The sequence below is a fragment of the Streptomyces sp. NPDC087787 genome, from assembly GCF_044743035.1.
Classification (GTDB): domain Bacteria; phylum Actinomycetota; class Actinomycetes; order Streptomycetales; family Streptomycetaceae; genus Streptomyces.
The window spans coordinates 114,438-566,355 of the sequence record NZ_JBIUVQ010000001.1 but is presented as its reverse complement, the minus strand read 5'-3'; the positions used below and the strand labels follow the sequence as shown (position 1 = coordinate 566,355).

The window sequence follows — 451,918 nt, the reverse complement described above, 5'->3', positions numbered from 1 at the left end:
GGGCCGGCGGCCGGACCGCGGTCGCGGTACGGCGGCCGGGGCCGCGAGCGGCCAGGACCGGGCGACCGGCCTCGGACCGGACGACGCGGTTCAGCTCACCGCTGGTGGCGCGCACGCGGGCGACGCCATCGCATGCCGTTGACCTGGCCCGGTTCGTCGCCGATGACGTACCGCACCCTGCGGCCGTGCACACGGCGTGCGGGCGCGCGGCAGCCCCGGGGCCGGCAGCCGCGCGCGAGGCGGGCGTACGGGTCCCTGGCGGGTTCGGCGATCGGGAGGGTCATCGGGGCACACTCTACCGGCGTACGGCCGCTCGGGTGAGCGGCCGGTGCTCAGCTCCGCCCGTGCCGCAGCGCGGGGTGCGCCCCGGCCGCCACCAGGTCGGCGACCGCCGTCTTCGGGTCGCGGCCGGTGACGAGGGACTCGCCCACCAGGACCGCGTCGGCGCCGGCGTTGGCGTAGGCGATGAGGTCGTGCGGGCCGCGCACCCCGGACTCGGCGATCTTGACGATGCCGTCCGGGATCTCCGGGGCCACCCGCTCGAAGGTGTCGCGGTCGACCTCGAGGGTCTTCAGGTTGCGCGCGTTGACGCCGATCACCTTGGCACCCGCGTCCACCGCGCGCTCGACCTCGTCCTCGTCGTGGACCTCGACGAGCGGGGTGAGTCCGATGGACACCGCGCGCTCGATCAGCGACTCCAGGGCCGGCTGGTCCAGGGCGGCGACGATCAGCAGGGCGAGGTCGGCGCCGTGGGCCCGGGCCTCCCACAGCTGGTACGAGGTGACGATGAAGTCCTTGCGCAGGACCGGGATGTCCACGCGCGCGCGGACCGCCTCCAGGTCGGCCAGCGAGCCGCCGAAGCGGCGCTGTTCGGTCAGCACCGAGATGACGGAGGCGCCGCCCGCCTCGTAGTCCGCGGCGAGCCCGGCCGGGTCGGCGATCGCGGCCAGCGCGCCCTTGGACGGGCTGGAGCGCTTGACCTCGCAGATGACCTTGACGCCTTCGCCGCGCAGCGCGGCCGCGCCGTCCTTGGCCGCGGGTGCCTTCGCCGCGCGCTCCTTGAGCTCGTCGAGGCTGACGCGCGCCTGCCGCTCCGAAAGGTCGGCACGGACTCCGTCGATGATCTCGTCGAGCACACTCACGCGAGCGGCCCCCTTCCGGGCGGTGGACTGTTCCAGCGGGTCTTGCGGCCTCCGGCGGCCCGCCGTGAAACCGATCAGGCGGGCGGGACCGGTGGTACTTGCGATGGTATCCGGAGGCGGGCGCCGACCCCGCATCCGGTGGACGGCGGTCCCACCACCTGGACATACCGTGCCCGATCAGGGATGCAGCCGACCACCGAACGGCAGGTTCCGGACAACGGTGAATGCCAGCGCCAGGGCTCCGAGGCCCCACAGGTGCGCCGGCCCGAGCACGGGACGCGGCGGCCGTCCGCGCGCGGCGCGCAGGGCCCACAGCGTCCAGGCCACGGCGAAGACCAGATAGCCCGTGACGGCCAGGGCGTTGTCGTGCAGGGCCGCTGCGAAGTCCCCGTGGACGAAGGCGTGGGCGCTGCGCAGCCCGCCGCAGCCCGGGCAGTAGACACCGGCATAGCGCAGCAGGGGGCAGACCGGGTAGTGGCCGGGCTGGTTGGGGTCCACGGCCCCGACGTAGGCGAAGGCGCCGGCGACGGCGGTCAGCACCCCGGCGGGGACCGCGAGCCGCCTGAGCACGGCGGTCGCGTGCGAGGGGACGGCGGTGGCGTCCGGGCTGCGCCGGGGACGGGGTACGGGCGTCCGGTCGTGCGTCACCCTCTGGCTGTCGGGGTTCACGCCTCGCATTGTGCCCCGGAGCGGGCGCGCACGCGCGCGCGAGGGGCGGCACCGGGCCGCCCCTGGGGCTGTCGGCTCGAACGGGCCCGCCCCCGCGCGTACCTCAGCTCTCGGCGCGGGCCGCCTCACGCGGGCCGACCTGGTGCACCGGGTGCTCGTTCTTCTGGCCGAGGCCCATCATGCGCATGGTGCCGCCGACGACGCCGCCGGCCAGCACGATCCCCATGCCGAGCCAGAAGCCGACCGGCTGGGCCATCACCATGAAGGCGCCCGCGACGCAGAAACCGATGAAGGCGATGATGACACCGGTCCAGGCGGCCGGGGTGTGACCGTGGCTGCTGCCCGCCATGACTTGCTCCTCGTTGCTGTGTTCTTGTCTGAGCCGGACGCTCGGCTCCATTGTCCCGCACGCGCGCACACGACGTGAGCGGGGGTGGCTCCTTGCGACCGCCGATCGGGCGCGGGCGGGACGTGCGCCCCGGCCGGGTCCGGTCAGGCGGGTCCGGAGCCGGTCGGGTCCTCGCCGCGGTCCAGGGCCTTCCACAGGTCCTCGGGGCGGTCGGGGTCCACCGGGCGGGCCGCGCGGGAGCGGGGGGCGCCGGAGCGCTCGTAGCGGCCGGACATGGCGGGCCACAGGCGGCCGTAGCGCAGGGCGAGCAGGCCGGCCAGGAACAGCAGCACCCCGCCGGCGGCCGCGACGTAGGGCCAGCCGGTGTGGCTCAGCGCGGTGGCGGTCGCGGCGGTGTCGCCGGAGACCTGGGCGGCCTTGTCGTCGAGGGCGGCGCCGCCGGTGGCGCCGAACAGGGCGGCGGCGACCGTGCCCGCGCCGGAGAGCGCGAGCAGCACGGCGACCAGGACGCGGCCGGAGCGGCGGACGGCGAAGACGGCGACGAGCGCGGCCAGGCCCACTATGGCGAGCGCGGCGGGCACGCCGGTGACCTCGCTGCCCCTGGCGGTCAGCGGGAAGGCTCCGCCGGCCACCGTCGCGGTGCCCTCCGCCCAGCGCTGCCGGGTGGCGAGCAGCGCCACGGCCGCGCCGAGCGCGCCGCAGAGCAGGGCGACGGCGAGGCTGCGGCGGCCGGACCGGGCGGGGGCGGCTTCGGAACGGGGGTGAGGTAGGGCAGTCACGTACTCCACTATCGCTCGGACCGCGGGTGTGGCGTCATCCGGGGTTCATGTGGCGGACGTGAGAAACGCCCTACTGTCCCAGCCGGTTCGCGGTGTGCACGGCCCGCAGCACGGCCGCCGCCTTGTTGCGGCACTCGGTGTCCTCGGCCACCGGGTCGGAGTCGGCGACGATGCCGGCGCCCGCCTGGACGTAGGCGGTGCCGTCGCGCAGCAGGGCGGTGCGGATGGCGATGGCGGTGTCGGAGTCGCCGGCGAAGTCCAGGTAGCCCACGCAACCGCCGTACAACCCCCGCCGGGACGGCTCGAGTTCGTCGATGATCTGCATGGCCCGCGGCTTCGGCGCGCCCGACAGGGTGCCGGCCGGGAAGCAGGCGGTCAGCACGTCGAAGGCGGTGCGGCCCGCCGCGACCCGTCCGGTCACGGTGGAGACGATGTGCATGACGTGCGAGTACCGCTCGACGGACATGAAGTCGACGACCTCGACGGAGCCCGGCTCGCAGACCCGGCCCAGGTCGTTGCGCCCGAGGTCGACGAGCATCAGGTGCTCGGCGCGCTCCTTGGGGTCGGCGAGCAGTTCCTCGGCGAGGACCTGGTCCTGCTGCGGGGTGGCGCCGCGCGGCCGGGTGCCGGCGATGGGGTGGACCATGGCCCGCCCGTCCTCGACCTTCACCAGGGCCTCCGGGCTGGATCCGACGACGTCGAATCCGTCGAACCGGAACAGGTACATGTACGGCGAGGGGTTGGTGGCCCTGAGCACCCGGTAGACGTCCAGCGCGCTCGCCGTGCACGGCGTCTCGAAGCGCTGCGAGGGAACGACCTGGAAGGCCTCGCCCGCGCGGATGCGCTCCTTGACGTCCTCCACCGCCGCCCGGAAGTCCTGGCCGCCCCACAGCGCGGTGTACTCGGGCAGTTCGGAGGCCGGCAGCGCGGCGGGCGGCTGGGCGACCGGGCGGGACAGGTCCGCCTCCATGGCGTCCAGGCGGGCCACCGCGTCGGCGTACGCCTCGTCGACGCCGGTGTCCAGGTCGTTGTGGTTGATCGCGTTGGCGATCAGCAGGACCGTGCCGTCCCAGTGGTCGAGGACCGCGAGGTCGGAGGTGAGCAGCATGGTCAGCTCGGGAAGGCGCAGGTCGTCGCGCTCGCCGGGGCCGATCTTCTCCAGGCGGCGCACGACGTCGTAGCCGAGGTAGCCGACCATGCCGCCGGTGAAGGGCGGCAGACCCAGGTCGTGGGCGAGGTCGCGGGGGGTGTGCAGGGTTTCGACGGTGGTGCGCAGGGCGGCGAGCGGGTCGCCCTCGGCGGGGACGCCGACCGGCGGGGTGCCGAGCCAGTGGGCCTGGCCGTCGCGCTCGGTGAGGGTGGCGTCGCTGCGGACGCCGACGAAGGAGTACCGGGACCATGTGAACGCGGAGCGGCCGTTTTCAGCGGACTCCAGCAGGAAGGTGCCGGGGCGTTCGGCGGCGAGCTTGCGGTAGAGCCCGACCGGGGTGTCGCCGTCGGCGAGGAGCTTGCGGGTGACCGGGATGACACGTCGGTCGGTGGCGAGCTTGCGGAACGTCTCGAGGTCCATGGCGGCTGACCCTACTGATCTTCGGTGCCCGCGCCGGAACCGGCGTCCTTCAGCAGGACGTCGGCGTCGAAGCAGGTGCGGTCGCCGGTGTGGCAGGCGGCGCCCACCTGGTCGACCTTGACCAGCACGGTGTCGGCGTCGCAGTCCAGGGCGACGGACTTGACGTGCTGCACGTGTCCGGAGGTGTCTCCCTTGACCCAGTACTCCCCGCGGCTGCGCGACCAGTAGGTGCAGCGGCCGGTGGTCAGCGTGCGGTGCAGCGCCTCGTCGTCCATCCAGCCGAGCATCAGTACCTCGCCGGTGTCGTACTGCTGGGCGATGGCGGGCAGGAGCCCGTCCGCGCTGCGCTTGAGGCGCCGGGCGATCTCCTGGTCGAGGCTGCCGGAGGGACCACTGTGGCGCGAAGCGCCTCGATGAGGAGCGGTGGTCGGGTGAGGGGCGGGAGTGCCGGGCGTGCTGCTCATGGGTGCCATTGTGCCGCGCGGGACCGCGGGCCGGGGCCGCGTTCCAGTGGGTGGGCGCCGCGGTACGAGGGGGTTGCCGCGGGGCGCCTGCGGGGGGTGCCTCGTCGGTGTGAGGCGGCCGGTCGACGGGTGGGCGGACGCGGTACGTGGTCGTAGGCTGACCACATGTCGACCTTTGCCAAGCGTGAACGGCTCCTTCTCGCCGACCTCTTGGAGACCGCCGGTCCTGAGGCGCCGACCCTCTGCGAGGGGTGGCTCACCCGTGATCTGGCGGCGCACGTGGTGGTGCGCGAGCGGCGTCCCGACGCGGCCGGCGGCGTGCTGATCAAGCCGCTGGCGCCGCGCCTCCAGAAGGTGCTGGAGGAGTACGCGGCGAAGCCGTACGAGGAGCTGATCCAGCTGATCCGTACCGGCCCGCCGCGCTTCTCACCCTTCCAGCTCAAGCAGCTCGACGAGGCGGCCAACACCGTCGAGTTCTACGTCCACACCGAGGACGTGCGCCGTGCCCAGCCCGACTGGTCGCCGCGCGACCTCGACCCGGTCTTCCAGGAGACCCTGTGGTCCCGGCTGGAGCGCACCGCCCGGCTGCTGGGCCGGGGCATCCCCACCGGTCTGGTCCTGCGCCGCCCCGACGGCCGCACGGCCGTCGCGCACCGGGGCACGCCGGTGGTGACGGTGACGGGCGAGCCGTCGGAGCTGCTGCTGTTCGCGTTCGGCCGGCAGAGCGCGGCCCGGGTCGAGAAGGCCGGCGACCAGGACGCGATTGCGAAGCTGACGGAGACCAAGCAGCTCGGGCTCTGAACCCGCCGCTCCGGCGGGGTTCAGTGCGGCAGTTCGGCGCGGCGCAGGGCGGGGGCGGCCAGGGCGACGACCCCGCCCAGTGCGCACACCGCCGCGCTGGCGACGAACACCGGGCCGGTCCCCCAGGCCCCGATCGCGGCGGCCGACAGCGGCATGCCGAGCGGGGCGAGACCCAGGCTGACCAGACCGGCCACGGCGGTGACCCGGCCGAGGTAGGCGGGTTCGGACTGGGTCTGCAGCAGCGCGCCGCACAGGGCGCCGCTGAGCCCGGTGAGGAGGCCGGCGAGCACGGCCACCCCGGCGGCGCCGAGGACGTTCGGTACGTAAGCGAGGGCGCCGACAGCCGCGGAGCCGGCGAAGATCGCGCAGCCGGCCAGGCTGCCCGCGCGGGGCAGCCGTCCGCGTACGGTCAGCAGCAGGGAGACGGCGCCGGCGCCGACGCTGAACCCGGCCAGCACCCAGCCCATGCCGGAGGCGCCCCAGCCGCGCTGGTCGGCGAGCAGGGCCAGGCCCACGTTGAGCGGGCCGGTGAAGCCGAGGTCGCCGAGGGCGATGGCCAGCATCAGCGGGGCGAGGACGCGGTGGTGGCGGATGTACCGCAGGCCGCCCACCAGGTCCCGCCAGGCCGTGGAGTCGTCGGCGCCGGCGGTGTCGTCCGGCGGCAGCTCTCCGACCCGCACGGAGAGCAGCAGCGGCACGGACACGGCGATCAGCAGCCCGGCGATCCCGAACGCCGCGGCGGCGCCCCCGAGGGCGACGCCGAGACCGCCGAGCGGGGCGCCGACGATGCTCGCGAAGCGGATCGCCAGCCCGCGCATGCCCTGCACGCGCGCGAGCTGGCCCCGGCTCGTCACACGCGCGGGCAGGGCGCCCACGGCGGGCATGAACACGGCGTCCACGGCACCGAAGACCAGGGCGAGCGCGGCCAGCGGCCACAGGCCGGGACCGGCGAGCCACAGCAGCGCCGCCACGCCGAGCACGGCCGCGCAGCGCACCACATCGCTGCCGATGACGACCCTGCGCGGCCCGAGCCGGTCGGCGATCACTCCCCCGCCCAGCATCAGCAGGGCCCTGGGCAGGGCGCTGACCGCCATCACGACCCCGGCCTGCGCGGGCGACCCGGCACGGACGGCCGCCCAGGCCAGGGCGAGGTAGTAGACGTTGTCGCCCACCATCGAGGCGGTGTAGGCACCGAGCCACCGCAGGACGTTGCCGTCACGGTGGGCGGGACGCTCGACGGCGAGTGCCTCTGCGGAAGCCGCGGAGACGGTGGTCACGTGAGTGGCCTCTCTGCAGGACTACCGGACGGGGTGCCCCGCCTCCCGCAGGCTCTCCTTGACCTGGCCGATGCGCAGGTCGCCGAAGTGGAAGACCGAGGCGGCCAGGACCGCGTCCGCGCCCGCCGTGACGGCCGGGGCGAAGTCGGCGAGCCTGCCGGCGCCGCCCGAGGCGATCACCGGTACCGTCACGTGCTTGCGGACGGCCGCGATCATCTCCAGGTCGTAGCCGTCCTTCGTGCCGTCCGCGTCCATCGAGTTGAGCAGGATCTCGCCCGCGCCCAGCTCCGCCGCCCGGTGCGCCCACTCCACCGCGTCGATGCCGGTGCCCCGGCGGCCGCCGTGGGTGGTCACCTCGAAGCTCCCGGACGGGGTGCGGCGGGCGTCCACCGACAGGACCAGCACCTGGCGGCCGAAGCGCTCGGCGATCTCCCGGATCAGCTCCGGGCGGGCGATCGCGGCCGTGTTGACACCCACCTTGTCCGCGCCCGCCCGCAGCAGCCGGTCCACGTCCTCGGTGGTGCGGACGCCGCCGCCCACCGTCAGCGGGATGAACACCTGCTCGGCGGTGCGGCGCACCACGTCGTACGTCGTCTCCCGGTCGCCCGAGGACGCGGTGATGTCCAGGAACGTCAACTCGTCGGCGCCCTCGGCGTCGTACACCTTGGCCATCTCGACGGGGTCGCCGGCGTCGCGCAGGTTCTGGAAGTTGACGCCCTTGACCACCCGGCCGCCGTCCACGTCCAGGCAGGGGATGACTCGGACCGCCAGGGTCATGAATCCACGGCTCCTCTGTATGCCTCTAGCTCGATCTCGACCAGGATGCGCGGATCCACGAAGCCCTCGACCACCAGCAGGGTCGAGACCGGACGCACCGAGTCGAACAGTTCCTTGTGGGCCCTGCCCACCTCGTCCACGTCCCGCAGATGGGTCAGGTACATCCGGGTGCGGACCACCGCGTCGGGGCCCAGCCCGAACTCGGTGATCGCGTCCAGCGCGCTGGTGAACGCGACCTTCGCCTGCTCGTACGGATCGCCCTCCCCGTACAGCACGGGGCCCTTGAAGGCCGTCGTACCGGCCACCAGGACCCGGTCACCCGCCGCGACGGCGCGCGCGTAACCGAACGTCTCTTCCCAAGGACTTCCGCTCAACACGCGCCGTACGGCTTCCGACGTCATGACGCCACTGCCTCCAAGGCCTCTTCCAGGGTGAACGCCTTCGCATACAGGGCCTTCCCGACAATGGCGCCCTCGACACCGAGCGGCACGAGGCCGGCCAGCGCCCGCAGGTCGTCGAGCGAGGAGACGCCGCCCGACGCCACCACCGGACGGTCGGTGGCCGCGCAGACGTTCTTCAGCAGCTCCAGGTTGGGGCCCTGGAGGGTGCCGTCCTTGGCGATGTCGGTGACGACGTAGCGGGCGCAGCCCTCCTTGTCGAGGCGCTCCAGCGTCTCGTACAGGTCGCCGCCGTCGCGGGTCCAGCCGCGGCCGCGCAGCGTGGTGCCCCGCACGTCCAGGCCGACCGCGATCCGGTCGCCGTACTGGCCGATGACCTTGGCGACCCACTCGGGGGACTCCAGGGCGGCGGTGCCGAGGTTCACGCGGGTGCAGCCGGTGGCCAGGGCGGCGGCGAGGGTGTCGTCGTCGCGGATGCCACCGGACAGCTCCACCTTGATGTCCATGGCGCGGGCGACCTCGGAGATCAGCTCGCGGTTGTCGCCGGTTCCGAACGCGGCGTCCAGGTCCACCAGGTGCAGCCACTCGGCGCCCGCGCGCTGCCAGGCCAGGGCGGCCTCCAGCGGGGCGCCGTAGGAGGTCTCCGTGCCGGACTCGCCGTGCACGAGGCGCACGGCCTGGCCGTCGCGGACGTCGACGGCGGGGAGGAGTTCGAGCTTGGCCATGTCTCTACAGGGTTCCGATCCAGTTGGTGAGCAGCTGCGCTCCGGCGTCGCCGGACTTCTCGGGGTGGAACTGGGTGGCCCACAGGGCGTCGTTCTCCACGGCGGCCACGAAGGGCTTGCCGTGCGTCGCCCAGGTCACCCTGGGGGCGCGCAGCGCCGGGTTGTGGGTCTCGAGGCGCCAGTCGTGGACGGCGTAGGAGTGCACGAAGTAGAAGCGGGCGTCCTCGTCCAGGCCGGCGAACAGCTCCGAGCCGGCCGGCGCCTGCACGGTGTTCCAGCCCATGTGGGGCACGACGTCCGCCTGGAGCGGCTCGACCGTGCCGGGCCACTCGTCCAGGCCGTCGGCCTCCACCCCGTGCTCGATGCCGCGCGCGAAGAGGACCTGCATGCCGACGCAGACGCCCATGACCGGGCGCCCGCCGGACAGCCGGCGGTCGATGATCCAGTCGCCGCGCACGTCCTTCAGTCCGCGCATGCAGGCGGCGAAGGCGCCCACGCCCGGCACCAGCAGACCTTCGGCGTTCATCGCCGCGTCGTAGTCGCCGGTGATCTCGACGTCGGCTCCCGCGCGGGCGAGGGCCCGCTCGGCCGAACGGACGTTGCCGAAGCCGTAGTCGAGGACCACGACCTTTTTACCGGTGCTCAACTCCACACCCCCAGCCGCATCACGCCCGCGACGAGGCACATCGCCGCGCCGATGGACAGCAGCACGATGAGGCTCTTCGGCATCTGCTGCTTGACGAAGGAGATGATGCCGCCGAGCAGGAACAGCCCGACGACGATCAGCAGGGTCGACAGGCCGGTCACAGTGCCCCTCCGTTCGCTTCTCCGCCCGCGCGGCGCAGAGGCGCGGCCATCTCCCTCAGTGCCTTGACGGCCTGGGAGGTGCCCCCAGCCGTCTGCGGCCCGGCGGCCGCGCGTGCGTCGCTCACAGGGCGCCCTTCGTGGAGGGGATGATGCCGGCCGCGCGCGTGTCGCGCTCGGACGCGTACCGCAGCGCCCGGGCCAGGGCCTTGAACTGGCACTCCACGATGTGGTGCGCGTTGCGCCCGTAGGGCACGTGCACGTGCAGCGCGATCTGCGCCTGGGCGACGAAGGACTCCAGGATGTGGCGGGTCATCGTGGTGTCGTACTCGCCGATCATCGGCGCCATGTTCTCGGGCTCGGTGTGCACGAGGTACGGGCGGCCGGACAGGTCGACGGTGACCTGGGCGAGCGACTCGTCCAGCGGGACCGTGCAGTTGCCGAAGCGGTAGATGCCCACCTTGTCGCCGAGCGCCTGCTTGAAGGCGGCGCCCAGCGCGAGGGCGGTGTCCTCGATGGTGTGGTGGGAGTCGATGTGCAGATCGCCGTCGGTCTTCACGGTCAGGTCGAACAGACCGTGCCGGCCGAGCTGGTCGAGCATGTGGTCGTAGAAGCCGACGCCGGTGGCGATGTCGGTCCTGCCGGTGCCGTCGAGGCCGATCTCGACCAGGACCGAGGTCTCCTTGGTGGTGCGCTCGACCCTGCCGACGCGTCCCTCGCGAGTCATCCGCTCTGCTCCTGTTCCTTCTTCAGTTCCCGTACCGCGTCGAGGAACGCGTCGTTCTCCTGGGGCGTTCCGGCGGTGACCCGCAGCCACCCCGGTACGCCGTTGTCCCGGACCAGGACGCCCCGGTCCAGGATCCGCCGCCAGGCGGTGTGGGCGTCCTCGAACCGCCCGAACTGGATGAAGTTGGCGTCCGACTCGACCACGTCGTAGCCGATCGCGCGCAGTTCGCCGACGAGCCGGTCCCGTTCGGCCTTCAGCTGCTCGACATAGCCGAGCAGCGTGTCGGTGTGCTCCAGGGCGGCCAGCGCCGTCGCCTGGGTGATCGCCGAGAGGTGGTACGGCAGCCGGACCAGCTGCACGGCGTCCACCACCGCCGGGTGCGCCGCGAGGTAGCCGAGGCGCAGTCCGGCGGCGCCGAACGCCTTGGACATGGTGCGGGAGACGACCAGGTGCGGCCGGTCCTGGAGCAGCGGCAGCAGCGAGGCGCCGTGGCTGAACTCGATGTACGCCTCGTCCACGACCACCATGGACGGCTTGGCCGCCTGCGCCGCCTCGTACAGCGCGAGGACCGTCGACGGCGGCACCGCGTTGCCGGTGGGGTTGTTGGGGGTGGTGACGAAGACGACGTCCGGTCGGTGCTCCGCGATCGCCCGCTCGGCGGCGGCGAGGTCGATCGTGAAGTCCTCGCGGCGCGGCCCGGAGATCCAGCCCGTGCCCGTGCCGCGCGCGATGAGCGCGTGCATGGAGTACGAGGGCTCGAAGCCGATCGCGGTACGGCCCGGACCGCCGAAGGTCTGCAGCAGTTGCTGCATGACCTCGTTGGAGCCGTTGGCCGCCCAGACGTTCTCGACGCCGACCCGGTGGCCGCCCGTCCTCGTCAGGTACGCGGCGAGCTCGGTACGCAGCTCCACCGCGTCCCGGTCGGGATAGCGGTTGAGGTGGCGGGCCGCCTCGCGCACCCGCTGGGTGATCCGCTCGACCAGCGGCTCGGGCAGCGGGTAGGGGTTCTCGTTCGTGTTCAGCCGTACGGGGACGTCCAGCTGGGGCGCGCCGTAGGGGGACTTGCCGCGCAGCTCGTCCCGTACGGGAAGATCGTCGATTCCGAAGCTCACTTGCTCGTCGGTACCTTCCAGCCGAACCTCGCCTTGATCGCCGCGCCGTGCGCGGGCAGGTCCTCCGCCTCCGCCAGTGTCACCACGTGGTGGGCGACCTCGGCGAGGGCGTCCTCGGTGTAGTCCACGATGTGGATGCCGCGCAGGAAGGACTGGACGGACAGGCCCGAGGAGTGGCAGGCGCAGCCGCCGGTGGGCAGCACGTGGTTGGACCCGGCCGCGTAGTCGCCGAGCGAGACCGGCGCCCAGGGGCCGACGAAGACCGCGCCGGCGTTGCGCACCCGGTCGGCGACCGCGGCCGCGTCGGCCGTCTGGATCTCCAGGTGCTCGGCGCCGTATGCGTCGACCACCCTCAGGCCCGCGTCGAGGCTGTCGACCAGGACGATCGCGGACTGCTTGCCGGACAGGGCCGGGCGGATCCGGTCCTCGATGTGCTTGGTCGCCGCGACCTGCGGCTCCAGCTCCTTCTCGACCGCGTCCGCGAGCTCCGCGGAGTCGGTGACCAGGACGGCGGCGGCCAGCGGGTCGTGCTCGGCCTGACTGATCAGGTCGGACGCGACGTGCACCGGGTCGGCGCCGGCGTCCGCGAGGATCGCGATCTCGGTGGGGCCGGCCTCGGTGTCGATGCCGATCCTGCCGGTGAAGTAGCGCTTGGCGGCGGCGACCCAGATGTTGCCGGGGCCGGTGACCATGTTCGCGGGCGGGCAGGACTCGGTGCCGTACGCGAACATCGCGACGGCGTGGGCACCGCCGGCCGCGTACACCTCGTCGACGCCCAGCAGGGCGCAGGCGGCGAGGATCGTCGGGTGCGGCAGCCCTCCGAACTCGGCCTGGGGAGGCGAGGCGAGCGCGATCGACTCCACGCCGGACTCCTGCGCGGGCACGACGTTCATGACCACGGAGGACGGGTAGACCGACCGGCCGCCCGGCGCGTACAGCCCGACACGCTCGACCGGCACCCACTTCTCGGTCACCGAGCCGCCGGGCACCACCTGGGTGGTGTGCGAGGCGCGGCGCTGCTCGCGGTGGACGAGCCGGGCGCGCCGGACGGACTCCTCCAGCGCCGCGCGCACGGCCGGGTCGAGCTGCTCCAGCGCGTCCTTGAGTGCCTGGGCGGGAACCCGCACCGACTCCAGCCGCACGCCGTCGAACCGCTCGGCGAAGTCGATCAGCGCCGCGTCGCCACGATGATGCACGGCCTCGCAGATCGGACGCACCTTCTCCAGGGCGGCCGAGACGTCGAAGTCGGCTCGGGGCAGCAGGTCGCGCAGGGCGGGGCCCTCGGGGAGGGCGTCGCCGCGCAGATCGATTCGGGAGATCACGGTGTCAATTCTCTCAGACCGCGCGCGGACACTGTCCGTCCGTATCAGTGACTGATACGGACCGCCGTGTCGGGGGCTGGTGCGGGGCACGGAAGGAGCCGCTCGCATTTCGTGTTCAGAGCGTCACCGATCGGGCATGACCGGTTGTACGAAGCGTAGTCATCCCGCGAGCAGCCGGGGAGGGAGGGAGGATCGTGACGGAGGGGGCCGACTTGCACTCCGGGGACCTGTCCGACGACCTGACCGCCACCGAGGCGGGAATGTGGCAGGCCTTCCGCAACGGCAGCGTGTACGACCTGCGCAGCGGTGACGCCGTGGTGGACGATCCGCACGGCGGGCATCCGTGGGGGCCCGAGCGGACCGTGCGGGCGCGCGTCGTGTGCTGGCTGCTCCTCGACGGGCCGCCCGCGCTCGCCGGGCGCGTGTCGTCCCTGAAGCTCCGCGGCCTGCGGATCACGGACGCGTTGGACCTCGCCGGGGGCGCGGTGCTGCCGTACGTGGAGCTGAACGGCTGCCGGTTCGACCAGGAGGTGCTGCTGCCGGAGGCGCGCTTCACCACTGTGCGGCTGGTGGACTGCGCGGTGCCGCGGCTGGAGGCGGCCCGGGTGCGCACCGAGGGCGATCTGCATCTGCCGCGCTGCCGGTTCACCGGCGGGATACGGCTGACCGACGCGCACATCGGCACGGACCTGCTGCTCAGCCAGGCGGTCGTGCACCGGGACCGGGGCGGCCGTTCGATCGCCGCCGACGGGATGACGGTGGGCCAGGACCTCCAGGCGGAGCTGCTGGAGTCGTACGGCGAGTTCAGTCTGCGCAGCGCGAAGATCGGCGTCTCGCTGAGCCTGCGCGGCGCCCGGCTGGCGAACCCGCGGGAGCGGTTCGCGCTGAACGCGCCGCAGCTCACCGTCGAGCGCACCCTGTACCTCACCCCGGCGGGCGTGGGCGGCCCGCTGAGCGGGGTGACGCCCGCGCGCGGGACCCGGATCCAGCCCTTCGAGTGCCGGGGCGGGGTGCGTCTGGACGACGGGCGGTTCGGCGACGCGGTCGATCTGGAGCGGGCCCGTTTCACCCTCACGGACGAACAGGTGCTGTCGCTGCGCCGGGTGCAGACACCGGAGCTGCGCTTCCTCGGGGAGCCACCCCTGCGCGGGCAGGTGCTGCTGTCCGGGGCGCGGGTCGTGACCCTCGTCGACCGGGCGAGCAGCTGGCCCGGCCCGGGCAGTCTGCACATGGGCGGCTTCGTCTACGAGAACCTGGTGCCGCGGGGCCCGTTCCCGCTGGCCGAGCGGCTGGACTGGGTGGCGGCGGCGACCGCCGAGTACAACCCGGAGCCGTACGAGCGGCTGGCCGCGGTGCTGCGGGAGGCGGGCGAGGACGTGGACGCGCGCGAGGTGCTGCTCGCCAAGCAGCGGCGCCGCCGCGAGACCCTGCCGCTCGCCGCCAAGCTGGTGGGCTACGTCCAGGACTGGACGGTGGCCTACGGGTACCGGCCGGGCCGGGCCGCGGTGTGGATGGCGGTGCTGTGGGCGGCCGGTTCGCTGGCCTTCGCGCGCCTGGGCCCGCCGCCTGCCGACCCGGGCGGCCACCCGGAGTGGAACCCCGCCCTGTTCGCCCTCGACCTGCTGCTGCCGGTCGTCGACCTGGGCCAGGCGGACCAGTGGCAGCTGCGCGGCGGCTGGCAGTGGCTCGCCGCGGCGCTGATCGTGGTCGGCTGGATCCTGGCCACGACGGTGGCGGCGGGCGCGACACGGCTGCTGCGGCGGAACTAGGGCACTCTGATGTGGATCCGGCCGGGCTCGCGGGCCCCGGCAGCGTGCGGACAGTTGTTGAAACCGGCACCTTTTACTCGACCTTGACCATCCCGCGTACAACTTTCCGCTCCTTGCCCGAACCCCCTGGCGCGCGTGCGACCTGCGTCTTTCAATGGTCGGCACCATGGCATCGCTGCCCGCGTTCATCCGCCCTGCCCGGATGACAAGAACCGTCCCCAGCCCCGCCGCCGGGTTCACCGCCGCCGGGCTCACCTCCGACGACGAGGTCCTCCTCGACGTGCCGGACGAACCTCTCGGCCCGGCGCTGGTCGCCGCCGCCCAGGGCGCGTACCGGCCCGCCGCGGCGCTGCTCGCCGGTACCCGGGAGGGGGCCCGCTGGGAGGAGCGCGACCGGTACACGACACGGCTGGCCGCCATCGCCCGCTCCCGGCCGGAGTGGCTGGACGCCTGGCTCGCCACCGCCCCGCACGACCCGGACGCGCTGCTGGTCGCCGCCCAGCTCGCGGTCGACCGCGCCTGGCCCTCGCCCGCGCGGGCCGAGCTGCTGCGCGGCGTCAGCCCCCTGATCACGGCCGCCGCACGCGCCGACGCCCGCGACCCGGTGCCGTGGCGGGTCGCGCTGGACCACGCGCGCAGCAGCCGCGCCGGGCACCGCTACTTCGAGGAGCTGTGGGAGGCCGCGGTCCGCCGCGCCCCGCACCACTACGGCTGCCATGTGGCCGCCCTGCGCTATCTGGCCACCTCCTGGCACGGCTCGCACCGCGAGTGCTTCGACTTCGCCGACACGGCCGCCCAGGACGCCCCGGCCGGCGCGCTCGTCCAGGCGCTGCCCGTGCGGGCCGCCTACGCCTGTCTGACCGACGGCTGCGGGCCCCGGGTGCCGCGGGCCCGGCTGCACGCGGCGGCCGACCGGGCGATCGTGTTCTCCGCCCGCTTCCCTGCGGCCGTGCCCTGGCCCGCGGAGATACGCAACCTGCTGACCTGCGTCCTGCTGCGGCTGGAGCGCCCCGAGGACGCCCTCGTGCAACTGCGCCTCATCGGCCCGTACGCCACCTCCTTCCCCTGGGAGCGGCAGTCGGACGACCCGCTGGGGTTCTTCCTGGGACTGCGCGCCGACCTGGGGGCGGCACCGCCTGCGCAGCCCTCCCGGCGCCCGCGATACGGGCTCGGCGGACGCGCCCGTCGCGGCGAGCATTAGGCTTTTGCGCCGTGACCACCGTCCGCCTTCCGCTCTTCCCCCTGAACACGGTGCTGTTCCCGGGGCTGGTGCTGCCCCTGAACGTCTTCGAGGAGCGCTACCGCGCCATGATGCGCGCGCTGCTGAAGACGCCCGAGGACGAACCGCGCCGGTTCGCCGTCGTGGCGATCCGCGACGGCCACGAAGTGGCCGAGAGCGCCCCCGGCATGCCCGATCCGACCGCACGGATCGAACGCGGCCCCGCCGCCGGCTTCGGCACCGACCCGGCCAAGGCCTTCCACTCCGTGGGCTGTGTGGCGGACGCGGCGACGATCCGGGAGCGGGCCGACGGCACCTTCGAGGTGCTGGCCACGGGCACGACCCGGGTCCGGCTGCTGTCCGTGGACGCCTCCGGTCCGTATCTCGTGGCGGAGCTGCGGGAGCTGGCCGAGGAGCCCGGCGACGAGGCGGGCGCGCTGGCCGAGGGGGTGCTGCGGTCCTTCCGCCAGTACCAGAAGCGGCTGGCGGGCGCGCGGGAGCGGTCGCTGTCGACCGCCGCGGAGCTGCCGGACGAGCCGAGCGTGGTGTCGTACCTGGTGGCGGCGGCGATGATGCTCGACATTCCGACGAAGCAGCGGCTGCTCCAGGCCCCCGACGTCTCCTTCCGGCTGCGCGACGAGCTGAAACTCCTGCGCAGGGAGACGGCGATCCTCCGTAGTCTGCCGTCGTTGCCGGCCGCGGAGCTGACCCGCGGGCCGACGAGTCTCAACTGAAGGAACGGGTCGGGATGGCCAAGAAGGCGAAGAAGCAGCAGGACAAAGGGGCGGGGGGCACCCCGGCGACGGTGGCGCTGACCGCGGCGGGCGTGCGCTACACCGTGCACTCCTACGACCACGACCCCTCCCACCCCTCCTACGGCGAGGAGGCGGCCGAGGCGATGGGCGTCTCCCCGGACCGGGTCTTCAAGACGCTGGTGGCGGACGTCGACGGAGCCCTGACGGTGGCCGTGGTGCCGGTCGCGGGCTCCCTGGACCTCAAGGCCCTGGCGGCGGCGGTCGGCGGCAAGCGGGCGGCGATGGCCGACCCGGCCCTCGCGGAGCGCACCACCGGCTATGTCCGCGGCGGCATCTCCCCCCTCGGCCAGCGCAAGAGGCTCCCCACGGTCCTGGACGACTCGGCCCCCGCCCACACCACCATCTGCGTCTCGGCGGGCCGCCGCGGCCTGGAGGTCGAACTGTCCCCGGACGACCTGGCGGGTCTCACCGGCGCCGTCCTCGCCCCTATCGGGCGCAGCTGACCGTCCCCGCCCGGCCACCGCGCCGGCCGGGCGGGACCGGCTGAGGCCCGTCCTGCCGCCCGCCCGCGTCCGCCCCGCGGCCTCCGTGAGCCGGACCGGGCCCTAGGGCGCCGAGGACTCCCCGTGCCCGTGGGCGCCGTCTCCGGGCGCGGCGTCCCCGTACGCGCTGTCTCCGTGCGCCCCGCCCACGTACATCTCCGGGTCCCGCGGCCCGAACAGGGCCGTCATCCCCAGGTGGACGAGCAGCGTGGCCAGCGGCCAGGCCAGCAGCGCCCCCTTGGCGTCGAGCTTCAGCGGCGCCGGGAACGTCGCTCCCTTGCCCACCGCCTTGGCGTGGACGATCACGTCCTGCTCGGGTCCGAGCCACACCCCGAGCCGCCACGCCAGCAGCGACCCGAGCAGTCCTCCGACGCACAGGGCCACCACCAGCGGGACACCGCCGCGCCTGCGCACCAGGAAGACGGCCGTCGCGCACACCACGCCGAAGGCCAGGGCGAGCAGCGTGAACGTGCCGTCCACGCCGATCGCCTGCTCACCCTCGGTGTCCTTGAGGTAGACGACCCAGTTGTTCCCGGACACCTCGGCGATCAGCGGCACCTTCGGTGCCAGCCGCAGCCAGAGCAGTCCCAGCGGCACCCCGCAGAGCGCCACGGCGACCAGGACGACGACGGCCTCCCGGATCTCGGCCGCCCATCCGGGCCCGTCCTGTTCGTAGAGGCTCAGCGGCCGGGTGGGCGGCGGCACCTGCCAGGACTGGACCGGCCCCGGCAGCGGGGCCTGCCCGGACCCCGACGCCCCCGAGGGCCCCGCCGACGCCGAGGACTCGGAGGGCCCGGAGGAGCCGGAAGGCTGTGAGGAGCGCCGGTGCGGCGGTGGTGGCGGAGTCAACGGAGCTGTCACCTTGTCATCGTGCCAGTTGCGGGGGAAGGCCGCGTCACCGGACGGCGGCCCGGCGGTAGGCCCAGGTGGCCACGGCCAGCGAGACCACCCCGACCCCGGCGCAGACGGCCATGTCGCCGGCCACCAGAGCCCAGTCGGGACGGGCCGCGAAGGTGTGCGCGTAGGCCTCCACGCCGTACGTGGACGGCAGCAGGTCGCGCAGCAGCCGTACCGCCTCGGGCAGGCGGTCGGGGGGCAGCACGCCCAACAGGAGCGCCGCCGACATGCCCAACTGGCCCAGCAGTGTGGCCAGTTCCGGGCGTGGTGCGAGCAGCCCGCAGGCCGCGCCGAGCCCGGAGAGCGCGGCACCGGCGAGCGGGATCACCACCACCAGCACCCACAGGTTGCCGAGCGGCAGCCCGAACAGCACGCACCCGAACACGGCGGTCACGAGCGTGCCCGGCACCGTGAAGGAGGCGTACGCGGCCGCCGCGCCCAGCACCACGGCCGTGGGCGGCACCGGGAGCGTCGCGTAGTGGTCGAGCCCTCCGCTGGCCCGCAGTTGCCCGAAGTACTGGGCGAGCAGGTTCAGCGCGACGAACGCGACCACGACGACCGAGGCGCCGGACACCACGTACCGGGCCTCGCTGCCGCCGTCGACCACGCCCCGCATCATGACCATGATGCCGACGGACTGGAAGGTCGCCACGAACAGCAGCGGGATCCTCGCCACCCGCGCCCGGGACAGCTGGGCCCGGTACACGGCGGCCAGCGACGGCCACAGCCGTGCCCGCGGCCCGAGCACGGCCGCGTCACCGGAACCGCCGTCCTGTACGGCCGTTCCGCCCGGCAGCACACCGGCGGGTACGACACTCACGTCGAACTGCTCCCTTTCCCTGCGGCAGCGCACACGGCCGGCTTGTCCGTCGCGGCGAGCGCGGCGGGTGCGGTCGTGTCTCCCGCACCGGACGGGTTCCCCCCGGCGCCCGCGTACTCCTCCACGGATCCGCCGGTCCCCGCGCTCATGCCGCTGATCCCGGTCATGCCTTCACCAGCCCCTGCCGAGCGGCGCCGCCCAGCGCCAGGTACACGTCCTCCAGGCTGGGCGTGGTCAGCGTGAAGTCGTCCAGGGCGGCGAACGCGGCACCGCCGGTGACCGTGGCCACGGCGGCGCGGGCCTCCTCGGGCGCCAGCCGCAGCGTCCAGCGGCGGCCCGCCTCCACGGCCCGTTCCCTGAGCGCGGCGACCTCCGCCACCTCAAGGGGCGCCCGTTCCCGCCACACCAGTTCCACCCGCACCTCGCCGGAGACCCGCTCCTTGAGCCGGGCCGGGGTGTCGCAGGCGATGACCCGGCCCCGGTCCAGGACGGCGACCCGGTCCAGGACGGTCTCGGCCTCGATGACGTTGTGGGTGACCAGGACGACGGTCGTGCCGCGTTCGGCGCGCCGCCGGTCGACGGCGGACCACACCGCCCGCCGGGCCACCGGGTCCATTCCGGTGGTCGGCTCGTCGAGCACCAGCAGCGGGCGCTCGCCGACCAGCGCGGCCGCCAGGCAGGCGAGCCGCCGCTGGCCACCGGAGAGCTTCTTCAGCGGGCGCCCGGCGATCGGCGTGAGGCCCAGTTCGTCGAGGACGGCGTCCCGCTCGGCCCGCGCCTGCCGGAGGTCCAGGCCGCGCAGCCGCCCGGTGGTCTCGGCGGCGAGCGAGACGGTCAGCTCGTCCAGGGCGGTGGACTCCTGCCCGAGGTAGGCGAGGATCCGCGCGGCCCGCTCGGGGTGCGCCACGATGTCGTGGCCGAGGATCTCGACCGTGCCGCTGTCGGGGCGCAGCAGCCCGGTGAGCTGGCGTACGAGGGTGGACTTGCCGGCGCCGTTCGGCCCGAGCAGCCCGAAGATCTCGCCGCGCCGTACGTCGAGCTCCACCGCGTCGGTGGCCAGCACCTCGGGCGTGCCGGGGGCACCGCGCCGGCCGCGCACCGCGGGATAGGTCCGGGTCAGTCCGCGCACCGCGCACACGACATCGTCCCCGGGGCGAAGTGCCTGTGCCGTGCGCGTACTCACAAGGGACGAGGGTACGGGGTCGCGGAGCCCCGTTCGCCCTCGGGGCGTCCCGAGCAGGTCCGGTACGCGGTTCAGTCGCCGGCGGGGGCGCGCTCGGTGGAGGTCCGTACGTCGATCTCCCGCCAGAACCCGGCGCGGATGGCGTACCGGTCGTGCTCGTCGATCTGGTCGTCCTTGTGCGCGAGCAGCCCGAAGCGGGCGGCGTAGCGCAGCAGCTCGCCGTCGACGCGGTGCGGGACGCGGGGGTACATCGACGACAGTTTCTGCAGGTGCGACTGGTCGCCCAGCCGGTCCACCCAGCGCCTGGCGAAGACCTGTCCCACCTCGTACGGGTCGCCGCCGACGGTCGTGATGTCCTCCTCCCGGTCCGCCCACCGCTGCTCGGCCGTCGTCAGCTGGGCGAGCGTCGGCATGGAGGCGGCCTCGGGAGGCTCGGCGGGCATGCCCGGCCGGTCCACCCAGCCCCGGTCCGAGGACCAGCGCAGGGTCGCCGTGGGCGGGTGCTGCGCGGGCGGGGTGCCGGGGGCGCGCAGGGCGGCCAGGTCCTTGGGCGTGGGCACGCCCTTGGCCGTGGGCACCCGCTCCTCGGTGCCGCCGCGCCCCGGGGCTGCGGCCGGGTGCTGCCGCGGTTCGGCGCGGCTCTCGCTGCCCGGGCTGAGCGTGGACTCGGGCAGCGGCGCGGAGAGGATCGCGGCGATCTCGGGGCGGGGCGCGGGCGGCGGCGCGCAGACACCGCCGAGTTCCTTGGCGCGTACGGCCTTGGTGATCCAGGTGCGGTCCAGCACTCGCCGCTCGTCGGCCTCGGCGACCAGGTCCTCGGACTGGTTGTAGTCGCCGTCGGCGGCCTGCACCGCCCACAGGTGTACGGCGACGCCGTGCTCCTTGGCGGCCATCATGCCGGGCAGCAGGTCGCCGTCGCCGGTGACGAGGACGACGTCGGAGCAGGCGCGGTTGCGGGCCAGTTCGGTCAGTTCGGCGTGCATCGCGGCGTCGACGCCCTTTTGCGCCCAGCGTCCGTCGCTGCGGGTCAGCGCGCCGAGCCGGACGGTGACCCGGGGCATCACGCGCAGCCGGCGGTGCTCTGGCTGCGGCACACGGTCGGGCGCGCCGTCGAACCAGTAGATGCGCAGCAGGGGCCGCTCGGTGTCGGACTCGGCCTGTTCACGCAGCCCCTGCACGAGAGCGGTGTGGTCGACGGTGATCCGGGACCGCGACGGCTCCCCGGCGAGGAGACTGGCCGCGGCGCCCAGCAGATACCCGGCGTCCACCAGGACGATGCAGCGGTCCACGCGATCCACCCTCTTTCCGGGAGGTTGCTTCGGGATGTGCTTGGGGATGTACTTCGGGATGTGCTTCGAGTCTGCCCGACCCGGCCGGGGTTAACGGCCCGAACTCGATCTTCGGCGTGGCGTTTCGGGAGCCCGCACCCCGACGCCCCGCGTTACATACGGTAATTATCCAACATGCGTTCATTGTCGGCCTATGTGAATCTGGTCCCGGCCCTGGCCCCGAGATCCCCCACAGGAGGCTGATCACCATGGCCAAGAACCGCAAGCAGGACCGCAGCCGGCAGAAGACGTCCGTGGCCGCGAACGGCCCGCAGGAGACGGAGCAGTCCGTGTCGGAACCGCAGGCCGAGCATCACGCCCACGGGCCGCAGACGAGTCCGACTGCCATGGCCCGCAAGGGACGTCAGAAGCGCTTCGGCCACAACTGACTCCGGTCCATGGACTGTTGAGCAAGTGCGGTAAACGACGAGGGGCGTACCCGATGCGCACGGGCACGCCCCTCGTTCATGTCAGCCCGCCAGGCAGGACGGGCCGAGCAGAACCTTCAGATCGCCGAACAGCGCCGGGTCCGGCTTGACCCGGTGCCGGTCCAGCCGCAGCACCGTCGTCCTGCTCGGCCCCTGCAGCCTGATGCGGACCTCGCTGTCGCCCTTGTGGTGGCTGAGGATCTCGCCGAGGCGGCTCACCATGGGCGGGGTCACCTTCAGCGCCGGGATGGTGAGGATCACCGGGGCGTTGGCCCCGGCGTTCGACAGGTCGGGGATCATCAGCTCCATCGCCACCAGGCGGGGCACGTCCTCCCGCTTGTCGAGGCGGCCCTTGACGAACACCACGGCGTCCTCGACGAGTTGGGTGGACACCAACTGGTAGGTCGCCGGGAAGAACATGCACTCGATGGAGCCGGCGAGGTCCTCGACGGTGGCGATCGCCCAGGCGTTGCCCTGCTTGGTCATCTTGCGCTGGAGACCGGAGATGATGCCGCCGATGGTGACGACCGCGCCGTCGGCGTGCTCGCCGCCGGTGAGCTGGGAGATGCCCGCGTCGGCCTTGTCCGCGAGCACGTGCTCGAGACCGAACAGCGGGTGGTCGGAGACGTAGAGGCCGAGCATCTCCCGCTCCTGGGCGAGCAGATACGTCTTGTCCCACTCCTCGGAGGAGAACTCCACGTCAAGGCCGAAGCCGGGCTCGCCGCTGGTCTCCTCGCCCATTCCGCCGAAGAGGTCGAACTGGCCCTCGGCCTCCTTGCGCTTGACCGCGACCACGTTGTCGATCATCGGCTCGTACTGCGCGGTGAGGCCCTTGCGGGTGTGCCCCATCTCGTCGAAGGCGCCGGCCTTGATCAGCGACTCGGTGGTGCGCTTGTTGCAGACCACCGCCTCGACCTTGTCGAGGTAGTCGGGGAACGACGAGTACTTCCCCTTGGCCTTGCGGGACTTGATGATCGACTCGACGACGTTGGTGCCGACGTTGCGCACCGCGGAGAGGCCGAAGAGGATCACGTCGTCGCCCTGGGCGGCGAAGTTCGACTGGGACTCGTTGACGTTGGGCGGAAGCACCCGGATGCCCATGCGGCGGCACTCGTTGAGGTAGACCGCCGACTTGTCCTTGTCGTCCTTGACGGAGGTCAGCAGGCCCGCCATGTACTCGGCGGGGTGGTTGGCCTTCAGATAGGCGGTCCAGTACGAGACCAGGCCGTACGCGGCCGAGTGCGCCTTGTTGAACGCGTAGCCGGCGAAGGGGACCAGCACGTCCCACAGGGCCTGGATGGCCTCGTCGCTGAAGCCCTTCTTGCGGGCGCCCTCCTGGAAGATGGTGAAGTTCTTCGCCAGTTCCTCGGGCTTCTTCTTGCCCATCACGCGCCGCAGCACGTCGGCCTCGCCGAGCGAGTAGCCGGCGACGATCTGGGCGGCCTTCTGCACCTGCTCCTGATAGACGATCAGGCCGTAGGTGACGTCCAGGACCTCCTTGAGCGGCTCCTCCAGCTCCGGGTGGATGGGCGTGATCTCCTGCTGGCCGTTCTTGCGCAGGGCGTAGTTGGTGTGGGAGTTCATGCCCATCGGGCCCGGCCGGTACAGGGCCGAGACGGCGGAGATGTCCTCGAAGTTGTCCGGCTTCATCAGGCGCAGCAGGGAGCGCATCGGGCCGCCGTCGAACTGGAAGACGCCGAGGGTGTCGCCGCGCTGGAGCAGTTCGAAGGTCTTGGGGTCGTCCAGCTCCAGGCTGAGGAGATCGATGTCGATCCCCTTGTTGGACTTCACCATCTTGACGGCGTCGTCCATGATCGTGAGGTTGCGCAGGCCCAGGAAGTCCATCTTCAGCAGGCCCAGCGACTCGCAGCTCGGGTAGTCCCACTGCGTGATGGTCACGCCGTCGGTGTGCCTGACCCAGACCGGCACGTGCTCGGTGATGGTCTCGCTGGACATGATCACGCCGGCCGCGTGCACGCCCATCTGCCGCACCAGGCCCTCCACACCGCGCGCGGTGTCGATGACCTTCTTCACGTCCGGCTCGTTCTCGTACATCCCCCGGACCTCGCCCGCCTCCGAGTAGCGGGGGTGCTCGGGGTCGGTGATGCCGGACAGCGGGATGCCCTTGCCGAGGACGTCGGCGGGCATGGCCTTGGTGATGCGGTCGCCCATCGCGTACGGGTAGCCCAGCACGCGCGCGGAGTCCTTGATCGCGTTCTTGGCCTTGATGGTGCCGTAGGTGCCGATCATGGCGACCTTGTCGGCGCCGTACTTCTCCGTCACGTACCTGATCACCTCGACGCGCCTGCGCTCGTCGAAGTCGATGTCGACGTCGGGCATGGAGATGCGCTCGGGGTTGAGGAACCGCTCGAAGATCAGGCCGTGCGGGATCGGGTCGAGGTCGGTGATGCCGAGCGCGTAGGCGACGATCGAGCCGGCCGCGGAGCCTCGTCCGGGGCCGACCGCGATGCCGTTGTTCTTGGCCCACATGATGAAGTCGGCGACCACGAGGAAGTAGCCCGGGAACCCCATCTGGATGATGACGTCCATCTCGTACTCGACCTGCTTCTGCCGGTCGTCGGGGATGCCGCCGGGGAAGCGGCGCTCCATGCCGCGGCGGACCTCCTCCTTGAACCAGGTGACCTCGGTGTAGCCCTCGGGGATGTCGAACTTGGGCATGAGGTCGCGCTTCTCGAACATGCCGGTGGTGTCGACCATCTCGGCGACGAGGAGCGTGTTGGCGCAGCCCTCCTGCCAGGCGTCCGAGGAGTCGATGGCGTACATCTCCTCGGTCGACTTCAGGTAGTAGCCGGTGCCGTCGAACTTGAAGCGGTCGGGGTCGGAGAGGTTCTTGCCGGTCTGGATGCACAGCAGGGCGTCGTGCGCGCCGGCCTCGTGCGCGTAGGTGTAGTGCGAGTCGTTGGTGACCAGGGGCGGGATGCCGAGCTTGCGGCCGATCTCCAGCAGGCCGTCGCGGACCTTGCGCTCGATGTCGATGCCGTGGTCCATCAGCTCCAGGAAGTAGCGATCCTTGCCGAAGATGTCCTGGTAGTCGGCGGCGGCCTTCAGGGCCTCGTCGAAGTGGCCGAGGCGCAGCCGGGTCTGCACCTCGCCGGAGGGGCAGCCGGTGGAGGCGACGATGCCCTCGGACCACTGGGCGATCGTCTCCTTGTCCATCCGGGGCCACTTCTGCAGCCAGCCCTCGGCGTAGGCGTCGGAGGAGAGGCGGAAGAGGTTGTGCAGACCGGTCCTGTTCACCGCCCACATCGTCTTGTGGGTGTAACCGCCGGAACCGGAGATGTCGTCGCGCTTCTGGTGCGGCTGGCCCCACAGGATCTTGCGCTTGTTGCGCCGGGACTCGGGGGCGACATACGCCTCGATCCCGATGATCGGGGTGATTCCGGCCTTCTTCGCGGTGTGGAAGAAGTCGTACGCGCCGTGGAGGTTGCCGTGGTCGGACATCGCGATGTGCGTCATGCCCATCTCGTCGCACGCGTTGAACATGTCCTTCAGCCGCGCGGCACCGTCCAGCAGCGAGTACTGGGTGTGGACGTGCAGGTGCGTGAACGGCGGCTTCGACACGGTTCGGCCTCCATGGACAACATAGACGACGGGCTGCGGACAGTCCGGTGAACAGCGTCGAAGTCTATGCCCCGGCACTGACACGCGACCGCGTTCCAGCCGTACCTTCGGGCGGGACAGCGCGGGCACTCCGCCGCACCGCCGGACGTTGGTGTGGGGGAACGCCCCTGCCGGACCCACTCCACACGTCATGCACCACCTGCACCAGGAGGCACTCCGCGATGTCAGCGATGTCGGTCCCCCAGCTCAGCGACGAGCAGCGCGGCAAGGAGATCATCGCCGTCCTCGACACCGCCTTCGGCGAGCTCCTGGCCGACGATCCGGACGCGTTCGGCATGAGGCTGCGGAGGATGGCGTCCTCGGCCCTCGCGTTCCACCGGGCCACGGCCTGCCTCTTCCACCACGACCTGAGCGCCGACCGGCGCGGCGGCCCGTACCTGGACGACCGCACCTCGCGGGTGTGGATCCACGGCGACCTGCACGCGGAGAGCTTCGGCACCTACATGGACGCCGACGGCCGACTGGTCTTCAGCGCCACCGGCTTCGACGAGGCGTATGTCGGCCCCTTCACCCTGGACCTCAAGCGGTTCGCCGCCTCCCTCGCTCTCGTCGGGTACGCCAAGGCGCTCAGCGACGAGCGGATCACCGAGCTGGTGACGCTGTACGCGAGCGCGTACCGCGACCGGATCCACGCCCTGGCCACCGGCGCCAAGAGCGACGAGGTGCCGCCCTTCACCCTCGACACCGCCGAAGGCCCCCTTCTGGACACGCTGCGTGACGCGCGCTCGCTGACCCGTGCCGGGCTGCTGGAGTCGATGACCGGGATCCGCGACTTCGAGCGCCGCTTCGCGCCCGGCGGCGGCGCGGTCGAGCTGGACGCCGCCACCCGCTACAAGGTCCTCGCGGCCTTCGACGGCTATCTGGAGACCCTGCCGGAGGCTTCGCTTGCCCGCCCGGAGTCCTACCGTGTCAAGGACGTCGTCGGCCGCCGCGGGATCGACCCGGCCGGGCTGTCGTACGACATCCTCCTGGAGGGGCCCAGCGACGCCCTGGAGCACGACGTGGTGATCTCCGTCCAGCGTGCCCGGACCCCGGCGGCCGCCCGGCACGTCACGGACCAGGCGATCCACGACCACTTCCAGCACGAGGGCCACCGCACGGTGGTCTGCCGCCGCGCCCTCCAGGCGCACACCGACCCGTGGCTGGGCTGGACCGAGCTGGACGGCACGGGCCGGCTCGTCACCGAGGTCTCGCCGTACGCCGTGGACCTCGACTGGGACGCCGTGGACGACGGCTACGACCCGGAGGAGATCGAGCAGGTGGTCGCCGACCTGGGCCGGGCCACGGCCGCCATGCACGCGGCGGCGGACGACGCCTCGGGCGAGTCGCTGGTGCCGTTCTCCACCGAGCGGGCCATCGACGCGGCGATCGCGGGCGACGAGGAGGGCTTCGCGCCGCTGCTCGTCGACTTCGCGCACGCCTACGGCGCACGCGCGCGCGCCGACCACCGCGTCTTCGTGGAACTGCTGCGCAACGGGGGGATTCCGGGTCTGTGACGGATGGGCCGCACACAGGAACCCTTTAGGGGCCTCTTACCGGCCCGCATGACAGACTCTTTTCTCGCTATGGACATATCCGGGACCAGACTCAGAGCCGTGCGCGCGGCGCTGTTCACGGCCGTGGTCGTGACGCTCAGCACCGCGTCGCACGTGCTGCTGTCCCGGGCCCCGCTGCCGCTGAACACGGTGGCCGCGGTCGCGGCCGCCGTGTTCCTGCTCGCCTACGCCCTGGCCGGCCGCGAGCGGGGCTTCGGGCGGATCGCCGCCCTGCTGGTCCCCGTCGAGCTGGCCGCCGACACCGTCTTCACCACCGGGCAGCACCTGTGTTACGGCCCCGCGGGCGGCCCGGTCGCCGGTCCCTTGCGCTCGGTCGGCTTCGACGTGCTGTGCGGCGGGCACACCGACGTCGGCACCCCGCTGGCCCAGATGACCGGCGCCGACACCGGCCGGCTGACGGCCCTGCTCGCGCACGCCGACCCGGCCACGGCATGGCTGCTGCTGGCCGCGCACATCGGCGTCGGCCTGCTCGCGGCCGGCTGGCTGCGGCGCGGCGAGCGGGCGCTCGCCCAGCTGCTGTGCGCGGTGGCCGCCACGACCTTCCGGCCGCTGCTGCTCGCGGTGGCGGCCGTCACGGTGCGCCGTGCCCGCCCGGCGGTCCGGCCGGCGCGTCCGGCGCCGCGTATCGCCGGGCTGCGTGCCCGCGTCCTCGTGTACTCCCTGGGACGGCGCGGACCGCCGTGCCCGAACGCCCTCGCGCTCGTCTGAGCGACGACCCCGGGCGTCCCGAGCACGACCAGTCCCCCTTCGTACCCCGCGCACGAAGCTGCGCGTCCCACAGGAGAACACCACCATGAGCAAGCGGAACAGCCAGTCGGCGAAGACGGCGGCCCGGGAGCGGCTGCGCGTCGAGCGCGAGCGCGAGGCCAAGCGGGCCAAGATCAAGCGGCAGCTCACCGTGGCCGGCGCGGTCGTGGTCGTGCTGGCCGCGGCCGGCGGCATCGGCTACGCCGTCGTCCAGGCCAACAAGCCCGGCCACTGGGAGGCCGTGAAGGACGAGAAGGTCGTCGCCCCGGCCAACACCACCGGCACCGACGGCACGACCGTGGTCATCGGCAAGAGCTCGGCCCAGAAGACCCTCAAGATCTACGAGGACCCGCGCTGCCCGATCTGCGGCCAGTTCGAGGGAGCGGTCGGCACGACCGTCAAGAAGGACGTCGACGACGGCAAGTTCAAGCTCCAGTACATCGGCGGCACCTTCATCGACAACCACGACAACGGCGAGGGCTCCAAGAACGCGATGAGCGCCATGGGCGCCGCGCTCGACGTCAGCCCCGAGGCGTTCCTCGAGTACAAGTCCGCCCTGTACTCGACGAAGTGGCACCCGGAGGAGTCCGACGACAAGTTCAAGAACGACGACTACCTCATCAAGGTGGCGGACACCGTGCCGGCCCTGAAGGACAACGCGTCGTTCCGCGCCGCCGTCAAGAGCGGCAAGTACGACGCCTGGGCGGTCGCCATGTCGAAGACCTTCGACAACAACAAGGACGGGGTGACCGGCACCCCGAGCCTGGTCATGGACGGCAAGAAGGTGACCACGCCCGGCACCGACAACCCGCCGATGACGGTGGACGAGTTCAACGCGGCGGTGGACGCCGCCCTCAAGGGCTGAGCCCGGCCGGGAGCGCCCAGGAGCTAGGAGCCCTGGGCGTTCCCGTCGAGTTCCGCGAGGAAGCCGAGCGCCACCCGCCAGGTGGCCTCGGCGGCCTCCCCGTCGTAGTCCGGCAGGTCGGGGTCGGTGTAGAGGTGGCCGGCCCCGGCGTAGCGGTAGACCTCCACGTCGGCGCCGGTCCGGCCCATCTGCAGGTACCAGGCGCTCAGCCAGTCGTCCGGCTCGAACGGGTCGGGTTCGGCCACGTGCAGCTGGACGGGCAGGCCGTCGGCGGTCGCGTTCGGCGCGACGTCCGAGGTGCCGTGCAGCAGGAGCAGCCCGCGGGCCTTCTCGTCACCGAGCGCGAGCGTCTGCGCGATGGCGGCCCCGAACGAGAACCCGGCGTAGACCAGGCCGCGCTCCGAGTAGGGCGCCGCGGCCAGCACGGCCCGCTTGAGCAGCTCGTCCTTGCCGATCGCTTCCTTGCAGGCCGTGCCCTCCTCGACCGTGTCGAACGTACGGCCCTCGAAGAGATCCGGGGTCCACACCTCGTGCCCGGCGGAGCGCAGCCGGTCCGCGGCCCGGCGCACCGCGGGTCCGAGGCCGTAGGTCGAGTGGAAGAGCACGATGTTCATGAGCCCATGGTGCCAGCCGGGTACGACGGCCTCCGACCGGCCGGGTGCGCGTCCGTCCGGAGAGCGCCCGCGGACAGGCCCGGGGAGAGGATCGTCACACCGTCCCCGGCCCTACCCGCGATCTTCACGCTCACACATGTTCACACCGCGTGTCGCGGGTTAGGTTCGCTGGCATGGAGAACGTACTCCGCCCTCTGATCGTCGTCGGCGGCTCGGTCGTCCTCACGCTGGTCATCGGCTGGGCCACCGACCTGCTGCTGCGCAAGGCCGACGAACGGCACCACGACAACCCGCTGTGGGGCCTGCTGCGCCGTGCCCGCGTCCCCTACCAGCTCGTGCTGTGCGCCGCCCTGCTGCGCGGCTCCTACGACCAGGCCGAGCTGCTGGAGGAGCACCGGGTCGGGATCGGCCGGACGCTGACCCTGGTGCTGATCGGGTCGGCCGCCTGGCTGGTGATCCGGATCGCGGGGGCCGTCGTCGAGACCACGTACACGCGGTACGCCAACTCCCGCGCCCACCGGGATCCGGCCCGGGTGCGGCGGGTGCGCACCCAGGTCGAGCTGATCATGCGTGTGGTCTCGGCTGTGGTCATCGTGGTGGCGGCGGCCTCGATGCTGCTGACCTTCCCGGCGATGCGTGCGGCCGGCGCCTCGCTGCTGGCCTCGGCCGGCCTCCTCGGCATCGTCGCCGGTGTCGCCGCGCAGTCCACGCTGAGCAACATGTTCGCGGGGCTGCAGATCGCCTTCGGCGACATGGTGCGGATCGGCGACACCGTGGTCGTCAACGGCGAGTGGGGCACGGTCGAGGAGATCACGCTGACCTTCCTGACGGTACGGACCTGGGACGAGCGCCGGATCACCATGCCGGTGTCGTACTTCACGTCCAACCCGTTCGAGAACTGGTCGCGCGGCACCCCGCAGATGACCGGCACCGTCTACCTGCACCTCGACCACTGCGCGCCGATGGACGCGATGCGCGAGAAGCTGCGCGACATCCTGCGCGAGTGCCCGGCCTGGGACGGCCGCGCCTACAACCTGGTGGTCACGGACACGACGCCGACGACGATGGAGGTACGGGCGCTGGTGACGGCGAAGGACGCCGGCGACATCTGGACGGTGCGGGTCGTGGTCCGCGAGCAGCTGCTGCGCTGGCTCTCCGAACACCACCCCTACGCCCTCCCCCGCATCAACACGGCCCAAGCCGTGCCACCCCCGGCCCGCCACGACGGGACACCCCGCCCCGCCTTCGAGGACTCCCGGACCGGCCCCGCCTGACCTTCGGCCGGGAGCGAGACCCGGACCGGCCCCGCGACCACGGTGGGGTCAGTGGCCGCGTTCCGCGCCGCCGTTGACCTGGATGATCTGGGAGGTGATGTGGGCGGCGGACGGTGAGGCCAGCCAGTGCAGGGTTGCCGCGATGTCGCCCGGGGTTCCGGGGCGGCCGGTGGAGGTCTCGGCGACGAGGCGTTCTCGGCGGGCGTCGTCCATCGAGTCACCGAAGAAGTCGGTGTCCTCGACGTATCCGGGCGCGACCAGGTTCACCGTGATCCCGCGCGGGCCCAACTGGCGGGCGAGGTCGTGGGCGTAGGGGTGCAGGGCGGCCTTGGAGGCGGCGTAGGCGCCGCTGCCCGAACCGCGGTACGCGGCGATGGAGCTGAGGAACAGCACCCGGCCGCCCGGTTCGGCGAGCCGCTCCTTGAGTGCCTCCGTGAGCAGCACCGCGGTCAGGGTGTTGATCCGGAAGTTCACCATCCAGTTGTCGGCGACGAGTTCGAGCGGGTCCTCCCGCTCCACCCGGGGCTCCAGCCGCCCCGATCCCCCGGCGCTGTGGATCAGCACGTCCACCGCCCCGAGCTCGTCGGCCACGAACCGGGCGACCGACCGCGCCCCGGCCACGTCACCGACGTCCGCGGCGAACGTCAGCGCGCCCGGCACCCCGGCCCGGTGCAGCACCTCGCCCCGCCGCCCGAGCAGCAGCACCCGGTCCCCGTCGGCCGCGAAGGTCCGCGCCGCGGCGAGTCCGATCCCCGTTCCGCCCCCGCTGATGACGACGTTGCGACTCATGGTCGCGAGCGTACCGAGACGGCACCGGCCGGTCCCGTACGCCGAGCGGGGCTTACCGCAGACTGCGTACGTCCAGGTGGCGCAGTACCCGGTCCACGATCTCCGGGTCGGCCCCCGGCTCCCGGCGCGCCGCCAGCACCTCGTGCCGCGCCGCGCTGAGCATCTCGCTCTGGATCCGCCGCAACCGCTTCAGCCGCCGTACGCGCTTGTCGTGGCCCTCCCGGCGCTCCTCCTCCCCCCACTGCGGGCTGATCCGCAGCCCGATGTCGAAGGCCCGCCGCAGCATCTGCTCGGACAGCTCCTCCGGCAGTTCCTCGACCGCCTCGATCTCCCGCAGCCGCCGTCTGGCGGCCCGCGCCGCCCGCGCCGCCAGCTCCTCCTCGAACGCCTTCTCCCGTTCGGTGTCCGCCCGCACCCCCAGCCGTTTGACCAGCCACGGCAGCGTGAGCCCCTGGAGCACGAGCGTCGCCATGATCACCCCGAAGGCGATGAACACGATCTCGTCCCGGTCGGGGAAGGGCGCGCCGCTGTCCGTCTTCAGCGGAATGGCCAGGGCGAGCGCCACCGAGGCCACACCGCGCATTCCGGACCACCACATGACGACGCTCTCCCGCCAGGTCATGGGGATGTCCTCCTCGTAGTCCCGCAGCGCGTGCAGCCGTCTGGTGAGCCAGGAGGCCGGAAGCAGCCACACCAGCCGTACGAGCACCACCACGGCCACGACCGCGCCTGACCAGCCCAGCAGCTCGCCCCACCGGCCCGAGGCGGTGCGCAGCGCGTTGTGCAGCTCGAGGCCGATCAGCCCGAACGCGACCCCGGTGACGAGCGTGTCCACGACGTCCCAGACGGTGTGCCCGGCCAGCCGGGTCATCACGTCGTCGGCGTCGGAGGCGTACTCCGCCAGGAACAGCGCGGTGGTGAGCACGGCGAGGACCCCGGAGCCGTGCAGCTCCTCGGCCAGCACGTAGGAGGCGTACGGCACGAGCAGCGTCAGCCCGATCTGCAGGGTCGGGTCCCCCAGCAGGTCCAGCACCTTGTTCGTGCCCCAGCCGAGCAGTATGCCGACGACCACCGCCACCACCGCGGACAGCACCAGGTCGAGCCCGGCCCGCCAGGCCGAGAACTCCCCGCTGACGGCGGCGGCGATGGCCACGTGGTAGAGGACGATGGCGGTGACGTCGTTGAACAGCCCCTCGCCCTCCAGGATCGACACCAGGCGGCGCGGCAGCCCGAGCTGCCCGGCCACCGCGGTCGCGGCGACCGGGTCGGGCGGCGCGACCAGCGCGCCCAGGGCCACGGCGGCTGCGACGGACAGTCCCGGCACGATGGCGTGCGAGACGAGGGCGACACAGAAGGTCGTGACGAACACCAGCGCCACGGCCAGCAGGAAGATCGGCCGTTTGTGCGCCGTGAACTGTCGCCAGGACGTGCGCCGTACGGCGGCGTAGAGCAGCGGCGGCAGCAGGGCGGGCAGGATCAGGGCGGGCGGGATGTCGACGTTGGGGACGAAGTGGAGCAGGGCGAGGGCGATCCCGAGCAGCGTCATCAGGATCGGCGCGGGCAGCCCGAGCCGGTCGCCGACCGGGACGCTGATCACGGCCCCCAGCAACACGACGAACAGCAGGGCCAACTGATCCACGCTCAGCGCTCCGGGACGTCGGACGTTCACACGGCAGGCTTCAAGCCTGCCATGCCGCCCCGCTCACCGGCCGCTTCGGACCCGCGGGCTACAAGGCGCGCCGCATCGCGCGGTGCGGGATGCCCGCGTCGGGGAACTCCGGTCCGTACGCCGCGTAACCCAGCCGCTCGTAGAAGCCGAGCGCGTGGCTCTGCGCGTGCAGGTCCACCGCCGTGAGGCCACGCGCGCGTGCGGCGTCCTCGATCGCGCGCACCAGGGCCGCGCCGACGCCGAGACCGCGTGCCGCCGCGGTGACGGCGAGCCGTCCCAGGGAGCCGAGGGCCGGGTCGCCGCCGGTCTTCGCGGCGGCCTCCGCGCCGTGCAGCAGCCGCCCGGTGCCGAGCGGCTCACCGTCCTCGCGGACCGCCAGCACGTGCACGGCGACGGCGTCGTACTCGTCGTACTCGATGTCCTGCGGGACGCCCTGCTCGACGACGAAGACCTCCTTGCGCACCGCGAAGCACGCCTCGCGGTCGGCGGGGTCCCCGGCGACGCGCACCTCGTAGGGCACGCTCATGCGTACGTCTCCTCGCGCACCTGGTCCAGGGCCTTCTGGAGGTCCTCGGGGTAGTCGCTGGCGAACTCCACCCACTGGCCGTCGCCGGGGTGCTCGAAGCCGAGCCGGACCGCGTGCAGCCACTGGCGGGTCAGCCTCAGCCGCTTGGCGAGGGTGGGGTCGGCGCCGTAGGTCAGGTCACCGACGCAGGGGTGGCGGTGGGCGGCCATGTGCACGCGGATCTGGTGGGTGCGCCCGGTCTCCAGCTTGACGTCGAGCAGGGAGGCCGCGCGGAACGCCTCGATCAGGTCGTAGTGCGTGACGGACGGCTTGCCGTCGGCGGTGACGGCCCACTTGTAGTCGTGGTTCGGGTGCCGGCCGATGGGCGCGTCGATGGTGCCGCTGGTCGGGTCGGGGTGGCCCTGGACCAGGGTGTGGTAGCGCTTGTCGACCGTGCGCTCCTTGAACTGGCGCTTGAGCGACGTGTACGCGTACTCGGACTTGGCGACCACCATCAGGCCCGAGGTGCCGACGTCGAGGCGGTGCACGATGCCCTGGCGCTCGGCGGCGCCGGAGGTGGAGATGCGGTAGCCGGCCGCCGCGAGGCCGCCGATCACGGTCGGGCCCGACCAGCCGGGGCTGGGGTGCGCGGCGACGCCGACCGGCTTGACGATCACGACCACGTCGTCGTCGTCGTGCACGATCTCCATGCCCTCGACCGGCTCGGCGACCACCTGCACGGGCGCGGGTGCCCGCGGCATCTCGACCTCGAGCCAGGCACCGCCCCGCACTCGCTCGGACTTGCCGGCCACCGTGCCGTCGACCAGCACCTTGCCCGTGGCGGCCAGCTCCGCCGCCTTCGTACGGGAGAAGCCGAACATCCGGGAGATGGCGGCGTCGACGCGCTCGCCCTCCAGGCCTTCGGGCACGGGCAGGGTACGGATCTCGGGAAGCGTGCTCACCCGTCGAGTATGCCGGACCGGTCCGGCGGTCCCGTCCCGGGCTCAGTCCTTGTGTACGGTCCCGTCCGGGTCGAGGCCGCGGAAGGAGAGCAGCACGATCAGGATGCCGCCGCACACGATCGCCGAGTCGGCGAGGTTGAACACGGCGAAGTGCTTGGGCGAGATGAAGTCGACCACGGCGCCCTCGAAGACGCCCGGCGCCCGGAAGAGCCGGTCGGTGAGGTTGCCCAGCGCGCCGCCGAGCAGCAGGCCCAGCGCGATGGCCCAGGGCAGGCTGTAGAGCTTGCGCGCGAGGCGGGCGATCACCACGATCACGGCGGCCGCGATGACGGTGAAGAGCACGGTGAAGGCCTCGCCGAAGCCGAAGGCGGCGCCCGCGTTGCGGATCGCCTCCAGTTGCAGCCAGTCGCCGATGAGCCGGATCGGGGGGCGGTGCTCCAGCTTGGCGACCACGAGCATCTTGCTGGCCAGGTCGAGGGCGTAGGCGATGGCCGCGACCGTGAACAGCACGGCGATCCGGCGCCGGCCGCGGGGCCGCCCGTCGGCGGGTGCCCGCCCGTCGGCGCCGGCCGGCGTCCCGCTCGTCCCGTCCGGGGCCGCCGCCGTGCCGCCGGTGCCGGGCCCGCCCGCCGGGGCCTGTGCCCCTTCGGCGCCGGACGGGCCGCCCGGTGCGGTGTCCCCTCCGGGTCGCTGCCGCCCCGCTCCCGCCGCCCCCGGAGTGTCCGGCGTACCGATGATGCGCTCCGCCTCTGCCACGTGAGTCCCTTGACCTAGGTACCTGACTGAGGACGAGACTACGGCACGCCTCGTACCCGGTTCAGTACCGGCGTTCCTGCTTCTGCTTGCACTCCACGCACAGGGTGGCCCGCGGGAAGGCCTGCATGCGGGCCTTGCCGATGGGGTTGCCGCAGGTCTCGCACAGGCCGTAGGTGCCCGCGTCGAGCCGTTGCAGGGCCCGCTCGGTCTGGGTGAGCATCTCGCGCGCGTTGGCGGCCAGCGCCATCTCGTGCTCGCGGGTGATGTTCTTGCTGCCGGTGTCCGCCTCGTCGTCGCCCGCGCCGTCGCCGGAGTCCCGCATCAGGCCCGCGAGGGACTCCTCGGACGAGGTGATCTCGGCGCTCAGCCGCTCCATCTCGGACTCCAGCTCCGCGCGGGCCTCCGAGGCCTCCTCCAGGGTCCAGGGGTCCTCGCCCGGACGTACCGGGAGGTCGCCCGGATCCACCGCCGCGGCGATGCGTGCCTTGGGCACGGCGGTCTTGGCCGCCGCGGCCGTGCCTGGGGTCTTCTTCGCAACCACTGTCGTGGCTCCCGTCTGCTTCGCGGCCCGCGCCGCGCCCGCCTTCTTGGCCGTCCTCTTCCTGCCCGCACCAGCACCGGAGACACCAGGAGCCACCACATGCCCCGCACCGTCCCCGCCCCCCGCCCCGCCACCCCGATCGCGCACGGTCCCCCTGCTCCCCGTCCGCCCGGCCTTCCGGGTCCCCGGGCCCTCGACGGCAGCCCCGTCGGCCACCGACTCCTCACCGGCAGCGCCCACCGCCCGCCGAGCACCCTCTCGCCCCGCCTTACGGGTGGCCCGCTCCTCCTCGGCGCCCGCGCCCCCGCCGGAAGCCACCACGGACCCACGAGCACCCTTTCCGCCCGCCTTACGAGCGGCCTCCTTCCCGGTGGCCGCCCTCCTGGCGGCCGGCTTCTCGGCGGCGCTGTGGGTGCCCGCGCTCCCGCCGTCGGTGTGCTTGCCCCCGGGCCTTGCGGACACGGCGGGTCCGGCCACCGCCTCGGCGCCCGTTTCCTCGCCCGCGGCGTGCTTCTTCACGGCCTCTCGTGCGGCGCCCACGCCACGCCCGCCTGCCGCGCCACCATCGGCAGCGGCCTTCCCCGTGCCCGGCCGCCCGGCGGCGGCCTTCTTCACGGCTGTCCGGACCGTGCGCGCGCCCCTGCCGACGGCATCCGCCGCGGAGGGGCCCTCGGCCGGCTTCTCCCCTGCGTCCGGGGCCTCCGCGGGCTCCGGCCCGGCGGGGGGCTTCCGCGGCGTGGTCCGCTTGCCCGGGGGCTTCTTCGCCGTGGCGGCCCCGGAACGCGGCTCCGCGGCGGCGGGGCGCTTCTCAGGCGCCGCCCTGCCCGCCGCCGGCTTCTTCGCGGCGGCCTTCCGCGTGCCCTTCGCGGGAGCCGGCTGCGCCGGTTCCCGGGGCGCCGCCGTCCGCTCCCCCGCGGCAGCCGGTTCCTCCCCGGCCGGCCCCTGCCCGCGCCCGGCCGTGTTCGCCCTGTCCGTCGGGCCCCTGCGCCCGCGTCCGGCCGTCGGTCCGGCCTCGGCCGTCCGCTTGTGCTTCGGCGTGACCGGCTCCTTCATGGCCACCGCCTCCTTCGCGGCCCCGCCTGATGCCCTGGCCGCCGCTCGGGTGGTCTTCCTGGCCGCGCCGCCGGCGGCATCGGGGCCAGTGCCCCGGGACCTGCCGGACGCCGACTGCTCGGCGGTCTGCTTCGCCACCATGGCCGCGGCCCCTTCACATATTGTGATCTTGCTCGCGAATCGTGCTGGGACGATAAATCGACTCGAGTCCCGCGGCAACGGGGCACGCCGCCCGATTCGCCCGCCTCGCGCGGATCGCGCGGCCGGCATGCATGCGTTGTGCCCAGCTCGCCGCCACGTAATCCGACCAGCCGCACGTCCTACGATCCGGACGGCGCCGCCGCGCAACCGGGTCACCACCGGTCCGGAAATCGGTTCGGCCCCGGTCGCCGGGGCGCCGTACACTGGGCGGAGCGAAAAGCGTGGATGGGGACGAGTAGCGGCGTACGCAGCCAAGAGCGACCCGGGGACGGTGTGAGCCCGGGGGTGAGCGCGACGCGAAGATCACCCCGGAGCCGCCGGAAGAAAGCCCCCAGCACCGAGCCAGGGGCCGGTAGAACCGGTATCGCGACCTCAATGAGGGGGCTCGTCGGAGCGTACGGCGCACCGGTGGGCCAAGGAGGGTGGTACCGCGGGAGCGCGCCGCACACGGCGTGGACAGCTCAAAGGCTCTCGTCCCTCCGACGGAAGGCAGCACATCCGCCGGAGGAAGCTCGTTGAATACGCAGCCGCAGTACCGCCAGGTGCCCGCGCAGGTCGACCTGCCCGCCCTCGAGCACGCCGTGCTCGACTTCTGGCGTGAGCAGAAGATCTTCGCCAAGAGCCTGGAACAGTCCGAGGGCCGCCCCGAGTGGGTGTTCTACGAGGGCCCGCCCACCGCCAACGGCATGCCGGGCGCCCACCACATCGAGGCACGCGTCTTCAAGGACGTCTTCCCCCGCTTCCGCACCATGCGCGGCCACCACGTGGCCCGCAAGGCCGGCTGGGACTGCCACGGCCTCCCGGTGGAGCTGGCGGTCGAGAAGGAGCTCGGCTTCAGCGGCAAGAAGGACATCGAGGCTTACGGCATCGCCGAGTTCAACGACAAGTGCCGCGAGTCCGTGCTCCGCCACACCGACGCGTTCTCCGAGCTGACGACCCGCATGGGCTACTGGGTCGACCTCGACGAGGCGTACGTCACCATGGAGCCCGAGTACATCGAGTCCGTCTGGTGGTCGCTGAAGGAGATCTTCAACAAGGGCCTGCTGGTCCAGGACCACCGCGTCGCCCCCTGGTGCCCGCGCTGCGGCACGGGACTGTCCGACCACGAGCTCGCCCAGGGCTACGAGACGGTCGTCGACCCGTCCGTCTACGTCCGCTTCCCGCTCACCTCCGGTCCGCTCGCCGGCCAGGCCTCGCTGCTGGTGTGGACGACGACCCCGTGGACGCTGGTGTCCAACACCGCGGTCGCCGCGCACCCCGAGGTCACCTACGTGGTCGCGACCAACGGCGAGGAGAGGCTCGTCGTCGCCGAACCGCTGCTCGGCAAGGCGCTCGGCGAGGGCTGGGAGAGCACGGGCGAGACCTTCACCGGCGCCGAGATGGAGCGCTGGACCTACCGACGCCCGTTCGAGCTCGTAGAGTTCACGGAGCCGGCCCACTACGTGGTCAACGCCGAGTACGTCACCACCGAGGACGGCACCGGTCTGGTCCACCAGTCCCCCGCCTTCGGTGAGGACGACCTCAAGGTCTGCCGGTCCTACGGCCTGCCCGTGGTCAACCCCGTCCGCGCGGACGGCACGTTCGAGGACGACGTCCCGCTGGTCGGCGGCGTCTTCTTCAAGAAGGCGGACGAGAAGCTCACCGAGGACCTCGGCGAGCGCGGCCTGCTCTTCCGGCACGTGCCGTACGAGCACAGCTACCCGCACTGCTGGCGGTGTCACACCGCGCTCCTGTACTACGCGCAGCCGTCCTGGTACATCCGCACCACCGCGATCAAGGACCGGCTGCTCGAGGAGAACGAGAAGACCAACTGGTTCCCCGAGAACGTCAAGCACGGCCGGTACGGCGACTGGCTGAACAACAACATCGACTGGGCGCTGTCCCGCAACCGCTACTGGGGCACACCGCTGCCGATCTGGCGCTGCGAGGACGGCCACCTCACCTGTGTCGGCTCCCGAGCGGAGCTGTCCGCCCTGACCGGCACCGACCAGTCGGAGCTCGACCCGCACCGCCCGTTCATCGACGACGTCGCCTTCCCGTGCCCGCGGTGCGAGAAGACGGCCACACGCGTGCCCGAGGTCATCGACGCCTGGTACGACTCGGGTTCGATGCCGTTCGCGCAGTGGGGCTACCCGTACAAGAACAAGGAGCTGTTCGAGAGCCGGTACCCGGCGCAGTTCATCTCCGAGGCGATCGACCAGACCCGCGGCTGGTTCTACACGCTGATGGCGATCGGCACGCTGGTCTTCGACAAGTCCTCGTACGAGAACGTCGTGTGCCTGGGCCACATCCTCGCCGAGGACGGCCGGAAGATGTCCAAGCACCTGGGCAACATCCTCCAGCCGATCCCGCTCATGGACCAGCACGGCGCGGACGCGGTGCGCTGGTTCATGGCGGCCGGCGGCTCGCCGTGGGCGGCCCGCCGGGTGGGCCACGGCACCATCCAGGAGGTCGTCCGCAAGACGCTCCTGACCTACTGGAACACGGTCGCCTTCCAGGCTCTGTACGCCCGTACGTCGGCCTGGTCGCCCACCGAGGCCGACCCGGCCCCGGCCGACCGCCCGCTGCTCGACCGCTGGCTGCTCAGTGAGCTGCACGCGCTGACCGACCAGGTCACGCAGGCCCTGGAGGCGTACGACACACAGCGCGCCGGCAAGCTGCTGTCCGCGTTCGTCGACGACCTGTCGAACTGGTACGTCCGCCGCTCGCGCCGCCGGTTCTGGCAGGGCGACAAGGCCGCGCTGCGCACGCTGCACGAGGTGCTGGAGACGGTGACCAGGCTGATGGCGCCGATCACCCCGTTCATCACCGAGCGGGTCTGGCAGGACCTGATCGTGCCGGTGGTCCCGGGCGCCCCGGAGTCGGTGCACCTGGCCTCCTGGCCGGAGGCGGACCTCGGGGCGATCGACCCGGAGCTGTCGAAGCAGATGGTGCTGGTGCGCCGCCTGGTGGAGCTGGGCCGTGCCACGCGCGCGGAGTCGGGCGTCAAGACACGCCAGCCGCTCTCGCGCGCGCTGGTCGCGGCGGCGGGCTTCGAGTCCCTGGACCGGGAGCTGCACGCGCAGATCACGGAGGAGTTGAACGTCTCCTCCCTGGCGTCGCTGAGCGAGGTCGGCGGGTCCCTGGTGGACACCACCGCCAAGGCCAACTTCCGAGCGCTGGGCAAGCGGTTCGGCAAGCGGGTGCAGGACGTCGCCAAGGCCGTCGCGGGCGCGGACGCGGCGGCGCTGTCGCTGGCGCTGCGCGAGGGCACGGCGTCGGTGGAGGTCGACGGCGAGACGGTGACGCTCGCGCCGGACGAGGTGATCATCACCGAGACCCCGCGCGAGGGCTGGTCGGTGGCGTCCGACTCCGGTGCCACGGTCGCCCTCGACCTGGAGATCACGGAGGAGCTGCGCCGTGCCGGGCTGGCCCGGGACGCGATCCGGCTGATCCAGGAGGCCCGCAAGAACAGCGGCCTCGACGTGGCCGACCGGATCGCGCTGCGCTGGACCGCGACGGATCCGGCGACCATCGCCGCCCTGAGCGAGCACGCGTCGCTGATCGCCGAGGAGGTCCTGGCAACGGACTTCGCCCAGGGCGAGGCGGACGCCTCCTACGGCGCGCCCTTCACCGACGAGGGCCTGTCCCTGGCCTTCCGCCTCCACAAGGCGTGAGCCACCGGGGGACGGCGCCCAAGGGCGTCGCTCCCCGCACCGCTTGAAGGGGCGCCGCACACGGGAACGGCCCCGGAGGGATGTCCCTCCGGGGCCGTTCTCTCAGGCTGCCGATGCCTAGTCGTCAGAACCCTTCAGGGTTCCCTCAGTTGTCGTCCTCGTCGATCAGGAAGCCGCGCATGGGCGACGGCGCCTGACCCATCGGGGCCGGACCCTGCGGACGCACGGGGGCCATCGGCTGGGTCATCGCCGGGGCCATCTGCTGCTGACCGCCGTAGGACGGACCGGACGGGCCGGGCGCACCGCCCATCGGCTGCCCGCCGTAGGACGGGGCACTCGCGCCGGCCGGGGCCATGGAGGGCGCCGGGGACGGCGGCAGGGACGGGGCCGCGGGGGTGCGCGGCGGGGCGAGGGAGTCGTCGGCCTGCGTCTCCAGCTGGCGCAGCTGCGACTCCAGGTACGACTTCAGGCGCGTGCGGTACTCGCGCTCGAAGCCGCGCAGGTCCTCGACCTTGCGCTCCAGCGTGGCGCGGGCGGACTCCAGGGAGCCCATCGCGACGCGGTGCTTCTCCTGCGCGTCCCGCTCCAGGGCGTCGGCCTTGGCACGGGCGTCACGCTCCAGACCCTCGGCACGCGAACGCGCCTCGCCGACGATCTTGTTGGCCTCGGAGCGCGCCTCGGCGATCGCCTGGTCGGCGGTCTGCTGGGCCAGCGACAGGACGCGCGCGGCGCTGTCGCCACCGGGACCCTGACCCATCGGACCGGGACCCTGGCCCATCGGGCCGGGACCCATCTGGCCCTGCATCGGGTTCTGCATCTGACCCTGCATCGGGTTCTGCATCTGACCCTGCATCGGGCCTGGACCCTGACCCATCGGACCGGGACCCATCTGGCCGGGACCACCGGGACCCTGGGGACCCTGACCGCCCGGCCCGGCCGGAAGCTGCGGAGCACCGCTGGGCAGCTGGGGCGGGCCACCCATGGGGCCGCCCATCTGCTGCTGCGGCGGGCCCGATATCCCGGCGGGCACAGGCGCGCCGGGACCTCGCATGCCCTGCTGCTGAGGATGCGGTGGCTGCTGCTGGTCCTCCGGAGGCTTGCGCATGTTCTGCTGGTTCTGGGCAGCAGCGCGCGTGGCCGCGGCCAGCTTGGCGCGCAGGTCCTCGTTCTCGCGGAGCAGTCGGGTCAGCTCGGCTTCGACCTCGTCGAGGAAGGCATCGACCTCGTCCTCGTCATAGCCTTCTCGGAGGCGGACGGTCGTGAACTGCTTGTTCCGCACGTCCTCGGGGGTCAACGGCATCTCTTCACCTCAACGTAGTCATCGGCAGTCGGCAAGACCGTATCGTCCACAGTCACGTCGCGAGGTTCCCCACGAAGTAGATCAGGATGTAGACGATGATCATCAGTACGAAGAAGGACAGGTCGAGCGCCACGCCCCCGAGACGCAGCGGCGGGATGAACCGCCGCAGAAGCTTCAGCGGTGGATCGGTGACAGTGTAGGTGGCCTCCAGAACGACCACCATCGCCTTGCCGGGTTGCCACGAGCGGGCGAACTGGAACACATAGTCCATGACCAGCCGGAAGATCAGCACGATGAGGAACACCGTCAGCGCGATGTAGAGAACCTCCATGGCCACACGCATGATCGGTGCTTCCCTCTCCCCTGTTCCGTGCCTGTTCTACGGTGTTGCGTCTCAGCTCTGGTTGAAGAACCCGCCCTCTGCGATGCGGGCCTTGTCCTCCGCCGTGACATCGACGTTAGCAGGCGACAACAGGAACACCTTCTGCGTCACCCGCTCGATACTGCCGTGAAGACCAAACACCAGACCGGCGGCAAAGTCGACAAGTCGCTTCGCGTCTGTGTCATCCATCTCAGTCAGATTCATGATCACCGGGGTGCCCTCACGGAAGTGTTCCCCGATGGTACGGGCCTCGTTGTAGGTCCGGGGGTGAAGTGTGGTGATCCGGTACGGCTCTCGTTCCGACACGACCTTGGGCATGATCACCGGTGCGTTCTTCTCCAGGCTTGCGCGGTCTTGTGTGATGGACGCCACGGGCGCGATGCGCGCCGGGCGCCCGGATTCCGCCGGGAGCGAAGCGGAATGCGACACCGGTTCGCGGGGCGCCGGAGGCTGCGCCACTCGCACCGGTTCATCCCTTTGGGGCTGATGTGCACCATGCGGCTGGTGCGGCGGATCGTGCCGTCGGCGGTCCCGCTCGGGTTCCGGGTCCAGCTCGGGTTCGAAGTCGTCATCGGGGTCGAATCCCCGGCCGTCGTAGCCATCGTCCTCCACGAGGCCGAGGTAGACCGCCATCTTGCGCATCGCGCCGGCCATGCTCTGAGTCCTCCGCTCTGTGGTGGATCCGCTGACGACCGCCAAGTGCCCGCGATCCACGAGGTCGTTGCGCCCCGTTGGGCGATATTGACCATATTTTCTGCTGTGGTCCGACTTCTTGGCGACGTTACCCGAGCCTGGGGCGGACTCCGAGTACCGCGCTGCCGACGCGCACATGTGTCGCCCCGGCGGCCACGGCCTGTTCGAGGTCCCCGCTCATCCCTGCCGAGACCATGGTGGCAGCCGGATGGACAGCGCGCAGGTCGGTCGACAAATCCATGAGGCGCTCGAACGCGGCCTGTTGCCGGCCGGCGTACTCCCCGGTCAGCGGGGCGACGGTCATCAGTCCGTCGAGGCGCAGCCCCTCGGAGCGGGCGACGAGGTCGGCCAACTCTTCGATTCCGCCGGGCCCCACACCCCCTCGCTCCCCGCGTCCGCTCTCCCCCGCGTCGAGGGCCACCTGGATGAGGCAGCCGAGCTCGCGCTCCGCCCGCACGGCCTCCCTGGAGAGCGCGGTGACGAGCCGGGAGCGGTCGAGTGACTGGACGACATCGGCGTAACCGACCACGGATCGCACTTTATTGGTCTGAAGTTGACCGACAAAATGCCACGTCAGAGGCAAATCAGCACACTCGGCGGCTTTGGGCGCCGCCTCCTGGTCACGGTTCTCGGCGGTGTGGCGCACGCCGAGTTCCGACAGGATCCGTACATCCGATGCCGGGTACGTCTTGGTGACCACGACGAGGGTCACCTCCTCCCGTGCCCGGCCCGCGGCCGCGCACGCGGCGGCGATACGCCGCTCCACCTTCGCCAGGTTCGCGGCGAGTTCGTTCCTACGGTCCGTCATGCCCCATCAGTCCAGCCAGACATAGCCCGCGAGCCGACCGGTGGTGCGGTCGCGGCGGTACGAGAAGTGATCGCCCGACTCCCGCGTGCACACCGGCGACTGCTCCCGGTCGTGCACCCCGAGGCGCTCGAGCTGCGCGTGCACGCCGGCGCTCACGTCGACGGCCGGCGTGCCCCAACTGGTCTCGGCGTACGCCGCCGGTTCGATCGCGGCCACCTCGGCGCGCAGGTCCTCCGGCACCTCGTAGCACCGGCCGCACACGGCGGGTCCGGTGCGGGCGGTGATGCGGTCCGGCCGGGCGCCGAGCGACTCCATCGCGTCGACCGCGGCCGGGACGACCCCCTTGATCATGCCGGGCCGCCCGGCGTGCACGGCGGCGGCCACACCGGCCACCGGGTCGGCCAACAGCACCGGAACGCAGTCGGCGGTGAGCACGGCGAGGGCGAGCCCGCGGGTCGCGGTCACCAGTCCGTCGACCGGCGGGGTGAGCCGCGTGGTCCACGGCCCGTCGACCTCGGCGATGTCGTTGCCGTGCACCTGGTTCATCCAGACCACCCGGTCCGGGTCGAGTCCGAGCGAAGTGGCGGCCAGGTCGCGGTTGGTGCGTACCGCGCCGGGGTCGTCACCGACCGCGCCGCCGAGATTGAGCTCCTCGTACGGAACGGCGCTCACCCCGCCCCACCGGTCGGTGAAGGCGAAGTGCGCGCCGCTCACGGTGTCGCGCCCACCTATCACTTGAGGAAGTCCGGTACGTCCAGCTCCTCGGCCGCGCTGTCGGAGTAGCTGCGCGGCGACGGCGTGACGGGCGGGGTCACCGGCGGAAGGTCCTGCACCGGCTCGGGGGCGACGGGCTCCGGCTCCTCCTTCGGCGTCACGCTGCCGAGCGAGCCGAAGGTCGGGCGGCTCTCGGGCTGCCGCACCGGGGTGGGCTCCTCGCGGCGGGCCGGGGGCGGGGCGGAGGCCGAACCGAGGACGTTGTCCCGGCGGGCCGGAGGCTGGCCGCCGTCGAAGCCGGCCGCGATCACGGTGACCCGGACCTCGTCGCCGAGGGCATCGTCGATGACCGCGCCGAAGATGATGTTGGCCTCGGGGTGCGCCGCCTCGCTGACGAGCTGGGCGGCCTCGTTGATCTCGAACAGACCGAGGTCGCTGCCGCCGGAGATGGACAGGAGCACGCCCCGGGCGCCGTCGATGGAGGCCTCGAGGAGGGGAGAGGAGATCGCCATCTCGGCCGCGGCCACCGCGCGGTCGTCGCCGCGGGCCGAGCCGATGCCCATGAGCGCCGAGCCGGCCTCGGACATGACGGACTTGACGTCGGCGAAGTCCAGGTTGATCAGGCCGGGGGTGGTGATCAGGTCGGTGATGCCCTGCACACCGGACAGCAGCACCTGGTCCGCGGACTTGAACGCGTCGAGCACGCTGACCTGGCGGTCCGAGATGGACAGCAGCCGGTCGTTGGGGATGACGATGAGGGTGTCGACCTCTTCGCGGAGCTCGGCGATGCCGTCCTCGGCCTGGTTCGCGCGGCGCCGCCCCTCGAAGGTGAACGGGCGCGTGACCACGCCGATGGTGAGGGCACCCAGCGAACGTGCGATGTTGGCCACGACGGGCGCGCCGCCGGTACCGGTGCCGCCGCCCTCACCGGCCGTCACGAAGACCATGTCGGCCCCCTTGAGGACCTCCTCGATCTCCTCACGGTGGTCCTCGGCGGCCTTGCGGCCGACAGCCGGGTTGGCCCCGGCGCCGAGTCCGCGCGTGAGTTCGCGGCCGACATCGAGCTTGACGTCGGCGTCGCTCATCAACAGCGCCTGCGCGTCGGTGTTGATGGCGATGAACTCGACGCCCTTGAGACCGACCTCGATCATCCGGTTGATGGCATTGACACCACCGCCGCCGACACCGATGACTTTGATGACTGCGAGGTAGTTCTGCGGTGCTGCCACGTCGAAGGCCTCTCGCCTCGAGTTACGTGTCGCCGCCTCGCGGTCCTGCCGCGATCCGACGACTGATGCCGAATGGGACGGTCCGAACGCCGACCCGAACCCTAACCCTGAAGTTTAGGGTTACCAGTGTGTCTGTTCCCTGAAGTCTTCGGAACAGGACACTAAGTCGACAAGTGGCGCCCGTTCAACGAACACGCCGAACCTCCCGTTTTTCTTTTCACCCTATGTGATCAGCCATAGCGCCGCCCAACCAGGGTGTTGGCCTGCGCAGATGTGCGTCAACTCCCGGATGACGCCGGGGCGGTGGGAACCCTGACGTCGAAGTGCCGTGCTCCGGGGGCCGCTTTCATCAGCGCGGTCAGGGTGCGGGCCTTCAGCCGGCCGTTCTCGCTGCTGCCCCAGGCGACGGTGCGGCCGCCGCTCAACTCCAGTGAGATGTCGTCGTAGGTACGGACCTTGACGACCCGGGTCTCATGGGCGACCGCGGCGGGAATCCGTCCGGCGACCGCGACCGCCTCGCGCACCAGCCGGTCCTCGCCGAAGCGGCGCAGGCTCGCGGCCGCCCTGCTGGAGCGGGAAAGCGACAATTCCAGCAGGGGCACGCCTTTCGGCACATGTGAAACCGTGGCGAACCGGACACCCTTCGCGTCCACTTCGACGAACTTCCCGCCCTTTTCCTCCACCATGACCGGAGTGCGCTCGACCACTTTCAGTCCGATTCCGTGGGGCCATGAGCGCACCACGTCGACCGAGTCAATTCGGGGCAATTCACGGCGCAGCCGGGCCTCGACCGCATCGGTGTCGACGGAAATCAACTGTGTTCCGAGCCGCACTCCGGCGGCGGCCCGCACCTGAGCGGGCGTCAGGACCGTCGCGCCGGAGACGGATACGCGCTCCACACGCGTCCACCGCGAGCCGTACAGCACCCACAGGGAGCCGGCGCAGAGGCAGACCAGGGCCAGCGAAAGGATGATGATCGTACGAGGGCGCAGCCGTCTCAGCCGGCGGACCAGAGGCGGGCCGGACGACGACTCCTGCTGGCGTTCACCGCGCTCCGCGGTCGTCGCTCCGGCCACGCTCTCAAGCCCTTCCGTGCATACGGTCCTAGCGGTGCGAGGCGATGGCCTCGTACACCATGCCGACGAGCAGCTCGTCGGCGTCCCGGCGACCGAACTCCCCTGCGGCGCGGGACATCTGGTACAGCCGGTGCGGATCGGCGAGCACGGGCAGGACGTTCTGCTGCACCCACTCGGGGGTGAGTTCCGCGTCGTCGACCAGCAGTCCGCCGCCGGCCTTGACCACCGGCTGGGCGTTCAGCCGCTGTTCACCATTGCCGATGGGCAGCGGGACGTAGGCGGCCGGGAGCCCGACGGCGGAGAGTTCGGCGACGGTCATCGCGCCGGCGCGGCAGAGCATCATGTCGGCCGCGGCGTACGCGAGGTCCATGCGATCAAGGTAACTTACCGGGATGTAGGGCGGCATTCCCGGCATCTGCTGCACCTGGGGCAGGTCGTTCTTCGGGCCGACCGCGTGCAGGATCTGGATGCCGGCCTGCTGGAGCCAGGGCGCGACCTGCTGGACCACCTCGTTGAGGCGGCGGGCGCCCTGCGAGCCGCCGGAGACCAGCAGGGTGGGCAGGTTCGGGTCGAGCCCGAACGCCGCGCGGGCCTCGGGGCGCACGGCCGCCCGGTCCAGGGTCGCGATGGCACGGCGCAGCGGGATGCCGATGTAGCGGGCACCGCGCAGCTTGCTGTCGGGCGTGGAGACGGCGACCTGGGCGGCGTACCTCGAACCGATCTTGTTGGCCAGCCCCGGCCGGGCGTTGGCCTCGTGGATGACGATGGGCACACCGAGCCGCTTGGCGGCCAGGTAGCCGGGCAGGGCGACATAGCCGCCGAATCCGACCACGGCGTCCGCCTTGGTGCGCTCCATGATCTGCTCGGCCGCCTTGATCGTGCCGCGCAGCCGTCCCGGAACGGTGATCAGCTCCGGGGTGGGTTTGCGCGGCAGCGGCACCGCCGGGATGAGCGCGAGCTCGTAGCCCCGCTCGGGTACGAGCCGGGTCTCCAGGCCGCGCTCCGTGCCCAGGGCCGTGATCCCCACGGTCGGGTCCTGCCTGCGCAGGGCGTCCGCGAGGGCGAGCGCGGGCTCGATGTGGCCCGCGGTACCTCCGCCGGCGAGTACGACATGCACCGAAATTCACCGCTCTCCGGACGAACGCGCCGCCGAGGCACGCCGTCGCATCGTGTTCCATCTCCGAGGCTCGCGACCGGATCCACGGTCGGATCTCCGGCCGGGCGCGGAGCCTCCTGCCCGCTTTCTACCAAAGCGAGGTTGCCGCATGGCAAGCGCCGCCCGCGCAGCGGGCTCGTCACGCGCGAAGGCGATCAGCAGCCCGATGGCGAACATGGTCGGCAGCAGGGCGGATCCTCCGTAGGAGAACAGCGGGAGCGGGACGCCGGCGATCGGCAGCAGACCGAGCACCGCACCGATGTTGATCACCGCCTGCACGGTGATCCAGGTGGTCACGCCTCCCGCGGCATACCTCACGAAGGGGTCCTCCGTGCGTCCGGCCACGCGGATGCCCGCATAGCCTAGAGCGGCGAACAGGGCGAGCACCGACAGCGTCCCCGCGAGACCCAGTTCCTCGCCGGTGACGGCGAAGATGAAGTCGGTGTGGGCTTCGGGGAGTTGGCCCCATTTCTCCACACTGGCACCGAGTCCGGAACCGAACAGCCCGCCGGAGGCCAGGGCGTAGATGCCGTGCACCGCCTGCCAGCACTTGGTCGCGTCGCTCGAGCCGACGCAGGCGAACCGGCCGAGGCGGTTGGCGCTCGTCTGGATCAGCAGGAAGCCGATCACCCCGGCGAACGAGAGCACCCCCACGAAGAGCCGGGTGGGCGCCCCCGCCAGCCACAGCAGGCCGAACAGGATCGCGGTGAGGATGATCGCGGTGCCCATGTCACCGCCGAGCATGATCAGCCCGAGCAGCATGAAGGCGACCGGGACGAGCGGCACCAGCATGTGCTTCCACTGGGTCAGCAGCCGCTTGTCCTGTTTGCGCGCGATGAGGTCGGCGCCCCACAGCACCAGCGCCAGCTTGCCGATCTCGCTGGGCTGGATCTGGAAGGAGCCGCCCAGCGCGATCCAGTTCTGGTTGCCGTTGACCGCCATCCCTATCCCCGGCACCTGCACCAGCACCATCAGGGCCACCGCGCCCGCCAGGATCGGGTAGGCCAGCGCCCGGTGCAGCCTGACCGGCATCCGGGCGGCGAGCAGCAGCAGCCCGGCGCCGATCGCGGCCGCGAGGAGCTGTTTGCGGAAGAAGTACGAGCCCGGCAGCGCCTTCTGCAGCGCGGTGATCTGGGAGGCCGAGTAGACCATCACCAGACCCAGCACGGTGAGCAGCAGGCTGCCGCCGAGGATCAGGTAGTAGGCGGTCAGCGGCCGGTCCCAGGCCCGGCGCGCGCGGACGGCCAGGCTCGCCAGGGAGCGCCCGCCCGGGGGCCGGCCGGGCGCCGGTCGCCGGACGGTCCGCTGCACGGGCGGGCGGCCGGTACGGTTGCTGCCGGGGCTACCGGGCATCGGGTCCTCCGCTGTACGTCGGCCGCGCGAGTACGGCTCGGCTCACGGGTCCCACGCCTCCCTCCCGAGGTCGCCCGGCAGCGGGGACGGCCGGGATCAGGCGCCGAGTCCGGATACGGCCTCCGCGAACGCCTCGCCGCGCCTGTTGTAGTTGGCGAACATGTCCATGGAGGCGCAGGCCGGGGCCAGCAGTACCGTGTCGCCGGGCCGTGCGAGCCGCCGCGCCTCCTGGACGGCCTGGAGCATCGCCCCAGTGTCGGTCCGCTCGAGGTCGACGACGGGTACCTCCGGGGCGTGTCGCGCGAGGGCCTCACGGATGAGCGCGCGATCGGCTCCGATGAGGACGACGCCGCGCAGCCGCTTCGCCGAGTTCGCCACGAGCTCGTCGAAGGTCGCGCCCTTCGCCAGACCGCCCGCGATCCACACGATCGACTCGTAGGCCGCCAACGAGGCCTGCGCCGCGTGGGTGTTGGTGGCCTTGGAGTCGTCGACCCAGGCCACGCCGTCCACGTCGGCCACGTGCGCGATGCGGTGGGCGTCCGGGGTGAAGGCCCGCAGGCCGTCCCGGACGGCCTGCGCCGGGACGCCGAAGGCGCGTGCCAGGGCCGCCGCGGCGAGGGCGTTGGCGATGTTGTGCGGGGCGGGCGGATCGATGTCGGAGACCTCGGCGAGCTCCTGGGCGTTCTTCTGCCGGTTCTCGACGAAGGCGCGGTCGACGAGGATGCCGTCCACAACGCCGAGTTGGGAGGGGCCGGGCGTGCCGAGCGTGAACCCGACGGCCCGGCAGCCCTCCTCGACGTCCGCCTCGCGCACCAGGTCCTCGGTCGCCCTGTCGGCCGCGTTGTAGACGCAGGCGACGCGGTTGCCCTCGTAGATGCGGCCCTTGTCTGCCGCGTAGGCCTCCATGGAGCCGTGCCAGTCGAGGTGGTCGGGGGCGAGGTTGAGGACGGCGGCGGAGTGGGCGCGCAGCGAGGGCGCCCAGTGGAGCTGGTAGCTCGACAGTTCCACCGCCAGGACGTCATAGGGCTCGTCGCCGAGCACGGCGTCCAGCAGGGAGACGCCGATGTTGCCGACGGCCGCCGTGCGCAGGCCCGCCGCCCTCAGGATGGAGGCGAGCATCTGCACGGTGGTGGTCTTGCCGTTGGTGCCGGTCACGGCGAGCCACGGGGCTGCTTTTCCGCCGTTCCGGCCGCGCAGCCGCCAGGCGAGTTCGACGTCCCCCCAGACGGGTACGCCGGCCTGCCCGGCGGCGCGGAAGAGCGGCTTGTCCGGCCGCCAGCCGGGCGCGGTGACGATCAGCTCGGTGCCCTTGGGCAGGGTGTCCCCGTCACCGAGGCGCACGGTGACCCCGAGGGCCTCCAGCTCGGCCGCCTGGGCCCGGGCGCGCTCGTCGTCGCCGTCGTTGACGACGGTGACGTGCGCGCCGAGGCCGTGCAGGACCCTGGCCGCCGGGACACCGGAGACTCCGAGTCCCGCGACGGTGACGTTCTTCCCCTGCCAGTCGGTCACTTGTCCGCTGCCCATCCCGCGTAGAAGAGGCCCAGTCCGACAATCACACAGATGCCCTGGATGATCCAGAAACGGACCACGACGAGCACTTCGGACCAGCCCTTGAGTTCGAAGTGGTGCTGGAGCGGCGCCATCCGGAAGACCCGCTTCCCGGTGAGCCGGAAGGAGCCGACCTGGATGACCACCGACATGGTGATGAGCACGAACAGGCCGCCAAGGAGCGCGAGCAGCAGCTCGGTGCGGGAGCAGATCGCCAGGCCCGCGAGCACACCGCCGAGCGCGAGCGAACCGGTGTCGCCCATGAAGATCTTGGCCGGCGAGGTGTTCCACCACAGGAAGCCGAGGCAGGCGCCCATCAGCGCGGAGGCCACGACCGCGAGGTCGAGCGGGTCGCGCACCTCGTAGCAGGCGTTGGGGTTGGTCAGGGTCTGCGCGTTGGCGCAGGACTCCTGGAACTGCCAGACGCCGATGAAGGTGTAGGCGCCGAAGACGAGCACGGAGGCGCCGGTGGCCAGACCGTCCAGACCGTCGGTGAGGTTCACGCCGTTCGACATCGCGAGGATCATGAACAGCGCCCAGATCACGAACAGCACCGGGCCGATCGTCCAGCCGAAGTCGGTGATGAACGACAGCTTCGTGGAGGCGGGGGTGTTGCCGCGGTTGTCGGAGAACTGCAGCGCGAGCACCGCGAAGGCGATGCCGACGATCAGCTGGCCGGCCATCTTCGCCTTGGCGCGCAGGCCCAGCGAACGGCGCTTGACGATCTTGATGTAGTCGTCGAGGAAGCCGACCAGGCCCATGCCGACCATCAGGCCGAGCACCAGCAGACCCGAGTAGGTCGGGGTGTAGCCGGTGATCACCTTGGACAGGAAGTAGGCGGCGACCGTGGCCAGGATGAAGGCGATACCACCCATGGTCGGCGTACCGCGCTTGCTGGCGTGCTCGCGCGGGCCGTCGTCGCGGATGTACTGGCCGTAGCCCTTGCGGGCCAGGAGCTTGATCAGCAGCGGGGTGCCGACCAGCGTCAGGAAGAGGCCAATGACTCCCGCGAACAGGATCTGCTTCATCATCGGGCGGCAACCTCACCCTCGGCACCGTTCTCGAGCAGCGCCTGGGCGACACTCTCGAGGCCGACCGAACGGGACGCCTTCACGAGAACGACGTCCCCCGGGCGCAACTCGCTGCGCAACAGGTCGATCGCCGCCTGTGCGTCGGACACGTGCACCGACTCCTCACCCCACGAACCCTCGTTATATGCGCCCAGTTGCAGCCAGGACGCTTCCCTGCCCCCGACCGCGACGAGCTTGCTGACGTTGAGCCGGACGGCCAGCCGTCCGACCGCGTCGTGCTCGGCGAGCGCCTCGTCCCCGAGCTCGGCCATCTTGCCGAGCACCGCCCAGGTCCGCCGTCCCGCGCCCATGGCCGCGAGCGCGCGCAGAGCGGCTCGCATGGACTCGGGGTTGGCGTTGTAGGCGTCGTTGACGACCGTCACGCCGTCCGGGCGCTCGGTGACCTCCATCCGCCAGCGGGAGAGGGAGCCCGCCTCGGAGAGCGCGGTCGCGATCTCAGTTGCGGACATGCCCAGCTCATGGGCGACGGCGGCCGCGGCGAGCGCGTTCGACACGTGATGCTCACCGTACAGGCGCATCGTCACATCGCTTGCACCGGAGGGTGTGTGAAGCCTGAAGGCGGGCTGTCCGCTGTCCGTGAGTCTCACGTTCTCTGCGCGTACGTCCGCTTCGCCGGACTCTCCGAAAAGGATCACCTTCGCCTTCGTACGGGAGGCCATGGCCCGTACCAACGGGTCGTCGGCGTTGAGGATCGCGGTTCCGCCGTCCTCGGCCGCGGGCAGGCTCTCCACCAACTCGCCCTTCGCCTGGGCGATCTGCTCACGGCCGCCGAACTCGCCGATGTGGGCGGTGCCGACGTTGAGCACCAGGCCGACCCTCGGCGGGGTCAGCCCGGTCAGGTAGCGGATGTGGCCGATGCCGCGGGCGCCCATCTCCAGCACGAGGAACCTCGTCTCCTCGGTGGCGCTCAGCGCGGTCAGCGGCAGCCCGATCTCGTTGTTGAGGGAGCCGGGCGTGAACACGGTCGGCGCCTTGCGCCGCAGCACCTGCGCGACGAGGTCCTTGGTGCTGGTCTTGCCCGCGGAGCCGGTGAGGGCGACGAGGGTCGCGCCCAGCCGTTCGACGACGTGGCGGGCGAGCGCGCCGAGGGCGGCCTGCACGTCCTCGACGACGATCGCGGGCACGCCGACGGGGCGGGACGCCAGCACGGCGGCCGCTCCCGCCTCGACGACGGCCGCGGCGAAGTCGTGGCCGTCCACGCGCTCGCCGACGAAGGCGACGAAGAGGCTGCCGGGCACCACCTCGCGGGAGTCGCGGACCACCGGCCCGGTGACCTCCGCGGACGGATCCGGTATGTCGTACGTCTGCCCGCCGACGACTGCTGCGATCTCGGCGAGGGAGAGGGCGATCACAAGTTCATCCCTGGGTCTTCTGGATAGCTTCGCGAAGCACCTGGCGGTCGTCGAAGGGACGGACCACTCCGGCGATGTCCTGGCCCTGTTCGTGGCCCTTGCCCGCGACCAGCACGGTGTCCCCGGGCTGCGCGCGGTCGACGGCGGCGGCGATAGCGGCGGCCCGCTCCTCGAAGAGGAGGACCTCGCCGCGCTCGTGCGCGGGCACCGAGGCCGCTCCCCCGAGCATGGTGGCGAGGATCGCCAGGGGATCCTCGGAGCGGGGGTTGTCGGAGGTCAGCACGGCGATGTCGGCGAGCCGGGCCGCGGCGGCGCCCATGGGCGCACGCTTGGTCCGGTCGCGGTCGCCGCCGCAGCCGAGCACGATGTGCAGCCGGCCCTTGGTCACCTTGCGCAGCGCCTTGAGGACCGACTCGACGGCGTCCGTCTTGTGCGCGTAGTCGACGACCGCGAGGTACGGCTGGCCGACGTCGACGCGCTCCAGACGGCCCGGTACGCCCGGAACGGCGGCGATGCCGTCGGCGGCGGACTGCGCGTCGAGGCCCGCGGCGGCCAGGGCGACCACGGCGGCCAGCGTGTTGGCGACGTTGAACGGGCCCGGCAGCGGCGATCTGGCGGCGATCCGCCGGCCCCCGGGACCGACCACGGTGAAGGCGGAGTCGACCGGGCCGATCTGGACGTCCTCGGCGCGCCAGTCGGCGTCGGGGTGGCCCTCGGCGGAGTAGGTGACGACCGGGACCGTGGCCTCGCTGATCAGCCGGCGCCCGTACTCGTCGTCGAAGTTGACCACGCCGAGCCTGCTGCGCTCCGGCGTGAACAGCTGCGCCTTGGCCTGGAAGTAGTCCTCCATGCCGGAGTGGAACTCCATGTGCTCCGGGCTGAGGTTGGTGAAGACAGCGATGTCGAAGACGCAGCCGTCGACGCGGCCGAGCACCAGGGCGTGGCTGGAGACCTCCATGGCGACCGCCTCGACCCCGCGCTCGCGCATGACCGCGAACAGGGCCTGGAGGTCGGTGGCCTCGGGGGTGGTGCGCTCGGACTTGATGCGCTCGTCGCCGATGCGCATCTCGACGGTGCCGATCAGTCCCGTGGACTTCACGGTCTTGAGGCCGCCCTCGACGAGGTAGGCGGTGGTGGTCTTGCCGGAGGTGCCGGTGATGCCGATCTGGAGCAGGTCGCGGCCTGGCCGGCCGTAGATCGTGGCCGCCAGCTCGCCCATCCGCCCGCGCGGGTCGTCCACGGCCAGCACCGGCAGGCCGGTGGCGGCGGCGCGCTCGACGCCGGACGGGTCGGTGAGCACGGCGACCGCACCCAGGCTCGCCGCCTGGGTGACGAAGTCGGCGCCGTGGGTGCGGGCGCCGGGCAGGGCCGCGTACAGGTCACCGGGGCGCACGGCGCGCGAGTCGTGGGTGATGCCCATGACCTCGGCGGCGCCGTCCGGAGCGGTGACCCCCAGCTGATCGGCGAGCTCCGCGAGGGGGGCGGCGGAGACCCGAGCCGGTCGCGGCGGTCCCGGATATGTCACGGAAGCGCCCTTCTGGGTGGTTTGGGACTGATCAGCGTGTGGCACGGCGGTGAGCGTACCGGGCGTACCCGCCGTCGGGCTAAAAAGGGGATCGCGCGCAGCCCCGTCCGGAGCGGACGAGGGCCGGGGCGACGGGCGTTTCCCGGGGCCGGGAGTGATCGTTGTCACGGGCTGGTTCCTGGTCGTTCTGTTCCGGTCACGGCTTGAAGTCGACGGGCAGGTTCGCGGCCTGCGCGCCGGTCGGCGGCACCTGGAGCGTCTTCAGCGCGAACTCCATGACCTCCTTGTAGATCGGGCCGCAGATCTGGCCGCCGAAGTAGCTGCCCTTGGTGGCGTTCTGGATCGCGCAGTAGACGGTGACGCGCGGGTTGTCGGCGGGCGCGAACCCGGCGAAGGAGGAGGTGTAGCCGTGGTACCTGCCGGTGTCCGGATCCACGCGGTTGGCCGTGCCGGTCTTGCCCGCCACCCGGTAGCCGGGAATGCGCGCCTTGACGCCGGTGCCCTGCTCGTCGTCCACCACGGACTCCAGCATCTGCGCGAGCGTCTTCGCCGTCCTGGCGCTCACGACCCGTGTGCTCTCCGGCTTGGCGGCCGGCGTGAAGCGGCCGTCGGCGCCCTTGGTCCCGCGCACCAGCGTCGGCTGCACGCGCACTCCGCCGTTGGCGATCGTGGAGTAGACGGAGGCCGCCTGTACGGCGTTGATGGAGAAGCCCTGGCCGAACGGGATCGTGTACTGCTGCGACGTGGACCACTTGTCGGGCGGGGCGAGGATGCCCCTGGTCTCGCCGGGGAAGCCGAGTCCGGTCGGCTCGCCGATGCCGAACTTGCGCAGATAGGAGTAGAGGACCTTGTTGGCCTCCGGCTGCGTCCCGCCGAGCTGGCCGGTGGCCAGGATGGTGCCGATGTTGCTGGACTTGGCGAGCACTCCGTTCAGAGTGAGGTACCAGGTGGCGTGGTCGACGTCGTCCTGGAAGAGGCGGTCGCCGCGGTGCAGCCGGTTGGGCACGACGACGTGGGTGAGCGGAGTCGCCGCGTTCTCCTCCAGTACGGCGGCCATGGACATGACCTTGGCGGTGGAGCCGGGCTCGTAGGCGTCCTGGAGGGCCGCGTTGCCCAGCGCGGACGGGTTGGCGTGGGCCAGGTCGCCCGGGTCGAAGCCCGGGGAGTTGGCCATGGCGAGGATCTCGCCGGTGCGGGTGTCCTGGACGATGACGTAGCCACGATCCGCCCCGGACTTCGCCACCTGCTCGGCGATGGCCTTCTGGGCGGCCCACTGGATGTCGCGGTCGATGGTGAGCTCGGTGTCGGAGCCGGGCACCGCGCGGGTCTCGGTGGAGCCGGCGGTGGGCACCTCGCGGCCGCCGGACTGGGCGTAGCGGATCTTGCCGGGCTTGCCGGCCAGCTGCTCGTTCAGCTGCTGCTCCACGCCACCGCCACCCTTGCCCTCGGCGTTGACCCAGCCCAGTATCCCGGCGGCGAGGTCGCCGTTGGGGTAGACCCGCTTGCTGCTGGGGTCGGAGAAGACGCCGGCGAGCACGTTGACGGTGGTCTTGTCCTTCTGGGCCTTCTTCACGAGGGCCGTCTTCAGGTCCTTGATCTGCTTCCAGACCTGCGGGGTCTCGCGGCGGGCGAGCAGGACGTAGCGGGTGTTCGGCGTGCGGAGCCTGGCGGCGAGGGCCGCCTGGTCCTGGCCGAGGATCGGGGCGAGCAGCGCGGCCGCCTGCTCGGGGCCGTCGCCGATGCCGAGCTGGGCGCGGGTGAACATGGTGGGGTCGGCGGTGATGTCGTCGGCGTCCACGCTGGTCGCCAGGTCGACGCCGTTGCGGTCGGTGATGCGGCCCCGCTCGGCGGCCAGGGTGTGCACCACGTACCGGTTCGCCTCGGCCTTGGCGGCGTACGCGCTCGCGTCGAAGGCCTGCACCTGGAGCAGCCGTACGGCGAAGACGAGCAGCACCAGGGTCAGCGCCAGGGTGACCAGGCGCAACCGCGGGCGGGGGCTGCCGAGCCGGATGCGCGCGGCCTGCGGGCGGGCCGGGGCCGGGCGGCGGGCGGGCCGGGCACCGGGGCCGGGGCGCTGCCGGGCGGCCGGCCGCGCCGGTCCGGCGGGTCCGGGCACCCGGCGACGCGGCGGTTCCCTGTCGGACACTTCCGTCACCTGCCGAGAGTCGAAATCGAAACGAACCGAAACACGACGGCACCCTCCGGACGCCGCGACGACTTCCTCGAGGACACGTCCGTCGAGACGTGAGCGGGCCGGGCCGCGCCCCGGAGCCCCGGGGCGGCGGAGACGACAGGCCCGGAAGCCGCACACGGCCGGGTCCCCGGCCCAGCGGGCCCGGCCGGACCGGACACCCGGCGACGCAGCGGTTCAGTCGCGGACACGGCCGGCGAGACCGGAGCGAGTCGGGACACGGCCGTGACCGCCGGAACGGGGCGTACTGCTCCCCCGGAGGCCGAACACAGCGGAGCCCCCGGCCCGGCGGGCCCGGGCAGGCCGGGCGTCGGGCGGCGGGGCGGTTCGCCGGCGGGCACGGCCGTCACCTGCCGGAAGCCGGGGTCGTGGCCGGGGCGGCGGGCGTGGTGCCGCCCAGGGCCGGGGCGGGGCCCTGGGCGGATGGCGGCGCCGCGTTCGTGGTGGGGAGTGCCGCGTTCGTGGTGGGGGATGCCGGGTCCGTGGTTGCCGGGGCCCCGGCGTCCGTGGTGGACGGCGAGGGGGTGAGCGCCTCGGGCGGCAGCAGCGACAGCGGCGTCTCCTCCGCCGGAGGCGGCTCCGGGGCGGCCGAGGGGACGCCCTTGACGCTTCCGTCGGCGTTCAGGAAGGCCGGGTCGCCGCCGGGCACCATGCCCAGTTGCCGGGCGCGGAGCTGGAGGGCGTCCGGGGCGGAGTAGGAGTCGATGTCCCGCTGGAGGGCCTGCTCCTCGTCGGTGAGGTTCTTGGTGTCCTTCTGGAGCCCCTCCCGCTGGAACGCGCCCTCGCTGAGCGCGGAGTTCAGCATCAGCAGCCCGATGAGGCCACCGCCGAGCAGCAGCACGACGAGGAGGACGAACGGGGTGCGGGCGGCCTGCCCCCGCCCCGCCGGGAAGAGCCGGGCGAGCCGGGCGGCCCGGCCCCTCAGTTCGGGTTTCCTGCTCACTGCTCCCCCTGGCTCACTCGACGTCCTTCCTGACGCGCTCGGCGCCGCGCAGCCGGGCCGGCGCCGCGCGCCGGTTCTCGGCGATCTCTTCCTCGGTGGGAAGTTCGGCACCGCGGGTGAGCAGCTTGAGCCGGGGCTGGTAGCGCTCGGGCACGACCGGGAGCCCCGGGGGCGCGGTCGACGCCGCACCGGCCGCGAACACCTGCTTGACCAGGCGGTCCTCCAGGGAGTGGTACGACAGCACGGCGATCCGCCCGCCGACGTCCAGTGCCTTCACCGCGGCCGGGATCGCCCGCTCCAGCACGGCGAGCTCGCCGTTGACCTCGATCCGCAGCGCCTGGAAGGTGCGCTTGGCCGGGTTGCCGCCGGTGCGCTTGGCGGCCTGCGGCAGCGCGTCGCGGATCAGCTCCACCAGCCGGGCGCTGTTGGTGAACGGCTCCTTCTCGCGCTCGCGCACGACGGCGGCCACGATCCGCTTGGCCTGCTTCTCCTCGCCGTACGCCCGCAGCAGGCGGACCAGCTCGCCGGGCGGGTAGGTGTTGAGGACCTCGGCGGCGCTGATCCCGGTGCTCTGGTCCATGCGCATGTCCAGCGGCGCGTCCTGCGCGTAGGCGAAACCGCGGTCGGCCTCGTCGAGCTGCATCGAGGACACCCCGAGGTCGAACAGGACGCCCTGTACCCGCGGCACGCCCAGGCGGTCGAGCACCTCGGGCAGCTCGTCGTAGACGGCGTGCACCAGGGTGGCCCGGTCGCCGAAGGGTGCCAGGCGCTCCCCGGACAGGCGCAGGGCCTCCTTGTCCCGGTCGAGGGCCACCAGCCGCGCCTCGGGGAAGCGGGTGAGCAGCGCCTCGCTGTGTCCGCCGAGGCCGAGTGTGCAGTCGACGACCACCGCTCCCGGCCGCTCCAGGGCGGGCGCCAGCAGGTCCAGGCACCGCTGGAGCATCACGGGGACGTGTCGGCTGTCGGTCAAGGAGCCCTCTCAGTCCGGCGCGTCCCGCACGCACCGCCGGATCGCCGACCGCTCGGTGAAGGAAAGGGCCTGCCGGCGCCGGAAGCGTCAGCCGACCGGAAGCGGGAGGAGGCCGAGCCGTACGTACGCGCCGCGCACGTGGGGAGACCGCCGGCGCGTCGGCCGGGGCCTGTGGGGAATGCAGTGCAGCGGGGAGGGCCACGCCTCCCGCTTCGCGTCACTTTAGTGCACCCTGTCTCGCGGTCAATCAACCGGCCTGCGCGTCGCCCGTCGGAGCAGCGGCGGCACCGCGGGACGAGAATTCACCCGTACGGATGCGGGTTCGCACTGGGTGTGGGGTCCCTCACAACAAGCCATGACGGGGTTCTTTGTACCGTCTCACGACAGGACCCGGGCCCCGGCGCCCACTAACGTCATGACTATGACGACTTCTGCATCAGTTCCTGCCGGGTCCGAGGGCGCCATAGACCGTCGTGGCACTGTCACCGACCGTCTGGCGGAGGCCAACCAGCAGTACGCCGCCGCGTTCACCGATCCGGGAATGGACGCCCGGCCCGTGCTGAAGGTCGCGGTCGTGGCCTGCATGGACGCCCGTCTCGACCTGCACGCCGCGCTCGGCCTGGAACTCGGCGACTGCCACACCATCCGCAACGCGGGCGGCGTGGTCACCGACGACGTCATCCGCTCCCTCACCATCAGCCAGCGGGCCCTGGGCACCCGCAGCGTCGTGCTGATCCACCACACCAACTGCGGCCTGGAGTCCCTCACCGAGGAGTTCCGGCACGAGCTGGAGATGGAGGTCGGGCAGCGTCCGGCCTGGGCCGTGGAGGCCTTCCGGGACGTCGACCAGGACGTGCGGCAGTCGATGCAGCGCGTGCGCACCTCGCCGTTCCTGGTGCACACCGACGACGTGCGCGGTTTCGTCTTCGACGTCAGGACGGGCCGGCTGCGCGAGATCGACCCCGCCTGACCGCCGCACGCGCGCCGGGCCGTCGGTCCGGAGCACGGCATGCCGCCGTCACCAGCGAAAGCCGCAAGAACCGACATATCGCGGCCAGTTGTCCACAGGCGAGTGACACGAATCGGTAACGGCGGCAAGAATGCGGGGGTGGCCTCACGCGCGATCCTTCGCACGTGGTGCCTGATTCGGGGTGGGCCGGTCCGCACAGCGGAGCGTCGGCCCGGAAAGTTGGGGTATCCCCCGCTCGCCGACGAGCGCGGGGAAGGGCCGAGGAGGGCCGCCGGGTGACGACCTATGACGATCGAGCGAGCCATGGGGGAGCCCCCGCTCGAGCGGAACCGGGCGTGGGGGGTGATCTCGCCGCCACCGTGGAGCGGGTCCGCCGTTCCGTGGAAGGAGTGATCGAGGGCAAGCCCGAGGTCGTACGGCTCTCACTGACCGTGCTGCTCGCCGAGGGGCATCTTCTGATCGAGGACGTTCCGGGGGTGGGCAAGACGATGCTCGCCAAGGCACTGGCGCGGTCCATCGACTGTTCGGTGCGGCGCATCCAGTTCACGCCCGACCTGCTGCCGTCGGACATCACCGGCGTGTCCATCTGGGACCAGCAGCGCCGGGACTTCGAGTTCAAGCCGGGCGCCATCTTCGCGCAGATCGTGATCGGCGACGAGATCAACCGGGCCTCGCCCAAGACCCAGTCGGCGCTGCTGGAGTCCCTGGAGGAGCGGCAGGTCACCATCGACGGGCAGACCTACGAACTGCCCTCGCCGTTCATGGTGGTGGCCACCCAGAACCCGGTCGAGATGGAGGGCACCTATCCCCTGCCCGAGGCCCAGCGCGACCGCTTCATGGCCCGGGTGTCCATCGGTTACCCGAGCCCGGACGCCGAGTTGCAGATGCTGGACGTGCACGGCGGGGTGAGCCCGCTGGACGACCTCCAGCCGGTGGCGCACGCACACGAGATCGTGAAGCTGATCGAGGCCGTGCGCGGGGTGCACGTCGCCGAGACGGTCCGGCGGTACGCGGTCGACCTGGTCTCCGCCACCCGCACCCACCCCGACCTCAGACTCGGCGCCTCACCGCGCGCGACGCTGCACCTGCTGCGCGCGGCGAAGGCGTCCGCCGCGCTGAGCGGCCGGGAGTACGCGCTGCCCGACGACGTGCAGGCGCTGGCCGTGGCCGTCCTGGCCCACCGGCTGCTGCCCACCGCCCAGGCCCAGCTCAACCGGCGCACCGCCGAGCAGGTCGTCCAGGAGATCCTCCAGCACACCCCGGTGCCCGCGGCGCCCCAGCAGTCCGGCGGCTTCGGCCTGGGCCGCGGCGTGCCCGCGTACGACCGGCGGCACCCGCGGGGCCTGTGATGACGGACGCGGGGACGGCGCGCGCGGAGGACGACCGCGGGGAGCGGGGCGGCGTCCGCACCGCGCTGGCCGGTCTGACCACCCGCGGGCGTTCCTTCCTGGCCGCCGGCATCGCCGCCGCGATCTGCGCCTACGTCCTCGGCCAGAGCGACCTGCTGCGGGTCGGGCTGCTGCTGGCGGCGCTGCCGCTGGTGTGCGCCACGGTGCTCCTGCGCACGCGTTACCGGGTCGCCGGCAGCCGCCGGCTGTCTCCCGCGCGCGTGCCCGCCGGCAGCGAGGCCCGGGTGCACCTGCGGATGGACAACGTCTCGCGGCTGCCCACCGGCCTGCTGATGCTCCAGGACCGGGTGCCGTACGTGCTCGGCCCGCGGCCCCGTTTCGTGCTCGACCGGGTCGAGCCGGGCGGCCGCCGTGAGGTGTCCTACCGGGTCCGCTCCGACCTGCGCGGACGGTACCCGCTGGGCCCGCTGCAACTGCGGCTGGCCGACCCCTTCGGGATGTGCGAACTGACCCGTTCCTTCTCCGCCCACGACACCCTGACCGTGATCCCGCAGGTGGAGCCGCTGCCCCCGGTGCGCCTGAGCGGCGACGCCAACGGGTACGGCGACGGGCGGCAGCGCTCGCTCGCCCTGGCCGGCGAGGACGACGTCATCCCGCGCGGCTACCGCTACGGCGACGACCTGCGCCGCGTGCACTGGCGGTCCACCGCGCGCTACGGCGAGCTGATGGTGCGCCGCGAGGAACAGCCGCAGCGCGCCCGCTGCACGGTGCTCCTCGACACCCGGGCGCTCGCCTACCGGGGCGCGGGCCCCGACGCGGCCTTCGAGTGGGCCGTCTCCGGCGCCGCGTCGGTCCTGGTCCACATGCTGGAGCGGGGCTTCTCGGTGCGGCTGCTGACCGACACCGGCAGTTCCGTGCCCGGCGAGGGCGGCGACGGGTTCGCGGGGTCCGGCCAGGAGCCGGCGGACGCGGCCGGGCTGATGCTGGACACCCTCGCCGTGATCGACCACTCCGACGGGGCGGGCCTGTCCCGCGCCTACGACGTGCTGCGCGGCGGCAACGAGGGACTGCTGGTGGCCTTCCTCGGCGACCTCGACGAGGCGCAGGCCGCGGTCGCCGCCAGGATGCGGCAGCGCAGCGGCAGCGCGGTCGCCTTCGTCCTGGACAGCGAGGCCTGGGCCCGGGAGCCGGGCGACGTAGCGGGTCCCGTGTCCGGGGCCGACGACCGCCTCCGGCTGCTGCGCGACGCGGGCTGGACGGCCGTGCCCGTACCCAGGGGCGCCCGCCTGGACGAGCTGTGGCGCCGGGCGGACCAGGAGCGCACGAGCGCGGGCGCGGCCGGTGGGACGGGACTGGGCGGGGGACGGTCATGAACGCCGTGACGAGCCGGGCGGTACCAAGCCGGTGCCGGGGCCGGCACGACGTGCCCGGGGGCGGCACCGGCGGCGGGGAGGGGCCGGCATGAGCGGGCGCACGCGGTTGACGCTGTGCGCGGCGGCGGCGACGTTGATGGCGTCGTGCTCGCTGCTGCCGCTGGTCTCCCCCGCCTCGTGGATCCTCCAGGTCGTCCTGATGCTGGCGGTGCAGTCGGGCGTCGGCGCGGTGGCCCGGCGGGTACCGCTGGCGCGGCCGCTGACCGTGGTGGCGCAGGCCCTGGCCACCCTGATGCTGCTCACCCTGGTCTTCGCCCGGGCACACGCCATCGTGGGGCTGGTCCCCGGCCCCGAGGCCTTCCGGCACCTGGCCGAACTGCTGCGGGCGGGCGCGGACGACGTCGGACGGTACGCCACCCCGGCCCCGCAGACCGACGGCATCCGCCTGATGCTCGTCGCCGGGGTCCTGGTGATCGGACTGATCGTGGACGCGCTCGCGGTGACGTTCCGCAGCGCGGCCCCCGCGGGCCTGCCGCTGCTCGCCGTGTACTCCGTGGCCGCCGGCCTGTCCGACGGCGGTACCGGCTGGAGGTGGTTCCTGGTCGCGGCCGCCGGCTATCTGATGCTGCTGCTGGCCGAGGGCCGGGACCGGCTCTCGCAGTGGGGGCGGGTGTTCGCGGGGGCGCCGCGCGCCGGAGGCCGTGAGGCGGGCGGCGCGACCGCGCCGGTGCGCAACGGGCGCCGGATCGGCGCACTCGCCCTCGGCATCGCCCTGGTGGCACCGCTCGCCCTGCCGGCCATGGGGGGCGGACTGCTCGGCGGCGCCGGAAACGGCGTCGGTCCGGGCAGCGGGGACGGCGGCACGATCTCCGCGGTGAACCCGCTGGTGTCACTGCGCGACAGCCTGAACGTCGACGAGGACCATACGGTCATCACGCTGCGCACGGACACGTCCGACACCTCGAACCTGTACCTGCGGATCGTGTCCCTGGACGACTTCGACGGCACCACATGGAAGCCGTCCCAGCGGCGCATCGTGGGCGTGCCCGACCGGCTGCCCGCTCCCCTGGGCCTGGACGGCGGCGTCAGGCGCACGGAGATCACGACGACGATCTCGGCGTCTACGTCGTACGCGCAGGAGTGGCTGCCGATGCCGTACCCGCCGAGCGCCGTGCGGGTCAAGGGCAGTTGGCGCTACGAGCCCGTCGGCATGACCCTCGTCGGCGACCACCGGCAGACCACGCGCGGACTGACCTACGAGGTGAAGAGCCTTCAGGTGCGGCCGACCGCCGCGCAGCTCGCCACGGCTCCGGAGCCGCCGGCGGCGCTGAGGCGCGAGTACACCAAGGTGCCCCCGTCGCTGCCGGCGGACGTCGCGAGCACCGCCCGCCGGGTCACCCGGGGAGCGGCGAACCACTACGAGCAGGCGGTCGAGCTCCAGGACTGGTTCGCCCTCGAAGGCGGCTTCCGGTACGACACGCAGGTCGACGCGGGCAGCGGACCGCAGGCCATCTCGCGGTTCCTGGAGGACAAGCGCGGCTTCTGCGTGCACTTCTCCTTCGCGATGGCCGCCATGGCCCGCACGCTGGGCATACCGGCCCGCGTCGCCGTGGGCTTCGCGCCGGGCACCGCGCAGGGCGACGGCACCGTGTCGGTGGGTCTGAAGGACGCGCACGCCTGGCCCGAGCTGTACTTCGAGGGCGTCGGCTGGACCCGCTTCGAGCCGACCCCGACACGCGGCACGACGCCGTCGTACACCCAGCCGGAAACGCCCGGCACCAGCCTGCCGGAGCAGTCGGCGCCGTCCCAGGACGCGAGCACGGTGCCCTCCGCCGCGCCGTCGGTGGACCAGAGCTGCCCGCCGGAGCTGCGGAAGCTCCAGGAGTGCGGGGGCCCGTCCGCGCAGGCCGTGCCGGTCGAGGGCGGCGAAGGCCCGAGGGGGTACGCCCTGCTGGGCTGGACGCTGGGCGGTCTGCTGGTCGTCGCCCTGCCGCTGTCGCCGCTGCTGTGGCGCCGGCGGATGCGCTCCGCGCGGCTGGGCGCGCAGGGGCGCGGCGAGGGGGACGCGGGGCCGCACATCCTGGCGGTCTGGCAGGAACTGGGCGACACCGCCTGGGACTTCGGGATCCTGCCGGACGACTCGCGCACCCCGCGCAAGGCGGCCGCCCGGATCGTCCGCCTCGGGCGTCTCGACGAGGTGGCCGCGGCCTCGGCGCACCGGCTGGCGGACGCGGTGGAGCAGGTCCTCTACGCGCCGCGCCCGCGTCCGGTGGCGGGGCTCGCCGAGGACGTGAGGCGGGTCACCGTCGGCCTGCGGGACTCGGCGTCGCGCCGCACCAGGCTGCGGGCCGCCCTGGCGCCGCGCTCGGCCGTGCGCGTGATCTGGGCGGCATCGGCCCGGTGGAACGCGTTCCGGTCCCGTGCCGCCGCCGGCGTCGTCGCCGCCCGGGCGGCGCTGCGCGGGTCGTCGGGACGACGGGACCCCGGGGACGGGGCCGAGGCCTCCGGCTGAGGAGTCGCATGCGTGAGGGGCTGACCACCATCGGTGGTCAGCCCCTCACGCGGAACTGTGGGTGCGCGGCGGGCTAGCGGCCGCCCTGCTCGTCACGGCGGCGCTGCCAGCGCTCCTCGATGCGGTCCATCATGGAGCGCTTCTGACGGGCCGGACGGCGGGCCTGCGGACCGCCTGCGGCCTGCTCGCCCGGCTTGGGAGCCTTGCGCCAGCCGGTCACGACCAGTACGGCACAGCCCAGCATGACCAGGAAGCCCACCACACTGACCCAGATGAGCTTCTGGACGACCATTCCTGCCATGAGGAGCGCGATACCTACGAGGAAGCCCACGACCGCCTGGTAGACCCGCCGCCGGGTGTACGTACGCAGCCCGCTTCCCTCGAGCGCCGACGCGAACTTGGGATCTTCGGCGTACAGCGCTCGCTCCATCTGCTCGAGCATGCGCTGCTCGTGCTCCGAGAGCGGCACGGAGTCCTCCTCATCGTGCAGTCGCCGGGGCGACTCGGGGGGTCCCTTAAGGATAGGCGGGAATCGCCCCCGTGAAACCCGCCCCTCTGCGCCAATTGGCCAACCGGAACCCGCCATGTCGGTCCCGGTCCGCTGAGGCTTCCATTCCCCGGCGGGCAGGCCGTCATGCCGGACGGTCTCCTTCGATCATACGGCGCCGAGCCCGCGTCCGGGCGGCCTGTGGCGGACTGCATGCCCGGCCGCCACGCCGGTCGGCGGCCCGCCCCGCAAGGCGGCTCAGGCCTCCCCCGCGCCCCTGGTCTCACCGAGTACGTGGAGCTGCGTGGCCACGGAGTGGAACGCGGGCCGCTCGGCCGCCGCCGCCTCCAGCCTCAGCAGGGCGTCCAGCGCCCCGGGCTCCGTGTCCACGAGCACACCGGGCACCAGGTCGGCGAAGATTCGCACCCCGTGCACGGCGCCGACCCGCAGACCCGCGCCCTCGACCAGCGCGGTGAGCTGCTCGGCGGTGAAGCGGCGCGGCATCGGGTCGCCCTCGCCCCAGCGGCCCTCGGGGTCGTCGAGTGCCTGCCGGGCCTCCTTGAAGTGCCCGGCCAGGGCGCGCGCGAGCACGGCGCCGCCGAGACCGGCGGCGAGCACGCTCAGGATGCCCTCGGAGCGCAGGGCGGCCACCGCGTTGCGCACGCCCTCGGCGGGGTCGTCGACGTACTCCAGGACGCCGTGGCACAGCACGGCGTCGTAGCCGCCGCGCTCGACCACGTCGAAGAGGCCGTGGGCATCGCCCTGGACGCCCCGCACCCGCTCGGCCACACCGGCCTCGGCGGCGCGGCGCTCCAGTGCGAACAGCGCGTTGGGGCTGGGGTCGACGACGGTGACCCGATGGCCGAGCCGGGCGGCGGGCACGGCGAAGTTGCCGCTGCCGCCGCCGGTGTCGAGGACGTCCAGGGAGTCCCGGCCCGAGGCCTTGACCCGGTGGTCGAGGGCGTCGTGCAGGACCTCCCAGACCACGGCGGTACGGAGAGAGGCGCGTGGACGAGAGGGGTCGGAGCGCAGCGACGCCGGTTGGGAGTGGTGGTGGGAGACGGGCGGGCGCATCGGGTCCGACACGGTTGACTCCTCGGCGCGGCACCGCCTCTTGCGCGGCGGAGCGATCGGACTGCCCCTCCCCGCCCGGCGCACGGGAACTGGAAGGGCTTCAGGCGCCCTCCACCCTATTGCCTCCACCCCCCGACCTGCCCCTCGGCTCCACGGCCCCCGCGGTCGCCGCCCCGCCGGGGGTGGGGCGGGGGAGGACCGGCTGGAGGAGGAGCAGGCGCTCGACGAGGCGGATGAACATCCCCACGTCCCGTATCAGGTCGTCGGCGTCCCGTTGGCCGGCCGCGCCCCGGATCCCGGCCTCGGCGCGGGCGCGGCGCGCGGCGCCCGCGGCGAACAGCGCGCTCCACTCGGCGAGTTCGGGCGCGATCTCGGGGAGCACTTCCCAGGCGCTCCTGATGCGGGCCCGGCGGCGCGGGGTGGGATCCGGGCGCCCCCGCGCGGCGAGCACGGCGGCCGCGGTGCGCAGCGCGGCGAGGTGGGCCGTCGCGTACCGCTCGTTCGGGGTGCGGAGGGCGGTGGCCTCCTCCAGGCCCTCGCGGGCCTGGGCGAGCAGGCCGAGGGCGGCGGGCGGGGCCGGGGCCCGGCGCGGGACGGGGTGCACGTCGCTCGCCGGGCCGGTCAGTGAGGGGGCAGGGCCGGTGGCGCGGTGCCGGCGGGCGGCGGCTGCGGACGAGTTGGCCATGACGAACCTCCTGTCGTCTGGGTGACGGCACGGGTGCCGTATGTGCCCATCGTGGGGTATGGCACTGACAATCCGTTCCGACCAGGCATTTCGCCTCGGCTGTCGGTGAGGGAGGGCCCGCGCGCCGGGCCCGCGGCGCGGCCGCGGGCCTCCCCTGCCGCGCCCTTGACGAGGTGCCGGCCTGTGACAATCAGGGCCATGGAACTCAGCAGCGCCACGCCGGGCGGCCGTACCCGCCGCGAGGCCACCCGGCAGAAGCTCTACGAGGCCGCCGTCACACTCATCGCCGAGCAGGGGTTCTCCGCCACCACGGTGGACGAGATCGCCGAGCGGGCGGGGGTCGCCAAGGGCACCGTCTACTACAACTTCGCCAGCAAGTCCGTCCTCTTCGAGGAGCTGCTGCGGCACGGCGTGGGACTGCTCACCGCCTCCCTGCGCGAGGCGGCCGACCGGACGGCGCGGGAGGGCGGGAGCCGGGTCGACGCCCTGGACGCCATGGTGCGCGCCGGGCTCGTCTTCATCGACCGCTACCCGGCCTTCACTCAGCTCTACGTGGCCGAGCTGTGGCGCACCAACCGTTCCTGGCAGTCCACGCTCCTGGTGGTGCGGCAGGAGGCGGTCGCGGTCGTCGAGGGCGTACTGCGCGACGGCGTGGCGAACGGGGAGTTCAGCGAGGACGTCGACGTGCCGCTGACCGCGGCGGCGCTGGTCGGCATGGTGCTGGTGGCCGCGCTGGACTGGAAGTCCTTCCAGCCGCGGCGTTCCCTGGACGACGTGCACGCGGCGCTGTCCCGGCTCCTTCAGGGACGGGTCAGCGGGCGCCTCTGAGGCCGCGGCCTCCCAGGACCGCCCGGCACGGTCCGCGCTCAGGGAGACGCCGGCGCGCCCTGGCCGCGTCCCCCGCGGGCCACCACGCACCGGCGTCTCCCGGCAGAGGGCCACGCCGTTCCGCCGCCCCGTGCCGGCGGTGCCGGTGTGCCCTTTCCCGTGCCTCCGACTCTTCCGTGCGCACGGGCCGCGTCACATCCGTGCGCGTACTCATCTCGCTTGCTGAGTACGGATACTCAGTCCCGCGTGCCCGCCCCCGGGACCCCGCGCGGCCCGCTGGCTACGATCGCCTCCGTGTCCGTACTCCCCCTGGTGTTCACAAGCGGCTGGGCCAGCGGCATCAACGCGTACGCGGTGGTGCTGCTGCTCGGCGTGTTCGGTGCGACCGGACTGAGCGACGACGTCCCCGGTACCCTGCAGCGGCCTGAGGTGCTGATCGCGGCGGCCGTGCTGTTCGTGCTGGAGGCGGTCGCCGACAAGATCCCCTACGTGGACTCGGTGTGGGACACGGCGCACACCGTGATCCGGCCGGTCGCCGGCGCCTGGGTCGGCGCGCTGCTCGCGGGGCAGAGCGGCTCGCTGTCGGACGTCACCGCGGGCCTGGTCGGCGGCGGTACGGCACTGGCCAGCCACTTGGTGAAGGCCGGGACGCGCATGGCGGTCAACACCTCGCCCGAGCCAGTGAGCAACATGGTCGTGAGCCTGGCCGAGGACCTCGGCGTGGCCGGACTCGTCACCTTCGCGATCTTCCATCCGCTGGCCGCGGCGGTCATCGCGGGCGTCCTGCTGCTCGCCGGGATCGTGATCGTCGCCTTCCTGATCTCCCGGATCCGGCGCTTCCTGCGCCGCAGGGCCCAGCGGCGGGAGGAGAAACGCCGGCTCGCGGCCGGGGCGGGGTCCCCGCCGGGCTGAGCGTGCCCGCGCCCTCACACATCTGGGAATCCGCTGGTCAGCGCCCCCGAGACCGGGATTGTCGGTGGCGGTCGATAAAGTCGCGCACATGGCACGGATTGCGGTGATCGGCGCCGGGATGGGCGCGATGGCGGCCGCCGCCCGGCTGGCCGTCGCGGGCCACCGGGTGGCGGTGTACGAGCGTACGGACACGTACGGCGGCGCGCTGCGCCGGTTCGAGCGGGACGGCTTCGCCTTCGACACCGGCCCCGGGCTGCTTCCGCTGCCCGCGGTCCACCGCGATCTGTTCGTCAAGACCGGCAAGGAGCCGCTGGAGGACCGCGTCGAGCTGGTCCAGGTGGACCCGTCCGCACGGCACGTCTTCGCGGACGGCACCGCGGTGTCCCTGCCGAACGTCTCGCGCGCGGGCGTCGTCGCCGCTCTGGACGAAGCCCTCGGCAAGGGCGCCGGACAGCGCTGGGGCGACTTCCTGGTGCGGGCCCGCGAGGCCTGGGACCGCGCCCGCCGCCCGCTCCTGGAGGAGCCGCTGTGGCCCAACTGGCAGGTGCTGGCCGAGCGCGAGCCCTACCCGGCGGTGCCGCACAAGCGCCTGCTGCGCACCCGCCGGGCCGGCACGCTCGCCGAGGTGGGTGCCTGGGAGCTGCGCGACCCGCGGCTCGCCGCCCTCCTGGAGAGCCACGCGCTCGCGTACGGCCTCGATCCGCGGACCGCTCCGGCGAGCGCGGCCGTACTGCCGTACCTGGACCACGCCTTCGGCACCTGGTACGTGCGCGGCGGCCTGCGCGAGCTGGCGCGCGCGGTGTACGAGCGGTGCCTGGCCCGGCGGGTCGAGTTCACCTTCGGCGCCGAGGTCCGGGGAATCGTCGACAAGGACGGCCGGGCGGCCGGCGTCGAACTCGCCGACGGGACCGTGGCCGAGGCGGAGTTCGTGGTCGCCGGTGTGCCGCCCCGGGTGCTGGACGGCATGGTCCGGGGCACGGCCCTGCGCGGTGCGGGCGAGGTCCCGCCGCAGCCCGGGGCGCCCAGCAGACTGACCGTGCTGCTGGCCCTGCGCGGCGGCCGTCCGGAGGGGACGGCCCACCGGACCGTGGTGCACACCGAGGACCGCGCGGCCGAACTCGACGGGCTGTTCGGCACGGCCCCCGGGCTGCCCGAGCGGCCCACCGTCTCGGTGTCGCGTCCCGGCGATCCGGCGCTGGTCCCGGACCCGGACCACGAGGCGGTGACGCTCACGGCGACGGTCCCCGCGTCAGCCTCGGCGGACCTCCGGGCGCAGGCCGACCGGATGATCGCCGTCGCCTCGCGGGCGATACCCGGTCTCCGCGACCGCCTGCTCTGGCACGAGGTGCGCACCCCGGCCGACATCGCCCGGGTGACGGGCGCGGAGGGCGGGGCCGTCCCCGCACCGGCGCTCGCGGCCGCCCAGGGGCGCCTGCTGCACCCGGCGAACACCACGGGGCTCGCGGGCCTGTTCACCGTGGGCGGCTGGTCGCATCCCGGGGGCGGGCTGCCGCACGCCGGGATGTCGGGGGCGCTGGTGGCCGGACTGATCGTGGAGGGACCGGAGTTCCGCGGCTCCCAGTGAGCCGGGGAGCGTTCAGAAACGGTACTGCTCGTCGTAGCCCGTGCCGTGCTGTGGCTGCCCCTGGTTGCCGTCCTGGTACGGGTAGGCCTGCTGCTCCGGCGGGAGTTCGCCGCCGTAGGGCTCGTCGGTGCGCTGCTGCGGGACCCAGACCCCGCCGGCCGGGGTCTCGGCGCCGTAGCCGGCGTAGGCGTCCTGGGTGCCGTAGGCCTGCTGGCCGTACCCCTGCTGGGCATAGCCGGTGTCGTAGGAGCCGTCGTAGGTCTGGGTGCCGGCGTACGGGTCCGAGTAGGCGGCGTACTGCTGCTGGCCGGAGGCGTCGTAGCCGTAGCCCTGCTGCCCGTAGCCGGAGTAGTCGTACGCGTGGCTCTGGTCGGCGCCCTGGGCCGCGGTGGCGTACTGGTCCTGGGTCTGGCCGGGACCCGGGTAGGGCGACTGCGTGCCGCCCTGGTGGGCCGAGCCGTCGTAGACGCCGTAGGAACCGGTCTCCTCGGGCAGGGGCTGCGGCTCGTACACGGCGGTGGCGTCGGCGGCCGCGGGCTCGGAGACGGGGGTCCCCTCACTCGGGAGCGGCTGGGAGTGGAGGGCGGCGGGGGTGAAGACGTCGTCGTGGTCGTCGTCGCCGTGGCCGTAGGGCTGCCCCTCGTAGCCGGGCAGGGCCCGCATGGTGCCGGTGGCGCCGTCGGACACCTCGGGGCCGGACACCTCGGGGCCGGAGGCCTCCGGGGCCGGGTCCTGGTACTCGGCCTTGCCGCGGCGGCGCGGCTTGCCGCCCTCGGCCTCGGGGCGGTTGACCGCCCAGCCCTCCGCGAAGCCGCGCCGGAAGGACAGCGTCACGTAGGTCTGGCCGACCGCGAAGGCGGCCGCACCGGCACCGATCACGATGACGGAGGGGATCAGGACCCCGAGGACGACACCGAGGAAGCCGCCGAAGGCCAGCAGCCGCCAGCGCAACCGTGCCTTGTACTGCAGCAGCACCTCGCCCAGCAGCCACAGCGCGACGATGCCGAACGCGATGTAGAGGACCGTCCAGCCCATGTACGCCCCTCTCCCAGTGGCCGCTACGCAGTGTGTCGTACGCGGGTGCGGCCGGTCTAGGTCCGCGGCCTGTGGTGCAGACCCAGGTTCTCGTAGATTTCCAGCGTCGCCGTGGAGTTGTTGAGCGTGATGAAGTGCAGCCCGGGCACTCCCTCGGCCCGCAGTCGGGCACAGAACTCGGTGGCGAACTCGATCCCAAGGGAGCGTACCGCCGCCGGATCGTCCGCCGCCGCGCGGATCCGGTCTTTGAGGTCGTCCGGGATGGCGGCGTTGCTGAGTTGGGGCAGACGCTCGAGCATCTTCACGCTCGTGACCGGCATGATCTCGGGAATGACGGGTGTAGCGCAACCGGCGGCTGCGACGCGGTCGCGCAGGCGGAGGTACGACTCCGGCTCGAAGAACATCTGCGTGATCGCGTAGTCGGCGCCCGCCCGGCACTTGTCGACGAAGTGCGCGACGTCGGTGTCCCAGTCGGCGGAGCGCGGGTGCATCTCGGGGAAGGCCGCCACGCCGACGCAGAAGTCGCCCGACTCCTTGATGAGCCGGACGAGTTCGGCGGCGTAGGTCAGTCCGCGGGGGTGCGGTACCCAGTCGGCCATCGGGTCGCCGGGCGGGTCGCCGCGCACGGCGAGCATGTTGCGGATCCCGGCGTCGGCGTACTGGCCGATGATGTTGCGCAGCTCGGCGACGGAGTGGTTGACGGCGGTGAGGTGCGCCACCGGGGTGAGCGTCGTGTCGGACACGATCTGCTCGGTCGCCTTGACCGTGCCCGCGCGGGTGGAGCCGCCGGCACCGTACGTCACCGAGACGAAGTCGGGGGCGACGGCCTCGACCCTGCGCAGCGCGTTCCACAGGTTGCGCTCGCCCTTCGCCGTCTTCGGCGCCCAGAACTCGAAGGAGTAGGTGCTCTTGCCTGTGGCGAGCATGTCACGCACGGTGCGTGCGCGATCAGTCCTGGTGGATGCGGTTCCGAGGGCCATACCGGCAGGCTATCCAGGGCACGGCGGTCTCCCAACCGAGCGCTGGAAATTTGTCTGGATTGTCGGCTTCTTGTCCGCCCTTCGGACAGCGGGGCCGGAAATGAGCGGGTCGGACCCGGCCGGCTGTCCGAAAAGTGAGACGCCGGGGCGGCCGGTCTTCCGGCCGTGCCGCGCCCCTACCTCGCCTGCCGCAGCCGCTCGGCGAACTCGGCCGCCGCCGCTCCGGGGTCGTCGGCCTCGGTGATCGCCCGGACCACGACGACGCGGCGGGCGCCGGCCTCCAGGACCTGGTCCAGGTTGCCGAGGTCGATGCCGCCGATGGCGAACCAGGGCCGGTCGGTGCCCAGCGACGCGGTGTACCGGACGAGGCCGAGGCCGGGGGCGGGGCGGCCCGGCTTGGTGGGCGTGGGCCAGCAGGGTCCGGTGCAGAAGTAGTCCACGCCGTCCTGCACGGCCGCGGCGGCGGCCTCGTCCTCGGCGTGCGTGGACCGGCCGATCAGGACGCCGTCGCCGAGGATGGCGCGGGCGGCCGGCACCGGAAGGTCCCCCTGCCCCAGGTGCAGCACATCGGCGCGGGCCGCGTGGGCGACGTCCGCCCGGTCGTTGACCGCGAGCAGCTTCCCGTGCCGAGCGCACGCGTCGGCGAACACCTCCAGCAGGCGCAGCTCCTCCCCCGCCTCGATGCCCTTGTCCCGCAACTGCACGACGTCGACGCCCGCCGCCAGCACCGCGTCGAGGAACCCGGCCAGGTCCCCCTGCCGCCTGCGAGCGTCCGTGCACAGGTACAGGCGCGCGGCACCGAGCCGACCACGGGCGTCGGCTGCGGCAACGGCAGCGGTCTCAGGCATACGCGGGTCCCCCCGGCTCGTCGGTTCCGTGGCTCGGCCGGCCACTCGGACGGACCCTATCCGCCCCTCCCGGCCGGCCGGTGCGGCCACCGCCCGCCCGGCCGCCGGGGCCGCGGCCGGGGGGCGTGGAGGAGTGGCCGGGTCAGACGGCGAGGGCCTGGGCGCGGCGCTTCACCTCTGTGCCACGGTTCTCACTCAGGGCCTGGGCGGGGGTGCCCGGCAGGGTCGGGTCGGGGGTGAACAGCCATTCGATCATCTCTTCGACCGTGAAGCCGTCGTCCCTCAGGAGCGTCAGGGTGCCGGACAGGCCCTTGACGACCTTGTCGCCGTCGATGAAGGCGGCGGGGACGTGCAGCGCGCGGTTCTCACCACGGCGTACGGCGATGAGCTGGCCCTCCTTGACCAACTGCCGCACACGTGTCACCTCGACGCCGAGCTGTTCGGCGATGTCGGGAAGGGTGAGCCAGTCAGGGACGAGAGCGTCGATCTTCGTGTCAATCTCGGTCACGGACACAAGCGTGCCATCTGCCACTGACACTCGGAAGCCAGGCCCGTCCACCCGGGGACGTGTGCCTCACGCGGTCGCCGCCTTCAGGGGCTTCGCCGGGTCCGCCAGCAGCCGCGGATCCATGGGCGTGCCGGACTCGATCAGCCGCCGCCCCTGCGCCAGATCCCGCGGCCGGCCGACGGCCAGGAGGGCGACGAGCCGGCCCTCGCGGAGCCAGCAGACGGTCCACGCCGGTCCGGTGCGATCGCCGCGCCAGACGACGGCGTCGGCCGACGTGTGGTGTCCCGCGTACTGGACGAAGCGCCCGAACTGCTCGGACCAGAAGTACGGCACCGGGTCGTAGACCACGGGGGTGAGGCCGACGATGTCGGCCGCGACCGTGCGCGGACCCTGGAGCGCGTTGTCCCAGTGGTGGATCAGCAGGCGCTCGCCGTACCGTCCCGAGGGGAAGGAGGCGCAGTCGCCCACCGCGTACACGTCCGGCACGGAGGTGCGCAGATGGTCGTCCGCCAGGACGTCCCCGTGCGGGCCCAGCGCGATGCCGGAGCCGGCCAGCCAGTCCGTGGCGGGGCGCGCGCCGATGCCGACCACGACGGCGCCCGCGGGCAGCCGGGAGCCGTCGTCGAGGACGACCGCTCCGGGTTCGACGCGCTCCACGCGCGCGTGGGTGCGCAGTTCGGTGCCGCTGTCGGCGTACCAGGCGGTCATCGGCTCGGCCACCTCTGCGGGCAGCGCCCCGGCGAGCGGGCGGTCCGCGGCCTCCACGACGGTCACGGCGCAGCCCGCCTCGCGCGCGGCGGTGGCGAACTCGGCGCCGATCCAGCCCGCGCCCACGACCACGATGTCGTGCTGCTCGGTGAGCACCGGCCGCAGCCGTTCGGCGTCGTCCAGGGTGCGCAGCAGGTGGACGCCCTGCACGCCCTCCGTGCCGGGCAGCCGGATCGGTTCGGCGCCGGTGGCCAGGACGAGGACGTCGTACGGCACCGGTCCGGCCGAGGTCTCCAGCACGCGGGCGCCGGGCCGCACGGCCAGTGCCTCGCAGCCGAGCCGCAGTTCGAGGCCGAGCGCCTCGAAGTCGATGTCGAAGGCGGAGCCCTCGGCCTTGCCCAGCAGGACGGCCTTGGACAGCGGCGGCCGGTCGTAGGGCTGGTGGGGTTCGGCGCCGATCAGTGTCACGGTGCCGGTGAAGCCCTGCTCGCGCAGGGCGACCGCGGTCTGCACACCGGCCATGCCGGCGCCCGCGACGACCACGCGCCGCGGCCCCGATGTGCCCTGTTCCTGCGTCTGGTCGCTCACCTGATCACCATAATTCAACTGACGCGGCGTCAGTCAGGGGCGTGCGGGGTGACCCGCTCCACAACCTGCCCCCAGCCTCTTCCCCCATGCCCGCCCGCCGCACGGCCGCCCCTCGTACGCGGGAGGCTCACCTACCGGGGCGGTGTTCCGCGGGCTAGGGTGGCGACCGTACAAGCACTCGCGGGAGCCCGGACGCACCGGGCTGAGAGGGAGGCTGGCGGCCTCCGACCGTACGAACCTGATCCGGGTCATGCCGGCGAAGGGAGGGGCTGGACGCCCATGTCGTTGCCACGTACGTCCGACGTCCTCGTCGTGGGGGGCGGAATCATCGGCCTCGTGACGGCCTGGCGCTCGGCGCAGCGCGGGTTCGCCACGGCCGTGGTGGACCCCGAGCCGGGCGGCGGGGCCGCACAGGTGGCCGCCGGGATGCTGGCCGCCGTCACCGAACTGCACTACGGCGAGCAGACGTTGCTCGCACTGAACCTGGCCTCCGCCCGCCGCTACCCGGACTTCGCGGCCGAGCTGACCGAGCTGACCGGCCACGACCTCGGCTACCGCCGCTGCGGCACCCTCGCCGTCGCGCTGGACGCCGACGACCGCGCCCACCTGCGGGAACTGCACGACCTTCAGCGCCGCTCGGGCCTGGAGTCCGAGTGGCTGTCGGGGCGGGACTGCCGCCGCCTCGAACCGATGCTCGCGCCGGGCGTGCGCGGCGGGCTGCGGGTGGACGGCGACCACCAGATCGATCCGCGGCGGCTCGCCCGCGCCCTGGTCGCGGCCTGCGAGCGGGCGGGCGTGGTCTTCCACCGCGGCTGGGCAGAGCGGCTCACCGTGGCCCGGGGCCGGGCAACGGGCTGTGTGCTGCGGGACGGCACCGCGCCGGCCGCGGAGCGGGTGGTCCTCGCCGCGGGCAGCCTCAGCGGACGGCTCGCGGGCGTTCCGGACGAGGTGCTGCCGCCGGTGCGGCCGGTGAAGGGGCAGGTGCTTCGGCTGACGGTGCCGAAGCGGTACGCGCCGTTCCTGAGCCGCACCGTGCGGGCCGTGGTGCGCGGCAGCCAGGTCTACCTGGTGCCCCGGCTCGACGGCGAGCTGGTCGTCGGGGCCACGAACGAGGAGCTGGGCTGGGACACGACGGTGACGGCGGGCGGCGTGTACGAGCTGCTGCGCGACGCCCACGAGCTGGTGCCGGGGATCACCGAGCTGCCGCTCACGGAGACCCGGGCGGGTCTGCGGCCCGGCTCCCCCGACAACGCGCCGCTGCTCGGCCCGACCGGCCTCGACGGCCTGCTGCTCGCCACCGGCCACTACCGCAACGGCGTACTGCTCACGCCGGTCACCGGTGACGCCATGGCGCACGTCCTGACCACCGGCGAGCTGCCGGACGAGGTCCGCCCCTTCTCCCCCAGGCGCTTTTACGCCGCGGCACTCACGGAGCAGCCCGCATGAACATCTCCGTCAACGGTGAGCCCCGCCGGGTAGCGCCCGGCACGTCACTCGGCACCGTCGTGCAGGCACTGAGCGCGGCGCCCTCCGGAGTGGCCGCCGCCCTCAACGAGACCGTCGTCCCGCGCGCGCGGTGGTCGTCCACGGCCCTGGCCGAGGGCGACCGCGTCGAAGTGCTGACCGCCGTCCAGGGAGGCTGAGCCATGGCCGACGACCCCTTCGTCCTCGGTGGTACGCCCTTCACCTCCCGGCTGATCATGGGTACCGGCGGCGCGACCGGCCTGGAGGTCCTGAAGCGGGCGCTCGTGGCCTCCGGAACGGAGCTGACCACGGTCGCGATGCGTCGGGTGGATCCCTCCGTGCACGGCTCGGTCCTGTCGGTGCTGGAGTCGCTCGGGATCCGGGTGCTGCCCAACACCGCGGGCTGCTTCACCGCGGGCGAGGCGGTCCTCACCGCCCGGCTGGCGCGGGAGGCGCTCGGCACGGACCTCGTCAAGCTGGAGGTCATCGCCGACGAGCGCACACTGCTGCCGGACCCGATCGAGCTGCTGGACGCGGCGGAGACACTGGTCGACGACGGGTTCACGGTCCTGCCGTACACGAACGACGATCCGGTGCTCGCGCGCAAGCTGGAGGACGTGGGCTGCGCCGCGATCATGCCGCTCGGCTCGCCCATCGGGTCCGGGCTCGGCATCCGCAACCCGCACAACTTCCAGCTGATCGTGGAGCACGCGCGCGTGCCGGTGATCCTGGACGCCGGGGCGGGTACGGCCTCGGACGTGGCCCTGGCCATGGAGCTGGGGTGTGCCGGGGTGATGCTCGCCTCCGCGGTGACACGGGCGCAGGAGCCGGTGATGATGGCCGCGGCGATGCGGTCCGCCGTGGAGGCGGGGCGGCTGGCACGGCTGGCCGGACGGATCCCCGAACGGCACTTCGCCCGGGCGTCGTCCCCGACGGAGGGCATGGCCGATCTGGACCCGGAGCGGCCCGCGTTCTAGCCGGTCAGCTCCCTCGCACGGGTGCGTTCACCGCGTCACAGGTCGGCTTCAGTCCCGCCGCGACACTGTCCGCGATCCGTGTGTGTCCGTGACGGCTCGTAGACTCGCCTGCGTGGATACGACCCTTCAGGACCCTCTCGTCGGGCAGGTGCTCGACGGCCGCTATCGCGTCGACGCACGGATCGCCGTCGGCGGGATGGCCACGGTCTACCGGGCCCTGGACACCCGACTCGACCGGGTCCTCGCGCTCAAGGTGATGCACCCGACGCTCGCGGCCGACGGCTCGTTCGTGGAGCGGTTCATCCGGGAGGCCAAGTCGGTCGCGCGGCTGGCCCACCCGAACGTGGTACAGGTCTTCGACCAGGGCACGGACGGGACGTACGTGTACCTCGCCATGGAGTACGTGGCCGGCTGCACCCTGCGCGACGTGCTGCGCGAGCGCGGGGCGCTCCAGCCGCGCGCGGCGCTGGACATCCTGGAGCCGGTGCTCGCCGCGCTGGGGGCCGCGCACCGGGCCGGGTTCGTCCACCGCGACATGAAGCCGGAGAACGTCCTGATGGGGGACGACGGCCGGGTCAAGGTCGCCGACTTCGGGCTGGTGCGGTCCGTGGACACGGTGACGAACACCACCGGTGCCGTCCTCGGCACCGTCTCCTACCTGGCGCCGGAGCAGATCGAGCGCGGCACCGCCGACCCCCGGGTCGACGTGTACGCGTGCGGCGTCGTGCTGTACGAGATGCTGACCGGCGGCAAGCCGCATCAGGGCGAGTCCCCCGCCCAGGTGCTGTACCAGCACCTCCACGAGGACGTGCCGGCCCCGTCGGCCGCCGTGCCGGGACTCCCCCTCGAACTGGACGAACTGGTCGCGGAGGCCACCGCGCGCACCCCGGACATCCGGCCGCACGACGCGGTCGCGCTGCTCGCGCGGGTCCGCGAGGCGCGGACCGCGCTCAGCCCGGACCAGCTGGACGCCCTGCCGCCGCAGGCCCTCACCGCGGAGCACGACAACGCCGAGGACCGTACGAGCGTCATCCCGCGCGCGCTGACGGCGCGGATCCTCGGCGGGGACGGTGGGAACGACGGAGACGGCGCACGCTCCGCGGCCGCCCTCAACCGCACCAGCCGGCTCCAGGCGCCCCCGCCCCCACCGCAGCCGTCCGGCGTGCGGCGCCCCGGGCCGCCACGGCGCACCCTGCTCACGGTGGTCGCCGCCGTCCTGCTGGTCCTCGGGGTCGGCGGGGGCGTGTGGTACATCAACTCCGGCCAGTTCACGAAGGTCCCGCCGCTGCTGGCGAAGACCGAGGCGCAGGCCAGGGAGCAACTCAAGGAGTCCGGTCTCGGCGTCGACCGGGTCGAGCACGCCTACAGCGACACGGTCCGGCGGGGCACGGTCATCAGCACCGACCCGCGGGCGGGCGCCAGGATCCGCAGCCACGGTTCGGTGACGCTCACGGTCTCCGACGGTCCGGAGACCGTACGGGTGCCCGATCTGAAGGGCCACCGGCTGGACGAGGCGCGGGCCCTGCTGAAGCAGGACGGCCTGGAGCCCGGCATGGTGAGCCGGGAGTTCAGCGACGACGTTCCCCGTGACGTGGTGATCAGCACGGATCCCGGGGCGGGCACCGACCGGCACGCGGGCTCGGCGATCGCGCTCACCGTCAGCAAGGGCCGCGCGGTGGACGTCCCGGACGTCACCGGCGAGGACCTGGACGAGGCACAGTCCGACCTGCGGGACGCCGGTCTGAAGGTGCGGATCTCCACCGAGCAGGTCACCTCCGAGTTCGACAAGGGCCGGGTCGCCCGGCAGAGCCCGGCGGGCGACAGCGAGGCCGCCGAGGGCGACACGGTCACGCTGACGCTGTCCAAGGGCCCGGAGATGGTGCAGGTGCCGGACGTGACCGGCAACAGTGTCGGCGACGCGAAGAACACGCTGCAGAAGGCCGGCTTCCAGGTGCGGGAGGACCGCGGGCTGCTCGGACTGTTCGGCGACACCGTCAAGAAGCAGTCGGTGAAGGGCGGCGACCGGGCGCCGAAGGGCTCGACGATAACGATCACCATCCGCTGACGGCGGCCCGGCGGCCGCGGGCCGCCGGGCGCGTGACACCCTGAACGGGTGAGCAGTCAGCGGTCCCGTCCCCTCCCCGGCCCCCTCCGCAACCCGATCGGCGGCCATGTGCCCGTCGCCGGCGGGCTGCACTCCGTGGGCATGTCCTACGCCCGTGACCTCGGCGCGGAGACCGTGCAGGTCTTCGTCGCCAATCCGCGGGGCTGGGCCACGCCCGCGGGCGATCCGCGGCAGGACGAGCGCTTCCGCGCGGCCTGCGCCGAGCAGTCGGTACCGGCGTACGTCCACGCCCCGTACCTGATCAACTTCGGCTCCCACACCGAGGCGACCGTGGAGCGGTCGGTGGAGTCGCTGCGGCACTCGCTGCGGCGCGGCCGGGAGATCGGCGCGCTGGGTGTCGTCGTGCACACCGGGAGCGCGACCGGCGGCCGGGACCGGTCGGTCGCACTGAAGCAGGTGCGGGAGCACGTGCTGCCGCTGCTCGACGAGCTGACCCACGACGACGACCCGTACCTGCTCCTGGAGTCCACCGCTGGCCAGGGCGCCTCGCTGTGCTCGCGCACCTGGGACTTCGGGCCGTACTTCGAGGCGCTGGACGCCCATCCGAGGCTGGGCGTGTGCCTGGACACCTGCCACATCTTCGCCGCCGGGCACGACCTGACCGGCCCGGACGGCATGCACCGAACGCTGGACCTGCTGGTGGAGACGGTCGGCGAGGGCCGGCTGAGGCTGATCCACGCCAACGACTCCAAGGACGTGGCCGGCGCGCACAAGGACCGGCACGAGAACATCGGCGCAGGCCACATCGGCGAGGACCCCTTCCGCGCCCTGATGACCCACCCCGCCACCGAGGGCGTCCCGCTGGTCATCGAGACCCCGGGCGGCAAGGAGGGCCACACGGCGGACGTGGAGCGCCTGAAGCGGCTCAGGGACGCCTGACGGACACGGTGAGGGCGTGAGCGGCCGGCAGCACGGGCGTCACAGTTCCGGTCCGTCCCCCGGTTCCTCCTGGTAGGAGTAGCGCTGTTCCTTCCAGGGGTCGCCGAGGTTGTGGTAGCCGCGCTCCTCCCAGAAGCCGCGGCGGTCGGCGGTCATGTACTCCACGCCGCGGACCCACTTGGGGCCCTTCCAGGCGTACAGGTGGGGGACGATCAGGCGGAGCGGGAAGCCGTGCTCGGCGGTGAGCAGTTCGCCGTCCTTGTGGGTGGCGAACAGGGTGCGCTCCGAGGTGAAGTCGGACAGGCGCAGGTTGGAGCTGAACCCGTACTCCGCCCACACCATCACATGGGTGACGTTCGCCGCGGGCGGGGCGATGTCCAGGACGGTGCGCGCGGGGATGCCGCCCCACTCGGCGCCGGTCATGCTGTACTTCGTGACGCAGTGCAGGTCGGCCACCACGGTGGTGTACGGCAGGGCCGTGAACTCCTCGTGGGACCAGCAGTGCTTCTCACCGTCGGCGGTGGCGCCGAAGACCCGGAAGTCCCAGCGTTCGGGACGGAACTTGGGCACGGGTCCGTAGTGCGTGACCGGCCAGCCGCGCTGGAGTCGCTGTCCCGGCGGGAGTTCCGGCTGTGCCGCTCCCGTCGGCACTGCTCCAGACGCGTCTCCTGACGCGCGTTCCACCGGCTGACCCATGACTCCATCCTGACAGACCGGAGAGGGTGCACATGACCAGCCGAGGGGCAATTGGGGCAACTCGCACTAAGTATGGACTTACTGGACGACTGTGTGCGCCGGTGCAATCATGCGCGAGATCGGCCCAGAGACGTCCGGAAGGAGCCCGCCGCCATGCAAGGCGACCCCGAGGTGATCGAACTGCTCAACGAGCAGCTGACCGCGGAGCTCACCGCGATCAACCAGTACTTCCTGCACTCCAAGCTCCAGGACCACAAGGGCTGGACGAAGCTCGCCAAGTACACCCGTGACGAGTCGTTCGACGAGATGCGGCACGCGGAGCTCCTGACCGACCGCATCCTGCTGCTTGACGGCCTGCCGAACTACCAGCGGCTCTTCCACGTCCAGGTCGGGCAGACGGTGACCGAGATGTTCCGCGCCGACCGGCAGATCGAGGTCGAGGCCATCGACCGGCTGCGCCGGGGCGTGGAGCTGATGCGCGACAAGGACGACATCACGTCGGCGAACATCTTCGAGGCGATCCTCGCCGACGAGGAGCATCACATCGACTACCTGGACACCCAGCTGGAGCTGGTCGACAAGCTGGGTGAGGCGCTCTACCTCTCGACCGTCGTCGAGCAGAGCCAGCCGGACCCGTCGGGCCCCGGCACGCACAGCTTCGCCGGCCACTGAGGCGTCCGCCGGACGCCCGGCCCACTAGGCGGCGTCGCCCAGCTCCTCGGGACCGGCGCCGGACGTGCGGCCCGTGAGCGGCGCGAGCGCCGGGCCGCCCTGGTCGATCAGTTCCCGGCGCGGGCAGGCGCCCCGGCCGAGCAGCGCCTGGATGCGGCGCACGCAGCCGCCGCAGTCGGTGCCCGCCTTGCAGACGGAGGCGATCTTGCGCGGAGTGCAGGCGCCGTTGTCCGCGTGCTGCTTGACCTGCTGCTCGGTGATACCGAAGCAACTGCACACGTACACGCGGTTCACCTCCCGCCGGGATCGGTTCAGTGGTGCCGTCCCGAATCTCGGTGAGGCAAACCTAACCTTACTCACCGCATGAATGCCGGAAAAGTGGGAGGGGCGCGGATTTCGTGTGATCCGCGCCCCACTTCACGTGCTCGCGCCCGCGACGGGCGGGTGCCTCACTGGTCCCGGTACATCTCCGCGACCAGGAACGCCAGGTCCAGGGACTGGCTGCGGTTCAGACGCGGGTCGCAGGCGGTCTCGTAGCGCTGGTGCAGGTCGTCGACGAAGATCTCGTCGCCGCCGCCGACGCACTCGGTGACGTCGTCGCCGGTCAGCTCCACATGGATGCCGCCGGGGTGCGTGCCGAGCCCCTTGTGCACCTCGAAGAAGCCCTTGACCTCGTCGAGCACGTCGTCGAAGCGGCGGGTCTTGTGACCGGAGGCCGCCTCGAAGGTGTTGCCGTGCATCGGGTCGGTCACCCAGGCCACCACCGCGCCCGAGGCCGTGACCTTCTCCACCAGCTCCGGGAGCCGGTCACGAATCTTGTCGGCGCCCATGCGGACGATGAACGTCAGCCGGCCCGGCTCCCGCCCGGGGTCGAGGCGGTCGATGTACCGCAGCGCCTCCTCGGGTGTGGTCGTCGGGCCGAGCTTGATGCCGATCGGGTTGCGGATGCGCGAGGCGAACTCGATGTGCGCGTGGTCCAGCTGCCGGGTGCGCTCGCCGATCCAGACCATGTGCCCGGAGACGTCGTACAGCTGCCCGGTGCGCGAGTCGACGCGGGTCAGCGCCGACTCGTAGTCGAGCAGCAGCGCCTCGTGCGAGGAGAAGAACTCGACGGTCTTGAACTCCTCCGGGTCCGTGCCGCAGGCCCGCATGAAGTTCAGCGCGTTGTCGATCTCGCGCGCGAGCTGCTCGTAGCGCTGGCCGGACGGGGAGGACTTCACGAAGTCCTGGTTCCAGGCGTGCACCTGGCGCAGGTCGGCGTAGCCGCCGGTGGTGAAGGCGCGCACCAGGTTCAGCGTGGAGGCGGACGTGTGGTACATCCGCTTCAGGCGCTCGGGGTCCGGGATGCGGGCGGCCTCGGTGAACTCGAAGCCGTTGACCGAGTCGCCGCGGTAGGTCGGCAGGGTCACGCCGTCGCGGGTCTCGGTCGGCTTGGAGCGCGGCTTGGAGTACTGGCCGGCGATCCGTCCGACCTTGACCACCGGCACCGAGGCGGCGTACGTCAGCACGGCGCCCATCTGGAGCAGGGTCTTGAGCTTGTTGCGGATGTGGTCGGCGGACACCGCGTCGAACGCCTCGGCGCAGTCGCCGCCCTGGAGGAGGAACGCCTCTCCCTTGGCGACGGCCGCCATCCGGGCGCGCAGCTGGTCGCACTCGCCCGCGAAGACGAGCGGCGGATACGACTCGAGGTCCGCGATCACTGCGCGCAGAGCCTCGGGGTCGGGGTACTCGGGCTGCTGCGCCGCGGGCAGGTCTCGCCAGGTGTTGCCAGCGCTCGCGCTGGTCTTAGCGTTCACGGTCACCCCACCAAGATTACGGGGTCGCCCCTCGGGTCCCCTCCTGCGTTCAGCCAATGAGACGGACGGCGCCCGGTCGCGAATGTCCCTCGCCGGGGTTGCTCAGACGCCGGCGCCGACGTCGAGCTGGTCGCGGTCGATGTTGATGGTCACCGCTCCGTACGTCTCGGTCCTGTTGCCCGCGTACTGGTGGATGCGCTGGTGACCGGCCCACAGGCCGGCCGGAACGGCGGTGTGGACGGTGGTGTTCTCGTTGTTCCAGTGCGCGAAGTGGATCACGTCGGGCAGGGTGACCTTGCCGGCGTTGCCGACCAGGTCGGCGACCAGGGACGAGACGCTGCCGTAGGCGCCGGAGCGGTAGCCCAGTTCGTGCAGCCGCTCGGTCCAGGCCTCCAGGTAGCCGAGCACGCGGGCGGTGAGGGCGCCGCCCGGTTTGTACTGCTCCAGGTCGTTGTAGAGCACCGACCCCTCGGCGAAGCCGAGCGCCGTCGCCTGGGCGACGGCGTCCTCCGCGGCCTCCCTGCCCTGCGGCGCGGGATCGTTGATCGACGCGCAGGAGTTCTGGCAGCTCCCGGCGCCGGAGCTGGGCTGCGGGCCGACGTAGAGCGGGAAGAAGCGCCACCCGTCCGCGTACTGCGCCTGCACCCACTCGGCGGTCAGCTTCGCCTGGGCGCAGGCGCGGTTGACCCCGCCGATGTAGACGCCGACGGCTCCGTAGGGCGAGTTGCCCCTCCAGGCGTTCATGGCCGTCCGGCTCGGCGCGGTGCAGGTGTCGAAGCCCCTGCCCTGATACGCGGTCGCGTCGGCGGGCACGGCGCGCGCGGACGGTGCCTGGTCGTGTTCCCCGGCGACGGCGGCGGCGACGGGAAGTCCGGCGCTGCGCAGTACCCGCTGGATCTCCGCGCGGTTCTCGCCGTACGGGGCGGTGACGGAGATTCCCTCGTTGGTGGCGGTCGCCCGGTAGACGCGGGACGTGCGGTCCTCGGTCACCGAGGCCTTCGTCGCCGGCGCGGGCTGCACCCACAGGACCTCGGTGCGCCCGACGGCCCGGGCCGGGCAGTCCTGCTGCTCGCCGGGGGTGCCGAGATAGACGGCGTGCCGGTCGAAGCGGACGCAGGCGGTCGGCTCCTGGTCGAGGTCGACGACGGGCCAGCCGGCCGGGACGGTGAAGGTGTGGCCGCGGTAGCTGACGGTCTTCGTCGCGTCGTCGGCGGCCGGCCGGGCGGCGGCCGGGGCACCGGCGGCGAGCACCGCGCAGGCGCTCAGCGCGGTCAGCGCACGTTTCAGGCGGGAACGAAACCGGGCCGGGTGGGGTGATCGTGGGGCGGGAATGGCGTCCTCCTCGGACGGGCACGGGCGGCGCGCGGCGGACGCCGGGCACGCTCGGCACACGGTCGACGCGGACCCTCTTTCCACCCCGCGCGGCCGCCGGAAACCGGCCTGTGCTGCGTACGGGCGACACGGCGGCCGGGGACCGTCGCGGGCCGGACAGGGCCACGCGACGGGCCGATGCGGTAGGGTGCCGGGCATGTTCGCGCACTCGACCCAGAACCAGAACTGGTGGTGGACCGCTTCTCCGGCGGCCCGCTGACTGCGCGTATCCCACACTTCGCGAAGGCCGCCCGAGGGGCGGCCTTCGGCGTTCGTGGCGTCCTGGCCGTTCCTCACCGACATCGATCGACATCGACGGAAGAGGAACCCATGGACCTGGCACGGCTGCTGCACGACCCCCGCCCCTTCGCCCTGCTGCGCCGCCGTACCCCCGGGCACGACCACGACCTGGTCGAGGTGCTGCTCGGCCCGGTGACCGCTCGCGACCGTCTGGCCGACCTGCCCGACGAGGGCCTGGCGCTCGTACCGTTCCGGCAGATCCGCGAGCGCGGCTTCGACGTCCGCGACGACGGCACCCCGCTGCTGGTGCTGACGCCCGAGGAGTCGGGCACGGTGCCGCTCGCCGAGGCCCTGGCGCAGCTCCCCGCGCACCGGGTGCGCGTCGAGAGCGGCGGCTTCGACGTCGGCGACGAGGAGTACGCGGAGATCGTCGGGCGGGTGCTGCGCGAGGAGATCGGCGCGGGCGAGGGCGCGAACTTCGTGATCCGGCGGACGTACGAGGGGCGAATCCCGGGCTTCGGGCGGGCCGACGCGCTGGCGTTGTTCCGGCGGCTCCTGGAGGGCGAGAGGGGGGCGTACTGGACGTTCGTCGTGCACACCGGGGACCGGACGCTGGTCGGCGCCAGCCCCGAGGTGCACGTGCGCATGTCCGGCGGGACGGTCGTGATGAACCCGATCAGCGGAACGTACCGCTACCCGGCCGAGGGGCCGACGCCCGAGCACCTGCTCGGCTTCCTCGCCGACGGCAAGGAGATCGAGGAGCTGTCGATGGTCGTCGACGAGGAGCTCAAGATGATGTGCACCGTCGGCGACATGGGCGGGGTGGTCGTCGGACCGCGCCTGAAGGAGATGGCGCATCTGGCGCACACCGAGTACGAGTTGCGCGGCCGGTCCTCCCTTGACGTGCGTGAGGTGCTCAAGGAGACCATGTTCGCCGCGACCGTCACCGGGTCGCCGGTGCAGAACGCCTGCCGGGTCATCGAACGCCACGAGAGCGGGGGGCGCGGCTACTACGCCGGCGCGCTCGCCCTGCTCGGCCGCGACTGCGGCGGCGCGCAGACCCTGGACTCCCCCATCCTCATCCGCACCGCCGACATCGACGCCCGCGGCCGGCTGCGCGTACCGGTCGGCGCCACCCTCGTCCGCGGTTCGGACCCGGCGGGCGAGGTCGCCGAGACGCACGCGAAGGCGGCGGGCGTGCTGGCGGCGCTGGGCGTACGGCCCGGCCGGCCGCGCGCGGAACGGTCGGGGCCCCGGCTCGCCGACGACCCGCGGGTGCGGGCGGCCCTGGACGGTCGGCGCGCGCTGCTCGCGCCGTTCTGGCTGCGGATGCGCAGCGGGGGCGGCGCACCGCAGTCGGAGGCCGGGGGAGGCACACCGGGACTCGCCGGGCACACCCTGGTCGTGGACGGCGAGGACACGTTCACCGCGATGCTCGCGCACGTGCTGCGGTCGTCGGGGCTGACCGTCGAAGTCCGGCGCTACGACGAGCCCGGGCTGCGCGCGGCCGTGCTCGCGCACGAGGGACCGGTCGTCCTCGGCCCCGGGCCCGGCGATCCGTGCGACGCGGCCGACCCGAAGATGCGGCTGCTGCGGGCGCTGACCGCGGAGGTCCTCGCCACGCACCGGCACGGCGTTCTCGGGGTCTGCCTCGGGCACGAGCTGATCGCGGCCGAGCTGGGACTGGAGATCGTCCGCAAGGCGGTGCCCCACCAGGGCGCCCAGAGCCGGATCGACCTGTTCGGCCGGGCCGAGACCGTGGGCTTCTACAACAGCTATGTGGCGCACTGCGACGACGAGGCGCAAGCCGAGCTGTCGGCGCACGGGATCGAGGTGAGCCGGAGCGCGTCCGGTGAGGTGCACGCGTTGCGCTCCGCGCGGTTCGCGTCGGTGCAGTTCCACCCCGAGTCCGTGCTGACGCTGAACGGCCAGGCGATCGTCCACGCGCTGCTGGCCGGCCGGCCGCACGGCGCCGGCGCCCACGGCGAGCCGCGGCGCGTGCCGTAGCCGCGAACGCGCGCACCGGGGGCGCCGCCGGTCAGGTCGGCGGCGCCCCCGGTGCGGTCTGCGGACGGGGAGGCCGTGGCGGGGTCAGCCGAAGAAGACCCCGACCTCCTCGTACAGCTTCGGGTCGACCGTCTTCAGCTTCGCGGTGGCCTCCCCGATCGGCACTCGGACGATGTCGGTGCCGCGCAGGGCGACCATCTTGCCGAAGTCGCCGTCGCGGACGCAGTCGACGGCGTGCAGGCCGAACCGGGTGGCCAGCCAGCGGTCGAAGGCGCTGGGCGTGCCGCCGCGCTGGATGTGCCCGAGGACGGTGGTCCGTGCCTCCTTCCCGGTGCGTGCCTCGATCTCCTTGGCCAGCCACTCGCCGACACCGGACAGCCGTACGTGTCCGAAGGAGTCGCGCGAGCCGTCCTTCAGGACCATGTCGCCGTCCTTGGGCATGGCGCCCTCGGCGACGACGACGATCGGGGCGTACGACGCCTTGAAGCGGGAGGTGATCCAGGCGCACACCTGGTCGACGTCGAAGCGCTGTTCGGGGATGAGGATGACGTTCGCGCCGCCGGCGAGGCCGGAGTGCAGGGCGATCCAGCCGGCGTGACGGCCCATCACCTCGCAGACCAGGACCCGCATGTGGGACTCGGCGGTGGTGTGCAGCCGGTCGATCGCCTCGGTGGCGATGCCGACCGCGGTGTCGAAGCCGAAGGTGTAGTCGGTGGCCGACAGGTCGTTGTCGATGGTCTTGGGCACGCCCACGCAGGGCACGCCGTACTCGTCGCTCAGTCGCGCGGCGACGCCGAGGGTGTCCTCGCCGCCGATCGCGACGAGCGCCTCGACCTCCTGCTTGGCGAGGTTGTCCTTGATCCGCCGGATGCCGTCCTCCTGCTTGAGGGGGTTGGTCCGTGAGGAGCCGAGGATGGTGCCGCCCCGGGGCAGGATGCCGCGCACCGCGGGGATGTCGAGACGGATGGCGTCGTTCTCGAGGGGGCCGCGCCAGCCGTCCCGGAAGCCGACGAAGTCATAGCCGTACTCCTGCACGCCCTTGCGGACGATGCCCCGGATGACGGCGTTGAGCCCGGGGCAGTCGCCGCCTCCGGTCAGTACTCCGACCCGCATGGAAAAGTCCCTTCGCCGCGGTTGCCTGGTGAAGGTCACGCTAATGGTGACGCACGTCACTTCGGCATGGGGTGGAGAGTCAATTCCACTGAATTGTCGGGCAGTTGATCACGGAGAAACCACTCGAAAGGGGTATGGCCGCACGTATGCGAGTTGACGCGCCCCTACTCGCCGTCGAGTCCGCGTTCGATGGCGTACCGCACCAGCTCCACCCGGTTGTGCAACTGGAGCTTGCCCAGGGTGTTCTGGACGTGGTTCTGGACCGTGCGGTGGGAGATCACCAGACGCTCGGCGATCTGCTTGTAGCTCAGGCCCTTGGCGACCAGGCGCAGCACCTCGGTCTCGCGGTCGGTGAGCCGGGGCGCATTCGGCTCACCGGCGTCCGCGGCGGGCACGGGCTCGGCGGCCAGGCGCCGGTACTCGCCGAGGACCAGACCCGCCAGGCCCGGGGTGAACACCGGGTCGCCGACGGCCGTGCGGCGCACCGCGTCCAGCAGCTCCTGCGTGGAGGCCGACTTCAGCAGATAGCCCGTGGCGCCCGACTTCACGGCCTCCAGCACATCGGCGTGCTCACCGCTCGCGGACAGCACCAGCACGCGCAACGCCGGGTCGGCGCCGACGAGTTCCTTGCAGACCTGGACCCCTGGCTTCGCGGGCAGGTTGAGGTCCAGGACGAGCACGTGGGGCGCGGCTGCCCTGGCACGGCGCACCGCCTGCTCGCCGTCGCCCGCGGTGGCGACCACCTCGAAGCCGGCCTCGGCCAGGTCGCGGGCCACGGCGTCGCGCCACATCGGGTGGTCGTCGACCACCATCACTCTGATCGGGCCCTGCTGCGCGCTCATCGGTTCTCCGCCTTCCCCCGTGTCCGGGACGCGCCCTTCGCGCCCCTCGTGCGCCCGGTGTCGTTCGCGGTGCCGGTGGTGTCCACGGCGCCCGCGTCCCTGGGCACGTTCAGTTCGACCTCGGTGCCCTGGCCGGGCACCGAGATCAGCTCGGCGGTACCGCCGATGTCGCGCAGCCGGCCCCGGATCGACAGGGCCACCCCGAGCCGGCCCTCGCCCTCGGCCTGGGCGAGCCGTCCCCGGGGGATGCCGGGACCGTCGTCCCGCACGGTCACGATCACCGACTCCGGCTCGTCCTCGACCAGGATCCAGGCCCGCGCGCCCTCGCCCGCGTGCCGGCGGACGTTGTCCAGCGCGGCCCCGACGGCGGCGGCCACCTCGCGGGCGGCGGTGGGCCGCAGCAGCACCGGGGCGCCCGGTTCGGCGAGGCTGACCCGGGCGCCGGCGTACGGGGCGAGCAGCGCGCGCAGGTCGACGGGCCCGTCGGGCTCGCCGGTCGTGTCCTCGTCGTCCTCGTCGACGGTCCGGACGACCGCGCCCCCAAAGGTGTCCCCGGCCGTGCCCCCCGACGCCCTCGGGAGCGGGACCAGCCCGCCGGAGACCAGGGTGCGCAGCGCCACCTCCTGCTCACCCGCCAGCCGGCCCAGTTCGGCGGCCTCGCCCCCGATGACCGCGCCGCGCCGCTGCACCATGGCCAGCACCTGGAGCACGCTGTCGTGGATGTCCCGGGCCAGACGCTCCCGCTCCCGGGTGACCGCCTCGATCTCCAGGGCACGGGCGAGGGTGCGCTCGGAGGCGCGGGCGACCTCGACGACGTAGCCGATGGCGATGGAGGCGACCCACACCAGGATCACGTTGTGCACGGTGTCGCGGGTCGGGGCGCCGCGCTCGACCAGGTTGGCGGCGGCGACCGCGGTGGAGGCGACGGCGGCCCAGCGCCAGCCGCCCTTGAGGGCGAAGGCGAGGACGGAGCCGGCGGTCCAGATCGACGGCAGGGTCGGGCCGCCGTCCACGATCCGCGCCTGGGCGTCGGCGACGGGGGTGAGGAGGATGCCGGTCAGCGCCAGGGTGAGGTCGGCGGCCAGGAAGCGCCTGGTGCAGCTCGCGGCGTTCGCGACCTTGGGCAGTGTGGCCACGGTCCACACGGACAGCACGCAGTAGTAGGCGATGGCGACTCCGGGGCGCGGAAACCGGTCGTAGCCGGTGGCGAACAGACCGACCGCGTAGAGCATGGTCAGCACCCGGTATCCGGCGAGCGCGCGCCACATCGGCTGCTCGACCGACATCCTCATCACGCGTTGCCGCTTCGGCATGTCCCCCCACCCCGGCGGTTCGCCCTACTCCGCCTGCTTCTCCTTCTCGACCTTCTCGACCTTCTCGACCTTCTCGTCCGTGTCCTTCTCGGCCTTCTCGGCCTTCTCGGCCCGCCCGAACGCCGCCTTCGCCGCCTCCTGGGCCTTGCCGGCCGCCTTCCCCGCGGCCTCCTGGGCCTTGCCGGCCGCCTGCTGGACCCTGTCGGCCGCGGTCCCGGCCGTTCGCCCCGCCGCCTTCTCCGCTTCCCTTTCGGCCTTGGCCGCCTCCGCGATCTGCCGCTTGGCCGCGGTCGCGTAGATGTCGACGTACTCCTGGCCGGAGAGCTTCATGATCTCGTACATGACCTCGTCCGTCACCGCCCGCAGCACGAAACGGTCGTGCGCGAGGCCCTGGTAGCGGCTGAAGTCCAGTGGCTTGCCGATGCGTATGCCCGGGCGCATCAGTTTGGGCACGACCTTCCCGGGCGGCTGGATCTTCTCCGTGTCGATCATGGCGACCGGAATGACGGGCGCTCCGGTGGCCAGGGCCACGCGGGCGAGTCCGCCCGGCTTGCCGCGGTAGAGGCGGCCGTCGGGCGAGCGGGTGCCCTCCGGGTAGATGCCGAACAGCTCGCCGCGCTCCAGCACCTCTATGCCGCTCCTGATCGCCGCCTCGCCCGCGCCGCGCGACCCTGAGCGGTCCACGGGGAGCTGGCCGACGCCCTTGAAGAACGCGGCCGTGAGCCGGCCCTTCACCCCGGGCGTGGTGAAGTACTCGGCCTTCGCGATGAAGGTGACCTTGCGGTGGAGCATCACCGGCAGGAAGAAGGAGTCCGAGAAGGACAGGTGATTGCTCGCCAGAATGGCGGGACCCTCGTCCGGGATGTTCTCCAGGCCTTCCACCCAGGGCCGGAAGGCGATCTTCAGCGGCCCCCCGATGGCGACCTTCATCGTGCCGTAGAACAACCGAGTGCCTTCCTGTGTGTGTCGATCAGACGATACCGCCGGGCCGCCTTCCGGGGGACCGACGGCCCTGGTCGGTGTCAGTACCGTCGCGTACGGTGAAGTACCTGCAATCGACGACCACAGGAGAGCCACGTGCCGGTGCTCCCCGGAGCCGAGCCGTTCCGCCACGAGGGCGGGGAGGTCGGTGTCCTCCTCTGCCACGGCTTCACCGGTTCCCCGCAGTCACTGCTGCCCTGGGGGCGGTACCTCGCCGAACGCGGCCTGACCGTCTCCGTGCCGCTGCTGCCCGGGCACGGCACCCGCTGGGAGGACATGCAGCTCACCGGCTGGCCGGACTGGTACGCGGAGGTGGACCGCGAGCTGCGGGTGCTGCGCGAGTCCTGCGCGCGCGTGTTCGTGGCCGGGCTGTCCATGGGCGGCGCGCTGGCGCTGCGGCTGGCCGCCCGGCACGGTGACGCGGTGGCGGGCGTGGCGGTCGTGAACCCGGCCCACAAGGTGCACGGCCTGTCCGCGTACGCCCTGCCGGTGGCCCGCCATCTCGTACGGACCACGAAGGGCATCGCGAGCGACATCGCGCTGGAGGGCGCCGCCGAGCTGGGGTACGACCGGGTGCCGCTGCACGCCGCGCACTCGCTCAGGAACTTCTTCCGGGTGCTCGACGGCGAGCTGCCGCAGGTCACCCAGCCGCTGCTGCTCCTGCGCAGCCCGCAGGACCATGTGGTGCCGCCGGTCGACTCGGCCCGGATTCTCGGCCGGATCTCCTCCACGGACGTCACGGAGGTCCTGCTGGAACACAGCTACCACGTCGCGACGTTGGATCACGATGCGGACCGGATCTTCGAGGAGAGCTACGCATTCATCGGCCGGCTCGCACCCAGTGTCGGCAAGGAAGGGACGACCGCAGGTGGCTGAGCACGACTCCGACCGCGAGAACCGCGACGGCCGCGAGCCGGCAGAGCCGGGCGAACCGGTCAGCCCGGCCGGCCCGGTCAGCCCGGCCGGCCCGGTCACACCGGCCGGACCAGTGGGACCGTCCGAACCCGCCGAAGCGGCCGAACCCGTCAGGCCGTCCGAACCCGTCGGGCCGTCCGAGCAGCGCGCCGAGCCCGGTGTGCCCGCCGGCAAGAAGGGCTCCGGCTTCGACGAGGACGCCGCCTGGGCGGCGATCGTCGCCGGGTACGGCGAGGAGCCGCCGGACCCGCCGGGCTCCAGGCCGTTCCGCCCCATCGAGGACCTGGCGTTGCCGCCGGACCCGACGACGGACGTCGAGAAGCCGTGGAAGGACCGGAAGGACGAGACCGGGAAGACCGGCAAGGACGCCAAGGGCGACGGGAACGACGCGGCCGGCGAGGACGGCGAGAGCGCGGAGGGCCCGTCCGCCCCCGCCGGGCGGCTGGGCAGCTCGGTCTCCTTCGCGCCCGGTGTAGGCAATCTCGGTGGAGGACCGCGCGACTACTCGCTCGCCGAACCGTCCGACGACGACTTCGACGTGAGCGACGAGGGACACTTCGTCCCGCCGGAGCCGCCCCCGCTGCCGTCCGCCGACGCGACCGCGAAGTTCGCCTGGCTCGCGGTGATCGGCGGTCCCGTCCTGCTCCTGCTGGCCGTCCTGTTCGGCTGGGACATGACGTGGTGGCTCGCCGTGCTCGGCATAGGCGGCTTCCTGGGCGGCTTCGCGACGCTGGTGACGCGCATGAAGACGGACGACGACGACAACGACGACCCGGGCCGCGGGGCGGTGGTCTGAGCCCGGGTCCCCACGACTCGGCCCGGCACTTCCCTGGTGCTGCTCACAGCACTAGTGCTGAGACCCTGAGGGCGGCCAGTACCGGTCGGTGGTCCGTGGAGGCCTTCAGGTCCGCCTCCGTCACTCCCGGCAGGCCCAGCGGCACGCCGCAGCCGAGGATCTCCACGTCCCGGGTCGCGAAGAGGGCGTCGATACGCCGGTGCGGGCCGGTGGATGTCCAGGTGGCCTCCGCGCCCCAGGGGGCGGTGGCCCAGCCGTCCTGGAGCGAGTCGGCCAGCCGCCGGAACGCCGGGCCGTCCGGGCCCTCGTTGAGGTCGCCGCCCGTCACCGCGTGCTCCACACCCATCCCGGCCAGCCGGTCGAGGAGCACCCCGGCCTGGTCGTACCGCTCCTGCGCGTTCAGCGAGAGATGGCAGCTCACGACGCCGAGCCGGGCGCCCCCGAACCGTACGACCGCCGTCGCGAGACCCCGCCGGTGCAGTCCGGGGGTGAGCGGCAGCAGGACGTCCTCGGTGCGTTCCACGGTGGCCCTCAGCGAGCAGAGGATCGCCGGGCCCGCGGCCGTCGCGCCCCCGGTGAGGATCACCAGGTCCGCGGCCGCCGCCAGCCGGGCCAGCTTCTTGCGCCAGCGGAAGAAGCGCGGCGCCTCCTGGACGAGGACGAGATCGGGCGCGCAGGCGCGGATCACCCGGGCCAGCGCCTCGGTGTCGTCCCGCATCGACCGGATGTTGTGGCTCAGGACGCGGATGACGGCGGAACCATCGGGCTCCGTGCGGGAGTTGGGCAGCAGCATGACGATCAACATACGCCGCGGCCGGGCTCGCCGGCGGTACGGCGGCGCCCACCGGTCCCGGACGGACGGGGACGGTGGGCGCGCCCGGGGTGCGACCCCCGGCGCTACATGATCGGGTCGGGCTCCCGGGCGAGGTCCGCCGCGCCCACCAGACCGGCCTTGTTGCCGAGCTGGGCGGCGAGGACGTCGGCGACCGGGCGCCAGTTGCCGCCGACCAGCCAGCGCTTGTAGGACTTGCGGATCGGCTCCAGGACCAGCTCCCCCTCGTCGGAGAGCCCGCCGCCGACGATGAACGCGGACGGATCGAACAGCGAGGCCAGGTCGGCCAGGCCGGCGCCCACCCAGCGGGCCAGCTCGCGGTAGGAGTCGACGGCCACCGGACAGCCCTGGCGGGCGGCCACGGAGATGTGCTTGCCCTCGATGCCGTCGGGGGTGCCGTCACCGAGGGCGAGCAGCACCTCCGCGCTCTCGGGGGCTGCGTTGGCGCGCTGCTTGGCGTACCGCACCAGGGCGCGCCCGGAGGCGTACTGCTCCCAGCAGCCCTGCGAGCCGCAGCCGCACAGCAGGCCGTCCGGGACCATCCGGATGTGGCCGAACTCGGCGGCCACGCCGAAGTGCCCGCGGCGCAGCTTGTTGCCGATGACGATGCCGCCGCCGAGGCCGGTGCCGAGCGTGATGCAGATGACGTTGCGGTGGCCCTTGCCGGCGCCGAACCTGTACTCGCCCCAGGCCGCGGCGTTGGCGTCGTTCTCCACGACCACCGGCAGGGCGACGCGCGCCTCGACCTTCTCCTTCAGCGGCTCGTTGCGCCAGTCGATGTTGGGCGCGAAGTAGACCGTGGAGCGCTGCCGGTTGACATATCCGGCGGCGCCGATGCCCACGCCGACGATCTCGTGCCCCGCGCGTGCCCCCTCCACCGCCGAGGCGATGGCGTCCACGATGGCCTCGGGCGTGGTGGGGGTCGGCACCTTGAAGGTCGAGAGGATGTTGCCTTCCTCGTCGACCACGCCGGCCGCGATCTTCGTGCCGCCGATGTCGACGCCGATGGTGAGTCCCATGAATCCCTCAGTTCCGGTCGAGCCCCGCTACCGCAACCGTACCCGAGGCCCTGCCGTGGAATTCGCGTCGTCCGGACGGTCGGTCGAAGTCCTCCGGCCGAGTCGTCCGGGCGGTCAGTCCAGGTCGATGCGCTCGCCGCCGCCGGTGCCCTCACCGGGGTCGCGGCGCCCGCCGGGGCTGTCCGGGTCGTCGAGTTCGTCCCGCGCCCACTCGCCCGCGCTGGACGACGTCCAGCGGCGCTCCTGGGACTCGACGGCCGAGCGGTACGCGGCGAGCAGTTCGCCGCCGGCCGCCGCCAGGTGCTCGAACACCTCGGGGTTGCGCTCCACGACCGGTTCCACGGCCGCCTTGGCCTGCTGGACCATCTGCCGCACCGCCTGCTCGGCCGCGGGTCCGGCGAGCGCGCCGAGCAGCGGCCCCTGGATCGAGGACAGCTTGTCGGCGACGGTGTCGACGAACTTGCGCAGCTCCTCGGCGGCCGAGCCGGGCGGCGGGCCGTACCGGGCGCGGCGGCGGGCCTGCTCCGCCGCGAGGTCCTCGGCGCAGGCCGTGGACCAGGCGTCGGCGTCCGTGGCGCGCCGCTCCCCCGGGTCCCCGGCCCCGCTGGGACGGGCGGTGTCCTCGCGGCCGCCGGGCTCCTCCTGAGCGGCGTCGTCCCGAGCGGCGTCGGACGGTGGGCGCTCTTCGCTCATGGCGGGCTCCTGACTACGGTTCGTCCTTACGACGTTACCCGAACGGGGGTACGCGCTTCATCTCTCGCGGGGCCACAGCGCGGGGTCCGGCGCGAACCGGATCCGCAGCTCGCCGTCGCGCAGGGCGGCCCCGTCGACGGTGCACCGGCGCAGCGCCGAGGGCAGCGGCACGACCCGGCGGAACGGCCCGGCGGTGACCGCGAGTTCGTCACCGAGCCGGATGAGGTCGAGCTCCTCGCGTATGGCACCGGGCAGCGGGATGTTCCACACGAGCACGCCGTCCTCGGCGAGCCGGTCGGTCACGGGCCACTCGACCGGGTCGGCCGCCGGGGTTGCGCCGGGCACGGCGAGGGAGGCGAGGTCGTCCAGGCCGCGCGGGTCCCGGCCCAGGTGGGCGGCCGGACGGACGGCGTACGTCTCCCGCCACTCGTCGAGGGTCTTGCGCTGCTGCGCGACCGGGCCGGCCAGCCAGGAGTCCGCGGCGGTCTCCGGCAGGACCCGGCCGGCGACCAGGCACTCCACGGCCAGGCCCCGCACGGCCAGGCCCAGGGCGGCGTTCCGGACGGCGTCGGCGCCGGCCGGTCCCGGCTCGGCGACCAGGCGTACGCGGGTGCCGCGGTCGGCGACGACCGCGGCGACGGCGGCCAGTTCGACGTCCCAGCGTGCCGCCGTCTCGTACAGCCACTCGGCCGGCATGGGGACCCCGGCGAGCCGGCCGAGCACCGGCCGCAGGGCGCGGGCCGCCTGCCGCTCCGGCGGGAGCAGCCGGCGCAGATAGCGGCGCAGTTCCTCGGGCAGCGCGAGCAGGGCGAGCGCCTGCGGCGCCGGCGGCAGGTCGACGACCAGCAGCTCGAACCGCTCCGACAGGGCCGCGTCACGCAGCGCGCGCAGCAGGGCGAGCTCCTCGGCGCCCGGCAGCGGGGTGACCTCCTCGGGGTCGAGCCGGGAGGCTCCGAGGAGGTCGAGTACGTTGCGCGCGCGGTCCTGGAAGGCGGTGAGGTCGGCCCGGAAGCCGGCCGCCGCGTCGGGGCGCCAGGCGGTCAGGCGCGGCGCGACGGACACCGGCTCCGCACCCGTCGGCACCCCGAGCGCCGCGCCGAGGGAGTCCGTGCGGTCGCCGCTGAGCACGAGGGTCTCGACGCCGTCACGGGCGGCGGTCAGTGCGGTGGCGGCGGAAACGGTCGTACGGCCGCTGCCGCCCGGGCCCGTGATCAGGAGGGTGCGCATGATGCTGAACGGTAGTGGATCCGACCGGGTCGACGGACCGGTCGCCGCCCGGGGACGCGCGTCCTGAGTGGACCCCTGCCGTCGGTCCCGGCCCTTGGCCCCGGGCCGCCCGTGGACCGCCGTCCGCGGGCCCCTACTTCCCGCCGGACTCCACGCGCTTCTTCAGGCCTGCCAGGGCGCGGTCGATGATGACCTTCTCGGCCTTGCGCTTGATCATGCCGAGCATGGGGATCTTGACGTCCACGGTGAGGCGGTAGGTCACCTCGGTGGCGTGCACGCCCGCGGGCCTGAGGACGTAGGAGCCGTCCAGGGAGCGCAGCATCTGGGACTTCACCAGGGTCCAGGAGACCTCGTGCTCGCCGGTCCAGGTGTACCCGAGGGTCTGGTCGTCCTTGATGGCGCCCGCGTCCATGACGAGGCGGACCTGCTGGGCACGGCCCTGGTCGTCCGTTTTGAGGACCTCGGCCTCCTTCACCTCGCCGGTCCAGTCCGGGTAGCGGGCGAAGTCGGCGATCACCCCCATGACGTCGGCCGGTGGCGCCTCGATCGTGATGCTCGAGCTGGTGTGTTCCGCCATCGCCGTGGCTCCTCCAGATGCGGGCCGGTAGTGCGGCCGGGTGAGGCCGGTGGTGCGCTCCTCGTGCGCATGTGTGTGCAGCGTGAAGGCTACCGCGCGCCCGGCCGCCGGACTCCACCCCCACCTGCGCGATCGGCCGGATCCCTCACCATTCGAGCACCCAGGGGCGGCCGCTCCCGGCGAAGTGGCCCACGTTCACGCATTCGGTCGCGCCGATCCGCATCCGCCGCGCCAGCGGCTGGTGGACGTGGCCGAAGAGGGCGTACCGGGGGCGGGTGCGGCGGATGGCCTCAAGGAGGGCGCGGCTGCCGCGCTCGAAGCGGCGCGCGACGGTGTCGTAGACGAGGTCCGGCACCTCGGGCGGGATGTGCGTGCACAGGACGTCGACCTCACCGACCGCCTCGATCTTCGCCGCGTACTCCTCGTCGCCGATCTCGAAGGGGGTGCGCATGGGGGTGCGCAGGCCGCCGCCGACGAAGCCGAAGACACGGCCGCCGATCTCCACCCGCTGCCCGTCGAGCACGGTGGTGCCCTCGCGGGCGTACTCCTGCCACAGGGCCGGCATGTCGACGTTGCCGTAGGTGGCGTACGTGGGGCTCGGGAACGCGGCGAAGAGTTCCGCGTACTGCTTGCGCACCGCCTGTTCCATCACCGTGGCCCGGTCGCCGTCGACGCCCGCCCACAGCCGGGCGCCGAACTCGCGCGCCTCGGCGAAGCGGCGGGCGGTGCGCAGCTCGACGATGCGGTCGGCGTTCTCCACGCCGAACAGGTCGGGGAAGATGCCGCGCGAGTGGTCGGCGTAGTCGAGGTAGAGGATCAGGTCGCCGAGGCAGACCAGGGCGTCGGCGCCCTCTCCGGCCCGGGCCAGATCGCGCACGTTGCCGTGCACGTCGCTGACCACATGGATGCGCGTTCTGCTGTGACGGGCCGATGCGGGTGCCATGGCGATCAAGCGTAGGCGGGCGTGGCATACGTGAACAGTGGCGGCCGGAAACGCCGTTACTGGCCGGTCGTTCGGCGGGTCGACTACTGTGCGCAGGGGAACATCGATCCGTGTGACGCAGCGAACATCTCGCCGGGTCCCCCTGTCGAAGAACCATACCGGCGGGTAACGTCCGGCCCGTCCAGTCCTCTCTGGATTTCAACAACGTCATGGCGCCGGCGCCCTATGAGGAGCAGCAGTCTTGCGCGAGTTCAGCCTTCCGGCTCTGTACGAGGTCCCTGCGGACGGGAATCTGACCGACATCGTCCGCAGAAACGCCGCGCAGCATCCCGACGTCGCCGTCATCGCGCGCAAGGTGGACGGCGCCTGGCAGGACGTCACGGCACGGGCCTTCCTCGCCGAGGTGCACGCCGCCGCCAAGGGCCTGATCGCCTCCGGCATCCAGCCCGGCGACCGGGTGGGCCTCATGTCCCGTACGCGGTACGAGTGGACGCTGCTGGACTTCGCGATCTGGAGCGCGGGCGCGATCACCGTGCCCGTGTACGAGACCAGCTCGCCGGAGCAGGTGCGGTGGATCCTCGGCGACTCGGGCGCGACCGCGTGCGTGGTGGAGCTGGACCAGCACGCGGCCGCCGTCGAGTCGGTGCGCGAGACGCTGCCCGCGCTGAAGAACGTCTGGCAGATCGAGGCCGGGGGCGTCGAGGAACTCGGCCGGGCCGGCCGGGACATCAGCGACGCGGCGGTGGAGGAGCGCGGCTCGCTGGCGAAGGCCGACGACCCGGCGACCATCGTGTACACCAGCGGCACCACCGGCCGGCCCAAGGGCTGTGTGCTCACCCACCGGGCCTTCTTCGCCGAGTGCGGCAACGTCGTGGAGCGGCTGCGCCCGCTGTTCCGCACCGGCGAGTGCTCGGTGCTGCTCTTCCTGCCGCTGGCGCACGTCTTCGGCCGGCTGGTCCAGGTCGCCCCGATGATGGCGCCGATCAAGCTGGGCTGCGTCCCGGACATCAAGAACCTCACCGACGAGCTGGCCGCGTTCCGCCCCACGCTGATCCTCGGCGTCCCGCGGGTCTTCGAGAAGGTCTACAACGGGGCGCGCGCCAAGGCGCAGGCCGACGGCAAGGGCCGGATCTTCGACAAGGCGGCCGCGACGGCGATCGCCTACAGCAAGGAGCTGGACAGCCCCTCGGGCCCCTCGCTCGGTCTGCGGATCAGGCACAAGGTGTTCGACAAGCTGGTCTACGGCAAGCTGCGCGCGGTGCTCGGCGGGCGCGGCGAGTACGCCATCTCCGGCGGCGCCCCGCTCGGCGAGCGCCTCGGGCACTTCTACCGCGGCATCGGCTTCACGGTCCTGGAGGGCTACGGCCTGACCGAGTCCTGCGCGGCGACCGCCTTCAACCCCTGGGACCGGCAGAAGATCGGCACGGTCGGCCAGCCGCTGCCCGGCTCGGTGATCCGCATCGCGGACGACGGGGAGGTGCTGCTGCACGGCGAGCACCTGTTCAAGGAGTACTGGAACAATCCCGGTGCGACGCGGGAGGCGCTGGCCGACGGCTGGTTCCACACCGGTGACATCGGCACCCTCGACGAGGACGGCTACCTCAGGATCACCGGCCGCAAGAAGGAGATCATCGTCACCGCGGGCGGCAAGAACGTCGCCCCGGCCGTGATCGAGGACCGCATCCGGGCGCACGCGCTGGTCGCGGAGTGCATGGTGGTGGGCGACGGGCGGCCGTTCGTGGGCGCGCTGGTCACCCTCGACGAGGAGTTCCTGCGCCGCTGGTGCGCCGAGCACGGCAAGCCGGCGGACGCCACCGCGGCCTCGCTGCGCGACGACCCCGACCTGAACGCGGCGGTCCAGGCGGCGGTCGACGACGGCAACGCCGCGGTGTCGAAGGCGGAGTCGGTGCGGAAGTTCCGCATCCTGTCCTCCCAGCTCACGGAGGAGTCGGGGCACGTGACGCCGTCGATGAAGCTCAAGCGGAACGTGGTGGCGCGGGACTTCGCGGGCGAGATCGAGGCGCTCTACGCCAAGTAGCGCGCACCCCCTAAAGCAGTTCCTCCAGCCGCCGGGCCAGCAGGTCCCAGCGCCACCTCTCCTCGATCCAGGAGCGTCCCCGCTCCCCCATGCGGCGGCGCAGGGCTGGGTCCCCCAGGAGCGCGACGACACGGTCGGCGGCCTCCTCGGGGGAGCCACCGCGCACGACCCAGCCGGTCTCGCCGTCGAGCACCGCGTCGGGCGCGCCGCCGGAGTCCCCGGCGACGACGGGCAGTCCGGTCGCGGACGCCTCCAGGTAGACGATGCCGAGCCCCTCGACGTCGAGTCCACCGCGCCGGGTGCGACACGGCATGGCGAAGACGTCACCGGCGCCGTAGTGCGCGGGCAGCTCGGCCCACGGCACCGCGCCGGTGAAGCGCACGGAGCCGGACACCCCGGTCCGCTCGGCCAGGGCGCGCAGCTCCCTCTCGTACGGTCCGCCGCCGACGATCAGCAGGACGGCGTCCGGTTCGGCGGCCAGGATCCGCGGCATGGCCTGGATCAGCGTGTCCTGCCCCTTGCGCCTGACCAGCCGTGAGACGCACACGACCACCGGCCGGTCGGTGAGCCCGAGCCTGGCCCGCACCTCGTCGCCGCCCGAGCCGGGGTGGAACGTCTTCTCGTCGACGCCCGGAGGCAGTCGCACCATCCGTCCGGCCGCCTCGGGGGTGAGCGCGGCGGCGATCCGGGAGCGGGTGTACTCGCCGAGGTGGGTGATCGTGTCCGTCGACTCCCCGATACGGCGCAGGAGTCCGCGGGCGGCCGGCAGTTGCGCCCACCCAGCCTCGTGCCCGTGCGTGGTGGCGACCAGCCGCTCGGCGCCCGCCCTTCTGAGGGCCGGCGCCATCAGCCCGAGCGGCGCCGCCGCCCCGAACCACACGGCGGTGCAGCCGTGTTCGCGCAGCAGCCCGACCGCGCGCCGGGTCGCCCCGGGGGTCGGCAGCAGCATCGTCGTACGGTCGCGCACGACGGTGAAGGGCTGCTCCGCGTCGAACGCGGCCGTCGCCTCGGCACCCTCCCGGCCCCTCTTCCAGGTGGAGGCGTAGACGACCAGCCGCTCCGGGTCGAGACGCAGTGCCATGTTGTGCAGAAACGCCTGGATCCCGCCCGGCCGGGGCGGAAAGTCGTTGGTCACGATGAGGGTCTTGCGCACAACCGCCGACCCTACCGAACCAGCCCGGTGCCAGGGCCCACGGCCGTGCCACCCGCCCCGCGACGGCCGGTCGCGGGATCATGTGCCCCGCGACGCGAACCACACGAACCACACGAATCGCATGAAGCGCATCAGCCGAGAGAACCGGACGGACCGGTCGGGATCGCGGGAGAGGAGAGGAGTGGACGGGACAGGTACCCGGCGGGGGCTCGCCGGGGTGCTGGTGGTCTGGGGTGTCAGCCGGATCGTGCTGCTGCTCCTCGTGTTCAAGGTGGTCGGCTTTCCGGGGCCGGACGACGTCACGGTGGATGTGTCGGTGACGTATCAGGGCTGGTACGAGGTGCTGCGGCAGGGCGGGTTCCCGGTCGGCGACGTGACCTGGCAGTACCCGCCCGCCGCCGCGCTGGCGATCCTCTCCCCCGCCGCCCTGCCCTTCCTCGGCTACACCGCGGCCTTCCACGTGCTGGCCCTGCTGGCCGATCTGGCGGTGCTGTGCCTGCTGCTGTGCGCCGGCCGGCGGCCCGGCCGGCCGCTGCGCGGCGCCTGGGTGTGGACGGCGGGCGCGCCCCTGCTCGGTCCGGTCCTGTACGCGCGCTACGACGTGATGGTGACCGCGGTGGCCGTGGCCGCGCTGCTCGCGGGCGCCCGGCACCCGCGAGCCATGGGCGTGCTGGCCGGCTTCGGCGCGCTGCTGAAGGTGTGGCCGGTCCTGCTGCTGCCGGGCCTGCGGGGCGCGGCCGGGCGCCGGGCGTGGACGGCAGCAGCGGTGACCGCGGTCGCCCTCGTCCCGCTGTTCGCGCTCACCATGCCCGGCGCCCTGTGTTTCCTGACCGCGCAGCGCGACCGGGGCACGGAGGTGGAGGCGCCGGCCGCGCTCGTCCTGCACATGGCCCGGCACTTCGGCTGGCACGGACAGGTGCTGCTCACCTACGGCTCGCTGGAGTTCGCCGGCCCGTACACCGACGTCGTGAGCACCGCGTCCTTGGCCCTGACCGTAGCCGCCCTCGGCTGGCTGCTGCTGTGGCGGCAGCGGGCCCGCCGCTTCCGTCCGCACACGGCCGCCGACGCGGCGTTCGCGGCGGTACTGCTGTTCACGGTGACCAGCCGGGTCCTCAGCCCCCAGTACCTCGTGTGGCTGATCGGGCTGGCCGCCGTCCGTCTGTGCTTCCGGGACGACGGCATGCGGCTGCCGGCCGGCCTCGTCCTGGCGGCGGCCCCGGTGACGGTCCTTGAGTTCCCGGTGTACTTCGCGCACGTCGTCGCGAGCGACCGCCTCGGCGTCACCCTCCTGCTGCTGCGCAACGGCCTGCTGGTGGCCGCGGCGGTGACCGCCTGCCGGGTCCTGTGGCGCTCGACGGTCACCGCCGCGCCCCACACCCGCCCGCCGGAGCGGACCGCCCGGCCCACCGCCCGGCTCGATCAGCCCAGCTGACGCAGGAGGTACGCGCGCCACCGCTCGGTGAACCGTTCCAGGGTGGTGCCGAGGACCTTCCGCAGGGCGTTCTCGACCGCGCCCTCGCGGACGCCGTGCGCGCCGACGGCACGGTAGAAGCCGTCCAGGCGCCGCTCGCCCCACTGGTCTGCGATCATGCGGCAGGCCGTCCAGCCGCTCTCGTAGGCCCGGGCGAGCCGGGCCGGATCGCCGGCGAAGCCGAAGTCCCCGTCGGCCGGCAGGGCGGCGGGGACGTCCCCGCCGGTCACGGCCCGCCGCAGTTCGGGCGCGGCCTCGCCCGCGGTGCGGCCGGTGCCGCGGTAGCCGACCCAGTCCGCGTAGCCCTCGGACAGCCACAGCGGGGTGGCGGCGTTGGTGTGGGCCCGGGTGGCGACGTGGGTCGTCTCGTGGGTGAGGACGACCTGCTTGCCGAGCGGCCCGAGCATGCCGTAGGCGGCCGGATTGACGATGATCCGGTCCGCGGGCGCCCGGCCCGCGCCCCCTGTCTCGCCCGTGGTGACGGCGGCGATGCCGCGGTAGTTGGACGCGGGCGAGCCGAGCAGTCCGGCCATGCCCTCGAGGGACCCGGGGACCAGCAGGACGACGTGCCGGCTCCAGTCCGTGCCCCAGGCGTCCGACACCGCGGGTATCGCGCGGTCGGCCAGACGGGCGTAACCGCGCAGGTCCGCCTCGCCGTGTCCGACGCCGAGCACGAGGCTGCCGCGCCCGTGGACCACCGAGACCGTGCCCTGGTCCCACAACTGCTCGGCGGACTTGCTCCGCGGCCGGTCGGAGTCGACGTACCACTTCCCGTCGGCGCCGGTGGACAGGGTCAGCGTGCGGCCCGCGGTGACGGGTACCTTGTCGTATCCGGTGACCCGGTAGCGCAGTTCGGCCTGCGCGATGGCGGTGTCGCCGCTGCGGCGCAGGCTCTCCAGCCGGTAGGTCCAGTCCGTCAGCGGGACGGCCCGCACTCGCGCGTACGGGTCCCGGGTCCCGGTGGCCGCGTACGCCGCCGGGTCGTGGTGGAGGACCGCCGCCGCCCGCCGGTCGAGCACCCGCTGCACCTCGGCCCTCGCGGTGTCGGCCGCGGACGGCCCGCCGCAGGCCGTCAGGGACGCCAGCAGCAGGCACACCGCCATCACCGAGGATTTCGACGCCCGCCCGCGACCAGCCATTTCCCGATCGTACGGCGGCACCGGGACGGCCGTCAGACCCTGGTCACCGACGAGATCGGCATCATGTTCACCGGGTCGTAGCGCACCGGCGCTCCCGGGTGTGGCGCGTGGATCACCCGGCCGTTGCCCGCGTACATCGCGACATGGCCCGCGTCGGAGCGGTAGACGACCAGGTCGCCGGGCCGGGCCTCGGACAACGGGATCCGCCGGCCCGCGTTGCGCTGCTCCTGCGAGGTGCGCGGCAGATGCACTCCGGCCTGCGCGTACGACCACTGCATCAGGCCCGAACAGTCGAATCCCGTGGGCCCGTTGGCGCCCCAGACGTAGGGACGGCCGAGGGCGGAGCGGGCGGCGGCGAAGGCGGCGGCCGCGCGGCCGGAGGCGGCCGGGCCGGCGTCGAGACCGGGGAAGAGATCCTCGCGGCCGGACCGGGAGGACCGGTCGTAGTCCGCGCGCTCCGACGCCGGCAGGGCGGAGAGGAGTTGCCGGGCCCGGGCGAGCTTCCGCTCGATCGTCCGTTTGTGGGTCGCGGCCGCCTTGCGGTTCCTGTCCAGTTCGGCGAGGGAGCCGGTGGCCTCGATGCGGTCCTGCGAGAGTTCGCGCAGCACCCGCCGCAGGTCATTCAGTTCGCCGGTCTGGTGGTCGGTGATCCGGTCGAGCGTGGCGGCCTTGTCGAGGTAGTCGGCCGGGTCGCGGGAGAACAGCAGGGCGATCGACGGGTCGAAGCCGGAACGGTACTGGGCCCCGGCCAGCGAACCCAGCGACTCCCTGAGGTCGTTGACGCGCTGCTGCCGTCGGGCGATGCGGTCCTGCAGGTCGTGCACCCGGGTGCGCAGGAGGCCGGCTCGCTCACCTGCCTTGTCGAAGGCCTCGGTCGCCTTCTCGGCCTCCTGGTAGAGGCGGTCGACCTCGGACCGGGCGTCGCCGCGCGGAGCGGCGACGGCCGAGGTGGCCGGTACGGCGCCGAGAGCGGCGGCCGCGACGGACAGAACGCAGAACGCGGCGCCCGCGCCCCGGTCGAACCCGGACGGTGCTGGGCGGCGATGAGACCCCACGGGAAGCCGTACTCCCTCCACTGGCGGACACTGACCGCTTCCCGTGTCCGTGGCGCCGAGGAGCGCCCGGTCTGCGGGAAACGCGCCAGACAGTAGCCGCGCGGACACACCGCGACCAAAGCCGCCGAGGGGGCACCGAACGCGGCCGCCCCGCCTCTGACGCAGGTCAGGGCGGGGCGCGGGGTCACCGTGGGGTGCCGGGATTCGCCCGTTCGGGCGAGTGGGAGAGGGGCTCTCCCGCAGAGGCGTCAGATGCGGACGCCGAACTGGAAGGGCATGTTGCTGATCGGCTCGTAGCGCACGACGGTGCCCGTGCGCGGGGCGTGCAGCACCTGGCCGTTGCCCGCGTAGAGGCCGACGTGGTGCAGATCGCCGTAGAAGATGATCAGGTCGCCGACCTGGAGCTGGCTCTGCGAGTAGATCCTGGTGCCCGCGTTGGCCTGTGCCTCGGAGGTGCGCGGGATGCTGACACCGGCCTGGGCGTACGCCCACGAGGTCAGACCCGAGCAGTCGTAGGAGGACGGACCGGTGGCGCCGTAGACGTAGGGCGAGCCGATCTTGGACTGGGCGGCGGCGAACGCGGCGCCGGCCCGGCCGGAGGCGGGGGCGGCGTTGCCGAGCTGCACTCGGTCGGCGGAGGCCCGGCTGGCCCGGTCCTGCTCGGCGGCGAGGGCGGCCTTCTCCTGGGCGGTGAGGCTGTTCAGGAGCCGCTGCGCCTCGGCGAGCTTGCCCTGGACCTCCGTCTTCTTCTTGCCCAGCTCGGTGCGGGTGGCGGCGAGGTCCTTCAGCTTCGAGGAGGCCTCGGACCGCTCCTGGGCGAGCTCGCGCTGCTTGTCCTGGATCTTCTTCAGCGCCTCGACCTGCTGGCCGCTCAACTGGTCGAGCGTGGAGGCCTTGTCGAGGTAGTCGTCCGGGTCGGAGGACAGGAAGAGCTGGAGCGAGGGGTCTATGCCACCGGTGCGGTACTGGCCTGCGGCCAGCGAACCGAGGCCGTCACGCAGCTTGTTGAGATCCTGCTGGCCGCGGGCGACGTTGTCCTGGATGGTGGAGATCTCCTTCTGGAGCTTCTCCTGCTTCTCCTTGGCCCCGTTGTACTTCTCGGTGGCCTGCTCGGCCTGCTCGTAGAGCTCGTCGACCTTGGACTTGACTTCGTCCTTGCTCGGCTTCGCGCTCGGGGCTGCGTTGGCGGCCTGGGCACTGATCGCTACGGCCGCTGCCGCCGCGGTGGTGAGCACAGTCACACGCGCACGGCTGGGTTGCTTGGGTCGACGGTGGGACGCCACGGAAGCGAGCTCCTTCTTCTGAGTGATCACCCGCTCGGAGGTTCGAGTTCGACCCTAGTGACCTCATCGTGATGAATTCAAATCCTGCGGCGGAAAATCCCACCACCCGCTGCATTCTTTGCCCATAACTCACCAGCAGTGAGGACCACTTGACCCTGCGTCGCGTGACGCTTCCGACCAATTCGGGAATGCGGCCCGTATGTTGCGCTTAAGGCTTTTCGCGACCCTACGTCCGTTTTCAGCCGCGCGAGAGCCGCTTCAGGAGCACCACCGAGGCCACCGGCCGCGCCCCCGCCTTCGCGACCCCGTCGGCGACCTCGCGGTCGGTCGAGGCGACGATCACCGGCCGGCCGGGCGGCTCGGCCCGCACCAGCTGACGGATCAGCTCGTCCGCCGTGACCCCCGGCTTGGAGAACAGCACCCGCACGCCGCGCGGCGGCGCGAGAAGCACCGGCGCGACCAGCTCGGCCCCGTCGAAGACACAGGTGACCTCGGCGCCGGTCTGCGCGGCGAGCTGCGAGAGCTGCCCCAGCAGCCTCAGCCGCTGCTTCTCCAGCGGCATCTGCGGATAGCCGGTCTTGGTGACGTTGTAGCCGTCGACGACCAGATGCGCCTGCGGCAGCGCGAGCAACTGGTCGAGAATCGCCGGGTCGTGCTCGGACAGCGCGCGGGCGGCGATGTCCTTGGGGGTCATCCGGCCCGGCTCCACCGCGTCCACGGTCTCCGCCGGGCGCACCGACACCGGCGGCAGCGCCAGCTCCCGGCGCAGCCCCTGGGCCGCGTCGAGGACGGTGTCCAGCAGCAGCCGCACCCGCATGTCCTCCACGCTGCGCCCCTCGCGGGCCGCCCGGCGGGCGGCCTCCAGCGCGGCCTCCGCCTCCCCCAGGCGCGCCTTGAGCCGGCGGGTCTCGCTCTCGGCGGCCGACACCTGCGCCTGCCCCTCGGCCCGGGCGGCCTCCAGCTCGCCCCGCGCCTTGCGCAGCGCGGCCTCACCACGCTTGACGTCGCTGTGCGCGGCCCGCAGCCTGCGGTGCAGCGACTCGGCCTCCCTCCGGGCGGCGTCCAGCTCGGCCCGCAGCCGCTCGGTGTCGGCCCGGTTCTGCTCACGGGCCGCCGCCAGCTCGGCGCGCAGCCGTTCCAGTTCGGCCCGGCTCTCCTCGTCGGCACGCTCGGCGTCCGCCCGCTGGGCCTCCTCGCCCGCGGCGGCGACCAGCTTCACCCAGCCCGGCGGTCGCAGCACGTAGGCCGCGGCCGCCACGTCGAGCGGGTCCGCGGCCGGGGGCGGCGAGCCGGAGTCGAGGGCGGCCGACAGCTCCGGCTGGGCCTCCTTGAACTTGTCGCCGACGCGCTGGCGGAACAGCGGATCGGTCTCGAGCGCGGCCGCCATCGCGTTGCCGGCGAACTTCGCCCGGCGGCTGGGCGTGAACCGGGCGTACTGCCGCAGCTGCGCGGGCAGTTCCCCGAACGTCAGTGCCCCGAAGGAGTCGGAGACGATCTGGACGACCCGGCGGCGCACTCCGTCGGGCAGGGGACGGTCGAGCACCTCGGCGGCGCCGTCGCCCGGCCCCCCGCCTTGTGTCTCCGCCATCCGTCACCCCAATGCCTCAATGCCTCGATACCCCGCGGCCTCCCGCGGGGGTCGCCCGTGAGGGCCCGTTCCACTCAGGAGCCGGCGCCCGGCCTGTCCACGAGTTCCACCTGGTCCACGGCGTTGCACCAGCGGCAGCGCACCGACTCGATCGTCTCACTGACCACCTCGCGCTCCTCGACCTGCGGCTCTCCGGCCAGGTCCAGGTGCACGTACTCGACGACCTTCGACGAGCGGGTCACGTCGAAACGGGTGAGATTGCCGCACAGGGTGCAGCGCCACCGCGTCGTGGCGGTCGGCAGGGGAACCGTCATCGTGACTGTTCGCTTCCTTCTGTGGTCCGTGACGCGCCAGTTTCCCTGGGCGTGTGGCACGTAACCCTACGGCCTGGCGGGGACTCGGCGCCGGTCCATCCACGGCGGCGAGGCGGTCTGTGCGGTTGCGTCCCGTTACGCCATGCTCTGTGCACATGATCGGCAACAGGTACACGGTGGCCGCCCGGACGATCGAGGCGGCCAGGGCGGTACGGAGCATGCAGGCGCCGGTGACGTGCGCCCTGATCGTCCTGTGCTGTCTGATCTTCGTGACCGGCCCGGCCTCGGGTCTCAATCCCTCCTACGGCACCGGGGACGCGCTGCTGCTCGCCCAGCGGGCCTACTTCCGGCGGTGGGGCGTGGTCCCCGCCGACTTGTTCACCGGCTCACCGCGGGCCGCCCTCACTCCCGCGACGGCCCTGTTCGTGCACGGCAGCTGGGTGCACCTGCTCGGCAACATGCTCTTCCTCCACGTCTTCGGGGCGATGACCGAGGAGCGCATGGGCCGCGTCCGGTTCACGCTGTTCTACGTCGGCTGCGGCTACCTGGCCCTGGTGGGCTACGCGGCCGCCAACGCCGCCTCCGGGCAGAGCCTGGTGGGAGCCTCGGGCGCGATCTCGGCGGTCCTCGGGGCGTTTCTCCTTCTGTTCCCCAGCGCCCGGGTGACCAGTCTCTTCCCGTTCCTGTTCTTCCTGCCGCTGCGTTTTCCCGCGTGGGTGGTCCTGCCCTTCTGGGCGGCACTCCAGTGGCTGGCCGCGGGACGCGCCGCCGAGGGACCGCAGGTCGCCTACCTGGCCCATGTGGTGGGCTTCGCCCTGGGCTTCGCCTGCGCGTGGCCCTGGTCCGGCCAGATCAGAGGGCGCGTAGCGCGGCCTTGGAAGGGTGGTGGCGGGAGACGGGAGGGCTAGAGTGAAGCCCGCCCCTGCTCCGGCCCCCGAGGGAGAGAACCAGCCGTGATCACCGCGATCGTCCTCATCAAGACCAGCGTGGACCGGATTCCCGAGATCGCCGAGCAGATCGCCTCACTGGACTCGGTCAGCGAGGTCTTCTCCGTCACCGGCACGTACGACCTGATCGCCATGGTCCGGGTGCGGCAGCACGAGGACCTCGCGGAGGTCATCCCGGGGCGGATCAGCAAGATCCCGGGCGTCGAGGGGACGGACACGCACGTGGCCTTCCGCACGTACTCGCAGCACGACCTGGAGGCGGCGTTCGCCATCGGGCTGGACTCCTGACCAGCGCGAACGCCGGACCACCACAGGCGCCGGACCACCACGGACGCCCGGCGGCTCCGGACGTCCGACCGCCCCGGGCTCCTCACCGCCCGGGGCTCCTGGGCGGGCGGATCACACCGCGGGGACGCAGCGGCCGTCCTCCGTGCGGTACGTCCACTTCGCGCCCTCGCGGACCAGTTCCCGCACCGCGGCCACGAAGCGGTCCACGTGCTCGTCGGGCGTGCCCGCGCCGAAGCTCACCCTGATGGCGTTGAGGGACTTCTCGCCCGGGGCGGCCTCGGGCGCGCCGCACTCGCCCTGGCTCTGCGGATCGCCGCCCAGCAGGGTGCGGACCAGGGGGTGGGCGCAGAAGAGGCCGTCGCGTACGCCGATGCCGTACTCGGCGGAGAGGGCGGCGGCGAAGTGGGAGCTGTTCCAGCCCGCCACGACGAAGGAGACGACGCCGACCCGCGGGGCGTCGTCGCCGAACAGGGACAGGACCCTGACCTCGGGCACCTCGGCCAGACCGGCCCGCACCTTGCGGATCAGGTGCCGCTCACGCGCGACGAGCTCGTCGAATCCGGCCTCGGTCAGCGCCGCGCAGGCCGAGGCGACGGCGTAGGCGCCGATGACGTTCGGGGAGCCGGCCTCGTGGCGGGCGGGCGACTCGTGCCAGCGCACGTCCACGGACCCGTCGGCGCGCCGCGCCACCGTACGGCTCGCGCCGCCGCCCGCGAGGTACGGCTCGGCCTCGCGCAGCCAGTCGGCACGGCCGGCGAGCACACCGGAGCCGAAGGGCGCGTACAGCTTGTGGCCGGAGAAGGCGACCCAGTCGACGTCGAGGTCGCGGACGGACACCGGGTGGTGCGGGGCGAGCTGGGCGGCGTCCAGGACGATCCGGGCGCCGTGCGCGTGGGCGGCGGCGGCCAGTTCCCGTACGGGCCACAGCTCGCCGGTGACGTTGGAGGCGCCGGTGACGCACACCAGGGCCGGGCCGTGGGGGAAGCGGTCGGCGAGGGCCCGCTCCAGGGTCGCCACCGCGTGATCCGGGGTGCGCGGGGCGTCGAGGTACGTCACCCGCGCGTCCCGCCACGGCAGCAGCGAGGCGTGGTGCTCGGTCTCGAAGACGAAGACCTGGCAGTCCGCGGGCAGCGCGCGGGCGAGCAGGTTGAGGGAGTCGGTGGTGGACCGGGTGAACACCACCTGGTCCTCCGCACGGCAGTCCAGGAACTCCGCGACCGTCCCGCGGGCGTTCTCGAACAGGTCGGTGGAGAGCTGGGAGAGGTAGCCGGCGCCGCGGTGGACGCTGCCGTAGTACGGCGCGTACGCGGCGACGTCGTCCCAGACCCGCTGGAGGGCGGGCGCGCTGGCCGCGTAGTCGAGCGCCGCGTAGGTGACCTCCCCGCCGGTGACGAGGGGGACGGTGACGTCGCGGCCCAGGACGGGCAGCGGCTCCGGGATGTCACGGCGAACGGGCTGGTCGGCGGGAACGGCGGACACGGACGTGGACACGGACATGGGTGAACTCCCGTGGAAGCAGGCGGCATCGCCACGCGAGCGGACACGGCTCAAGCGCGGAGAAGGTGAAAAGGGGGGTGCGGAGGCGGGGCTCTACGCCCTAACGCATTCGCTTGCTCACGGAAGGCTCCCTCGTACGACCAGGACCCCTGGTGCTGCGAGGGGTCCGCGCTTGCCGTAGGCCTCGCTGCCTACGACCTGGTCCTCACCCGGGGCACCCCGCCACGGACGGAGGGTTGCCGGACAGCCGGCCGGGGCCACATGGCTGTCACTCATGACCTGGTTCAGCATCCTGCCACACGGTCTTCCACGCGCAAGGCGCAGTCCGGATCGTGGACTGCGCCCTGCGAGGGAAAACGCGGCTATCAGGCGTTGCTGGCGGCCACCCAGCGCTCCAGCGTGCGCTTGGCGGACCCGGAGTCGATCGACTCCGCCGCGCGGTCCATGCCCGCCCGGATCTGCTCGGCGAGGGTGCCCGACCCCGGCTGCAGCGCCACCAGCGCCGCCGCGGAGTTCAGTAGGACGGCGTCCCGTACGGGCCCCTCCTCACCGTCCAGCAGGCGCCGGGCCACCTCGGCGTTGTACGAGGCGTCCCCGCCCCGCAGCGCCTCCACGGGCACCAGCTCGATGCCGACGTCCCGCGGGTCGAAGCGCTCCTGGGTCACCTCCCCGTCCCGGACGATCCAGACCCGTGAGGTGGCGGTCGTGGTGAGCTCGTCGAGGCCGTCGTCGCCCCGGAAGACCAGGGAGGAGTGGCCGCGTTCGGCGAAGACGCCGGCGACGACCGGTGCCATGCGCGGATCCGCGACCCCGACGGCCTGTGCCCGCACCCTGGCCGGGTTGGTCAGCGGGCCGAGCACGTTGAACACCGTGCGGATGGCCAACTGGCCGCGGGCGGCGCCCACGTGGCGCAGCGCCGGATGGAACTTGACCGCGAAGCAGAAGGTGATGCCCGCCTCCTGCGCCACCTCGGCCACCCGCCGCGGCGTCAGCTCCAGATTGACGCCGAGCTTTCCCAGCACGTCCGAGGCCCCGGAGGCGGAGGACGCGGCCCGGTTGCCGTGCTTGACGACACTGGCGCCGGTGCCTGCCACGACGATCGAGGACATGGTGGAGATGTTCACGGTCTTCGCGCCGTCGCCGCCGGTGCCGACGATGTCGACGGTCGCGCCGGGCACCTCGATCACATTGGCGTGCTCGTACATGGTGCGGACCAGGCCGGTGATCTCCTCCACCGTCTCGCCCTTGGCCCGCAGGGCCACCACGAACCCGGCGATCTGCGCGTCGGTCGCCTCGCCGCGCATGATCAGGTCCATCGCCCAGGCGGTCTCGTCGGCGGTGAGGTTCCGGCCCTCCAGCAGGCCGTTCAGCAGGGCGGGCCAGGAGCGGCCCGCCGCGGTGTCGCCTCCAGCGGGGGTCACAGCGTTCATATGCCGCTCCTGGGTCGGTGTCCCGCACTGCGGGGACGCGAGTCTCGAACAGGTCCACCCTATCCAGCCCCGGACACCGCGAAGGGCCCCGTCCGGGGATCGGACGGGGCCCTTCGACCGTGGCGTGGCGACGCTCAGCGGTCAGTGATCAGTGGTGGCCGTGGCCGCTCGTGATCTCCCTGTACTCCTCGACGGTCGGCTTCGGGATCTGGTTGTCCTCGCCGTAGTACGCGTTGCTGAGCTTGGCGCGGAGCTTCTGCGAGCCCTTGATCTTGCGTTCGACACCGTTCTCGTCGACCGCCGGACCGATCTCGGCCGGCTCGTACTGGTCGTGCGCCGTGAGCGTGAAGAGCTGCTCCTGGCTCAGCGGCTCGTGCACCTCGATGAACTCACCGTGCGGCAGGCGCTTGATGATGCCGGTCTCGCGGCCGTGCAGCACCTTGTCCTTGTCGCGGCGCTGGAGGCCGAGGCAGATCCGCTTGGTGGCGACGAACGCGATGACCGGTCCGACGAAGAAGCCGATCCGGACGAACCAGGTGACCGCGTTGATCGACAGGTGGAAGTGCGTGGCCCACAGGTCGTTGCCGCCGCCGACCAGCGTGATCATGTACATCGTGATCCAGGCGACACCGAACGCGGTACGCGTCGGGGCGTTGCGCGGGCGGTCCAGGATGTGGTGCTCGCGCTTGTCGCCGGTGATCCACGACTCGATGAACGGGTAGACCGCCAGCGCGGCCAGCACCAGGCCGAAGAGGACCAGCGGGATGAACACGCCCAGGACGAGCGTGTGGCCCCAGAAGTTGACCTCCCAGCCCGGCATGAAGCGGACCAGACCCTCGGCGAAGCCCATGTACCAGTCGGGCTGGGCGCCGGTGGACACCTGGTCCGGACGGTACGGGCCGATCACCCAGATCGCGTTGATCTCCACGATCGCCGCGATGACCGCGAGGACACCGAAGACCAGGAAGAAGAAGCCGCCGGCCTTGGCCATGTACACCGGCAGCAGCGGCATGCCCACGACGTTCTTGTTGCTCTTGCCGGGACCCGCGAACTGCGTGTGCTTGTGGTAGAAGACCAGGATCAGGTGGGCGACCACCAGGCCCAGCATGATGCCGGGCAGCAGCAGGATGTGGATCGAGTAGAACCGCGCCACGAAGTCGTGGCCGGGGAACTCGCCGCCGAAGAGGAAGTACGAGATGTACGTGCCGACGATCGGCATGGACAGGATCGCGCCCTCGGTGAAGCGGACACCGGTGCCGGAGAGCAGGTCGTCCGGGAGCGAGTAACCGGTGAAACCGGTGAACATGCCCAGGGCGAACAGCAGGAAGCCGAACAGCCAGTTGATCTCACGCGGCTTGCGGAACGCGCCGGTGAAGAACACGCGCATCATGTGCACGAACATGCCGGCGAGGAAGATCAACGCGGCCCAGTGGTGGATCTGCCGGATGAGCAGACCACCGCGCACCTCGAAGGAGATGTGCATGGTCGAGTTGAACGCCTCGGACACCAGCTGACCCTGCAGCGGGACGTACGAGCCGTTGTACACCACCTCGTTCATCGAGGGGTGGAAGAACAGCGTCAGGTACACACCCGTGAGGATGATGATGATGAAGCTGTACAGGCAGACTTCGCCCAACATGAACGACCAGTGGTCGGGGAAGATCTTGCGCATGTTGGCCTTGGCCAGGGAGTAGATCCCCAGCCGGCCGTCGGCCCAGTCGGCGATCCGCTCGCCGGCCGGTGCCTTCCCGCGAGAGCGGCCCGCCGCGCCGGCGGCGGACGGATTCGTGTTGGCTGCTGATGTACTCATCCGCGCTCCCAGAATGCAGGACCGACGGGCTCCTCGAAGTCGCCGAGCGCCTGGAGGTAACCCTCGCTGTCCACGCCGATGCGCAGCTGCGGCAGAGCGTGGCCGGCGGGGCCGAAGATCACTCGGGCACCGTCGGAGAGGTCGAAGGTGGACTGGTGGCACGGGCACAGGGCGTGGTGCGTCTGCTGCTCGTACAGGGAGATCGGGCAGCCCACGTGGGTGCAGATCTTCGAGAAGGCGACGATGCCCTCGTGTCCCCAGTCGAGTTCGCGCTTGTCCTTGATGTCGCCCGGCTCGAGCCGGATGATCATCAGGGCCGCCTTGGCGATCTCGTTGGCGAAGTCCTCGTCCGTCTCCTTGAGACCGCCGGGCATCGCGAAGGTGAGCGAGCCGACCGAGACGTCCTCGGGACGCAGCGGAAGGTTGGTGTTCATGTTGACGAGGCGCTTGCCCTTGGCCCACAGCGTGTGGCGCAGGCTGGTCCCGGGCAGCGGGCCCAGGTCGCGCAGCAGCATGACGCCGGACAGCGGCACCAGCGTGAGCGCGCCGAGCATCGTGTTGCGGATCAGCTTGCGACGGCCGATCGCCGACTCCTTGGCGCCCTGCTTGAAGTCCGCGTGGACCTTCGCACGGACCTCGGGGGACGCCTCGATCGGGTGACGCTCGTCGGCGACCTCGACGTCGGACATCAGGGTGCGGGCCCAGTGGACCGCGCCCGCGCCGATCGCGAACAGCGCCACGCCCAGCGTCAGGCCGAGCGCGAAGTTCAGCGCGTTGATGTGCCCGAGCGGGAAGACGAAGATCGACTTGTCGTGCGGGATCGTCACGTACGAGGCGATGAAGCCGATGGTGGCCAGCATCGACACCGTGAACATCAGGGCGACGGCGCGCTCTGACCGCTTGGCGGCCCGCTCGTCGATGTCCTGGATGCGGTGCTCGTGGGGCGGCAGTCCCGGGTCGGCGAACGGGGCCCGCTCGTCCGCCACGGAGACCGCGCCGCGCCCGTGCTCGTGGGCTGCCTGCTCTGCGGGCAGGTTCTCTTCAGGAATGTCTTGGCTACTCATGACTTCTTGGCCTTTGCGGTCCGAGCGGCGACCCAGACGGCGACCGCGACAAGGGCACCCAGCCCGAAGATCCAGGCGAACAGACCCTCGGTGACCGGTCCGAGGCCACCCAGGTCCATACCGCCCGGGGTCGTGGTCTCGTCACCGTTGACCGCGTCGAGGTACGCGATGATGTCCTTCTTGTTCTTCTCCGGCAGCAGCGTGTCGGGGAAGGAAGGCATGTTCTGCGGGCCGGTCTGCATGGCCTCGTAGATGTGCTTGTTGCTCACACCCGTGAGGTTCGGGGCGTACTTGCCGTGCGTCAGCGCACCGCCCTTGCCGGTGAAGTTGTGGCACTGGGCGCAGTTGGTGCGGAACAGCTCACCGCCCTTGGCGGCGTCCGCGCCCTCGGGGCTGTACTGGTTGGCCATCGGCACGTTGGGGCCGGCGCCCAGGGACGCGATGTACGCGGCGAGCTGGTCGATCTCGGCCTGGTTGTAGATGACCTTCTTGCGCGGGATCTGCGCGCCCGGCTGCTGGGCCGGCATACGGCCGGTGCCCACCTGGAAGTCGACCGCCGCGGCGCCCACGCCCACCAGGGTGGGACCGTCAGTGGTGCCCTGCCCACCGGTGCCGTGGCAGCTTGCGCAGCCGACCAGATAGAGCTTCCTGCCCTCCTCGATGGTGAGGGACTGGGCGGTGTCCTCGGCCTTCGCCTTGCTCGCGGGCGCGAACGCGGTGTACAGCCCCCCAGTGGCCGCCAGCGCGAAGAGTAGGACGACGACCGCCGCCAGCGGATGGCGTCGTCGTGCGGAGAGCTTTTTCACGGATTACCCCGGTGTCAGGATCTTCTGCGTCGATGCTTTGCGGACTTGGATCGGTTCGTCGGCTACTTGATCAGGTAGATCGTGGCGAAGAGTCCGATCCAGACGACATCGACGAAGTGCCAGTAGTAGGACACGACGATGGCCGCGGTCGCCTGCTCGTGGGTGAACCTCCGGGCCGCGTAGGTACGGCCGAGGACCAGCAGGAAGGCGATGAGACCGCCCGTCACGTGCAGCCCGTGGAAGCCGGTGGTCAGGTAGAACACCGAGCCGTACGGGTCGGAGGACAGCGAGATGCCGTCCTTCTTCACCAGCTCGGTGTACTCGAAGATCTGACCGCCGATGAAGATCGCACCCATGATGAAGGTGACGATGAACCAGCCCCGGAGCTTCTTCACGTCACCGCGCTCGGCGGCGAACACGCCGAGCTGGCAGGTGAGCGAGGAGAGCACCAGGATCGTGGTGTTCACCGACGAGAAGGGGACGTTGAGAGCGCCCGCCATCTCCTTCCAGTGCGCCGGACCCGTCACCGATCGCAGGGTGAAGTACATCGCGAAGAGGGCCGCGAAGAACATCAGCTCGGAACTCAGCCAGATGATGGTTCCGACGCTGGTGAGGTTCGGTCGGTTGACCGACGGGTGCGCGTGCCCGGTTTCTACTGTCGTTGCTGTCGCCACGCCGACATTATGTCGGTCGCTTATCCCGCCCTCACCCCGGGGGGTGCCGTTCGGAGTGTCCCGGGGGTGTGCTGTGCCCATACGGCCCGTCGAAGGGCTGTTCCAAACGCTGTCTACCAGGGGTTGAAGGGGGTAGCATCCGCGCCATCGGTACCCGGAAGTTCCCGACAGTTCCCGACGGGGTTCTCCCCGACCAACGACGCGGAGGAACAATGCAGGCGACCGCCACGGTGCTGGTCTACAGCGACGACGCCAACACCCGGGAGCAGGCGCGGCTGGCCTGCGGCCGGCGGCCGGCTCCGGACGCCCCCGTGGTGGAGTTCCTGGAGTGCGCCACGCCCGCCGCGGTCCTCAAGGAGCTGGACCGGGGCGGCATCGACGTCTGTGTCCTGGACGGCGAGGCCGTGCCCATGGGCGGCATGGGCATGTGCCGGCAGATCAAGGACGAGGTCTTCAACTGCCCTCCGGTGCTGCTGCTCATCGGACGGCCGCAGGACGCGTGGCTGGCCACGTGGAGCCGGGCGGACGCGGCGGTCACCCTCCCGGTGGAGCCGGTGGAGTTCGCGGCCGCGCTGGCGTCCCTGCTGCGCAAGAAGGCGCTGAGCGGCGTCTGAGCCCCTGGGGCGAGGCCGGGCGGGCCCACGGCCCGTGCCCTGCGCGACCACGGGCCGCCCTGCGCCCCTCGCCGCGTCTCACACGCTCTGCGACCCCGTCTCACACGCTCTGCGGGCTCAGCCGCGGCTTGTTCTGCGCCCCGAGCCCGCCCCCGTCGGAGGCGGTGGCGCTGCCCTGGAGCCACTTCTGCCAGGGCATGTTCCAGTCGCCGAAACCGTTGTCGAACAGCTCCATGTCCCCGCCGACCGAGTTGACCACCTGGACCAGGTCGCCCTCGTGGATGGTGTTGAAGAACCAGGAGGCGTTGGGGGTGCTCATGCCGGTGCAGCCGTGGCTGACGTTGGCCGCGCCCTGCGAGCCGACGGACCACGGGGCGGCGTGGACGTACTCGCCGCTCCAGGTGACACGGGTGGCGTAGTACACGGGCAGGTCGTACGAGTCCTTGGAGCCCTCGGCGATGCCGACGGTGGAGCTCTTCATCCGTACGAAGTACTGCTTGGCGAGGACGACCTTGATGCCGTTGCGGGTGGCGAAGCCGGGCTTGCCGGTGGTGATGGGGATCTCCTTGATCTTCTCGTCGTTCCGGTAGACCGTCATCAGGTGCTTGGCGGCGTCCGTGAGCGCGACGATCCGGTCACCCGTGGTGATCTTCAGCGACTTGGCCGCGCCGCCCCGCAACCGGTCGCTGATCTTGATGTTCTCCAGGTTGCTGTGCGCCTCGACGGTGGCGTTGGCGGGCCAGTAGTCCTGCGGGCGGTAGTGGAGCTCCTTGTCGCTGACCCAGTACCAGGAGCCCTGCACGGAGGGCTTGGAGTCGACCCTGAGACCGCGCTCCACGATGGCCCGCTGGGCCTTGTCCTTGACGGGCTGGTCGAGTTCGGCCGTGATGGGCTGCCCGACGCCGTAGGTGCCCGCCTCCGGGCCGAACGTGACGTTCAGGCGCTGCTGGCCCTCGGGCTTGTCCGTGTCGAACATGAGCACCTTGCGGCCGGGTTTTCCGGCTTCGTCCTCGGTGCTCACCCGGACCGTGTAGTGGGTGCCGGCGGCGAGCGGTGAGGTGCTGTGCCAGCGGCTTCCGTCGGCGGCCAGTTCGCCGGAGACGCGGCGCCCCGCGGCGTCCATGGCCGTGACGTCCGTGATCCGCCCGTCCGCGCCCTGAGCGGTGACTTCCAGGGGCTTGTCCGGGTCCGCCTTCTTCCCGGCGTCCTTGGGGCCGCTGAAGGAGATCTGGTCCGCCGCGTCGTACGGGTGGGCGGCCAGCGGGTTGCCGTCCGATCCGCAGGCGGTGGCACTCGCGCCGAGGGCGGCGACCAGCAGGGCGGCTCCCGCTCCACGGGAAATCACAGTGGTGGTCATGGCCCTCACGCTAGGGAGCTTCGTCACCTCCGGCGCGGTGGATCACCCGTCCGAGGGAATCTGTGGGCCAAAAGAGGGAGTCCGGGCTCTCCAGGTGGAGAGTCCGGACTCCCTGGTGTTCAGCGGTGTCCCGCGAGGGTCACTGGGTGCGGTTCTCGCCGCGGTAGTACTCGAAGACCCAGCCCCAAACGGAGATCATGATGATGGGTGCCGCGAAGTAGACGAGCCACCAGCCGACCGCGATGCCGAGGAAGGCCAGCGCGCCGCCGATGCCGAGGCCGAGCGGCTGCCAGCTGTGCGGGCTGAAGAAGCCCAGCTCGCCGGCGTCGTCGGCGACATCCGCCTCCTTGTTGTCCTGGGCGCCCACGTCGACCCGCCGGGCCGTGAAGCCCAGGTAGAAGCCGATCATGATGGACAGGCCGAAGGCCATGAAGAGCGCCGTCGCGCCGACCGCTTCCTTCGACCACACGCCGTAGACGATGGCGGTGATGAGCAGGAAGACGCTCAGCCACATGAACATCTTGCCCTGGATCTTCACTTGCCGGCCTCCTTGCCGCCAGCGAGGGCTGCCTTCCCGGTGTCGCCGTGACCGGCGTTCTCGAGCTGGTCGAGCGCGGCGATCTCGGGGTGGTGCAGGTCGAACGCCGGGGATTCGCTGCGGATCCGCGGCAGGGTGAGGAAGTTGTGCCGCGGCGGCGGGCAGGAGGTCGCCCACTCCAGGGAGCGGCCGTAGCCCCACGGGTCGTCGACGCCGACCGGCTTGCCGTACTTGGCGGTCTTCCAGACGTTGTAGAAGAACGGCAGGACGGACAGGCCGAGCACGAACGAGAAGATCGTCGACACCGTGTTCAGCGCGGTGAAGCCGTCGGCCGCCAGGTAGTCGGCGTACCGGCGCGGCATGCCCTCCACGCCCAGCCAGTGCTGGATCAGGAAGGTGCCGTGGAAGCCGATGAACAGCAGCCAGAAGGTGATCTTGCCCAGCCGCTCGTCGAGCATCTTGCCGGTGAACTTCGGCCACCAGAAGTGGAATCCGGCGAACATCGCGAACACCACGGTGCCGAAGACGACGTAGTGGAAGTGCGCCACCACGAAGTACGAGTCCGAGATGTGGAAGTCCAGCGGCGGCGCGGCCAGGATCACACCGGTCAGACCACCGAAGACGAAGGTGATCAGGAAGCCGGTCGCCCACAGCATCGGTGTCTCGAAGGAGAGACTTCCCTTCCACATGGTGCCGACCCAGTTGAAGAACTTCACACCGGTCGGGACCGCGATCAGGAAGGTCATGAACGAGAAGAACGGCAGCAGCACGCCACCCGTGACGTACATGTGGTGCGCCCACACCGTCACCGACAGACCGGCGATGGCGATGGTCGCGCCGATCAGGCCCATGTAGCCGAACATCGGCTTGCGGGAGAAGACCGGGATGATCTCACTGACGATGCCGAAGAACGGCAGCGCGATGATGTACACCTCGGGGTGCCCGAAGAACCAGAACAGGTGCTGCCACAGCAGCGCACCGCCGTTGGACGCCTCGAAGATCTGGGCGCCGAACTTGCGGTCCGCCTCCAGCGCGAGCAGCGCCGCCGCCAGGACCGGGAAGGCCAGCAGGACCAGCACGGCGGTCAGCAGCACGTTCCAGACGAAGATCGGCATGCGGAACATGGTCATGCCGGGCGCGCGCATGCAGATGATCGTGGTGATGAAGTTGACCGAGCCGAGGATGGTGCCGAAGCCGGACAGGGCCAGACCCATGATCCACAGGTCACCGCCGAGACCCGGCGAGTGCACCGCGTCCGACAGCGGGGTGTAGCCGAACCAGCCGAAGTCGGCGGCACCCTGCGGGGTGAGGAAACCGCCCACCGCGATCAGCGAGCCGAACAGGTAGAGCCAGTAGGCGAACATGTTCAGCCGCGGGAAGGCCACGTCCGGGGCGCCGATCTGCAGCGGCATGATCCAGTTCGTGAAGCCCGCGAACAGCGGCGTCGCGAACATCAGCAGCATGATCGTGCCGTGCATCGTGAACGCCTGGTTGAACTGCTCGTTCGACATGATCTGCAGACCCGGACGGGCCAGCTCGGCGCGCATGAGGAGCGCCATCACGCCGCCGATGCAGAAGAACGCGAACGACGTCGCCAGGTACAGCGTTCCGATCGTCTTGTGGTCGGTGGTCGTCAGCCACTTCACCGCGAGATTGCCCGGTTGCCTGCGCCGGACCGGCAGCTCGCTCTCGTAAGAGTCCTCAGCTGCCGCGGCACCCTGAGGTTCGTTGAGGATGCTCACAGCTTGTTCGTCTCCCGGTTCTTCTCGTGGCTCGTCTGCGCGATGCCTGCGGGAACGTAACCGGTCTGCCCCTTCTTGGCGAGGTCCTTGAGGTGCTGCTCATAGCGCTCGGGCGAGACGACCTTCACGTTGAACAGCATCCGGGAGTGGTCCTGGCCGCACAGCTCGGCGCACTTGCCCCGGAAGGTGCCCTCCATGGTGGGGGTCACCTGGAAGGAGTTGGTGTGGCCGGGGATGACGTCCTGCTTCATCAGGAACGGCAGCACCCAGAACGAGTGGATGACGTCCCGCGAGGTGAGGATGAAGCGGACGGTCTTGCCCTTGGGCAGCCACATGGTGGGGCCGGGGTTGCCGTTCTGCGGGTTCCGCGTCCCCGGGATGCCGTAGTCGTAGACACCGCCGGCGTTCGCCGGGAAGTCCGTCTTGAACCGGTCCGGAATCGCCTTCAGGTTCTTGTCGGTCTTCGCGTCGCCCGACGAACCGGCGACGGGCTCGATGTAGTTGAAGGCCCAGCTCCACTGGTAGCCGACGACGTTCACCGTGACGTCCGGCTTCTTGGAGAGGTCCAGGAGCTTGGACTCGTCACGGGCCGTGAAGTAGAAGAGCACCGAGACGATGACAAGGGGGACCACCGTGTACAGCGCCTCGATGGGCATGTTGTACCGGGTCTGCGGAGGAACCTCCACCTTGGTGCGGCTGCGCCGGTGGAAGAAAGCACTCCACAGGATCAGACCCCACACCAGGCAGCCGACGGCGAGCGCGGCCGCCCAGGACCCCTGCCACAGCGAGAGGATCCGGGGAGCCTCCTCCGTGGTCGGGGTGGGCATACCCAGCCGGGGAAAGTCCTTGTATGTGCAACCGGTCGCGGTCGCCAGGACCAGGCCCGCAGTCAGTGCCTGCAGCAGCTTCCGCCGCATCGGGCGCCGCGGCGAGCGGTCGGAGCCGTTGGGACTCACGTAGCGCCTTCCCGAGAGTCTCGCCCGCGCTGTTCGGCTGCGGCCTTCTCGCTGGTCGGTCGCGGCCCTGCGTCGGGCAGGGGTTTGGATGTTTATGCGGACCAAACCCTACTGGACGCCTTCCGGCGGGTCGCGGGGAGGGTGCCATACGCGCGGCGGGTCGCTCCGAAGGGGTGGGATACCCCTGCGTGGACCGGTTTGTGAGGGGGCTTCGGGGCGCCCGATGAGGGGCGTATGCACCCTTTGTCGTGACTGGATGTCCCCGGCAGCGCTTAGCGTTGGCATGTGGCCTACTTCGACGCTGCTTCCAGTGCTCCCCTTCATCCCGTCGCCCGGCAGGCGCTGCTGGCCGCCCTCGACGAGGGGTGGGCCGACCCCGCTCGCCTCCACCGCGAGGGCCGCCGGGCCCGGTTGCTGCTGGACGCGTCCCGGGAGGCGGCCGCGGAGGCGGTGGGCTGCCGGGCCGACGAGCTGACGTTCACCTCGTCCGGGACGCGGGCCGTGCACAGCGGGATCGCGGGGGCGCTGGCGGGTCGCCGCCGGGTCGGACGCCACCTGATCGTGTCAGAGGTCGAACACTCTTCGGTGCTCCACTCCGCCGAGGCGCACGAGGCGGACGGCGGGTCGGTCACGCGGGTGCCGGTCGACCGGCAGGGCCGGGTGGCCGTGGGCTCGTACGAGGCGGCGCTGCGGGAGGACACCGCGCTGGCCTGCCTCCAGTCGGCCAACCACGAGGTGGGCACCGAGCAGCCGGTCGCCGAGGTGGCCTCGGTGTGCCGGGCGGCGGGCGTCCCGCTGCTGGTGGACGCGGCGCAGTCGCTGGCCTGGGGCCCGGTCGGCGGCGACTGGTCGCTGCTGACGGCGAGCGCCCACAAGTGGGGCGGGCCGTCCGGGACCGGGCTGCTCGTCGTGCGCAAGGGGGTGCGGTTCGCGCCGCGCGGGCCGGTGGACGAGCGGGAGTCGGGCCGGGCGGCCGGGTTCGAGAACATCCCGGCGATCGTCGCGGCGGCGGCCGCGCTGCGGGCGGTACGGGCGGAGGCGGCCGAGGAGGCGGTACGGCTGCGGGAGTTGACGGAGCGGATCCGGGCGCGGGTGCCGCGGCTGGTGCCGGACGTGGAGGTCGTGGGCGATCCGGTCCGCCGGCTGCCGGGCGTCGTCACCTTCTCCTGTCTCTATGTCGACGGGGAGACATTGCTGCACGAACTGGACCGCGAGGGCTTCTCCGTCTCCTCCGGTTCGTCCTGCACGAGCAGCACGCTGACGCCGAGCCACGTCCTGAACGCGATGGGCGTGCTGAGCGAGGGCAATGTGCGGGTGTCGCTGCCGTCCGGGACGCCGGAGGAGGAGGTCGAGCGGTTCCTGGCCGTCCTGCCGGGCGCGGTGGCGGGGGTGCGGGAGAAGCTCGGGGCGCCGGCCGCGGCGGCACCGGCCGCCGTGCGGGAGGACGCGCTGGTCGTGGACGCCCTCGGCAGGCGCTGCCCGATCCCGGTGATCGAGCTGGCCAAGGTCTTCGGGGACGTGCCGGTCGGCGGCACGGTGCGCGTCCTGTCCGACGACGAGGCGGCGCGGCTGGACATTCCGGCGTGGTGCGAGATGCGCGGGCAGGAGTACGTGGGCGAGGAGCCGGCGGACGAGGGTTCGGCCTACGTCGTCCGCCGGGTCTCCTAGATCTTTTGGGTCCTGCGCCCCGTCAGGCGAGGTGGGTGCGGACCTCGCGGGCCGCGTCGTCGCCGTAGGCCTTGGTGAAGCGCTCCATGAAGTGGGCGCGGCGAAGCTGGTACTCCTGGGTGCCCACGGTCTCGATCACCAGCGTGGCCAGCATGCAGCCGACCTGGGCGGCGCGCTCCAGGGAGACGCCCCAGGCGAGGCCCGAGAGGAACCCGGCGCGGAAGGCGTCGCCGACGCCCGTCGGGTCGGCCTTGCGCTCCTCGTCCGGGCAGCCGACCTCGACCGGGTCGGCGCCGGCGCGCTCGATGCGGACGCCGCGCGAGCCGAGGGTGGTGACCCGGTGGCCGACGCGGTCGAGGATCTCGGCGTCGCTCCAGCCGGTCTTGGACTCGATGAGGCCCTTCTCGTACTCGTTGGAGAACAGGTACGTCGCCCCGTCAAGCAGTATCCGGATCTCGTCGCCGTTCATCCGGGCGATCTGCTGGGAGAAGTCGGCGGCGAACGGGATGGTGCGCGAGCGGCACTCCTCGGTGTGCCGGAGCATCGCCTCCGGGTCGTCCGCGCCGATCAGGACCAGGTCGAGACCGCCGACGCGGTCGGCGACGGTCTTGAGCTCGATGAGGCGGGCCTCGCTCATCGCGCCCGTGTAGAAGGAGCCGATCTGGTTGTGGTCGGCGTCCGTGGTGCACACGAAGCGGGCGGTGTGCAGGGTCTCGGAGATGCGGACCGAGGAGGTGTCGACGCCGTGCCGGTCCAGCCAGGCCCGGTACTCGCCGAAGTCGGGTCCGGCGGCGCCGACCAGGACCGGCCGGGTGCCGAGCTGGCCCATGCCGAAGGCGATGTTGGCGCCGACTCCGCCGCGCCGGACGTCCAGCTGGTCGACCAGGAAGGAGAGCGAGACCGTGTGCAGCTGATCCGCGACGAGCTGGTCGGCGAATCGGCCGGGGAAGGTCATGAGGTGGTCGGTGGCGATGGAGCCGGTGACTGCGATGCGCACGGCGTGGACGCTCCTGGAGTCAGGGGGGATTGACAGTTCACGCTACCCGCTCCTGCGGTCGCTGCCCACGCCGCCGCTCGTCGCGCCGGGGCCGCGCCCGCCATATCCCCACGGATGCCCTCGCCTGACGGCACCCGACCGGGCCGGCGCTCCACCGCCCGCGCCCCGGCCGGTGTACGGCCGTGACCCGACCGGCGTACGGCAGGGAACCGCGCGCTCCCCCACCGCGTCCCATCGCCGTCCCCCACCCGGGGGATGCGGGCTACGACGTGGAACAGCACCTGTGCAGGCGAAGGAGCGATGCGGTGGACACCGAGCGACCCGACCACGACAACGAGTCCCGGGACACCGCCGAGGAATCCCGGAACCGGGGAAAGGAGCCCGGGCCGGAGGCCTCGGCCCCGGAAACCCGGTCCGATGCCCGGCCCGGGCCCGAGGACCAGGCCGCGCCCGGGACCCGCTCCGCGCCCGAGGAACGACCCGAGCCCGACACCGAGACCCATCCGGGGGCTGGGCCCGAGTCCGAGGCCGGACCCCAGTCTGGGACTCGTTTCGAGCCCAAGGGCCGGTCCGCGTCCGAGGACGGGGCCGGATCCCCATCCGGGGCCCCATCCGGAGCCCCGTCTGAACCCAGGTCCGAGGACAAGGCCAGGCCCGGGGCCGACGCGGGGCCCCAGGTTCGGGCCGAGTCCGGGGGCGAAGCCCGGTCCGGTTCCGGTGTCCGGTCCAAGCCCGAGGCTCACGACGAGCCCGCGAACGAGGCCGACCCCAAGAACCAGACCCGACCGGAAGCCGAAGCGCGGCCCGCCGCCCATGCTGACGCCGCAGGCGAAACCCGAACCGGCTCCCACGTCCAGTCCAAGACCCAAGCTCACGCCCAGCCCACGAACGAGGCCGACCCCAAGAACCAGACCGGACCCGAAGACGAAGCGGGACGCGGGGCCGGGGCCGAGGCCGGGCGGGAAGTCCGGGCCGGTTTCGGCGGCGGGTCCAGGCCCGCGGGGCGCACTGAGTCTGAGGTCGAGGCCCCAGCCGGGTCGGCGGGTGGGGTCCCGGAGGGGGTGACCCCGCGGGTTCCGGTGACTCCGAAAGCCCCGGAGGTTCAGGAGGTCTCCCAGGAGGTCGGCGGCCCGGAGGGCCCGCAGGGCGCCGGAGTCCCGCGGATTCCGCGAGTTCCGGATGTCACCGGGGCCCCGGACGGTGCGGGCCGAGCCGGGGGCAGGCGGGGGCGGTCGCCTGTGGTGATCGCGTCGGTGGCCGCCGCCGTGTTGCTGGTGGGCGGGGGCGGGGCCGTGCTCGCCGCGGATCCCGGGGGGCATACGGCGGCGTCCGGCGGGCACGGCACGCCGCGGCCGCTCGTCCTCGACGGCTACACCGCCCCCGGCTCCGGCGGTACGAACGGAATCGCGCCCGGTGAGCCCAACCCGTACGGCACGACGTACCGGGTCGTGGGCCCGCTGCCCGACGGACCCGGCTCGGCGCCGGTGTACCGGGCGCGGGGCGAGGTCACCCGGGACGAGGTGGCCCGGCTCGCCGAGGCGCTCGGCGTCGACGGGACGCCGGTGGCCGACGCCGAGGCGTGGCGGGTCGGGTCCGGGAAGGACGGTTCCGGGCCGGCCCTCCGTGTCGAGCGGAAGGCGCCGGGTGCCTGGACGTTCAGCCGGAACGCGCCGGGCTCCGACGACTGCAAGGGCGCCCTGTGCATGCATCACCCGGCGGACCCGTCCGCCGTCCCGGTGAACACGGCGGCGGCACTGAAGGCGGCGGCCCCGGTGCTCAAGGCCCTGGGGCAGGACGACGCCAAGGCGGACGCCACCCAGACCATGGGTGAGCTCCGGGTCGTCAACGCCGATCCACGGGTCGGCGGGCTGCCCACGTACGGCTGGACGACCGGCCTGAACATCGACCGGCAGGGCGAGGTGGCCGGCGGCAGCGGTCAGCTCAAGGCGCCGGTGAAGGGCGACACCTACCCCGTGCTGAGCGCGCGCGAGACGCTGGACCTGATGAACAGGGTCCCGCGGGCCGGCCACCGCATGGGCATCGGCGGCTGCGCCACTCCCGTACCGCACAAGGACCGCCTGGAGGCACCGTGCGGGGCGGCGGACTCCCCCGCCCCGGACAACGCCGTCACCATCGGCAAGGCCGTCTTCGGTCTGGCCGCGCACTCCTCCGGGGGGCAGCAGACGCTCGTCCCGTCCTGGCTGTTCGAGGTGAAGGCGCCGGCCGGGCAGGACGCCGGTTCCACGGTGGCGTACCCGGCCGTCGCACCGGAGTACCTGACCTCGACCCCGCCGCCCTCCGGGCAGCAGCGGCGGACGAGTCCGGCGCCGAGGGGCTCGGACGGCGCCCCGGTCACGCACACCGTGAAGGTGACCGGCTACCGCACCGAGGGCGAGGAGCTGACCGTCCGCTTCGAGGGCGGGGTGTGCGCCGACTACCGGGCGTCGGCGCGGGAGAGCTCCGGCCGGGTGACGGTCACGGTGACCGAGACCGCGTGGCCGGACACGGTCTGCATCATGATCGCCGAGGAGTACCGGCGCACCGTGCACCTGGACCGGCCGCTCGGCGACCGCGAGGTGGTCGGCCCGGACGGGCAGGCGATCCCCCTGGAGCGGCCGGGAGCGCGGCTGCCGAAGGCGCCCTCGCTCACCCGCTGACGCCTTCGGGAGGACAGGAAGAACGGGGGGAACAGGAAGGCGGCGGACCCGTGAACGGGTCCGCCGCCTTCCGTGTCCTACCGTGCCCCGATCAGCTGAAGGAGTCGCCGCAGGCGCAGGAACCGGTCGCGTTCGGGTTGTCGATCGTGAAGCCCTGCTTCTCGATGGTGTCCACGAAGTCGATGGTGGCGCCGCCCAGGTAGGGGGCGCTCATGCGGTCGGTGACGACCTTGACCCCGTCGAAGTCCTTCTCCACGTCGCCGTCGAGGGAACGCTCGTCGAAGAAGAGCTGGTAGCGCAGGCCGGAGCAGCCGCCGGGCTGGACGGCGACACGCAGGGCGAGATCGTCACGGCCTTCCTGGTCGAGCAGGGCCTTGACCTTGGACGCGGCGGCGTCGGTCAGGATGATGCCGTCGGTGACGGTGGTGGTCTCGTCCGATACGGACATCTACATCTCTCCCGGGTTGTACGGAGACTGCTTGCCGACGAGTGCAACCGGCAAGGCCGCGGAATCATTCCGGGCCGGGCGCGTGCTTTTTCTCTTCTCCAGGCTCGTCCTCTTCATGCTCGCACACGAGTGGGAATGCGGACCTGAGGCCGGGATTCACGTCACATGGACACTATGGACATCGTCAAAGTGACGTGAAGCGGCTATGATATATAGCGTCAGTTCGACGAAAAGTAGAAAGGGTGCGTGTCGTGACCACCGCCCAGACCCAGGACCTCGACGTCCAGCCGACGCCGCTCGCCCTCCTGCTCCTCGGCCGCGAGGCCGACCCGAGGAGCGAGCGCGGTGTCGAGTGCCCCGGTGACCTGCCCGCCCCGTCCGACCCGGACCTGGTGGCCCGGGCCCGCACGGCCAAGGAGAAGCTCGGCAGCAAGGTCTTCGTGCTCGGCCACCACTACCAGCGCGACGAGGTCATCCAGTTCGCCGACGTCACGGGCGACTCCTTCAAGCTGGCCCGGGAGGCGGCCGCGCGCCCGGAGGCCGAGTACATCGTGTTCTGCGGTGTGCACTTCATGGCCGAGTCCGCGGACATCCTGACGTCCGACGAGCAGAAGGTGGTCCTGCCGGACCTGGCGGCCGGCTGCTCCATGGCCGACATGGCCACGGCCGAGCAGGTCGCCGAGTGCTGGGACGTGCTCACCGAGGCCGGGATCGCCGACCAGGTCGTCCCGGTGTCGTACATGAACTCCTCCGCCGACATCAAGGCCTTCACGGGCAAGCACGGCGGCACGATCTGCACGTCGTCGAACGCCGAGCGGGCGCTGGAGTGGGCCTTTGAGCAGGGCGAGAAGGTCCTGTTCCTGCCCGACCAGCATCTGGGCCGGAACACCGCCGTACGGGACATGGGCATGTCGCTGCACGACTGCGTCGTCTACAACCCGCACAAGCCGAACGGCGGGCTCACCGCCGAGGAGCTGCGAGCGGCGAAGATGATCCTGTGGCGGGGGCACTGCTCGGTGCACGGCCGCTTCAGCCTGGACTCGGTCAACGACGTCCGCGAGCGGATCCCCGAGGTGAACGTGCTGGTGCACCCCGAGTGCAGGCACGAGGTCGTGGCCGCGGCGGACTACGTCGGGTCGACCGAGTACATCATCAACAAGCTCGACGCCGCGCCGGCCGGCTCCAAGTGGGCCATCGGCACGGAGCTGAACCTGGTACGGAGGCTGGCGAACCGTTACGCCTCCGAGGACAAGGAGATCGTCTTCCTCGACAAGACGGTCTGCTTCTGCTCCACGATGAACCGCATCGACCTGCCCCACCTGGTCTGGGCCCTGGAGTCCCTCGCCGAGGGCAACCTGGTCAACCGCATCCAGGTGGACAAGGAGACGGAAGGCCACGCCAAGCTCGCCCTGGAGCGCATGCTGGCGCTGCCGTAGCGGCTCCGGCCACCGCACGGCGGTCGCGAAACGGCGAAGGCCCGGTCCAGTGGACCGGGCCTTCGCCGTTGTTCACGCGGTGTGCTTACACGCCGGCGGTTTCCAGCACCTTCTCCTGCGCCGTGGCCCGCTTCGCCTCGCGCTTCTTCGCCCGGCGCTCCTTGCGGAGTTCCAGCATGGCGTAGAGCGTCGGGACCAGGAGCAGGGTCAGCAGGGTGGAGGTGATCAGACCGCCGATCACGACCACGGCCAGCGGCTGGGCGATGAAGCCGCCCTCGCCGGTGATGCCCAGGGCCATCGGGAGCAGAGCGAAGATCGTGGCCAGGGCCGTCATGAGGATCGGGCGCAGACGGTGGCGGCCGCCTTCCACCACGGCCTCGACGATTCCGTAGCCCTGCTCGCGGTACTGGTTGACGAGGTCGATCAGCACGATCGCGTTGGTCACCACGATGCCGATCAGCATCAGCATGCCGATCATCGCCGGGACGCCCATCGGCGTGCCCGTGAGGATCAGCAGGCCGAGCGCGCCGGTGGCCGCGAACGGGATGGAGACCAGCAGGATCAGCGGCTGGACCAGCGAGCGGAAGGTCGCGACCAGCAGCATGAAGACGATCGCGATCGCCGCCAGCATGGCCAGGCCCAGGTTCTTGAAGGCGTCGCTCTGGTCGGAGGTGACGCCCCCGATCTCGGCCGTCGCGCCCGCGGGCAGCTTCAGCGCGTCGATCTTGGACTGGAGGCTCGCGCTGACCGCGCCGGTGTTGTCACCGGTCGGCTTGGCCGTGATCGTGGCGGCCCGCTGACCGTCGATCCGGGTCATCGACACCGGTCCGTCGACCAGCTTGACGGTCGCGATGTCGCCGAGCTTCACGGGGCCGAGCCTCAGGTTCTTCAGCTCGTCCAGGGTCGTCGCCGACTTCGCCGACCGGATGACGACGTTCCGCTCGGTGTCGTCCAGCATCGCCTTGGCGGCGTTGGTGCCCTTGACCGCCTGGGCGACGGCCATGCCGAGGCTCTGGTCGGTGAAGCCGGCCGCCGCCGCCTTGTCGTTGGCCCGCACCGAGATGCGCGGCACGCTCTGCGACAGGTCGCTGGTGACGTCGGTGACGTCCTTCAGCCCGGCGACCGCCGTGCGGACCTGCTCGGAGGCCTGACGCAGCGCGCCGGAGTCGCCCGCCTTGACGACCACCTTCAGGTCCTGGTCGCCGAAGCCGCTGCCGGCCGCGATCGTGGTGGTGCCGATGCCGGACAGCTTGTGCAGGCGGTCCTCGATGCGGGTCCGCACGTCGTCGGCGGACGCGGAGTCGTCGATCATCACCTGGTAGGAGGCCCGGTTGGTGTCCGTACCGCCGCCGAAGGCCGCCATGAAGCCGGAGGAGCCGATCGTGACCTGGTAGTCCTTGACCCCGTCGACCTCGGCGAGCTCCTGCTCGACCTTGCGGGCCGCCGCGTCCGTCGCCGCCAGGCTGGTGCCCGGCTTCAGCTGCTGCTTGATGCTGAGGACCTTCTGGTCGCCGGGGTCGAAGAAGTTCGTCTTCAGCAGCGGGGTCATGCCGAAGGTGACGAACAGGACGGCGACCGCGATCAGCACACTGGTCAGGCGCCGCCGGGTGGCGAAGCGCAGGACAGGGACGTAGAGGCGCTGGAGGCGGCTGGCGGCCTCCTTCTCCTCGGCCCGGCGGCGGGCCTCCTCGGCCTGGGCGGGCGTGCCCTTCGGGGCGCGCAGGAACCAGTACGACAGCACCGGCACGACCGTCAGCGACACCAGCAGCGAGGCCAGCAGGGCCGCGGTGACGGTGAGGCTGAACGGTCCGAACAGCTCGCCCACCATGCCGCCGACCAGGCCGATCGGCAGGAACACGGCGACCGTGGTGAGCGTGGAGGAGGTCACCGCGCCGGCCACCTCGCGCACCGCGGTGAGGATGGCCTCGCGGCGCTCCTCGCCGTAGCCGAGATGGCGCTTGATGTTCTCCAGGACCACGATCGAGTCGTCGACGACCCGGCCGATGGCGATGGTCAGCGCGCCCAGCGTCAGCATGTTCAGCGACAGGTCGCGGGTCCACAGCACGATCAGCGCGAGGACCACGGAGAGCGGGATCGACACCGCCGTCACGAGCGTGGAGCGGACCGAGGCCAGGAAGGCCAGGATGACCAGGACCGCGAAGAGCAGGCCGAGCGCGCCCTCGGTGGTCAGGCCGTCGATGGCCTTGGCCACGGCCGGGCCCTGGTCGCTGACCACGGTGATCTTCGCCCCGGAGCCGAGCGCGTCGCGCAGGGCGGGCAGCTTGTCCTCGACGGCGTTCGAGATGGCGACCGCGCTGCCGTCGTGGTCCATGGTGACGACGACGGCGAGGCTGGGCCTGCCGTTCGTACGGGTGATGGAGTCGCTCTTGGCCGGCTCCTGCTTGACGGTGGCGACGTCGCCGAGCCGCACCGGCTTCTTCGCGCCCGCGCCCTCACCGGCCACCATCAGGTCCTGGATCTGCTTCAGCGAGGTGAAGCCGCCGCCGACCTGGACGGTGCGGTTGGCGCCGTCCTCGTCGAAGGAACCGGCCGGAAGGGTGGCGCCGCCCGCCTGGAGGGCCTGGCTCAGGGCAGCGGAGCCGAGGCCGGCCGCGGCGAGCTTCTTGTCGTCCGGGGTGACGGTGACCTGGAGGTCCCGTACGCCGTCGACGGTGACCTGGCCCACGCCGTCGATGTTCTTCAGCTCCGGTACGACCGCCTTGCCGAGCTGGTCGGCCAGGGCCTGCTGGTCCTTGTCGGAGGTGACGGCGAGGACGACGGTGGGCATGTCGTCGGTGGAACCGGCCACCACCTGCGGCTCGACATCGCCCGGAAGCTGGGCGCGGGCCCGGTTGACGGCCTGCTGGACGTCGGCGACGAGCTGCTTGGTGTTGTTGCCGTAGTCGAAGGACGCCATGAGCACGGCGTTGCCCTCGCTGGCCGTGGAGGTGACGCCGGTGATGCCGTCGACGGCCTTGATGCTGTTCTCGAGGGGCTCGACGACCTGCTTCTCCACGACGTCCGGGGACGCGCCCTGGTAGGGCGCCAGCACGGACACGATGGGAAGCTCGATGCTGGGCAGGAGCTGCTGCTTGAGCTGGGGTATCGCGATCGCGCCGAAGACGAGCGCGACGATCGACATCAGTCCGATCAGGGCTCGTTGCGCGAGGCTGAATCTGGACAGCCAGGACATGGGTCAGGGTCTCTATTCTGTGAGCGGCAGGCGGCACGGGCGCACACAGGGAGCGCCACCCCTACACCTTCGGGCACGCGCGGACGCGGATCCGTAGCCCCCTGGTCCATTTCCGCGGCGGCTCCTACTCCCTGCGCAGTACGCGGTGTGCCCGGCGCTCCACCCCTGGACGTACCGGGCCGGGCGCGGCCGCGGGGGCCGCTCACTGCGACCTGGGACGGACCAGTCCTGACTCGTAGGCGATGACGACGAGTTGGGCCCGGTCTCGGGCGCCGAGCTTGGCCATGGCCCGGTTGACATGGGTCTTCACGGTCAGCGGACTGACCTCCAGGCGCTCGGCGATCTCGTCGTTGGAGCAGCCGCCGGCGACCTGGACGAGCACCTCGCGCTCCCGCACGGTCAGCGCGTCCAGCCGGGTGGGGCGGGTCCGGTCTCGGTCGTCGTCCGAAGCGTCGCCCTGGGCGAGGAAGCGGGCGATCAGGCCCTTGGTGGCCACCGGGGACAGCAGCGCGTCCCCCTTCGCCGCGATCCGGATGGCGCTCAGCAGTTCCTCGGGTTCGCTGCCCTTGCCGAGGAAGCCGCTGGCGCCCGCGCGCAGCGACCGCACCACGTAGTCGTCCACCTCGAAGGTGGTCAGGATGACCACGTGCACCTGGGCGAGGGAGGGGTCGGCGCTGATCATGCGGGTGGCCGCGAGGCCGTCGGTGCCGGGCATCCGGATGTCCATGAGCACCACGTCGGCCCGCTGCTCCTTGGCGAGCCGTACGGCCTCCTCGCCGTCGGACGCCTCCCCCACCACCTCCATGTCCGGCTCGGAGTCGACAAGCACCCGGAAGGCACTGCGCAGCAGCGCCTGGTCGTCGGCGAGCAGGACACGGATCGTCATACGGGGTCCCCCGGGGCGCGCGTGCGGGTCTCGACCGGCAGGATCGCATGGACGCGGAAACCGCCGCCGTAGCGGGGGCCGGTGGTGAGGGTGCCGACCAGGGCGGTGACCCGCTCGCGCATGCCCAGCAGCCCGTGTCCGCCGCCCGGCTGCGTGCCCGCGGTCCGGCCGGCCCCGTCGTCCAGGACCGTGATCTCGATGTGCGGTCCGACGCGTACGACGCTGACCTCCGCCTTCGCCCGGGTGCCCGCGTGCTTGTGCACATTGGTGAGGGCCTCCTGGATGACCCGGTAGGCGGCCAGGTCCACGGCGGCCGGCAGGGTGGTGCCGTGGTCGGCGCGGGCGACCTCGACGCGCAGTCCGGCGTTGCGGAAGGTGCCGACGAGCTCGTCGAGGCGGTCCAGGCCGGGGGCCGGTTCCGTGGGGGCCTCCGGGTCGCCGGACTGCCGGAGCAGGCCCACGGTGGCGCGCAGTTCGTCGAGCGCGGAGCGGCTGGCCTCCCGGACGTGCCCGAGGGCCTCCTTGGCCTGGTCGGGCCGCTTGTCCATGACGTGGGCCGCGACCCCGGCCTGCACATTGACCAGGGCGATGTGGTGGGCGACGACGTCGTGCAGGTCGCGCGCGATGCGCAGGCGTTCCTCGGCGACGCGGCGGCGGGCCTCCTCCTCACGGGTGCGCTCGGCGCGCTCGGCGCGTTCCCTGATGGCGTGCACGAAGGCACGGCGGCTGCGGACGGCGTCACCGCCGGCGGCGGCCATCCCCGTCCAGGCGAAGATCGCCAGGTTCTCCTGCGCGTACCAGGGCATCGGCCCGGCGAGCATGGCGGCGCCGGTCAGCACGGTCATGGTGGCAAGGCCAAGGCGCAGGGCGGTGAGGCGGTCGGTGGCGGCCGCGACGGTGAAGAGGGCGACCACGGCGGACATGGCGACGGGGGCGCGGGGGTCCCCGGTGACGAACTCGACGACGGACATGGTGCCGGTGGCGGCGAGCACGGCGCGGGGGGCGCGGCGGCGCAGGACGAGGGCGGCGGCGCCGAGGACCATGAGGAGCATGCTGAGCAGGTCCGGCCTGCGCACGCCCCAGCTGACGACGTGGTCGCCGCGCGGGCCCACGAAGGAGCCGACCACCATGCACACGAGGACACCGGCCGCGAGGGCCGCGTCCAGTGCGAGGGGGTGCGCCTTCAGCCGGCATCGGGCGCGATCGAGGGTGGTCACGCCTGCCTACGGTACGGGGTGGCACGCCGCACGGGGACGGGGCGCCCGACGCGGGAACGCCGGAGTCCGACGCAGGGCGCGGCGCCGTCCGCCGCGGAGGGGGGCCTTACCCGGACCTCCCGGGCCTCCCCCGGGCCCCGCCCGGCCTCAGCCTGATCTCACCCGGGGATGAGGCCGTCGTCGCTCAGCAGGTCCCGGACCTCTTCCAGGGTGGCGTCCGCGGAGGGGAGGATCAGGTCGGACGGCTCCAGGGAGTCGTCCGGCACGGGCTCGCCCAGTTCGCGGACCCTGGACAGCAGGGCCGCGAGGGTGCGACGGAAGCCGGGGCCGTCGCCCTTCTCCATCTCGGCCAGGAGTTCGTCGTCCAGCTTGTTCAGGTCGGCGAGGTGGCCGTCGGCCAGCCTCACCTGTCCCTCTCCCATGATCCGTACGATCATGTCGCCCTCCTCGGCGTGGCCCCGGCTGTCGGTGACTTGGCTGCCTCGACGCGGCTACTGCTTGTCGAAGCGGGGGGTGTCCTGCGGCTGCTGCTGGTTCCGGCCCTCGCCCGCGCCGCCCTCGATCGCCTGCCGGTCCCCGGACGACCCTCCAGCCAGCTCCGCCTTCATGCGCTGGAGTTCCAGCTCCACATCCGTACCACCGGAGAGCCGGTCCAGCTCGGTCTGGATGTCGTCCTTGGCCAGACCGGACGGGTCGTCCAGGGCGCCGGAGGCGAGCAGCTCGTCGATCGCGCCGGCCCGGGCCTGGAGCTGCGCGGTCTTGTCCTCGGCCCGCTGGATGGCCAGGCCGACGTCGCCCATCTCCTCGGAGATGCCGGAGAACGCCTCGCCGATCCGGGTCTGCGCCTGGGCCGCCGTGTAGGTCGCCTTGATGGTCTCCTTCTTCGTACGGAAGGCGTCGACCTTGGCCTGCAGGCGCTGGGCCGCCAGAGTGAGCTTCTCCTCCTCGCCCTGGAGCGTGGCGTGCTGCGTCTGGAGGTCCGTCACCTGCTGCTGGAGCGCGGCGCGGCGCGAGAGCGCCTCGCGGGCCAGGTCCTCACGGCCGAGGGCGAGCGCCTTGCGGCCCTGGTCCTCCAGCTTGCCGGACTGCTGCTGCAGCTGGTTCAGCTGGAGCTCGAGGCGCTTGCGGCTGGTCGCCACGTCCGCGACACCGCGCCGCACCTTCTGGAGCAGCTCCAACTGCTTCTGGTACGAGTAATCGAGGGTCTCGCGCGGGTCCTCGGCCCGGTCAAGGGCCTTGTTCGCCTTCGCGCGGAAGATCATCCCCATACGCTTCATGACACCGCTCATGGGCTTCGCGCGCCCCCTTCTGACGGACTCCAGCTCACAGCTCTGCGACAGAACCCACAGTACGGGCCCTGTGACCATTACCGCACTGTTCGGGAGCGGATACGGTCATCCCCAAGGACGACTGCGTCCGTTTCCGCTCCGGCGCAGGGAGGAGGTTGCCCCCTGAGCGACGGACCGACAGTGGTCGCGACGTCCCCTTGTCCCCCTACAGACGATCGGTGTTGCCGGATCGTTCCCCACGGGACTGGGGTCCATGCGGGTCAAGCCCGTACCCTTGGGTTTTGTGTTCCGTAGCCGTGCCAAGGAAGAGAAGGCCCCGGTCGCCGACAAGGCACCGGTGAGCGTCTCCAAGCAGTCCCGCGACCCGCAGGCCCCCAAGGGCCGCCCCACACCCAAGCGGAGTGAGGCGCGCTCCCAGCGCCGCAGCGTCGCCAACACGTCGATGACGCGCAAGGATGCCGCGAAGCGGCAGCGCGAGGAGCGCCGAGTCCAGTTGGAGCGGCAGCGCCAGGCGCTGGCCAGCGGCGACGAGCGCTATCTGCCGGCCCGCGACAAGGGTCCGGTGCGCCGGTTCGCGCGGGACTTCGTCGACTCACGGTTCAACATCGCGGAGTTCTTCCTGCCGATGGCCGTGGTCATCCTGGTGCTGAGCATGGTCCGGGTGCCCGCGCTGCAGAACATCGCGCTGCTGCTGTGGCTCGTGGTGATCGTCCTGATCGTGCTGGACTCGGCGGTCAGCGGCTTCCGGCTGAGGAAGCGCCTGAGTGAGCGCTTCCCCGACCAGAACAAGCGCGGCGCGGTCGCCTACGCCCTGATGCGCTCCCTCCAGATGCGCCGGCTCCGGCTGCCCAAGCCGCAGGTCAAGCGCGGGGAGCGGCCCTGAGCGCGACCGCTTTCTCCGAGGGTGCCGCGGACGCCTGGCTGAACAAGCTGGGGGGGCTGCGTGACGTCGTACGACAGGAGCTGGTGGCCCGGCAGCTCGACGAGCAGATAGCCGGGCGGTACCCGGTCGGGCAGCGGCTGCGCGTGCTCGACGTGGGGATGGGCCAGGGCACGCAGGCGCTGCGGCTGGCCCGGGCCGGGCACCAGGTCACCGGTCTCGAACGGGACCAGACGATGATCTCCGTGGCGCGTGCCGCGCTGGCCGCCGAGCCGGAGGGCATCCGGGCCCGGATGCGGATCGTCGAGGGCGACGGCCAGGACACCGGCGTGCACTTCCTGCCGGGCAGCTTCGACGTGGTGCTGTGCCACGGGGTGCTGATGTACGTCGAGGAGCCGGACCCGCTGCTCGCGGGGCTGGCCCGGATGCTCGCGCCGGGCGGCCTGCTGTCGCTGCTGGTGCGCAACGGCGACGCTCTGGCGCTGCGTCCGGGACTGTCCGGCGAGTGGCCGACGACGCTGGCGGCGTTCGACACGACGGCGTACCGCAACCGGCTGGGCCTCGAGGTGCGGGCGGACCGCCTCGCCCACCTGACGGCGACCCTCGCCGGGATCGGGGCGCCGCTGCGCACCTGGTACGGCGTGCGGGTCTTCACGGACACGGCGGCGGACGACGCGGAGCCGCCGGCCGACACCGAGACGCTGGAAACCCTCCTGGCAGCGGAGGAACGAGCCGGCCGCACGGACCCCTACCGCGCGGTGGCCGCACTGCTGCATCTGTGCGGGGTACGCGGCTGACGATCCGGGCCTGCCGCCGGCCAGCCGTGCTCGCCGCTCGTTCGGGTGCGTCCCGGGAGCCGGGGGTGCGGGGCGTGGAGAGACTCGGGGCATGGATGTCTTTCCTGTGCGTACCCGTGCTTCGCGGTCGGTCGCTGTGCTCGCCGTGCTCGTCTGCTGTGCCGCGGTGCTGTCCGGGTGTCACCCGGCGGCCGACCCGCGGGCGGCGGCCAGCGGGTCGGACACCTCCGGTGGGCCCGACCCCGCCGGTGTCCGGCGGCCGGCCGCTTCGACCGCGGCGAACGATCTGCAGAGCGACTACCTGCGGGTGATCAAGAAGGCGCTGCCTTCGGTCGTGCAGATCCAGTCCGGCAACCAGCTCGGGTCCGGGGTCGTGTACGACGACAAGGGGCACATCGTCACCAACGCGCACGTCGTCGGGACCGGGAAGACGTTCCGCGTGACCACGGCGAACAGCGAGGCGTCGCTCACGGCCACGCTGGTCTCCTCGTACCCGGACCAGGACCTCGCCGTCGTCAAGCTGGACCGGGTGCCCCACGGGCTGAAGGCGGCGACGTTCGGCGAGTCGGGGAAGGTCGAGGTCGGGCAGATCGTCCTGGCCATGGGCTCACCGCTGGGGCTGTCGTCGAGCGTGACCCAGGGGATCGTGTCGGCGACCGGGCGCACCGTCAGTGAGGGGCAGAGCGACAGCGGCACGGGGGCCACGATCGCCGGCATGGTGCAGACATCGGCCGCGATCAACCCGGGCAACAGCGGTGGTGCGCTGGTGAACCTGAACGGCCAGGTCATCGGCATCCCGACGCTCGCCGCCGCCGATCCGCAGCTCGGCGGCAGCGCGGCGCCCGGCATCGGCTTCGCGATCCCGGCGTCCACGGTGAAGACCATCGCCGGGCAGATCGTGCGGTACGGCAAGGTCGTCGACTCCGGCCGGGCCGCGCTCGGCATCACGGCGCGCACCGTCGTCGACGTGAACTACGAGCCCGCCGGGGTGGCGGTGGTGGACGTGAAGTCGGGCGGGGCCGCGGCGCGCGCGGGCATCCGGTCCGGGGACGTCATCACCAAGGTCGGCGGCAGGAACATCACCACCATCACCTCGCTGTCGGAGGCGCTCGCCGCCGACCGGCCGGGGCAGCGGACGACGGTGACGTACTCGCGCGACAACAGCCGGAAGACGGTGGACGTGACGCTGGGCGAGCAGTGAGCGGGGGGCGGCCGTCCACCGGCGGCCGCCCGGGCCCGAGCCTCCCAGGGCCTACGCCGAGGCCTCGTCCGCGTGCAGGCTCATCGGGCCGTAGATCTCCTTGGCGTCCTCGAACAGCCGGACCTGGTCCGCGCCGCCGTCGGCCAGTGCCTTCCAGTTCTCCCCGATCCAGGACTCGGCGTCGCCCTGCGTGGTGAACTCCTCGGGCTGCACCGCGGGCTGGACCTCCGTCCCGTCGGTCGTCTCGAACCGCCACGTCCATGCCGCCATGTACGCCTCCCTGGTATGAGCACACTGCACAGCGCGGGCCGGACCCGGTCCGGCCTTCTGCCCGCAGCCTAGTGCCGCGGCGGGCAACGTTTGCCCGTGAAGGAGCGGCGTCCGGACGTTGCCTGTCGGGGCACTGGGGCCTCTCGCGAGCTTCCCGCCTGTGCGGTGGATCATGCCCAGGACACGGGATCCGGCATGCGCGCCACGGTCCGGCGGCGGGCGCCGGCTTTCCGCGCCCGCCGCCGGACCGGCCCCGGCCGGATGCGCGCCACCGGCGGCGGCAGGCGAAAATCGGGTCCGTGGACGTGACTCTGCTCGGCACCGGTGCCCCCGCGGGCCTGCCCCGCCCCGACTGTCATTGCGCGGCCTGCGCGACCGCGCTCGGCACGGACGCGCGGGCCGCGACCGCGCTGCTCGTGGACGGGGTGCTGCTGCTGGACCTGACCCCCGGCGCGGCGTTCGCGGCGGCAAGGGCCGGGCGCTCGCTGGGCGGCGTGGGGCACGTGCTGCTGTCGCACCCGCACGACGGTCCGGCGCTCGAGGTGCCGGCCGGGCTGCCGCAGCCGGGGCGGGTGCCGGACGGACGGGAGCTGACGCTGCCGAGCGGGCACCGGGTGCGGGCGGTGGCGCTGGACGCTCCCGGCACCGGGTACGCGGTGACCGGCCCGGACGGCCGGCGGCTGCTGTACCTGCCGCCGGGCGGCGCGCCGGCCGGTCTGGAGGAGGGCTCCGCCGAGACGTACGACATGCTCCTGGCGGATGTGCTGGGGCGTCCCGACGCGTTGGCCAGGCTGCGGGCGGTCGGCGCGGTGGGGCCGGCCACGGACGTCGTCGCGGTCCACCTCGACCACGACGTGCCGCCGGGTGACGAGCTGCGCCGGCGGCTCGCGGCGGCGGGGGCGCGGTCCGTGCCGGACGGTACGACGCTGACGGTCGGGGCGCGTGCATCGGACGTACCGGACGTTCCCCGGCGCACGCTGGTGCTCGGCGGGGCGCGTTCGGGCAAGTCGGTGGAGGCCGAGCGGCGGCTGGAGAGCTTCCCCGGCGTGCTGTACGTGGCCACCGGCGGCACCCGCGGCGGGGACACCGAGTGGGCGGACCGGGTGGCGGCGCACCGGGAGCGGCGGCCGGGTTCGTGGCGCACGACCGAGACGTGCGACCTGGTGCCGCTGCTCGCGCAGGACGGCCCGCCACTGCTCGTCGACTGCCTCTCGCTGTGGCTGACGGACGCGATGGACTCCGTCGGCGCCTGGGACGACGCCGAGTGGGCGGGCGGCGGCGAACGCGCCCTGCGCGAACGGGTGACCGCCCTGACCGGCGCCCTGCGCACCACCCGGCGCACCGTGGTGGCGGTCTCCAACGAGGTCGGCTCCGGCATCGTCCCCGCCACCGCCTCCGGCCGCCGCTACCGCGACGAACTCGGCCGCCTGAACGCCGCGTTCGCCGCGGAGTGCGAACACGTCCTGCTGGTGGTGGCCGGCCAGGCGCTGCTGCTGCGCGGCTGACCCGGTCCGGGCGGCGGGCCGGACGGACGACCGGCCGGCGTCAGCACGGGGCCCGGCGGGCGACGACGCGGTAGGTGTTGGAGAGGCCGGGGGCGCGGCGGAAGAGGGGCGAGAGGAGCAGGTCCAGGAGCGCCACCGCCTTCACCAGGGGGCCGGTGAGGGCGGTCAGGGCGCTGCGCAGGGTGTGCTGGAGGCCGGTGGGCGGGATGTCGATCCAGGGGGCGTCGGCGGCGGGCAGCACATGGGCGAGGAGCAGGGCGGCGGCCGCCGAGAGGTCGTTGGGCCGGTGCGGGGCGCGGCGGTCGGTGACGACGACGGCGCAGCCCTGGGACTCCAGTTCCGCGCGGAGGTTGTCCAGCGGCAGCAGGTGCAGATGGCGCGGCTGACCGTGCGGCAGCCACCACCGGCCCAGCAGCCGGGCGGACAGGCAGTGCGGATCGGGCAGTTCGATCAGCAGGTGCCCGCCGGGGCGCAGTGCGGTGAGGGCGGCCCGCAACTCCGCACGGGGGTCCGGCACATGGGCCAGATGGTGGAAGACGCTGACCACGTCGTAGCGTCCGCGCAGCCGCTCCGCGATGTGCGGGTCGGTCAGGTGCCCGACGTGGGCCTCCTCGACCCGCCCCTGCTCGCGGGCCCGCTCCACGCGCTGGGTGGGGTCGAGGCCGTCGAAGGCGGTGTACGGGAACACCTCCTGCGCCGCCCCGGGGAAGTGGCCGTGGCCCGTGCCGACGTCCAGCCAGCTCTCCGGCTCCCCCAGGTGGCTCATCAGGCGGGCGTCGCAGCGGTGCCGGCGGCGGCCGCGGCGGGCCGTGAGCACCGGGTCCGCGAGTCCCGCGAGTCCCGCGAGGCCTTCTGCGCGGGCCTCGTCGAAGTCCCGGTGGTAGAAGGCCAGTCCGGCCGCCGTGAGCCGGGGGTTCTGGAAGGCGTGGCCGCAGTCGCGGCACTCGTCGACCGCGAACGTGCCCGGCTTGTGCTGGAGCAGGTCCGGCGCGCGCAGCCGGGTGCGCAGCCGCCGGGAGCCGCACCAGGGGCAGTCCGCGCGCGGCGGCTCCTGGAAACGGCCGGTGCCCTGGGCGAGTTCGGCGGCGTAGGCGAGGCGGCGCGGGTCGTAGAACCCCGGGGCGTACGGCAGGGGCGGCATGGGCGGCTCCCGGTGGGTCACTGTGAGAACAAGTCGCTGCAAAGGGAACGTATGGGATCCGGATCTTGGCCGGAAAGACGCCGTACGGGTGTGGTGGCGATGTGGCGCCGCCCGGTGCAATCGGGGCCGGTACTGTTCAGCGAATGAGCTCGCTGAATCTCGACGACTTCACCGATCTGATCGAGCGCCCGGACGGCGGCGTGCGCCGTGACGCCGAGGCGCGCCGGGAGCGTCAGATCGTGCCGCCCGGCGCGCTGGGCCGCCTGGACGACCTGGGTGAGTGGCTGGCCTCGGCGCAGGCCGCCGTGGCGGTGCGGCCGGTCGAACGGCCGAAGGCGGTGCTGTTCGCCGGCGACCACGGCGTCGCGGAACTGGGCGTGTCGGTCCACCCCGCGGGCAGTGCCGAGCGGCTGGTACGGGCGGTACTGGACGGCGGCCGGCCGGTGTCCGTGCTGGCCCGGCGGCTCGGCGTGCCGGTGCGGGTGGTCGACATGGCACTGGACTGCGCGCCCGAGTCGCTGCCCGAGGATGTCGTACGGCACCGGGTGCGGCGCGGCAGCGGGCGCGTCGATGTCGAGGACGCGCTGACCCTGGAGGAGGCGGAGGCGGCCTTCCGGGCGGGTGTGGCGGTGGCCGACGAGGAGGCCGACTCCGGTACGGACCTGGTGGTGCTGGGTGATGTCAGCGTCGGCGGGACCACGCCGGCCGCCGTACTGATCGCCGCGCTGTGCGGGACGGACGCGTCGGTGGTGACGGGGCGCGGCGGCGAGCCGATCGACGACCTGGCGTGGATGCGCAAGTGCGCGGCGATCCGGGACGCGCTGCGCCGGGCCCGGCCCGTGCTCGGGGACCAGTTGCAGTTGCTGGCCACGGTGGGCGGCGCCGATCTCGCCGCGATGACGGGGTTCCTGTTGCAGTGCGCGGTGCGGAAGCTGCCGGTGATCCTGGACGGCGTGGTGTCGGCGGCCTGCGCGCTGGTGGCGCAGCGGGTGGCGTTCCGGGCGCCGGACTGGTGGCTGGCCGGTCACGACAGCGGCGAGCCGGGCCAGGCCAAGGCCCTGGACCGGATGGCCCTGGAACCGCTCGTGAACCACGGCGTGCGCGTCGGCGAGGGCACGGGCGCGCTGCTGGCCCTTCCCCTGGTCCAGAACGCCGCCGCGCTGGCCGCGGAACTCCCCGAGCACCCGGAGAAGCCCTCGGCCGCCCCGGAGCCCGGACCGGCCGAGGCCGCAGCGACCGAGGACGGGCAGGCGGAGGAGAAGGCGACCGAGGAGTAGCCGCACGGCAACCGGCCCATCCTTCCCCTGCGCCGACCCCCCGGCCGACACGGCGACCGACACGGCCGGGGGCCGCCGACCACGACACCGGGCACCGGCCGCCGACAACGACACCGTTCACCGGCCGCTGGCCGTCCGCCACGGCACCGGGCACCGGCCGTCGGCCGCCGCCAGGCCCGACACGGCCGGGGGCCGCCGGCCACGACATCGATCACCGGCCACTGGTCGCTGACAGTCCGCCACAACACCGGACTCCGACCGTCCTCCACGACACTGGGAACCGGCTGTCGGCCACGGCCGGCGCAGGCCGTCGGCCGCCGCCAGGCCCGCCGGGGCACGGCCCGCAGCGCCATGCCCCGGCGCCCCCGGCTTGGGCGCACCCGTCCCGCACACGCCGCACTGAACGGGCACCCGCCGGCGCCACCCGGCCGGGCCGCCCGCGGCACAACCGTGTGTCCGCGCGGGGCACGGTGATCAGCCACACGACTCCGGGCGCCTCCGGTCGGCGGCGCATCTCCTCGCGCACGGACGGCGGGTGAAAAGGGAGGGTCACCCAGGAGGCGCCCATATGATCACTGTTCATGGGAGATGCCCGAATTGCCGTGCGTGAGGAGCGGGTGCCGGTTCGTGTGGCCGAGGCGGGACGGCCGGGCGGCGGGACCTCACGGCGGGCGGCCGCGTTCGCCGTCTGGTACCTGCGGGCGGCCGCGTTCGTCAACTTCCTCAGCGCGGTGTGGGTCTCCCTGGAGCGGGACGTGCGGCGGCACAACCAGGAGGACCTCTTCACGCCCTACCTGCTGACCGCCGGCTTCGCCTCCGGCGTGTTCGCCGCCTTCCTGGCCATCACCATGCGGCGGCGCAAACGGGCCGCCTGGATCCTGAACCTGGCCCTGTCCGGGGCGTTCCTCCTGCTGTTCGCGTTCACCATGACCTTCCCGGAGATCCGCGGCTCCGCGCAGAACTGGATCTCCCTGGCCCTCACCGCCGCCTTCGTCGCCGCGCTGCTGCTCGGCCGCCGCGAGTTCTACGCCAAGGGCGACCGCGCCAACCCGCGGCTCGCCGCCGCCGTCGGCCTCGGCGGACTGCTGGTCGCCTCGCTGCTCGCCACGCTGCTGGTGACGGTCACCAACCAGGCGCCGGACGCGGCCCGTTCGACGTACCTCCAGCGCTGGCACTACGGCACGCTGCGGCTGGTCTCGGTCGCCGCCTCCGAGGCCCGCTTCCCCGGCATCGACACCCCGAACTGGGTGAACGTGTCGATCAACGTCCTCTCCACCGTCCTGGTCCTCGCCGTGCTGTACGCCGCCTTCCGCTCCCGCCGCGCCGTCGACCCGCTCACCGCCGACGACGACAGACGGCTGCGGGAGCTGCTGGCCCGGCACGGCGAGCGCGACTCGCTCGGCTACTTCGCGCTGCGCCGGGACAAGAGCGCGATCTGGTCGCCGACCGGCAAGGCGGCCGTCGCCTACCGCGTCCTCGGCGGGGTCAGCCTGGCCTCCGGCGACCCCATCGGCGACCCGGAGGCCTGGCCCGGCGCCATCGAGGGATGGCTGGCCGAGGCGCGGGCGCACGGCTGGATCCCGGCCGTGATGGGCGCTAGCGAGGAGGCCGGCACGGTGTACGCGCGGCACGGCCTGGACGCCCTGGAACTGGGCGACGAGGCCGTGGTCGAGGTCGACGGCTTCACCCTGGAGGGGCGGGCCATGCGCACCGTGCGGCAGGCCTACAACCGGGTCGGGCGGGCCGGGTACTCGGTGCGCGTGCGGCGGCACCGGGACATCCCCGCGGACGAGATGGCGTACCTGACCGACCGGGCGGACGACTGGCGGGACGGCCCCACCGAACGCGGCTTCAGCATGGCGCTCGGCCGGCTCGGCGACCCACGGGACGGGCAGTGCGTGATGCTGGAGTGCCGTGACGCCCGCGGCGAGCTCAGGGCGCTGCTGTCCTTCGTGCCGTGGGGGCCGCACGGGCTGTCCCTGGACGTGATGCGGCGCGACCGGCACGCCGGCAACGGACTCATGGAGTTCATGGTCCTGGACCTGCTGCGCCGGGCCCGCGAGTTCGGGATCACCCAGGTCTCGCTCAACTTCGCCGTGTTCCGCTCGGTCTTCGAACGGGGGGCGCGTCTCGGCGCTGGACCGGTGCTGAGGCTGTGGCGATCGCTGCTCGGACTGTTCTCCCGCTGGTGGCAGATCGAGTCGCTGTACCGCGCGAACGCCAAGTACCGGCCCATCTGGGAGCCGCGGTTCCTGCTCTTCGAGAAGAGCGCGGACCTGCTGCGCATCGGCCTCGCGGCGGCACGCGCGGAGGGGTTCCTGGAGGGGCCGCGACCGCCGAAGTGGCTGCACCGAGGGCACCTGGAGACGCACGGATGACCGCACTCGCCCGCCGGGCCCGCGCCGAATGGGGACTGCTCTACGCCACCGTGCGCGAGCCGCTGCTGGGGCGGCGCCTGCGGGCCGTGCCGATGACCACCGCGGCGGTGAGCCTGACGGCGGTGCTCCAGCTGGTGCAGAACCAGTCCTGGGGCTACGGCCTGGTGCAGCACCTCGGGGCCGTACGGGCGGAGGAGCCGCTGTGGCTCGCGCTGCTGCGCACTCCCCTGTCGTTGTTCGTGCCGGCTCTCGACCTGCCGGTGTGGGGCGCGCTGGCGCAGGTCCTGTGCGTGTTCGGCATCGCCGAGATCTGCCTGGGCCGGCCGCGTACCCTCGCCGTCGCCTACGTCGCCACCCTCTGCGGAACCCTGTACGCGCGCGTGGGCGTCGCCCTCGGCCCGGACCACCCGCTCGGCCTGCCCGGCACGGACGCGCACGTGGTGGACACCGGCCCGTCGGCGGCCGTGGTGGGCCTCGCGGTCTACGTCGGCTGCCGCTACGGCGCGTACGTCACGGCGGGCACGGTGGCCGCGGCCATGGCGCTGGAGGTCGGCCTGAAGCAGAACCTGGCCGGCAAGGAGCATCTGGCGGCGATCGCCGGGGTGCTGCTGCTGTGCGCGCTGTCGGCGGCCCGGCACCGGGCACCGCGCACCGCGTCGCCGTCCGTGCCGGAGAAGACGCCGTCCGCGTCGGTGAAGGCGCCGTCCGCCCCCGGCGAGGTGTCATCTGCGCCCGGGCAGGCGGGCCGGCTGCTGGTCCGGTTTGCCGGCGATCCAGTCCTGGAACGCCCGGCGGGGGCCCGACCAGCGGCGGTCGTGCCGGTCGGCGCGCCGGCCGGCCCGGGCCAGGGCGCGCGGACGGCGGCGGTAGAAGCGCCTGGCCCAGTAGGAGCCGGGGCGGGCCAGGCGGATCGCCCCGAACAGCGCGACGAACGGAATGATCACGCCGAACAGCGCGATACGGCCCTTGCCCTTGCTCAGGGCCACGAGGGAGAAGAGGAAGTTCACGACCACGCCGGCGATGACCACCCCGCGGTCCTGCAACTCGCCCTGGGACAGGTTGTTGACGCCGAACGGGGAGAAACCGGCGAGCACCAGGCCGACCAGCGCCGCGGTGAGCACCACGACCTCGACGCTCTTGCGGCCCGACTCGGTCCAGTAGACGTCGTCCAGGTGCAGGATCAGCGCGAACTCGTCCAGCACGAGGCCCGCGCCGACGCCGAAGACGACCGCGAAGGCCGCCATGGCGACCTGGTGCCGGCCGCCGCTGGCCACCGCACCGAACCCGCCGAAAATGGTCAGCACGACGCCGGGCACGGCGTGGTGGATGTGCAGCCCGCCGGCCTTGACGTTGCGGAAGGGGCCCTTGCCGGCGCGGATCAGGCGGGTGATCACCCGGGTGACCACGAAGGTGAGGACGAAGGCGGCCAGGGCCAGGAGCAGGGGCAGCTTGCCGGGTTCGACGATGTTCCGCTGCAGCCAGTGACCCATGTATGCAGTGTGCCGCCTTCCCCGGTCGCCCGCCCGCCCGCCGGTGGGCGCGCGCAGGTCCCGTAGTCTGCCCGCGTGTTCAGGATCCCCACGTCGCACGGGCCGCGGTTCGCCTTCGGCACCCTCACCGTCCTTCCGGTCAGGGTGACCCGCTGGGACCGCGGGGCGGCACGCGGCGGGATGCTCTGCGCGCCGCTCGCCGGGCTCGTGGTCGGGGTCGCGGCGGCGGCCGTGGGACTGCTGCTCCTGCTCGCCGGAGCCGGGGCGCCGCTGGCCGCCGTCGGCAGCGTCGCCGTGCCGGCCGCGCTGACCCGCGGCCTGCATCTGGACGGGCTCGCCGACACCGCGGACGGGCTCGGCAGCGCCAAGCCGGCCGAGGACGCGCTGCGGATCATGAAGCAGTCGGACATCGGCCCCTTCGGGGTGATCACGCTCGTGTTCGCGCTGCTCGCCCAGGCGGCCGCCCTGAGCCGGGCCTACGACGCCTCCTGGGCCCGCGGCGCGCTCGCCGCCGTGGTCTCGGCCACGGTCGCCCGGCTGGCCCTGACGCTGGCCGCCCGCACCGGGGTGCCGGCCGCCCGCCCCGACGGGCTGGGGGCCGCGGTGGCGGGAGTGGTCCCGGTGCCGGGCGCGATCGGCGCGGCCCTCGTGGTGACGGCGGCCGCGACGGCGGCGGGCGCGTTCCTCGGCGCCCACGTCTGGGTGCTCACGGCGCTGGCGGTGGTCGCCGCCCTGGCCGCCTCCGAACTCCTCCTGCGCCACTGCACGCGCCGCTTCGGCGGAGTGACGGGCGACGTCTTCGGCGCGCTCGCCGAGACGGCCGCCACCACCGCGCTGGTCTTCCTGGCCCTGCGTTGAACGGTCCCGCTCAGCAGGTCCGGCGCCACACGCCCAGTTCGTACTTCTTCAGCAGCGAGCTGAGCCTCAGCCGGCCGGACTGCGCGCAGAAGCTGCTGGTCGGCAGCTCGTACTCGGCGTGGAACACCGCCTTGCCCGCCGCGACGAAGGGCTTCAGCGCGGCGCACTCGCCGTACTGGGCGCACTGTTCGTTGACGGCGAAGTCGAAGTCGGCGACCAGCTGAGGGATCTGGTCCAGGTCGTTCTTCAGGCCCACCGCCATGCCTCTGTCGTGGGCCAGCTTCGCCACCAGGCGGTTGTAGCGGAGCTGGTCGGCGGCGGTCAGCGGAAAGCCGGTGCGGTTCCTGTAGCCGTCCATGTTGTCCGGCTCCACCGCGTCGAAGCCCTTCTCGCGGCACATGTCGAGGCGGGCCGCCATCAGCGGTTCGAGGACGTCGGTACGGCGGATGTCGAGCCAGCGCTCGCCCTTCCAGCCGTTGCCCCGGCCGAGGACGGAGGCCGGGAACTTCTTCGCGTCCGGGCGGAACTCCTCCCAGGCGCCGGTCGAGACGTAGCAGATCACCTTGCGGCCCTCGTGGTGCAGCCGGGCGACGGTGGCCGCCGGGTGGTCGAAGCCGTCGATGTCGTAGACCTCGGCCGGTACGGAGGTGTCGAGGCGGCCGCTGAGCTGCCACTGCCAGCTCGTGCCCGGACGCGGCTGCCAGCGCGCGGCGGCCGGGCGGCCCGCGGCGTCGCCGCCGTCGCCGTCCGGGCGGGCGGCGCAGCCCGCGAGCAGCAGGAGTGCGGCGGTCGGCGCGAGGACGCGCGGGATCAGTGCTCTCAACGGGCGGGCTCCTGGGCGGCGTGACGGACGTACGTCCGACGATCTTCTCCGATTGCGTTGCCGCGCACCTCAGTTGCCCGCCCGGTGGGCGGTCGGCGCCTCGCCCCGCGGCCGTCACGTGCCGGTTCCGGCCACGGTGCCGGAACCGGCCTGTGACGGCGACGCCTCCGCCGGGTGAACACCCGCGGGAGTGTGCGATCCCGTGACGCGCGTAGGCTCGTGCCGGGTGTTTGCCTGCCCGGGTGAAGACCGCACCGTATGAAGGACTTATGGTCGGGCCCGGTCGACCCACCCGTATTCGGCCAACCACCTTTCACAGGGAAGCGAGATTTCACCACCGTGACTGCTCTCACTCTCAGCACCACCGCGGCGCCCGGCCTGGAGGCCGACGCGATCGTCGTCGGTGTCGCCAAGGACTCCGGATCGCAGTCCGGGGACCTGGTCGTAGCCCCGGGCGCCGAGGCCGTCGTCGAGGCCTACGACGGCAAGCTCGCCGACGTCCTGGGGACCCTCGGCGCCTCCGGTGCCGAGGGCGAGGTGACCAAGCTGCCCGCGCCGTCCGGCTTCAAGGCCCCGCTCGTGCTCGCGGTGGGCCTCGGCCCTCGGCCCGAGAAGGACTCCGGCTACGACGCCGAGGCGCTGCGCCGGGCCGCCGGTGCCGCCGCCCGTGCGCTCGCCGGGACGGAGAAGGCCGGCTTCGCGCTGCCGGTGGCGGACGCCGCCGCTGCCGCCGCGGTCGGCGAGGGCGCGCTGCTCGGCGCGTACTCCTTCGACGCCTACAAGGAGAACGGCAAGGACGCCGGGGCCCGCAACGGCAAGGCCCCGCTCGGCGAGGCCGTGCTGCTCGGCGGCGCGTCCGACGACAAGGCGTTCAAGGCGGCCGTCGAGCGCGCCACCGCCCTGTCCGAGGAGCTCAACCGCGCCCGTGACCTGATCAACATCCCGCCGAACGACCTGAACCCGGCCGCCTTCGCCGCCGTCGCCGAGGAGGCGGCCAAGGAGCACGGCCTGAAGGTGCAGGTGCTCGACGAGAAGGCGCTCGCCGAGGGCGGCTACGGCGGCATCCTGGGCGTCGGCTCCGGCTCGGCGTCGGCCCCGCGGCTGGTCAAGCTGTCGTACACCAGCCCCAAGGCGAAGAAGCACCTGGCCCTGGTCGGCAAGGGCATCACCTACGACTCGGGCGGCATCTCGCTCAAGCCGGCCGGCCACAACGAGACGATGAAGTGCGACATGAGCGGTGCCGCCGCCGTGTTCGCCGCCGTCGTCGCCGCCGCGCGGCTCGGCCTGGAGGTCAACGTGACCGGCTGGCTGGCGCTGGCCGAGAACATGCCCTCCGGTTCCGCCACCCGTCCCGGCGACGTGCTGCGCATGTACAGCGGCAAGACGGTCGAGGTGCTCAACACCGACGCCGAGGGCCGGCTCGTCCTCGCGGACGCGCTGTGGGCCGCCTCGCAGGAGAACCCGGACGCGATCATCGACGTGGCCACGCTGACCGGCGCGATGGTGCTGGCGCTCGGCAGCCGCACCTTCGGAATCATGGCGAACGACGACGCGTTCCGCTCCGCCATCCACGAGGCCGCGGAGGAGGTCGGCGAGGAGGCGTGGCCCATGCCTCTGCCGGAGCACCTGCGCAAGGGGATGGACTCCCCCACCGCCGACCTGGCCAACATGGGCGAGCGCATGGGCGGCGGTCTTGTCGCCGGTCTGTTCCTGCGCGAGTTCGTCGGCGAGGGCATCACGTGGGCGCACCTCGACATCGCGGGCCCGGCCTTCAACGAGGGCGCTCCGTTCGGCTACACGCCGAAGGGCGGCACCGGGTCGGCGGTCCGGACGCTGGTGCGTCTCGCCGAACTCGCCGCCGCCGGCGACCTCGCCTGAGTCAGACTTCGGCCGAGCCAGACCTCGGCTGAGTCGGACCTCTGCTGAACCGGCGTCACGGCCGTCGTCCGGTCCACCGGACGACGGCCACGCCGCGTGTGCGCCGGCCGGCGGTCCTCCCCAAGGCTCGTGGACGTGGGCTGTATCACACTCCAGCCCCGCGTCTCGTTCACTCCCGACAAGTGCGAAGATGGGCGTCGGCAGGACAGGGCCCCCACCGAAGGGCCGAAACTCAAGCGGCCGGACACCAGCCGCCTGCCGGTCACCGACGACCGGCGTACGGCGCACATGCATGGAGGACGTGACGTGGCGAACGACGCCAGCACCGTTTTCGACCTAGTGATCCTCGGCGGTGGCAGCGGTGGTTACGCCGCGGCCCTGCGCGGGGCGCAGCTGGGTCTGGACGTCGCCCTGATCGAGAAGGACAAGGTCGGCGGTACCTGCCTGCACCGGGGTTGCATCCCCACCAAGGCCCTGCTGCACGCCGGCGAGATCGCCGACCAGGCCCGCGAGAGCGAGCAGTTCGGTGTGAAGGCCAGCTTCGAGGGCATCGACGTGCCCGCCGTCCACAAGTACAAGGACGACGTCATCTCGGGCCTGTACAAAGGCCTGCAGGGGCTCATCGCCTCCCGCAAGGTGACCTACATCGAGGGCGAGGGACGGCTTTCCTCCCCGACCTCCGTCGACGTCAACGGGCAGCGGGTCCAGGGCCGCCACGTCCTCCTGGCGACCGGTTCCGTGCCGAAGTCCCTGCCGGGCCTGCAGATCGACGGCAACCGCATCATCTCCTCCGACCACGCCCTCGTCCTGGACCGCGTGCCGAAGTCCGCGATCATCCTGGGCGGCGGTGTCATCGGCGTCGAGTTCGCCTCCGCGTGGAAGTCCTTCGGCACCGACGTCACGATCGTCGAGGGCCTGAAGCACCTCGTGCCGGTCGAGGACGAGAACTCCTCGAAGCTGCTGGAGCGCGCCTTCCGCAAGCGCGGGATCAAGTTCAACCTGGGCACCTTCTTCCAGAAGGCCGAGTACACCCAGGACGGCGTCAAGGTCACCCTGGCCGACGGCAAGGAGTTCGAGGCCGAGGTCCTGCTCGTCGCCATCGGCCGCGGCCCGGTCTCCCAGGGCCTGGGCTACGAGGAGGCCGGGGTCGCCATGGACCGCGGCTACGTCCTCGTCGACGAGTACATGCGCACCAACGTTCCGACCATCTCCGCCGTCGGTGACCTGGTCCCGACGCTCCAGCTCGCGCACGTCGGCTTCGCCGAGGGCATCCTGGTGGCGGAGCGTCTGGCCGGTCTGAAGACCGTTCCGATCGACTACGACGGTGTTCCGCGGGTGACGTACTGCCACCCGGAGGTCGCCTCCGTCGGCATCACCGAGGCCAAGGCCAAGGAGATCTACGGCGCGGACAAGGTCGTCGCCCTGAAGTACAACCTGGCGGGCAACGGCAAGAGCAAGATCCTCAAGACCGCGGGCGAGATCAAGCTCGTCCAGGTCAAGGACGGTGCCGTGGTCGGCGTCCACATGGTCGGCGACCGCATGGGCGAGCAGGTCGGCGAGGCCCAGCTGATCTACAACTGGGAGGCGCTGCCGGCCGAGGTGGCCCAGCTCATCCACGCCCACCCGACCCAGAACGAGGCGCTCGGCGAGGCCCACCTGGCCCTGGCCGGCAAGCCGCTGCACTCCCACGACTGACGCCTCACGTCATCGGGCGCGACGACACAGACTTCCGTAATTCGTTAGGAGCAACCGAAACCATGGCGGTTTCCGTAACCCTTCCGGCGCTCGGCGAGAGCGTCACCGAGGGCACTGTCACCCGCTGGCTGAAGGCCGAGGGCGAGCGCGTCGAGGCCGACGAGCCGCTGCTCGAGGTCTCGACCGACAAGGTCGACACCGAGATCCCCTCGCCCGCCGCCGGCGTGCTGGCCTCCATCAAGGTCGCCGAGGACGAGACCGTCGAGGTCGGCGCCGAGCTGGCCGTCATCGACGACGGCTCCGGCGCCCCCGTGGCGGCCCCCGCCCCGGCCGCCGCCGAGGCTCCGGCCCCTGCCGCCGAGCCCGCCCCGGCCCCGGTCGCCGAGGCCCCGGCCGCCCCCGCCGCCCCCGCCGCTCCGGCCGCCCCCGCGGGCGCCGGCGCCTCCGGCACGGACGTGGTCCTGCCCGCGCTCGGTGAGTCCGTCACCGAGGGCACCGTCACCCGCTGGCTGAAGTCGGTCGGCGACTCCGTCGAGGCCGACGAGCCGCTGCTCGAGGTCTCCACGGACAAGGTCGACACCGAGATCCCGGCGCCCACCTCCGGTGTGCTCCTGGAGATCGTCGTCGGCGAGGACGAGACCGCCGAGGTCGGCGCCAAACTCGCCGTCATCGGCGCTCCCGGCGCCGCTCCGGCTCCCGCCGCGGCCCCGGCCGCCCCGGCCCCGGCCGCCGCCCCGGCTCCGGCTCCGGCCGCCGCCCCGGCTCCGGCCCCCGCGGCTCCGGCCGCTCCGGCAGCCCCCGCCGCTCCGGCCCCGGCTCCGGCCGCCGCCAAGCCCGCGGCACCGGCTCCCGCGCCGGCCGCGCCCGCCCTGGTCACCCCGGCCCCGGCTGCCGCTCCGGCCGCCGCCCAGCCGACCGACGAGGGCGCGTACGTGACCCCGCTGGTGCGCAAGCTCGCCGCCGAGAACGGCGTCGACCTGGCCGCCGTCAAGGGCACCGGCGTCGGCGGACGTATCCGCAAGCAGGACGTGCTCGCCGCGGCCGAGGCCGCGAAGGCCGCCGCCCCGGCAGCGGCCGCTCCGGCCGCCGCACCCGCGAAGAAGGCCCCCGTCCTGGAGGTCTCCCCGCTGCGCGGCCAGACCGTGAAGATGCCGCGGATCCGCAAGGTCATCGGCGACAACATGGTCAAGGCGCTGCACGAGCAGGCCCAGCTGTCCTCGGTGGTCGAGGTGGACGTGACCCGCCTGATGCGCCTGCGCGCCCAGGCCAAGGACTCGTTCGCGGCACGCGAGGGCGTCAAGCTCTCCCCGATGCCGTTCTTCGTCAAGGCCGCCGCCCAGGCGCTGAAGGCCCACCCGGTCATCAACGCCAAGATCAACGAGGCCGAGGGGACCATCACCTACTTCGACACCGAGAACGTCGGTATCGCGGTGGACTCCGAGAAGGGCCTGATGACCCCGGTCATCAAGAACGCCGGTGACCTCAACATCGCCGGTATCGCCAAGGCCACCGCCGACCTGGCGGGCAAGGTCCGGGCCAGCAAGATCACTCCGGACGAGCTGTCCGGTGCGACCTTCACCATCAGCAACACCGGCTCGCGCGGCGCGCTGTTCGACACGATCATCGTGCCGCCGGGTCAGGTCGCGATCCTCGGCATCGGCGCCACCGTCAAGCGCCCGGCCGTCATCGAGACCGAGGAGGGAACGGTCATCGGCGTCCGCGACATGACGTACCTGACCCTCTCCTACGACCACCGCCTGGTGGACGGCGCCGACGCCGCCCGCTACCTGACGGCGGTCAAGGCGATCCTGGAGGCCGGCGCGTTCGAGGTCGAGCTCGGACTCTGACCCCGCCACCAGGGAACCAGCACCACGGCGCCCCCGTCCGGAACCTTCCGGGCGGGGGCGTCGCGTTTGCCGTTTCTTGGCCATGACGGGGTGTAAGTCTCGTCTCACCTGCACGAAAGCGCCCGTATGCGCCCTACCGCGAGACGCCGACGGCCGTATTGTCTAAACGTCGAACGCCCCCCGGGGGCCCGTGGGTCCCCCCTTGAAGGAGCCCTAAATGACCGCGCCCGTCGTCCACTCGCTGCGCGAACAGATCCGCGAGCACATCGTGGAGGGGATCGTCAGCGGGCGCTGGAAGCCGGGCGAGCGGATCGTGGAGCGGCGGATCGCCACCGAGCTGGAGGTCAGCCAGACGCCGGTGCGGGAGGCGCTGCGCGAGCTGGAGTCGCTGCGGCTGATCGAGTCGGCGCCGAACAAGGGCGTGCGGGTGCGCAACCTGACCGCCGCCGACCTGGAGGAGAGCTACCCGGTCCGGGCCGGCCTCGAGGCCATCGCGGCGGAGCTGGCCGCCGAGCGGCTGGCGGCCGACTGCTCGGCCCTCGAACCGCACGTGGCGGCGCTGTACGAGGCCGACCTCAGGTCCGACGGCACCGGTCAGGTGCGGCACACGGTGGCCTTCCACCGCGAGCTGGTCCGCGCGGCCGGCAACTCGGTGCTGCTGCACACCTGGGAGGGCCTGGGCATCGAGGTGTTCACCGCGCTGTCGATCCGCTGGCTGGGGACGGTCCAGCAGTCGTACGCGGAGGAGCACGAGGAACTGGTGCAGGCGTTCAAGCGGCGGGATCCGCGGATCGCCGACCTGGTCAAGTCGCACGTTCTCGGCTGCGCGCCGCGACCGTGAGGCAGTCGAGCACCTGTACGCTCACCTGGGAAATCCCTTCGAAAATGCGGCACCGCGTGCCCGTTTCAAAGGCACCGGGTGCCGACTTTCTCGAAATCGAAGGGTTTTACCCGGGAAATCTTTGATCGATCATCGATCAGGGGGTTACAGTCACCGCTGGGCTTCCACCAGAGCCTCACGCCCTGTCCTGCCAAAGACCTAGGGCACCCCCGAACCCTTACCGATGAGGGAACCCCCTTCGACTGAGGAAGGCGGCGACATGACCGACCCCAACGCCATCCAGCCGAGCGAGCTCGACCAGCTCCCGGACCGCGACCCCGAGGAGACCGCCGAATGGCAGGCCTCCCTGGACGCCGTCACCCAGGCGGCCGGGCCGCACCGTGCCGCGTATCTGATGCGCCGTACGCTGGAGCGCGCCGAGGGCGCCGGCGTCGTCCTGCCCAAGCTTCTCGAGACGGACTACGTCAACTCCATCCCGACCGCCGCCGAGCCGGCCGTCCCCGGTGACGAGGCCATGGAGGCCCGGATCACCGCGTGGAACCGCTGGAACGCGGCGGCGATGGTGACCCGCGGCAGCAAGTACGGCGTCGGCGGCCACATCGCCACCTTCGCCTCCGCGGCCTGGCTGTACGAGACCGGCTTCAACCACTTCTTCCACGGCAAGGAGGGCGACGGTTCCGGCGACCAGCTGTACATCCAGGGCCACGCCTCCCCGGGCATCTACGCCCGCGCCTTCCTCGACGGCCGGCTGACCGAGCAGCACCTGGACAACTTCCGCCAGGAGGCCGGCGGCAACGGCCTGCCCTCCTACCCGCACCCGCGCCGTCTGCCCTGGCTGTGGGAGTTCCCGACGGTGTCGATGGGCCTCGGCCCGATCTCCGCCATCTACCAGGCCCGGTTCAACCGCTACCTGACCAGCCGCGGCATCAAGGACGTCTCCGACTCCCACGTGTGGGCGTTCCTCGGCGACGGCGAGATGGACGAGCCGGAGTCCACCACGGCGCTGACGCTCGCCTCCCGCGAGGGCCTGGACAACCTGACCTTCGTCATCAACTGCAACCTCCAGCGCCTGGACGGCCCGGTCCGCGCCAACTTCAAGATCGTGCAGGAGCTGGAGGCCCTCTTCCGTGGCGCCGGCTGGCACGTGATCAAGACGCTGTGGGGTTCCGCCTGGGACGAGCTGTTCGCCCTGGACACCACGGGCGCGCTGGTACGCCGGCTGCGCGAGGTACCGGACGCGCAGATCCAGACGTACCAGACCCGCGACGCCGCCTACATCCGCCAGGACTTCTTCGGGGCCGACCCGGCGCTGGCCGAGATGGCGAAGCTGCTCAGCGACGACAAGATCACCGAGTGCTTCCACTTCTCCCGCGGCGGTCACGAGGCGCGCAAGGTCTTCGCCGCCTACAAGGCCGCCCTGGCCCACAAGGGCGCCCCGACGGTGATCCTGGCCCAGACGGTCAAGGGCCACACCCTCGGCACGGGCTTCGCGTCGAAGAACGCCAACCACCAGATGAAGAAGCTTTCGGTGGACGAGTTCAAGCAGATGCGCGACCTGCTGGAGCTGCCCATCGCGGACAGCGCCTTCGCCGACGGCCAGGTCCCCTACGGCCACCCCGGCGCCGACTCCCCCGAGGTGCGCTACCTCCAGGAGCGCCGCGCGGCCCTCGGCGGCCCCGCCCCGGCCCGCCGCGTCCACCCGGTCGCGCCGCTGCCCGCGCCAGCCGACAAGGCGTTCGCCGCCTTCGACAAGGGCTCCGGCTCGCAGAGCGTGGCCACCACCATGGCGTTCGTCCGCCTGGTCAAGGACCTGGTCCGCGACAAGGAGACCGGCAAGCGCTGGGTGCCGATCGTCCCCGACGAGGCGCGCACCTTCGGCATGGAGTCGCTGTTCCCCTCGCTCGGCATCTACTCGCCCAAGGGCCAGACGTACGAGCCGGTCGACCGCGACCAGCTGATGTACTACAAGGAGGCCAAGAACGGCCAGATCCTCAACGAGGGGATCACCGAGGCCGGTTCCATGGCCGACTTCATCGCCGCTTCGTCGTCGTACTCGACGCACGGCGAGGCGATGATCCCGTTCTACATCTTCTACTCGATGTTCGGCTGGCAGCGCACGGCCGACCAGATGTGGCAGCTCGGCGACCAGCTCGGCCGCGGCTTCCTGGTCGGCGCCACCGCGGGCCGCACCACCCTGACGGGTGAGGGTCTGCAGCACGCCGACGGCCACTCGCCGGTCATCGCCGCGACCAACCCGGCCGCGCTGAGCTACGACCCGGCGTTCGCCTACGAGGTCGCGGCCATCGTCAAGGAGGGTCTGCGCCGTATGTACGGCCAGGCCGAGCCCGGCGAGGACCAGGACGTCTTCTACTACCTGACGGTCTACAACGAGCCGCTGCCGCAGCCCGCCAAGCCGTCCGCCCCCGGCATCGACGAGGGCATCGTCAAGGGCCTGTACCGCTTCAACACGGCGGAGTCGGCGGGTCTGACCGTCCCGGCGAACGCGCCGCGGATCCAGCTGCTCGGCTCCGGCACGGCGATCCACTGGTCGCTGGACGCCCAGCGGATGCTGGCCGAGGAGTGGGGCGTGGCCGCCGACGTGTGGTCCGCGACCTCCTGGGGCGAGCTGCGCCGGGACGCCATGGAGGCCGACGCGGCGCTGCTGCGCGGCGAGGAGCGGGTGCCGTACGTCCGCCGCGCGCTCCAGGGCGCCGAGGGCCCGGTCCTCGCGGTCTCCGACTACATGCGCCAGGTCCCGGACCAGATCGCGCAGTGGATCGAGCAGGACTACACCTCGCTGGGCGCCGACGGCTTCGGCCTGTCGGACACCCGCGACGCCGCCCGCCGCCACTTCGGCGTCGACGCCCAGTCGATCGTCGCCGCCGCCCTGGCCCAGCTCGCCCGGCGCGGCGAGGTGAAGGCCTCGGCGGTCAAGGAGGCCCGGGAGAAGTACGGCCTGTGAGGCACATCGCGTAAGGGTGAAGGGGTACGGCCGCGGCCGTACCCCTTCGCCGTTCCGGTGTTCGCCGCCGCCGGCCCCGGCATGATGGCCGTATGCGTGCCGCCCGTCTGATCAAAATGGTGCTGCTGCTCCAGTCGCGGCCCGTCATGACCGCCGCCGAGCTCGCCCGGGAGCTGGAGGTGTCGGAGCGGACCGTCACGCGGGACGCTCAGGCGCTGTCGGAGGCGGGCGTGCCGGTGTACGCCGACCGGGGGCGGGCCGGGGGCTACCGGCTGGTCGGCGGCTACCGCACCAGGCTGACCGGCCTCGACCGCGGTGAGGCTGAGGCGCTGTTCCTCAGCGGTGTGCCGGGCGCGCTTCGGGAGATGGGACTCGAGGACGCCGCCTCCGCCGCCCGGCTGAAGGTGTCCGCGGCCCTGCTCCCCTCCCTGCGCGACGCCTCCCGTACGGCGGCGCAGCGCTTCCACCTGGACGCGCCCGACTGGTTCCGCGAGCCGAAGACGCCCGGGCTGCTGCCGGCGGTCGCGGAGGCGGTGTGGGACGACCTGCGGGTCACCGCGCGCTACCGGCGCGGCGAGGAGGAGGCCGTACGGGAGCTGGAGCCCCACGGTCTCGTGCTCAAGGCGGGCGTGTGGTACGTGTGCGCCTGGGTCGTGGGGCCCGGCTCCTTCCGGGTGTACCGCGTGGACCGTTTCACGGCCGTCGACGCGGGCGCGGGGACGCGTTTCGAGCGGGACGGCGGCTTCGATCTGCCCGCCTTCTGGGACGAGCGGGCCGCGCAGTTCGCGCGGTCCGTGCTGCGCGCGGAGGTGGTGGTGCGGCTGTCCGAGGAGGGCGTACGGCGGCTGCCGCACGCCGTGGGGCCGGTACCGGCCAGGGCGGCGCTGGAGGCCGTCGGAGCCGCGGCCGGCCGCGACGGGCGCGGGTGGGTGACGGTGACCCTGCCGGTGGAGTCCGAGGAGGTCGCCCACGAGCAGCTCACGGCGCTCGGGCCGGAGGCCGAGGTGCTGGCTCCCGAGGCGCTGCGGCGGCGTTTCGCGCGCGATGCCGAGCGGCTGGCGGCGCTGTACCGCCCCTGACGGCCCGTGCACTCCGCGTGCGTCGCCCGGCGCGAGGGCCGATGCTTGAAGCCGTGATGGACGAGACGGAGTTCTGGGAGCTGATCGACGGCAGCCGCGAGGCCGCCGAAGGTGATCCGGAGGAGCAGGCCGACCTGCTCGTCGAACGGCTGCTGGGCTGCGACCCCGAGGTGGTCCTGGACTTCGCCCGTCACTTCGAGGCCCGGTACAACCGGGCCTACCGCTGGGATCTGTGGGGCGCCGCCTGGGTGCTCCTGGACGGGGCCAGCGACGACGCGTTCGACTTCTTCCGGTGCTGGCTGATCGGCCAGGGCCGGGAGGTCTTCGAGGGCGCCCTGCACGACCCGGACTCGCTCGCCGAGCTGCTGGACGACTTCGACGAGGAGGTCGACGGCGACGGCGAGGAGCTCGGCTACGCGGCCGACGAGGCCTACGAGCAGCTCACCGGCACGGTCGCCCCCGACCTCGGCGTCCCGTCCGCCCCGGCGGAACCGGAGGGCACCCCCGTCGACTTCGAGGACGACCGGGCGCTCGCCCTGCGCTATCCGAAGCTGTGGGACCGGTTCCGTGAATAGCTCCTCCAGGCGCCTTTGGGTGCCCGCGGACCCGTCGTGACGCCCCGCCGGCGAGGGCGCGGCGCGGCCGCGCGGCTCCGCGCACGACAGGCGTGCGCCCGCTGCCGGGCGGTTCCGGTCCGTCCGCGATGTGCGCTCTGCCACCTGGTGGAACCATCGTCCTGGTCAAGGACGTTTCTGTGGGTACACGCACACGTGGCCGGTCCCCGGATCCACGCACGCGTGGCTGATCACTGGGCCCGTCCCGTGCGTATGTGGGGATCCGAGGAGAAAGGCGGCCCGAGTGGACCTGCTCGACCTGCTGTTGGTGCTGGTGATCCTCGTCTACGCCGCGTCCGGCTACCGGCGGGGACTCGTGGCCGGCTGCGTCTCGCTGGCCGGTTTCGTCGGCGGTGCCGTCGTCGGCGTGTGGATCCTGCCGTGGGTGATGGACTTCGTCACGCGCGGGACGACCACGGCGACGGTCACCGCCGTGCTCACGGTGCTGGTGCCTGCCGTGGTCGGGCACGAGCTGGCGGGCCGTCTGGCGCTGCGGCTGCGGCGCGAGCTGGACCGCGGGCCGCTGCGGGTGGCCGACGGCATCGGCGGGGCCGCCGCCAACACCGTGGCGGTGCTGATCGTGGCCTGGGTGGCGGCGAGCGTCCTGGCCGCCTCCTCGACCCCGGTGGTGACGACGGCGATACGCGACTCCCGGCTGCTGGGCGCGGTCCAGAACGCGATGCCGGACACCACCCCGGCCTGGTTCTCGCGCGCCACCTCCGCGCTGACCGAGGCGGGCTTCCCGCAGGTCTTCAACCCCTTCGAGAACGAGCCGGCGGCGGGTGTCGCCCGGCCCACCGGGGACAGCGTCACGGAGAACGCGACGAACGCCGCCCGGTTCAGCACGGTCAAGATCGAGGGCGCAGCCGGCAACCAGGGCCGCGAGGGCAGCGGCTTCGTGTACGCGCCGGAGCGTGTGATGACCAACGCGCACGTGGTGGCGGGCATCGACGACCCGGGCGTACGGATCGGCGGCGTCGGGCGGTCGTACCGGGCACGGGTGGTGCTGTTCGACCCGCACCGGGACGTGGCCGTGCTCTACGTCCCCGGGCTGAAGGCCCCCGTGCTGCGGTTCGACGACACCGCCGCGCGCGGGGACTCGGCGGTGGTCGCGGGCTATCCGCAGGACGGCGACCTGAACCTCCAGGCGGCGACGGTCGCCAACCGGATCCGGGCGAAGGGCCAGAACATCTACAACAGCGGCACGGTCACCCGGGAGATCTACTCCATCCGCTCCACGGTCCGCCCCGGCAACTCCGGCGGTCCGCTGCTGACCACGGACGGCCACGTGTTCGGTGTGGTCTTCGCCCGCTCCACCTCCGACGACGAGACGGGATACGTCCTGACGGCGGCCGAGGTCGCCCCGGACGCGCAGAGCGCGGCACACGCGACCGCGCCGGTGGACACGGGCCGCCTCGTCACCTCGTGAACCCGGGTACTCCCGGCTCGGGCCGCTCGGGCCCACGCCTTTCGGCTCAGGGCTCCCGGCTCACAGGAAGCGGCCCATGAAGACGTCGTCGACGTAGGCGCCGTCCAGGTGGAACTCCTCCGGCTGGACGCCCTCCACCACGAAGCCCTCGGACTCGTACAGCTTGCGGGCCGGGGTGTTGTGGCCCAGCACCCGCAGGGTGATGCGGCGGGCGCCCTGGCGGCGGCCCTCCTCGACGGCGGCGCGCAGCAGCGCGCGCCCCACCCCGCTGCCGCGGGCCTCCTCGGCCACGGCGAGACCGCGGATCTGCCGGACGTGCGCGTTGGACGCCAGTTCTGTGGGGAAGCCGAGGCGGATGTATCCGACCAGCCGGCCGTCGAGTTCGGCGACCAGGTGGTCGCGTGGCCCCGACCGGTGGCTGAAGAAGGGCTCGTAGGGCCGGCACGGGGCCGGGGTGACCGCGTGCGTCGTGGACCAGGTCCGGCGGTCGAGCCGGCCGAGGCCGTCCTCGTCGTCGGGGGTGGCGTGGCGTATGACAGGTACCGGCATAGCGGTCACTCTACGGCGCGGGCCGGTCCGGTCCGCCGGGATTTTCGTGGCGGGGCATGCAGGATGGGCCCATGGAACGTTCGCGAATCGCGGTGGCCGGCGCGTCCGGTCTGATCGGCAGTGCCCTGGTGCGGTCCCTGGTCGCGGACGGGCACGAGGTGGTGCGCCTGGTGCGCCGTCCGGCCCGCGGGGCGGACGAGATCCGCTGGGATCCCGCCGGCCGGTACGTGGACACGGCGGGGCTCGCCGGATGCGACGCGGTGGTCAACCTGGCGGGCGCGGGCGTGGGCGACCACCGGTGGACGCGGGAGTACAAGAAGCTGATCCGGGACAGCCGGGTGCTCGGCACGGCGGCGCTCGCCGAGGCCGTCGCCGCCCTGGACGCTCCCCCGCGGGTGTTCGTCGGCGGCAGCGCGATCGGCTACTACGGCGACACCGGCGAGCGCGCCGTCGACGAGGAGGCGCCGCCCGGGGACGGTTTCCTGCCGCGGCTGTGCGTGGAGTGGGAGCAGGCCGCGGCTCCCGCGCGGGAGGCGGGCATCCGGACGGTGTTCGCCCGCACCGGGTTGGTGGTGGCCCGTGAGGGCGGGGCGTGGGGGCGGCTGTTCCCGCTGTTCAAGGCCGGGCTGGGCGGGCGGATGGGAGACGGGCGGCAGTTCTGGTCGTTCATCGCGCTGCACGACGAGGTGGCGGCGTTGCGCCATCTGCTGGACACCGGGAGCCTGTCCGGGCCGGTCAACCTCACCGCGCCGCAGCCGCTGACGAACCGTGAGATCACCGCGGCCATGGGGCGGGTGCTGGGCCGGCCGACGCCGTTCCCGGTGCCGGCGCCGGTGCTGCGCGCGCTGCTCGGGGAGATGGCGGGCGATGTGCTGGGCAGCGCGCGGGTGGTGCCGAAGCGGCTGCTGGAGTCGGGGTTCTCGTTCGCCTTCCCCGGGATCGAGGACGCCGTCCGTGCGGCGCTGTGACGCCTGTGACCGCTCGCCGTGCCACCCTGCGATCGCACCTACGACACCTTGCGACCGTGTGCGACCGCCGTGCGACCGTGCCCTGTCGATGCGCGACTGTCCCTGACCGTGCGCGGCCCTAATCTCGACGCGAACTCGGGTATTCCTGACGCCGGTCGCGGGCATCACCGCCCCACCGGCCGCGCAACCTCGAGGAGGGGCACGTGCTTGAGCCCGCGTATCAGGCTGACGTCGTCGTCGTGGGAGCCGGGGTCGCCGGGCTCGCGGCAGCGCATCGACTGACCAGCGCAGGAGTGACGACCGCGGTACTGGAAGCCGCCCCTTACGTGGGCGGCCGCATGTCGACCGAGAAGGTCGACGGGTTCCGGCTCGACCGGATCGGACAGCTGCTGAACACTTCGTATCCCCAACTGGCCCTGAGCCCGGGGCTCGACGCGCTCGTGCTGCGTCCGTTCGCGCCGGGGGTCCTGCTGCACAACGACGGACGGCGTTTCCGCGCGGGTGCTCCGGCGCACGGCGGGAGCGCGAGGAGCGCACTTCATGTAGTGCGCGCCCTGGCGAGCGCCCCCCGCCCGCCGGTGTCCCGGCCGTCGTCCCTCGCCCGGGCGGCCGTTCCCCGGCCGTCCGCTCCCGGCTCGTCCGTCCCCCGCTCGTCCGCCGTGCCCTTCTTCGAGGGTCCGCCTCCCGGACGCCGAGGGATCGGCGCGCCGCTGCGGCTGCGCGCCGCGCTCGGCCGGATCGCCGCCACCCCGGTCGAACGGCTGCTGTCGCGACCGGAGTCGACCGCCCGGGAGGCGCTGGCCGCCCGCGGTCTGCCCGCCCGCACCGTCGACGGCTTCCTGCGTCCGCTGCTCGCGGCCCTGTTGTGCGACCCGGAGCTCACCACGTCCAGCCGCAGCGCGGACCTCGCCCTGCACTCCTTCGTGAGCGGCCGGCTGTGCCTGCCGGAGGGAGGTGCCGAGGTCCTGCCGGAGCTGCTCGCGCGCACCCTGCCGCCCGGCACCGTGCACACCGGCGTACGGGTCACCTCGGTCTCCACGACCGCGGTGACCACCGCCGAGCACGGCGTGATCCGCTGCCGGGCCGTGCTGGTCGCCACCGACGCGCGCGCCGCGGCCGAACTGCTGCCCGGGCTGCGCGTGCCGGACTTCCACCCGGTGACGGTGGTCCACCACACGACCGAGGAGCCTCCGGAGACGGGCGCGTACCTGCTGCTCGACGCGGACCGCGGCGGCCCGGTGGCGCACACGGCGGTGGTCAGCCGCGTCGACCCCGCCCGCGCGCCCGCCGGCCGCGCCCTGGTGTCGTCGACGGTCCTGGGCGTGCCCCCGGCCGACGTCGACACGGCGGTACGCCGCCATCTGTCCCGCCTCTACGGCACCTCCACGGCCCGCTGGGAGACGCTCGCCGTGCATGACACCCCCGAGGCCGTCCCCGCCATGCGCCCGCCGCACGATCCGCGGCGCCCGGTGCGGCTGCTGGCGGGCCTGTACGTGTGCGGCGACCACCGGGACACCAGCACCGTCCAGGGGGCGCTGCACTCGGCCCACCGGGCCGCGGCGGCCATCCTGGGCGACCTGGGCGCCGGACGCCCGATGCACCGCGCGGACCCGACGGCAACGGCCCCCCGAGCAGCCGCCTGAACTCCGTCCCGACGCCCGGCCCACGAGGCCCGACACCCCCGCCGGGCCTCCACCCCAACCACCCCGCCCCGGACGGCAGCCCGGCATCACCGGCGGACCTCAACCCGGCACCACGCCCGCGCCCCGGGCCACGGCCCCGCACCACCGCCCCCAACCCGGGCCGCCGCCCCAACCACCCTGTCCCGGGCCACGGCCCGGCACCACCGGCCCCATCCCGGACCACGGCCCCGCACCACCGCCCCCAACCCGGGCCGCCGCCCCAACCACCCTGTCCCGGGCCACGGCCCGGCACCACCCGCCCCATCCCGGGCCGCAGCCCATCACCACCGCCACCACCCCGGACCTCAACCCCGCCCCGGACCTCGACCTGACGCCACCACCCCGCCCCGCCCCGGCCTCAGCCCAGTGCTGCCACCCTGTCCCGGTAGCCGCGTACCGGGGGTGCGTCCCTGTACGGCTCCAGGCGGCGTTCGAAGTCCTTGACGTACTCCACCGCCCGCACCGAGCGCATGTCGGCGGCCTGCGTCGCGGCCTCGGCGGCCAGGCGGCAGGCCTGGTCCAGGTCGCCGAGACCCAGGCGGGCGGTGGCCAGGACCACGCGGCAGAACAGCCGGCTGCGGGCGTGGGCCGGGGCGCGGAGCTGGAGGGCCCGCTCGGCGTGCTGGGCGGCGGCGCGGTACTGCTGGAGGTCCCGGTGGCAGTGCCCGGACTCGTCGGCCAACTGGGCCTCGTCGAAGCGGCCCCAGGAGGGCACCTCGTCCCCGGGCCGGGCCGCCTCCAGGGAGCGCTCGGCGCGCACCAGGGACGCCGTGCAGGCGCGCACCTCGCCCAGCACGCCGTGCCCGCGCGCCTCGGCGGCGTGCAGCAGCGCCTGCACCGCGGGCGGGGCCGAGCCGCCGAGCCCCTGCTGGGCCACCCGCGCGAGCTGCACGGCCTCCCGCCCGTGCCCGAGGTAGACGGCCTGCCGGCTCATGGTGACCAGCACGTAAGCCCCGTAGGGCCGGTCGCCCGCGGCCTGGGCGAGCCGCAGCGCCTGCACGAAGTAGCGCTGGGCGAGCCCGTGCGCGGCGATGTCGTACGACGTCCAGCCGGCGAGCCGGGTCAGGTCGGCGGCGGCGCCGAAGAGCCGGCGGCCGGTCTGCTCGCCGTAGGTGCCGCGCAGCATCGGCTCGCACTCGTGCTCCAGGTAGCGCACGAGGGCCTGGCGGGCGTGGCCGCCGCCGTACAGGTCGTCGAGGGTGCGGAACAGCTCGCCGACCGAGCGCAGGGCGGCGATGTCGCCGCCGGTGACCTTCAGGCCCGGCGCCCGTCCGGCCGGGACTCGTTCGGTCCGGACGCGCTGCTGGGGCATGCCGGGCACCGAGGGGTCGGGCACGACGAGGGCGGGCCGCTCCGGGCGCCCCTGGACGGGCACCCGGGTGGGCGGTGGTGCCTCGACGCGGGCCACCCGGTCGTCGGCCCGGCCGATCAGCCAGTCCCGGCTGGGCACCACGAGCCCCGCCGGGGTGAAGGCGATCCTGCGCAGCTCGGCGTGGCTGCCGCAGTCCTTGCGCCACAGCCCGCCGACGATGTCGACGGCCTCCTCCGGGGTGGCGGCGAACTCCAGCCCCGCGTACACCGGGGCGCAGGCGTCCAGACCGAGGTCCTGCGCCGTCAGGCGGCGGCCCAGGCGCCGGGTGAAGACCTCCGCGATGAGGGCGGGCGTGGTCCCGCGCGGCTGCTGACCGCGCAGCCAGCGGGTGACCGACGTCTTGTCGTATCTCAGGTCCAGGCCGTGTTCGAGACCGAGCTGGTCGACGCGACGGGCCAGACCCGCGTTGGAGAATCCCGCTTCTGCGATGAGCGCGGCGAGCTGGCGGTTGGGAGTGCGCTGCGCGGGTCGTTCCGTCATCTGCGGTGCGGTCTCCTGCCTTTCGGGCAGCCACGCGGCCGCGTGGTGCCCGGATTGCCTGTGAGCAGCCCTTATGGCCTCATGAACGGCGCGAATGTAGCGGAGAGTGAGCAACTGACCGCAGAGTTTGACCACCATTCATCCGATCGTGTGAGGATTGCCCGCGGGGCTGACGCGTTCCGGCCGGACGTACAGTTGCGTGGGCACGTTTCGTGCCTTACGACCTTCCAGGGAGGCGTTCGCCGTGAGTGAGCTGCGGTTCGTCCGCATGGGATTCGGTGCCGAGGCCGTGGACTACGTCCAGGCCTGGGACGAGCAGCGCCGGGTGCACGCAGCCCGGTTCGCGGACGAGGTCCCCGACACCGTGCTGCTTCTGGAGCACCCGCCGGTCTACACGGCCGGCCGGCGGACCGAGGACAGCGAGCGCCCGCTCGACGGCACACCCGTCATCGACGTGGACCGCGGCGGCAAGATCACCTGGCACGGCCCCGGCCAGCTGGTCGGCTACCCGATCCAGAAGCTGCCCCGCCCGGTGGACGTGGTGGCCCACGTGCGCCGCCTGGAGGAGGCGCTGATCCGCGCCTGCGCGGACTTCGGCCTGGAGACCACCCGCGTCGAGGGGCGCAGCGGCGTGTGGGTGCTCGGCGACCCGGTGGAGCAGCGTCCCTCCCTGGGCGGGCTGTCCCTCGACTTCGACCGGCGCCTGGCCGACGACGAGTTCGACCCCCGGCTGAACGGCCCGGAGTACGCCCCCTCCAACGCCGGCCAGCGCCGCGAGGACCGCAAGATCGCGGCGATCGGGATCCGGGTCGCCAAGGGCGTCACGATGCACGGCTTCGCGCTGAACGTGAACCCGGACAACAAGTGGTTCGACAAGATCATCCCGTGCGGGATCCGGGACGCCGGCGTCGCCTCGCTGGCGGCCGAGCTCGGCCGGGACGTCACGATCGAGGAGGTGCTGCCGGTCGTCGAACGGCACCTGCGGGACGTCCTGGAGAACGCGGACCTGAAGCCGCGGGAGATCGAGCGGGCCACCGCCTGACCGTGACCTGCCGGGGGGAATGATCCCTCAGGCCCGCAGGTTGGCCTCACCGACGGGGCGCAACAAGCACGGGCGTACCCTGGTGTACGCCGAAGAATCGAAGCTACAGGGAGCCGGTCGTGTCCGCAGTCGCACCCGACGGACGCAAGATGCTGCGCCTGGAGGTCCGCAACAGCCAGACCCCCATCGAGCGCAAGCCCGAGTGGATCAAGACCCGGGCGAAAATGGGTCCCGAGTACACCAAGATGCAGAACCTCGTGAAGAGCGAGGGCCTGCACACGGTCTGCCAGGAAGCCGGCTGCCCGAACATCTACGAGTGCTGGGAGGACCGCGAGGCGACCTTCCTCATCGGCGGCGACCAGTGCACCCGGCGCTGCGACTTCTGCCAGATCGACACCGGCAAGCCCGAGGCCCTGGACCGTGACGAGCCGCGCCGCGTCGGCGAGTCCGTGGTCACCATGGACCTCAACTACGCCACCATCACCGGCGTCGCCCGCGACGATCTGGAGGACGGCGGCGCCTGGCTGTACGCCGAGACCGTGCGCCAGATCCACCAGCAGACGGCGGACCGCGAGGACGGCCGTACGAAGGTCGAGCTGCTCGCCCCGGACTTCAACGCCGTCCCCGAGCAGCTGGCCGAGGTCTTCGACTCCCGCCCCGAGGTCTTCGCGCACAACGTCGAGACGGTGCCCCGGATCTTCAAGCGGATCCGCCCCGGCTTCCGCTACGAGCGCTCCCTGAAGGTCATCACCGAGGCCCGCGACTTCGGCCTGGTGACCAAGTCCAACCTCATCCTCGGCATGGGCGAGACCCGCGAGGAGGTGGTGGAGGCACTCAAGCAGCTCCACGACGCGGGCTGCGAGCTGGTCACCATCACCCAGTACCTGCGCCCCTCGGTGCGCCACCACCCGGTGGAGCGGTGGGTCAAGCCGCAGGAGTTCGTGGAGCTGAAGGAGGAGGCCGAGCAGATCGGCTTCTCGGGCGTGATGTCGGGTCCGCTGGTACGGTCCTCCTACCGCGCCGGCCGGCTGTACCGGATGGCCGTCGAGAAGCGGGGCACGTACATCGCCGCCCAGGCGGTCTGACGCGGCTGACCATCCGTCACCACTCCCGCCCCACCGGCGGGCGGAGAGTATGTGAAATCGGGCACAAGGACCTACTGCCCGGTAGTGGCCGATATGACGCGGCCCTGACCGTCGCCGCAGATGAGCGCCTCGGACAGGGCCGCGTCAGCCTTTCGGGCCACGGCCGCAAGGCTTCATCGGTGTTTGACCGGCCGGTCACGCCCTGGTAACACCAAGCAGTGACCCTGGACTCACACCCCGTACACCAAGAGCCGTCATGAGGGGGACCTCCCATGCAGGCCGCGCACGTTCGTGCCACCGCGATCCCGTCCTTCACCGTCGCACTGCGCGCGGTCGAGTCCCTGCTCATGAGCAGCGGCCAGCGCACCGCCCGCCGCAACGCCTGGAACTCCGTCCTTGAGGACCGCCGCCGGGCCAAGGACCGCGTCGAGGCGCAGCGGGTCCTCGACCAGTTCCCCGCCGTCGGCCCCTGACCGCTCCTCCCCCACCCCTTCCCACCTGCTGCCCGGTGCCCGTACGGGCACTGCCGTCGGGGCCGCTCCGGGAGACACGTAGACTTCGTGGCATGGCGAGGAAGGACAACGCAGCCGAGGCTGCCAACCCCGGGCGACTGAAGCAGATCGCTCTGACCTACAAGATGACCCGCAAGGCCGACAGCAAGATCGGTCTGGTACTCGCGGGTGTCTTCATCATCACCTTCGGTGTCCTTCTCGGGATCGGCTTCGCGATCGGCCACCCGGTCTACCTCGGCATCCTGGGCGTACTGCTCGCCTTCCTCGCGACGGCGATCATCTTCGGACGCCGGGCCGAGACCGCCGCGTTCGGGCAGATGGAGGGCCAGCCGGGCGCCGCCGCGGCGGTCCTGGACAACGTGGGCCGCGGCTGGACCACCACCCCGGCGGTGGCCATGAACCGCAGCCAGGACGTGGTGCACCGCGCGGTCGGAAAGGCCGGCATCGTGCTGGTCGCCGAGGGCAACCCGAACCGGGTGAAGTCCCTGCTCGCCGCCGAGAAGAAGAAGATGAACCGGATCGTCGTGGACGTCCCGGTGCACGACGTGATCGTGGGCGACGGCGAGGGCCAGGTCCCGCTGAAGAAGCTGCGCACGACCCTGCTGAAGTTCCCGCGTGTGCTGACCGGCCCGCAGGTCACCACCACCAACGACCGGCTGCGCGCCCTCGGCGACCTGATGAGCAACATGCCCGTGCCGAAGGGTCCGATGCCCAAGGGCATGCGGATGCCGAAGGGCGGCCCGAAGGCCCGCTGACACCGCTCAGACACCTCCTACGACGGCGGGGGCGCCCGGAGACCACTCCGGGCGCCCCCGCCGTCGTAGGAACACCTCTCGTCGTACGACACCTCGTCGTACGCGTGCTTCTAGATGCGGACCTCCACCGTGCCCGCCAGCCGGTCGTGCAGGCCGCGGCCGTCGCGGTCCCAGATCAGGGCGGGAACGGCCAGGCACAGCAGGACCGTGCGCAGCAGGGCGCGCAGCGGCTGGACGCGGCCGGTGGCCAGGGCGACCACGCGCAGGCCGAACAGGCGCTTGCCGGGCGTGAACCCGATCGTGCCGACGGTGAGGGCGCCCAGCGCCAGGAAGATGAGCAGCGCCCAGTTGCTGGTGGCCTGGTGGTAGCCGTGCGTGATCAGGCCGTAGGCGATCCACAGGCACAGCGCCCAGTCGACGGCCAGGGCGCCGAGCCGCCGCCCCGGACCCGCGATCGAACCCGTTCCCCGCTCCGGCAGCCCCAGTTGCTGACCGCGGTAGCCGAAGTCCGCGCCGGCGTCCTCCATGGCCGCGCGCGGGCCGGACAGCCATGATCCCATTGCTTGCCTGTTGTCCACCCGACCACCGTACTGCGACGCTGGAATCAGGGGGGCCGGCGGGGTGTCCGCGACCGTGACCGCCACCCGAGCCGGTTAACTTCAGCGAAACAAATGGGTCACGCCCGGGAAATCACCCGTCCCTAGGGTCGAGCTCAGCGTGTGCCACCGCACCGGCCGCACCAACGATCTACCACCCCGGCGGGACGGTCGGGAGTAGGAGGAGCTGGATGTTCCAGAACGCCGACGAGGCCAAGAAGTACATCGCGGACGAGGGCGTCAAGTTCATCGACGTGCGGTTCTGCGACCTGCCGGGCGTCATGCAGCACTTCACGTTGCCCGCCGAGGCGTTCGACCCCGACGAGGAGCAGGCGTTCGACGGGTCCTCGATCCGCGGCTTCCAGGCCATCCACGAGTCCGACATGTCCCTGCGTGCCGACCTGTCCACCGCGCGGGTGGACCCGTTCCGCCGGGACAAGACCCTCAACATCAACTTCTTCATCCACGACCCGATCACCGGTGAGCAGTACTCCCGTGACCCGCGGAACGTGGCGAGGAAGGCCGAGGCGTACCTGGCGTCCACCGGGATCGCCGACACCGCGTTCTTCGGCCCCGAGGCGGAGTTCTACGTCTTCGACAACGTCCGGTTCCGGACCGCCGAGAACGAGTCCTTCTACCACATCGACTCCGAGGCGGGCGCCTGGAACACCGGCGCGCTGGAGGACAACCGCGGCTACAAGGTCCGCTACAAGGGCGGCTACTTCCCGGTCCCGCCGGTCGACCACTTCGCCGACCTGCGTGCCGAGATCTCCCTGGAGCTGGCGAAGAGCGGTCTGCAGGTCGAGCGCCAGCACCACGAGGTGGGCACCGCCGGCCAGGCCGAGATCAACTACAAGTTCAACACGCTGCTCGCCGCCGCCGACGACCTCCAGCTGTTCAAGTACATCGTGAAGAACGTCGCCTGGCGCAACGGCAAGACGGCGACCTTCATGCCGAAGCCGATCTTCGGTGACAACGGCTCGGGCATGCACGTGCACCAGTCGCTGTGGAGCGGTGGCGAGCCGCTGTTCTACGACGAGGCCGGCTACGCGGGCCTGTCGGACACCGCCCGCTACTACATCGGCGGCATCCTCAGGCACGCCCCGGCGCTGCTCGCGTTCACCAACCCGACGGTGAACTCGTACCACCGCCTGGTGCCGGGCTTCGAGGCCCCGGTGAACCTGGTGTACTCGCAGCGCAACCGCTCCGCCGCGATGCGCATCCCGATCACCGGCTCGAACCCGAAGGCCAAGCGCGTGGAGTTCCGCGCGCCGGACGCCTCCGGCAACCCGTACCTGGCCTTCGCGTCGCTGCTGCTGGCCGGCCTGGACGGCATCAAGAACAAGATCGAGCCGGCCGAGCCGATCGACAAGGACCTGTACGAGCTGGCGCCCGAGGAGCACGCCAACGTCGCCCAGGTCCCGACCTCGCTGGAGGCCGTCCTCCAGGCCCTGGAGGCCGACCACGAGTTCCTGCTCCAGGGCGACGTGTTCACGCCCGACCTGATCGAGACGTGGGTCGACCTCAAGCGCACGAGCGAGATCGCCCCGCTGCAGCTGCGTCCGCACCCGCACGAGTTCGAGCTGTACTTCGACGTGTGATGTGGCCCCGGGCCGGAGCGGGCTTCCGCTCCCCCGGGCCGCCTGTGGGCCGTCGGCCGTGCTCCTCCCCGCCCGGAGGGGCACGGCCGACGGCCTTGTTTCCATAACGCCGGTCGTGCAGCCCTTGTTGAGGAAGATCAAGGTCGAGCAGGGCCGAGGGCCGCCCCCCGGTGCCGGGGGGCGGCCCTCGCTCGTGGTGCCGTCAGCGGACCACGACCACCACCGGGCCACCGCCGAAGCCGTAGCCGCCGTAGCCGCCGTAGCCGCCGTAGCCGCCGAAGCCGGGGCCGAAGAAGCCGCCGTAGCCGGGGCCGAAACCGCCGCCGCACCAGCGGGACCACCAACCGCAGCCCCAGCCGCCGCCGTGGGTGAGGCTGGTGGAGACGGTGGAGACATGAACCGGAGCCGCGGCCGGGGTCGCTGCCGAGGCCGTGCCCGCAGCACCGACGGCGGTGCCGGCCGCCATCAGAACACCGACTGCGGACATTGCGAAGAGACGCCTTGCACGCTGTGCTTTCATGGGAATACCTTCCTTTCCATCCCCTCGCGCGGGTTCGGGGCACGAGAAGAATGGCCGCGGCCGCAGCCGGAAAGGGTTCGGCGGCGCGGTCGTAGGTGTTGCCGCGTGGGTACAGGCGGCAGGGCCCGCGCGGTCGCGCTGTCAGCCCCGTGAGCAGGGTCTTTGGTCGACGCCGGTCCTGTTGCCGGACCGCCGCCCTCACCCATAGAGGCTAGCTTCCCGGCGGGCGCGCAGCATCTCGAGCGATCGCCTCACAGCGACGATCGCTTCACAGCGCTCACGTGGTCAGGGGATGATTCTCCGTCGGCATCAAGGACGGATAAGGACCGGAGAGGTAACGGGGATGACCGAGCACGACGACCTTGAGCGGGAGTTCGATCACCGGTGGGCGCGGGCCGCCGAGCACAAGGAGCCGTCCGCCCGCGCCCGGATGCTCGCCGCGCGCTGGAAGCACAACCCGCCGGGGCCGGTCCCGTTCCGCGCCGACCCGGACCCGGTCGCCCCGCGCCGCTCCTCGTGGATATCCACCGTCCTGGTGCTCGGCTGCGTCGCAGCGGTGATCGTGCTGCTCGGCTACGGCCGTACACACGGCTACCTCTGAGGGCTTTCGCCGAGTCCCGGGGCCTGCGCGCGCTCACCCCGCGCGCTCACGGGGTCACAGGCGGCTTTTGCCGGTCCTGGAGCTGATCAGGACCGCTCCATGGGCATCCGCAGGTGCACACTGGATGGCGGGACGAGTGCCTGACTGCGGGGTGATGCAAGATGCAGAGCCGCTTCCGGAGCGACCGACGACTGACCGTTCGCATGGGGGTCACGCTGTTCCTGCTCGGGTTGCTCTACGTGGCGTTCGTGGCCGTGCTGATCGTGCTGCTGAAGTCCTGGGTGCTGGTCGTGGTGATCGCGGCCTGCGTGCTCGGCGCCCAGTACTGGTTCTCCGACCGGATCGCCCTGTTCGCGATGCACGGCCAGGTGGTGGAGCGGGAGGAGTATCCCCAGCTCCACGCGGTGGTCGACCGGTTGTGCGCCATGGCGGACATGCCCAAGCCCACCGTCGCCGTGTCCAGCATGGACATGCCGAATGCATTCGCGACCGGGCGGAACCCGGACAACGCCGTGGTGTGCGTGACCACGGGACTGCTGCGGCGGCTTGAACCGGCCGAGCTCGAGGGCGTGCTCGCGCACGAGCTGTCGCACGTGGCGCACAAGGACGTCGCCGTGATCACGGTGGCCTCGTTCCTCGGGGTGGTCGCGGGCCTGGTCGTACGGTTCGCCTTCTACTCGGAGCTGTTCGGCGGGCGCGGGCGCAAGGACCAGAACACCCTCGCCCTGTTCGCCATGGTGATGGGCGTCTCGGCGGCCGTGTACGCGATCAGCTTCCTGCTGCTCCGGGCGCTGTCCCGGTACCGGGAACTGGCCGCGGACCGGGCGGCGGCACTGCTGACCGGCCGGCCCTCCGCGCTGGCCTCCGCGCTCACCAAGGTGACCGGCGACATCGGCCGGATCCCGTCCGAGGACCTGCGCACCGCGCAGGCCTTCAACGCCTTCTACTTCACTCCGGCGCTGGGCGCCGAGCCCGGCATCTCCCGGCTGTTCTCCACCCACCCGACCCTGGAGCGGCGGCTGGAGGAGCTGGCGCGGATCTCCGCCGAGCTGGGCGAGGCCGCGACGCCGGGGAAGGCGGGCTGAGGATGGGCCTCCTGGACATTCTGCTCGGCCGCACCAAACCCGCCCTGCCCGACCTGGACCAGCTGTTCGCGCTGCCGTCGGCGGCCCTGACCCTGGAGGCGGCCGCCGGCTTCACCCCGACCGGGCAGGGCGCGGTGTGCTTCGCCACGGTCGAGGGCGCCGCCTTCGAGCAGACGCACCGAGAGGTCCAGGCCCTGCTGGACGCGGACGCCGACCGCGAAGGGCCGCCCGTCGAGCTGTCCCAGGACTCCTACGGCTACTCCTGGCTGGTCTCCCGCCGCAGCCCGGACCAGCTTCCCGATCTGGTCAACGACCTGCACGCGGTGAACAGCGCCATGGAGGTCAACGGCTTCGGCCCCCAGCTCCTGTGCTCCCTGGCCGGCTTCCACGACGACGCCGGCCGGCGGCTGGCGCTGGTGTACCTCTACAAACGGGGCACCTTCTACCCGTTCGCGCCGCTGCCCGGCCAGGCGCAGCGGCGCGACAACCCGCTGGAACTCCGGGTCAAGGCGGCCCTGGCCGACGACCTGCGCATCGAACAGGACCTGAGCCGCTGGTTCCCGGTGTGGGGCGCCCCCGGCCTGTGACCGCGCCCCGGTGCAGGAGCGGTGCCCACTGCTCCGGTGTGGCCGGAGGGCCACGATCCGTGCGGGCGCCGTGAGTGAATGGCGGGATGAGTGAGCTCTCCTCCTTCGGCCACGACCATGACGGCGAACGGCTCAGCGGCGTGTACGGCGGCGACGGCGGCGCGGACCTGCCCACCGTCGTGCTGCTGCACGGCGCGGGCAACGGCGACGCGCGGCGGCTGCTGCCGCTGCTCGCCGAGTTCGTCGCCCGTGGCTGCCGCGGTGTCGCGTTCGACTTCTCGGGGCACGGGGAGAGCACCGGTGCGCTGCGGGAGTTGAGTCTGCGCCGGCGCTTCGAGCAGGCGGTTGCCGTGATCGACGCCCAGGTGCCGGCGGGCGGTCCGCTGATCCTGGTCGGGTTCAGCATGAGCGGCCAGACCGTGACCGACCTGGCCCGGCACTACGGGGAGCGGGTGGTGGCGCTCGGCCTGTGCGCGCCGGCCGTCTACGCCGACGAGGCCTGGGACGTGCCGTTCGGCACGGGGAACGGGCGGTTCAGCGAGATCATCCGCCGGCCCGGCGGCTGGCGCGGGGCCTCCGCGTTAGACGTACTGCGCGCCTACGAGGGCCGGGCGGTGCTCGCCGTGCCGGGCACGGACACCGTCATCCCGCCGGCCGTCACCGAGGCCGTCCAGGACGCGCTGAGCACCCGCGCCCAGTTCACCCGCCTCGAACTCCCCGACGCCGGGCACACGCTGGGGCTGTGGCTCCGCGACCACGCCGGCGACCGGCGGGACTTCGTGGACGCGGTGCTGACGGGGCTGGGCGAGGGCGGCTGGACGGCGACGAAGGCGTGGGTGGCCAAGCAGCTGCCGCGGGACCGCACCATACGCGGCACCACCCTGCTGTGCGGCGGTTCGAGCGCGCAGATGCGCGCGCTCGCCCTCGACGACGGCACCGGCCTGGTGCTGCGGACCTTCGTCAAGCCCTTCTTCCGGCGCCACGCGCCCGGACTGCTCACCCGCGAGGCCGCCGTCCTGGGCCTGCTGGCCGGCCGGGACGGCATCCCGGCGCCGGCGCCCGTCGCCGTCGACGCGGGCGCCGAGCACTGCGACCACCCCTCTTTGCTGATGTCGCAGCTCGCGGGCCGGGTGCGGCTCGACGAGGAGGACCTGGCCGCGCGGCTGGACCTGCTGGCGGCGCAGCTCGTACGGATCCACGGTGTCGTGCCGGACGAACGCCCGCGGCGGTACCAGGCGTGGACGTCACCGGAGCGGGTGCGTGCCCGGCCGGGTGCGCTGTGGGAGCGTGCGGTGGACGTGCTCCGCCGTGAGCCTCCGGAGTACGAGGGCTGCTTCCTGCACCGCGACTTCCACCCAGGGAACGTGCTGTTCACCGGTGCGGGCGACGATCTGCGGATCAGCGGTGTCGTCGACTGGGTGGAGACCTCGTGGGGTCCCGCCGACCTCGACGTGGCGCACTGCTCGACGGCTCTCGCGCTGCTGCACGGCCCCGAACCCGGCCTGCGCTTCCGGGACCGCTACGAGGCCCACGGCGGACGTCCGCTCGCCGACGGCCCGGACCACCTTTACTGGCGGCTGCTCGACGCCCTCCATTACGCCCCCGACGCGGCCGGACTGGCCGGTCCTTGGCGCGAACTCGGGCGGACCGACCTCACCGCGGAGGTACTGGGTGACCGGCTGCGGGCGTACGTGGACGGGCTGATGGAACGGTACGGCTGAGGCCGCTTCGGCGACGGCGGGACGGGGCCGGTGTCAGTGGTGTCGGGGAGGATGCGGTCAGGCATTACTACGGGCGGAGATCTCATGGGCGAGGAACCCCGGTACATCGACGTGGCGGAGCGGCGGGCCAGGCTGGCCCTGCGGCACCGGCTGGCCGCCGGGACGCGGGCGGGCACACCGGAGGAGGTCGCCCGGGCGCTGGTGGCACTGCACGGGACGGACCCGGCGACGGTGTACCTGGGCGTGGGCGCCCGCCTGGCCGACCCGGCCGAAACGGTGGCGCGGACGGAGCACGCGCTGTACGAGGACCGCACGCTGGTGCGGATGCACGGCATGCGGCACACGGTCTTCGTCTTCCCGGCCGAGCTGACCGCCGTCGTCCACGCCTCGACCGGCATCGCCGTCGCCGCCCGAGCCCGCACCGCCCTGATCAAGGACATGGCGAAGGCGGGCGCGCCGGACGCGGCCTGGCTGAAGGAGGTCGAGGAGTCGGCGCTCGCCGCGCTGGCCCGCCGCGGGCAGGCCACGGCCGCCGAGCTGGCCCAGGACGAGCCGCGGCTGCGGGAGCAGTTCGCGTACGCGGCCGGGAAGAGCTACGAGGGCGTGCACACGGTCTCCTCGCGGCTGCTGCGCGTCCTGGGCGTTGAGGGCAAGGTGGTCCGGGGCCGGCCGCTCGGCTCCTGGACGTCCACGCAGTTCCGCTGGGCCCTCGCGCCCGGGCATCCCGAGCTGGACGTCGCCGCCGCCCAGAGCGATCTGCTGCGCCGCTGGCTCGCGGCCTGCGGCCCGGCGACCGAGGCCGACCTGAAGTGGTGGACGGGGTGGCGGGTGACGGACGTGCGGCGGGCTCTGGCCGCGGCGGGGGCGCGGGAGGTGAGGGTGGACGAGGGCACGGCGTACGTCACCGGGGACGACGTCGCCCCGGTGACCGGCCCGGAGGAACCGTGGGCGGCCCTGCTGCCCGGTCTCGACCCCACGGCGATGGGCTGGCAACAGCGGGACTGGTACCTCGCGCCCCGGCTGCGGCCGGCCCTGTTCGACGGCAGCGGCAACGTCGGCCCGACGGTGTGGTGGAACGGCCGGGTCGTCGGGGCCTGGGCCCAGCGCCCCGACGGCGGGATCGCCTGGCGGATCCTGGACCGGGACGGGCTGGGCGCGGAGGCGGAGGCGGCGATCGCCGGGCAGGCGGAGGAACTGGAGAGCCGGCTCGGCCCCACCCGGGTCACACCGCGCTTCCGCACACCGCTGGAGAAGGAACTGGCGGCGTAGCCGGAGCCGGGCACCCCGCGTGCGCGGGGCGCCCGGCGTCCGGGCTCAGCGCGAGTACCGCATCAGCGCCCGCACCATGTGACACGTCGTGCTCGACGGCCGGTGCACGCCGATGAGTTCGGCGATGGAGCGGATTGTCTCGTCGCGGGCCTGGTGCGGCAGGTGGACGCCCGAGTCGAGCAGCGCGATGGCGAGCCGCATCGCCTTCAGACGGCGGTTGTGGATGACGTACCACTCCCGCGGACGCCCCGGCGGCAACGGCCGCTTCGCCACGGGTTCGTAGGGCAGGTCGAGCAGGACGGGACGCTTCGCGGTGGACTGGGTCGGCAACGGCTTCGGCTTCAGTGCGGCAGCGGCCACAGGCATCCTCCTGTCGCGAGGGGAGCGCCACGAGGAGACCCCGGCGACGCTCTCGGACACTGCTTCGATTCTACTGCTCGGCACTGACAAAGCCCCCTGGTCACAAGGGCTTTCGGGGCTGGAGTGACGCAGGCGGGAGGCGGGTTTCCATGGGTTTCCGCGACGGCGATCGCGACGGTTCCGGCGGCCGTTTCCCGTCGGGGACTTCGCGTACCGTGGCCGCATGGAGATCTGGATCAATCCGGCATGTTCCAAGTGCCGCAGCGCCGTCGGGCTGCTCGATGCCGAGGGGGCCGAGTACACCGTGCGCCGCTATCTGGAGGACGTGCCGAGTGCGGAGGAGATCCGGGAGGTGCTCGGGCGGCTGGGGCTGGAGCCGTGGGACATCACCCGGACGCAGGAGGCCGTCGCGAAGGAGCTCGGGGTCAAGGACTGGCCGCGGGACTCCGGGGCGCGCGAGCGGTGGATCGCGGCGCTGGCCGAGCATCCGAAGCTGATCCAGCGTCCGATCATCACGGCCGACGACGGCACGGCGGTCGTGGCGCGGACCGAGGACGCGGTGCGGGACGCGCTCGGGCGGGGGTGAGCGTCGGCGGTGCGGCGCGCGGTGTTGGCAGGGCGGCGTGCGGTGTACGCCAACTCCCTTATGACGCAGGTCACTTCAACTCGGATCGCAACCGCTGAGTAACCTCGTGCGGCATCTCGTACCTAGCGGCGTACGCTCCCTCACCTCTTCAGGAGGCGCGCATGTCGCGTAGGCGCACTGTCAGCACCAAGAAGAAGGTCGCGCTGCTGGTCACGGCCGCGGCGGTGGCCGGCGGCGGGGCCTTCGCCCTCGCCGCCACGTCCAACGCCGCCCAGCCGGAGGCGCCGCGGACCCTCTCCGCCGCGGACTCGACGGCCTGCCAGGGGTTCGCCACCGCCCTCGGCAACAACCAGAAGTTCATCGAAGACCAGCGGGCCGCTCCGGACGCGCTGTCCGAGGCGCGGATCGCCAACCGCCAGGAGGTCATCGAACAGATCAAGCGCCAGCAGGCCGCGTCCGGGTGCACGGTGGGGGAGTCGGCTCAGGACTCCCAGGCCGGGCAGCAGGAGGCGCAGAACGGCCAGGGGGCCGAGCAGCAGGCCGGGCAGGAGAACGGTCAGCAGGCCGGGCAGCAGGACGGTGCCGCCGGCAACGGCAACGGCGGCGGCGATGTCGCCGCGTCCGGACAGCAGGTGTGCCAGGGCTCCACGGTGACGCTCTCCGGCGAGGGCGGCGCACCGGCCGCGTCCAGCAACCAGTTCCCGGCGGGCACCACGCTGAAGGTCACCAACCTGGACAACAACAAGGCCATCACGGTGAAGGTCACGTCCGTCTCCGGCAGTTGCGTCCTGCTCAACGACGCGGCCTTCGAGGAGGTCCGGGAGCCGGGCAAGTTCCTGATCCGGCGCGCGGTGATCGAGAAGGTGGGATGAGACCCGCCCCCGACGGGCGAGGGCCCGCTGTTCCCGGCCGGGAGCGGCGGGCCCTCGCCGTGCACCACGGTGCCCCGGTCCGCATGCCCTGGCAGGTCGAGCGGGACGGCAAGGGCTGCGTCAGGGACCGCCGGCGCAATGCCAACGTCGACCCGTACGGCCTCACGCGTCTGCTGGTCGCCACCTGCCGCACCGTCCCGGAGAAGGCGGGGCGGGCCTGATCGGAACGGGTGGCGGGCAGCCGGGCGCCGGCTGCCCGCCGGCGGGTGTCCGCGCAGTGAGAAGAGGGACCTGTCCGGACACGGGGTCTGCTTCAATGGGGGCATGGTCGGTTTCCGGGAGTGCGTCGCGACGAGTCGCGTCGACCTGGAGCCGTTCTGGCCCTCCCGTCAGCACCACGACTTCGACCGGCTCTGTTGCCGCGCGCCGCACGCGCGGGCCCGGTGAAGCCGTAACCCACCGGTCTCCGGTCCGCGCGGAACGACGTACGTCCCGACGCGCCCGACCATGAACTCGCGGCCGTCGGTCCTCCGGCGAACCTCTCCCGCGAAAGAGCTGACCTGTCATGGCGACCACCCGTTCTCTGACCGACGCCGCCCTTCCCGCCCCCGCCCCCGCCTCCTCCCGCCCCCTCTCCTCCCCCGCCTCCCCACGGCACCGGCTGCGGGCCGTCGGCCGGGACGAGGTCGTAGAAATCGCCGATCTCCTGCCGCCCGGCGCCACCTGGCTGCCGGCTCCGCAGCACGCCGTGCCCAGGCTGCCGGGCCGGCCGCCGATGGTCGGCTATCTGGTGCTCGTGCCCGCCGACCAGCAGCCGCCGCACCTGCCGGTGGCGGTGCCCGACCGCCCCGGCCACCTCGATCGCCTCGATCACCCGGGCCGTCCGGAGGCCGGGGCGGGCGGAGGCACCGCGCCCGGCGCGGGCGATCCGCTCGTCCGCGTCGACACCGCACGGCGGATCGCGGAGGTGGACGGGCACGGACTCGACCTCACCTACCTGGAGTTCGAGCTGCTGGCCCATCTCGTGGCCCACCCGCACCGCGTGCACACCCGCGACCAACTGGTCACCACGGTCTGGGGCTACGACCATGTGGGCGACGGCCGCACCGTCGACGTCCATATCGCCCGACTGCGCCGCAAACTGGGCGCCGAGCACCGCCGGACGATCCAGACCGTGCGCCGCGTAGGCTACAAGTACGCTCCGCCGACCGGACGTTGATCTCTGCCTGGGGCAGAATCCGGTTCCCTGCCACGGCCCGGACGGGCACAGTCACCGGTATGAGACTTCTGGTTCTGGGTGGTACGGAGTTCGCGGGGCGGGCCGTCGCCGAGGCGGCGGCCGGGCGCGGCTGGGATGTGACGGTCCTGAACCGGGGGCGGCACGCGCCCGTTCCCGGAGTGCGGTCGTTGCGCGGCGACCGCACCGCGCCCGACGGGCTCGAAGCCCTGACGGACGGCGCGTGGGACGCGGTCGTCGACACCTGGTCGGCCGCGCCCCGCGCGGTCCGGGACGCGGCGCGGCTGTTGCGGGACCGCGCCGGCCGGTACGTGTACGTGTCGTCCTGCTCGGTGTACGCCTGGGCCCCGCCCGCCGGCTACACCGAGGCGGCGCCGCTGGTCGAGAGCGCCGAGGCGGGCGCCGGGCAGACGGAGTACCCGCGGGACAAGCGGGGCGGCGAGCTGGCCGCGGTGGAGGCCTTCGGGGCGGACCGCTCGGTGCTGGTACGGGCCGGGCTGATCCTCGGGCCGCACGAGAACGTCGGGCGGCTGCCGTGGTGGCTGAGCCGGATCGCGCGGGGCGGCCCCGTACTGGCGCCCGGCCCGCGGGACCTGCCCCTGCAGTACGTCGACGTCCGGGACCTCGCCGTGTGGATCCTCGAAGCGGTGGAGAAGGGATTGAGCGGCCCGTACACCCTGATCAGTCCGCGAGGGCACGCGACGATGGGTGAACTGCTGGAGGCCTGTGTGCGGACCACCGGCGCCGACGCCGAGCTGCGCTGGACCGACCCGGACGTGATCCTCGCCGCGGGCATCGAGCCCTGGACGGAGCTGCCGGTGTGGGTGCCGCCGGGCAGCGAGAGCCACGACGCGCTGCACGGCGCCGATGTCACCCGGGCCCTCGCGACCGGCCTGCGCTGCCGCCCCGTGACCGAGACGGTCACGGATACCTGGACCTGGCTCCGGGCCCTGGGCGGCACGGCCCCGCAGCGGCCCGGCCGGCCTCCGGTGGGCCTGGATCCGGCCATGGAGGCGAAGGTTCTCGGACTCTAGGAGCGAAAGTACTCGGCCTCCCGCGGCCCGGGATTTCAGCCGGTGCTGCCGCAACTGCCTGCGGAAATGGGTAAGTTGCGGCCCGAGTGAGGCACGGATCGCGCATCAATTCGTGGGTCGACTGAACACGCCCGGGGCGGCTCCCGTATTGAGGGGAGCCGCTCCGATTCTGTTGGGCGCTTCAACGCCCGTAAGGGGGTGCTCCTCAACGAAGTCAGAGGAGTTCCGTGACTCCACCCACCGCTGAAGCAGCGGGCTTCCAGCCTGAAGGCTGCGGTCCAGCCCGAACCGACCCCTTGCGGGGCAACGGACAAATTAACACCTCGCTAGGAGAATGATGGGACGCAACACACGCAAACGCCGAATGCCGCTGGCCACCAAGGCCATAGCCGGGGCGGCGGCCCTAGCGCTCGGTGGGGGCGGGCTTGTATGGGCGAACTACTACGCATCCGCGCACGAGTCGAAGAACGACGCGTGGGGAGGCAACCGGACGAAGGCCGTCAGCGCGCAGGTCGCGACGATCAAGTGCCCTGACGTCGGCCAGCAGCTCACCGCCGTGCCGGAGCAGGCCCGTGGAGAGGTCGACGGCGAACTCGCCACGCTCGACCAGCAGATCACCGAGGCCTACCAGCGGCTGGCCACCACGCGCGACGCGCAGACCAGGGACGCGAGCTTCGTCCAGAACGCCATCCTGGGTCCGCTGAAGGACCGGCGGAAGGTGATCCTCGACCGGATCAAGCTGGAGATCAACCGGGCCGGCGGCAAGACCCCCGGCAACCTGGACGACCTCGCGCCCTGCACCGGCACCCCCGTCGAACAGAACCAGACGGACGCGGGCGACGGCGCGGGCGGTCAGGACAACGGCCAGAACGGCGGCCAGAACGACGGCCAGGACAACGGGCAGCAGGGCGACAACGGGCAGCAGGGCGACAACGGCGGCCAGAACGACGGCGGCCAGAACGACGGCGGCCAGCAGGGCGGCGACGACGGGCAGCAGGGCATCGGCGGTCAGGCCGGGAACGGCCCGGTCGCGGCGGACTTCGTGGACATCACCACGGTCCAGCCCAACGTCCCGGCCAAGCCGCGCAAGAGCCGCAACGCCTCGAACGGCAGCTTCACCACGCGCTGCGGTGTGAACGCCAACGGCAACCACAACACGGACAACGTGATCGTGGCGCCCGGTGTGGCAAACGGCGCCCACCACCTGCACGACTACGTCGGCAACCAGAAGATCGACGCGTTCGCGAGCAACGACACGTTCCTGCAGAGCGCCACGAGCTGCCAGAACAAGAACGACCTGTCGTCCTACTACTGGCCGGTGATCCGGGTCCAGGACGGCTCGCAGGACTTCGACCAGGACGCTGACGGCGGTGGCAAGGAGGGCAACGTCGGCCGGATCCTCAAGCCGCTCCAGGCGGAGATCAAGTACGTCGGCAGCCCGACCGGCAAGGTCGTCGCCATGCCGCAGTTCCTGCGCATCATCACCGGTGACGCCAAGACCACGACCAACGGTCTGGCCAACGCCAACGCGCACTGGAGCTGCACCGGCTTCGAGAACAAGGTCCAGCTGACGGAGCAGTACCCGATCTGCCCCGAGGGCAGCAAGATGGTCCGCACGTTCGCCTTCCAGAGCTGCTGGGACGGGCAGAACACCGACAGCGCCAACCACCGTACGCACATAGCCTTCGCCGACCAGCGCGGCAACTGCCCCAGCGGCTTCAAGGCCATACCGAAGCTCACGATGCGCCTGGTCTACGACGTGCCGCGGCCGAGCATCGAGAACGGTGTGGTGAAGAACGCCTACGCGGTCGACGGCTTCCCCGAGCAGTTGCACAAGGCGGCCACCGACCACGACGACTTCATCAACATCACGACCGGCGGCCTGGCGAACAAGATCGCCAACTGTGTCAACTCGGGGCGGAACTGCAAGTGACGCCCTGATCCGGTGACACTGGACCGGTGACCTCCTGAAGAAGGCCGGCGGCGGGATCTCCCGCCGCCGGCCTTCGCCGTGTGCCCGTGCGCGCCCGCGCCCCTCCGAGTGGCTCAGCCGCTGTGCGCGCCGTGGGCGCTGTGGTCCGTGCCGGTCTCCACGTCACCGCCGAGGGTGGCGCGCAGCGCGGTGACCACGCCGCTGTCGCCGACGGCGACCCATTTGCGGCCGACGAGGTAGGAGCCGCCGTAGTCCTTGGCGTCGTCGATCCACTCCCGCTGGCCGCGGTCGGTGGCGAAGGTGGCGAGGACGAACTTGCCGGTGGGGTTGGTGCAGATGGCCTGCCGGATGGTGTCGGCGTCGGTCTGCATGTCCGGCTCGCACTTCACCTCGGCGGCCAGGCTCTCCAGGCTGCCGGTCGCCGTCGGCGGCACTTTCGCCGCCGCGCCGTCACCGGAACCGCACCCCGTCAGCGCCAGTGCCGCCGCGGCACCGGCCACCGCGAGCATCGGTCGGGTCACCCTCATCTGTTCCTCCGGTCGCTTCCGGCACTCCGTTCCCGGCGGCACGCGCCACAAGCATGCCGCACCGGGCCCCGGCAGGGGGCCGCCCTTCGATACGGCTGCGGTGCGCACAGCGCTCAATCCGGTGGACGCCGCGTGCACACGCGTGCGAACGTGAGCCGGTGAACCAGGACTGGGAAGACCGCGTGGCCGCCGCCTGGGCCCGCTTCGACGACTTCTCCGAGGACGAGGCGCCCGCGTTCCGGGCGGGTGTCGACGCGCTCGTCGCCGAACTGCCGGACGGCAGCCCGCTCGGCCCGTTCGAGCAGGCCTGCGCGTGGGACTCCACCGGCCGTCCGGACCGGGCGGTGCCGCTCTACCAGGAGGCACTGGAGCGCGGGCTGAGCGGCTACCGGGGCCGCCGGGCCAGGATCCAGCTGGCCAGCTCGCTGCGCAACCTCGGCCGGCCGGAGGAGGGCGTCAAACTGCTCACGCCCGAACTGGACGGGCCCTCCGACGAGTTGGACGACGCCGTACGGGCGTGTCTGGCGCTGTGCCTGTCCGGCCTGGGCCGTGACCGCGAGGGCCTGTCCCTCGTCCTCGGCGCCCTCGCGCCCCATCTGCCCCGCTACCAGCGCTCGATGGCGAACTACGCCCGGCTGCTGGTGGAGCCCGAGGACTGACACCGCCGGACCCCGGTGTGACCTGGGACCGACTCGCTCGTTGGCCTGGACGTGCAGTCACAGGATGTCGCCCCGCGCCACAAGTCCTCCTCCGGGCCGGTCGTCGATGCCGAGCGGGCCGAGGCCGCGCTCGTCGAGCACTACCCGCGTCTGGTCCGGCTCGCCTATCTGGTGCTGCCGCCCGGACTCGGGCGGAGCCGCCGCGTGCTGACCGCGCACGCGCTGGCCCAGCGGGCGCTGCCGCGGGGCCGGTCCTCGGCGACCGTGATCCCGGCCCAGTCGGCCGGCCGCGAGTCCGACCCGGGCTACGCCTTCGTACGCCTCCAGGTGATCCGCACGGCGCTGGGGGCGGGCCGCCCGCCGCGGCGCGGGATCCGGACCGGACGCGCCCGACTGCGGCCGGCGCTGCCCCTGGTGTGGGGCCTGCGCCTGTTCCCGCGCTCGGGCGGCGCCGACGAACTCGCGCTGGACCAGAAGCTGGCGACCCTGTCCGGGCCGGCCCGTGCCGCCTACGTGCTGCGCGGCCTGGAAAGGCTTCCCGACCCCGCCGTGCGGGAGGTGCTGACGGCCGCGGGCGTGGCCGACCCGGTCGCCGCGCTGCGCCAGGCCGACCGCCTGCCCGCCCAGTACGCGCTGCTCGACTCCCCCGAGTTCGACCCGTGCTCGTTGCAGGCCCGGCCCACCGATCTGAAGCGGCGCAGGCAGCACACCAGGGCCGCGCTCGCCGCGGCCGCGGCCCTCGCCGTGTGCGGCGCGCTGGTCGCGCTGCCGGGCGGCGGCTGGGGTCCGGACGGCGCCGCCGCACCCGCCTACGCGCACAACCCGTCCGCCGAGGCCGCCCTGGACCCGGGCAGGCTGACCAGGATCGCCCCCACCGCCTGGCGGACCTCCGCGCGGCTCGACCTCTCCGTGTGGCCGGCCCGCGGCAACCTGGCCGGCGACACGGCCCTGCTGCGCCGGGCGCTCGCCGTCTGGGCCCGCCCCGGCGAGTCCGTACGGGTCTCGGCCACCCCCGGCACCGCCACGGGCGGCCCCGCGGGACCGCCGCAACTGCTCTACGCCGGCGACGTCGACAACGCGCGCGTGGTGCTGTTCCACGACGGCCTGCGTATCGCCCGCTATGCCGAGCCGAGGGACTCCGCGGCCGGGGCCGCCCTCGACTTCGCCCGGGTCGACGGCGCCGCCGGCGCGGAGGCGAGCGCGGTGGTGCTCGGCCGCTCCGACGGGAACGTCCGCTATCTGACGGCGCCCTGGGTGAAGGCGGCGGCCGAGCGGGACCTGCTCAAGCCGGACGCCGGGGCGATGGACCTCGGCCTCACGGGCGGCGTCACCGGGCCGCTGGCCAGCCCGGTCCAGCGCGGCGGCGGCTGCACCTCGTGGAACGTGCTCGAGCTGACCGGCGAACCCGGCACCCGGCTCCTGGCCGACCTCGGCGAACTGGCCCCCGCCCGCCTCACCACGGGCCGCCCCGATGCCCCGCGGGAGGCGTCCGGTGCGGCGGGGCTGCGCGCCTGGGCGCCGCTGGCCTGCTCGCTGGGTGCCGTGCGCGCACAGGGCGTCCGGTCGGTCAACGCCTGGGAGTACGCCGAGCAGCCGCTGCCCGACGCGACCGGTTCGGCCGCCGCGTGGATGTGCACCCGCGCCGAGACCTGGCGCGGCGACGGGACCCGGGTACTGGCCCAGTTCCACACGCCCGGTGGGAAGTACGCGGTGGTCGCGGCCCAGGCCGAGAACGTGCCCGCGTGCGGCGCCCGTGATCCGCACGTGCTGGCCGGAGTGCTCTGGAAGTCGCAGGCGGGCGCCTGGTACCTGCTCGCGGCCGGGGACCGGGACACCGCCTCGATCAGCGCGACCGGCGGGGTCAGCGCCTCCGCCCAGGGCCGCCTGCTCGCCGTACGGACCCGGCAGGGCGCACAGGCCGACCTGAAGGGGACGCTGGCCGACGGCAGGTCCGTCGCCGTGCTGCGTCAGAAGTGAGCGGTCGGCGCGGCGGGGTGTGACGAGCCGCGGTCGAACATCGGTCCTTGCCGGTCCGTTCGTGGGCCGGAATCGATCGGTAAGGTGTTCGTATGACTACCGGGGTTCGCCGCAGGATGGGAGTCGACGAGCGACGGCAGCAGTTGATCGGCGTCGCCCTCGAACTGTTCAGCCGCCGCTCGCCCGACGAGGTCTCCATCGACGAGATAGCGTCGGCGGCGGGTATCTCGCGCCCGCTGGTCTACCACTACTTCCCCGGCAAACTCAGCCTGTACGAGGCCGCGTTGAAGCGCGCCTCGGACGATCTGGCGGGCCGGTTCACGGAGCCGCACGAGGGCCCGCTGGGGGCGCGGCTGCTGCGGGTGATGCGCCGGTTCTTCGACTTCGTGGACGAGCACGGGCCCGGTTTCTCGGCCCTGATGCGGGGCGGCCCGGCGGTCGGCTCGTCGACGACGAACGCGCTCATCGACTCCGTCCGGCAGGCCGCTTACGACCAGATCCTTTCGCATCTGGGGATCGATCAGCCGCCCGCGCGGCTGGAACTGGTCGTCCGCTCGTGGATCTCGCTCGCGGAGTCGACGGCGCTGATCTGGCTGGACGGCCGGCGCATCCCGCGTGCCGAGCTGGAGGTCCAGCTCGTGCACGACTTCGGCGCGCTGGTCGCCGTCAGCGCCGCCCATGACGAGGAGATGGGCGCGCTCATGCGCCGGGCTTTCAAGGACGAGCCGGCCGAAGGCCCCTTCCTGGACCTGGTCGGCCGGCTCGTCGCTCTCGCCTCCTGACGCTGGTTGCCCCCTCGTCAGGCGTCGAACTTCCGGTAGGAGGCGTCGAGGTCGCGCACCTCGGCCGACGCGTGCAGCGCCAGGCCCTCGACCGGCTTCACATGCTCCCGCAGCGCCTGAAGGACCGCCTCCGTCAGACGCGCCTTGGTCTCGTCGGTGCGCCCGGCCAGCAGGCCGATGGTGACGTGCACGATCGCGTGCCCCTCGGTGTCCGGACCGACGGCCGTGTCCTCGGTCCGGCGGAACTGCGTCTTGCACGCCGGGGGCTTGGCCGCCGCGATCTCGACCGTGCGGGCGTGCAGCTCCCGCACGAAGGCACGCCGGTCGAAGGCGTCGGCCAACCGCTCGGAGTAGTCGACGGTGATCTGCGGCATGAGCTCTCCTGTTCCGGGCCGACCGGGGACCCGCGCTAGTGCCCCGACAGGCAACGTTCGCCCCGTCGCGACGCCCGGCACGCCCTCTCGCCGCACCGGCCGAAAGCCCAAGTACGTCCAGTACGAGGACTTCCGGCCGGCACACCGAGAGCACGCACCGGACGCCGCTCCTTCACGGGCAAACGTTGCCTGCCGCGGCACTAGTTCCTGAACACCGCGACCGTACGCGCCGGGACCGTGAACGTCCCGGTCGCCTTCTCGTACGACGAGGTCCTCACCACCGGATCGGCGCCCGCGGTCTGCACCGGGTGCAGCCGGTAGCCGGTCCCCGCGAGTTCCGCGACGCGCTGCCGCTGCCGTTCGGGCGTGGCGTTGAACACCACGACCAGGTCGCCGAGCCGCATGGTGATCACGCCGGGCGTCTCGTCGCCGCCCGACAGCGGGAAGGACAGCTTCCGCTGCACCTGCGCCGCCGTGGCCAGGGAGAAGGCCTGCTCGGTCGTGCGGATGCGCAGCAGGTCCCGGTACGCGGCCGAGGCCCCCTGGATCTGCGGGCAGCCCACCTTGACGGTGCTGAGCAGCGGCTTGGCGTACGGCCACTTGTCCTGGTTGTCGGCCGTCATGGGCAGCCCGCGGCCGAAGCCGTTGCCGTCGGCGCAGTTCCAGTGGATGGCGTTGAACCAGTCGCCGCTGTCGTAGGAGTTGCGGTCGAGGGACTTCGAGCGCAGCAGGTCGGTCCCTGCCTGGGACAGTGCGGGCCCCTGGGACAGCGCGGCCGTCGCCATGGCGAGGACCTGCATCCGGGCCCGGTCGTCCGCGCTCGTGGTGGACGGCAGCTTGTAGGCGAGGGCGTCGAACAGCGACTCGTTGTCGTGGGCGTCGGCGTAGGCGAGGGCGTCGCCGGGGGCGTCCGCGTACCCGGCGGGCGCACCGTTGTAGTCGACCTCGGCGCCGGTGACCTCCCTGCCGCCGGTGTCGGTGAAGCGGTACGCGGCGAGGTTGCCGCTCAGGCCGACCTTGATCAGGTCCTGGTAGTGCAGCAGGCGGGCCTTCTGTTCGGCCCTGCTGCCGTTGCTCCGGGAGGAGTTGGGGTCGGTGTACAGGCCGGAGGCGAAGCCCTGGACGCCCGGGTCGTCGTCGAAGGGGCCGCCGCCGCGGACCGCGTCACGGGCGCGGTCGGAGAAGGTCGCGATGCCCGTGCCCGCCATGTTCTTCTGCGTGGCCTGGACGAACCGCGCGTCGTCGGCGACCTCGCCGAAGTTCCAGCCCTCTCCGTACAGGATGATGTTCCTGCCGTCCACGCCGTCCTTCTTGAGCGTGAGCGCGTCGAGTGCCTTGCGGACGGCGAGCATGTTCGCCTTGGGGTGGTGGCCCATGAGGTCGAAGCGGAAGCCGTCGACCTTGTACTGCCGGGCCCAGGTGACGACCGAGTCGACGACGAGCTTGCCCATCATGGCGTTCTCGGGCGCGGTGTTCGCGCAGCAGGTGCTGTCGGCCACCGAGCCGTCGGCGAGGAGCCGCTGATAGTAGCCGGGCACGATCCGGTCGAGCACGGAGGTGTCCGCCTGGCCGGCGGCGGCCGTGTGGTTGTAGACGACGTCCATGACGACCCGCAGGCCGTCCTGGTTGAGCGCCTTGACCATCTGCCGGAACTCGACGGTACGGGCCGTGCCGTCCGGTTCGGTGGCGTAGGAGCCCTCGGGGACCGTGTAGTGGTAGGGGTCGTAGCCCCAGTTGTAGGCGTCCTTCGCGGCGGTCGCCGCCACGCACGCCTGCTGCCGCTCGGAGTCGGCCGGGTGGGCGGCCAGGTCGCAGTCCGGGGTGGCCTGGTCGGCCTTCCTCTCCGGGATGGTGGCGATGTCGAAGGCGGGCAGCAGGTGCACGTACGAGGTGCCCGCCTTCGCCAGGTCCCGCAGGTGGCGGGAGCCGTCGCTGTTCTTGTCGGTGAAGGCCAGGTAGGTGCCCTGGTCCCTGGCCGGGACGGTACGGTCCGCGACGGAGAAGTCCCGGATGTGCAGCTCCTGGATCTGGGCGTCCCTGAGCGGTACGGCCTTGGGCTTGGCCAGGCCCTGCCAGCCGCTCGGGGCCAGCGCACGGTCGTCGAGGTCGACGACGAGGCTGCGCTCGGAGTCCGCGGTGAGGGCGACCGAGTACGGGTCGGTGACCTTGTTGGTGACCACCTTGCGGACGGTGGGCGCCCACACGGTCACGACGTACCGGTAGGGCTTGTTCTTCCAGGACGCCGGGCCGGTGACGGACCAGACGCCGGTGGTGTCGTCGCGGTGCATGGCGACCGGCCTGCCGTCCAGTTCCAGGGCGACGTTCCGCGCGGTCGGCGCCCACACGCTCAGCGTGGGCCTGCCCTGGTGGAAGACGGGGCCGAGCTCCGCCTTGGTGGCGAGGGTGCCGTACACGTCGTCGAGCACGCCCGCGAGCTGGACGCCGGTCGCGGCGAGCACGGCGCCGTTCGCGGCCCGCTGGGACGCGACGATCTGGCCGCTCAGAGCCTCGCGGACGCGGGTGCGGTCGCGGGGGTCGACGGACCAGGCGGTGTAGTCCCTCAGGTGCGGGAATTTCGCCTTCTGGCTGTCGGTGAGCGTGGTCCTCGCCAGCCGCAGCCAGCGCTCGTCGTCGCTGGTCAGCGTTCCGTCCTGGACGGTGATCGAGCCGTCGTGGGAGTAGAGCAGCTGGGTGGAGGCGGCGCCTTCCACGCCCTTGAGGGCCACCGTGTCCCGGTCGATCCAGACCGCCTTCGAGGTGGTGAGGTCGAGGGCGCCCGCGCCGCCGGCGGGCTGCGGCAGCAGGGGCTTGTCCTGGCCGCTCATCAGCCACACCTCGTGGCCGTGGGCCGCCGTGAGGTCGAGGGACTGGTCGGTGGGCAGGTCCTTCTCGTCGCCCTTGTGGATGATGTAGCCGAGACTGGTGGCACCGTCGGTGAGCGGTACCTCGAAGACCGCGCCATAGGAGTCAGTCTTGACCGGCTGGAGGGGTTTCGACCAGTCGGTGGGGTTCGCGGCGCCGGTCCACACGTGCAGGCCCCAGCCGGCGTAGTTCCCGTCGGCTCGGTGGTAGTGGAGGACGGCCTTGGCCGGGTCCTGCGCCGGATACTCGGGGCGCGTGGTCCGTACGTCCTCCTTGCCCTGCTCGATCCAGACCTCGCCCGTCCGGGTGACGTCGATGGACCGGTCGGCGGAGACGTCCTTGTTGCCGTTCTTGTCGATGACCAGGAAGCCGACGTCGGAGGCGCCCGGCTTCAGCTTGACGTGGGCGAAGGCTCCGTAGGCGTCCCGGCCTATGAACGGGTGGCTGTCGGGCCAGGTGGTCGACTCGCCGTCGGCGAGGTCTCCCCAGGCGTACAGGCCCCAGTTCGCGTAGTCGCCGTCGGCGCGCTTGTAGTGGACGACGGCGTAGTCGCGGGAGGAGGCGGTGGGGACCTCGGGGGCCGGCGGGGTGCCGGTGGTGGAGGCCGCGGTCGCGCTCGCCGTGCGGCCCGCCGAGTCGACGACGACCGCCTTGTAGCGCAGGGCGGTGCCGGCCGGGACGGTCCGGGGCAGGGTCTGGGTGACCCGGTAGGGGGCGTGGTCGGCGGAGCCCAGCACCTTCCAGGGGCCGTTGCCGGTCTGCGCGGCGAAGACGACCCGGTTGAGCTGCCCGCCGGTGACGTCGGCGCTCAGCTCGACGGTGCCGGTGGCGCCCGGGCCGGGGGGTGTGAGGGTGACGGCCGGCTTGGCGGCGGGCCGGTCGAGGGTGCCCGCGGCCTTGAGGACGACGGACGATCCGGCCGGGACGGTGACGGTGACCTTGCGGTCGGCGCCGGAGGTCACGGCGGCCTCGGTGCCGTACACCCCGCGGTACGTCATCCGCGCCGAGCCGGTGGCGAACGTGGCGGTCCGCGCCTCGCCCGCGTTGTTGAAGGCGACGACGTACTCGGCCCCGGTCCGGGCGTCGGTGCGGGTGAGGGCGTAGACGCCGGGCCCGTCCGCCGCGTACCGCTCGGTCTGGACTCCGTCCGCGAGGGCCGGGTTGTCCTTGCGGAGCTTCGCGAGGGCGGCGATCTGCCGGTAGAGCGGCGCGGTGGTGTCGTAGGCGTCGCTCGCGTGGCCGCGGTCGGTGCCGATCCGGTCGTCGTCGAGGTAGTCGGCGACCTTGGAGGCGAACATGGTCTGGCGGGCGTCCTTGTCGCCGCCGGAGCCGGTGAAGCCCTGCTCGTCGCCGTAGTAGACGACGGGGTTGCCGCGGCTGAGGAACATCAGCTCGTTGGCGAGCCTGTCCTTGCGCAGGATCTCGGCGTCGGTCGCCTTCGGGTCGTCCTGCTTGAGGAAGTACCCGATGCGGCCCATGTCGTGGTTGCCGAGGAAGGTGACCTGCTCGTAGGCGTTGGCCTTGTCGGTCGTGTACCTGTAGTCGTCGCCGAAGACTCCCGCGAGCCTCTTCGCGCTGCCGCCCTGGGAGGTGTAGGCGCGGGCCGCGTCCTGGAACGGGAAGTCGAGCGTGGCGTCGAGGCGGCCCTCGGTCACGTACGGGGCGTTCACGGCGGTGTCGGCGGAGTAGACCTCGCCGAACATGAAGAAGTCCTTGCGGCCGTGGGCGGCGGCGTAGGCGTCGAGCGCCGTGGCCCACTGGGTCCAGAACTCCATGTCGACGTGCTTGACGGTGTCGATGCGGAAGCCGTCGACGCCGAAGTCCTTCACCCAGCGCTGGTAGATCCTCTCCGTGCCGCTGACGACCTCGGGACGCTCGGTCCACAGGTCGTCGAGGCCGGAGAAGTCGCCGTAGGTGGAGTTCTCACCGGTGTAGGTGGAGTCGCCGCGGTTGTGGTACATCGTCGGGTCGTTGAGCCACGACGGGACCTTGACGTTCTTCTTGGCGGCCGGGACGGCCGGTGTGCGCGGGAAGGAGGAGGCGTCGACGGCGGGGAACTTCTTCGTGCCGTCCGCGTACTCGGCGTCGTCGAACGGGCGGCCGTCCTTGGTCAGGTAGGGGAAGGCGCCCTTGGACAGGTACTCGTGGGAGCCGCCCTCGTAGTCGATGACGTCGGCGGTGTGGTTGGTGATGACGTCGAAGAAGACCTTCATGCCCTTGGCGTGTGCCTTGGAGATGAGGGTCGTGAGGTCCTTGTTGGTGCCGAAGTGCGGGTCGACCTGGGTGAAGTCGGTGATCCAGTAACCGTGGTAGCCGGCCGACGCGTCCTTGCCGGTCCCCTGCACGGGCTGGTTCTTGAAGATCGGCGCCAGCCAGATGGCCGTGGTGCCCAGGCCCTTGATGTAGTCGAGCCGGTTGGTCAGGCCCTTGAGGTCGCCGCCCTGGTAGAAGCCCTTGTCGGTGGGGTCGTAGCCGGTGACGAGCCGTGAACCGGTCAGCCCGCCCCGGTCGTTGGCGGTGTCCCCGTTGGCGAAACGGTCCGGCAGGACGAAGTAGAACTGCTCCCGGGTGCTGTCGTGCCGGGCGGGCTCGGCCGCGAGCTTCGCGTCCGAGGGCGGCGCGGGCGGCTTTTCGGCGGCCCGCGCCGTCAGCGGCGGGAGGAGCGCTGCGGCAATCGCGGCCGCGGTGACGGCGGCGACGCGTCTGCCTGACGGGGTGCGGCGCCGCGAGGGCGCCGGCCATCTCGGTATCACGGGGTGAACTCCTTGGCGGTACGGATCACTTGACTGCGACCCCTCGCCCCGGCCATCAACAGGGCCACCGGGTGCGGCCGCGAACGTATCGCCTGCGCAAGCGTTACTGCAATACCTCTGAAACTCATGGCAACTTTTTTCACGCAACCGGCCACCCGCTCCGGCGGAGGCCGGCGCTCCGGGAGTGGAGCGCCAGCCCCGCCGTCACGGGAAGCAGCGCGTAGCCGTGCCCCCAGTGCCCGGGGAGCAACCGGGGGGAGAAACCGGCCGCGGGAGCAGGCGTGGGGTCGTCAGCAACTCGACTTGCCCGCGTAGATGGCGAGGGCGGTGTTCGGGGCGACCGATGCCTTGAACCAGCCGCTGCCGTCCACCGTGACGGTCCTGTTGCTCTGCACATCGCAGTAGGTGCCCGCGGGGAGCGAGGTCTGGTAGGAGCGGTCGGCCGTCGTGTTCTCGTGGTTGATCACCACATACCCCTTGTTGCCGCGGCCGAACACGATGAGGTTGTTGCCGTTGTCCCACCAGTTCGTCACCGCCTGGCCGCGCGTGGCGTTGCGGAAGGCGACCATGGACTTGATCTCCGGCCAGGCGTGCTGGCACTTCCAGCCGTCCTGCCAGCAGGCGTTGACCTTGCCGCCGTTGGGGGGACCGGCGTCCGCGTCGGACCACTCGTAGGCGGAGTTGATGTCGGGGGCGCCGTAGGGCCAGGCCAGCATGAAGACGTTGGCCAGCGTGTAGTTCGCGCCGTTCTTGTAGCTGAGGGTCGAGCCGTTGCGCTCGGTGTCGTGGTTGTCGACGAAGACGCCGGCCACCGAGCTGTTCATGTAGCCCCAGCCCTCGCCGTAGTTCTTGAGGTAGGCGAGCTTCTCGTTGCTGAGGACCCGCTTGAGGTCGTAGGCGTAGCGGAACTCCTGGACGTCGCCGTTGCCGGTGTACTCGGTCGGCTGGACCGCTTCCCCGGCGCCGTAAATGACCTCCTGCTTCCAGTAGGCGGAAGGGTTCTTCAGACGCGACTTGATGTTGGCCAGGTCGGCGGCCGGGATGTGCTTGGCCGCGTCGACACGGAAGCCGTCGACGCCCAGGGAGAGCAGGTCGTTCATGTAGCCCGCGATGGCCTGGCGGACGTAGTCCGACCCGGTCCTGAGGTCGGCGAGGCCCACCAGTTCGCAGTACTGGACGTTGTAGCGGTCCTGGTAGTTGGTGATGCCGGTCCTGCAGTCGTTGAAGTCGTTGTTCGAGTACAGGCCCGGGTAGCCGTACTTGGTGTACGAGGAACCGCCGGTGCCGGTGCCGCCGCCCGCCGACATGTGGTTGATGACGGTGTCGACGACGACCTTCACCCCGGCCGCGTGGCAGGTGTTGACCATGCTCTGGAACGCCGCCCGGTCACCCAGCCGCCCGGCGATCTTGTAACTCACCGGCTGGTACGACGTCCACCACTGCGGGCCCTGGATGTGCTCGGCGGGCGGGGAGACCTGGACGTAGCCGTAGCCGGCCGGGCCGAGGGTGTTCGCGCACTCCTTGGCGACCGAGGCGTAGTTCCACTCGAAGAGGACCGCGGTGACGTCCTTGGTGCCGGGCGGGGAGGCGGCGGCGGGCGTCGCCAGGGCCGCGGAGGCGGCCACGGCGAGGGCGGCCGCGTATGAAAGGGGTCTGCGGATGGCCATGTGGGGGTTCCTTCTTCGTTGAAGGCTCTTGCTGAAAGGTTCAGCAAGTCGTTGACCCCGGATGGTAGAAGGCCCGCTGCCTCAACGGGCAGCGGGCCGTGTGGAGTTGATGTGAAACTGTGACCTGCCGGCTCAGGCCGTGGTCCACCACACCGTCGTGTCGGAGGGAACCTTCGCCTCGCCGTCCGCCTCCGTGACCTCGCCGCTCGTGAGCAGCACCCGGCCGTACGCCGGGATGGTCACCGACTCGCCGGTCGTGTTCGCCACGCAGACGAACTCGCCACGCCGGAAGGCGAGGACGCCCTCGGGCGCGCGCAGCCACTCCACCGCCTCGCCGGCGCCCAGGTCGCGGTGGGCACGGCGGGCGGCCAGGGCCGAGCGGTACAGCTCCAGGGTGGTGCCCGGCACGCCCTGCTGGGCCTCCACGCTCAGCCGGCCCCAGTCCGCGGGCTGCGGAAGCCAGCTGCCTCCGGCGCCGAAGCCGTAGGAGGAGCCCTCGCGGGTCCACGGGATGGGCACGCGGCACCCGTCGCGGAACCCGTCCTGGCCCTCGCCCCGGAAGTACGCCGGGTCCTGGCGCACCTCGTCCGGCAGGTCCACGACGTCCGGCAGGCCCAGTTCCTCGCCCTGGTAGACGTACGCCGAACCGGGCAGCGCCAGCATCAGCAGCGTGGCCGCGCGCGCCCGGCGCAGGCCGAGCTCGCGGTCGCCCGCGCTGCGGATCTGGGTGCCGAGGCCGGGCGGGTTGGCGAACCGGGTGGCGTGCCGGGTGACGTCGTGGTTGGACAGCACCCAGGTGGCCGGGGCACCCACCGGGCGCATGGCCTCCAGGGTGCGGTCGATGACCTCGCGCAGTTCGCCGGCGTCCCACTCGGTGCCCAGGTACTGGAAGTTGAACGCCTGGTGCAGTTCGTCGGGGCGCACGTAGTTCGCGGTCCGCTCGACGGTCGGGGTCCACGCCTCCGCGACGAAGATCCGGTCGCCCGAGTACTCGTCGAGGATGTGCCGCCACTGGCGGTAGATCGCGTGCACGCCGTCCTGGTCGAAGAACGGCATGACATCGTTGCCCAGCAGCTTCAGCTGGTCGTGGCTGCCGAGGTCGGGCAGGCCCTCGGCCTTGACCAGGCCGTGCGCCACGTCGATGCGGAAGCCGTCGACACCCATGTCGAGCCAGAACCGCAGGATGGAGCGGAACTCGTCCCCGACGGCCGGGTGGTCCCAGTTGAAGTCGGGCTGCTCGGGCGCGAACAGGTGCAGGTACCACTCGCCCGGGGTGCCGTCCGGCTCGGTGACCCTGGTCCAGGCGGGCCCGCCGAAGATGGACTCCCAGTCGTTGGGCGGGAGTTCGCCGTCCGCGCCCTTGCCGGGGCGGAAGTGGTAGCGGTCCCGCGACGGGGAGCCGGGGCCCTCCGCGAGCGCGCGCTTGAACCACTCGTGCTGGTCGGAGGAGTGGTTGGGCACGATGTCGACGATGATCCGCAGACCCAGCGCATGGGCGTCGCGGATCAGCGCGTCGGCGTCCAGCAGGTTGCCGAACATGGGGTCGACGGCCCGGTAGTCGGCGACGTCGTAGCCGGCGTCGGCCTGCGGGGAGGCGTAGAACGGGCTGAGCCAGACGGCGTCCACACCGAGGTCGCGCAGGTACGGCAGGCGGGAGCGTACGCCCTCCAGGTCGCCCATGCCGTCGCCGTCGCTGTCGGCGAAGCTGCGCGGATAGACCTGGTAGATCACCGCGTCCCGCCACCAGTCGCGGCGCGGGGCGACGGTGGTGGCAGCCGCTTCGGAGAGGGGGGATTCGGCCGGGAAGTGCTGCTTGCTCATGGCGTCCTTGGTGCGTCGGGTGTGCCCCTGCTCCGGCGTGGGCGAGAGCTCGGGGGCGATTGCTTGTCGTGGGCAGGGGTGACGGCGTCCGGGTGATGAGGCGGCCGCGGTGCCCGCGGGGTCAGGGGCCCCCTCGCTCGGAGAGCTTCGGGGTGGGCACCGCGGCCGCCACCCGCGCGGGTCAGGCGCGCGGGAGCCGTTGTCGGGCGCGTGGGGGTCAGCCCTTGGTGCCGCCCGCGGTGAGGCCGGTGACGAGGTTTTTCTGGACAAGGTAGAAGAAGACCGACACAGGAACAGCGATCAACACCGCGGTGGCGGCCATGTAGTTCCACTGGGCGTCGTGCTCGCTGACGAAGCTCTGCAGGCCGACCGCGAAGGTGTACTTGGAGTCGTCCAGCATGAAGGTGGTCGCGAACGCGACCTCGCCGACGGCCGTGATGAAGTTGTAGAAGGCCGCGACGGCCAGCCCCGGGCGGGCCAGCGGCAGGATCAGCCGTACGAAGGTGCCGAAGGGGCTGAGCCCGTCGATGCGTCCCGCTTCGTCGATCTCGAAGGGGATGGTGTCGAAGTATCCCTTGAGCAGCCAGGCGCTGTAGGGCACGGCCGTGGTGCAGTTGATGATGATCAGGGCCCAGTAGGTGTCGATGAGGCCGAACCGGCCGAAGATCTCGTACATCGGCACGATCAGGATGGCGATCGGGAAGGCCTGGGTGAGCAGCAGCACCCACATCAGCTGCTTGTAGCCGGGGAAGCGCATGCGCGAGACCGCGTAGCCGGTGGTGGCGGCCACGAAGACACCGATCAGGGTGGTGCCGAGGGCCACGATCATCGTCGACTTGAGCCAGTCGAAGAAGGCGGTGTGCTGCAGCACGAAGCTGTAGTTGGAGAAGGTGAGCTTGCCGAAGATCTTGCCGGGGTGCAGGTAGTCGTCCTTGTCCGGGCCGAGCGACAGGAAGAACAGCCAGACCACCGGGGCCAGCGCGACGAGGCTCGCCACGGCGAGGCCGCCGTGCAGGAGGGCGCTGCCGAGCGGGCCGCGCTCGCCCCGCCGGCGGGTCCGGTGCGGGGGCGGCGGGGCGGACGCCGGTCCGGCCGGTGTCTTCTCGAGGGTCGTGGTGCTCATGGGGGCGGCTCCTGCGGCGTCAGACGGCGAGCTGGTCATTGCGCTTCAGCCAGCGGAAGTAGAAGGAGGTGAAGACGGTGAGGATCGACAGCAGCAGTACGCCGTACGCGGCGGACTGGGCGAAGTCGCGCGGCTGCTGTCCGAAGCCCAGGTAGTAGGCCCAGGTGACGAGGATCTGGGCGTCGGGCGCGCTGTAGGGGCCGAACAGCAGGAAGATGATGGCGAACTGGTTGAAGGTCCAGATGACGCCGAGCAGCACCACGGTGGAGCTGACCGAGCGCAGACCGGGCAGCGTGACGTACCGGAACCGCTGCCAGGCGTTCGCGCCGTCCATCTCCGCGGCCTCGTAGAGCGCGGAGTCGATGGACTGCAGGCCGCCGAGAAGCGAGAGCATCATGAACGGCACACCGCACCAGGTGTTGACCATGATCGCGGCGAACCGCTGCCAGAAGGTGTCCTCCAGCCACTGCGGCTGGGGCAGGTGCAGATTGCCGAGCACCTGGTTGAGCACGCCGGAGTCGGCGAGCATGATCCGCCAGGAGAAGACCGTGACGAAGGTCGGCACGGCCCAGGGCAGGACCAGCATCAGCCGGTAGAAGGTGCGGCCGCGCAGCTTCTGGTTGAGCATGAGCGCGAGGCCGAGGCCGATGGTGTAGTGCAGGAACACGCAGGCGGCCGTCCAGAAGACGGTCCACAGGAAGTGCGACCAGAACCGGTCGTAGGAGGTGGGGCCGAACAGGATGTCCTGGTAGTTGTCCAGCCCGATGAACTTGTAGGTGGCCTCGATGTGGTTGACGCCGATGGTGCGCGCCGAGTTGAGGCTGTTGGCGTCGGTGAGGGTCAGGTAGAAGCCCCGCACCAGGGGATAGCCCACGAGGCCGCCGAGGACGACGACCACCGGCGCGATCATCGCGTAGGCGTACCAGTACTTCTGGAAGCCGTTCTTCAGGCGCTGCCCCAGCCCGGGCCGAGGCGCGCGGTCACCGCGGCGCCTGCCGGTCGCGCGGTCGATGGCGACTGTCATGGTTCGACACCTTTTGCAAGATCAGGGAGTTGGGCTGGGCACAGGCCGGTGGCCGTCGGAGTCCTCCCCTTCACGGGAGCACTCCGACGGCCACGACGGCTCACTTGCTGAAGTCGGGGACCAGCTTGGCGATCGCGATTTCCGCGTTGCTCAGGCCCTTGTCCAGGGACTCCTTGCCGGCTGCGATCTTGGGCAGCTCGGTGTCGAGCGGGCCCCACAGGGAGCCGTACTCGGGCAGCGCCGGGCGCGGCTGGGCGGCGGGCAGGACGCCCTGGTAGCCCGCGATGCCGGGGTCGGCCTTGACCTCGTCGGTGTAGGCGTCGTCGCGGGTGGGGAGCGTGGAGTTCTTCAGCGCGATGGCCTCCTGGGACTTCGCCGAGGTCATGAAGTTCACGAACTTCAGGGCCGCGTCCTGGTGGGCCTTGTCCGAGCCGGCGTAGACCGAGAGGTTGTGTCCGCCGGTCGGGGCGCCCGCCTTGCCGGAGGAGCCGGCCGGGACGGTGGCGATGCCCAGGTTGGACTTCTCCGTGAACGCGGAGCCCTTGTAGAAGTTCGTGATCTCCCAGGGACCCTGGATGATCGCGGCGACCTTGCCGTTGACGAACGCGTCCTGGATGTGGGCGTAGGCGTCGGCGGTGGTGTCGGCCTTGTGCAGGCCCTTGCCGTCGAACAGGCCGAGCCAGGTGCCGTAGGCCTTCTTGGCGGGCGCCGAGTTCATCGTGATCTTCTTGGCGTCGGCGTCGACGGTGTTGGTGCCCTCGCCGTAGAGGAAGCTCTGGGCGTAGTAGGCCTGGGTGGAGCCCCAGTAGCCGTCGACGCCGGTCTTGTCCTTGATCTTGGCGGCGGCGGACTTCAGCTCGTCCCAGGTCTTGGGGGCCTCGGCGATGCCGGCCTTCTTGAACAGGGCCTTGTTGTAGACCAGGGCCAGGGTGTCGGTGACGAAGGGGACGCCGTAGGTCTTGCCCTCGTACTGGGCCTGCGTGACCAGGCTGGGCTGGAACTTGTCCTGGTCGGCGAGGGCCTCGGTGCCGTCCAGCGGCACGAAGTAGCCCTTCTTGGCGAAGGCCGGGGTCCAGCCGACCTCGGAGCGCAGCACGTCCGGGGCGCCCTTGGAGCCGGCGGCCGTGTCGAACTTGTTCTGGGCCTGGTCGAACTGGACGTTGACGTACTTGACCTTGATGTCCTTGTTGGCCGCTTCGAACTGCTTGACCAGGGCCTGGTACGTCGGTGCCTCGTTGGTGGCGTTGGAGGTGTCCCACCAGGTGATGGTCACCGGACCGTCCGACTTGTCGCCGTTGTCGCTCCCGCCGCACGCCGTCGCCGTGAGGGCGAGGGACGCCACCAGCGCGGTGGCCGCTATGCCACGCCGCATGAGTTCTCCTTGAGGGTTAAGCCCGTGAACAGGTAACGGCCCCGTCCGCCGCCCTGCCGACTTTCCGACCGCGCCATTGCCGCCGCCGGGCGACCGGAAACGTAACAGCGTTGCAAGCCTGGCGAAAGACCTTGCAGAAAAAAAGTGCAAGACACCGCGTCAGTTACCACTTCGTGACCCGCCCCTGCGGGTCCTACGGCCCCGATTTCACGCGGACAGGCGGCCCGTCGGACACTTGTGCAAGACTCTGCAAGCCCTTGCCAGACAGTGGCGGGGGAGGAATCATCCCGTTGCGGACCGGACGCCGAGACCCGGACGTCGACCGGACGCCGACCGAACACGAGGGATCGCGATGACGCAGCAGCCCGCAGCGGGCCGTTCAACGGCTCGCGCCAGGCGCCCCATCGGTGGGCAGGGCGGGGGACGACCGGTACAGTCCGGTCACGTGACCACACGGCTTGCCGACATCGCCGCCCAGGCGGGGGTGAGCGAAGCGACCGTCAGCCGCGTCCTGAACGGGAAGCCCGGCGTCGCCGCCACGACCCGCCAGTCCGTGCTGGCCGCCCTCGACGTCCTCGGCTACGAACGCCCGGTGCGGCTGCGGCAGCGCAGCGAGGGCCTGGTGGGACTGATCACCCCGGAGCTGGAGAACCCGATCTTCCCGGCGCTGGCGCAGGTCATCGGCCAGACGCTGACCCGGCAGGGATACACCCCGGTGCTCGCCACCCAGACCCCCGGCGGGTCCACGGAGGACGAGCTGACCGAGATGCTGGTGGACCGCGGGGTCGCCGGGATCATCTACGTCTCCGGTCTGCACGCGGACACCACGGCCGACATGGAGCGCTACGAGCGCCTGCGCGCCCAGGGCGTGCCCTACGTCCTCGTGGACGGCTTCTCCCCCAAGGTGCAGGCGCCGTTCATCTCCCCCGACGACCGGGCGGCGATGACCCTGGCGGTCACCCACCTCGCCTCCCTGGGGCACACCCGCATCGGCCTGGCCCTCGGTCCGAAGCGCTTCGTCCCGGTGCAGCGCAAGATCGAGGGCTTCGTCCGCGCCATGCGGGACCAGCTCGGCCTGGCCGCGGACGTCGTCGAGTCGGAGCTGGTCCAGCACTCCCTCTACACCCTGGAGGGCGGCCAGGCCGCGGCCACCGCGCTCATCGAACGGGACTGCACGGCGATCGTCTGCGCCAGCGACATGATGGCGCTCGGCGCCATCCGCGCGGCCCGGCAGCGCGGTCTGGAGGTCCCCCGGGACGTCTCCGTGGTGGGCTTCGACGACTCCCCGCTGATCGCCTTCACCGACCCGCCCCTGACGACCATACGCAAGCCGGTGCCGGCGATGGGCCAGGCCGCGGTGCGCACGCTGCTGGAGGAGATCGGCGGGACGCCCGCGCCGCACAGCGAGTTCGTCTTCATGCCGGAGCTGGTGGTGCGCGGCTCGACCGCTTCGGCCCCCGGGGACCGCCCTCGCCCCTGAGGCGGAGAACATGCGAACGGAACCCGACCGGGGGATGATCGGTGGACGAACGCTTTTCTGGCAGACTCTGTGCCTATGGGTGACTCGACCGTGACACGCCGGGAAGGCCGGGAAAAGGCCGTTCCACACCTCGTCACGGACGAGCGGCGCCCCACCGCCCTGGAGCGGCTGCGCACACCCCGCCACCCGCGGCTGTGGTTCGAGATCCTGCTGATCGCGGTGAGTTACTGGACGTACTCGCTGATCCGCAACGCGGTCCCGGAGCAGAAGGCCCAGGCGCTGCGCAACGCGGACTGGATCTGGACCGCCGAGCACCGGCTCGGCATCGCCGTCGAACACGCGGTCAACCACGCCGCGAACTCGGTGACTTGGCTGATCATCGGCATGAACTACTACTACGCGACGCTGCACTTCATGGTCACCATCGGCGTCCTGGTGTGGCTCTACCGCACGCACCCCGGCCGCTACGCGGCGGCCCGGCTCACGCTGTTCGTGACGACGGGCGTGGCCCTGCTCGGCTACTACGTGTACCCGCTGGCGCCCCCGCGCCTGATGACCGGCGGCCGCTTCGTGGACACGGTCCAGGTGCACCACACCTGGGGTTCCATGGCCTCGGGCGACCTGAAGAACATGTCCAACCAGTACGCCGCGATGCCGTCCATGCACATCGGCTGGTCCCTGTGGTGCGGGCTGACCGTCTTCGCCCTGAGCGCGGTCCCGTGGCTGCGCGTCCTCGGGCTGCTCTACCCCGTGGCCACCCTGGTCGTCATCGTCGCCACCGCCAACCACTTCTGGCTCGACGCGGTGGGCGGCGTCCTGTGCCTCTCCTTCGGCTTCACGGCGGTCCGCGTCTGGTACGGGGCGCTGCCGCACGCGCTGCCGCGACTGACGCCGGCGCTGCGGCCGACGGAGGCGTAGGCGCCCGCGGTGGTGTCACCGGGCCGCCGTTGCGCCGAACGGCCGTCTCGCTGAACGGCCGCCGTCCCACTGCGGCCGCTTCACTGCACGGCCGCTTCACTGCACGGCTGCTTCACTGCACGGCTGCTTCCCTGAGCGGCCGCTTCACGCGCCGTAGAACAGCTCCTCCATGACCGACCGGGCCCGGCGGGCCGTCCGCCGGTACGCGTCGAGCATGTCGCCCGCGTGCCCCGGCCCGTAGCCCAGGTACCGCCCCACCGCGGCCAGCTCCCGGGACTCGGTGGGGAACGTGTCCCCGGCCCGCCCCCGGACCAGCATCACCGCGTTGCGCACCCGGGTGGCCAGCACCCACGCCTCGTCGAGCGTCGAGGCGTCCTCCGGGGACACAAGGCCCGCCTCCCGCGCCGCCGCCAGCGCCTCACGCGTGCGCGTGGTCCGCAGCGACGCCTCCCCCGCCGCGTGCCGCATCTGGAGCAGCTGCACGGTCCACTCCACGTCGGAGAGCCCGCCCGGACCCAGTTTGGTGTGCAGCTTGGGATCGGCGCCGCGCGGCAGCCGCTCGGACTCCATCCGGGCCTTCAGCCGCCGGATCTCCCGTACCGCGTCCTCGCGCAGCCCGCCGCGCGGATACCGCAGCGGATCGATCAGCTCGACGAACCGCCGCCCCAGGTCCTCGTCCCCGGCCACCGGCTCGGCCCGCAGCAGCGCCTGCGACTCCCACACCAGCGACCACCGCCGGTAGTACGCCTCGTACGACTTGAGCGTGCGCACCAGCGGCCCGGACTTCCCCTCGGGCCGCAGATCCGCGTCGACCAGCAGCGGCGGATCCGCGCTCGGGACCTGGAGCAGCCGGCGCATCTCGGCGACCACCTTGGCCGCGGCCTCGGCGGCCTCCCGCTCGTCGGCGCCCTCCCACGGCTCGTGCACGAACAGCACGTCCGCGTCCGAGCCGTAGCCCAGCTCGTGCCCGCCGAAGCGTCCCATGCCGATGATCGCGAACCGGGTCGGCAGGGTGTCCCCCCAGCCCTTGCGCACGACCGCCCGCAGGGTGCCGGCCAGCGTCGCCGCCGTCAGGTCGGACACCGCGCCGCCCACCCGGTCCACGAGCGCGCCCTGGTCGGCCTCGGCGGGCCGGGTCTCGGTGCCGTAGGAGCCGACGATGTCGGCGGCGGCCGTACGGAACAGCTCCCGCCGCCGCACGCCGCGCGCCGCCGTGACCCCCTGCTCGGCGGTCTCGGCGCGGCGGACGGCGGCGAGGACCTCCTGCTCGAGCTGGGCGCGCCCGCGCGGTCCGAGGCCGCCCGCGTCGCCGTCGCCCAGCAGGGCCACGGCCTCGGGTGCGCGCATCAGCAGGTCGGGCGCGAGCCGCCCGGCCGACAGCACCCGGGCGAGGTTCTCGGCGGCGGCCCCCTCGTCCCGCAGCAGCCGCAGATACCAGGGGGTCTTGCCGAGCGCGTCCGACACCTTGCGGAAGTTCAGCAGCCCGGCGTCCGGGTCGGCGGAGTCCGCGAACCATCCCAGCAGCACGGGCAGCAGGGTCCGCTGGATGGCCGACTTCCTGGTGACGCCGGACGCCAGCGCCTCCAGGTGCCGCAGCGCGGCGGCCGGGTCGGCGTACCCGAGCGCGACCAGCCGCTCCCGCGCCGCGTCCGGCCTCAACCTGGCCTCGCCCGGCGCGAGTTGGGCGACCGCGTCGAGCAACGGCCGGTAGAACAGCTTCTCGTGCAGCCGGCGTACGACGCTGGTGTGCCGTTTCCACTCGCGGGTCAGCTCGGTGATCGGGTCGCTGCGCAGCCCGAGCGACCGTCCGAGCCGGCGCAGATCGGCCTCGTCCTCGGGAACGAGGTGGGTGCGCCGCAGCCGGAACAGCTGGATGCGGTGCTCCAGGGAGCGCAGGAACCGGTAGGCGTCGTCGAGCTGCACGGCGTCCACGCGGCCGACGTACCCGCCTGCGGCCAGTGCCTGCAACGCGTCCAGGGTGGAGCCGCTGCGCAGCGACGGGTCGGTCCGCCCGTGCACCAACTGAAGGAGCTGCACGGCGAATTCGACGTCCCTGAGGCCGCCGGGGCCGAGTTTCAGCTCGCGCTCGACCTCGGCCACGGGGATGGTCTCGACCACGCGGCGGCGCATCTTCTGCACGTCGGCGACGAAGTTCTCGCGCTCGGCGGCCTGCCAGACCATCGGGGCGAGTGCGGCGATGTACTGGCCGCCGAGCTCCGGGTCGCCGGCCACCGGGCGGGCCTTGAGCAGCGCCTGGAACTCCCAGGTCTTGGCCCACCGCTGGTAGTAGGCGACATGGCTGCTGAGGGTGCGCACCAGCGGCCCGTTGCGGCCCTCGGGCCGCAGGTTGGCGTCGACCGGCCAGATCGAGCCCTCCACGGTCGTCTCGGAGCAGATCCGCATCATGTGCGAGGCGAGCGCGGTCGCGGCGCGCAGGGCCTTGACCTCGTCGGCGCCGTTCACGGCCTCACCGACGAAGATCACGTCGACGTCGGAGACGTAGTTGAGCTCGTGGCCGCCGCACTTGCCCATCGCGATCACCGCGAGCCGGCACAGCGCGTCGTCCTCGGGCGCGGCGGCCCGCGCGATCCGGAGCGCGGCGCGCAGGGTGGCGGTGGCGAGGTCGGCGAGCTCGGCGGCGGTCTCGGCGACATCGGTGGTGCCGCACACGTCGCGGGCGGCGATGGACAGCAGGCAGCGCCGGTAGGCGACGCGCAGCGCGACCGGGTCGCCGGCCTCGGCCAGCCCCTGCTCGAACTCCTCGACCCCCGGGTGCAGGTCGCGCGGCTCGTAGGTGACCAGCGCCCGCCAGTCGCCGGCGTGCCGGGCGAGGTGGTCGCCGAGGGCGGCGGAGGCGCCGAGCACCCCGAGCAGCCGGTCGCGCAGCGGCTTGGCCGCTATCAGGGTGTCGAGCAGCTCGCGGCGGGCCTTGGACTCCGGCTGCGCCTCAAGGAGCCGGACCAGACCGGCCAGCGCGAGGTCGGGGTCGGCGGTGGCGCCCAGCGCCTCCAGCAGCACCGGATCGTCCCTGAGCGGCGCGAGGTCCGGACCGTCCAGCAGCCGCTCGGCGTCCGTGGCATGGATGAAGCCGTGCCGCAGCAGCCGCGTGAAGGTACTGCTCCTGCGCCCCGGCGCCGTCATCCCGGCCTCCCGTCGGATCCAGCCCGTCCTGGCCAGAGCCTATCCGGACTCGGGGACGGGGGCCCTGACGGCGACCCCACCCCGGCGCCCTGAAGGCGTGCGGTTCCCTCGCGTCACCGCGTCTCTGCGGCGCTGGTCTCGTCCTTCTCCGCGGGAGCGCCGAGATCGTAGGTCTCCTCATCGGACACGAAGGGGGTGTCCCAGCCACGGTGCGCCAACGCGATGCGGTGGATGCCTTCGCGGATCATCTCCGCCTCCGACACACCCAGACGGGCGGCGGCCTCCTTGATCAGGAGTAGGTCGCTGTCGTCGACGCGGGCATGGATGCGCTGCGCTTCAGTGCCATGGGGACATGGGGACATGGTGCCGGTGATGCACCAGCGGCAACACACTTGGCCGCGCCCGCAGACCGTGTCACCCGTAGGTGTGTCGGCCGACCTGTTCACATCACTCAGAGTGGCCGCCGTGTCTACCGTCAGGCACATCGCGATACGACGCGTACGACGGAGGGGTCCGGATGTCGGTGGACGGTGAGGCGGTACGGCTCAGGAGCGAGGCGGACGAGCCGGGGTGGGAGGTGGACCCGGACGACGACTGGGGCATCGCGGTCGTCGCCACCGTGGGGCGGCAGCTGAGGCTGCGGCGGGAGGCGGCGGGGATGCGGGCCGGCGAGTTCGCGACGGCGGTCGGGTACGGCGAGGATCTCGTCTACAAGATCGAGGGCGGGAAGCGGATCCCCCGGCCCGAGTACCTGGACAAGGCGGACGAGGTGCTGGGCGCGGGCGGGCTGCTTTCGGCGATGAAGGAGGACGTGAAGCGGGTCCGGTACCCGAAGAAGGTCCGGGACCTGGCCAAGCTGGAGTCCCAGGCGGTCGAGATCGGGCTGTACAGCAACCACAACGTCCACGGCCTCCTGCAGACCGAGGACCACATGCGTGCTCTGTTCGACGTATGGCTCCCGGCCTACTCGGAGGAGGAGACCGAGCGCATGGCAGCCGCACGTCTGGCGCGGCGCGCGATCTTCGAGAGGTCACCGGCGCCGACCCTCAGCTTCGTCCAGGAAGAGGTGACGCTCCGCCGCCCGGTCGGGGGCAGAATGGTGTGGCGCGGGCAACTCGAACGCCTTCTGGAACTGGGTGAGTTGCGCAACGTGTCGATCCAGGTGCTGTTGACCGACAGCCAGGACCACTTCGGGACGGGCGGGCTGATCGAGGTGCTGAAGTTCCCCGACGGCAGTGCCGTTGGACGCTCCGAAGGCGCGTTCAGCGGGCGGCCGGTGACCGATCCCAAGCAGCTGAGGATCCTCGAACTGCGCTATGGCATGATCCGGGCCCAGGCCTTCACCCCCCGGGAGTCGCGGGCCTTCATCGAGCGAATGCTTGGAGAGTCATGATCCGCACCCCCCGAACCCGGCCTGCCTCGGGACCGGCCTGGTTCAAGAGCAGCTACAGCAGCAGCGGGGACGGCAACGACTGCGTAGAAGTCGCCACGACCCCCGCCACCGTCCATGTCCGGGACTCCAAGAACCCCCGAGGCCCCCGCCTCACCCTCGCGCCAGCCGCCTGGACGGACTTCGTGAGCTTCGCGGGCGGGAGCTGACCCCGTCCCGGGACAGCACAGCTAGGGCGTGCCGGTGCCCTGTCGAGCACCCCTCGCGCGCTGGCTCACCCCCATCAGGATGAGGCCGGTCAGCAGGAGCGCGCCGCCGGACAGGAACCCCCACTCCCGGATGTGGGGGTCGAGCGTGTCAGGATCGCTGAGCACCGTCGAGAAGAGCATCTGCCGGCACAGCGCGACGGCAGCCACCAACTGGCCCCAGCCATAGAGGCGAACGCGGCGGACTCGATGCCGGTTCACGGGGAGCACCCAGCCACGCGTGATCCCCGCTACGCCGGAGGCGGCGAAGAGCAACGCCACCAGAACACAAGGTATGACGACATAGAGCCTCATGGTTCCTCCCTGCACACTGGCCCACGCCGAATGCCTTCGGGACCATGTCACCCGAGGAAGGTTGCAGCACCACGCAGTACATGGAGGGGAGGCAAGGGCATCGGGCTGACGGAGGCGATCGATGTCGCCCTGGCCGCAGCTCACCGCACCGAAGTGTTTGCTGGCTGCGCATGGCGCAGTGTTGAGGTGAGCGGCAGGTGTATGCGGGCTTACCAGCATGGTCACTGCAGGATCTCAGCCTCGCGTGCCTTGGCAAGCCAGTCCGGCGGGACCGGTCGAGGACCAGGTAGACGGCCGCTCGCTGCCCCGTCAGGTTGTTCTTCTCCAGGGATATCGCCGCGGTCTTGGTGAGGTCGACCAGGCCGGCGGGGAGCTTGTCGAAGTTCATCGGCGACAGAGGGTCTTGACGCGGCGAGGGTGAGGCGGGCGACGACAGCCTAGAGGCTCGGCTGGACAGCACCGGCCCCTTCCGGGTATGAGAAGGCAGTGTTGGTGCAGGCCGCTGGGGGTCGTGTTCCCGGAAATCGGCAGGGCGGCCTGTCTTCCGAGGTCTCCGTCGCCGCTCAGGTACGCGCTCTACTGCCGCCCTTCGTATGGCGCACGCCGCGCACTTCGTCAGTTTCGCCCGATCCAAAGGTCTTCTTGTGTCTCTTCTTGTCGCGCTGGTTGCCGCCGGCGTCATAGTGCTCGTACTGCTCTTCAGTTCCATACGCACTGTCGACCAGGCGCATGTCGCAGTCGTCACCCTGTTCGGGAAGTACCGCCGGGTCCTGAACCCTGGCCTGAACCTCATCATCCCGATTTTCGAACGCATCCATCGCAAGGTGCCTGTTCAGAACCAGACCTCCCGTCTGCAGTTCTCCGCCATCACGGGCGACCAGGCCGCGGTCCACTTCACGTCGACGATCATCTTCACGGTCTCCGACCATTCCCCGGAGACCGTGCAGCTCGTGGCCTTCAAGTTCATCAACGACAATTCGTTCCACATGGCGATGACCAGCGCCGTCGAGGCGAGTGTGCGGGAGTTCGTGTCGACGAAGAAGCAGGCTGAGGTTCTGGGCCTGCGGTCGGAAATCGTCTCGCACGCGAAGTCGACCCTGGACGAGCAGCTCGCTTCGTGGGGTTACACCCTGGTCGACCTGACGGTGAACGACATCACCTTCGACGCCGAGGTCATGGCGTCGATGTCTCGTGTGGTGGCGGCGAAGAACGCGCAGTCGGCCGCCGAGTTCGAGGGTCAGGCGCTGCTGATCACGCGGACGAAGGAGGCGGAGGCGAACGGTGCCGCGATCCGGATCGCCGCGCAGAACGAGGCGGAGGCCGCACGACTGCGCGGTGAGGGTCTGGCGCAGTTCCGTATGGAGCTGGCGAAGGGCCTGTCCGAGTCCGCGCAGACCCTGACGGATCACGGGGTCGACCCTGGCCTGCTGGCCTTCACGATGTGGACGGAGACGATTCGCGAGTCCGCGAAGGAGGGCGACGGCAACGTGATCTTCCTCGACGGAAGCGTCGAGGGTATGCAGAGCTCGCTGCGCCGCCTCCAGGGCCTGACTCAGGTTGACAAGGCGTAGTCACCGAAGGCGGTTGTTCCGCGCCGTGAGTGCCGCCGCAGTGCCCCATGGGGCACTGCGGCGGTTTTGTGTTCGCGCTGCCCCGCAAAACACAAAAATCGGCCCTCCGGCGGAACGCGCATGGCCGACACGGATCCGTCTGGCTGTACCGAGACGACGGTGCCCGCCGGGTGTCCGTGCGGGCCGGTGGTACAACCGTCTCCGCTCCTCGCAAGTCATGATCTTCATGAACCCAGCCAGACGCACGACCACCGCGGCCGCGACCGCCGTCGTGCTCGCCACCGCCGGCGGCCTGCTCACCATGGCCACGGTGCCCGCCTCCGCCGCGACCACCTGCACCTCCCCGGTGTTCAAGCGGCAGTTCTACGCGAACACCAAGTTCTCCGGTACGCCGAAGAAGACCGACTGCGACTCGGCCGTCGACGAGAGCTGGAGCGGCGCCCCCGTGACCGGCCTCCCGAAGGACAACTTCGGCGTCCGCTGGAGCGTGACCCGCGACTTCGGCTCCGGCGGCCCCTTCTCCTTCAACGCCTCGGGGCTGGACGGCATCCGCGTCCATCTCGACGGCGTCCGCAAGATCGACCTCTGGAAGGACGTCTCGAAGACCGTCTCCAAGAGCGTCAACGTCACCATCCCCTCCGGCAAGCACACCCTCCGCGTCGACTACGTCAACTGGACCGGCAGCGCCAAGGTCAAGTTCACGTACGCGCCGCGCACCGCCGCCACCGTCGACAAGGTCAAGCCGCTGGTGCCGACCGGGACTTCGGTGTCGTACGACCAGGCCACCGGCAAGGCGAAGCTCACCTGGGTGAAGAACAAGGAGATGGACCTCGCCGGATACCGGATCTACCGACGTGGCAACGGCGACTCCTTCCCCCGCCAGCCACTGGCGACGACCACTTCCACGTCGTACACCGACACCTCCCTCCCGAAGTCGGGCGCGACCTTCTACTACGAGTTCCGCGCCTACGACAAGGCGGGCAACGAGTCCACCGGCACTGCCGACCAGCGCGTCATCACAGTGGACCGGCTGGCGCCGACCGTCCGTGATCTGAAGGTCTTCGGCGAGGACTCCCTGACGTGGGTGACCCTCGGGTGGATGTCCGACGAGGGATTGCTGAAGTACGAGCTGCTGAGGTCCAGTTCGCCCGACGGGCCGTTCACGGTGGTACAGAGCAATCTGGGCAACTCGGCGACCGATGAAACCGCCCCGTACGGGGAGACCTCCTACTACAAGGTCGCGGCGACCGACCTGGCGGGCAACACCGGGTACTCGTCGGTGGTGTCGTTCACCCGGCCGCTCGCCGTGCCCTACTTCAACAGGTCGCAGAACCGGCCGGAGGACGGTGGCGGCGTCGACCTGTCCTGGGACGTGTCGCCGTACGCACCGACGGAGTTCCGGGTCCACCGCGAGGAGCACCGCTTCAACGAAGCGACCGGCACGTTCGACGTCGTCGACTCCCGGGTGGTGCCCTGCGCCCCGACGCTCACCGACACCGCGTACGGCACCCGCCACACGTACGCCTGCACCGACACCACGGTCACCCCGAGCCCGTCCGACAGCTACTACGTGTACTGGGTGACCACCGTCGACGCACTCGGGCGGGAGTCGGGGCCGTCCGCCACCCACTTGCGCTCCTACCGTGACAGCACCGCCCCGCCGGCCGTCACCGGGCTCACGGCCACCGCCACCGAGTACGGCACGGTCCTGGACTGGGAGGACAGCCCGGCCGCCGACCTCGCCCAGTACACCGTCTTCCGGAAGAGCACGAAGGAGGACGGCACCGAGCTCACCTGGGTGGGACGGACCGAGCCGGGAACGACCCGTTTCGTCGACACGGAGAACCTCCAGGACGGCGAGACCCTCACGTACTTCGTGGACGCGGTGGACACCTCGAACAACTCCATCCACACCTTGGCCGGCGACCCCTACAGAACGGCGCACACCACCGTCACCGAGCACGACCTGCGGCCCACCGCGGAGACGCCGTCCGGCCGGCTGGTCTCCGCCGAGGCCAAGGCCGGTCCCGCCGCCGGCACGGTCCAGCTCGACTGGAACCCGTCCCCCGCTTACGACCCGACGGACATCACGGGATACCGGGTCTACCGCTGGAACCGGGCCACCGCCGCGTACGAGCCGCTGACCGCGGACCCGGTCACCGGCCTGTCGTACACCGACACCACGGCCACCGTCGGCACCACGCACTTCTACTGGGTGACGGCGCTCCACGCCGACGGCACCGAATCCGCCCCCGGCGACGCCTGGGCCGCCCTGGCTCCTCAGCGGTCCGATTAAGCACTGCGGAGGGTCCCGGAGAACATCTCCGGGACCCTTCGCACACGTGCCTGGTCCTTCCTTGCCCTGGACCTTCTTGAACTCCGCGGCGAGATCACGACGACGCTGGAACAAGACCGCGCCGCTGTACGACGAGATCGTGGGGGCGGGAGTCGGCCGGTAGTCCCTCCTCAGTGGAGTCAGCCCCACCCCGTAGCCGGAGGCTGGCTCCAGAGACCGGCCGGTCGCCCCACGGTAGCTTCCCGTTCCGGGGATTCAGACCCCCGGCCTGAGCGACAAGGCGCCGCCCCCGACGAACCGAAAGCCCTCCATGAACCGCTTCGACATCCGGTCCCGCCTCACCGCCACGCCACGGCGGCAGATCGGCCTTCTGTCCGCTCTGGCTGGAGCGGTCCTCATCGCCTTCTTCCTCGCGCCCAACGCGCTGGCCCGGAGTTCCGTCAACACCGCGAACGTCGGCGATTCCTTCCGCCGCGGATTCGTCGCCTACTGGAGTTCGAGCAGCGAGGACTTCCCCACCCTGTTGAGCACCACGGTCGCCTTCTGGTTCCGTTTCCACCTCGTCAAGGCCGGCGTCTCCGCACTGCTCCTCGCGGTGGCTGTGGCTCTCGGTGTCGTCCTCAGCCGATATCTCCGGCAGTCGGCCGACGGGCGAACCAGCCGGTATCCCCTCGCGCTGCTCAGGTTCTTCGCCGGGGTCCTCGGGCTCTTCGCTCTTGTGGCCCTGCTGGCCAATCTGCAGGGCGCGGCGGCTCCGTTCGCCTCGCTGCTTCCCATGCTGATGAGTGGCAGCGCCGACGGCGAACTCACCGCGACTCTCGGCCAAGTCCAGCAGCAGATCGCCGCCTATCCGGAGGGCCGGCACTCTCCCGCCCTGACTGTCATGATCAGTGACTTCGCCCGCTACCACTCGGTACTGGCCGCAATGGCCGCCGTGGTCGCGCTCGCGATGGCCGGCGCGAGTGTCGTGCTGTGGAGGCGCCTCAGGACGTCGCCCGACGCCCGGTCGAGGCGCGCTGCGGTATTCGGCGCTACCGCCTCAGCGCTCCTGGCGGCCGTTGTGCTCGTCATCGCCTACGCGAACACCACTACCGCGGCACACTCACCCCAAGCGCTCGCCGACTTCTTCGCCGGCGGGTGGTGAGACACGCCCACGGACAGCCCGACGCGTGCGACCCAGCGGATTTACAGCGGGCTCCGTTCACCCCCTGCAGCCCGGAGTTTCCCCTGAAGCTGACGCTGTCGGGGGACGCCCGGGGGAAGCAGTCTCTACACTCGCTGCCGACGGCCCCAACCAGTGCGCGATCGAATTGAGGGCGCCCACCACGGAAGCCCCCGCAGAGGCGAGCACCCCCGCATCCCGCAACCTGTTGGTGAAGGTCTCCGGATCGGTTGCGAGCGCACGGCCCACCGTGTCCAGGGCCGAGGGTGCGGTAGTGAAATCGAGCTCACCCAGCCGGTAACTCAGCGTGGATGCTCGGCCGGACCTCCACGATGGCGTCGGCGTCCTCCTGCTCGCCCTCCTCGTCGCGCCAGAGGTAGACCCGAACGTGCTTCGCCCGGTGAAGACCGCGCACCTTCCACTCGGTCATCAGGTCGGCGACGACGAGGGAAAGGGCGTACTGGGGGCCCTCGCTCGAATCGTCGGCGGTGATCGTGCCCCGCCACCGTTCGGGGTCGCTGCCGTAGGGGCGCCATCCCTCCGAGCCGTGCGGCTCGAACACCCGGTACACCCAGTCCGTCTCGGTGCCCATAGCACCGATCCTGTCACTGCAAGGAGCGCCATGCGCCGCATCGGATCCGCCCTCGCCGACCGCGGGTCGAGCGGCTGCCCAGGGGCGGTTGGACGCTGCGGGGCCGACGGTTCACGATCATCGGCCCCCTCCGCCGAACGGGCGGGAAACCCGCCCTGACCTGCGCCTACAGCACCGGCAGGTGCTTCTTCAGTTCGAACGCCGTGACCTCCGAGCGGTACTCGTGCCACTCCGCGCGCTTGTTGCGGAGGAAGAGGCGCGGGGCGGGAGCGACCTCGCGCGATCAAGGCCAGCCCAGTACAGACCAGTAGCCCGAGGGGTCGCCGTTGGTCGTCGTTGGTCGCTGTGGGCCGCCCTTCGACGGCCCACAGACGGCCCCGCAGGGCGACCCGGCAGATTTACAGCGGGCCCAACCTGCCCCCTCTAACCTGCGGAAACGAGGAGCCAGGCCTTCCGTGGGGGACACCTGGGGGAAGCGCGGCCGCAGGCCCACCGCATGATGTTGAGCCCTTCCCGATGGGCTTCCACCGCCAAAGCCAGTGCAGCCAATCAACCGCTCTGGGGGCCATCTGACTGGTTTCCGAAAGCACCTAGGGCGCCGAGATAGCCACTTAGCACCTCCGTTGGGACCTCATTAACGTCCCCGTCGAGTTGCACTCGGGCTGCACCCACGAAGCGGTCACGCTGCACGTTCAGCCTGTTGACCAGTCGAGGCGTGTACTCGACCAACTCGTGAAGTGGCACGGGATCAGCGTCGCCGCGCTCCCTGACGTACCTGTCATATTGCGCGTAGGCCTCTTCACACTCTTCGATGAGCGTCGTGACCTGTTCCAGTACGCGTTCAGCCTGCGCTGCCATGACTGGTGGCCCTACCATCTCCACCTCAAGCTTTGCCTGGAACAGTCGGCCAAAGGAGTCCGCAACCCCGCTTCCGATGGTTTCCCAGGTCTCAGTCTCCGCCGGGGCGTTGGTGTCGAGCATCCTTTGGCACGCATCCGTCGTCAGAGAGAACTCCTTAAGGAAGGCCATGTACGCGGTACGTCGGGCGTCCAACCGGCGCTGTCGGCGTTGCTCCTCCCTGTCGGCAGAGCGCTCTCTGGACTCTTGCCGACCCTTGAGTAACGTGAACAGGCCTGCGATGGTCGCGCCGCTGAGCGCGGATCCTGCACTGACAAGCGCTACCCCCAGTTGACTCATGCGGGCATCCAAGCATCGGAGCCATGCGCGGTGTAGGCGATTGTGTGCATTCGCAGCCGGGGTGCCCGGGGCCTACTCCCGAGGTCTGCTCGGGGCCCGAGTGAGACCACTTCGGCCGCCCGTAGAGCCCGGCGCGACACGTCCGCCGCTAGCAGGCGATCAGGTACGTCAGAAGCCACACTGATGCCATGTTGGCACCTCAGTTGGTTGCGACATATCAGGGCAAAATGCATCAGCCGTCGTTCGGTGTGCGCTGCCCCCATTGCGCTGATCGCTCATCCTCCGTGACCATGGCTTGGCGAGGGGTGGAGCTGCGAAGTGCGGCAAGGGGGCGCTGGGTGGCGGGATTTCAGAGCGAGGTTTGGCAAGGCCACTTCGCCGAAGGGCTTGTGTGGGCACTCTCTTGCGCCGCGGGGTTGAATCCCGGCAAACGGGCCCTTGATACGGACGGCGTCGACATTCAAATCGGCTTCCCCGGCGCCGTTGGCACGATGCGCTATCCACTTATTGAGGCGCAGGTGAAATCGTGCTGCAATCCCAACTATGTAGGCGACTCATTCTCCTATTCAATTCCGGTCAAGAACTACAACGACTTGATCGGCCGCGTGGGCGTAGACCTGCCTACCAGACGTTATTTGTTCCTGGTGCACACGCCAGCCACGAAGGCCGAGTATGTACTTTCGACTCACACGTCGAGCAATTTTCAGCACGCCATTTACTGGGTCGACATCATGGATCACGACCCGATTGATCCCGAAGCGCAATCCACGAAAAGGGTGCACGTACCGCGTCAGAATCTGCTGACAGTTGAGACTCTGACTCAATTAGTCACGGGAGAGATTTTTCAGAGGAGGGAAGCGGTGTGATGATTGAACCCGGCGGATTTCAATTCACTCAGGCCAGCGATCCACGCCGCATCTCCCTTTATCTAACGACCCATGGATGGATCTCACACGAGGAACCCGGCGGAACTTTGTGGGTCGCTCAGGACGAAGCTTACGAAGTATTCGTCCCTCGCCATCGCCAAATGCGGGGCTACCTTTCCCACGTTGCGACGCTGCTGAAGACGCTGTCTGTCGCCGAAGGACGCAGTGAGGCAAAGATCTCGCTTGAGATCTCCGTCTCAGACGCTGACGTCCATTACATCCACACTGACCCAGACGCGGACCCGGGAACTACTCCAATCGAAGAGGGCGTCAAAGCCTTCGAAAGTCTCCGGCAATGGGTTCTCTCAGGGGCAGTCTTGACCGCCGCACCCCAGGCCCGGGTGGTGCAGCCAGCACGCAAGCCCACCAAGGCACTTGAGTTCATGAGATCTGTCAGGCTTGGCCCCACCTTTGAGGGCAGTTACATCCTCACCGCCTATATTCCCGTACCTGGCCGCGGTGGTCAGACTGAGATCGAAGTGGACGACCCGCTTGTAAGGCAGGCTAGCCAGCCTTTCGAACGATCAGTCTCACTGAAGCTCAGAGAGGCCACTAAGGAAGCACTTTGGGCCGCGAATGAAGTGATTCAAAGCAGCGAGGGAGTTGAGGCATTCACCCGACGAGCCGAATGCGGAGTTAATGCGAACCTCTGCGAGGCGCTAGCAGGGTTCACTACTAAGGAAGGTGGGCAAGCAAAAATCGACGCCACGTGGGCGCTGTCGCGTCCAGTGATACCGACGGCTCCCATCACCTTGAGTAGAGATCAGGTAAGTGTTCTGCGCGATGCGGCGAAGGAAATGCGGGCAGCCGCGCCAGAAGATGACGTTACGGTCGTCGGCGCCGTGGTTAGGCTCCACAGGGAAGGGGCTTTCGGGCCAGGGGAAGTCAGCATTGCTGGCATCATCGAAGACCGAGTCAATGACCGCCTACGTCGCATCTGGCTGGAGTTGGCTGAAGAAGATTACTCTCTAGCCACGCGCGCCCACGACAGCGGAGTCACAGTTGCGGTAACGGGAAGCCTGGAGAAGCGCGGCAACAGGTCCGTACTCCGGAACCCATATAATTTCACTGTCCGCCTCGAGTCTCCTTGATGAAGTTGAGTTAGTTATACCGCGCTGGGAGCACGACGGTTTTCAAGACCGGCCACCGATCGCGCCCGACTAGGCCCGTGACCTCGACGTTTGCAAACAGCGCCAGACTAGCTAGTGGCGTCCTGGTCAGAGAATGGCCAGGACGCCACTCAACTACTTGCTCCCAAATTCCAACCCGTGAGGGGGTTTCCCTCAACACGCTTTCCAACTGTCCGCACGGCCGTACAAGGGTGTTCAAGCCGGTACGCGCAGCATCTCAGGATGGGTGACTGTACGGCGGCGAACGTTGATGCCCGCCAGCGAACTGGACAACGACCAGGACAGCGAGCCACAGCCTTGGTGGGCCGGTGCTGGGCGGTGCCGGTTGATGGACTTCGCTGCTGCACCGCGACCTCAGAGCCTGCTATTTACTGAGCGACACCTTTGCTTCCTCCCGCGGCGATCGGCGCAGGATGACTGCCACAGCACCCGTCGTCGCACTTCCGATGGTCGCCACGGCGGCCCCCGTGTCGGGTTCGACTAGTCCACCAAGGACACTCGCCCCGAGGAGTGCACCGGAGACCGAGGCGCCGGCAGCGAGTAGAAGGCTCCGACGGCGACGCGTGAGCGGTGTCACTGTGCGAAGACGGCGAGCGGCATTACGGTTGAACACGGGTATCGGCCCCTTCTAGGTGCTACACAACTGCCCGGCGGCCCCCTGTGCCATCAGGGGGCCGCAGTCATGTGGAGACATGACTGCGGCCAACGGCCTGTGGGAGCACCACGTTTGGGGTGCTCTGAGCAATTGGCTCACAGACGGGATCCGACCTTCAAGCAACGTGTGCTGCGCCACACTCGGTCATCGCACCGTGACCCCGAAATCGACAGAGCGGTCATATTTCGCATTCCAGACCATCATTCCGGACATTCGCGGCGACCCGCGCCTGGTCTTCACGTGCAGCGACTCTGCATATTGGACAGAATTGTCTCGTCCAATATCACAAATCCGATTCACAGATCAAGTGCAGCAATATCGCCCCTCTTTGACGTGTGGCGAGGATCACTTTTCTGGGGAGCGTTCCAGGTCAGCCCCACCCTAGGGCATCCAAGGATGCCCTAGGGTGGGGCTCTGATTCACGCAGATAAAGCCCTGGGCGGCTGGTAGAAGTTTTGTGACCTCCATCACGGAGGCGGGTTCCGTATTGGTACAAATAGGGATAATTGGTTCGCCGACGTGCGTTCTTGTATGCCGGTGTTGATGTCAGCCCACGTGCTCGGGAGCTGTGGTTTCGTCCGTGAATCCGTGCGCCGCGGGGCCCGTTGCCCGCTGTGCGAGCCACCCTGACACCCTCGGTCCGCCGTTCACGGCGAACCCCTGCTGAACCGTCCGAACGTGCCGGAAACCCTGGCGCAGGTAGTACGCCTGCAAGCCGATGTTCGTCGTCCAGGCGTCCAGGCGAAGCCACTCGGCACCCGCCCGACAGCCACGGTCCCCGGCCCAGTCGAGCAACCGGCCGCCAAGGTTCTGGCCGGCGTGCGTCCGCGCCACGGTCAGCTTGTTGATGAACAGGGAGGGGTCCCGTAGCTCATCTGCGGTCCACAGTCCCTCTTCCGCCACCGGGGTCAACGTGATCGTGGCCGCTGTGGCGTCGCCATCGCGCACCATGAATACCTCTCCCGCCTCGATGGTGGCGAGCAGCTTGTCAGCCGGGTAGGGGCGCTGCCACTGGTCTGTGCCGAGACGAGACAGCCAAGCTGCCGCCTCCTGTCGGAAGGTGAGCAGCTTGGCCAGGTCGTGCGGTTGCGCTGAGCAGATTCTCACTGAGGCTCGTTCTCTTCCCGGCCGGACAGCGTGCCGATCTCGTAGTTCATTTGGTTCAGGTCTCCCCGGAAGGTGGTGACCGTGCACCGGATCGGCTGATCCTCCGAGTAGCCGGTACGCGTCCAGAGCAGCACGGGCACCCCGGCGCCGATCTCCAAGAGGCGTGCCTCTTCGGGGGTCGGCATTCGTGCCGCGATCTCGTCGAAGTAGCCCACCTGCTCGATCCCGTGCGAGGCGAGATAGCGGGTGGTCCCCTCTTCGATGTCACCCGGCTCAGTGAGTCGTGGGGACCGCTCCACAAGCCACCCCGGATACCAGGTGGCTTGCGTCGACCAGGGCACGTCATCGACGTACCGGTGGCAGAACCGCAGAACCGTGGTGGAGCCCACGTCGACCTTCAGCCGCTCCGCGACATCCGCGGATGCCGGGGTCATCTCGACTCGGAATGTCTGATGCGGTCGACGGCCGGCGTTCGTCACGTCCGTGCGGTACGCGTCACCGTTCTGCGGGAAGTCCAAGTTCTCGAACCGGGACGCGTTGAGCTTGAACACCTCGTGTGACCGGACCTCGTAGCCCAACCCCTGGCTGGACGAAACGAGACCCTGGCTGACCAGGAGGCTTAGCCCGTTCCGCACGGTGTTCCTCGAAGCGTCAAAGCGCTTCATCAGTTCGCTCTCCGACGGCAACCGCGCGCCCGGCGCGTACGTGCCGCTGTCGATCTCTCTGCGCAGGACATCGGCCACCTGCCGGTACTTCGGCTGCTTGCTCATGCCCCCATCATGACTCACTCGCTCAACTTGTTGGTACATGTGGGCTCCAATCCCTTGACGGCTCACTCTCTGCTGGTGCAGCATCACTGCATCAGCTTGTACCAACAAGTTGAGCAAGCGGAGCAATTCCCTTGAGTTGCCTTCGCTTGCGCTGACGCAGAGGGCGGGGACGCTGCAATCCCGCTAAAGGCCAGGTGGAACAGGGTTTCGGCCCGTACTGGCGAGGTGGCCCGGTGACCGCGAGCAACGGCCGGAGGGTGGGGCTTAAGGCCCCCTTGCAGCCGTTCTGTTCCTCTGACCTCCCGGGAGACCTGATGCGACAACGAAGACCTTGGGCACCGCCGGTAAGGACCGGCCGGCGGTGCCGTGCGGTAGCTCGGTCCGTTCCGGTTCGCAGCACGGTTGCTGCGCCGACTGCCTCTCTCGCCCGTCCGTTCCGCGCCGCATGCGGGGGGACGTACGGGCGGGGGCGCGGGGAGTCGGAATCGACTTCAACGGCGCGCGGCTCCCGGGGTGCCACCCGGGAGCCGCGTTCGGGCCGTTCCTCTGTGAAAGGAACCACGACCCATGAACCCCATCGTTACTGTTCAGGACGCTGTTACCGCGTTCGCCGACTTCATGGAGCCGACGGCCGCGGAGCTGGACGCGATCGAGCTGGAGATGCCCGTGATCCTCGCGGACGTCGACCTGCTGGACGCGCAGATCCTCACGTTGGACCGGACGCCGTCCGAGCTGGACGCCCGCCGCATCCGGCGCGCCCGCCGCAGGGCGCTCGCCGCCCGCGTGGCACTGCTCAACCGCACGGCCGGCGCGAGCCTGCCCGGGGGTGCCGCGTGAGCGCCACCGGCCGGAACCTGAGTGCCGCGCACGCTGAGGTGAAGGCGGAGATCGCGCGGACCGACAGCAAGACCGGGCTGCTGTTGGCGTTCGTCGGCGCGGTGCTGGCCGGCGCGTGGACGGTCGCCCGCGACCTCCCGCTGACCCTGTCGGCCGCCATCGTCGGCGGGGGCGGCCTGGCGGTGCTGGTCGCCGCGGCAGGGATGCTGCTGCGCTCGGTGCGCCCGAACCTGGGCAACCGGCGCGAGCGCTTCGGCTTCCCGCTGTGGGCCACCCTCACCCCCGACGAGATCACCACCACCGTCAACGACGGGGACCTCGCGGCGGACGTCGCCGGCCTGTCCCGGCTGGCCGTCGCCAAGTTCACCTGCCTGCGCCGCGCGGTCGACCTCACCTACACCGGCGGGGCCCTGCTCATCCTCGCCGCCCTGCTCACGGCGGGGGGTGCGCTGTGAGGGCCTTGACGGCGCAGATGGCGAGCGACGGCGGGCCGTGGCGCCTGTACGTCGTGCTGTTCGGCGAGAGCGAGTGGCCCACCTTCCGGTGGGAGCGGTCCGGACCGGTGCCCACCGTCGCGGAGCGGCGGGCGGTGCTGGCCGGTCTCGGCTACGAGGTGGCGCCGGGCGCTCCGTGGTCCTGGATCGAGGACGGCCGGATCTACGAGGACGACAGCAGCCCGGTTGTTCTGATCGCGGCCGTGGACGTGCGTGGGCAGGAAGGGGACGCGGCGTGAGCGCGAAGACCGTTCTTCCGGCCGTCGCGATGACGGCCGTATCCATGGTGCTGACGCTGGCCGTGGTCGTGATGTGGCTGGGTACGGCGATGCCGTGGCCGGTCGCCCTGGTCGTCGGTCTCGGCATCGACGGCGGATGGCTGGCCACCCTCGCCTACGAACGCCGCCTGGCCGCACAGGGCGACCACAGCCGCGTCGTGACCGGCGTCGGCTGGTGCTTCGGCCTGATCGCGACCGGTGTCCTGGTCGCCCACGCGGTCACCGCCGAGGGTTCCACGGGCGCGTGGCTGGCCGTGGCGTGGCTGCCGATCGCCGCGAAGGCCCTGTGGCTGGTCCACGGGCTGTGGGAGCGCACCGCGCTCACCCCGACCGCGCTCGGAGCGATCCGCGGCATTCAGCAGGAGGCGCGTGACGAAGCGGCCGTGGCCCGTGCCCGGCTGCGGGCCGAGGCGTCCACCGAGGAGACCCGGCTGACGGCCGTGACGGAGGCCGGCGCCCGCGTCGCACGCGTCCAGGCCAAGACCGCCGAGACGCTCTCCGAGGCGTGGTCGACGCTGGAGACGGCCCGCAAGGGCGAGGAGACCGGGAGGGCGCTGACCAGCGTGACGACCCGCGTCACGCCCGGTGTCACACCCTGCTGGGAACTCCCGGTCTGGGGTCCCACGGATCCGGTGGCGGCGCTCCCACTGGAGGCCGGACCCGCGCTCACCGACGAAGCTCTTGACGCGTTGGTCGACGAGATCCGTCACAGCGAGACCCCGGCCCTGTCCTACCGGGAGATGGCGGCCCGCTTCCGCGCCGCCGGTCACTCCGCGTCCGAGGTCCGGTTGCGGGCCTCGTGGAAGCGTGTCGCGTGATGGGGGCGCTGCCGGTGTTCCGGTGGCGCCTGGCCCCGGACGGCTACGCCACCCGCCGCCAACTCCGCGCCCGCGGACTTCGGCCCGGTGGTCAGGGCGTGGCCGCTCAGCTCGAACGGCCACGCCGCCGCCGGGGCCCGCTGGTCGCCTACCTCTACCGGGTCGATCTGGCCAAGCCGGTGCGGCCCATGACGGACGCGAAGCGGGCGGCCCTGGCCAAGGCCAACGCCGCCCGCCGCCTCTGCCCGCAGTGCCGACGCGATGCCGGATACGTGATCCCCGGCTCGCTCGGCAAGTGCGTTCCCTGTGCCTTCCCCACCCCCGCCACCCCGCTTGACGACGACACCCCGAGGAGTACCTGACATGGGTAAGCCCGACACCCGCCGTCTGGACCGCGAGATCCAGAAGACGAACCGGAAGTTGGAGGCGGTCCGCGAGCGGGAGATGTGGCCGCTGGACGGCCGCGAGCGGCGCGCGATCGTCGCGGCCATGGCCGGCGGCTCCTACGGGGTCATGCGCGGCCGTGGCACCGACCGGGCCGACCGCCGCCTGGAGTCCGCGTGGCAGTCGGCCGAGACGCGGCTGATCGCGGAGATCACCGCTTTGCAGACGGAGCGGCAGCGCATCGTCACCGAGGCCGCCGCTGCCAAGTCCGCCAAGAAGTCTTCCGGTTGGTGGTGACGCGGCCGGCGACGGCCCGCACCGGCACCCGACCCCCACCGCTGCCGGCGGGGTGGCCGCGACCGCTACGTCCACCCCGCCCCCTTCAACTTCGCCCCGATCCGGGGCAGTCAGGAGTAGCCCTGTCATGAGCGGCAACGTCGTTCACCTGCACAAGCACACCGACCCGCCCACCACCGCCGACACCCGCCCGACCCTCACCGTCGTCCCCGAGCAGCCCGCCGCCCCGGTCGTCCCCCTGTGGGTCCGCTCGGGCCGTGCCATCCGCACGGTCATCACGCACGAGACGACCAGGGCCGCCGCACGCGGCGCCGCCCGACACGGCCTCTACGTGTTCGGTGGCGCCCGGATCGTGGCCCGCCGCACCTGGGACGGCCGCACCGCCGCCCGCTACGAGCGCATGCTCCGGGCGGCGGAGGCCGCCGGGAACTACGAGGCAGCCGCGGAGTGGGAGGAGCGCGGGCAGCGCTTCCGCGAGGCCCGGCACCGCCGCCGCATGGACCTCCTGCACTCGCCGACGGACGCGGCGAAGGGTGTGCTGGTCGGCACCGGGATGGGCATCGGCTCCCTGGTCGCCCTCGGCGTCGTCCTGGCCATCGCCAACAAGGACGCCACCGACGTCGTCACCCCGCTCATGGCCGTGGTCAAGTTCATCCAACTGTTGATCACGATCGTTCAGGTGGTGTGGGGGCCGCTCATCTCGATCGGCCCGTTCCTCGCCCTGCTCGCCCTGTGGGCCGTCGGCAGCCACCAGCAAGCCGCACCCGCCTGGGCCCTCCCGGTGAACGTCCGCGACACGGCAGGGGAACCCATCACTCCCTCGATCGTGGTCAAGGCCCTACGCGACCTCGGCGTCCCGGCGCTACGCAACGCCATCAAGGAGATGGGCGACGCCGGCGCGTCCATGCTCGGACCCATCCGCATCGCCGGATGCGGCGTGGAAGTCGACGTCACCCTGCCCTCGGGAGTGTCGACGAACGAGGTGCAGAACCGGCGCCGGAAGCTCGCGGAGAACCTGACCCGGCACGAGCACGAGGTGTTCATCACCCTCCCCGAAGCCGCCCGCACCGTACGGCTGTGGATCGCCGACTCGGGGGCGCTGGACGAGCCGATCGGCCCGTCCCCGCTGGCCACCGACGACACCCTGACCGCCGACTACACCAAGGGCCGCGCCCCCTGGGGCCAGGACCTGCGCGGCGACGCCGCGGCACTGAGCCTGTATCAGCGGCACCTGCTCATCACGGGCCTGTCCAACCAGGGCAAGACCGCCGCCCTGCGCGCGCTCGCCCTGTGGCTCGCCCTGGACCGCAGGGTGGAGTTCAGGGTGGCGGATCTGAAGGGGGCCGGTGACTGGGCCATGTTCATCGGGCTCGCCACCATCCTGATCCAGGGCCCGACCGACGACCACGTCATCGAGGCAACCGAGATGCTCGAAGGCGGCGTGACCGAGATGGAGCGCCGCTTGCAGGCCGCGGACGGGGCCGCCTTCCCGCCGCTGATCCTGCTGGTCGATGAGGCGCAGGTGGCGTTCATGTGCCCGGCCAAGGACGAGCAGAGGCGGCCGTACGGCGGCAGCAAGGCCACCAGCCGGTACTTCACCGCCGCGCGGAAGATTCACAACCAGGGCCGCGCGGTGAACGTGCTGCTGTGGCAGGGCACGCAGGACCCCACGGACCAGAACCTTCCGAAGCTGGTGCGCGAGGGCGCCCACACGCGTGCCTCGCTCGCGCTGGGTACGGAGTCGCAGGCGCGGATGGCGCTGGGGGACAAGGCCGTGGACGGGGGCGCGGCCCCGAACCTGCTGCGGCCCGGTCTGGACAAGGGCACGGTCGTCGTCGCCTCCGACGGCATCACCATCCCCGCCGGCCAGGCGTCCATCACCGTCCGCACCCACTACATCGACACCGAGACGGCCACCGAGATCGCGGAGCGGGCCAAGGCGCTGCGGGACGGGGTGACCACGCTGCACGTCATCGGGCGGGGCGAGGAGCGTGACCCGCTCGCCGACATCTTCGCCGTGCTCGGGGACGCGCCGCGCGTGCTCACCGCGGACGTCCTCAAGCGGCTGTCCGCGCTCGACTCGGATGCCTACGGGCGGTGGACGCCGGGCGACCTCAAGCGCGTGCTGGAGGACGCCGGCGCGGAGCCGTACAAGTCCGACGGCCGCATGGTCGTCGGCCGCGACCGCGTCGCCCGCGCGCTCGCCAACCGCGACGCGGATGGTTCCGCTTCCGCCTCCGAGTGACAGGGAGGCGGCCCCCGACGGGTCAGGGAGGCAGGGAGAACTCCCTGATCGCCTCCCTGACCCGCCTCCCTGGCCCTGACCAGCGCAGATGATCGGTCAGGGAGTCAGGGAGGCACGCAGGTCAGACCCCTGAAACACCCCTCCACAGCCACCCCGCAAGGGGGTGGTTCCGCCTCCCTCACCGAGCACCGGAAGGGATTCCGCATGACCCCCGAGACCACCCCCAGCCCGGCCCGTCCGGACGCCCGGATGACCGACGACCAAGCCGCGGCCGAGGCACGGCGGATCATCGCCGACGCCTACCGGCCCGCACCCGAGGTGCCGACCTCGTACCGCGACACCAGCCCCCTGCCCGCCTACGGCACCACGCCCCCGGTCCCCCAGCCGGACCACCGGATCGTCCCCGCCTGGGCCGCCGGCACTGCCGTCGCCGGGATCGGTGTCGGTGCCGCGTGCGTGGGCGTCGGGTGCGGTGTCTGGCTCGCCTGCCAGGGATTCGCCGCCGTGTCCCTCGCGTCGGTCCTGTTCGTCACCCTGCCCATCGCCGCCGTGGCCGCCGTCGCCGCCGCCATCGGATCGGCCCTGCGGGCCCTCAAGGCCGCCCACACCGAGCACCACCACCACTACGCCGGCCCGGTCCGCCAGGAGAACACCACCACGCACACCCGCGGACTGTTCGCCCGCACCACGAACCACTAGCTACGCCAAGGGCGGCCCCCCACTCACGCCAATGAATCGGGGCCGCCCTGACCATCCAGCACTGTCACAGAGAACTGGAGACCTCCCAGCATGACGCAACCCACCGACATCCGGCGAGAGCGGCACCGGCCGTTACTGCTGGACCTGTTCTCCTGCGCCGGCGGCGCCGCCACGGGCTACGCCCGCGCCGGGTTCGCCGTGGACGGCTGCGACATCGCCGACCGGTCGAACTACCCCTTCCCCTACCACCGGGGTGACGCGCTGGAGTATCTGGCCGCGCTGATCGCGTCGGGCGGGATCCGCCGGTACGCGTTCGTGCACGCCTCCCCGCCCTGCCAGCACGGATGCGCCCTGACCGTGGGCACCAACGCCTCCCAGGGCTGGGGCCGCTCCCACGTCGACCTCGTCGGCGCCACCCGCACCCTGCTCGACGCCACGGGCCTGCCGTACGTCATCGAGCAACCGAACGGGCGCGCGGAGATCCGCAAGGACTTGACCCTGTGCGGGGAGATGTTCGGGCTCGGGGTCATCCGGCACCGCAACTTCGAGTTGGGCGGCTGGACCACCACGCAGCCCGCGCACATCGCCCATCGGGGACGGGTGCGCGGCTACCGGCACGGCCGCTTCTACGACGGCCCCTACGTCGCCGCCTACGGCAACGGCGGCGGCAAGCCGTCCGTCCCGGAGCTGCAAGCCGCGATGGGCATCGACTGGACGGATGTGCGCGAGGAACTGACCGAGGCCATCCCGCCCGCCTACACCGAGCACATCGGCCGCGCCTACCTCGCGGCCGTGCGGGGGGTGGCAGCGTGAACGAGCACCTGCGCACCGCCCTGGGCCTCGCCGCGTCCGGCGTGCCGGTCCTGCCCCTGCGCAGGGGCAAGGTCCCGTTCGGCAACTGCCGCACCTGCGCGGGCAACGCGTGCGGCGGCCGGCCGAACATGAAGACCGCCGGGCCCTGCCGCTGCCCCGGCATCTGCCACGCCTGGGCCGCCGCCACCACCGCCCCGGCCGTCATCGACTCGTCCCCGTGGGTCGCGGCGTGGCGGCAGGCGGTGTGCGTCGGCTACCACCCCGGCGGCGCCGGCCTGACCGTGGTCGACCTGGACAACGCGGACGCCATCGCCTGGGCCCGCGGTGCCCTGCCCGCCACGCGGACCGTGCCGACGACGCGCGGACAGCACTGGATCTACCGAGGCACCATGGCGTCCCGCAACGCGGTGCGGCCCGGCGTCGACATCAAGTCCACGATGGCCTACGCCCGCTACCTCGGGCCCGGCACCGGCGCCATGACCGCCCTGCCGGATGCCGTCCGCGCGCTGGCCGTCAAGGAACCCTCCCCGGCCCGGCCGGCGCCGCACGCGGTAGCCGCGCCCAAGGGAGTCGGGGGCGGGGAGTGCCGCCACCGCACGCCCGCCTATCTGGACCGTGGCATCGCCATGGCGGAGCAGCGCATCGCGGAGGCCCGTAGCGCGATTCACGCGACCGTTTACCGCACCTTCCTCGCGGTGCTGTCCACGCACGGCCGGTGCGGCTGCCTCACCGAGGCGCACGTCACGCGGCTGTTCACCGCCGCGCAGAGCAAGGGCGAGACGGCCCGGCACTGCACGGACGCGTGGACCAACGCCCGCACCACGTTGGGACTGTGACCATGTCCGACGACGAAAAGAACCCAGCACGCGAGATCATCACCGACTACGCACAATCCCACTTTCGGTACTTCCGCACCGCCGACGGGACCGTGTACGCGCAGAGGAACGGCCACCCCGTGGCTCGTCCGATCCGTTCGCAGGGCACGACGGGCAGCCACCGGCAGGAACTGATGGTCGGACTGTTCAGGGACGGCATTGGCGTGTTCAACGGCACCGCGATGAAGGAGGCGCTGGACCTGATCGAAGCGTTGGCGCTGACGGAGGACGTGCAGCCCGTGCACATCCGCGTCGCCCCCGGGTTCGACGGGGCGACGTGGCTGGACTTGGGGCGCAGCGACGGGCGGTCCGTGCGCATCCATCCCACCGGGTGGGACATCCTCACCCCGGACCCGCAGGAAGTCTGCTGGCGGCGTACCCAGCTCACGGGGGAGCTGCCCTTGCCGGTCAAGGACACTGACGGCAAGGGCATCGATCTGCTGATGCGGTTGTGCAACTTCGCGACCGCGGAGACCGAGTGCCTGGCCATCGCGTGGCTCATCGGTTGCCTGGGTCCGGCCGTGCCCGTGCCGGCCCCGTTCCTCACCGGCCCGCAGGGTGCGGGCAAGTCCACCGGTGGGCGGATGCTCGTGCGGATCATCGAGGGCATGACCGGGGACCTGCGCCGGGCGCCGAAGGATGAGGAGAACCTGATCACGGCGGTGGCGGCCGGCTGGGTCACCGCCCTGGACAACCTTTCCCACATGACCCCGGAACTGTCCGACGCGATGTGCTGCATCGTCACCGGAGCCGAGAACGTCAAGCGCGCCCTGTTCACCGACGGCGACGTCTTCCGCATCGGCTACCGCCGCCCCCTGCTCCTGACCGGCATCGACGTCGGCGTCATCCGCCCCGACCTCGCCGAACGGCTCCTGCCCCTGCGACTGGAACGCCCCCGCGTCCGGCGCACCGAGGCGGAACTGTGGTCCGACTTCGCCCAGGTGCTGCCCGTCATCCTCGGCTCGCTCCTGGACCTCACCGTGCAGGTGCGAGCAGCGCAGGCGGACATCCCAACCGACCTGCGCATGGCCGACTTCGCGCACCTGTGCGCGCAACTCGACGCGGCCACCGGTCTGGGAGCGCTCGCCGCCTACCGAGCCAGCCTGGACGACCTCAACGACGACGTCATCGAGGGCGACCTGCTGGCACAGACCGTGCTCAAGCACGCCGCCGGCGTCGACCCGGGCACCGAGCAACGGATGACGTCCGCCGAATGGCTGCACTGCCTCACGGGCCTCTACACGGGCGAGGACTTCCGCCCCCTGCCCAAAGGGTGGCCAACCACCGGCAAGGTGCTCTCAGACCGACTCAAGCGCCTTCAGCCCACCCTCGCCGCCCGGGGCGTCCTCATCGACTGGGGACGCACCAACACGTCCCGCTACATCGAGATCGCGCGGCCGGCCGCCGCGCCGCCCCCGTCCGAGCAGGCAGCGGCCTTCTGACCGCGCGGCACCACGACCGCCCCACAAGCAAGAGGAGCACCCGGCCCCGCGTGCTCCTCTTGCTCTTCGGCGGCAGCGCCGCCCTGCACTGGACGCGCCGCGAAGCGGCTCCTTCTTCACTCTCTGAGCCGCGCACCACAACAGACACCACCCCCTCTTTGTCCGAAGTAGAGAGCCGCTGCGTCACCTGCGTCACCCGCACCCCGAAAACGCCCGGTGACCTGCCAGAAGACGGGTGACGCAGACAGCCGATTCCTGCGTCACCCCGCGTCACCAGCGTCACCCGATGACGGAGGACTGCGTCACCGGTGACACACCCCCAGGGTCCTGCGTCACCACGAAACCGCAGGTCAGGGCCATGAATGACGCAGATGACGCAGGTGACGCAGAAATCCGCACCTCGGACAGGCGCGGCTACGACCTCCCCGCTTGGAGTCCATATGGCAAAGCCGGCAGATCCCGACCTCCGCGCCACTCTCCGAGGCGGCCTCCCGGACCGGTACCTCACCCCCGACGACATCGCCGAGATGTTCGAGGTGCCCCTGGAGACCGTCTACCAGTGGCGCAAGAAGCGCACCGGCCCTCGCGGCTTCCGCATCGGCAAGCACCTTCGCTACGACCCCGCCGACGTACGGGCCTACGTCGACCAGCGCAAGTACGCCGAAACCGCCGCCGCCTAACCGAACACCCACCACACAGCAGGGAGAGCCGCACGGGCGGCTCTCCCTGCCGCATGTCGAGAGGACCACTGCCTGATGGCAGGCCACATCCAAGACCGGTGGTACAAGACCGAACCCGACGCCGCTGGCAAGCCCCGCCGCGTACGCACGGACCGCTACGGCACCGGGATGCGCTACCGCGCCCGCTACATCGGTCCGGACGGGACCGAGAAGAGCAAGTCATTCCCAGACGGACAGAAGCGGCTGGCAGATCAATGGCTGGCCCACATCGAGGCCGACATGTCGCGCGGCCAGTACAACGACCCGACCGCCGGACGCGTGACGTTTCGGCAGTACGCCGAGAAGTGGCTGAACACGCAGACCACCGACATGACGACGCGAGAGTCTGTCGAGTCGGCAATTCGTGGCCATGCCATTCCCTACCTCGGTCCACGGCCGCTCGGTTCCTTCAAGCCGGAACACATCCGGGACTGGCTGAGCGAACTGGAACGCGCCTTGCCCGCATCGTCGTACCGGCGTGTGATCTACAACAACGTGTCGACCATCCTCAATGCGGCTGTAGATGACGGTCACCTAACAAGGAACCCTTGCCACGCACAATCCGTGAGGCCTCCCGCCGCGGGAAGGGGCCGTGTCGTCCCGTGGACCTCCGATCGTGTCTTCGCCGTACGGGCTGCGCTGCCTGAGCGCTTCCGGGCCGCGGTCGACCTCGGAGGCGGATGCGGGCTCCGGCAAGGGGAGATCTTAGGGCTTCCCGTGGACGAAATCGACTTTGACCGCGGGTGGCTGCACGTCGTGAACCAGGTGAAGGTGACCAAGTGCGGTCTCGTGTTCGCACCACCGAAGCGCAACAAGGTCCGCGACGTCCCCTTGCCCGACCGCGTGGCGCACGTCCTCAAGGGCCATCTGGAGGAGTTCCCCCCGGTAGAGATCACCCTGCCGTGGCTTCGGCTGGACGGCCCGCTCGTCACGAGGCGACTGCTGTTCACCCGCCTTGATGGTGCGGGCGCGGTTCGGCGGACCGACTTCAACGACCGCGCTTGGAAGCCCGCTCTCGTCGCGGCCGGGGTGATCCCCCAGCCGAAGCGGGGCGAGCGTCACCAGGCTGCCCGCCAGCATGGCATGCACGCGCTCAGGCACTTCTACGCCTCGGTTCTGCTGGACGCCGGCGAGAACATCAAGGCACTGAGTCACTACCTCGGACACAACGACCCGGGGTTCACGCTCCGGGTCTACACGCACCTCATGCCGAGCAGCGACGCACGGGCCCGGAAAGCCGTGGACGGCCTGTACGAGGGCACAGATCCGGCGCCAGACGGCCCAGAGACGGCCCAGAGTCAGTGAGACGCCATGGGGTCGACGGTCCGCGACCGTCGACCCCGTCTGCTGAACCAGCGGGAAACCTGCTCTGACCTGCGCCTACAACACCGGCAGATGCTTCTTCAGTTCGAACGCCGTGACCTCCGAGCGGTACTCGTGCCACTCCGCGCGCTTGTTGCGGAGGAAGAAGTCGAAGACGTGTTCGCCGAGGGTGTCGGCGACCAGGTCGCTGTTCTCCATCAGGGTCAGGGCCTCGCCGAGGTTCTGGGGCAGCGGTTCGATGCCCATCGCGCGGCGTTCGGCGTTGGAAAGGGCCCAGACGTCGTCCTCGGCGCCCGGCGGGAGCTCGTAGCCCTCCTCGATGCCCTTCAGGCCGGCGGCCAGGAGGACGGCGTAGGCGAGGTAGGGGTTCGCGCCGGAGTCGATGGAGCGGACCTCCACGCGCGCGGAGCCGGTCTTGCCGGGCTTGTACATCGGGACGCGGACCAGGGCCGAGCGGTTGTTGTGGCCCCAGCAGATGTACGAGGGGGCCTCGCCGCCGGCGCCCGCGGTGCGCTCGGAGCCGCCCCAGATGCGCTTGTAGGAGTTCACCCACTGGTTGGTGACCGCGGAGATCTCGGCGGCGTGGCGCAGGAGGCCCGCGATGAAGGAGCGGCCCACCTTGGAGAGCTGGTACTCCGCGCCGGATTCGTAGAACGCGTTCCGGTCACCTTCGAACAGGGACAGGTGCGAGTGCATGCCGGAGCCCGGGAACTCCGAGAAGGGCTTGGGCATGAACGTGGCCTGGAGGCCCTGTTCGAGCGCCACCTGCTTCATGACCAGGCGGAACGTCATGATGTTGTCCGCGGTGGACAGGGCGTCGGCGTAGCGCAGGTCGATCTCCTGCTGGCCGGGGGCGCCCTCGTGGTGGGAGAACTCCACCGAGATGCCCATCGACTCCAGCATGGTGATCGCCTGGCGGCGGAAGTCCATGCCGATGGCCTGCGGAGTGTGGTCGAAGTAGCCGGAGTTGTCCGCGGGCGTGGGCCGGGAGCCGTCCAGCGGGCGGTTCTTGAGCAGGAAGAACTCGATCTCGGGGTGGGTGTAGAAGGTGAACCCGAGGTCGGAGGTGCGGGCCAGGGCGCGCTTGAGGACGTAGCGCGGGTCGGCGAAGGAGGGCGAGCCGTCCGGCATGAGGATGTCGCAGAACATGCGGGCCGTACCGGGGGCCTCGGCACGCCAGGGCAGGATCTGGAAGGTGGACGGGTCGGGCTTGGCGATCATGTCGGACTCGTAGACCCGGGCGAAGCCCTCGATGGCGGAGCCGTCGAAGCCGATGCCCTCGTCGAAGGCCTGCTCCAGCTCGGCCGGCGCGACGGCCACGGACTTGAGGAAGCCGAGCACGTCCGTGAACCACAGGCGTACGAACCGGATGTCGCGCTCCTCCAACGTCCGGAGCACGAACTCCTGCTGCTTGTCCATCTTCCGCTTCCCATCCTTGCTGGTCAGGCCGCCTGTGTGCGCTGTCACGGGAGACCGTCGGGCACCCGAGCATCCCACCACTGCCGCGTTTCGCACGTGTTGCGGAGCCCTGGCGCCCGGCCGCCACGTGAGGCGATCGCCCCGCGTACGGCAGGTGTACCGCTCTGCCGCCCATCTTGCCCGCTCGCACCGTCATCCGTAATGGCCGATCCGTCACCCACGTGACCGAAACCACGCCGCTTTAATTTGCATCTCAAATGCAAGTTTCAATACCGTTTCGATCAGTCGAGCGATCGAGCCCGTCCGATCGAGTCATCGAGGAGCCACCATGCTGTCCGAGCAGTCAGCAGCAACCGTCCGCGCCACCCTTCCCGCCGTCGGCGCGGCCATCGAGCGGATCACCGAGCGCTTCTACGCCAGACTGTTCGACGCCCACCCCGAGCTGCTGCGCGACCTGTTCAACCGCGGCAACCAGGCCGCCGGCACCCAGCGGCAGGCTCTGGCCGGCTCCATCGCCGGCTTCGCCACCCACCTCGTGGCGAACCCGGACCAGCGGCCCGACCTGATGCTCCAGCGCATCGCTCACAAGCACGCGTCGCTCGGGGTGACTCCGGAGCAGTACCCGATCGTCCACGAGCACCTGTTCGCGGCCATCGCCGAGGTGCTCGGCGACGCGGTGACCCCGGAGGTCGCCGACGCCTGGACCGAGGTCTACTGGCTGATGGCCAACGCCCTCATCGCCATCGAGAAGCGCCTGTACGAGCAGAGCGAGCAGCGGGGCTGGCGCGCGTGGGAGGTCGTCGAGCGGACAGAGGAGACCGCGGACGTGGCCACCTTCAGGCTGCGCCCCGCCGACGGCGCCCCGGTGCCCGGCTACCGGGCCGGCCAGTACGTCTCGGTCGGCGTCGAGCTCCCGGACGGGGCCCGCCAGATCCGCCAGTACAGCCTCACCGCGGCCCCCGGCTCGCCGGAGCGGCAGTTCGCCGTCAAGCGGGTGGCCGGCGACGCCACGACGCCCGACGGCGAGGTCTCGAACCACCTGCACGCACACGTGCGCGTGGGTGACGTCCTCCAGCTCTCCGCCCCGTACGGCGACCTCGTCATCGAGGAGACCGAGGCACCGCTGCTGCTCGCCTCCGCGGGCATCGGTGTCACCCCGATGATCGCCATGCTGGAGCAGCTCGCCCTCGCCGGCCACCGCGCCCCGGTGACCGTGGTCCACGCCGACCGCTCGCCCACCGCGCACGCGCTCCGCTCCGACCACCAGGCGTACGCGTCCAAGCTGCCGGACGCGCGGCCGGTCTTCTTCTACGAGCAGGACGCCGAAGGGGCCGGGCGGCCCGGCCTGGTCGACCTCGGCGACGTCGAGGTCCCGGCCGGCACACGCGCGTACCTGTGCGGTCCGCTGCCCTTCATGCGGGCCGTGCGCGAGCAGCTGATCGGCAAGGGCGTGTCCCCGGCCGACATCCACTACGAGGTCTTCGGCCCGGACCTGTGGCTGGCCCAGCCGGCCGCCTGAGCGATCCGGCCGACGTGCCGTGAAGGCCGGCCGAGGCGGTTCACACCGCTCCGGCCGGCCTTTCGTGTGCTCGTGCAGAAACCTTCCGGGCCCCCGGCACCGACCCGCTCAGGTCGCCCGCCGCATGGCGGGCAGGCCCAGCAGCAGCGGTCCCGTCGGGGCCGCGACCATGTCGGCGACCGTGAGGGGGTCGAGGGCGGCGTAGAAGGCCTCCTGGGCCCGGCGCAGGGCCCCGCGCAGGCGGCAGTCGGAGCTGAGCGGGCAGGGAGTGCTGCCCTCGCAGTCGGCCACGTCGCCCTCGCCCTCCAGGGAGCGCACGAGGGCGCCGACCGAGGCGTCGCGGCCCGCCTCGGTGAGCGTCAGTCCGCCGCCGCGGCCGCGGCGGGCCGCGAGCAGACCGCGGTGCTGGAGTTCGGCGACCACCTTCGCGGTGTGCGTGTACGGCACGCCCATGTCGTCCGCGACCTCCCGGGTCGTGGGGCTCGACTCGCCGGCGACCGCGAGCCGCATCAGGACGCGCAGCGCCATGTCGGTGGAGCGCAGCAGCCGCATGGGGGCCAGGGTAGGTAATACGCATCCTTCGTTCAACTTATCGGCGGTCTCGCTGCGGACGCCTCCGTCCCACTACGATCAGCGGGCCCCTCGGGCACGCACGGCTCCCGCACGCCGCACCCGCATGCCCCACCAGACCGCCACATCCGACCGCCCTCCCCCACGAAGGATTCCGCCATGGATGCCGCGCCCCGGACCGGTACCGAACAGCACAAGGCCCGTACGGAGGAGATGCGCCGGGCGCAGCGCGTCCGTGAGCGGCGCAACCGGTGGCTCACGATGGCCGCGGGCGCGGTCGTCGTGGCCGGGCTGGTCACCGGCGGCGTGGTGCTGCTGGACTCGGGGTCCTCCGACGCCGCGCCGGCCGCTGCGAGCGACGGGAAGGGCGGCGGCGAAGGGCGCTTCGTCACCCGTGCGGACGGCGTACGGACGTGGAAGGGCACGCTGGAACGCAACCACACCACCGCCCCGGTGACCTATCCGATGGAGCCCCCGGTCGGCGGCGATCACAATCCGGTCTGGCAGAACTGCAACGGTGACGTGTACTCCGAACCGGTGAAGAACGAGGCCGCCGTGCACGCGCTGGAGCACGGAGCCGTATGGGTGACGTACAACAGCAAGGCGTCGAAGGCGGACGTGGCCGCGCTCGCGGCGAAGGTGAGGAAGACCCCGTACACGCTGATGAGCCCGGTCGAGGATCAGAAGGACCCCCTCATGCTGTCCGCCTGGGCGCACCAGCGCTCGGTGACGGGCGCGATCGACCCGCACGTGGACAAGTTCCTCGCCGAGTTCGTCCAGGGCCCGCAGACGCCGGAGCCGGGTGCCACCTGCACGGGCGGTCTCGACCGGTGAGGCACATCGGGCTGATCGCCGGGGCCGTGGCGGCGGCCCTGGTGGCGACGGGGGCGATCACGTACGCGGTCGCCGAGGACAGCGGCGGGGCCCGCTCCGCCGCGACGGTGCCCGCCGCCGGTTCGGCGGACGCCGGCTTCGCCCGGGACATGGCGGTCCACCATCAGCAGGCGGTCGAGATGTCGTTCATCGTGCGCGACCGCACCACGGACACCGAAGTGCGCCGTCTCGCCTACGACATCGCGCAGACGCAGGCCAACCAGCGGGGCATGCTGCTGGGCTGGCTCGATCTGTGGGAGCTGCCGAAGGTGTCGGCGAAGCCGCCGATGGCGTGGATGGGCATGGGCGGCATGCCCGCGGGCGAGGACGGCGCGCTGATGCCCGGCATGGCGACGAACACCGAGATGCGCGAGCTGGGCGAACTCGACGGCAGGCAGGCCGAGGTGCTCTACCTTCAGCTCATGACCGACCACCACAAGGGCGGGGTCCACATGGCCGAGGGCTGTGTCGCCCGCTGCACGGTCGGTGTGGAGAAGCGGCTCGCGCGGGGCATGGTCGCGTCGCAGCAGTCGGAGCTGCGGCTGATGGCCGACATGCTCAAGGAGCGTGGCGCGGCGCCGCGTTCGTGACCCGGACGCCCTGTTCCCTGCCCCGGACGCCCCGTTCCCTGCCCCGGACGCCCCGTTCCCGGCACGGACGCCCGTTCGGGACGCGGTCATGCCTTTCGCCACACGTCTCCCCGCGCACGCCGTGGGGATGAAAGCCTCAATTCCCGCTGTCCGGCGGGTTCTTTGGGTTTCTCTTGGTCTTTCCATTCCCCTGACATGAACGGTTCATCAGGAAGAGTGAGCCCGTTCGTGTGATCCATTCGGGGCCGAACCGCCGCGGGCGCCGCGGGGATCGCGCGAGGGCCAACCACTCATTGCGACACATGCGAACGCATCGCAGGGGGTTCTATGAGATCCAACCGTGCCACAGCGCGCGCCGGAGTGAGCTTGGCGGCGACCCTGCCGCTGCTCGCCGGCGCACTGGCGCTCGGCATACCCGCGCACGCAGCGGACCACCCGAGCCGCAGCACGCTCGCGGGCACCAAGCCCGTCTGGGCGACGGCCACGGCGGACAAGGGCGCCACCTCGGACAGCGCCCAGGTCCGTGCCCGGGTCTACCTGGCCGGACGGGACGCCGCCGGCCTCGCCCAGTACGCCGCGGCGGTCTCCGACCCGTCGTCGGCCTCGTACGGCAAGCACCTGAGCGCCGAGGAGGCGCAGGCGCGCTTCGGCGCGACGCAGGCCCAGGTGGACGCCGTGAAGGCGTGGCTGGCGTCGTCGGGGCTGAAGGTCACCTCCGTGACCCCGCACTACGTCGCCGTCTCCGGTGACGTCGCCGCCGTCGAGAAGGCGTTCGGCACCCAGCTCCACAACTTCGCCAAGGGTTCGAGGACCTACCGCGCCCCGGCGCGGACGGCGTCGGTGCCGGCCTCCCTGAACGGCGCCGTCCTGACCGTCACCGGCCTGGACAACGCTCCGCACAAGGCGAAGCACAAGGACCAACTGCCGCCGCCGGACGACGTCTTCAAGAACTCCGGGCCGTTCTCCACGTACCACGGCTCCAACGTCGCGAGCACGCTGCCCTCCGCGTACGGCCAGAAGGTCCCGTACGCCGTCAAGGGCTACACCGGCAAGGAGCTGCGGTCCGCCTACGGCGCGGGCAAGTACACCGGCAAGGGCGTCCGCGTCGCCATCACCGACGCCTACGCCTCGCCGACCATCGCCTACGACGTGGCCACCTACGCGAAGAAGAACGGCGACAAGCCCTGGAAGACGGGCCAGTTGCGCCAGGTGCTCCCGGCCGGCTACACGGACACCGAGGAGTGCGGGGCGGCCGGCTGGTACGGCGAGGAGACCCTCGACGTCGAGGCCGTGCACGCGGTCGCGCCTGACGCGAACGTCGTCTACGTCGGCGCCGCGTCCTGCTACGACGACGACCTGCTCGACTCGCTGAGCAAGATCGTCGACAACCACCTGGCCGACATCGTCTCCAACTCCTGGGGCGACATCGAGGCCAACGAGACGCCGGACGTCGCGGCGGCCTACGACCAGGTGTTCCAGTTCGGCGCGGTCGAGGGCATCGGCTTCTACTTCTCCTCCGGCGACGACGGCGACGAGGTCGCGAACACCGGTACGAAGCAGGTCGACACCCCGGCCAACTCGGCGTGGGTGACCGCCGTCGGCGGTACCTCGCTGGCCGTCGGCAAGGGCCACAAGTACCTGTGGGAGACCGGCTGGGGCACCCAGAAGGCCTCGCTGTCCAAGGACGGCAAGAGCTGGGCGGGCTTCCCCGGCGCGTTCACCTCGGGCGCGGGCGGCGGGACCAGCCGCACGGTTCCGCAGCCGTCGTACCAGAAGAACGTGGTGCCGAAGGCGCTGGCCACGGCCAACAACAAGGCCGGCAACCGCGTCGTTCCCGACATCGCGGCGATCGCCGACCCGAACACCGGCTTCCTGGTGGGCCAGACGCAGACCTTCCCGAACGGCTCGGAGAAGTACAGCGAGTACCGCATCGGCGGCACCTCGCTGGCCGCGCCGGTCATCGCGGCCGTTCAGGCGCTCGCCCAGGAGGCCCGCGGGGGCAAGGCGATCGGCTTCGCCAACCCGGCGATCTACTCCAAGTACGGCTCGAAGGTCTACCACGACGTGGTGGACCGGCCGACCGGCAAGGACCTCGCGGTCGCGCGGGTCGACTACGTCAACGGAGTCGACGCCGCGGACGGCCTGAGCTACTCCGTCCGCAGCCTCGGCAAGGACAGCTCGCTCCAGGCGGTCAAGGGCTACGACACCGTCACCGGCGTGGGCTCGCCCGCACCCGGCTACGTCGAGTCCTACCCCCGCCGCTGAACCCGGCTCAGCCTCGTGTGCCCCGCCCCTCCACCGGAGGGGCGGGGCACACGCGTGTACGGCGCCCCCGCACGAGCGGGGCCCGGACACCTCGCCGGTCGGCGGGACACGGCGGGGCGCGCCCGGAGACGCCCCTGTCCGACGGGGACCGACCGGGCGGGCAGGGGCGGCACGGGCCGCAGGCCCCGGCACGGGACCGCAGGTCCGGCCCGGAAACCGCCCGGGGCGGGCAGTCCGACGCGGGCCCCGGCCCGCACAGGCCGACGCGGGCGCCCGGGCTCGCGACGGTCCGCGCAGGAGGGTCCCGGTGCTCGCCGGCCGGCGCGATCCGGCCCCGGTGCGGGCGTCGCCGACGTCCCGGACCGACGGGCGACGGCGGATGGGCGCCGGCGGTCCTGGGCGGCGTGGGACGGGCCACATCCTCGGGCCCGGCTATCGCGTCGCTCTGACGATTACACTGGGGGCGTGCCTCAACTACGTCTCGCTCTGAACCAGATCGACTCGCGCGTCGGAGACCTCGCCGGGAATTCCGAGGCGATCGTCCGCCGGGCCCGGGAGTCCGCCGAGCGCGGAGCGCACCTCGCGGTGTTCCCGGAGATGGTGCTGACCGGGTACCCCGTCGAGGACCTCGCCCTCAGGTCGTCCTTCGTGGAGGCGTCCCGCGCCGCGCTGCGCGCCCTCGCCGCCCGGCTCGCCGCGGAGGGCCTCGGGGAGCTGCCGGTGCTCGTCGGCTACCTCGACCGCGGTGAGACCGCCCAGCCGAAGTACGGCATGCCGGCCGGCGCGCCGCAGAACGCGGCGGCGGTGCTGCACCGCGGCGAGGTGGTGCTGAGCTTCGCCAAGCACCACCTGCCCAACTACGGCGTCTTCGACGAGTTCCGCTACTTCGTCCCCGGCGACACCATGCCGGTCCTGCGCGTGCACGGCGTCGACGTCGCGCTCGCCATCTGCGAGGACCTGTGGCAGGACGGCGGCCGGGTGCCGGCCGCGCGCAGCGCGGGCGCGGGGCTGCTGGTCTCGGTCAACGCCTCGCCGTACGAGCGGCTGAAGGACGACACCCGCCTCGAACTGGTCCGCAAGCGGGCCCAGGAGGCCGGCTGCACCCTCGCCTACCTCGCCATGACCGGCGGGCAGGACGAACTGGTCTTCGACGGCGACTCGATCGTGGTCTCCCCGGACGGTGAGGTGGTCGCGCGGGCGCCGCAGTTCGCCGAGGACCTCATGGTGCTGGACCTGGACCTGCCCGCCGCTTCGGTGGACGCGCCCACGGGCGTGGTCGACGACGGTCTGCGCATCGACCGCGTGGTGCTGTCCGACGAGCCGCTGCCCGCCTACGAGCCGGAGCCGGCCGGCGAGTACGCCGCGCGCATGGACGACGACGAGGAGGTCTACACGGCCCTGGTCGTGGGCCTGCGCGCGTACGTGCGCAAGAACGGCTTCCGCTCCGTGCTGATCGGCCTGTCCGGCGGCATCGACTCCGCGCTGGTCGCGGCGATCGCCTGCGACGCGGTGGGCCCCGAGAACGTGTACGGCGTCTCCATGCCGTCCAAGTACTCCTCCGAGCACTCCAGGGACGACGCCGCGGAGCTGGCACGCCGCACCGGCCTGAACTTCCGCACCGTCCCGATCGCCCCGATGTTCGACGCCTACATGGGCTCCCTCGGCCTTACGGGTCTGGCCGAGGAGAACCTCCAGTCCCGGCTGCGCGGCACGCTGCTGATGGCGGTCTCCAACCAGGAGGGCCACATCGTCCTCGCGCCCGGCAACAAGTCGGAGCTGGCGGTGGGCTATTCGACGCTGTACGGCGACTCGGTGGGCGCGTACGGCCCGATCAAGGACGTGTACAAGACGTCGGTCTTCCGGCTGGCCGAGTGGCGCAACCGGGCCGCGGCCGAGCGGGGCGAGATCCCGCCCATCCCGGAGAACTCCATCACCAAGCCGCCGAGCGCGGAGCTGCGCCCCGGCCAGGTGGACACCGACTCGCTGCCGGACTACCCGGTGCTGGACGCGATCCTGGAGCTCTACGTCGACCAGGACAAGGGCGCCGACCTGATCGTCGCGGCCGGGTACGACCGCGAGCTGGTCGCGAAGACGCTCCGCATGGTCGACACGGCCGAGTACAAGCGGCGCCAGTACCCGCCGGGCACGAAGATCTCCGCGAAGGGCTTCGGGAAGGACCGGCGCCTGCCGATCACCAACGGCTGGCGGGAGTCGGCGTAGGCGCCCCAACGGGGGGTAGGCCGGGGGGCTTTGGGGTCAAGCCCCCGGGCCCCCCGGCCCGCCCTCGGCTCCGACCGCCTCCGCCCGCGGCTCCCCCGTGCTCGACGGGGCGGAAGGAACGACCGGACGTGCCGTGGCCGGCATGTGCGAGGCGACCACACACTCCCGTCCCCGTACGGCACCCGCCCGCCGCAGGTCCACCCTGCGGGCCGTGCCGGCCACCGCGAGGCCCAGTACCGCGAGGGCGGCCCCCGCGAGGGCCGGCGAGGTCACGCCGAGGCCCGCGGCGAGCGCCAGCCCGCCGATCCAGGCGCCGCCCGCGTTCGCCAGGTTGAACGCGGCCTGGTTGGCCGCGGAGGCCAGGGACGGGGCCGTGGACGCCTTCTCCATGACCATGAGCTGGAGTGGCGAACCGGTGGCGAACGCCGCCGTGCCGAGCAGGGCCACCGCGAGGGCCGCGCTCCAGTGGGTCCGCATCATCAGCGGGAACAGTGCAAGGACGACCACCAGCGCGACGAGCGCGCCGAACAGCGTGCCCCGCGTCGAGCGGTCGGCCAGGCGCCCGCCGAGCAGGTTGCCGGCGGTCGCGCCGACCCCGAACAGGGCCAGCACCACCGTCACTCCGGCCTCGGTGTACCCGGCGGAGCGGGTGAGCATCGGCGTGATGTAGCTGTATGCGGAGAACAGCGCGCCGCATCCGGCCACGGTCGTCAGCAGGGCCAGCCAGACGGGGAGCGAGCGCAGGGCGGCCAGTTCGCGGCGCAGTCCGGCCGCGGGGACGTGGCCGCGGTCGTGCGGGACCAGCAGGGCGAGGGACGCGATCGCGGCGACCCCGATCACGCTGACCGCGAGGAAGGTCGTCCGCCAGCCGAGGCGCTGGCCCATGAGCGTGGCGACCGGGACGCCGATGACGTTCGCGAGGGTCAGGCCGAGCAGCATCAGGGACACCGAGCGCGCCTTGCGCTCCGGCGGCACCAGGGCCGCCGCGACCACGGCGCCCACGCCGAAGAAGGCGCCGTGCGGCAGTCCGCTGAGGAAGCGGGCGGCCAGCAGCCAGTGGTAGCCGGGCGCGAGGGCGGAGAGCGCGTTGCCGACGACGAACAGGGCCATGAGCCCGATCAGGACGTGACGGCGGGGCAGCCGAGAGGTGACGGCGGCCAGCAGCGGGGCGCCGATGACGACGCCCAGCGCGTACGCGGAGACCAGGTGCCCGGCGGCGGGGATCGAGACGTGCAGGTCTCCGGCGACGTCGGGGAGCAGCCCCATCATGACGAACTCGGTGGTGCCGATGCCGAAAGCGCCCACGGCGAGGGCGAGCACAGCCAGGGGCATGAAGGGCCTTTCGAAGCTTCGAAGCATGCGGGCAGTTCCGTACCGCGGTGACCCGCGTATGTTCTCAGACGGAACAAAGCCTCTCAGGCCCAGTATTCCAGCAGGTTACGACCCGGTTTCCGATGCGGTGACGTTCACCCGCGCTGCGATCGGCAGATGGTCGCTGCCCGTGCGCGACAGGGTCCAGGAGCTCACCGGCTCCACTCCCCTGACCATGATCTGGTCGATCCGCGCCATCGGGAGCGACGCCGGCCAGCTGAACCCGAAGCCGCTGCCCGCGGCGCCCTGGGTGGAACGCATCTGGGAGGTGACGGCGTTGAGCGAGCGGTCGTTCATGGTGCCGTTCAGATCGCCGAGCAGGACCACCCTGGGCAGTTGCTCATCGGCGATCGCCTCGCCCAGCGCGTCCGCGCTCTCGTCGCGCTGCGCGGCGGTGAACCCGGCGTTCAGCTTCACCCGCACCGAGGGCATGTGGGCGACGTACACCGCGACGGGCCCCTCGGGCGCGGCCACGCTGGCGCGCATGGCGCGCGTCCAGCCCAGCTTGATGTCGACGGCGCGGACGCCGCTGATCGGGTACTTGCTCCACAGCCCGACCGTGCCCTGCACCGAGTGGTACCGGTACTGCGGGGCGAGCGTCCGCTCGTAGACGGGGAGCACGGAGGTCTTCAGCTCCTCCAGGGCGAGCACCTGGGCCCCGGAGGCGGCCAGTTCCCGGGCGGTGCCGGACGGGTCGGGGTTGTCGGCGTTGACGTTGTGCGTGGCGACCATCAGCTCGCCGCCGATGCCCGTCTTGTCGGTGAGCAGGCCGCCGAACTGGTGGAACCAGACGATCCCGGGCAGCAGCACGGCGATCAGCGCGATCGGCGACCTGCGCACCAGGGCCAGGACCAGCAGCACCGGCACGAACAGGCCCGCCCACGGCAGGAAGGTCTCGATGAGGCTGCCGAGGTTGCCGATCCGGTTGGGGATCTGCGCGTGCATCAGCATCACCAGGGCGAGGGCGACCGCGAACGCGGCGAGAAGGAGGCCCCGGCGCCAGATCCCCGCGTCGCCGCGCCGGCCGTCGGCGAGGCCGTGCGCCAGGCGCCGCAGCCGGCCTCCCCGGCGCCCGGGCCCCGAACCGCCCGCCGTCTGCGTCACGTACGCCTGTCGCGCCATACCGTCGCCTCACTGCCTGCCGTGCACACCGTTCACCCCCGCGTTCTACGACCCTAGGGGATGATCGGCACCGTTCCCGCCGTCCTCGACGGCCGTACGGGCAGGAGGACGAACAAGTCGGTGCGCGGAGTTCCGCTTGCGCCGCCCACGGCCCGGTCTGTGACGAAACGCGCACATCAGCGCGGGGAACTGACGGGCCGTAGCCCTTCGAGCAACGAGTCCACTATCTGCTCCGACAGGCCCTCGGGCAGGTCGGCGTCGGGGCGCATCACGCTGCGCACCAGCATGGGTCCGACGAAGAGGTCGACGAGTACCTCGACGTCGATGTCCCGGCGCAGTTCGCCGTCGCGCTGCCCGCGGCGCAGGACCTCCACCTGGAGCCTGCGCCGCGGCTCGACGACGGTCGCGTGGTAGGCGCACCAGATCTTCGGGCTGCTCTTCATCTGCGCGTAGACGTTGTGCAGGATGAGCGAGCTGCGGCTCACCAGGCCGCGGCGGCGCAGCTGTTCGAGGATGGCCACGAGGTCGTCGCGCATGGAGGTGCCCGGCAATTCGGGGTCGGGGGGCTCGGCGGCGCGTACGACGTCGACGAACAGCTCCTCCTTGCCGCTCCAGCGCCGGTAGATGGTGGCCTTGCCGACGCCCGCGGTGCGGGCGATGCGCTCGATGGAGAGTTCGGCCAGCGGCACACCGTCCTCCAGCAGCTTCATCACGCCCTCCAGAATGGCGTGTTCCACCGCTTCGCTGCGGGGGCGCCCCCGCACGGGGGCGTCGGCAGCGGTGTGGCTGTCGGCAAGGCTCACGTGGGCCGTCCTTTCGTCGCACAGGAGATTGTCCATCGGGCGGCTCGCCGGTGGGTCCGACCCACCGACGGCCGCCTCCGGCCGGCAGTCCCCCGTCGCCGCGTGCCCCCGTCATATCCCGGCTACTCCACCGCCGCCACCACCTTCTCCTCTTCCTCACCCTTCTGCGGCACCGGCTGCCTGCCGGGCAGGAACAGGGCCACCACGACCGCGCCGACGAGCGCGACCGCGGCCCCGCACAGCGAGGTGACGTGCATGGCGTGCAGGAAGGCGTGGTTGGCCGGCTCTATCAGGCCCTTGCCCTGCGGGCCGAGCTTGGCCGCGACGCCGAGGGTGGCCTCGATGGACTCGGCCGCCTTGTCGCGCAGCCCGGGCGGGAGCAGGCCGAGCTTGCCCTCGATGTCGTTGCGGTACGCCGTCGAGAGCACCGAGCCGAGGACGGCGATGCCGAGGGCCCCGCCGACCTGACGGAAGGTGTTGCTGAGCGCGGAGGCCGAGCCGGCCTTCTCGCGGGGCAGGGCCTGCATGATGACGACGCTGGTCGGCGTCATGATGTGCGCCATGCCGGTGCCCATGAGGAAGAAGACGACCTCCAGCAGCCAGATCGGCGTGTCGGCCTCGAAGCCGGCGAAGGCGGCCAGCATGGCGGCGAGCAGGACCAGTCCGCCCGTGGTGGTGGCCTTGTTGCCGAAGCGGTCGACGACCAGCCGGGCCCGCGGCGCGAAGATCAGCTGTGCGACGGCCAGCGGCAGCATCAGCACACCGGACTGCAGCGGCGAGTAGCCGCGCACGCTCTGGGTGTAGAAGATGCCGAAGAACGTCACGCCCATCAGCGCGAAGAAGACCAGCGCGATGGCGGTCATGGCGGCCGAGAAGACCTTGTTCTTGAAGTACGTGACGTCCAGGGACGGGTGGTCGCTGCGCTTTTCGAACACCACGAAGGCCGCGAGGACGAGCAGGCCCGCCACGATCGTCGACAGCACGGTCGTTTCGGTGAAGTCGGCGAGTTCGCCGCCCTTGATGATGCCGTAGACGAGCAGGACCAGGCCGACGACGGACAGGACGACACCGATCGGGTCGAGGCGGCCGGGCCGCGGGTCGCGGGAGTCGGGCACCAGCCACAGCATCAGCGCGACCGCGACGACGACGATGGGAACGTTGACCAGGAAGACCGAGCCCCACCAGAAGTGGTCCAGGAGCAGACCGCCGGTGATCGGGCCGATGGCGATGGCCAGGCCGACGCCGCCGGCCCAGATGCCGATGGCCTTGGGCTGCTCGTCGCGCTCGAAGACGTTCATCAGGACGGCGAGGGTGGCCGGCATGACGAAGGCGGCACCGACGGCCATCAGGGCTCGGAAGGCGATGAGTTGGGCGGGCGAGCCGGACTCGGCTGCCAGCGCGGAACTGGCGCCGAACACGATGAGGCCGCCGATCAGCACCTTCTTGCGCCCGATGCGGTCACCGACGAGGCCCGCGGTGAACAACAGGCCCGCGAAGACGAGCGTGTAGGCGTTGATCGCCCACTCCAGCTCGCTCTGCGTGGCGCCCAGGCCCGTCGGGGCGGGGGTCGAGATGGTCTTGATCGCGACGTTCAGGATCGAGTTGTCGAGCACCACTATCAGCAGGCTCAGCATCAACGCGCCGAGAATCGCCCAGCGTCGGCGGTGCACCGCCTCCGGAACCCGGGGGCCGTCGACGGCGCGGTCGGCAGGAGTAGTCATGCCGGCGAGCCTAGGGCACTTCCGATACGAGACCGTCTCGTATCGCAATCCTTTACCCAGATCTTACGACTCGCGTGCCGAGACGTTGCGCACACGGGGCTCCTCTGGCCGCCTCCGGCACGAGGTGCCACCATGGGAGGGATCCGGGGACGCCGTCAGGGCGCCCCGAGATGACTGAAGGAGCCGTTGTCATGACGCAGCTTTCGGCTGCCCACAACAAGCCCTCCGACGGCAGCAAGGCGCTGTACGGGGGGAAGGGCACTCGCCGCATCACTGTTCGCGACATCTCCCTCGCCAAGGAACGCGGCGAGAAGTGGCCCATGCTCACCGCCTACGACGCGATGACCGCGTCCGTCTTCGACGAGGCCGGCATCCCGGTGATGCTGGTCGGCGACTCCGCGGGCAACTGCCACCTCGGCTACGAGACGACCGTGCCCGTGACGCTCGACGAGATGACGATGCTGTCGGCCGCGGTCGTCCGCGGCACGAAGCGCGCCCTGATCGTCGGCGACCTCCCCTTCGGCTCCTACCAGGAGGGTCCGGTGCAGGCGCTGCGCTCGGCGACCCGGCTGGTGAAGGAGGCGGGCGTCGGCGCCGTGAAGCTGGAGGGCGGCGAGCGGTCGCACGAGCAGATCCGGCTCCTGGTGGAGTCCGGCATCCCGGTCATGGCCCACATCGGCCTGACCCCGCAGTCCGTCAACGCCATGGGCTACCGCGTCCAGGGCCGCGGCGAGGAGGCGGCGCAGCAACTGCTGCGGGACGCCAAGGCCGTTCAGGACGCGGGCGCGTTCGCGGTGGTCCTGGAGCTGGTGCCGGCCGAACTGGCCGCCGAGGTGACACGGGTGCTGCACATCCCGACCGTCGGCATCGGCGCCGGTCCCGACACGGACGCCCAGGTGCTGGTGTGGACCGACATGCTCGGACTGACCGGCGGGCGCGTGCCCAAGTTCGTCAAGAAGTACGCCGATCTGCGGGAGGTCATCGGCGGCGCGGCCAAGGCGTTCGCCGAGGACGTGGTGGGCGGGACGTTCCCGCTGGAGGAGCACTCGGTGCACTGACCTCCGGTTGAGCCATCGCGGTACCAGGGCAGCCCCGCCGATCTTCCCCCGTCGGCGGGGCTGCTGGTTTTTGCGCCTGAACCGGCGCCGCTCTCGCGGAGGTGGTCGCTCGCCGTCGTGGTTCCTCAATTGATGGTTGCGGTGCTCGCCGGCCGGATCACCGGGCTGTCGGTGGGATGTCGGCGGGATGTCGGCGGTTTGTCAGTGGTGGATGGCACCGTTCGGGGCATGACGCGAATCGACGACAACCCCGGCGGCGTGCCGAACGCCGTGACCGTGCGGGGGCTGGTCAAGCACTACGGCGAGACCAAGGCACTGGACGGCGTGGACCTGGACGTGCGCGAGGGCACCGTGATGGGCGTGCTCGGGCCGAACGGAGCCGGCAAGACCACCCTCGTACGCATCCTGTCCACGCTGCTCGCCCCGGACGCGGGACAGGCCACCGTGGCGGGCTACGACGTGGCACGGCAGCCCCGGCAGCTGCGCCGGGTGATCGGGCTGACCGGGCAGTACGCCTCCGTGGACGAGAAGCTCCCCGGCTGGGAGAACCTCTACCTGATCGGCCGGCTGCTCGACCTGCCCCGCAAGGAGGCCCGCGCCCGCGCCGACGAGCTGCTGGAGCGGTTCTCGCTCACCGAGGCCGCGCGGCGGCCGGCCCGCACCTACTCCGGCGGCATGCGGCGGCGGCTCGACCTCGCCGCCTCGATGATCGGGCGGCCGAGCGTCCTGTTCCTGGACGAGCCGACCACGGGCCTCGACCCCCGTACCCGCAACGAGGTGTGGGACGAGGTCAAGACGATGGTCGGCGACGGGGTCACCGTCCTGCTGACCACGCAGTACATGGAGGAGGCCGAGCAGCTCGCCTCCGAGCTGACCGTCGTCGACCGCGGCAAGGTCATCGCGAACGGCGGCATCGAGGAGCTGAAGGCGAAGGTCGGCGGGCGCACCCTGCGCGTGAAACCGGTCGATCCGCTGGAGCTCGGACCGCTGGCCGGGATGCTCGACGAACTGGGCATCACCGGGCTCGCCGCGACGAGCGTCGACCGCGAGACCGGTTCCCTGCTCGTGCCGATCCTCAGCGACGAGCAGTTGACCGCCGTGGTCGGCGCGGTCACCGCGCGCGGTATCACGATCGCCTCCATCACCACCGAACTGCCCAGCCTGGACGAGGTGTTCCTGTCCCTCACCGGCCACCGCGCCAGTGCCCCGCAGGACACCGTGCCCGCCGAAACCCGCGAAGAGGTCGCCGTATGAGCGCCGTCACCACGCCCCCCCTGGGCTCCCCCGGCCTCAAGGCCGACGCCCGGATCCCGCTGCGCAGCCATCTGCGGCACACCGGCGCGCTGGTCCGCCGCAACCTGCTGTGGATCCGGCAGGACCCGGAGTCGATGTTCGACGCGATCCTGTTCCCGGTGATCTTCACGCTGCTGTTCGTGTACGTCTTCGGCGGCTCGATCGGGCAGTCGCTGGGCGGCGGGCAGCAGCAGTACGTGCAGTACATCGTGCCCGGTCTGATGGCCATGATGGGCATGAACCTGGCTCAGAGCGTGGGCACCGGCTTCAACCAGGACTTCAACTCCGGTGTCATGGACCGCTTCCGGTCCCTGCCGATCGGGCGCGGCTCGGTGCTGTTCGCCAAGATCTCGGTGGAGCTGCTGCGGATGATGATCGCGACGACGGTCCTGCTGGTCGTCGGGGTCCTCGTGGGCTTCGAGATCGAGAACTGGCCCGGCCTGTTCGCCGCCGTGGGGCTGTCGGCGGTGTTCGGCTCGGCTCTGATGTGGGTGTTCCTCACGCTCGGTGTGGTGATGAAGAACGCGCAGTCCGTGCAGGCGATGGGCTTCCTGGTGCTGATGCCGCTGCAGTTCGGCTCGTCCATCTTCGCGCCGCCCGGGACGATGCCGGGCTGGCTGCGGAACTTCACCGAGTACAACCCGCTGTCCGCCCTCGCGGACAGCGCCCGCGGGCTGATGGTGGGCGGCCCGGTGGCGCACAGCCTGTGGTTGACGCTGGCCTGGTCGGCCGGGATCACGGTGGTGATGGCGCCGATCGCCATCCACAAGTTCCGCACCAAGAGCTGACCGTACGGCGCCGCGCCGCCGGCTCAGATCAGGGCGGCGGCCTCCTGCGGGGAGAGGCCGCCGCCCTCCGCGTACGCGGCCTCGTACGCCTCGTCGCCGAGCAGTTCCCTGGTGCGCGCGACGACCCCGTCGCGGACGTGGCGCTCCATGGACGAGGCGACGTGGCGGGGCGGCAGCAGGGCGTCGGCGGCGCCGAGGCAGCGGACGGCGTCCCGGGCCCGGCGGCCGCCGTCCACGCCGGCCAGGGCCGTGGCGGCGATGGTCAGGTACGCCGAGGGCATATGGGGCGCGATGGCCTCGGACAGCGGGTCCTGGGCGCGCTGGAGGGCCCGGCGGATCTTGTCCAGGGCGTCCTCGTACAGGCCGTCGACCGCGTCGACCCAGGCCTCGGCGCCGAGGATGAAGGCGTCGAAGACGACGAAGTGCGAGATGCCGAACTCCTCGCGCAGCAACCGCAGTTGTTCGCGCGCCTCGGGGATGCGTCCGGTCATGCCCAGTCGGCCGGCGAGGTAGAGGCGGGCGGGGGGCATGGCCTCGTTGTGGCTGTTCCGGCTCTGCTCGACGACCTCCCACAGCAGCCGTTCGCCCTCTTCGGTGTCGCCCGCCTCCATCAGCGCGCTGCCCAGCCGGGCGGTGAGGACGGTGACCTGGGCGGCCGCGCCGAGGCGTTCGGCGTGGTCGATGGCCGACCGGTAGTCGGCCGCGGCCGACAGGTAGGCGCCGGTGCGCTCATGGGCCTCCGCGCGTGCGGAGAGCGCCTCGGCGGTACCCCAGGCGTCGTCGAGACGGCGGAAGATCTCCAGCGACTCGTCGGCGTCCCGGCCGGCGTCCCCGGCCCAGTCGGTCCGGTTGGCCAGCAGGTTGGCGCGCCACTGGAGGGCGTGGGCCAGCTCCCACTCGAATCCCGGGGTCTCGCGGCAGGTGCGTACGGCGGCGTCGGTGACCTCGAGCAGGCGTTTCACCTCGCCGGTCAGCATCACCGCGAACATCCAGAGCATGCCGGGACTGCGGCAGAGCTGCGGCTGGCCGGGCTGGTAGACCTGGGTGATGAGCCGCAGTTTCCGTTTCGCCTCGGGCGACTCCCAGGCCTCCAACTCGGTGTCCATGCAGGAGAGACGGACCAGGTGCAGACCCCGTCGGGCCTCGGCGAGCACCTCGCCGGTCATCGGGGGCGGGGCGTCCGTGCACCGCTGCCAGACGGGTTCGGCGGGCCGGACCGGCTCGGTGAAGGGGTCGGGGCCGAACTCCATGAACTCGCCGCACCAGTTGCGGGCCTCGAGGCGCATGTCGCGCATCTGCCAGTAATTGGCGAGCGAGAGGATCAGGCACAGGCCCTCCTGCTCGTCGCGTGCGGCGACGGCGTGACGCAGCGCCGTGCGCAGGTTCTCGTACTCCAGCTCGATCCTGGCCATCGCCGCACGCTGGCTGGAGCCGCGCATCAACGGCTCGGTGGTGCGAGCCAGTTCGCGGTAGTGCGTCAGGTGGGCGCGCTCGGTGGCGGTGCGGCCGCCGGTCTCGTCGAGCCGTTCCCGCGCGTACTCGGCGACGGTCTCCAGCAGCCGGTAGCGCATCCCGCCGTCGGCGGCGGGGGCGGCCACCACGAGGGACTTGTCGACGAGGGAGGCGAGGGCATCGAAGGCGGCGGGGCCGCACACGGCCTCGGCGGCGGCGAGGTCGCAGCCGCCGGCGAAGACGGACAGCCTGCTCAGCACGTACCGTTCGTCGGCGTCGAGCAGGTCCCAGGACCAGTCGACGACGGCGCGCAGGGTCTGCTGGCGGGGCAGGACGGTACGGCTGCCCGAGGTGAGCAGGCGGAAGCGGTCGTCGAGCCGGTCGGCGATCTGCCGCGGGGTGAGCATCCGCAGCCGGGCGGCGGCGAGTTCGATGGCCAGCGGCAGCCCGTCCAGGCGCCGGCAGATCTCGGCGCAGGCGTCCGCGGTCTCCTGGTCGGCGTCGGTGCGGAAGCCGGGCCGTACGGCGGCCCCGCGTTCGGCGAGCAGCCGCAGCGCCACCGGGTCGGGCAGGGGCTCCACCGGCCGCAGCACCTCGCCGGGTATGCCGAGGGGTTCCCGGCTGGTGGCGAGGACGGTGAGGTGCGGGCAGCGCGCCAGCAGCTCCTCGACGAGACGGGCCGCCGCGTCGACGACGTGCTCGCAGTTGTCGAGCAGGAGCAGCATGCGGCGCCGGGCGCAGTGCTCGACCAGCCGCTCGACGGGGTCGTTGTGCCGGTCGGCGACCGCGGCCCGCATCTCCTCGGCACCGGCGCCGTACAGCACGGTCTCGCGGGCGCCGACGGCCGTGAGCACGGCCCCGGGCACGGCCTCGGCGTCGTCGACGGGCGCGAGCTCGGCCAGCCACACGCCGTCCGGCGGCACCGGCCGCACGGCCTCGGCGGCCTCCTGCGACAGCCGGGTCTTCCCCGCCCCGCCCGGCCCGAGCAGCGTCACGAGACGCGCGGCGTCCAGGTCGGCCCGGATCGTCCCGATGTCGGCCTCGCGGCCCACGAAGGAGGTGATCCGGGCGCGGAGGTTGCTCGGGGGCCGGGCATCGGGCGTACCGGGGCCCACCTCCTCGCCCGCGGCAGCGTCCGGGACGCCGGCGGCGGACCCGGCGAGGGGTACCGCCGAGGGAGCACCGCGGGAGAACACCGCCGAGGGGACGGCGGCCTGCCCCGCGGCACGCGGCCCGGACGCCGCGCCGGGACCAGACACAGCGGTCCCGGCCACACCCGGACCGGACGCCGCGCCGGAACCGGGCTCAGCGGTCCGGGCCCCGCCGCCCGCGACCGGGCCGGACACCGCACCGGGACCGGGCTCAGCGGCCCAGCCCCCAGCGCCCGCGACCGGCCCGTGCGCCGGCCGCGTCCCGCCGGTGGGCCGCAGCAGCTCCGCGTGCAGCGCGCGCAGTTCCGGGCCGGGGTCGGAGCCGAGGCGGTCGGCCAGCAGCCGGCGTACGTCCTCGTAAGCGGCCAGGGCCTCGGCGGTGCGGCCCGCGTCGCGCAGGGCGCGCAGGCGGAGGGTCTGGAGCGGTTCGTCCAGGGGGTGCGTCTCGCACAGCGCGGTCAGCTCGGGCAGGCTCCGCTCGGCGTGCCCGAGGGCGAGGGCGGCGCTGAGGCGGGCGCGGCGCACGTCCAGGTGACGGGTATCCCAGCGGGCCGCCTCGGCGGTGCGGTCGGGCAGGTCGGCGAGGGCGGGGCCGCGCCACAGCGCGAGGGCGTCGTCGAGGACGGCGGCCGCCTTCGCGGGGTCGCCGTCGCCCAGCGCGCGCACGCCCTCCCCGGCCAGCCGCTCGAAGCGGTGCAGGTCGACGTCGTCGGTCGCGGCGGCGAGCCGGTAGCCGCCCTCGGCCGAGGCCACCGCGTCCGCGCCGAGCGTCCGGCGCAGCCGCCCGACCAGGGCCTGGAGCGCGCCGGTGGCGTCGGCGGGCGGCTCGCCGTCCCACACCTCGTCGACGAGGGCGCGCACCGGGACCGTACGGCCGGGGCGCAGGGCGAGCACGGTCAGCAGGGCACGCAGCCGTGCCCCGCCGAGCGGGACGACGGTGCCGTCGGGGCGGAGTGCCTGGGTGGTGCCGAGGATGCGATAGCGCACGGGGTCCATTGTCTCCGGTGGTCTCACGGACGGTCACGGGATTTCGGCGGCGCGGCGCGCGGGCGATGCGGGAACCCGTGGCCCCGGACGGGACGTTCCGCCCGTGTGCCCGGTACGGTCGGGCTCGCCGCACGAACCGTACGAGCACAGGAGCCGTCCCCCATGACGTCCGTCACCACCCGCCGCGGCGACCGCCGGATCAGCCCCGTCTTCCTCGGCATCCTGGCCGTCACTGCGGTCGGGGGCTGGGCGGCCTGGACCGGTTTCGCACCGATTCCGGCCCGGCCGGGTCTGGCGGTGTTCGTGTTCGTGACCGCGGCCTGGGTGGTCTCACTTTGTCTTCATGAGTACGCCCATGCTCGCACCGCCCTGCACAGCGGCGACATCACAGTGGGAGAGAAGGGGTACTTGAGCCTCAACCCTCTCGCCTATACGCACGCCGTGCTGAGCATCCTGCTTCCGCTGCTGTTCCTGGTCATGGGCGGGATCGGGCTGCCCGGCGGCGCGGTGTTCATCGAGCGCGGCCGGATCCGGGGCCGCTGGCGGCACAGCCTGGTCTCGGCGGCGGGACCGCTGACGAACGTGCTGTTCGCGGCGGTGTGCACGGCACCGTTCTGGTCGCACGCGCTGGACGGCGTGCCCAGCGGCTTCCGGTTCGCCCTGGCCTTCCTCGCGCTGCTGCAGGTGACGGCCGCGATCCTGAACTTCCTGCCGGTCCCGGGCCTGGACGGCTACGGCGTGATCGAACCCTGGTTGTCGCACAAGATCAAGCGCCAGGTGGAGCCGTTCGCACCGTTCGGCCTGATCTTCGTCTTCGCGCTGCTGTGGGTGCCCTCGCTCAACATCGCGTTCTTCGACGTGATCCACACGCTGCTGCGTCACCTCGGCGTCGGCCCCCTCGACCAGTACTGCGGTCACGAGCTGTACCGCTTCTGGCAGGGCACCAGCGAGTTCTGCCCGGTCAGCCGGTGACGGAGCTGTCCTGACCCGTCCGGCCGCGGCGGGCGTAGTACCAGGTCATGTTGGACGACAGTCCGGCCAGCAGGATCCACACCACCCCGAGCCAGCTGCCCTGGACGAAGGAGACGACGGCCGCGGCCACGGACAGCAGGCAGACGATCAGGGCGTAGAGGGCGAGGCGAGGCATGGGGTCGGCTCCTGTCGGGGGACACTGCTACGGCCACCAGTGTCCCCCATGGACTCATACGTCCGTGATCCGGAGCCCCGCGTGCGCCTTGTAGCGGCGGTTGACCGAGATCAGGTTCGCGACCAGCGACTCCACCTGGTGGGCGTTGCGCAGCCGGCCCGCGAAGACGCCCCGCATGCCGGGGATGCGGCCGGCCAGCGCCTGGACGATCTCCACGTCGGCGCGCTCCTCGCCGAGGACCATCACGTCGGTGTCGATCCGCTCGGTCCCGGGGTCCTGGAGGAGGACGGCCGACAGGTGGTGGAAGGCCGCCGTCACCCGTGAGTCCGGCAGCAGGGCCGCGGCCTGCTCGGCGGCGCTGCCCTCCTCCGGCACGAGCGCGTAGGCGCCCTTCTTGTCGAAGCCGAGCGGGTTGACGCAGTCCACGACGAGCTTGCCGGCCAGCTCCTCGCGCAGGGCGTCGAGGGTCTTGCCGTGGCCCTCCCACGGCACGGCGACGATCACGATGTCGCTGCGGCGCGCGGTCTCGGCGTTGTCGGCGCCCTCGACGCCGTGCCCGGTCTCCTCGGCCGCCGCCCGGGCCCGTTCGGCCGCGCGCGAGCCGATGATCACCTTCTGCCCGGCGCGGGCGAGCCGGTAGGCCAGGCCCTTGCCCTGCGGGCCGGTTCCCCCGAGCACGCCCACGACCAGCCCGGAGACGTCGGGGAGGTCCCAGGGGTCCTTGGCGGGGGCCTTGTGTGCACTGTCGCTAGAGGTCATGGGCCGACTCTACGTCCGCGGCCCCGCCTCCGCCGGGTCCCCCGGAAGGGCGAACGCCGGTCGAAGTCCGCCCCGCCCGTACCCGCTTGCGGCAGGATGCGCGCGTATGGACGCCGTACGGGTCGCGCTGCTGCGCGAGGTGCTCGCCGGGACCGAGTGGCTGGGGGCCACCCGGCGCTTCGCGGGGGTGCTGCGGGGGTCCGTGGTGTCGCACGGGGGCGGGCTGCTGCTCGTGGGCACCCCGCAGGACGAGCCCTGGCACCTGGCGGCCCACCTGGTGGACGAGGCCGCCTGGTCGGGCACCCCGGAGCTGGCCCCGACGCTGGTACGGCACGCCCCGCGCCCTTCGGACCGGGCGCATCTGGCCGTGGGCCTGGGGCGGCTGGCGGCGGCCCGGCGCGGCGAGACGCTGCTCGTGGTGGCCCCCGAGGAGCCCGCCCCGCTCCTGGAGCGGGTGCACGAGGCCCGGCGGGCCGGAGCGACGGTGCTGGCGCTGGGCCCGGGCGGGGGCGAGCTGGAGGCGATGGCGCACGAGACGCTGGCGGTGCCGCCCGGATCCGAACTGGACCTGGACACCGTGCAGCACCTGGTGAGCGCGGCGGCCGGGGAGAACCCGCTGCCGGCCCAGCGCGGCCGCGGCCGCCTCCGGGACCGCCTGTCCCGACTGACGGACCTCCTGACGGCCCCGCCACCGCCGCGCTGGTAGCGGGGCGCACGGAGAACCGGTCGCCGCCGGCGCCGCGCCTGCCGACGGCGGCCCTTCCTGACCTCTCCCACAGCCTGGGCAGGGGGATTCCCGGCTCGAGCGGCTCGTTCGACCAGCGAGCGAGCCGCCGCCGTGCGCGCGGCCGCGTGATCGGCGTGAGCGGCGCCTTCGGGGCTGTTCAGCCCTCCTCGGTGCCGCCCGTCGGGGCGTCGTGCCAGCGGGGGTCGTTCTCCCACTCGAGGTTGCGTTCGCGGGCGGTGTCCATCGCGTGCTGGGCCTCCTCGCGGGAGGTGTACGGGCCGAACCGGTCCTTGGCGGGGCACTCGGGCCCCTCCTCGACCTTCTTGTGCTCCAGGCAGTAGTACCACTCGCCCGGCTTTCCTGCGGTCCGCTTCTTGAACAGGGCCATGACCAGCTCCTCTCGCCACGGACATGTTCCCCCATCGCCCCCGGATAGACTCGCCGACATGTCTGGCCAGTCGCTGCTCGTCCCCGGGGAGCTGTCCCCGCCCCGTTCCGTGCCCGGAAACATCCGCCGCCCCGAGTACGTCGGCAGGCCCGCACCAAAGCCGTACACGGGGCCGGAGGTGCAGACGCCGGAGACCGTCGAGGCGATGCGGATCGCCGGGCGGATCGCCGCGCAGGCCATGGAGGAGGCGGCCCGGCACATCGCGCCCGGCGTCACCACGGACGAACTGGACCGGGTGGCGCACGAGTTCATGTGCGACCACGGCGCCTACCCCTCCACGCTCGGCTACCGCGGCTTCCCCAAGTCGCTGTGCTCCTCGGTCAACGAGGTCATCTGCCACGGCATCCCGGACTCGACCGTGCTGCGGGACGGCGACATCGTCAACCTGGACGTGACGGCGTACATCGGCGGGGTGCACGGGGACAACAACGCGACGTATCTCGTGGGTGACGTGGACGAGGAGAGCCGCCTGCTGGTCGAGCGCACCCGCGAGGCCCTCAACCGCGCGATCAAGGCGGTCCGCCCCGGACGGCAGATCAACATCATCGGCCGGGTCATCGAGTCGTACGCCAAGCGGTTCGGCTACGGCGTGGTCCGGGACTTCACCGGCCACGGCATCAACACGTCGTTCCACTCCGGGCTGATCGTCCCGCACTACGACAGCCCACACGCCACGACGCTCATCCAGCCCGGCATGACCTTCACGATCGAGCCGATGCTGACGCTGGGCACCTACGAGTACGACGTCTGGGACGACGGCTGGACGGTCGTCACGAAGGACCGCAGGCGCACCGCCCAGTTCGAGCACACGCTGGTGGTGACGGACTCGGGGGCGGAGATCCTGACGCTGCCGTAGTACCGCTCCCCTCCGCTGTGGCCCGCTCCCTCCGGGGGCGGGTCTTCGGCAGGGTGTGAACCGTACGCGTCAGCGCTCCAGGATCACCCGGCCGCCGACCTCGACCCAGCCGCCCGGTTGGGGGGCCGTGAGGATCTGGGAGCCTGTGCCCTGGGTGATGTTGAGGGCTCGGCCCAGTTGGGCCGTGAGCAGCAGGGCCGCCGCGCCTGTCGCCTCGTCCTCGTCGATGCAGTCGTCGCGGCCGGGGAAGGCGCGGGCGCGGATGCGGCCGGCGGCCTCGTCCTCCCAGGCCCAGGCGTAGATCCACTCGCCGGACGGCGGTACGGGCAGGTCGTCGACCTCGGCGGCGGTCGCGTACTGACGCAGGGTCCGCGGCGGGGCCCACTCCGGGCGGGCCTCGATCCAGGTGAACTCGCCGTCCAGGCGGGTTCCCACGGTCCCGGCGGGGGTGACCAGTTCCGGCACGTCCAGGAGCCACGCCACCCCCACGCACGGGTGGCCCGCGAACGGCAGGCGCAGGGTGGGGGTGAAGATGTCGATGACGCCACGCTCGGGGTCGTCGACGAACACCGTCTCGCTGAAGCCGAGTTTGGCGGCCATTTCCTGGCGGTCGTCCCGGTCGGGGACGCGCGAGCCGTCCCGGACGACACCGAGTTCGTTCCCGTAGCCACCGCGCGGCCCGCAGAAGACGCGCAGCACGTCGTAATCAGTCACCCGGGCATTGAAGCATCGCGGCGGTGCCGTCCGGTTCGGACGGCACCGCCGCCGACGCGGATCAGACGTGGCGTCGAGCGTGCCCTTGTCGTACGTGCCCCGGCCGGAGGGGAAGCGGAAGAGGGCGCCGCCGTCCTGGGCCCCGCCGGTCAGGGTCCACTTGCCGCGGGCGATGTCGCCGGTGACGTACTCGCGGAAGGTGCGGCGCACACCCCAGTCGACGGCGCCGTTCACGAGCGCCCGGTGCGAAGCCGCCTTCTTGGGCGCGGACTTGGACGGGGTGGGCGTGGGCGAGGGGGACGCCGCCTTCGCTGCCGGGCGTACGTCCGCCGCGAGGCTCACCGGGTCCAGCGGGGTTCCGGCCGCGTAGTAGCCGGCGAAGGACCGTGCGCCCTGGGTGGTGAGGGTGGCGGGCAGGTTGTCGAGGGTGGTCCGCGCCGGGGAGGTGCCGGCCCTGGTGGGCCCCAACGGCGCCGGAAAGTCGACCTTGTTGGCCGCGCTCACCGCCGATCTCCCGCCCACGGGGGGCGTGGTGCGTGTTCACGGCCGTCCGGCCCACGAGTGGTCCGCGCCCGAACTCGCGCCGCGCCGCGCCGTGCTGCCGCAGTCGGCGGCGCTCTCCTTCCCCGTCGCCGTCGAGGAGGTCGTGCGGAAGGGCCGTGCCCCGCACGCTCGTCCCCGGACGAGGACGAGCGGATCGTGGCCGAGGCGATGGCCGCCACCGAGGTGACCGCGTTCGCGGCGCGCACGATCCCCGCGCTCAGCGGCGGTGAGCGGGCCCGGGTCGCGCTCGCCCGGGTACTGGCCCAGCGGGCACCGCTGCTGCTGCTCGACGAGCCGACCGCCGCGCTCGACCTGAAGCCAGGAGATGGTGCTGCGGCTGTGCCGGGACAGGGCGCACGCCGGGGACGCGGTCGTCGTGGTGCTGCACGATCTGGGACTGGCCGCGGCGTACGCGCACCGGGTCGCGATCCTGTGCGCCGGTCGTGTCGTGGCCGACCGCCCGCCCGCCGAGGTCTTCTCCGAGGAGCTGCTCTCCCGGGTCTACGACCAGCGGGTCGAGGTGCTGCCGCATCCGCGTACGGGCGCGGTCCTGGTGACCCCCAGACGGAGCCCTTGACCCCGACTTGACCTACCCTTTGCCCGTTGTTGGCACATTCGCGATCAGTTCGTTCCCGTACGCGGATCATGAGACAGGAATCACGGTCCGCACGGGTGGGAACCAGGTAAGCCTCGGTTAAGTTAGGCAAGCCTCACCAATGGTCGTGGGGTGTCAGGTCACCTTCCAGCCACTTCCGGGAGCCCTCGTGCGAGCCGTCCGCTTCTCCGTCATCACCGCCGCGGCAGCGGTCGCGCTGACCGCCGTGACGGCCTGTACGCAGAAGAGCGGCACCCAGGACACCGACCGGGTGGTCGACGTGACCGCGAAGGACGACTCCTGCGAGGTCTCGAAGAAGGAGTTCCCGGCCGGGCACGTCGAGCTCACCATCGAGAACAAGGGCTCGAAGGTCACCGAGGTCTACCTCCTCTTCCCGGACGACCGGATCGTCGCCGAGCGCGAGAACATCGGTCCCGGCATCAAGCAGAAGATCACCGCCGAGGTGAAGGCCGGCGACTACCTCATCGCCTGCAAGCCGGGCATGAAGGGCAAGGGCATCCGCCAGGAGGTCAAGGCGACAGGCGGCGCGGTCTCCAAGCGCGACCCGAAGCTGGACGCGGCCGTCGCCGATTACCGCCAGTACGCCCAGGACCAGGCCGACGAGACCCTGCCCCGTGTCGAGGCCTTCGTGAAGGCGATCAAGGCCGGCGACGTGCCGGCCGCCAAGAAGGCGTACGCGATCTCCCGCCTCGGCTGGGAGCGCACGGAGCCGGTCGCGGAGTCCTTCGGCGACATCGACCCCAAGGTCGACGTCCGCGAGGACGGCCTGGAGGACGGCCAGAAGTGGACCGGCTGGCACCGCCTGGAGAAGTCGCTGTGGAAGGACGGAAAGATCGGCGCCGAGGAGAAGTCGCTCGCCGACCAGCTCCTCACCGACCTCAAGGACTGGCAGCAGCGGGTGGGCACCGCCGAGATCACCCCGACCTCCATGGCCAACGGCGCCAAGGAACTCCTCGACGAGGTCGCCCAGGGCAAGGTCACCGGCGAGGAGGACCGCTACGCCCACACCGACCTGGTCGACTTCAAGGGCAACGTCGAGGGCGCGCAGAAGGCGTACGAACTCCTCAGGCCGGTCGCCTCGAAGAACGACCCGGCGCTGGCCAAGGAGCTCGACAAGCAGTTCGCCGCGCTCGAGACGCTTCTCGACAAGTACCGCGAGGACAAGACGTCGTACGAGTTCGTCTCCTACGACAAGGTCGGCAAGGACGACCGCAAGGAGCTCTCGGACGCGGTGAACGCGCTCGCCGAGCCGCTGTCCAAGCTCGCCGCGGCCGTCGTGAAGTAGTGAAGCAGTGAAGCAGAGGCTGGAGATGACCGATACCCAGGGCAGCACTCCGTCCCGCCGCGCCGTGATCGGCTGGGGCGGGGCGGGGATCGCGCTCGGCGCCGTCACGGCCGGCGGCGCGGTGGCGATGACCAAGTCCGGCTCCGACCTGGACCCGGTCGGCACGGAAGCGGGCGGCGCGGTGGAGTTCCACGGCGCCCACCAGGCCGGCATCGCCACAGCCGTGCAGGACCGGCTGCACTTCGCCGCGTTCGACGTGAAGACCGACGACCGCGCCGAGTTCGCAGCGCTGCTGAAGGACTGGACGGCCGCCGCACGCCGGATGACCGCCGGCAAGGAGGTCGGCGAGGGCGCGTACGGCGGACTCCCCGAGGCGCCGCCCGACGACACCGGCGAGGCGCTGGGCCTCAACCCCTCGCGGCTGACGCTGACCATCGGCTTCGGGCCCACGCTGTTCGAGAGGTTCGGGCTGCGGGACAGGCGGCCGGCCGCCCTGGTGGACCTGCCCAAGTTCCCCGGCGACAACCTGGACCGCTCCCGCACCGGCGGCGACCTGTGCATCCAGGCCTGCGCGGACGACCCGCAGGTCGCCGTGCACGCGATCCGCAACCTGGCCCGCATCGGCTTCGGCAAGGTCGCCGTCCGCTGGTCCCAGCTCGGCTTCGGCAAGACCTCCTCCACCACCCCGGACGCCCACACCCCGCGCAACCTCTTCGGGTTCAAGGACGGCACCCGCAACATCGCGGGCACCGAGACCGGCCGGCTGACGGAGCACGTCTGGGTCGGCGACCAGGACGGCGGCGCGAACGACGCCTGGATGCACGGGGGTTCGTACCTCGTCGCCCGGCGCATCCGGATGAACATCGAGACCTGGGACCGGGCTCCGCTCCAGGAGCAGGAGGACATCTTCGGCCGAGACAAGGGCGAGGGCGCGCCGGTCGGCAAGCCCAAGGAGCACGACGAGCCGTTCCTGAAGGCGATGAAGCCCACCGCGCACGTACGGCTCGCGCACCCCGACTCCAACGACGGCATCACGATCCTGCGCCGCGGCTACTCCTTCACCGACGGCACCGACGGCCTCGGCCGCCTGGACGCCGGACTGTTCTTCCTGGCCTACCAGCGCGACCCGCGCCACGGGTTCATCCCGCTCCAGCGCAGGCTGGCGGCGTCGGACGCGCTCAACCAGTACATCCAGCACGTTGGTTCGGCGGTCTTCGCGATCCCGCCCGGCGTGCGTGACACGCACGACTGGTGGGGCCGCACCCTGCTGTCCGAGGAGGCGTGACCCGTGTTCTCCAACTATCTGATCGGCCTGCGCGAGGGGCTGGAAGCCAGCCTCGTCGTGTGCATCCTCATCGCCTATCTGGTCAAGACCGGCCGCAGGGACGCCCTGAAGCCGATCTGGACCGGTATCGGCATCGCGGTCGCCATCGCCATGGGCTTCGGCTGCGTCCTCGAATTCGGCTCCCAGGAGCTGACGTTCCAGGCGCAGGAGGCGCTGGGCGGAAGCCTGTCGATCCTCGCGGTCGCCCTGGTGACCTGGATGGTCTTCTGGATGCGGCGCACCGCCCGGCACTTGAAGTCCGAGCTGCACGGCAAGCTGGACCAGGCGCTGGCGATGGGGACGGGCGCGCTGGTCGCCACCGCGTTCCTGGCCGTGGGCCGGGAGGGCCTGGAGACGGCGCTGTTCGTGTGGGCGTCGGTGCACGCGGCCTCCGACGGCACCCCGCGCCCGCTCATCGGTGTCGCCCTCGGCCTTGCCACGGCCGTCCTGCTCGGCTGGCTGTTCTACCGGGGCGCGCTGCGGATCAATCTCGCCAAGTTCTTCACCTGGACCGGCGCCATGCTGGTCGTCGTCGCGGCGGGTGTGCTGGCATACGGCCTGCACGACCTCCAGGAGGCCGGCTGGGTCCCGGGGCTCGGCAACCTGGCCTTCGACATCAGCGGGGCCGTCCCGCCGGACAGCTGGTACGGCACGCTGCTGAAGGGCGTGTTCAACTTCCAGCCCGACCCGACGGTGCTTCAGGTCACGGTGTGGCTGCTGTACTTGGTCCCGACGCTCACCTTCTTCTTCGCCCCGGTAGGGTTCGCCTCCGGGAAGAGGAAGGTGACGGTGGCTGATGAGCAGGGTTCGCGGCCCTCGCAGGCTTCGCAGGCTTGAGCGCTGGGCGACGGCGACGGTCACGGCGGCCGCGCTGACACTGACGGCCGGCGGGTGCGTGGTGGTGCACGGTGAGCGCGAGGTGCTTCCGGCCACCACCCCCGCGGAGGCCGCGAAGGCGCTGAATCGGTTCACCGAGGCGTACAACGCGGCCGACAAGGCTTACGACCGCACCCTGGACGCGGACTTCGTCGTCGGCGCGCTCGGCGCCATCGACGGGGCGCGGCTGAAGGCCGGGCGCGCCAACCACCCGGAGGGCAACCCCGCGCACACACCGCTGACGCTGACGGACGCCAGGTTCACGATCCCCCAGAAGGCGGGCTGGCCGCGCTGGTTCCTCGCCGACGCCAAGGGCAACAAGGGCGGGAACCAGCGCTGGCTGATGGTGTTCCTGCGCTACGGCGTCACCGAGGAGTGGCGGGTGGCGTATCTGACGCTGGTGGCCCCCGGGGACATACCGGAGTTCCGGAAGGACGAGGGCGGCCTGGCCGAGGCCCTGCCCGCGAGCAGCGGCGATCTGGCCGTCGTGCCGGGCGACTTGAGCCAGGACTACGCGACGTACCTGAGCAACGGCGGGGACACCTTCGCCGACGGCCCGCACACCACCGGCTGGCGCGAGCTGCGCGACAGGGCCGCGAGCCGGCCGGGGCTGGCGCGGCAGTACATCGACCAGCCCAGGACGGACGGCGCCTTCGCCCCGCTGGCGCTGCGCACCGCGGACGGCGGGGCACTGGTGTTCTTCACCACCCGCCACTACGAGAAGCAGACCGCCGCCGAGGGCGCCTCCGTGCCCACCCCCAACAAGGACGTCCAGGCCCTCACCACGGGCGAGGTCAAGCAGTCCCTGACGATGGAGTTCTTCTCCAACGAGGTGGCCCTCGACCCGCCGAAGGGCGCGGCCGGACAGCAGGTGTCGATACTGGCCCGCGTCCAGGGCCTGACCTCGGCCCAGGGCGGGTAGGAGCCGGGCGCCCGCGGGTTCCCCCGGGGTTCAGCGGTGCAGGGGCCAGGTCGAGGAGTGGGGGTCCGATGCCCCGGCGGCGTGGCGGGCGCAGGCGTCGGTGAGGGGTTCCAGCAGGCTCAGGGGGTCGGGGAGGGCGTACTCGGGGCCGCGCAGCCAGCGCACCCGCTGGTCGTCGTCGCCGGGCAGGCGGGCCGGCGGGACCAGGACGTAGGAGCCGCGGCAGTGCCAGCGCAGGCCCGGGTGCTCGTCCATGGTCTCCGGGTGGCAGTCCAGCTCGCAGGGCCACCACTCGTCCTCGTCCTCGGGCGTGCCGCGGGTGAGGGTGAAGAACAGCATGCGGCCGTCGTCGCTCTCGGCGACCGGACCGACCTCGACGCCCTCGGCGAGCAGCCGCTCCAGGGCCTCGTTGCCGGCCTCCAGGGGCACGTCGAGGACGTCGTGCACCATTCCGGTCGCGGTGATGAAGTTGGCCTGCGGCTGGTGCCGGGCCCAGCGCTCGATCTGGGCGCGGTCGGTGGTCGACTGCGTCTGCCAGGCGAACGACACCGGGTGCCGGGCGGGTGTGGGACAGCCGACGCGGACGCAGGAGCAGCCGTATCCGGTGGCCGGGTGCGCGGCGGGCGCGAGGGGCAGTCCCGCGGTGGCGGCGGCGAGCAGCAGGGCCTCACGGCCGCCGTCTCCGGCGGTCTCCTTGGGGCGGCGTCCCCGCAGCCACCTGGTGAGTTTGCCCTCCCGGCCGGTACGACCGCCGAACTCCGCGCTCATTTATCCCCTGACTTCGCTGGTGTGGACAGCATGTCCCATGCTGCCACCATCCTCCGCCTCGGGGGGCCGGAGCCCGCAACCGGGGTGGCCGGGGCGGTGCTCAGCGGGGCGCGAGCCCGTGCAGCGCGTAGTCGACGAGGGTGTCGGTGTACTCGTAGGAGACGGGCGCGGTGCGCTGGAGCCAGCGCTGGGCCAGCGGGGAGACGAAGAGTTCCAGGGCGATGCGCGGGTCGATGTCGGGGCGTACGGCGCCGGTGTCCTGGGCCGAGCGGAGCCTGTGGACGTACAGCTCGAGCTGCGGCTGGAGCAGCTTGGCCACGTACTGCCGGCCGAGCTGGTCGTTCACCAGGCCCTCGGCGGCCAGGGCCCGGGCGGGCGCCTCGAACGCCGGGTCGAAGAGTGCGTCGACGGTGGCGCGCAGGACGGTCTTGAGGTCGGCGGCGAGGTCGCCGGTGTCGGGGATCCCGTGGGGCTGCCGGTCTGCCCCCGCGTCCTCCTGCCGGGCCGCTGCCTGTTCGCCGAGGTCGAGGAACGCCTCCATGAGGACGTCCGCCTTCGAGGGCCACCAGCGGTAGATCGTCTGCTTGCCCACCCCGGCCCGCGCGGCGATCGCCTCGATGGTGGTCTTCGGATACCCGGTCTCGGCGACGAGCGCGAGGGCGGCGGCGTAGATCGCGCGGCGGGACTTCTCGCTGCGGCGGCTGGCGTCGGGGGCGGGCTTGTCGGGCATGCGCCGACGGTAGCAGGGCGGGGAGACGGTGCGTCTCGCCGCTCCCGGCGGGCCGGGTCCGGTCGCCTAGCGCGTCGGGTCGGCAGGCGGCCAGGGGTCGCCCCAGTCCGTGTCGCGGGCCGCCTTGTACAGGTCGCCGTGGCGTTTGGTGACCGTCTCGCGGCGCAGGTCCTCGTCGGGCGCGCACAGGTCGAGCAGGACCTGGCCCTTGCGGATCTGGGGGCGGCGGACGACGCGTGCGGGGGCGGGGGTGACCGGGAAGCGGGTGGCGGCGACGTAGCTGAACTTCTCGTCCTCGTAGGCGAGGGAGCCGCCCTTGACCTGCCGGTGCAGGGAGGACCGGCTGACCCGGGCCGAGAAGTGGCACCAGTCGGTGCCGGGCACGATCGGGCAGGCGGCGCTGTGCGGGCAGGGCGCGGCGATGTGGAAGCCGGCCGCGATCAGGCGGTCCCGGGCCTCGATGACGCGGGCGTACCCGTCGGGTGTGCCGGGTTCGACGACCACGACGGCGTGGGCGGCGGCCGCGGCGGCGTCCACGACGGCCGCGCGGTCGGGCGCGGTCAGCTCGCCCAGGACGTAGGAGACGGTGACGAGGTCGGTGTCGTCGAGGGTGAGCGCCGCGCCGATCCGGGCGCGCTGCCAGCGGGCGTCCCGCAGGGCCGGGTCGGCCTCGGCGATCCGGCGGCCGAGGGCGAGCGCGGGCTCGGCCCAGTCGAGCACGGTCACCGGGCGGATGCCGTCCCAGGTGGCGGCGGTGGCCCAGGCGGCGGCGCCGGTGCCGCCGCCGACGTCGGTGTGGCCGGCGGGCGTCCACTCCGGCGCGGCCTCCGCGAACGCGGCCAGCGCCGAGCGCACCGCCTCGAAGGTGGCCGGCATCCGGTACGCGGCGTACGCGACCACGTCGGCGCGGTCGCGCAGGATCGGCGCGTCGGTGGGGGTGCTCCCCCGGTAGTTGGCGATCAGCCGCTCCACGGCCCCCGCGGCCTGCCGGGGCGGCAGCCCGTCGAGCAACCCGGAAAGCGCGGCACGGAGAGTCTCCGACGGCGGTACAACGTCGTTCACCGTCCGATTCTCTCAGGTCCGGCGAACCTCCAGAACCGCCCCCGCAGCCCCGGCGGACACCGCGGACCGCCCACGCCAGCGGGGCCGGCACGCTGGACAAGATGGGCGTCGCCCCTCGCCTGCGCCGGCCACGGGCCGCCACCACGCGTAGAGGTGTGCGCCTCTCTCAGGCCCGGCGGGCGCCACGCACCGCTCGTGACAGGCGTGTCGCCGCTGTCGCGCGGGGGGCGCTCGACGGGGGGCGGCGGCGGGGGTGGACCGTGTTGGCCAGGAGGATCAGGAAGGTGTCCGTTGCCCGGTCGAGGGTCAGGGACGTGCCGGTGAAGCCCGTGTGGCCCGCTGCTCCGTGGCCCGCGAGTTCGCCCATGAACCAGGGCTGGTCCACGGCGAAGCCCAGGCCCGGTGGGGCCAGGAGCAGGTCGACGAGGTCGGGGCCGAGGATCCGGGCGGGGCCGTAGGAGCCTCCCGCGAGCAGCGCGCGGCAGAGCACCGCGAGGTCGGGGCCCGTCGAGAACAGGCCCGCGTGACCGGCCACACCTCCCAGCGCCCAGGCGTTCTCGTCGTGGACCTCGCCGCGCAGCATCCCCCGGTCCGCCTTGGCCCACGGCCGCCGCTGGTCCTCGGTCGCCGCCGCGCCGGGGCACGGGCCGAAGCGGGTGGACGCCATGCCCAGCGGGCGGGTGATCCCGTCGCGGACCAGGACGTCCAGGGTGCGGCCGGTGATCCGCTCCAGGACGTGCTGGAGCAGCAGCGGGTTGAGGTCCGAGTAGGTGTACGTGCCGGGCACGCCCACCGGGGCCTCGGCGCGCAGCATCGCCGACCGGGAGGCGGCGTCGGGGCAGTCGTACAGCGGGAGTTCGGGGCGCAGCCCGGAGGTGTGGGTGAGCAACTGCCGTACGGTGACGCCATGAGCGGCGGCCGCCCGGAACTCCGGCAGGTACGCCCCCACGCGGGCGTCGATGCCCAGCGTGCCCCGCTCGATCTGCTGCACGGCGGCGACCGCGGTGAACAGCTTGGTCAGGGAGGCCAGGTCGAACGGCGTGTCCACGGTCATCGGCACCCGCCGGCCGGCCGGGAGTTCGACGCCCCGGTCGGTGGCGGGGTCGTAGGACGCGTACCGCACCGCCCAGCCCGCCGCCTCGGCGACGGCGACCACCGGGCCGCGTCCGGCGAGCACGACGGCGCCTGCCGCCCAGGGGTGCTCCCCGGTGGTGAGCTCGTGGACCTCACGGACGAGGTGACGCAGCTCGGCGGGGTCGAGTCCGGCCTTCTCCGGTGTGTCCCCGCGCAGTCTCGGTGCGCTCAGCTCTCCTCCTGCACGCTCTCGGCCGCATGTGGCCTCCAGGGACGGCACATTCCCATGAAGCAGGCCAGCGCCACCAGGGCGGCCGCCAGTTGGACCAGCGCCATGGGCACGGCGGTGTGCTCCCCGGCGATCCCGACCAGCGGGGAGGCGACCGCGCCGATGAGGAAGGAGGACGTGCCGAGCAGGGCGGACGCGGAACCGGCGTGCTCGCGGGTGCGCATCAGCGCGAGCGCCTGGGTGTTGGGCAGGGTGACGCCCATCGCGGACATGAGGACGAACAGCCCGGCGGCCACGGGCACCAGGCCCACCTCGCCGAACACCCCCGTGGCCATCAGCAGCAGGGCGGCCGCGGCCAGGATGACCACCACGAGGCCGACGGCCAGCACCCGGTCGAGGCGGACCCGGCCGACGAGCACCCGGCCGTTGACCTGGCCCACGATGACCAGCCCGACCGAGTTGAGTCCGAACAGCAGGCTGTACGTCTGCGGGGAGGCGCCGTAGATCTCCTGGATCACGAACGGCGAGGCGGCGATGTAGGCGAACAGCGCCGCGAAGGCGAAGCCGCCCGCGAGCAGGTATCCGGTGAAGGCGCGGTCGGCGAGCAGCCGGCGCATCGAGCCGAGCGTCTCGCCCACCCCGCCGCCGTGCCGGCGGTCGGGCGGCAGGGTCTCCGGCAGCCGGGTCCAGACGACCACGGCCAGCAGCGCCCCGACCACCGTCAGGACGACGAAGACGCCCCGCCAGTCCGTCACCCGCAGGATCTGCCCGCCGATCAGCGGCGCCACGATCGGGGCGACGCCGGATATCAGCATCAGGGTGGAGAAGAAGCGGGCCATGGCCACGCCGTCGTACAGGTCCCGCACGACCGCGCGGGCGATCACGATGCCGGCCGCGCCCGAAAGGCCCTGGGCCAGCCGGAAGGCGACCAGCGTCTCGACGTTCGGGGCGAGCGCGCACAGCGCGGTGGCGAGGACGTAGACGGCGAGCCCCGCCAGCAGCGGGCGGCGGCGCCCCCACCGGTCGCTCATCGGGCCGACCGCCATCTGCCCGAGCGCCATCCCGGCCAGACAGGCGGTCAGCGTGAGCTGGACGGTCGCGGCCGGGGCGTGCAGGGACCGGGTGACCTCCGGCAGGGAGGGGAGGTACATGTCCATCGCGAGCGGAGGCGTCGCGGTGAGCCCGCCGAGGATCAGGGTCACCAGCAGCCCGGTGCGGCGGGCCGAGCGCGCCGGTGGTCCGGCGAGTTCCCGCTCCGGTACGGCCGTCCGCGGCGCGTGCGGTGCGGGCGCCCCACCCTCCGACATGTGTGTCCCTTCCTCTCCCGGCCCGCTCGTGGCCTTCTTCGGCCCTCTCCGGGCCTCTCCGGCTGATCCGCCGCCTATGCTCTCAGCTCGTACACCGTGCCGGGGAACGCGTGAGCGAGGGTGAGGTCCGGGATGTCGGAAGTGTCCGGGGTGGCGGAACAGACGGTGCGCTGGGGCGTTCTGGCGACCGGCCAGATCGCGGCCGCGTTCACCGCGGACCTGGTGGACCTGCCGGACGCCGAGGTCGTGGCGGTGGCCTCGCGCACCGAGGAGCCGGCGAAGGCGTTCGCAAAACGGTTCGGGATCCCCCGGGCGTACGGCGACTGGGAGTCGCTCGCCCGGGACCCGGACGTCGACGTCGTCTACGTCGCCGCCCCGCACACGGCCCACCGGGCGGCCGCCGGCCTGTGCCTGGAGGCCGGACGGAACGTGCTGTGCGAGAAGCCGTTCACGCTGAACCTGCGGCAGGCCGGGGAACTCGTCGCGCTCGCCCGTGAGCACGACCGGTTCCTGATGGAGGCCATGTGGATGTACTGCAATCCACTGATACGGCGTCTGAAGGCACTGGTCGACGACGGCGCGATCGGCGAAGTGCGCACCGTTCAGGCCGACTTCGGGCTCGCCGGCCCCTTCCCGCCCTCGCACCGGCTGCGCGACCCTCACCTGGGCGGCGGGGCGCTGCTCGATCTCGGCGTGTACCCGGTGTCGTTCGCCCAGTTGCTGCTCGGCGAGCCGTCGGACGTGACGGCCAGGGCGGTGCTCTCCGCGGAGGGCGTCGACCTCCAGACCGGCGCACTGCTCTCCTGGGACGGCGGCGCGCTGGCCCAACTGCACTGCTCCATCACGGGTTCCACGGCCACCTGCGCCTCGGTCACCGGGTCCGGGGGCCGGATCGACGTGCCCTCCGGCTTCTTCCACCCCGACCGTTTCGTGCTGCGCCGACACGGCCGTGACCCGGAGGAGTTCACCGCGGACCCGGCCGACGGTCCGCGCTCCACCCTGCGGCACGAGGCGCGGGAGGTGATGCGGGCCCTGCGCGCGGGCGAGACGGAGTCCCCGCTCGTGCCGCTGGAGGGCACCCTGGCGGTGATGCGGACGCTGGACGCGGTGCGGGAGCGGATCGGCGTGCGGTATCCCGGAGAGGCGGACGGACCGGACGCCGGGCGGGCCCGGGAGGCCGCGCTCGCCTGAGCCCCGCGACACCGGCGGGCGCCCGCAGGCCTCCGCGACCCTCGTCGGCATCCGTATGGCGGACAGCGGATTCCGCTTGGCGGACCGTCCTCGTACGCTCCGATGCCATGAACGACAGGCAATCGAAGATCGCGGTGGTGACCGGAGCCGGCTCGGGCATCGGGCGGGCCGTCGCCGTGGAACTGCTGCGCGCGGGCTGGTCCGTGGCTCTGGCGGGGCGCCGCCCCGAGACGCTGGAGGAGACGGCGGCGCTCGCCCCGGGGGCCGCCTCCCTCGCCGTGCGCACCGACGTGGCCCGGCCGGACGACGTGGCCGCGCTGTTCGCCGCCACCGTCGACCGGTTCGGACGGGTCGACCTGCTGTTCAACAACGCGGGCACGTTCGGGCCGGGCGGCGTACCGGTGGAGGAGCTGTCCTACGAGGCGTGGCGGCACGTGGTGGACACCAACCTCAACGGGGCCTTCCTGTGCGCCCAGGCGGCGTACCGGCGGATGAAGGAGCAGGACCCGCAGGGCGGCCGGATCATCAACAACGGCTCGATCTCGGCGCACACGCCCCGGCCCCACTCGGCGCCCTACACCGCCACCAAGCACGCCCTGACCGGCCTGACCAAGGCGCTCTCCCTGGACGGCCGGCCGTACCGGATCGCGGTCGGGCAGATCGACATCGGCAACGCGGCCACCGACATGACGGCCCGGATGGAGTCGGGCGTCCTCCAGGCCAACGGGGAGGTGGCCCCGGAAGCCGTGATGGACGTGGCCGACGTGGCGCGCACCGTGCGGCACATGGCGGAGCTGCCGCTGGAGGCGAACGTGCAGTTCGCGACGGTGCTGGCGACGACGATGCCGTACGTGGGGCGGGGCTGAGCCGCCCGGAACGGGCCCGAACGGCCCGGGACGGACGCCGAACCGGGCCGCAGGCAGGCGATCCGCACAAGCGGAGTTCCATGTTCCGCGCGATCGGGGCCGGTGGCGCGCCTATGCTCGACAACTCCTCCATCAGAGCTTCACAGATGGGGACACGCGCTTCCGCCGGCCGGGTCCAGAGCCACACCTCGGGGGGAGGCGGCAGCCGTTCCACGGCGTCGGCCGGGGGTGGATTTCGCGGCAGGACCGCGGGATGCGCGCCGGTGCGCGGAACGGCTGCCGCACGGACGGCTCAGCGCCGGTGGCGCCCCCCGGACGCGGCGGCCGCGGCCCGGCGCCGGCGCAGCGCCCACACGCCGCCGGCCAGCAGCGCGACCGTACCGCCCGCGCCTTCCAGCAGCCGCCAGGCCGAGGGGCCGTCGGCCGCCGCCGCGCCCGGCGGCCCGGCGGCGGCCGGGGCCGCCTGCTTCACGGGCGAGGTGTCCGTGTCCGCCTTCTTCCCGCCCTCGCTCAGCGGCTCGACCAGCGTGCCGACGGGCCGCGCGGAACCGCCCTGCCCGAAGCCCCAGTCGAGCAGGGCGGCCGTCTCCTCGTAGACGGCGTTGCTGCCGGCCGCGGGGTTCAGCACCGTGGCCAGCAGGGTGCGGCCGCCGCGTACGGCCGCGCCGGTGAAGGTGTTGCCGGCGTCGCTGGTGTAGCCGTTCTTCACCCCGATCAGGCCGTGGTACGCCTTCAGGCCCCACGCTCCGGTCAGCAGGCGGTCGGTGTTCTGGATCTGGAAGGTCCTGCTCCGGCCGGCCGGGAAGTCGGCGGCGTGCGTGCCGCAGTAGCCGCGGAAGTCGGCCTTGCGCAGTCCGTGCCGGGCGATCAGCGTCAGGTCGTACGCCGAGGACAGCTGACCGGGGTGGTCGAAACCGTCCGGACTGACCACGTGGGTGTCCAGGGCCTGGAGGTCCTGGGCCCTGGCCTGCATCTCGGCGACCGTCTTCGCCACCCCGCCGTTCATGTGGGCGAGCACGTGCACGGCGTCGTTGCCCGAGCGCAGGAACACGCCCTGCCACAGCTGCTCCACCGTGTAGGTGGTCCCGGCCTGGATCCCGACGAGGCTGGAGCCCCTGGGGATGTCGGCCAGCTCGGCCTCGGTGACGGTGTGCCGCTCGGCGCGGTGGAACTTCCCTAGCACCGTGTCCGCGAACAGCATCTTCAGCGTGGAGGCGGGCGCCAGGCGCTGGTGCGCGCGGTAGGCGGCGAGCACGTGCCCCGTCTCCCCGTCGGCGAGGAGCCAGGCACGGGCGGTGAGTCGGCCCGGCAGGCCGGTGGCGCCGCTCACCTGCACCTTCGTATGGGCCAGCCGCTCGCCGCCGATCACGGTGGCGGCGCGGGCGGGGGCGGCGGCCGCGGCCGGACCGGTGGCGGTCACGGTGCCCAGCGGGGCGGCCGCGGCGAGGGTGAGCAGGGAACGCCGGGACGGGCCGTGGGGGGACCGAGAGGAAACACGCACCCCGGGACCGTACAGAGCGAGCCTGAGCCCGTGTGCGACATGTCCTCAAAGTCTGATCAAAAGATCATCAAAGGACGAGTCGCCGAATGCCCTGTCGAATCGCGCCCCGGCCCGCGCAGCGCCCACGCCGCGCCCTCGGCCCCCGGCCCGCGGCTCCTCAGCGCCCCAGGATGCGGTCGGTCTCGGCCAGGTGGGCGGCGGTCAGCGGGCCCTTGGCGAGGGCGCCCGCGTTCTCCTCGGCCTGGGCGACCGAGCGGAAGCCGGGGATGGGAACCGTCCGCCCGCTGCGCGCCCACAGCCAGGCCAGGGCGCCCTGGGCGAGCGTACGGCCGCCGCTGGTGAGGACCTCGCGCAGCGCCTCGGTGCGGGCCAGCCACTCCGGGTCGGCGCCGGCGCCGTTCCCGAAGCCCTTCAGCCAGGCGGGCGGCCTGCTGCGGATGTCCCCCGCCTCCAGGGGCGCGCGCCCGGCGTGCTTGCCGGTGAGCAGTCCCATGGCCAGCGGGCTGCGGTTCACGCTCGCGAGGCCCCGCTCCTGGCACAGCGCGAGCATCCCGGGCGCGTCCTGGAGCACGTTCAGCGCGTGCTGCACGGCCGTGCAGTGCTCGCCCTCGGCGAAGACGGCCGCGCGGGCGGGGTCGTCCGTGCTCCAGGCGTAGGCCCTGATGAGCCCCTCGGCCACGAAGTCCTCGCAGGCGTCCCGCAGGGCGGCCGCGTCGCCGGGCCGTGCGTCGGAGATGTGCAGCTGGTACAGGTCGACGTGGTCGGTGCCGAGGCGGGCCAGGGACGCGGTGAGCGCGCGGCGCGCGTGCTCGGGGGTGGCGTCCTGGCCGTCGGCGGTGCGGGTGCGCTCGTCGAACAGGTTGCCCCACTTGGTGGCGACGACGACCTCGTCCCGCCGCTTGCCCAGGGCCCGCCCGAGCACCCGCTCGCTGTGCCCGCAGCCGTAGACGTCCGCCGTGTCGAAGAAGGTGACGCCGAGATCGAGGGCGCGCCGGATCGCCCGTACGGACTCCTCGTCGTCCACCCTGCCCCAGCCGAGCGGCTGCCCGTCCGCCGACCGCCACTCCCCGCCGATCGCCCAGCACCCGAAGCCGAGTGCGCTGACCTCGATCCCGCCGTGTCCCAGTGTCCTTGTGCAGGTGGTGGTCTCCATGCCCCGGGACGCTACGAGTTGGAGCGCACGCGAGGGCAAGGCCCGGTACGGGATCCGTGTCGGTGGGCTATGCCTGGCCGGTCTCGAACCGCGAGATCCGGCCGTCGTCGGTGATGGTGAACGACCACCGAGTGCGCATCTCGCCCCAGGTGTCGTTGCGGTAGCGGGCGATGAGGGCGCGACCGCCGGCGGACTCGTTGTCGACATTCATGTGGCCGTGCGTGGAGAAGATCTCCTCCTCGATCCACTCCGCGAGGTCGCGGTCGGCCCCGTCGTCCGCCATGGTCGCGCCGGGCGCGAGCAGTTGCATGAAGCCCTCGCGGTCGTGGGCGTTGACGGCGGTGACGAAGGCACGGACGGCCGGGTCGCTCAGTCTGGCGGTCTGAATCGTCATGTCGGCAGCGTCACACCGGTCCCGGGGACCCCGCCACCCGGACGGCGCCCAGGACAGGCCGTCGGAGTGTGGGCGGTGCGACGGTGGACACCCGGAAGCGGTCCGAAGCCGCTGTTCCTCCGCCGTCCGCCTGGGAGCCACCGTGACCTGTTACGACCGACGCGATCTTGGCCTGCTGCTGCTCCGGCTGGGTACCGGCGGCGTGCTGGCCGCGCACGGAGCGCAGAAGCTCCTTGGCTGGTTCGGCGGGGGCGGGATCGAGGGGACCGGCCGGTTCATGGAGTCCGTGGGCTACCGGCCGGGGAAGGCGAGCGCGATGGCGGCCGGGCTGTCGGAGGCCGGCGGCGGCCTGCTGCTTGCCATGGGCCTGGCGACCCCGGCGGCGGGCGCGGCGGCGGCCGGCGCGATGGCGGGGGCGGCGGCTGTGCACGCGCCCAGCGGCTTCTTCGCCCAGAGCGGCGGCTACGAGTACGCGGCCTCGCTCGGCCTGACCTCCGCGGGCCTGGCGATCACGGGCCCCGGCCGGCTCTCCGTGGACCACGCCCTCGGACACACCGTCAACCGCGGCTGGATGGTCCCCACGGCGTTCGCGACGGTGGCCGCGGCGACGTCCTTGGTCCTCGGCGCCCGCGTCCGGCGGCTGCGCCAGGAGAAGGAGGGCGAGCAGGAGGCCCTCTTCAAGGAGTAGCGAGGACCGGCAGGGGGCGCTTTCGCGGAGCCGGACGGGCGGGTCGTGGCAGGCTGCGCCGCATGAGCGATCAGCACCCCGGCTCCGCGCCGGCACCGCCCGAGGATCTCTGGTCCGCCGTCGACGACCTGTGGGCCTGGCTGGACGGGCACCGCCCCCTCGGCGAGAGCCGGGAGGCGACGGTGCTGCCGCGGGTTCTGAAGCTGTCGGAGGAGGTCGGCGAGGTCGCCCAGGCGGTGATCGGCGCGACCGGCCAGAACCCGCGCAAGGGCACCACCCACACGTGGGACGACGTCGAGGCGGAACTGTGCGACGTGGTGATCACCGCCCTGGTGGCCCTGCGCACCCTGACGCCTCAGGCCCGGGAGGTCTTCGCCCGGCATCTGGACCGGGTCAGGCAGCGGTCGCTGGGGCCGGGCGGGGAGACCTGACCGAGGCCCCGCCCGCGCATCGGCGGCGCGTGACGTTCCGGTGGCGGAATCCGCTTGCTGATCAGGGGCCCGCCAAGGCCCCCCTGGCAAGCGAAGGGTGGAATTTCCATGGCCGAGGCCGACGAGAGCGTTCCGTACGCGGAGGGGATGCCCCAGCGCGCGGCCGACCTGGTCGCCCGTCTCACGGAGCGCAGCCGGCTGCCCCTGGACTACTCCGTGGCGAGTCTGCGGATCGTCGACTTCCTGATCGACGGCATGCGCAAGAGCGGCGCGTCGCGCGAGCGCGTACGGGGGCCGCTGCTCGGCCTCGGGGCGTACGTGGGTGAGGTGCTGGTGCGCCACGCCGGTGCGAGCTGGGTGGACTTCGACGCCGGCCAGCGGGCCCGTTTCTCCCAGCCGGCCGGCGTCCTCATGCCCGACGGGCGGCTGCGGAACCCGCTGGGCAAGGTCGTCGACCGCTTCGACACGGGTGGAGCACGCCATTCGCTCCAGGCCTTCCACCTGCCCCTGGACGGCCGGTCGCGGCGGGCGATCCTGACGCACGCCCGGACCGGTGGCGTACGCGCGGAGGAGGTCGGGCCCGCCGGAAGGGCCCGCTGAGCGTCACGCGGGGTGAGCTCTCGCTCTGCGACGGTGGGGGATCTCTGCGGCGGCGGCGACGAGGCCGTCTTCGGCGGTGGCAAATCCATCCGGGAGTCCATGGGCCAGTCGCGGGCCACCCGCGGCGAGGGAACACCGGACCTGGTCATCACGGGCGCGGTGGTCCTTGACCACTGGGGAGTGGTCAAGGCCGACGTCGGCGTGCGGGACGGCAGGATCGTGGCGCTGGGCAAGGCGGGCAACCCCGAGACCATGGACGGGGTCCATCCCGGCCTGGTCATCGGCCCCTCCACGGAGATCGCGGCCGGCAACGGGCTGATCCTGACGGCGGGCACGATCGACACCCATGTGCACTTCGTCGGCCCGGCCATGTTCGAGGAGGCCCTCGCGGCGGGCACCACCACGTTCGTCGGCGGCGGCACCGGACCCACCGAGGGCTCGAAGGCGACCCTGGCCACGCCGGGCGCCTGGTGGCTGCGGCGGATGCTGGAGGCCTGCGAGCCCTGGCCGCTCAACGTGCTGTTCCTGGCCCGCGGCAACACTGTGTCCCCCGAGGCGCTGTGGGAGCAACTGCGCGGCGGCGCGGGCGGGTTCAAGGTGCACGAGGACTGGGGCGCCACCCCGGCCGCGATCGACGCCGCGCTGACCGTCGCCGACCGGGCCGGAGTTCAGGTCGCGATCCACAGCGACACCCTCAACGAGGCGGGTTTCGTGGAGGATCTGCTCGCCGCCGTGGGCGGCCGGACGTTCCACGCGTTCCACACCGAGGGCGCGGGCGGCGGCCACGCACCGGACATCATCCGCATCGCCGGTGAGCCGAACGTGCTGCCCGCCTCGACCAATCCGACCCGCCCGTTCACCGTCAACACGGTCGCCGAGGCGCTGGACATGGTGATGGTGGCGCACCACCTCAACGCGCAGGTGCCCAACGACCTCGCGTTCGCCGAGAGCCGGGTGCGGCCCACGACCATCGCCACCGAGGACGTGCTGCACGACCTCGGAGCGCTCTCGATCATGTCCTCGGACGCCCAGGCGATGGGCCGGGTCGCGGAGGTGGTGACGCGGACGTGGCAGACCGCCCACCGGATGAAGGAGCTGCGCGGCCCACTGCCCGGCGGCAGCGGGGCCGACAACCACCGGGCCCGCCGCTACGTCGCCAAGTACACGATCTGCCCGGCGGTGGCCCACGGCCTGGAACGCGAGATCGGTTCCGTGGAGCCCGGGAAGCTGGCCGACCTGGTGCTGTGGCAGCCCGCCCTGTTCGGGGTGCGGCCCACGGTCGTGTTCAAGGCCGGGATGGCCGCGAGCGCCGCCCTCGGCGACCCGAACGCGTCGATCCCCACGCCCCAGCCGGTGCTGAACCGGATGGGCTACAACGTGGGCAGCCCGGCCGCCGCCGCGAGCGGCGTCGCCTTCGTCGCACCGGCGGCCGTCGAGGACGGCCTCGCGGACCGCCTGGGGCTGCGGCGGCGGCTCGTTGCCGTGGAGAACGTACGCGGCCGCGGCAAGCGGGACCTGCCGGAGAACACGGCCACGCCGCGCATCGAGGTCGACGCCGACACGTACGCCGTGCGGGTCGACGGGGAGCTGATCGAGCACGAACCCACGGCCGAAGTGCCCATGGCGCAGCGCTACTTCCTCTTCTGACCGCATGACAGGGACGCGCCTCGATGAACGCCCAGGACGCCACGCAGTCGCAGCCGGCGGCGCTGCTGCTGCTCGCCGACGGGCGCTTCCCCTCCGGCGGGCACGCGCATTCCGGCGGTCTGGAAGCGGCGGCGGCCCTGGACGGCGTGGACGACCTGGCCTCGCTGGAGGAGTTCCTGCAAGGACGGCTGGCGGCGACCGGCGTGGTGAGCGCAGCGTTCACGGCCGCGGCGTGCGCCGCCTTCGGCGGCACGGGCCGCCGAGGGGACGCCGGCACCGAGCAACTTGAGCTGCTGGACCGCGAGTTCGCCGCCAGGACCCCGTCACCGGCCTTGCGCACCGCCTCCCGCCGCCTGGGACGGCAACTGCTGCGGGCGGGCCGTACGGTCTGGCCCCACCCCCGCCTGGACGAGCTGAGCGCGGCGCCACGGCACGGCCCCCATCAGCCGGTCGCCCTCGGCGCGGTGGCCGCGGCGGCCGGCCTGGGTCCGGACGCCGCGGCGCTGGCCGCCGCCCACGAAGCGGTGCTCACCCCGGCGACGGCCGCCGTGCGGCTGCTCGGACTCGACCCGTTCGCGGTCCACGCCGTCCTCGCCCGGCTGGGCCCGCGGATCGCCGCCGTCGCCGCGGGGGCGGCGCACCACGCGGACACCGCGCCCGCGGATCTCCCGTCCCGCGCGGGCCCCCTGCTCGACATCCGTGCCGAACACCACTCCGTCTGGGAGGTGCGTCTCTTTGCGTCCTGACCCCACCCCGCGCCCCGGCCGGGCCCATGTCCACGCGCACGCCGAGGCACGAGGGACTCTGCCCCGCCACCCCGGCCGGGCGCTGCGCATCGGCATCGGCGGCCCGGTCGGCTCCGGCAAGACCGCGCTGGTCGCGGCGCTGTGCCGCACGCTGGCCCCGGAGCTCTCCCTGGCCGTGGTCACCAACGACATCTACACCACCGAGGATGCCGACTTCCTGCTGCGCAACGGCGTACTGGCCGCCGAACGGGTCCGGGCGGTCGAGACCGGGGCCTGCCCGCACACCGCGATCCGCGACGACATCTCCGCCAACCTCGAAGCCGTGGAGGAGCTGGAGGCGACCCTGCCGCCGCTCGACCTCGTCCTTCTGGAGAGCGGCGGGGACAACCTCACCGCCACGTTCAGCCGCGGACTGGTCCACCACCAGATCTTCGTCATCGACGTGGCCGGCGGGGACAAGGTGCCCCGCAAGGGCGGGCCGGGGGTCACCTCCGCCGACCTGCTGGTCGTCAACAAGACCGATCTGGCGCCGCAGGTCGGCGCGGACCTCGCCGTCATGGACCGTGACGCCCACGCCAAGCGCGGCGACCTGCCGGTGCTGTTCACCTCGCTGGTCCGGGACCCGTCCGCGGCCGACGTCGCCGCGTGGGTGCGGCAGTGCCTCGCCGTCCCCGCCCGGTGACCCGGTGATGCGTGCCCACGCCCGCCTGGCGGTGACGGCCGACCTGGACGGGTCCGGCGGGACCAGGACCCGGATCAGCCGCCTCCGCTCCGAGGCGCCGCTGATCTGGCGGCCCACCATCCCCTCCGCCGTCGAGCCGACGGGCCGGTGGAACCCGCACGGCGCCGCCCACGTGGCGCTGGCCGCGGCGGCCGCGGGCCCGGTCGGCGGCGACCACCTGCGGCTGGACGTCGAGGTCGCGGCGGGTGCGGCGCTCGTCGTACGCGGTGTGGCGGCGACCCTGGTGCTGCCGGGGCCGCACGGCCGCCCCTCGCACACCGATACCCGCCTGCGGGTCGCGCCGGCCGGCACCCTGGTCTGGCTGCCCGAACCGGTGATCGCCGCCGGCCGCTGCGACCACCACGCCACGACGCGCATCGAGCTGGAGCCGGGCGCCCGCCTGCTCGTCCGCGAGGAACTGCTCCTGGGCCGCCACGGCGAGACCCCGGGCTCGGTCCGCCAGCGCCTGCGGGTGACCCTCGCGGGCCGCCCCCTCCACGACCAGGAGTTCGCCGTCGGCCCGGACGTCCCGGGCTGGCGCGGCCCGGCCGTGACCGGCGGCCGGCGAGCCCTGGGCACCCTGCTCGTCGTCGCCCCCGGCAGTCCCGCGCTCCCACCCGCACCTCCCACCGCCGACGCGGCCGTCATGCCCCTCTCCCCCGGCGCCGTCCTGCTCGCCGCCCTGGCCGACGACGCCCCCACCCTGCGCCGGTACCTCGACCGGGGCCTGACCGGCCCGCCGTCGACGCCGCGGTCGCGGACGGTCACGGGCTGACACGGCGGACCGGCCTGGCTGCCCCGGCCGGACGCAAGAGGTGGTTTTCGGCCAAGGGGTGCTGGTGGGGCGGCTGGGGAGGGGGTGGGGTCTGTCTTGGTTGACGGTTGATCAATTACCTTGTGCCGTAAGCCAGTCACTCACTTCGAGGGAGCCCCATGTCCACCGCGCAGCAGGTGCCCGACATCCTCTCGCCCGAGTTCGCCGCGGACCCGTACCCGGCGTACCGTCTGATGCGCGACACCGCGCCCCTCATCTGGCACGAGGCCACTCGGAGTTACATCGTCTCGCGCTACGAGGACGTCGAGCGCGTCTTCAAGGACAAGAAGGGCGAGTTCACCACCGACAACTACGACTGGCAGATCGAGCCGGTGCACGGCAAGACGATCCTCCAGCTCAGCGGCCGTGAGCACGCCGTGCGCCGCGCACTGGTGGCCCCCGCCTTCCGCGGCGCCGACCTCCAGGAGAAGTTCCTGCCCGTCATCGAGCGCAATTCGCGCGAACTGATCGACGGCTTCCGGAACTCCGGCTCCGCCGACCTGGTGGGCGACTACGCCACCCGCTTCCCGGTCAACGTGATCGCCGACATGCTGGGCCTCGACAAGGCCGACCACGCGCGCTTCCACCGCTGGTACACGTCCGTGATCGCCTTCCTCGGCAACCTGTCGGGCGACCCCGAGGTGGCCGCGGCGGGCGAGCGGACCCGCGTCGAGTTCGCCGAGTACATGCTGCCGATCATCCGCGAGCGCCGCGACAACCTGGGCGACGACCTGCTGTCGACGCTGTGCGCCGCGGAGGTCGACGGCGTCCGGATGAGCGACGAGGACATCAAGGCGTTCTGCAGCCTGCTGCTCGCCGCCGGCGGCGAGACCACCGACAAGGCGATCGCCAGCATCTTCGCGAACCTGCTGCTCCACCCCGACCAGCTCGCCGCCGTCCGCGCGGACCGCGAACTGATCCCGCGCGCCTTCGCCGAGACCCTGCGGTACACCCCGCCCGTCCACATGATCATGCGGCAGACCGCGACCGAGGTGGAGCTCAGCGGCGGCACCATACCCGCGGGCGTCACCGTCACCTGCCTGATCGGCGCCGCCAACCGCGACGAGAACCGCTACCGCGACCCCGACCGCTTCGACATCTTCCGCGACGACCTCACCGCCACGACGGCCTTCTCGGCCGCCGCCGACCACCTGGCCTTCGCGCTCGGCAGGCACTTCTGCGTGGGCGCGCTGCTCGCCAAGGCGGAGGTCGAGATCGGGGTCAGCCAACTGCTGGACGCCATGCCGGACCTGCGTCTTGCCGACGGCTTCGACCCGGTCGAGCAGGGCGTCTTCACCCGCGGACCGGAGCGTCTGCCGGTGCGGTTCACACCCGTGACCGCCTGATCACCCGACCGGCACCGCCGAGGCCATGGGCCCCTTTCCGGAACAGGGGCCCATCCGCCCGCCTACTGCACCACGGGCGTGAACCGCACCGGAAGCGACATCAGCCCCCGCATCCAGATCGACGGACGCCAGGTCAGCGTCTCCGGCTCCACCGAGAGGACCAGGTCGGGCAGCCGCTCCAGCAGCGTCTCGACCGCCGTCCGCGCCATCACGTCCGCCAGCAGGGGTGCCGGATAGGGGCAGCGGTGCTCGCCGTTGCTGAACGACAGGTGCGCGGCGTTCTCCGCGCCCACGTTCGACTCGGGCCAGATCTGCGGATCGGTGTTGGCCGCGGCGAGACCCAGCACCAGGCAGTCGCCGGCCCGGATCTGCCGCCCGCCCAGCTGGGTGTCCCGGACGGCCCAGCGTCCGATGAAGTTCTGCGTCGGCGTGTCCAGCCACAGCGCCTCGTTGAGCGCCTCACCCACGCTGAGCCGGCCGCCCGACACGTTCACGGCGAACCGCTCGTCCGTCAGCAGCAGTCGCAGCGTGTTGCAGATCCAGTTCGCCGTCGGCTGCTGCGCCGCGGCGATCACCGAGATCAGGTCCTGGACGATCTCCTCGTCCGTCAGCCCCGCCGGATGCCGCAGCATGCGCGAGGTGACGTCGGGGCCCGGGCTGACCCGCTTGTCCTTCACGAGTTGCTGCAGCCGCTCGCCCACACGCCCGTACGCGGCCACCGGGTCGTCGCCCTCGGCGGCGTCCAGCGAGATCCGCAGGTCCTCGACGAGCTGCTGGGTGTCCTCGCCCGAGGTCGGCATGCCGCACATCTGCACCACGGCCCGCATCGGCAGGGCGTGCACGTAACCGGACATCAGCTCGGCGTGCCCGCTGCCCGCGAAGTCGGCGATGAGCCGGTCGGCGATCGACTGGCAGTTGCGGGCCAGCTCGAACTGGTCGACGCCCTCCAGCGCCTGGGTGATCACCCCGGCCCGCCGCCGGTGCTCGCCGCCCTCGGTGAACAGCACCGAGGGCTGGTAACCGACGTACGGCATCAGCGGCCAGTCCGCCGGGATGTTCTCCCACTGGTTCCAGCGCCGCGAGTCCCGCGCGAACAGCTCGTCGTGGCTGGTCACATAGGTGACCTCGGAGTAGCCGAGCACCAGCCAGGCCGGTATGTCCCCGTCGAGCAGCACCGGCGCGACCGGGCCGTGCTCCCAGCGCAGCGCGCGGTAGAGCTGTGACGGCGTCTGCTGGTACTCCAGCCCCGCCAGGCGCACCGCGTCGGGCTGGTGGGCGGGGCAGCCCGGCGGGGCCGGTCGCGCGGAAGAGGAGTCGGTCACGGTGTCGCCTCCTGGACCATGGCCAGTTCGTACAGGTGGTCCACGAGGGTGATCAGCACGTCCTTGCCGGACTGCCGGACCCGCGCGTCGCAGTCGAGCATCGGCACGTGCTCGGGCAGTGCGAGCGCCTGGCGGATCTCATCGAGGGAGTACCGGTCGGTGTCGTCGTCGAACCGGTTGACGGCCACCACGAACGGCGTCTTGTGGTGCTCGAGCCGGTCGATCGCGTACCAGGAGTCGTCCATCCGGCGGGTGTCCACGAGCACCACGGCGCCCAGGGTTCCGGAGAACAGCCTGTCCCACAGGAACCAGAAGCGCTCCTGGCCCGGCGCGCCGAACAGGTACAGCACCATGCGCTCGTTGAGGCTGATCCGCCCGAAGTCGAACGCCACCGTCGTGGTCGTCTTCGTCGCGACCGCGCTGGTCTCGTCGACGCCGACGCCGGCCTGCGTCATCACCTCCTCGGTGTTCAGCGGCCGGATCTCGCTCACCGAGCGCACCAGGGTGGTCTTGCCGACACCGAAACCGCCCACGATGACGATCTTCAGGCCGGTCTCCGCGGCGTCGTCCAGGGGCGTGCGGTGGGAGGGCAGCTCAGAGGTTGCGGAGCCCATGGAGCACCTCCTTGAGAAGGGCGGAATCGGGGAGCGAGGCGACGGACTGCGCCGCGCGCGGGTGGCGGGCGGTGATACGGCCCATGTCGAGCAGGTCGCCGAGCAGGATCCGCACCACCGTGATGGGCAGTTTCAGCTCCGCGGCGATCTCGACGACGGCCGTGGGGTGTTCGCACAGCTCCAGGATCCGGGTGTGCTCCGACTGCATTCCCGCGGTGGGCCGGGACTCACTGACGATGAGGGTGACCAGGTCGAAGGATTCGTCGGCGCGGCTCCGGCCGGCCGTGACCGTGTAGAGCCGGTCGGGGTCACCGGTGTCCACGGGTTTGCGCATCACGACGCGGCACTCCCCGGAACGGGCTCTCGGGGCAGGGCGCGCAGGTGCTCGCCGATCTGGTCGACCAGTTCCGTCATCTGATGGCCGACGACGCCGGGGTCGGCGTCCTCGTCGGCGAGGACGGCCAGGTGCGCTCCCTCGCCGGCCTCCACGATGAACAGCAGGCCGCCGTGGAACTCCGTCATGGACTGCCGCACTCCGCCGCTGCCGTCGCCGAACTCCATGGACGCGCCCTGGGCGAGTGCCTGGATGCCGGAGCAGATCGCGGCCAGTTGGTCGGCCTGGTCCAGGGCCAGGTTTTCGGTCCAGCACAGCTTGAGGCCGTCCCGGGACAGGGCCAGGGCGTGGCGGGTGCCGCGGGTGCGCTCCAGGAGGCTCTGGAGGAGCCAGGTGAGGCTGTTGTCTGTGGTCTGCATGATGGGTGATGGGACGGTGGTGCCCGGTTCGACCGGTCACCGGCCCGTTCCTCCAATCTCAGGAAATCGAGCGGGACGTGGGCGCCGACGCCCCGGGCGCCGTACGGGAAGGGGGCGGTGGGCTTACGGGGCGGCCGGCGGCCCGGACTCGGGCCGGGCGTCCGGTCCCGCGGTGCCGCCCGCGGCCCGGCGCCCGCGGTGGAAGGCGCCGAAGCGTGAACCGGCGTCGCGTGCCGGGCGGGCTCCGTCGGGCGCCTCGGACTTCGTGCCGGACGCCGCCTCGGACGCCGACCGGCGCTGCTCGCGCTCCCGTTCCGCCTCGGCCATGGTGCGGCCGGGGGCGCGGACGGGCAGGCCGTTCAGCGTGGCGCCGGTGGCACGCCGGGGCTGTCCCTGTTCGGGCGGCTCCGGCCGGGCGGCGGGCCGCTCCGGGGCTCGGGGGCGCGATGGGGCCTCGGGCGTCGGGGCCGGGGCGGGCGACGCGGCGGGCGCCGGCGACGTGGCGGCGACGGGACCGGGCGTGGGCGCGGTTCCCGCGGCGGGGCGGCCGGTCGTCTCCCGCGGGATCGACTCGCGCTGCTGGGCGAGCAGTTGCGGGGGCAGCAGGACGACGACGCCGGTGCCGCCGCGTGAGGAGGGGCGGTAGTTGACGCTGATGCCGTACTTGCCCGCGAGCCGTCCGACCACGGCGAGTCCGAGCCGGGTGCCCTGGAGCGAGGCGAGGTCGTTCACGCGGCCGGACACCGCCTCCTCGGCGCGGCGCATCGCCGCGTCGGCCATCTTCAGGCCGCTGTCCTCGATGGTGACGACCATGCCGGCGGCGCGGTCCTCGACGTAGACGTGCACCTCGTCGATGGGCGGGGAGAAGTTCGCCGCGTTGTCCATCAGTTCGGCGAGCAGATGCATGACGCCCTCGGCGGCGAAGCCGGAGACCGCGGCGGTGGTGGAGCAGTGCAGGCGCACCCGCTGGTAGGCGGCGATACGGCCGACGGCGCCGCGCAGGATGCTCTCCATCACGATCGGCTTGTTCCACGCACGGCTGGACCGGCCGCCCATGAGGAGTGCCAGCCGGTCGGTCATCAGGCCGAGCTGGGAGGTGCTGTGGTCCAGCTTGAGCAGGTCGCCGAAGACCTCCTCGCCGTGGCGTTCCTGCATCTCCCGCAGGTCGGCGAGCATGCTGACGGACTTGGCCTGGACGCGGCTCAGCGCCTTGGCGGAGGCGGCCTGGGCGGCAGCGGCGCGCCGCTCGCTGTGGGCGAGTTCGCGGACGAACGACTCGGTCGGGGTGCGCACCATGGCCGGCCGCGGCAGGTCGAGTTCGGCGAGCACCGTGTCGGCGGACTGGCCGTCGCGCAGCCGGGCGATCGCGGCGGGCAGCGTCTCCTGCTCCAGCCGCTCCAGCGCGGCGGTGGCCTCCGCCAGCTCCTGGCGGGCCTGCCGGCGCTCGTCGTCCAGGGCGGCCGCGCGCCGCACGTCCTCCTCGACGGCGGCGGCGAAGGTGTGCACGATCCGGCCGAGCTGCGGGTCGGACGGCGGCGGCACGCTGCCCACCGCGTCCTTTGCGCTCGTGCCGTCCCGGAGCTGCTTGGCCACGGCGGGCAGGGTCACGTTGACCAGGTGCGCGGTCTCCGCCGAAAGCTGCGCGGACTGCGCCTTGAGACGGCCGGTCTCGGAGGCCTGCGCCGCGGCCGTGCGCCGGGCCCGGTGGATGAGCCGGTGACTGACGAGGACGGTCACGGCCAGGCACACCCAGGCGACCGCCGCGAAGGTCAGCGCCCAGGCGCGGGCGCCGGACGGCGCCAGGGCGACGGCCGTACCGCCGGCCGCGGCGCCCACCACCAGTACGGCGAGGGGCGCGGTCGGCGAGGTGTGCGGCGCCTTCGCCGGCCGGTGCTGACTGGGCGGTGCAGGCACTGACATTCCGCGGTCCCTCGGTCCATGAGATCAGAAGAAACGGGGCAGCCGGCTCACGGCGGCCGCGGGCCGGAAAGGGGGTCGCCAAGAGGACGACGATCTTCCGACCGGGTACCCGCTCATGCTAGCCACACCGCCGCGCGAGAAGATCTGGCTGACCGCCCAGTCAGCCGGAGACGCAAGTTCGTCGCGAAGCGGTTGTCTGAACGCCCGTCCGTGATAAAGGAGATGGAGCTCTCAGGACGCCCCGACGCGCAAGCCACTGACTGTGAATGTGCTGACGAAGTGTCAGGTGTGCAAAAATACACCGGCCCTCGCCCGTCAACTCCGTTCCGCAACAGTCGCTTTCCAGCCAACCACACTCCGCCTGAAGATGAACTCACCCATTTTCGAGCGCATTTGAGTAGAGCGACAGGCCGCGACCCGAAGGTCAACGCCAGCGTGGCCCTGTCACTCAGAACCTGCGCTTCGGTGCGCGACCCGCAGGCCCGGATGGGGCCACCAGTACGTCCGCGCCCTCACACTGGTGGAGCCGTCGAGGTCGACGCTCGCCTTGTAGGCGACCCTGCCGTTTGGCCAGTTCAGGGCGGGGCCTCAGGTTCCCCAGGGCCTTCGTTGCGAAGGGGGCGGCGTCCTGTGCCGTCGAACGTTGAGTGCGTACCATCGAAGCCTGAGTGACGTGGATCACTAAAGACCTCCGTGCCCCACGCAACTGCGGCCTACGTCGTCGCTGTCTGACAGTGAGTCGGGCTCGTATGGGCCGGGGAGCGAGAGAGCGGGGCAGGCCGTGGGACGGCGCAGGGGCGGCATGGGGATCGCTCTTGTCACGGTCGCGATGCTGGTGGGCACGAGTGCCTGCGGCGGGGGCGGCAGCGACAAGGCGAGCGGGGACGACGCAAAGGCGTCGGGCAAGCCGAGTGCGAGCGCCTCGCCGTCACCGACGAAGCCCGCGGGCCCACCGATGCTGCTGGAGACGATCACTCCGCAGACGGGAACCACGGTCGGCGTGGCCATGCCGATCTCGGTGGTCTTCACGAACCCGGTGGCGGCGAAGGCGCGGGCCGCGGTGGAGAAGCACATGAAGGTGAGCGCCTCGCAGCCGGTGGTCGGCGCCTGGCACTGGATGGGCGACAAGCGCGCCGACTGGCGGCCGAAGACGTACTGGCCCTCCGGCACGAAGGTGAAGATCGACGTTGAGATGAAAGGCGTCAGCAACGGCAACGGACGCTACGGCGTGCACGACTACACGCACACCTTCGAGATCGGCGACGACGTGCGCGCGGATGTCTCGGTGACCGGCCACACCATGAAGGTGAGCCGGAACGGCAACGTGGTGCGCACCCTGTCGATCAACGCAGGCAGTGCTCAGTATCCGACGTGGAACGGGACGATGGCCGTCATCGACAAGCAGGAGAAGGTCCACATGACCTCCTGCAGCGTCGGCATCAGCTGCGACAAGGGCAGCCCCGACTACTACGATCTGACGCTGCCCTGGGACGTCCACCTGACCCAGTCCGGCACGTATGTGCACTACTCGACCGGCGACCCCACTCCGGGCAGCGGCAGCGCCCGCGGCTCGCACGGCTGCGTCCATCTGTCCCTGCCGGACGCCAAGTGGTTCTACGGTCAGGTCAAGCAGGGCGACCCGGTCACCATCACCGGCTCGCCCCGTGCCAAGGCCCCGGCCGACAACGGCTACGCCGCCTTCAACCTGGCATGGGACCAGTGGCTCGCAGGCGGCGCGACCGGGGAGCAGACGACCGCGACACTGTGACGCGCTGCAGCGCCGGCACCGGCTTTCTGAGGCCTCCGCAGGCACTGCCGGTTCTGGCTCGATTTCCGGAAGTCGCGACAGAGCCACGTCAGCGTGTCCGTGGACGATCGGCCGGACGGCGCTCCCGTCCGGCCGTCGGGCCGGGCCTTATCGCTTACATGGCTTGCCGGAACCGTTGTTGCTCAGGTAGGCGTCGTAGACCCAGCCGAGACTGCCGCCGCCGGGGACACGTACCCACGTCCAGGTGTTGCCGTAGTCGTTTCTGACGTAGCAGTCGTACTCGACCTTGGTACCGGGCGCGATTTCCCCGACGCCGGTGCAGCTCCCGTAGGGGCCGGTGTGGACGGCGGCCGAGGAACTACTGATCACCTTGCCGATGGTCCCGTCCAGCTGCTGATGCGGCCAGTAGGTGTTGCCGCAGGTCTCCGCAGCCGGTGCGGTGGCCGCGGCCTGGGCCGCGGGGGCGGACAGGGCACTCAGGGCCAGCGCGGCCCCGAGTGCCGCTGCAGCCAGAGCTTTGCGAGCATGCACGAAATTTCCTCCTGTCGCGAGACGCGATGTCGAGGACGCTGTCGGGGACGAGGCGTGACAGGGAGCGGGGCACACGCCGACGGGGCCGTGGCCGGCTCGGATCCGAAGTCCGCGGCGGCGTCTGAGACAAGGCTGGCCAATGACAGCAGGAAAGTTCTTGACCGTCAGCGCACGGTCGTTGTCGATTCCTGCACGGACCGGTCGAGGACTGGGCGCCGGTAGTCGCTGGGAGGCATGCCGTAGGCGGCGCGGAAGAGGCGGCTGAAGTGGGCGGAGTCGGTGAAGCCCCAGCGAGCGGCAATGTCCTGGATCGGGCGCATGACCAGGCGGGGGTCGGCCAGATCACGGCGACAGCTCTCCAGGCGCCGTTGACGTATCCAGGCGGCCGGCGAGGTGCCGTCGTCGGCGAGCAGCTGCTGCAGGTGGCGCAGGGAGATGTGGTGGGCGTCCGCGACGGCCTGGGGAGTCAGGCCGGGGTCATCGAGGTGCTGCTCGACAAAGTCACGGATCTGGACGCCCAGGGCGCGTCTGCGGGCCTGGGGCGAAAGGGCGTCCTCGGCGTCCAGGCAACGGCTGAGCGTGGACACCAGGAGGTCGGTGGTGACCGAGGCGAGGGTGGGCACGTCCGCCGGGGTGAACTCGTGGGCTCGGCGGTGGAGGTCGGCGACCCAGCGGTGGAAGACGCCGCCCATGCCCTGGCCGCCAGGCACCGGCACGCTGATCAGGCGCCGCACGGTCTTCTCCGGCAGGGGCAGCAGGGCTCGGGGGAGCTGGATGACGAACGAGGTCCATCCGTGGGAAGGGTTGTGGAGCGTGGCCTTCATGGGGTGGCTGCTGTCGGCCAGAACAGTCTGGCCGGCGTGGAACTCCGCATCGCGCCCAGCGGTTGTGACACGTCCGCCTCCGGACACGGCACAGTTGACCTGGTAGACCTCCGGGTCGAACTGCCGCACCGATCTGGAGGTGCGCACAACATGCAGATGGGGCATGGCCAGCGCGGACACCTGTAGGTCGCCCAGATGCAGGATGCGCATCCTCGCACGGAAGTCGTTCTGGTTCTCGCTGCGCAGCAGGTCGCGGACATGCGAGCGCCCCGAGAACTCCTCCCACAGGGCGAACCGCTCCGGCGGTGCCACCGTCTCCGTACTGAACTCCGTCACCAGCATTTCGCCCCCGGGGCCGGTCGGATACGCGTCGGTGAGAGCGTGCCCTGCAAGCGTGCCCTGCCCGGGCCACGCAGAGGGAGTCGATGATCGGCCGTTGTACGGAGCACTTGAGGCCCGGCCACCGCCAGGACAAGCCGAAGCGGCGGACCAGCCAGGTGATGCGGCGGGACGGCCGCGAGCCGCACGGGCCCGGCACCGCGATCACCCTGATGATGTCCGAGCGCGGCATGGTCGCCCCGGCCGCGGGCGGCAGCGTCCTCGCCAAGTGGGGCAACGTTCTCGCCGCGGCGCCGCACCCGGGCTCGCCGGGCACTCACCCGCGGTCGCGTTCGACGCGGACACCGGCCGCCTGGACGTCGTCCCCGAAGCCCCCGCCTCGCACACTCCTCCCACCGCTGCGAGTCCAGCCAGGCATGCGCGGCCCGGGTGCCACCCGACGCCGTGGCGGGGGTGCTTGGTCAGGGGCCCCGCCTGACCCTCTCTCCCGCGGCCTGGAAGAATTTCCTACGCCGTGAAGTGACGCCCCCCCACCGTCACTTCACGGCGTCCGCGCCGCCGTCGCCAGCGCTGTGGCCCGCAGGGTCGCGAGCTTGCTGAGACCCTGTTCGTGGCCTCGGGCCACCGACCCCTCCGCGTCGTCCTGCGCGGCTCGAATCGCAGGCTCGACCCGAGCCTGCTTCTGGCAGTCGACGTCCCGCCTCGCCTGGGTCAGCAGCGCGTCGAACGCCGCACGGCCGGCGGTTCGGTTCGCCCCCGTCTGCTCCATGCGGCGGTTCGCGTCCGGCCATACCTTCGCCAGCGTGGTCACCGGGTATCCGGCCCGGTCCATGCACGCGGCCCACTTCCGTTGCGCGGCGGTGACCCGCGGGTCGCCCTGCACCCGGGCGATGACCTTGGCGTACAACGTCTCCTCGCTGTACAGCAGGGCCGTCCACTCCTTGCCGTAAAGCTCGGTTTGGGCCTTGTAGAAACACCCGTCGGTACGGACGGCGATTTCACCGCCGTCTTCCAGAGGAATGGTCTTCTCATATGCGGCGGTGCCGAACAGGGCATCGCGCTCGCGGTCGGCCAGCCGGTTGTCCGTTGGGACCCTCGAGTCGTGGAGTCCATAGCCGTGCCTGGCCACATCCCCGCCTTCCAGCAGGCCGTACGGGTTCGGCGGTTCCGGGGGCAGCTCCGCCTTGGCGACGACGTGGAAGTCCATTCCGCGAGCCCGCATGCAGCGCCTTGTCAGCACGTCCTCGGCGTGACGGAGTGATTGCCGCTGTTCCCCGGAGAACTGGAGGGAGGCGAAAGGTTCGGGCAGCGCGCCGGCGTTCCGCGGCTTGCCCCCGCCGGTCCAGCTCCAGGAGCTTGCGAGGGCCACCAGCCCGATCAGGACCGCCAGGGCCGTGAACACCACCGTCAGCACCGCGATTCCGCGCCGTGATGGCTGTTTCATCGGTTCTCCACGCACCTCATGCCTGGTTGGTCGTGCCCTCGGCCGGACAGCCGAGGGCACGGGCCACGGTGGGGGTCAGCGAGAGGTGCACCAGTGGTTGCTCTGGATGCCCGTGGTGCGGTACTCGGGGATGTTGTCGAGGGTGGGGTAGCCCTGACCCCGACTCAGGGTGTGCATGACGCCCTGGTAGTTGGGCTTGGACCACAGGTAGGCCGTACAGCTCGCCCCGTTGTTGAAGATCGACTGCACGTACCGGAACTTCGAGTACTGCCGCAGGTCCGCGTTGTTGTCCTTCACGGGCCCCGCTCCTCCCTGGTAGTACGCCTGCGGGTAGGCGCACAGGTACTGCGAAGCGCAGTCGCTCGGGGCGGCCGCCGCCGGAGTGGCCGCCACCCCGGCGGTTGCCAGCGAGGCCACCAGCCCCGCAGCCGCCAGAAGCACGCGCATCTTCATGGGATTCCTCCTGCTCGGTCAGGGTGTCTGTTACTGGGCGCGGACACGAAGGCTTCCAGCTGTTACGAGGGTGTGTCATTGACCATGCGCGCAGTGCTGTTGACATACCGCGCAGCGGACTGAGCTGTCTGGTCCTGGGGCGGGACTGTGATCGCCGCCAGGCGCCGCGTGCGCTCTTCGACTGGGGCCACGAGTTGTGCACCGCGGCCGAGCGAACGGTCTGGCAGCACCTGTCGCTGCGCTCCGGCGGCGTGCTGCTCACCGACGCCGAACAGCTCTGCGGACGCGCTGAAGAGGGCGAAGTCCCCGATGCTGCCGCGACCGACGACGCTGTGGGCCCTCGCCGGCGACCACTTCCGGGGGACCTTCCGCCGCCTGACGCAGCAAGCTCCTGCTGATAGCGGCAGACGAGTCGGGCTGTACGCCGGGTTCTGTTCCCCGGGTTCCTCGCGGAGCCCGGGGCGACGGCCATCCATCTAGGGCCGGCGTTGCCGCCGGCCTCGTGCGGTCCACCCGCGGACTCGGGCGGGCAGCCCTCGAACGTCCGCGCAGAAACACCGGGGTGTTTCCTTTTGACCTTGCTCCAGGTGGGGTTTACCTAGCTGCCCAGGTCACCCTGGGCACTGGTGGTCTCTTACACCACCGTTTCACCCTTACCGAGGACCGAGGTCCCCGGCGGTCTGCTTTCTGTGGCACTGTCCCGCGGGTCACCCCGGGTGGCCGTTAGCCACCACCCTGCCCTGTGGAGCCCGGACGTTCCTCGGGAAGCCCCCTTGAGGGGACTCCACGCGGCCGCCCGCCCGGCTCGTCTGCCGTAGGCACCATGGTACCGGTCGCGCGGCCCGCGCCGTTTCCGGTCGGGCCCGGGTCAGGCGCCGGCCGGCCGCCGCACCCCGCGCTTGACCTTCACGCGACGTCAACGTCTGTACTGGTCCCCATGCGGATCGGAGAACTCGCCGCCGCCGTCGGTGTCACGACGCGGACCGTGCGGCACTACCACCACCTGGGGCTGCTGCCCGAGCCGGAGCGGCGGCCCAACGGCTACCGGCACTACGGCCTGCGGCACGCCGTCGTCCTGGCCCGGATCAGGCGGCTGACCGAGCTGGGGCTGGGGCTGGCGGAAGTGCGGGACGTGCTCGCGGACGACGCCGGGAGGGATCTCGCCGAGGTGCTCGGCGAGCTCGACGCCGATCTGGCGCGGCAGGAGGCGGCCATCCGGGACCGCAGGGCCCGGCTGCGTGCCCTCCTCGACGTCGGGGAACTGCCCGCCGAGGGGCCCGTCTCCCCCGAGCTGGCCGCCCTGTTCGCCACGGCGGGGGACGAGCTGACCGACTCCCCGGCGGCTGCCAAGGACCGCGAGGTCCTCGCTCTGCTGGAGACGGCCGCGGCGCCCGCGGACTGGGAGCGGATGATGGCCGCCATGAGCGCGGCCTTCGGCTCACCGGAAGGCGCCGCGCGGGCGCGGGAGGCCTACGCGCTGCTGGACGCGCTCGCCGACGTGGACGCCGAGGCGAGTCCGCCCGATCCGCGGATCGCGGAGGCGGCCCGCGTGATCGCCGGGTGCGTGCCCCCCGACGTGCTGCCGCGGGAGGCCTGCGACGCGCTGCGGGGCGGGGCGGGTCCCGGCGAGAGCCACGGGTTCCTGCGCGCCCTCTGCGCGGACTTCGCCCCGGCCCAGGCCGAGGCGGTCCGGCAGGCTCTGCGGATCCTCTCGGAGGGACGGCGGTGAGGGCCGCGGCACGGGCGGCGTTCCGCCTCGCCCGGCACGAGCTGCGGCTGCTGGCCGGACTTGCCCTGTGGCTGAGGCGTCGCACCCACGGCACCGAGAACGGGCGGGCCTTCGGGTACGCCCGCGGTCAGGGCCCGGTCATGGCGGGGCTGGGGTTCGTCTGCGTGATCGAGACGGTGGCGATGTCCGTGCTGCTGCGGCGCTGGCCGGCCGTGCACACGGTGGCGCTGCTCCTCGACGTGTACGGCGTCGTCCTCGTCGTGGCCCTGCACGCGGCCTCGGTGGTCCGGCCGCACGTACTGGACGCGGACCTTCTGCGCATACGGCAGGCCGCCCACGTCGATCTGCGCGTTCCTCTGCACCGGATCGCGTCCGTGCGCCGCGAGACGCGCACCACGCACGAACGAGCCGAGGGCGAGCTGGACCTGCCCGTCGGCTCCCAGACCTCCGTCACCCTCGAACTGGCCGCACCCGTCGAGCACATCAGCCTCCTCGGCAGGCGCAGGCGCGTGCGGCTCGTACGGTTCCACGCCGAGGACGCCGGCGCGCTCGTACGGGAGCTCACGCGGGCGACGACGACGGCGGCGGACGCGGGGCCAGGGCCCCTGGGCGGCACGCCGTACGCTGGCGCGGAGCGCTATCCGAAGGAGTAACCCCCGTGCTTGTGCTGCTGCCCCCGTCCGAAGGCAAGGCCGCCGCCGGCCGTGGCGCCCCGCTGAGGCCCGAGTCGCTGTCGCTGCCGGGGCTGGCCGCCGCCCGCGAGTCGGTGCTGACGGAGCTGGTCGAGCTGTGCGCCGGGGACGAGGACAAGGCGCGCGAGGTGCTCGGGCTGAGCGAGGGCCTGCGCGGCGAGGTCGCCAAGAACGCCGGGCTGCGCACGGCGGGGACGCGGCCCGCCGGGGAGATCTACACGGGGGTGCTCTACGACGCCCTGGACCTGGCCTCCCTCGACCCGTCGGCCAAGCGGCGCGCCGCGCGCTCACTGCTGGTCTTCTCGGGGCTGTGGGGCGCGGTACGGGTGACCGACCGGATCCCGTCCTACCGCTGCTCGATGGGGGTGAAGCTGCCCGGCCTCGGCGCGCTGGCCGCGTACTGGCGTACGCCGATGGCCTCGGTGCTGCCCGAGGCGGCCGGTGACGGGCTGGTGCTTGACCTGCGGTCCTCGGCGTACGCGGCGGCGTGGAAGCCGAAGGGGGAGGTCGCGGACCGGACGGCGACCGTGCGGGTACTGCACTCCCAGGTCGTGGACGGCGTGGAGAAGCGGTCCGTGGTCAGCCACTTCAACAAGGCGACCAAGGGCCGGATCGTACGCGCCCTGCTGACCGAGGCGGCCGCTCCGAAGGACCCGGCGGGGCTGGTCGAGGCGCTGCGGGACCTCGGGTACGTGGTGGAGGCGGAGCCGCCGGCGAAGGCGGGGCGGCCGTGGTCGCTGGACGTGGTGGTGACGGAGATCCACTGACGCGGGGATCCACTCGCCGCCGTACCGCCGGAGCCCGGGCGCCGACGGCCGGCGAACTGCCCGCGATCGACGTGACGCCGCCGGCATCGACCGCGCTCGACGTGCTCCGGGCGATCACTGGTGCCGTGCCGGACGTGGTGATGGGCTCGGCGTGGTGACGGATCCACGGCGTCGGCGGTGGCCGCCCGGGGCTGGGCCCGGATCGAGTGGCCGACCCCTGCGGCGCCGCGCCGGTCAGCGCAGGTGGGACGTGTCGTTGAACAGGCGGACGCTCGCGTTGCCGTCCGCGTAGTACGCCACCGCCGACAGGGACGCCGCCGACAGCTCCATGCGGAACAGGGACTCCGGCGGGGCGCCGAGGGCCAGTTGGACGAACGTCTTGATCGGGGTGACGTGCGTGACGAGCAGCACCGTGCGGCCCGCGTGGGCGGCGACCAGCTTGTCCCTGGTGGCGGCGATCCGTACCGCGGTGGTCGCGAAGCTCTCGCCGCCGCCGGTGGGCGCGGCGTCCGGGGAGGCCAGCCAGGCGTTCAGGTCGTCCGGGTAGCGCTCGCTCACCTCGCCGAACGTGAGGCCCTCCCAGGCGCCGAAGTCGGTCTCGCGCAGCCCTTCCTCCACGGTCACGTCGAGGCCGAGGCGGGCGGCGACGATGCCGGCGGTCTCGCGCGTGCGGGCGAGCGGCGAGGACACGACGGCCTGGACGGTGCCGCGCCGGGCGAGCGCCGCCGCGACCCTCCCGGCCTGCTCGCGGCCCACACCGGACAGCGACGGATCGGTGCCGCCGCTGCCCGAGAAACGCTTCTGCGGCGTCAGCGGCGTCTCCCCGTGCCGCAGCAGCACGAAGGTGGCGGGCGCGCCAAGATCGGCGGGCGCCCAGCCGGGGGTGGCCACGGCCCCCTCGGGCCCCGCACCGGAAGCCGTCCGGCCACCCGTGACGGTGGCACGCGTGGCGGTGGCACGCGCCGCCCGGACGTCGGCGCCCGCACCGGTGTCGGCGGGCCTGCCCGAGGCGGACGAGGCACGGACCGCACGGTCACCCGCACCGGCGTCGGCGGGGCCACCGGAGACGGGCGGGGCACCCGCCGTGGGGACGCCCGCGCCGGCGCCGGCAACATCGCCGGAGGCAGGCGGAGCACCCGCCTCGCGGGTGGCCGGGCCGGGTTCGGGGGCCGGGGCGGCGCTCGGCCCGGCCCGGGTGTCCGGAGCCGACGCGGCGGACCACTGTTCGCCGCGGGCGCCCGCGTCCATCGCCTCGTTGGCGAGGCGGTCGGCGTGCTTGTTGCGCTCGCGCGGGATCCACTCGTAGGTGACCCGGTCGGCCGGGAACACCCGGCCCGCCGCCGTCGCGAGCGGCTTCAGGTCGGGGTGCTTGATCTTCCAGCGGCCCGACATCTGCTCGATGACGAGCTTGGAGTCCATGCGGACGTGCACGGCCGCCGCGGGGTCCAGCGCGTGCGCGGCGCGCAGTCCGGCCAGCAGGCCGCGGTACTCGGCCACGTTGTTCGTGGCCACGCCGAGGTACTCCGCGTGCTCGGCCAGGGTCTGGCCCGTCGCCGCGTCGAGCACCGCCGCCCCGTAGCCCGCGGGCCCCGGATTGCCCCGTGACCCGCCGTCGGCCTCGACGATGAACTCCCGCACGCCGCTTACTCCTTACTGCTCCTCGCGGGCCTGACCATGACCGGCCCGCGAACCCGGCTACAGACCGGACTCGGCGGTGCGCACCAGGATGCGGCGGCAGTTCTCGCAGCGGACGACCGTGTCGGGGGCGGCCGCGCGGATCTCGCTCAGCTCGGTGATGGCGAGCTCCTGCCGGCAGCCCTGGCAGGTGCGCTGGTACAGCTTGGCCGCGCCGATGCCGCCCTGCTGCCCGCGCAGCTTGTCGTAGAGCTTCATCAGGTCCGCGGGCACGGCGGCGGCGATGACCTCGCGCTCCTTCGTCACGGAGGCCACCTCGCCGTCGATCTCCTCGAAGGCCGCGTCCCGGCGCGCGGTCGCGTCGTCGACCTTGGCCTGGACGGAGGCGACGCGCCCGGTCAGCTCGGTGACCCGCTCCTGCGCGGACTCGCGGCGCTCCATGACCTCCAGGACGACGTCCTCGAGGTCGCCCTGCCGCTTGGCGAGGGACACGATCTCGTGCTGGAGGTTCGACAGGTCCTTGGGCGAGGTGATCGCACCGGAGTCGAGGCGCTGCTGGTCACGGGCGGCGCGCTTGCGCACCTGGTCCACGTCCTGCTCGGCCTTGGTCTGCTCGCGGGCGCAGTCGCTCTCCTCGGTCTGCGCGGCCACCAGGAGGTCGCGCAGCTGTGCGAGGTCCCGGTTCAGCGACTCGATCTCGGCGTGCTCGGGCAGCGACTTCCGCTTGTGTGCCAGCTGCTGGAGGCGGACGTCGAGGGCCTGGACGTCGAGGAGTCGGATCTGGTCGGCGGGCGCGGCGTTCAGTTGGGGGCTCCCAGGTCGCTAGAAGTGGCGGTGGTGGACGCCGCGTGGGCGGTCCAGGGGTCGGTGACCGTCGTGGAGACGTGGACGCGCAGGCCCCATCCGTGCCGGTCGGAGATCTCGTCGAGCTGGGCGGCGGCCAGCTCGCACCAGGGCCACTCGGTGGCCCAGTGCGCCGCGTCGAGCAGCGCGAGGGAACCGTGGGCGCGGTCCGCGATGAACTCGGAGGCCGGGTGGTGGCGCAGGTCCGCGGTGAGGAAGGCGTCGACGCCCGCGGCCCGTACGTCGTCGAAGAGGCTGTCGCCCGAGCCGCCGCTGACGGCGACCGTGCGGACGACCGCCTCCGGGTCGCCGGCCACGCGGATGCCCTGCACGGTGGCGGGCAGCCGCTCGGCGGCGCGGGCGGCGAGTTCGCGCACGGTCAGCGGGTGGTCCAGCTCGCAGACCCGGCCGAGGCCCCGGCGGCCCTCCGGGTCGGTGGCGTCCGGCACCAGGGGGCGTACGACCCTGAGGTCGAGGGCGCCGGCCAGCGCGTCGGAGACGCCCGGGTCGGCGGTGTCCGCGTTGGTGTGGGCCACGTGCAGGGCGACGTCGTTCTTGATCAGGGTGTGCACCACGCGGCCCTTGAAGGTGGAGGCCGCCACGGTCGTCGTACCGCGCAGGTAGAGCGGGTGGTGGGTGACCAGCAGGTCGGCGCCCAGCTTCACCGCCTCGTCGACGGTCTCCTGGACCGGGTCGACGGCGAACAGGACCCGGCCGACCTCCTGCTCGGGGTCGCCCACGACGGTGCCGACCGCGTCCCAGGACTCGGCCCGCTCGGCGGGCCACAGGTTCTCCAGCGCGGCGATGACTTCAGACAGACGGGGCACGGGTGCAAGGCTACCTGGGTGTTCGCCGCGGCTGAACCGGTGCCGTCGCCCCCGGCCGGCCCGGGGCCGTCCAGCACATCGGTCGCGGTTTCCTCAGGCGAATCGTTTTTCGGCCACCCGTATGTGTGAAGCAGCCGCCCGCCGGTCCGTCCCGTGTGCGTAGGAAAACTACCGTCCTGGCAGGAGGTGACCGAACGATGACAGCCTGCATTGTCGAGACTTCGGCGGCCGGTGAGAAGGCCGGTGAGGAGAAGGACGGTACCCCGTGGGCGGGCTGCACGATCACGGTGGACGGTGCCTACGCCGCCCGGCTCGCGGGCAGCGGCGACTCCCTGTACCCGGAGCGCTGGACACTGGACGGCCCCGAGCCGTACGCGGTGCCGCTGCCGGCCAACCAGCCCGAGGAGCCCGGCACGGAGGTGCTGCCGATGGGCGACGGCCGGGTGCTGATCCGGCGGTTGGTGGACGGCCGGCACACCTTCTCACTGCTGTACCCGACCGGCCCGGGCACCGGTGAGCTGCCGCTCGGCGCCATCGAGTGCCCCGAGGGCACCGGGCTGCGGCTGCTGCCCCCGGCACCCGGCGGCGAGCGGGCCTACGCGCTCGCCGTGGGCCAGCGGTCCTCGGCGGTGTGGCTGGTGGTGGGCGGCGCCTTCGGGCCCGAACATCTGGCCGAGGTGCCGGGCCGCTGTTCGGGCGGGGTCTGGCTGGACCGCGCCGGGCGGATGCTGGCCCTGGACCGGGAGACGGGCGGGCGCACCAAGGCGGTCGTGGTGGACCTGGAGCGCGGCGGCGAGACGTCGCCGCTGCTCCAGATCGCCGCCGGAAGCGACGACCGGCTGCTGCTCGCCGACCTCGACAGCGGACTGCTGCTGATCCGCTCGGACGCCCCCTCGCCGGGGCGGCAGCGGCTGGGCTGGGGCGTGCTGGGCAGCACCCAGCCGGTCCGCTTCCCGGAGTGCCTGAGGCTGCCGGACTGCGTGGTGACGCCGTTCGCGATCCAGCCGGGGCAGGTACTCACCCCCGAGCAGTGCGGGGTGGCGCTGCGCTGCGACGGCGCGTCCGGCAGCTGGGTGGCCGTGTGGCGGCCCGCCGAGCGTCGGGTACGTCATCTCCCGGCGCCCGAGGGGTGGCTGGCCGGGTCCGGCCTGTGGACCGACGACGGCGCGCTCCGACTCCCCTACGCCACGAGCACCGTGCCGTGCGGTGTGGCGCGGTGGACGTCCCCGACGAGCCAGCCGCCCCCGGCGCCGGAACCGAGTGGGGCGCGCATCCCGCTCCCCGCGCCACCCGAGGCGCCGGACCGGGGCCCGTCACCGGAACCGCGCCCCGGAACCGAACCCGAACCGCACGACGGGTCCCGACCGTCCGCCAACCCCGAACCAGCCGCCGGCCCCGGTCCGCGGGACGAGTTCGGCCCACCCGCCGCACCGGGGCTCCACGTCCCACCCGGAACCGGACCGCACGCCGGACTCGAAGCAGAACGCCACGCCGGACTCGAAACCGGGCACCACAACGGCCCCGGAGTCGCGCCCCAGGCGGAACCCCACCTCACACCAGGGGCCAGTCCCGGAGCCGGACCCGGTACCGGACTCCGCCTCACACCCCAGGCCGGGCCCGGCGCCAGGCCCCTCGCCAGTGCCGAGAGCGGGCCTCCCGCCCCAGGCGAAGCCACCCCGCACCAGCACCTCACTCCCAGAGCCGGAACCCACGCCACCCTTGGAACCGGGCTCCTCATCCCTCGCCCCGTCCCCGTCCTTGAAGACGGATCCGTATCCGGTCCCCACCTCGCCTTCGACCCCACCTTCGGCCCCGCCCTCGGCCACTCCCCCGCCCCGGAATCCGGTCCTCCGGTGGCCTTCGTACCCCGCCCCGCCCCCCGTCCTGTTCCCCTCCAACAGGCGCCGCTGGGACGGCTTGTAACGAACTAGTGCCAACTGCTGCCGGTTGGCGTGGCCGCCTGGGTGCGACCCCGGGTGCGCCGGTTAGACTCGCCGGGCTGTACGAAAGATCATTGTTGACGGGGTGAATTTCTTCCGATGAGCGACGCCAGCATGACCCAGCCGTCCGCCGCCGACGTCGAAGAGTCCGCGGCACACGGCAAGCACCGGGGTCCGGTTTCGGTGGGCGACGGAGAGGCCGCACCCAGCGGCCGCCACCGCAGGCCCGCAGAGCAGAACGAATCGGCGGCCTGACCGCACGCCGAACGCCGCGGCCCCGCCCGTCAGCAGACGGGCGGGGCCGTTTCGCGCTCCGGGGCGTCGCGGACGACCGTGCCGGTCAGCACCGGTGCGTCCTCCCGCTCGACGGCGCTCACCGCCACCCGCACCCCGCCGTCCCGCCGCCACATGCGGACGCGCAGGGTCTCGCCCGGGTACACCACCCCGGCGAAGCGCGTGGACCAGGACCGTACGCGGGTCACGTCCCCGCCGAGGAGCGTGTCGACGACCGCCTTGAGGGTCATGCCGTAGGTGCACAGCCCGTGCAGGATGGGCCGGTCGAAGCCGGCGCGCTCGGCGAACTCCGGGTCGGCGTGCAGCGGGTTGTAGTCGCCGCTGAGGCGGTAGAGCAGGGCCTGGTCCTCGCGGACCGTCCGCTCGACCGTGCGGTCCGGCTCACCTGTCGGCTCACCGCGCCGCTCGCCGGCCGGCGCCGCGGTGCGGCCGGAGGGCCCGCGGTCGCCGCCCCAGCCGCCCTCGTCCCGGACGAAGATCTCCGCGTCACCGGTCCACAGGGGGCCGTCGCCGTCGGCGACCTCGGTGCGCATGACCAGGACGGCCGCCGTGCCCTTGTCGTACACGGCGGCGATGCGGCTGGCGGCGGTCGCGGTGCCCGCCACGGGAAGGGGACGGTGCACGGTCAGCGACTGGCCGCCGTGCAGGACGCGGGCGAGGTCGACGTCGACGCCGGGCATGGACAGTCCGCCGATCACACCGGGCGGGCCGCCGCCGGCGACGGTGGCGAAGCTCGGCAGGACGTGCAGCCGCGTCTCCAAGGTGTAACGCAGCTCGCCGGGGTCGGTGGCGGGCAGGCCCGCGCCGATGCCCAGGTGGTAGAGCAGGACGTCCCGGGGAGTCCAGGAGATCTCACCGCTACGGGGTCCGGCCGCGAGGGCCTTGGCTGCGTCGATGGGCATGGGCTTCCAGAATCTAGTCCAGCGGTCTTCGGCTGTGAAGGATCCTGACCATCGACCCGACGCACGCAGCGGGACCACCGCCGTGACATTTGTCCTGCCGGAGTCCGTACAAGCGCATCTGCCGTACGCGGCACGGTAGTTCGTAACGTCGTAGACATGACACAGGTCGTAGACATGACACAGACGGAACGTGCCGTGTCCCTCACACGGGCGGTCAGGACCTTCGGCGCCGTACGCGCGGTCGACGGCGTCGACCTCACCATCGAGCGGGGCGAGACGGTCGCCCTGCTCGGCCTCAACGGAGCGGGGAAGTCGACGGCGATCTCGCTGCTGCTCGGACTGCACGCGCCCGACGAGGGCAGCGTCGAACTGTTCGGCGGGCCGCCCGAGCGGGCGGTGCGCGCCGGCCTGGTCGGGGCCATGCTCCAGGACGCGCGGGCCGTGCCCCGGGTCACCGTCCGCGAGCTGGTGACCTTCGTGGCCGGACGGTACCCGGCACCGCTGTCCGCCGCGCGCGCCCTGGAGCTGGCCGGCATCCCCCACCTGGCCGGACGGCGGGTGGACCGGCTCTCCGGCGGCCAGACCCAGCGGGTGCGGTTCGCGGTCGCGGTGTCCGGCAACCCCGCGCTGCTGGTGCTCGACGAGCCGACGGCGGCCCTGGACGTGGAGGCGCGCCACGCCTTCTGGGACGCGATGGGCACCTACGCGCGCGGCGGTCGCACGGTGCTGTTCTCCACGCACTACCTGGAGGAGGCCGACACCCACGCCGACCGCATCCTCGTCCTGGACCGCGGCCGGCTCGTCGCCGACGGCACCGGTGAGGAACTGCGGCGCGCGGCGGGCGGCGGCCTGGTCGCCTTCGACCTGGCCGGGCGGGGCAGCGAGGGCCTGGAACTGCTGCCCGGCGTGCGGTCGCTCGAGGTGCGCGGGGACCGGGCGCGGCTGCGCACCGACGACCCGGACGCGACCGTGATCGCCCTGGCCGAGCTGGGTGCCGTACGCGGACTGGAGGTCGCCCCGGCCTCGCTGGACGACGCCTTCCTGGCCCTGACGGGCGCGCGGGCGGCCACGGAACGCGAACGGGAGGCGGCGTGATGCGCGACGTACTCGACTACCTGCGCCTCGAGGTGCGGCGCACCCTGCGCGACACGGGCTTCGTGATCGGCGGGATCGCGATGCCGGTGATGATGTACCTGCTGTTCACCAACCTCGGCGACGGCGCCGACCGGGGCTGGCGGACCGCGTCCATGGTCGGCATGGCCGCCTACGGCGCGGTCGGCTCGGCCCTCAACACCGGCGGCGGGGTCGCCGAGGACCGTACGGTCGGCTGGCTGCGGCAGCTCAGGGTGACCCCGATGACCCCGCGCCAGGTGGTCGCCGGGCGGGCGCTGACCGCCTCGGTGACCGTGCTGCCCGCGATCTGCGCGGTGCTGCTTGCGGGCGGTCTGGTCAACGGCGTACGGCTGGCGGCGTGGCAGTGGGCGGCGACGGCGCTGCTGCTGTGGCTCGGCTCGGTCCCGTTCACACTGCTCGGACTGGGCAACGGCTACGGGCTCACCGCGCAGACCACCGGTGTGGTCAACATGGTGTGCAACCTCGGGCTCGCCGTGCTCGGCGGCCTGTGGTTCCCGGTCGAGCTGTTCCCGCACTGGATGGCCGCCCTGTCCACGTACACGCCCACGCACGGGATCGCCGACCTCGGGGTCTCGGTCACGGAGGGCCACCTCCCGGCGGCGGGTGCCATCCTCGTACTGGCGGGGTGGCTGACGCTGTTCGGTTCGTACGCCGTCCTGTCCTACCGCCGCCATGCCGGCAAGGTCTGATCGGGGGGACGGAACGTGAGCTGGTCACGCAGGAGTTCCTGTCGCACGGAGCAGGGCACGGGGTGCGAGGGCGGGCAGGAGCACGAGCATGCGGGGCCGCCGCCCACCGGCTTCTCCCTGCTGCCCTGGCTGCTGATGGGGATGGGCGCCTTCTCCAACCTCTTCCAGGGCAAGACCCCCAATCCGTGGATCGGCGGCCTGGGCCTGCTGGCCTTCAACTCGCTCTACATCCATGTGGTGTTCCGCGCCTTCGACCAGCGGGCGCGGACAGCCCGCTCCACCCGCCTCGCGCTGCTGCTGCTGTTCCTGGTGACGTGCGGTCTGGCCTTCGGGTACGGCGGTACGTGGCTGCTGTTCCTGCCGCTGTTCGGCCTGGCGGCGGGCGCGTCCCTGCGCGGCCCGCTGCTCGGCCGGATCAGTGTGGGTCTCGGCCTGTTCGCGGGAGCCGTCGGCGGGCTGCGCGAGGGCTGGAACGGCATCAACATCGGCTACGGCACGTTCCTGTCGACGATCGTGACGGCGGTGATCCTCAGCCTGTCCGACGCCGTACGGGAACTGCGCGCCGCCCGTGAGGAGCTGGCCCGCCGCGCGGTGGAGGAGGAGCGGCTGCGCTTCTCCCGGGACCTGCACGACCTGCTCGGCCACACGCTGTCGGTGATCGTGGTGAAGTCGGAGGCGGCCCGGCGGCTGGCGCCCCGCGACATGGGGGCGGCGCTGACGCAGATCACCGACATCGAGTCCGTCGGACGGCAGGCGCTCACCGAGATCCGCGAGGCGGTCACCGGCTACCGCGAGGGCGGCCTGGGCGCGGAGCTGGACCGGGCCCGTTCGGCGCTGACCGCCGCCGGCATCGAGCCCGTGGTGCGCCGGTCGGGCCCGCCGCTGACGCCGGGCGCCGAGGCGCTGCTGGGGTGGGTTGTGCGCGAGGCGGTCACCAACGCCGTACGGCACAGCGGCGCGCGGCGCTGCGAGATCACCGTCACCGGCACGGCCGAGCGAGCCCGTCTGACGGTCGCCGACGACGGGGACGGCAGGTCGGCGGGGCGGTCGGGGGATCCCGACCCGGTGGAGCGGGTGGGCGGCACCGGTCTGCGGGGCCTGACCGAACGCCTGGCGGCGGCGGGCGGTTCGCTGTGGGCCGGTTCCTCGCCCCGCGGCGGCTTCACGGTGACCGCCGAAGTCCCTCTGGAGGCAGGAGAGACGGTGGAGAGCGTCGGTGCCCGGCTCGGCTCCTCGATGAGGTGACCGGCCCACGTCCCCACGTCCCGGGGCGCGAGTCAATACCCTTGGTCCGTGGACGAGATGACCGGGGACCGCGGGCCCGCCAAGTGCATCCGCCTCCTCCTCGCGGAGGACCAGCAGATGATGCGGGGCGCGCTGGCCCTGCTGCTCGGTATGGAGGACGACATGGAGGTCGTCGCCCAGGTCTCGGCGGGCGACGCCGTCGTGGACGCCGCGCTGGCCCACCGCCCCGACGTGGCGCTGCTGGACATCGAACTGCCGGGGATGAGCGGCCTGGACGCCGCCGCCGAGCTGCGCGAGCGGGTTCCCGGCTGCCGGGTGCTGATCCTGACCACCTTCGGCCGGCCCGGTTATCTGCGCCGGGCCATGGAGGCAGGGGCCGGGGGCTTCCTGGTCAAGGACGGGCCGGTGGAGGAACTTGCCGCGGCGGTCCGCCGGGTGCTCGCCGGGGAGACGGTGGTCGACCCGGTACTCGCCGCGGCCGCCCTCAGCGCCGGCCCCAGCCCGCTCACCGCCCGCGAGTGCGACGTGCTGAGGGCCTCCGCCGACGGGGCGACGGTCGCCGACGTCGCCGCGAAGCTGCACCTGTCGGAGTCCACCGTCCGCAACTACCTGTCCGCCGCGATCGGCAAAACCGGCACCCGCAACCGCACGGAGGCCGTACGGGAGGCCCGCCGCCAGGGCTGGCTGTGACCGCCTGGGCCGCGACCGCCTGGACGGTCACGCCCCCGCCGTCAGGAACGAACGCCACCGCCGGGCGGTGCGACCGCTGAGACGGTCACGACCGGGCCGCCGGATGGCGGGACCGCCGGCCGCCCGCGTCGTCCCCGCGCACCCCCACCCCCGCCGTCCGTAAAGCGCGTTGACCGTTCGCTACGCCGTCCCCCGCCGGAACAGCCCCGCCCAAAGGAACGGCTCCCCGAAGTGCGGTGAGTTCTCCGGCTCGTCGTGCATCCGGCGCAGTTCGACCTCCGTCAGGTCCGCGAAGATGCGCCGGAGCGAGTCGGGCGTGTAGGCGAGGCCGCCGTGCAGGCGTGAGGTGCGGTACAGCTCGGCGTCCGGCAGCTCGCAGCCCATGGCTCCGGCCGCGAAACAGGTCAGGGCCAGATGGCCGCCCGGGGCCAGGACGCGGTCGAGCAGAGCCAGGTGGCTGATCCGGCGGTGCGGCGGCAGATGGTGGAAGCAGCCGGAGTCGTACACGAGGTCGTACGGGCCGGTGAGCGGCGATCCGGCGGACCCGAAGGCGTCCTGGCACAGGAACCGCACCCCGGCCTCTGTCCCCTCGGCCCCCGTCTCCCCGATCCCCATCTCCCGGGCCCGCTCCGTGGCCCAGGCGATGGCCTGCGGCGACAGGTCGACCGCGTCCACCGCGAAGCCCCTCTCGGCGAGGTAGAGCGCGTTGCGCCCCGGCCCGCATCCGAGATCCAGTGCCCGGCGCCCGCCGATCAGCCCCCGCTCCAGCCACTCGACGAGGTTCTCGTCCGGTTTGTCCGCGAAGAACGGCACCGGCCGGTTCCGGTCCGCGTAGAACCCGTCCCACCAGCCGGCCGCGTCCCCGGTCCACCGGTCGGCGTCCGGCGCGAACAGCCCGTCCAGCAGCTCCAGTACGTCCTCGACCGTGCGAACGTCCCGCTCCATACGGCCCCCTTCCGTATCCGTGTCGAAGTGGGCCGAGTCTAGGGCTGAACACCACGAAAGCCCAGCTCAGCAAGGGTGAGCGGGACCCTTCGGGACCGCTGTGCGGGCGGGTGCGAGGTCACGGCGCGCACCGGAAGGACACGCCCCCGGCCCGGCGCGAAACTCCGCGCACACCCCCGCCCAGAACCATGAGAGGGGCTTCCAGCGCCGGGCCGGCCCCGCTTTTTCCGCCTCCACTCCGCCCAGGCGCACCGCCCGTCCGACCGGCGTTCAGAACCTCACGGAACGGTCAAGAATTCGTTAGTACGCCAAAGCATCGGAATAGTTGCCTCGGTCGACGGGGTTGACCCTGCGCTCGATCCGCACGGATGACCGCACGCTCCACCTCTCACGGCCCGGAGGCCCCACTCGATGACGCTCACGACGACCGGACGGACCGAGCGGAGTGCGAGCGGGGCCGTCGTCCCGGTGCTCGCCTTCGCGGGGATCGTCGTCGCGGTGATGCAGACCCTGCTCGTCCCGGTCATCAAGGACCTGCCTCAACTCCTCGACACCTCGCCCGGCGACGCCACCTGGGTCCTGACGTCCACTCTCCTGTCCGGCGCGGTGGCCACGCCGATCATGGGCCGCCTCGGCGATCTGTACGGCAAGCGCCGCATGCTGATCGCCAGCCTCTCCGTGATGGTGGTCGGCGCGCTGGTCAGCGCGTTCACCTCCGCCCTGCTGCCCATGGTCGCGGGCCGCACGCTCCAGGGCTTCGCGATGGGTGCGATCCCGCTCGGCATCGGCCTGATGCGGGACATGCTGCCGCGCGAGCGGCTCGGCTCCGCCATGGCGCTGATGAGCTCCTCGATCGGCGTCGGCGGCGGACTCGCCCTGCCCGCCGCGGCGATGGTCGCCCAGCACGCCGACTGGCACACCCTCTTCTACGGCGCCGCCGGACTCGGCGTCCTCTCCATCGGCATCACCCTCCTCGCCGTGCCGGAGTCCCCGGCGCGTGCCGAGGGCTCCTTCGACCTGCCGGGCGCGCTGGGTCTGACCGGCGGCCTGGTGCTCCTCCTGCTACCCGTCACCAAGGGCAGCGACTGGGGCTGGTCGTCACCCACCACGCTCGGCCTGTTCGCCGCGGCCCTCGCCGTCCTGCTGCTGTGGGGCCTGATGGAGCTGCGCGTCGCGGCCCCGCTGGTAGACCTGCGCACCACCGCCCGCCGCGAGGTGCTGCTGACCAACCTCGCCTCGATCATGGTCGGCGTCAGCTTCTACGTCGTCTCCCTCGTCCTGCCCCAGCTGCTCCAGCTCCCCACCGCCACCGGCTACGGGCTCGGGCAGTCGATGGTGGTCGCCGGTCTGTGCGTGGCGCCGCTGGGCCTGACCATGATGTTCACCGCGCCGGTCTACGCCCGCCTCTCCGCCCGCCACGGCCCGAAGGTCACCCTGATCACCGGCCTGCTGGTCATCGCGGTCGGCTACGCCGCCGGCCTCGGTCTGATGAACGCGGCCTGGCAGACCGTCGTCGTCTCGGTGGTCCTGGGCGCCGGCATCGGACTGGCGTACTCCTCGCTGCCCGCGCTGATCGTCGGCGCGGTCCCGGCCTCCGAGACGGGCGCGGCCAACGGCCTCAACACCCTGATGCGGTCCATCGGCACCTCGGTGTCCAGCGCCGTGATCGGCATGGTGCTGGCCAACACCGCGCACCACTCCGGCGGGATCGCGGTCCCGTCCATGCACGGCTTCCGCGTCTCCTTCCTGATCGCAACGGCCGCCGTCGTCGTGGGCCTGGCGCTGGCCCTGTGCCTGCCCCGGCCGAACCTCTCGACGGGCCCGCGACTGCGTGCGAGCAGCGAGGCGGACGCCAACCTGGCGCGGGCCGAGGCGGTCCTGCGCGGTTTCCGCGGCCGGGTCCTGGACGCGGGCGGCGCTCCGGTCGCCCGCGCCAAGGTCACGCTGATCGACCGCCGCGGCCGCCAGGCGGGCGCCGCGCTCTCCGCCGAGGACGGCAGTTACACCCTCGCGGTCCCGGCCCGGGGCCCGTACGTCCTGGCCGCCCGCGCCGCCGGGCACGGCCCGCTCGCCAGCGCGGCGAACCACACCGGCGAGGACCACCCGGTCGACCTGGACCTGTCCCTGCCGGGCGAGTCGGTCACCGCCTGAGACCGAGACGCACGCCCCAGAGACGGATACCCGCACCCCCGGTCGCCCGCGCGGCCGGGGGTGCGGCAGCATGGCGGCCTGCAAGGACGCACGACCAGGACGACCGACCGGAAGGTCCCCCATGCCAGTGGCACCCGAACCCCCGATTCTCGCCGCGTTCGAGGCGGCGAAGGGGTTCATGCCCACCGACGAGGGGCTGGCGCTGTACGCGGCGGCCGTGACGGCCGGGCGGCTCGGGCTGCCGCTCCTCGAGGTCGGCACGTACTGCGGGCGCTCGACGATCCTGCTCGCCGACGCGGCCCGGCGGGCCGGGGTCACCGCGCTCACCGTGGACCACCACCGCGGCAGCGAGGAGCAGCAGCCCGGCTGGGAGTACCACGACCCGGAGACGGTCGACCCGGAGATCGGGCTGATGGACACGCTCCCCACGTTCCGCAGGACCCTGCACCGGGCGGGCCTGGAGGACCACGTGGTGGCGCTCGTCGGCCGCTCGCCGCAGATCGCCGCCGTGTGGAACACTCCGCTCGGCCTGGTCTTCGTCGACGGCGGCCACACCGACGAGCACGCCGGCGCCGACTACGAGGGGTGGGCGCCGCACCTGGCCGAGGGCGGGCTGCTGGTCATCCACGACGTGTTCCCGGACCCGGCGGACGAGTTCACCGGGCAGGCCCCGTACCGCGTGTACCTCCGCGCCCTGGAGTCGGGCGGGTTCACCGAGGTGTCGGCGACCGGATCGCTGCGCGTCCTGCGGCGATCGGAAGCAGCCACCCTCGACCGCCGTTAGAGTCGCAGAGTGTCGTACCAAGGCCCCGACTTCGATGTCCCGCAGCCCGAGCGCCCCGGCCGCCTGCGCCGGGGGCTGCTGACCGTCGCCCTCGCGGCACTGCTGCCCGGCGCCCTGCTGGGCTGGCTGGTGTACGAGGCGGTGGGCGACCCGGGAGGCTCGGACACGGCGGCCCCGCCGTCGGCCTCCGGCTCCCCCTCGGGGTCCGAGGCGCCGCTCCTGCCCTCGTATCCCGGACAGGACGACAAGGGGGGCGGCTCCTCCCCCACGCGGAAGCCCTCGGCGCCCGCCGCCTCCGGCCCGCTCAGGGGCAAGGTCGTGGTCGTCGACCCGGGCCACAACCCGGGCAACTTCCGGCACACGGCGGAGATCAACCGCCCGGTGGACATCGGCACCAACCGCAAGGAGTGCGACACCACCGGCACGTCCACGAACGCCGGTTACTCCGAAGCCCGGTTCACCCTGGACGTGGCCCACCGGCTGCGCGCGCTGCTCGAGGCGCAGGGCGCCACCGTGAAGCTGACCCACGACGGCGATTCACCGGCCTGGGGCCCGTGTGTCGACGAGCGCGCCCGGATCGGCAATGACGCGCACGCGGACGCCGCCGTCTCGATCCACGCCGACGGCGCGGCGTCCGGCGACCGCGGCTTCCACGTCATCCTGCCGGGGGCCGTGCACGCCGGCTCCGCCGACACCCGCCCGATCGTCTCCGCCTCCCGCGACCTGGGCGAGCGCATCGCGGGCGACTTCGTGCGGGTCACGGGCGAGGCGCCGTCCAACTACCTCGGCGGCGGCACCGGACTCGTCACGCGGAAGGACCTGGGCGGCCTCAATCTGTCGACGGTTCCCAAGGTGTTCATCGAGTGCGGCAACATGCGCGACAGCAAGGACGCCGCCTCGCTCACCAGCGGCGCCTGGCGGCAGAAGGCGGCCCAGGGGATCTCTGAGGGAATCGTGAGTTTCCTGCGCGGGTCGTGATCAGGGCGCTCATCCCGGCGGACATCGCGGCCGTACGGACGATAGTGTCATCCGTACGATGAGGTGCCACTCCCGCGCTTTCGCACCCCGCCCGACGGCGGGACGGTGACAGCGACGCCTCCACCGACGAGACGACGAACCAGAAGGACCTGACGTGAATATCCGCTCCCTCACTCGGGGCGACGGCGTGGTGATCGGAGCAGCGGTGTTGCTGTTCATCGCGTCGTTCCTCCACACCGGCTCGGGCTACACCCTCAATGCCTGGGACAACCTCGGTCTGGGCTTCGGCGTCTACATGGGCGGGGTGATCGGCGCCGCGCTGATCGTCGTCAACCGGAGTCTGCCGCAGCCCCGCAAGGTGGCGGGTCTGGACCTGGGCGCGGTGGGAGTGGCGTTCACGGTCCTGGTGGCCTGGGCCCTGTTCTGGTACCTGGTGGACGCCTACAGCGCGGGCTCCGGCCTGATCCTCGGCTTCATCGCGGCCCTCGTCCTGGCCGTCGGCGCCGTCGCCACCCCGCTGGTCCCGGCTCTCCAGGCCGCCCTGGTGGCCGCCCCCGGACCGGCCGCGCCGCAGCCCTACGGCGCGCAGCCGCAGAACGGGTACGGCTACCCGGGCGCGCAGCAGCCGTTCGGCGGTCAGCCGCAGCAGGGTCAGCCCCAGCAGGGCGGGCCGTTCGGCGGCGGTCAGCCGCAGCAGAGCCCGCAGCCCGCGGCCGGCTTCTCGCCGTTCTGGTTCGCCGTGCCGGCACCGCGTCCGCTGTTCGCGGAGGACGGATCCCCCGCACCGATCGCCGAACTGGCGCCGGGCGTCTGGTACCTGGCCGTGGAGCAGCGCGGTCCGGGCCTGCTGGCCGAGATGCAGGACGGCCGCCGCGGTGTCCTCCAGGACACCTCCAACATCCAGCGCGGCTGACCCGGCCCGCCGGACCAGCCCAACGGCCCCCGCCCTCACGGGCGGGGGCCGTTGCCGTGCCGCGCGCGAGGCCTGCCCCCGGCAGGCCGTCGGTGAACAGCCCGGGACGGCTCCTAGGAGCCCTGGAGGAGCTGCTTGTGGGACGGGATCTGGTTGTGGACCGGCGCGCCCGCGCTGCTCCCGGCGCCCTTCACCTTGTTGATGACGTTGCTGTAGTCACCGACCGCCGAGGTGTCGCCGTGGCGCAGCTTGGCGGGCAGGCCCTTCAGGTCGTTGATGGCCGAGTTGATCGGGGCGAGCGCCTTGGACAGCAGGGGGTCGCCCTTGGCGTTGCGCACGGCGGCCCGCAGCCGGTTGTACGTGAAGGCGCCCGCGAGCGCCGCCTTGACGAAGGTGCCCCTGCGGTGGGGAGCGCCCTTCTTGAACTTGCCCTGCTTGTAGGGTTTCACGATCCACTCGTAGGTGGCCCCGGCCGCGAGCGCCGCGTTCGCCACGAACCGCGTCTTGGCGAAGTGCTGCCTCTGCGCGGGTGTGGTGGGGCGGGGCGTGGCCGCCGCCACGGCGACCGTCGGACTGTGTTGCGGAGTGCTCTGGGCGCCCGCCCACCCGGTGGAACCGGCGAGCAGGGCGCAGCAGAGCGTCAGCGCCAGAGCGAGGCGCCGTATCGGTACGGGCACGGTGTCCTCCCGGAACATGTTGCCGCGGTGCTTAGAGGGTCCGTGTGATCCCGGGTGGCCGCGCCGAAACAGTGCACCGGAGGTACCCTCCGGGTCACTCCCCGTGTGCGGACCGGGTTTCCGGCGTGATTCCGGGGCAGACGCAGAGCATGTCCCCTCGATATCGCACGGGTCCCAACTCCGCCGGTACGGTCATCGCGGTGGTCGCCGACGTCATGGCCGTCATCCTCGGACTGTGGATACTGATGTACCTGCTGGACGCCAACCGGGCCAACGAACTGGTCCGGTTCGTGCACGGGGCGGCCGACTGGCTGGCCGGCTGGTCCCGGGACCTCTTCACCTTCGACAGGCCCTGGGCCCGCGTGATCGCCGGCTACGGACTGGCCGCCGTGGTCTACCTCTTCGTCGGCCACGCCGTCGCCAACCGGATGCACCGGCACTGACGACGGCGGACCGGGCCGGCGGACTTGACGACGGCCGACCGGGCCGGGCCGGCACGCGGGCGGGACCGGGTCAGCCGCAGCAGTCCGTCTCCAGGCCGCGCGGCAGGCGGTCGCCCGCCGCGAAGACCGTGCAGGTGGCCTCGTGGCCGCCGAGCGCGGCCACGGCGAGGAGGAGGGAGCCGGCGGTCCACGTGGTCAGTTCGCGGGGCCACACGGCCTCGTCCTCGAAGACGTAGCCCGTCCAGTACAGGCCGGTGTCCGCGTCGCGCAGGTGCTGGATGGACTGGAGCACGGACAGGGCGTGGTCGGACTCGCCCACCGCCCAGAGCGTCAGGGCGAGTTCGGCCGATTCCCCGCCCGTCACCCACGGGTTGGGGACGACGCAGCGCACCCCGAGTCCGGGCACCACGAAGCGGTCCCAGCCCGCCGCGATGCGCGCCTTGGCCTCCGTACCGGTCAACGCGCCGCCCAGCACCGGGTAGTACCAGTCCATGGAGTAGCGGTCCTTGTCGAGGAACCGCTCCGGGTGCGCGCGGATCGCGTGGCGGAGCGCGCCGACCGCCAGCTCCCAGTCAGGCTGCGGTTCCTCACGCTGCTCGGCGATGGCAAGGGCGCAGCACAGCGCGTGGTGGACCGAGGAGCACCCGGTCAGCAGCGCGTCCGCGGTGTCCGTGCCGTCGTCCTCCCGCTTCCAGCCGATCTGCCCGCCGGGCTGCTGGAGGCGCAGCACGAACTCGATCGCGGCGTACACGACGGGCCACATGCGGTCCAGGAAGGTGTCGTCGCCGGTCGAGAGGTAGTGGTGCCAGACCCCTACGGCCGTGTAGGCGACGAAGTTGGTCTCCCGGCGGCGGTCGGTGACCTCGTCGTGGGCCCCGTCCGCGTAGGCCGCGTACCAGGAGCCGTCGTCGAGCTGGTGGCGGGCGAGCCAGGCGTAGGCGCGCTCGGCGGCCTCGTGCTCGCCGGCCGCGTCCATGGCCATCGCCGCCTCGACGTGGTCCCACGGGTCGAGGTGGTGCCCGCGGAACCACGGGATCGCCCCGTCCGGCCGCTGGGCGGCGAGTATGCCGCGTACGGTCGCGGCGGCCTGCCCGGCGGTGAGGACCCCGGGCAGGACGAGGTGTTCTGTCCGGGGAGTCGTCACGTGGCGTCCGCCTCGGCGCGCCCGGCCGTGGCGGGCAGGTGCGGTTTGGTCGCGTACGCCACGAAGCTCTTGCCGATGAGCGGGTTCAGCGCCTGCTCGGCCATCCGGGTGGCCAGCGGCTTCTTCATGATGTCCCAGACCAGCAGCTTGTGGTAGGCGCGCACCGGCAGGGCCTGGTCGTTGTCGACGCCGAAGGCGCACTTCAGCCACCAGTACGGCGAGTGCAGCGCGTGCGCGTGGTGGGTGCCGTAGGGCTTGAGGCCCGCCTCGCGCATTCTGGCGAGGAGTTCGTGGGCCCGGTAGATGCGGATGTGGCCGCCCTCCACCTCGTGGTAGGCGTCGGACAGGGCCCAGCAGACCTTCTCGGGGCCGTAGCGCGGCACGGTGACCGCGATCCGCCCGCCGGGCCGGAGTACGCGCACCATCTCGGCGAGGACGCCCTTGTCGTCGGGGATGTGCTCCATCACCTCGGAGATGATGACGACGTCGAAGGACTCGTCGGGGAAGGGCAGCGCCAGCGCGTCGCCCTCCATGGCGGTCGCGGTCGCCCCTTGCGGCGCCTCCCCGGCCTCCTTCATCGCCGCGAACCACTTGGCGACCTCGCGGATCTCCTCGCCGTTGCGGTCCAGCGCCACGACCCGGGCCCCGCGCCGGTAGCACTCGAACGCGTGCCGGCCGGCGCCGCAGCCGAGGTCCAGCACGCGGTCGCCCGGGGCGAGCGGGAACCGGGAGAAGTCGACGGTCAGCACGTGGCCCTGCTTTCGCGGTTGAGGTCGGCGTCGGTCGTGGTGGGGCCGGTCCCCGCGGGGGCGGCGGCCGCTGCGGGACTGTCCGCGCGGGAGCGGGCGAGGGCCTCGCGGTAACGGGCCACGGTCCCCTCGGCGGCGCGGGCCCAGGTGAAGTGCCGCAGGACCCGCTCGCGCCCGGCCCGGCCCAGCCGGAGACGCAGTTCCGGGTCTCCCAGCAGCCGGCCGAGCGCCACGGCCAGCGCCCCGGCGTCGCCCGGCGGCACCGCGAGGCACGTCTCGCCGTCGCGTCCCGCGACCTCGGGCACGGCGCCCCCGGTCGTGGCGACCAGGGGGGTGCCCGTGGCCATGGCCTCGGCGGCGGGCAGGGAGAAGCCCTCGTACAGCGACGGCACGCACGCGACCTCGGCGGAGCGGACCAGGTCGACCAGTTCGGCGTCCGAGATTCCCTTGACGAACTCGACGGCGTCTTCGAGGCCGTGGCGTGCGACGGCCTGCGCGACCGGGCCCCGCTCGGGCCGTTTGCCGACGACGACGAGGTGCGCGGCGGGGTGTTCGGTGCGCGCCTTCGCCAGCGCCTCGATGAGGAACACCAGCCCCTTGAGGGGCACGTCCGCGCTGGAGGTGGTCACGATCCGGCCGGGCACCTGCCGCACGGCCGGATCGGGTGAGAACAGGTCGGTGTCGGCGCCGATGTGCACGACGTGGACGCGGTCCCGGCGCACCCCGAGGTGGTCGACGATCTCCTGGCGGGAGGTGCCGGAGACGGTGAGCACGGAGGGCAGCCTGCGCGCGACGCGCTTCTGCATGCGGGTGAAGGCGTACCAGCGCCGCAGGGACCAGCGCCGCTGCCATCCCTCGGCGGCGTCCAGCTCCAACCGCCGGTCCACGGTGATGGGGTGGTGGATGGTGGTGACCAGGGGCGCGCCGATGTCCCCCAACAAGCCGTACCCCAGGGTCTGGTTGTCGTGGACGATGTCAAACTCCCCGCGCCGGGCACGCAGATGGCGGCGGGCGCGCAGCGAGAAGGTCAGCGGCTCGGGGAAGCCGCCGGTCCACATGGTGGCGACCTCCAGCGCGTCGATCCAGTCGCGGTACTCGTCGCGCGCGGGGGTGCGGAAGGGGTCCGGCTGCCGGTAGAGGTCCAGGCTCGGCAGTTCGGTCAGGCGCAGCCGGCCGTCGCGGCCGTCGCCTGCGATGTCACCGAGCGTGTCGAGGACGGGGTACGGCTGGGCGGCGATCACCTCGACCCGGTGGCCGAGGTGGGCCAGTTCGCGCGAGAGGTGGCGTACGTAGACGCCCTGTCCGCCGCAGAACGGGTTTCCCTTGTAGGTGAGGAGCGCTATGCCGAGCGGTCGCTCGCCGTCCGCGGCCAGGTCCGCCGGGGACCCCGCCTGACTGGGCTCAGCGGTCACTCCGGGCCCCCTTCTGGCTGCACTGTCCCGCGACATTACGCCGGGACGCTAATCTAGAACAAGTTTCAGACTTGATCGTTCAGGAGGTTCCGAATCTACCGGCAGGTAGCCACGCGGTGAGCAGCGGATCGGGTGATTCGTGCCACGGCCCGCACCACTGCCCGCGGTCCGGCCCGCCTGCCCCCACCGACTGTCACGGAACGGGACCCATGCCTGCGCGAGCCAGTACCTCCCGGCCGGCCTCACCGCCCCTCACCGAGCGGCAGGAGGCCCGCCGCCGACGTATCCTGCGCGCGAGCGCCCAACTGGCCGCCCGGGGCGGCTTCGACGCCGTGCAGATGCGGGAGGTCGCGGAGTCCTCGCAGGTGGCGCTGGGCACGCTGTACCGGTACTTTCCGTCCAAGGTCCACCTGCTGGTCGCCACGATGCAGGACCAGCTGGAGCGGCTGCACGGCACGCTGCGCAAGAAGCCGCCGGCCGGGGAGAGCGCCGGCGAGCGGGTGGCGGAGACCCTGATGCGCGCCTTCGGCGCCCTCCAGCGCGATCCGCACCTCGCGGACGCCATGGTCCGCGCGCTGACCTTCGCGGACCGCAGCGTGAGCCCGGAGGTCGACCAGGTCTCCCGGCAGACCACCGCGATCGTCCTGGACGCCATGGGACTTCGGGAACCCACCGCCGAGCAGCTCTCCGCGATCCGCGTGATCGAGCACACCTGGCTGTCGGCCCTGATCACCTGGCTCTCGGGCCGCGCCTCCCTCGCCCAGGCGAAGACCGACATAGAGACGGCGTGCCGGCTGATCGACCTGACCACGCCTGGCGGGGGGCATGAATAGAACCTACGAGACGGGTTCCCTTCGCCGGTATTGCCCGGATCAGGTAATGGGGGTCGCCTTCGGGTCCGACTGCTACCTTCCGGCCTCTCAGCCCGACCGTCGACGTCGGCCCCAGCGGATGCCGTAGCGTCTCGCCAAAGTCGGCTACTCCGGTCGAACTCCCTCACTCGCCTCGTAGGCCACCTCCAGGATAAATCCGTATCCATCGGATGGAACCCCCCAATTCGAAGATTTTTCAGGTTCCTCGTGGGCCGGGCGGAGCCCGGTTTCGGCCACCCCTCGGGGCCTTTTAGGTCGGCCGGTAGAGTGACCGGGTCGTCATCACACCCGTTCGGGGGGAAGCCGGTGGAAATCCGGCGCTGACCCGCAGCCGTGAACCGCCCGCGAGGGCGGCGAGCCGGAATGCCCCGGGCGGAATGTGACCGGCTCATGTGCTCGGCGGACCCGCCGGCGCATCGCACCGTCGAGGTATACGGAGCCGAGCCGCCGGGGTGTCCCGTGCTGTCCGGCTCCCCACAGGGAGAGGCACCCGCCGATCATGAACTTCCGCCGCAGCGCCGCGGCCCTGGCCGCCGCCGTCGCCGTGATCGGCAGCGCGGTCCCCGCCGCCGCTGACACGTCCGCCGACCCGTCCTCGCCGGCCCTTCCGGCGGGGCTCTACGGCACGACCGACCCCCAGTACGACGGCGTGTGGCGGCAGTCCCTCGCGCTGCTCGCGCAGCACACCGTGGGCGTGCGGCCCGCCGCCGAGGGCGTGGACTGGCTGGCCGGCCAGCAGTGCGCCGACGGCTCCTTCGCGGCCTACCGCGCCGAGCCGGGCAAGGCCTGCGACGCCAAGGTGATGGCCGACACCAACAGCACCGCCGCCGCCGTGCAGGCCCTCGCCGCGCTCGGCGGCCACGACACCGCGACCGGCAAGGCGGTGTCCTGGCTGAAGTCCGTGCAGAACAAGGACGGCGGCTGGGGATACACGCCCGGCGGGCCCACCGACGCCAACTCGACCTCGGTCGTGATCGGCGCGCTCGCCGCCGCCGGACAGAAGCCTCAGAGCGTCGTCAAGGACGGCAAGTCCCCCTACGACGCCCTGCTCGCCCTCGCGCTGCCGTGCTCCGGCGACGGAGCGGGCGCCTTCGCCTTCCAGCCGGACAAGAAGGGCAAGCTCGACGCCAACGCCGACGCCACGGCGGCCGCCGTCGTCGCCGCGCTCGGGCAGGGCCTGGCCCCCGAGGCCGGCGGCAAGGGCAAGGACGCGGGCGGCGCGGCCCGTTGCGAGGACTCCGGCAAGCCCAGCCCCGACCGGGCCGCGGCCAACGGCGCCTCGTACCTCGCGCAGGCCGTCGCCAAGGACGGTCACCTCACCTCCTCCCTCCCCGGCGCCACCGACAAGCCCGACTTCGGCAACACCGCCGACACGGTCGTCGCCCTCGCCGTGCAGGGCGGATCCGCGCAGGCGCAGAAGCCGCTGAAGTGGCTGGAGGAGAACTCCGAGGCGTGGGCGAAGCAGAGCGGTCCCGCCGCCTACGCCCAGCTGGTCTTCGCGGCCCGCGCGGCCGGCACCGACCCGCGTGACTTCGGCGGTGTCGACCTGATCCAGCGGCTCAACGCCACCGGACCGGCTCCCCAGGCCGCCGAGGGCAAGGACGCCACGGACTCCGCGAAGAGCGACTCCCCCTTCGGCCTCTGGTGGACCATCGGCGTCTTCGCGGTCGCGGGCGTCGGCATCGGGTTCCTGCTGAGCGGCCGGAAGAAGCAGGGACAGTCGTGACCCGCCGGCTCCGGGCCCTTTGCGCACCGCTGCTCGCCGCCGCGCTCCTGCTGGCGGCCGGCGCCGGCCAGGCCCAGGCCACCGGCTACCGGTACTGGTCCTTCTGGGATCGCGACGGCGAAAAGTGGGTGTACGCCGCCGAGGGCCCGTCGACGGCGCGTCCCTCCGACGGCGACGTGCAGGGCCTGCGCTTCTCGGTGAGCGAGGACTCCCAGGACGCGAGCAAGCCGCGCGGGACGGCCGACTTCGCGGCCATCTGCGCGAAGACGCCCGCCGAGAAGGGCAGCAAGCGGGTGGCGCTCGTCCTCGACTTCGGCGTCCAGGCGGACGCACCGGCGGGCGAGACCCCGCCGGCGCCGCGCACGGAGTGCGCCCGGGTGCCGTCCGACGCGACCACCGCCGAGGCCCTGGCGGCCGTCGCGAAACCGCTGCGGTACGACACCAACGCCCTGCTGTGCGCCATCGCCGGCTACCCGCAGAAGGGCTGCGGCGAGCAGGTGGCGGCCGGCAGGACGGAGCGGCCTGCCGGGGACGAGCCGCACGAGGGCCCTTCGGTGGGCCTCCTCGCGGGCGGTGCCGTGGTGGCCGTACTGGCCGCGGCGGGCGTCTGGCAGGCGCGGCGGCGCAGGGATGCGTGACGCCGTGCGCGGCCGCGGGCGGGCGGGCCGCGCCGGCGGCGCACCCGCCCGCGGCTCCGCCGGTGTCCACGCGGGCGCCTGGTGGCTGTGGGCCCTGGCCCTGGGCACCGCGGCCACCCGCACCACCAACCCCCTGCTGCTCGGCCTGCTGCTGGCGGTCTCCGGCTACGTCGTCGTGAGCTGCCGCCCCGACACGCCCTCCGCGCGGTCCTACACCGCCTTCGTCAGGCTCGCCCTCGCCGTCCTCGTCATCCGTCTGGTCTTCGCCGTCGTGCTCGGCTCGCCCATTCCCGGCTCGCATGTGCTCGTCTCCCTGCCCGAAGTCCCCCTGCCGCACTGGGCGCAGGGCATCCGCCTGGGCGGCCGGGTCACGGCCGAGGCGGTCGTCTTCGCCCTGTACGACGGGCTGAAGCTGGCCACGCTGCTGGTGTGCGTCGGCTCGGCGAACGCCCTCGCCGCGCCCGCCCGGCTGCTCAAGTCCCTGCCCGGCGCCCTGTACGAGACCGGGGTCGCCGTCGTCGTCGCGCTCACCTTCGCCCCGCACCTGGTCGCCGACGGCCGGCGCCTGCGGGCCGCACGCCGGCTGCGGGGCCGTCCCGACCGGGGCGTCCGCGGCCTGGTGCAGGTCGGACTGCCAGTGCTTGAGGGCGCGTTGGAGCGTTCCGTCGCGCTCGCCGCCGCGATGGACGCCCGCGGCTACGGCCGTACCGCCGAGGTCGCGCCCGCGGTCCACCGCACCACGGCCGTGCTCACGCTCGGCGGTCTGCTCGGCGTCTGCGCCGGGACGTACGGGCTGCTCACCGCGGAGGGCGGCACCTACGGACTGCCGGTGCTGCTCACCGGGGTCGCCGCCGCCCTGGCCGGACTGTGGCTCGGCGGGCGCCGCTCCCCGCGCACCCGCTACCGCCCGGACTCCTGGAACGCGCGCTCCTGCCTGGTCGCGGGGTCGGGCGCGCTGGTCGCGGCCCTGCTGGTGCTCGCCGCCGTCCACGACCCCCAGGCCCTGCACCCGGGCGTGGTCCCGCTCGTCGCGCCCACTCTCCCCCTGTGGCCCGCCGCCGCCGTACTCCTCGGTCTGGCCCCCGCGTTCGCCGCCCCCGCGAGTCCCGCCCCCAAGGAGCCGTCGTGATCCGCTTCGAGGATGTCTCCGTCACCTACGACGGAGCGGTGGAACCCGCCGTCCGCGGCGTCGACTTCGAAGTCCCCGAGGGTGAACTCGTCCTCCTCGTCGGCCCGTCGGGCGTCGGCAAGTCCACCGTGCTGGGCGCGGTCAGCGGACTGGTGCCGCACTTCACCGGCGGCACCCTGCGCGGCCGGGTCACCGTGGCCGGCCGGGACACCCGCACCCACAAGCCGCGCGAACTCGCCGACGTCGTCGGCACCGTCGGGCAGGACCCGCTGTCGCACTTCGTCACGGACACCGTGGAGGACGAGCTCGCCTACGGCATGGAGTCGCTGGGCCTGGCCCCGGACGTGATGCGGCGGCGCGTGGAGGAGACCCTGGACCTGCTGGGCCTGGCCGACCTGCGCGACCGCCCCATCGCCACCCTGTCCGGCGGCCAGCAGCAGCGGGTCGCGATCGGCTCGGTCCTCACCCCGCACCCGAAGGTCCTCGTCCTGGACGAGCCGACCTCGGCGCTCGACCCGGCCGCCGCCGAGGAGGTCCTCGCCGTCCTCCAGCGGCTCGTGCACGACCTCGGCACGACGGTCCTCATGGCCGAGCACCGCCTGGAGCGGGTCGTCCAGTACGCCGACCAGGTCGTCCTGCTGCCCGCCGCGGGCGCCGCCCCGCTGCTCGGGCCCCCCGCGGACGTCATGGCCGTCTCCCCGGTGTATCCGCCGGTGGTGGACCTGGGCCGCCTCGCGGGCTGGTCCCCGCTGCCGCTCACCGTCCGCGACGCCCGCCGCCGGGCCGCGGACCTGCGGCAGCGGCTGGACGGCCGGGAGCCCGCACGCTCCGGGACGGCACCGGTCACGGGCCTCCCGGTCCCCGCGCCCCGTCCGGACCCCCGTCCGGCGTCCCGGTGGCGGCTGCGCCGCGCCCCCGCCCCCGAGCCCGTGCCGGCGGGCGCGCCCGTGGCCGAGGTCCACTCCCTCGGCGTCCGGCGCGCCGGTGTCCAGGCCCTGCGGAACGTCGACCTGACCTTCGCACCCGGCGAGACCGTCGCCCTCATGGGCCGCAACGGCGCCGGGAAGTCCACGCTGCTCGGCTCGCTCGTCGGCCTGGTCCAGCCGTCCGCCGGGCGGGTACGGGTCGGCGGCGCGGTCCCGCACCGCACCACGCCCCGCGAACTGGTGCGCCGGGTCGGGCTCGTCCCGCAGGAGCCGCGCGACCTGCTGTACGCCGACACGGTCGCCGCCGAGTGCGCGGCCGCCGACCAGGACGCGCAGGCCGCGCCCGGCACCTGCCGGGACCTGGTCCGCGAACTGCTGCCCGGCGTCGGCGACGACACCCACCCCCGCGACCTGTCGGAGGGCCAGCGCCTCGCGCTCGCGCTCGCCGTCGTGCTCGCCGCCCGCCCGCCCCTACTGCTGCTCGACGAGCCGACCCGCGGCCTCGACTACGGCGCCAAGACCCGCCTGGTCGCCCTGCTGCGCGCGCTCGCCGCCGAGGGACACGCCATCGTGCTCGCCACGCACGACGTCGAACTGGCCGCCGAACTCGCCCACCGGGTCGTGCTGCTCGCCGAGGGCGAGGTGATCGCCGACGGTCCGACGGCCGAAGTGGTGGTGTCCTCACCCTCCTTCGCCCCGCAGGTCACCAAGATCCTCGCCCCCCAGCGGTGGCTCACCGCCACCCAGGTCCGCGAGGCACTGGCATGACGGCCCGCCCCGCCGACACGGAGGCCCGTCCGGCTGAGGAGAAGGTACGCCCGGCCGGCGCGAAGTCCCGTCCCCGGGTGCGGGCCGTCCGGCTCGGCCCCCGGTCCCTTGCTGCGCTCGCCCTGGTCAGCGCGGTCGGTGTGGCCGCGTTCGGCTGGCCGTTCCTCGCCCCGCCCGCCTCACAGCTCAGCGCGCACGCGCAGGACGCGCCCTGGCTGTTCGCGGGCCTGCTCGTGCTGCTCGTCGCCGTCGTCACCGCGACGATCTCCGAGTCCGGGCTCGGCCCGAAGGCCGTCGCCATGCTCGGCGTGCTGGCCGCGACCGGGGCCGCGCTGCGCCCGATCGGCGCCGGGACGGCCGGAATCGAGCCCATGTTCTTCCTGATGGTGCTGAGCGGGCGGGTGCTCGGGCCGGGCTTCGGTTTCGTCCTCGGCTCGGTGACGATGTTCGCCTCCGCGCTGCTCACCGGCGGGGTGGGCCCGTGGATGCCGTTCCAGATGCTCGCCATGGGCTGGTTCACCATGGGCGCGGGTCTGCTGCCGGGCCCCGACCGGCTGCGCGGACGCGCGGAACTGCTGCTGCTCGCGCTCTACGGCTTTCTGGCCGCCTTCGCCTACGGCACCGTCATGAACCTCGCGGGCTGGCCCTTCATGGGAACCCTCGCCTCATCCATCGCCTTCGACCCGCACGCGGACATCGCCGCCAACCTGGCCCGGTTCGTGGCGTATTGCCTGGCCACCTCGCTCGGCTGGGACCTGGGCCGGGCCTCGGTCACCGTGGTCCTGACCCTCGTACTCGGCCACGCCGTCCTGCGGGCGCTGCGCCGGGCCACCCGCCGGGCCGCCTTCGAAGCCCCGGTCACCTTCGACGCACCTTCGCCGTGACACGCCCGGCGGGACCGCCCGCATGAGCTGGGTCGCCCACGAGTCGGGGCCGCTGCTCGCCCGGTCTGGCACATATGCGCGTTCACGGCCCTGACCTGCGCGTTGAGAGCCCGCTCACACCCATACGGAACACCAGAAAAGCGGCGGAAACCATCAAAAGGGGGTGTTTGCGGGCGGAGTTCCCGCCTGCTTTTCTGTACGGCGTCGCCAGGCTCCGCCCGGCCCGCACCGGGCGGGCTGAGCCGAGGGCACGCCCCGCCCCACACTCCGTGGTGCGCGGCAGCCCGCGATTTCCTGTCCCCGACGTGAGAGGTGATCCATGACCGTCTCCGCCCTCCGCGCCACCGCCACCCCGAAGAAGGCCCTCACCACCACCGCCGTGGCCGCCGCCACCGCCGCCGCCCTGGCCCTCACCTCGGCCCCCGCCCACGCGGCCCCGCGGCACTCCGCCGCCTACGCCAAGGCGGCCGCGCGCCAGATGATCCCGGATGCCGCGCAGTTCCACGCGTTCAGCAAGATCGTCCAGCGGGAGAGCGGCTGGAACCCGCGCGCCACCAACGCCGCCTCCGGTGCCTACGGCCTGGTCCAGGCGCTGCCCGCGTCCAAGATGTCCTCGGCGGGCGCCGACTGGCGGACCAACCCCAAGACGCAGATCAAGTGGGGCCTGAAGTACATGAAGTCCCGCTACGGCAGCCCGGCCGGCGCCTGGAGGTTCTGGCAGGCCCACGGCTGGTACTGAGCCCGCCCCACCCGCCGACCGCCGCCTTCGCCGTGTCCGGCTGCCGACGCCCCTACGATCTGCTTTCCTGAGCCCATGACGACGGACCCACCACCGGGGGACCCGCCACCGGACGACCCCGAGGCACGCGGACTGCGCCTGGTGGCGGTACTCCTGGGGCTGACCGTGGTCAGCGGACTGATCGACGCGGTCAGCTACCTCGGGCTCGGGCACGTCTTCACCGCCAACATGACCGGCAACGTGGTCGTGCTCGGCTTCGCCGCCGCCGGGGCACCGGGCTTCTCCGTGCCGCACACCGCCACCTCCCTGGTGTGCTTCCTGGTGGGCGCCACGGTCGGCGGCCGGGTCGCCGTGCGCTACGGCAGCGGCTCGCGCCGCACCTGGGCCAGGGTGACCCTCGCCGCGGAGGCCGTCCTGGTCGCGACCTCCGCGGCCGTGGCCTTCGCCGCGCCGGGCACGGAGGCCATGGTGTACTCCGTCATCGCCCTGACCGCCTTCGCGATGGGCCTGCGCAACGCGACGGTCCGCAAACTGGGCGTCCCCGACCTCACGACCACCGTCCTGACGATGACCCTGACCGGCCTCGCCTCCGACTCCCGGGCCGGCGGCGGCGCCGGCCACCGCTCCCCACGCCGCACGGCCTCCGTGATCGCCATGCCCGCCGGCGCCGCCCTCGGCGCCTGGCTGGTCGTCCACCACGACCTGGGCGCCCCCCTGCTGATCGCGGCGGCGGCATCGGGCGTCCTGGCGGCGGTGGCGTCGGGACGCGAATGACGCCCCCTCCGGTGGGAGGGGCCGTACTCACAAGGCACTTGATGTGCCAGGATGCCGCCCATGGTGAACGTGCACCGTCATCTGGCCGATGACGAGGAACTGATACATGCGACCCGCCAGCACTGGACGCAGATGGTGGGCGAGTTCGTCGTGCTCGTCCTCGTCTGGGCCGTGGCGGGCGCGCTGGCGTGGGTGATTCCGTCCGACAAGGACTGGGGCACCGTCGTCCGTTACGTGGTGCTGGGCGTGGCGGTGGTCATCTCCGTCTGGTTCTGGCTGCGGCCGCTGCTGATCTGGCGCAGCACCGTCTACATCGTCACGACGAAGCGGGTCTCCGTGCGCACCGGCTTCCTGACGAAGACCGGGCACAGCATCCCGCTGACCCGCGTCAACGACGTCGAGTTCCGCGCCACGCTGTGGGAGCGCATCCTGCGCGAGGGGACGCTGACCGTCCAGTCCGCCTCGGAGCACGGGATGCTGGAACTGAAGCACGTCTCGGACCCGGAGGGCCTCCAGGGCCTGATCTACGAAGCCGTGGAGAACGAGCAGCGCAGCCACCAGTGGAACGGGCAGGTTCCGCCGGTCGCCGGCTGACGATCAGCCGGCGTTCGCAGCCGCCCACGACACGAACTCGGTGAAGGCGGCGGGCGCGAGGGTGAGCACCGGGCCGGCGGGGATCTTGGAGTCCCGTACGGCCACGGTGGCCTCCGGCATCTCGGCGATCTCGATGCACTCGCCGCCCTGGTCGCTGCTGTAGCTGGACTTACGCCAGTCGAACTCCATAGCGGTCCTCCATCACGCGCCGGATCAGCGTCGCCGAATCTCTGAGCGAGAGTGCGGCAGCTTACAGATGATCGTAACGGAGCGAGCAGTCCTTGACGGTGTCGCGATGGGCGCTCGGATACGCAGCCCCGTAACCCTCGGTGTAGACGATGGACGGGTCATCACTTGGCCACCTGCTGAAACCACGCCGGAAGCTGGCTGCGCATCACCAACGCGACCAGCCTGGACAGCAGTCCGTCCGTGCCCAGCGCCGCGTCCACCCGCTCGCTGAACTCCGGCGTCGGCAGCTTCCGCGCCGTCTCGACCTGTCCGACCAGCGAGCCGGTGTAGTTGATGATGTCGCCCAGCTGCCGTTGCGTCAGACCGGCGGCCTCCCGGAGCCGGCGCAACTCGAAGCCGTAGTAGTCGAGCGGCGAGGCTCCCGGGTCGAGGACATTGATGTTGGTCACGCATGACCCCTTTCACGCGACGCCCCACAGGCGGACCCGTTGTGTTCAGGCGGTGGCCCAGCGTAGCGACAGCAGGTCAGTCTCGTACCGTGAACGACTGCTTTCCCTCCGTCCTGGCGGGCCCCCGTCCCGACCAGTGCCGCATGTGCCTCACCCTCGGTGAGCACTCCGCTCGGCACATCCGTCGTATCGTCCGTTCCTGCCTGGGTGATTGGGGCCTGGCCGGGCTCACCGACGCGGTGGAGCTGGCGGTGACCGAGCTGGTCGCCAACGTCGTACGGCATGTCCCGGACCGGCGCTGCACGCTGCTGGTGCTGCGGCGGACGGACGGGGTCCGTGTGGAGGTGACGGACGGGTCGCCGCAACTGCCCGCCGCGCCCTTGGACTTGTCGCCGGGGGCGGAGGGCGGACGGGGACTGCTGCTGGTCGACGCCGTGACCGACAAGTGGGGCGTGGAGCGGCGCGGAGGGGCCGGAAAGACCGTGTGGTTCGAGTGCGTGGGCGCCAGGACACTCCCGCCGTGAGGAGCTTCACGGGGTCCGCCCGGGCAGGGCCCGACAGGCGACCAGCGCGCACACCGCCGCCAGCGGCAGCTCCGCGCAGAAGGCCATCGCCAGGGCGGCCCCCGCCTCGCCCGCCGGCGCCGTGGTCGTGTCGAACCAGGCGTCCGCCACCAGCAGTGTCGCGGTCGCCGCGGCGGTGACGCAGCGGCGGGTGCTGGCGGTACTGCGCTTCCTGGCCTCGGCGTGAGCGGCCGCCCTCAGCCCAGCTTCCGGCAGTAGAGGGCGTCCGGGGTCCGGCTGGAGCCCAGCCGGCCCGTGTAGGCGATTCCGGCCAGGTACTCGTCGTTCGCGCACTGGCCCTTGTAGTGGCCGTGGGCGAAGTCGCCGCCCTGGGGGGACGCGCCCCTGTTGTCGCTCCGGTCGAACCAGACGGTCCGGCCGCTCGTGCCGAGTGCTCCGGCCGGGGCCGCGGTGCACAGGACGGCGGAGACGGCGGCGCCCCGGACGCTGTAGCCGGTGAGGAACTGACCGTCGGCGCACTGGAGTTTGGTGTAGCCACTGGCCCAGTCCTGGCCCGGGGCGACATGGCGCTCGTCGACGACGACCTCGTGGGCACCGGCCGGGTTCCCCAGGGGGCCGGTGGACACGTCCGCGCACAGGCCGCGGCTGCCGGTGTGGCTGAGGCCGAGGAGGCGCTGTCCGTCGGGGCAGACCGCCTTGCGGGCGCCGGGGTTCCAGTCGGGCAGGGCCCGCATCCGCCGGGAGGCGACGAAGTCGCCGTGGTCGGGGCTGAGCATCGACCAGTCGGCCACGGGGGCGACGGGGCCGGTGCGTCCCTGGGCCCGGACGAGCCGGGTCCAGGCGCCGGCCCGCCAGTCGTCGCCGTCGTAGACGCCCATGCGGTGGCCGGCCGAGTCCCAGTGGAGCAGGGCCCAGCCGTTGCCCTTGCGGTTCTCGTGCCAGCCGACGAGCGGCCAGTACGCGAAGTCGGCGTCGGCGCGGATGAGGTTGTCGACGAAGTTCTCGAACCAGGCGCGCGGTGCGGCGCCGGTCTCCTCGCGGCCGCCGACGCCGAACTCGCTGATCCAGACCGGGGCGGTGAAGTGCTGGTCCTGCTCTGCGGCCACGTAGAGCGCCTGGCGGTTCACCACGTCGGTCAGCTCGGCGGGGCCGAGGTCGCGGTAGCGGGGGTCACTGGTCTCGCCGAGCCCGGTGGCACCGCTGTGGTTCGGGCCCGTGTAGTCGTAGAAGTGGGCCGAGTAGACGAGCTTGCCGGAGTCGACGAGCGTGTGGGAGAGGCGGCGTACGGGTTCCAGGGTGGGGCGCCCGTGCGCGAAGCCGTCGACGGGGATGCCGGTCCAGTTGATGCCCTCGACGATGATCAGGAGGTCGGGGTCGGCCTCCGTGAGGATGCGGTCGGCGACGTGCTGCGAGGCGGCGAACCAGTCGTGGTCGTCGCCGAGGCCCCAGTTGGGGTCGTCCCAGACGCTGCGGCGCACCTCGTTGTAGAGGTCGGCGCCGACGACGCGTTTGTTGTCCTGATAGCGGCGAGCCATGAACAGCCAGTCGTTCTCCCAGGCCCCGGTGGACCGGCTCGCGTTCCAGCGTTCGTTTCCGTCGACTCCACAGCACCAACGCGTCGTGTTGGTGTGGTTGTTGAGGATCACGGCGAGTCCGGCGTCGGTGAGTGCGCGCACCACCGCGTCGTACACCTGGAGCGGTGTCCTTCCGCGCAGCCAGGGGTTGGCGGCGACGGCGCGGTCCGTGACGGGACGGTCGTCGTGGATCATCTCGTTGGAGAAGGGCAGCCGGATGCTGTTGATCCCGATCTCCTGGAAGCCGGAGACGATCTCGGCCATGGGCGCCCGGTCCAGGCCCAGCGGGACGCGGCCCGAGTTCTCGCCCGCGTGGTGGTTGGCGTCGTCCTCGGTGCTCCCGGAGCCGTTCCATGTGCCGCTGGCGCCGTGCCAGTTGCCCGACCGCAGCTTGAACCGGTTCCCGTTCGCGTCGACGATCCAGCGGCCCCGCGTGCTGAGCGGCGGCGTCCAGTCCGAGGCGGCCTCCGCGGCGGTCACGGAGGCCGCCGCGGCCTCAGCGCCGGCCTCCTTCCCCACGGCGGCCGCGGGAGCGACGGGCGCCAGGGGCGCCAGCAGGAGTACGGCGGCCAGGCCGGCCCGGCCCAGGAATCCACGCATGGTTGACCGTCCCGAGTGACCATGACTGTCATGTCTACGTCAGCATGGTGGACGTTCCGCCATCAGTCCAGACCTGCCCGCCGAACCCAGGTCAGCGCGTGGCGAGTTCGGGTGCCGGTTGTCTCTCCGGTGCGGCGGGCCCGGCGGCCGCGCGCGGGCCGGACAGCAGGTACGTCAGCCCGAAGCCCGCGCCGACGACGACCGCGCCGCCCACCGCGTCCAGCACCCAGTGGTTGCCGGTGGCGACGATGGCCGAGACCGTGAAGAGGGGGTGGAGGAGGCCGAGGGCCTTCATCCACCACTTCGGGGCGACGACCGCGATGACCACGCCGCACCACAGCGACCAGCCGAAGTGCAGGGACGGCATCGCGGCGTACTGGTTGGTCAGGGCCGTCAGGGTGCCGTAGTCCGGCTGGGAGAAGTCCTGGACGCCGTGGACCGTGTCGATGATGCCGAGGTCCGGCATCAGGCGGGGCGGGGCCAGGGGGTAGAGCCAGAAGCCGACGAGGGCGAGGAGCGTGGCGAAGCCGAGGGCCGCGCGGGCCCAGCGGTAGTCGACCGGGCGGCGCCAGTACAGGACGCCGAGGACCGTCAGCGGGACGACGAAGTGGAAGGACTCGTAGTAGAAGTCGAAGAAGCCCCGCAGCCAGTCGATCTTCACCACGGCGTGGTTGACCGCGTGCTCGATGTCGAGGTGCAGGAAGCGCTCGATGGAGAGGATCTCGTCGCCGTGCCGCTCGGCGCGGGCCCGGCCGCCGGTGATGGTGCCGCCGGTCGCCGCGAGGCGCACCTGCTGGTAGGCGGCGTAGGTGACGCGTATGAGAAGCAGTTCGAGGAGCAGGTTCGGGCGGCTGAGGACCCGGCGCAGGAAGGGCAGCGGGGGGACCCGCCGGAAGCGGGCCGGGACCGGCGGCGCGTACCGCGTGGGGACGGGTGAGGCGTAGTGCTCCGCGGCGCGGGACAGGAACGGCACGGCCGTCGCGGTGGCGAGGGCGGCCAGCAGGACGATGTTGTCCCGCAGTGGGTTCAGGAACGCCATGTGCGGCAGCATCATCGTCGCCGGCAGGGTCATGACGAGGATGACGGCGACCGGCCAGACGTACCGGTCGGAGGCGCGACGGCCGACCCGGCCGACGACCGCGAGCAGCACCCACAGCAGCTGGTGCTGCCAGGTGGTGGGCGACACCGCTATCGCCGCGCAGCCGGTGATCGCGACGGCGAGCAGGAGCTGGCCGTCGCGGGCGTAGCGCACGGCCCGGCGCAGGCCGAGCACGGCGACCGCCGCGCCCAGCAGCAGGAACAGGCCCACCTCCAGTGGGCCGGTCAGGCCCAGCCGGAGCAGGGCGCCGTGCAGGGACTGGTTGGCGAGGGCGTCGGCGCGGCCGCCGAGACCCACGCCCGCCATGTGGTGCACCCAGTAGGTGTAGGAGTCGTGCGCCATCGCGGCCCAGGCGAGCGCGGTGCACGCGGCGAACGTGACGGCGGTGGAGACGGCGGCCTGCCGGCGCCGGGTGAACCAGAGCAGGGGCGCGAAGAGGAGCACCGCGGGCTGGAGCGCGGCCGCGAGGCCGATCAGCGCGCCGCCGGCCCGCTGTCCGCGCACGACGAGGCAGCCGAGCAGGACGAGCAGGACCGGGATGATGCTGGTCTGGCCGAGCCACAGCGTGTTGCGCACCGGCAGCGACAGCATCAGCAGGCTGATCGCGACGGGTGCGGCCAGCAGGGAGGTGCGGCGCCCGACCGGCTCCGGCAGGGCGCGGGCGGCGACCAGCCCGAGGGCGACCACCAGCAGCAGCGTGCCGAAGGTCCACCCCCAGCCGAGGGCCTGCTCGGCGGCCCTGGTCAGCGGCTTGAGCACCAGGCCGCCGAAGGGGGTACCGGTGAACTGCGTCGACTCGTACAGCGACCCCTTGACGTGCAGGACGCCGTCCGGTCCGGCCCAGGTCTCCAGGTCGGCGAGCCGACTGCCGCGCGGGGTGGTGAGGACGGCGGCCACCTGCCGTATCGCGAGGACCCCGGCGATCAGCCACAGCCCCAGGCGGGTCGCGTGCAGGCGGGCCGTGGCCGGGTCCGCCGCCACTCCGAACGCCGCCGCCGGTCCCCCACCGTGCTCCGCATTCGCCACGCCTCCTCGGCCTCCCGCCCCGTACGTCCCGCGCTCTTGCCGCGCCGGGAACCTCTTCGCCGTCTCCGAGAGGCTCGCACCTCCCCCGGAGAGGGACGCGGCTACCCCCGATTCACCTGTCGTCCGCCCGCCTTTTGTCAGGATGACGACAGTCCGCGGCCGGTTCGGTTCCCCCGGCCGGGCGCGACAAGGATCACAGTGCGGAGCGGTTGATCACGGTCCGTACGGGGACCAAGTGCCTGGACAGCCCGCATTTAGGTGCACTACGCACCGAAGCGCGTACGGTGCGTAACGGACATCAATAGTCGTATGGTCGATTTTCGGCCTGCCCAGGTGGGCTGCGTCCGGCCCCCGCGTCAGCGCCGCCACACGGGCCGGGTCCCTGTCCCCGTCGAAAGGCAGGCGAGCGAAGCCTTGTCAGCTGTCACCGTCACCGCACCCCGGTCCGTGTCTCTCACCAAGAGCCGCCACACCACCGTCACCGACCCGGCACTCGTCCGGCGCGCCGTGAAGGCCGCCGCGCTGGGCAACGCCATGGAGTGGTTCGACTTCGGTGTCTACAGCTACATCGCGGTGACGCTGGGCAAGGTCTTCTTCCCCTCCGGCAACCCGACGACGCAGTTGCTCTCCACGTTCGGCGCCTTCGCCGCGGCCTTCCTGGTCCGCCCGCTCGGCGGCATGGTCTTCGGCCCGCTGGGCGACCGCATCGGCCGCCAGAAGGTACTGGCCTTCACCATGATCATGATGGCCGTGGGCACCTTCGCCATCGGCCTGATCCCGTCCTACGCGACGATCGGCGTCGGGGCGCCGCTCCTGCTGCTCGCGGCCCGGCTGGTGCAGGGCTTCTCCACCGGCGGCGAGTACGCGGGGGCGTCCACCTTCATCGCCGAGTTCGCCCCGGACAAGCGGCGCGGCTTCCTCGGGAGCTGGCTGGAGTTCGGCACCCTGGCCGGTTACATCGGCGGCGCGGGCCTGGTCACCCTGATGACGGCCCTGCTGTCCTCCGACCAGATGACCTCCTGGGGCTGGCGGATCCCGTTCCTGATCGCGGGCCCCATGGGCATCATCGGCCTCTATCTGCGGATGCGCCTGGAGGAGACCCCGGCGTTCGCGGCGGAGGCCGAGAAGTGCGAGTCACGCCCGAAGGTGCCGCTGCGCGAGATGATCGCCGGCCAGTGGAAGGCGCTGCTGCTGTGCGTGGGCCTGGTGCTGGTCTTCAACGTCACCGACTACATGCTGCTGTCGTACATGCCGAGCTATCTGACCAGCGTGCTCAAGTACGACGAGACGCACGGACTGCTCGTCGTCCTCTGCGTGATGGCCCTGATGATGATCGTCCAGCCGTTCGCGGGAGCGCTGACCGACCGCGTCGGACGCCGCCCGGTGATCGCCGCCGGCTGCGCGGGCTTCCTGTTCCTGTCGGTCCCGGCGCTGCTGCTGATCCGCCAGGGCAGCCTGGCGGCGGTGGGCCTCGGCATGGCCGCCCTGGGCCTGCTCCTGGTCTGCTTCACGGCCGCGATGCCGTCCGCCCTGCCGGCGCTGTTCCCGACCCGGGTCCGCTACGGCTCGCTGTCGATCGGCTTCAACATCTCCGTCTCGCTGTTCGGCGGGACGACCCCGCTGGTGGTCACCGCCCTGATCGGCGCGACCGGCAACCTGATGATGCCCGCCTACTACATGATGGCGGCCTCGCTGATCGGCGGCGCGGCGGTCTGGTTCATGGCGGAGTCGGCGGGCCGTCCACTGCCGGGCTCGGCGCCGTCGGTGGAGGCGGACCCCCCGGCTGTCATTGCCTGACAGCGCCTCCGCACCCGGCTATATTCGTTAGCGCAGCTACTTAGAGAATCTAACTAGACATACGAAAGGCCCGGTGCATGAGCGACTCGCAGCTGTGGGACGACGTGGACGACTACTTCACCACTCTGCTGTCCCCGGAGGACGAAACCCTTCAGGCCACGGTGCGCGACAGCGACGCGGAGGGCCTGCCGCACATCAACGTCACCGCGAACCAGGGCAAGCTGCTGCACCTCCTCGCCCAGGTCCAGGGCGCCCGCGCCATCCTGGAGATCGGCACGCTCGGCGGCTACAGCACCATCTGGCTGGCCCGCGCGCTGCCCGCCGACGGACGGCTGATCTCCCTGGAGTACGACCCCCGCCACGCCGACGTGGCCCGCCGCAACATCGCGCGCGCCGGCCTGGACCGGGTCGCCGAGGTGCGGGTGGGTCCCGCCCTGGAGTCGCTGCCCCAGCTCGCCGACGAGAACCCGCCGCCCTTCGACCTGGTCTTCGTCGACGCCGACAAGGCCAACAACCGGCACTACGTGGAGTGGGCGCTGCGCCTGACCCGCACCGGCAGCCTGATCGTCCTGGACAACGTCGTACGCGGCGGTCACGTCACCGACCCCACCAGCACCGACCCGGGCGTGCTCGGCACCCGCGCCGCCCTCGAACTCATCGCCGAGCACCCCAGGCTGGACGGCACGGCGATCCAGACGGTCGGCAGCAAGGGCCACGACGGCTTCGCGCTGGCGCGGGTGCTGGACTGACGGGAGCGAGCGGCCGGGGCCGCCGCCCCGCCGCCACCCAGGGCGGTGCTCATACTTCGTGGAAGAACCCGACGTTGACGCTGCGCGGACTCGTGCGGTCCTGCACGACGATCTCGCCGGAGCCGCCCCGGGGCAGCGCGACGGTCCCGCCGTAGGCGAGCGGCTGGGTGTACTCACCGAGGGTCAGCCGGACCTCGGAGGAGGGGTCCGGCTGGGAGCCGCGCAACCAGGTGACCTGCCAGGTCCCGTCGGCCGCGCACAGGAACTCCAGATGGACGCGGGACACGAACAGCCAGTCGTCCGGCGTCACCAGGCGGCAGACGGCCGGGTCCCGGCCCACCCGCAGCGCGGCGCCCGGCTCGCTGGGAGCGTCGGCCATGAGCATCCCGGCCGTGGCACCCGCGTCCGTCCCGGAGACGGAGGCCATGGTCAGTTCGAGCACGTCGGTTCTCCCTGTGGCGTCTTTCGCGCGGTGGCCGGATTGCCTGACCGCCGCCGAATGATAAAACGCCCGGCGGGGCCACGTCCGGCACAATGGGCCCATGACCGAGCGAAAGCCACCCGGTGTTCCGTTCGAGTCCTGGGCCGACAAGCAGATCCGTGACGCGCAGCGGCGCGGCGAGTTCGATCGGTTGCCGGGCGCGGGCGAGCCGCTGCCGGACGACATGACGTACGACGAGTTGTGGTGGGTCAAGCGGAAGATGGCCCGCGAGGGCCTGTCCTGCCTGCCACCGACGCTCGCGCTGCGCAAACAGGCCGAGGACGCGCTCGCGGCGGCCCTCGCGGCCCCCTCGGAGCGGATCGTCCGCGCCGTCATCGCGGACATCAACACCAAGATCCTCGACATGATGCTGAAGCCGCCGCCGGGCCCGCCGCTGGGCCTGAAGCGGTACGACGTCGAGGAGGTCGTCCAGGAGTGGCGGACGCGGCGGGCGGCGGCCGAGTAGACGCCCGGCGGCGGAGCAGCCCGGACGGCCCAGTGGGCCCGGGTGGCCGAGTGGGCCCGAACGGCCGAGTTCGCCGTCCGGTGCGTGCTCAACCGGTTGCGCCCGTCCCCCGCCGCGCGCCCACAATGTCGGTCGTGACCTGGACCATCGCCCCGGAACCTGTCGACTCCCCCGCGGCCGCCGCACTGTGGCGCGCGTACTACACGGAGGTCAGCGACCGCTGGTACCTGCTGCACGAGGGACACCGCACCGACCCCGCCGAGCTGGAACGCGAGATCGCCGCCCGCGCGGGCGCCGAACTCTCCCCGCCCACCGGGCAGTTGGTCCTCGCACGGTACGACGGCAGCCCGGCCGGCACCGCGGGCGTACGGCTGCTGGACGCGGAACGGGCCGAACTCACCCGGGTGTTCCTGCGTCGGGAGATGCGCGGCAGGGGCGGCGCCGCCCTCCTGGTCACCGCCGCCGAGGACGCCGCCCGTGCGCTGGGCGCCCGCCGGATGATCCTCGACACCCGCAGCGACCTCGTGGAGGCCCGCGCCCTGTACACCCGGCTCGGCTACACGGAGACCGCCCCGCACAACGACGACCCGTACGCGGAGCACTGGTTCGGCAAGTCCCTCGTCTGAGGCTCAGGCCGGACGCGTCGCCGGGCGCTCCTCGTGCGGCCGTTCGGAGTCGGACCCGCACAGCTCGCCCGTGAGCTCCTTCACCAGTTGCACCAGATCGGTCGGCCGGTCCGGGCCCCACCAGTCGCCGAGCAGTTCGGCGAGCGACTCCTCCCGGGCCTGCGCCAGGCGCTCGGCTGCCTCGAGGCCCGCGCCGGTCAGTACGAGGTCCACAGCGCGGCGCTCGCCCAGGTGCCGCTCCTCGACCTCACGGGTGGCCCCGATGATGGCGCTCAGCGGGAGGGTGCTGCGCTCGGCCAGCAGGGCGGGCTCCACCCAGCCGTGCTTCTTGATCCGCAGCACCAGCCAGCTCGTCGCGGGGTCGAGGTCGTAGCCGGCCCGCGCGGTGATCTCCCGGTAGATCTCGCGCCGCCCCTCGCGGGTGCCCAGCACGGACAGCGCCCGGCACACCTCGTCGTACGAGGACCGCTCGACCGGGTTGGTCGCGTACGTCTCCGTGACGTCGGGTGCCGTGACCGAGCCGCGCAGCCGGTCCTCCTTCAGGAACCAGGCCAGTACGAAGCCGAGGAGCGCGACCGGGGCGGCGTAGAGGAAGACGTCGGTGATCGCGGACGCGTACGCGTGCAGCGCCGCCGGGCGCAGCGCGGCCGGCAGGGCGGCGATACCGCGCGGATCGGACTTCAGCGTGTTCGCCGACACTCCGGGCGGCAGCGGCACGCCCTTGAAGGCGGAGGTGAGTTTGTCGCCGAGGCGGCTCGCGAAGACCGTACCGAAGATGGCGACGCCGAAGGAGGCGCCGATGGAGCGGAAGAAGGTGGCGCCCGAGGTGGCGACACCCAGGTCCTCGTAGCCGACGGCGTTCTGCACGATGAGGACGAGCACCTGCATGACCAGGCCGAGGCCCACGCCGAAGACGAAGAAGCAGACGCTCATCACGAGCGTCGCGCTGTGCTCGTCGAGCTGGTGCAGCAGGAGCAGCCCGATCGCGGTGACGGCGGTGCCCACGACGGGGAACACCTTCCAGCGACCGGTGCGGCTGACGATCTGCCCGGAGCCGGTGGAGGCCGACAGCATGCCCACCACCATGGGCAGCATGTGCACACCGGACACCGTCGGCGAGATGCCCCGCACGACCTGGAGGAACGTCGGCAGGTAGGTCATCGCGCCGAACATGGCGAAGCCGACGATGAAGCTGATGACCGCGGAGAGGGAGAACGTGCGGATGCCGAACAGCTTCAGCGGCAGCACCGGCTCGGCCGCCCTCCGCTCCACGGCCAGGAACGCGAGGACGAGCACGACGCCGACCACCATCAGGCCGATGATCTGCGGCGAGCCCCAGCCCCAGGTGGTGCCGCCGAGCGAGGCGACCAGCACCAGGCAGGTGGCGACCGAGGCGATGAGGAAGGTGCCGAGGTAGTCGATGACGTGCCGCTGCGAACGGGGGGAGATGCGCAGGGCGGCGGCGATCACGGCGAGGGCGACCATGCCGACGGGGATGTTGACGTAGAACACCCACCGCCAGCTCAGATGCTGGGTGAACAGGCCGCCGAGCAGCGGCCCGAGCACACTGGTCGTGCCGAACACCGCTCCGAACAGGCCCTGGTAGCGACCGCGTTCGCGGGGCGAGACGACATCGCCGACGATCGCCATCGACAGCACCATCAGCCCGCCGCCGCCCAGGCCCTGCAGGGCCCGGAACCCGATCAGCTCGGGCATGTTCCGCGCCATGCCGCACAGCGCGGAACCGATGAGGAAGATCACGATCGCGGTCTGGAAGAGCTTCTTGCGCCCGTACTGGTCACCGAGCTTGCCCCACAGCGGGGTCGCGGCGGTCGACGCCAGCAGATACGCCGTGACGACCCAGGACAGATGCTCCAGGCCGCCGAGGTCGCTGACGATGGTGGGCAGCGCGGTCGACACGATGGTCTGGTCGAGCGCGGCCAGGAGCATGCCGAGGAGCAGCGCGCCGATCGAGACGAGGACGTTGCCGGGCACCTGCTCGGGCGGAGCCGCGGCACCACCGGGCGGGGCCTGCGCACCCGGCGGGCCCGGCGGACCCTGCTCGGCCTGGGGGCTCTGTTCGACCTGGGGGCCCTGCTGGGCTCGGGGACGCTGCTCGGCCTGGGTACCCTGCTCGGCTTGGCGCCCCTGCTCGTCGTGCGGGACGCGCTCGGTCTGCGGGACGCGCTCGGTCTGCGGGACGTGTTCGGTCTGCGGGACGCGCGGGGACGCGGGGACGGCCGACGACGGCCGGTCGCCGCCCGGGGCCTCGCCCGGGACGTCGCCCGTCGTCCCCGTCATGCCGGTCCTGCCGTGCCCATCGCCGGCCATGGAGTCCTCCCGACGCTCTCGTGACATCTTCCATCGTCATCGGTGTGTCCGGTTATGGCCTGTTGAGTCCTCCCGGACGCCGCCATTCCGGGGGCCCTTGGGGGAGAAGGTGTGTGGAGGATCTGCATAATCCTTGGAGTTCGTACGGGAGGGGACCGACGCGTGGAAGAGCGGAAGGGGCATGTCTGCCCCGAGTGCGGGGTGCCCCGGGGCTTGGACAACACCCCGTCATGCGCCTGCGGAAGCCGGGCGTCCGACGCTCTCCGCAACACCCGGACGGCCGAGGCCGCGGCGGCGGAGGACTTCAATCCACTACGGATACGGCCGTACGTGGACATCGGGGAGCCACCGGCGCCGAAGGGCACGGCGGGGGATGTCCTGACCGGGGTCGCTCCGGGGGGCGGCACTTCACCCGACGCTTCGGCGGGAGGCGATGCTCCGGCCGGGGGCGGCTCGGCGGGGGGCGCCGGGCATGGCGGGGTCGCGGGAGACGCCGGGGTCACTGAAACCGGTGCCGCCGGCGCCGCTGGAACCGCTGGAACCGCCGGAGCAGCCGGAGCAGCCGGAGACGGCGGGGCCGCCCAAGCAGTCGCCGCCACCATGCCCGCAGAAGCCGGTGGGACCTCCGGGGCCACCGGGGCCACCGGGGCCACCGGGGCCACCGGGGCCACCGGGGCCACCGAAGGCACCATGACATCCGGAGCCGCCGGTACGGCCGGCGCCTCCGGGGCCGACGGGCAGGAGCCGCGGTCCTCCTCCCCCACCGACTCCACGATGGCGCTGCGCGCCCTCCCCGCCGAGGCCGCGTCGGCACGAGGTGCCGTTCCCGCTGATGCGCGGACGGCGCAGAAGGACGCCCCCACCGGGTCCTCGCCGGGCCGGCAGGACACTTCGACCCAGTCCTCGACGGGACAGCAGGACACCCCGGCGGAGTCCACGATGGCGCTACGGGCCATCCCCGCACAGCCGCCGGCCCGCACCACCCCACCCGCGACCGGCCTGTTCGCACCGCCGCCGGGTGAACCGAGCGCGGCCGACGTGAGCATGTTCGACACGGCGACGGCCAAGGACCGGGCTGCCACAGGGAAGCTGTCCGCCGACACCGGGAGCTTCGGGGGCCCAGAGGGCCGGCCGGGCCGGGCGGGCACCCGCCGTGGCGGCCGGCGCACCCGCCCCGCCGTCGTGGTCGCCGCCGGCGCGGCCGTGGTCACCGTCGTGGCGGGGGCGGGGTTCGCGAGCGGGCTGTTCTCCTACGAGTCGCCGGAACGGGACCACGCCTCCCGTCAGGTACGGGAGAGCGTCCCGGACGCGTGGGTGGAGACGCCCACGGCGTCCGCGTCGACGGCCACCGTGCCGTCGTACACGCCATCCGTCGCCGCGTCGACGGGCGAGTCGCCGACGCCCGGCGCGGACGTCTCGCCGTCCGCGTCCGCCTCGGAGCCGGGGACGGCGGAGCCGTCGCCCTCCGGATCGGAGGCGGAGAACGCTCCCGCCCCGGATCCGGAGCCGGCCGGGCCGACGGAGACGGCGACGGCCTTGCGCGAAAGCGCCCCGGCGGCCCCGGCCCCGGCCCCGGTGCTGCGCCGCGGCGACCAGGGCGCCGGGGTGACCGAACTCCAGCTGAGACTCGGCCAGTTGTACCTGTTCCTGGGGAAGGCCGACGGCGTCTTCGGCCACAGGCTGGAGAAGTCCGTACGCGCCTACCAGTGGACCCGCGGCATCAGCGGCGACGAACTCGGGGTGTACGGACCGGCGACGAGGGCGCGCCTGGAGTCGGAGACGAAGGCGCCCTGACCCGGGGGCGGGGGAAGCGTCCCGGCGCCGCCGCGACTATGCGACGTGCAGCCGGACGCCCCCGTCGCCGAGGGCCTCGACCCGCACCTGGGTCAGGTCCCGCACGACGGCGTCCGGCTGGTGGAACCCGGCGCGTGGACCGACACCGATCACCCGCATGCCCGCGGCGCGGCCGGCCGCGATCCCGGCTCCGGAGTCCTCGAAGACCACGCAGTCGGCGGGCGCGACTCCCAGTTCGGCGGCGCCCTTGAGGAAGCCCTCGGGGTCCGGCTTGCTCGCCCCGACGGACTCGGCGGTGACGCGGACGTCGGGCAGGGACAGGCCGGCGGCGGCCATCCGGGCCGTGGACAGGGCCACGTCGGCGGAGGTGACGAGGGCGTGCGGCACGCCCCGCAGCCCCGCGAGGAACTCCGCCGCCCCGGGGATCGGGATCACGCCGTCCATGTCCGAGGTCTCCTCGGCGAGCATGCGCGCGTTGTCGGCGAGGTTTTGCTCCACGGGCCGGTCCGGCAGCAGCAGCGCCATCGAGGCGTGCCCCTGACGACCGTGGACGACCTTCATCACCTCGTCGCCGTCCAGCCCGTGCCGGTCGGCCCAGCGACGCCAGATCCGCTCGACGACGGCGTCGGAATTGACGAGGGTGCCGTCCATGTCCAGCAGGAGGGCGCGGGCGGTGAACACGGCGGTGGCCGTCATCGGCAAACTCCAAGACACAGCGAAGGGGGGCGTGGGAGCACGCCCCCGAAGAACAAGGCGGCCCCGTCCACCGGTCAGGGAAAGCGGACGGGAGCCACTTTGTTTCCCCACGGTACAAAACATCCCGGCATCCCGCCACCACGCCTCCGACGCGGAGCGGGGCCGAAGCCCCAGGGCCGGGGCCCTTCACCCCACCGGGACGGGCGGGTGAAGGGGCGAAGCCGGCCCACGGTCCCAACGGCTCACGCCACCGCCTCCCACAGGCCCCACACGCCCAACCCCGCCATCAGCAACGCCGCCACCTTGGTGATCAAGGCAAGCGGCACCCTCCGCATCAGCGCCTTGCCCCCCACGATCCCCAGGCCCGCCACCGCCCACAGCGCCAGCACCGCACCCACTCCGACCGACAGCGGGTCGTCGTAACGAGCCGCGAGGTTCGCCGTCATGATCTGCGTGAGGTCACCGAACTCCGCGACCAGGATCAGCATGAATCCCGTCCCCGCGACCTTCCAGAAGGACTGGTCCTCGGGCCGCCGGACCTCCTCCTCGCCGTCCCCCTTCTTCAGCAGCAGCATGGCCGCGCCGCCGAGGAACAGCACACCCGTCAGCGCGTGCACGATCCGCTGCGGCAGCAGTGTCAGCACACTGCCGGCCGCCACGGCCAGCACCACGTGCAGCAGAAACGCGGCGGCGACACCGGCGAAGACGTACGAGGCCCGGTAGCGCGTACCGAGGACGAGCCCCGCGAGTGCCGTCTTGTCCGGCAGCTCCGCGAGGAAGACGACGCCGAAGACGAGCGCCAGGACGCTGAAGGTGATCACTGTTCCTCAATCGGTCGGGGCCACCCCGCCGAGAGTGCTGTGACTGATGCGACAAGACGCCTCGGCAGGGCAGCACACGGGTTCACCCCTGCCGTACGGCACGGGCGTGCACTGCTCACCGAAGGTCTCGCTGGCCGGCCTCGCTCACGAGGCCCACCTCCGGGCGCCGGCTCAGCAGAGCTGAGCAGTATGTCGACGGTCCGGCGAAGAGCTACTCCCCTTCCGCGTCACCCATCGTACGCGACCGCCCGCGCGACCCGCCCGGCACCGAGATCCACATCACAGCGAACAGCAAGTCCCGTCACACCCCTTGCTGTGTCATGCCCACGTCACTAACTTCTCACCGCACGCTCACCCGCCCGCAACACTGCGCGGCGAGCATTCCCTCGCCCCCCTGCTCACACCCAACGCCCCTCACCCCCAAGGGAGTTCGCATGTCCCGCAGGTTCAAGCTCTACGCGCGTCAACGACTCAGCATAGTCGCGGCGATCACCGGACTCATAGCCTCCATAGGCCTGTTGAACGGCCCGACCGCCTCCGCGGCCCTCCCCACCCCCGTCAGCGCGGCCACCGCCCGTACCTACCTCGCCTCGCTCACCGTCGCGACACCGAACCACACCGGCTACGACCGCGCCCTCTTCCCGCACTGGATCACCATCAGCGGGAAGTGCGACACCCGCGAGACGGTCCTCCAGCGGGACGGCTCGAACGTCGTCACCGACGCCAACTGCGCGGCCGTCAGCGGCAGCTGGAAGTCGGCGTACGACGGCGCCACCTTCACCGTCTCCTCCAGCCTCGACATCGACCACATGGTGCCGCTCTCCGAGGCCTGGGACTCCGGCGCGAGCAAGTGGACCACCGCCCAGCGCCAGGCGTTCGCCAACGACCTGACCCGCCCCCAGCTGATCGCCGTGTCGGCCAGCTCCAACCGCTCCAAGGGCGACAAGGACCCGGCCCAGTGGATGCCGACCCAGACGTCCTACCACTGCACCTACGTCCGCGCCTGGGTGCAGGTGAAGTACTACTACAACCTCTCCGTCGACACGGCCGAGAAGAGCGCGCTCCAGAACTACCTCGCCGCCTGCTGACCCTCGGCTCTCCCGCCTCCGTCGCCGCGCACTGTCCGGGGCGACGGAGGCCGTCCGAAACCGGCCCCCGAACCACATACACCCTCACTGAAACTTCTGTCACACTTCCGGCGTACGCTGTACAGGTTTCACAGGCCGCTCCTGCCGCTCCCGCGCGACACCGCGGCACGGTCCGCGGTTCACGGGGGTGACGGGGGGAGTTCTCGGTGCTGGAGAGTGTGGCGAGGGTGGGGGCACTCACCGGCACTCCATGGATCTACGTCATGGTGGCCGCGTCCGTACTGCTGGACGTGTTCCTGCCGGTCCTGCCCAGCGGCGTGCTGATAGTGACGGCCGCCACGGCGGCGGCCGCGGGCACGGGAGCGGCGACCGGTCACGTCCCGCAGAACGTGCCCGACATCCTGGCCCTGACCCTCTGCGCGGCGACGGCGTCCGTACTGGGTGACCTCGTCGCCTACCGTCTGGCCCGGCACGGCGGCGAGCGCCTGGACCGCGCGATCTCCCGCTCCCGGCGGCTGAGCAGAGCGCAGGAACGACTCGGCACGGCCCTGTCCCGGGGCGGCGGCGCGCTGGTGGTCCTCGCCCGCTTCGCGCCGGCCGGCCGCTCGGTGGTCTCCTTCAGCGCCGGCGCCGCACACCGCCGGGTACGGGAGTTCCTGCCCTGGTCGGCGCTGGCCGGCCTGTCCTGGGCGACCTACAGCGTGGCCCTCGGTTACTTCGGCACCCGCTGGCTCGGCGCAGCCTGGCTGGCGACCTGCGTATCGGTGGCGGCACTCTTCGCGGCGGGCGCGGGAGCGGTCTACCTGATGCGCCGCGCCCCGAAGCCGGCCGAGGCACCGTAAAAAGGCCCCACCAGGCACCACACTCGGCGCCCACCGCGACACCGCCTGGGCGCCGTCCGCCACCCGGCCGCACCCGACCGCCGTCCTGCCGGTCACCCACCACCCGGTCGAACGCGGCCACCAACACACCGGTCACCTGCCACCCGGCACGCGGCACGCGGCACGCGGCCGACCTCACCCGACGGCACCCAGCGGCCGCCCTACCGGCCCCCCGCCAACCGGCCGCCGTCCGACCGCCGCCCCAGCGTCCCCGGCCACCCCCGCAGGCGCCACGGATCCACAGCCCCCCGGCGCCCGTCACCCGACCCCACGCGCCACCCGCCCCCGCACTTCCAGGCCCGCCAGCAACTCCTCCGTGGCCTGGGCGATCGCATCGACCGCCCGGTCGAAGACCTCCTGGTTGTGCGCGGCCGGGGCCCGGAACCCCGAGACCTTCCGCACGAACTGCAACGCGGCCGCCCGGATCTCCTCCTCGGTCGCCTCCTCGGGCAACACGGGCGGGCGCAATGTCTTGATACTCCGGCACATGCCCCCAGTGTCAGCACGCCCCGCGCTCACCGCGCAAGCGCCCCGGCGCCCCCGAGGCGACCTCGAACGCATGAACCCACCCGATTGCACTCGCGCCCCAAATTCGAACAGGCGTAGCATTGCACCGTGGGTACGCGCTACGACTTTCCGAATGACCTCCTCGCCGGTCAGGAGGAGCTGCACCAGGTCCGGGCCGAACTGGCGGCCCTGCTCAAGCGGCTGCCCTGGTCGGTCGAGCCGCTCGACGGGTTCAGCGACGACGGCGGCTGGCGCAAGGTGGAGCGCCCGGCCTCACCGGGCTGGACGCCCGACGAACAGGCCGCGGTCGAAAAGCTCCGCCGCCGCGAGCACGAACTCGCGGTGTTCGTCAGCACCCACCGCTACTGGTCGGACCTGCCCGGCCCGGACGGCGTCACCGCCCGAAGCCACCTGAAACACACCCACGAGCCCGCGGACAACGAGGACGAGGCCTAGCGAAGCGCAAAAAACAAGGGCCCAGATCTCCGGGTTTCACCCCGCCGATCTGGGCCCTGTTCATCTGCAACTGGTGGGCGCGGACGGTTTCGAACCGCCGACATCCTGCTTGTAAGGCAGGCGCTCTACCGCTGAGCTACGCACCCGGGACCAGCCGACAGCCTACATTGTCCCGGGCGCCCTCCTTCAAATCCGTGACGCGGACAGACAGGAGGTCAGCCATATTCCTGGAGACTGGGCGGGAGTACGTCCTGTCGCCAAGACGTAGGCCCAGCCGCGTGCCCCGAGCGGTGTTGAGCACGCTGGTCGCCCGCTTTCGCTCCGCGTCCCGGCGGCACGGATCGTGTCCGTGGTCCGGGAAGGCGGGTGCGGGTCTCCTCACGCCCTCGAGTCTCCGGCCCGGCCTGGACGGTCCGATGCCGCGCACGATCTCTCCGGTCGTGCGGGGGCGGTGCCGTCCGTCGCCGGATCGGATGCCCGAGGGCGCGCCGTCCGATCGCCACGGCTGCCGCGTCGTGGCGCGTCACCTCACGAGTTGGAGTCGTCAGCGGCTGCCGCCAGTGCTGGGCACCCCATCGCGAGGTGTAGGCCGGGTCGACCGCGACGACGCCGACATTCCACTCGGCCGCCATCAGCACCAGCCGCGCCTTCAACTCGGCAGTGGGAAAGCGGGAGATGAGGCGACGGAACGACTTGTTGCGACCGTGTCTCTCGCGTGTGCTGCCGTCGGTGAAGTCGAGGTCCTCGATCGCGATCGAGGAGACTCCGGTATGCCGGGTGTGGTGCAGCAGCCGAGTCAGCGCGTGCCGGATCTGGGCGTCCCGGTGCTGGGCGCTGCCCTACAGGTCGTAGAAGAACCGGCGGGGAGAGCCGACCGGGTTGCCGTGCACGTCGAGGCGCCAGGCGGCGAGATGGTCGTCGTTCATGTCCACCGCGACGACACCGCGAGCCAGCGCTGCCCGCAACGGCACCGCCGGGGCCACTGCGCGCTGCCAGGAGGCAGTCACATACCAGCGGCCGCGCAGGACGTCGTGGTGGATGCGGTAGGCCACTGCCCGGTCCGCGACGATCCGGTCCCGCCACTCCCCGGCCCGATGATTGAACGCCACAGTCGCGTCGAGCACGTACCGGCCGTGTGGGGCGTTCGCCAGGTGGGCCAGGCCGGCCGGGAGTCTGATCGAGAGTTCTCCGGATCCGGTGACGCGGATGGTCTCGTTGCCGCAGCGTTTGCCGGACTCCCCGTCCGCGGCGAGGAACATCCGGGCGGTCCGCCATCGCTCCTGCCACGCGTGCCGGCTCAGCCTTACCTCGTCCAGATGGTGCCGGAGGCGGGCGAGCCTCTTGCCACCGCGCACCACACGGACCCGGCCGGCCGCCCAGTCCACCCGCAGAGCGGTGAGCCGGTCCTGGAGAACACGCAGACGGCGGGACTTGGCATGCCACTCCGATCGGGTCGCGCAGCCTCGCGCCGTCCCGGCCCGCTTGTCGGCCTTCGCGCCCAGTGGACGGGCCAGTCTGGCCTCAGTCCGTGTGATCTCCCCCCGCAACCACGCCATCTCGGCGGCCTGGCCGCGACGCGCCAGCGCCCATTGGTCGTGGGTCGCCTTGGTGATACTTCCCGCCCAGCGCGCCGACGAGGACTCGGTCAGCTCCCTCTTCCGCACCGCCCAGGAGGCGGCATCGTGGCCCGGACCCTGCCGGGACCGCGCCTCGAGATCCCGCGACGCCAGGGAGCCGAGAAACGTGCCCGTCTCGGTCAGCACCGAGGCGTCCGCCGACGACACCCGCAGCCGTGTCCGGATCGCCACGCCGACCGGCCCGGACACCACGTACGGCGGCGTCACCTTCCGCAGTCCGTCCACCCCGGCCCCACTGACACCAAGCCCACCCTGTCGCATTCAACGAGCACCGACCGCAAAGGTCACCCTGTTCGAGGCGAGAGCTCCTGTCCCCTCCGGAGATCCGTACTCCTCGCAAAGCGGGACGCGACGGGGGCTAGCCCCACCCCCGCCCGGTGGCGCGCCGGATTCTCCGGGGCGGGGGTTCTTTCTACGGTCTTCTCAGAGCCGTCGGGGTTCGTCGTCCGTCATCAGGGGGAGACCGTCATGTCCCGTTCCATACCCGCCCGTGTCGCCGCAGCCGCCGGTGCCGTCGTCGTGCTCGTCGCCACGGCCACGGCCTGCGGGGGCTCCGCCGAGGACGACACCAGTCCCGAGCGGCGCTCGTTCGCCCTGCACGGAGACACCCTGACCGTCGACTCGGACGACTCGGCACTGGAGATCGTCTCCGGCGGTCCGGCGAAGGCGGGGGCCGTGGAGGTGACCCGCTGGTTCAGCGGGTCCGTGCTGATCGGGGACGATCCGAGGGTGACCTGGTCCATGAAGGACGACCGGCTGGTGCTGCGGCTGAAGTGCTCGGGGCTCGTCGCCGACTGCTCGGCCAAGCACCGGATCGAGGTCCCGCGCGGGATCGCGGTGAAGGTCGAGGACCGTGACGGCAGTGTGCGGGCGCGCGGGTTCGAGGACGCCCTGAGCATCCGTACCGGCGACGGCTCCGTGCACGTCACCGACTCCACCGGGCCCCTGGAGCTGCGCTCAGGCGACGGGTCCGTACGGGCCGAGGTCTCCTCGCGCCGGGTACGGGCCGCCACCGGCGACGGCGGGATCCACCTCGAGCTGGGCACCGTACCGGACCTGGTGGACACCAGGTCCGGTGACGGCTCCGTCAGCATCACGCTGCCGCACGCGACGTACCGGGTGACGACGAAGACCGGCGACGGCTCGGTGCACGTCTCCGTGCCCCGGGACGACGCCGGTTCCCACGTGGTGTCCGCGACCACCGGCGACGGAAGCATCACAGTTCGTACGGCCGGCTGACCGGCCCGTGTGTTCGTCCGCCGCGAATGGGAGAATGACCACACGTATGGCGGACCACAGCACGGGAGAGGGACGTGACGGCGACACCGGCGACACCCGCACAGCCGCACTCGCCGTATACACGGCCCCGGCCCAGGAGCGCCTGCCCGAGCCCGGGGCGCACCACGGCAGCCCGTGACGTCCTCGTGCTGATGGGCCTGCCCGTGCTCGCCCTGCTCGCACTGCCGGCCGCCTTCGCGGGCGGCGGCACCCGGCGCTGGTTCGGCGGGCGGGCCGAGACCCAGCGTGCCGAGGCGCAGGCCGCCAAGGACGCCGCCGCGGCCGCCTTCTACGAGCTGGACACCGCCCAGCGCGATCTGCGGATCTCGATCGAGACGATCACGGCGGTCGACGACTCCCCGGACGCCCGGCGCGCGGTCGGCGAGTTCGAGGCGCTCGGCCGGCGCATCGACGAGGTCAGTCAGCGCTACATCCAGGCCGTCGACGCCCAGGACCTGGACCGCGACGACCTGGAGGCCTCCGTCGCCTCCCGGGCGCGTGTCGACCTGACTGCCGCCAAGGACGAACTGCTGGGCGTCAAGCGGGAGCTGGACCGTTTCGGCAGTGGCCTCGGGCCGCTGCTCGGCAAGGCCGAGACCCAACTGGCCCGTGTCGCACCCGCGGTGGAGCGCGCCCGGCAGGCCCTGAGCGCCGCCGCCGGCGCGCTGGACGACGCCCGGGGGTCCGGGCTCGGGGCGGACGACCTGGCCGCCCGGCTCGCCGCGCTCTCCCCCGAGCTGACCAGGCTCAACCAGGGCGCGGGGCAGCACGGTGTGCAGCCGACGCTGGAGCGCGCAGAGCGGGTGGCGCGGGAGGCGGAGGCGATCCGGGCGGAGGCGGTGCGGCTGCCGGAGCAGGCCGCCGAGATCGATCACCGGCTGGTGTCGCTGCGCACCCGGGCGCAGGCGCTGGGTACGCGCGCCGGTCAGGTGGAGCCGGTGCTCAGCGAGCTGCGGCGGCGGTTCACGGTCGCGTGCTGGCAGGACCTTCAGCAGGTGCCGGAGCAGGCCGCCGGGAGCGTGCGGGAGGCGGAGGCGAAGCTCCGGGAGGCGCGGGCCGCGCGGGACGCCCAGCGCTGGCCGGACGCGACGGCGCTGCTGTCGACGGTGCGGGCGCTGCTGAACACCACGGACGAGGCGGTGTCGGCCGCCGGGGAGCGGCTGCGTCGGCTGAACGAGGTGCAGAAGGATCCGCAGGCGGAGATCGAGCGGACCCGGTTCGCGATCCGGGACGCGCAGCGGCTGGCCATGTCGGGCCGTACGACGCCGGATCCGCGGCACGCCGGGCCGCTGGACGACTCGGTGGGCCGGCTGGAGCGGGCGGTGGTGACGCTGGAGGGCCGCCATCCCGACTACTGGCACTTCCTGACGGAGACCGAGGCGGTGCGGCAGACGGTGGCCGCGGTGGTGGCCCGGATCCGCGAGGAGCGGGGAGCCGGCCGCTGACGGCCCGCTCCCCGCTCCCCGGAGTCACCGATCAGGTGCGGTAGGCGTAGTAGTACGCGTCCGGGTAGGAGGCGATGATGCTCGCCACCGACCTGTTGTAGGTGTTGGTGGAGTGGTACGACAGATACGGCACGCCCTGCGCGGTGCGCGACGTGACGATCATGGTGTGGTCCTTGGACCCGTCCCGGTTGAAGTCCATCTGGAGCACGTCGCCGACGTCCATCTGGTAGACGTTGGCGAGGCTGGTGACCCGCTTGGAGGACAGGGCGTACCAGGAGAACTCGTTGACGCCGACGAACGAGTCCGACTGGATCTCGGCGTTGCCGAACCACTTGTGGAAGTCGTACGTGTAGCCGGGTTCGTGCTTCCAGCCGCCCGCCTTGAGGGACTGGCTGACGAAGTTGGTGCAGTCGCCGCCGGCCCCCGCCCCGTTGAAGTCGGGGTACTCGGGGTTGTAGTTGTTCCAGTACTTCGTCGCGTACGCCGCCATGGCCTTGTAGTCGTAGGCCCCGCCGGTGAGATTCTTCGGTGCGGCGGCCGGCTTCGCGGTGATGGCCGCGCGGGGTGCCGCGGGCGGGTTGCCGTCGGCGGCGACGCTCGGGGCCGTGGTGGAGGGCGCCGGGGCCGCCGTGGTCGGGGCCGGGGTCGCCGGCGCCGTGGTGGACGGCTTGGTCGACGCCTTCGCGGTCGGAGCCGGGGTCGACGGCTTCGCGGTGGGCGGCGTGACGACGGACGGTTCGGCGATCTGGTTGACGGCGACGCCGTCGTCCGTGTCGCGGATGCCGGTGAGCTGCCAGTTGCCCTTCTGGTCGGCCTTGAACGTCAGTTCGTGGCGGGCCTGGAAGCCGGTGGTCTTCGGCTCGTTGCCGCGGACCTTCCGGTACGTCAGGGTCGTGGTCTCGGTGACGGCGACCTTGGCGTCGCGGCCCTGCACCCGGGTGGCGTCCAGCGACACGCTGGTCTTGCCGGCGCTGTACTTCTCACCCAGCTTCGCAAGGCGTGCCTTGCGGCTGCGCAGTTGGTCCAGGGCGGAGCTCTCCTGGCGCGACTGCGTGCCGGACAGGCGGACCTTGCCGGAGAAGCCGGCGGTCATCCGGTGGTGGCCCTTGCTGCGCGCGCCGTCGTCCACCAGGGCCTGGGTGCGGTCGGTGAAGACCGCGTCGGCCAGCTTCTGGAAGGTGGCCTTGGTGGCCGCGTCCACCGTCGGGTCGTCGGTGACGGCCGCGCCCGCGCTCCAGTTGGGCACCAGCGCGACGCCGGCGACCACGGAGGCGGCCGCCGCCGAGATTATGGTGGCGCGACGCCGCTTACGGCTAAGTTTCCTTGATTTCAATGGTGTTCCCCTCTATGCCGGTAGACCTACCGGGCGACGGCATCTTCGCATGCGGTGTGGAGAGGCTGTGTAGCGGGGGCCACAAGCGGAACTCTCCCGTCACGAGGTTCAGTTGACCACGGACGACCAGTCGGGCGACTGGGCCGGGTCCAGCGAGCGCAGCCGTTGCAGCGTTTCCGGTTTCTGCACGTCCAGCCAGTCGGCGAGCTCCCTGAACGACACGCACTTGACGTCCTTCTTGACGCACATGTTCCTGACGACCTGGTCGATGGCCTTCATGTAGATGCCGCCGTTCCAGTCCTCGAAGTGGTTGCCGATGAACAGGGGCGCCCGGCTGCCGTAGTAGACGCGGTTGAATCCCGCCATGTAGGCGTCGACGGTCTGCTGCTCCCACTGCGGGAAGTTGGCCGGATTGCCCTGGGTCTCGCCGTCGGACTGGTTGTAGAGGAAGTTGAAGTCCATCGACAGGCCCTGGTACTTGCCGTCCTCGTAGGGGAGCATCTGGAGCGGGAAGTCCCAGATGCCGTCCTTCTTCGCCGGCCAGATCTGGAAGTCGCCGGGCGAGCTGGCATCGTAGCGCCAGCCGTAGTCCTTGATGGCCTTCAGCAGGTTGGGCTGTCCCTCCAGGCAGGGCGCGCGTCCGCCGGTGATCTCCTTGCGGAAGTCGAAGGGCAGCGGCGGAAGGTCGGTGAGGCCGGAGTTGGTCTTCCACTTCTCCGCGAAGTCGTAGAACTGGTCGATCTCGCTCTTCCACTCCTCGACGCTCCAGTCGCCGCCGCCCTTCGCGCCGCAGAAGTGGCCGTTGAAGTGGGTGCCGATCTCGTTGCCGTCCTCGTAGGCCTTGCCGAGCTGCTCCACGGTGGTGCGGATGTGGTCGACGGTGGCGTAGTCGATGGCGGCGGAGCCCGGCGAGTGCTGCGGCGGGTGGTAGATGTCCTTCTTGGCCTTGGGCAGCAGGTAGATGCCCGTGAGGAAGAAGGTCATGTGGGCGTCGTACTCCTTGGCCAGCTCCCGGTAGTGCGAGAACAGGTGGTCGTCGCCCTCCAGGCCGCCGTCCCAGGAGAAGACCACGAACTGCGGCGGTTTCTCGCCGGGTTCGAGCGGCTTCGGCTTCCACTCGGCCTTCTGCGGGCCGGTGTAGGAGGTGGAGCCGTCACCGAGCACTCGCACCTTGCCGTCCCACTCGGGCTCCGCGGCCGCGTCGGACGGCGAACCGGCTTTCTCGGGGCCGCGCTCGGCCTCTTCGCCCTTGGACCCGGCGGACGCGGTCGGCGCGGTCGAGTCGGCACGGGTGAGGGTCAGAAAGCCCGCCACCACGGAGGCGACCACCAGCAGGGCGGCCAGGGTCAGGAACTCGGGACGGGTGGTGCGGCGAGGTGCACGTGCCTTGCGCCGACGGCCGTTTGACTTCATGCGGGGGCTCAATCTGCGAGGGGGGTGGTGGGAGCGGGTGCGGCCGGGCCGCCGGGCTCAGACGGGTGGGTTCACGGCGCCGGCCCAGATCCCGTAGGGAACGCTGTCGGCCGGGGTGCCGGCGACTCCTTCCAGTGGCAGCGGTTCGAGACTCTTGGCCAGATCCATGCGGTAGACGACGACTGCCGTGGACACCGACTTGACGGTGCCCACGTACCAGGCGGCGGTGTCGTCCTCGGTGGTGCCGGCCTTGCCCGCCACCGAGCCCGTGGCCGCCTCCGCCGCCGAGCCGGACGCCGGTCCCGTGCCCGCGGCCGGGTGGGCGGTGCGGAAGGACTCGCCGAGCGCCTCGGTGACCGCCTCGGCCACGTCCCGGCCGACCGCGCGCTGCGAGGCCGGGGTGTCCAGCCGGACGGAGGAGCCGTTGCGGGTGATGCGCCGCACCGAGTACGGCTCGGTGTGCGTGCCCTTGGCGGCGAAGGTGGCGTAGCCGCCGGCCATCCGGATGGCGCTCGGGGTGGAGCTGCCGAGGGACAGCGCGGGCACCTGCGGGCCCATGCTGGCGGGCAGCAGTCCGGCCGCCTGGGCGGTCTGCTTGACCTTGTCCAGGCCGGTGTCCATGCCGAGTTGCATGAAGGGCGTGTTCACCGAGTTCGCGAGCGCCTGGTGCAGGCTGATCCGCCCCCAGGACTTACGGTCGTCGTTGTGGGCGGACACCTTCTTTCCGCTGCGGTCCCAGTAGGGGCCCTCGGGGGTGGTGACGGGCACGTCGTCGTCGCCGTCGTAGAGGGTCTGCGGGGTGACCTGCTCCCTGGGGGCGTCGCGCTGCTTGATGACGCCGTGTTCGAGTCCGGCCGCGTAGACGAACGGCAGGAAGGCCGAACCGGCCGGGACGGTGGAGGCGTTGGACTCGTTGTAGCCCTGGGTGCGGTGGTCGGGGCCGCCGTAGACGGCGAGGATGCGGCCGTCGGCGGCCACGGAGGCGGCACCGTAGTGCACGGTCTTCGCCGGGCCCGGGGTGGTCCTGCCCGCGTTCTTGCGGGCCTTGGTGACCTCGTCGGTCAGGGCGCCCTCCCGCTTGCGGTCGAAGGTGGTGTAGATCTGGTAGCCGCCCAGGTCGAAGTCCTGGTCGGTGATGTGCGCGGCCTTCTTGGCGTACTGCGAGGCCAGTTCGACCAGGTAGTCGCTCTGCTGGCCGGTGTCGTAGAGCGGGTTGCGCTTGAGCGGCTCGGGGAACGTGCGGAACGTGGCGCGTTCGGTCTTCGACAGCTTGCCGATCTTGACCATGCGGTCGAGGGTCCAGGTCCAGCGCTCCACGGCACGGCGGTGGTTGGCCTCGTTCAGGGTGGGGTCGTAGAGCCCTGCGCCCTTGAGCAGGGAGGCGAGGAAGGCGGCCTCGCTGGCGTTGAGGTCGCCGACGTCCTTGCCGTAGTAGGCCTGGGCGGCGCGCTGGATGCCGTAGGTGCCGCGGCCGAACCAGCTCGTGTTGAGGTAGCCCTCGAGGATCTTGTCCTTGCTCATCTGGTTGTCGAGCTTGAGCGAGATCATCGCCTCGGTGAACTTGCGGCTGACGGACTGGTCCTGGGAGAGGTAGACGTTCTTGACGTACTGCTGGGTGATGGTGGAGCCGCCCTGGGTGTCGCCCTTGCCGACGGTGCGCCACACGGCCCGGCCGAGGCCGGTGAAGGAGATGCCGGGGTCGCTGTAGAAGCTCTCGTTCTCGGCCGCGAGGACGGCCCAGCGCACGTCCTCGGGTATGTCCTTCAGCGGCATCGCCTGGCGCTGCACCCAGCCGGTACGGGCCATGGGGGTGCCGTCGGACCAGAAGTAGACGTTGTCCTGCTGGGTGGCGTAGGTGTTCAGGTTCTGCGGGATGTCGGTCGCGGCGTAGGCGATGGCCAGCAGGAAGGCGCTCAGTCCCATGGCCGCGAGGGTGGCGCCGAGCCATTGCCTCCAGGAGGGGAGCCAGCGGCGCCAGCCGGTGCGGCCGGGGTGCGGGTAGACGGGTTTGAGCCTGCGGGCGTACGGCGTGGCCACCGCGACGAGGGGGGCGAGGCGCCGGGTCAGGGCCGGGGGAATCGCGGGGCGGGTGCGCGGCTTGCGGCGGTCGGCGCGCCGCCGGGGCGGGCCGTCGGACGGTGCGGACGGGCCGGACCCTTCGGACCCGTCGGACTGGTCGGACTGCTCCGAAGGGTCGGAGGGGTCGGGGTCGGACGGGTCCGGGGGCGTGGGCTGGAAGGCGCGCAACTGCATCGTCTCGTGCGGTTGCGCGCTCGTATGCCGCTCGCGGAGGCTGTCGACCTTCAGCTGCATGGTCTCGTCCGCCCGGCGCAGGGCGTCTACCTTGAGCTGGATCGTTTCCTCCGCACGCACCGGCCGGTCGGTCTTCGACTGGTCCGGCTGTCCGGCCTCGACACGGCTTCCGTCGGACCGGAGGCCTTCCTCCGGAAGACCTTCCCCCCGCCCTGCGTCCGTCACGACTGTGTCCTCCTCCGCACTTTCGTGGTGCTCGCGCGGGTCGACACCTTCACCGCAACTGCGGCTGCTCTCCCCCTTGTTCGCAGCCACCACGCGGCCCTCGCGGCGCTACAAAATTATCAGCCGTCTTTTCCAATTCTCCGCACAAGAACTGGACAGAAACCAAGACATAAGAAACACGGAGGGCTGTGTGTCCGGTCACGCCCGTTAATCTGGGCGCATGCCTCGCTACGAGTACCGCTGCCGGAGCTGCGGCGACACCTTCGAACTGAGTCGTCCCATGGCGGAGTCGTCCGCCCCGGCCAGCTGCCCCGCCGGGCACGACGACACGGTCAAGCTGCTGTCCACGGTCGCGGTGGGCGGCTCCGCGGCCGCCCCGGCACCCGCGCCGCGGTCCGGCTCGGGCGGCGGCGGATGCTGCGGCGGAGGCTGCTGCGGCTGACGCGCCACCAACCCGCTGACAGATCAACCGGCTGACATGCCGTCCGGCTGACGTCCAGTCGGCTGGCATCGACACGGCGGCTCGCGTCCCTAACGGGGTGCCCGGGCCGCCTTGAGGAACTCCCGCACGATCCGCTCCCCGGCGAGCACCCCGCGCTCGGGCAGTGCGGCGATGCCGGGTGCCGTCCAGCCGGAGTCGGCCAGTTCACCGTGTCCGGGCCGCCAGCCGCGGTCCACCGCGTGCAGCAGGTCGGCGTCCAGCAGCGAGTCGCCGGCGCCGAGGACGAGGTCGGCGCCGGTGCGGCGGGCGACCTCGCGGACGGCGGCGCTCTTGGTCAGCGGCTTGGGGACGGCGTAGAGCTTGCGGCCCTGCAGGGAGACCGTCCAGCCGCGCCCGGCCGCCCACGCGGCCAGTTCCTTCACCCAGTCGTCGGGCAGGAGTTCGCGCTCCACCACGAGGTAGGCGAACAGGTCCTCGGCGACGCGCTGCTTGCGCACCCAGACGGGGTCGGCGGTGCGCAGCAGATGCTCCTGGACCTCCGCGAGCGACGCGCACTCGTCGGCCAGCCGCGTGATCACCCGCCGGTGCCAGTCGCCGTCCGAGACACCGTCCACCAGCAGGTGGCCGCCGTTGGCGCAGACGGCGTACGTCGGTGCCGGGCCCGGCAGGTTGATGCGCAGGTACTGCTTGCGGGTGCGGGTCGTGGCGGGCACGAACACCGCCGAGTCGGCGAGATCGGTGAGCAGCCCGGCTGCCGTCTCCGTCAGGTACGACAGCGGCTTGCTCTCGTGCACCTCCACGCACAGCAGCCGCGGGGCCCGCGCGTCCGGCATGGTGAGCGCCAGGGCGGCGGAGGAGTAGATGAGCGTACGGTCGAGATCGCTCGCCACCAGGACCGGCATCAGCGGGTCACCGTCCTGCCGTCGGCGCCGGTCGCCCCGCGCGTGTACCGGGGGTGGATCAAACCCACGCAACTGTACGGGAGTTCGTCGACCTCCTCGACCGGGACCCCGCGCTGCCCGGCGAGCAGCCGCACATGGTCCAGGTCGGCGCCGGCGCCGGCCCGCGCCAGGATCCTCCACGGCACCCGGCGCAGCAGCACCCGGGTGGTCTCCCCGACACCGGGCTTGACCAGGTTCACGTCGTGGATGCCGTACTCCTCGCTGATGCGCTCGACCGCCGCCCAGCCCTCCCAGGTGGGGGCGCGATCGGTGGTCAGCAGTTCCTTGGCGGCGACGTCGACGCCGTCCGCGACCTCGTGGAAGCACTGGGAGACGGCGTCGAGGAAGCCGTTCGAGACGTCGGCGCCGGCCAGTTCGCGGTAGAACTTCGCGCCGTGGAAGTCGTGCCGGCCGACCAGGTCGGCGCGCAGCACGGTCCGCGAGATCAGGCCGGATACGGTCGAGTTGAGGCAGGCGGAGGGTATGAGGAAGTCCTCCCGGGTGCCGTACGTCCGCACGCACGAGCCGGGGTCGGCGAGCACGGCGATCTCCGGGTTGAAGCCGGTGATCCCTTCGCGTTCCTCGAACTCCTTGATCGCCTGAGCCAGTTCGCGGGTGATGGCGCCCTTGCCGGTCCAGCCGTCGACGAAGACGACGTCGCGGGGGTCGTGGCGGGCGGCGAGCCAGCGCAGCGCGTTGGTGTCGATGCCGCGGCCGCGCACGATCGACACGGCGTAGTGCGGCAGGTCCCGGCCGTGCCGGAACCGGGCCCAGCGACGCATCAGCACACCGACGGGGGTGCCGGCGCGGGCGAGCGAGACGAGCACGGGACCGGTGCCGGGAGTCTCGTCCGTCCCGGCCGGGCTCTTCCGGCGCAGGGGGACTTCGGCGAGGATCGTCTCGGTGACCACGCCGACGGCCCGGGCGATGCGCGCGGCGGAGGCCGCCAGGGCCGTGTGGAACAGCTCCTGGTACTGCTCGCTGGGCTGGTACTCCACCGGCAGCGACTCGGCGTAGTGCGCGCCGCCGCTCTGGATGGCCTCCTCGCGCTCCTCCGTCGGCGCCTCCAGCGTCACGTCCGAGAGGTCCTGGAGCAGCCAGCCGACCTCGTCCGGCGCGTACGAGGAGAAGGCGGGGCCGCGGAGGGGCTCGGGCAGCATAGGGGACCTTTCGGGGGCGTGCGGGAGCACGGGGAGGTACGAGGGCACCACCGCGAGCAGGACGTGCGGGGTGTGCTCGGCGAGCCGGGCCAGCAGGCCGTCGGGCGCGTGCAGTCCGGGGGTGTCGGCAGCGGAGTCGACGACGGCGACCACGGCGTCGAAGCCGCCGCCGGCGACGTTGTAGGCGTAGCGCTCGCCGGGGCCGTCGGCCGGGTCGTCGTGGGCGGGGAAGACCAGCCGGGTGCGGATCGCGTAACCGGGGTCGTCGACGGCCAGTACGGGCGAGCGGGTGGTGGTGGAGTACCGCACCTCGGCCTCCACGACCTGCTCCAGCTCCCGGGCCAGCCGCAGCGGCGCGTACATCAGCTCCTCGCAGCCGAGCACCAGCATCTGCCGCGCGTCCCGCGGCAGCGCCTCGGCGATCCGGGCGGCCATGGCGGGCAGCGCCCGCTCAAGCCGCTCCCGATGCGCCGGCGTGAACCCGTGCCGCCCGCCGTCCGGCACCCTTCGCGGCCACCGCAGCTCGACCCGCCGCACCCGCCCGGCCGGCCACTGCCGCTGGCCGTCGGGCGGCTCACCGGACCCGCCCACGGCCCCGCGGGGCTCCGCGGCGGCGCTCGAAGTCCCCGCGCCGACCGCACCGGCGGACTCCGGCCGGGAGAACTCGGGCCCGCGCTCCGGCGCGGCAGACCCGACCGGTGCCTCCGAGGCGTCGGACGCGACCGACTGCGGCGTGCGCTGCTCGGTCTGCCGGGCCCGTTCGTGCTGGGCGACGAGGGCCTGGCCTCTCTCCAGGACGTCCGCGGGGAGGCGCAGTGTGCCGGAGGCCGTGGTGATCAGGGAGACCTGGGCGTCCATCTGCTCGGCGAACTGCTTCAGGCGGTCCACGTCGGCGGGGGCCCGCATGTCGATCAGGGCGACCACGACGTAGCGCTTGCGCGGGTAGCGGGTGTGGAGGGCGCGGATGGTGTTCAGGACCGTGTTGCCGGTGGAGAACTCGTCGTCCACCAGGACCAGCGGGCCGTCGGAGGCCAGCAGGGCGGGGTCCTCGGGCAGCAGGAGGTGCGAGGTGGCGTGCGAGTGGGACTCCTCGAAGCCGCCGGCCGGGGCGACGCCGGGCACCGGGCGGCGCGTGGAGTGCAGGTACGGCGCGGCGCCCAGGCCGTCCGCGACCGCGTGCCCGAGGCCCGTCGCGGTCTCCGCGTAGCCCAGGACGACCGCCCGGCCGGACTGGTCGGTGCCCAGCAGGTTCCGGACCCGGCGGCCCAGGGCGAACCCGTGGCCGTACACGACCGAGGGCGACTGCGGCACGTGCTTGCCGAGCACGTTGGACACGAGCAGGTGCGCCCGCTTGGGGTTGCGGCGCAGCGCGAGACCCAGGAGGCCCGTCAGCCGGTCGTCGCCCACGAGTTCGACACCGAGTCGCTCGGCGACCCAGGTGCCGGACCAGAGCCCGTCGTTCACTGGCTTGTTCATGCCTTCCTTGTGTGCCCTCGGCGGTGATGCGGTGCGGTCAGTCGGAGACCGCGGCGGCCAGCAGCTCCACGAAGCCGACGTCCTCCCGCGCCACGCCGAAGACCTCGGCGCGCAGCAGGGTCCGCTCGGCCCACGCGCGGTGCGGCTTCACCTCGTTCATCTTGTTCGTGTACGCCGACCTCAGCACGCCTCCGCCGCCCCGCTCGGGCCGCAGGATGTCCGCCGCGTCGGTGAACTCCTCGTGGCTGACCACGGACAGCGCGTGCACGGGCAGGACGTGGGAGGGGTGGATGCAGGTCTTGCCGAGCAGTCCGTTGGCCTGGTCCAGGGAGATCTCCCGCAGCAGTCCGTCCATCGCGTGCTCGATCAGCTTCGCGCGCAGTTCGACCGCCTGCACCTCCATGAAGGGGCTCTGCCGCAACTGTGGCTTGAACATGCGCTCCTGCACCCGGAAGTACTCCCACACCGGCCCGGTCACCGTGAACCCGGTGCCGTCGGCGCGTCCCAGCATGTTCACCACGTCGGCGATCACGGAGGCGACGACCTGGAGGTCGTAGGCCGTCATGTCGGGGGCCCTGCGCAGCCCGTACGAGGAACAGAAGTCCGTCACGCCGAGGCGCAGCGCGAGCACCCGGTCGCGGTACTTGTCGACCGCGCGGAAGATTCCCTCCAGGGTCTCCACCCGCGACTCGCGGTAGAGCAGCTCGGGCGATTCGAGGACCGGCATGGCGAACAGCCGCCGTCCGCTCTCCGTCTCGGCGGCCTCCACCGCCTCCAGGAACGGGATGCCCCGCTCCCCGGTGAACTTCGGCAGCACGAACCCGGACAGCAGCCGCACCGCGGGCCCGAGGCGCCGTACCAGGTCGGGTACCTGCTGGGGGGCACGCACCCGGATGAACAGCAGCGGGAGCTCCACGGAGCCGGGCGTCGGCGGCAGCGAGGCCAGTTCGGTGAACTGCCGGACCAGGTTCTCCTCGCCGTCCTCCACCTCGGCGTCGTCGATCGAGTCCTCCAGGCACAGCACCATCGAGACCACGCCGCGACCCGCCTGCTTGACGATGTCGGCGGCGAGGCTCGGCCGGGTGGCCGGGCTGTACAGCGTGGCGCCGAGGGCGGCGGAGAGCGTCCGGGCCGGGGAGTCGGCGGTGAACTCGCACGGCTCCCGGTGGAACAGGCGCTGCCGCAACTCGGTGGCGAGATGCCCGAAATGACGCATGAAACTCCCCCCCGTGGCGCATCGAGCGACCTGCGAAGACTGGCAAAAGGTGGCCGGTAATAGTACGTACGAATCCATGTCCGAGGTTCCCGCGGGGCATGAATTTCAGGTAACCCCGCCGTGTCGACGCCCCGCGTTGTCGTGATCAGGACGGAGAAGGCAGGATGACCACATGACGCACGCGATGCTGAAGGGGTCGAACGTCCCGCTGGACGCCGCCACTGTACGGGCCGTGGTGCGCTGGACGCCCGGGCAGGGGATCCCGGACGTCGACGCCTCGGCGCTGCTCCTGGGGCCCGGCGGCCGTGTGCGCTCCGACGAGGACTTCGTCTTCTACAACCAGCCGCGGCATCCGTCCGGGAAGGTCTGGCGGCTGGGCAAGAAGCGGATCGCCGACGGTCTGACGGACACGGTCCAGGCGGATCTCGCCGGGCTCGATCCCGAGGTGGGCCGGATCCTGCTGGTCGCCTCGGCGGACGGCGTCGCCTTCGAGGCCGTACAGGGACTGCGCATCCTGCTGTACGACGCGGCGGCCGCCGGGCAGGAGGCGCTGGCCTACTTCGACATCACGCCCGAGACCGGCCAGGAGACCGCGCTGATCTGCGGTGAGCTGTACCGGCGGGGCGAGGGCTGGAAGTTCCGTGCGCTCGGCGAGGGCTACTCCAACGGCCTGAAGGGCCTCGCCACGGACTTCGGCATCTCGGTGGACGAGTCGGAGGAGGCGCAGGGCGCGACTCCCGCCGCGCAGCCGCTGCCGCCGGAGCAGCCCGCGCCGGTGCCCGCGGCGGCTCAGCCGGCGTACGGGTATCCGCAGCCGGCCTACGGCTATCCGCAGCCCGCGTACGGCTATCCGCAGCAGCCGCCGGCGGCCACGGCCCCGTCGGGGTACGGGTATCCCCCGCCGGTGGCGGCCGCGCCCGACCCGGAGTTCCGGCTGCCGCCGCAGGGGCCGCAGTTCATCGGGCAGTAGGGCGGCCCGGGAGCGGGGGTGCGCTACCGGTCGGCCTTCGACTTGTAGCCACGGCCCCACTGAAGGCCCCAGCCGTACAGGCGGTCCAGTTCCGACTGGAAGCCGTAGACGAACTTGACCTCGCGGCGGACGATCAGTTCGTCCTTGACGTTCTCGATCAGGACCACCGCGCACGAGCGTGCCTGCGGGTGGCGTTCGTCGAGGCCGATCTCGATGCGCGGGCCGTTGCTCGGGTACATCGTGACTATGGCGTGGGTGCGGTCGAAGGCCGGTGTCTGGTCGTAGATGTACACGAAGACCAGCAGCCGTTTGATCTGGTCCCGGTGGTCGAGGTTGATGTACATGGTCTCGCCGGAGGCGGACCCGAACCGGTCGTCGCCGCTGAGTTTGACGTACGGCGGTGCGTTCACGTCGCCGAGGAAGCCGCCGAGGGGCTGTACGACGCCCTTGGTGCCGTCGGCCAGTTCGTACATGCAGCCGAGGTCGAGGTCGACGTTGACCATGCTCTGGCTGTGCCCGATCACCTGCGGCGGCTTGAGCGCCCTGAGCGGGTGCCGCAGCAGGCTGTCCCGGGTCGGACCGCCGAGGTCGGAGGTCCGCATCCGCCAGGTCAGGTTGACGCGCAGATGGCCGGTGGCCGCGCCCTGCTTGGTCAGCGACACATGGTGGTGCCGTTTGGTCAGTTCGATCGCGTTGGTCGAGGCGCTGCCCGAGTCGAAGTCGGCCGCGCGTCCTCCCAGCAGACCGTCGAAGAAGCCCATGTCCCTTTCCGCCCCCAGTTCACACACCGGACCCACGCGACGGGGCGGCCTCCAAGGACCGGTTCGACCCGGTTCCCGTCGGCCGCCCCGCACAGAAGCGTTCCCTCCCCCGGAGGCCTGTCACACCCCTGAGGAGACCTCGTTCTGGGAGTCCGCCGTCCCCGCCGGGCTTCCCTCGGCCGCCGCCAGGGCTCGGTTGCGGCGCACCGAGGACCAGAAGGACCAGGCGATGAGGACCACGCCGACCAGGCCGGTGATCACCTCGTTGATCTGGTACTGGATGGTGACCATGAGGATCACGGCCAGGGCGCCGATCGCGTAGTGCGCGCCGTGCTCCAGGTAGACGTAGTCGTCGAGGGTGCCCTGGCGGACCAGGTAGACCGTGAGCGAACGGACGTACATGGCGCCGATGCCGAGGCCGAGGGCCATCAGGACGATGTCGTTGGTGATGGCGAAGGCGCCGATCACGCCGTCGAAGGAGAAGGACGCGTCGAGCACCTCGAGGTAGAGGAACATGAAGAACGCGGCCTTGCCGGCCAGGGCGACGGCCGAGCGCTTCCTGCCGGTGCGCGCGGCCTCCTCCTCCTCCTCGTGCTCGCGTTCCTCGTCCTCCTCGAGCTTGTCCTCGAAGTAGCCGGAGAGTCCGCCGACGACCATGTAGGTGATCAGACCGGCGATGCCGGAGATCAGTACCGTCTGCGCCTTGTCGACGTGCGCGCCGCCGTGCTGGTGGGCGTGGGTGGCGAAGGTGAAGGCGGTGATGAGCAGCACGGCCAGGGCGATGCAGACCGACAGCATGTCGATCCTGCCGAGCTTGGCGAGCGGCCGCTCGAGCCAGGTCAGCCACTTGATGTCCCGGTCCTCGAAGATGAAGTCGAGGAAGATCATCAGCAGGAACATGCCACCGAACGCGGCGATCGCGGGGTGGGCGTCCGTGACCAGCTGCTGGTAGTGGTCCTTGTTGTTGAGCGCGAGGTCGACGGCCTCGACGGGGCCCATCTTGGCACTGACGGCGACGATGACGACGGGGAAGACCAGCCGCATGCCGAAGACCGCGATGAGCACGCCGACCGTGAGGAAGACCTTCTGCCAGAAGGCGTTCATCTTCTTCAGGATTCCGGCGTTGACCACCGCGTTGTCGAAGGACAGCGAGATCTCGAGGATCGACAGGATCGCCACGATTCCGAAGGCGGTCCACCCCCCGTACAAGACCGCCGCGGCAAGGCCGACCGCGGTCACCGCGAACGACCAGCCGAAGGTTTTCAGGAGCACTGGCTACCCAATCCGTATCCGGTACGGGTCTCCCCCGCGCCGCACTTGGCTTTACGAAACGTTGACCCCGAAGTCTAGAGCGATCCCACGCAGCCCGGACGCGTACCCCTGGCCCACCGCTCGGAACTTCCATTCGCCCCGGTAGCGGTAGAGCTCGCCGAAGATCATCGCGGTTTCCGTGCTGGCGTCCTCGCTCAGGTCGTAACGGGCGAGTTCCGTGCCGTCGGCCTGGTTGAGCACGCGGATGTAGGCGTCCGAGACCTGCCCGAAGGTCTGTCCTCGCTCGTCGGCCATGTGGATGGAGACCGGGAAGACGATCTTCTCGCACTGCGAGGGCACTCGGGTGAGGTCCACCAGGATCGTCTCGTCGTCGCCCTCGCCCTCGCCGGTGAGGTTGTCGCCGGTGTGCTCCACGGAGCCGTCCGGGCTCGTGAGCTGGTTGTAGAACACGAACCACTCGTCGCCCAGCACCCGGTTGGCGCCGGTGCACAGCAGCGCGCTGGCGTCGAGGTCGAAGGGGGCTCCGGTGGTGGAGCGCTCCTCCCAGCCGAGTCCGACCATGACGTTGGTCAGGTTCGGTGCGGCCTTCGAGAGGGAGACGTTGCCTCCCTTGGCGAGCGTGACGCCCATGATGCTGGTCCTCCCCGAGGTGGTGCCTGTCTGGTTGTCCTGCGCGTCCGGCGCCGCGCTGAAACGCGCGGCGCCGGACGGGTCGGGATTGGTCGAAGCCCGGCGGACCTGGCTCAGACGTTCACGCCGAAGTCCTGCGCGATGCCGCGCAGGCCCGAGGCGTAGCCCTGGCCGATGGCGCGGAACTTCCACTCGGCGCCGTGCCGGTACAGCTCGCCGAAGACCATGGCCGTCTCGGTCGAGGCGTCCTCACTGAGGTCGTACCGCGCGATCTCCTGGCCGCCGGCCTGGTTCACCACGCGGATGTACGCGTTGCGCACCTGGCCGAAGGACTGCTGACGGTTCTCGGCGTCGTAGATCGAGACCGGGAAGACGATCTTGTCGACATCGGCCGGGACGCCGGCCAGGTTGACCTTGATCGTCTCGTCGTCGCCCTCGCCCTCGCCGGTGAGGTTGTCACCGGTGTGCTCCACCGAGCCGTCCGGGCTCTTGAGGTTGTTGAAGAAGACGAAGTGCTGGTCGCTGCCCACCTTGCCGGAGTTGTTCAGCAGCAGCGCGCTGGCGTCGAGGTCGAAGTCGCTGCCGGTCGTGGTGCGGGCGTCCCAGCCCAGGCCGACGAGGACCGCGGTCAGGCCCGGGGCCTCCTTCGTCAGCGATACGTTGCCGCCCTTGCTGAGGCTGACTCCCACGAGTCCTCCATTGGTGTCCTGGGGCGGGGAGCCCCGTCGTGCATCGGATATGGGATCAACGACTCGATCCTAGTGACGGGTTCCCGCGCCACGCAGGCCCTGGAGCCGAAGAATCACCGGTGTCGGGGGCACCGGGTCACAGGGTGTCGAGCGCCTTCACGTAGTCGTTCAGGTCGCGCGCGTCCGGCAGGCCGTTGACGACCGTCCAGCGCACGACGCCCTCCTTGTCGATGATGAAGGTGCCGCGCACCGCGCAGCCCTTGCCCTCGTCGAAGACGCCGTAGGCGCGCGACGTGTTGCCGTGCGGCCAGAAATCGCTCAGCAGCGGGTACTCCAGGCCCTCCTGCTCGCCGAAGACGCGCAGGGTGTGGATGGAGTCGTTGGAGACGGCGAGCAGCTGGGTGTCGTCGTTGACGAACTTCGGCAGGTTGTCGCGCAGGGCGCACAGCTCGCCGGTGCACACACCGGTGAAGGCGAACGGGTAGAAGAGCAGCACCACGTTCTTCTCGCCGCGGAAGTCGGACAGCCGCACGGTCCGGCCGTGGTTGTCCTTGAGTTCGAAGTCGGGTGCCTTGTCGCCGACCTGGATCGCCATCGTCCTGCTTCCCTTCGGTGGGCCTGTTCGGGTGATGCCACCCTACGCAGTGATCACCGCAGGCCGACGGACGGGCCGACCGGAGTCGGCCCGTCCGTCGGTCCGGGGACGAGGTGGAGCTACTTCTTCGACTTGGCTGCCTTGGGCGTCGCGAGGCGGCTGCCGCTCCAGTCCTTGCCGACGCTGACGCTCTTGCTCGCCGACAGCCCCGCCGTGGTCGCGGCTTCCGAGATGTCACTCGGCTCCACGTAACCGGCACGGCCCGTCTTCGGCGTGAAGAGCAGGATCGCGCCACCCTCCTCGATGTACGTGGTGGCGTCCACCAGCACATCCGTAAGGTCGCCGTCGTCGTCGCGGAACCACAGCACCACGGCGTCGGCCACGTCGTCGTAGTCCTCGTCCACGAGCTCGCTGCCGATCGCTTCCTCGATGGCCTCGCGGAGGTCCTGGTCTACGTCGTCGTCGTAGCCGATCTCCTGGACCACCTGCCCGGGCTGGAATCCCAGCCTGGCGGCTGGGTTGGTCCGCTCCTCCGCGTGGTCCGCGGTCGCGCTCACGGGTTGCCTCCTGATGATGTTGCGATTTAGGTCTTCAGCCACGCGCGTGCGCGAAGCATTGGCCGTAGTCCACACGGGCGGGCCGGATCGCGCAAGTACCCGGCGGTTCAGACCGCCGAAACGGTGACGATCCCGGCTGTGTCGCCGCAACTCCTGACACGGTATCGCGATCAGCGGTGACACACACCACACCGTTCTGTCCGGTTCGCGTGTTTGAGAGCACGCCTCCGGGCAGGGGATGCCGGAGAGAGCCGTTGGTTACCCCGCGGTAGAGATGACGTGCGGCTCGCGCAAGGTACACGATGGGGAACGGTGCAGACACAGTCAGACAAACCTACAGGAACGCAGGAAACGAACAGAACGAACCCAGATTCGCCCCAGACATGTCAGCCCTCTGACAGGTAAGGAACAGCGTGGCTTCCGGATCCGATCGAAACCCGATCATCATTGGCGGCCTCCCGAGTCAGGTTCCTGACTTCGATCCCGAGGAGACCCAGGAGTGGCTCGACTCGCTCGACGCCGCGGTCGACGAGCGGGGCCGTGAGCGGGCCCGCTACCTCATGCTCCGGCTGATCGAGCGCGCCCGCGAGAAGCGCGTGGCCGTGCCCGAGATGCGCAGCACGGACTACGTCAACACGATCCCCACCAAGAGCGAGCCGTTCTTCCCCGGCAACGAGGAGATCGAGCGCAGGATCCTCAACGCCACGCGCTGGAACGCCGCGGTGATGGTCTCCCGCGCCCAGCGTCCGGGCATCGGCGTCGGCGGCCACATCGCCACCTTCGCCTCCTCCGCCTCCCTCTACGACGTCGGCTTCAACCACTTCTTCCGCGGCAAGGACGACGGACGGGGCGGCGACCAGGTCTTCTTCCAGGGGCACGCCTCACCGGGCATCTACGCGCGCGCGTACCTGCTGGACCGGCTCTCCAAGGAGCACCTGGACGGCTTCCGCCAGGAGAAGTCCAAGGCGCCGTACGGCCTGTCCAGCTATCCGCATCCGCGCTCGATGCCGGACTTCTGGGAGTTCCCGACGGTCTCCATGGGCCTCGGCCCGATCGGCGCGATCTTCCAGGCCCGGATGAACCGGTACATGCAGGCGCGCGGGATCGCGGACACCTCCGACTCGCACGTGTGGGCGTTCCTCGGCGACGGCGAGATGGACGAGCCGGAGTCGCTCGGCCAGTTGTCGATCGCCGCCCGTGAGGGCCTGGACAACCTGACCTTCGTGGTCAACTGCAACCTCCAGCGCCTGGACGGCCCGGTGCGCGGCAACGGCAAGATCATCCAGGAGCTGGAGTCGGTCTTCCGCGGCGCCGGCTGGAACGTGATCAAACTCATCTGGGACCGCACCTGGGACCCGCTGCTGGCCCAGGACCGCGACGGCGTGCTGGTCAACAGGATGAACACCACGCCGGACGGCGCGTTCCAGACCTACGCGACCGAGTCCGGCGCCTACATCCGCGAGCACTTCTTCGGCGACGACCACCGGCTGCGCAAGATGGTCGAGCACATGACCGACCAGCAGATCCTGCACCTGGGCCGCGGCGGTCACGACCACCGCAAGATCTACGCGGCGTACAAGGCGGCCCTGGACCACAAGGGGCAGCCGACGGTCATCCTGGCCAAGACGGTCAAGGGCTGGACGCTCGGCCCGAACTTCGAGGGCCGCAACGCCACCCACCAGATGAAGAAGCTGACGGTCGACGATCTCAAGCACTTCCGCGACCGTCTGCACCTGCCGATCTCCGACCGGGAGCTGGAGTCCGGCCCGCCGCCGTACTACCACCCGGGCCGGGAGACCGAGGAGATCCAGTACATGCACGACCGCCGCAAGGGCTGCGGCGGCTACGTGCCGACCCGGATCGTGCGCTCCGAGCCGCTCAGCCTTCCGGGCGACCGGACGTACGCGTCCGTGAAGAAGGGCTCGGGCCAGCAGTCCATCGCGACCACCATGGCCTTCGTCCGGCTACTGAAGGACCTCATGCGGGACAAGGAGATCGGCAGGCGGTTCGTGCTGATCGCGCCGGACGAGTACCGCACGTTCGGGATGGACTCCTTCTTCCCGAGCGCGAAGATCTACAACCCGCTGGGCCAGCAGTACGAGTCCGTCGACCGCGAGCTGCTGCTCGCCTACAAGGAGTCGCCGACCGGGCAGATGCTGCACGACGGCATCTCCGAGGCGGGCTGCACGGCCTCGCTGATCGCGGCGGGCTCGGCCTACGCCACCCACGGCGAGCCGCTGATCCCGGTGTACGTCTTCTACTCGATGTTCGGTTTCCAGCGCACCGGCGACCAGTTCTGGCAGATGGCCGACCAGCTGGCGCGCGGTTTCGTCCTGGGCGCGACCGCCGGCCGCACGACCCTGACGGGTGAGGGGCTCCAGCACGCCGACGGGCACTCCCAGCTGCTGGCCTCCACCAACCCGGCGTGCGTGGCCTACGACCCGGCGTACGGGTACGAGATCGCGCACATCGTGCAGGACGGACTGCGCCGCATGTACGGCGGCGACGAGCGGCATCCGCACGGCGAGGACGTCTTCTACTACCTCACCGTCTACAACGAGCCGATCCAGCAGCCGGCCGAGCCGGCGGACGTGGACACCGAGGGCATCCTCAAGGGCCTGCACCGGCTCGGCGAGGGAACGACGGGCGACATCCCGGCACAGATCATGGCGTCGGGTGTGGCGGTCCCGTGGGCCCTGGAGGCGCAGCGGATCCTCGCCGAGGAGTGGAACGTCCGGGCCGGTGTCTGGTCGGCGACCTCCTGGAACGAGCTGCGGCGCGAGGCCGTGGCGTGCGAGGAGTACAACCTGCTGCACCCGGAGGAGGAGCAGCGGGTGCCGTGGGTGACGCGGAGGCTGAGCGCGGCCGAGGGGCCGTTCGTGGCCGTCTCCGACTGGATGCGCTCGGTGCCGGACCAGATCGCGCGGTGGGTGCCGGGTACGTACCAGTCGCTGGGTGCCGACGGCTTCGGCTTCGCCGACACCCGCGGGGCGGCGCGGCGGTTCTTCCACATCGACGCCCAGTCGATCGTGCTGGCGGTGCTGACGGAGCTGGCCCGGGAGGGCAGGGTCGACCGGTCGGTGCTGAAGCAGGCCCTGGACCGCTACCGGATCCTGGAGGTGTCGGCGGCCGACCCGGGCACGGCGGGCGGCGACGCCTAGGGAGACACTCCCGAAGCCGCAAGAGGGCGGCGGACCATCGGTCCGCCGCCCTCTTGTCCGGTGTCGGAACTCTCGTCCGGTGTCAGAACAGGCCGCTGCCCGGCGTTGCCGCTCCGGCCAGCCAGACGACGGCCAGGAGGGTGTCGATGGCGCCCAGGACCACGGCGACCAGGGCCGGGAGCGAGCGGTCGCCCGCCCAGGTGCGGCCCATCGCGAGCCAGCCGCAGACGACCGCCGCCGGGCCGAGGACGATCCCCAGCGCGAAGAAACCGGCGACCGCGCAGATGGTCCCGATGATCCCGAGTGTCGCGCGGTCCGGCCGGTTCCGCTGCCACGTCCGGCCGCGTGAACGGGGGTACCCGCGCGTTCCGCCTCCGAAGCCCGCCATCATCAACTCCCTTGGACATCTGTCGAGTTGGAGTTCCTCTGGGTTTCGTAGGTGCGGGTACCCCGGTTCCGGCCCCTGAAGCCGCCCGCGCGCTGCCCCCTCCAGCAGCGCGCGCCGGCCGCTTCTCCCCCGTCCCCTGCGGAGGACTTGACCCACTGTCACCCGCGGTACGCACGGGAGGCGAGGGATCTTCGGCGGAGTCACCCTGACGGGCGAACTCCGCCGATCAGGGGCGCCGTCAGATGTGGCCGACGCCCGCGCCGGCCTCCGCGTTCTCCCCGCGCTTGGTGAACAGGGCCACCAGGACGGCCACGGCCGCGATCCCGGCGGCCACGAGGGAGGCGAGGCTCATCCCGGAGATGAACGTCTCGTGCGCGACGGAGGTGATCTTCGTGGCGATCACCTCGGGCGTGCCCTCCGGCACCGGCGCCGCGCCGAACTGGACCGCCTCGGAGGCCCGGTCGAGCTGGCTGTGGGTGAGCGGCGGGAGCCCCGCGTCCTTCCAGTTGCCTGCCAGGTCGCTGTTGACCTTGGAGGCCATCACCGCGCCCAGCACGGCCGTGCCGAGGCTGCCGCCGATCTGCATGGCGGACTGCTGGAGACCGCCGGCCACACCGGACAGCTCCAGGGGCGCGTTGCCGACGATGACCTCGGTGGCGCCCACCATGACGGGGGCGAGGCCGAGACCGAGAAGGGCGAACCAGAGCGACATGGTGAGGCCGCTCGTGCCCGTCTCAAGCGTGGACATGCCGTACATGGCGAGCGCGGTGGCCGCCATGCCGCCCGCCAGCGGAATGCGCGGGCCCACCTTGGTGATCATGAAGCCCGCGAGCGGGGAGCCGACGATCATCATGCCGGTGAGCGGGAGGAGGTGCGTGCCCGCCTCGATCGGGCTCATCCCGTGGACGTTCTGGAGGTAGAAGGTCACGAAGAACAGGCCGCCCATGAACGCGATGGCCATCAGCACCATGAGCACCACACCCGCGGACAGCGGGACCGAGCGGAACAGCGCCAGCGGGATGAGCGGCTCCTTCACCCTGGTCTCCCAGAAGGCGAAGGCGGCGAAGCCGAGCACGGAGACGCCGATGAACGTCCACGTCGTGCCGTCGCCCCAGCCCCAGGCCGGAGCCTTGATCAGGGCCCACACCAGGCAGAACATCGCCCCGGAGAGCAGGGCGATGCCGAGGACGTCGAAGGAGCGCGGCGCGTTCTCGGCGCGGTGGTCGAGCAGGATCAGCAGGCCCAGGACCAGGGCGAGGACGCCGACGGGCACGTTGATGAAGAACACCGACTGCCAGTTGACGTGCTCGACGAGCACACCGCCGAGGATCGGGCCGCCCGCGGTGGAGGCACCGATGACCATGCCCCAGATACCGATGGCCATGTTGAGCTTCTCGGCCGGGAAGGTGGCCCGCAGCAGGCCGAGCGCGGCCGGCATCAGCAGCGCGCCGAACAGACCCTGGAAGACCCGGAAGGTGATGACCATGGCGATGGTGTCCGACAGGCCGATGGCGCCCGAGGCGGCGGCGAAGCCGGTCACACCGATGAGGAAGGTCTGCCGGTGCCCGAAGCGGTCACCGAGCTTGCCCGCGGTGATCAGGGAGACCGCGAGGGCGAGGAAGTAGGCGTTGGTGATCCACTGCACGTCGGCGAGGGTCGCGTGCAGCTCCCTGCCGATCACGGGGTTGGCGATGGCCACGATGGTGCCGTCGAGGGCCACCATCATGACCCCTACGGCGACGGTGATCAGGGTGACCCACGGGTGCCCGCGCAGCCCCTTCGCGGGCGTGGGGTCCGACAGGCCCGCGGAGGCGCCGTCCCCCGGCCCCGTCGTGTCGATGGTGGTCTGACTAGTCATACCTTCGAGGCTAATGACAGCCACTGACAAACGACAAACCAATTCACAAGTCGGTCACTGACGTGTCACTCCCCTATAGTCTGATCAGGGGAAACGGTTCGCGTTCGGGGAAGCGGTGCGGGAAAGAGGTCCGGAGAGGTCCATGGAGACGGCGGGGACCGCCGGGACGGCGCCACGGACGCCGGCACGGCCGGCGGCACGGCCGGGACTGCGCGAACGCAAGAAGCGGCGCACCCGCGACGCACTGCTGCGGGCGGCCCTGGAACTGTTCACCACCCAGGGGTACGAACGGACGACGGTCGACGAGATCGCCGAGGCCGTCGACGTCTCCCAGCGCACCTTCTTCCGCTACTTCCCGGGCAAGGAGGAGGCCGCCTTCGCCGTGCAGGAGATGGTGGAGGCGCACTTCGTCGACTCGCTGCGCGCCCGCCCGCCCGGGGAGGCTCCGCTGGAGGCGCTGCGCCGGAGCCTGCTGGAGGGCTGGGACACGATCAGCGACGCCGTGGGGAGCGTCGTGCCCGTGGAGCTGTATCTGCGCATGTTCCGGGTGATCGAGTCGACGCCGGTCCTGCTCGCCGAGCATCTGCGGCGCTCGGCGCAGACCGAGGAGCAGATCGCGCGGCTGCTCGCCGAGCGCGAGGGCCTCGATGTGGACACCGACCCACGGCCGCGGCTGGCGGTGGCCGTGTTCGGCGCGGTGATGCGCGTGACGAGCTGCCAGTGGAGCACGCGTGAGGACGCCGGCGCGGAGACCATGCGCGAACTCACCGCCGCGTACCTCGATCAGCTGGGACCCGCCCTCACCGGGAACTGGCGTACGAGCCCGCGGCGTTGAGCCGTCACATTCCACCGATCTTGAACTGCTTTACGCCCGCCGGACCTTGGACACGCTCAGCGGCTGAGGTCACCGTCACGCCGCGCGAAACGTGATACCTGTCACTCGGTTAACGCGAGACCGTCTCGTTCTCCTAGTGTGTCCTTCCAGTGACTTCCTTCGACGCCTCCCCCCAACTCAACGTCTGGCGCGCACTGCTCGCGCTGGCCGTGGTCTTCGTGATGCTGGCCACCACCGGCTGGACCGCGGTGCGCGGCCATCGCGGGACCACCGCCCTCCAGGCGTCGCTGACCGCCTGGGACCACGGCCGCCTGCACGGGCACCGGCTGCCGGACGCGGACGCCTCCCCCGATCTGCTGCGGCGCTTCTTCGACTCGCTCGGCTCGCAGGACCGCGGCCGGCTCGCCCGTCGCTATCCGCTCGCGGTCGGCAACATGGCCGGCGCCCCGGTCCGGCTGCGCTACCAGGCCAACCGCATCGCGCTGCGCCAGGCGCGCAGAACCGAGCTGGCCCGCACGCACGACAGCCGGCTCTCACTGGCCGGGCAGCAGGACGCGGGCCGCCGCATGCAGCGCTACACCTCGCTGATGGCGAAGGACCGGCAGATCCTGGCCTTCGATCCCGAGGGCTCGGGCCGGGTCGCCGAGGTCTTCGGCGACCTGCGCAGGGCCGAACGGGTCTCCGTCGTCGTCCCCGGCGTCGACACCGACCTGATCACCTTCCGGAAGACCTACCGCCCGTACTCGGCGCCGTACGGCATGGCGAAGTCGCTGTACGCGGCGGAACGCGAGGCGGACCCCTCGACCCGTACGGCCGTGATCGCCTGGGCCGACTACACCTCGCCGAGCGGGCTCGGCGTGGACGCGGCCACGGCGATGCGCGCCACGGAGGGCGCGGTGCGGCTGAACAAGCTGCTGCGGGGGCTGCCCGGCGACTCCTCCGTCTCGCTGTTCTGCCACAGCTACGGGTCGGTGGTGTGCGGCGTGGCCGCGCGTGCCCTGCCGCGGCGGGTCTCCGACATAGCGGTGGCCGCCAGCCCGGGCATGCGCGTGCAGAGCGCCTCCCACTTGCACACCTCCGCCCGGGTATGGGCGATGCGGGACGCCACGGACTGGATCCAGGACGTGCCCTACCTCGAACTCGGCGGCCTCGGCCACGGCGCCGACCCGGTCTCCCCGGCGTTCGGGGCACGGGTTCTCTCGGCACAGGATGCCAAGGGCCACGCCGGCTACTTCGAGCCGGGCACCGACAGCCTGGCCAACTTCGCCGAGATCGGGGTCGGCGCGTACGGCTCGGTGCGGTGCGCACATGACGACGACGGATGCCGGGCGGATTTGTCCGGCGCGACACCGGCCGGACGCGCGTAGAGACAGCAGGAACTGCGGTCCGCCCGGGGAGGGACGCGGGAGCCCCGGCCCCCTACGATGAGCCGCATGGGTGATGTACTGGCCGGATTTCATGCTGCCTGGGAGTTCGAGTCCGATTCCGTGCTCATCCGCTACGAACGGGGGATTCGAACACCCAAGCTCTTCCAGGTCCTCGGAACCCGCAGGATCCCGCTGGCGGCCCTCGCGGGCGTGACGCTCGGCGCGGGGCGCCGCGGCACCGTGGTCCTGCGTGCCGAGCCCAGACCGGGCGCCGACCCGTTGATGGACGCGGCCGACGGGCAGCTCAAGGAGAGCTGCGACCCGTACCGCCTGGTGCTGCCCGCCGGACAGGAGCCGCTGGCCGAGCGCTACGCCGAGCAACTGCGCGCCCGGCTCTTCGCGAGCGGACCGGCCGACCGCCATCTGGTGGCGGCACCAGCGGCCCCGCTCCAGTTCAAGGCGTACGACGGGAAGGCGTCCTTCGACGGTACGGCGGTGCGGTTCCGGTGGTCCTGGACGGGAGCCTCCTCGGCCAAGTGGAAGGCCGGGGACCAGAGCTTCCCCGTCGCCGACATGGGCGGGGTGCAGTGGCGCTCCCCCGAGGCCTTCGAGGGGCATCTGCGGCTGCTGCCGCGCGATCCGGGCGCCGCCGCACCTCTGTCGCAGCCGGACCAGGATCCGGCCTCGGTGGTGTTCGGGCTCGGATACGGGCCGGTGCACGAGTCACTGCCGTTCGCCGCGGCCGTCCTGGCGGCGGTGCGGGAGGCGGGTCCGGCGACGCCGGTACCGGTGCCGGCCCCTCACCGCGACCCCGCCGGCATCGCGGAACGGATCCGCCACCTGGGGGAGCTGCATCGGGCGGGGCTGGTCACCGACGAGGAGTTCTCGCTGAAGAAGGCGGAACTCCTGTCCGAGCTGTAGGAGTTACCGCTCGGCCGAGCCGCGGGGCTACTGCTCCGCTCGGCCGAGCCGCGGGGCTACTGCTCCTCCCGGCCTCGCGACGTGAACGCCATGTCGGCGTAACGCGGCCCCGACACCTTCGCGGCGATCGGCTCAAGCAGCGCCAGTTCCTCGTCCGTCAGGACGATCCGGGTCGCCGCCGCGTTCTCCTCCACCCGGCTCGCCCTGCGGGTGCCGGGGATCTGGACGACCGGGAGGCCGTGCACGGACGACTGCTGCTGCACCCAGGCCAGCGCGATCTGCGCGAGCGAGGCTCCATGGGCCTCGGCGACCGTGCGGACCGGCTCCAGCAGGGCGGCGTTGGCCACCGCGTTCTCCCCCTGGAAGCGGGGCATGGTGCGGCGGAGGTCGTCGCCGGTCAGATCCTTCTCGGCGTCGACGAACCCGCCGGTCAGGAAGCCCCGGCCGAGCGGCGAGTACGGCACAAGCGCCACGCCGAGATCGCGCGCCGCGGGCACCACGTGCGCCTCGATGTCGCGGCTGAACAGCGACCACTCCGACTGCACCGCGGCGATCGGGTGCACGGCCCGCGCGGCCCGCAGTTCGCCGGCCGTGACCTCGCTCAGGCCCAGGTGCTTCACCTTGCCCTCGCGCACCAGCTCGGCCATGGTCCCGACGCTCTCCTCGATCGGGACGTTCACGTCGCGGCGGTGCATGTAGTAGAGGTCGATCACGTCGACGTCCAGGCGCCGCAGGCTCGCCTCGGCGGCCTGCCGGATGTACGGCGGGTCGTTGCGGATGATCCGCCGGTTCGGCTCGTCCGGCGGGATCGACAGGGCGAACTTGGTGGCGATCACGACCTCGTCCCGGTGCGCCTTGACGAAGGGCGCGAGGAACCGCTCGTTCTCGCCCCGCCCGTAGGCGTCGGCCGTGTCGTAGAGGGTCACGCCCAGTTCCAAGGCGCGTTCCAGGGCGGCGCGGGACTCCTCCGCGTCCGTGGGGCCGTAGGCGAAGCTCATGCCCATGCAGCCGAGGCCCTGTACGCCGACCTCCGGTCCCTCCTCACCCAGCCGTACGGTCGGGATCCTGCTTTCGGTCATCGCGTTGTCTCCGTTTCTCAGGAGCGTGCGTCTTCTCAGGAGCGTGCGGCTTCCCGGCGGCGCTTGCGCCGCTCAGTGTCGTCCGGCGTCCGCGTAGAAGCTGATCTTGCGGTCCAGTACCGCCAGCGTGTCGCGGAGTTCGGCGATCCGGGCCAGGACGTCCCGGCGGGTCGCCTCCAGCAGCGCGCACCGCTCGCCGTAGGTGCTCTCGCCCGCGCGCACCAGCTCCGCGTACCGGACCATGTCGGCGACCGGCATCCCGGTCAGCCGGAGCTTGCCGACCAGGTCGAGCCAGTCGAGGTCGCTGTTGCTGTACCGGCGCTGGCCGGTGTGCGAGCGGTCGACGTGGGGCATCAGGCCGATCCGCTCGTACCAGCGCAGGGTGTGGGCCGTCAGCCCGGTGAAGGCGACGACCTCGCTGATCGTGTATCCGTCCTGCCCGTCGGGGCGTGGATGCCGCCGGGGCGGGGCGGAACAGAGGTCGGCGCCGGTGGGGGCTTCCTCGGTCTTCTCGATGGTCACGGCCGTGGTCTGCGTCACCGTCATGGCCTCAACGCTATGGCCTTCGAGTGCGCTCCAAGCAAGCCGGGTCCGGCACCGGGGCGGGAAATACGCGCGACGCGGCACGTGCGGGGTCGTTAGCGTGCCGGTCATGAGTCTCGTACGACGCGCTGAGCCCGAGGACGCCGCGGAAGTGCTGCGACTGCGCCAGGTGATGATCGACTCGGTCCACGGCACCGATCCTTCCACCGACTGGCACGCGGAGTCCCTGCCCGTCCTGCGCGCGAGGCTGGCCGACCCGGACGGGGACTTCGCGGCGTACGTCGTGGACCATCCGGAACGACCGGGGGCGCTGGCCGCGCTGGTGGCGGGCACGATCGACTACCGGATCGGCCGGGCGGGCCACCCCGGGGGCGCGGTCGGCCACGTCTTCAGCGTCGCGACGGATCCGGACGCCCGCCGTCGCGGGTACGCGCGCGCGTGCATGGAGACGCTGCTGGACTGGTTCCGCGAGCGCGGGGCCGGCCGGGTGCAGCTCACCGCGTCCACCGAGGGGGCGCCGCTGTACGCCTCCCTCGGCTTCCGGCCCAAGCCCGACCCGTTGCTGGAGCTGTGGCTCTGAGCGCTTAGGCTCGACGTCATGTCGTTGAACTCCCTGGCGTCGATCGAGAACTGGCCGGTCCCCACCGCGGCGGCGGGCGTGGTCCGCGCGGACGGCACGGTCCTGGGCACCCACGGCCCGGCCGCGCGGCCCTTCCCGCTGGCCTCGGTCACCAAGCCGCTGGCGGCCTACGCGGTGCTCGTCGCCTACGAGGAGGGCGCGATCGAGCTGGACGAGCCGGCCGGGCCGCCCGGCGCGACCGTCCGCCATCTGCTCGCCCACACCTCGGGGCTGGCCTTCGACGAGCACCGGGTGATGGCCCCGCCCGGCGAGCGGCGGCTGTACTCCAACGCGGGCTTCGAGCAGCTCGGCGACCATGTGGCGAAGGTCACGGACATCCCGTTCGCGGAGTACCTGCGCCAGGCGGTCCTGGCCCCGCTGGGCATGACGCGGACGACCCTGGACGGCTCCCCGGCGAAGGACGCGGTCTCGACGGTCGACGACCTGCTCCTCTTCGCCGCCGAGATACAGGCCCCGCGCCTGCTGGACCCGCGCACGGTCGCCGAGGCGATGACGGTCCAGTACCCCGGCACCAAGGGCGTCCTGCCGGGCTACGGCCACCAGAACCCCAACGACTGGGGCCTCGGCTTCGAGATCCGCGACTCCAAGTCCCCCCATTGGACGGGCACTTCCTCCTCCCCTCGCACCTTCGGCCACTTCGGCCAGTCCGGCACGTTCCTGTGGACCGACCCGGCCGCGGGCGCGGCGTGCGTCGCCCTGACGGACCGCCCCTTCGGCCCGTGGGCGACCGAGGCCTGGCCGCCGTTCACGGACGCGGTCCTGTCCGAACTGCGCGCCGCCTGAGACCCGGCCGGCCATGGACCTCGATTTCCGGCGCCTGCTCCCTTCGGACACCGAGCCCCTGGTCCGCTTCCTGACCGGTGAGAGCTGGCCGCTGCACAGCGTCAGCGAGGTGGACGGCGACACCGCCCGCCGCTGGATCGCCGAGGGACGCTTCGAGAGTGAGGAGAACAGGAGCTTCTGGATCCTCGCCGCCGAGGAACCCGTCGGCCTGGTCCGGCTCCTGGACCTGGCCGACGACACGCCCCTGTTCGACCTTCGCCTGCGGGCCGGGCACCGGGGGCGCGGCATCGGCCGCGAGGCCGTGACCTGGCTGACGCGGTATCTGTTCGAGGAGTTCCCGCACATCCGCCGCATCGAGGGGACCACGCGCCAGGACAACCACGCGATGCGCCGCGTCTTCCTGCGCTGCGGCTACGCCAAGGAAGCCCACTACCGGGACGCCTGGCCGGACCGGGACGGCACGCTCCACGACACGGTCGGCTACGCGATCCTGCGCCGCGACTGGCTGAGTGGGCGCGTCACGCTCCCGCGGTGGGACGACGAGCCCGACGGCCGGGGGCCGGGGAGGTAACGGGGCGTCGTCTCCGTTCACGGGGTCAGGCGGCCGCCATCTCCCACATCAGCAGCTCCGCGTCCGTCAGGGCCTCCGCCTCGGCGTCCCCGGCCGACGTGAGGCGGGCCGCGTCCCCCGGGCCCAACTGATTCTCGCCCAGGCGCACTTCGCCCCGCACCACATGGACGTACACGTACGCCGCGTCCGGGACCGCCGTCCGTTCGCCCGTCGCCAGGCGGCGGACGTGGAGCATGGCGCCGGCCTCCGGGACGGCGTACGGGGTGGAGTCGGCGATGCCGTGGACGAGTTCGTAGCAGGGGGTGCCACCGGGCTCCAGGGGGGCCAGCCAGGTCTGGACGAAGGTCAGGGGGCCGGGGCCGGCGTTGCGTTCCACGTGGTGGACGCCGCCCGCCGAGCTCAGGCGCTGGACGTCGCCGGGGCGGACCACCGTCTCGCGGCCCGTGGAGTCGCGGTGGGTCAGTTCGCCCTCGACGACCCAGGTGACGATCTCGGTGTGGCTGTGCCGGTGCTCGTCGAAGCCGGCGCCGGGGGCCACATGTTCCTCGTTGCAGGCGATCATCGCGCCGAAGCGGAGGTTGTCCGGGTCGTAGTGCGGGCCGAAGGAGAAGGCGTGCCGGGAGGTGATTCCGGCGGCCGGCTCGCCGCCCTCGTAGCGCTCTGCCGCGCGCCGTACTTCCGTCGTCACGCGGACCACCGTAACTCCCGGCTGTGAGGGGCCCCGGCAGCCCAGGCCAGACCCGGCCACACGCACGCACGTCCGGATGAGGCAGTCTTGTCCCCGTGCCCGAACCCGAAACCCGCCAGGCCGATGCCGCAGTCCACTCCGTCCATCCCCATGCCGCGACCCTGAAAAGACTGGAGAAGTCCTCCGGGTCGCTGGCCGCGCAGGCGATCGCGCGGATGGACGAGACGCTGCCGTGGTACCGGGCGATGCCCCCGGAGAACCGTTCCTGGATCGGGCTGGTCGCCCAGGCGGGCATCGCCGCGTTCACCGAGTGGTTCCGGCACCCGGACGCGCCCCAGGCGATCTCCACCGATGTGTTCGGGACCGCGCCGCGCGAGCTGACGCGGGCGATCACGCTGCGGCAGACCGTGGAGATGGTGCGCACCACGATCGAGGTCATGGAGTCGGCCATCGACGAGGTGGCGGCGCCGGGCGACGAGTCCGCGCTCCGGGAGGCGCTGCTCGTCTACGCCCGTGAGATCGCCTTCGCCACCGCCCAGGTCTACGCGCAGGCCGCCGAGGCACGCGGTGCCTGGGACGCCCGGCTGGAGTCCCTGGTCGTCAACGCGGTGCTGAGCGGGGAGGCCGACGAAGGGGCCGTGTCGCGGGCCGCCGCCCTGGGCTGGAACTCTCCCGAACACGTGTGCGTGGTGCTCGGGACCGCTCCCGACGGGGACTCCGAGCTGACCGTGGAGGCCATCCGGCGGGCCGCCCGGCACGCCAAGCTCCAGGTGCTCACCGGGGTCCTCGGGGACCGGCTGGTCGTGATCGCGGGCGGCAGCGACAATCCGCTGGCGGTGGCCAAGTCGTTGATCGGGCCGTATGCCCCGGGCCCCGTCGTCGCCGGGCCCGTCGTGCCCGATCTGCTCGCCGCGACCCGGTCCGCGCAGGCCGCCGCGGCCGGGCTGAAGGCCTGCTCGGCCTGGCAGGACGCGCCGCGGCCGGTACTGGCGGACGATCTCCTGCCGGAGCGCGCCATCGCCGGTGACCCGGGCGCACGGGAGCAGTTGGTAGAGGAGATCTACAGACCGCTGGAGGAGGCCGGCTCCGCGTTGCTCGAAACGCTCAGCGTCTATCTGGAGCAGGCGAGCAGTCTCGAAGGCGCGGCCAGGATGCTCTTCGTTCACCCGAACACCGTGCGCTACCGGCTCCGACGTGTGACTGACGTCACCGGTTGGTCACCCTCCGATGTACGATCCGCGTTCACCCTGCGGATCGCACTGATCCTGGGGCGTCTGGCCGACGGAGATCCCCAGGCCTAGGCTTTTGTCGGGGGCCCACAAAACCCCTTCCTGTTCTTCGTCCCTGTCCCCACGGGCGGTCGCGGCCGTCCCCAAGAGAGAGTGTGAGAGTGCTCGTACTCGTCGCTCCCGGCCAAGGCGCCCAGACGCCCGGCTTCCTGACTCCCTGGCTCGAACTGCCCGGCGCCGCCGACCGTGTGGCCGCCTGGTCCGACGCCATCGGCCTGGACCTCGTCCACTACGGCACGCAGGCCGACGCGGACGCGATCCGCGACACCTCGGTGGCCCAGCCACTGCTGGTCGCCGCCGGGCTGCTGTCGTCCGCGGCACTGGGTGACACCGCCGCGGACGTGGTCGCGGGCCACAGCGTCGGCGAGATCACCGCCGCCGCGTTCGCGGGCGTCCTGGACGACAGCGCGGCGCTGACCCTGGTCCGCCGCCGCGGCCTGGCCATGGCCGAGGCCGCCGCGATCACCGAGACGGGCATGTCGGCGCTGCTCGGCGGCGACCCGGACGTGTCCACGGCGCACCTGGGCAAGCTGGGCCTGACCCCGGCGAACGTCAACGGGGCCGGCCAGATCGTGGCCGCCGGCACCATGGAGCAGCTCGCCGCCCTGAGCGAGGACATGCCGGAGGGCGTGCGCAAGGTCGTCCCGCTGAAGGTGGCCGGCGCCTTCCACACGCACCACATGGCGCCCGCGGTCGAGAAGCTGGCGGAGGCCGCCAAGGCGCTCTCGCCCGCCGACCCGAAGGTCACCTACGTCTCCAACAAGGACGGCCGGGCCGTGCACAGCGGCGCCGAGGTCGTCGAGCGGCTGGTCGGCCAGGTCGCCAACCCGGTCCGCTGGGACCTGTGCATGGAGACCTTCAAGGAGCTGGGCGCCACCGCTCTGATCGAGGTCTGCCCCGGCGGCACCCTGACCGGCCTGGCCAAGCGCGCGCTGCCCGGCGTGAAGACGCTGGCGCTGAAGACCCCCGACGACCTCGACGCGGCCCGCGAGCTCATCGCCGAGCACGCGAGCGCCTGACGCCTTAAGGAGCCGACGAGCATGTCGAAGATCAAGCCCAGCAAGGGTGCCCCGTACGCGCGCATCCTCGGTGTGGGCGGCTACCGGCCCACACGCGTGGTGCCCAACGAGGTGATCCTCGAGACGATCGACTCGTCCGACGAGTGGATCCGCTCGCGCTCGGGCATCGAGACCCGGCACTGGGCGTCGCCCGAGGAGACGGTCGCGGCGATGTCGATCGAGGCCTCCGGCAAGGCGATCGCGGACGCCGGGATCGACGCCTCGCAGATCGGCGCCGTGGTCGTCTCGACGGTCTCGCACTTCAGCCAGACCCCGGCCATCGCCACCGAGATCGCGGACAAGCTGGGCACGGACAGGGCGGCCGCCTTCGACATCTCGGCGGGCTGCGCCGGCTTCGGCTACGGCCTCACCCTGGCCAAGGGCCTGGTCGTCGAGGGCTCGGCGGAGTACGTGCTGGTCATCGGCGTGGAGCGGCTCTCCGACCTGACCGACCTGGAGGACCGGGCCACGGCCTTCCTGTTCGGTGACGGCGCAGGCGCGGTCGTGGTCGGCCCCTCGCAGGAGCCCGCGATCGGCCCGACCGTGTGGGGCTCGGAGGGCGACAAGGCCGAGACCATCAAGCAGACCGTCCCGTGGGACCGCTTCAGGATCGGCGACGTCTCCGAACTCCCTGTCGACAGCGAGGGCAACGTCAAGTTCCCCGCGATCACGCAGGAGGGCCAGGCGGTCTTCCGCTGGGCCGTGTTCGAGATGGCGAAGGTCGCCCAGCAGGCGCTGGACGCGGCCGGGATCACCCCGGACGAACTGGACGTCTTCATCCCGCACCAGGCCAACGTGCGGATCATCGACTCGATGGTGAAGACGCTCAAGCTGCCGGAGCACGTCACGGTCGCCCGTGACATCCGCACCACCGGCAACACCTCGGCCGCCTCGATCCCGCTCGCGATGGAGCGGCTCCTGGCGACCGGCGAGGCGAAGAGCGGCGACACCGCGCTCGTCATCGGCTTCGGGGCGGGTCTCGTGTACGCCGCGACGGTCGTTACCCTCCCCTAGGCACTCCGTGCCGGATCATGCTTCCGGTGCGGGACCGCACACCCCTGCCGCTGACGCGGTGGGCGCCACACCCTCTGGAAATCTACGAAGGAGCGCCGACATGGCCGCCACTCAGGAAGAGATCGTCGCCGGTCTCGCGGAGATCGTGAACGAGATCGCCGGGATCCCGGTCGAGGACGTCCAGCTGGACAAGTCCTTCACCGACGACCTGGACGTCGACTCGCTGTCCATGGTCGAGGTCGTCGTCGCCGCCGAAGAGCGTTTCGACGTCAAGATCCCCGACGAGGACGTCAAGAACCTCAAGACGGTCGGCGACGCGACCGACTACATCCTCAAGCACCAGGGCTGATCGACCGATCACAGCCTTGGGCTGACTGCCCCGCCACCCGGCGGTGGCGCCGTACGAATCCTCGTTCCGTTGGAGAAAGAATTCCCGTGAGCTCGACCAATCGCACCGTGGTCGTCACCGGTATCGGCGCAACCACACCGCTGGGTGGCGACGTAGCTTCCACCTGGGAGGGCCTGGTCGCCGGCAAGTCCGGCGTGAAGCCCCTGTCCCAGGAGTGGGCGGCGGACCAGGCCGTCCGTATCGCCGCCCCGGTGGCCGTGGAGCCGACCGAGGTCATCCCGCGGCCGCAGGCGCGCCGGCTGGACCGCTCCGCGCAGTTCGCGCTGATCGCGGCCCAGGAGGCCTGGAAGGACGCCGGTTTCACCGGCAAGGCCGGTGAGGACGGTTCCGTCGATCCGGACCGGCTCGGCACGGTCGTCGCCTCCGGCATCGGCGGTGTCACCACCCTGCTGGGCCAGTACGACGTGCTGAAGGAGAAGGGCGTCCGCCGGGTCTCCCCGCACACCGTCCCCATGCTGATGCCGAACGGCCCGTCGGCCAACGTGGGCCTGCTCGTGGGCGCCCGCGCGGGTGTGCACACGCCGGTCTCGGCGTGTGCCTCGGGTGCCGAGGCCATCGGCTACGCCATCGAGATGATCCGCACCGGCCGGGCCGACGTCGTCGTCGCCGGCGGTACGGAGGCGGCGATCCACCCGCTGCCCATCGCCGCGTTCGGCAACATGATGGCGATGTCGAAGAACAACGAGGACCCCGAGGGCGCCTCGCGCCCCTACGACGTCGACCGGGACGGCTTCGTCCTCGGCGAGGGCGCGGGTGTGCTCGTCCTGGAGTCCGCCGAGCACGCCGCCAAGCGCGGTGCCCGCGTCTACGCGGAGGCGGTCGGCCAGGGCATCTCCGCCGACTCCCACGACATCGTCCAGCCGGAGCCGGAGGGCCGGGGCATCTCGCACGCCCTGCAGCACCTGCTGGAGAACACCGGCCTGGACCCGGCGGAGATCGTGCACGTCAACGCGCACGCGACCTCGACGCCGGCGGGTGACATCGCGGAGCTGAAGGCGCTGCGCAAGGTCTTCGGCGACGACGCCGACCACATGGCGGTCTCCGCGACCAAGTCGATGACCGGTCACCTGCTCGGTGGCGCGGGCGGCGTGGAGTCGGTGGCGACGGTGCTGGCGCTGTACCACCGGGTGGCTCCGCCGACCATCAACGTCGAGAACCTCGACCCCGAGGCCGAGGCGAACGCGGACGTGGTCCGCGGGGAGGCGCGCAAGCTGCCCGCCGAGGGCCGTATCGCCGCGCTGAACGACTCGTTCGGCTTCGGCGGGCACAACGTCGTGCTGGCGTTCCGGTCGGTCTGAGACCCCGGCAGCGGATGTCGGAAGGGCCCCCACCGGTCGGTGGGGGCCCTTCCGTTGTGCGAGCGGTCGTCAGACCACCTGGTGCAGCCAGCGCACGGGGGCGCCTTCACCCGCGTAGCGGAACGGCTCCAGCTCGTCGTCCCAGGGCTTGCCCAGGAGCTTGGCGAGTTCGGCCTCCAGGTCGGTCTCCCCGCGCTGGGAGCGCAGCAGGGCGGCGCGCAGCCGGTCCTCGGGGATGAGGATGTCGCCGTGGATGCCGGTGACGGCGTGGAAGATGCCGAGGTCGGGGGTGCAGCTGTAGCGCTCGCCCTCGGCGGTGGGGCAGGGCTCGGCGGTGACCTCGAAGCGGAGCAGCTGCCAGCCGCGCAGCGCGGAGGCGAGCTTGGAGGCGGTGCCGGGCTGGCCCTGCCAGGAGAACTCCGAGCGCCAGGTGCCGGGAGCGGCGGGCTGCCGGATCCAGTCCAGGCTGACGCGCGTACCGAGCACCCCGGCGACGGCCCACTCGACGTGCGGGCACAGCGCGCGCGGCGCGGAGTGCACGTACAGAACTCCACGTGTCGTCACCGGGACCTCCGGGCAGAGCGGGACATGGTGCGGGCGGGCGGACAGCGGTGGCGTGTGAGGCCACGTTGATGGCGAGGCTACCGTGCGACGGGGCAAGGAGTGTGACGTACCGTCGGTCCCGGTGCCAGGAAACGCCCTCCATTCACCCAGGGGGACGCTTGTACGGGTGCGCGCCGCCCACTCGAGTGGGGGCGGGAACCCTCGCGCGTTCTCATGGAGGGGAGCACTTCACGACGACCGAGGGGATCACGGCATGCGGAAACGACGTCACCGTACCCGGGCCGCCCACGCCGTCGTGGCGGCGGCCGTACTGGCCACCGCGGGCTGCAACGCCGCCGGTCTCGGCGCGGGGGCCGGGGCCTCCCGCCCGGCCGCGGCACCGCCCGTCTGGAACACCAGCCCGGCCTCGATCGCCGCGGTCGGCGACTCCATCACCCGCGGTTTCGACACCTGCCTGGTGCTGACGGACTGCCCGGAGGCGTCCTGGGCGACGGGCAGCGACGCGTCGGTCAACAGCCTGGCGGTGCGGCTGCTCGGGTCGACCGGGGCGGCCCGGAGCAGCTGGAACTTCGCGGTGACCGGGTCCCGGATGTCCGATCTGCACAGCCAGATGGCGCAGGCCGTGAAGAAGAAGCCGCAGCTGGTGACGGTGATGGCCGGAGCCAACGACGCCTGCCGCGACTCCCTGGACGCGATGACGCCGGTGGCGGTCTTCCGGACCGAGTTCGAGGTCGCGATGGACACACTGCGTCAGGCCCTGCCCAAGACACAGGTGTACGTCTCCAGCGTGCCGGACCTGAAGCGGCTGTGGTCCGAGGGCCGTACGAACGCGCTGGGCAAGCAGATCTGGAAGCTGGGCATCTGCCCGTCCATGCTGGGCGACGCCGACGCGCTGGACGCGGCGGCCACCAAGCGGCGCGACACGGTGCAGGCCCGGGTGCGGGCCTACAACGGGGTGCTGAAGGAGGTCTGCGCGAAGGACGGCCGCTGCCGCTTCGACAACAACGCCGTCTTCGACTACCGCTTCGGCACCGACCAGCTCAGCCGCTGGGACTGGTTCCACCCGAGCCGCGACGGCCAGGCGCGGCTAGCCGAGATCGCCTACCGGACCGTCACCGCGAAGACACCCTGACGCTGCCTCTGAACAGCCCCCCGAACGGCCCTTGAAGCGCCCCTGAAGGCCCCCGGACGACAGGACTTAGGGTTTCCCCATGAGCGAACTCTTCGGCACGCTGGCCGACGGCACCGAGGTGCACCGCTGGACGCTGGAGCGGGCCGGGGTGTGGGTACGGGTACGGGTGCTGTCCTACGGCGGGATCGTGCAGTCGGTCGAGGTCCCGGACCGGGACGGGCGCACGGCGGACGTGGTGCTGGGCTTCCCCGGCCTCGACGGCTACCTGGCCCACCCCGAGCCGTTCCTCGGCGCGCTGATCGGGCGGTACGCCAACCGGATCGCCGGGGGCCGTTTCCCGCTGGACGGACGGACGTACGCGCTGGAGCAGAACGAGGGCGGCAACTCGCTGCACGGCGGGGACGGCGGCTTCGACAAGCGGATGTGGGAGGCGGAGCCGGTCGAGCACGGGGTGCGGCTCAGCCGGGTCAGCCCGCACGGCGAGGAGGGCTTCCCGGGCCGCCTGGAGGTCTCGGTGACGTACACCCTGGACGCGGCGGGCGCCCTGCGCATCGCCTACGAGGCGGTCACGGACGCGCCGACCGTCGTCAACCTCACCAGCCACTCGTACTGGAACCTCGGCGGCCGCGGCGACACGGGCGGCCACGAACTGCGCCTCGCCGCCTCCCGGTACACCCCGGTGGACGCGGAGCTGATCCCGACCGGCGCCCTCGACGAGGTGGCGGGCACCCGCTTCGACTTCCGGCAGCCGCGCAAGACGGGCTCCGGATACGACCACAACCTGGTCCTCGACAAGGGCGTCACCGGCGAGCCGGTGGAGGTCGCCGAGCTGCACGATCCGGCGTCCGGCCGGGTCCTGACGGTGGCGACGACCGAGCCCGGCCTCCAGCTCTACACCGGCGACCACCTTCCCACCCCCTTCGCCCCCGGCGACGGGATCGCCCTGGAGACCCAGCACTTCCCGGACTCCCCCAACCACCCCGGCTTCCCGAGCACCGAGCTGCGGCCGGGCGAGGTCTTCCGCTCGGAGACGGTGTACGGCTTCTCGGCGCGCTGAACGCGCCGGCCCCGGCCCGGGGGTCAGGTCCCGGGCCGGGCTGCCGGTGGGCGGACTCGGCCCGGACCAGACGTTAGCCGCCGGGAGGAGAAGGGGGCCGGTCATCGGGCACGGGGCCCGCGATCTCGTACGAACCCTTCACAATCAACGGCGGCTTCGCCGCTGTGGCGCGGCCCCCGGGTCAGGCGGGTGCAAAGACTCCGACGGAGAGGGCGTCCGCGGTGCCGGAACGACCGCGTCGCCGGTCTCCTCGTCCAGCAGCTCACGGGCGAGCAGGGTGGCGCCCGCGACCGCGCCCGGCATGAGGAACACCGCCACGAACGGCACCAGGAAGGCCAGGCCGAGCGGGGCGCCGAAGCCCCAGACCAGCAGCTTGCGGGAGCGCAGCAGGGCCAGCCGGCCGCCGAGTCCCACACCCCGGCGCTGGAGGGCGACGGCGGTGAGCTCCTCGGTCAGGAAAAAGCCGGTGACGAAGACGCCGAGCACCGGCACGACCGTCTGCCCGACGAACGGCAGGAAGCCCAGCGCGAAGAGCAGCACGCCCCACAGCGCGGCCCGTACGACGATCCGCAGGCTGTCACGGGCCGAGAGCCACAGCTCGCGCCAGAACGGCAGGCCGGACTCGGGTGCCGTGCCGTCGGGCGACACGTCCCGGTCCACCTGCTCGGACAGGCTCTCGTAGAAGGGCTGGCCGATCAGGAGGGTGACCGCGGTGAAGGTGACCACGGCGAGGAGCAGCCCCAGGGCGAACAGCACGGCGGTGAGCAGGCCGCGGAAGAGACCGGACCAGGGGCCCGGCCAGTCGTCGGCGAAGGGGGTGGCCCACGTGACCGCGTCGTCGCCCCACAGCGCCAGCGCGGTGAGAGCCGCCGCGTACAGCACGAGGGTGATCAGACCGGGGAGCAGTCCGAAGCGGTACCACTGCCCGTGCCGGGCCATCCAGCGCTGGCCTTTGAGGAGATGGGCGAAACCGGCCCCGAGGTCACGCATGGGAAGACTGTATGCGGGGCCCGCGCCCGCCCACCCTCCGGGTGCGCGGGCGCGGGCGACCGAGCCGTACGGCTCAGCCCAGTGTCACGGTGACGTCGCCTCGGGTCGCCTTCGAGTAGGGGCAGACCTGGTGGGCCTTCTCCACCAGGCTCTTGGCCGTGGCGGCGTCGACGTTCGGGATGTCCGCGGAGATCTCCACGATGATCCCGAACCCGTCCTCGTTCTTGCCGATGCCGACCTTCGCGGTGACGGTGGAGCCGGAGATGTCGGCGCCCTCCTGGCGGGCGACGACGCCGAGGGCGCCCTGGAAGCAGGCGCTGTAGCCGGCGGCGAACAGCTGCTCCGGGTTGGTGCCGGCGCCGCTGCCGCCCATCTCCTTGGGCGGGTTGACGACGACGTCGAGCTTGCCGTCGTCGGTGGCGACCCGGCCGTCGCGGCCGTTCTCGGCGGTGGCGACGGCGGTGTACAGAACGTCGGAGTGCTGGATGGCCATGGGGTTGCGTTCCTTCCTACGTCCGCCGCGACTCGCGCCCACGGTCGCACCTGGCGGTTTCAGGTTCCGGAATGAAGTTACCGCATGCCGAAACTTCCGGGAACTGCTGTCAGGGCGGGGTCACAGCTTGACGATCATTTTCCCGGTGTTGTCTCCGCGCAGCACTCCGAGGAAGGCCTCCAGGGTGTTCTCGATGCCCTCGACGACGGTCTCGCGGTACTTCAGCTCGCCCGAGCGCACCCAGGCGCCGACCTCCCGCACGAACTCGGGCTGGAGGTCGGAGTGGTCGCCGACGAGGAAGCCCTGGATGCGGCCGCGGGTCTGGATCAGCCGGGCGAGGTTCCTCGGGCCCGGGGCGGGCTCGGTGTTGTTGTACACCGAGATCATGCCGCAGACGGCGATGCGTCCGCCCAGGTTGAGGGAGCCGATGGCGGCCTCCAGGTGCTCGCCGCCGACGTTGTCGAAGTAGATGTCGACCCCGTCCGGGGCGGCGGCCTTCAACTGCTCGGCCACCGGGCCGTTCCGGTAGTTGAAGGCGGCGTCGAAGCCGTACTCCTCGGTCAGCAGCCGGACCTTCTCGTCGGAGCCCGCGGAGCCGATCACCCGCGACGCGCCCTTGAGCCTGGCGATCTGACCGACCTGGCCGCCGACAGCGCCGGCCGCGCCCGAGACGAAGACCGCGTCGCCCTCCTTGAAGGAGGCGATGCGCAGCAGACCGGCGTAGGCGGTCAGCCCCGTCATGCCCAGCACACCGAGGTACGCCGGCAGGGGCGCGACCTCGGGGTCGACCTTGACGGCGCCGCGGCCGTTGACGGCGGCGTACTCGCGCCAGCCGCCGAAGTGCAGGACGTGGTCGCCGACCGCGATCCCCTCGGCCTCGGAGGCGACGACCTCGCCGACGGCGCCACCCTGCATGGGCCTGCCGAGCTCGTACGGCTCGGCGTACGACTTGGCAGCGTTCATCCTTCCCCGCATATAGGGGTCGACGGAGAGGTACTCGTTGCGCACGAGGACCTGGCCCTCGCCCGGCTGCGGAACCTCGGCCTCGACCAGGGCGAAGTCCTCCGGTTTCGGCCAGCCGACCGGGCGGCTGAGCAGGTGCCATTCTCGGTTGATCACGGCAGGCGCCTTTCAGTTACTTCAGTGTCTGAAACAACCATGCACCTGAATATTTCATCGAGTCAAGTAAGCCGGTACCCTGGTCGCATGGCCGCCGCACCGAACACCCGCCGCCCCGACGCGCTGACCCTGGAGGTCGTCGAGCTGATCGGGGACGTCGTGGCCCGCTTCTACGAGGAGTACGAGGAGGCCGCCGGTGAGCACGCGCTGACCGGGGCGCAGGCGCGGCTGCTGAGCCTGCTGTCGCTGGAGCCGCTGCCCATGCGGAGGCTGGCGCAGAAGCTGAAGTGCGAACCGTCGAACGTCACCGGGATCGTGGACCGGCTGGAGACACGGGGACTGGTGGAGCGGCGGCCGGATCCGGGCGACCGGCGCGTGAAGCTGGCGGCGGCGACGGAGGAGGGGCGGCGGGTGGCCCGCGAGCTGCGGGAAGGGCTGCGCTTCGCCCGGGAGCCACTGGCGAGCCTCTCCGAGGGAGAACGGCTGGCACTGCGTGACCTGCTGCGGCGAATGGTGGACGAGGGGGAGCCGGGCTGACGGGCCCGGCCGGGCGACGAACTCGGCTGAGGGGTCCGGCTGAGGGGCCCAGGCCCCCGGGACCCGGGCTGAGCAGCTCGATGAACGGCTCGGGTCGAGAGGCTCGGGCTGAGCGGTCCGGCTGACGGGCCCGGCCGACGAACTCGGCTGAGCGGTCCGGCTGACGGGCCCAGGCCCCCGGCACCCGGGCTGAGCGGTTCGGCCGAGGGGCTCGGGGCGACGAGCCCCATGAGGGCCGGCTGAACGGCGCGGCCCGGCTGCGCGCGGCCGCCGCTATGGGGGCGCGCGGCCCGGCGCCGGCCGCGGGTTCGTCAATCACCCGTGGTCGCCGCCCTGTTCAGCGTGGAGCCACCGTGCGGCCCTCAGGCCCGCGCGTCGCGCCCTACGTGCACCACCACAGGAAGCGGTCGCAGGTGTGGGTCGGGGTGGGCGTGGGGTCCGGCTGAGGGGGCGGCGGGGCGGGGTCGCTCGTCGGGGGGTCCGCGGGCTCGGGCTCCTCCGGGGTCGCGGGGTCCGGTGCGCCCGGCCGGTCCGCACTCCGGCCCGTGTCGCTCTGCGCCGGCGCCTCGGCCGACTGCCGGGGGCTGCTCGTGTCGCTCGCGTCCGGTTCCGGTTCGTCGTCCTTCGCGGAGGCCGAGGGAGAGGCCGACTTCGAGGCGTCCGGCGTGGCCGTGTCCGTGGTGGTCCCCGGCGCGTCGTCAGCCGGCCCGGCCGTCCCGCCGGTGTCCGAGGGGGACGCGTCGTCCTCGGACACGTCGTCGCCGACCGCGGCCGGCTCCTGGCTGGAGAAGCCCGGCAGGCCCGGCGCGTCCACGCCGAGTTCGGCCAGGCTCAGACCGCCGCCCGCCAGGACGAAGCCGACGGCCGTCAGCAGGATGCGGCGGCGGCGCCTGCGGTGGACCGCGGCCTTGCGGTCCCGCCGGCTCGCACTCCCACCCCCCGCACTCTCCGCGTCCTCGGCGTCCTCGGCGTCGTCCTCGACGTCCCCGTCGTCCGCCCCGCCCTCGGCTGCTCCGCCCCGGCCGCGCGAGCGGCGCCGCCCGGACCGCCCCTCGGGCTCGGCACGGCCGTCGTCACCGTCGTCACCCTCGCCCTCGTTGTCCCGATCGCGCTCAGCGCGCCCCTCGTCGGGGTGGAACTCCCCACTCTTCTGCGGGACTTGGGTGGCAGCGGATTCCGCACTCACCCCGGGGTCCTCCGCGTTCGCGGGACGTGACTCCACTGGGGTGCCGCACCCCGGGCAGGCGAGGGCGCCGTTCAGGTGCCGTCGGCACGGGTGGCAGTAGTTCATGACGCGGGAAGAGTAAGTTCCGGATGGGCGCGGTTCCTAGCCACCCCTGTGAAGGTTCTGTGCGGGATCGAAAAAGTGACCGACAGGCCCGCCAAAACCGTTATCTGTCGGACCCATTGACACCCTCACCACACCATCTTTACTGTCGCGCCAGCATTTCGAACGTCTGACGAAATATCGAACACCGATGACAACGACGACAGCGATGTCGAGCAGCTGAGGGGCGGGCACCGTGCGCATCACCGGAATCAGCACCCATGTGGTCGGGACGCCGTGGCGCAACCTGACCTACGTCCAGGTGCACACCGACGAGGGCATCACGGGGGTCGGCGAGACCCGGATGCTGGGCCACACCGACGCTCTGATCGGCTACTTGAGGGAGGCCGAGGCCAACCACATCCTCGGCTCGGACCCGTTCGCCGCCGAGGACCTCGTCCGCCGGATGAAGTACGGCGACTTCGGCCGCGCCGGTGAGATCGTGATGTCCGGCATCGCGGTCGTGGAGATGGCCTGCTGGGACATCAAGGGCAAGGCGCTCGGCGTCCCCGTGTGGCAGCTGCTCGGCGGCAAGGTCACCGACCGGGTGAAGGCGTACGCCAACGGCTGGTACACCACCGAGCGCACCCCGGAGGCGTACCACAAGGCCGCGCAGGGGGTCGTGGAGCGCGGTTACCGGGCGCTCAAGATCGACCCCTTCGGCACCGGGCACTTCGAACTCGACCACGAGGGGACCCTGTACGCCGTCTCGCTCATCGAGGCCGTACGGGACGCCATCGGCCCCGGCACCGAGCTGATGCTGGAGATGCACGGCCGCTTCTCCCCCGCCACCGCCGTCCGGCTGGCCAGGGAGATGGCGCCCTTCGCCCCGGCCTGGCTGGAGGAGCCGGTGCCGCCGGAGAACCTGAAGGCGCTGCGGAAGGTCGCCGCCAAGGTCGACATCCCGGTCGCCACCGGCGAGCGCATCCACGACCGGATCGAGTTCCGCGAGCTCTTCGACGACCAGTCCGCCGACATCATCCAGCCGGACGTCGGCCACATCGGCGGCATCTGGGAGACCCGGAAGCTGGCCGCGACCGCCGAGACGCACTACATGCTCGTCGCCCCGCACAACGTCGGCGGGTCCGTACTCACCGCCGCGTCGCTCCAAGTGGGCTTCGCCACACCGAACTTCAAGATCCTGGAGCACTTCAACGACTTCGCCGACGCGGAGATCAAGAAGGTGGTCAGGGGCGCGCCCCGGGTGAATCCGGAGGACGGCTGCTTCCACCTCTCCGACGCGCCCGGTCTCGGCGTCGAGCTGGATGTCGACGCGGCGGCCGAATTCCCCCAGCAGCAGGCCCGGTTCGACCTGTGGGCCGAGGGCTGGGAGCAGCGCAGGCCGAAGGGGACGAAGTGAGTACCGAGGTCGTCGTCGAGGCCCCGGGCGCGCACCGGATCGCCGGGCACACGCCGCGCGACCCGGGGCCGGGCGAGGCGCTGGTCGCCGTGCACGCCGTGGGGATCTGCGGCAGCGACCGCGAGGTGTACCAGGGCAACCGGCCCGAGGGGTACGTGCGTTACCCGCTGACGCCTGGCCACGAGTGGTCCGGGACGGTCCGGCGGGTGGGCGCCGGGGTGCCCGGCCCTCTCGTGGGCCGCAAGGTCGTCGGCGAGGGTTTCCGCAACTGCCAGGTGTGCGACCGCTGCCACGCGGGCGAGACGACCCTGTGCACGGCGGGGTACGAGGAGACCGGCTTCACCCGGCCCGGCGCGATGGCCACCACGCTGACGCTGCCGGCCCGGCTGCTGCACGTGCTGCCCGAGGACGCCGACCTCACCGCCGCCGCGCTGCTGGAGCCGGCCGCCTGTGTCGCGGCCGCCGCGCTGAAGGCGGACGCCCGGCCGGGCGAGCGGGTCGCCGTGGTCGGCACCGGCACGCTCGGGATGTTCGCCGTGCAGTTCCTCAAGGCCCTCTCCCCGGCCGAGCTGATGGTCGTCGGCACACGCGACGACCGCGAGGCCCTGGCCCGGCGGTTCGGCGCCACCGGCTTCTCCACCAAGGACCGGCGGCTGCCCGGCGGCTTCGACGTGGTGATCGAGACGGCCGGGTCCGCGGACGCGGCGCGCACCGCCGCCGGGCTGCTCAGACGCGGTGGGCGGCTGGTCCTGACGGGCATCCCGGCCCCGGGTGCCGAGGGACTGGACCCGACCGACCTCGTCGTACGGCAGCTGGAGGTGCACACCGTCTTCGGGGCGCCGCCGGACGCCTGGGCGCACACGGTGCGGGTGTTCGCGGCCGGGCTGCTCGATCCGCTCCCGCTCGTCACCCACGAGCTCCCGCTCGCCGAGTTCCCGCACGCCATCGAGCTGGTGGGGGCGGGCGATCCGAAGGTGGGCAAGGTGCTGCTCCGCCCGTGACCGGTGTGCCGCTCACGGCGTGATCCAAAGGGCGCCGCGAGCGCACACCGGGCCCGCGTCACCGCCGGCCCCGTGCACGGCCCGCCATCCCCGGAGCCACGAACCTTGTCCGAGATACCGAACACGAAGGACAGCCTGTGACCGACGCTTCCGCCACGGCCGCCCGCAGACCCGCTGAGCAGACGCTCACCGCACTGGGCCTCGGCGCCCCCGCCCTCGACCCCGCCGACACCTCGCCGCACGCCTTCCCCGGCGGCGGCCGCTGGCGCACGGAGATCCCCTCGTGCGAGGGCCCGGAGGCGCTGGCGGTGGTCCTCGACGAGGCCGCACGGCTCGATGTGCCGATCCACCGGATCAGCCAGGGCAGCGGCGTGTGGATGCTGACCGACGCCGAGATCGGCGAGATGGTCGACGCGAGTACCGCACACGGCGTCGAACTGTGCCTGTTCACCGGCCCGCGCGGCACCTGGGACACCGGTGGCTCGGTGCGCTCCGACTCACGCGGGGCGGGGCTGCGCGCCCGTGGCCACGACGCGGTCGCCGGGTGCGTCGAGGACGCCGTCCGGGCCACGGAGCTGGGCGTGCGCTGTCTGCTGGTGGCCGACGAGGGGGTGCTGTGGACGCTGCACCGGGCGCGTACGACGGGTCTGATCCCGGCCGACACCACCCTGAAGGTGTCCGCGCTGATCGGACCGGTGAACCCGGCGTCGTACGCCGTCTTCGAGCGTCTGGGCGCCGACTCCGTGAACGTGCCCAGCGATCTGACGCTCCATCACCTCACCGAGATCCGGCGGGTGTCGGGCGCCCCGATGGACATGTACATCGAGGCGCCCGACGACCTCGGCGGCTATGTGCGGATGTACGAGGTCGCCGAGCTGATCCGGCGCGGCGCACCGCTCTACCTGAAGTTCGGCCTGTCCAAGGCGCCCGGCATCTACCCGTACGGACACCACCTGCGGGAGCTCACCCTGGCCACGGCCCGGGAACGGGTGCGGCGCGGCCGGCTCGCCCTGGACCTGCTCGCCCGCCACGGCGCCGCCGGTGACATGGCGCCGCTCGGCTCCCGGCTGCCGGGCCCGCTCCACCGCTTCCCCACCGGCGCCTGACGGACGCCGCGAGCACCACCCCACGCCCCACACCGACCAGACGGACAAGGACTGATCACCATGCGCAACCGCAGAGCCGCCCTCGCCGCCACGGCCGCAGCCGCGTCCCTCGCCCTGACCCTGTCCGCCTGCGGGCAGAACAGCGAGGGCGGCAGCAAGGAGAAGTCGGGCAGCACCAAGGGCGCCACCATCGGCGTCGCGATGCCGACGAAGTCCTCCGAGCGGTGGATCTCCGACGGCGACAACGTCGTCAAGGACCTCCAGGCCAAGGGCTACCGGACCAAGCTGGTCTTCGGCGAGGACAACCCCGACACCCAGGTCTCGCAGATCGAGAACCTGATCACCCAGGGCGTCAAGGGCCTGATCGTCGCCGCCATCGACAACAAGTCGCTGAACAACGTCCTCCAGGAGGCGGCCGACGCCGGCATCCCGGTCATCGCCTACGACCGGCTGATCCTCGGCACGGAGCACGTCGACTACTACGCCTCCTTCGACAACGAGAAGGTCGGCCGGCTCCAGGCCGGCTACATCGTCGACAAGCTCGGCCTCAAGGACGGCAAGGGCCCGTTCAACATCGAGCTGTTCGCCGGCTCCAACGACGACAACAACACCAAGTACTTCTTCAACGGCGCGATGAGCGTCCTGAAGCCGTACCTGGACAGCGGCAAGCTGAAGGTGAGGTCCGGCCAGACGCAGCTCACCAAGGTCACCACCCTGCGCTGGGACGGCGCGACCGCGCAGCGGCGCATGGACGACATCCTCACCTCCTCCTACAAGAGCGGCCGGGTCGACGCGGTGCTCTCGCCCTACGACGGCATCTCCATCGGCATCCTCTCCGCGCTGAAGTCGGACGGCTACGGGTCGGGGAGCAAGCCGCTGCCCGTCGTCACCGGTCAGGACGCCGAGCTGGCCTCGGTGAAGTCGATCATCGCGGGCGAGCAGACGCAGACCGTCTACAAGGACACCCGCAAGCTCGCCGAGGTCGCCTCGGCGATGGTCGACGACTCACTGAAGGGCAGGAAGCCTGAGGTCAACGACACCAAGACCTACGACAACGGCTCGAAGGTGGTGCCCGCCTACCTGCTGCAGCCGGTGAGCGTCGACAAGAGCAACTACGAGGAGGTCCTGGTCAAGGGCGGCTACTACACCGACGCCGAGCTGAACAAGTAGCCGGGGAAGCGACCGCCGCATCCACCGACCCCAACCGACTGGAAGGCACGACCATGGCGGGACCCGTCCTGGAAATGCGCTCGATCGGCAAGACCTTTCCCGGTGTCAAAGCGCTGTCGGACGTCACGCTGACGGTTCGCCAGGGCGAGGTGCACGCCATCTGCGGGGAGAACGGCGCCGGCAAGTCCACCCTGATGAAGGTGCTCTCCGGCGTCCATCCGCACGGGAGTTACGAGGGCGAGATCCTCTTCGAGCAGGAGGTCTGCCGTTTCAAGGACATCAGGGCCAGCGAACGGCGCGGCATCGTCATCATCCACCAGGAGCTGGCGCTGGTGCCGTACCTGTCCATCGCGGAGAACATCTTCCTCGGCAACGAACACGCCACGCGCGGGTTCATCAACTGGAACGACACCCTCCGGCACGCCACCGCACTGCTGCGCCGCGTCGGTCTCGACGAGCACCCCGAGACCCGGGTCGCCGACATCGGCGTCGGCAAGCAGCAGCTCGTGGAGATCGCCAAGGCCCTGTCGAAGTCCGTGAAGCTGCTCATCCTGGACGAGCCGACGGCGGCCCTGAACGACGAGGACAGCGGCAAACTCCTGCGACTGATCCTTGAGTTGAAGGAACAGGGCATCACCTCGATCATCATCTCCCACAAGCTCAACGAGATTCGCGGCGTCGCCGACTCGGTGACGATCCTGCGCGACGGCCACACCATCGAGACCCTGGACGTGAAGGCGGCCGGCACCACCGAGGAGCGGATCATCGCCGGCATGGTCGGCCGCGACCTCGACCACCGCTTCCCCGAACGCACCCCGCACCAGCCCCAGGAGGGCGCGGCTCCGGCCCTGGAGATCCGGGGCTGGACCGTGTTCCACCCGATCGACCGGCAGCGCCGGGTCGTCGACGACGTCTCGGTCCAGGTGCGGCGCGGCGAGATCGTCGGCATCGCGGGCCTGATGGGCGCCGGCCGCACCGAACTGGCGATGAGCGTCTTCGGCCGCGCCTACGGCCGGTACGCGGCCGGCACGGTCCTCAAGGACGGCCGGGAGATCCGCACCAGGACCGTCGCGGAGGCGGTCGGGCACGGCATCGCCTACGTCACCGAGGACCGCAAGCACTACGGCCTGAACCTCATGGACACCGTCCACCGGAACATCTCGCTGACCGCGCTGAGCAAGGTGGCCCGGCGGGGTGTGGTGGACGAGCACGAGGAGCAGCGGGTCGCCGAGGCATTCCGGACGTCCATGAACATCAAGGCGCCGACCGTCTTCGAGCCGGTGGGCAGACTGTCCGGCGGCAACCAGCAGAAGGTCGTCCTCAGCAAGTGGATCTTCGCCGGTCCTGAGGTGCTGATCCTGGACGAGCCCACGCGCGGCATCGACGTGGGCGCCAAGTACGAGATCTACACGGTCATCAACCAGTTGGCCGCCCAGGGCAAGGCGGTCGTCTTCATCTCCTCCGAACTGCCGGAACTGCTCGGCATGTGCGACCGCATCTACACGATGGCCGCGGGGCGGCTGACCGGTGAGGTGCCGCGGGCGGAGGCCACCCAGGAAGTGCTGATGCGCCACATGACGAAGAACACGAAGGACGAAGAGGTGACGGGATGAGCACGGACGTGACCGCCCAGACCCCGGCCCCCGCGCCACCGGAGCGCGGCGCGGCGGCCACCGGCCGCGGTCTGCTGGGGCTGGTGCTGAACGGCCTGCGCCGCAACATGCGGCAGTACGGCATGCTGATCGCGCTCGGGCTGATCGTCGTCCTGTTCGAGATCTGGACAGGCGGGGACCTGCTGCTGCCGCGCAACGTCTCCAACCTGGTGCTCCAGAACAGCTACATCCTGATCCTGGCCATCGGCATGATGATGGTGATCATCGCGGGACACATCGACCTGTCGGTCGGCTCGCTGACCGCGTTCGTCGGCGCGGTGGCCGCGGCCCTGACGGTCAGCCACCAGGTGCCGTGGCCCGTCGCGGTGGGCCTGTGCCTGCTGGTGGGGGCGGCCGCGGGCTCGCTGCAAGGGTTCATGATCGCGTATCTGGGCATACCGTCGTTCATCGTCACCCTCGCCGGGATGCTGCTCTTCCGCGGTCTGACGGAGATCCTGCTCAAGGGCCAGACCCTCGGCCCGTTCCCGGGCGGGCTGCAGAAGATGGGCAACGGGTTCCTGCCCGAGGTCGGACCGAGCACCAACTACCACAACCTCACCCTGCTCCTCGGCCTCGTCCTGATCGCCTCCGTGGTGTGGCAGGAGGTGCGCGACCGGCGCCGGCAGCAGGAGTTCTCCCTCGACGTGCTGCCCGCGCGGCTCTTCGCGCTCAAGCTCGTCGCCCTCGTCGCCGCCGTCCTGGTCGTCACGCTGCTGCTCGCCAGCTACAAGGGCGCGCCGATCGTGCTGATCGTCCTCGGCGTGCTGGTGGTCGGCTACGGCTATGTGATGCGCAACGCCGTCTTCGGCCGCCACATCTACGCCATCGGTGGCAACCTGCCCGCCGCGAAGCTGTCCGGCGTCAAGGACAGGAGGGTCACCTTCCAGGTGTTCCTGAACATGGGCGTGCTCGCGGCCCTGGCGGGACTGGTGGTGGCCGCCCGCCTGAACGCGGCCTCTCCGAAGGCCGGCGTGAACTACGAACTGGAGGCCATCGCCTCGTCGTTCATCGGTGGGGCGTCCATGAGCGGCGGTGTCGGAACCGTGCTCGGCGCGATCATCGGCGGGCTCGTCCTCGGCGTGCTGAACAACGGCATGAACCTGCTCAGCGTCGGCACCGACTGGCAGCAGGTCATCAAGGGGCTGGCGCTGCTGGCGGCGGTCGGGTTCGACGTGTGGAACAAGCGCAGGTCCGGTTCGTAGGCCGGCTCGCGCCGCACCCGCGCGGGGCGCACGGCTACCCGGAAACCACACTTCCCACACATGAGTTGAACAACGACGCCTCCGTCGCCGTATCCATGAACGGCCCGCGCTCCCCCGCGCGGGCCACCCCAGAACGACGGACCCGGCCGCCCCCACCGGGCCCGCCCCATATGGAGGTTCCATGGCCGACAACGTCACCTCGCTGTTCCGCAGCACCGCGGCGCACAGTCCGTCGATGGCGGCGCTGACGCGGGAGGGCGGCGACGCGGCCGGGCCGGTGGACTTCTGCATTCCGTGCAATCCCTACTTCCCCACGCCCGACATGTTCCAGGACATGGCGGCACGGCTGCGCGAGATCGTCACGTACTACCCGTCCAGCGCCGACACGATCACGGCCGAGCTGTGCGACCTGCTCCAGCTGCCGCCGCAGTGCGTGGCGATGGGCAACGGCTCGACCGAGCTGATCACCTGGATCGACCACCTGCTGGTGCGCGAGTCCCTGGCCGTCCCCGTCCCCACCTTCGGCCGCTGGACCGACCAGCCCATGGAGACCGGCAAGCGGGTCGACATGTTCCCGCTCCAGGAGTCCAGCGGTTTCGCCCTGGACCTGGCGCAGTACACCGAGTTCATCCGGGCGCGGGGGACCAGGGTCGCCGTCGTCTGCAACCCCAACAACCCCGACGGCGGCTTCGTGCCCAAGCACGCCATGGTGCAGTTCATGGACTCCCTGGCCGATCTGGACCTGGTGGTGATCGACGAGTCGTTCCTGGAGTTCGCCGACGCCGAGGCCGAGCCGAGCGTGGTGCAGGAGGCCATGCTGCGCCCGAACGTGGTCGTGCTGCGCAGCCTGGGCAAGAACTTCGGCCTGCACGGAATCCGCTTCGGGTACCTGGTCGCCAACCCGGCGCTGGCGGGCAAGATCCGCTCGATGCTGCCGAAGTGGAACCTCAACTCCTTCGCCGAGCACGTGGTGTTCATGCTCAAGGAGCACGGCACGGAGTACCGGCAGAGCCTTCAGCAGGTGCGCCGCGACCGGATGGAGATGGCCGCCCATCTCTCGGCGCTGCCCGGTCTGACGGTCTACCCGTCCCAGGGCAACTTCCTCTTCGTGCGCCTTCCCGTGGGCGCCGAGGGCACCGTGGTACGGGACCGGCTGCTCACCGAGCACCGGATCCTGGTTCGCGAGTGCGGCAACAAGATCGGCTCCTCCAGCCGCTTCCTGCGGCTCGTGGTGCGCCCCGAGGTGGACGTGCGTCGTCTCGTGTCCGCCTTGGAACAGGTGCTCTACGGCAGCAGGAAGGGAGCCGCCGTACCCGAGCTGGGGACAGGGACCAACTACAGCTCGGGTACGGCGGCGGTGGACCGGCTGGTCAGCGAGACCAACGGAGGCGGCATGCGAATACCGGCCGCCGTGACCGCCGCCGTAGCGGGCCCCGCCCCGGCAATGGCCGCCCCGGCCCCCGGCATGGCGATGCCGCTCCCCGCCACGGCGTCGGCTGCCCCGGCCCCGCAGCCGCCCGTCCCCGCCGCGCCCCTGCCGCCGGTCCCCGCACCGGCCCCGATGCAGCCCCTGGCACCACCGGCGCAGCAGGCCCCGCCCCCCGTCCCTGGACCCACCCCGCCGGGCGTCCCGGCCCGCGGTGGCCTCACCGCCGCCCAGGTGCGCGGCATGACCGCCCCGCCCCCCGAGGGCCCCGGCCTCACCCCGGCCCCGGCGGCCGGCTGGCCCAGCCCCCAGAACTGGCCCAACGCGGCAGGCATGAACCAGGCCGGATGACGACCGGGGCCGGGAACGGCATCCCCCGGCCCCGGCCACCGCGCCCCGACCTGCCGGACACCCGGCCCGCGATGGCCCTCCACGACCCCTGACCCCGGCCACCGGCCGACCCACCCCCCAGAACCGGCCCAACGCAGCAGGCAGGCCCTGACCCCACCCTCCGGCGGTCCGCCCAAGAACCGGCCGAGCGCGGCGCGGCTGAACCGGGGGCGGCGGCTCCGGCGCGGCCGCGGGGGCTCCGGGGTGCCCCGCGGCCGCGCCAAGTCGTGTGCGCGTGCGTGGGGCGGGTGGGTTCCGTGGAGAATGACGGGATCCGCGCCCGTAAGATCGCCCCCCGGAGGCACACCCTTGGCGCTCAGCAGACGTTCATTCAGCGCCCTCGCGAGCACCGCCGCGCTCGGACTGGCCCTGAGCGGCAGCGGCGGCCCGGGGGCGCCGTCGGCCTTCGCCGCGCGCTCCGTGCCCACGGGCCCGCCACCGCCCCCGCCGAGCGCCGACGGACGGCGGCACAGCGTCGGTTTCGACTCGTACTCGCTGCTGGTCGACGGCCGGCGGCTGGTGCTGTGGTCGGGTGAGATGCATCCCTTCCGGCTGCCGAGCCCGGCCCTGTGGCGGGACGTGCTCCAGAAGATGCGCGCGTACGGCTTCAACGCCGTCAGCGTCTACGTGGCCTGGAACTACCACTCCCCCGCCCCGGGACGGTACGACTTCACCGGGGTGCGGGATCTGGACCTGTTCCTGCGCATGGCCGCCGAGACCGGCCTCTACGTCATCCTGCGCCCGGGCCCCTACATCAACGCCGAGGTCGACGGCGGCGGCTTCCCCGGCTGGCTCACCGCCACCGAGGGCACCGCGCGGACCGCCGACCCGACGTACCTGAGGCACGTCGACGAGTGGCTGAGCCACGTCGACGCCATTGCCGTCCGGCATCTGTTCACCCGGGGCAGGGGCACCGTCCTGCTCTACCAGATCGAGAACGAGTACGACGCCCACGTGGACGAGCCGACCGGGCGCGCCTACATGTCACACCTGTACAAGAAGGTGCGCTCCGACGGCATCGACGTGCCCCTCTTCCACAACGACAAGGGCAGGAACGGCCACTGGACGCCCGGCTCGTTCGACACCGGCGGCGAGAAGCGGGGATGGCTGTACGGGTTCGACGGGTACCCCTCGCCGTCCCGGACCCCGCCCGACTGGGGACGCTTCGGCAGCGGCGGGAAGACCGGCGGGGCGAGCGCCAGTCCCCGTACGCCCGGGTTCATGCCCGAGTCCGGCGGCGGCTGGTTCGATCCGTGGGGCGGTGCCTGGTCCCGGGGCAAGGGGTACGCGGAGTCGCGGCGCACCCGGGACGCGGCGTACGAGCGGCGCTTCTACCTGACCCACCTCGCCAACGGCATCACCGTCCACAACGTGTACATGGCCTTCGGCGGCACCTCCTGGGGCTGGCTGCCCGCGCCGGTCGTCTACACGTCGTACGACTACGGGGCCGCCCTGGACGAGGGCCGCCTGCCCACCGACAAGCTGGTGCCGATGCACCAGATCGGGCACATGCTCCAGCGCGTTCCCGACTTCGCCCGGCTGGACCGCGCGGCCGACGTGAAGGTGCGCGGGCTGACGACGTACCACCTGAGGAACCCGGACACCGGCTCCCACGTCTACGTCCTGCGCAACGACGGCGACCAGGAGGTGTCCTCGACGCTGCGCGCGGCCGGCGCCGACCTGCCGGTGACCGTGCCGGCCCGGGACGCCCGGCTGATGGTCACCGGGCTGACGCTGGGGCAGCGGAAGGTGCGGTACTCCACCGCGCAGCCGATGCTGTTCCTCAACGCGGGACGGCAGGACGTCGCCGTGTTCTGCGGGCCGCAGGGCGAACTGGCGCGTGTGGTCCTCGAGGCCGCCGAGGAGCCGCTGGTGACCCGGATGAGCCAGCAGGCCGCGTACGCCTACGACCGGGGCCTGCTGCGGCTGACCGTCCCGCTCGGCGCCGGCGGGCTGATCGGGGTCCGGGTGGAGGGCGACGGGAACGGCCGCCCGCTGCTGCTGCTGTTCGCCGACGAGGCGACCTCGACGCGCCTGTGGCCGTACGACACCCCGTCGGGCTCCCTGCTGGTCCACGGCCCCGCGCTGCTGCGCACCGCCACCGTGCGCGGTTCCACGGTGCACCTCACCGGTGACACCGTCGGGGAGACCGGTCTGGAGATGTGGGGGCCGCGCGGCATCGACAGCGTGACGTGGAACGGCCGCGCGGTGCCGGTGTCGGCCACCGGCTCGGAGAGCGTGCGGGCGGCCGCCCCGCTGCCGGGCGTGCCCGAGGTGGCGTTGCCCGCGCTCGGCGACTGGCGGATGCGCGCCGAGAACCCCGAATCCGGGCCGGGCTTCGACGACTCGGCGTGGAAGCCCGCCGACCGGACGTCCTCGTACAGCACGACTCCCGTGCCGAAGGGGCAGCCGGTGCTCTTCGCCGACGACTACGGCTTCCATTACGGGGACGTCTGGTACCGCGGCACGTTCACGGACGCCACCGGCGTCGAATCGGTCTCCCTCTCCTACGCCGCCGGCACGCAGGGACTGCTGATGGCCTGGCTGGACGGTGAGCCGCTGGGCACCCACCGGCTGCCGGTGCCCGACAACAGCACGATCCGGCAGGGCAGTTGGTCGGACACGGCGGTCTTCCCGGTGCGCGGGGCGCGGCGCGGGCCAGGCCGGCACGTGCTGTCGGTCCTGGTGCGGCGGATGCAGCACGACCAGGACGGCTCCGCGCGCGACACGCACAAGGCGGCGCGCGGCCTGACGGCGGTCGCCTTCAAGGGGGGCGCGCCGAAGGTGCGGTGGCGGATCCAGGGCGAGGCCGCGCCGGACCCGGTGCGGGGGCCGCTGAACAACGGCGGGCTGTACGGGGAGCGGGAGGGCTGGCATCTGCCGGGCTTCGCGGACCGCGACTGGGAGCCGGTCGCGTTCCCGCGCGCGGCGCGGCGGCAGGGGGTGACCTGGTACCGGACCACGTTCCGGCTGGCCGTGGAGCAGGGCGTGGACGCCTCGATCGGGCTCACCCTGGACGACGACCGGTACCGCTCCTACCGTGCGCAGATCTTCCTCAACGGCTGGAACTTGGGCCAGTACATCAACGATGTGGGTCCGCAGCACACGTTCGTCCTGCCGAACGGGATCCTGCGCACGCGGGGCACCAACACCCTTGCCCTGGCGGTGCTGTCGGAGTTCACCACACTGTCGGGTCCGGGGCAGGTGCGGCTGACGCTGCTGGGCGCGGCGGCCGGCGGGGTGCCGGTGACGCCGCTGCCCTCGCCGGGGCGGTGACCGGACGGGTTCCCGTCCCGTCCCCGGCGGGTGCGCGTGGCGCGGACGGCGGCGGTCGTTTCCGGTCGCACGACGGTCGTCGGATCGCATGACGCGGGCAACTCCGGCCGCGTAGGCTCGGACGGCCCCCGTGACGGGGGCCGGAAGGGGTGTGGCGATGGACTCCGCGGGCGGGCCGGTCCGCCTCGCCCGATGATGTGGGCAGGCCTGGGAGATGCGCGGGGGAACGTGGTGCGTAGGAAGAGGGAGATGCGCCGGCTCGCCGACGCGCTCATCGACCCGATCCAGGTGCCCGTGCCCGCCGACCCGGAGGTGCTGCTGGCCGCGCTCGTCGACTCCGTCAGCGCCTGGCGGGGCCGCCGGGTCGTCGTCCGGCGTGAGGTGTTCCCGCCGCACACCGCCAGCGGACTGTGGCTGGAGGGCGAGACCCAGGACGTGGTCGTCGTCGACCAGCGGGCCGCCGTGTGGCACCAGATCGTGATCTTCTGCCACGAGGTGTGGCACATGAGCCGGCGGCAGAGCGACGCGGACGCCGCACCGGCCGCGGGCCCGCCCCGGCCGGTCGCTGCGCGCACCGACTTCAGCCTGGCCGACGAGCAGGAGGCCGACCGGTTCGGCATGTTGATGGGCCGTCGGCTGCGGACCTGGCTGGAGGCGCCGGCGGATCCGGTTCGCGCGGAGGGCCCCGAGCACGGCCAGGACCTCGCCGGACGGATCGGGGCGGCGCTCAACTACCGGGGGATTCGGGGCGGATGAGCGGCCTGATCAACTACGTGAGCTGCGGTGTGCTGTGGCTGGGTCTGGCGGTGAAGGCGCCGGATCTGGCCCGTCACCGCGGCGATCCGTATCTGCGCGCGATCTGCGCGGTGCTGGGTCTGGCCGGCTTCTGCTTCCTGCTCGGGGCCCCGCCGACGGTCGGCGCGATCAACCGGCTCAGCGGTGTGCCCAACCTCGCCGCGCCGCTGACGTACGCGTCGATCACCGCCTACAGCGCGGCCTCCCAGGTCCTCGTCGTCCACTGGCGGGGCGGCGAGCGCGTGCACCGGGTGGCCCGGTGCTGGATCGTGGCCTACACGCTGGTGCTCGTCGGCATCGCCGCCATGTTCGCGCTCGGTGAGGCGCCGGTGGAGCGGCGTACCGACCTGGACACCTACTACGCGACGACGCCGTTCCTCGCCGAGATGATCGTGCTGTACCTGGTGGGGCACCTCTGCGCCGTCAGCGTCACCGCGGTGTCCGCGCTGCGCTGGGCCCGCGACGTGGCCGGCTGGCTGCGGGCGGGTCTTGTGGTCCTGGGGGTGGGGTCGCTGTGCGGCGGCGGATACAGCGTGACCAAGCTCGTCGCCGTGGTCGCCCGCTGGTGCGGGCGGGACTGGTCGGGCCTCAGCACGACCGTCTCGCCCGCCGTCGCCGGGCTGGGCGCGCTGCTGACGTCGGCGGGCATCCTGGTGCCGCTGGCGGGGCCCCGCCTCACCGAGTGGCGGCGGTCCCGGCTGGCGTACGCGCGGCTGGAACCGCTGGAGCGCGAGCTGGACGACCTGCTCACCCGCCGCTGCCTGCGGCTGCCGCGGCCGCGCTGGGCCACGCCCACCACGCGGCTGATGTGGCGCCAGACCAGCATCCACAACGCGTTGAGCTATCTGGACGCGTCCTTCGACCGGTCCCTGTACGAACGGACCCACGAGGCGGTGCTGGGGGCGACCGGGGACGCCGAGCGCGCCGAGGCCGCCGCGTGGGCGGCGGTCATCGCCGCCGCCGTACGCGAACCCGGCGCGCCGCTGCCCGGCGAGGCGGACCGCCTGACCGTACGGGTACCGGGCCCGGCCGCCCTGGTCCGCGTCGCGGACGCCCTGTCCGACCCTCCCCCCTCGACAACCCCCCGCATCCCCGCCGGCCCGACCCCCACGAGCACCCCATGACAGCCGCCCCGGCGTCACAACCGCCGCCGCAGGAACCCCCCGCAACCGCACCCATGTCCACGGCAGGGCGCTCGACGCCCCACCCTTCCGCCGAACCACGCACAGCCACCCGTACGGCAGCCGCCCGGGCAGCCGCCACGCGCCATGGGCGGAGGTGGCCGGTGTGAGTCTTGTCGTCTATCTGGCGGCCGGGATCTTCGGGCTCTCCGCCACCGTGTTGCTGCGCCGGCCGCGGACCGCGGTGCGGAACCCGCTGACCATGTCCACCTGCGCGGCGATCGTCCTCGGCTCGCTGGTGTTCGTCTGTTCGGCGCCGTTGACACTGGCCACCGTCAACGAGCTCACCGGCATCCCCAACTTCGGTGCCCCGCTGACCTACGGGATGCTCTCCGCGTACAGCTGCTCGCTGCTCATCCTGCTGATCAACTGGCGGGGCGGGCCGCGCGAGCGGGTGCGGCGGACGGTGCTGCGCAGCATCGCCGTCTACGCCCCGCTGATCGTCGCCATCGTCGTGCTGTTCGGCCTCGGCGACGCCCGTACCGAGCGGCTCACCGACCTGGACACCTACTACGCCAACACGCCGTACCTGCGCGAGATGATCCTGCTCTACCTGCTCGGGCACAGCGCAGCGACCCTGGCGGCGTGCGCGCTGTGCGTCAAGTGGAGCCGCGAGGTCACCGGGCTGCTGCGGGCCGGACTGCGGCTGATCCTGGCCGGCTCGGCGCTGGACGTGGTGGGCTTCCAGCTCACCAAGTACACGGCGGTCGCGGCCCGTTGGACGGGACACGACCTGGACGTGCTGTCCACGAAGGTCGCCCCGCCGATGGCCTCGCTCGCCGCGCTCCTGTGCTCGGCGGGCTTCGTGCTGCCCAGGCTGCTCCCGGCGGCCCTCGCGCAGGCGCGAGGCCTGCGCGACCACCGGCGGCTGGGCCCGCTGTGGTCGAGGGTGCGGTTCGTGTCCACGGCGCCCAAGCCGCCGAGCGCCTGGTGGCAGTTGCCGCTGGCGCGCCTGCAGTGGCGCGAGGTGTCCATCCACGACGCGTTGCTGGGCCTCGCCCCGTACTTCGACGACGCGGTCCGCGAGCGGGCGCTTGCCGGCGCCCGACGGGCGGGCCGCGGCGCGCACGAGGCGCGGATCGCGGCGGAGGCGGCGATGCTCGCCGACGCCGCGCGCCGTGCCGCCGCCCGCGAGGAGCCGCTTCCGGCGCCGAGCGGCTACCGCCTCCACGCCACGGAGGTGTCCGGAACCAGCGGTCTGGTGGAACTGGCGCAGGCGCTGGTCCGTACACCCTCCGAAACCGCCGTACGAGCGGGAACGGTGAGGACCACCCATGGCTGAGGCCATGGCCGACTCCGAGGAGCCCCATGCCCCGTAGAGCTGTCGTCATCGGTGCCGGACTGGCCGGCATGCTGGCCGCGGCGGTGCTGTCCGACGTCGTGGACGACGTGGTCGTGGTGGACCGCGACGACCTGCCCGAGGGCCCGGAGCACCGCAGAGGCCTGCCGCAGGGGCGCCACGCCCATCTGCTCATGGCCGGCGGCCTGGCCGCCATGGAGGAGCTGATGCCGGGCGGGAGCATCCGGCAGCGGCTGCTGGCCGCGGGCGCCCGGGAGATACCGCTGGGCCACGGCATGGTGGCCCTGACCCCCGAGGGCTGGCTGCGGCGCTGGCGGTACGACGGGCCGCGGATGCTGAGCTGCACCCGCGCCCTGCTGGACTTCACGGTCCGCTCCACCGTCCTCGCCCACACCGGGACGGTGATCCGCAAGGCGCAGGCGGTCGGCCTGGTGGGCGACGCGCGGCGCGTGCGCGGTGTGCGCGTCGCCACCCCCGCGGCGGAGGAGGTGCTGCCCGCGGACTTCGTGGTCGACGCGAGCGGGCGCGGGACCCGGGTGGTGACCTGGCTCGGGGAGCTCGGGATCTCCGGGGTGCGCGAACGCGGCGTGGACGCCGGGCTGGTCAACGCCACCCGCGTGTACCGCACGCCCGCCGGGGCCGAGCAGTTCCCGCTGACGATGGTGCAGGCCGACCCCTACGCGGGCCGCCCCGGCCGCAGCGGCATGGTGCTGCCGATCGAGGGCGACCGCTGGATGGTCAGCCTCGCCGGCTCACGGGGCGGCGAACCGCCGGCGGACCCCGACGGGTTCCTGCGCTACGCCCTCGATCTGCCGTCCCCCCTCGTCGGCCGGCTCGTCTCGGGCGCCGAGCCCCTCACCGACGTGCACATCAGCCGCAGCACCAGCAACGCGCGCCGCTACCTGGAGAAGCTGCCGCGGTGGCCGGAGGGCTTCGTGGCGCTGGGCGACGCGGTGGCCACCTACAACCCGGCCTACGGGCAGGGCATGTCGGTGGCCGCGCTCGGCGCCCGGCTGCTGCGCGACGAACTGCGCCGGTCCGGCCCGGACGCGCCCGGTCTCGCGCGCCGGGTGCAGCGCGGCGCCGCCCGGCCGGTCGACGCGGCCTGGGCGGCCGCGGTCGGCCAGGACGTCTGGTACCCGGACAGCCGCGGCGCCCGGCCCAAAGCCGCCGACCGCCTGGTCACCGCCTACAGCCGCCGTCTGACGCGGGCGGCCACCGGCTCCTACCGCGCCGCGGCCGCCCTGTGGGAGGTCACCAGCCTCCGCAGCGGCCCGGAGCGCCTCCTCCGCCCCGACACCCTCCTCGACGTCCTGAACGGCCCTCTGCTCCCGCCGCTGTCGGGCCCGCCGCTGACCCCGGCCGAACGCAAGATCCTTCAGGAGCTGGACCGGACGAGCGCCTGACCCGGCCCCCACCGACGAGCCCCGGGGAACGCGGCAGCCGGCCGGCGAGGTCAGCCCGCGAAGGCGGGCTGGGGCAGGCCCCGCCCCGCGTCGGGGACGACGAGGAGTGAGCCCGCCAGGGGGTGGGCGGCGGCCAGGCCCGTGCGGGCCGTGGTGACGTAGAGGTCGGTCAGGCCGGGGCCGGCGAAGGCGCAGGCGGTGGGGCGGGAGGTGGGGAGTGCGAGCACGCGGTCCAGAGTGCCGTCGGGGGTGTAGCGGCGGATCGCGCCGCCGTCCCACAGGGCCACCCAGACACAGCCGTCGGCATCGACCGTGAGGCCGTCCGGGAAGCCGGCGCCCTCCTCCACCTGGGCCAACGGCCGCCTGCCCGTGAGCCGTCGGCCGTCGAAGTCGAAGACGTCGACACGGCGGGTCGGCGAGTCGACGTAGTACATCAGGCGGCCGTCGGGGCTCCAGGCGGTGCCGTTGCTCACCGCCACGGCGGGCAGCACCGCCTCGGCCGTGCCGTCGCCGGTCAGGCGGGACAGGGTGCCGCCTTCCGGGGCCTCGTCGTAGCGCATGGTGCCGGCCCACAGGGAGCCGTCGGGTGCCACGGCGGCGTCGTTGCCGCGCCGGCCGGGAACCGGGTCGTGGTGCAGCCAGCGGAAGGCGCCGTCGGGGTCCACCAGACCCACACCGTCCCGGAGATTGAGCACGAGACCGCCGCCCGCGCGGGGTTTCGCCGCGCCCACGTGCTGCTCGGTCGTACGGACCGTGCACCGGCCCGAGGAGGGGTCGTAGGAGTGCACCCGGGAGGAGAGGATGTCGACCCAGAGCAGCCGCCCGGCCGCCGGGTCCCAGCTCGGGCCCTCGCCCAGCTCCGCCCGCGCGTGGACGGCGACCTCGTAGCCCGTCATGCCGCGCCCCGGTGGCCGAGGCGCTCGGACAGCCCGGCAGCGCCCTTCTCGACGAGCCGCTCCAGCTCCGCCCGCCGCTCCTCGCTCCAGCGGATCATGGGCACCGAGATGGACAGGGCCGCGACCACCTGCCCGGTACGGTCGCGTACCGGGGCGGCCACGCAACTGACGTCCGGGTTGGACTCGCGGCTCTCCACCGCCACGCCCCGCCGCCGGACCTCGCCCAGGGTCTCGCGCAGCGTGGCCGGGTCGGTGATGCTGTGCGGCGTCATCGCGACCAGTTCGGCGTCGTCCGGGATGCGCGCGCCGAGCTCCTCCTCGGGCAGGGAGGCGAGGAGCATCTTGCCGACCGAGGTGCAGTGCGCCGGGAGGCGGCGGCCGGCCGCGGAGACCATGCGCACCGCGTGCGTGGAGTCCACCTTGGCGATGTAGATGACGTCGGTGTCCTCCAGGATCGCCACGTGCACGGTCTCGTCGCAGGTCTCCGCGACCGAGCGGGCGACCGACTGGCCCTCGGCGGCGAGATCCAGCTGCTCCGCGTAGCGGCTGCCGAGCTGGTACGGGCGTACGCCCAGCCGGTAGCGTCCGGGCTGCCCGGTCACGGGGACGATGTACTGGCGGGCTGCGAGCGTGGTGACCAGCTCGTGCACCGTGGTGCGCGGCAGTCCCAGCCTGCGCACGATGTCGGGGGCGGAGAGCGTCCCGTCCCCGTCGAGGAAGAGCTCGAGTATGTCCAGAGCCCGGGTCACGGCAGGTACGAGGCGTCCCACGACCGGCCCCCTCCCTTGATACGCGCCTGATGTGCGCCTGTGCGATCCATGCCGTTCGAAATTTCAAAAGGCGGTCGGCATGACGAACACAGGCTAGTCAGAGCGCGATGCCCGGGCAATGGGCGAAAGGGCCGGGCGAGGCCGGGTGGGCGACGATGGACCGCATGACCACGCCCTCCGGACAGCGCCCCGCCGGCCCCTTCACCCCGCTGGACTTCCAGCTCGTGCTGCTGCGCCGCATGGCCGACCACAACCCGGAACTGGTGGAGGACGCCCGCCGTACGCTGGGCGTCTCCCGCGCGCGGATGCGCGAGGCCAACAAGCGCTGGCAGGCGATGGCCCGCTCGCCACGGGCCCGCTCGGCCGCGTCGCGGTACCGCTCGGTCCTCGGCGAGCCCGAGTCGGCGACCGTCCGTCGCATCGGCGATCTGGACTGCGAGGCGCGTACGTGGCCCGTCCCGCTCTGGCCCGACCTGCGCCTGGAGGTACTGGTCGCCCCGGACGGCCGGGTCTGGAACGAGTGGCTGGTGCGCGCCCCGGGCGCCGAGGGGCCGGGCCTGCGGACCGTGGCCGATCTGACCCCCTGGTCCTGCACGGTCGACGAGGCCGCCCGCGCCTTCGCCCCGGCCCGTCCCCTGGAGGGCACCGCCCCGACCCGCTGGGGCCTGGCGTTCCGGGCCCCGGACGGGGAGGGCGTCCCCCGGGAGGTCGTGGCCGAGTTCAGCTGGGGCCTGCTGCAGCGCACGCGCGTGAGCGAACAGCGGCTCAGCCGGCGGCGGCCAGGATCGCCTCCGTCACCGCCGCCACCGACTCCGGGTGCAGCCCGAGGAACAGGTTCGGCTCCACCAACTCCAGCTCCATGAGCCGGGGTTCGCCGTCCTCCCCGTCCACCAGGTCGACCCGGGCGAAGAGAAGCTCGGGAGCGCCGGGCACGGCGGCCAACGCGCTTTCGGCGACGGCGAGTTCGGCCGGAGTCGGGGTCCAGGGCGCGATACCCGGATGGGCCACCTTGCGCGCGTCGTAGGCGATGCCGGGGGCGAGGACGGCACCCTTGCGGCCCGCGTGCAGCAGGCGTCCGCCGAGGAACTGGAGCGCACGTTCCCCGCCCGCGTCGATGCGCCGCATGTACGGCTGCACCATGGCCGTGAGCCCCTCGGCGTGCATCCGCGCGAGCTGCCGTACGGCGGTGTCACGGTCGTCGGGCGTGTACCGGGCCGCGTACCGCGCGCCGGCCCCGGACGCCGGCTTGATCACGAACTCGTGGTCGCCGGGCAGGTCGACCGGGTCTCCGGGAGCCACGTACCGGGTCGGCACGACGGGCACCCCGGCCGCCCCGAGCTGCCCGAGGTACCGCTTGTCGACGTTCCACCGCACGACCTCGACGGGATTGGCCAGCCGTGTGGCCTTCGCGCACCGCCCGGCCCACTCCGTGAACTCCGGCACCCGCCAGCTGTAGTCCCAGGTCGACCGGATCACGGCGAGATCGAACCCGCCCCAGTCGGCCCCCGGGTCGTCCCACGCCACGGCCCGGGCCTCGGCCCCGGCCTGCTCCAGCGCCTCCACCAGCACCGGAAGGTCCCGGTCGGCGCTGATACCGGGCGCGGGCCGGCAGGTGACGAGCGCGATGCGGGGCACGGCTGCCTCCATCCTGGTGGACCCTCGTGGATCCCCGTACAGGGCTGCGAACAGTGACGGGCCCCGCAGGCTAACAACCGCCCGCGCCGGAGCGTACGGTCGCCCCTGATGCAGGAACCTCAGTCGCCGGCCCCCGGCCGGCCCGTACGAGAGTCGCAAGGAGTCCCCCACGTGTCCTCCCTCTTCCCCGCCCTGACGAAGGATCCCGGTGAGCGGCCCGCGCTGCGGTTCGGTGACCGGTCGCTGACGTACGCGGAACTCGCGGCGGCGGCCGGGGCGATCGCCGCCCGGGTGCGTGGCAGGTCGCGGGTCGCGGTGTGGGCGACTCCGGGGCTGGAGACGGCCGTCGGGGTCGTGGGCACGCTGCTGGCCGGGGTCGCCGCCGTACCGCTGAACCCGAGGTCGGGCGAGAAGGAGCTCGGGCACATCCTCACCGACAGCGCGCCGCCCGTGGTGCTCGCCGCACCCGGGGACGAACTGCCCGCCGCGCTTGCGGGGTTGGAGCGGCTCGATGTGGATGTGCGGGACGCGGGGCCCGTTCCGGAGGACGGGGCCGGCGAGGGCGACCCGGCCCTCGTCGTCTACACCTCCGGTACGACCGGTCCGCCCAAGGGCGCCGTCCTGCCCCGCCGGGCGCTCGCCGCCACCCTGGACGCGCTGGCCGACGCCTGGCAGTGGACGGGTGACGACGTGCTGGTGCACGGGCTGCCGCTGTTCCATGTGCACGGACTGGTGCTGGGCGTCCTCGGAGCGCTGCGGCGCGGCGGGGAGGTACGGCACCTGGGGCGGTTCACGACGGAGGGCGTGGCACGCGAGCTGAACGGCGGGGCGACCATGCTGTTCGGCGTGCCGACGATGTACCACCGGATCGCCGAGGCGCTGCCCGGCGACCCGGAGCTGGCGAAGGCCCTCGGCGGGGCCCGGCTGCTGGTCTCCGGGTCGGCCGCGCTGCCCGTGCACGACCACGAGCGGATCACGGCCGCGACCGGACGGCGGGTGATCGAGCGGTACGGGATGACCGAGACACTCATGCTGTGCTCGCCCCGGTGGACACCCCCGGACCCCCGGCCCAGCGTGCGGGCCGACGGCGAGTCCCGCGCCGGGACGGTCGGGGTGCCGCTGCCGGGCGTCGAGTTGCGGCTCGTGGAGGAGGACGGTAGGGAGATCGCGGCGTACGACGGGGAGACGGTCGGCGAGATCCAGGTGCGCGGGCCGAACCTGTTCACCGAGTACCTCAACCGGCCCGACGCGACGGCCGCCGCGTTCACCGCCGACGGCTTCTTCCGCACCGGCGACATGGCGGTGCGCGACCCCGACGGACAGGTCCGCATCGTCGGCCGCAAGGCCACCGACCTGATCAAGAGCGGCGGTTACAAGATCGGCGCGGGCGAGATCGAGAACGCGCTCCTGGAGCACCCGGAGGTGCGCGAGGCCGCCGTCACCGGGGAGCCCGACGACGATCTCGGTGAGCGGATCGTCGCCTGGATCGTCCCGGCCGATGCGCACCTCCCGCCGGGCTCCGAGGAGTTGGCCGATCACGTGGCCCGGCGCCTCGCCCCGCACAAGCGGCCCCGCGTCGTCCGGTTCCTCGACGCCCTGCCCCGCAACGACATGGGGAAGATCATGAAGCGGGCGCTGCCCCGGGAGTGAACGGCGGCCTGCGAAGGCCCAGTCCCCGCGGACCCCTCGCGAGACCAATCCGCGGCGGGGGCCGGTCATGTGTCCTGGTGCGCCGCTTCTTACGCGCGGCGCGCCGGAATGCACCCGTCCAGCGGCGACCCGCCCGGCCCCCTTGAACAGGCGCCCGCCGTGCCGCCCGAGCACGATGCCAGGGAGGCCTCCGTCCGGTGGCCTCCACGGTCCGCGCTCTCAGGAGGCTCCGCCATGCCCGCCACTCTGGAGCAGTTGCGCCGCTGCCACTTCGCCGTCGATCTGGGAGCGGCCCGGACCCGTGTCTACGTCAAGGGACCGGGGCTCGTCGTCGACCAGCCCTCCGTCGCGGCCGTGAACACCCGTAACGGGGCCCTGATCGCGGTCGGGGAGTTCGCGGAGCGGATGACGGGCCGCACCCCCGCGTACATCAGGGTCGTCCGCCCGGTCTCCGGCGGTACGGTCGTCGACATCGAGATGGCGCAGCGCATGCTGCGGCACCTGCTCGGCGACGGGATGCGCCGCACCCTGCGGCGCAAGGCGCCCCGGCTGCGGGCCGCCGCCTGCACGCCGCACGACGCCGATCCGCTCGCCCAGCGGGCCACGATCGAGACGCTCGTCGGGCTCGGCGCGCGCCGGGTGGAACTCGTCGACACGCTCATCGCCGCCGCCGTCGGCTGCGGGCTGCCCGTGGAGCGGGCCGAGGCCACCATGATCATGGTGTGCGGGGCCGCGGCCACCCAGGTGGCCGTCCTCTCGCTCGGCTCGATCGTCACCGCCGAGCGCATTCCCGTCGGCGGTGAGGCCGTTGACCAGGCCATCGTGCAACACCTGCGCCTGGCTCACGCGTTGACGCTGCCCAGCCAGTCCCTGCGGCCGCTCCAGATCGCCCTGTCCGGCAACGGGATCACCCCGTCGGGCCCGGCGTCCACCGAGATCCACGGGCGGGACGTGGCCACCGGGCTGGCCCGGTCCGTGCGGATCGACACCGCCGCCGTGAGGGAGGCCATCCAGACACCGCTGACCGCCGTCCTCGACGGCATCTACAAGGTGCTGCGCGTGTGCCCGCCGGATCTGGTGGCCGACCTCGCCGACCGCGGGATCATGATGGTCGGCGGTTCCGCGCTGCTGCCGGGCCTGGACCAGATGCTGCGCGAGGCGACCGGCATGCCGGTCCACATCGCCGAACGCCCCGACGTGTGCGCGATCCGGGGCCTGGGCGCGATGCTGGAGGGCGAGATCGAACCGATGGTCCTCAACCCACTGGGCGCATGACCGCGTTGCCCGCCCGACGCGCCGGCGCCCGGACGCCGTCGACCCACGCGGCGGTCGACCCGACTGAGTCGCAGGCGCGTTGAGACACCCCGCGGTCAACTGGTGAACCAGCAGCGGACGGTGGTGCCCTGCTCGTCCGTGTGCACGCGGACCAGGTCCGCGACGAGGTTGACCAGCAGCAGTCCGCGGCCGCCGCGCTGCTCGCGGGGGGCGGGGCGGCGGCCGGCCAGCGGATCGTCGAGGCGGCCCTTGTCCCGCACCTCGCACAGCACGCACCCGTCCTGCGCCCACACCCGCAGCTCGCCCGAACCGCCCGCGTGCACCACGCTGTTGGTGGTCAGCTCGGCCACGACCAGGGCCAGGTCCTCGAGCCGGGTGGCGGCGGGCCCCAGCCGTGCGCCCTCGGCGACGGCGACGTGCCGGACCTGCGAGAGCGTGTCCGCCGTGAAGTAGAACGACAACGCGTCCGGCACCGGCGGCAGGGGCTCGTTGTACCGGGCGACGACCTGCTCGGGGGCGTAGGCGGCACTCTCCCGCTGCCCAGTGGCACCGGAGGGAATGACTTCGGGGTGGGTGGCGTGCGCGTCGGCGAGGGCCCGTCCGTCGAGCCGGGCGGCGTCGTACGGGCACAGGATGGTGACCTCGCGGCCCTGGAAGGCCGGGTTGATCAGCGCCTCGTGCTGGGCGCAGGCCGGGTACTCGACGGGCGTACGGCCGGCCCAGACCGGCTCGCCGACGATCCGCACCCGGCGTCCGGGCGACTGGGCGTCGGCGAAGGCGCGCAGCACCGCCGGGATGATCCGGCCGGGGTTGCGTCCGACCTCGCGCATGTCGAGCAGCCGTACGGACCCGGCGTCGGCGCCGAGGCCGGCCTCGATCAGCCGGAGGTTGTCACCGGGGACGGCCACCGCGACCGGCTCGCCGGCCTCGAGTCCCTCACGCACGAAGGGCACGGTGCCCCTGAGGTACTCCCGCTCGTCCCTGTAGAACAGGGCGGGGTGGCCGAAGGGTTCCGCGGTCGCGGTCATGACGTCGACACCTCCGTCCCCGGCAGCGCGGGCCAGGACATCTCCGTTGCCGCCGGACGCGAGGCCCGCTGTCCTCGTCCTCCGCCCGGTCGGCACCTACGCCTTACGCGTACCCACTGCTCTCCCGGCAAGGCCCGTCGATCCGTGGGCGTGGCTCGTGACGCGGTCCGGCTCCGGCGGCGCGGGCCGCTCCCGTCCTCCCGGCGCCCGGGCCCGTCCCTACACACGCCCGGGAAGGCCCGTTCCCGGGCGTGTGTAGTCCCGCGGTGAGCGGGCAGGCGCAGGACAGCACCGCCGGGGTTCCGTGGCTCCGTAGCGCCGCGGCGTGCGTCCGGGCGCGGACCGGCGGGGACGGGGAGACGCGACGTCGCGAGGACGCGCGAGGACTGCCGAGGACGGACGAGGCGGGAGATGAGCGCAGCGGCACCACGAGCCCATGTACGACGGCGGAGCACCCCGGCGGGCACGCTCACCGTCGACGTCCGCACGGACCCGGTGGCCGACCGGGCGTCGCTCACCGCGCGCGGGGAACTGGTCCACGGCTGCGCGGAGGCCCTGGCCCAGGCGCTGGCCGAGCTGCCGCCGGACATCGGCCGGGTCGACCTGGACGTGTCCGGGGTGACGTTCATGGACACCGCCGGGCTGGAACTCCTGGACACCCTCGGCGACCGCGGCCGGTGCCCGCCGCTCCGGGTGACCGCGTCCGGGTGGACGGGGCAGCCGCGCCGTGTCCTGGAGCTGACCGGCCTGGACACGGCGGACGCGCCGCGGCCGTCGGCCGGCACGGATCCCGAGGCGCCCGCGGCGCAGGGCGCCTCCGCGGTGGCCCTGGAACGGACGGAACGGCTGCGCCGGCTTCAGGCGGAGGTCGATCAGCTCCGCCGGGCCATGTCGTCCCGTCCCGTGATCGACCAGGCCCGCGGCATCCTGATGGCCACCCACGCGTGCACCGCGGAGCAGGCCTGGGACATCCTCCGGGAGGCCTCCCAGCGGTCCAACACCAAGCTGCACACGGTGGCCGCCGCGGTCACCGCCGGCGTCCGCGACGACGGCCCCGCGCCGCCCCAGGAGATCCGCACGGCCCTGCGCACGGCGCTCGCCCGGCACACCGGCCCCGGCCCGGACACCCCGCGGCGCGAAGACGGCCCGGACACCCCGCCGGCACGGTGACGGACCGGACACCCCCGCGGGCACGGTGACGGACCGACCACCGGGGTACCCGAAAAGCGGACGGATTCACCAGCCCCGTCCGCAGGAGTCACCCCTCCGCAGGAGTCACCACCATGAGAGAGCACACCCCTTCCCAGGCCGAGGGCGAACGCGACGACGAGGGCACGCAGCGCGCCGCAGGACCGCCGGAGACGCCGTACCCGACCCCTTCCCAGGCCGAGGGCGACCGCGACGATCTGCCGGAGACCGCCGACCCCGCCGACGACCGTTCCTGAGCGGCCCGTCAGTAGCCCGTCAGTGGCCCGTCCGCCCAGGCCGTTGCTCCGGCCGAGTGCAAAACGGGCCAACACGCGCCGATGGCCCCCGGATCCACTTCCGGGGGCCACAGACTGGCTGGGAATGACCGGCGTAACCGCTGGTCACATCGATTCTGCGCGGGTAGCGCCTGGTGGGGCGGGTGGGACTCGAACCCACGGCCGACGGATTATGAGTCCGCTGCTCTAACCGGCTGAGCTACCGCCCCGTTGCGGCGCGTCGCGTACATGTGTGCGCGCCGTCTGCCGCAGCATAGCCGCTCATACGATCTCCTGCTTCGGATGGTCGTCTTCCGCGGCCGTTCACGACCTCAAGGACTTCACCGCGGCCGCGGCGGTTCCCCAGGGACATGAAACCGGACATGAAAAAGGACCCCGGAGGGTCCTCGTTCAGCATGCTCCCCCGACTGGACTCGAACCAGTAACCTGCCGGTTAACAGCCGGCTGCTCTGCCAATTGAGCTACGGAGGACCGAGCTCCCCCGACTGGACTCGAACCAGTAACCTGCCGGTTAACAGCCGGCTGCTCTGCCAATTGAGCTACGGAGGAATGCCTCGTTGCATCGAACGCACCCACCCGGGTATTCGCCAGGGGGCGCGCGCTCGCTGCGACACATACATTAGCGCAAGCAGGGGGGTGCTCCGCCAATCGGTTCCCCCGGCTGTGACCTCTAGGCAAGGGAAGGGTGGCCGCCATGCGTTACCGGCTCACGTTCATCGCAGGGATCGCCGTGGGTTACGTGCTGGGCACGAGGGCCGGACGTGAACGCTACGAGCAGCTCAAGAAGTCCGCGGGCCGGATCGCCCAGAACCCCGCCGTGCGCAACACCGCCGAGAGCGCGGCGCAGCAGGGCCGGCAGTTCGCGGACCGGGCCTACCACACGGTCAGCGAGAAGGTCGGCGACCGCATTCCCGAGTCGGTCGCCCAGCGGGTGCGCTCCCTGCGCGCCCACTCCAACGGCAGCGGCGAGGACGACTGGGGCACCAGCAACACGTGACCCGCCCGCCCCGGCGGCACCGCGCGTGTCCCTTGCGGCGCCGGGGCGGCCGCGGCCCGAGCAAGGGCGGCGGTACGGCAGAATTTGGCCATGGGGATAGTCGCCGGGTTGGACAGTTCGCCCGATTTCACTCGTATCGTCGTTTGTGACGCGGACACGGGGTCCGTACTCAGGCAGGGATATGCGCCGCATCCGGTGGAGACGCCGGAGGGCGGCGGTCGCTCCGCCGACGTCGATCCGCAGGCCTGGCTGCTGTCCCTGGGGGAGGCCGCGGGCGGCGGGCTCCTGGAGGGTGTGCAGGCGATCGGCGTCTCCGCGCAGCAGAACGCGCTGGTTCCGATCGACGCCCAGGGTGCCACCGTGCGGCCCGCGATGGTCGGCGGCGACCGGCGGGCGCAGGTCGCGGCGGCCGACCTGATCGACGCGCTCGGCGGCCGCGAGGTCTGGGCGCAGTCGGTCGGCTGTGTGCCGCAGGCCCCACTGCCGGTGACCAAGCTGCGCTGGTTCGCCAGGAACGAGCCCGAGGCCGCCCTGCGCACCGCGCTCCTGCTCCAGGCGCACGACTGGCTGGTGTGGCAGTTGCTGGGACGTCCGATGCGCCGCACCACCGACCGCGGCGGCGCCTCCGGCACCGGCTACTGGTCCGCCGCCACCGGCACCTACCGGCCCGACCTGGTCGAGCTGGCGCTCGGCCGGCAGGCCGCGCTGCCCGAGGTGCTCGGTCCCGCCGAGGCGGCCGGCACCACCCCGGAGGGGCTGCTGATCTCGGCCGGGACCGGGGAGACCATGGCCGCCGCCTTCGGCCTGGGGCTGGGTCTGGGCGACGCGGTCGTCTCCCTCGGCGCCTCCGGCTCGGTGATGGCCGTTCACCCCGAGGCGCTCGTCGACCCGACAGGGATGATCACCTCGCTCGCCGACGCCACCGGCATGCACCTGCCGGTCGTCACCACGCTGAACGCGGTGCGGGCGCTGCGCGGCACCGCCGAGCTGCTGGGCATGCCCGACCTGGAGGGCCTGTCGGACCTGGCGATGAAGTCGACGCCGGGCTCGCACGGACTCGTGCTGCTGCCCTATCTGGAGGGCGAGCGGACACCCAATCTCCCGCACACCGCCGGGATGCTCGCCGGGCTCCGGCGGGAGTCGATGAAGCCGGAGCATGTGGCGCGGGCCGCGTTCGAGGGCATGCTGTGCGGGCTCGCGGACGCGCTGGACGTGCTGCGCGGCCGGGGCGTGGAGGTGCGCCGGGTCTTCCTGCTCGGCCCCGCCGCCGAGCTGCCCGCCGTACAGGCCGTCGCACCCGCGGTCTTCGGCGCGCAGGTCGTCGTGCCGCAGCCGGCCGACTACGCCGCGATCGGCGCCGCCCGGCAGGCCGCCTGGGCGCTCGGCGCCTCTCAGGGCACCCTCGATCCGCGCACACCGCCGGCCTGGCAGGGCGCGGTGGCCCAGGTCCTGGAGCCCGGCGAGGATCTGGCGGTGGGCCAGGCGGTGCGCCAGCAGTACGTGTCGGTACGTGAGCAGGTTCACCCGGGGGCCTTCACGGGGTGACACCCCGCCCCGCGATCCCTTGTACCCCACAGACCTTTTCGGACCTATCGGACACGAGGGTCCATTCCAGGGGCTCCAACGACCAGCCATATGGGGGCGTTTGGGACATAACGGCTCACTCGTGCGATGGATCACGGACGCGAGGTCAATGGCCGACCAGTGCTCGGCCATTGACACGCGGGCGGATTAATCGGTTGAGGTAACGCGGGTGGAGTGTTCGACGATAGGTGCCAGGGGACATCGACCGCCCCCACCGCCGACTGCGAGAGACCCAGCGTGCTCATACGACTCCTGCGGACCTATCTGAGGCCCTACAAGAAACCCATAGCCCTGCTGGTGCTGCTGCAGTTCCTGCAGACCTGCGCCACGCTCTACCTGCCCACGCTGAACGCCCACATCATCGACAACGGTGTGGTGAAGGGCGACACCGGTTACATCCTGACGTTCGGCGCCGTGATGATCGGCATGTCCCTTGCGCAGGTCGTGTGCAACATCGGTGCCGTCTACTTCGGCGCCCGCACCGCCTCGGCGCTCGGCCGGGACGTACGGGCGGCCGTCTTCGACCGCGTGCAGTCCTTCTCGGCCCGCGAGGTCGGCAACTTCGGGGCGCCCTCCCTCATCACGCGGACGACGAACGACGTGCAGCAGGTCCAGATGCTGGTCCTGATGACGTTCACCCTGATGGTGTCGGCGCCCATCATGTGTGTGGGCGGTGTCGTGCTGGCCCTCGGCCTGGACGTGCCGCTGTCCGCGGTGCTGGTCGCCGTCGTCCCCGTGCTCGGCATCTGCGTGACCCTGATCGTGCGCCGGCTGCGTCCGCTGTTCCGGTCCATGCAGAAGCGCCTGGACGTGGTGAACCGGGTGCTGCGCGAGCAGATCACCGGCAACCGCGTGATCCGCGCCTTCGTCCGCGACGAGTACGAGAAGGACCGCTTCCGCGGGGCCAACACCGACCTGACGGAGATGTCGCTGGCCACCGGCCGGCTGCTCGCGCTGATGTTCCCGATGGTGATGACGGTGGTGAACGTGTCGTCCATCGCCGTGGTGTGGTTCGGCGCCCACCGCATCGACAGCGGCGGGATGCAGATCGGCGACCTGACCGCGTTCCTCGCCTATCTGATGCAGATCGTGATGTCCGTGATGATGGCGACCTTCATGTTCATGATGGTGCCGCGCGCGGAGGTGTGCGCCGAGCGCATCCAGGAGGTCCTGGACACCGAGTCCAGCGTCGTGCCGCCCGTCGCTCCCGTGACCGAGCTGCGCCGCCACGGCCATCTGGAGATCCGTGGCGCGGGCTTCCGCTATCCGGGGGCCGAGGAGCCCGTCCTGAGGGCCATCGACCTGGTCGCCCGCCCCGGCGAGGTGACCGCCGTCATCGGCTCGACCGGGAGCGGCAAGTCCACCCTGCTCGGTCTGGTGCCCCGGCTGTTCGACGCGACCGACGGAGAGGTCCTCGTCGACGGCGTGGACGTGCGCACCGTGGGTCCGGAGCTGCTCGCCAGGACGGTCGGCCTGGTCCCGCAGAAGCCGTACCTGTTCGCCGGCACCGTCGCGACCAACCTGCGCTACGGCAACCCGGACGCCACCGACGAGGAGCTGTGGCACGCGCTGAAGGTGGCGCAGGCCAAGGACTTCGTCAGCGGTCTCGAGGGAGGCCTGGACGCGCCGATCTCGCAGGGCGGCACGAACGTCTCCGGCGGCCAGCGCCAGCGTCTGGCCATCGCCCGCACCCTGGTGCAGCGCCCGGAGATCTACCTCTTCGACGACTCCTTCTCGGCCCTCGACTACGCCACCGACGCGGCCCTGCGGGCGGCGCTGGGGCGCGAGACCGCCGAGGCGACCGTCGTCATCGTCGCCCAGCGCGTGGCCACCATCCGCGACGCCGACCGGATCGTCGTCCTGGACGAGGGACGGGTCGTCGGCACCGGCCGCCACCACGAGCTGATGGCCGACAACGAGACCTACCGGGAGATCGTGCTCTCCCAGCTCACGGAAGCGGAGGCAGCCTGATGGCCGGGCCGATGGGGCGCATGATGGGCGGGTCCGGGCCCGACAACCGCTCGCTGAACTTCAAGGAGTCGGGCAAACGGCTCATCGCCCAGTTCAAGCCCGAACGGCTCACCGTCGCCGCCCTGGTGCTGTGCGTGGTGGTGAGCGTCGCGCTCAGCGTGATCGGGCCGAAGATCCTCGGCAAGGCCACCGACCTGGTCTTCGCGGGGATCGTCGGCCGGCAGATGCCGGCCGGGGCGACCAAGGGCGAGGTCCTCGCCTCCATGCGGGAGCGCGGCCAGGGCGCGGTCGCCGACATGCTGAGGAGCACCGACTTCACCCCCGGCAAGGGCATCGACTTCGGTGCCGTCGGCGATGTGCTGCTGCTCGCGCTGAGCACGTTCCTGGTGGCCGGCCTGCTGATGGGCGTGGCGACGCGGCTGGTGAACCGGTCGGTGAACCGGACCGTGTTCCGGATGCGCGAGGACGTGCAGACGAAGCTGTCCCGGCTGCCGCTGTCGTACTTCGACAAGCGCCAGCGCGGCGAGGTGCTCTCCCGCGCCACCAACGACATCGACAACATCGGGCAGACGCTCAACCAGTCGATGGGCCAGCTCATCAACTCGCTGCTGACCATCATCGGCGTGCTCGTCATGATGTTCTACGTCTCCTGGATCCTGGCGCTGGTCGCGCTGGTGACCGTGCCGCTGTCGTTCGTCGTCGCCACGCGCGTGGGCAAGCGGTCGCAGCCGCACTTCGTGCAGCAGTGGCGCTCGACGGGCCGGCTCAACGCGCACATCGAGGAGATGTACACCGGGCACACCCTGGTGAAGGTGTTCGGGCGGCAGGAGGAGTCGGCGAAGCAGTTCGCCGAGCAGAACGAGGCGCTGTACGAGGCCGGGTTCAAGGCGCAGTTCAACAGCGGCGTCATGCAGCCGCTGATGATGTTCGTGTCGAACATCAACTACGTGCTGGTGGCCGTCGTGGGCGGTCTCCGGGTCGCCTCGGGCACGCTGTCCATCGGTGACGTGCAGGCCTTCATCCAGTACTCGCGGCAGTTCTCGATGCCGCTGACCCAGGTGGCCTCGATGGCCAACCTGGTGCAGTCCGGCGTCGCCTCGGCCGAGCGCGTCTTCGAACTGCTGGACGCCGAGGAGCAGACGGCGGACCCGGTGCCGGGCGTGCGGCCGGAGGAGCTGCGCGGGCGGGTCGCGCTGGAGCACGTGTCGTTCCGCTACGACCCCGAGAAGCCGCTCATCGAGGACCTGTCGCTGACGGTGGAGCCCGGCCACACGGTCGCGATCGTCGGCCCGACCGGCGCGGGCAAGACCACGCTGGTCAACCTGCTCATGCGGTTCTACGACGTCACCGGCGGGCGCATCACACTCGACGGGATCGACATCGGGAAGATGTCGCGGGACGAACTGCGGTCCGGGATCGGCATGGTGCTCCAGGACACCTGGCTGTTCGGCGGCACCATCGCGGAGAACATCGCCTACGGCGCCTCCCGCGAGGTCACCCGCGGGGAGATCGAGGAGGCGGCGCGGGCCGCGCACGCCGACCGGTTCGTGCGTACGCTGCCCGACGGCTACGACACCGTGATCGACGACGAGGGTTCCGGGGTGAGCGCCGGTGAGAAGCAGCTCATCACCATCGCGCGGGCGTTCCTGTCCGACCCGGTGATCCTCGTCCTGGACGAGGCGACCAGCTCGGTCGACACCCGTACCGAGGTGCTGATCCAGAAGGCGATGGCCAAACTCCAGCACGGCCGGACGTCGTTCGTCATCGCGCACCGGCTCTCCACGATCCGGGACGCGGACACGATCCTCGTCATGGAGAACGGCTCCATCGTCGAACAGGGCGCCCACGACGAGCTGCTGGGGGCCGACGGGGCGTACGCACGCCTGTACAAGGCGCAGTTCGCGCAGGCGGTCGCCGAGGTGGACTGACCGCCGGTGCTGTGTGACGGGGGCCGCTCGCCGGGGTGAGCGGCCCGCGGCCCCCGTCAGTCCAGGTAGCCGCGGAGCTGGTCGGCGAAGGCGTGGTCGCGCAGCTTGTTGAGGGTCTTGGACTCGATCTGGCGGATCCGCTCGCGCGTCACGCCGAAGAGGCGCCCTATCTCCTCCAGCGTGCGCGGGCGCCCGTCGACGAGCCCGTACCGCAACTGCACGACCTTGCGCTCGCGCTCCCCCAGCGTGGACAGCACGGCCTCCAGGTGTTCGCGCAGCAGCAGGAACGCCGCCGACTCCACGGGCGAGGCGGCGTCGCCGTCCTCGATCAGGTCACCGAGGGCGACCTCGTCCTCCTCGCCGACCGGGGCGTGCAGGGAGACCGGCTCCTGGGCGAGCCGCAGGACCTCTCTCACCCGCTCGGGCGGCAGGTCGAGGAGGGCGGCGACCTCCTCGGTGGCCGGCTCGTAGCCCCGCTCCTGGAGCAGCCGCCGCTGCACCCGTACGACCCGGTTGATGAGTTCGACCACATGCACGGGCACGCGGATGGTGCGGGCCTGGTCGGCCAGGGCGCGGGACATGGCCTGGCGGATCCACCAGGTGGCGTAGGTGGAGAACTTGTAGCCGCGGGCGTAGTCGAACTTCTCCACGGCCCGGATGAGCCCGAGGTTGCCCTCCTGCACGAGGTCGAGCATGGTGAGCCCCCGGCCGACGTACCGCTTCGCCACGGACACCACGAGCCGCAGGTTGGCCTCGATGAGCCGGCGCTTGGCCATCCGGCCAAGCACGACGATCCGGTCCAGGTCCAGGGCGAGCCGGCTGTCCAGGTCCGGGGTGGTGGTCAGCTTCTCCTCCGCGAACAGGCCGGCCTCCACGCGCCGGGCCAGCTCGACCTCCTCGGCGGCGGTGAGCAGCGGGATCCGGCCGATCTCCCGCAGGTACTGGCGGAACAGGTCGGAGGAGGGGCCGCCGCTCTCGGTGCGGGCGGGAACCGGTTCGGGAAGCTCGGGCGGGGCCTCCGCGTCCGCCTCCGGGACCGGTCCGGCGCTGTCCGGTGCGGCGGGGATGTCGGTCTGGGCGAGGGTCTGGGTCTGCACGGGGGCGACCTCCAGGATGATCGCTGCTGAGGCGTGCGGCAGCGGTACGAGAGGGGGCGGAGTCGGCGGCGGCCCCGCCACCGTCCGTCCCGTACGCGAGAAGCACAGCCGCGGGGATGCGTCACCCGTGAGGGGCGGAGCGGCCGCGCTCCGAGGACTCAGGCAACCGGACCCAGTGTGGGGTACGACACATCACCGCCACGAGGGGCGTGCGAAGACTTTTTGAGTCCGGTGCGTGACCGGCCGGTTACTCAGACCACCCGAAGGCCCGGTGCGCGCTCACAGCGCTGCCACGCCGCGTTCGCGCAGAGCCTGGTCGTACTGCTGGAGGATCCACAACTCGTTCTGCGCCGAGGCCAGTTGGGCGGGGTCGCCGCCGGTGCCCAGGCGGGCGACCGTGCTCTGCAGGTCGCGGATGCGGCGTTCGACCGCGCGGCGGCGGACCGTCACCAGCTGGGCACCCGCGTAGGCCTCGTCGACGTCCCGGCGGAGCAGGATCGCCTCCACCGCCAGCTCGGTGACCATCGCGCGGACCGTGTCGTCCGGGGCGGCCTCGCGGACCCGGGCCAGGTACTCGTGCGGGTCGCCGACGCCGTACTCGGCGCCGCCCGCGTCCAGGACCGCCTGGCGTACGGCGGCGTAGGGCGGGGCGGTGAACTCGTCCACGCCGTAGGCGTCGAAGGCCGGCGAGACCAGCTCCGGGCGCTGCAGGGCGAGTTTGAGCAGTTCGCGTTCGGTGGCGAAGACCGGGTTGCGCAGGTTGAGCGCCGGGCCCCGGGGCGCGGGACGCGTCGGCGCGTACTCCTGCCGCGGGCCCCGCTGCCGCTGGTCGGGGGCGGGGCCGCGGCCGCCGCGTTCGCGGGCCCAGCGGGCCAGCTGGGCCACCCGCTTGACCACGAACTGGGTGTCGAGGATGCCGAGCAGTCCGGCGAGCTGCACCGCGACCTCGTGCTGGGCGCCGCTGTTCTTGATCCGGGCGACGACCGGCGCGGCCTCGTCCAGGGCGGAGGCACGGCCGGCCGGGGTGTCGAGGTCGTAGCGGGCCACGATCTGGCGCAGCGCGAACTCGAACAGCGGGGTGCGCGGTTCGACCAGGTCGGCGACCGCCTCGTCGCCCTTGGCCAGGCGCAGGTCGCAGGGGTCCATGCCGTCCGGGGCGATGGCGATGTAGGTCTCAGCGGCGAACTTCTGGTCGTCCTCGAAGGCCCGCAGGGCCGCCTTCTGCCCGGCCGCGTCACCGTCGAAGGTGAAGATCACACGCGCCGATCCGTTGTCCATCAGCAGCCGGCGCAGGATCTTGATGTGGTCGCCGCCGAACGCCGTGCCGCAGGTGGCGATGGCGATCGGCACGCCGGCCAGGTGGCAGGCCATGACGTCGGTGTAGCCCTCGACCACCACCGCCCGGGAGGTCTTCGCGATCTCCTTCTTCGCCAGGTCGATCCCGTAGAGCACCTGGGACTTCTTGTAGATCGCGGTGTCGGGGGTGTTGAGGTACTTCGGTCCGTTGTCCGCCTCGTACAGCTTGCGCGCGCCGAAGCCGACCACGTCGCCGCCGATGTCGCGGATCGGCCACATCAGCCGGCCCCGGAAGCGGTCGATGGGACCGCGGCGGCCCTCCTGGGCGAGACCGGAGAGGATCAGCTCCTTGTCGGTGAAGCCCTTGCCGCGCAGAAAGCGGGTGAGGTGGTCCCAGCCCTGGGGGCTGTAGCCGACGCCGAAGTGGAGGGCGGCGCCCTGGTCGAAGCCGCGTTCGGCGAGGAAGACCCGGCCGGTCTCGGCCTCGGCGGAGTTCGCGAGCTGTTCGGCGTACCAGTCGGCGGCCAGCTTGTGCGCCTCCACCAGGCGGATGCGCTCGCCGCGCTGGTGGGCGGGGTTGTACCCGCCCTCCTCGTAGCGCAGGGTGATGCCGGCCTGGGCGGCCAGCCGCTCGACCGTCTCCGAGAAGGAGAGGTGGTCGATCTTCATCACGAACGCGATGGTGTCGCCGCCCTCCTGGCAGCCGAAGCAGTGGAAGAGTCCCTTGCTCGGGCTGACCTGGAAGGACGGCGACTTCTCGTCGTGGAACGGGCACAGGCCCTTGAGGTTGCCCCCGCCCGCGTTCCGCAGCTGGAGGTACTCGGACACCACGGCGTCGATCGGGACCGCGTCCCGTACCGCCTTCACGTCCTCGTCGTTGATCCGTCCTGCCACGCCAGAAGTCTACGGTGGTCCACCGCCAGTCCAGAGGCGAGCCGACCCACCCCCGGCCGGGGGTCCGGGGGTCGCCCCCCGGGAATCGCAGCACGGTGGTCCGGCGAGGCTCCCGCCCGGCTACGGGGTCAGGCTCTCCAGCGGGACGTGCGGGTCCGCGAGGGCCTCCGTGTCCACCCGCGCCCTCGTTCGGATCAGGTGCTGGATCGGGTCCGTGACGTCCCACACGTTGACGTTCATCCCGGCCAGGACGCGGCCCTCCTTCACCCAGAACGCGATGAACTCGCGCTTTCCGGCGTCCCCGCGGATCACCACCTCGTCGTAGGAGCCGGGTGGCGCCCAGCCGCTGTACTCCATGCCCAGGTCGTACTGGTCGGTGAAGAAGTAGGGCACGCGGTCGTAGAGGACCTCCTGGCCGAGCATCGCGCGGGCCGCGGCCGGGCCTCCGTTCAGCGCGTTGGCCCAGTGCTCCACCCGCAGCCGGGTGTCGAACAGCCCGTGCGGGAAGGCGGCCACGTCGCCGGCCGCGTGGATGTCCGGGTCGGACGTGCGCAGCCGCTCGTCCACCTTGATGCCGCCGCCGTGGGCGCGGTCGGCCAACTCCAGGCCCGCCGACTCCGCCAGCGCGACGCGCGGCGCGGCGCCGATCGCGGCGAGCACGTCGTGGCAGGGGTGCTCCTCGCCGTCGTCGGTCCGCACGGCGAGCACCATGCCGTCCTGCCCGACGATCTCGGTGAGCCGAGCGCCGAAGTGGAAGCGGACGCCGTGCTCACGGTGCAGATCGGCGAAGAGCTGGCCGAGCTCGGGGCCGAGCGCGCTGTGCAGCGGGGTGGCGGCCGTCTGCACGACGGTGACCTCCGCGCCGTACTCGCGGGCCGCCGCCGCGACCTCCAGGCCGATCCAGCCGGCGCCCGCGATCACGAGGTGGCCGTTGTCCCGGCCGAGGTGGGTCAGGACGTGCTTCAGGCGCTCGGCGTGGGCGAGGCGGCGCAGGTGGTGGACGCCGGCGAGGTCGGTGCCGGGGATGTCCAGGCGGCGCGGCTCGGCGCCGGTGGCCAGCAGCAGCTTGTCGTAGCGCACATGGGTGCCGTCGTCCCCGTAGTGCACGGTTTTCGCGGCGCGGTCGATCGCGACGACCGTCTGGCCGAGGTGCAGCTCGATGTCGTTCTGCGCGTACCAGGCGGGCTCGTGCACGAAGACGCTGTCGCGCTCCTCCTTGCCGAGCAGGTAGCCCTTGGACAGCGGCGGCCGCTCGTAGGGGTGGTCGCGCTCGTCGCACACGAGGATCACGCGGCCGCTGAAGCCCTCCGCGCGCAGGGTCTCGGCCGCCTTCGCGCCGGCCAGCCCTCCTCCGACGATGACGAATGTCTGATCCGCGTCGACCACTTGATGCCTCCTGCCGGGGGTCTGGGGGGTGTCCCCCCAGAGAACACTGTGGGTGCCGCCATTTGGGAGCGTCCCGCACGGAGCGTGGTGCGGGAAGAGGGAGTGGCCCGATCAGGCCACGGAGGGTCACCTCGGGACCCGGTCGGGGTCACTGCGTTCACTCCGGTCCCACCGGTACCACGGCTGTCCGTAAACGCGCTGTCAATGCCATGCGTGCGCTCTTCCCGTCATACGTGTCCTCTCAGCCGCGCGTGAAGCGAACGGGCCGAGGCGTCGGTGAGGGATGCGATCTGGTCGACGAGCACGCGCTTGCGGGCGCGGTCGTCGGCGGCCTGGTCGAACAGGGCGCGGAACTGGGGATCAAGGCCGTGGGGGGCGCGGGCGGTCAGCGCCTCGGCCAGCTCGGCGACCACGATCCGCTGGTCGGCGCGCAGCCGCTCCTGCTCGGCGCGCTGCATGACGTAACGGTCGGCGACGGCCTTGAGGACCGCGCACTCCATTCGGGTGGTCCGGGGGACGACGAGCTCGGCACCGTAGCGCGTGAGGCGCCCGCTTCCGTACCTCTCCCGGGTGGCGCCCTCGGCGGCCAGGCAGAAGCGGCCGATGAGCTGGCTGGTGGCGTCCTTCAGACGGGCCTGGGCGACGGCCGAGCCGTCGTAGCCGTGCGGCCACCACTCCTGGTCCAGGAGTCGGTCGAGGGCCTCGGCGAGTTCCCCGTGGTCGGTGCCCGCCGGCACGTAGCGGCCGACGGCGACCGCGAAGACCGCCCGCCGCTCGGGTTCGGCGTGCAGGCAGCCGGGGTCGATGTGGCCGGCGTGCAGTCCGTCCTCCACGTCGTGCACCGAGTACGCCACGTCGTCCGCCCAGTCCATGACCTGGGCCTCGAAGCAGGTGCGGGTGCCGGGCGCGTCCTTGCGCACCCAGTCGAAGACCGGCCGGTCGTCCTCGTAGACGCCGAACTTGGGCGAGGCCGGGTCGGTGGGGTGCGCGTCGCGTGACCAGGGGTACTTGGTGGCGGCGTCGAGGGCGGCGCGGGTGAGGTTGAGGCCGACGCTGACGAGTTCGCCCGTCTCGTCGTCGACGACGAACCGCTTGGGTTCGATGCGGGTGAGCAGGCGCAGGGACTGCGCGTTGCCCTCGAAGCCGCCGCAGTCATGCGCGAACTCGTTCAGCGCCTGTTCGCCGTTGTGCCCGAAGGGCGGGTGGCCCAGGTCGTGGGAGAGGCAGGCCGCCTCCACCAGGTCGGGGTCGCAGCCGAGGGCGGCGCCCAGTTCCCGGCCGACCTGGGCGCATTCGAGCGAGTGGGTGAGCCGGGTGCGGGGGCTGGCGTCCCAGGCCTGACTGTAGGTCCCCGGCGTGACCACCTGGGTCTTGCCGGCCAGCCGTCTGAGGGCGGCGGAGTGCAGCACGCGCGCACGGTCGCGCTGGAAGGCGGTGCGCCCCGGCCGCTTGTCCGGCTCGGCGTCCCACCGCTCGACGGCCGACGCCTCATAACCGGCCGGCGGCACATGGTTCCCGGACGACCGGTGGGCGTGCCCACGCGGCCGCGCTGCCTCGGATGCGATCCCTTCCATCCTTCGACAGTAAGCGCACCCACGGACATTGGGGATGTCGCCGTCCACGTCCCCCTCGCACTTCGTTCCCGCCCGCCGGGCCGGGCACGTGTCGTACCCCCGGTCCCGGTTCCGTGTTCGTCGGCGTGAGAATGGGGGCCGGGTGGTGAACCGGGGCGCGGTGGGGTGCGTCCTTGCTGTTCGGGGGCCGTGGGGGCACCTGGGGAGGGAATCGAACGATGCGCCTGACGCATGAGCCGCGCTCGCCGCGCCGAGTGCCGTGGACCCGTCCGCGCCTGCCGCGCACCCGTGCCGGGCGGCGGCTGCTGACGCAGGTGGTGATGGCCGGGTGCGTACTGGCATTGCTCCCGGCGACCTGGACCTACGTCACGGCCGGCGACCGGCTGCGCACCACGGCGGACGCGCCACGCACCGACGTCGCCGTCGTCTTCGGCGCGGGCCTGTGGGACGGGGGACCGTCGCCGTACCTGGCGCACCGGCTGGACGCGGCGGCGAAGCTGTACCACGAGGGCCGGGTCAAGGTGCTCCTGGTGACCGGCGACAACAGCCGCGAGGACTACGACGAGCCGGACGCGATGCGTGCCTACCTGACCAAGCGGGGCGTGCCCGGCACGCGGATCGTGAGCGACTACGCCGGCTTCGACACCTGGAGTTCCTGCGTCCGCGCGAAGAAGATCTTCGGCGTGGACCGGGCGGTCCTGGTCACCCAGGGTTTCCACGTCCGCCGTGCGGTCGCCCTGTGCGACGCGGCGGGCATCGACTCCTACGGTGTCGGGGTCGACGCCAAGCACGACGTCACCTGGTACTACGGGGGCACCCGCGAGGTGTTCGCGGCCGGCAAGGCGGCTCTGGAGGCGGTGTTCCAGCCGGACCCGAAGTTCCTGGGCCGCACGGAGCACGGCGTGGCCCGGGCCCTGGCCGACGCCCAGCGGCGCCCGTCGACACCCGTCGACACCCGCTGAGGCCCGCTGAGGTCTCCTGACGCTCGCCCGCGGCGGGGACGACTCCCCGGCCGGGCCGAGCGGGTGTCAGCCCGCCCCGAACAGGCCCGCCACCAGACGTGCCGCCCCGCTCGCGTCACAGCCCGTCAGACCGGGTTCCGGGTACGCCAGTCGCCGCCCTCGATGCGCACGCCCTCGGCGCGCAGCCAGTGGGTGACGGACGGTCCGGCGACGTAGACCCAGGCGCGCACGACCGCTCCGTCGCTCTCGCGGACCACTTCGCGCTCGATGCGCTCGTAGAGGCTGTGCGGGTCGCCGGCCACGTACTCCTCCAGCCGGTCCAGCGCGGTGAGCACCTCGCCGTACTCCTCCGGCCGGGCGGCGACCAGGTCGCCCCGCACCAGCCCGCCCGGCTCCTCCACGGCGTACGGGTAGCCGGGTCCGTCGTAGAGCACCGCGCCGGACAGCCGGGCGGGTTCCTCGGAGCGGGTGCGGCCGCGCAGGAGCAGGCCGTGGTTGCCCTCGCCCGGGCGCAGGGTGCCGTAGACGAAGAACGGGAGCGGTGCGAGCGGCGGCGTCGGAGTGGTCGAAGTCGTCACGGAAACGATTCTCTCCTCTCATACCCGCGCGGACGCGCTATGGACATGACATGTCATGAGCACTTAAATCTCAGGGACACCAGCGCACCCCCGCGCGCCCCAGGGCGCCCGCGCTCAAGGAGACCGATGAGTCGGACACGGCACATCCGAGGTTCCCGCCTTGCCACGGCCGGTGTGGCCGCCGCCACCGCCACCCTGCTGGCCACCGCCCTCTCCCCCGCCGCGCACGCGGAGGGCAGACCCACCCGGGCCACCGCCATCCACAACGCCGAGTCGGCGCTCGCCCACCACTCCACGGCCCTGGGCCTCACCTCCGCCGAGGCCACCACCGTACGGGACGTGGTCGTCGACAAGAACGGCGCACAACACGTCCGCTACGACCGTTCGTACCACCAACTGCCCGTACTGGGCGGCGACTTCATCGTCCATCTCACTCCGGACGGCACCTACCGCGGCGCCGACCGGGCCTCGAAGGGCACGGTGTCCCTGCCGAGCACCACGCCCGAGCTCACCGCCCCCAAGGCGGCTGACCTCGCCGTGAACGCGCTGCGCGCGGAGAACCTGGGCACGAAGCTGCAACAGGTCAAGGCCAAGCCCGAGTTGATCGTCGACGCCCTGCACGGCGCCCCGCGTCTGGCCTGGCGCACCAACGCGGTCGGGCTGGACTCGCTCGGCAACCCGGTGGCCCGTACGGTGCTCACCGACGCCCGCACGGGCGCGCAGATCGACGCCTGGGACAGCATCGAGACGGCGGCGGGCGACGGGCAGTCGCTCTACAGCGGAACGGTGCCGCTGGAGACCACGCTCTCGGGCTCGGCGTACCAGCTCAAGGACCCGACACGGGGCAACACGTACACGGGCGACGCGGAGAACAAGACCGACCTGTGCATCTTCGGCATCTGCTTCCAGCGCGCCCCCGCCACGCTGTTCACGGACGCCGACAACCACTGGGGCACGGGCACGACCGCGGACCGGGCGTCGGCTGCGGTCGACGCGCAGTACGGCACCAACGAGACCTGGGACTACTACAAATACGTCCACGGCCGCAACGGCATCGCGGGCGACGGCAAGGGCTCGTACAACCGCGTCCACTACGGAAGCAACTACAACAACGCCTTCTGGGACGACAGTTGCTTCTGCATGACGTACGGCGACGGTGACGGCAGCACGTTCGGTCCGCTGGTCGCCCTCGACGTGGCCGGCCACGAGATGAGCCACGGCGTGACGTCGAAGACGGCGGCACTGACCTACTCGGGCGAGTCCGGCGGCCTGAACGAGGCCACCTCCGACATCCTGGGCACGCTGGTGGAGTGGTACGCGAACAACTCCGCCGACCCCGGTGACTACCTGATCGGCGAGAAGATCGTCCGCTCCGGCTTCGGCAAGTCGGCCCTGCGCTACATGGACAAGCCCTCCAAGGACGGCAGTTCGGCCGACTGCTGGAGCAGTTCGGTGGGCAACCTCGACGTCCACTACTCCTCGGGCGTCGCCAACCACTTCGCCTACCTGCTCGCCGAGGGCAGCGGCGCCAGGACCGTGAACGGCGTCGCCTACGACTCCCCCACCTGCAACAACTCCTCGGTGACGGGCATCGGCCGCGACAAGCTCGGCCAGATCTGGTACCGGGCCCTGACGGTCTACATGACGTCCTCCACGAAGTACGCGGGCGCGAGGACGGCGACCCTGAACGCCGCCAAGGACCTCTACGGCGCCGGCAGCACGGAGTACAACGCGGTGGCGGCGGCATGGTCCGCGGTCAACGTGAGCTGAGCGAAATCACCGGCGACAAAGCGGGCGTCCTCGACACGAGGGCGCCCGCTCCGCCGTGCGGGTCAGGCCGACGCCCTGACCGCCGAGCCCGCCCGGTCCGGCTCCGGTACGGCGCGGCGGCGCCGGGACGGCAGCCCTGTCATCGGGTTGGCGACGGCCCAGGCCGCGCCCTTGCAGACCAGTTCCTTGTAGACGGCGGCGAGCCGTCCCGTCAGGACCGCCCGGACGGCACGGTCGTCGGCGGTGACGTACTGGATCAGGCCTTCCCCGCGGCCCAGCGAGACGCACTGGTTGAAGTACCGGAGCGGCACGTTCGGGAGCTTCCCGCCGGTCAGGCGGGCCGCGATGGCGTCGGCCGCCTGCCACGCGGTGGGGATGCCCGAGGCGCACGACATCCGCAGCGGCTTGTCGCCGGGGCCCATCGCCATGGCCGCGTCGCCGACGGCGTACACGTCCGGATGCGAGACCGAGCGCATCGTCCCGTCGACCACGATCTGCCCCGTACCGGTGACCTCCAGGGTGGTGGCCTTCGCGACCGGGTGAACGGCGAAGCCGGCGGTCCACACGGTGATCGCCGCCGGCAGGTACCCGCCGTCGGCCGTGGCGACGCGGCCGGCCTCGACCCCGGTCACAGCGGTGTCCTCGTACACGGTGATGCGGAGCTTGCCGACGACCTTGCGCAGGTGCCGGCGGCCCGCGGGCGAGAGCCAGTCGCCGAGGCCGCCGCGGGCGGCGAGGACGACGTCGAGGTCCGGGCGGGCCCCGGCGATCTCGGTCGCGGCCTCCACGCCGGTGAGGCCGCCGCCGACCACGACCACGGACCGTCCGGCGTCCAGGCGGTCCAGGCTCTCGCGCAGCCGGAGCGCTCCGGGGCGACCGGCGATCTCGTGGGCGTGCTCGGCGGCGCCGGGGACGCCCTGGTCGTTCCAGCCGCTGCCGAGGGCGTACACGAGGGTGTCGTACTCCAGCTCCCCGGCCGCACCGTCCGCTTCGACGACGGCGACGGTCCTGCGGTCGACGTCGACGCCGGTGACCCTCGCGAGCCTGAACTCGACGCCGGTGCCCGCGAACATCTCGCTGAAGGGCCGGGGCGTCAGGCGCAGGCCGACCGCGAGCTGGTGCATCCGCACGCGCTCGACGAAGTCGGGCTCGGCGTCGACGAGGGTGATGGAGACGTCGTCGCGGTGCAGCCGCCTGGCGAGACGGCCGGCCGCGATGGCTCCGGTGTATCCGGCTCCGAGAACGATGATGCGGTGCTGCATGTCGTTGCTCCTGTCCGATCGGGGTCGCCACTTGAACCGGGCGGCCCGCCGTTTCCTGACAGCAACGCGATGTGAAGCACCTCACATCGGTTCAGAAGGCGTTGAGCAGCGGTTCGCCGTGGTCGGTGGCCGCCCACCGCCGGGTCGCGCGTGCGAGCTTGTCGGGGTTGACCTGGTTGCGGAACGCGGCGATGCCCTCGGCGGTGACCTCCAGGCACATCACGCCGACGACCCGGCCGTCGACGACCGCCACGACGGCGGGACCGCCGTTGGCGGTCGTGGCGTAGACCTCGGGTGAACCGCCGACCAGGGCGCGTTTGGCCTTGCCGGGCTTGAACAGGCCCCGCATGAACTTCGCGACCGCCAGGGCGCCCTCGAACGCCTTGGCGCGGGCCGGGACCTTGCCGCCACCGTCGCCGACCGAGACGGCGTCCTGGGTGAGCAGTCGCACGAGCGGCTCGGTCCGCCCGCTGGTGGCGGCCGCGAGGAACTCGTCGACGATCCTCCGGGCGGCGGCCCCGTCGATCTCGGCGCGGGCCCTGCCGTCCGCGATGTGCTTCTTGGCGCGGTGGAGGATCTGCTGGCCGGCGGCCTCGGTGATGTCGAGGATCTGAGCGATCTCCCGGTGCGGGTATCCGAAGGCCTCCCTCAGCACGTACACCGCCCGCTCGCTCGGGGTGAGGCGCTCCAGGAGAGTCATGACCGCGTACGAGACCGATTCGCGCTGCTCGGCGGTTTCGGCCGGGCCGAGCATGGGGTCCCCGGCCAGCAGCGGCTCCGGGAGCCACTGGCCCACGTAGGTCTCGCGCCGCGCGCGGGCCGAGGTGAGCTGGTTGAGGCACAGGTTGGTGAGAACCTTCGTCAGCCACGCCTCGGGAACCTCGATGCCGCCGACGTCGGCGGCCTGCCAGCGAAGGAACGTGTCCTGCACGGCGTCCTCCGCCTCGCCGGCGGAGCCGAGGAGGCGATAGGCGAGGGCCTCCAGACGCGGCCTGGCCGCCTCGAACCGGTCCACATCACTCGCGGTCAGGGCCATGGCCCCGGATCCTAGGCGATGTCGTGGACGTTGTGCTCGGTCAGGTCGGGTGCGTGCCGGGCGATGGCACGGTAGTCGGCATCGTCATGGAGGACCGTCAGCCCGTGGTGGGCGGCGGTGGCGGCGATGACGAGGTCCACCGCCGAGGCACTGCGGTGCTCCCCGGCCCGGGCCATGCGATGCTGCACCGCGCTGACCCAGCGCCCCGCGTTCTTCGGCACCGAGGCGTCGGGGTAGAGGTCGGTGAACATTTCCGCGATCTCGTCGTACTCGCGTGCGTTCCGGGCGCTGTACAGGAACTCGGCGCGCTGTGCGTAGCAGGAGGCGATGGCTCCGGCATCGATCGCGTCGTACCAGCCCGACTGCAGTTCTGGATCGCGGAGCAGCCGGACCAGGCCGGACGTGTCGAGCAAGTAGATCACTGGCTGTGCTTCTCCGCCCGGTGCAGCCGCTCGGCGTCCTCGACGGCACCCCACTCACGCGCACGCTCGAAGTGACGGCTGATGCGCGCCGCACGCTCCTGCTGCTCGGCGTAGAAGTGCAAGGCGAGGTTGACCGCCTCCTTCTTGGTCCTGACCTTGGACAGAGCCATGGCGCGTGCCAGGGCGTCGTCATCGATGTCGATCTGGGTCACAGACATTCAGCACCTCCCACGCATGTTGGTGATGTACATAGAAGAATACGTCACCAACATGCATGAGGCCACGTTCGCGTGTCGGACCCTGGCATGCACAGCCGCCTGGTGGCTCACGTCATAGAACTTCCACCGCGCAGGTTGGGCGCCGTCGGCCCCTCGGGGCGAGCAGCGCGGTGAGCGACGTCCAGTTCGCACCACACGGACTTCCCGACGGTGAGCAGCTCCACGCCCCACCGGTCGGCGACCTGCCCGACGATGAGCAGCCCGCGCCCGAACATGTCGGCCGGCGAAGCGGCACGCGGAGCCGGGAGCACCTCGCCCTTCGGGTCGGAGACGGCGACGCGGACCGCCTGCTCGGTCAAGGCGAGTTCGACACGGAAGAACCTGTCCCGCAAGCAACCGTGCAGCACGGCGTTACCACCGAGCTCGGAAACCAGAAGGGCGACGTCGTCCGCGAGTTCGGGATGACCCCACTCCGTCACGAGCCGGTGGACCCGGCGCCGGGCGACGGTGACGCTCCTCGGCAGCGGCGTGCAGTCGAGCCGGTCGTACTGGAGCGGGTTGCAGGGGGCGACCAAGTCGCTCACCTCCGGGCAGGGGTGGGGCGACGCCCACCAAAAGGCGCCGCTCTGCGAGCAGTTCGCGACAGACCGTAATGACCTACGGGAGATCTATTCAACCTCCACCCGGAAGATATCCACCGATCGTGTTGCGACGGTCGCCCGCACCGAGCAAACTTGCTCCGCGCGGCCCTGAAGGAGAAACCAAGTGACGGCCAGTCAGGCAAGGCAGGGGAACAGCACGTCCAGCGTCCTCGGACGCAGACTGGGAGCTGAACTCATCAGACTCCGCAACGCTGCCGGACTCACTCAACCGCAGGCCGCGAAGGTGCTCTCCGCTTCCACAGCAAAGGTCGCCAAGCTGGAGGGCGGCTGGGTTCCCGTACGTGACCCCGACATCCGCGCCCTGTGCGAGCTGTACGGAGTCCGTGATCCCGGCATCGTGGGCGGGCTCCTGGAGTTGGCGCGGGTTGACCGCGAGCGCCGCAAGGCCAAGGGCTGGTGGGACGACTACCCGATCCACGGCGTCTTGCAGGAATACGTCGCGCTGGAGAACGCTTCGACAGCGATCAAGGTCTGGCAACCCGCGTTCATTCCCGGGCTGCTCCAGACCCCGCAGTACGTACTCGCCTTGAGGAAGAGCCCCATCACCACCCCGGCCATGAGGGAGCAGTCGGACGAGGACTTCGTCACAGCTCGCATCACACGACAACAGCGCCTCTCCTGCGACGCGCCGCTGCTCCTCCACACGGTGATCTACGAAGCGGTGCTAAGGAACATGCCCGGCGGCGCAGAAACAGCTCGCGGCCAGCTCGACCACCTGACAGCAGCGGCCGGCCTCCCGAACGTCAGCATCCGGGTCTTCCCCTTCGGCGCGGGCACCCACTTCGGTTTGAACGGCTCGTTCAACATCCTTTCATTCGCAGAACCCGGAGCCATGGACATCGTGTACGTAGAGGCCCCTTTCGCTCAGCGATGGGTAGAGGGTGGCGAGGGCGCCGCAGCCTACGATGAACTGTTCACCATGGTTGCCGAACAGTCTCTCGACGAACGGGAATCCGTCTCGTTCCTCCACAAGCTGCGGAAGGAACTTTGAACCATGCCCGCCTTCAGATACCGCAAGTCCAGCTACAGCGATCCCGAAGCAGAGTGCGTCGAGGTAGCCACCAACATCTCCACCACCATCGCCATACGAGACTCCAAGCACCCCACCGGCCCCTCCCTCCACGTCACCCCGACCGCCTGGACGGCCTTCGAGCGGACCGTGCGGGAAGGCCTGCCCTGTGACCAGCCGGGCAACTGACGACCCCGGCCGCGAACTCGTACTCGTCGGCGGCCTGAGCCCTGCGGACGTCGCGGTCGTGCACCGCGAGGCGCTTCGCGTGCTGCGGTCCACCATCGACTCGGCACACCTCGACGCCTACAGCGACGCCGACTGGCCGCCCGCGGTACTGCACTCGTACGAACGCGCCATGTCCCTGGCGCGGGAGGCGGTGGCGGACGGGAGTCGCTCGCGGCGATGCGATCCCGGGATGGGGATCGACATCGACGTCCGCGAAGACGAACAGTTCGCCGTGCTATCGGACTTGGCCTGCCACACGATCAACGCCGAAGGCAGGCAAGGAAACCGGCTGGTCTTCAGCGCCAGTGACTCGGGCACGTCGTTGTGGATCACCGTCACACGGGAACAGGAGGAAGAGCTTCTGGCCCGGCTGGACGGACTGGGGGTCCCGCCGACCGCGCTCGCTGTCCAGCGACGCGGACGCTGACGCACGCCCTCGGGCAGCACGTCATCGGCGGCGAGTGGTCAGCAGCCAGGCCACGTCGATGGCGGTGATCGCGCCCCAGATCCAGCAGACGACCGTGACGCCGGCCGGCGCCAGCGCCGTGGCGAGGGCGCCGAGGCCGATCGAGCCCAGGACCACTCCCGCGCTGCGCCGGGTGGCCAGCGCGGCGCGCAGGGGGCCCGGCTCGGCCAGGCGGTCCTCCAGGTACGCGTCGATTGCCTCGGCGACCCGGGAATGGGGTCGAACTCGTTCTCGGCGCGCTGGAGGACATCCGTCCCGCCGGGCGTGCTCGGCGGTGCGGCCCTCACCAGGCATAAGGATCGTGCGGCTCCTGCTCGACGGTGGCGTCCTGGTCGACACGGAAGGCGTCCACGGAGATGTCGGGGGCGCTCCGGGACATGGCGGCGAACTCGCCGCGCGGAACGAAACGTCGGCGGCGCCGCAGCGGGACCAGTTCTCCGATGCGGTGCCCGTCCCGGGTGACGGTGAAGGACTGACCACCCTGGACGGCATCCATGATCTCTTCGGATCTCGTGCGCAGGTCGCACTCAGTGATCTCGGGCTGGGCCGTCATGGGTCCCACGGTAGGCGCCGCGCACCATCGGGTGCCATGTCATGGCATACGCACACGCGACCTTCCGCGAACCTCGCGCGCCCGGTCACGCACCATCTCCCCACCCTCGCAGTGACGGGCAACCCGTTCACCCCCGCGCCGCGCCCCCTTCCGGGTGGTCTCCGACGTGTCGTCAGCAGGTCGGGCTTGACCTGCCCAAACACCCGCCCCGAGGCCGGTCCGGGGTCGGCGCTTCGGCACCCGTTCACCGTATTTCTGACGCGCCCTCAGGGAGCGGCGGCGGGCGTGGGCGCTTTACCTCGGAAGGGCAAGGGCACGACCGATGCCGGCACATACCGGCGTGGCGGGTCGTGCCGCCGTGGAGCGAGCCCGGAGGAGCACCGATGCGACGTACCGCCGCCCGTCCGCCGGCCAGGGCCGTGGCCGGGGCCGTGCTCGCCGTGGTCGCCTCGTCCGCCGTGGGAGGTCTGGCCGCGCCCGTGTACGGCGCCTCCGGCGGCAGCCTGGAGGTGTCCCCGTACTCGGTCGAGCCGGGCGGTCAGGTCACAGTGAACACCAGGGGATGCGGCAAGAAGGCGTCCGCGGCGGGCGACGCCAGCGCGGTCGGCGCGGGGCCCTTCACGCTGGCGCCCGGCTCACGCGAGGGCGAGGCGGTCGGGCGGTTCCGGGTGCCGGACAGCGCGCAGCCGGGGACGTACGAGATCGTCGCGCAGTGCGCCGACGGCGACCGGGAGGTCAAGGGCGACCTGATCGTCACGCTGATGGCCGCGCAGGGGCAGGTGGAGCCCCGGGGAAGTGTGAAGACGGGGGTCGGCGGCGGGCTGGGCCGCGACCCCGTGCGGACCGCGGCCGGTGTGGCGGCTCTCGCCGTCGCCGCCGCGGGCGGTACCTGGCTCCTGCATCGCCGGGCGAGGGGCGACGGGATCTGACGGACACCCTCCGCTGTCCGTCGGCCAGAGCCGCAGGTCCCCTCCCCCCTCCGGGTGCGACGCCCCTCGCGCCCCGGAGGGGGGTGCGGGGCACCGAAGTCCGGGAGGGGCCCCGGAAGGGACCTGAAGGGGGCCGGAAGGAAGCCCGCGGGGTTCCGAGAAGGGTCGTCCCCATGCGCATAGGCAACACCGCGATAGCGACCGTCACCGTGGTCGCCTTCTGCTCCGGCGTGTGGCTGCTGCACAGCGGCGCCGAGACCCACGCCCCGCCCCAGCCCGGTGCGGATCAGGGTGTGTTCGACCCCGGTGAGGAAGCGCGCTCCGCCCCCGCGCTGCCGCCGTCCCCGCCCGTGCGCATCCGCATCCCGTCCATCCGGATCGACGCCCCGCTGACCGGCCTCGGTCTGACGAAGTCCGGCAGCCTCGACGTCCCTCCCGCCGGCGACAAGAACCTGGCCGGCTGGTACGAGGCGGGCACCACCCCCGGCGAGCGGGGCACCGCGATCGTCGCCGGCCATGTCGACAACGCCCAGGGGCCCGCCGTCTTCTACAACCTCGGCGCCCTGAAGAAGGGCAGCACCATCGAGGTGGACCGCCGCGACGGCGGAGTCGCCGTCTTCACCGTGGACGCCATCGAGGTCTACGAGGCCAAGGACTTCCCCGACGAGAAGGTCTACGGCGTCGCCAAGCGCCCGGAACTGCGCGTCATCACCTGCGGCGGCGGCTATTCGAGGACCACGGGCTACCAGGGCAACGTGGTCGTCTTCGCCCACCTGACCGGCAGCCGCCGCTGATTCCGGCGCGGTCCGGACAACGGGCCTACGCCACCCACTGCTGGTAGGCCATGTTCGCCACCAGGGCGAACACCACCGTCAGCAGCACGATCCGGACGAAGCCGCTGCCCTTCTTCAGCGCGGTGTGGGCACCCAGCGCGCCGCCCGCCAGGTTGAAAACGGCCAGCACCGCCGCCAGTTGCCACAGGATCACGCCCTGCCAGGCGAAGGTGGCCAGGGCCCCCGCGTTGGTGCAGCAGTTGACGATCTTCGCGGTGGCGGAGGCGGTCACCAGGTCCAGGTGGAGCACGGCGGTCAGGGCAAGGACGAGGAACGTGCCGGTGCCGGGGCCGATGAGTCCGTCGTAGAAGCCGATGCCGAGGCCCGCGAGGCCGATCGCCGCGAGGATCCGGCGGCGGGTGGCGGGGCCGGGCGCCGGGGCGGTGCCGAACGAGGGGCGCAGGATCACGAAGGTTCCCACGCCGAGCAGCACCACCATGATCACCGGCTTGAGCACCTCGGTGCTCATCCCGGCCGCGAAGAACGCCCCGGCGGAGGACCCGGCGAGCGCGGCCAGCCCGATGCGGACGGCGGTGCGGACGTCCACGGGTGCCCGGCGGACGTAGGTGACGGCCGCGCCGGTCGTGCCGACGATGGCGACCGCCTTGTTGGTGCCGAGCGCGGCGGCGGCCGGGGTGCCGCCGGGCAGTCCCAGCAGCAGCGCCGGCAGCAGCAGGAGACCGCCCCCGCCGACCACGGCGTCGATCCACCCGGCCGCGAAGGCGGCGAGGCACAGGAGGACGACCACGGTCAGCGATATGTCGGGCATGATCGCGACCCTAGGCAGGGATGCGTGGGCAGTCCACGTATCTGAGGGACTTCTGAGGTCCGAGGGCCGTGTGCGCCGCCGTGTGCTCCGACGTCGGAGAGGGGCGGCGTCCCCGCACGGGACGCCGCCCCTCTCCTTTCCCGGACCGGAGTCCTCGTCGTAATCGGTAGTGAGGTCGGGGACCACGACGAGGACTCCGGGGTCTTTCAGCGGTGGTCGCTGCCCTCCGCCTCGACCGAGGCCCGGCCGGCCTCCAGGCGTGCCACCGGGATGCGGAAGGGGGAGCAGGAGACGTAGTCCAGGCCCACCTCGTGGAAGAAGTGGACGGACTCGGGGTCGCCGCCGTGCTCGCCGCAGACTCCGAGCTTGAGGTCCGGGCGGGTGGCCCGGCCGGCCTGGACGGCGGACTTCACCAGGGAGCCGACGCCGTCCCGGTCGATCGTCTCGAACGGCGACACCCCGAAGATGCCCTTCTCCAGGTAGGCGGTGAAGAACGACGCCTCGACGTCGTCGCGGCTGAAGCCCCACACCGTCTGGGTCAGGTCGTTCGTGCCGAAGGAGAAGAACTGGGCGGCCTCGGCGATCTGGCCGGCGGTCAGCGCGGCGCGCGGCAGCTCGATCATCGTGCCGATCGCCAGCTTGAGCCGTGTGCCGGTCGCCGCCTCGACCTCGGCGATGACCTGGTCGGCCTCCTCGCGGACGATCTCCAGCTCCTGGACGGTGCCCACCAGCGGGATCATGATCTCGGGGCGCGGGTCGCCCTTGGCGGCCCTGCGCTCGGCGGCGGCCTCGGCGATGGCGCGGACCTGCATGGTGAACAGGCCGGGGACGACCAGTCCGAGGCGTACGCCGCGCAGTCCGAGCATCGGGTTCTGCTCGTGCAGGCGGTGCACGGCCTGGAGCAGGCGCAGCTCGTTCTCGTGCGGCTCCTGCCGGGACTCGGCGAGAGCCACGCGCACCGACAGCTCGGTGATGTCGGGCAGGAACTCGTGCAGCGGCGGGTCGAGCAGGCGGACCGTGACCGGCAGGCCGTCCATGGCCTCGAACAGCTCCACGAAGTCCTTCTTCTGGAGCGGCAGGAGTTGCTTGAGGGACTCCTCGCGCTCGGCCTGGGTGTCCGCCAGGATCAGCCGCTCGACCAGTTCGCGGCGGTCGCCGAGGAACATGTGCTCGGTGCGGCACAGGCCGATGCCCTGGGCGCCGAAGCGGCGGGCGCGCAGCGCGTCCTCGGCGTTGTCGGCGTTGGCGCGCACCCGCAGGCGGCGCTTGCGGTCGGCGAAGGCCATCATCCGGTGGACCGCCTCGACGAGTTCGTCCGCGTCGTCGGCGCCCGGGTGCATCCGGCCCTCGAAGTACTCGACGACCGGGGACGGGACGACCGGGACCTCGCCCAGGTACACCTTGCCCGTGGAGCCGTCGATGGAGATCACGTCGCCCTCCTCGACGACGTGCCCGCCGGGGACCGTCATCCGGCGGCGCTTGGTGTCGACCTCCAGGTCCTCCGCGCCGCAGACGCACGTCTTGCCCATGCCCCGGGCGACGACGGCCGCGTGGGAGGTCTTGCCGCCGCGGGAGGTCAGGATGCCCTCGGCCGCGATCATGCCGTCCAGGTCGTCGGGGTTGGTCTCCCGGCGGACCAGGATGACCTTCTCGCCCGAGCGGGACCACTTGACGGCGGTGTACGAGTCGAAGACCGCCTTGCCGACCGCCGCGCCCGGGGAGGCGGCGATGCCGCGGGCGACCTGCTCGACCCTGGCCTCCTCGTCGAACCGCGGGAACATCAGCTGCGCGAGCTGGGCCCCGTTGACCCGCTTCAGGGCCTCGGCCTCGTCGATCAGGCCCTGGTCGACGAGCTGGGTGGCGATGCGGAACGCGGCACCGGCGGTGCGCTTGCCGACGCGGGTCTGCAGCATCCAGAGCTGGCCGCGCTCGATGGTGAACTCGATGTCGCAGAGATCCTTGTAGTGGTTCTCCAGCGTCTCCATGATCTGCATCAGCCGGTCGTACGACTTCTTGTCGATCTGTTCCAGCTCCGCCAGCGGGACGGTGTTGCGGATGCCCGCGACCACGTCCTCGCCCTGCGCGTTCTGCAGGTAGTCGCCGTAGACGCCCTGCTGTCCGGAGGCGGGGTCGCGGGTGAAGGCGACGCCGGTGCCGGAGTCGGGGCCGAGGTTGCCGAACACCATCGAGCAGATGTTGACGGCCGTGCCGAGGTCGTGCGGGATGCGCTCCTGACGGCGGTAGAGCTTGGCGCGGTCGCCGTTCCAGGAGTCGAAGACCGCCTTGATGGCGAGGTCCATCTGCTCGCGCGGGTCCTGCGGGAAGTCGCGGCCGGCCTCCTTCTTGACGATCTTCTTGAAGGTGGTGACCAGCTTCTTCAGGTCGGCGGCCTCGAGCTCGGTGTCGACGGTGACCTTCTTGGTCTCCTTGGCCTTGTCGAGGGCGTCCTCGAAGAGGTCGCCCTCGACGCCGAGGACGGTCTTGCCGAACATCTGGATGAGGCGGCGGTAGGAGTCCCAGGCGAACCGCTCGTCGCCGGCCTGCTTGGCCAGGCCCTGCACGGACTTGTCGGAGAGGCCGATGTTCAGGACGGTGTCCATCATGCCGGGCATGGAGAACTTCGCGCCGGAGCGGACGGAGACCAGCAGGGGGTCGTCGGGCTGGCCGAGCTTCTTGCCCATCTTCTGCTCGAGCGCGTCGAGGTGCGCGCTCACCTCGTCACGGAGTGCCGCGGGCTCCTCGCCGCTGTCGAGGTAGACCTTGCAGGCCTCGGTGGTGATCGTGAAGCCCGGAGGGACCGGAAGGCCCAGGTTCGTCATCTCGGCCAGGTTCGCGCCCTTGCCGCCGAGCAGGTCCTTGAGGTCCTTGTTGCCCTCGGTGAAGTCGTAGACGAACTTCACGCCGTCAACACTGGTGCCGCGATCGGCTACCTGGAGATCTTTGTTTTCCGACACGGGTCTCGACTCCTCGAGGACGCGGTGGCTGCCCTGACGGCCAGGAACATACCCAGATCAAAGGCCGATGGGTACGTCCACTTGTGGGTCATGCGCCCGTAACCAGTCGTCCGCCAGCGGATCGAAAGTCAAGGCTTGGCAAGCCGTCGGGTGCAGATGTTTTCACTTCTTGAACGAATCAACGCTCGCAGACTCGTCCAGCCGCTCACATGAGCGGCTCTCGTCACGTCTGTTTTCGATCGATGAACGATCAATGGATGGCACTGAGTGCCACCCATTGGAGAAGTGCAGCCGCTCAAGATCCGCTCATCTGAGCACAACCCTTATCAAGGGTGGCGAGAATCACGCTGCCACAAGCGCTCGAATATCACCATGCGGACGACTTGCGGCCCCGTGGCCGGGGAGCCGTTTGCCGGGTGTTTGCCCGGCGCCCGTGAACACGGGTGAGGGCCTGGCCGTACGGGTGTGCGGCGGGCCCCGCGTGGCCCGCCTCCTCAGCGACGCCGCGCACGGAAGGACCTTCGGGTGCCTCAGCACACGGATACACGCCAGTCATCGGGTGCACCATCGGACTCGGGCACACCATCGGACCCGACCGAAGAACCGGCGTCGCAGGGGGGCGGGAACGAGGCCGCCGCTTCGCACCCGGCGGAGCCCGGCGCGGACGCGGAGTCCGAGGGCGCGGAGTCCGAGGGCGCGGAGTCCGAGGGCGCGGAGTCCGAGGGCGCGGGCGAGTCGGACGCGGGCGCCGAGCCGGGCGCTGGCGCCCCCGCCGGCACCGGGACTCCCGGGGGCGACGAGCCCCCGGCGGCATCCGGGACCGAGGAGGGGAAACCCGCCGCCGACGGGGCCACCAGCGCCGAAGCCGAAGCCTCCGCCGAGCCGGACGAAACCGACGAGCCTGCCGCCGAGGGCGACCAGGCCACCGAGCGCGCCGCCGAGGGCGAGCAGGCCGCCGAGCACGACGAGGGCGCCGAGCCCTCCTCCCAGAGCAACGAGCCTGCCGAGACCGCCGCCGAACCCGCCGCCACGACCGACGACACCGGCGAGCGCGCCGCCATGGGCGCCCAGCCCATGGCGGCGCCCGCCGAGGGCGACCAGGCCGACGAGCCTGCCAAGGCCGCCGCCGAGCCGGCCGACGAGTCCGCCGAGACCGGCGAGCCCCCCGCCGAGCGCGACCAGGCCGCCGAGCCCGGCAAGGCCACGCCAATACGGCCCTGGCAGCTTCGCAAGGGCCGGCGCCGTTGGCAGGGGGCGCATCCCGTGGCCGCGCGCCGGGTGTCCCACGGGGTCACCCTGCTCGCGCTCCTGCTCGTCGTCGTCGCGCTTCTGCTGCCGAACAAGGAGGCGCAGTTCCAGGTCGCGGCGTTCACGCGGCTGCCCGTGGAGGCTCTGCTCCTGGGCGCCGTGCTGCTCGTGCTGCCGCGCCGGCCGCGGGTGGCCGTGGCGGTACTCGGCGGGCTGGCGCTCGGCGTGCTGACCGTGCTGAACCTGACGGACATCGAGTTCAACCAGTACCTGGGCCGCAGCTTCAACGTGGTCCTCGACTGGGAGCTGCTGGACGACGCGCAGTCGTACCTCGCGGACACCCTCGGCGGGGCCACGGCGCTGCTCGCCGCCGCCGGGGTCGTCCTCCTCGTCCTGGCGGTGCTGGCCGTGATGGCCCTCGCGGTCGTGCGCCTCGGTGACCTCCTGGCCCGCGACAAGGCCCGGTCGACGCGCGGACTGCTGTTCGCCAGCGTGGCGTGGATGACGTGCATGGCCCTGGACATCCAGATCTCCGGCGTCCCGGTGGCCTCCCAGCACACGGTCGCCATGGTCAAGTACCACGACCAGGCGCTGCGCACCACGATCCGGGACGAGCGGGACTTCGCGAGGACGGCGGAGGCCGACCAGTTCGGCGGGACCCCGGCCGGCGAGCTCGTACCGGACCTGCGCGGCAAGGACATGATCTTCACGTTCATCGAGAGCTACGGCCGCAGCGCGATCGAGGACCCGATCCCGGCGCCGGGCGTCAACAAGACCCTCGAGACCAGCACGCGGGCCCTCGCCGACGCGGGCTTCCACGCCAGGAGCGGCTGGCTGACGTCGGCGACGTACGGGGGCGGCAGCTGGCTCGGCCACTCCACGTTCATGTCGGGCCTGTGGGTCGACAACCAGAACCGCTACCGCACGGTGACCTCCGGCGACCACCTGACCCTGACCGAGGCGTTCAAGAAGACCGGGGCCTGGGACACGGTCGGCGTCATGCCGGGCGTGCAGAAGGGCTGGCCGGAGTCGAAGTGGTACGGCCTGGACAAGGTCTACAACGCCTTCCGGATGGGCTACCAGGGACCCAAGTTCAGCTGGTCCACCATGCCCGACCAGTACGCGCTGGAGGCCTTCCAGCGTCTGGAGCACGGCAAGAAGCGCGACAAGCCGCTGACCTCGTTCGTCATCCTGACCTCCAGCCACCAGCCCTGGGCGCCGGTGCCGGAGATGGTCGACTGGGACAAGCTCGGCGACGGCTCGGTCTACAAGGGCATCGAGGCGGCCGGCAACAGGCCGGCCGACGTCCTCACCAGCTCCACCCGCTCCAGTGAGGAGTACGGCAAGTCGGTCGAGTACTCGTTGACCGCGCTCACCCAGTGGATGGAGCGCTACGGCAGGGACGACACCGTGCTCGTCGTCCTCGGCGACCACCAGCCCAACGCCCGGGTCAGCGGCGACCACGCCAGCCGTGACGTGCCCTGCTCGATCATCGCCAAGGACCCGAAGGTCCTGGACAAGATCGCCGACTGGGGCTGGACGGAGGGCCTGCGCCCCGACCACGACGCCCCGGTCTGGAAGATGAGCGCCTTCCGCGACCGCTTCCTGACGGCGTACGGCTCCACACCGCACCCGTCGAAGGGCTGACCGCCGGACCGACGGCGGGCCGGGCTCGAGCCCGGCCCGCCGTCGGCGCGGCCGCCAGAACGCCTCAGCCGCCCGAGGTGTCCAGTTCGGCGTCCTCGCCGACGCCCGCGCAGTCGTAGGGGTCCTTCAGCCAGCCGTCCGGCAGTACCACCCGGTTGTTGCCGGAGGTACGGCCGCGGGGCCCGTCGGCGCCGGCCGGCCAGGGCTGGCCGAGGTCCAGCTCGTCGAGGCCGGCGCGCAGTGCCTCCAGCGAGGAGGTGACCGCCAGCCGCTTGCGCATCTCGGAGCCGACCGCGAAGCCCTTCAGGTACCAGGCGACGTGCTTGCGGAAGTCGATCACACCGCGCGACTCGTCGCCGATCCACTCGCCGAGCAGCGTGGCGTGCCGGACCATGACGTCGGCGACCTCGCGCAGGGACGGCCGGGCCAGGTCCTGGACCCGCCCCTCGAACGCCGCCACGAGGTCGGCGAACAGCCACGGCCGGCCCAGGCAGCCGCGGCCCACGACCACACCGTCGCAGCCGGTCTCCCGCACCATCCGCAGCGCGTCCTCGGCCGACCAGATGTCGCCGTTGCCGAGCACCGGGATCTCGGGCACGTGCTCCTTCAGGCGCGCGATGGCGTCCCAGTCCGCCGTGCCGCCGTAGTGCTGGGCGGCCGTGCGGCCGTGCAGCGCGATCGCCGTCACGCCCTCCTCGACCGCGATCCTTCCGGCGTCGAGGTAGGTGATGTGGTCGTCGTCGATGCCCTTGCGCATCTTCATCGTGACCGGCAGGTCGCCGGCCCCGCTGACCGCCTCGCGCAGGATCGCCCGCAGCAGGTTGCGCTTGTAGGGGAGGGCCGAGCCGCCGCCCTTGCGGGTGACCTTGGGCACCGGGCAGCCGAAGTTGAGGTCGATGTGGTCGGCGAGGTCCTCCTCCGCGATCATGCGGACGGCCTTGCCGACGGTGGCCGGGTCCACGCCGTACAGCTGGATCGAGCGCGGGCGCTCGCTCGCGTCGAACCTGATGAGCTGCATGGTCTTGTCGTTGCGCTCGACCAGCGCCCGGGTCGTGATCATCTCGCTGACGTACAGGCCCTTGCCCTGACTGAACTCCCGGCACAGGGTGCGGAAGGGCGCGTTGGTGATACCGGCCATGGGGGCCAGCACCACGGGCGGCCGGACGGTGTGCGGGCCGATCTGGAGGGGGGACTCGGGCGTGGGCATTCCCCCATTGTCGCGTATCGGCTGCCACGCGTCGGCACAGATCATGTAGCAGTCATTAGTTAACCGCACTATCGAAGTCGTACCATGGAACGCATGCCCGAGCTCAGCCATCGACGACGGCTCCTGGTTCTCGCGATCTGCTGCATGAGCCTGCTGATCGTGAGCCTGGACAACACCGTTCTGAACGTGGCCCTGCCCTCGATGCAGCGCGAGCTGCACGCGAGCACGTCCGGCCTGCAGTGGACCATCGACGCGTACACGCTGGTGCTCGCCTCGCTGCTGATGCTCGCCGGTTCCACGGCCGACCGGATCGGCCGCAGACGCGTCTTCATGGCGGGGCTGGTCGTCTTCGGCATCGGCTCGCTGCTGTGCTCCCTCGCGCCCGACCTGGAACTGCTGGTCGTGTTCCGCATGCTGCAGGCGGTCGGCGGCTCGATGCTCAACCCGGTCGCCATGTCGATCATCACCAACACCTTCACCGACCCGCGCGAGCGCGCCCGCGCGATCGGGGCCTGGGGCGCGGTGGTCGGCATATCCATGGCCGCCGGCCCGCTCGTCGGCGGCCTGCTGGTGGAGTCGGTGGGCTGGCGCTCCATCTTCTGGATCAACCTGCCGGTGGCCCTGGCCGCCCTGCTGCTCACCGCGCGTTACGTCCCGGAGTCCCGCGCGCCGAAGGCCCGCAGGCCCGACCCGGTCGGCCAGATCCTGGTCATCGCCCTGTTCGGCGCCCTGACGTACGCGATCATCGAGGCCCCGGTCTCCGGCCTCGCCACGATCCTGCCCTTCGCCGTCCTCGCGCTCGCGGCCCTGCTCGGCCTCCTGTGGTACGAGCCGCGCCGCGCCGAACCCCTCATCGACCTGCGCTTCTTCCGTTCGGCGCCGTTCAGCGGGGCCACCGTCATCGCGATCAGCGCGTTCGCGGCGCTCGGCGGCTTCCTGTTCCTGTCCACGCTCTACCTCCAGAACGTGCGGGGCCTCGACGCCCTGCACGCCGGCCTGTGGATGCTGCCGATGGCGGCACCGACCTTCCTGTGCGCACCGCTGTCCGGGCGGCTGCTCGGCACCCGGGGGCCGCGGCTGCCCCTGCTGATCGCCGGAACGGCCATGACGGTGAGCGCGGTGCTGTTCGCCGCGCTCGAGGCGGAGACCTCCGACCTCACGCTCGTCATCGGGTACGTCCTGTTCGGCGTCGGCTTCGGCTTCGTCAACGCGCCGATCACCAACACGGCCGTCTCCGGGATGCCGCGCGCCCAGGCCGGGGTGGCCGCCGCGGTCGCCTCCACCAGCCGCCAGCTCGGGCAGACGCTCGGGGTCGCGGTGGTCGGCGCGCTGCTGGCCGCCGGGATCGGCTCCTCGCCCTACCGGGAAGCGTTCGTTCCTGCGGCCCGGTACGGATGGTGGGTGCTGGTGGTGTGCGGTGCCGCGGTGCTGGCACTGGGCGCTGTCACCAGCGGCCGGTGGGCCAGGGGGACCGCCGAGCGCACGGCCGAGCGGCTCCAGGAGCACGAGGTGCGGCAGGCGGCGGGCATCGGCGCCTGAGCGCCCGGGGATCCCCGCCGCGCAGAGGGAAGTCCGGCGACCGGGCCCGGGCAGCGCGGAAGGAGTCCGGCGACCGGGCCCGGGCAGCGCGGAAGGAGTCCGGCGACCGGTGTCCCGGGCCGCACACGAAGCGACCGTGGCGGCCGGACAGGCCTCGCGCAACGGGGTCGGGCAGCCACTCAGAGGAGTCCGGGGCTGCTCGCGGATCGCGTACGAGTGATTCCGGCCGGTGACCGCCGTTCCGGGCGGGGTGCCGGCGGGGCACTTGGTAAGAAAGAGGTAAGCGAGATCATGGCCGCTGAGCTGCGGCTTCTCATCAAAGTGCCGCTCGCTCACAGCCCACGTTACTCCTCCCGAGTCGCCGCGCAGGCGATCCGCGGCAAATCTGGATGAGCGCGATGAGCCCTTCGGGTCATGCGCGACGCAGGGGGGAACCACCAACGGGAGACCACCATGCATCTCACACTGCGCAGCCGCTGTGTCCGTGGAGTCGCCGTGGGCGCTCTGTCCGCCGCGCTGGTGTCGGCCGGCTCCGCCGGAGCCTTCGCAGCGCCTCGGCCGAGCCCGATGCCCACCCGGACGCACACCGAAATGCCCACCCGGGCGGCCGAGTCGATCACGGTCAGGGCCAGCCACCGCTCGATCAGGGCCGGGGAGAGCGTCACGCTCACCGGTCGCACCGCGCACCTGGCGGCCGGCAGCAGGCTGACCGTCCAGCACCTGAACAACGGCAGGTGGACCACGCTGCGCGCGACCACCGTGGTCAAGAAGGGCGACACCTACACGGTGTCCACGAAGCTCGCGGTCAAGGGCAAGCAGCAACTGCGGGTGGTGCACGGCAACACGCACTCCGCGACGGTCACCGTGGACGTGACCTGACCCGGGAGGTGACAGGGTGCTGACGGGCTCGTAGCCCGCCCAGCACCAGTTCGAGCACCGCCTCGAACTCCTCCTCGATCGCCGGCCGCTTCCACTCCTGGGCATGACCCGGGTCGTGGAAGCGGCCGGTGGCATGGAACAGGGCCCGGGCCGCGACGGCCGGGTCGGCGGCCGTGAAGACACCGGCCGTGACGCCGTCCCGGACGATCCGGGTGAGCTGGGCGGTCAGGTCGTCGATGTGCTCGCCGACCGCCGCGCCGTTCTCCCCGGTGAGCACCGAGTACGTGGCGAACAGCTCGGGGTCGCCGCCCGCCTTGCGGCGCTTGGCCTCGAACAGTTCCCGCAGCCAGTCGCGCAGCCGGTCCTCCGGGTCCCGCTGTTCGGCGGCGATGCCGGCGAGGGCCTCGGACGTGCGGTCGAGCCACCGCTTGGTCACCGCCTCGCGCAGCGCGGCCTTCGTACGGAAGTGCCGGTAGACACTGCCGTGGCTGACACCGAGCGCGCGGGCCACGTCCACCACGGTGGCCTTGGCCGGGCCGTGGCGGCGCAGCACCTCCTCGGTGGCCTCGAGGATGCGCTCGGCGGTCAGGGTCTCGGTGCTGGGTGGCATGCCCTAGACCGTACCCGGCGCCCGGGTCAGCTTTCGCTGTCCAGGTGGGCCATCTGCGCCTCGGGGTAGCGCGCGCCCACGACGGCGTCCGCCGGTACGGCCTCCTCGATGGCCGCCAGGTCGGCCTCGTCCAGCGTGACGGCCGTCGCGCCCAGCGCCTCCGTCAGCCGTTCCCGGGTGCGGGCGCCGATCAGCGGGACGATGACCGTGTCGTGCCGCGGGCCGCGCGAGAGCACCCAGGCGATGGCGGTCTGCGCGACCGTGACGCCCTTGCCCTCGGCGACCTTGCGCAGGGCCTCGACGAGATCCAGGTTGTGCTGGAGGTTCTCGCCCTGGAAGCGGGGCGAGTGGGCCCGGAAGTCGTTCGCGGCGAGCTTGCGGTCGCGGCCGAAGTGCCCGGAGATCAGGCCGCGCGAGAGCACTCCGTAGGCCGTGACGGCGATGCCGAGTTCGCGGGTGGTGGGCAGGATCCGGTCCTCGATGCCGCGGGAGACGAGCGAGTACTCGATCTGGAGGTCCGAGATCGGCGCGGTGGCGGCGGCACGGCGGATCGTGCCGGCACCGACCTCGCTGAGGCCGATGTGCCGGACGTACCCCTTCTCGACGAGTTCCGCGATGGCGCCGACCGTCTCCTCGATCGGCACGTCCGGGTCGACCCGTGCGATCCGGTAGACGTCGATGTGGTCGACGCCGAGGCGCTGGAGGGAGTAGGCGGCGAAGTTCTTCACGGCGGCGGGCCGGCCGTCGTAGCCGGACCAGTTGCCGTCCGGGTCGCGCAGGGCTCCGAACTTCACGCTGAGCAGGGCCTGTTCGCGGCGGGCCGCGGGAGCGGTGCGCAGGGCCTCGCCGACCAGCATCTCGTTGTGGCCCATGGCGTAGAAGTCGCCGGTGTCGAGCAGGGTCACGCCCGCTTCCAGGGCGGCGTGCACGGTGGCGATGGACTCGGTCCGGTCCGCCTCGCCGTACAGCGCGGACATGCCCATGCAGCCGAGGCCGAGGGCGGAGACCTGAGGGCCGGTGGTTCCGAGGCGGCGGGTGTCCATGGGGGCTCCTTGGGAGGCTCGGAGGGCGGATTGAACGGGTACCCACGACCAGCCTGGCATGACAACTGACAGATTTCAATATCTGTCAGTTGTCAACCCAAACCCCCGGTGCGGCACACAGTCACCGGCTGTGCGATTTGGTCCAGACCTATTGACGAGAGGTCTGGACCACGAGCACTGTCATGTCTACGACACCTCACCGCACCCCCCACCGGGAGGATCCGCATGATCCGCCGCAGACCGCGTCTGCTCGCCGCCGCCCTCGCGGCCGCCTGTCTCACCCAGCTCTCCGCCGCCCTGGCCCCCACCGCCTCGGCCGCCCCCACCGCCGACACGTGCGCCGTGAAGTCCAGGCCCGCCGGCAAGGTGCTCCAGGGCTACTGGGAGAACTGGGACGGCTCCGCCAACGGCGTCCATCCGCCCTTCGGCTGGACGCCGATCACCGACTCGCGCATCCCCGCGCACGGCTACAACGTGATCAACGCGGCCTTCCCGGTCATCCGCTCCGACGGAACGGCCCTGTGGCAGGACGGCATGGACACGGGCGTGAAGGTGGCGACGCCGGCGGAGATGTGCGCGGCCAAGGCGTCCGGGCAGACGATCCTGCTGTCCATCGGCGGCGCTACGGCCGGTATCGACCTCAACTCGTCCACCGTGGCCGACCGGTTCGTCGCGACGATCGTGCCCATCCTGAAGAAGTACAACTTCGACGGCATCGACATCGACATCGAGACGGGCCTGACGGGCAGCGGAAACATCAACCAGCTCTCCCCGTCCCAGGCCAACCTGGTCCGGATCATCGACGGAGTGCTCGCGCAGATGCCGTCGAACTTCGGCCTGACGATGGCCCCGGAGACCGCCTACGTCACCGGCGGCAGCGTCGCCTACGGCTCGATCTGGGGCGCGTACCTGCCGATCATCAAGAAGTACGCCGACAACGGCCGCCTGTGGTGGCTGAACATGCAGTACTACAACGGCAGCATGTACGGCTGCTCCGGCGACTCGTACCAGGCGGGCACCGTGGCCGGCTTCACCGCGCAGACCGACTGCCTCGCCAAGGGCCTGGTGATCCAGGGCACGACGATCAAGGTCCCCTACGACAAGCAGGTCCCGGGCCTGCCCGCCCAGCCCGGCGCCGGCGGCGGCCACATGGCGCCCACACTGGTTTCCCAGGCCTCGCGCCACTACGGCACGAGCCTGAAGGGCCTGATGACCTGGTCGATCAACTGGGACGGGTCGAAGAACTGGACCTTCGGCGACAACGTGAAGGCCCTGCAAGGCCGTTGAGGAACGGCGAACGCCGGACGGCCGCCGAGGGAGATCTCGGCGGCCGTCCGGCGCTCTGAGGTACTGCCGGGAATTACCGGGTCAGCAGCCGACGAGGCGGCCGGCCAGGTAGCCCTCGATCTGGTCGAGGGAGACGCGCTCCTGCTTCATGGTGTCGCGCTCGCGGACGGTGACCGCGTTGTCCTCGAGGGTGTCGAAGTCGACCGTGACGCAGTACGGCGTGCCGATCTCGTCCTGGCGGCGGTAGCGGCGGCCGATGGCGCCGGCGTCGTCGAACTCGATGTTCCAGTTCTGGCGCAGGGCCTGGGCCAGGCCCTTGGCCTTGGGCGACAGCTCCGGGTTGCGCGACAGGGGCAGCACGGCGACCTTCACCGGGGCCAGGCGGTGGTCCAGGCGCAGCACCGTGCGCTTCTCCATCTTGCCCTTGGCGTTGGGCGCCTCGTCCTCGACGTAGGCGTCGAGGAGGAAGGCGAGCATCGCCCGGCCGACACCGGCCGCCGGCTCGATGACGTACGGCGTCCAGCGCTCGCCGGCCTCCTGGTCGAAGTACGACAGGTCCTGGCCGGAGGACTTGGCGTGGGAGGAGAGGTCGTAGTCGGTGCGGTTGGCGACACCCTCCAGCTCGCCCCACTCGCTGCCGCCGAACTGGAAGCGGTACTCGATGTCGGCGGTGCGCTTGGAGTAGTGGGAGAGCTTCTCCTGCGGGTGCTCGTACCAGCGCATGTTCTCCTCACGCAGGCCGAGGCCCGTGTACCAGTTCCAGCGCTGCTCCATCCAGTACTCCTGCCACGTCTCGTCCTCGCCCGGCTTGACGAAGAACTCCATCTCCATCTGCTCGAACTCGCGGGTGCGGAAGATGAAGTTGCCCGGCGTGATCTCGTTGCGGAAGGACTTGCCCATCTGGGCGATGCCGAACGGCGGCTTGCGGCGCGAGGTGGTCTGCACCTGGGCGAAGTTGGTGAAGATGCCCTGCGCGGTCTCGGGGCGCAGGTAGGCGACGGAGCCGGAGTCCTGGGTGGGACCGAGGTGGGTGGAGAGCAGGCCCGAGAACTGCTTGGGCTCGGTGAACTGGCCCTTGTTGCCGCAGTTGGGGCAGTTGACGTCCGCGAGGCCGTTCTCCGGGGCGCGGCCCTTCTTCTCCTCGTAGGCCTCTTCCAGGTGGTCGGCGCGGAACCGCTTGTGGCAGGAGGTGCACTCCGTCAGCGGGTCCGTGAAGGTGGCGACGTGACCGGAGGCGACCCAGACCTCGGGCGCCAGGATCACGGACGAGTCGATGCCGACCACGTCCTCGCGGGACGTCACCATGTAGCGCCACCACTGGCGCTTGAGGTTCTCCTTGAGCTCGACACCCAGGGGCCCGTAGTCCCAGGCGGCACGCTGGCCGCCGTAGATCTCACTGCAGGGGAATACGAAGCCACGGCGCTTGCTCAGGCTGACGATGGTGTCGATCTTGTCGGCGGCCACGGTGCTCTCTTCATTACGACGACGGGCGACGAAGCGAGACGCTTCACGAGCGAATGCTTCAGGGTACCGGCGGTGGCTCCCCCTCGACCAAATCGGTGCCGGGTAACGGCCCTTTTCGGGCCCGCCACGGTGCTTGTTGACAACCGTTTCCATTTTAGTTGAAAATGACTGTCATGAACGTACGACGACGCCTCATATCCGGCTCCACGGTCCTGACGATCACCGCGCTCGGCCTCGGAGCACTCTCCGCCTGTTCCTCCGCCGGCGCGAACGGCACCGGCGGAGGCAAGTACGACGTCGTCGCGTCCTTCTACCCGATGGCCTTCCTCGCCGAGCGGATCGGCGGGAGCCACGTCCACGTCACCAGTCTCACCCAGCCCGGCCAGGAGCCGCACGAACTGGAGATCAGCGCCCAGCAGACCGTGCGGCTCGAGAAGTCCGACGCGGTGCTCTACCTCAAGGGCCTCCAGCCCAACGTCGACAAGGCCGTCGCGCAGTCCGGGGTCGGGACGAAGATCGACGCCGCGTCCCTGACCACGCTGGAGGAGCACGGCACCGATGTCGACGGCCACGCCGACGGGCACGACGACGGGCACGACGACGGGCACGACGACGGGCACGGCGGCAAGGACCCGCACGTCTGGCTCGACCCGGTGCGCTACGCGCAGATCGCCGAGGGCGTCGGCAAGGCCTTCGAGAAGGGCGACCCGGACCACGCGGCCGACTACCGCAAGAACACCGCGGCCCTGGTCAAGGAGCTCGGCGAGCTCAACACCCGGTACGAGACCGGCCTGAAGGACACCCGGAACAAGGTCTTCATCACCACCCACGCCGCCTTCGGCTACCTCGCCGAGCGCTACGGCCTGACCCAGGAGGCCATCAACGGCCTCGACCCGGAGGCCGAGCCCAGCGCGGCCCGGGTGAAGGACCTCCAGGAGACGGCGAAGGCCGACGGGGTCACGACCGTCTTCTACGAGACGCTGGTCAGCGACAGGACCGCGAAGACCCTCGCCAAGGACGCGCATCTGAGGACGGACGTCCTCGACCCGCTGGAGGGCATCACCGACAGGTCCCGCGGCACCGACTACTTCCAGGTCATGGAAGCCAACCTCAAGGCGCTGCGACAGGCACTGGGCGCCAAGTGAGCATCACGGAGGGCGTCATGGACGTCAGCAGCGACACCGCCGAACCCGTCATATCCTTGCGCGCAGTGCGCGCCGACCTGGGCTCGCGCCCCGTCCTGCGGGGCATCGACCTCACCGTGCGCCGCGGCGAGGTCGTCGCGCTGCTCGGCGCCAACGGCTCCGGCAAGTCGACGGCCGTGCGCAGCGTCATCGGCCAGGTGCCGGTGAGCGCCGGTGAGATCGAGCTGTTCGGCACCCCGCACCGCCGCTTCCGCGACTGGGCGCGCGTCGGCTACGTACCGCAGCGCACGACCGCCGCCGGCGGCGTCCCGGCGACGGTCACCGAGATCGTCTCCTCGGGCCGGCTCTCCCGCGCCCGCTTCGGGATCTTCCGCAAGGCCGACCACGCGGCCGTACGGCGGGCCCTGGAGCTGGTCGGCATGGCGGACCGCGCGAAGGACTCGGTCAACGCCCTCTCCGGCGGTCAGCACCAGCGCGTGCTGATCGCCCGCGCCCTCGCCGCCGCACCCGAGCTGCTGATCATGGACGAGCCGATGGCGGGCGTCGACCTGGCCAGCCAGGATGTGCTGGCGAGCACGCTCGGGGAGCAGGTGACGGCCGGGGTGACGGTGCTGCTCGTACTGCACGAGCTGGGCCCCCTGGAGCCC

405 protein-coding genes, 4 tRNA genes, 1 other RNA gene, 11 pseudogenes and 4 riboswitches (1 of these 425 running past the window's edge) are annotated in these 451,918 nt (G+C 72.0%); of the genes and pseudogenes, 208 read left to right on the top strand and 213 right to left on the bottom strand.

Annotation, left to right across the window (positions count from 1 at the left end):
- Positions 1–95: 95 nt before the first annotated feature.
- The 7 genes from trpM to hisI all read right to left on the bottom strand — a co-directional run bounded on the left by trpM (position 96) and on the right by hisI (position 4,973).
- Positions 96–284 (bottom strand): tryptophan biosynthesis modulator TrpM, encoded by a 189-nt coding sequence (gene trpM / locus ACIOWN_RS02635; RefSeq protein WP_100569584.1) that lies wholly within the window; start codon positions 282–284, stop codon positions 96–98.
- 48 nt (positions 285–332) lie between these two features.
- A complete protein-coding gene (gene trpC, locus ACIOWN_RS02630) occupies positions 333–1,142 on the bottom strand; it encodes an indole-3-glycerol phosphate synthase TrpC (RefSeq protein WP_362349365.1) in 810 nt (269 codons plus the stop codon).
- Positions 1,143–1,319: 177 nt separating this feature from the next.
- Positions 1,320–1,820, bottom strand: coding sequence for a DUF2752 domain-containing protein (locus ACIOWN_RS02625; RefSeq protein WP_362349363.1), 501 nt, complete (start codon positions 1,818–1,820; stop codon positions 1,320–1,322).
- Positions 1,821–1,914: 94 nt separating this feature from the next.
- Positions 1,915–2,160, bottom strand: coding sequence for an HGxxPAAW family protein (locus ACIOWN_RS02620; RefSeq protein WP_362349362.1), 246 nt, complete (start codon positions 2,158–2,160; stop codon positions 1,915–1,917).
- Between the two features lie 143 nt (positions 2,161–2,303).
- The gene (locus tag ACIOWN_RS02615) at positions 2,304–2,948 is read right to left on the bottom strand and encodes a TIGR02234 family membrane protein (RefSeq protein WP_401979936.1); all 645 of its coding nucleotides are present in this window, start codon (positions 2,946–2,948) and stop codon (positions 2,304–2,306) included.
- A gap of 61 nt (positions 2,949–3,009) precedes the next feature.
- Positions 3,010–4,509 (bottom strand): anthranilate synthase component I, encoded by a 1,500-nt coding sequence (locus tag ACIOWN_RS02610; protein WP_362349358.1) that lies wholly within the window; start codon positions 4,507–4,509, stop codon positions 3,010–3,012.
- 11 nt (positions 4,510–4,520) lie between these two features.
- Positions 4,521–4,973 carry a phosphoribosyl-AMP cyclohydrolase gene (gene hisI / locus ACIOWN_RS02605; RefSeq protein ID WP_362349356.1) on the bottom strand — a complete coding sequence of 151 codons (453 nt, stop codon included), beginning with the start codon at positions 4,971–4,973 and terminating at the stop codon, positions 4,521–4,523.
- A gap of 165 nt (positions 4,974–5,138) precedes the next feature.
- On the opposite strand from hisI, the gene ACIOWN_RS02600 reads away from it, so the two are divergent.
- A complete protein-coding gene (locus ACIOWN_RS02600; RefSeq protein ID WP_401979932.1) occupies positions 5,139–5,774 on the top strand; it encodes a TIGR03085 family metal-binding protein in 636 nt (211 codons plus the stop codon).
- A 20-nt stretch (positions 5,775–5,794) separates the two neighbouring features.
- On the opposite strand, the gene ACIOWN_RS02595 is transcribed toward ACIOWN_RS02600, so the two are convergent.
- The 9 genes from ACIOWN_RS02595 to hisD form a co-directional block, all read right to left on the bottom strand.
- Positions 5,795–7,051 (bottom strand): MFS transporter, encoded by a 1,257-nt coding sequence (locus ACIOWN_RS02595; RefSeq protein WP_362349352.1) that lies wholly within the window; start codon positions 7,049–7,051, stop codon positions 5,795–5,797.
- Between the two features lie 21 nt (positions 7,052–7,072).
- Positions 7,073–7,828, bottom strand: coding sequence for an imidazole glycerol phosphate synthase subunit HisF (gene hisF / locus ACIOWN_RS02590; protein ID WP_401979929.1), 756 nt, complete (start codon positions 7,826–7,828; stop codon positions 7,073–7,075).
- On the bottom strand, positions 7,825–8,229 hold the full coding sequence (locus tag ACIOWN_RS02585) for a RidA family protein (RefSeq protein ID WP_401979926.1): 405 nt from the start codon (positions 8,227–8,229) through the stop codon (positions 7,825–7,827). The genes hisF and ACIOWN_RS02585 overlap by 4 nt, the downstream gene beginning before the upstream one ends.
- Positions 8,226–8,951 carry a bifunctional 1-(5-phosphoribosyl)-5-((5-phosphoribosylamino)methylideneamino)imidazole-4-carboxamide isomerase/phosphoribosylanthranilate isomerase PriA gene (gene priA / locus ACIOWN_RS02580; protein WP_326802088.1) on the bottom strand — a complete coding sequence of 242 codons (726 nt, stop codon included), beginning with the start codon at positions 8,949–8,951 and terminating at the stop codon, positions 8,226–8,228. The genes ACIOWN_RS02585 and priA overlap by 4 nt, the downstream gene beginning before the upstream one ends.
- Before the next feature lie 4 nt (positions 8,952–8,955).
- On the bottom strand, positions 8,956–9,603 hold the full coding sequence (gene hisH / locus ACIOWN_RS02575) for an imidazole glycerol phosphate synthase subunit HisH (RefSeq protein ID WP_401979924.1): 648 nt from the start codon (positions 9,601–9,603) through the stop codon (positions 8,956–8,958).
- Entirely contained in the window at positions 9,594–9,758 is a 165-nt protein-coding gene (locus ACIOWN_RS02570) for a hypothetical protein (protein WP_199836676.1), read from the bottom strand. Before ACIOWN_RS02570 ends, hisH begins: the two co-directional genes overlap by 10 nt.
- 121 nt (positions 9,759–9,879) lie before the next feature.
- Complete coding sequence (hisB, locus tag ACIOWN_RS02565) at positions 9,880–10,482, bottom strand: imidazoleglycerol-phosphate dehydratase HisB (RefSeq protein WP_100569596.1); 603 nt, start codon at positions 10,480–10,482, stop codon at positions 9,880–9,882.
- Positions 10,479–11,594: a histidinol-phosphate transaminase gene (locus ACIOWN_RS02560; RefSeq protein ID WP_401979922.1), complete on the bottom strand. Its 1,116-nt coding sequence runs from the start codon at positions 11,592–11,594 to the stop codon at positions 10,479–10,481. Before ACIOWN_RS02560 ends, hisB begins: the two co-directional genes overlap by 4 nt.
- A complete protein-coding gene (gene hisD / locus ACIOWN_RS02555) occupies positions 11,591–12,916 on the bottom strand; it encodes a histidinol dehydrogenase (protein ID WP_401979920.1) in 1,326 nt (441 codons plus the stop codon). Before hisD ends, ACIOWN_RS02560 begins: the two co-directional genes overlap by 4 nt.
- Before the next feature lie 194 nt (positions 12,917–13,110).
- On the opposite strand from hisD, the gene ACIOWN_RS02550 reads away from it, so the two are divergent.
- From ACIOWN_RS02550 to ybaK, 4 genes are all read left to right on the top strand, one after another.
- On the top strand, positions 13,111–14,685 hold the full coding sequence (locus ACIOWN_RS02550; protein WP_362349342.1) for an oxidoreductase: 1,575 nt from the start codon (positions 13,111–13,113) through the stop codon (positions 14,683–14,685).
- 154 nt (positions 14,686–14,839) lie between these two features.
- The gene (locus ACIOWN_RS02545; RefSeq protein WP_401979917.1) at positions 14,840–15,886 is read left to right on the top strand and encodes a hypothetical protein; all 1,047 of its coding nucleotides are present in this window, start codon (positions 14,840–14,842) and stop codon (positions 15,884–15,886) included.
- 11 nt (positions 15,887–15,897) lie between these two features.
- A complete protein-coding gene (locus ACIOWN_RS02540; RefSeq protein WP_401979915.1) occupies positions 15,898–16,638 on the top strand; it encodes an LON peptidase substrate-binding domain-containing protein in 741 nt (246 codons plus the stop codon).
- A 14-nt stretch (positions 16,639–16,652) separates the two neighbouring features.
- On the top strand, positions 16,653–17,162 hold the full coding sequence (gene ybaK / locus ACIOWN_RS02535; protein ID WP_401979912.1) for a Cys-tRNA(Pro) deacylase: 510 nt from the start codon (positions 16,653–16,655) through the stop codon (positions 17,160–17,162).
- 102 nt (positions 17,163–17,264) lie between these two features.
- Here ybaK and ACIOWN_RS02530 read toward each other — a convergent pair whose 3' ends face one another.
- The 5 genes from ACIOWN_RS02530 to ACIOWN_RS02510 all read right to left on the bottom strand — a co-directional run bounded on the left by ACIOWN_RS02530 (position 17,265) and on the right by ACIOWN_RS02510 (position 21,390).
- Entirely contained in the window at positions 17,265–18,062 is a 798-nt protein-coding gene (locus ACIOWN_RS02530) for a hypothetical protein (protein ID WP_401979910.1), read from the bottom strand.
- Between the two features lie 34 nt (positions 18,063–18,096).
- Positions 18,097–18,918 carry an ABC transporter permease gene (locus ACIOWN_RS02525; protein WP_362349332.1) on the bottom strand — a complete coding sequence of 274 codons (822 nt, stop codon included), beginning with the start codon at positions 18,916–18,918 and terminating at the stop codon, positions 18,097–18,099.
- Entirely contained in the window at positions 18,915–19,085 is a 171-nt protein-coding gene (locus ACIOWN_RS02520) for a hypothetical protein (protein WP_401979907.1), read from the bottom strand. Before ACIOWN_RS02520 ends, ACIOWN_RS02525 begins: the two co-directional genes overlap by 4 nt.
- Entirely contained in the window at positions 19,082–20,056 is a 975-nt protein-coding gene (locus ACIOWN_RS02515) for an ABC transporter ATP-binding protein (RefSeq protein WP_100569604.1), read from the bottom strand. Before ACIOWN_RS02515 ends, ACIOWN_RS02520 begins: the two co-directional genes overlap by 4 nt.
- Before the next feature lie 116 nt (positions 20,057–20,172).
- Positions 20,173–21,390 (bottom strand): NYN domain-containing protein, encoded by a 1,218-nt coding sequence (locus ACIOWN_RS02510; protein WP_362349328.1) that lies wholly within the window; start codon positions 21,388–21,390, stop codon positions 20,173–20,175.
- A gap of 248 nt (positions 21,391–21,638) precedes the next feature.
- Between ACIOWN_RS02510 and ACIOWN_RS02505 the strand changes: the two genes are divergently transcribed.
- Positions 21,639–21,818 (top strand): hypothetical protein, encoded by a 180-nt coding sequence (locus tag ACIOWN_RS02505; RefSeq protein ID WP_100569644.1) that lies wholly within the window; start codon positions 21,639–21,641, stop codon positions 21,816–21,818.
- Between the two features lie 81 nt (positions 21,819–21,899).
- On the opposite strand, the gene dnaE is transcribed toward ACIOWN_RS02505, so the two are convergent.
- Positions 21,900–25,439 (bottom strand): DNA polymerase III subunit alpha, encoded by a 3,540-nt coding sequence (dnaE, locus tag ACIOWN_RS02500; RefSeq protein ID WP_401979905.1) that lies wholly within the window; start codon positions 25,437–25,439, stop codon positions 21,900–21,902.
- A gap of 230 nt (positions 25,440–25,669) precedes the next feature.
- Between dnaE and ACIOWN_RS02495 the strand changes: the two genes are divergently transcribed.
- The 3 genes from ACIOWN_RS02495 to ACIOWN_RS02485 all read left to right on the top strand — a co-directional run bounded on the left by ACIOWN_RS02495 (position 25,670) and on the right by ACIOWN_RS02485 (position 28,667).
- Complete coding sequence (locus tag ACIOWN_RS02495) at positions 25,670–26,995, top strand: DUF2252 family protein (RefSeq protein ID WP_362349511.1); 1,326 nt, start codon at positions 25,670–25,672, stop codon at positions 26,993–26,995.
- A gap of 69 nt (positions 26,996–27,064) precedes the next feature.
- The gene (locus ACIOWN_RS02490; RefSeq protein ID WP_362349325.1) at positions 27,065–27,763 is read left to right on the top strand and encodes a hypothetical protein; all 699 of its coding nucleotides are present in this window, start codon (positions 27,065–27,067) and stop codon (positions 27,761–27,763) included.
- A gap of 85 nt (positions 27,764–27,848) precedes the next feature.
- The gene (locus ACIOWN_RS02485; protein ID WP_362349323.1) at positions 27,849–28,667 is read left to right on the top strand and encodes a thioredoxin domain-containing protein; all 819 of its coding nucleotides are present in this window, start codon (positions 27,849–27,851) and stop codon (positions 28,665–28,667) included.
- Positions 28,668–28,690: 23 nt separating this feature from the next.
- Here ACIOWN_RS02485 and ACIOWN_RS02480 read toward each other — a convergent pair whose 3' ends face one another.
- A complete protein-coding gene (locus ACIOWN_RS02480) occupies positions 28,691–29,281 on the bottom strand; it encodes a dienelactone hydrolase family protein (RefSeq protein ID WP_401979903.1) in 591 nt (196 codons plus the stop codon).
- Positions 29,282–29,454: 173 nt separating this feature from the next.
- Here ACIOWN_RS02480 and ACIOWN_RS02475 point away from each other — a divergent pair, with 173 nt between their 5' ends.
- The gene (locus ACIOWN_RS02475; RefSeq protein WP_100569611.1) at positions 29,455–30,555 is read left to right on the top strand and encodes a mechanosensitive ion channel family protein; all 1,101 of its coding nucleotides are present in this window, start codon (positions 29,455–29,457) and stop codon (positions 30,553–30,555) included.
- A gap of 48 nt (positions 30,556–30,603) precedes the next feature.
- On the opposite strand, the gene ACIOWN_RS02470 is transcribed toward ACIOWN_RS02475, so the two are convergent.
- The 6 genes from ACIOWN_RS02470 to ACIOWN_RS02445 all read right to left on the bottom strand — a co-directional run bounded on the left by ACIOWN_RS02470 (position 30,604) and on the right by ACIOWN_RS02445 (position 36,239).
- Positions 30,604–31,344, bottom strand: a complete 741-nt coding sequence (locus tag ACIOWN_RS02470) for an SDR family oxidoreductase (RefSeq protein ID WP_362349318.1) — start codon at positions 31,342–31,344, stop codon at positions 30,604–30,606.
- Between the two features lie 52 nt (positions 31,345–31,396).
- Entirely contained in the window at positions 31,397–32,983 is a 1,587-nt protein-coding gene (locus tag ACIOWN_RS02465; RefSeq protein ID WP_362349316.1) for a Na+/H+ antiporter, read from the bottom strand.
- A gap of 88 nt (positions 32,984–33,071) precedes the next feature.
- Entirely contained in the window at positions 33,072–33,539 is a 468-nt protein-coding gene (locus ACIOWN_RS02460; protein WP_362349314.1) for a GNAT family N-acetyltransferase, read from the bottom strand.
- Positions 33,536–34,480 carry an RluA family pseudouridine synthase gene (locus ACIOWN_RS02455; RefSeq protein ID WP_362349312.1) on the bottom strand — a complete coding sequence of 315 codons (945 nt, stop codon included), beginning with the start codon at positions 34,478–34,480 and terminating at the stop codon, positions 33,536–33,538. The genes ACIOWN_RS02460 and ACIOWN_RS02455 overlap by 4 nt, the downstream gene beginning before the upstream one ends.
- Positions 34,481–34,522: 42 nt before the next feature.
- Positions 34,523–35,236, bottom strand: coding sequence for a signal peptidase II (gene lspA, locus ACIOWN_RS02450; protein WP_362349310.1), 714 nt, complete (start codon positions 35,234–35,236; stop codon positions 34,523–34,525).
- 61 nt (positions 35,237–35,297) lie between these two features.
- Entirely contained in the window at positions 35,298–36,239 is a 942-nt protein-coding gene (locus ACIOWN_RS02445) for a TraR/DksA C4-type zinc finger protein (RefSeq protein ID WP_401980234.1), read from the bottom strand.
- 1,307 nt (positions 36,240–37,546) lie between these two features.
- Between ACIOWN_RS02445 and ileS the strand changes: the two genes are divergently transcribed.
- The gene (gene ileS / locus ACIOWN_RS02440) at positions 37,547–40,687 is read left to right on the top strand and encodes an isoleucine--tRNA ligase (protein WP_362349307.1); all 3,141 of its coding nucleotides are present in this window, start codon (positions 37,547–37,549) and stop codon (positions 40,685–40,687) included.
- A gap of 145 nt (positions 40,688–40,832) precedes the next feature.
- Here ileS and ACIOWN_RS02435 read toward each other — a convergent pair whose 3' ends face one another.
- The 16 genes from ACIOWN_RS02435 to rsmH all read right to left on the bottom strand — a co-directional run bounded on the left by ACIOWN_RS02435 (position 40,833) and on the right by rsmH (position 59,018).
- Complete coding sequence (locus tag ACIOWN_RS02435; protein WP_401979898.1) at positions 40,833–41,987, bottom strand: DivIVA domain-containing protein; 1,155 nt, start codon at positions 41,985–41,987, stop codon at positions 40,833–40,835.
- A 52-nt stretch (positions 41,988–42,039) separates the two neighbouring features.
- Positions 42,040–42,330: a YggT family protein gene (locus ACIOWN_RS02430; RefSeq protein WP_100569619.1), complete on the bottom strand. Its 291-nt coding sequence runs from the start codon at positions 42,328–42,330 to the stop codon at positions 42,040–42,042.
- A 51-nt stretch (positions 42,331–42,381) separates the two neighbouring features.
- Positions 42,382–43,023: a cell division protein SepF gene (locus tag ACIOWN_RS02425; protein ID WP_100569620.1), complete on the bottom strand. Its 642-nt coding sequence runs from the start codon at positions 43,021–43,023 to the stop codon at positions 42,382–42,384.
- A gap of 127 nt (positions 43,024–43,150) precedes the next feature.
- The gene (locus ACIOWN_RS02420) at positions 43,151–43,870 is read right to left on the bottom strand and encodes a YggS family pyridoxal phosphate-dependent enzyme (RefSeq protein ID WP_362349304.1); all 720 of its coding nucleotides are present in this window, start codon (positions 43,868–43,870) and stop codon (positions 43,151–43,153) included.
- Between the two features lie 6 nt (positions 43,871–43,876).
- A complete protein-coding gene (pgeF, locus tag ACIOWN_RS02415) occupies positions 43,877–44,605 on the bottom strand; it encodes a peptidoglycan editing factor PgeF (protein WP_362349302.1) in 729 nt (242 codons plus the stop codon).
- Entirely contained in the window at positions 44,602–45,813 is a 1,212-nt protein-coding gene (gene ftsZ, locus ACIOWN_RS02410; RefSeq protein ID WP_326802113.1) for a cell division protein FtsZ, read from the bottom strand. The genes pgeF and ftsZ overlap by 4 nt, the downstream gene beginning before the upstream one ends.
- Positions 45,814–46,091: 278 nt before the next feature.
- Positions 46,092–46,889: an FtsQ-type POTRA domain-containing protein gene (locus ACIOWN_RS02405; RefSeq protein ID WP_362349300.1), complete on the bottom strand. Its 798-nt coding sequence runs from the start codon at positions 46,887–46,889 to the stop codon at positions 46,092–46,094.
- A 28-nt stretch (positions 46,890–46,917) separates the two neighbouring features.
- Positions 46,918–48,006 (bottom strand): undecaprenyldiphospho-muramoylpentapeptide beta-N-acetylglucosaminyltransferase, encoded by a 1,089-nt coding sequence (gene murG, locus ACIOWN_RS02400; RefSeq protein WP_362349298.1) that lies wholly within the window; start codon positions 48,004–48,006, stop codon positions 46,918–46,920.
- A gap of 6 nt (positions 48,007–48,012) precedes the next feature.
- Positions 48,013–49,398 (bottom strand): putative lipid II flippase FtsW, encoded by a 1,386-nt coding sequence (gene ftsW / locus ACIOWN_RS02395; RefSeq protein WP_401979893.1) that lies wholly within the window; start codon positions 49,396–49,398, stop codon positions 48,013–48,015.
- A gap of 96 nt (positions 49,399–49,494) precedes the next feature.
- The gene (gene murD, locus ACIOWN_RS02390; protein WP_362349296.1) at positions 49,495–50,922 is read right to left on the bottom strand and encodes a UDP-N-acetylmuramoyl-L-alanine--D-glutamate ligase; all 1,428 of its coding nucleotides are present in this window, start codon (positions 50,920–50,922) and stop codon (positions 49,495–49,497) included.
- The gene (gene mraY, locus ACIOWN_RS02385; RefSeq protein WP_358731335.1) at positions 50,904–51,974 is read right to left on the bottom strand and encodes a phospho-N-acetylmuramoyl-pentapeptide-transferase; all 1,071 of its coding nucleotides are present in this window, start codon (positions 51,972–51,974) and stop codon (positions 50,904–50,906) included. The genes murD and mraY overlap by 19 nt, the downstream gene beginning before the upstream one ends.
- Entirely contained in the window at positions 51,974–53,389 is a 1,416-nt protein-coding gene (murF, locus tag ACIOWN_RS02380) for a UDP-N-acetylmuramoyl-tripeptide--D-alanyl-D-alanine ligase (RefSeq protein ID WP_362349294.1), read from the bottom strand. The genes mraY and murF overlap by 1 nt, the downstream gene beginning before the upstream one ends.
- A gap of 4 nt (positions 53,390–53,393) precedes the next feature.
- Positions 53,394–54,914: a UDP-N-acetylmuramoyl-L-alanyl-D-glutamate--2,6-diaminopimelate ligase gene (locus ACIOWN_RS02375; protein ID WP_362349293.1), complete on the bottom strand. Its 1,521-nt coding sequence runs from the start codon at positions 54,912–54,914 to the stop codon at positions 53,394–53,396.
- Positions 54,915–55,110: 196 nt separating this feature from the next.
- Positions 55,111–57,060, bottom strand: coding sequence for a penicillin-binding protein 2 (locus ACIOWN_RS02370; protein WP_362349510.1), 1,950 nt, complete (start codon positions 57,058–57,060; stop codon positions 55,111–55,113).
- A gap of 391 nt (positions 57,061–57,451) precedes the next feature.
- A complete protein-coding gene (locus tag ACIOWN_RS02365; RefSeq protein WP_362349291.1) occupies positions 57,452–58,048 on the bottom strand; it encodes a septum formation initiator family protein in 597 nt (198 codons plus the stop codon).
- Positions 58,049–58,061: 13 nt separating this feature from the next.
- The gene (rsmH, locus tag ACIOWN_RS02360; protein ID WP_362349290.1) at positions 58,062–59,018 is read right to left on the bottom strand and encodes a 16S rRNA (cytosine(1402)-N(4))-methyltransferase RsmH; all 957 of its coding nucleotides are present in this window, start codon (positions 59,016–59,018) and stop codon (positions 58,062–58,064) included.
- A gap of 421 nt (positions 59,019–59,439) precedes the next feature.
- Between rsmH and ACIOWN_RS02355 the strand changes: the two genes are divergently transcribed.
- From ACIOWN_RS02355 to ACIOWN_RS02340, 4 genes are all read left to right on the top strand, one after another.
- Positions 59,440–59,988, top strand: a complete 549-nt coding sequence (locus ACIOWN_RS02355; RefSeq protein WP_362349288.1) for a carbonic anhydrase — start codon at positions 59,440–59,442, stop codon at positions 59,986–59,988.
- Between the two features lie 275 nt (positions 59,989–60,263).
- On the top strand, positions 60,264–61,337 hold the full coding sequence (locus ACIOWN_RS02350) for an AAA family ATPase (protein WP_401979887.1): 1,074 nt from the start codon (positions 60,264–60,266) through the stop codon (positions 61,335–61,337).
- Positions 61,337–62,710, top strand: a complete 1,374-nt coding sequence (locus tag ACIOWN_RS02345) for a DUF58 domain-containing protein (RefSeq protein ID WP_401979884.1) — start codon at positions 61,337–61,339, stop codon at positions 62,708–62,710. Before ACIOWN_RS02350 ends, ACIOWN_RS02345 begins: the two co-directional genes overlap by 1 nt.
- 88 nt (positions 62,711–62,798) lie before the next feature.
- On the top strand, positions 62,799–65,222 hold the full coding sequence (locus ACIOWN_RS02340) for a DUF3488 and transglutaminase-like domain-containing protein (RefSeq protein WP_362349282.1): 2,424 nt from the start codon (positions 62,799–62,801) through the stop codon (positions 65,220–65,222).
- A 73-nt stretch (positions 65,223–65,295) separates the two neighbouring features.
- Here ACIOWN_RS02340 and ACIOWN_RS02335 read toward each other — a convergent pair whose 3' ends face one another.
- The 3 genes from ACIOWN_RS02335 to ACIOWN_RS02325 form a co-directional block, all read right to left on the bottom strand.
- A complete protein-coding gene (locus tag ACIOWN_RS02335) occupies positions 65,296–65,691 on the bottom strand; it encodes a DUF3040 domain-containing protein (RefSeq protein WP_362349281.1) in 396 nt (131 codons plus the stop codon).
- A gap of 276 nt (positions 65,692–65,967) precedes the next feature.
- A complete protein-coding gene (locus ACIOWN_RS02330) occupies positions 65,968–66,795 on the bottom strand; it encodes a methyltransferase (RefSeq protein ID WP_362349279.1) in 828 nt (275 codons plus the stop codon).
- Positions 66,796–66,883: 88 nt separating this feature from the next.
- Entirely contained in the window at positions 66,884–67,468 is a 585-nt protein-coding gene (locus tag ACIOWN_RS02325) for an SAV_6107 family HEPN domain-containing protein (protein WP_398144305.1), read from the bottom strand.
- Between the two features lie 198 nt (positions 67,469–67,666).
- Between ACIOWN_RS02325 and ACIOWN_RS02320 the strand changes: the two genes are divergently transcribed.
- The 3 genes from ACIOWN_RS02320 to ACIOWN_RS02310 all read left to right on the top strand — a co-directional run bounded on the left by ACIOWN_RS02320 (position 67,667) and on the right by ACIOWN_RS02310 (position 70,793).
- Positions 67,667–68,296, top strand: coding sequence for a TetR/AcrR family transcriptional regulator (locus ACIOWN_RS02320; protein ID WP_362349276.1), 630 nt, complete (start codon positions 67,667–67,669; stop codon positions 68,294–68,296).
- A 294-nt stretch (positions 68,297–68,590) separates the two neighbouring features.
- Positions 68,591–69,208, top strand: coding sequence for a DUF4126 domain-containing protein (locus ACIOWN_RS02315; RefSeq protein ID WP_362349274.1), 618 nt, complete (start codon positions 68,591–68,593; stop codon positions 69,206–69,208).
- Positions 69,209–69,296: 88 nt separating this feature from the next.
- Positions 69,297–70,793 carry a phytoene desaturase family protein gene (locus tag ACIOWN_RS02310; protein WP_401979878.1) on the top strand — a complete coding sequence of 499 codons (1,497 nt, stop codon included), beginning with the start codon at positions 69,297–69,299 and terminating at the stop codon, positions 70,791–70,793.
- A 12-nt stretch (positions 70,794–70,805) separates the two neighbouring features.
- Here the strand turns inward: ACIOWN_RS02310 and ACIOWN_RS02305 are convergent, their stop codons facing one another.
- The 5 genes from ACIOWN_RS02305 to ACIOWN_RS02285 form a co-directional block, all read right to left on the bottom strand.
- Entirely contained in the window at positions 70,806–71,828 is a 1,023-nt protein-coding gene (locus ACIOWN_RS02305) for a hypothetical protein (RefSeq protein WP_401979875.1), read from the bottom strand.
- A gap of 56 nt (positions 71,829–71,884) precedes the next feature.
- Complete coding sequence (gene metF, locus ACIOWN_RS02300) at positions 71,885–72,808, bottom strand: methylenetetrahydrofolate reductase [NAD(P)H] (RefSeq protein WP_362349269.1); 924 nt, start codon at positions 72,806–72,808, stop codon at positions 71,885–71,887.
- A gap of 176 nt (positions 72,809–72,984) precedes the next feature.
- On the bottom strand, positions 72,985–73,656 hold the full coding sequence (thiE, locus tag ACIOWN_RS02295; RefSeq protein WP_401979872.1) for a thiamine phosphate synthase: 672 nt from the start codon (positions 73,654–73,656) through the stop codon (positions 72,985–72,987).
- Positions 73,657–73,798: 142 nt separating this feature from the next.
- Complete coding sequence (locus tag ACIOWN_RS02290; protein WP_362349266.1) at positions 73,799–74,164, bottom strand: Rv2175c family DNA-binding protein; 366 nt, start codon at positions 74,162–74,164, stop codon at positions 73,799–73,801.
- 66 nt (positions 74,165–74,230) lie between these two features.
- On the bottom strand, positions 74,231–75,460 hold the full coding sequence (locus tag ACIOWN_RS02285) for an FAD-dependent oxidoreductase (RefSeq protein WP_362349264.1): 1,230 nt from the start codon (positions 75,458–75,460) through the stop codon (positions 74,231–74,233).
- Between the two features lie 170 nt (positions 75,461–75,630).
- Positions 75,631–75,742, top strand: a riboswitch (TPP riboswitch).
- Here ACIOWN_RS02285 and thiO point away from each other — a divergent pair.
- From thiO to ACIOWN_RS02260, 5 genes are all read left to right on the top strand, one after another.
- On the top strand, positions 75,740–76,906 hold the full coding sequence (gene thiO, locus ACIOWN_RS02280; protein ID WP_362349263.1) for a glycine oxidase ThiO: 1,167 nt from the start codon (positions 75,740–75,742) through the stop codon (positions 76,904–76,906). Its footprint overlaps the riboswitch before it by 3 nt.
- Positions 76,903–77,103: a sulfur carrier protein ThiS gene (thiS, locus tag ACIOWN_RS02275; RefSeq protein ID WP_362349261.1), complete on the top strand. Its 201-nt coding sequence runs from the start codon at positions 76,903–76,905 to the stop codon at positions 77,101–77,103. Before thiO ends, thiS begins: the two co-directional genes overlap by 4 nt.
- Before the next feature lie 3 nt (positions 77,104–77,106).
- On the top strand, positions 77,107–77,901 hold the full coding sequence (locus ACIOWN_RS02270; RefSeq protein ID WP_362349259.1) for a thiazole synthase: 795 nt from the start codon (positions 77,107–77,109) through the stop codon (positions 77,899–77,901).
- Between the two features lie 112 nt (positions 77,902–78,013).
- Positions 78,014–79,966 (top strand): Stk1 family PASTA domain-containing Ser/Thr kinase, encoded by a 1,953-nt coding sequence (gene pknB, locus ACIOWN_RS02265; protein WP_362349258.1) that lies wholly within the window; start codon positions 78,014–78,016, stop codon positions 79,964–79,966.
- Between the two features lie 48 nt (positions 79,967–80,014).
- Positions 80,015–80,905 (top strand): deoxyribonuclease IV, encoded by an 891-nt coding sequence (locus tag ACIOWN_RS02260; protein WP_362349256.1) that lies wholly within the window; start codon positions 80,015–80,017, stop codon positions 80,903–80,905.
- Between the two features lie 39 nt (positions 80,906–80,944).
- Here ACIOWN_RS02260 and ACIOWN_RS02255 read toward each other — a convergent pair whose 3' ends face one another.
- Positions 80,945–81,601, bottom strand: coding sequence for a sulfite oxidase-like oxidoreductase (locus ACIOWN_RS02255; RefSeq protein WP_362349254.1), 657 nt, complete (start codon positions 81,599–81,601; stop codon positions 80,945–80,947).
- Between the two features lie 153 nt (positions 81,602–81,754).
- Between ACIOWN_RS02255 and bfr the strand changes: the two genes are divergently transcribed.
- On the top strand, positions 81,755–82,273 hold the full coding sequence (gene bfr, locus ACIOWN_RS02250) for a bacterioferritin (protein ID WP_362349252.1): 519 nt from the start codon (positions 81,755–81,757) through the stop codon (positions 82,271–82,273).
- Between the two features lie 24 nt (positions 82,274–82,297).
- On the opposite strand, the gene ACIOWN_RS02245 is transcribed toward bfr, so the two are convergent.
- From ACIOWN_RS02245 to ACIOWN_RS02235, 3 genes are all read right to left on the bottom strand, one after another.
- Positions 82,298–82,558, bottom strand: coding sequence for a bacterioferritin-associated ferredoxin (locus ACIOWN_RS02245; protein WP_100572356.1), 261 nt, complete (start codon positions 82,556–82,558; stop codon positions 82,298–82,300).
- 164 nt (positions 82,559–82,722) lie between these two features.
- Positions 82,723–84,075, bottom strand: coding sequence for a class II 3-deoxy-7-phosphoheptulonate synthase (locus ACIOWN_RS02240; RefSeq protein ID WP_362349250.1), 1,353 nt, complete (start codon positions 84,073–84,075; stop codon positions 82,723–82,725).
- Positions 84,076–84,171: 96 nt separating this feature from the next.
- Positions 84,172–85,320, bottom strand: coding sequence for a glycoside hydrolase domain-containing protein (locus ACIOWN_RS02235; RefSeq protein WP_401979865.1), 1,149 nt, complete (start codon positions 85,318–85,320; stop codon positions 84,172–84,174).
- Between the two features lie 79 nt (positions 85,321–85,399).
- Here ACIOWN_RS02235 and ACIOWN_RS02230 point away from each other — a divergent pair, with 79 nt between their 5' ends.
- Both ACIOWN_RS02230 and ACIOWN_RS02225 read left to right on the top strand, forming a co-directional pair.
- Positions 85,400–85,660 carry a trp operon leader peptide gene (locus ACIOWN_RS02230; RefSeq protein WP_401979862.1) on the top strand — a complete coding sequence of 87 codons (261 nt, stop codon included), beginning with the start codon at positions 85,400–85,402 and terminating at the stop codon, positions 85,658–85,660.
- A 110-nt stretch (positions 85,661–85,770) separates the two neighbouring features.
- Positions 85,771–87,687 carry an anthranilate synthase family protein gene (locus tag ACIOWN_RS02225; RefSeq protein ID WP_401979860.1) on the top strand — a complete coding sequence of 639 codons (1,917 nt, stop codon included), beginning with the start codon at positions 85,771–85,773 and terminating at the stop codon, positions 87,685–87,687.
- 84 nt (positions 87,688–87,771) lie between these two features.
- Here ACIOWN_RS02225 and ACIOWN_RS02220 read toward each other — a convergent pair whose 3' ends face one another.
- The 4 genes from ACIOWN_RS02220 to ACIOWN_RS02205 all read right to left on the bottom strand — a co-directional run bounded on the left by ACIOWN_RS02220 (position 87,772) and on the right by ACIOWN_RS02205 (position 91,885).
- Positions 87,772–88,800: a 6-phosphofructokinase gene (locus ACIOWN_RS02220; protein ID WP_362349243.1), complete on the bottom strand. Its 1,029-nt coding sequence runs from the start codon at positions 88,798–88,800 to the stop codon at positions 87,772–87,774.
- A 164-nt stretch (positions 88,801–88,964) separates the two neighbouring features.
- On the bottom strand, positions 88,965–89,642 hold the full coding sequence (locus ACIOWN_RS02215) for a response regulator transcription factor (protein WP_362349241.1): 678 nt from the start codon (positions 89,640–89,642) through the stop codon (positions 88,965–88,967).
- Positions 89,639–90,955, bottom strand: coding sequence for a MacS family sensor histidine kinase (gene macS / locus ACIOWN_RS02210; protein WP_362349239.1), 1,317 nt, complete (start codon positions 90,953–90,955; stop codon positions 89,639–89,641). The genes ACIOWN_RS02215 and macS overlap by 4 nt, the downstream gene beginning before the upstream one ends.
- A 24-nt stretch (positions 90,956–90,979) precedes the next feature.
- Positions 90,980–91,885 (bottom strand): lysophospholipid acyltransferase family protein, encoded by a 906-nt coding sequence (locus ACIOWN_RS02205; protein ID WP_401980232.1) that lies wholly within the window; start codon positions 91,883–91,885, stop codon positions 90,980–90,982.
- A gap of 147 nt (positions 91,886–92,032) precedes the next feature.
- On the opposite strand from ACIOWN_RS02205, the gene ACIOWN_RS02200 reads away from it, so the two are divergent.
- On the top strand, positions 92,033–92,812 hold the full coding sequence (locus ACIOWN_RS02200; protein WP_401979856.1) for an alpha/beta hydrolase: 780 nt from the start codon (positions 92,033–92,035) through the stop codon (positions 92,810–92,812).
- Entirely contained in the window at positions 92,805–93,647 is an 843-nt protein-coding gene (locus ACIOWN_RS02195) for a hypothetical protein (RefSeq protein WP_401979854.1), read from the top strand. Before ACIOWN_RS02200 ends, ACIOWN_RS02195 begins: the two co-directional genes overlap by 8 nt.
- A gap of 43 nt (positions 93,648–93,690) precedes the next feature.
- Here the strand turns inward: ACIOWN_RS02195 and ACIOWN_RS02190 are convergent, their stop codons facing one another.
- The 6 genes from ACIOWN_RS02190 to ACIOWN_RS02165 form a co-directional block, all read right to left on the bottom strand.
- Positions 93,691–94,452 (bottom strand): endonuclease/exonuclease/phosphatase family protein, encoded by a 762-nt coding sequence (locus tag ACIOWN_RS02190; RefSeq protein WP_401979852.1) that lies wholly within the window; start codon positions 94,450–94,452, stop codon positions 93,691–93,693.
- Between the two features lie 92 nt (positions 94,453–94,544).
- Positions 94,545–95,498: an ROK family glucokinase gene (locus ACIOWN_RS02185; RefSeq protein WP_362349233.1), complete on the bottom strand. Its 954-nt coding sequence runs from the start codon at positions 95,496–95,498 to the stop codon at positions 94,545–94,547.
- A 114-nt stretch (positions 95,499–95,612) separates the two neighbouring features.
- Positions 95,613–96,191, bottom strand: a complete 579-nt coding sequence (locus ACIOWN_RS02180) for a DUF5304 domain-containing protein (protein WP_362349232.1) — start codon at positions 96,189–96,191, stop codon at positions 95,613–95,615.
- A gap of 57 nt (positions 96,192–96,248) precedes the next feature.
- Positions 96,249–97,418: an ArsA-related P-loop ATPase gene (locus tag ACIOWN_RS02175; RefSeq protein WP_362349230.1), complete on the bottom strand. Its 1,170-nt coding sequence runs from the start codon at positions 97,416–97,418 to the stop codon at positions 96,249–96,251.
- Between the two features lie 133 nt (positions 97,419–97,551).
- On the bottom strand, positions 97,552–97,995 hold the full coding sequence (locus ACIOWN_RS02170; RefSeq protein WP_362349229.1) for an SRPBCC family protein: 444 nt from the start codon (positions 97,993–97,995) through the stop codon (positions 97,552–97,554).
- A gap of 145 nt (positions 97,996–98,140) precedes the next feature.
- A complete protein-coding gene (locus ACIOWN_RS02165) occupies positions 98,141–98,938 on the bottom strand; it encodes a metallophosphoesterase (protein WP_362349227.1) in 798 nt (265 codons plus the stop codon).
- 241 nt (positions 98,939–99,179) lie between these two features.
- On the opposite strand from ACIOWN_RS02165, the gene ACIOWN_RS02160 reads away from it, so the two are divergent.
- A complete protein-coding gene (locus ACIOWN_RS02160; protein ID WP_362349225.1) occupies positions 99,180–100,976 on the top strand; it encodes an AMP-binding protein in 1,797 nt (598 codons plus the stop codon).
- A 10-nt stretch (positions 100,977–100,986) separates the two neighbouring features.
- On the opposite strand, the gene ACIOWN_RS02155 is transcribed toward ACIOWN_RS02160, so the two are convergent.
- Complete coding sequence (locus ACIOWN_RS02155; RefSeq protein WP_401979845.1) at positions 100,987–102,129, bottom strand: glycosyltransferase family 4 protein; 1,143 nt, start codon at positions 102,127–102,129, stop codon at positions 100,987–100,989.
- A gap of 181 nt (positions 102,130–102,310) precedes the next feature.
- Between ACIOWN_RS02155 and ACIOWN_RS02150 the strand changes: the two genes are divergently transcribed.
- Entirely contained in the window at positions 102,311–103,561 is a 1,251-nt protein-coding gene (locus ACIOWN_RS02150; RefSeq protein ID WP_401979843.1) for a glycosyltransferase 87 family protein, read from the top strand.
- On the opposite strand, the gene ACIOWN_RS02145 is transcribed toward ACIOWN_RS02150, so the two are convergent.
- The 5 genes from ACIOWN_RS02145 to ACIOWN_RS02125 all read right to left on the bottom strand — a co-directional run bounded on the left by ACIOWN_RS02145 (position 103,549) and on the right by ACIOWN_RS02125 (position 108,979).
- On the bottom strand, positions 103,549–104,739 hold the full coding sequence (locus ACIOWN_RS02145) for a hypothetical protein (protein WP_401979840.1): 1,191 nt from the start codon (positions 104,737–104,739) through the stop codon (positions 103,549–103,551). The genes ACIOWN_RS02150 and ACIOWN_RS02145 overlap by 13 nt on opposite strands.
- Before the next feature lie 32 nt (positions 104,740–104,771).
- Entirely contained in the window at positions 104,772–105,794 is a 1,023-nt protein-coding gene (locus ACIOWN_RS02140; RefSeq protein WP_362349221.1) for an NlpC/P60 family protein, read from the bottom strand.
- A gap of 248 nt (positions 105,795–106,042) precedes the next feature.
- A complete protein-coding gene (locus ACIOWN_RS02135; protein ID WP_362349219.1) occupies positions 106,043–107,077 on the bottom strand; it encodes an NlpC/P60 family protein in 1,035 nt (344 codons plus the stop codon).
- Between the two features lie 238 nt (positions 107,078–107,315).
- Positions 107,316–108,665 (bottom strand): NYN domain-containing protein, encoded by a 1,350-nt coding sequence (locus tag ACIOWN_RS02130; RefSeq protein WP_362349217.1) that lies wholly within the window; start codon positions 108,663–108,665, stop codon positions 107,316–107,318.
- Positions 108,666–108,739: 74 nt separating this feature from the next.
- A complete protein-coding gene (locus ACIOWN_RS02125) occupies positions 108,740–108,979 on the bottom strand; it encodes a hypothetical protein (protein ID WP_100572306.1) in 240 nt (79 codons plus the stop codon).
- A gap of 155 nt (positions 108,980–109,134) precedes the next feature.
- On the opposite strand from ACIOWN_RS02125, the pseudogene ACIOWN_RS02120 reads away from it, so the two are divergent.
- Together ACIOWN_RS02120 and ACIOWN_RS02115 are read left to right on the top strand one after the other, a co-directional pair.
- Positions 109,135–109,936 (top strand): annotated as a pseudogene (locus tag ACIOWN_RS02120) (rhomboid family intramembrane serine protease).
- A complete protein-coding gene (locus tag ACIOWN_RS02115) occupies positions 109,933–110,214 on the top strand; it encodes an Lrp/AsnC family transcriptional regulator (protein ID WP_100572304.1) in 282 nt (93 codons plus the stop codon). Before ACIOWN_RS02120 ends, ACIOWN_RS02115 begins: the two are co-directional and overlap by 4 nt.
- Before the next feature lie 111 nt (positions 110,215–110,325).
- Here the strand turns inward: ACIOWN_RS02115 and ACIOWN_RS02110 are convergent, their stop codons facing one another.
- The 6 genes from ACIOWN_RS02110 to ACIOWN_RS02085 form a co-directional block, all read right to left on the bottom strand.
- Positions 110,326–111,711 carry an aminotransferase class V-fold PLP-dependent enzyme gene (locus ACIOWN_RS02110; RefSeq protein ID WP_401979836.1) on the bottom strand — a complete coding sequence of 462 codons (1,386 nt, stop codon included), beginning with the start codon at positions 111,709–111,711 and terminating at the stop codon, positions 110,326–110,328.
- Between the two features lie 163 nt (positions 111,712–111,874).
- A riboswitch (SAM riboswitch) is annotated at positions 111,875–111,991 on the bottom strand.
- A gap of 85 nt (positions 111,992–112,076) precedes the next feature.
- The gene (trpD, locus tag ACIOWN_RS02105; RefSeq protein WP_362349213.1) at positions 112,077–113,141 is read right to left on the bottom strand and encodes an anthranilate phosphoribosyltransferase; all 1,065 of its coding nucleotides are present in this window, start codon (positions 113,139–113,141) and stop codon (positions 112,077–112,079) included.
- A gap of 148 nt (positions 113,142–113,289) precedes the next feature.
- A complete protein-coding gene (locus ACIOWN_RS02100) occupies positions 113,290–114,951 on the bottom strand; it encodes a cytochrome bc complex cytochrome b subunit (RefSeq protein WP_362349211.1) in 1,662 nt (553 codons plus the stop codon).
- Positions 114,948–116,015 (bottom strand): Rieske 2Fe-2S domain-containing protein, encoded by a 1,068-nt coding sequence (locus tag ACIOWN_RS02095; protein WP_398144340.1) that lies wholly within the window; start codon positions 116,013–116,015, stop codon positions 114,948–114,950. The genes ACIOWN_RS02100 and ACIOWN_RS02095 overlap by 4 nt, the downstream gene beginning before the upstream one ends.
- Complete coding sequence (locus ACIOWN_RS02090; RefSeq protein ID WP_401979833.1) at positions 116,012–116,821, bottom strand: c-type cytochrome; 810 nt, start codon at positions 116,819–116,821, stop codon at positions 116,012–116,014. Before ACIOWN_RS02090 ends, ACIOWN_RS02095 begins: the two co-directional genes overlap by 4 nt.
- A gap of 62 nt (positions 116,822–116,883) precedes the next feature.
- Complete coding sequence (locus ACIOWN_RS02085) at positions 116,884–117,495, bottom strand: heme-copper oxidase subunit III (protein ID WP_100572299.1); 612 nt, start codon at positions 117,493–117,495, stop codon at positions 116,884–116,886.
- Positions 117,496–117,707: 212 nt separating this feature from the next.
- On the opposite strand from ACIOWN_RS02085, the gene ACIOWN_RS02080 reads away from it, so the two are divergent.
- A complete protein-coding gene (locus ACIOWN_RS02080; protein ID WP_401979831.1) occupies positions 117,708–118,109 on the top strand; it encodes a hypothetical protein in 402 nt (133 codons plus the stop codon).
- A gap of 100 nt (positions 118,110–118,209) precedes the next feature.
- Here the strand turns inward: ACIOWN_RS02080 and ACIOWN_RS02075 are convergent, their stop codons facing one another.
- The 4 genes from ACIOWN_RS02075 to coxB form a co-directional block, all read right to left on the bottom strand.
- A complete protein-coding gene (locus ACIOWN_RS02075) occupies positions 118,210–119,466 on the bottom strand; it encodes an Ig-like domain-containing protein (RefSeq protein ID WP_362349203.1) in 1,257 nt (418 codons plus the stop codon).
- A 139-nt stretch (positions 119,467–119,605) separates the two neighbouring features.
- Complete coding sequence (locus tag ACIOWN_RS02070; protein WP_362349201.1) at positions 119,606–120,004, bottom strand: cytochrome c oxidase subunit 4; 399 nt, start codon at positions 120,002–120,004, stop codon at positions 119,606–119,608.
- Positions 120,001–121,746 carry a cytochrome c oxidase subunit I gene (gene ctaD / locus ACIOWN_RS02065; RefSeq protein ID WP_362349199.1) on the bottom strand — a complete coding sequence of 582 codons (1,746 nt, stop codon included), beginning with the start codon at positions 121,744–121,746 and terminating at the stop codon, positions 120,001–120,003. Before ctaD ends, ACIOWN_RS02070 begins: the two co-directional genes overlap by 4 nt.
- Positions 121,743–122,702 carry a cytochrome c oxidase subunit II gene (gene coxB / locus ACIOWN_RS02060; protein ID WP_362349197.1) on the bottom strand — a complete coding sequence of 320 codons (960 nt, stop codon included), beginning with the start codon at positions 122,700–122,702 and terminating at the stop codon, positions 121,743–121,745. Before coxB ends, ctaD begins: the two co-directional genes overlap by 4 nt.
- 285 nt (positions 122,703–122,987) lie before the next feature.
- On the opposite strand from coxB, the gene ACIOWN_RS02055 reads away from it, so the two are divergent.
- Positions 122,988–124,370, top strand: coding sequence for a cysteine desulfurase/sulfurtransferase TusA family protein (locus tag ACIOWN_RS02055; RefSeq protein ID WP_401979826.1), 1,383 nt, complete (start codon positions 122,988–122,990; stop codon positions 124,368–124,370).
- A 22-nt stretch (positions 124,371–124,392) separates the two neighbouring features.
- Here ACIOWN_RS02055 and ACIOWN_RS02050 read toward each other — a convergent pair whose 3' ends face one another.
- Positions 124,393–125,367 carry a carbohydrate kinase family protein gene (locus ACIOWN_RS02050; protein ID WP_362349195.1) on the bottom strand — a complete coding sequence of 325 codons (975 nt, stop codon included), beginning with the start codon at positions 125,365–125,367 and terminating at the stop codon, positions 124,393–124,395.
- Positions 125,368–126,620: 1,253 nt separating this feature from the next.
- On the opposite strand from ACIOWN_RS02050, the gene ACIOWN_RS02045 reads away from it, so the two are divergent.
- Complete coding sequence (locus ACIOWN_RS02045) at positions 126,621–128,024, top strand: hypothetical protein (RefSeq protein WP_362349194.1); 1,404 nt, start codon at positions 126,621–126,623, stop codon at positions 128,022–128,024.
- Positions 128,025–128,115: 91 nt separating this feature from the next.
- Here the strand turns inward: ACIOWN_RS02045 and erpA are convergent, their stop codons facing one another.
- On the bottom strand, positions 128,116–128,472 hold the full coding sequence (gene erpA, locus ACIOWN_RS02040) for an iron-sulfur cluster insertion protein ErpA (protein WP_100572291.1): 357 nt from the start codon (positions 128,470–128,472) through the stop codon (positions 128,116–128,118).
- A gap of 251 nt (positions 128,473–128,723) precedes the next feature.
- Here erpA and nadA point away from each other — a divergent pair, with 251 nt between their 5' ends.
- Positions 128,724–129,908 carry a quinolinate synthase NadA gene (nadA, locus tag ACIOWN_RS02035; protein WP_401979823.1) on the top strand — a complete coding sequence of 395 codons (1,185 nt, stop codon included), beginning with the start codon at positions 128,724–128,726 and terminating at the stop codon, positions 129,906–129,908.
- Between the two features lie 85 nt (positions 129,909–129,993).
- On the opposite strand, the gene ACIOWN_RS02030 is transcribed toward nadA, so the two are convergent.
- The 5 genes from ACIOWN_RS02030 to ACIOWN_RS02010 all read right to left on the bottom strand — a co-directional run bounded on the left by ACIOWN_RS02030 (position 129,994) and on the right by ACIOWN_RS02010 (position 136,481).
- On the bottom strand, positions 129,994–133,101 hold the full coding sequence (locus tag ACIOWN_RS02030) for an efflux RND transporter permease subunit (protein ID WP_401979820.1): 3,108 nt from the start codon (positions 133,099–133,101) through the stop codon (positions 129,994–129,996).
- A 202-nt stretch (positions 133,102–133,303) separates the two neighbouring features.
- Positions 133,304–133,987, bottom strand: a complete 684-nt coding sequence (locus ACIOWN_RS02025; protein ID WP_362349188.1) for a response regulator transcription factor — start codon at positions 133,985–133,987, stop codon at positions 133,304–133,306.
- Entirely contained in the window at positions 133,984–135,204 is a 1,221-nt protein-coding gene (locus ACIOWN_RS02020; protein WP_362349186.1) for a sensor histidine kinase, read from the bottom strand. Before ACIOWN_RS02020 ends, ACIOWN_RS02025 begins: the two co-directional genes overlap by 4 nt.
- A 158-nt stretch (positions 135,205–135,362) precedes the next feature.
- On the bottom strand, positions 135,363–135,641 hold the full coding sequence (locus ACIOWN_RS02015; RefSeq protein ID WP_100572286.1) for a hypothetical protein: 279 nt from the start codon (positions 135,639–135,641) through the stop codon (positions 135,363–135,365).
- 54 nt (positions 135,642–135,695) lie between these two features.
- A complete protein-coding gene (locus tag ACIOWN_RS02010; RefSeq protein WP_362349184.1) occupies positions 135,696–136,481 on the bottom strand; it encodes a PspA/IM30 family protein in 786 nt (261 codons plus the stop codon).
- Between the two features lie 295 nt (positions 136,482–136,776).
- Between ACIOWN_RS02010 and ACIOWN_RS02005 the strand changes: the two genes are divergently transcribed.
- From ACIOWN_RS02005 to ACIOWN_RS01995, 3 genes are all read left to right on the top strand, one after another.
- Entirely contained in the window at positions 136,777–137,376 is a 600-nt protein-coding gene (locus ACIOWN_RS02005; protein WP_362349183.1) for a DUF3043 domain-containing protein, read from the top strand.
- Between the two features lie 83 nt (positions 137,377–137,459).
- On the top strand, positions 137,460–138,170 hold the full coding sequence (locus ACIOWN_RS02000) for a class I SAM-dependent methyltransferase (protein ID WP_401979815.1): 711 nt from the start codon (positions 137,460–137,462) through the stop codon (positions 138,168–138,170).
- Between the two features lie 91 nt (positions 138,171–138,261).
- On the top strand, positions 138,262–139,371 hold the full coding sequence (locus ACIOWN_RS01995) for a trypsin-like peptidase domain-containing protein (protein ID WP_362349179.1): 1,110 nt from the start codon (positions 138,262–138,264) through the stop codon (positions 139,369–139,371).
- A gap of 51 nt (positions 139,372–139,422) precedes the next feature.
- Here ACIOWN_RS01995 and ACIOWN_RS01990 read toward each other — a convergent pair whose 3' ends face one another.
- Positions 139,423–139,641: a hypothetical protein gene (locus ACIOWN_RS01990; RefSeq protein WP_100572282.1), complete on the bottom strand. Its 219-nt coding sequence runs from the start codon at positions 139,639–139,641 to the stop codon at positions 139,423–139,425.
- A 299-nt stretch (positions 139,642–139,940) separates the two neighbouring features.
- On the opposite strand from ACIOWN_RS01990, the gene ACIOWN_RS01985 reads away from it, so the two are divergent.
- Positions 139,941–141,146, top strand: a complete 1,206-nt coding sequence (locus tag ACIOWN_RS01985; RefSeq protein WP_362349178.1) for a bifunctional adenosylcobinamide kinase/adenosylcobinamide-phosphate guanylyltransferase — start codon at positions 139,941–139,943, stop codon at positions 141,144–141,146.
- Positions 141,147–141,186: 40 nt separating this feature from the next.
- On the opposite strand, the gene ACIOWN_RS01980 is transcribed toward ACIOWN_RS01985, so the two are convergent.
- Positions 141,187–142,287: a class I SAM-dependent methyltransferase gene (locus ACIOWN_RS01980; protein WP_362349177.1), complete on the bottom strand. Its 1,101-nt coding sequence runs from the start codon at positions 142,285–142,287 to the stop codon at positions 141,187–141,189.
- Positions 142,288–142,430: 143 nt separating this feature from the next.
- On the opposite strand from ACIOWN_RS01980, the gene cobT reads away from it, so the two are divergent.
- The 3 genes and pseudogenes from cobT to ACIOWN_RS01965 all read left to right on the top strand — a co-directional run.
- A complete protein-coding gene (gene cobT, locus ACIOWN_RS01975) occupies positions 142,431–143,564 on the top strand; it encodes a nicotinate-nucleotide--dimethylbenzimidazole phosphoribosyltransferase (protein WP_362349175.1) in 1,134 nt (377 codons plus the stop codon).
- Positions 143,565–144,145: 581 nt separating this feature from the next.
- Positions 144,146–145,942: a phosphatidylglycerol lysyltransferase domain-containing protein gene (locus ACIOWN_RS01970; RefSeq protein WP_362349174.1), complete on the top strand. Its 1,797-nt coding sequence runs from the start codon at positions 144,146–144,148 to the stop codon at positions 145,940–145,942.
- Positions 145,939–146,583 (top strand): annotated as a pseudogene (locus ACIOWN_RS01965) (hypothetical protein); the annotation flags it as partial. The gene ACIOWN_RS01970 and the pseudogene ACIOWN_RS01965, both read left to right, overlap by 4 nt.
- Positions 146,584–146,664: 81 nt before the next feature.
- Here ACIOWN_RS01965 and ACIOWN_RS01960 read toward each other — a convergent pair.
- Positions 146,665–147,432: a hypothetical protein gene (locus ACIOWN_RS01960; protein WP_362349172.1), complete on the bottom strand. Its 768-nt coding sequence runs from the start codon at positions 147,430–147,432 to the stop codon at positions 146,665–146,667.
- A 75-nt stretch (positions 147,433–147,507) separates the two neighbouring features.
- Between ACIOWN_RS01960 and ACIOWN_RS01955 the strand changes: the two genes are divergently transcribed.
- Complete coding sequence (locus ACIOWN_RS01955) at positions 147,508–148,290, top strand: adenosylcobinamide-GDP ribazoletransferase (RefSeq protein WP_362349170.1); 783 nt, start codon at positions 147,508–147,510, stop codon at positions 148,288–148,290.
- Between the two features lie 10 nt (positions 148,291–148,300).
- Here ACIOWN_RS01955 and ACIOWN_RS01950 read toward each other — a convergent pair whose 3' ends face one another.
- Complete coding sequence (locus tag ACIOWN_RS01950) at positions 148,301–149,113, bottom strand: endo alpha-1,4 polygalactosaminidase (protein ID WP_362349168.1); 813 nt, start codon at positions 149,111–149,113, stop codon at positions 148,301–148,303.
- A gap of 339 nt (positions 149,114–149,452) precedes the next feature.
- On the opposite strand from ACIOWN_RS01950, the gene ACIOWN_RS01945 reads away from it, so the two are divergent.
- From ACIOWN_RS01945 to ACIOWN_RS01910, 8 genes are all read left to right on the top strand, one after another.
- Positions 149,453–150,991 (top strand): leucyl aminopeptidase, encoded by a 1,539-nt coding sequence (locus tag ACIOWN_RS01945; RefSeq protein ID WP_401979809.1) that lies wholly within the window; start codon positions 149,453–149,455, stop codon positions 150,989–150,991.
- Between the two features lie 306 nt (positions 150,992–151,297).
- Entirely contained in the window at positions 151,298–152,686 is a 1,389-nt protein-coding gene (gene lpdA, locus ACIOWN_RS01940) for a dihydrolipoyl dehydrogenase (protein WP_100572276.1), read from the top strand.
- A gap of 62 nt (positions 152,687–152,748) precedes the next feature.
- Complete coding sequence (gene sucB / locus ACIOWN_RS01935) at positions 152,749–154,533, top strand: 2-oxoglutarate dehydrogenase, E2 component, dihydrolipoamide succinyltransferase (protein ID WP_401979806.1); 1,785 nt, start codon at positions 152,749–152,751, stop codon at positions 154,531–154,533.
- A gap of 217 nt (positions 154,534–154,750) precedes the next feature.
- Entirely contained in the window at positions 154,751–155,374 is a 624-nt protein-coding gene (locus ACIOWN_RS01930; RefSeq protein ID WP_100567158.1) for a GntR family transcriptional regulator, read from the top strand.
- Positions 155,375–155,633: 259 nt separating this feature from the next.
- Positions 155,634–158,336, top strand: a complete 2,703-nt coding sequence (gene aceE / locus ACIOWN_RS01925; protein WP_401979803.1) for a pyruvate dehydrogenase (acetyl-transferring), homodimeric type — start codon at positions 155,634–155,636, stop codon at positions 158,334–158,336.
- Positions 158,337–158,428: 92 nt separating this feature from the next.
- Positions 158,429–159,415 carry a helix-turn-helix transcriptional regulator gene (locus tag ACIOWN_RS01920; RefSeq protein ID WP_401979800.1) on the top strand — a complete coding sequence of 329 codons (987 nt, stop codon included), beginning with the start codon at positions 158,429–158,431 and terminating at the stop codon, positions 159,413–159,415.
- A 56-nt stretch (positions 159,416–159,471) separates the two neighbouring features.
- Positions 159,472–159,990 carry a DUF4240 domain-containing protein gene (locus tag ACIOWN_RS01915; protein ID WP_362349502.1) on the top strand — a complete coding sequence of 173 codons (519 nt, stop codon included), beginning with the start codon at positions 159,472–159,474 and terminating at the stop codon, positions 159,988–159,990.
- A gap of 283 nt (positions 159,991–160,273) precedes the next feature.
- Complete coding sequence (locus ACIOWN_RS01910; protein ID WP_401979797.1) at positions 160,274–161,458, top strand: MarP family serine protease; 1,185 nt, start codon at positions 160,274–160,276, stop codon at positions 161,456–161,458.
- 60 nt (positions 161,459–161,518) lie between these two features.
- Here the strand turns inward: ACIOWN_RS01910 and ACIOWN_RS01905 are convergent, their stop codons facing one another.
- Positions 161,519–162,007, bottom strand: a complete 489-nt coding sequence (locus ACIOWN_RS01905; protein WP_362349157.1) for a GNAT family N-acetyltransferase — start codon at positions 162,005–162,007, stop codon at positions 161,519–161,521.
- Positions 162,008–162,078: 71 nt separating this feature from the next.
- Between ACIOWN_RS01905 and ACIOWN_RS01900 the strand changes: the two genes are divergently transcribed.
- Together ACIOWN_RS01900 and ACIOWN_RS01895 are read left to right on the top strand one after the other, a co-directional pair.
- A complete protein-coding gene (locus tag ACIOWN_RS01900) occupies positions 162,079–162,975 on the top strand; it encodes a TIGR01777 family oxidoreductase (RefSeq protein ID WP_362349155.1) in 897 nt (298 codons plus the stop codon).
- Between the two features lie 203 nt (positions 162,976–163,178).
- On the top strand, positions 163,179–164,618 hold the full coding sequence (locus ACIOWN_RS01895; protein WP_401979792.1) for an NAD(P)/FAD-dependent oxidoreductase: 1,440 nt from the start codon (positions 163,179–163,181) through the stop codon (positions 164,616–164,618).
- Positions 164,619–165,015: 397 nt separating this feature from the next.
- Here the strand turns inward: ACIOWN_RS01895 and ACIOWN_RS01890 are convergent, their stop codons facing one another.
- The gene (locus tag ACIOWN_RS01890) at positions 165,016–166,509 is read right to left on the bottom strand and encodes a regulator (RefSeq protein WP_362349151.1); all 1,494 of its coding nucleotides are present in this window, start codon (positions 166,507–166,509) and stop codon (positions 165,016–165,018) included.
- Positions 166,510–166,753: 244 nt separating this feature from the next.
- Here ACIOWN_RS01890 and lipB point away from each other — a divergent pair, with 244 nt between their 5' ends.
- The 4 genes from lipB to ACIOWN_RS01870 all read left to right on the top strand — a co-directional run bounded on the left by lipB (position 166,754) and on the right by ACIOWN_RS01870 (position 169,903).
- Complete coding sequence (gene lipB, locus ACIOWN_RS01885) at positions 166,754–167,551, top strand: lipoyl(octanoyl) transferase LipB (RefSeq protein ID WP_401979789.1); 798 nt, start codon at positions 166,754–166,756, stop codon at positions 167,549–167,551.
- 119 nt (positions 167,552–167,670) lie between these two features.
- Entirely contained in the window at positions 167,671–168,636 is a 966-nt protein-coding gene (gene lipA / locus ACIOWN_RS01880; RefSeq protein WP_100567150.1) for a lipoyl synthase, read from the top strand.
- A 272-nt stretch (positions 168,637–168,908) separates the two neighbouring features.
- On the top strand, positions 168,909–169,109 hold the full coding sequence (locus ACIOWN_RS01875) for a hypothetical protein (RefSeq protein WP_362349149.1): 201 nt from the start codon (positions 168,909–168,911) through the stop codon (positions 169,107–169,109).
- A gap of 92 nt (positions 169,110–169,201) precedes the next feature.
- A complete protein-coding gene (locus tag ACIOWN_RS01870; RefSeq protein WP_362349148.1) occupies positions 169,202–169,903 on the top strand; it encodes a DUF4191 domain-containing protein in 702 nt (233 codons plus the stop codon).
- Positions 169,904–170,013: 110 nt separating this feature from the next.
- On the opposite strand, the gene ACIOWN_RS01865 is transcribed toward ACIOWN_RS01870, so the two are convergent.
- On the bottom strand, positions 170,014–170,481 hold the full coding sequence (locus ACIOWN_RS01865; RefSeq protein WP_362347759.1) for an RDD family protein: 468 nt from the start codon (positions 170,479–170,481) through the stop codon (positions 170,014–170,016).
- Positions 170,482–170,690: 209 nt separating this feature from the next.
- On the opposite strand from ACIOWN_RS01865, the gene glnA (ACIOWN_RS01860) reads away from it, so the two are divergent.
- The gene (glnA, locus tag ACIOWN_RS01860; RefSeq protein WP_401979784.1) at positions 170,691–172,100 is read left to right on the top strand and encodes a type I glutamate--ammonia ligase; all 1,410 of its coding nucleotides are present in this window, start codon (positions 170,691–170,693) and stop codon (positions 172,098–172,100) included.
- Positions 172,101–172,302: 202 nt separating this feature from the next.
- Here glnA (ACIOWN_RS01860) and ACIOWN_RS01855 read toward each other — a convergent pair whose 3' ends face one another.
- Positions 172,303–172,587 (bottom strand): hypothetical protein, encoded by a 285-nt coding sequence (locus tag ACIOWN_RS01855; RefSeq protein ID WP_401979781.1) that lies wholly within the window; start codon positions 172,585–172,587, stop codon positions 172,303–172,305.
- Positions 172,588–172,963: 376 nt separating this feature from the next.
- On the opposite strand from ACIOWN_RS01855, the gene ACIOWN_RS01850 reads away from it, so the two are divergent.
- The 5 genes from ACIOWN_RS01850 (at position 172,964) to ACIOWN_RS01830 (ending at position 177,883) form a co-directional block, all read left to right on the top strand.
- Positions 172,964–173,221, top strand: coding sequence for a hypothetical protein (locus ACIOWN_RS01850; RefSeq protein WP_362347754.1), 258 nt, complete (start codon positions 172,964–172,966; stop codon positions 173,219–173,221).
- Between the two features lie 161 nt (positions 173,222–173,382).
- On the top strand, positions 173,383–174,306 hold the full coding sequence (gene htpX / locus ACIOWN_RS01845; RefSeq protein ID WP_401979778.1) for a zinc metalloprotease HtpX: 924 nt from the start codon (positions 173,383–173,385) through the stop codon (positions 174,304–174,306).
- Positions 174,307–174,308: 2 nt separating this feature from the next.
- Positions 174,309–174,893 (top strand): hypothetical protein, encoded by a 585-nt coding sequence (locus ACIOWN_RS01840; RefSeq protein WP_362347751.1) that lies wholly within the window; start codon positions 174,309–174,311, stop codon positions 174,891–174,893.
- 86 nt (positions 174,894–174,979) lie between these two features.
- The gene (locus ACIOWN_RS01835; RefSeq protein ID WP_401979775.1) at positions 174,980–176,614 is read left to right on the top strand and encodes an alpha/beta fold hydrolase; all 1,635 of its coding nucleotides are present in this window, start codon (positions 174,980–174,982) and stop codon (positions 176,612–176,614) included.
- A gap of 84 nt (positions 176,615–176,698) precedes the next feature.
- Positions 176,699–177,883 (top strand): winged helix DNA-binding domain-containing protein, encoded by a 1,185-nt coding sequence (locus ACIOWN_RS01830; protein ID WP_401979773.1) that lies wholly within the window; start codon positions 176,699–176,701, stop codon positions 177,881–177,883.
- A 45-nt stretch (positions 177,884–177,928) separates the two neighbouring features.
- Here ACIOWN_RS01830 and ACIOWN_RS01825 read toward each other — a convergent pair whose 3' ends face one another.
- Positions 177,929–178,243 (bottom strand): hypothetical protein, encoded by a 315-nt coding sequence (locus ACIOWN_RS01825; RefSeq protein WP_100567139.1) that lies wholly within the window; start codon positions 178,241–178,243, stop codon positions 177,929–177,931.
- 223 nt (positions 178,244–178,466) lie between these two features.
- Here ACIOWN_RS01825 and ACIOWN_RS01820 point away from each other — a divergent pair, with 223 nt between their 5' ends.
- From ACIOWN_RS01820 to ACIOWN_RS01795, 6 genes and pseudogenes are all read left to right on the top strand, one after another.
- Positions 178,467–178,829 (top strand): arsenate reductase family protein, encoded by a 363-nt coding sequence (locus tag ACIOWN_RS01820; RefSeq protein WP_362347745.1) that lies wholly within the window; start codon positions 178,467–178,469, stop codon positions 178,827–178,829.
- A gap of 161 nt (positions 178,830–178,990) precedes the next feature.
- On the top strand, positions 178,991–179,701 hold the full coding sequence (locus tag ACIOWN_RS01815; RefSeq protein ID WP_401979771.1) for a hypothetical protein: 711 nt from the start codon (positions 178,991–178,993) through the stop codon (positions 179,699–179,701).
- Between the two features lie 62 nt (positions 179,702–179,763).
- Positions 179,764–179,922, top strand: a pseudogene (locus tag ACIOWN_RS01810) (glutamine synthetase); the annotation flags it as partial.
- Between the two features lie 344 nt (positions 179,923–180,266).
- Positions 180,267–180,920 carry a winged helix-turn-helix domain-containing protein gene (locus tag ACIOWN_RS01805; RefSeq protein ID WP_401979769.1) on the top strand — a complete coding sequence of 218 codons (654 nt, stop codon included), beginning with the start codon at positions 180,267–180,269 and terminating at the stop codon, positions 180,918–180,920.
- Positions 180,921–180,979: 59 nt separating this feature from the next.
- Positions 180,980–181,972 carry an NAD-dependent epimerase/dehydratase family protein gene (locus tag ACIOWN_RS01800; RefSeq protein ID WP_401979767.1) on the top strand — a complete coding sequence of 331 codons (993 nt, stop codon included), beginning with the start codon at positions 180,980–180,982 and terminating at the stop codon, positions 181,970–181,972.
- A 337-nt stretch (positions 181,973–182,309) separates the two neighbouring features.
- Positions 182,310–183,905 carry a DUF1996 domain-containing protein gene (locus ACIOWN_RS01795; RefSeq protein WP_401979765.1) on the top strand — a complete coding sequence of 532 codons (1,596 nt, stop codon included), beginning with the start codon at positions 182,310–182,312 and terminating at the stop codon, positions 183,903–183,905.
- Positions 183,906–184,018: 113 nt separating this feature from the next.
- Here the strand turns inward: ACIOWN_RS01795 and ACIOWN_RS01790 are convergent, their stop codons facing one another.
- Positions 184,019–184,432: a hypothetical protein gene (locus ACIOWN_RS01790; RefSeq protein WP_326802195.1), complete on the bottom strand. Its 414-nt coding sequence runs from the start codon at positions 184,430–184,432 to the stop codon at positions 184,019–184,021.
- A 158-nt stretch (positions 184,433–184,590) separates the two neighbouring features.
- Between ACIOWN_RS01790 and ACIOWN_RS01785 the strand changes: the two genes are divergently transcribed.
- The 3 genes from ACIOWN_RS01785 (at position 184,591) to ACIOWN_RS01775 (ending at position 187,850) form a co-directional block, all read left to right on the top strand.
- Positions 184,591–185,091 (top strand): tetratricopeptide repeat protein, encoded by a 501-nt coding sequence (locus ACIOWN_RS01785; protein WP_362347737.1) that lies wholly within the window; start codon positions 184,591–184,593, stop codon positions 185,089–185,091.
- Between the two features lie 51 nt (positions 185,092–185,142).
- Positions 185,143–187,068, top strand: a complete 1,926-nt coding sequence (locus ACIOWN_RS01780; protein WP_401979762.1) for a hypothetical protein — start codon at positions 185,143–185,145, stop codon at positions 187,066–187,068.
- Between the two features lie 92 nt (positions 187,069–187,160).
- Complete coding sequence (locus ACIOWN_RS01775) at positions 187,161–187,850, top strand: TetR/AcrR family transcriptional regulator (protein ID WP_362347734.1); 690 nt, start codon at positions 187,161–187,163, stop codon at positions 187,848–187,850.
- Between the two features lie 17 nt (positions 187,851–187,867).
- Here ACIOWN_RS01775 and ACIOWN_RS01770 read toward each other — a convergent pair whose 3' ends face one another.
- From ACIOWN_RS01770 to ACIOWN_RS01740, 7 genes are all read right to left on the bottom strand, one after another.
- Entirely contained in the window at positions 187,868–188,224 is a 357-nt protein-coding gene (locus ACIOWN_RS01770; RefSeq protein WP_362347732.1) for a 5-carboxymethyl-2-hydroxymuconate Delta-isomerase, read from the bottom strand.
- 200 nt (positions 188,225–188,424) lie between these two features.
- Positions 188,425–193,839 carry a pullulanase-type alpha-1,6-glucosidase gene (pulA, locus tag ACIOWN_RS01765; protein ID WP_401979759.1) on the bottom strand — a complete coding sequence of 1,805 codons (5,415 nt, stop codon included), beginning with the start codon at positions 193,837–193,839 and terminating at the stop codon, positions 188,425–188,427.
- Positions 193,840–194,129: 290 nt separating this feature from the next.
- Positions 194,130–195,506 (bottom strand): alpha-amylase family protein, encoded by a 1,377-nt coding sequence (locus ACIOWN_RS01760; RefSeq protein ID WP_362347726.1) that lies wholly within the window; start codon positions 195,504–195,506, stop codon positions 194,130–194,132.
- A gap of 132 nt (positions 195,507–195,638) precedes the next feature.
- Positions 195,639–197,327 carry a glycoside hydrolase family 13 protein gene (locus tag ACIOWN_RS01755; RefSeq protein ID WP_362347724.1) on the bottom strand — a complete coding sequence of 563 codons (1,689 nt, stop codon included), beginning with the start codon at positions 197,325–197,327 and terminating at the stop codon, positions 195,639–195,641.
- Positions 197,328–197,544: 217 nt separating this feature from the next.
- Complete coding sequence (locus ACIOWN_RS01750; protein WP_362347722.1) at positions 197,545–198,450, bottom strand: ABC transporter permease subunit; 906 nt, start codon at positions 198,448–198,450, stop codon at positions 197,545–197,547.
- Between the two features lie 19 nt (positions 198,451–198,469).
- Entirely contained in the window at positions 198,470–199,474 is a 1,005-nt protein-coding gene (locus ACIOWN_RS01745; protein WP_362347721.1) for a sugar ABC transporter permease, read from the bottom strand.
- A gap of 100 nt (positions 199,475–199,574) precedes the next feature.
- Entirely contained in the window at positions 199,575–200,846 is a 1,272-nt protein-coding gene (locus ACIOWN_RS01740; protein WP_401979754.1) for an extracellular solute-binding protein, read from the bottom strand.
- Positions 200,847–201,291: 445 nt separating this feature from the next.
- On the opposite strand from ACIOWN_RS01740, the gene ACIOWN_RS01735 reads away from it, so the two are divergent.
- Together ACIOWN_RS01735 and ACIOWN_RS01730 are read left to right on the top strand one after the other, a co-directional pair.
- Positions 201,292–202,326: a LacI family DNA-binding transcriptional regulator gene (locus tag ACIOWN_RS01735; RefSeq protein ID WP_401979751.1), complete on the top strand. Its 1,035-nt coding sequence runs from the start codon at positions 201,292–201,294 to the stop codon at positions 202,324–202,326.
- Positions 202,327–202,401: 75 nt separating this feature from the next.
- Entirely contained in the window at positions 202,402–203,244 is an 843-nt protein-coding gene (locus ACIOWN_RS01730; RefSeq protein ID WP_362347716.1) for a phosphatase PAP2 family protein, read from the top strand.
- Positions 203,245–203,388: 144 nt separating this feature from the next.
- On the opposite strand, the gene ACIOWN_RS01725 is transcribed toward ACIOWN_RS01730, so the two are convergent.
- Both ACIOWN_RS01725 and ACIOWN_RS01720 read right to left on the bottom strand, forming a co-directional pair.
- Positions 203,389–206,385 carry a bifunctional [glutamine synthetase] adenylyltransferase/[glutamine synthetase]-adenylyl-L-tyrosine phosphorylase gene (locus tag ACIOWN_RS01725; RefSeq protein WP_362347714.1) on the bottom strand — a complete coding sequence of 999 codons (2,997 nt, stop codon included), beginning with the start codon at positions 206,383–206,385 and terminating at the stop codon, positions 203,389–203,391.
- A 113-nt stretch (positions 206,386–206,498) separates the two neighbouring features.
- Entirely contained in the window at positions 206,499–206,747 is a 249-nt protein-coding gene (locus ACIOWN_RS01720; RefSeq protein WP_362347712.1) for a hypothetical protein, read from the bottom strand.
- Between the two features lie 155 nt (positions 206,748–206,902).
- On the opposite strand from ACIOWN_RS01720, the gene ACIOWN_RS01715 reads away from it, so the two are divergent.
- Positions 206,903–207,778: a helix-turn-helix transcriptional regulator gene (locus ACIOWN_RS01715; protein ID WP_362347710.1), complete on the top strand. Its 876-nt coding sequence runs from the start codon at positions 206,903–206,905 to the stop codon at positions 207,776–207,778.
- On the top strand, positions 207,775–207,984 hold the full coding sequence (locus ACIOWN_RS01710) for a DUF397 domain-containing protein (RefSeq protein WP_362347708.1): 210 nt from the start codon (positions 207,775–207,777) through the stop codon (positions 207,982–207,984). Before ACIOWN_RS01715 ends, ACIOWN_RS01710 begins: the two co-directional genes overlap by 4 nt.
- A gap of 21 nt (positions 207,985–208,005) precedes the next feature.
- Here the strand turns inward: ACIOWN_RS01710 and ACIOWN_RS01705 are convergent, their stop codons facing one another.
- On the bottom strand, positions 208,006–208,335 hold the full coding sequence (locus ACIOWN_RS01705; protein ID WP_401979746.1) for a hypothetical protein: 330 nt from the start codon (positions 208,333–208,335) through the stop codon (positions 208,006–208,008).
- 593 nt (positions 208,336–208,928) lie between these two features.
- On the opposite strand from ACIOWN_RS01705, the gene ACIOWN_RS01700 reads away from it, so the two are divergent.
- From ACIOWN_RS01700 to ACIOWN_RS01690, 3 genes are all read left to right on the top strand, one after another.
- Positions 208,929–209,906, top strand: a complete 978-nt coding sequence (locus ACIOWN_RS01700) for an SPFH domain-containing protein (RefSeq protein WP_362347704.1) — start codon at positions 208,929–208,931, stop codon at positions 209,904–209,906.
- Positions 209,907–210,132: 226 nt separating this feature from the next.
- Positions 210,133–212,202 carry a PA14 domain-containing protein gene (locus ACIOWN_RS01695; protein WP_401979744.1) on the top strand — a complete coding sequence of 690 codons (2,070 nt, stop codon included), beginning with the start codon at positions 210,133–210,135 and terminating at the stop codon, positions 212,200–212,202.
- Positions 212,203–212,512: 310 nt separating this feature from the next.
- Positions 212,513–213,346: a tat (twin-arginine translocation) pathway signal sequence gene (locus ACIOWN_RS01690; protein ID WP_401979741.1), complete on the top strand. Its 834-nt coding sequence runs from the start codon at positions 212,513–212,515 to the stop codon at positions 213,344–213,346.
- Positions 213,347–213,650: 304 nt separating this feature from the next.
- On the opposite strand, the gene ACIOWN_RS01685 is transcribed toward ACIOWN_RS01690, so the two are convergent.
- From ACIOWN_RS01685 to ACIOWN_RS01675, 3 genes and pseudogenes are all read right to left on the bottom strand, one after another.
- A complete protein-coding gene (locus ACIOWN_RS01685) occupies positions 213,651–213,956 on the bottom strand; it encodes a hypothetical protein (RefSeq protein ID WP_362347698.1) in 306 nt (101 codons plus the stop codon).
- A 166-nt stretch (positions 213,957–214,122) separates the two neighbouring features.
- Positions 214,123–214,209 (bottom strand): annotated as a pseudogene (locus ACIOWN_RS01680) (glutamine synthetase); the annotation flags it as partial.
- Between the two features lie 296 nt (positions 214,210–214,505).
- The gene (locus ACIOWN_RS01675; protein WP_401979738.1) at positions 214,506–215,153 is read right to left on the bottom strand and encodes a hypothetical protein; all 648 of its coding nucleotides are present in this window, start codon (positions 215,151–215,153) and stop codon (positions 214,506–214,508) included.
- Positions 215,154–215,341: 188 nt separating this feature from the next.
- Between ACIOWN_RS01675 and ACIOWN_RS01670 the strand changes: the two genes are divergently transcribed.
- The gene (locus ACIOWN_RS01670; RefSeq protein WP_401979735.1) at positions 215,342–216,019 is read left to right on the top strand and encodes a DUF4365 domain-containing protein; all 678 of its coding nucleotides are present in this window, start codon (positions 215,342–215,344) and stop codon (positions 216,017–216,019) included.
- Entirely contained in the window at positions 216,016–217,170 is a 1,155-nt protein-coding gene (locus ACIOWN_RS01665; protein ID WP_401979733.1) for a hypothetical protein, read from the top strand. Before ACIOWN_RS01670 ends, ACIOWN_RS01665 begins: the two co-directional genes overlap by 4 nt.
- 1,240 nt (positions 217,171–218,410) lie before the next feature.
- Here the strand turns inward: ACIOWN_RS01665 and ACIOWN_RS01660 are convergent.
- Both ACIOWN_RS01660 and ACIOWN_RS01655 read right to left on the bottom strand, forming a co-directional pair.
- Positions 218,411–218,971, bottom strand: coding sequence for a GNAT family N-acetyltransferase (locus tag ACIOWN_RS01660; RefSeq protein WP_401979731.1), 561 nt, complete (start codon positions 218,969–218,971; stop codon positions 218,411–218,413).
- Positions 218,968–219,741 carry a GntR family transcriptional regulator gene (locus ACIOWN_RS01655; protein ID WP_401979728.1) on the bottom strand — a complete coding sequence of 258 codons (774 nt, stop codon included), beginning with the start codon at positions 219,739–219,741 and terminating at the stop codon, positions 218,968–218,970. Before ACIOWN_RS01655 ends, ACIOWN_RS01660 begins: the two co-directional genes overlap by 4 nt.
- 567 nt (positions 219,742–220,308) lie before the next feature.
- On the opposite strand from ACIOWN_RS01655, the gene ACIOWN_RS01650 reads away from it, so the two are divergent.
- The 13 genes from ACIOWN_RS01650 to ACIOWN_RS01590 all read left to right on the top strand — a co-directional run bounded on the left by ACIOWN_RS01650 (position 220,309) and on the right by ACIOWN_RS01590 (position 230,947).
- A complete protein-coding gene (locus ACIOWN_RS01650) occupies positions 220,309–220,578 on the top strand; it encodes a DUF6284 family protein (protein WP_401979725.1) in 270 nt (89 codons plus the stop codon).
- Positions 220,575–221,033, top strand: coding sequence for a Pycsar system effector family protein (locus ACIOWN_RS01645; protein ID WP_401979723.1), 459 nt, complete (start codon positions 220,575–220,577; stop codon positions 221,031–221,033). The genes ACIOWN_RS01650 and ACIOWN_RS01645 overlap by 4 nt, the downstream gene beginning before the upstream one ends.
- Positions 221,030–221,311 carry a DUF6303 family protein gene (locus ACIOWN_RS01640; RefSeq protein WP_401979720.1) on the top strand — a complete coding sequence of 94 codons (282 nt, stop codon included), beginning with the start codon at positions 221,030–221,032 and terminating at the stop codon, positions 221,309–221,311. The genes ACIOWN_RS01645 and ACIOWN_RS01640 overlap by 4 nt, the downstream gene beginning before the upstream one ends.
- Positions 221,308–222,168, top strand: a complete 861-nt coding sequence (locus tag ACIOWN_RS01635; RefSeq protein WP_401979718.1) for a protein spdB — start codon at positions 221,308–221,310, stop codon at positions 222,166–222,168. Before ACIOWN_RS01640 ends, ACIOWN_RS01635 begins: the two co-directional genes overlap by 4 nt.
- On the top strand, positions 222,168–222,530 hold the full coding sequence (locus ACIOWN_RS01630) for an RRQRL motif-containing zinc-binding protein (RefSeq protein WP_401979715.1): 363 nt from the start codon (positions 222,168–222,170) through the stop codon (positions 222,528–222,530). The genes ACIOWN_RS01635 and ACIOWN_RS01630 overlap by 1 nt, the downstream gene beginning before the upstream one ends.
- A 1-nt stretch (position 222,531) precedes the next feature.
- A complete protein-coding gene (locus ACIOWN_RS01625; protein ID WP_401979713.1) occupies positions 222,532–222,849 on the top strand; it encodes a hypothetical protein in 318 nt (105 codons plus the stop codon).
- A 127-nt stretch (positions 222,850–222,976) separates the two neighbouring features.
- Positions 222,977–225,094 carry an ATP-binding protein gene (locus ACIOWN_RS01620; RefSeq protein WP_401979711.1) on the top strand — a complete coding sequence of 706 codons (2,118 nt, stop codon included), beginning with the start codon at positions 222,977–222,979 and terminating at the stop codon, positions 225,092–225,094.
- Between the two features lie 204 nt (positions 225,095–225,298).
- Positions 225,299–225,793 (top strand): hypothetical protein, encoded by a 495-nt coding sequence (locus tag ACIOWN_RS01615; RefSeq protein ID WP_401979708.1) that lies wholly within the window; start codon positions 225,299–225,301, stop codon positions 225,791–225,793.
- 90 nt (positions 225,794–225,883) lie between these two features.
- Positions 225,884–226,606, top strand: a complete 723-nt coding sequence (locus ACIOWN_RS01610) for a DNA methylase (protein ID WP_401979706.1) — start codon at positions 225,884–225,886, stop codon at positions 226,604–226,606.
- The gene (locus ACIOWN_RS01605) at positions 226,603–227,442 is read left to right on the top strand and encodes a bifunctional DNA primase/polymerase (protein WP_401979704.1); all 840 of its coding nucleotides are present in this window, start codon (positions 226,603–226,605) and stop codon (positions 227,440–227,442) included. The genes ACIOWN_RS01610 and ACIOWN_RS01605 overlap by 4 nt, the downstream gene beginning before the upstream one ends.
- A 2-nt stretch (positions 227,443–227,444) precedes the next feature.
- The gene (locus tag ACIOWN_RS01600; RefSeq protein WP_401979701.1) at positions 227,445–228,923 is read left to right on the top strand and encodes an ATP-binding protein; all 1,479 of its coding nucleotides are present in this window, start codon (positions 227,445–227,447) and stop codon (positions 228,921–228,923) included.
- A 440-nt stretch (positions 228,924–229,363) separates the two neighbouring features.
- On the top strand, positions 229,364–229,603 hold the full coding sequence (locus ACIOWN_RS01595) for a helix-turn-helix transcriptional regulator (protein WP_401979699.1): 240 nt from the start codon (positions 229,364–229,366) through the stop codon (positions 229,601–229,603).
- A 75-nt stretch (positions 229,604–229,678) separates the two neighbouring features.
- Positions 229,679–230,947 (top strand): tyrosine-type recombinase/integrase, encoded by a 1,269-nt coding sequence (locus ACIOWN_RS01590; protein ID WP_401979696.1) that lies wholly within the window; start codon positions 229,679–229,681, stop codon positions 230,945–230,947.
- Between the two features lie 75 nt (positions 230,948–231,022).
- Here ACIOWN_RS01590 and glnA (ACIOWN_RS01585) read toward each other — a convergent pair whose 3' ends face one another.
- Entirely contained in the window at positions 231,023–232,384 is a 1,362-nt protein-coding gene (gene glnA / locus ACIOWN_RS01585) for a type I glutamate--ammonia ligase (RefSeq protein WP_100567106.1), read from the bottom strand.
- 328 nt (positions 232,385–232,712) lie between these two features.
- On the opposite strand from glnA (ACIOWN_RS01585), the gene ACIOWN_RS01580 reads away from it, so the two are divergent.
- Positions 232,713–233,903, top strand: coding sequence for a globin domain-containing protein (locus tag ACIOWN_RS01580; protein ID WP_401979693.1), 1,191 nt, complete (start codon positions 232,713–232,715; stop codon positions 233,901–233,903).
- A 108-nt stretch (positions 233,904–234,011) separates the two neighbouring features.
- Here ACIOWN_RS01580 and ACIOWN_RS01575 read toward each other — a convergent pair whose 3' ends face one another.
- Entirely contained in the window at positions 234,012–234,455 is a 444-nt protein-coding gene (locus ACIOWN_RS01575) for an Rrf2 family transcriptional regulator (protein ID WP_362347694.1), read from the bottom strand.
- 177 nt (positions 234,456–234,632) lie between these two features.
- Between ACIOWN_RS01575 and ACIOWN_RS01570 the strand changes: the two genes are divergently transcribed.
- The 4 genes from ACIOWN_RS01570 (at position 234,633) to ACIOWN_RS01555 (ending at position 240,421) form a co-directional block, all read left to right on the top strand.
- Positions 234,633–235,307, top strand: a complete 675-nt coding sequence (locus tag ACIOWN_RS01570) for a DUF3105 domain-containing protein (protein ID WP_362347692.1) — start codon at positions 234,633–234,635, stop codon at positions 235,305–235,307.
- Positions 235,304–235,936 (top strand): DUF305 domain-containing protein, encoded by a 633-nt coding sequence (locus ACIOWN_RS01565; protein ID WP_362347690.1) that lies wholly within the window; start codon positions 235,304–235,306, stop codon positions 235,934–235,936. Before ACIOWN_RS01570 ends, ACIOWN_RS01565 begins: the two co-directional genes overlap by 4 nt.
- A gap of 327 nt (positions 235,937–236,263) precedes the next feature.
- Entirely contained in the window at positions 236,264–238,201 is a 1,938-nt protein-coding gene (locus ACIOWN_RS01560; protein WP_401979689.1) for a protease pro-enzyme activation domain-containing protein, read from the top strand.
- 465 nt (positions 238,202–238,666) lie between these two features.
- Positions 238,667–240,421, top strand: coding sequence for an NAD+ synthase (locus ACIOWN_RS01555; RefSeq protein WP_401979686.1), 1,755 nt, complete (start codon positions 238,667–238,669; stop codon positions 240,419–240,421).
- A 36-nt stretch (positions 240,422–240,457) separates the two neighbouring features.
- Here ACIOWN_RS01555 and ACIOWN_RS01550 read toward each other — a convergent pair whose 3' ends face one another.
- The 4 genes from ACIOWN_RS01550 to ACIOWN_RS01535 form a co-directional block, all read right to left on the bottom strand.
- Positions 240,458–241,753: an MFS transporter gene (locus ACIOWN_RS01550; RefSeq protein WP_362347684.1), complete on the bottom strand. Its 1,296-nt coding sequence runs from the start codon at positions 241,751–241,753 to the stop codon at positions 240,458–240,460.
- 105 nt (positions 241,754–241,858) lie between these two features.
- The gene (locus ACIOWN_RS01545) at positions 241,859–242,914 is read right to left on the bottom strand and encodes an endonuclease/exonuclease/phosphatase family protein (protein ID WP_401979685.1); all 1,056 of its coding nucleotides are present in this window, start codon (positions 242,912–242,914) and stop codon (positions 241,859–241,861) included.
- Between the two features lie 176 nt (positions 242,915–243,090).
- The gene (locus ACIOWN_RS01540) at positions 243,091–243,717 is read right to left on the bottom strand and encodes a TetR/AcrR family transcriptional regulator (RefSeq protein WP_362347680.1); all 627 of its coding nucleotides are present in this window, start codon (positions 243,715–243,717) and stop codon (positions 243,091–243,093) included.
- Positions 243,718–243,839: 122 nt separating this feature from the next.
- Positions 243,840–245,438, bottom strand: coding sequence for an MFS transporter (locus tag ACIOWN_RS01535; RefSeq protein WP_401979683.1), 1,599 nt, complete (start codon positions 245,436–245,438; stop codon positions 243,840–243,842).
- A 191-nt stretch (positions 245,439–245,629) separates the two neighbouring features.
- On the opposite strand from ACIOWN_RS01535, the gene panB reads away from it, so the two are divergent.
- The 3 genes from panB (at position 245,630) to ACIOWN_RS01520 (ending at position 248,577) form a co-directional block, all read left to right on the top strand.
- Positions 245,630–246,496, top strand: coding sequence for a 3-methyl-2-oxobutanoate hydroxymethyltransferase (gene panB / locus ACIOWN_RS01530; RefSeq protein ID WP_362347677.1), 867 nt, complete (start codon positions 245,630–245,632; stop codon positions 246,494–246,496).
- Positions 246,497–246,724: 228 nt separating this feature from the next.
- Positions 246,725–247,750 (top strand): ATP-binding cassette domain-containing protein, encoded by a 1,026-nt coding sequence (locus ACIOWN_RS01525; RefSeq protein WP_362347675.1) that lies wholly within the window; start codon positions 246,725–246,727, stop codon positions 247,748–247,750.
- The gene (locus ACIOWN_RS01520) at positions 247,747–248,577 is read left to right on the top strand and encodes an ABC transporter permease (RefSeq protein WP_401979680.1); all 831 of its coding nucleotides are present in this window, start codon (positions 247,747–247,749) and stop codon (positions 248,575–248,577) included. The genes ACIOWN_RS01525 and ACIOWN_RS01520 overlap by 4 nt, the downstream gene beginning before the upstream one ends.
- Before the next feature lie 23 nt (positions 248,578–248,600).
- Here ACIOWN_RS01520 and ACIOWN_RS01515 read toward each other — a convergent pair whose 3' ends face one another.
- Positions 248,601–252,176, bottom strand: coding sequence for an AfsR/SARP family transcriptional regulator (locus ACIOWN_RS01515; RefSeq protein WP_401980229.1), 3,576 nt, complete (start codon positions 252,174–252,176; stop codon positions 248,601–248,603).
- Positions 252,177–252,329: 153 nt separating this feature from the next.
- On the opposite strand from ACIOWN_RS01515, the gene ACIOWN_RS01510 reads away from it, so the two are divergent.
- Positions 252,330–253,139, top strand: a complete 810-nt coding sequence (locus ACIOWN_RS01510) for a site-2 protease family protein (protein ID WP_401979678.1) — start codon at positions 252,330–252,332, stop codon at positions 253,137–253,139.
- Here ACIOWN_RS01510 and ACIOWN_RS01505 read toward each other — a convergent pair.
- Positions 253,129–253,314 carry a hypothetical protein gene (locus tag ACIOWN_RS01505; protein WP_362347669.1) on the bottom strand — a complete coding sequence of 62 codons (186 nt, stop codon included), beginning with the start codon at positions 253,312–253,314 and terminating at the stop codon, positions 253,129–253,131. The two genes, ACIOWN_RS01510 and ACIOWN_RS01505, sit on opposite strands and share 11 nt — an antisense overlap.
- 54 nt (positions 253,315–253,368) lie before the next feature.
- Complete coding sequence (gene npdG / locus ACIOWN_RS01500) at positions 253,369–254,073, bottom strand: NADPH-dependent F420 reductase (RefSeq protein ID WP_401979675.1); 705 nt, start codon at positions 254,071–254,073, stop codon at positions 253,369–253,371.
- A gap of 106 nt (positions 254,074–254,179) precedes the next feature.
- Here npdG and ACIOWN_RS01495 point away from each other — a divergent pair, with 106 nt between their 5' ends.
- On the top strand, positions 254,180–254,779 hold the full coding sequence (locus ACIOWN_RS01495) for a hypothetical protein (RefSeq protein WP_362347666.1): 600 nt from the start codon (positions 254,180–254,182) through the stop codon (positions 254,777–254,779).
- Positions 254,780–254,957: 178 nt separating this feature from the next.
- Here the strand turns inward: ACIOWN_RS01495 and ACIOWN_RS01490 are convergent, their stop codons facing one another.
- Complete coding sequence (locus ACIOWN_RS01490; protein ID WP_326802230.1) at positions 254,958–255,188, bottom strand: hypothetical protein; 231 nt, start codon at positions 255,186–255,188, stop codon at positions 254,958–254,960.
- A 58-nt stretch (positions 255,189–255,246) separates the two neighbouring features.
- On the opposite strand from ACIOWN_RS01490, the gene map reads away from it, so the two are divergent.
- The gene (map, locus tag ACIOWN_RS01485) at positions 255,247–256,104 is read left to right on the top strand and encodes a type I methionyl aminopeptidase (RefSeq protein WP_362347664.1); all 858 of its coding nucleotides are present in this window, start codon (positions 255,247–255,249) and stop codon (positions 256,102–256,104) included.
- 69 nt (positions 256,105–256,173) lie between these two features.
- Here map and ACIOWN_RS01480 read toward each other — a convergent pair whose 3' ends face one another.
- Together ACIOWN_RS01480 and ACIOWN_RS01475 are read right to left on the bottom strand one after the other, a co-directional pair.
- Positions 256,174–256,818, bottom strand: a complete 645-nt coding sequence (locus tag ACIOWN_RS01480) for a PhzF family phenazine biosynthesis protein (RefSeq protein WP_362347787.1) — start codon at positions 256,816–256,818, stop codon at positions 256,174–256,176.
- Positions 256,819–256,956: 138 nt separating this feature from the next.
- Positions 256,957–257,322: pseudogene (locus ACIOWN_RS01475) on the bottom strand (HtaA domain-containing protein); the annotation flags it as partial.
- On the opposite strand from ACIOWN_RS01475, the pseudogene ACIOWN_RS01470 reads away from it, so the two are divergent.
- The 5 genes and pseudogenes from ACIOWN_RS01470 to ACIOWN_RS01450 all read left to right on the top strand — a co-directional run bounded on the left by ACIOWN_RS01470 (position 257,216) and on the right by ACIOWN_RS01450 (position 262,384).
- Positions 257,216–257,938: pseudogene (locus tag ACIOWN_RS01470) on the top strand (heme ABC transporter ATP-binding protein). The pseudogenes ACIOWN_RS01475 and ACIOWN_RS01470 sit on opposite strands and share 107 nt — an antisense overlap.
- Positions 257,939–258,125: 187 nt before the next feature.
- Entirely contained in the window at positions 258,126–259,262 is a 1,137-nt protein-coding gene (gene efeO / locus ACIOWN_RS01465) for an iron uptake system protein EfeO (RefSeq protein WP_362347663.1), read from the top strand.
- A gap of 25 nt (positions 259,263–259,287) precedes the next feature.
- Positions 259,288–260,547, top strand: coding sequence for an iron uptake transporter deferrochelatase/peroxidase subunit (efeB, locus tag ACIOWN_RS01460; RefSeq protein ID WP_362347661.1), 1,260 nt, complete (start codon positions 259,288–259,290; stop codon positions 260,545–260,547).
- Between the two features lie 3 nt (positions 260,548–260,550).
- Positions 260,551–261,423 carry an iron uptake transporter permease EfeU gene (gene efeU / locus ACIOWN_RS01455; protein WP_362347659.1) on the top strand — a complete coding sequence of 291 codons (873 nt, stop codon included), beginning with the start codon at positions 260,551–260,553 and terminating at the stop codon, positions 261,421–261,423.
- Complete coding sequence (locus ACIOWN_RS01450) at positions 261,383–262,384, top strand: hypothetical protein (protein WP_401979671.1); 1,002 nt, start codon at positions 261,383–261,385, stop codon at positions 262,382–262,384. Before efeU ends, ACIOWN_RS01450 begins: the two co-directional genes overlap by 41 nt.
- A gap of 30 nt (positions 262,385–262,414) precedes the next feature.
- Here ACIOWN_RS01450 and ACIOWN_RS01445 read toward each other — a convergent pair whose 3' ends face one another.
- From ACIOWN_RS01445 to ACIOWN_RS01425, 5 genes are all read right to left on the bottom strand, one after another.
- The gene (locus ACIOWN_RS01445) at positions 262,415–263,152 is read right to left on the bottom strand and encodes a bifunctional DNA primase/polymerase (RefSeq protein ID WP_401979669.1); all 738 of its coding nucleotides are present in this window, start codon (positions 263,150–263,152) and stop codon (positions 262,415–262,417) included.
- A 100-nt stretch (positions 263,153–263,252) separates the two neighbouring features.
- Complete coding sequence (locus ACIOWN_RS01440; RefSeq protein WP_362347654.1) at positions 263,253–263,882, bottom strand: TetR/AcrR family transcriptional regulator; 630 nt, start codon at positions 263,880–263,882, stop codon at positions 263,253–263,255.
- A 66-nt stretch (positions 263,883–263,948) separates the two neighbouring features.
- A complete protein-coding gene (locus tag ACIOWN_RS01435; protein ID WP_401979666.1) occupies positions 263,949–264,944 on the bottom strand; it encodes a small ribosomal subunit Rsm22 family protein in 996 nt (331 codons plus the stop codon).
- A gap of 166 nt (positions 264,945–265,110) precedes the next feature.
- Positions 265,111–266,298 (bottom strand): serine hydrolase domain-containing protein, encoded by a 1,188-nt coding sequence (locus ACIOWN_RS01430; RefSeq protein WP_401979664.1) that lies wholly within the window; start codon positions 266,296–266,298, stop codon positions 265,111–265,113.
- Positions 266,247–267,554, bottom strand: a complete 1,308-nt coding sequence (locus ACIOWN_RS01425; protein ID WP_401979661.1) for a multidrug effflux MFS transporter — start codon at positions 267,552–267,554, stop codon at positions 266,247–266,249. Before ACIOWN_RS01425 ends, ACIOWN_RS01430 begins: the two co-directional genes overlap by 52 nt.
- 132 nt (positions 267,555–267,686) lie before the next feature.
- Between ACIOWN_RS01425 and ACIOWN_RS01420 the strand changes: the two genes are divergently transcribed.
- Both ACIOWN_RS01420 and ACIOWN_RS01415 read left to right on the top strand, forming a co-directional pair.
- Positions 267,687–268,745: a Gfo/Idh/MocA family protein gene (locus ACIOWN_RS01420; RefSeq protein ID WP_401979659.1), complete on the top strand. Its 1,059-nt coding sequence runs from the start codon at positions 267,687–267,689 to the stop codon at positions 268,743–268,745.
- Positions 268,746–268,852: 107 nt separating this feature from the next.
- Positions 268,853–269,611 carry an SDR family oxidoreductase gene (locus ACIOWN_RS01415; protein ID WP_362347647.1) on the top strand — a complete coding sequence of 253 codons (759 nt, stop codon included), beginning with the start codon at positions 268,853–268,855 and terminating at the stop codon, positions 269,609–269,611.
- Positions 269,612–269,903: 292 nt separating this feature from the next.
- Here ACIOWN_RS01415 and ACIOWN_RS01410 read toward each other — a convergent pair whose 3' ends face one another.
- The 3 genes from ACIOWN_RS01410 to ACIOWN_RS01400 form a co-directional block, all read right to left on the bottom strand.
- The gene (locus ACIOWN_RS01410; RefSeq protein ID WP_362347645.1) at positions 269,904–271,112 is read right to left on the bottom strand and encodes a D-alanyl-D-alanine carboxypeptidase; all 1,209 of its coding nucleotides are present in this window, start codon (positions 271,110–271,112) and stop codon (positions 269,904–269,906) included.
- 157 nt (positions 271,113–271,269) lie between these two features.
- Positions 271,270–272,265, bottom strand: coding sequence for an aldo/keto reductase (locus ACIOWN_RS01405; protein ID WP_362347643.1), 996 nt, complete (start codon positions 272,263–272,265; stop codon positions 271,270–271,272).
- A 67-nt stretch (positions 272,266–272,332) separates the two neighbouring features.
- Positions 272,333–272,659, bottom strand: coding sequence for a nuclear transport factor 2 family protein (locus ACIOWN_RS01400; RefSeq protein ID WP_362347641.1), 327 nt, complete (start codon positions 272,657–272,659; stop codon positions 272,333–272,335).
- Positions 272,660–272,801: 142 nt separating this feature from the next.
- On the opposite strand from ACIOWN_RS01400, the gene ACIOWN_RS01395 reads away from it, so the two are divergent.
- The 8 genes from ACIOWN_RS01395 to ACIOWN_RS01360 all read left to right on the top strand — a co-directional run bounded on the left by ACIOWN_RS01395 (position 272,802) and on the right by ACIOWN_RS01360 (position 279,652).
- A complete protein-coding gene (locus ACIOWN_RS01395) occupies positions 272,802–273,347 on the top strand; it encodes a DoxX family protein (RefSeq protein ID WP_401979656.1) in 546 nt (181 codons plus the stop codon).
- A 62-nt stretch (positions 273,348–273,409) separates the two neighbouring features.
- Positions 273,410–273,778 (top strand): MazG-like family protein, encoded by a 369-nt coding sequence (locus ACIOWN_RS01390; protein ID WP_100567066.1) that lies wholly within the window; start codon positions 273,410–273,412, stop codon positions 273,776–273,778.
- A 108-nt stretch (positions 273,779–273,886) separates the two neighbouring features.
- Complete coding sequence (locus tag ACIOWN_RS01385; RefSeq protein WP_401979655.1) at positions 273,887–274,378, top strand: hypothetical protein; 492 nt, start codon at positions 273,887–273,889, stop codon at positions 274,376–274,378.
- Positions 274,379–274,390: 12 nt separating this feature from the next.
- Positions 274,391–276,025, top strand: coding sequence for an urease subunit alpha (locus ACIOWN_RS01380; RefSeq protein ID WP_362347636.1), 1,635 nt, complete (start codon positions 274,391–274,393; stop codon positions 276,023–276,025).
- Between the two features lie 23 nt (positions 276,026–276,048).
- Positions 276,049–276,771 carry an urease accessory UreF family protein gene (locus ACIOWN_RS01375; RefSeq protein ID WP_362347634.1) on the top strand — a complete coding sequence of 241 codons (723 nt, stop codon included), beginning with the start codon at positions 276,049–276,051 and terminating at the stop codon, positions 276,769–276,771.
- A complete protein-coding gene (gene ureG / locus ACIOWN_RS01370; protein ID WP_401979652.1) occupies positions 276,761–277,453 on the top strand; it encodes an urease accessory protein UreG in 693 nt (230 codons plus the stop codon). The genes ACIOWN_RS01375 and ureG overlap by 11 nt, the downstream gene beginning before the upstream one ends.
- Positions 277,454–277,460: 7 nt before the next feature.
- Entirely contained in the window at positions 277,461–278,267 is an 807-nt protein-coding gene (locus ACIOWN_RS01365) for an urease accessory protein UreD (RefSeq protein WP_362347633.1), read from the top strand.
- A gap of 158 nt (positions 278,268–278,425) precedes the next feature.
- On the top strand, positions 278,426–279,652 hold the full coding sequence (locus tag ACIOWN_RS01360) for a cytochrome P450 (RefSeq protein WP_362347631.1): 1,227 nt from the start codon (positions 278,426–278,428) through the stop codon (positions 279,650–279,652).
- A 62-nt stretch (positions 279,653–279,714) separates the two neighbouring features.
- Here the strand turns inward: ACIOWN_RS01360 and ACIOWN_RS01355 are convergent, their stop codons facing one another.
- The 5 genes from ACIOWN_RS01355 to ACIOWN_RS01335 all read right to left on the bottom strand — a co-directional run bounded on the left by ACIOWN_RS01355 (position 279,715) and on the right by ACIOWN_RS01335 (position 284,261).
- Positions 279,715–280,974, bottom strand: a complete 1,260-nt coding sequence (locus ACIOWN_RS01355) for a cytochrome P450 (RefSeq protein WP_362347629.1) — start codon at positions 280,972–280,974, stop codon at positions 279,715–279,717.
- A complete protein-coding gene (locus tag ACIOWN_RS01350) occupies positions 280,971–281,588 on the bottom strand; it encodes an ATP/GTP-binding protein (protein ID WP_362347627.1) in 618 nt (205 codons plus the stop codon). Before ACIOWN_RS01350 ends, ACIOWN_RS01355 begins: the two co-directional genes overlap by 4 nt.
- A complete protein-coding gene (locus ACIOWN_RS01345; RefSeq protein ID WP_100567058.1) occupies positions 281,569–281,925 on the bottom strand; it encodes a DUF742 domain-containing protein in 357 nt (118 codons plus the stop codon). The genes ACIOWN_RS01350 and ACIOWN_RS01345 overlap by 20 nt, the downstream gene beginning before the upstream one ends.
- A complete protein-coding gene (locus tag ACIOWN_RS01340) occupies positions 281,922–282,341 on the bottom strand; it encodes a roadblock/LC7 domain-containing protein (RefSeq protein WP_362347626.1) in 420 nt (139 codons plus the stop codon). Before ACIOWN_RS01340 ends, ACIOWN_RS01345 begins: the two co-directional genes overlap by 4 nt.
- Positions 282,342–282,464: 123 nt before the next feature.
- A complete protein-coding gene (locus ACIOWN_RS01335) occupies positions 282,465–284,261 on the bottom strand; it encodes an ATP-binding protein (RefSeq protein ID WP_362347624.1) in 1,797 nt (598 codons plus the stop codon).
- Between the two features lie 802 nt (positions 284,262–285,063).
- Between ACIOWN_RS01335 and ACIOWN_RS01330 the strand changes: the two genes are divergently transcribed.
- The gene (locus tag ACIOWN_RS01330) at positions 285,064–286,029 is read left to right on the top strand and encodes an Ig-like domain-containing protein (protein WP_401979647.1); all 966 of its coding nucleotides are present in this window, start codon (positions 285,064–285,066) and stop codon (positions 286,027–286,029) included.
- Between the two features lie 147 nt (positions 286,030–286,176).
- Here the strand turns inward: ACIOWN_RS01330 and ACIOWN_RS01325 are convergent, their stop codons facing one another.
- The 5 genes from ACIOWN_RS01325 to rnpB form a co-directional block, all read right to left on the bottom strand.
- Entirely contained in the window at positions 286,177–286,560 is a 384-nt protein-coding gene (locus tag ACIOWN_RS01325) for a hypothetical protein (RefSeq protein ID WP_362347620.1), read from the bottom strand.
- Between the two features lie 164 nt (positions 286,561–286,724).
- Positions 286,725–287,726: a helix-turn-helix domain-containing protein gene (locus ACIOWN_RS01320; RefSeq protein WP_401979644.1), complete on the bottom strand. Its 1,002-nt coding sequence runs from the start codon at positions 287,724–287,726 to the stop codon at positions 286,725–286,727.
- Between the two features lie 538 nt (positions 287,727–288,264).
- Positions 288,265–289,167: a hypothetical protein gene (locus ACIOWN_RS01315; RefSeq protein WP_401979642.1), complete on the bottom strand. Its 903-nt coding sequence runs from the start codon at positions 289,165–289,167 to the stop codon at positions 288,265–288,267.
- A gap of 75 nt (positions 289,168–289,242) precedes the next feature.
- Complete coding sequence (locus tag ACIOWN_RS01310) at positions 289,243–289,620, bottom strand: peptidase inhibitor family I36 protein (RefSeq protein ID WP_398147449.1); 378 nt, start codon at positions 289,618–289,620, stop codon at positions 289,243–289,245.
- A gap of 404 nt (positions 289,621–290,024) precedes the next feature.
- Positions 290,025–290,428: RNase P RNA component class A (rnpB, locus tag ACIOWN_RS01305), an RNA gene on the bottom strand.
- A 129-nt stretch (positions 290,429–290,557) separates the two neighbouring features.
- On the opposite strand from rnpB, the gene ACIOWN_RS01300 reads away from it, so the two are divergent.
- The 3 genes from ACIOWN_RS01300 to yaaA are packed head-to-tail and all read left to right on the top strand — an operon-like array spanning position 290,558 to position 292,808.
- Positions 290,558–291,349, top strand: a complete 792-nt coding sequence (locus tag ACIOWN_RS01300) for a MerR family transcriptional regulator (RefSeq protein ID WP_362347612.1) — start codon at positions 290,558–290,560, stop codon at positions 291,347–291,349.
- Complete coding sequence (locus tag ACIOWN_RS01295; protein WP_401979639.1) at positions 291,346–292,002, top strand: hypothetical protein; 657 nt, start codon at positions 291,346–291,348, stop codon at positions 292,000–292,002. The genes ACIOWN_RS01300 and ACIOWN_RS01295 overlap by 4 nt, the downstream gene beginning before the upstream one ends.
- Before the next feature lie 5 nt (positions 292,003–292,007).
- Positions 292,008–292,808 (top strand): peroxide stress protein YaaA, encoded by an 801-nt coding sequence (gene yaaA / locus ACIOWN_RS01290; RefSeq protein WP_401979636.1) that lies wholly within the window; start codon positions 292,008–292,010, stop codon positions 292,806–292,808.
- 234 nt (positions 292,809–293,042) lie between these two features.
- Here the strand turns inward: yaaA and ACIOWN_RS01285 are convergent, their stop codons facing one another.
- From ACIOWN_RS01285 to ACIOWN_RS01275, 3 genes are read right to left on the bottom strand one after another with little or no spacing between them, the layout of a single operon-like run.
- Positions 293,043–294,446: a bifunctional RNase H/acid phosphatase gene (locus ACIOWN_RS01285; RefSeq protein ID WP_401979634.1), complete on the bottom strand. Its 1,404-nt coding sequence runs from the start codon at positions 294,444–294,446 to the stop codon at positions 293,043–293,045.
- 57 nt (positions 294,447–294,503) lie between these two features.
- A complete protein-coding gene (locus ACIOWN_RS01280) occupies positions 294,504–295,247 on the bottom strand; it encodes a C4-type zinc ribbon domain-containing protein (protein WP_362347781.1) in 744 nt (247 codons plus the stop codon).
- Positions 295,244–296,113, bottom strand: a complete 870-nt coding sequence (locus ACIOWN_RS01275; protein WP_362347604.1) for a Nif3-like dinuclear metal center hexameric protein — start codon at positions 296,111–296,113, stop codon at positions 295,244–295,246. Before ACIOWN_RS01275 ends, ACIOWN_RS01280 begins: the two co-directional genes overlap by 4 nt.
- Positions 296,114–296,310: 197 nt before the next feature.
- On the opposite strand from ACIOWN_RS01275, the pseudogene ACIOWN_RS01270 reads away from it, so the two are divergent.
- Both ACIOWN_RS01270 and ACIOWN_RS01265 read left to right on the top strand, forming a co-directional pair.
- A pseudogene (locus ACIOWN_RS01270) lies at positions 296,311–297,334 on the top strand (hypothetical protein); the annotation flags it as partial.
- Positions 297,335–298,152: 818 nt separating this feature from the next.
- Positions 298,153–298,308, top strand: coding sequence for a hypothetical protein (locus ACIOWN_RS01265; RefSeq protein ID WP_362347602.1), 156 nt, complete (start codon positions 298,153–298,155; stop codon positions 298,306–298,308).
- Positions 298,309–298,337: 29 nt separating this feature from the next.
- Here ACIOWN_RS01265 and ACIOWN_RS01260 read toward each other — a convergent pair whose 3' ends face one another.
- The gene (locus ACIOWN_RS01260) at positions 298,338–299,249 is read right to left on the bottom strand and encodes a MaoC/PaaZ C-terminal domain-containing protein (RefSeq protein ID WP_362347600.1); all 912 of its coding nucleotides are present in this window, start codon (positions 299,247–299,249) and stop codon (positions 298,338–298,340) included.
- Positions 299,250–299,405: 156 nt separating this feature from the next.
- On the opposite strand from ACIOWN_RS01260, the gene ACIOWN_RS01255 reads away from it, so the two are divergent.
- Genes ACIOWN_RS01255 through ACIOWN_RS01240 form a run of 4 tightly spaced genes read left to right on the top strand, consistent with a single transcriptional unit; the run spans position 299,406 to position 303,007 of the window.
- Positions 299,406–300,344 (top strand): ABC transporter ATP-binding protein, encoded by a 939-nt coding sequence (locus tag ACIOWN_RS01255; protein ID WP_401979631.1) that lies wholly within the window; start codon positions 299,406–299,408, stop codon positions 300,342–300,344.
- A complete protein-coding gene (locus ACIOWN_RS01250) occupies positions 300,344–301,072 on the top strand; it encodes an ABC transporter permease (protein WP_362347597.1) in 729 nt (242 codons plus the stop codon). Before ACIOWN_RS01255 ends, ACIOWN_RS01250 begins: the two co-directional genes overlap by 1 nt.
- 15 nt (positions 301,073–301,087) lie before the next feature.
- Positions 301,088–302,317 carry a sensor histidine kinase gene (locus ACIOWN_RS01245; protein ID WP_401979627.1) on the top strand — a complete coding sequence of 410 codons (1,230 nt, stop codon included), beginning with the start codon at positions 301,088–301,090 and terminating at the stop codon, positions 302,315–302,317.
- 57 nt (positions 302,318–302,374) lie between these two features.
- Positions 302,375–303,007 (top strand): response regulator, encoded by a 633-nt coding sequence (locus ACIOWN_RS01240; RefSeq protein WP_401980226.1) that lies wholly within the window; start codon positions 302,375–302,377, stop codon positions 303,005–303,007.
- A 180-nt stretch (positions 303,008–303,187) separates the two neighbouring features.
- Here the strand turns inward: ACIOWN_RS01240 and ACIOWN_RS01235 are convergent, their stop codons facing one another.
- Positions 303,188–303,952 (bottom strand): class I SAM-dependent methyltransferase, encoded by a 765-nt coding sequence (locus tag ACIOWN_RS01235; protein ID WP_401979626.1) that lies wholly within the window; start codon positions 303,950–303,952, stop codon positions 303,188–303,190.
- A gap of 411 nt (positions 303,953–304,363) precedes the next feature.
- On the opposite strand from ACIOWN_RS01235, the gene ACIOWN_RS01230 reads away from it, so the two are divergent.
- The 4 genes from ACIOWN_RS01230 to ACIOWN_RS01215 all read left to right on the top strand — a co-directional run bounded on the left by ACIOWN_RS01230 (position 304,364) and on the right by ACIOWN_RS01215 (position 308,778).
- Positions 304,364–306,103 (top strand): MFS transporter, encoded by a 1,740-nt coding sequence (locus ACIOWN_RS01230; RefSeq protein ID WP_362347591.1) that lies wholly within the window; start codon positions 304,364–304,366, stop codon positions 306,101–306,103.
- Positions 306,104–306,224: 121 nt separating this feature from the next.
- Positions 306,225–306,887, top strand: a complete 663-nt coding sequence (locus ACIOWN_RS01225) for a class I SAM-dependent methyltransferase (RefSeq protein WP_362347589.1) — start codon at positions 306,225–306,227, stop codon at positions 306,885–306,887.
- 9 nt (positions 306,888–306,896) lie between these two features.
- Positions 306,897–307,865, top strand: a complete 969-nt coding sequence (locus ACIOWN_RS01220) for an N-acetylmuramoyl-L-alanine amidase (RefSeq protein WP_362347588.1) — start codon at positions 306,897–306,899, stop codon at positions 307,863–307,865.
- Between the two features lie 154 nt (positions 307,866–308,019).
- The gene (locus ACIOWN_RS01215) at positions 308,020–308,778 is read left to right on the top strand and encodes a DUF5336 domain-containing protein (RefSeq protein ID WP_362347586.1); all 759 of its coding nucleotides are present in this window, start codon (positions 308,020–308,022) and stop codon (positions 308,776–308,778) included.
- Between the two features lie 113 nt (positions 308,779–308,891).
- Here ACIOWN_RS01215 and ACIOWN_RS01210 read toward each other — a convergent pair whose 3' ends face one another.
- Positions 308,892–309,455: a hypothetical protein gene (locus ACIOWN_RS01210; RefSeq protein WP_362347585.1), complete on the bottom strand. Its 564-nt coding sequence runs from the start codon at positions 309,453–309,455 to the stop codon at positions 308,892–308,894.
- A 149-nt stretch (positions 309,456–309,604) separates the two neighbouring features.
- On the opposite strand from ACIOWN_RS01210, the gene ACIOWN_RS01205 reads away from it, so the two are divergent.
- Positions 309,605–309,898: a hypothetical protein gene (locus tag ACIOWN_RS01205; RefSeq protein WP_100567044.1), complete on the top strand. Its 294-nt coding sequence runs from the start codon at positions 309,605–309,607 to the stop codon at positions 309,896–309,898.
- Between the two features lie 70 nt (positions 309,899–309,968).
- On the opposite strand, the gene ACIOWN_RS01200 is transcribed toward ACIOWN_RS01205, so the two are convergent.
- From ACIOWN_RS01200 to ACIOWN_RS01190, 3 genes are read right to left on the bottom strand one after another with little or no spacing between them, the layout of a single operon-like run.
- A complete protein-coding gene (locus tag ACIOWN_RS01200) occupies positions 309,969–311,042 on the bottom strand; it encodes a prenyltransferase/squalene oxidase repeat-containing protein (RefSeq protein WP_362347583.1) in 1,074 nt (357 codons plus the stop codon).
- The gene (locus ACIOWN_RS01195) at positions 311,039–311,791 is read right to left on the bottom strand and encodes a methyltransferase domain-containing protein (protein WP_401979623.1); all 753 of its coding nucleotides are present in this window, start codon (positions 311,789–311,791) and stop codon (positions 311,039–311,041) included. Before ACIOWN_RS01195 ends, ACIOWN_RS01200 begins: the two co-directional genes overlap by 4 nt.
- On the bottom strand, positions 311,785–313,203 hold the full coding sequence (locus ACIOWN_RS01190; RefSeq protein WP_401979620.1) for a glycosyltransferase family 4 protein: 1,419 nt from the start codon (positions 313,201–313,203) through the stop codon (positions 311,785–311,787). Before ACIOWN_RS01190 ends, ACIOWN_RS01195 begins: the two co-directional genes overlap by 7 nt.
- A 209-nt stretch (positions 313,204–313,412) precedes the next feature.
- Between ACIOWN_RS01190 and ACIOWN_RS01185 the strand changes: the two genes are divergently transcribed.
- The 9 genes from ACIOWN_RS01185 to ACIOWN_RS01145 all read left to right on the top strand — a co-directional run bounded on the left by ACIOWN_RS01185 (position 313,413) and on the right by ACIOWN_RS01145 (position 322,253).
- Positions 313,413–314,036, top strand: a complete 624-nt coding sequence (locus tag ACIOWN_RS01185) for a TetR family transcriptional regulator (RefSeq protein ID WP_362347578.1) — start codon at positions 313,413–313,415, stop codon at positions 314,034–314,036.
- Positions 314,036–314,211, bottom strand: a riboswitch (TPP riboswitch). It overlaps the preceding gene by 1 nt.
- 160 nt (positions 314,212–314,371) lie before the next feature.
- Positions 314,372–314,444: riboswitch (cobalamin riboswitch) on the top strand.
- A gap of 130 nt (positions 314,445–314,574) precedes the next feature.
- Entirely contained in the window at positions 314,575–315,801 is a 1,227-nt protein-coding gene (locus tag ACIOWN_RS01180) for a prenyltransferase/squalene oxidase repeat-containing protein (protein ID WP_401979618.1), read from the top strand.
- Positions 315,798–316,439: an SCO2322 family protein gene (locus ACIOWN_RS01175; RefSeq protein ID WP_362347574.1), complete on the top strand. Its 642-nt coding sequence runs from the start codon at positions 315,798–315,800 to the stop codon at positions 316,437–316,439. The genes ACIOWN_RS01180 and ACIOWN_RS01175 overlap by 4 nt, the downstream gene beginning before the upstream one ends.
- Complete coding sequence (locus tag ACIOWN_RS01170; protein WP_362347573.1) at positions 316,432–317,568, top strand: CbiQ family ECF transporter T component; 1,137 nt, start codon at positions 316,432–316,434, stop codon at positions 317,566–317,568. The genes ACIOWN_RS01175 and ACIOWN_RS01170 overlap by 8 nt, the downstream gene beginning before the upstream one ends.
- Positions 317,565–319,262 (top strand): ATP-binding cassette domain-containing protein, encoded by a 1,698-nt coding sequence (locus ACIOWN_RS01165; protein ID WP_362347571.1) that lies wholly within the window; start codon positions 317,565–317,567, stop codon positions 319,260–319,262. The genes ACIOWN_RS01170 and ACIOWN_RS01165 overlap by 4 nt, the downstream gene beginning before the upstream one ends.
- A complete protein-coding gene (locus tag ACIOWN_RS01160) occupies positions 319,259–320,146 on the top strand; it encodes an ECF transporter S component (RefSeq protein WP_362347569.1) in 888 nt (295 codons plus the stop codon). The genes ACIOWN_RS01165 and ACIOWN_RS01160 overlap by 4 nt, the downstream gene beginning before the upstream one ends.
- 319 nt (positions 320,147–320,465) lie before the next feature.
- Positions 320,466–320,885, top strand: coding sequence for a transglycosylase SLT domain-containing protein (locus tag ACIOWN_RS01155; protein ID WP_362347567.1), 420 nt, complete (start codon positions 320,466–320,468; stop codon positions 320,883–320,885).
- A 75-nt stretch (positions 320,886–320,960) separates the two neighbouring features.
- The gene (locus tag ACIOWN_RS01150) at positions 320,961–321,659 is read left to right on the top strand and encodes a YoaK family protein (protein ID WP_362347566.1); all 699 of its coding nucleotides are present in this window, start codon (positions 320,961–320,963) and stop codon (positions 321,657–321,659) included.
- A 60-nt stretch (positions 321,660–321,719) separates the two neighbouring features.
- Positions 321,720–322,253, top strand: a complete 534-nt coding sequence (locus ACIOWN_RS01145) for a PH domain-containing protein (RefSeq protein ID WP_362347564.1) — start codon at positions 321,720–321,722, stop codon at positions 322,251–322,253.
- A 3-nt stretch (positions 322,254–322,256) separates the two neighbouring features.
- Here the strand turns inward: ACIOWN_RS01145 and ACIOWN_RS01140 are convergent, their stop codons facing one another.
- Positions 322,257–322,442 carry a DUF397 domain-containing protein gene (locus ACIOWN_RS01140; protein ID WP_362347563.1) on the bottom strand — a complete coding sequence of 62 codons (186 nt, stop codon included), beginning with the start codon at positions 322,440–322,442 and terminating at the stop codon, positions 322,257–322,259.
- Positions 322,423–322,891 (bottom strand): annotated as a pseudogene (locus tag ACIOWN_RS01135) (helix-turn-helix domain-containing protein). Before ACIOWN_RS01135 ends, ACIOWN_RS01140 begins: the two are co-directional and overlap by 20 nt.
- Before the next feature lie 89 nt (positions 322,892–322,980).
- On the opposite strand from ACIOWN_RS01135, the gene ACIOWN_RS01130 reads away from it, so the two are divergent.
- Complete coding sequence (locus tag ACIOWN_RS01130) at positions 322,981–323,415, top strand: ATP-binding protein (protein WP_401979612.1); 435 nt, start codon at positions 322,981–322,983, stop codon at positions 323,413–323,415.
- 6 nt (positions 323,416–323,421) lie between these two features.
- Here ACIOWN_RS01130 and ACIOWN_RS01125 read toward each other — a convergent pair whose 3' ends face one another.
- The 3 genes from ACIOWN_RS01125 to ACIOWN_RS01115 all read right to left on the bottom strand — a co-directional run bounded on the left by ACIOWN_RS01125 (position 323,422) and on the right by ACIOWN_RS01115 (position 327,714).
- Positions 323,422–323,565 carry a hypothetical protein gene (locus ACIOWN_RS01125; protein WP_401979610.1) on the bottom strand — a complete coding sequence of 48 codons (144 nt, stop codon included), beginning with the start codon at positions 323,563–323,565 and terminating at the stop codon, positions 323,422–323,424.
- An 86-nt stretch (positions 323,566–323,651) separates the two neighbouring features.
- On the bottom strand, positions 323,652–325,589 hold the full coding sequence (locus ACIOWN_RS01120) for a glycoside hydrolase family 5 protein (RefSeq protein WP_401979608.1): 1,938 nt from the start codon (positions 325,587–325,589) through the stop codon (positions 323,652–323,654).
- A 91-nt stretch (positions 325,590–325,680) separates the two neighbouring features.
- Positions 325,681–327,714 (bottom strand): bifunctional glycosyltransferase 87/phosphatase PAP2 family protein, encoded by a 2,034-nt coding sequence (locus tag ACIOWN_RS01115; protein ID WP_362347561.1) that lies wholly within the window; start codon positions 327,712–327,714, stop codon positions 325,681–325,683.
- A 414-nt stretch (positions 327,715–328,128) separates the two neighbouring features.
- On the opposite strand from ACIOWN_RS01115, the gene proP reads away from it, so the two are divergent.
- Positions 328,129–329,511 carry a glycine betaine/L-proline transporter ProP gene (gene proP / locus ACIOWN_RS01110; protein ID WP_401979605.1) on the top strand — a complete coding sequence of 461 codons (1,383 nt, stop codon included), beginning with the start codon at positions 328,129–328,131 and terminating at the stop codon, positions 329,509–329,511.
- 77 nt (positions 329,512–329,588) lie between these two features.
- Complete coding sequence (locus ACIOWN_RS01105) at positions 329,589–330,260, top strand: O-methyltransferase (RefSeq protein ID WP_362347557.1); 672 nt, start codon at positions 329,589–329,591, stop codon at positions 330,258–330,260.
- 49 nt (positions 330,261–330,309) lie between these two features.
- Here the strand turns inward: ACIOWN_RS01105 and ACIOWN_RS01100 are convergent, their stop codons facing one another.
- Positions 330,310–330,702, bottom strand: coding sequence for a hypothetical protein (locus ACIOWN_RS01100; protein WP_362347555.1), 393 nt, complete (start codon positions 330,700–330,702; stop codon positions 330,310–330,312).
- A gap of 100 nt (positions 330,703–330,802) precedes the next feature.
- Between ACIOWN_RS01100 and ACIOWN_RS01095 the strand changes: the two genes are divergently transcribed.
- Together ACIOWN_RS01095 and ACIOWN_RS01090 are read left to right on the top strand one after the other, a co-directional pair.
- Complete coding sequence (locus ACIOWN_RS01095; RefSeq protein WP_401979601.1) at positions 330,803–331,207, top strand: DUF1992 domain-containing protein; 405 nt, start codon at positions 330,803–330,805, stop codon at positions 331,205–331,207.
- 125 nt (positions 331,208–331,332) lie between these two features.
- Positions 331,333–331,833, top strand: a complete 501-nt coding sequence (locus tag ACIOWN_RS01090) for a GNAT family N-acetyltransferase (RefSeq protein ID WP_401979599.1) — start codon at positions 331,333–331,335, stop codon at positions 331,831–331,833.
- Positions 331,834–331,836: 3 nt separating this feature from the next.
- Here ACIOWN_RS01090 and ACIOWN_RS01085 read toward each other — a convergent pair whose 3' ends face one another.
- Positions 331,837–333,783, bottom strand: a complete 1,947-nt coding sequence (locus tag ACIOWN_RS01085; RefSeq protein ID WP_401980223.1) for a DHA2 family efflux MFS transporter permease subunit — start codon at positions 333,781–333,783, stop codon at positions 331,837–331,839.
- Positions 333,784–334,854: 1,071 nt separating this feature from the next.
- On the opposite strand from ACIOWN_RS01085, the gene ACIOWN_RS01080 reads away from it, so the two are divergent.
- Positions 334,855–335,958 (top strand): peptidoglycan-binding protein, encoded by a 1,104-nt coding sequence (locus ACIOWN_RS01080; RefSeq protein ID WP_401979596.1) that lies wholly within the window; start codon positions 334,855–334,857, stop codon positions 335,956–335,958.
- Positions 335,959–335,994: 36 nt separating this feature from the next.
- On the opposite strand, the gene ACIOWN_RS01075 is transcribed toward ACIOWN_RS01080, so the two are convergent.
- Both ACIOWN_RS01075 and ACIOWN_RS01070 read right to left on the bottom strand, forming a co-directional pair.
- Positions 335,995–336,654 (bottom strand): HAD-IA family hydrolase, encoded by a 660-nt coding sequence (locus ACIOWN_RS01075; protein WP_362347548.1) that lies wholly within the window; start codon positions 336,652–336,654, stop codon positions 335,995–335,997.
- A gap of 242 nt (positions 336,655–336,896) precedes the next feature.
- Positions 336,897–337,475 carry a TMEM165/GDT1 family protein gene (locus tag ACIOWN_RS01070; protein ID WP_362347546.1) on the bottom strand — a complete coding sequence of 193 codons (579 nt, stop codon included), beginning with the start codon at positions 337,473–337,475 and terminating at the stop codon, positions 336,897–336,899.
- Between the two features lie 434 nt (positions 337,476–337,909).
- Here ACIOWN_RS01070 and ACIOWN_RS01065 point away from each other — a divergent pair, with 434 nt between their 5' ends.
- Both ACIOWN_RS01065 and ACIOWN_RS01060 read left to right on the top strand, forming a co-directional pair.
- Positions 337,910–338,563, top strand: coding sequence for an HNH endonuclease family protein (locus ACIOWN_RS01065; protein ID WP_362347544.1), 654 nt, complete (start codon positions 337,910–337,912; stop codon positions 338,561–338,563).
- A gap of 263 nt (positions 338,564–338,826) precedes the next feature.
- On the top strand, positions 338,827–339,405 hold the full coding sequence (locus ACIOWN_RS01060; RefSeq protein ID WP_383728577.1) for a DedA family protein: 579 nt from the start codon (positions 338,827–338,829) through the stop codon (positions 339,403–339,405).
- Positions 339,406–339,702: 297 nt separating this feature from the next.
- Here ACIOWN_RS01060 and ACIOWN_RS01055 read toward each other — a convergent pair whose 3' ends face one another.
- Positions 339,703–339,933 (bottom strand): DUF2277 domain-containing protein, encoded by a 231-nt coding sequence (locus ACIOWN_RS01055; RefSeq protein WP_401979591.1) that lies wholly within the window; start codon positions 339,931–339,933, stop codon positions 339,703–339,705.
- A 126-nt stretch (positions 339,934–340,059) separates the two neighbouring features.
- Here ACIOWN_RS01055 and ACIOWN_RS01050 point away from each other — a divergent pair, with 126 nt between their 5' ends.
- A complete protein-coding gene (locus tag ACIOWN_RS01050) occupies positions 340,060–340,407 on the top strand; it encodes a hypothetical protein (protein ID WP_362347538.1) in 348 nt (115 codons plus the stop codon).
- Between the two features lie 71 nt (positions 340,408–340,478).
- Here the strand turns inward: ACIOWN_RS01050 and ACIOWN_RS01045 are convergent.
- Positions 340,479–340,553: transfer RNA gene (locus tag ACIOWN_RS01045), tRNA-Val, on the bottom strand.
- A gap of 69 nt (positions 340,554–340,622) precedes the next feature.
- Positions 340,623–342,305: pseudogene (locus tag ACIOWN_RS01040) on the bottom strand (IS200/IS605 family accessory protein TnpB-related protein).
- Positions 342,306–342,512: 207 nt separating this feature from the next.
- On the opposite strand from ACIOWN_RS01040, the gene ACIOWN_RS01035 reads away from it, so the two are divergent.
- Genes ACIOWN_RS01035 through ACIOWN_RS01025 form a run of 3 tightly spaced genes read left to right on the top strand, consistent with a single transcriptional unit; the run spans position 342,513 to position 344,767 of the window.
- On the top strand, positions 342,513–343,283 hold the full coding sequence (locus ACIOWN_RS01035) for a DUF4097 family beta strand repeat-containing protein (RefSeq protein ID WP_401979588.1): 771 nt from the start codon (positions 342,513–342,515) through the stop codon (positions 343,281–343,283).
- 34 nt (positions 343,284–343,317) lie between these two features.
- Positions 343,318–343,461, top strand: coding sequence for a hypothetical protein (locus ACIOWN_RS01030; protein WP_362347532.1), 144 nt, complete (start codon positions 343,318–343,320; stop codon positions 343,459–343,461).
- Positions 343,462–343,474: 13 nt separating this feature from the next.
- Positions 343,475–344,767 (top strand): hypothetical protein, encoded by a 1,293-nt coding sequence (locus ACIOWN_RS01025; protein ID WP_362347531.1) that lies wholly within the window; start codon positions 343,475–343,477, stop codon positions 344,765–344,767.
- A 31-nt stretch (positions 344,768–344,798) separates the two neighbouring features.
- On the opposite strand, the gene ACIOWN_RS01020 is transcribed toward ACIOWN_RS01025, so the two are convergent.
- The 3 genes from ACIOWN_RS01020 to ACIOWN_RS01010 form a co-directional block, all read right to left on the bottom strand.
- A complete protein-coding gene (locus ACIOWN_RS01020; RefSeq protein WP_362347529.1) occupies positions 344,799–346,034 on the bottom strand; it encodes an amidase domain-containing protein in 1,236 nt (411 codons plus the stop codon).
- Between the two features lie 174 nt (positions 346,035–346,208).
- Complete coding sequence (locus tag ACIOWN_RS01015; RefSeq protein ID WP_362347527.1) at positions 346,209–347,513, bottom strand: hypothetical protein; 1,305 nt, start codon at positions 347,511–347,513, stop codon at positions 346,209–346,211.
- A 57-nt stretch (positions 347,514–347,570) separates the two neighbouring features.
- Complete coding sequence (locus tag ACIOWN_RS01010; RefSeq protein ID WP_362347775.1) at positions 347,571–349,826, bottom strand: transglycosylase domain-containing protein; 2,256 nt, start codon at positions 349,824–349,826, stop codon at positions 347,571–347,573.
- 385 nt (positions 349,827–350,211) lie between these two features.
- On the opposite strand from ACIOWN_RS01010, the gene ACIOWN_RS01005 reads away from it, so the two are divergent.
- On the top strand, positions 350,212–350,433 hold the full coding sequence (locus ACIOWN_RS01005; RefSeq protein ID WP_100567009.1) for a zinc ribbon domain-containing protein: 222 nt from the start codon (positions 350,212–350,214) through the stop codon (positions 350,431–350,433).
- An 89-nt stretch (positions 350,434–350,522) separates the two neighbouring features.
- Here the strand turns inward: ACIOWN_RS01005 and ACIOWN_RS01000 are convergent, their stop codons facing one another.
- From ACIOWN_RS01000 to ACIOWN_RS00990, 3 genes are read right to left on the bottom strand one after another with little or no spacing between them, the layout of a single operon-like run.
- Positions 350,523–351,335, bottom strand: a complete 813-nt coding sequence (locus ACIOWN_RS01000; RefSeq protein WP_362347525.1) for an HAD family hydrolase — start codon at positions 351,333–351,335, stop codon at positions 350,523–350,525.
- Positions 351,335–354,010: a phosphoribosyltransferase domain-containing protein gene (locus ACIOWN_RS00995; RefSeq protein ID WP_362347524.1), complete on the bottom strand. Its 2,676-nt coding sequence runs from the start codon at positions 354,008–354,010 to the stop codon at positions 351,335–351,337. The genes ACIOWN_RS01000 and ACIOWN_RS00995 overlap by 1 nt, the downstream gene beginning before the upstream one ends.
- A 37-nt stretch (positions 354,011–354,047) precedes the next feature.
- Complete coding sequence (locus ACIOWN_RS00990; RefSeq protein ID WP_362347522.1) at positions 354,048–355,226, bottom strand: HpcH/HpaI aldolase/citrate lyase family protein; 1,179 nt, start codon at positions 355,224–355,226, stop codon at positions 354,048–354,050.
- A 172-nt stretch (positions 355,227–355,398) separates the two neighbouring features.
- Here ACIOWN_RS00990 and ACIOWN_RS00985 point away from each other — a divergent pair, with 172 nt between their 5' ends.
- The gene (locus ACIOWN_RS00985; protein ID WP_362347520.1) at positions 355,399–356,196 is read left to right on the top strand and encodes a TerD family protein; all 798 of its coding nucleotides are present in this window, start codon (positions 355,399–355,401) and stop codon (positions 356,194–356,196) included.
- 23 nt (positions 356,197–356,219) lie between these two features.
- On the opposite strand, the gene ACIOWN_RS00980 is transcribed toward ACIOWN_RS00985, so the two are convergent.
- The 6 genes from ACIOWN_RS00980 to ACIOWN_RS00955 form a co-directional block, all read right to left on the bottom strand.
- Positions 356,220–356,957, bottom strand: a complete 738-nt coding sequence (locus ACIOWN_RS00980) for a Tellurium resistance (RefSeq protein ID WP_362347519.1) — start codon at positions 356,955–356,957, stop codon at positions 356,220–356,222.
- A 120-nt stretch (positions 356,958–357,077) separates the two neighbouring features.
- On the bottom strand, positions 357,078–358,229 hold the full coding sequence (locus ACIOWN_RS00975) for a DUF475 domain-containing protein (protein WP_362347517.1): 1,152 nt from the start codon (positions 358,227–358,229) through the stop codon (positions 357,078–357,080).
- A gap of 51 nt (positions 358,230–358,280) precedes the next feature.
- Positions 358,281–358,859 carry a TerD family protein gene (locus ACIOWN_RS00970; RefSeq protein ID WP_100567002.1) on the bottom strand — a complete coding sequence of 193 codons (579 nt, stop codon included), beginning with the start codon at positions 358,857–358,859 and terminating at the stop codon, positions 358,281–358,283.
- A gap of 113 nt (positions 358,860–358,972) precedes the next feature.
- Positions 358,973–359,548 carry a TerD family protein gene (locus ACIOWN_RS00965; protein WP_326802309.1) on the bottom strand — a complete coding sequence of 192 codons (576 nt, stop codon included), beginning with the start codon at positions 359,546–359,548 and terminating at the stop codon, positions 358,973–358,975.
- Between the two features lie 136 nt (positions 359,549–359,684).
- Entirely contained in the window at positions 359,685–360,143 is a 459-nt protein-coding gene (locus tag ACIOWN_RS00960; protein ID WP_362347515.1) for a peroxiredoxin, read from the bottom strand.
- A gap of 119 nt (positions 360,144–360,262) precedes the next feature.
- Positions 360,263–360,700, bottom strand: a complete 438-nt coding sequence (locus ACIOWN_RS00955; RefSeq protein WP_362347513.1) for a DUF3052 domain-containing protein — start codon at positions 360,698–360,700, stop codon at positions 360,263–360,265.
- A 413-nt stretch (positions 360,701–361,113) separates the two neighbouring features.
- Between ACIOWN_RS00955 and aceE (ACIOWN_RS00950) the strand changes: the two genes are divergently transcribed.
- The gene (gene aceE / locus ACIOWN_RS00950) at positions 361,114–363,861 is read left to right on the top strand and encodes a pyruvate dehydrogenase (acetyl-transferring), homodimeric type (protein ID WP_362347511.1); all 2,748 of its coding nucleotides are present in this window, start codon (positions 361,114–361,116) and stop codon (positions 363,859–363,861) included.
- Between the two features lie 82 nt (positions 363,862–363,943).
- On the opposite strand, the gene ACIOWN_RS00945 is transcribed toward aceE (ACIOWN_RS00950), so the two are convergent.
- Both ACIOWN_RS00945 and ACIOWN_RS00940 read right to left on the bottom strand, forming a co-directional pair.
- On the bottom strand, positions 363,944–364,252 hold the full coding sequence (locus tag ACIOWN_RS00945) for a small hydrophobic protein (protein WP_362347509.1): 309 nt from the start codon (positions 364,250–364,252) through the stop codon (positions 363,944–363,946).
- 235 nt (positions 364,253–364,487) lie between these two features.
- Positions 364,488–366,107: an MFS transporter gene (locus ACIOWN_RS00940; RefSeq protein WP_362347507.1), complete on the bottom strand. Its 1,620-nt coding sequence runs from the start codon at positions 366,105–366,107 to the stop codon at positions 364,488–364,490.
- 142 nt (positions 366,108–366,249) lie between these two features.
- Here ACIOWN_RS00940 and ACIOWN_RS00935 point away from each other — a divergent pair, with 142 nt between their 5' ends.
- The 3 genes from ACIOWN_RS00935 (at position 366,250) to ACIOWN_RS00925 (ending at position 369,230) form a co-directional block, all read left to right on the top strand.
- The gene (locus ACIOWN_RS00935) at positions 366,250–366,942 is read left to right on the top strand and encodes a TetR family transcriptional regulator (protein WP_362347505.1); all 693 of its coding nucleotides are present in this window, start codon (positions 366,250–366,252) and stop codon (positions 366,940–366,942) included.
- A 149-nt stretch (positions 366,943–367,091) separates the two neighbouring features.
- Positions 367,092–368,309, top strand: a complete 1,218-nt coding sequence (locus ACIOWN_RS00930) for an alpha/beta hydrolase (protein ID WP_401979580.1) — start codon at positions 367,092–367,094, stop codon at positions 368,307–368,309.
- A gap of 66 nt (positions 368,310–368,375) precedes the next feature.
- On the top strand, positions 368,376–369,230 hold the full coding sequence (locus tag ACIOWN_RS00925; RefSeq protein WP_362347501.1) for a DUF4429 domain-containing protein: 855 nt from the start codon (positions 368,376–368,378) through the stop codon (positions 369,228–369,230).
- 56 nt (positions 369,231–369,286) lie between these two features.
- Here the strand turns inward: ACIOWN_RS00925 and ACIOWN_RS00920 are convergent, their stop codons facing one another.
- On the bottom strand, positions 369,287–370,309 hold the full coding sequence (locus ACIOWN_RS00920) for an aldo/keto reductase (RefSeq protein WP_362347499.1): 1,023 nt from the start codon (positions 370,307–370,309) through the stop codon (positions 369,287–369,289).
- A gap of 72 nt (positions 370,310–370,381) precedes the next feature.
- Positions 370,382–370,855, bottom strand: a complete 474-nt coding sequence (locus ACIOWN_RS00915) for a MerR family transcriptional regulator (protein ID WP_362347497.1) — start codon at positions 370,853–370,855, stop codon at positions 370,382–370,384.
- 106 nt (positions 370,856–370,961) lie between these two features.
- On the opposite strand from ACIOWN_RS00915, the gene ACIOWN_RS00910 reads away from it, so the two are divergent.
- Genes ACIOWN_RS00910 through ACIOWN_RS00900 form a run of 3 tightly spaced genes read left to right on the top strand, consistent with a single transcriptional unit; the run spans position 370,962 to position 372,846 of the window.
- Positions 370,962–371,432 carry a GNAT family N-acetyltransferase gene (locus ACIOWN_RS00910; RefSeq protein ID WP_362347495.1) on the top strand — a complete coding sequence of 157 codons (471 nt, stop codon included), beginning with the start codon at positions 370,962–370,964 and terminating at the stop codon, positions 371,430–371,432.
- 18 nt (positions 371,433–371,450) lie between these two features.
- Positions 371,451–372,275 (top strand): serine hydrolase domain-containing protein, encoded by an 825-nt coding sequence (locus ACIOWN_RS00905; RefSeq protein WP_362347493.1) that lies wholly within the window; start codon positions 371,451–371,453, stop codon positions 372,273–372,275.
- Positions 372,276–372,288: 13 nt separating this feature from the next.
- A complete protein-coding gene (locus tag ACIOWN_RS00900; protein WP_362347491.1) occupies positions 372,289–372,846 on the top strand; it encodes a GNAT family protein in 558 nt (185 codons plus the stop codon).
- 25 nt (positions 372,847–372,871) lie between these two features.
- Here ACIOWN_RS00900 and ACIOWN_RS00895 read toward each other — a convergent pair whose 3' ends face one another.
- Positions 372,872–373,534 carry a pirin family protein gene (locus tag ACIOWN_RS00895; RefSeq protein ID WP_362347489.1) on the bottom strand — a complete coding sequence of 221 codons (663 nt, stop codon included), beginning with the start codon at positions 373,532–373,534 and terminating at the stop codon, positions 372,872–372,874.
- Between the two features lie 95 nt (positions 373,535–373,629).
- Here ACIOWN_RS00895 and fasR point away from each other — a divergent pair, with 95 nt between their 5' ends.
- From fasR to fabF, 5 genes are all read left to right on the top strand, one after another.
- Positions 373,630–374,835: a fatty acid biosynthesis transcriptional regulator FasR gene (fasR, locus tag ACIOWN_RS00890; RefSeq protein WP_362347487.1), complete on the top strand. Its 1,206-nt coding sequence runs from the start codon at positions 373,630–373,632 to the stop codon at positions 374,833–374,835.
- Between the two features lie 89 nt (positions 374,836–374,924).
- Positions 374,925–375,842, top strand: coding sequence for an ACP S-malonyltransferase (locus tag ACIOWN_RS00885; RefSeq protein WP_362347485.1), 918 nt, complete (start codon positions 374,925–374,927; stop codon positions 375,840–375,842).
- A 21-nt stretch (positions 375,843–375,863) separates the two neighbouring features.
- Positions 375,864–376,895: a ketoacyl-ACP synthase III gene (locus tag ACIOWN_RS00880; RefSeq protein ID WP_362347483.1), complete on the top strand. Its 1,032-nt coding sequence runs from the start codon at positions 375,864–375,866 to the stop codon at positions 376,893–376,895.
- A 100-nt stretch (positions 376,896–376,995) separates the two neighbouring features.
- Complete coding sequence (locus ACIOWN_RS00875; RefSeq protein WP_003989952.1) at positions 376,996–377,244, top strand: acyl carrier protein; 249 nt, start codon at positions 376,996–376,998, stop codon at positions 377,242–377,244.
- Between the two features lie 86 nt (positions 377,245–377,330).
- Entirely contained in the window at positions 377,331–378,602 is a 1,272-nt protein-coding gene (fabF, locus tag ACIOWN_RS00870) for a beta-ketoacyl-ACP synthase II (protein ID WP_401979572.1), read from the top strand.
- Between the two features lie 69 nt (positions 378,603–378,671).
- On the opposite strand, the gene ACIOWN_RS00865 is transcribed toward fabF, so the two are convergent.
- Positions 378,672–379,166 carry a DUF3145 domain-containing protein gene (locus ACIOWN_RS00865; RefSeq protein WP_141361221.1) on the bottom strand — a complete coding sequence of 165 codons (495 nt, stop codon included), beginning with the start codon at positions 379,164–379,166 and terminating at the stop codon, positions 378,672–378,674.
- Between the two features lie 253 nt (positions 379,167–379,419).
- On the opposite strand from ACIOWN_RS00865, the gene ACIOWN_RS00860 reads away from it, so the two are divergent.
- Positions 379,420–380,298 carry an SGNH/GDSL hydrolase family protein gene (locus ACIOWN_RS00860; RefSeq protein WP_401979570.1) on the top strand — a complete coding sequence of 293 codons (879 nt, stop codon included), beginning with the start codon at positions 379,420–379,422 and terminating at the stop codon, positions 380,296–380,298.
- 79 nt (positions 380,299–380,377) lie between these two features.
- Positions 380,378–381,355 carry an aldose epimerase family protein gene (locus ACIOWN_RS00855; protein WP_401979568.1) on the top strand — a complete coding sequence of 326 codons (978 nt, stop codon included), beginning with the start codon at positions 380,378–380,380 and terminating at the stop codon, positions 381,353–381,355.
- 144 nt (positions 381,356–381,499) lie between these two features.
- On the opposite strand, the gene ACIOWN_RS00850 is transcribed toward ACIOWN_RS00855, so the two are convergent.
- The 3 genes from ACIOWN_RS00850 to ACIOWN_RS00840 form a co-directional block, all read right to left on the bottom strand.
- On the bottom strand, positions 381,500–382,345 hold the full coding sequence (locus ACIOWN_RS00850) for an EI24 domain-containing protein (protein ID WP_401979566.1): 846 nt from the start codon (positions 382,343–382,345) through the stop codon (positions 381,500–381,502).
- Between the two features lie 73 nt (positions 382,346–382,418).
- A complete protein-coding gene (locus ACIOWN_RS00845) occupies positions 382,419–382,838 on the bottom strand; it encodes an organic hydroperoxide resistance protein (RefSeq protein WP_362347472.1) in 420 nt (139 codons plus the stop codon).
- Between the two features lie 120 nt (positions 382,839–382,958).
- Positions 382,959–383,957: an NADP-dependent oxidoreductase gene (locus tag ACIOWN_RS00840; RefSeq protein WP_401979564.1), complete on the bottom strand. Its 999-nt coding sequence runs from the start codon at positions 383,955–383,957 to the stop codon at positions 382,959–382,961.
- Positions 383,958–384,044: 87 nt separating this feature from the next.
- Between ACIOWN_RS00840 and ACIOWN_RS00835 the strand changes: the two genes are divergently transcribed.
- Positions 384,045–384,494 (top strand): MarR family transcriptional regulator, encoded by a 450-nt coding sequence (locus tag ACIOWN_RS00835; protein ID WP_362347468.1) that lies wholly within the window; start codon positions 384,045–384,047, stop codon positions 384,492–384,494.
- A gap of 382 nt (positions 384,495–384,876) precedes the next feature.
- Here the strand turns inward: ACIOWN_RS00835 and ACIOWN_RS00830 are convergent, their stop codons facing one another.
- Entirely contained in the window at positions 384,877–385,680 is an 804-nt protein-coding gene (locus tag ACIOWN_RS00830) for a hypothetical protein (protein WP_401979561.1), read from the bottom strand.
- A 337-nt stretch (positions 385,681–386,017) separates the two neighbouring features.
- On the opposite strand from ACIOWN_RS00830, the gene ACIOWN_RS00825 reads away from it, so the two are divergent.
- From ACIOWN_RS00825 to ACIOWN_RS00770, 12 genes are all read left to right on the top strand, one after another.
- Positions 386,018–387,181, top strand: a complete 1,164-nt coding sequence (locus ACIOWN_RS00825; protein ID WP_362347464.1) for a mandelate racemase/muconate lactonizing enzyme family protein — start codon at positions 386,018–386,020, stop codon at positions 387,179–387,181.
- Positions 387,178–388,182, top strand: a complete 1,005-nt coding sequence (locus ACIOWN_RS00820; RefSeq protein WP_401979557.1) for a zinc-binding dehydrogenase — start codon at positions 387,178–387,180, stop codon at positions 388,180–388,182. Before ACIOWN_RS00825 ends, ACIOWN_RS00820 begins: the two co-directional genes overlap by 4 nt.
- Before the next feature lie 137 nt (positions 388,183–388,319).
- Complete coding sequence (locus ACIOWN_RS00815; RefSeq protein ID WP_362347460.1) at positions 388,320–389,288, top strand: hypothetical protein; 969 nt, start codon at positions 388,320–388,322, stop codon at positions 389,286–389,288.
- Between the two features lie 60 nt (positions 389,289–389,348).
- Entirely contained in the window at positions 389,349–390,458 is a 1,110-nt protein-coding gene (gene chvE / locus ACIOWN_RS00810; RefSeq protein WP_362347458.1) for a multiple monosaccharide ABC transporter substrate-binding protein, read from the top strand.
- Positions 390,459–390,511: 53 nt separating this feature from the next.
- Positions 390,512–392,071: a multiple monosaccharide ABC transporter ATP-binding protein gene (gene mmsA / locus ACIOWN_RS00805; RefSeq protein WP_362347456.1), complete on the top strand. Its 1,560-nt coding sequence runs from the start codon at positions 390,512–390,514 to the stop codon at positions 392,069–392,071.
- Complete coding sequence (gene mmsB / locus ACIOWN_RS00800) at positions 392,068–393,312, top strand: multiple monosaccharide ABC transporter permease (RefSeq protein WP_362347454.1); 1,245 nt, start codon at positions 392,068–392,070, stop codon at positions 393,310–393,312. The genes mmsA and mmsB overlap by 4 nt, the downstream gene beginning before the upstream one ends.
- Before the next feature lie 181 nt (positions 393,313–393,493).
- Positions 393,494–395,089 (top strand): pyridoxal phosphate-dependent aminotransferase, encoded by a 1,596-nt coding sequence (locus ACIOWN_RS00795; RefSeq protein WP_401979552.1) that lies wholly within the window; start codon positions 393,494–393,496, stop codon positions 395,087–395,089.
- 348 nt (positions 395,090–395,437) lie between these two features.
- Positions 395,438–398,404, top strand: a complete 2,967-nt coding sequence (locus ACIOWN_RS00790; protein WP_401979550.1) for a beta-galactosidase — start codon at positions 395,438–395,440, stop codon at positions 398,402–398,404.
- A gap of 231 nt (positions 398,405–398,635) precedes the next feature.
- Positions 398,636–399,160: a toxin gene (locus ACIOWN_RS00785; RefSeq protein ID WP_401980219.1), complete on the top strand. Its 525-nt coding sequence runs from the start codon at positions 398,636–398,638 to the stop codon at positions 399,158–399,160.
- On the top strand, positions 399,157–400,323 hold the full coding sequence (locus ACIOWN_RS00780; RefSeq protein WP_401979547.1) for an MAB_1171c family putative transporter: 1,167 nt from the start codon (positions 399,157–399,159) through the stop codon (positions 400,321–400,323). Before ACIOWN_RS00785 ends, ACIOWN_RS00780 begins: the two co-directional genes overlap by 4 nt.
- 163 nt (positions 400,324–400,486) lie before the next feature.
- On the top strand, positions 400,487–401,662 hold the full coding sequence (locus ACIOWN_RS00775) for an MAB_1171c family putative transporter (RefSeq protein WP_362347445.1): 1,176 nt from the start codon (positions 400,487–400,489) through the stop codon (positions 401,660–401,662).
- 26 nt (positions 401,663–401,688) lie between these two features.
- Positions 401,689–403,086: an FAD-dependent monooxygenase gene (locus tag ACIOWN_RS00770; RefSeq protein ID WP_401979545.1), complete on the top strand. Its 1,398-nt coding sequence runs from the start codon at positions 401,689–401,691 to the stop codon at positions 403,084–403,086.
- Positions 403,087–403,136: 50 nt separating this feature from the next.
- Here the strand turns inward: ACIOWN_RS00770 and ACIOWN_RS00765 are convergent, their stop codons facing one another.
- Together ACIOWN_RS00765 and ACIOWN_RS00760 are read right to left on the bottom strand one after the other, a co-directional pair.
- On the bottom strand, positions 403,137–403,982 hold the full coding sequence (locus tag ACIOWN_RS00765) for an SMP-30/gluconolactonase/LRE family protein (RefSeq protein WP_362347442.1): 846 nt from the start codon (positions 403,980–403,982) through the stop codon (positions 403,137–403,139).
- Complete coding sequence (locus ACIOWN_RS00760; protein WP_362347440.1) at positions 403,979–404,752, bottom strand: IclR family transcriptional regulator; 774 nt, start codon at positions 404,750–404,752, stop codon at positions 403,979–403,981. Before ACIOWN_RS00760 ends, ACIOWN_RS00765 begins: the two co-directional genes overlap by 4 nt.
- Positions 404,753–404,916: 164 nt before the next feature.
- Between ACIOWN_RS00760 and ACIOWN_RS00755 the strand changes: the two are divergent.
- Positions 404,917–405,507: pseudogene (locus tag ACIOWN_RS00755) on the top strand (hypothetical protein); the annotation flags it as partial.
- A gap of 10 nt (positions 405,508–405,517) precedes the next feature.
- Here ACIOWN_RS00755 and ACIOWN_RS00750 read toward each other — a convergent pair.
- The gene (locus ACIOWN_RS00750; RefSeq protein ID WP_401979541.1) at positions 405,518–406,387 is read right to left on the bottom strand and encodes a RimK family alpha-L-glutamate ligase; all 870 of its coding nucleotides are present in this window, start codon (positions 406,385–406,387) and stop codon (positions 405,518–405,520) included.
- Positions 406,388–406,558: 171 nt separating this feature from the next.
- Here ACIOWN_RS00750 and ACIOWN_RS00745 point away from each other — a divergent pair, with 171 nt between their 5' ends.
- Positions 406,559–408,037, top strand: a complete 1,479-nt coding sequence (locus ACIOWN_RS00745) for an acyl-CoA synthetase (RefSeq protein ID WP_362347434.1) — start codon at positions 406,559–406,561, stop codon at positions 408,035–408,037.
- Positions 408,038–408,271: 234 nt separating this feature from the next.
- The gene (locus ACIOWN_RS00740) at positions 408,272–409,312 is read left to right on the top strand and encodes a rod shape-determining protein (RefSeq protein ID WP_362347432.1); all 1,041 of its coding nucleotides are present in this window, start codon (positions 408,272–408,274) and stop codon (positions 409,310–409,312) included.
- A 95-nt stretch (positions 409,313–409,407) separates the two neighbouring features.
- Here ACIOWN_RS00740 and ACIOWN_RS00735 read toward each other — a convergent pair whose 3' ends face one another.
- The gene (locus ACIOWN_RS00735) at positions 409,408–410,340 is read right to left on the bottom strand and encodes an anti-sigma factor RsbA family regulatory protein (RefSeq protein WP_362347430.1); all 933 of its coding nucleotides are present in this window, start codon (positions 410,338–410,340) and stop codon (positions 409,408–409,410) included.
- 411 nt (positions 410,341–410,751) lie between these two features.
- Between ACIOWN_RS00735 and ACIOWN_RS00730 the strand changes: the two genes are divergently transcribed.
- Both ACIOWN_RS00730 and ACIOWN_RS00725 read left to right on the top strand, forming a co-directional pair.
- Positions 410,752–411,510: an ANTAR domain-containing response regulator gene (locus ACIOWN_RS00730; protein ID WP_401979537.1), complete on the top strand. Its 759-nt coding sequence runs from the start codon at positions 410,752–410,754 to the stop codon at positions 411,508–411,510.
- 113 nt (positions 411,511–411,623) lie between these two features.
- Positions 411,624–411,785 (top strand): hypothetical protein, encoded by a 162-nt coding sequence (locus tag ACIOWN_RS00725; RefSeq protein WP_362347426.1) that lies wholly within the window; start codon positions 411,624–411,626, stop codon positions 411,783–411,785.
- 171 nt (positions 411,786–411,956) lie between these two features.
- On the opposite strand, the gene ACIOWN_RS00720 is transcribed toward ACIOWN_RS00725, so the two are convergent.
- The 3 genes from ACIOWN_RS00720 to ACIOWN_RS00710 form a co-directional block, all read right to left on the bottom strand.
- A tRNA-Ile gene (locus tag ACIOWN_RS00720) sits at positions 411,957–412,033 on the bottom strand.
- A gap of 189 nt (positions 412,034–412,222) precedes the next feature.
- Positions 412,223–412,295, bottom strand: a tRNA-Asn gene (locus ACIOWN_RS00715).
- A 5-nt stretch (positions 412,296–412,300) separates the two neighbouring features.
- Positions 412,301–412,373 (bottom strand) — tRNA-Asn (locus ACIOWN_RS00710).
- A 145-nt stretch (positions 412,374–412,518) separates the two neighbouring features.
- Between ACIOWN_RS00710 and ACIOWN_RS00705 the strand changes: the two genes are divergently transcribed.
- The 4 genes from ACIOWN_RS00705 (at position 412,519) to ACIOWN_RS00690 (ending at position 418,304) form a co-directional block, all read left to right on the top strand.
- A complete protein-coding gene (locus tag ACIOWN_RS00705; protein WP_362347424.1) occupies positions 412,519–412,821 on the top strand; it encodes a YtxH domain-containing protein in 303 nt (100 codons plus the stop codon).
- Between the two features lie 90 nt (positions 412,822–412,911).
- A complete protein-coding gene (locus ACIOWN_RS00700; RefSeq protein ID WP_362347422.1) occupies positions 412,912–414,366 on the top strand; it encodes an FGGY family carbohydrate kinase in 1,455 nt (484 codons plus the stop codon).
- Between the two features lie 276 nt (positions 414,367–414,642).
- The gene (locus tag ACIOWN_RS00695) at positions 414,643–416,376 is read left to right on the top strand and encodes an ABC transporter ATP-binding protein (RefSeq protein WP_362347420.1); all 1,734 of its coding nucleotides are present in this window, start codon (positions 414,643–414,645) and stop codon (positions 416,374–416,376) included.
- Entirely contained in the window at positions 416,376–418,304 is a 1,929-nt protein-coding gene (locus tag ACIOWN_RS00690; RefSeq protein ID WP_362347418.1) for an ABC transporter ATP-binding protein, read from the top strand. The genes ACIOWN_RS00695 and ACIOWN_RS00690 overlap by 1 nt, the downstream gene beginning before the upstream one ends.
- A 56-nt stretch (positions 418,305–418,360) precedes the next feature.
- Here the strand turns inward: ACIOWN_RS00690 and ACIOWN_RS00685 are convergent.
- The 4 genes and pseudogenes from ACIOWN_RS00685 to ACIOWN_RS00670 all read right to left on the bottom strand — a co-directional run bounded on the left by ACIOWN_RS00685 (position 418,361) and on the right by ACIOWN_RS00670 (position 424,551).
- A pseudogene (locus tag ACIOWN_RS00685) lies at positions 418,361–419,519 on the bottom strand (sigma-70 family RNA polymerase sigma factor).
- 161 nt (positions 419,520–419,680) lie between these two features.
- Complete coding sequence (gene dnaG, locus ACIOWN_RS00680) at positions 419,681–421,591, bottom strand: DNA primase (protein WP_362347416.1); 1,911 nt, start codon at positions 421,589–421,591, stop codon at positions 419,681–419,683.
- 120 nt (positions 421,592–421,711) lie between these two features.
- Complete coding sequence (locus ACIOWN_RS00675) at positions 421,712–422,977, bottom strand: FAD-dependent oxidoreductase (RefSeq protein WP_362347414.1); 1,266 nt, start codon at positions 422,975–422,977, stop codon at positions 421,712–421,714.
- 227 nt (positions 422,978–423,204) lie between these two features.
- On the bottom strand, positions 423,205–424,551 hold the full coding sequence (locus ACIOWN_RS00670; protein WP_401979533.1) for a deoxyguanosinetriphosphate triphosphohydrolase: 1,347 nt from the start codon (positions 424,549–424,551) through the stop codon (positions 423,205–423,207).
- Between the two features lie 218 nt (positions 424,552–424,769).
- Here ACIOWN_RS00670 and ACIOWN_RS00665 point away from each other — a divergent pair, with 218 nt between their 5' ends.
- Positions 424,770–425,513, top strand: a complete 744-nt coding sequence (locus ACIOWN_RS00665) for a vancomycin high temperature exclusion protein (RefSeq protein ID WP_401979530.1) — start codon at positions 424,770–424,772, stop codon at positions 425,511–425,513.
- A gap of 125 nt (positions 425,514–425,638) precedes the next feature.
- On the opposite strand, the gene ACIOWN_RS00660 is transcribed toward ACIOWN_RS00665, so the two are convergent.
- Entirely contained in the window at positions 425,639–426,091 is a 453-nt protein-coding gene (locus ACIOWN_RS00660) for a gamma-glutamylcyclotransferase family protein (protein ID WP_401979527.1), read from the bottom strand.
- 126 nt (positions 426,092–426,217) lie between these two features.
- On the opposite strand from ACIOWN_RS00660, the gene ACIOWN_RS00655 reads away from it, so the two are divergent.
- Positions 426,218–427,861 carry a M4 family metallopeptidase gene (locus tag ACIOWN_RS00655; protein WP_362347406.1) on the top strand — a complete coding sequence of 548 codons (1,644 nt, stop codon included), beginning with the start codon at positions 426,218–426,220 and terminating at the stop codon, positions 427,859–427,861.
- Between the two features lie 62 nt (positions 427,862–427,923).
- On the opposite strand, the gene ACIOWN_RS00650 is transcribed toward ACIOWN_RS00655, so the two are convergent.
- The 5 genes from ACIOWN_RS00650 to ACIOWN_RS00630 form a co-directional block, all read right to left on the bottom strand.
- Positions 427,924–429,123, bottom strand: coding sequence for an FAD-dependent oxidoreductase (locus ACIOWN_RS00650; protein WP_362347404.1), 1,200 nt, complete (start codon positions 429,121–429,123; stop codon positions 427,924–427,926).
- Positions 429,124–429,214: 91 nt separating this feature from the next.
- Positions 429,215–430,159, bottom strand: coding sequence for an RNA polymerase sigma factor SigJ (sigJ, locus tag ACIOWN_RS00645; RefSeq protein WP_362347402.1), 945 nt, complete (start codon positions 430,157–430,159; stop codon positions 429,215–429,217).
- A gap of 11 nt (positions 430,160–430,170) precedes the next feature.
- The gene (locus tag ACIOWN_RS00640) at positions 430,171–430,581 is read right to left on the bottom strand and encodes a PIN domain-containing protein (RefSeq protein WP_326802356.1); all 411 of its coding nucleotides are present in this window, start codon (positions 430,579–430,581) and stop codon (positions 430,171–430,173) included.
- Positions 430,578–430,799, bottom strand: a complete 222-nt coding sequence (locus ACIOWN_RS00635) for a type II toxin-antitoxin system VapB family antitoxin (RefSeq protein WP_326802357.1) — start codon at positions 430,797–430,799, stop codon at positions 430,578–430,580. Before ACIOWN_RS00635 ends, ACIOWN_RS00640 begins: the two co-directional genes overlap by 4 nt.
- A gap of 107 nt (positions 430,800–430,906) precedes the next feature.
- Positions 430,907–431,383, bottom strand: a complete 477-nt coding sequence (locus ACIOWN_RS00630) for an ATP-binding protein (RefSeq protein ID WP_362347399.1) — start codon at positions 431,381–431,383, stop codon at positions 430,907–430,909.
- A 181-nt stretch (positions 431,384–431,564) separates the two neighbouring features.
- Between ACIOWN_RS00630 and ACIOWN_RS00625 the strand changes: the two genes are divergently transcribed.
- The 3 genes from ACIOWN_RS00625 to ACIOWN_RS00615 are packed head-to-tail and all read left to right on the top strand — an operon-like array spanning position 431,565 to position 433,125.
- On the top strand, positions 431,565–432,452 hold the full coding sequence (locus tag ACIOWN_RS00625) for a helix-turn-helix transcriptional regulator (protein ID WP_362347397.1): 888 nt from the start codon (positions 431,565–431,567) through the stop codon (positions 432,450–432,452).
- A 3-nt stretch (positions 432,453–432,455) separates the two neighbouring features.
- Positions 432,456–432,659 (top strand): DUF397 domain-containing protein, encoded by a 204-nt coding sequence (locus ACIOWN_RS00620; protein ID WP_362347396.1) that lies wholly within the window; start codon positions 432,456–432,458, stop codon positions 432,657–432,659.
- Entirely contained in the window at positions 432,640–433,125 is a 486-nt protein-coding gene (locus tag ACIOWN_RS00615; RefSeq protein ID WP_401979523.1) for a hypothetical protein, read from the top strand. Before ACIOWN_RS00620 ends, ACIOWN_RS00615 begins: the two co-directional genes overlap by 20 nt.
- A gap of 21 nt (positions 433,126–433,146) precedes the next feature.
- Here the strand turns inward: ACIOWN_RS00615 and ACIOWN_RS00610 are convergent, their stop codons facing one another.
- Both ACIOWN_RS00610 and ACIOWN_RS00605 read right to left on the bottom strand, forming a co-directional pair.
- Positions 433,147–433,458, bottom strand: coding sequence for a hypothetical protein (locus tag ACIOWN_RS00610; RefSeq protein WP_362347392.1), 312 nt, complete (start codon positions 433,456–433,458; stop codon positions 433,147–433,149).
- Positions 433,448–433,717 carry a prevent-host-death protein gene (locus ACIOWN_RS00605; RefSeq protein ID WP_362347390.1) on the bottom strand — a complete coding sequence of 90 codons (270 nt, stop codon included), beginning with the start codon at positions 433,715–433,717 and terminating at the stop codon, positions 433,448–433,450. Before ACIOWN_RS00605 ends, ACIOWN_RS00610 begins: the two co-directional genes overlap by 11 nt.
- Positions 433,718–434,100: 383 nt before the next feature.
- Between ACIOWN_RS00605 and ACIOWN_RS00600 the strand changes: the two genes are divergently transcribed.
- Both ACIOWN_RS00600 and ACIOWN_RS00595 read left to right on the top strand, forming a co-directional pair.
- Positions 434,101–434,646: a hypothetical protein gene (locus tag ACIOWN_RS00600; protein WP_358729446.1), complete on the top strand. Its 546-nt coding sequence runs from the start codon at positions 434,101–434,103 to the stop codon at positions 434,644–434,646.
- A 173-nt stretch (positions 434,647–434,819) separates the two neighbouring features.
- Positions 434,820–435,440, top strand: coding sequence for a class F sortase (locus ACIOWN_RS00595; protein WP_362347388.1), 621 nt, complete (start codon positions 434,820–434,822; stop codon positions 435,438–435,440).
- 25 nt (positions 435,441–435,465) lie between these two features.
- Here the strand turns inward: ACIOWN_RS00595 and ACIOWN_RS00590 are convergent, their stop codons facing one another.
- Both ACIOWN_RS00590 and ppdK read right to left on the bottom strand, forming a co-directional pair.
- On the bottom strand, positions 435,466–436,248 hold the full coding sequence (locus tag ACIOWN_RS00590) for a TSUP family transporter (protein WP_362347386.1): 783 nt from the start codon (positions 436,246–436,248) through the stop codon (positions 435,466–435,468).
- A gap of 206 nt (positions 436,249–436,454) precedes the next feature.
- Complete coding sequence (gene ppdK, locus ACIOWN_RS00585) at positions 436,455–439,202, bottom strand: pyruvate, phosphate dikinase (RefSeq protein ID WP_362347384.1); 2,748 nt, start codon at positions 439,200–439,202, stop codon at positions 436,455–436,457.
- 1,059 nt (positions 439,203–440,261) lie between these two features.
- Here ppdK and ACIOWN_RS00580 point away from each other — a divergent pair.
- A complete protein-coding gene (locus tag ACIOWN_RS00580; protein WP_362347773.1) occupies positions 440,262–442,097 on the top strand; it encodes a CDP-alcohol phosphatidyltransferase in 1,836 nt (611 codons plus the stop codon).
- A gap of 64 nt (positions 442,098–442,161) precedes the next feature.
- Here the strand turns inward: ACIOWN_RS00580 and dusB are convergent, their stop codons facing one another.
- On the bottom strand, positions 442,162–443,304 hold the full coding sequence (dusB, locus tag ACIOWN_RS00575; protein ID WP_362347382.1) for a tRNA dihydrouridine synthase DusB: 1,143 nt from the start codon (positions 443,302–443,304) through the stop codon (positions 442,162–442,164).
- 93 nt (positions 443,305–443,397) lie between these two features.
- On the opposite strand from dusB, the gene ACIOWN_RS00570 reads away from it, so the two are divergent.
- Together ACIOWN_RS00570 and ACIOWN_RS00565 are read left to right on the top strand one after the other, a co-directional pair.
- Entirely contained in the window at positions 443,398–444,843 is a 1,446-nt protein-coding gene (locus tag ACIOWN_RS00570) for an MFS transporter (protein WP_401979520.1), read from the top strand.
- A gap of 453 nt (positions 444,844–445,296) precedes the next feature.
- A complete protein-coding gene (locus ACIOWN_RS00565) occupies positions 445,297–445,722 on the top strand; it encodes a hypothetical protein (protein WP_362347378.1) in 426 nt (141 codons plus the stop codon).
- On the opposite strand, the gene ACIOWN_RS00560 is transcribed toward ACIOWN_RS00565, so the two are convergent.
- Both ACIOWN_RS00560 and ACIOWN_RS00555 read right to left on the bottom strand, forming a co-directional pair.
- Entirely contained in the window at positions 445,703–446,332 is a 630-nt protein-coding gene (locus ACIOWN_RS00560) for a TetR family transcriptional regulator (RefSeq protein ID WP_362347376.1), read from the bottom strand. The two genes, ACIOWN_RS00565 and ACIOWN_RS00560, sit on opposite strands and share 20 nt — an antisense overlap.
- A 26-nt stretch (positions 446,333–446,358) precedes the next feature.
- Positions 446,359–447,375, bottom strand: coding sequence for an aldo/keto reductase (locus ACIOWN_RS00555; protein WP_362347374.1), 1,017 nt, complete (start codon positions 447,373–447,375; stop codon positions 446,359–446,361).
- Positions 447,376–447,600: 225 nt separating this feature from the next.
- Here ACIOWN_RS00555 and ACIOWN_RS00550 point away from each other — a divergent pair, with 225 nt between their 5' ends.
- The gene (locus ACIOWN_RS00550) at positions 447,601–448,662 is read left to right on the top strand and encodes a chitinase (protein ID WP_401979518.1); all 1,062 of its coding nucleotides are present in this window, start codon (positions 447,601–447,603) and stop codon (positions 448,660–448,662) included.
- 81 nt (positions 448,663–448,743) lie between these two features.
- On the opposite strand, the gene ACIOWN_RS00545 is transcribed toward ACIOWN_RS00550, so the two are convergent.
- A complete protein-coding gene (locus tag ACIOWN_RS00545; protein WP_362347370.1) occupies positions 448,744–450,126 on the bottom strand; it encodes a glycine--tRNA ligase in 1,383 nt (460 codons plus the stop codon).
- Between the two features lie 173 nt (positions 450,127–450,299).
- On the opposite strand from ACIOWN_RS00545, the gene ACIOWN_RS00540 reads away from it, so the two are divergent.
- Positions 450,300–451,271 carry a metal ABC transporter substrate-binding protein gene (locus ACIOWN_RS00540; protein WP_362347368.1) on the top strand — a complete coding sequence of 324 codons (972 nt, stop codon included), beginning with the start codon at positions 450,300–450,302 and terminating at the stop codon, positions 451,269–451,271.
- Positions 451,272–451,288: 17 nt separating this feature from the next.
- A protein-coding gene (locus ACIOWN_RS00535; protein WP_362347366.1) for a metal ABC transporter ATP-binding protein crosses the window boundary here: on the top strand, positions 451,289–451,918 show its 5' portion. It continues 156 nt past the right edge of the window; only the first 630 of its 786 coding nucleotides appear in the window; it begins with the start codon at positions 451,289–451,291; its stop codon lies beyond the right edge, outside the window.

What these genes read in the sequence shown, in the direction of transcription:
- ACIOWN_RS00580 (WP_362347773.1), top strand. Translation starts at nt 440,262, where the DNA reads ATGGGCGCCCAGCCCATGGCGGCGCCCGCCGAGGGCGACCAGGCCGAC.
- ACIOWN_RS01755 (WP_362347724.1), bottom strand. Translation starts at nt 197,327, where the DNA reads ATGAGCAAGCAGCACTTCCCGGCCGAATCCCCCCTCTCCGAAGCGGCT.
- ACIOWN_RS01980 (WP_362349177.1), bottom strand. Translation starts at nt 142,287, where the DNA reads ATGCCGCCCCTGCCGTACGCCCCGGGGTTCTACGACCCGCGCCGCCTC.
- ACIOWN_RS01300 (WP_362347612.1), top strand. Translation starts at nt 290,558, where the DNA reads ATGCGGATCGGAGAACTCGCCGCCGCCGTCGGTGTCACGACGCGGACC.
- ACIOWN_RS02435 (WP_401979898.1), bottom strand. Translation starts at nt 41,987, where the DNA reads ATGCCGTTGACCCCCGAGGACGTGCGGAACAAGCAGTTCACGACCGTC.
- ACIOWN_RS00620 (WP_362347396.1), top strand. Translation starts at nt 432,456, where the DNA reads ATGCCCGCCTTCAGATACCGCAAGTCCAGCTACAGCGATCCCGAAGCA.
- ACIOWN_RS01850 (WP_362347754.1), top strand. Translation starts at nt 172,964, where the DNA reads ATGACCGAGCACGACGACCTTGAGCGGGAGTTCGATCACCGGTGGGCG.
- ACIOWN_RS01805 (WP_401979769.1), top strand. Translation starts at nt 180,267, where the DNA reads ATGGCGACCACCCGTTCTCTGACCGACGCCGCCCTTCCCGCCCCCGCC.
- ACIOWN_RS00600 (WP_358729446.1), top strand. Translation starts at nt 434,101, where the DNA reads ATGCGACGTACCGCCGCCCGTCCGCCGGCCAGGGCCGTGGCCGGGGCC.
- mraY (WP_358731335.1), bottom strand. Translation starts at nt 51,974, where the DNA reads ATGAAGCAGATCCTGTTCGCGGGAGTCATTGGCCTCTTCCTGACGCTG.
- ACIOWN_RS01760 (WP_362347726.1), bottom strand. Translation starts at nt 195,506, where the DNA reads ATGGCCATCCGCAGACCCCTTTCATACGCGGCCGCCCTCGCCGTGGCC.
- ACIOWN_RS01170 (WP_362347573.1), top strand. Translation starts at nt 316,432, where the DNA reads ATGCGTGACGCCGTGCGCGGCCGCGGGCGGGCGGGCCGCGCCGGCGGC.
- ACIOWN_RS01670 (WP_401979735.1), top strand. Translation starts at nt 215,342, where the DNA reads ATGTTGGCACCTCAGTTGGTTGCGACATATCAGGGCAAAATGCATCAG.
- efeB (WP_362347661.1), top strand. Translation starts at nt 259,288, where the DNA reads ATGACCGATACCCAGGGCAGCACTCCGTCCCGCCGCGCCGTGATCGGC.
- ACIOWN_RS02610 (WP_362349358.1), bottom strand. Translation starts at nt 4,509, where the DNA reads ATGGACCTCGAGACGTTCCGCAAGCTCGCCACCGACCGACGTGTCATC.
- ACIOWN_RS01140 (WP_362347563.1), bottom strand. Translation starts at nt 322,442, where the DNA reads ATGGAGTTCGACTGGCGTAAGTCCAGCTACAGCAGCGACCAGGGCGGC.
- ACIOWN_RS01720 (WP_362347712.1), bottom strand. Translation starts at nt 206,747, where the DNA reads ATGTCCCCATGTCCCCATGGCACTGAAGCGCAGCGCATCCATGCCCGC.
- ACIOWN_RS02185 (WP_362349233.1), bottom strand. Translation starts at nt 95,498, where the DNA reads ATGGGACTCACCATCGGCGTCGACATCGGCGGCACGAAGATCGCGGCC.
- ACIOWN_RS02520 (WP_401979907.1), bottom strand. Translation starts at nt 19,085, where the DNA reads ATGACCGGGATCAGCGGCATGAGCGCGGGGACCGGCGGATCCGTGGAG.
- ACIOWN_RS02025 (WP_362349188.1), bottom strand. Translation starts at nt 133,987, where the DNA reads ATGACGATCCGTGTCCTGCTCGCCGACGACCAGGCGCTGCTGCGCAGT.
- ACIOWN_RS01750 (WP_362347722.1), bottom strand. Translation starts at nt 198,450, where the DNA reads ATGAGCACCACGACCCTCGAGAAGACACCGGCCGGACCGGCGTCCGCC.
- hisF (WP_401979929.1), bottom strand. Translation starts at nt 7,828, where the DNA reads ATGACCCTGGCGGTCCGAGTCATCCCCTGCCTGGACGTGGACGGCGGC.
- ACIOWN_RS01580 (WP_401979693.1), top strand. Translation starts at nt 232,713, where the DNA reads ATGCTGTCCGAGCAGTCAGCAGCAACCGTCCGCGCCACCCTTCCCGCC.
- ACIOWN_RS01820 (WP_362347745.1), top strand. Translation starts at nt 178,467, where the DNA reads ATGGAGATCTGGATCAATCCGGCATGTTCCAAGTGCCGCAGCGCCGTC.
- ACIOWN_RS01840 (WP_362347751.1), top strand. Translation starts at nt 174,309, where the DNA reads ATGGGCCTCCTGGACATTCTGCTCGGCCGCACCAAACCCGCCCTGCCC.
- ACIOWN_RS01350 (WP_362347627.1), bottom strand. Translation starts at nt 281,588, where the DNA reads ATGGGCTCCGCAACCTCTGAGCTGCCCTCCCACCGCACGCCCCTGGAC.
- ACIOWN_RS02270 (WP_362349259.1), top strand. Translation starts at nt 77,107, where the DNA reads ATGGCCGACGACCCCTTCGTCCTCGGTGGTACGCCCTTCACCTCCCGG.
- ACIOWN_RS02125 (WP_100572306.1), bottom strand. Translation starts at nt 108,979, where the DNA reads ATGACGGTTCCCCTGCCGACCGCCACGACGCGGTGGCGCTGCACCCTG.
- ACIOWN_RS00900 (WP_362347491.1), top strand. Translation starts at nt 372,289, where the DNA reads ATGGACCTCGATTTCCGGCGCCTGCTCCCTTCGGACACCGAGCCCCTG.
- ACIOWN_RS01830 (WP_401979773.1), top strand. Translation starts at nt 176,699, where the DNA reads ATGGGCGAGGAACCCCGGTACATCGACGTGGCGGAGCGGCGGGCCAGG.
- ACIOWN_RS01745 (WP_362347721.1), bottom strand. Translation starts at nt 199,474, where the DNA reads ATGACAGTCGCCATCGACCGCGCGACCGGCAGGCGCCGCGGTGACCGC.
- ACIOWN_RS02015 (WP_100572286.1), bottom strand. Translation starts at nt 135,641, where the DNA reads ATGATCGTACGGATCATGGGAGAGGGACAGGTGAGGCTGGCCGACGGC.
- ACIOWN_RS01795 (WP_401979765.1), top strand. Translation starts at nt 182,310, where the DNA reads ATGGGACGCAACACACGCAAACGCCGAATGCCGCTGGCCACCAAGGCC.
- metF (WP_362349269.1), bottom strand. Translation starts at nt 72,808, where the DNA reads ATGGCCCTCGGAACCGCATCCACCAGGACTGATCGCGCACGCACCGTG.
- ACIOWN_RS00610 (WP_362347392.1), bottom strand. Translation starts at nt 433,458, where the DNA reads ATGCCTGGTGAGGGCCGCACCGCCGAGCACGCCCGGCGGGACGGATGT.
- ACIOWN_RS01360 (WP_362347631.1), top strand. Translation starts at nt 278,426, where the DNA reads ATGTCCACCGCGCAGCAGGTGCCCGACATCCTCTCGCCCGAGTTCGCC.
- thiO (WP_362349263.1), top strand. Translation starts at nt 75,740, where the DNA reads ATGTCGTTGCCACGTACGTCCGACGTCCTCGTCGTGGGGGGCGGAATC.
- ACIOWN_RS01870 (WP_362349148.1), top strand. Translation starts at nt 169,202, where the DNA reads ATGGCGAGGAAGGACAACGCAGCCGAGGCTGCCAACCCCGGGCGACTG.
- ACIOWN_RS01535 (WP_401979683.1), bottom strand. Translation starts at nt 245,438, where the DNA reads ATGACTACTCCTGCCGACCGCGCCGTCGACGGCCCCCGGGTTCCGGAG.
- ACIOWN_RS01625 (WP_401979713.1), top strand. Translation starts at nt 222,532, where the DNA reads ATGGGTAAGCCCGACACCCGCCGTCTGGACCGCGAGATCCAGAAGACG.
- ACIOWN_RS00550 (WP_401979518.1), top strand. Translation starts at nt 447,601, where the DNA reads ATGATCCGCCGCAGACCGCGTCTGCTCGCCGCCGCCCTCGCGGCCGCC.
- mmsB (WP_362347454.1), top strand. Translation starts at nt 392,068, where the DNA reads ATGAGCACGGACGTGACCGCCCAGACCCCGGCCCCCGCGCCACCGGAG.
- ACIOWN_RS02080 (WP_401979831.1), top strand. Translation starts at nt 117,708, where the DNA reads ATGCAGGCGACCGCCACGGTGCTGGTCTACAGCGACGACGCCAACACC.
- cobT (WP_362349175.1), top strand. Translation starts at nt 142,431, where the DNA reads ATGAGCTCGCTGAATCTCGACGACTTCACCGATCTGATCGAGCGCCCG.
- ACIOWN_RS01855 (WP_401979781.1), bottom strand. Translation starts at nt 172,587, where the DNA reads ATGTCCGCAGTCGGTGTTCTGATGGCGGCCGGCACCGCCGTCGGTGCT.
- ACIOWN_RS01920 (WP_401979800.1), top strand. Translation starts at nt 158,429, where the DNA reads ATGCGTGCCGCCCGTCTGATCAAAATGGTGCTGCTGCTCCAGTCGCGG.
- sucB (WP_401979806.1), top strand. Translation starts at nt 152,749, where the DNA reads ATGGCGGTTTCCGTAACCCTTCCGGCGCTCGGCGAGAGCGTCACCGAG.
- ACIOWN_RS00665 (WP_401979530.1), top strand. Translation starts at nt 424,770, where the DNA reads ATGCGCCTGACGCATGAGCCGCGCTCGCCGCGCCGAGTGCCGTGGACC.
- ACIOWN_RS01145 (WP_362347564.1), top strand. Translation starts at nt 321,720, where the DNA reads ATGGTGAACGTGCACCGTCATCTGGCCGATGACGAGGAACTGATACAT.
- ACIOWN_RS02475 (WP_100569611.1), top strand. Translation starts at nt 29,455, where the DNA reads ATGGAGAACGTACTCCGCCCTCTGATCGTCGTCGGCGGCTCGGTCGTC.
- ACIOWN_RS02340 (WP_362349282.1), top strand. Translation starts at nt 62,799, where the DNA reads ATGAGCGGGCGCACGCGGTTGACGCTGTGCGCGGCGGCGGCGACGTTG.
- ACIOWN_RS01730 (WP_362347716.1), top strand. Translation starts at nt 202,402, where the DNA reads ATGGGTGACTCGACCGTGACACGCCGGGAAGGCCGGGAAAAGGCCGTT.
- ACIOWN_RS01995 (WP_362349179.1), top strand. Translation starts at nt 138,262, where the DNA reads ATGGATGTCTTTCCTGTGCGTACCCGTGCTTCGCGGTCGGTCGCTGTG.
- ACIOWN_RS01385 (WP_401979655.1), top strand. Translation starts at nt 273,887, where the DNA reads ATGGCCGAGGCCGACGAGAGCGTTCCGTACGCGGAGGGGATGCCCCAG.
- ACIOWN_RS00910 (WP_362347495.1), top strand. Translation starts at nt 370,962, where the DNA reads ATGAGTCTCGTACGACGCGCTGAGCCCGAGGACGCCGCGGAAGTGCTG.
- ACIOWN_RS01615 (WP_401979708.1), top strand. Translation starts at nt 225,299, where the DNA reads ATGACCCCCGAGACCACCCCCAGCCCGGCCCGTCCGGACGCCCGGATG.
- ACIOWN_RS01490 (WP_326802230.1), bottom strand. Translation starts at nt 255,188, where the DNA reads ATGGCCCTGTTCAAGAAGCGGACCGCAGGAAAGCCGGGCGAGTGGTAC.
- ACIOWN_RS01180 (WP_401979618.1), top strand. Translation starts at nt 314,575, where the DNA reads ATGAACTTCCGCCGCAGCGCCGCGGCCCTGGCCGCCGCCGTCGCCGTG.
- ACIOWN_RS01715 (WP_362347710.1), top strand. Translation starts at nt 206,903, where the DNA reads ATGTCGGTGGACGGTGAGGCGGTACGGCTCAGGAGCGAGGCGGACGAG.
- ACIOWN_RS01905 (WP_362349157.1), bottom strand. Translation starts at nt 162,007, where the DNA reads ATGCCGGTACCTGTCATACGCCACGCCACCCCCGACGACGAGGACGGC.
- ACIOWN_RS02175 (WP_362349230.1), bottom strand. Translation starts at nt 97,418, where the DNA reads ATGCGCACCCTCCTGATCACGGGCCCGGGCGGCAGCGGCCGTACGACC.
- ACIOWN_RS02355 (WP_362349288.1), top strand. Translation starts at nt 59,440, where the DNA reads ATGACGACTTCTGCATCAGTTCCTGCCGGGTCCGAGGGCGCCATAGAC.
- murD (WP_362349296.1), bottom strand. Translation starts at nt 50,922, where the DNA reads ATGGGCAGCGGACAAGTGACCGACTGGCAGGGGAAGAACGTCACCGTC.
- ACIOWN_RS01085 (WP_401980223.1), bottom strand. Translation starts at nt 333,783, where the DNA reads ATGCTCCTGGCCGCGCTCGACCAGACCATCGTGTCGACCGCGCTGCCC.
- ACIOWN_RS00850 (WP_401979566.1), bottom strand. Translation starts at nt 382,345, where the DNA reads ATGCGTGACCTCGGGGCCGGTTTCGCCCATCTCCTCAAAGGCCAGCGC.
- ACIOWN_RS00780 (WP_401979547.1), top strand. Translation starts at nt 399,157, where the DNA reads ATGAGCGGCCTGATCAACTACGTGAGCTGCGGTGTGCTGTGGCTGGGT.
- ACIOWN_RS01770 (WP_362347732.1), bottom strand. Translation starts at nt 188,224, where the DNA reads ATGCCGCAGATCACCGTCGACTACTCCGAGCGGTTGGCCGACGCCTTC.
- ACIOWN_RS00985 (WP_362347520.1), top strand. Translation starts at nt 355,399, where the DNA reads ATGACGCACGCGATGCTGAAGGGGTCGAACGTCCCGCTGGACGCCGCC.
- npdG (WP_401979675.1), bottom strand. Translation starts at nt 254,073, where the DNA reads ATGACCTCTAGCGACAGTGCACACAAGGCCCCCGCCAAGGACCCCTGG.
- ACIOWN_RS01560 (WP_401979689.1), top strand. Translation starts at nt 236,264, where the DNA reads ATGAGATCCAACCGTGCCACAGCGCGCGCCGGAGTGAGCTTGGCGGCG.
- ACIOWN_RS01400 (WP_362347641.1), bottom strand. Translation starts at nt 272,659, where the DNA reads ATGACGATTCAGACCGCCAGACTGAGCGACCCGGCCGTCCGTGCCTTC.
- ACIOWN_RS02345 (WP_401979884.1), top strand. Translation starts at nt 61,337, where the DNA reads ATGACGGACGCGGGGACGGCGCGCGCGGAGGACGACCGCGGGGAGCGG.
- ACIOWN_RS01835 (WP_401979775.1), top strand. Translation starts at nt 174,980, where the DNA reads ATGAGTGAGCTCTCCTCCTTCGGCCACGACCATGACGGCGAACGGCTC.
- ybaK (WP_401979912.1), top strand. Translation starts at nt 16,653, where the DNA reads ATGGCCAAGAAGGCGAAGAAGCAGCAGGACAAAGGGGCGGGGGGCACC.
- ACIOWN_RS01155 (WP_362347567.1), top strand. Translation starts at nt 320,466, where the DNA reads ATGACCGTCTCCGCCCTCCGCGCCACCGCCACCCCGAAGAAGGCCCTC.
- ACIOWN_RS00690 (WP_362347418.1), top strand. Translation starts at nt 416,376, where the DNA reads ATGGCCGGGCCGATGGGGCGCATGATGGGCGGGTCCGGGCCCGACAAC.
- ACIOWN_RS00940 (WP_362347507.1), bottom strand. Translation starts at nt 366,107, where the DNA reads ATGACTAGTCAGACCACCATCGACACGACGGGGCCGGGGGACGGCGCC.
- ACIOWN_RS01060 (WP_383728577.1), top strand. Translation starts at nt 338,827, where the DNA reads ATGGTGGCCGCGTCCGTACTGCTGGACGTGTTCCTGCCGGTCCTGCCC.
- ACIOWN_RS00925 (WP_362347501.1), top strand. Translation starts at nt 368,376, where the DNA reads ATGGGTGATGTACTGGCCGGATTTCATGCTGCCTGGGAGTTCGAGTCC.
- ACIOWN_RS01775 (WP_362347734.1), top strand. Translation starts at nt 187,161, where the DNA reads ATGACTACCGGGGTTCGCCGCAGGATGGGAGTCGACGAGCGACGGCAG.
- ACIOWN_RS01445 (WP_401979669.1), bottom strand. Translation starts at nt 263,152, where the DNA reads ATGAGCGCGGAGTTCGGCGGTCGTACCGGCCGGGAGGGCAAACTCACC.
- ACIOWN_RS01255 (WP_401979631.1), top strand. Translation starts at nt 299,406, where the DNA reads ATGACACAGGTCGTAGACATGACACAGACGGAACGTGCCGTGTCCCTC.
- ACIOWN_RS01015 (WP_362347527.1), bottom strand. Translation starts at nt 347,513, where the DNA reads ATGAAGTCAAACGGCCGTCGGCGCAAGGCACGTGCACCTCGCCGCACC.
- ACIOWN_RS02180 (WP_362349232.1), bottom strand. Translation starts at nt 96,191, where the DNA reads ATGAGCGAAGAGCGCCCACCGTCCGACGCCGCTCGGGACGACGCCGCT.
- bfr (WP_362349252.1), top strand. Translation starts at nt 81,755, where the DNA reads ATGCAAGGCGACCCCGAGGTGATCGAACTGCTCAACGAGCAGCTGACC.
- htpX (WP_401979778.1), top strand. Translation starts at nt 173,383, where the DNA reads ATGCAGAGCCGCTTCCGGAGCGACCGACGACTGACCGTTCGCATGGGG.
- ACIOWN_RS01000 (WP_362347525.1), bottom strand. Translation starts at nt 351,335, where the DNA reads ATGCCGGTCCTGGTGGCGAGCGATCTCGACCGTACGCTCATCTACTCC.
- ACIOWN_RS02145 (WP_401979840.1), bottom strand. Translation starts at nt 104,739, where the DNA reads ATGGCTGGTCGCGGGCGGGCGTCGAAATCCTCGGTGATGGCGGTGTGC.
- ACIOWN_RS01970 (WP_362349174.1), top strand. Translation starts at nt 144,146, where the DNA reads ATGGGAGATGCCCGAATTGCCGTGCGTGAGGAGCGGGTGCCGGTTCGT.
- ACIOWN_RS00565 (WP_362347378.1), top strand. Translation starts at nt 445,297, where the DNA reads ATGCATCTCACACTGCGCAGCCGCTGTGTCCGTGGAGTCGCCGTGGGC.
- ACIOWN_RS01235 (WP_401979626.1), bottom strand. Translation starts at nt 303,952, where the DNA reads ATGGAGCGGGACGTTCGCACGGTCGAGGACGTACTGGAGCTGCTGGAC.
- ACIOWN_RS00705 (WP_362347424.1), top strand. Translation starts at nt 412,519, where the DNA reads ATGCGTTACCGGCTCACGTTCATCGCAGGGATCGCCGTGGGTTACGTG.
- ACIOWN_RS01725 (WP_362347714.1), bottom strand. Translation starts at nt 206,385, where the DNA reads ATGACGGCGCCGGGGCGCAGGAGCAGTACCTTCACGCGGCTGCTGCGG.
- ACIOWN_RS02130 (WP_362349217.1), bottom strand. Translation starts at nt 108,665, where the DNA reads ATGGCGGAGACACAAGGCGGGGGGCCGGGCGACGGCGCCGCCGAGGTG.
- ACIOWN_RS01710 (WP_362347708.1), top strand. Translation starts at nt 207,775, where the DNA reads ATGATCCGCACCCCCCGAACCCGGCCTGCCTCGGGACCGGCCTGGTTC.
- thiS (WP_362349261.1), top strand. Translation starts at nt 76,903, where the DNA reads ATGAACATCTCCGTCAACGGTGAGCCCCGCCGGGTAGCGCCCGGCACG.
- ACIOWN_RS01105 (WP_362347557.1), top strand. Translation starts at nt 329,589, where the DNA reads ATGAGCGACTCGCAGCTGTGGGACGACGTGGACGACTACTTCACCACT.
- ACIOWN_RS01515 (WP_401980229.1), bottom strand. Translation starts at nt 252,176, where the DNA reads ATGGACCCCGTGCGCTATCGCATCCTCGGCACCACCCAGGCACTCCGC.
- ACIOWN_RS02505 (WP_100569644.1), top strand. Translation starts at nt 21,639, where the DNA reads ATGGCCAAGAACCGCAAGCAGGACCGCAGCCGGCAGAAGACGTCCGTG.
- ACIOWN_RS00590 (WP_362347386.1), bottom strand. Translation starts at nt 436,248, where the DNA reads ATGCCCGACATATCGCTGACCGTGGTCGTCCTCCTGTGCCTCGCCGCC.
- ACIOWN_RS01450 (WP_401979671.1), top strand. Translation starts at nt 261,383, where the DNA reads ATGAGCAGGGTTCGCGGCCCTCGCAGGCTTCGCAGGCTTGAGCGCTGG.
- ACIOWN_RS01695 (WP_401979744.1), top strand. Translation starts at nt 210,133, where the DNA reads ATGAACCCAGCCAGACGCACGACCACCGCGGCCGCGACCGCCGTCGTG.
- ACIOWN_RS02110 (WP_401979836.1), bottom strand. Translation starts at nt 111,711, where the DNA reads ATGTCCGTGTCCACGTCCGTGTCCGCCGTTCCCGCCGACCAGCCCGTT.
- ACIOWN_RS01025 (WP_362347531.1), top strand. Translation starts at nt 343,475, where the DNA reads ATGGGCCTGCCCGTGCTCGCCCTGCTCGCACTGCCGGCCGCCTTCGCG.
- ACIOWN_RS02620 (WP_362349362.1), bottom strand. Translation starts at nt 2,160, where the DNA reads ATGGCGGGCAGCAGCCACGGTCACACCCCGGCCGCCTGGACCGGTGTC.
- ACIOWN_RS01260 (WP_362347600.1), bottom strand. Translation starts at nt 299,249, where the DNA reads ATGCCCATCGACGCAGCCAAGGCCCTCGCGGCCGGACCCCGTAGCGGT.
- ACIOWN_RS02490 (WP_362349325.1), top strand. Translation starts at nt 27,065, where the DNA reads ATGGACATATCCGGGACCAGACTCAGAGCCGTGCGCGCGGCGCTGTTC.
- ACIOWN_RS00855 (WP_401979568.1), top strand. Translation starts at nt 380,378, where the DNA reads ATGAGCGAACTCTTCGGCACGCTGGCCGACGGCACCGAGGTGCACCGC.
- ACIOWN_RS01440 (WP_362347654.1), bottom strand. Translation starts at nt 263,882, where the DNA reads ATGCCCGACAAGCCCGCCCCCGACGCCAGCCGCCGCAGCGAGAAGTCC.
- ACIOWN_RS02310 (WP_401979878.1), top strand. Translation starts at nt 69,297, where the DNA reads ATGGCACGGATTGCGGTGATCGGCGCCGGGATGGGCGCGATGGCGGCC.
- ACIOWN_RS02625 (WP_362349363.1), bottom strand. Translation starts at nt 1,820, where the DNA reads ATGCGAGGCGTGAACCCCGACAGCCAGAGGGTGACGCACGACCGGACG.
- aceE (WP_401979803.1), top strand. Translation starts at nt 155,634, where the DNA reads ATGACCGACCCCAACGCCATCCAGCCGAGCGAGCTCGACCAGCTCCCG.
- macS (WP_362349239.1), bottom strand. Translation starts at nt 90,955, where the DNA reads ATGCCGAAGCGGCAACGCGTGATGAGGATGTCGGTCGAGCAGCCGATG.
- ACIOWN_RS01055 (WP_401979591.1), bottom strand. Translation starts at nt 339,933, where the DNA reads ATGTGCCGGAGTATCAAGACATTGCGCCCGCCCGTGTTGCCCGAGGAG.
- ACIOWN_RS01205 (WP_100567044.1), top strand. Translation starts at nt 309,605, where the DNA reads ATGTCCCCTCGATATCGCACGGGTCCCAACTCCGCCGGTACGGTCATC.
- ACIOWN_RS01035 (WP_401979588.1), top strand. Translation starts at nt 342,513, where the DNA reads ATGTCCCGTTCCATACCCGCCCGTGTCGCCGCAGCCGCCGGTGCCGTC.
- ACIOWN_RS01365 (WP_362347633.1), top strand. Translation starts at nt 277,461, where the DNA reads ATGCGTGCCCACGCCCGCCTGGCGGTGACGGCCGACCTGGACGGGTCC.
- ACIOWN_RS00990 (WP_362347522.1), bottom strand. Translation starts at nt 355,226, where the DNA reads ATGCGTCATTTCGGGCATCTCGCCACCGAGTTGCGGCAGCGCCTGTTC.
- ACIOWN_RS00875 (WP_003989952.1), top strand. Translation starts at nt 376,996, where the DNA reads ATGGCCGCCACTCAGGAAGAGATCGTCGCCGGTCTCGCGGAGATCGTG.
- ACIOWN_RS02485 (WP_362349323.1), top strand. Translation starts at nt 27,849, where the DNA reads ATGAGCAAGCGGAACAGCCAGTCGGCGAAGACGGCGGCCCGGGAGCGG.
- ACIOWN_RS01225 (WP_362347589.1), top strand. Translation starts at nt 306,225, where the DNA reads ATGCCAGTGGCACCCGAACCCCCGATTCTCGCCGCGTTCGAGGCGGCG.
- ACIOWN_RS00970 (WP_100567002.1), bottom strand. Translation starts at nt 358,859, where the DNA reads ATGGGCGTCACGCTCGCCAAGGGAGGCAACGTCTCCCTCTCGAAGGCC.
- ACIOWN_RS02425 (WP_100569620.1), bottom strand. Translation starts at nt 43,023, where the DNA reads ATGGCCGGCGCGATGCGCAAGATGGCGGTCTACCTCGGCCTCGTGGAG.
- ACIOWN_RS02430 (WP_100569619.1), bottom strand. Translation starts at nt 42,330, where the DNA reads ATGCGTGTGGCCATGGAGGTTCTCTACATCGCGCTGACGGTGTTCCTC.
- ACIOWN_RS01705 (WP_401979746.1), bottom strand. Translation starts at nt 208,335, where the DNA reads ATGAGGCTCTATGTCGTCATACCTTGTGTTCTGGTGGCGTTGCTCTTC.
- ACIOWN_RS01575 (WP_362347694.1), bottom strand. Translation starts at nt 234,455, where the DNA reads ATGCGGCTGCTGCGCTCCACCGACATGGCGCTGCGCGTCCTGATGCGG.
- ACIOWN_RS01590 (WP_401979696.1), top strand. Translation starts at nt 229,679, where the DNA reads ATGGCAGGCCACATCCAAGACCGGTGGTACAAGACCGAACCCGACGCC.
- ACIOWN_RS01075 (WP_362347548.1), bottom strand. Translation starts at nt 336,654, where the DNA reads ATGACGGCCACCGCCGTGTTCACCGCCCGCGCCCTCCTGCTGGACATG.
- ACIOWN_RS01310 (WP_398147449.1), bottom strand. Translation starts at nt 289,620, where the DNA reads ATGAAGATGCGCGTGCTTCTGGCGGCTGCGGGGCTGGTGGCCTCGCTG.
- ACIOWN_RS02320 (WP_362349276.1), top strand. Translation starts at nt 67,667, where the DNA reads ATGGAACTCAGCAGCGCCACGCCGGGCGGCCGTACCCGCCGCGAGGCC.
- ACIOWN_RS00540 (WP_362347368.1), top strand. Translation starts at nt 450,300, where the DNA reads ATGAACGTACGACGACGCCTCATATCCGGCTCCACGGTCCTGACGATC.
- ACIOWN_RS02545 (WP_401979917.1), top strand. Translation starts at nt 14,840, where the DNA reads ATGGTCGGCACCATGGCATCGCTGCCCGCGTTCATCCGCCCTGCCCGG.
- ACIOWN_RS02190 (WP_401979852.1), bottom strand. Translation starts at nt 94,452, where the DNA reads ATGTTGATCGTCATGCTGCTGCCCAACTCCCGCACGGAGCCCGATGGT.
- ACIOWN_RS02585 (WP_401979926.1), bottom strand. Translation starts at nt 8,229, where the DNA reads ATGACGTCGGAAGCCGTACGGCGCGTGTTGAGCGGAAGTCCTTGGGAA.
- ACIOWN_RS00735 (WP_362347430.1), bottom strand. Translation starts at nt 410,340, where the DNA reads ATGACCGCGACCGCGGAACCCTTCGGCCACCCCGCCCTGTTCTACAGG.
- ACIOWN_RS00980 (WP_362347519.1), bottom strand. Translation starts at nt 356,957, where the DNA reads ATGGGCTTCTTCGACGGTCTGCTGGGAGGACGCGCGGCCGACTTCGAC.
- ACIOWN_RS00960 (WP_362347515.1), bottom strand. Translation starts at nt 360,143, where the DNA reads ATGGCGATCCAGGTCGGCGACAAGGCACCCGACTTCGAACTCAAGGAC.
- thiE (WP_401979872.1), bottom strand. Translation starts at nt 73,656, where the DNA reads ATGCCTGAGACCGCTGCCGTTGCCGCAGCCGACGCCCGTGGTCGGCTC.
- ACIOWN_RS01900 (WP_362349155.1), top strand. Translation starts at nt 162,079, where the DNA reads ATGGAACGTTCGCGAATCGCGGTGGCCGGCGCGTCCGGTCTGATCGGC.
- ACIOWN_RS01185 (WP_362347578.1), top strand. Translation starts at nt 313,413, where the DNA reads ATGCCTGCGCGAGCCAGTACCTCCCGGCCGGCCTCACCGCCCCTCACC.
- ACIOWN_RS00920 (WP_362347499.1), bottom strand. Translation starts at nt 370,309, where the DNA reads ATGACCGAAAGCAGGATCCCGACCGTACGGCTGGGTGAGGAGGGACCG.
- ACIOWN_RS00765 (WP_362347442.1), bottom strand. Translation starts at nt 403,982, where the DNA reads ATGACGGGCTACGAGGTCGCCGTCCACGCGCGGGCGGAGCTGGGCGAG.
- ACIOWN_RS01030 (WP_362347532.1), top strand. Translation starts at nt 343,318, where the DNA reads ATGACCACACGTATGGCGGACCACAGCACGGGAGAGGGACGTGACGGC.
- ACIOWN_RS01740 (WP_401979754.1), bottom strand. Translation starts at nt 200,846, where the DNA reads ATGCGGCGTGGCATAGCGGCCACCGCGCTGGTGGCGTCCCTCGCCCTC.
- ACIOWN_RS01915 (WP_362349502.1), top strand. Translation starts at nt 159,472, where the DNA reads ATGGACGAGACGGAGTTCTGGGAGCTGATCGACGGCAGCCGCGAGGCC.
- ACIOWN_RS01890 (WP_362349151.1), bottom strand. Translation starts at nt 166,509, where the DNA reads ATGACGGAACGACCCGCGCAGCGCACTCCCAACCGCCAGCTCGCCGCG.
- ACIOWN_RS01700 (WP_362347704.1), top strand. Translation starts at nt 208,929, where the DNA reads ATGGCGCACGCCGCGCACTTCGTCAGTTTCGCCCGATCCAAAGGTCTT.
- ACIOWN_RS01790 (WP_326802195.1), bottom strand. Translation starts at nt 184,432, where the DNA reads ATGAGGGTGACCCGACCGATGCTCGCGGTGGCCGGTGCCGCGGCGGCA.
- ACIOWN_RS01990 (WP_100572282.1), bottom strand. Translation starts at nt 139,641, where the DNA reads ATGGCGGCATGGACGTGGCGGTTCGAGACGACCGACGGGACGGAGGTC.
- trpD (WP_362349213.1), bottom strand. Translation starts at nt 113,141, where the DNA reads ATGAACGCTGTGACCCCCGCTGGAGGCGACACCGCGGCGGGCCGCTCC.
- ACIOWN_RS01390 (WP_100567066.1), top strand. Translation starts at nt 273,410, where the DNA reads ATGAGCGATCAGCACCCCGGCTCCGCGCCGGCACCGCCCGAGGATCTC.
- ACIOWN_RS02325 (WP_398144305.1), bottom strand. Translation starts at nt 67,468, where the DNA reads ATGGCCAACTCGTCCGCAGCCGCCGCCCGCCGGCACCGCGCCACCGGC.
- ACIOWN_RS00700 (WP_362347422.1), top strand. Translation starts at nt 412,912, where the DNA reads ATGGGGATAGTCGCCGGGTTGGACAGTTCGCCCGATTTCACTCGTATC.
- ACIOWN_RS01425 (WP_401979661.1), bottom strand. Translation starts at nt 267,554, where the DNA reads ATGTCGGAGGGTGGGGCGCCCGCACCGCACGCGCCGCGGACGGCCGTA.
- ACIOWN_RS02470 (WP_362349318.1), bottom strand. Translation starts at nt 31,344, where the DNA reads ATGAGTCGCAACGTCGTCATCAGCGGGGGCGGAACGGGGATCGGACTC.
- ACIOWN_RS01545 (WP_401979685.1), bottom strand. Translation starts at nt 242,914, where the DNA reads ATGGCGCGACAGGCGTACGTGACGCAGACGGCGGGCGGTTCGGGGCCC.
- ACIOWN_RS01420 (WP_401979659.1), top strand. Translation starts at nt 267,687, where the DNA reads ATGTCGGAAGTGTCCGGGGTGGCGGAACAGACGGTGCGCTGGGGCGTT.
- ACIOWN_RS01505 (WP_362347669.1), bottom strand. Translation starts at nt 253,314, where the DNA reads ATGCCTCGCCTCGCCCTCTACGCCCTGATCGTCTGCCTGCTGTCCGTG.
- ACIOWN_RS02075 (WP_362349203.1), bottom strand. Translation starts at nt 119,466, where the DNA reads ATGACCACCACTGTGATTTCCCGTGGAGCGGGAGCCGCCCTGCTGGTC.
- ACIOWN_RS01375 (WP_362347634.1), top strand. Translation starts at nt 276,049, where the DNA reads ATGAACGCCCAGGACGCCACGCAGTCGCAGCCGGCGGCGCTGCTGCTG.
- ACIOWN_RS01510 (WP_401979678.1), top strand. Translation starts at nt 252,330, where the DNA reads ATGACGTCCGTCACCACCCGCCGCGGCGACCGCCGGATCAGCCCCGTC.
- ACIOWN_RS01930 (WP_100567158.1), top strand. Translation starts at nt 154,751, where the DNA reads ATGACCGCGCCCGTCGTCCACTCGCTGCGCGAACAGATCCGCGAGCAC.
- ACIOWN_RS00725 (WP_362347426.1), top strand. Translation starts at nt 411,624, where the DNA reads ATGAGAGAGCACACCCCTTCCCAGGCCGAGGGCGAACGCGACGACGAG.
- ACIOWN_RS01265 (WP_362347602.1), top strand. Translation starts at nt 298,153, where the DNA reads ATGAGCGACGCCAGCATGACCCAGCCGTCCGCCGCCGACGTCGAAGAG.
- ftsW (WP_401979893.1), bottom strand. Translation starts at nt 49,398, where the DNA reads ATGCCCGGTAGCCCCGGCAGCAACCGTACCGGCCGCCCGCCCGTGCAG.
- priA (WP_326802088.1), bottom strand. Translation starts at nt 8,951, where the DNA reads ATGGCCAAGCTCGAACTCCTCCCCGCCGTCGACGTCCGCGACGGCCAG.
- hisI (WP_362349356.1), bottom strand. Translation starts at nt 4,973, where the DNA reads ATGAGCAGCACGCCCGGCACTCCCGCCCCTCACCCGACCACCGCTCCT.
- ACIOWN_RS02205 (WP_401980232.1), bottom strand. Translation starts at nt 91,885, where the DNA reads ATGAAGGTCGCCATCGGGGGGCCGCTGAAGATCGCCTTCCGGCCCTGG.
- ACIOWN_RS00935 (WP_362347505.1), top strand. Translation starts at nt 366,250, where the DNA reads ATGGAGACGGCGGGGACCGCCGGGACGGCGCCACGGACGCCGGCACGG.
- ACIOWN_RS01630 (WP_401979715.1), top strand. Translation starts at nt 222,168, where the DNA reads ATGGGGGCGCTGCCGGTGTTCCGGTGGCGCCTGGCCCCGGACGGCTAC.
- ACIOWN_RS01315 (WP_401979642.1), bottom strand. Translation starts at nt 289,167, where the DNA reads ATGAAACAGCCATCACGGCGCGGAATCGCGGTGCTGACGGTGGTGTTC.
- ACIOWN_RS01065 (WP_362347544.1), top strand. Translation starts at nt 337,910, where the DNA reads ATGTCCCGCAGGTTCAAGCTCTACGCGCGTCAACGACTCAGCATAGTC.
- ACIOWN_RS02420 (WP_362349304.1), bottom strand. Translation starts at nt 43,870, where the DNA reads ATGACGGACCGTAGGAACGAACTCGCCGCGAACCTGGCGAAGGTGGAG.
- ACIOWN_RS02170 (WP_362349229.1), bottom strand. Translation starts at nt 97,995, where the DNA reads ATGGCGGAACACACCAGCTCGAGCATCACGATCGAGGCGCCACCGGCC.
- ACIOWN_RS01240 (WP_401980226.1), top strand. Translation starts at nt 302,375, where the DNA reads ATGACCGGGGACCGCGGGCCCGCCAAGTGCATCCGCCTCCTCCTCGCG.
- ACIOWN_RS01120 (WP_401979608.1), bottom strand. Translation starts at nt 325,589, where the DNA reads ATGCGTGGATTCCTGGGCCGGGCCGGCCTGGCCGCCGTACTCCTGCTG.
- ACIOWN_RS00570 (WP_401979520.1), top strand. Translation starts at nt 443,398, where the DNA reads ATGCCCGAGCTCAGCCATCGACGACGGCTCCTGGTTCTCGCGATCTGC.
- ACIOWN_RS01685 (WP_362347698.1), bottom strand. Translation starts at nt 213,956, where the DNA reads ATGGGCACCGAGACGGACTGGGTGTACCGGGTGTTCGAGCCGCACGGC.
- ACIOWN_RS01570 (WP_362347692.1), top strand. Translation starts at nt 234,633, where the DNA reads ATGGATGCCGCGCCCCGGACCGGTACCGAACAGCACAAGGCCCGTACG.
- ACIOWN_RS00860 (WP_401979570.1), top strand. Translation starts at nt 379,420, where the DNA reads ATGCGGAAACGACGTCACCGTACCCGGGCCGCCCACGCCGTCGTGGCG.
- ACIOWN_RS01690 (WP_401979741.1), top strand. Translation starts at nt 212,513, where the DNA reads ATGAACCGCTTCGACATCCGGTCCCGCCTCACCGCCACGCCACGGCGG.
- ACIOWN_RS00905 (WP_362347493.1), top strand. Translation starts at nt 371,451, where the DNA reads ATGTCGTTGAACTCCCTGGCGTCGATCGAGAACTGGCCGGTCCCCACC.
- ACIOWN_RS00635 (WP_326802357.1), bottom strand. Translation starts at nt 430,799, where the DNA reads ATGTCTGTGACCCAGATCGACATCGATGACGACGCCCTGGCACGCGCC.
- ACIOWN_RS01815 (WP_401979771.1), top strand. Translation starts at nt 178,991, where the DNA reads ATGTCGCGTAGGCGCACTGTCAGCACCAAGAAGAAGGTCGCGCTGCTG.
- ACIOWN_RS00595 (WP_362347388.1), top strand. Translation starts at nt 434,820, where the DNA reads ATGCGCATAGGCAACACCGCGATAGCGACCGTCACCGTGGTCGCCTTC.
- ACIOWN_RS02225 (WP_401979860.1), top strand. Translation starts at nt 85,771, where the DNA reads ATGGACCTGGCACGGCTGCTGCACGACCCCCGCCCCTTCGCCCTGCTG.
- ACIOWN_RS01250 (WP_362347597.1), top strand. Translation starts at nt 300,344, where the DNA reads ATGCGCGACGTACTCGACTACCTGCGCCTCGAGGTGCGGCGCACCCTG.
- ACIOWN_RS01080 (WP_401979596.1), top strand. Translation starts at nt 334,855, where the DNA reads ATGACATCCGGAGCCGCCGGTACGGCCGGCGCCTCCGGGGCCGACGGG.
- ACIOWN_RS01160 (WP_362347569.1), top strand. Translation starts at nt 319,259, where the DNA reads ATGACGGCCCGCCCCGCCGACACGGAGGCCCGTCCGGCTGAGGAGAAG.
- ACIOWN_RS01650 (WP_401979725.1), top strand. Translation starts at nt 220,309, where the DNA reads ATGAACCCCATCGTTACTGTTCAGGACGCTGTTACCGCGTTCGCCGAC.
- ACIOWN_RS00845 (WP_362347472.1), bottom strand. Translation starts at nt 382,838, where the DNA reads ATGGCCATCCAGCACTCCGACGTTCTGTACACCGCCGTCGCCACCGCC.
- ACIOWN_RS01655 (WP_401979728.1), bottom strand. Translation starts at nt 219,741, where the DNA reads ATGAGCAAGCAGCCGAAGTACCGGCAGGTGGCCGATGTCCTGCGCAGA.
- ACIOWN_RS00560 (WP_362347376.1), bottom strand. Translation starts at nt 446,332, where the DNA reads ATGCCACCCAGCACCGAGACCCTGACCGCCGAGCGCATCCTCGAGGCC.
- ACIOWN_RS00670 (WP_401979533.1), bottom strand. Translation starts at nt 424,551, where the DNA reads ATGGAAGGGATCGCATCCGAGGCAGCGCGGCCGCGTGGGCACGCCCAC.
- ACIOWN_RS01005 (WP_100567009.1), top strand. Translation starts at nt 350,212, where the DNA reads ATGCCTCGCTACGAGTACCGCTGCCGGAGCTGCGGCGACACCTTCGAA.
- ACIOWN_RS01405 (WP_362347643.1), bottom strand. Translation starts at nt 272,265, where the DNA reads ATGGAGACCACCACCTGCACAAGGACACTGGGACACGGCGGGATCGAG.
- hisB (WP_100569596.1), bottom strand. Translation starts at nt 10,482, where the DNA reads ATGACTCGCGAGGGACGCGTCGGCAGGGTCGAGCGCACCACCAAGGAG.
- ACIOWN_RS02100 (WP_362349211.1), bottom strand. Translation starts at nt 114,951, where the DNA reads ATGAGTACATCAGCAGCCAACACGAATCCGTCCGCCGCCGGCGCGGCG.
- ACIOWN_RS00915 (WP_362347497.1), bottom strand. Translation starts at nt 370,855, where the DNA reads ATGACGGTGACGCAGACCACGGCCGTGACCATCGAGAAGACCGAGGAA.
- ACIOWN_RS02495 (WP_362349511.1), top strand. Translation starts at nt 25,670, where the DNA reads ATGTCGGTCCCCCAGCTCAGCGACGAGCAGCGCGGCAAGGAGATCATC.
- ACIOWN_RS00770 (WP_401979545.1), top strand. Translation starts at nt 401,689, where the DNA reads ATGCCCCGTAGAGCTGTCGTCATCGGTGCCGGACTGGCCGGCATGCTG.
- ACIOWN_RS02255 (WP_362349254.1), bottom strand. Translation starts at nt 81,601, where the DNA reads ATGGGTCAGCCGGTGGAACGCGCGTCAGGAGACGCGTCTGGAGCAGTG.
- ACIOWN_RS02220 (WP_362349243.1), bottom strand. Translation starts at nt 88,800, where the DNA reads ATGCGGGTCGGAGTACTGACCGGAGGCGGCGACTGCCCCGGGCTCAAC.
- ACIOWN_RS01600 (WP_401979701.1), top strand. Translation starts at nt 227,445, where the DNA reads ATGTCCGACGACGAAAAGAACCCAGCACGCGAGATCATCACCGACTAC.
- sigJ (WP_362347402.1), bottom strand. Translation starts at nt 430,159, where the DNA reads ATGGCCCTGACCGCGAGTGATGTGGACCGGTTCGAGGCGGCCAGGCCG.
- ACIOWN_RS01320 (WP_401979644.1), bottom strand. Translation starts at nt 287,726, where the DNA reads ATGCTGGTGACGGAGTTCAGTACGGAGACGGTGGCACCGCCGGAGCGG.
- ACIOWN_RS00835 (WP_362347468.1), top strand. Translation starts at nt 384,045, where the DNA reads ATGGCCGCCGCACCGAACACCCGCCGCCCCGACGCGCTGACCCTGGAG.
- ACIOWN_RS00555 (WP_362347374.1), bottom strand. Translation starts at nt 447,375, where the DNA reads ATGGACACCCGCCGCCTCGGAACCACCGGCCCTCAGGTCTCCGCCCTC.
- ACIOWN_RS00795 (WP_401979552.1), top strand. Translation starts at nt 393,494, where the DNA reads ATGGCCGACAACGTCACCTCGCTGTTCCGCAGCACCGCGGCGCACAGT.
- ACIOWN_RS01675 (WP_401979738.1), bottom strand. Translation starts at nt 215,153, where the DNA reads ATGAGTCAACTGGGGGTAGCGCTTGTCAGTGCAGGATCCGCGCTCAGC.
- mmsA (WP_362347456.1), top strand. Translation starts at nt 390,512, where the DNA reads ATGGCGGGACCCGTCCTGGAAATGCGCTCGATCGGCAAGACCTTTCCC.
- ACIOWN_RS01800 (WP_401979767.1), top strand. Translation starts at nt 180,980, where the DNA reads ATGAGACTTCTGGTTCTGGGTGGTACGGAGTTCGCGGGGCGGGCCGTC.
- ACIOWN_RS01525 (WP_362347675.1), top strand. Translation starts at nt 246,725, where the DNA reads ATGACGCGAATCGACGACAACCCCGGCGGCGTGCCGAACGCCGTGACC.
- trpM (WP_100569584.1), bottom strand. Translation starts at nt 284, where the DNA reads ATGACCCTCCCGATCGCCGAACCCGCCAGGGACCCGTACGCCCGCCTC.
- ACIOWN_RS00605 (WP_362347390.1), bottom strand. Translation starts at nt 433,717, where the DNA reads ATGACGGCCCAGCCCGAGATCACTGAGTGCGACCTGCGCACGAGATCC.
- dusB (WP_362347382.1), bottom strand. Translation starts at nt 443,304, where the DNA reads ATGCCCACGCCCGAGTCCCCCCTCCAGATCGGCCCGCACACCGTCCGG.
- ACIOWN_RS02305 (WP_401979875.1), bottom strand. Translation starts at nt 71,828, where the DNA reads ATGGGCTGGACGGTCCTCTACATCGCGTTCGGCATCGTCGCGCTGTGG.
- ACIOWN_RS00740 (WP_362347432.1), top strand. Translation starts at nt 408,272, where the DNA reads ATGCCCGCCACTCTGGAGCAGTTGCGCCGCTGCCACTTCGCCGTCGAT.
- ACIOWN_RS01595 (WP_401979699.1), top strand. Translation starts at nt 229,364, where the DNA reads ATGGCAAAGCCGGCAGATCCCGACCTCCGCGCCACTCTCCGAGGCGGC.
- ACIOWN_RS01330 (WP_401979647.1), top strand. Translation starts at nt 285,064, where the DNA reads ATGGGGATCGCTCTTGTCACGGTCGCGATGCTGGTGGGCACGAGTGCC.
- ACIOWN_RS01335 (WP_362347624.1), bottom strand. Translation starts at nt 284,261, where the DNA reads ATGTCAGTGCCTGCACCGCCCAGTCAGCACCGGCCGGCGAAGGCGCCG.
- ACIOWN_RS01010 (WP_362347775.1), bottom strand. Translation starts at nt 349,826, where the DNA reads ATGCAGCTGAAGGTCGACAGCCTCCGCGAGCGGCATACGAGCGCGCAA.
- ACIOWN_RS02010 (WP_362349184.1), bottom strand. Translation starts at nt 136,481, where the DNA reads ATGAAGCGTATGGGGATGATCTTCCGCGCGAAGGCGAACAAGGCCCTT.
- ACIOWN_RS01875 (WP_362349149.1), top strand. Translation starts at nt 168,909, where the DNA reads ATGCAGGCCGCGCACGTTCGTGCCACCGCGATCCCGTCCTTCACCGTC.
- chvE (WP_362347458.1), top strand. Translation starts at nt 389,349, where the DNA reads ATGCGCAACCGCAGAGCCGCCCTCGCCGCCACGGCCGCAGCCGCGTCC.
- ACIOWN_RS01620 (WP_401979711.1), top strand. Translation starts at nt 222,977, where the DNA reads ATGAGCGGCAACGTCGTTCACCTGCACAAGCACACCGACCCGCCCACC.
- ACIOWN_RS00995 (WP_362347524.1), bottom strand. Translation starts at nt 354,010, where the DNA reads ATGAACAAGCCAGTGAACGACGGGCTCTGGTCCGGCACCTGGGTCGCC.
- ACIOWN_RS02215 (WP_362349241.1), bottom strand. Translation starts at nt 89,642, where the DNA reads ATGAGCGCGCAGCAGGGCCCGATCAGAGTGATGGTGGTCGACGACCAC.
- glnA (WP_100567106.1), bottom strand. Translation starts at nt 232,384, where the DNA reads ATGGACAAGCAGCAGGAGTTCGTGCTCCGGACGTTGGAGGAGCGCGAC.
- ACIOWN_RS00945 (WP_362347509.1), bottom strand. Translation starts at nt 364,252, where the DNA reads ATGATGGCGGGCTTCGGAGGCGGAACGCGCGGGTACCCCCGTTCACGC.
- ACIOWN_RS02230 (WP_401979862.1), top strand. Translation starts at nt 85,400, where the DNA reads ATGGCGTCCTCCTCGGACGGGCACGGGCGGCGCGCGGCGGACGCCGGG.
- ACIOWN_RS00730 (WP_401979537.1), top strand. Translation starts at nt 410,752, where the DNA reads ATGAGCGCAGCGGCACCACGAGCCCATGTACGACGGCGGAGCACCCCG.
- ACIOWN_RS02600 (WP_401979932.1), top strand. Translation starts at nt 5,139, where the DNA reads ATGTCGACCTTTGCCAAGCGTGAACGGCTCCTTCTCGCCGACCTCTTG.
- glnA (WP_401979784.1), top strand. Translation starts at nt 170,691, where the DNA reads ATGTTCCAGAACGCCGACGAGGCCAAGAAGTACATCGCGGACGAGGGC.
- ACIOWN_RS00650 (WP_362347404.1), bottom strand. Translation starts at nt 429,123, where the DNA reads ATGCAGCACCGCATCATCGTTCTCGGAGCCGGATACACCGGAGCCATC.
- ACIOWN_RS01960 (WP_362349172.1), bottom strand. Translation starts at nt 147,432, where the DNA reads ATGGGTCACTGGCTGCAGCGGAACATCGTCGAACCCGGCAAGCTGCCC.
- ACIOWN_RS01610 (WP_401979706.1), top strand. Translation starts at nt 225,884, where the DNA reads ATGACGCAACCCACCGACATCCGGCGAGAGCGGCACCGGCCGTTACTG.
- panB (WP_362347677.1), top strand. Translation starts at nt 245,630, where the DNA reads ATGACGCAGCTTTCGGCTGCCCACAACAAGCCCTCCGACGGCAGCAAG.
- ACIOWN_RS02165 (WP_362349227.1), bottom strand. Translation starts at nt 98,938, where the DNA reads ATGGCACCCGCATCGGCCCGTCACAGCAGAACGCGCATCCATGTGGTC.
- ACIOWN_RS02480 (WP_401979903.1), bottom strand. Translation starts at nt 29,281, where the DNA reads ATGAACATCGTGCTCTTCCACTCGACCTACGGCCTCGGACCCGCGGTG.
- ACIOWN_RS02095 (WP_398144340.1), bottom strand. Translation starts at nt 116,015, where the DNA reads ATGAGTAGCCAAGACATTCCTGAAGAGAACCTGCCCGCAGAGCAGGCA.
- ACIOWN_RS01340 (WP_362347626.1), bottom strand. Translation starts at nt 282,341, where the DNA reads ATGCAGACCACAGACAACAGCCTCACCTGGCTCCTCCAGAGCCTCCTG.
- ACIOWN_RS00880 (WP_362347483.1), top strand. Translation starts at nt 375,864, where the DNA reads ATGTCGAAGATCAAGCCCAGCAAGGGTGCCCCGTACGCGCGCATCCTC.
- ACIOWN_RS01495 (WP_362347666.1), top strand. Translation starts at nt 254,180, where the DNA reads ATGGACGCCGTACGGGTCGCGCTGCTGCGCGAGGTGCTCGCCGGGACC.
- ACIOWN_RS01550 (WP_362347684.1), bottom strand. Translation starts at nt 241,753, where the DNA reads ATGCCCCTGGCTGTGCTCGCCCTCGCCGTGGGCGCTTTCGGCATCGGC.
- erpA (WP_100572291.1), bottom strand. Translation starts at nt 128,472, where the DNA reads ATGTCCGTATCGGACGAGACCACCACCGTCACCGACGGCATCATCCTG.
- ACIOWN_RS02460 (WP_362349314.1), bottom strand. Translation starts at nt 33,539, where the DNA reads ATGAGCGTGCCCTACGAGGTGCGCGTCGCCGGGGACCCCGCCGACCGC.
- ACIOWN_RS01520 (WP_401979680.1), top strand. Translation starts at nt 247,747, where the DNA reads ATGAGCGCCGTCACCACGCCCCCCCTGGGCTCCCCCGGCCTCAAGGCC.
- ACIOWN_RS01090 (WP_401979599.1), top strand. Translation starts at nt 331,333, where the DNA reads ATGTCGGTCGTGACCTGGACCATCGCCCCGGAACCTGTCGACTCCCCC.
- map (WP_362347664.1), top strand. Translation starts at nt 255,247, where the DNA reads ATGTCTGGCCAGTCGCTGCTCGTCCCCGGGGAGCTGTCCCCGCCCCGT.
- ACIOWN_RS01150 (WP_362347566.1), top strand. Translation starts at nt 320,961, where the DNA reads ATGACGACGGACCCACCACCGGGGGACCCGCCACCGGACGACCCCGAG.
- ACIOWN_RS02030 (WP_401979820.1), bottom strand. Translation starts at nt 133,101, where the DNA reads ATGTCCTGGCTGTCCAGATTCAGCCTCGCGCAACGAGCCCTGATCGGA.
- ACIOWN_RS01095 (WP_401979601.1), top strand. Translation starts at nt 330,803, where the DNA reads ATGACCGAGCGAAAGCCACCCGGTGTTCCGTTCGAGTCCTGGGCCGAC.
- ACIOWN_RS00655 (WP_362347406.1), top strand. Translation starts at nt 426,218, where the DNA reads ATGAGTCGGACACGGCACATCCGAGGTTCCCGCCTTGCCACGGCCGGT.
- ACIOWN_RS01415 (WP_362347647.1), top strand. Translation starts at nt 268,853, where the DNA reads ATGAACGACAGGCAATCGAAGATCGCGGTGGTGACCGGAGCCGGCTCG.
- ACIOWN_RS01230 (WP_362347591.1), top strand. Translation starts at nt 304,364, where the DNA reads ATGACGCTCACGACGACCGGACGGACCGAGCGGAGTGCGAGCGGGGCC.